Source organism: Pseudomonas sp. Kh14 (genome assembly GCF_900291005.1).
GTDB classification, from domain to species: domain Bacteria; phylum Pseudomonadota; class Gammaproteobacteria; order Pseudomonadales; family Pseudomonadaceae; genus Aquipseudomonas; species Aquipseudomonas alloputida.
Genome location: NZ_OLKJ01000010.1, coordinates 1 through 380,080, shown reverse-complemented (window position 1 = coordinate 380,080; position 380,080 = coordinate 1). Strand labels below are relative to the sequence as shown.

At 62.1% G+C, this 380,080-nt stretch carries 349 protein-coding genes, 1 tRNA gene and 1 pseudogene; 164 read left to right on the top strand and 187 right to left on the bottom strand.

Features of this window, described 5'->3' with window-relative positions:
• Positions 1–359: 359 nt before the first annotated feature.
• From FQ668_RS05315 to FQ668_RS05305, 3 genes are all read left to right on the top strand, one after another.
• Positions 360–1,256: a formate/nitrite transporter family protein gene (locus FQ668_RS05315; RefSeq protein ID WP_014589957.1), complete on the top strand. Its 897-nt coding sequence runs from the start codon at positions 360–362 to the stop codon at positions 1,254–1,256.
• Positions 1,257–1,537: 281 nt separating this feature from the next.
• On the top strand, positions 1,538–2,611 hold the full coding sequence (locus tag FQ668_RS05310; RefSeq protein WP_014589956.1) for a diguanylate cyclase: 1,074 nt from the start codon (positions 1,538–1,540) through the stop codon (positions 2,609–2,611).
• Between the two features lie 51 nt (positions 2,612–2,662).
• Positions 2,663–5,248, top strand: a complete 2,586-nt coding sequence (locus FQ668_RS05305) for an EAL domain-containing protein (protein WP_014589955.1) — start codon at positions 2,663–2,665, stop codon at positions 5,246–5,248.
• Between the two features lie 14 nt (positions 5,249–5,262).
• Here the strand turns inward: FQ668_RS05305 and FQ668_RS05300 are convergent, their stop codons facing one another.
• The 8 genes from FQ668_RS05300 to FQ668_RS05275 all read right to left on the bottom strand — a co-directional run bounded on the left by FQ668_RS05300 (position 5,263) and on the right by FQ668_RS05275 (position 10,664).
• Entirely contained in the window at positions 5,263–5,601 is a 339-nt protein-coding gene (locus tag FQ668_RS05300) for a DUF2025 family protein (RefSeq protein WP_014589954.1), read from the bottom strand.
• Positions 5,602–5,824: 223 nt separating this feature from the next.
• Positions 5,825–6,694 (bottom strand): HlyD family secretion protein, encoded by an 870-nt coding sequence (locus FQ668_RS05295; RefSeq protein ID WP_014589953.1) that lies wholly within the window; start codon positions 6,692–6,694, stop codon positions 5,825–5,827.
• Positions 6,695–6,706: 12 nt separating this feature from the next.
• Positions 6,707–6,913 (bottom strand): DUF1656 domain-containing protein, encoded by a 207-nt coding sequence (locus FQ668_RS05290; protein WP_010952308.1) that lies wholly within the window; start codon positions 6,911–6,913, stop codon positions 6,707–6,709.
• The gene (locus tag FQ668_RS05285; protein ID WP_014589952.1) at positions 6,900–8,888 is read right to left on the bottom strand and encodes an FUSC family protein; all 1,989 of its coding nucleotides are present in this window, start codon (positions 8,886–8,888) and stop codon (positions 6,900–6,902) included. The genes FQ668_RS05290 and FQ668_RS05285 overlap by 14 nt, the downstream gene beginning before the upstream one ends.
• Positions 8,889–9,093: 205 nt before the next feature.
• Positions 9,094–9,210 (bottom strand): cytochrome c oxidase subunit CcoM, encoded by a 117-nt coding sequence (gene ccoM, locus FQ668_RS29150; protein ID WP_003254862.1) that lies wholly within the window; start codon positions 9,208–9,210, stop codon positions 9,094–9,096.
• Between the two features lie 135 nt (positions 9,211–9,345).
• Positions 9,346–9,507, bottom strand: coding sequence for a hypothetical protein (locus FQ668_RS28495; RefSeq protein WP_014589951.1), 162 nt, complete (start codon positions 9,505–9,507; stop codon positions 9,346–9,348).
• Between the two features lie 68 nt (positions 9,508–9,575).
• Positions 9,576–9,905, bottom strand: a complete 330-nt coding sequence (locus tag FQ668_RS05280; protein ID WP_003254865.1) for a hypothetical protein — start codon at positions 9,903–9,905, stop codon at positions 9,576–9,578.
• Between the two features lie 63 nt (positions 9,906–9,968).
• Positions 9,969–10,664 carry a M949_RS01915 family surface polysaccharide biosynthesis protein gene (locus FQ668_RS05275; RefSeq protein ID WP_019439143.1) on the bottom strand — a complete coding sequence of 232 codons (696 nt, stop codon included), beginning with the start codon at positions 10,662–10,664 and terminating at the stop codon, positions 9,969–9,971.
• A gap of 150 nt (positions 10,665–10,814) precedes the next feature.
• On the opposite strand from FQ668_RS05275, the gene rapA reads away from it, so the two are divergent.
• Together rapA and FQ668_RS05265 are read left to right on the top strand one after the other, a co-directional pair.
• Positions 10,815–13,661 (top strand): RNA polymerase-associated protein RapA, encoded by a 2,847-nt coding sequence (rapA, locus tag FQ668_RS05270; RefSeq protein WP_019439144.1) that lies wholly within the window; start codon positions 10,815–10,817, stop codon positions 13,659–13,661.
• A 277-nt stretch (positions 13,662–13,938) separates the two neighbouring features.
• Positions 13,939–16,203: a bifunctional diguanylate cyclase/phosphodiesterase gene (locus FQ668_RS05265; RefSeq protein ID WP_019439145.1), complete on the top strand. Its 2,265-nt coding sequence runs from the start codon at positions 13,939–13,941 to the stop codon at positions 16,201–16,203.
• Here the strand turns inward: FQ668_RS05265 and FQ668_RS05260 are convergent.
• Positions 16,103–16,990, bottom strand: coding sequence for an NAD(P)-dependent oxidoreductase (locus tag FQ668_RS05260; RefSeq protein ID WP_019439146.1), 888 nt, complete (start codon positions 16,988–16,990; stop codon positions 16,103–16,105). The genes FQ668_RS05265 and FQ668_RS05260 overlap by 101 nt on opposite strands.
• A 192-nt stretch (positions 16,991–17,182) precedes the next feature.
• Complete coding sequence (locus tag FQ668_RS05255; protein WP_012051427.1) at positions 17,183–17,494, bottom strand: DUF2288 domain-containing protein; 312 nt, start codon at positions 17,492–17,494, stop codon at positions 17,183–17,185.
• A gap of 359 nt (positions 17,495–17,853) precedes the next feature.
• Between FQ668_RS05255 and FQ668_RS05250 the strand changes: the two genes are divergently transcribed.
• The 8 genes from FQ668_RS05250 (at position 17,854) to nhaA (ending at position 26,740) form a co-directional block, all read left to right on the top strand.
• The gene (locus FQ668_RS05250; protein ID WP_010952299.1) at positions 17,854–18,969 is read left to right on the top strand and encodes a branched-chain amino acid ABC transporter substrate-binding protein; all 1,116 of its coding nucleotides are present in this window, start codon (positions 17,854–17,856) and stop codon (positions 18,967–18,969) included.
• 185 nt (positions 18,970–19,154) lie between these two features.
• A complete protein-coding gene (gene livH / locus FQ668_RS05245; protein ID WP_008097482.1) occupies positions 19,155–20,078 on the top strand; it encodes a high-affinity branched-chain amino acid ABC transporter permease LivH in 924 nt (307 codons plus the stop codon).
• Positions 20,075–21,331, top strand: coding sequence for a high-affinity branched-chain amino acid ABC transporter permease LivM (locus FQ668_RS05240; RefSeq protein ID WP_003254877.1), 1,257 nt, complete (start codon positions 20,075–20,077; stop codon positions 21,329–21,331). The genes livH and FQ668_RS05240 overlap by 4 nt, the downstream gene beginning before the upstream one ends.
• Positions 21,328–22,095, top strand: a complete 768-nt coding sequence (gene livG, locus FQ668_RS05235) for a high-affinity branched-chain amino acid ABC transporter ATP-binding protein LivG (protein WP_014589947.1) — start codon at positions 21,328–21,330, stop codon at positions 22,093–22,095. Before FQ668_RS05240 ends, livG begins: the two co-directional genes overlap by 4 nt.
• Complete coding sequence (locus FQ668_RS05230) at positions 22,096–22,797, top strand: ABC transporter ATP-binding protein (protein WP_003254879.1); 702 nt, start codon at positions 22,096–22,098, stop codon at positions 22,795–22,797.
• An 87-nt stretch (positions 22,798–22,884) separates the two neighbouring features.
• Positions 22,885–23,559 (top strand): COG3650 family protein, encoded by a 675-nt coding sequence (locus FQ668_RS05225; RefSeq protein WP_019439147.1) that lies wholly within the window; start codon positions 22,885–22,887, stop codon positions 23,557–23,559.
• A gap of 103 nt (positions 23,560–23,662) precedes the next feature.
• A complete protein-coding gene (locus FQ668_RS05220; protein ID WP_003254881.1) occupies positions 23,663–25,270 on the top strand; it encodes an NAD(P)/FAD-dependent oxidoreductase in 1,608 nt (535 codons plus the stop codon).
• Positions 25,271–25,546: 276 nt separating this feature from the next.
• The gene (gene nhaA / locus FQ668_RS05215; protein WP_026031914.1) at positions 25,547–26,740 is read left to right on the top strand and encodes a Na+/H+ antiporter NhaA; all 1,194 of its coding nucleotides are present in this window, start codon (positions 25,547–25,549) and stop codon (positions 26,738–26,740) included.
• 69 nt (positions 26,741–26,809) lie between these two features.
• Here the strand turns inward: nhaA and FQ668_RS05210 are convergent, their stop codons facing one another.
• The gene (locus FQ668_RS05210; protein ID WP_003254883.1) at positions 26,810–27,274 is read right to left on the bottom strand and encodes a glycine zipper 2TM domain-containing protein; all 465 of its coding nucleotides are present in this window, start codon (positions 27,272–27,274) and stop codon (positions 26,810–26,812) included.
• A gap of 147 nt (positions 27,275–27,421) precedes the next feature.
• Here FQ668_RS05210 and FQ668_RS05205 point away from each other — a divergent pair, with 147 nt between their 5' ends.
• Complete coding sequence (locus FQ668_RS05205) at positions 27,422–27,655, top strand: hypothetical protein (RefSeq protein ID WP_014589944.1); 234 nt, start codon at positions 27,422–27,424, stop codon at positions 27,653–27,655.
• A gap of 40 nt (positions 27,656–27,695) precedes the next feature.
• Here FQ668_RS05205 and pdxH read toward each other — a convergent pair whose 3' ends face one another.
• From pdxH to dinG, 5 genes are all read right to left on the bottom strand, one after another.
• Positions 27,696–28,343: a pyridoxamine 5'-phosphate oxidase gene (pdxH, locus tag FQ668_RS05200; protein WP_070383537.1), complete on the bottom strand. Its 648-nt coding sequence runs from the start codon at positions 28,341–28,343 to the stop codon at positions 27,696–27,698.
• 19 nt (positions 28,344–28,362) lie between these two features.
• On the bottom strand, positions 28,363–29,340 hold the full coding sequence (locus FQ668_RS05195) for an OmpA family protein (protein ID WP_019438157.1): 978 nt from the start codon (positions 29,338–29,340) through the stop codon (positions 28,363–28,365).
• A gap of 99 nt (positions 29,341–29,439) precedes the next feature.
• Positions 29,440–30,585 (bottom strand): EstA family serine hydrolase, encoded by a 1,146-nt coding sequence (locus tag FQ668_RS05190; protein WP_014589941.1) that lies wholly within the window; start codon positions 30,583–30,585, stop codon positions 29,440–29,442.
• A 133-nt stretch (positions 30,586–30,718) separates the two neighbouring features.
• Complete coding sequence (locus tag FQ668_RS05185) at positions 30,719–32,953, bottom strand: beta-galactosidase (protein WP_119714093.1); 2,235 nt, start codon at positions 32,951–32,953, stop codon at positions 30,719–30,721.
• Between the two features lie 79 nt (positions 32,954–33,032).
• Positions 33,033–35,177 (bottom strand): ATP-dependent DNA helicase DinG, encoded by a 2,145-nt coding sequence (dinG, locus tag FQ668_RS05180; RefSeq protein WP_003254889.1) that lies wholly within the window; start codon positions 35,175–35,177, stop codon positions 33,033–33,035.
• Between the two features lie 98 nt (positions 35,178–35,275).
• Here dinG and FQ668_RS05175 point away from each other — a divergent pair, with 98 nt between their 5' ends.
• Positions 35,276–35,740: a CopD family protein gene (locus FQ668_RS05175; RefSeq protein WP_014589939.1), complete on the top strand. Its 465-nt coding sequence runs from the start codon at positions 35,276–35,278 to the stop codon at positions 35,738–35,740.
• A gap of 116 nt (positions 35,741–35,856) precedes the next feature.
• Here FQ668_RS05175 and FQ668_RS05170 read toward each other — a convergent pair whose 3' ends face one another.
• The 3 genes from FQ668_RS05170 to FQ668_RS05160 form a co-directional block, all read right to left on the bottom strand.
• The gene (locus tag FQ668_RS05170) at positions 35,857–36,132 is read right to left on the bottom strand and encodes a DUF1145 domain-containing protein (RefSeq protein WP_014589938.1); all 276 of its coding nucleotides are present in this window, start codon (positions 36,130–36,132) and stop codon (positions 35,857–35,859) included.
• Between the two features lie 98 nt (positions 36,133–36,230).
• The gene (locus FQ668_RS05165; RefSeq protein WP_014589937.1) at positions 36,231–36,950 is read right to left on the bottom strand and encodes an OmpA family protein; all 720 of its coding nucleotides are present in this window, start codon (positions 36,948–36,950) and stop codon (positions 36,231–36,233) included.
• An 88-nt stretch (positions 36,951–37,038) separates the two neighbouring features.
• Positions 37,039–37,731, bottom strand: coding sequence for an OmpA family protein (locus FQ668_RS05160; protein WP_010952284.1), 693 nt, complete (start codon positions 37,729–37,731; stop codon positions 37,039–37,041).
• 159 nt (positions 37,732–37,890) lie between these two features.
• On the opposite strand from FQ668_RS05160, the gene FQ668_RS05155 reads away from it, so the two are divergent.
• The 4 genes from FQ668_RS05155 to FQ668_RS05140 are packed head-to-tail and all read left to right on the top strand — an operon-like array spanning position 37,891 to position 39,545.
• Positions 37,891–38,385, top strand: a complete 495-nt coding sequence (locus tag FQ668_RS05155) for a DUF6231 family protein (RefSeq protein WP_019438154.1) — start codon at positions 37,891–37,893, stop codon at positions 38,383–38,385.
• 2 nt (positions 38,386–38,387) lie between these two features.
• Positions 38,388–38,864, top strand: a complete 477-nt coding sequence (locus FQ668_RS05150; RefSeq protein ID WP_026031913.1) for a YchJ family protein — start codon at positions 38,388–38,390, stop codon at positions 38,862–38,864.
• Between the two features lie 2 nt (positions 38,865–38,866).
• Complete coding sequence (locus tag FQ668_RS05145) at positions 38,867–39,340, top strand: LEA type 2 family protein (RefSeq protein WP_014589934.1); 474 nt, start codon at positions 38,867–38,869, stop codon at positions 39,338–39,340.
• 7 nt (positions 39,341–39,347) lie between these two features.
• Complete coding sequence (locus tag FQ668_RS05140) at positions 39,348–39,545, top strand: SEC-C metal-binding domain-containing protein (RefSeq protein ID WP_003254900.1); 198 nt, start codon at positions 39,348–39,350, stop codon at positions 39,543–39,545.
• Between the two features lie 162 nt (positions 39,546–39,707).
• Here the strand turns inward: FQ668_RS05140 and FQ668_RS05130 are convergent, their stop codons facing one another.
• The 4 genes from FQ668_RS05130 to FQ668_RS05115 are packed head-to-tail and all read right to left on the bottom strand — an operon-like array spanning position 39,708 to position 43,313.
• Positions 39,708–40,610: a pyridoxal-phosphate dependent enzyme gene (locus FQ668_RS05130; protein WP_014589933.1), complete on the bottom strand. Its 903-nt coding sequence runs from the start codon at positions 40,608–40,610 to the stop codon at positions 39,708–39,710.
• Positions 40,607–41,818 carry an MFS transporter gene (locus FQ668_RS05125; protein ID WP_014589932.1) on the bottom strand — a complete coding sequence of 404 codons (1,212 nt, stop codon included), beginning with the start codon at positions 41,816–41,818 and terminating at the stop codon, positions 40,607–40,609. The genes FQ668_RS05130 and FQ668_RS05125 overlap by 4 nt, the downstream gene beginning before the upstream one ends.
• Positions 41,815–42,603: an alanyl-tRNA editing protein gene (locus tag FQ668_RS05120; RefSeq protein ID WP_014589931.1), complete on the bottom strand. Its 789-nt coding sequence runs from the start codon at positions 42,601–42,603 to the stop codon at positions 41,815–41,817. The genes FQ668_RS05125 and FQ668_RS05120 overlap by 4 nt, the downstream gene beginning before the upstream one ends.
• On the bottom strand, positions 42,600–43,313 hold the full coding sequence (locus FQ668_RS05115; RefSeq protein WP_026031912.1) for a serine O-acetyltransferase: 714 nt from the start codon (positions 43,311–43,313) through the stop codon (positions 42,600–42,602). Before FQ668_RS05115 ends, FQ668_RS05120 begins: the two co-directional genes overlap by 4 nt.
• Before the next feature lie 171 nt (positions 43,314–43,484).
• On the opposite strand from FQ668_RS05115, the gene FQ668_RS05110 reads away from it, so the two are divergent.
• The 7 genes from FQ668_RS05110 (at position 43,485) to pdeM (ending at position 54,562) form a co-directional block, all read left to right on the top strand.
• Positions 43,485–44,825 carry a PLP-dependent aminotransferase family protein gene (locus FQ668_RS05110; RefSeq protein ID WP_012051411.1) on the top strand — a complete coding sequence of 447 codons (1,341 nt, stop codon included), beginning with the start codon at positions 43,485–43,487 and terminating at the stop codon, positions 44,823–44,825.
• Positions 44,826–44,928: 103 nt separating this feature from the next.
• Positions 44,929–47,370: a penicillin acylase family protein gene (locus FQ668_RS05105; RefSeq protein ID WP_144179920.1), complete on the top strand. Its 2,442-nt coding sequence runs from the start codon at positions 44,929–44,931 to the stop codon at positions 47,368–47,370.
• 126 nt (positions 47,371–47,496) lie between these two features.
• Positions 47,497–48,513, top strand: coding sequence for a ligase-associated DNA damage response exonuclease (locus FQ668_RS05100; RefSeq protein ID WP_135199059.1), 1,017 nt, complete (start codon positions 47,497–47,499; stop codon positions 48,511–48,513).
• A complete protein-coding gene (locus tag FQ668_RS05095) occupies positions 48,510–50,168 on the top strand; it encodes an ATP-dependent DNA ligase (RefSeq protein WP_134697456.1) in 1,659 nt (552 codons plus the stop codon). Before FQ668_RS05100 ends, FQ668_RS05095 begins: the two co-directional genes overlap by 4 nt.
• A gap of 113 nt (positions 50,169–50,281) precedes the next feature.
• The gene (locus FQ668_RS05090) at positions 50,282–51,397 is read left to right on the top strand and encodes a succinylglutamate desuccinylase/aspartoacylase family protein (RefSeq protein WP_070383530.1); all 1,116 of its coding nucleotides are present in this window, start codon (positions 50,282–50,284) and stop codon (positions 51,395–51,397) included.
• A 67-nt stretch (positions 51,398–51,464) separates the two neighbouring features.
• Positions 51,465–53,915: a ligase-associated DNA damage response DEXH box helicase gene (locus FQ668_RS05085; RefSeq protein ID WP_144179918.1), complete on the top strand. Its 2,451-nt coding sequence runs from the start codon at positions 51,465–51,467 to the stop codon at positions 53,913–53,915.
• A complete protein-coding gene (pdeM, locus tag FQ668_RS05080) occupies positions 53,912–54,562 on the top strand; it encodes a ligase-associated DNA damage response endonuclease PdeM (protein WP_019438146.1) in 651 nt (216 codons plus the stop codon). The genes FQ668_RS05085 and pdeM overlap by 4 nt, the downstream gene beginning before the upstream one ends.
• A gap of 6 nt (positions 54,563–54,568) precedes the next feature.
• On the opposite strand, the gene FQ668_RS05075 is transcribed toward pdeM, so the two are convergent.
• Both FQ668_RS05075 and dcd read right to left on the bottom strand, forming a co-directional pair.
• Positions 54,569–54,796, bottom strand: coding sequence for a hypothetical protein (locus tag FQ668_RS05075; RefSeq protein WP_003254918.1), 228 nt, complete (start codon positions 54,794–54,796; stop codon positions 54,569–54,571).
• 94 nt (positions 54,797–54,890) lie between these two features.
• Positions 54,891–55,457 (bottom strand): dCTP deaminase, encoded by a 567-nt coding sequence (dcd, locus tag FQ668_RS05070; protein ID WP_003254920.1) that lies wholly within the window; start codon positions 55,455–55,457, stop codon positions 54,891–54,893.
• 327 nt (positions 55,458–55,784) lie between these two features.
• Between dcd and FQ668_RS05065 the strand changes: the two genes are divergently transcribed.
• Positions 55,785–55,994, top strand: coding sequence for a cold-shock protein (locus FQ668_RS05065; protein ID WP_003254922.1), 210 nt, complete (start codon positions 55,785–55,787; stop codon positions 55,992–55,994).
• Positions 55,995–56,254: 260 nt separating this feature from the next.
• On the opposite strand, the gene apbC is transcribed toward FQ668_RS05065, so the two are convergent.
• The gene (apbC, locus tag FQ668_RS05060; RefSeq protein ID WP_003254924.1) at positions 56,255–57,349 is read right to left on the bottom strand and encodes an iron-sulfur cluster carrier protein ApbC; all 1,095 of its coding nucleotides are present in this window, start codon (positions 57,347–57,349) and stop codon (positions 56,255–56,257) included.
• Positions 57,350–57,507: 158 nt separating this feature from the next.
• Between apbC and metG the strand changes: the two genes are divergently transcribed.
• The 7 genes from metG to FQ668_RS28490 all read left to right on the top strand — a co-directional run bounded on the left by metG (position 57,508) and on the right by FQ668_RS28490 (position 63,210).
• Entirely contained in the window at positions 57,508–59,547 is a 2,040-nt protein-coding gene (gene metG / locus FQ668_RS05055; RefSeq protein WP_014589921.1) for a methionine--tRNA ligase, read from the top strand.
• 106 nt (positions 59,548–59,653) lie between these two features.
• Positions 59,654–60,202 (top strand): Rnf-Nqr domain containing protein, encoded by a 549-nt coding sequence (locus tag FQ668_RS05050; RefSeq protein ID WP_144179916.1) that lies wholly within the window; start codon positions 59,654–59,656, stop codon positions 60,200–60,202.
• Positions 60,199–61,170 (top strand): RnfABCDGE type electron transport complex subunit D, encoded by a 972-nt coding sequence (locus FQ668_RS05045; protein ID WP_119714095.1) that lies wholly within the window; start codon positions 60,199–60,201, stop codon positions 61,168–61,170. The genes FQ668_RS05050 and FQ668_RS05045 overlap by 4 nt, the downstream gene beginning before the upstream one ends.
• Complete coding sequence (locus FQ668_RS05040; RefSeq protein WP_119714096.1) at positions 61,167–61,769, top strand: RnfABCDGE type electron transport complex subunit G; 603 nt, start codon at positions 61,167–61,169, stop codon at positions 61,767–61,769. Before FQ668_RS05045 ends, FQ668_RS05040 begins: the two co-directional genes overlap by 4 nt.
• The gene (locus FQ668_RS05035; RefSeq protein ID WP_070383525.1) at positions 61,762–62,286 is read left to right on the top strand and encodes an NADH:quinone oxidoreductase; all 525 of its coding nucleotides are present in this window, start codon (positions 61,762–61,764) and stop codon (positions 62,284–62,286) included. The genes FQ668_RS05040 and FQ668_RS05035 overlap by 8 nt, the downstream gene beginning before the upstream one ends.
• 4 nt (positions 62,287–62,290) lie before the next feature.
• Entirely contained in the window at positions 62,291–62,929 is a 639-nt protein-coding gene (nth, locus tag FQ668_RS05030; protein ID WP_014589916.1) for an endonuclease III, read from the top strand.
• Between the two features lie 104 nt (positions 62,930–63,033).
• Positions 63,034–63,210 (top strand): PA3496 family putative envelope integrity protein, encoded by a 177-nt coding sequence (locus FQ668_RS28490; RefSeq protein WP_010952256.1) that lies wholly within the window; start codon positions 63,034–63,036, stop codon positions 63,208–63,210.
• Between the two features lie 69 nt (positions 63,211–63,279).
• On the opposite strand, the gene FQ668_RS05025 is transcribed toward FQ668_RS28490, so the two are convergent.
• Complete coding sequence (locus FQ668_RS05025) at positions 63,280–63,903, bottom strand: response regulator transcription factor (protein WP_003254939.1); 624 nt, start codon at positions 63,901–63,903, stop codon at positions 63,280–63,282.
• Positions 63,904–64,270: 367 nt separating this feature from the next.
• Here FQ668_RS05025 and FQ668_RS05020 point away from each other — a divergent pair, with 367 nt between their 5' ends.
• Positions 64,271–64,753, top strand: coding sequence for a hypothetical protein (locus FQ668_RS05020; RefSeq protein ID WP_014589915.1), 483 nt, complete (start codon positions 64,271–64,273; stop codon positions 64,751–64,753).
• A 67-nt stretch (positions 64,754–64,820) separates the two neighbouring features.
• Here the strand turns inward: FQ668_RS05020 and FQ668_RS05015 are convergent, their stop codons facing one another.
• On the bottom strand, positions 64,821–66,038 hold the full coding sequence (locus tag FQ668_RS05015) for an argininosuccinate synthase (protein WP_003254941.1): 1,218 nt from the start codon (positions 66,036–66,038) through the stop codon (positions 64,821–64,823).
• A gap of 309 nt (positions 66,039–66,347) precedes the next feature.
• Positions 66,348–67,328, bottom strand: coding sequence for an OmpA family protein (locus tag FQ668_RS05010; RefSeq protein ID WP_014589914.1), 981 nt, complete (start codon positions 67,326–67,328; stop codon positions 66,348–66,350).
• A 130-nt stretch (positions 67,329–67,458) separates the two neighbouring features.
• Here FQ668_RS05010 and pyrC point away from each other — a divergent pair, with 130 nt between their 5' ends.
• Both pyrC and rnt read left to right on the top strand, forming a co-directional pair.
• Positions 67,459–68,505: a dihydroorotase gene (pyrC, locus tag FQ668_RS05005; RefSeq protein ID WP_014589913.1), complete on the top strand. Its 1,047-nt coding sequence runs from the start codon at positions 67,459–67,461 to the stop codon at positions 68,503–68,505.
• Positions 68,502–69,176 (top strand): ribonuclease T, encoded by a 675-nt coding sequence (rnt, locus tag FQ668_RS05000; protein WP_003254944.1) that lies wholly within the window; start codon positions 68,502–68,504, stop codon positions 69,174–69,176. Before pyrC ends, rnt begins: the two co-directional genes overlap by 4 nt.
• Positions 69,177–69,334: 158 nt before the next feature.
• Here the strand turns inward: rnt and FQ668_RS04995 are convergent, their stop codons facing one another.
• Positions 69,335–69,937 (bottom strand): peroxiredoxin, encoded by a 603-nt coding sequence (locus tag FQ668_RS04995; protein ID WP_003254945.1) that lies wholly within the window; start codon positions 69,935–69,937, stop codon positions 69,335–69,337.
• A gap of 224 nt (positions 69,938–70,161) precedes the next feature.
• Here FQ668_RS04995 and FQ668_RS04985 point away from each other — a divergent pair, with 224 nt between their 5' ends.
• Together FQ668_RS04985 and bfr are read left to right on the top strand one after the other, a co-directional pair.
• Positions 70,162–70,380 carry a bacterioferritin-associated ferredoxin gene (locus tag FQ668_RS04985; protein ID WP_003254947.1) on the top strand — a complete coding sequence of 73 codons (219 nt, stop codon included), beginning with the start codon at positions 70,162–70,164 and terminating at the stop codon, positions 70,378–70,380.
• Between the two features lie 199 nt (positions 70,381–70,579).
• Positions 70,580–71,053 carry a bacterioferritin gene (gene bfr / locus FQ668_RS04980; RefSeq protein WP_003254948.1) on the top strand — a complete coding sequence of 158 codons (474 nt, stop codon included), beginning with the start codon at positions 70,580–70,582 and terminating at the stop codon, positions 71,051–71,053.
• A 57-nt stretch (positions 71,054–71,110) separates the two neighbouring features.
• Here the strand turns inward: bfr and grxD are convergent, their stop codons facing one another.
• Complete coding sequence (gene grxD, locus FQ668_RS04975) at positions 71,111–71,446, bottom strand: Grx4 family monothiol glutaredoxin (RefSeq protein WP_003254949.1); 336 nt, start codon at positions 71,444–71,446, stop codon at positions 71,111–71,113.
• A gap of 91 nt (positions 71,447–71,537) precedes the next feature.
• Positions 71,538–73,646 carry a molybdopterin-dependent oxidoreductase gene (locus tag FQ668_RS04970; protein ID WP_070383524.1) on the bottom strand — a complete coding sequence of 703 codons (2,109 nt, stop codon included), beginning with the start codon at positions 73,644–73,646 and terminating at the stop codon, positions 71,538–71,540.
• A 373-nt stretch (positions 73,647–74,019) separates the two neighbouring features.
• Here FQ668_RS04970 and argF point away from each other — a divergent pair, with 373 nt between their 5' ends.
• Positions 74,020–74,940: an ornithine carbamoyltransferase gene (argF, locus tag FQ668_RS04965; protein ID WP_014589911.1), complete on the top strand. Its 921-nt coding sequence runs from the start codon at positions 74,020–74,022 to the stop codon at positions 74,938–74,940.
• Positions 74,937–76,046, top strand: coding sequence for an ABC transporter ATP-binding protein (locus tag FQ668_RS04960; RefSeq protein ID WP_014589910.1), 1,110 nt, complete (start codon positions 74,937–74,939; stop codon positions 76,044–76,046). Before argF ends, FQ668_RS04960 begins: the two co-directional genes overlap by 4 nt.
• A gap of 37 nt (positions 76,047–76,083) precedes the next feature.
• On the opposite strand, the gene ybaK is transcribed toward FQ668_RS04960, so the two are convergent.
• Positions 76,084–76,554: a Cys-tRNA(Pro) deacylase gene (gene ybaK / locus FQ668_RS04955; protein ID WP_003254957.1), complete on the bottom strand. Its 471-nt coding sequence runs from the start codon at positions 76,552–76,554 to the stop codon at positions 76,084–76,086.
• Between the two features lie 302 nt (positions 76,555–76,856).
• Between ybaK and FQ668_RS04950 the strand changes: the two genes are divergently transcribed.
• The 4 genes from FQ668_RS04950 to glpD all read left to right on the top strand — a co-directional run bounded on the left by FQ668_RS04950 (position 76,857) and on the right by glpD (position 81,875).
• Positions 76,857–77,708, top strand: a complete 852-nt coding sequence (locus tag FQ668_RS04950) for an MIP/aquaporin family protein (protein ID WP_014589909.1) — start codon at positions 76,857–76,859, stop codon at positions 77,706–77,708.
• A gap of 51 nt (positions 77,709–77,759) precedes the next feature.
• On the top strand, positions 77,760–79,259 hold the full coding sequence (glpK, locus tag FQ668_RS04945; protein WP_014589908.1) for a glycerol kinase GlpK: 1,500 nt from the start codon (positions 77,760–77,762) through the stop codon (positions 79,257–79,259).
• Between the two features lie 101 nt (positions 79,260–79,360).
• Positions 79,361–80,116 (top strand): DNA-binding transcriptional repressor GlpR, encoded by a 756-nt coding sequence (glpR, locus tag FQ668_RS04940; RefSeq protein ID WP_003254962.1) that lies wholly within the window; start codon positions 79,361–79,363, stop codon positions 80,114–80,116.
• 220 nt (positions 80,117–80,336) lie between these two features.
• Entirely contained in the window at positions 80,337–81,875 is a 1,539-nt protein-coding gene (glpD, locus tag FQ668_RS04935; RefSeq protein WP_144179914.1) for a glycerol-3-phosphate dehydrogenase, read from the top strand.
• Between the two features lie 27 nt (positions 81,876–81,902).
• Here the strand turns inward: glpD and FQ668_RS04930 are convergent, their stop codons facing one another.
• The gene (locus FQ668_RS04930; RefSeq protein WP_144179924.1) at positions 81,903–86,225 is read right to left on the bottom strand and encodes an NEL-type E3 ubiquitin ligase domain-containing protein; all 4,323 of its coding nucleotides are present in this window, start codon (positions 86,223–86,225) and stop codon (positions 81,903–81,905) included.
• Between the two features lie 332 nt (positions 86,226–86,557).
• Between FQ668_RS04930 and FQ668_RS04925 the strand changes: the two genes are divergently transcribed.
• The 7 genes from FQ668_RS04925 to FQ668_RS04895 all read left to right on the top strand — a co-directional run bounded on the left by FQ668_RS04925 (position 86,558) and on the right by FQ668_RS04895 (position 93,428).
• On the top strand, positions 86,558–87,475 hold the full coding sequence (locus FQ668_RS04925) for a glutamate/aspartate ABC transporter substrate-binding protein (protein WP_144179912.1): 918 nt from the start codon (positions 86,558–86,560) through the stop codon (positions 87,473–87,475).
• A gap of 145 nt (positions 87,476–87,620) precedes the next feature.
• Positions 87,621–88,367, top strand: coding sequence for an amino acid ABC transporter permease (locus FQ668_RS04920; RefSeq protein ID WP_010952242.1), 747 nt, complete (start codon positions 87,621–87,623; stop codon positions 88,365–88,367).
• A complete protein-coding gene (locus FQ668_RS04915) occupies positions 88,368–89,039 on the top strand; it encodes an amino acid ABC transporter permease (protein ID WP_003254970.1) in 672 nt (223 codons plus the stop codon). It abuts the gene before it with no gap.
• The gene (locus FQ668_RS04910) at positions 89,036–89,770 is read left to right on the top strand and encodes an amino acid ABC transporter ATP-binding protein (protein WP_014589904.1); all 735 of its coding nucleotides are present in this window, start codon (positions 89,036–89,038) and stop codon (positions 89,768–89,770) included. Before FQ668_RS04915 ends, FQ668_RS04910 begins: the two co-directional genes overlap by 4 nt.
• 68 nt (positions 89,771–89,838) lie before the next feature.
• Positions 89,839–91,743 carry an ATP-binding protein gene (locus FQ668_RS04905; RefSeq protein ID WP_019438135.1) on the top strand — a complete coding sequence of 635 codons (1,905 nt, stop codon included), beginning with the start codon at positions 89,839–89,841 and terminating at the stop codon, positions 91,741–91,743.
• Positions 91,740–93,068, top strand: a complete 1,329-nt coding sequence (locus FQ668_RS04900; RefSeq protein ID WP_010952238.1) for a sigma-54 dependent transcriptional regulator — start codon at positions 91,740–91,742, stop codon at positions 93,066–93,068. The genes FQ668_RS04905 and FQ668_RS04900 overlap by 4 nt, the downstream gene beginning before the upstream one ends.
• A 24-nt stretch (positions 93,069–93,092) precedes the next feature.
• On the top strand, positions 93,093–93,428 hold the full coding sequence (locus FQ668_RS04895; protein WP_014589902.1) for a GlpM family protein: 336 nt from the start codon (positions 93,093–93,095) through the stop codon (positions 93,426–93,428).
• A gap of 117 nt (positions 93,429–93,545) precedes the next feature.
• On the opposite strand, the gene FQ668_RS04890 is transcribed toward FQ668_RS04895, so the two are convergent.
• Positions 93,546–94,541: an alpha/beta fold hydrolase gene (locus tag FQ668_RS04890; RefSeq protein ID WP_144179910.1), complete on the bottom strand. Its 996-nt coding sequence runs from the start codon at positions 94,539–94,541 to the stop codon at positions 93,546–93,548.
• Positions 94,542–94,736: 195 nt separating this feature from the next.
• On the opposite strand from FQ668_RS04890, the gene metR reads away from it, so the two are divergent.
• Positions 94,737–95,654 carry a transcriptional regulator MetR gene (gene metR, locus FQ668_RS04885; protein WP_003254981.1) on the top strand — a complete coding sequence of 306 codons (918 nt, stop codon included), beginning with the start codon at positions 94,737–94,739 and terminating at the stop codon, positions 95,652–95,654.
• Here metR and FQ668_RS04880 read toward each other — a convergent pair.
• A complete protein-coding gene (locus tag FQ668_RS04880) occupies positions 95,638–96,051 on the bottom strand; it encodes an NUDIX domain-containing protein (RefSeq protein WP_014589900.1) in 414 nt (137 codons plus the stop codon). The two genes, metR and FQ668_RS04880, sit on opposite strands and share 17 nt — an antisense overlap.
• Positions 96,052–96,187: 136 nt before the next feature.
• Between FQ668_RS04880 and FQ668_RS04875 the strand changes: the two genes are divergently transcribed.
• Both FQ668_RS04875 and FQ668_RS04870 read left to right on the top strand, forming a co-directional pair.
• The gene (locus FQ668_RS04875; protein ID WP_144179908.1) at positions 96,188–100,468 is read left to right on the top strand and encodes a DEAD/DEAH box helicase; all 4,281 of its coding nucleotides are present in this window, start codon (positions 96,188–96,190) and stop codon (positions 100,466–100,468) included.
• A gap of 247 nt (positions 100,469–100,715) precedes the next feature.
• Positions 100,716–102,335, top strand: a complete 1,620-nt coding sequence (locus tag FQ668_RS04870; protein ID WP_004575669.1) for an FMN-binding glutamate synthase family protein — start codon at positions 100,716–100,718, stop codon at positions 102,333–102,335.
• Positions 102,336–102,371: 36 nt separating this feature from the next.
• Here FQ668_RS04870 and FQ668_RS04865 read toward each other — a convergent pair whose 3' ends face one another.
• Positions 102,372–103,790, bottom strand: coding sequence for an amino acid permease (locus FQ668_RS04865; RefSeq protein WP_003254987.1), 1,419 nt, complete (start codon positions 103,788–103,790; stop codon positions 102,372–102,374).
• A gap of 391 nt (positions 103,791–104,181) precedes the next feature.
• On the opposite strand from FQ668_RS04865, the gene FQ668_RS04860 reads away from it, so the two are divergent.
• The 3 genes from FQ668_RS04860 (at position 104,182) to FQ668_RS04850 (ending at position 108,720) form a co-directional block, all read left to right on the top strand.
• On the top strand, positions 104,182–107,331 hold the full coding sequence (locus FQ668_RS04860; protein WP_014589897.1) for a biosynthetic peptidoglycan transglycosylase: 3,150 nt from the start codon (positions 104,182–104,184) through the stop codon (positions 107,329–107,331).
• A gap of 89 nt (positions 107,332–107,420) precedes the next feature.
• On the top strand, positions 107,421–107,966 hold the full coding sequence (locus FQ668_RS04855) for a PadR family transcriptional regulator (protein WP_144179906.1): 546 nt from the start codon (positions 107,421–107,423) through the stop codon (positions 107,964–107,966).
• Positions 107,959–108,720 carry a siderophore-interacting protein gene (locus FQ668_RS04850; protein WP_144179904.1) on the top strand — a complete coding sequence of 254 codons (762 nt, stop codon included), beginning with the start codon at positions 107,959–107,961 and terminating at the stop codon, positions 108,718–108,720. The genes FQ668_RS04855 and FQ668_RS04850 overlap by 8 nt, the downstream gene beginning before the upstream one ends.
• Before the next feature lie 311 nt (positions 108,721–109,031).
• Here FQ668_RS04850 and FQ668_RS04845 read toward each other — a convergent pair whose 3' ends face one another.
• The 12 genes from FQ668_RS04845 to FQ668_RS04790 are packed head-to-tail and all read right to left on the bottom strand — an operon-like array spanning position 109,032 to position 119,459.
• The gene (locus FQ668_RS04845; RefSeq protein WP_014589894.1) at positions 109,032–109,694 is read right to left on the bottom strand and encodes a hypothetical protein; all 663 of its coding nucleotides are present in this window, start codon (positions 109,692–109,694) and stop codon (positions 109,032–109,034) included.
• The gene (gspM, locus tag FQ668_RS04840) at positions 109,691–110,077 is read right to left on the bottom strand and encodes a type II secretion system protein GspM (protein ID WP_076402623.1); all 387 of its coding nucleotides are present in this window, start codon (positions 110,075–110,077) and stop codon (positions 109,691–109,693) included. The genes FQ668_RS04845 and gspM overlap by 4 nt, the downstream gene beginning before the upstream one ends.
• Positions 110,074–111,150, bottom strand: a complete 1,077-nt coding sequence (locus FQ668_RS04835; RefSeq protein ID WP_223279180.1) for a type II secretion system protein GspL — start codon at positions 111,148–111,150, stop codon at positions 110,074–110,076. The genes gspM and FQ668_RS04835 overlap by 4 nt, the downstream gene beginning before the upstream one ends.
• Positions 111,147–111,737 carry a type II secretion system protein gene (locus FQ668_RS04830; protein ID WP_134697469.1) on the bottom strand — a complete coding sequence of 197 codons (591 nt, stop codon included), beginning with the start codon at positions 111,735–111,737 and terminating at the stop codon, positions 111,147–111,149. Before FQ668_RS04830 ends, FQ668_RS04835 begins: the two co-directional genes overlap by 4 nt.
• On the bottom strand, positions 111,734–112,102 hold the full coding sequence (locus tag FQ668_RS04825; protein ID WP_014589890.1) for a type II secretion system protein GspI: 369 nt from the start codon (positions 112,100–112,102) through the stop codon (positions 111,734–111,736). The genes FQ668_RS04830 and FQ668_RS04825 overlap by 4 nt, the downstream gene beginning before the upstream one ends.
• Positions 112,099–112,530, bottom strand: a complete 432-nt coding sequence (gene gspH, locus FQ668_RS04820) for a type II secretion system minor pseudopilin GspH (RefSeq protein ID WP_003254996.1) — start codon at positions 112,528–112,530, stop codon at positions 112,099–112,101. Before gspH ends, FQ668_RS04825 begins: the two co-directional genes overlap by 4 nt.
• Before the next feature lie 2 nt (positions 112,531–112,532).
• Positions 112,533–112,967 (bottom strand): type II secretion system major pseudopilin GspG, encoded by a 435-nt coding sequence (gspG, locus tag FQ668_RS04815; protein WP_003254997.1) that lies wholly within the window; start codon positions 112,965–112,967, stop codon positions 112,533–112,535.
• Positions 112,968–112,984: 17 nt separating this feature from the next.
• Positions 112,985–114,187 carry a type II secretion system inner membrane protein GspF gene (gene gspF, locus FQ668_RS04810; RefSeq protein ID WP_076402620.1) on the bottom strand — a complete coding sequence of 401 codons (1,203 nt, stop codon included), beginning with the start codon at positions 114,185–114,187 and terminating at the stop codon, positions 112,985–112,987.
• 3 nt (positions 114,188–114,190) lie between these two features.
• Positions 114,191–115,639 carry a GspE/PulE family protein gene (locus tag FQ668_RS04805; RefSeq protein ID WP_144179902.1) on the bottom strand — a complete coding sequence of 483 codons (1,449 nt, stop codon included), beginning with the start codon at positions 115,637–115,639 and terminating at the stop codon, positions 114,191–114,193.
• Positions 115,639–117,375 carry a type II secretion system secretin GspD gene (gene gspD / locus FQ668_RS04800; RefSeq protein ID WP_144179922.1) on the bottom strand — a complete coding sequence of 579 codons (1,737 nt, stop codon included), beginning with the start codon at positions 117,373–117,375 and terminating at the stop codon, positions 115,639–115,641. The genes FQ668_RS04805 and gspD overlap by 1 nt, the downstream gene beginning before the upstream one ends.
• 21 nt (positions 117,376–117,396) lie before the next feature.
• Positions 117,397–117,822 (bottom strand): pilus assembly protein PilZ, encoded by a 426-nt coding sequence (locus tag FQ668_RS04795; protein WP_076402619.1) that lies wholly within the window; start codon positions 117,820–117,822, stop codon positions 117,397–117,399.
• On the bottom strand, positions 117,819–119,459 hold the full coding sequence (locus tag FQ668_RS04790; RefSeq protein ID WP_119714105.1) for a lipoprotein UxpA: 1,641 nt from the start codon (positions 119,457–119,459) through the stop codon (positions 117,819–117,821). The genes FQ668_RS04795 and FQ668_RS04790 overlap by 4 nt, the downstream gene beginning before the upstream one ends.
• A gap of 224 nt (positions 119,460–119,683) precedes the next feature.
• Here FQ668_RS04790 and FQ668_RS04785 point away from each other — a divergent pair, with 224 nt between their 5' ends.
• On the top strand, positions 119,684–121,759 hold the full coding sequence (locus tag FQ668_RS04785; protein ID WP_144179900.1) for a PhoX family phosphatase: 2,076 nt from the start codon (positions 119,684–119,686) through the stop codon (positions 121,757–121,759).
• A 118-nt stretch (positions 121,760–121,877) separates the two neighbouring features.
• Here FQ668_RS04785 and gspK read toward each other — a convergent pair whose 3' ends face one another.
• Positions 121,878–122,843: a type II secretion system minor pseudopilin GspK gene (gene gspK, locus FQ668_RS04780; protein ID WP_119714108.1), complete on the bottom strand. Its 966-nt coding sequence runs from the start codon at positions 122,841–122,843 to the stop codon at positions 121,878–121,880.
• A 145-nt stretch (positions 122,844–122,988) separates the two neighbouring features.
• Here gspK and tatA point away from each other — a divergent pair, with 145 nt between their 5' ends.
• The 3 genes from tatA to tatC are packed head-to-tail and all read left to right on the top strand — an operon-like array spanning position 122,989 to position 124,270.
• Complete coding sequence (tatA, locus tag FQ668_RS04775) at positions 122,989–123,222, top strand: twin-arginine translocase TatA/TatE family subunit (protein WP_003255011.1); 234 nt, start codon at positions 122,989–122,991, stop codon at positions 123,220–123,222.
• A complete protein-coding gene (gene tatB, locus FQ668_RS04770; RefSeq protein ID WP_076402615.1) occupies positions 123,222–123,512 on the top strand; it encodes a Sec-independent protein translocase protein TatB in 291 nt (96 codons plus the stop codon). Before tatA ends, tatB begins: the two co-directional genes overlap by 1 nt.
• Positions 123,509–124,270, top strand: a complete 762-nt coding sequence (gene tatC / locus FQ668_RS04765; protein ID WP_076402614.1) for a twin-arginine translocase subunit TatC — start codon at positions 123,509–123,511, stop codon at positions 124,268–124,270. The genes tatB and tatC overlap by 4 nt, the downstream gene beginning before the upstream one ends.
• A 103-nt stretch (positions 124,271–124,373) precedes the next feature.
• Here the strand turns inward: tatC and FQ668_RS04760 are convergent, their stop codons facing one another.
• Positions 124,374–124,685: an NGG1p interacting factor NIF3 gene (locus FQ668_RS04760; protein WP_070383512.1), complete on the bottom strand. Its 312-nt coding sequence runs from the start codon at positions 124,683–124,685 to the stop codon at positions 124,374–124,376.
• 3 nt (positions 124,686–124,688) lie between these two features.
• Positions 124,689–128,588, bottom strand: a complete 3,900-nt coding sequence (purL, locus tag FQ668_RS04755) for a phosphoribosylformylglycinamidine synthase (RefSeq protein ID WP_070383511.1) — start codon at positions 128,586–128,588, stop codon at positions 124,689–124,691.
• 783 nt (positions 128,589–129,371) lie between these two features.
• Between purL and mltF the strand changes: the two genes are divergently transcribed.
• Positions 129,372–130,829 carry a membrane-bound lytic murein transglycosylase MltF gene (gene mltF, locus FQ668_RS04740; protein WP_019438119.1) on the top strand — a complete coding sequence of 486 codons (1,458 nt, stop codon included), beginning with the start codon at positions 129,372–129,374 and terminating at the stop codon, positions 130,827–130,829.
• A 91-nt stretch (positions 130,830–130,920) separates the two neighbouring features.
• Here mltF and tadA read toward each other — a convergent pair whose 3' ends face one another.
• A complete protein-coding gene (gene tadA / locus FQ668_RS04735; RefSeq protein ID WP_012051365.1) occupies positions 130,921–131,400 on the bottom strand; it encodes a tRNA adenosine(34) deaminase TadA in 480 nt (159 codons plus the stop codon).
• Positions 131,400–132,779, bottom strand: coding sequence for a multicopper oxidase family protein (locus tag FQ668_RS04730; RefSeq protein ID WP_014589877.1), 1,380 nt, complete (start codon positions 132,777–132,779; stop codon positions 131,400–131,402). The genes tadA and FQ668_RS04730 overlap by 1 nt, the downstream gene beginning before the upstream one ends.
• A gap of 300 nt (positions 132,780–133,079) precedes the next feature.
• On the opposite strand from FQ668_RS04730, the gene FQ668_RS04725 reads away from it, so the two are divergent.
• A complete protein-coding gene (locus tag FQ668_RS04725; protein WP_119714111.1) occupies positions 133,080–134,954 on the top strand; it encodes an LTA synthase family protein in 1,875 nt (624 codons plus the stop codon).
• A gap of 94 nt (positions 134,955–135,048) precedes the next feature.
• Here FQ668_RS04725 and guaA read toward each other — a convergent pair whose 3' ends face one another.
• From guaA to FQ668_RS04705, 4 genes are all read right to left on the bottom strand, one after another.
• Complete coding sequence (guaA, locus tag FQ668_RS04720) at positions 135,049–136,626, bottom strand: glutamine-hydrolyzing GMP synthase (protein ID WP_010952209.1); 1,578 nt, start codon at positions 136,624–136,626, stop codon at positions 135,049–135,051.
• A 78-nt stretch (positions 136,627–136,704) separates the two neighbouring features.
• The gene (gene guaB / locus FQ668_RS04715; RefSeq protein WP_003255025.1) at positions 136,705–138,174 is read right to left on the bottom strand and encodes an IMP dehydrogenase; all 1,470 of its coding nucleotides are present in this window, start codon (positions 138,172–138,174) and stop codon (positions 136,705–136,707) included.
• An 86-nt stretch (positions 138,175–138,260) separates the two neighbouring features.
• Positions 138,261–138,818 (bottom strand): hypothetical protein, encoded by a 558-nt coding sequence (locus FQ668_RS04710; RefSeq protein WP_014589875.1) that lies wholly within the window; start codon positions 138,816–138,818, stop codon positions 138,261–138,263.
• 47 nt (positions 138,819–138,865) lie between these two features.
• Complete coding sequence (locus FQ668_RS04705) at positions 138,866–139,621, bottom strand: sulfite exporter TauE/SafE family protein (RefSeq protein ID WP_014589874.1); 756 nt, start codon at positions 139,619–139,621, stop codon at positions 138,866–138,868.
• A gap of 97 nt (positions 139,622–139,718) precedes the next feature.
• Between FQ668_RS04705 and FQ668_RS04700 the strand changes: the two genes are divergently transcribed.
• The 4 genes from FQ668_RS04700 to leuA all read left to right on the top strand — a co-directional run bounded on the left by FQ668_RS04700 (position 139,719) and on the right by leuA (position 144,994).
• Complete coding sequence (locus FQ668_RS04700; RefSeq protein WP_144179898.1) at positions 139,719–140,597, top strand: LysR family transcriptional regulator; 879 nt, start codon at positions 139,719–139,721, stop codon at positions 140,595–140,597.
• Between the two features lie 80 nt (positions 140,598–140,677).
• Positions 140,678–142,057, top strand: coding sequence for an exodeoxyribonuclease VII large subunit (gene xseA / locus FQ668_RS04695; protein WP_026031907.1), 1,380 nt, complete (start codon positions 140,678–140,680; stop codon positions 142,055–142,057).
• A gap of 3 nt (positions 142,058–142,060) precedes the next feature.
• A complete protein-coding gene (locus tag FQ668_RS04690) occupies positions 142,061–142,888 on the top strand; it encodes a M23 family metallopeptidase (protein ID WP_014589871.1) in 828 nt (275 codons plus the stop codon).
• A gap of 432 nt (positions 142,889–143,320) precedes the next feature.
• On the top strand, positions 143,321–144,994 hold the full coding sequence (gene leuA / locus FQ668_RS04685; protein WP_014589870.1) for a 2-isopropylmalate synthase: 1,674 nt from the start codon (positions 143,321–143,323) through the stop codon (positions 144,992–144,994).
• 401 nt (positions 144,995–145,395) lie between these two features.
• On the opposite strand, the gene FQ668_RS04680 is transcribed toward leuA, so the two are convergent.
• The 3 genes from FQ668_RS04680 to zwf are packed head-to-tail and all read right to left on the bottom strand — an operon-like array spanning position 145,396 to position 148,263.
• Positions 145,396–146,076, bottom strand: a complete 681-nt coding sequence (locus FQ668_RS04680; RefSeq protein WP_014589869.1) for a bifunctional 4-hydroxy-2-oxoglutarate aldolase/2-dehydro-3-deoxy-phosphogluconate aldolase — start codon at positions 146,074–146,076, stop codon at positions 145,396–145,398.
• 17 nt (positions 146,077–146,093) lie between these two features.
• The gene (gene pgl, locus FQ668_RS04675) at positions 146,094–146,807 is read right to left on the bottom strand and encodes a 6-phosphogluconolactonase (RefSeq protein WP_134697476.1); all 714 of its coding nucleotides are present in this window, start codon (positions 146,805–146,807) and stop codon (positions 146,094–146,096) included.
• A complete protein-coding gene (gene zwf / locus FQ668_RS04670; protein WP_010952201.1) occupies positions 146,794–148,263 on the bottom strand; it encodes a glucose-6-phosphate dehydrogenase in 1,470 nt (489 codons plus the stop codon). The genes pgl and zwf overlap by 14 nt, the downstream gene beginning before the upstream one ends.
• 211 nt (positions 148,264–148,474) lie before the next feature.
• On the opposite strand from zwf, the gene hexR reads away from it, so the two are divergent.
• Complete coding sequence (gene hexR / locus FQ668_RS04665) at positions 148,475–149,338, top strand: DNA-binding transcriptional regulator HexR (RefSeq protein ID WP_169774905.1); 864 nt, start codon at positions 148,475–148,477, stop codon at positions 149,336–149,338.
• Here the strand turns inward: hexR and FQ668_RS04660 are convergent.
• From FQ668_RS04660 to edd, 11 genes are all read right to left on the bottom strand, one after another.
• Entirely contained in the window at positions 149,331–150,185 is an 855-nt protein-coding gene (locus tag FQ668_RS04660; protein ID WP_003255044.1) for a D-hexose-6-phosphate mutarotase, read from the bottom strand. The two genes, hexR and FQ668_RS04660, sit on opposite strands and share 8 nt — an antisense overlap.
• Positions 150,186–150,302: 117 nt before the next feature.
• The gene (locus tag FQ668_RS04655; protein WP_004575641.1) at positions 150,303–151,646 is read right to left on the bottom strand and encodes a carbohydrate porin; all 1,344 of its coding nucleotides are present in this window, start codon (positions 151,644–151,646) and stop codon (positions 150,303–150,305) included.
• A gap of 40 nt (positions 151,647–151,686) precedes the next feature.
• Positions 151,687–152,841, bottom strand: coding sequence for an ABC transporter ATP-binding protein (locus tag FQ668_RS04650; RefSeq protein ID WP_014589866.1), 1,155 nt, complete (start codon positions 152,839–152,841; stop codon positions 151,687–151,689).
• Between the two features lie 3 nt (positions 152,842–152,844).
• Entirely contained in the window at positions 152,845–153,690 is an 846-nt protein-coding gene (locus FQ668_RS04645) for a carbohydrate ABC transporter permease (protein WP_019438113.1), read from the bottom strand.
• Positions 153,683–154,591, bottom strand: a complete 909-nt coding sequence (locus tag FQ668_RS04640; RefSeq protein ID WP_003255050.1) for a carbohydrate ABC transporter permease — start codon at positions 154,589–154,591, stop codon at positions 153,683–153,685. Before FQ668_RS04640 ends, FQ668_RS04645 begins: the two co-directional genes overlap by 8 nt.
• Positions 154,592–154,724: 133 nt before the next feature.
• Positions 154,725–156,011, bottom strand: a complete 1,287-nt coding sequence (locus tag FQ668_RS04635) for an ABC transporter substrate-binding protein (protein WP_019438112.1) — start codon at positions 156,009–156,011, stop codon at positions 154,725–154,727.
• A gap of 104 nt (positions 156,012–156,115) precedes the next feature.
• A complete protein-coding gene (locus tag FQ668_RS04630; RefSeq protein WP_019438111.1) occupies positions 156,116–157,366 on the bottom strand; it encodes an AGE family epimerase/isomerase in 1,251 nt (416 codons plus the stop codon).
• 128 nt (positions 157,367–157,494) lie between these two features.
• Positions 157,495–158,949 (bottom strand): ATP-binding protein, encoded by a 1,455-nt coding sequence (locus FQ668_RS04625; protein ID WP_019438110.1) that lies wholly within the window; start codon positions 158,947–158,949, stop codon positions 157,495–157,497.
• Positions 158,930–159,655: a two-component system response regulator GltR gene (gltR, locus tag FQ668_RS04620; protein WP_014589861.1), complete on the bottom strand. Its 726-nt coding sequence runs from the start codon at positions 159,653–159,655 to the stop codon at positions 158,930–158,932. The genes FQ668_RS04625 and gltR overlap by 20 nt, the downstream gene beginning before the upstream one ends.
• Positions 159,656–159,733: 78 nt before the next feature.
• Positions 159,734–160,693, bottom strand: coding sequence for a glucokinase (locus tag FQ668_RS04615; protein WP_019438109.1), 960 nt, complete (start codon positions 160,691–160,693; stop codon positions 159,734–159,736).
• Positions 160,690–162,516, bottom strand: coding sequence for a phosphogluconate dehydratase (gene edd / locus FQ668_RS04610; protein ID WP_014589859.1), 1,827 nt, complete (start codon positions 162,514–162,516; stop codon positions 160,690–160,692). The genes FQ668_RS04615 and edd overlap by 4 nt, the downstream gene beginning before the upstream one ends.
• Before the next feature lie 264 nt (positions 162,517–162,780).
• Here edd and gap point away from each other — a divergent pair, with 264 nt between their 5' ends.
• From gap to FQ668_RS04580, 6 genes are all read left to right on the top strand, one after another.
• Positions 162,781–163,782: a type I glyceraldehyde-3-phosphate dehydrogenase gene (gap, locus tag FQ668_RS04605; RefSeq protein WP_014589858.1), complete on the top strand. Its 1,002-nt coding sequence runs from the start codon at positions 162,781–162,783 to the stop codon at positions 163,780–163,782.
• Positions 163,783–164,024: 242 nt separating this feature from the next.
• Positions 164,025–164,537 carry an RNA polymerase sigma factor gene (locus tag FQ668_RS04600; protein WP_003255059.1) on the top strand — a complete coding sequence of 171 codons (513 nt, stop codon included), beginning with the start codon at positions 164,025–164,027 and terminating at the stop codon, positions 164,535–164,537.
• Positions 164,538–164,625: 88 nt separating this feature from the next.
• The gene (locus FQ668_RS04595) at positions 164,626–165,588 is read left to right on the top strand and encodes a FecR domain-containing protein (RefSeq protein WP_019438108.1); all 963 of its coding nucleotides are present in this window, start codon (positions 164,626–164,628) and stop codon (positions 165,586–165,588) included.
• A gap of 126 nt (positions 165,589–165,714) precedes the next feature.
• Positions 165,715–168,303 carry a TonB-dependent receptor gene (locus FQ668_RS04590; RefSeq protein ID WP_019438107.1) on the top strand — a complete coding sequence of 863 codons (2,589 nt, stop codon included), beginning with the start codon at positions 165,715–165,717 and terminating at the stop codon, positions 168,301–168,303.
• 201 nt (positions 168,304–168,504) lie between these two features.
• Positions 168,505–169,098, top strand: coding sequence for a biliverdin-producing heme oxygenase (locus FQ668_RS04585; protein ID WP_014589855.1), 594 nt, complete (start codon positions 168,505–168,507; stop codon positions 169,096–169,098).
• Between the two features lie 54 nt (positions 169,099–169,152).
• Positions 169,153–169,566 carry a YbaN family protein gene (locus FQ668_RS04580; RefSeq protein ID WP_014589854.1) on the top strand — a complete coding sequence of 138 codons (414 nt, stop codon included), beginning with the start codon at positions 169,153–169,155 and terminating at the stop codon, positions 169,564–169,566.
• Here FQ668_RS04580 and arcD (FQ668_RS04575) read toward each other — a convergent pair.
• Positions 169,546–170,973 (bottom strand): arginine-ornithine antiporter, encoded by a 1,428-nt coding sequence (arcD, locus tag FQ668_RS04575; RefSeq protein WP_019438106.1) that lies wholly within the window; start codon positions 170,971–170,973, stop codon positions 169,546–169,548. The two genes, FQ668_RS04580 and arcD (FQ668_RS04575), sit on opposite strands and share 21 nt — an antisense overlap.
• Positions 170,974–171,409: 436 nt before the next feature.
• Here arcD (FQ668_RS04575) and arcD (FQ668_RS04565) point away from each other — a divergent pair, with 436 nt between their 5' ends.
• The 7 genes from arcD (FQ668_RS04565) (at position 171,410) to gltS (ending at position 179,726) form a co-directional block, all read left to right on the top strand.
• Positions 171,410–172,837, top strand: coding sequence for an arginine-ornithine antiporter (gene arcD / locus FQ668_RS04565; RefSeq protein WP_014589853.1), 1,428 nt, complete (start codon positions 171,410–171,412; stop codon positions 172,835–172,837).
• A 33-nt stretch (positions 172,838–172,870) separates the two neighbouring features.
• On the top strand, positions 172,871–174,124 hold the full coding sequence (gene arcA / locus FQ668_RS04560) for an arginine deiminase (RefSeq protein ID WP_014589852.1): 1,254 nt from the start codon (positions 172,871–172,873) through the stop codon (positions 174,122–174,124).
• Positions 174,125–174,193: 69 nt separating this feature from the next.
• Positions 174,194–175,204, top strand: coding sequence for an ornithine carbamoyltransferase (locus tag FQ668_RS04555; RefSeq protein ID WP_010952185.1), 1,011 nt, complete (start codon positions 174,194–174,196; stop codon positions 175,202–175,204).
• 185 nt (positions 175,205–175,389) lie between these two features.
• Positions 175,390–176,319 (top strand): carbamate kinase, encoded by a 930-nt coding sequence (gene arcC / locus FQ668_RS04550; protein ID WP_014589851.1) that lies wholly within the window; start codon positions 175,390–175,392, stop codon positions 176,317–176,319.
• A 56-nt stretch (positions 176,320–176,375) separates the two neighbouring features.
• Positions 176,376–176,744, top strand: coding sequence for a DUF5064 family protein (locus FQ668_RS04545; RefSeq protein WP_014589850.1), 369 nt, complete (start codon positions 176,376–176,378; stop codon positions 176,742–176,744).
• Positions 176,745–176,884: 140 nt separating this feature from the next.
• Entirely contained in the window at positions 176,885–178,393 is a 1,509-nt protein-coding gene (locus FQ668_RS04540) for a sigma-54-dependent transcriptional regulator (RefSeq protein WP_019438105.1), read from the top strand.
• 127 nt (positions 178,394–178,520) lie between these two features.
• Positions 178,521–179,726 (top strand): sodium/glutamate symporter, encoded by a 1,206-nt coding sequence (gene gltS, locus FQ668_RS04535; RefSeq protein ID WP_014589849.1) that lies wholly within the window; start codon positions 178,521–178,523, stop codon positions 179,724–179,726.
• 77 nt (positions 179,727–179,803) lie between these two features.
• On the opposite strand, the gene FQ668_RS04530 is transcribed toward gltS, so the two are convergent.
• Together FQ668_RS04530 and FQ668_RS04525 are read right to left on the bottom strand one after the other, a co-directional pair.
• Positions 179,804–180,445 carry a DUF1109 domain-containing protein gene (locus tag FQ668_RS04530; protein ID WP_014589848.1) on the bottom strand — a complete coding sequence of 214 codons (642 nt, stop codon included), beginning with the start codon at positions 180,443–180,445 and terminating at the stop codon, positions 179,804–179,806.
• The gene (locus FQ668_RS04525; RefSeq protein ID WP_014589847.1) at positions 180,435–181,019 is read right to left on the bottom strand and encodes a sigma-70 family RNA polymerase sigma factor; all 585 of its coding nucleotides are present in this window, start codon (positions 181,017–181,019) and stop codon (positions 180,435–180,437) included. The genes FQ668_RS04530 and FQ668_RS04525 overlap by 11 nt, the downstream gene beginning before the upstream one ends.
• A 223-nt stretch (positions 181,020–181,242) precedes the next feature.
• On the opposite strand from FQ668_RS04525, the gene FQ668_RS04520 reads away from it, so the two are divergent.
• The 10 genes from FQ668_RS04520 to FQ668_RS04475 all read left to right on the top strand — a co-directional run bounded on the left by FQ668_RS04520 (position 181,243) and on the right by FQ668_RS04475 (position 190,984).
• Positions 181,243–181,509, top strand: a complete 267-nt coding sequence (locus tag FQ668_RS04520; RefSeq protein WP_144179896.1) for a DUF2282 domain-containing protein — start codon at positions 181,243–181,245, stop codon at positions 181,507–181,509.
• A 37-nt stretch (positions 181,510–181,546) separates the two neighbouring features.
• Positions 181,547–182,380 (top strand): DUF692 domain-containing protein, encoded by an 834-nt coding sequence (locus FQ668_RS04515; RefSeq protein WP_023389722.1) that lies wholly within the window; start codon positions 181,547–181,549, stop codon positions 182,378–182,380.
• Entirely contained in the window at positions 182,377–183,150 is a 774-nt protein-coding gene (locus FQ668_RS04510; protein ID WP_019438103.1) for a DNA-binding domain-containing protein, read from the top strand. Before FQ668_RS04515 ends, FQ668_RS04510 begins: the two co-directional genes overlap by 4 nt.
• Positions 183,143–183,610: a DoxX family protein gene (locus tag FQ668_RS04505; RefSeq protein ID WP_019438102.1), complete on the top strand. Its 468-nt coding sequence runs from the start codon at positions 183,143–183,145 to the stop codon at positions 183,608–183,610. The genes FQ668_RS04510 and FQ668_RS04505 overlap by 8 nt, the downstream gene beginning before the upstream one ends.
• 303 nt (positions 183,611–183,913) lie before the next feature.
• Positions 183,914–184,297 (top strand): glycine cleavage system protein GcvH, encoded by a 384-nt coding sequence (gene gcvH, locus FQ668_RS04500; protein ID WP_003255087.1) that lies wholly within the window; start codon positions 183,914–183,916, stop codon positions 184,295–184,297.
• An 11-nt stretch (positions 184,298–184,308) separates the two neighbouring features.
• Entirely contained in the window at positions 184,309–187,164 is a 2,856-nt protein-coding gene (gene gcvP, locus FQ668_RS04495) for an aminomethyl-transferring glycine dehydrogenase (protein WP_014589843.1), read from the top strand.
• 149 nt (positions 187,165–187,313) lie between these two features.
• The gene (locus tag FQ668_RS04490; protein WP_014589842.1) at positions 187,314–188,690 is read left to right on the top strand and encodes an L-serine ammonia-lyase; all 1,377 of its coding nucleotides are present in this window, start codon (positions 187,314–187,316) and stop codon (positions 188,688–188,690) included.
• Positions 188,691–188,717: 27 nt separating this feature from the next.
• Positions 188,718–189,839: a glycine cleavage system aminomethyltransferase GcvT gene (gene gcvT, locus FQ668_RS04485; protein ID WP_014589841.1), complete on the top strand. Its 1,122-nt coding sequence runs from the start codon at positions 188,718–188,720 to the stop codon at positions 189,837–189,839.
• Between the two features lie 357 nt (positions 189,840–190,196).
• A complete protein-coding gene (locus tag FQ668_RS04480; RefSeq protein WP_014589840.1) occupies positions 190,197–190,406 on the top strand; it encodes a cold-shock protein in 210 nt (69 codons plus the stop codon).
• Positions 190,407–190,495: 89 nt separating this feature from the next.
• Positions 190,496–190,984, top strand: a complete 489-nt coding sequence (locus tag FQ668_RS04475; protein ID WP_003255094.1) for an RDD family protein — start codon at positions 190,496–190,498, stop codon at positions 190,982–190,984.
• Between the two features lie 148 nt (positions 190,985–191,132).
• Here FQ668_RS04475 and lptG read toward each other — a convergent pair whose 3' ends face one another.
• Positions 191,133–192,194, bottom strand: a complete 1,062-nt coding sequence (lptG, locus tag FQ668_RS04470; RefSeq protein WP_010952171.1) for an LPS export ABC transporter permease LptG — start codon at positions 192,192–192,194, stop codon at positions 191,133–191,135.
• A complete protein-coding gene (gene lptF / locus FQ668_RS04465) occupies positions 192,187–193,302 on the bottom strand; it encodes an LPS export ABC transporter permease LptF (protein WP_004575655.1) in 1,116 nt (371 codons plus the stop codon). The genes lptG and lptF overlap by 8 nt, the downstream gene beginning before the upstream one ends.
• Before the next feature lie 301 nt (positions 193,303–193,603).
• On the opposite strand from lptF, the gene FQ668_RS04455 reads away from it, so the two are divergent.
• From FQ668_RS04455 to rlmF, 5 genes are all read left to right on the top strand, one after another.
• Complete coding sequence (locus FQ668_RS04455) at positions 193,604–195,097, top strand: leucyl aminopeptidase (RefSeq protein ID WP_019437022.1); 1,494 nt, start codon at positions 193,604–193,606, stop codon at positions 195,095–195,097.
• A gap of 50 nt (positions 195,098–195,147) precedes the next feature.
• Positions 195,148–195,576 (top strand): DNA polymerase III subunit chi, encoded by a 429-nt coding sequence (locus tag FQ668_RS04450; RefSeq protein WP_014589838.1) that lies wholly within the window; start codon positions 195,148–195,150, stop codon positions 195,574–195,576.
• A gap of 5 nt (positions 195,577–195,581) precedes the next feature.
• Positions 195,582–195,947 carry a hypothetical protein gene (locus tag FQ668_RS04445; RefSeq protein WP_019437023.1) on the top strand — a complete coding sequence of 122 codons (366 nt, stop codon included), beginning with the start codon at positions 195,582–195,584 and terminating at the stop codon, positions 195,945–195,947.
• Positions 195,948–196,126: 179 nt separating this feature from the next.
• Positions 196,127–198,973, top strand: coding sequence for a valine--tRNA ligase (locus FQ668_RS04440; RefSeq protein WP_003255103.1), 2,847 nt, complete (start codon positions 196,127–196,129; stop codon positions 198,971–198,973).
• Positions 198,974–199,151: 178 nt separating this feature from the next.
• Positions 199,152–200,105, top strand: coding sequence for a 23S rRNA (adenine(1618)-N(6))-methyltransferase RlmF (gene rlmF, locus FQ668_RS04435; protein ID WP_019437024.1), 954 nt, complete (start codon positions 199,152–199,154; stop codon positions 200,103–200,105).
• A 47-nt stretch (positions 200,106–200,152) separates the two neighbouring features.
• Here the strand turns inward: rlmF and FQ668_RS04430 are convergent, their stop codons facing one another.
• Positions 200,153–200,434 (bottom strand): HU family DNA-binding protein, encoded by a 282-nt coding sequence (locus FQ668_RS04430; RefSeq protein WP_003255106.1) that lies wholly within the window; start codon positions 200,432–200,434, stop codon positions 200,153–200,155.
• Between the two features lie 370 nt (positions 200,435–200,804).
• Here FQ668_RS04430 and yejK point away from each other — a divergent pair, with 370 nt between their 5' ends.
• Positions 200,805–201,812 (top strand): nucleoid-associated protein YejK, encoded by a 1,008-nt coding sequence (yejK, locus tag FQ668_RS04425; RefSeq protein WP_010952163.1) that lies wholly within the window; start codon positions 200,805–200,807, stop codon positions 201,810–201,812.
• Here yejK and FQ668_RS04420 read toward each other — a convergent pair.
• The 4 genes from FQ668_RS04420 to FQ668_RS04405 all read right to left on the bottom strand — a co-directional run bounded on the left by FQ668_RS04420 (position 201,760) and on the right by FQ668_RS04405 (position 204,624).
• Positions 201,760–202,101 (bottom strand): GIY-YIG nuclease family protein, encoded by a 342-nt coding sequence (locus tag FQ668_RS04420; protein ID WP_041166850.1) that lies wholly within the window; start codon positions 202,099–202,101, stop codon positions 201,760–201,762. The two genes, yejK and FQ668_RS04420, sit on opposite strands and share 53 nt — an antisense overlap.
• The gene (locus FQ668_RS04415; protein WP_014589835.1) at positions 202,094–202,570 is read right to left on the bottom strand and encodes a nuclear transport factor 2 family protein; all 477 of its coding nucleotides are present in this window, start codon (positions 202,568–202,570) and stop codon (positions 202,094–202,096) included. Before FQ668_RS04415 ends, FQ668_RS04420 begins: the two co-directional genes overlap by 8 nt.
• Before the next feature lie 109 nt (positions 202,571–202,679).
• A complete protein-coding gene (locus FQ668_RS04410; protein ID WP_019438074.1) occupies positions 202,680–203,960 on the bottom strand; it encodes an MFS transporter in 1,281 nt (426 codons plus the stop codon).
• 13 nt (positions 203,961–203,973) lie between these two features.
• The gene (locus tag FQ668_RS04405; protein WP_014589833.1) at positions 203,974–204,624 is read right to left on the bottom strand and encodes a FadR/GntR family transcriptional regulator; all 651 of its coding nucleotides are present in this window, start codon (positions 204,622–204,624) and stop codon (positions 203,974–203,976) included.
• A 139-nt stretch (positions 204,625–204,763) separates the two neighbouring features.
• Here FQ668_RS04405 and FQ668_RS04400 point away from each other — a divergent pair, with 139 nt between their 5' ends.
• Complete coding sequence (locus FQ668_RS04400) at positions 204,764–205,948, top strand: alkaline phosphatase family protein (protein ID WP_053867785.1); 1,185 nt, start codon at positions 204,764–204,766, stop codon at positions 205,946–205,948.
• Positions 205,949–206,356: 408 nt separating this feature from the next.
• On the opposite strand, the gene hisC is transcribed toward FQ668_RS04400, so the two are convergent.
• From hisC to FQ668_RS04345, 10 genes are all read right to left on the bottom strand, one after another.
• The gene (hisC, locus tag FQ668_RS04390; RefSeq protein ID WP_019438077.1) at positions 206,357–207,403 is read right to left on the bottom strand and encodes a histidinol-phosphate transaminase; all 1,047 of its coding nucleotides are present in this window, start codon (positions 207,401–207,403) and stop codon (positions 206,357–206,359) included.
• Positions 207,404–207,405: 2 nt separating this feature from the next.
• Positions 207,406–208,731, bottom strand: coding sequence for a histidinol dehydrogenase (hisD, locus tag FQ668_RS04385; RefSeq protein WP_003255117.1), 1,326 nt, complete (start codon positions 208,729–208,731; stop codon positions 207,406–207,408).
• Positions 208,732–208,857: 126 nt separating this feature from the next.
• Entirely contained in the window at positions 208,858–209,493 is a 636-nt protein-coding gene (gene hisG, locus FQ668_RS04380) for an ATP phosphoribosyltransferase (protein ID WP_003255118.1), read from the bottom strand.
• Between the two features lie 91 nt (positions 209,494–209,584).
• Entirely contained in the window at positions 209,585–210,850 is a 1,266-nt protein-coding gene (gene murA, locus FQ668_RS04375) for a UDP-N-acetylglucosamine 1-carboxyvinyltransferase (protein WP_003255119.1), read from the bottom strand.
• A gap of 23 nt (positions 210,851–210,873) precedes the next feature.
• Positions 210,874–211,113, bottom strand: a complete 240-nt coding sequence (locus FQ668_RS04370; RefSeq protein WP_003255121.1) for a BolA family protein — start codon at positions 211,111–211,113, stop codon at positions 210,874–210,876.
• A gap of 117 nt (positions 211,114–211,230) precedes the next feature.
• Positions 211,231–211,533, bottom strand: a complete 303-nt coding sequence (locus FQ668_RS04365) for a lipid asymmetry maintenance protein MlaB (protein WP_003255122.1) — start codon at positions 211,531–211,533, stop codon at positions 211,231–211,233.
• Positions 211,530–212,177 (bottom strand): phospholipid-binding protein MlaC, encoded by a 648-nt coding sequence (locus FQ668_RS04360; RefSeq protein WP_003255123.1) that lies wholly within the window; start codon positions 212,175–212,177, stop codon positions 211,530–211,532. Before FQ668_RS04360 ends, FQ668_RS04365 begins: the two co-directional genes overlap by 4 nt.
• Before the next feature lie 9 nt (positions 212,178–212,186).
• Positions 212,187–212,672 (bottom strand): outer membrane lipid asymmetry maintenance protein MlaD, encoded by a 486-nt coding sequence (gene mlaD / locus FQ668_RS04355; RefSeq protein WP_010952152.1) that lies wholly within the window; start codon positions 212,670–212,672, stop codon positions 212,187–212,189.
• Positions 212,672–213,469 carry a lipid asymmetry maintenance ABC transporter permease subunit MlaE gene (gene mlaE, locus FQ668_RS04350; RefSeq protein WP_014589830.1) on the bottom strand — a complete coding sequence of 266 codons (798 nt, stop codon included), beginning with the start codon at positions 213,467–213,469 and terminating at the stop codon, positions 212,672–212,674. Before mlaE ends, mlaD begins: the two co-directional genes overlap by 1 nt.
• Entirely contained in the window at positions 213,469–214,278 is an 810-nt protein-coding gene (locus FQ668_RS04345) for an ATP-binding cassette domain-containing protein (RefSeq protein ID WP_010952150.1), read from the bottom strand. Before FQ668_RS04345 ends, mlaE begins: the two co-directional genes overlap by 1 nt.
• A 248-nt stretch (positions 214,279–214,526) precedes the next feature.
• Between FQ668_RS04345 and FQ668_RS04340 the strand changes: the two genes are divergently transcribed.
• From FQ668_RS04340 to FQ668_RS04295, 10 genes are all read left to right on the top strand, one after another.
• The gene (locus FQ668_RS04340) at positions 214,527–215,501 is read left to right on the top strand and encodes an SIS domain-containing protein (RefSeq protein ID WP_014589829.1); all 975 of its coding nucleotides are present in this window, start codon (positions 214,527–214,529) and stop codon (positions 215,499–215,501) included.
• Between the two features lie 12 nt (positions 215,502–215,513).
• Positions 215,514–216,038, top strand: a complete 525-nt coding sequence (locus tag FQ668_RS04335) for an HAD family hydrolase (RefSeq protein WP_014589828.1) — start codon at positions 215,514–215,516, stop codon at positions 216,036–216,038.
• 8 nt (positions 216,039–216,046) lie between these two features.
• A complete protein-coding gene (gene lptC, locus FQ668_RS04330) occupies positions 216,047–216,619 on the top strand; it encodes an LPS export ABC transporter periplasmic protein LptC (protein ID WP_019438078.1) in 573 nt (190 codons plus the stop codon).
• On the top strand, positions 216,606–217,130 hold the full coding sequence (gene lptA / locus FQ668_RS04325) for a lipopolysaccharide transport periplasmic protein LptA (protein WP_003255131.1): 525 nt from the start codon (positions 216,606–216,608) through the stop codon (positions 217,128–217,130). The genes lptC and lptA overlap by 14 nt, the downstream gene beginning before the upstream one ends.
• Positions 217,131–217,856, top strand: a complete 726-nt coding sequence (lptB, locus tag FQ668_RS04320) for an LPS export ABC transporter ATP-binding protein (protein WP_003255132.1) — start codon at positions 217,131–217,133, stop codon at positions 217,854–217,856.
• A 175-nt stretch (positions 217,857–218,031) separates the two neighbouring features.
• On the top strand, positions 218,032–219,525 hold the full coding sequence (locus tag FQ668_RS04315; RefSeq protein ID WP_026031904.1) for an RNA polymerase factor sigma-54: 1,494 nt from the start codon (positions 218,032–218,034) through the stop codon (positions 219,523–219,525).
• A 79-nt stretch (positions 219,526–219,604) separates the two neighbouring features.
• Positions 219,605–219,913, top strand: a complete 309-nt coding sequence (gene raiA / locus FQ668_RS04310) for a ribosome-associated translation inhibitor RaiA (protein ID WP_003255135.1) — start codon at positions 219,605–219,607, stop codon at positions 219,911–219,913.
• 12 nt (positions 219,914–219,925) lie between these two features.
• Complete coding sequence (ptsN, locus tag FQ668_RS04305) at positions 219,926–220,390, top strand: PTS IIA-like nitrogen regulatory protein PtsN (protein ID WP_003255137.1); 465 nt, start codon at positions 219,926–219,928, stop codon at positions 220,388–220,390.
• A gap of 2 nt (positions 220,391–220,392) precedes the next feature.
• On the top strand, positions 220,393–221,247 hold the full coding sequence (gene rapZ / locus FQ668_RS04300; RefSeq protein WP_010952145.1) for an RNase adapter RapZ: 855 nt from the start codon (positions 220,393–220,395) through the stop codon (positions 221,245–221,247).
• Between the two features lie 18 nt (positions 221,248–221,265).
• Entirely contained in the window at positions 221,266–221,538 is a 273-nt protein-coding gene (locus FQ668_RS04295; RefSeq protein ID WP_010952144.1) for an HPr family phosphocarrier protein, read from the top strand.
• A gap of 27 nt (positions 221,539–221,565) precedes the next feature.
• On the opposite strand, the gene FQ668_RS04290 is transcribed toward FQ668_RS04295, so the two are convergent.
• From FQ668_RS04290 to pmbA, 6 genes are all read right to left on the bottom strand, one after another.
• Positions 221,566–222,459, bottom strand: a complete 894-nt coding sequence (locus FQ668_RS04290; RefSeq protein WP_003255142.1) for a ZIP family metal transporter — start codon at positions 222,457–222,459, stop codon at positions 221,566–221,568.
• Positions 222,460–222,470: 11 nt separating this feature from the next.
• A complete protein-coding gene (locus tag FQ668_RS04285) occupies positions 222,471–223,082 on the bottom strand; it encodes a superoxide dismutase (protein WP_014589823.1) in 612 nt (203 codons plus the stop codon).
• Position 223,083: 1 nt separating this feature from the next.
• On the bottom strand, positions 223,084–223,545 hold the full coding sequence (locus FQ668_RS04280) for a hypothetical protein (protein WP_014589822.1): 462 nt from the start codon (positions 223,543–223,545) through the stop codon (positions 223,084–223,086).
• A 27-nt stretch (positions 223,546–223,572) separates the two neighbouring features.
• Positions 223,573–224,949 carry a lyase family protein gene (locus FQ668_RS04275; protein WP_144179894.1) on the bottom strand — a complete coding sequence of 459 codons (1,377 nt, stop codon included), beginning with the start codon at positions 224,947–224,949 and terminating at the stop codon, positions 223,573–223,575.
• On the bottom strand, positions 224,942–225,343 hold the full coding sequence (locus FQ668_RS04270; RefSeq protein WP_012051310.1) for a hypothetical protein: 402 nt from the start codon (positions 225,341–225,343) through the stop codon (positions 224,942–224,944). Before FQ668_RS04270 ends, FQ668_RS04275 begins: the two co-directional genes overlap by 8 nt.
• Positions 225,344–225,587: 244 nt before the next feature.
• Positions 225,588–226,934 carry a metalloprotease PmbA gene (pmbA, locus tag FQ668_RS04265; RefSeq protein WP_014589820.1) on the bottom strand — a complete coding sequence of 449 codons (1,347 nt, stop codon included), beginning with the start codon at positions 226,932–226,934 and terminating at the stop codon, positions 225,588–225,590.
• Positions 226,935–227,043: 109 nt separating this feature from the next.
• Between pmbA and yjgA the strand changes: the two genes are divergently transcribed.
• Positions 227,044–227,565, top strand: coding sequence for a ribosome biogenesis factor YjgA (yjgA, locus tag FQ668_RS04260; RefSeq protein ID WP_003255152.1), 522 nt, complete (start codon positions 227,044–227,046; stop codon positions 227,563–227,565).
• A gap of 57 nt (positions 227,566–227,622) precedes the next feature.
• On the opposite strand, the gene tldD is transcribed toward yjgA, so the two are convergent.
• From tldD to mreB, 8 genes are all read right to left on the bottom strand, one after another.
• Positions 227,623–229,062 (bottom strand): metalloprotease TldD, encoded by a 1,440-nt coding sequence (gene tldD / locus FQ668_RS04255; RefSeq protein WP_003255154.1) that lies wholly within the window; start codon positions 229,060–229,062, stop codon positions 227,623–227,625.
• A gap of 2 nt (positions 229,063–229,064) precedes the next feature.
• Positions 229,065–229,916: a carbon-nitrogen hydrolase family protein gene (locus tag FQ668_RS04250; RefSeq protein WP_014589818.1), complete on the bottom strand. Its 852-nt coding sequence runs from the start codon at positions 229,914–229,916 to the stop codon at positions 229,065–229,067.
• Between the two features lie 8 nt (positions 229,917–229,924).
• A complete protein-coding gene (locus FQ668_RS04245; protein WP_019436960.1) occupies positions 229,925–233,746 on the bottom strand; it encodes a YhdP family protein in 3,822 nt (1,273 codons plus the stop codon).
• Positions 233,747–233,828: 82 nt separating this feature from the next.
• Positions 233,829–235,286, bottom strand: coding sequence for a ribonuclease G (gene rng / locus FQ668_RS04240; protein WP_014589816.1), 1,458 nt, complete (start codon positions 235,284–235,286; stop codon positions 233,829–233,831).
• 53 nt (positions 235,287–235,339) lie between these two features.
• Complete coding sequence (locus tag FQ668_RS04235) at positions 235,340–235,951, bottom strand: nucleoside triphosphate pyrophosphatase (RefSeq protein ID WP_014589815.1); 612 nt, start codon at positions 235,949–235,951, stop codon at positions 235,340–235,342.
• Positions 235,952–235,983: 32 nt separating this feature from the next.
• Entirely contained in the window at positions 235,984–236,472 is a 489-nt protein-coding gene (gene mreD / locus FQ668_RS04230) for a rod shape-determining protein MreD (RefSeq protein WP_003255161.1), read from the bottom strand.
• Complete coding sequence (gene mreC / locus FQ668_RS04225; protein WP_080590200.1) at positions 236,472–237,533, bottom strand: rod shape-determining protein MreC; 1,062 nt, start codon at positions 237,531–237,533, stop codon at positions 236,472–236,474. The genes mreD and mreC overlap by 1 nt, the downstream gene beginning before the upstream one ends.
• A gap of 166 nt (positions 237,534–237,699) precedes the next feature.
• Positions 237,700–238,737, bottom strand: a complete 1,038-nt coding sequence (mreB, locus tag FQ668_RS04220; protein WP_003255163.1) for a rod shape-determining protein MreB — start codon at positions 238,735–238,737, stop codon at positions 237,700–237,702.
• A gap of 205 nt (positions 238,738–238,942) precedes the next feature.
• Between mreB and gatC the strand changes: the two genes are divergently transcribed.
• The 5 genes from gatC to FQ668_RS04195 all read left to right on the top strand — a co-directional run bounded on the left by gatC (position 238,943) and on the right by FQ668_RS04195 (position 243,759).
• Positions 238,943–239,230: an Asp-tRNA(Asn)/Glu-tRNA(Gln) amidotransferase subunit GatC gene (gene gatC, locus FQ668_RS04215; protein ID WP_003255165.1), complete on the top strand. Its 288-nt coding sequence runs from the start codon at positions 238,943–238,945 to the stop codon at positions 239,228–239,230.
• A gap of 15 nt (positions 239,231–239,245) precedes the next feature.
• Positions 239,246–240,697: an Asp-tRNA(Asn)/Glu-tRNA(Gln) amidotransferase subunit GatA gene (gatA, locus tag FQ668_RS04210; protein ID WP_019436962.1), complete on the top strand. Its 1,452-nt coding sequence runs from the start codon at positions 239,246–239,248 to the stop codon at positions 240,695–240,697.
• Between the two features lie 11 nt (positions 240,698–240,708).
• Complete coding sequence (gatB, locus tag FQ668_RS04205) at positions 240,709–242,154, top strand: Asp-tRNA(Asn)/Glu-tRNA(Gln) amidotransferase subunit GatB (protein ID WP_010952130.1); 1,446 nt, start codon at positions 240,709–240,711, stop codon at positions 242,152–242,154.
• Between the two features lie 126 nt (positions 242,155–242,280).
• Positions 242,281–242,655, top strand: coding sequence for a septal ring lytic transglycosylase RlpA family protein (locus tag FQ668_RS04200; protein WP_003255170.1), 375 nt, complete (start codon positions 242,281–242,283; stop codon positions 242,653–242,655).
• Between the two features lie 60 nt (positions 242,656–242,715).
• Positions 242,716–243,759 carry a calcium/sodium antiporter gene (locus FQ668_RS04195; RefSeq protein ID WP_014589810.1) on the top strand — a complete coding sequence of 348 codons (1,044 nt, stop codon included), beginning with the start codon at positions 242,716–242,718 and terminating at the stop codon, positions 243,757–243,759.
• A 102-nt stretch (positions 243,760–243,861) separates the two neighbouring features.
• Here FQ668_RS04195 and FQ668_RS04190 read toward each other — a convergent pair whose 3' ends face one another.
• The 3 genes from FQ668_RS04190 to FQ668_RS04180 form a co-directional block, all read right to left on the bottom strand.
• Positions 243,862–245,223: an amino acid permease gene (locus FQ668_RS04190; protein ID WP_014589809.1), complete on the bottom strand. Its 1,362-nt coding sequence runs from the start codon at positions 245,221–245,223 to the stop codon at positions 243,862–243,864.
• 56 nt (positions 245,224–245,279) lie between these two features.
• Complete coding sequence (locus FQ668_RS04185; RefSeq protein WP_014589808.1) at positions 245,280–246,221, bottom strand: AEC family transporter; 942 nt, start codon at positions 246,219–246,221, stop codon at positions 245,280–245,282.
• A gap of 195 nt (positions 246,222–246,416) precedes the next feature.
• On the bottom strand, positions 246,417–247,304 hold the full coding sequence (locus FQ668_RS04180) for a hypothetical protein (protein WP_014589807.1): 888 nt from the start codon (positions 247,302–247,304) through the stop codon (positions 246,417–246,419).
• Between the two features lie 160 nt (positions 247,305–247,464).
• Here FQ668_RS04180 and olsB point away from each other — a divergent pair, with 160 nt between their 5' ends.
• Together olsB and FQ668_RS04170 are read left to right on the top strand one after the other, a co-directional pair.
• A complete protein-coding gene (gene olsB / locus FQ668_RS04175; protein ID WP_003255175.1) occupies positions 247,465–248,220 on the top strand; it encodes an L-ornithine N(alpha)-acyltransferase in 756 nt (251 codons plus the stop codon).
• Positions 248,220–249,008, top strand: coding sequence for a lysophospholipid acyltransferase family protein (locus FQ668_RS04170; RefSeq protein WP_019436963.1), 789 nt, complete (start codon positions 248,220–248,222; stop codon positions 249,006–249,008). The genes olsB and FQ668_RS04170 overlap by 1 nt, the downstream gene beginning before the upstream one ends.
• A gap of 112 nt (positions 249,009–249,120) precedes the next feature.
• Here FQ668_RS04170 and FQ668_RS04165 read toward each other — a convergent pair whose 3' ends face one another.
• Positions 249,121–249,705 (bottom strand): ACP phosphodiesterase, encoded by a 585-nt coding sequence (locus FQ668_RS04165; RefSeq protein WP_019439051.1) that lies wholly within the window; start codon positions 249,703–249,705, stop codon positions 249,121–249,123.
• Positions 249,706–249,855: 150 nt separating this feature from the next.
• Between FQ668_RS04165 and FQ668_RS04160 the strand changes: the two genes are divergently transcribed.
• Positions 249,856–250,158 (top strand): helix-turn-helix transcriptional regulator, encoded by a 303-nt coding sequence (locus FQ668_RS04160; protein ID WP_003255178.1) that lies wholly within the window; start codon positions 249,856–249,858, stop codon positions 250,156–250,158.
• 17 nt (positions 250,159–250,175) lie between these two features.
• Entirely contained in the window at positions 250,176–251,225 is a 1,050-nt protein-coding gene (locus FQ668_RS04155) for an alkene reductase (protein WP_019439052.1), read from the top strand.
• A gap of 95 nt (positions 251,226–251,320) precedes the next feature.
• On the opposite strand, the gene FQ668_RS04150 is transcribed toward FQ668_RS04155, so the two are convergent.
• The 3 genes from FQ668_RS04150 to FQ668_RS04140 all read right to left on the bottom strand — a co-directional run bounded on the left by FQ668_RS04150 (position 251,321) and on the right by FQ668_RS04140 (position 254,196).
• Positions 251,321–252,190 carry a hypothetical protein gene (locus FQ668_RS04150; RefSeq protein ID WP_014589803.1) on the bottom strand — a complete coding sequence of 290 codons (870 nt, stop codon included), beginning with the start codon at positions 252,188–252,190 and terminating at the stop codon, positions 251,321–251,323.
• Between the two features lie 73 nt (positions 252,191–252,263).
• Positions 252,264–253,256: an NAD(P)-dependent oxidoreductase gene (locus tag FQ668_RS04145; protein ID WP_014589802.1), complete on the bottom strand. Its 993-nt coding sequence runs from the start codon at positions 253,254–253,256 to the stop codon at positions 252,264–252,266.
• Positions 253,257–253,305: 49 nt separating this feature from the next.
• A complete protein-coding gene (locus tag FQ668_RS04140) occupies positions 253,306–254,196 on the bottom strand; it encodes a LysR family transcriptional regulator ArgP (protein WP_019439053.1) in 891 nt (296 codons plus the stop codon).
• A gap of 102 nt (positions 254,197–254,298) precedes the next feature.
• Between FQ668_RS04140 and FQ668_RS04135 the strand changes: the two genes are divergently transcribed.
• The 11 genes from FQ668_RS04135 to FQ668_RS04085 all read left to right on the top strand — a co-directional run bounded on the left by FQ668_RS04135 (position 254,299) and on the right by FQ668_RS04085 (position 268,725).
• Complete coding sequence (locus tag FQ668_RS04135) at positions 254,299–254,898, top strand: LysE/ArgO family amino acid transporter (RefSeq protein WP_003255185.1); 600 nt, start codon at positions 254,299–254,301, stop codon at positions 254,896–254,898.
• Positions 254,899–255,164: 266 nt separating this feature from the next.
• On the top strand, positions 255,165–255,761 hold the full coding sequence (locus tag FQ668_RS04130; protein ID WP_012312902.1) for a superoxide dismutase: 597 nt from the start codon (positions 255,165–255,167) through the stop codon (positions 255,759–255,761).
• 250 nt (positions 255,762–256,011) lie between these two features.
• A complete protein-coding gene (locus tag FQ668_RS04125) occupies positions 256,012–258,063 on the top strand; it encodes a bifunctional diguanylate cyclase/phosphodiesterase (RefSeq protein ID WP_014589800.1) in 2,052 nt (683 codons plus the stop codon).
• Between the two features lie 158 nt (positions 258,064–258,221).
• A complete protein-coding gene (locus FQ668_RS04120; RefSeq protein ID WP_014589799.1) occupies positions 258,222–259,556 on the top strand; it encodes an imelysin family protein in 1,335 nt (444 codons plus the stop codon).
• A 141-nt stretch (positions 259,557–259,697) separates the two neighbouring features.
• Positions 259,698–260,180, top strand: a complete 483-nt coding sequence (locus FQ668_RS04115) for a hypothetical protein (protein ID WP_014589798.1) — start codon at positions 259,698–259,700, stop codon at positions 260,178–260,180.
• A gap of 13 nt (positions 260,181–260,193) precedes the next feature.
• Positions 260,194–260,580: a hypothetical protein gene (locus FQ668_RS04110; protein ID WP_014589797.1), complete on the top strand. Its 387-nt coding sequence runs from the start codon at positions 260,194–260,196 to the stop codon at positions 260,578–260,580.
• 109 nt (positions 260,581–260,689) lie between these two features.
• Entirely contained in the window at positions 260,690–262,117 is a 1,428-nt protein-coding gene (locus tag FQ668_RS04105; protein ID WP_019439054.1) for a di-heme oxidoredictase family protein, read from the top strand.
• A 19-nt stretch (positions 262,118–262,136) separates the two neighbouring features.
• Entirely contained in the window at positions 262,137–263,201 is a 1,065-nt protein-coding gene (locus FQ668_RS04100) for an imelysin family protein (protein ID WP_019439055.1), read from the top strand.
• A gap of 2 nt (positions 263,202–263,203) precedes the next feature.
• Positions 263,204–264,301, top strand: coding sequence for a DUF1513 domain-containing protein (locus tag FQ668_RS04095; protein ID WP_010952112.1), 1,098 nt, complete (start codon positions 263,204–263,206; stop codon positions 264,299–264,301).
• 218 nt (positions 264,302–264,519) lie between these two features.
• Complete coding sequence (locus FQ668_RS04090) at positions 264,520–265,668, top strand: efflux RND transporter periplasmic adaptor subunit (RefSeq protein ID WP_014589794.1); 1,149 nt, start codon at positions 264,520–264,522, stop codon at positions 265,666–265,668.
• Positions 265,669–265,680: 12 nt separating this feature from the next.
• Positions 265,681–268,725 (top strand): multidrug efflux RND transporter permease subunit, encoded by a 3,045-nt coding sequence (locus tag FQ668_RS04085; protein ID WP_014589793.1) that lies wholly within the window; start codon positions 265,681–265,683, stop codon positions 268,723–268,725.
• A 106-nt stretch (positions 268,726–268,831) separates the two neighbouring features.
• On the opposite strand, the gene FQ668_RS04080 is transcribed toward FQ668_RS04085, so the two are convergent.
• The 5 genes from FQ668_RS04080 to colR all read right to left on the bottom strand — a co-directional run bounded on the left by FQ668_RS04080 (position 268,832) and on the right by colR (position 272,541).
• Positions 268,832–269,065: a hypothetical protein gene (locus FQ668_RS04080; RefSeq protein ID WP_014589792.1), complete on the bottom strand. Its 234-nt coding sequence runs from the start codon at positions 269,063–269,065 to the stop codon at positions 268,832–268,834.
• Entirely contained in the window at positions 269,065–269,763 is a 699-nt protein-coding gene (locus FQ668_RS04075; protein ID WP_014589791.1) for a lipopolysaccharide kinase InaA family protein, read from the bottom strand. The genes FQ668_RS04080 and FQ668_RS04075 overlap by 1 nt, the downstream gene beginning before the upstream one ends.
• Before the next feature lie 6 nt (positions 269,764–269,769).
• Positions 269,770–270,450: a class I SAM-dependent methyltransferase gene (locus FQ668_RS04070; RefSeq protein WP_010952107.1), complete on the bottom strand. Its 681-nt coding sequence runs from the start codon at positions 270,448–270,450 to the stop codon at positions 269,770–269,772.
• A 107-nt stretch (positions 270,451–270,557) separates the two neighbouring features.
• Positions 270,558–271,868 carry a HAMP domain-containing sensor histidine kinase gene (locus tag FQ668_RS04065; protein WP_014589790.1) on the bottom strand — a complete coding sequence of 437 codons (1,311 nt, stop codon included), beginning with the start codon at positions 271,866–271,868 and terminating at the stop codon, positions 270,558–270,560.
• The gene (gene colR, locus FQ668_RS04060; RefSeq protein WP_003255215.1) at positions 271,858–272,541 is read right to left on the bottom strand and encodes a two-component system response regulator ColR; all 684 of its coding nucleotides are present in this window, start codon (positions 272,539–272,541) and stop codon (positions 271,858–271,860) included. Before colR ends, FQ668_RS04065 begins: the two co-directional genes overlap by 11 nt.
• Before the next feature lie 183 nt (positions 272,542–272,724).
• Between colR and FQ668_RS04055 the strand changes: the two genes are divergently transcribed.
• Positions 272,725–273,453 carry a phosphatase PAP2 family protein gene (locus tag FQ668_RS04055; RefSeq protein WP_144179892.1) on the top strand — a complete coding sequence of 243 codons (729 nt, stop codon included), beginning with the start codon at positions 272,725–272,727 and terminating at the stop codon, positions 273,451–273,453.
• Between the two features lie 41 nt (positions 273,454–273,494).
• On the opposite strand, the gene FQ668_RS04050 is transcribed toward FQ668_RS04055, so the two are convergent.
• Positions 273,495–274,415 carry an iron-sulfur-binding ferredoxin reductase gene (locus tag FQ668_RS04050; protein WP_076402589.1) on the bottom strand — a complete coding sequence of 307 codons (921 nt, stop codon included), beginning with the start codon at positions 274,413–274,415 and terminating at the stop codon, positions 273,495–273,497.
• A 249-nt stretch (positions 274,416–274,664) separates the two neighbouring features.
• Between FQ668_RS04050 and FQ668_RS04045 the strand changes: the two genes are divergently transcribed.
• The gene (locus FQ668_RS04045; RefSeq protein ID WP_003255232.1) at positions 274,665–276,188 is read left to right on the top strand and encodes a fumarate hydratase; all 1,524 of its coding nucleotides are present in this window, start codon (positions 274,665–274,667) and stop codon (positions 276,186–276,188) included.
• 118 nt (positions 276,189–276,306) lie between these two features.
• On the opposite strand, the gene FQ668_RS04040 is transcribed toward FQ668_RS04045, so the two are convergent.
• Both FQ668_RS04040 and FQ668_RS04035 read right to left on the bottom strand, forming a co-directional pair.
• Positions 276,307–277,179 carry a carbon-nitrogen hydrolase family protein gene (locus FQ668_RS04040; RefSeq protein ID WP_014589786.1) on the bottom strand — a complete coding sequence of 291 codons (873 nt, stop codon included), beginning with the start codon at positions 277,177–277,179 and terminating at the stop codon, positions 276,307–276,309.
• Positions 277,176–277,766 (bottom strand): GNAT family N-acetyltransferase, encoded by a 591-nt coding sequence (locus FQ668_RS04035; RefSeq protein ID WP_003255235.1) that lies wholly within the window; start codon positions 277,764–277,766, stop codon positions 277,176–277,178. Before FQ668_RS04035 ends, FQ668_RS04040 begins: the two co-directional genes overlap by 4 nt.
• A gap of 115 nt (positions 277,767–277,881) precedes the next feature.
• On the opposite strand from FQ668_RS04035, the gene FQ668_RS04030 reads away from it, so the two are divergent.
• The gene (locus FQ668_RS04030; protein ID WP_010952100.1) at positions 277,882–278,280 is read left to right on the top strand and encodes a nuclear transport factor 2 family protein; all 399 of its coding nucleotides are present in this window, start codon (positions 277,882–277,884) and stop codon (positions 278,278–278,280) included.
• A 30-nt stretch (positions 278,281–278,310) separates the two neighbouring features.
• On the opposite strand, the gene FQ668_RS04025 is transcribed toward FQ668_RS04030, so the two are convergent.
• The 7 genes from FQ668_RS04025 to FQ668_RS03995 form a co-directional block, all read right to left on the bottom strand.
• Positions 278,311–278,889 (bottom strand): DJ-1/PfpI family protein, encoded by a 579-nt coding sequence (locus FQ668_RS04025; RefSeq protein ID WP_014589785.1) that lies wholly within the window; start codon positions 278,887–278,889, stop codon positions 278,311–278,313.
• A gap of 51 nt (positions 278,890–278,940) precedes the next feature.
• Entirely contained in the window at positions 278,941–280,098 is a 1,158-nt protein-coding gene (locus FQ668_RS04020) for a phosphatidylserine/phosphatidylglycerophosphate/cardiolipin synthase family protein (protein ID WP_014589784.1), read from the bottom strand.
• Position 280,099: 1 nt separating this feature from the next.
• Positions 280,100–280,681: a YceI family protein gene (locus tag FQ668_RS04015; RefSeq protein WP_003255241.1), complete on the bottom strand. Its 582-nt coding sequence runs from the start codon at positions 280,679–280,681 to the stop codon at positions 280,100–280,102.
• A gap of 44 nt (positions 280,682–280,725) precedes the next feature.
• Positions 280,726–281,022: a hypothetical protein gene (locus tag FQ668_RS04010; RefSeq protein WP_014589783.1), complete on the bottom strand. Its 297-nt coding sequence runs from the start codon at positions 281,020–281,022 to the stop codon at positions 280,726–280,728.
• On the bottom strand, positions 281,019–282,098 hold the full coding sequence (locus tag FQ668_RS04005) for a serine hydrolase (protein ID WP_014589782.1): 1,080 nt from the start codon (positions 282,096–282,098) through the stop codon (positions 281,019–281,021). Before FQ668_RS04005 ends, FQ668_RS04010 begins: the two co-directional genes overlap by 4 nt.
• A gap of 108 nt (positions 282,099–282,206) precedes the next feature.
• Entirely contained in the window at positions 282,207–282,767 is a 561-nt protein-coding gene (locus tag FQ668_RS04000) for a response regulator transcription factor (RefSeq protein ID WP_003255244.1), read from the bottom strand.
• Entirely contained in the window at positions 282,767–284,023 is a 1,257-nt protein-coding gene (locus FQ668_RS03995; RefSeq protein ID WP_014589781.1) for an ATP-binding protein, read from the bottom strand. Before FQ668_RS03995 ends, FQ668_RS04000 begins: the two co-directional genes overlap by 1 nt.
• A 202-nt stretch (positions 284,024–284,225) precedes the next feature.
• Between FQ668_RS03995 and FQ668_RS03990 the strand changes: the two genes are divergently transcribed.
• The 9 genes from FQ668_RS03990 to FQ668_RS03950 all read left to right on the top strand — a co-directional run bounded on the left by FQ668_RS03990 (position 284,226) and on the right by FQ668_RS03950 (position 295,971).
• A complete protein-coding gene (locus FQ668_RS03990) occupies positions 284,226–284,942 on the top strand; it encodes an SIMPL domain-containing protein (RefSeq protein WP_003255248.1) in 717 nt (238 codons plus the stop codon).
• A 380-nt stretch (positions 284,943–285,322) separates the two neighbouring features.
• Complete coding sequence (locus FQ668_RS03985) at positions 285,323–286,948, top strand: ABC transporter substrate-binding protein (protein ID WP_019439056.1); 1,626 nt, start codon at positions 285,323–285,325, stop codon at positions 286,946–286,948.
• A gap of 147 nt (positions 286,949–287,095) precedes the next feature.
• Positions 287,096–288,688, top strand: a complete 1,593-nt coding sequence (locus tag FQ668_RS03980) for an ABC transporter substrate-binding protein (RefSeq protein WP_014589780.1) — start codon at positions 287,096–287,098, stop codon at positions 288,686–288,688.
• Positions 288,689–288,916: 228 nt separating this feature from the next.
• A complete protein-coding gene (locus tag FQ668_RS03975) occupies positions 288,917–290,296 on the top strand; it encodes an OprD family porin (RefSeq protein WP_019439057.1) in 1,380 nt (459 codons plus the stop codon).
• Between the two features lie 78 nt (positions 290,297–290,374).
• A complete protein-coding gene (locus FQ668_RS03970) occupies positions 290,375–291,985 on the top strand; it encodes an ABC transporter substrate-binding protein (RefSeq protein WP_019439058.1) in 1,611 nt (536 codons plus the stop codon).
• Positions 291,986–292,076: 91 nt separating this feature from the next.
• Positions 292,077–293,087 (top strand): ABC transporter permease subunit, encoded by a 1,011-nt coding sequence (locus tag FQ668_RS03965; RefSeq protein WP_014589777.1) that lies wholly within the window; start codon positions 292,077–292,079, stop codon positions 293,085–293,087.
• A 10-nt stretch (positions 293,088–293,097) separates the two neighbouring features.
• On the top strand, positions 293,098–294,024 hold the full coding sequence (locus FQ668_RS03960) for an ABC transporter permease subunit (protein WP_009685150.1): 927 nt from the start codon (positions 293,098–293,100) through the stop codon (positions 294,022–294,024).
• Between the two features lie 10 nt (positions 294,025–294,034).
• Positions 294,035–295,003 carry an ABC transporter ATP-binding protein gene (locus FQ668_RS03955; RefSeq protein WP_003255260.1) on the top strand — a complete coding sequence of 323 codons (969 nt, stop codon included), beginning with the start codon at positions 294,035–294,037 and terminating at the stop codon, positions 295,001–295,003.
• Positions 295,003–295,971 (top strand): peptide ABC transporter ATP-binding protein, encoded by a 969-nt coding sequence (locus FQ668_RS03950; protein WP_003255261.1) that lies wholly within the window; start codon positions 295,003–295,005, stop codon positions 295,969–295,971. The genes FQ668_RS03955 and FQ668_RS03950 overlap by 1 nt, the downstream gene beginning before the upstream one ends.
• 272 nt (positions 295,972–296,243) lie before the next feature.
• Here the strand turns inward: FQ668_RS03950 and FQ668_RS03945 are convergent, their stop codons facing one another.
• Both FQ668_RS03945 and FQ668_RS03940 read right to left on the bottom strand, forming a co-directional pair.
• A complete protein-coding gene (locus FQ668_RS03945; protein WP_230855374.1) occupies positions 296,244–296,348 on the bottom strand; it encodes a LysR family transcriptional regulator in 105 nt (34 codons plus the stop codon).
• 142 nt (positions 296,349–296,490) lie between these two features.
• Positions 296,491–297,357, bottom strand: coding sequence for a DMT family transporter (locus FQ668_RS03940; RefSeq protein ID WP_026031975.1), 867 nt, complete (start codon positions 297,355–297,357; stop codon positions 296,491–296,493).
• 620 nt (positions 297,358–297,977) lie between these two features.
• Between FQ668_RS03940 and FQ668_RS03935 the strand changes: the two genes are divergently transcribed.
• The 4 genes from FQ668_RS03935 (at position 297,978) to FQ668_RS03920 (ending at position 301,780) form a co-directional block, all read left to right on the top strand.
• Positions 297,978–298,802, top strand: a complete 825-nt coding sequence (locus FQ668_RS03935) for a nuclear transport factor 2 family protein (protein WP_019439059.1) — start codon at positions 297,978–297,980, stop codon at positions 298,800–298,802.
• Between the two features lie 64 nt (positions 298,803–298,866).
• Positions 298,867–300,273 (top strand): FAD-binding oxidoreductase, encoded by a 1,407-nt coding sequence (locus FQ668_RS03930; protein WP_026031976.1) that lies wholly within the window; start codon positions 298,867–298,869, stop codon positions 300,271–300,273.
• A gap of 33 nt (positions 300,274–300,306) precedes the next feature.
• Positions 300,307–300,648 carry a cupin domain-containing protein gene (locus FQ668_RS03925; RefSeq protein WP_014589771.1) on the top strand — a complete coding sequence of 114 codons (342 nt, stop codon included), beginning with the start codon at positions 300,307–300,309 and terminating at the stop codon, positions 300,646–300,648.
• A 52-nt stretch (positions 300,649–300,700) separates the two neighbouring features.
• Complete coding sequence (locus FQ668_RS03920) at positions 300,701–301,780, top strand: polyamine ABC transporter substrate-binding protein (RefSeq protein WP_019439061.1); 1,080 nt, start codon at positions 300,701–300,703, stop codon at positions 301,778–301,780.
• Between the two features lie 131 nt (positions 301,781–301,911).
• Here FQ668_RS03920 and FQ668_RS03915 read toward each other — a convergent pair whose 3' ends face one another.
• A complete protein-coding gene (locus FQ668_RS03915) occupies positions 301,912–303,495 on the bottom strand; it encodes a peptide chain release factor 3 (protein WP_014589769.1) in 1,584 nt (527 codons plus the stop codon).
• Between the two features lie 557 nt (positions 303,496–304,052).
• Here FQ668_RS03915 and FQ668_RS03905 point away from each other — a divergent pair.
• Genes FQ668_RS03905 through FQ668_RS03890 form a run of 4 tightly spaced genes read left to right on the top strand, consistent with a single transcriptional unit; the run spans position 304,053 to position 307,495 of the window.
• The gene (locus FQ668_RS03905; protein WP_003248483.1) at positions 304,053–304,766 is read left to right on the top strand and encodes an ABC transporter permease; all 714 of its coding nucleotides are present in this window, start codon (positions 304,053–304,055) and stop codon (positions 304,764–304,766) included.
• Positions 304,767–304,779: 13 nt separating this feature from the next.
• Positions 304,780–305,691 (top strand): glycine betaine ABC transporter substrate-binding protein, encoded by a 912-nt coding sequence (locus tag FQ668_RS03900; RefSeq protein WP_004575997.1) that lies wholly within the window; start codon positions 304,780–304,782, stop codon positions 305,689–305,691.
• On the top strand, positions 305,688–306,341 hold the full coding sequence (locus FQ668_RS03895; protein ID WP_003248487.1) for an ABC transporter permease: 654 nt from the start codon (positions 305,688–305,690) through the stop codon (positions 306,339–306,341). Before FQ668_RS03900 ends, FQ668_RS03895 begins: the two co-directional genes overlap by 4 nt.
• Positions 306,338–307,495 carry a betaine/proline/choline family ABC transporter ATP-binding protein gene (locus tag FQ668_RS03890; RefSeq protein ID WP_014589768.1) on the top strand — a complete coding sequence of 386 codons (1,158 nt, stop codon included), beginning with the start codon at positions 306,338–306,340 and terminating at the stop codon, positions 307,493–307,495. Before FQ668_RS03895 ends, FQ668_RS03890 begins: the two co-directional genes overlap by 4 nt.
• 234 nt (positions 307,496–307,729) lie before the next feature.
• Here the strand turns inward: FQ668_RS03890 and FQ668_RS03885 are convergent, their stop codons facing one another.
• From FQ668_RS03885 to FQ668_RS03875, 3 genes are all read right to left on the bottom strand, one after another.
• Complete coding sequence (locus FQ668_RS03885; protein ID WP_014589767.1) at positions 307,730–310,159, bottom strand: TonB-dependent siderophore receptor; 2,430 nt, start codon at positions 310,157–310,159, stop codon at positions 307,730–307,732.
• Positions 310,160–310,267: 108 nt separating this feature from the next.
• On the bottom strand, positions 310,268–311,230 hold the full coding sequence (locus FQ668_RS03880) for a FecR family protein (RefSeq protein ID WP_026031847.1): 963 nt from the start codon (positions 311,228–311,230) through the stop codon (positions 310,268–310,270).
• Positions 311,231–311,250: 20 nt separating this feature from the next.
• Complete coding sequence (locus tag FQ668_RS03875) at positions 311,251–311,748, bottom strand: RNA polymerase sigma factor (RefSeq protein ID WP_012051258.1); 498 nt, start codon at positions 311,746–311,748, stop codon at positions 311,251–311,253.
• A gap of 494 nt (positions 311,749–312,242) precedes the next feature.
• Between FQ668_RS03875 and FQ668_RS03870 the strand changes: the two genes are divergently transcribed.
• Positions 312,243–313,406, top strand: a complete 1,164-nt coding sequence (locus FQ668_RS03870) for a type III PLP-dependent enzyme (protein WP_003248498.1) — start codon at positions 312,243–312,245, stop codon at positions 313,404–313,406.
• Positions 313,407–313,723: 317 nt separating this feature from the next.
• Here FQ668_RS03870 and FQ668_RS03860 read toward each other — a convergent pair whose 3' ends face one another.
• Both FQ668_RS03860 and FQ668_RS03855 read right to left on the bottom strand, forming a co-directional pair.
• Complete coding sequence (locus FQ668_RS03860; protein WP_019436713.1) at positions 313,724–314,473, bottom strand: tetratricopeptide repeat protein; 750 nt, start codon at positions 314,471–314,473, stop codon at positions 313,724–313,726.
• 3 nt (positions 314,474–314,476) lie between these two features.
• Positions 314,477–315,157, bottom strand: coding sequence for a Fe2+-dependent dioxygenase (locus tag FQ668_RS03855; RefSeq protein WP_019436712.1), 681 nt, complete (start codon positions 315,155–315,157; stop codon positions 314,477–314,479).
• Positions 315,158–315,378: 221 nt separating this feature from the next.
• On the opposite strand from FQ668_RS03855, the gene FQ668_RS03850 reads away from it, so the two are divergent.
• On the top strand, positions 315,379–317,670 hold the full coding sequence (locus FQ668_RS03850; protein ID WP_014589763.1) for a TonB-dependent siderophore receptor: 2,292 nt from the start codon (positions 315,379–315,381) through the stop codon (positions 317,668–317,670).
• A 228-nt stretch (positions 317,671–317,898) separates the two neighbouring features.
• A complete protein-coding gene (locus FQ668_RS03845; RefSeq protein ID WP_019436711.1) occupies positions 317,899–320,451 on the top strand; it encodes a sulfite reductase flavoprotein subunit alpha in 2,553 nt (850 codons plus the stop codon).
• Between the two features lie 340 nt (positions 320,452–320,791).
• On the opposite strand, the gene FQ668_RS03840 is transcribed toward FQ668_RS03845, so the two are convergent.
• The 21 genes from FQ668_RS03840 to trmJ all read right to left on the bottom strand — a co-directional run bounded on the left by FQ668_RS03840 (position 320,792) and on the right by trmJ (position 339,423).
• Positions 320,792–321,583 carry an amidohydrolase gene (locus FQ668_RS03840; protein ID WP_014589761.1) on the bottom strand — a complete coding sequence of 264 codons (792 nt, stop codon included), beginning with the start codon at positions 321,581–321,583 and terminating at the stop codon, positions 320,792–320,794.
• Positions 321,571–322,719, bottom strand: a complete 1,149-nt coding sequence (locus tag FQ668_RS03835; RefSeq protein WP_014589760.1) for a pyridoxal phosphate-dependent aminotransferase — start codon at positions 322,717–322,719, stop codon at positions 321,571–321,573. The genes FQ668_RS03840 and FQ668_RS03835 overlap by 13 nt, the downstream gene beginning before the upstream one ends.
• Positions 322,720–322,870: 151 nt before the next feature.
• Complete coding sequence (der, locus tag FQ668_RS03830) at positions 322,871–324,334, bottom strand: ribosome biogenesis GTPase Der (protein ID WP_014589759.1); 1,464 nt, start codon at positions 324,332–324,334, stop codon at positions 322,871–322,873.
• A gap of 113 nt (positions 324,335–324,447) precedes the next feature.
• A complete protein-coding gene (bamB, locus tag FQ668_RS03825; protein ID WP_003248513.1) occupies positions 324,448–325,590 on the bottom strand; it encodes an outer membrane protein assembly factor BamB in 1,143 nt (380 codons plus the stop codon).
• Positions 325,591–326,232, bottom strand: a complete 642-nt coding sequence (locus FQ668_RS03820) for a tetratricopeptide repeat protein (protein ID WP_014589758.1) — start codon at positions 326,230–326,232, stop codon at positions 325,591–325,593. It lies immediately after the preceding gene.
• 39 nt (positions 326,233–326,271) lie between these two features.
• Positions 326,272–327,561: a histidine--tRNA ligase gene (gene hisS, locus FQ668_RS03815; RefSeq protein WP_014589757.1), complete on the bottom strand. Its 1,290-nt coding sequence runs from the start codon at positions 327,559–327,561 to the stop codon at positions 326,272–326,274.
• Between the two features lie 25 nt (positions 327,562–327,586).
• Complete coding sequence (ispG, locus tag FQ668_RS03810) at positions 327,587–328,696, bottom strand: flavodoxin-dependent (E)-4-hydroxy-3-methylbut-2-enyl-diphosphate synthase (protein ID WP_010952070.1); 1,110 nt, start codon at positions 328,694–328,696, stop codon at positions 327,587–327,589.
• 3 nt (positions 328,697–328,699) lie between these two features.
• Positions 328,700–329,710, bottom strand: a complete 1,011-nt coding sequence (locus tag FQ668_RS03805; RefSeq protein ID WP_019436710.1) for a RodZ domain-containing protein — start codon at positions 329,708–329,710, stop codon at positions 328,700–328,702.
• Positions 329,707–330,468 (bottom strand): type IV pilus biogenesis/stability protein PilW, encoded by a 762-nt coding sequence (gene pilW, locus FQ668_RS03800; protein ID WP_014589755.1) that lies wholly within the window; start codon positions 330,466–330,468, stop codon positions 329,707–329,709. The genes FQ668_RS03805 and pilW overlap by 4 nt, the downstream gene beginning before the upstream one ends.
• A gap of 14 nt (positions 330,469–330,482) precedes the next feature.
• Positions 330,483–331,628, bottom strand: coding sequence for a 23S rRNA (adenine(2503)-C(2))-methyltransferase RlmN (gene rlmN / locus FQ668_RS03795; protein WP_010952067.1), 1,146 nt, complete (start codon positions 331,626–331,628; stop codon positions 330,483–330,485).
• Positions 331,629–331,656: 28 nt separating this feature from the next.
• Positions 331,657–332,082, bottom strand: a complete 426-nt coding sequence (gene ndk, locus FQ668_RS03790; protein ID WP_003248526.1) for a nucleoside-diphosphate kinase — start codon at positions 332,080–332,082, stop codon at positions 331,657–331,659.
• A gap of 88 nt (positions 332,083–332,170) precedes the next feature.
• On the bottom strand, positions 332,171–332,371 hold the full coding sequence (gene iscX, locus FQ668_RS03785) for a Fe-S cluster assembly protein IscX (RefSeq protein WP_003248529.1): 201 nt from the start codon (positions 332,369–332,371) through the stop codon (positions 332,171–332,173).
• A gap of 10 nt (positions 332,372–332,381) precedes the next feature.
• Positions 332,382–332,723 carry an ISC system 2Fe-2S type ferredoxin gene (fdx, locus tag FQ668_RS03780; protein ID WP_003248531.1) on the bottom strand — a complete coding sequence of 114 codons (342 nt, stop codon included), beginning with the start codon at positions 332,721–332,723 and terminating at the stop codon, positions 332,382–332,384.
• Between the two features lie 3 nt (positions 332,724–332,726).
• Complete coding sequence (gene hscA, locus FQ668_RS03775; protein WP_014589754.1) at positions 332,727–334,589, bottom strand: Fe-S protein assembly chaperone HscA; 1,863 nt, start codon at positions 334,587–334,589, stop codon at positions 332,727–332,729.
• 43 nt (positions 334,590–334,632) lie between these two features.
• Complete coding sequence (gene hscB, locus FQ668_RS03770; RefSeq protein WP_010952065.1) at positions 334,633–335,154, bottom strand: co-chaperone HscB; 522 nt, start codon at positions 335,152–335,154, stop codon at positions 334,633–334,635.
• An 8-nt stretch (positions 335,155–335,162) separates the two neighbouring features.
• The gene (gene iscA, locus FQ668_RS03765; RefSeq protein WP_003248536.1) at positions 335,163–335,486 is read right to left on the bottom strand and encodes an iron-sulfur cluster assembly protein IscA; all 324 of its coding nucleotides are present in this window, start codon (positions 335,484–335,486) and stop codon (positions 335,163–335,165) included.
• Positions 335,487–335,514: 28 nt separating this feature from the next.
• Positions 335,515–335,901: a Fe-S cluster assembly scaffold IscU gene (gene iscU, locus FQ668_RS03760; protein ID WP_003248539.1), complete on the bottom strand. Its 387-nt coding sequence runs from the start codon at positions 335,899–335,901 to the stop codon at positions 335,515–335,517.
• A 46-nt stretch (positions 335,902–335,947) separates the two neighbouring features.
• A complete protein-coding gene (locus FQ668_RS03755) occupies positions 335,948–337,162 on the bottom strand; it encodes an IscS subfamily cysteine desulfurase (protein WP_003248541.1) in 1,215 nt (404 codons plus the stop codon).
• A 45-nt stretch (positions 337,163–337,207) separates the two neighbouring features.
• On the bottom strand, positions 337,208–337,699 hold the full coding sequence (gene iscR, locus FQ668_RS03750; RefSeq protein WP_003248542.1) for a Fe-S cluster assembly transcriptional regulator IscR: 492 nt from the start codon (positions 337,697–337,699) through the stop codon (positions 337,208–337,210).
• Between the two features lie 179 nt (positions 337,700–337,878).
• Positions 337,879–338,664 (bottom strand): serine O-acetyltransferase, encoded by a 786-nt coding sequence (cysE, locus tag FQ668_RS03745; protein WP_010952064.1) that lies wholly within the window; start codon positions 338,662–338,664, stop codon positions 337,879–337,881.
• Positions 338,665–338,667: 3 nt separating this feature from the next.
• Positions 338,668–339,423, bottom strand: a complete 756-nt coding sequence (gene trmJ, locus FQ668_RS03740) for a tRNA (cytosine(32)/uridine(32)-2'-O)-methyltransferase TrmJ (RefSeq protein WP_004576300.1) — start codon at positions 339,421–339,423, stop codon at positions 338,668–338,670.
• A 151-nt stretch (positions 339,424–339,574) separates the two neighbouring features.
• Here trmJ and suhB point away from each other — a divergent pair, with 151 nt between their 5' ends.
• Positions 339,575–340,393 (top strand): inositol-phosphate phosphatase, encoded by an 819-nt coding sequence (gene suhB, locus FQ668_RS03735; protein ID WP_003248548.1) that lies wholly within the window; start codon positions 339,575–339,577, stop codon positions 340,391–340,393.
• A 167-nt stretch (positions 340,394–340,560) separates the two neighbouring features.
• On the opposite strand, the gene FQ668_RS03730 is transcribed toward suhB, so the two are convergent.
• From FQ668_RS03730 to queA, 6 genes are all read right to left on the bottom strand, one after another.
• Positions 340,561–341,103 carry a glycine zipper 2TM domain-containing protein gene (locus FQ668_RS03730; protein ID WP_010952063.1) on the bottom strand — a complete coding sequence of 181 codons (543 nt, stop codon included), beginning with the start codon at positions 341,101–341,103 and terminating at the stop codon, positions 340,561–340,563.
• Positions 341,104–341,223: 120 nt separating this feature from the next.
• On the bottom strand, positions 341,224–342,132 hold the full coding sequence (gene secF, locus FQ668_RS03725; protein ID WP_019438894.1) for a protein translocase subunit SecF: 909 nt from the start codon (positions 342,130–342,132) through the stop codon (positions 341,224–341,226).
• Between the two features lie 10 nt (positions 342,133–342,142).
• Entirely contained in the window at positions 342,143–344,005 is a 1,863-nt protein-coding gene (gene secD, locus FQ668_RS03720; protein WP_019438895.1) for a protein translocase subunit SecD, read from the bottom strand.
• Positions 344,006–344,068: 63 nt separating this feature from the next.
• Positions 344,069–344,404, bottom strand: coding sequence for a preprotein translocase subunit YajC (yajC, locus tag FQ668_RS03715; protein ID WP_003248556.1), 336 nt, complete (start codon positions 344,402–344,404; stop codon positions 344,069–344,071).
• A 43-nt stretch (positions 344,405–344,447) separates the two neighbouring features.
• Positions 344,448–345,563, bottom strand: coding sequence for a tRNA guanosine(34) transglycosylase Tgt (tgt, locus tag FQ668_RS03710; protein WP_014589748.1), 1,116 nt, complete (start codon positions 345,561–345,563; stop codon positions 344,448–344,450).
• A gap of 14 nt (positions 345,564–345,577) precedes the next feature.
• The gene (queA, locus tag FQ668_RS03705; RefSeq protein ID WP_004576301.1) at positions 345,578–346,627 is read right to left on the bottom strand and encodes a tRNA preQ1(34) S-adenosylmethionine ribosyltransferase-isomerase QueA; all 1,050 of its coding nucleotides are present in this window, start codon (positions 346,625–346,627) and stop codon (positions 345,578–345,580) included.
• Positions 346,628–346,732: 105 nt separating this feature from the next.
• On the opposite strand from queA, the gene FQ668_RS03700 reads away from it, so the two are divergent.
• Positions 346,733–346,817 (top strand) — tRNA-Leu (locus tag FQ668_RS03700).
• A gap of 73 nt (positions 346,818–346,890) precedes the next feature.
• Here FQ668_RS03700 and FQ668_RS03695 read toward each other — a convergent pair.
• Positions 346,891–347,388: a RidA family protein gene (locus FQ668_RS03695; protein WP_014589747.1), complete on the bottom strand. Its 498-nt coding sequence runs from the start codon at positions 347,386–347,388 to the stop codon at positions 346,891–346,893.
• A 79-nt stretch (positions 347,389–347,467) separates the two neighbouring features.
• On the bottom strand, positions 347,468–348,883 hold the full coding sequence (locus tag FQ668_RS03690) for an FAD-binding oxidoreductase (protein ID WP_026031967.1): 1,416 nt from the start codon (positions 348,881–348,883) through the stop codon (positions 347,468–347,470).
• A gap of 435 nt (positions 348,884–349,318) precedes the next feature.
• Here FQ668_RS03690 and FQ668_RS28950 point away from each other — a divergent pair.
• Positions 349,319–349,420, top strand: a pseudogene (locus FQ668_RS28950) (effector protein); the annotation flags it as partial.
• Positions 349,421–349,444: 24 nt separating this feature from the next.
• On the opposite strand, the gene FQ668_RS03680 reads toward FQ668_RS28950, so the two are convergent.
• Positions 349,445–349,867, bottom strand: coding sequence for a VOC family protein (locus FQ668_RS03680; RefSeq protein ID WP_023390099.1), 423 nt, complete (start codon positions 349,865–349,867; stop codon positions 349,445–349,447).
• A 341-nt stretch (positions 349,868–350,208) separates the two neighbouring features.
• On the opposite strand from FQ668_RS03680, the gene FQ668_RS03675 reads away from it, so the two are divergent.
• Positions 350,209–350,856 carry a trypsin-like peptidase domain-containing protein gene (locus tag FQ668_RS03675; protein WP_026031968.1) on the top strand — a complete coding sequence of 216 codons (648 nt, stop codon included), beginning with the start codon at positions 350,209–350,211 and terminating at the stop codon, positions 350,854–350,856.
• Positions 350,857–351,026: 170 nt separating this feature from the next.
• Positions 351,027–351,506, top strand: coding sequence for a GNAT family N-acetyltransferase (locus tag FQ668_RS03665; protein WP_014589743.1), 480 nt, complete (start codon positions 351,027–351,029; stop codon positions 351,504–351,506).
• A 10-nt stretch (positions 351,507–351,516) separates the two neighbouring features.
• On the opposite strand, the gene FQ668_RS03660 is transcribed toward FQ668_RS03665, so the two are convergent.
• Positions 351,517–351,813 carry an addiction module antidote protein gene (locus FQ668_RS03660; protein ID WP_003248566.1) on the bottom strand — a complete coding sequence of 99 codons (297 nt, stop codon included), beginning with the start codon at positions 351,811–351,813 and terminating at the stop codon, positions 351,517–351,519.
• Positions 351,814–352,133: 320 nt separating this feature from the next.
• Between FQ668_RS03660 and FQ668_RS03655 the strand changes: the two genes are divergently transcribed.
• Positions 352,134–353,027 (top strand): bestrophin family protein, encoded by an 894-nt coding sequence (locus FQ668_RS03655; protein ID WP_014861462.1) that lies wholly within the window; start codon positions 352,134–352,136, stop codon positions 353,025–353,027.
• Between the two features lie 36 nt (positions 353,028–353,063).
• Here the strand turns inward: FQ668_RS03655 and phnE are convergent, their stop codons facing one another.
• The 4 genes from phnE to FQ668_RS03635 are packed head-to-tail and all read right to left on the bottom strand — an operon-like array spanning position 353,064 to position 356,309.
• Positions 353,064–353,831 carry a phosphonate ABC transporter, permease protein PhnE gene (phnE, locus tag FQ668_RS03650; RefSeq protein WP_014589741.1) on the bottom strand — a complete coding sequence of 256 codons (768 nt, stop codon included), beginning with the start codon at positions 353,829–353,831 and terminating at the stop codon, positions 353,064–353,066.
• Positions 353,828–354,655 (bottom strand): ABC transporter permease, encoded by an 828-nt coding sequence (locus FQ668_RS03645; RefSeq protein ID WP_014589740.1) that lies wholly within the window; start codon positions 354,653–354,655, stop codon positions 353,828–353,830. Before FQ668_RS03645 ends, phnE begins: the two co-directional genes overlap by 4 nt.
• A complete protein-coding gene (locus FQ668_RS03640; protein ID WP_019438899.1) occupies positions 354,649–355,458 on the bottom strand; it encodes a phosphonate ABC transporter ATP-binding protein in 810 nt (269 codons plus the stop codon). The genes FQ668_RS03645 and FQ668_RS03640 overlap by 7 nt, the downstream gene beginning before the upstream one ends.
• Positions 355,455–356,309 (bottom strand): putative selenate ABC transporter substrate-binding protein, encoded by an 855-nt coding sequence (locus FQ668_RS03635; protein ID WP_010952054.1) that lies wholly within the window; start codon positions 356,307–356,309, stop codon positions 355,455–355,457. The genes FQ668_RS03640 and FQ668_RS03635 overlap by 4 nt, the downstream gene beginning before the upstream one ends.
• Positions 356,310–356,435: 126 nt before the next feature.
• On the opposite strand from FQ668_RS03635, the gene selD reads away from it, so the two are divergent.
• Together selD and mnmH are read left to right on the top strand one after the other, a co-directional pair.
• Entirely contained in the window at positions 356,436–357,470 is a 1,035-nt protein-coding gene (gene selD / locus FQ668_RS03630; RefSeq protein ID WP_014589738.1) for a selenide, water dikinase SelD, read from the top strand.
• On the top strand, positions 357,470–358,582 hold the full coding sequence (mnmH, locus tag FQ668_RS03625) for a tRNA 2-selenouridine(34) synthase MnmH (RefSeq protein ID WP_019438900.1): 1,113 nt from the start codon (positions 357,470–357,472) through the stop codon (positions 358,580–358,582). The genes selD and mnmH overlap by 1 nt, the downstream gene beginning before the upstream one ends.
• Before the next feature lie 135 nt (positions 358,583–358,717).
• On the opposite strand, the gene FQ668_RS03620 is transcribed toward mnmH, so the two are convergent.
• The 6 genes from FQ668_RS03620 to FQ668_RS03595 all read right to left on the bottom strand — a co-directional run bounded on the left by FQ668_RS03620 (position 358,718) and on the right by FQ668_RS03595 (position 364,449).
• Positions 358,718–359,104: a lysozyme inhibitor LprI family protein gene (locus FQ668_RS03620; RefSeq protein ID WP_019438901.1), complete on the bottom strand. Its 387-nt coding sequence runs from the start codon at positions 359,102–359,104 to the stop codon at positions 358,718–358,720.
• 20 nt (positions 359,105–359,124) lie between these two features.
• Positions 359,125–359,664 (bottom strand): hypothetical protein, encoded by a 540-nt coding sequence (locus FQ668_RS03615; protein WP_014589735.1) that lies wholly within the window; start codon positions 359,662–359,664, stop codon positions 359,125–359,127.
• 67 nt (positions 359,665–359,731) lie between these two features.
• The gene (locus tag FQ668_RS03610) at positions 359,732–362,257 is read right to left on the bottom strand and encodes a TonB-dependent receptor (protein ID WP_014589734.1); all 2,526 of its coding nucleotides are present in this window, start codon (positions 362,255–362,257) and stop codon (positions 359,732–359,734) included.
• A 76-nt stretch (positions 362,258–362,333) separates the two neighbouring features.
• A complete protein-coding gene (locus tag FQ668_RS03605) occupies positions 362,334–363,305 on the bottom strand; it encodes a FecR domain-containing protein (protein ID WP_014589733.1) in 972 nt (323 codons plus the stop codon).
• Entirely contained in the window at positions 363,302–363,829 is a 528-nt protein-coding gene (locus FQ668_RS03600) for a sigma-70 family RNA polymerase sigma factor (RefSeq protein WP_014589732.1), read from the bottom strand. The genes FQ668_RS03605 and FQ668_RS03600 overlap by 4 nt, the downstream gene beginning before the upstream one ends.
• Positions 363,830–363,885: 56 nt before the next feature.
• Positions 363,886–364,449: a GNAT family N-acetyltransferase gene (locus FQ668_RS03595; RefSeq protein WP_014589731.1), complete on the bottom strand. Its 564-nt coding sequence runs from the start codon at positions 364,447–364,449 to the stop codon at positions 363,886–363,888.
• 228 nt (positions 364,450–364,677) lie between these two features.
• Between FQ668_RS03595 and FQ668_RS03590 the strand changes: the two genes are divergently transcribed.
• On the top strand, positions 364,678–365,409 hold the full coding sequence (locus FQ668_RS03590; RefSeq protein ID WP_019438902.1) for an RHS repeat-associated core domain-containing protein: 732 nt from the start codon (positions 364,678–364,680) through the stop codon (positions 365,407–365,409).
• 186 nt (positions 365,410–365,595) lie between these two features.
• Here the strand turns inward: FQ668_RS03590 and FQ668_RS03585 are convergent, their stop codons facing one another.
• The 10 genes from FQ668_RS03585 to hmpA all read right to left on the bottom strand — a co-directional run bounded on the left by FQ668_RS03585 (position 365,596) and on the right by hmpA (position 376,422).
• Positions 365,596–365,979, bottom strand: coding sequence for a YkgJ family cysteine cluster protein (locus FQ668_RS03585; RefSeq protein ID WP_003248590.1), 384 nt, complete (start codon positions 365,977–365,979; stop codon positions 365,596–365,598).
• A 161-nt stretch (positions 365,980–366,140) separates the two neighbouring features.
• A complete protein-coding gene (locus FQ668_RS03580; RefSeq protein WP_019438903.1) occupies positions 366,141–367,268 on the bottom strand; it encodes a hypothetical protein in 1,128 nt (375 codons plus the stop codon).
• A gap of 113 nt (positions 367,269–367,381) precedes the next feature.
• Positions 367,382–368,590, bottom strand: a complete 1,209-nt coding sequence (gene alaC / locus FQ668_RS03575; protein ID WP_004576357.1) for an alanine transaminase — start codon at positions 368,588–368,590, stop codon at positions 367,382–367,384.
• Positions 368,591–368,899: 309 nt separating this feature from the next.
• Positions 368,900–369,787 carry a heme o synthase gene (gene cyoE / locus FQ668_RS03570; RefSeq protein WP_003248596.1) on the bottom strand — a complete coding sequence of 296 codons (888 nt, stop codon included), beginning with the start codon at positions 369,785–369,787 and terminating at the stop codon, positions 368,900–368,902.
• Positions 369,788–369,798: 11 nt separating this feature from the next.
• Entirely contained in the window at positions 369,799–370,131 is a 333-nt protein-coding gene (gene cyoD, locus FQ668_RS03565; protein WP_003248599.1) for a cytochrome o ubiquinol oxidase subunit IV, read from the bottom strand.
• A complete protein-coding gene (gene cyoC / locus FQ668_RS03560) occupies positions 370,131–370,754 on the bottom strand; it encodes a cytochrome o ubiquinol oxidase subunit III (protein WP_019436939.1) in 624 nt (207 codons plus the stop codon). Before cyoC ends, cyoD begins: the two co-directional genes overlap by 1 nt.
• 3 nt (positions 370,755–370,757) lie before the next feature.
• Positions 370,758–372,776, bottom strand: a complete 2,019-nt coding sequence (cyoB, locus tag FQ668_RS03555) for a cytochrome o ubiquinol oxidase subunit I (RefSeq protein ID WP_014589727.1) — start codon at positions 372,774–372,776, stop codon at positions 370,758–370,760.
• A gap of 3 nt (positions 372,777–372,779) precedes the next feature.
• On the bottom strand, positions 372,780–373,721 hold the full coding sequence (gene cyoA / locus FQ668_RS03550; protein ID WP_003248605.1) for a ubiquinol oxidase subunit II: 942 nt from the start codon (positions 373,719–373,721) through the stop codon (positions 372,780–372,782).
• Between the two features lie 559 nt (positions 373,722–374,280).
• Positions 374,281–374,787, bottom strand: coding sequence for a disulfide bond formation protein B (locus tag FQ668_RS03545; RefSeq protein ID WP_014589725.1), 507 nt, complete (start codon positions 374,785–374,787; stop codon positions 374,281–374,283).
• Between the two features lie 456 nt (positions 374,788–375,243).
• The gene (hmpA, locus tag FQ668_RS03535) at positions 375,244–376,422 is read right to left on the bottom strand and encodes an NO-inducible flavohemoprotein (RefSeq protein ID WP_012051223.1); all 1,179 of its coding nucleotides are present in this window, start codon (positions 376,420–376,422) and stop codon (positions 375,244–375,246) included.
• Positions 376,423–376,576: 154 nt separating this feature from the next.
• Between hmpA and norR the strand changes: the two genes are divergently transcribed.
• Positions 376,577–378,133, top strand: coding sequence for a nitric oxide reductase transcriptional regulator NorR (gene norR, locus FQ668_RS03530; protein WP_019436938.1), 1,557 nt, complete (start codon positions 376,577–376,579; stop codon positions 378,131–378,133).
• A gap of 190 nt (positions 378,134–378,323) precedes the next feature.
• Positions 378,324–380,080 (top strand): Ig-like domain-containing protein (locus FQ668_RS03525; protein ID WP_144179890.1); only part of this gene is annotated, 1,757 nt, incomplete at its 3' end.

Here is a 380,080-nt window from a genome sequence, read left to right as displayed (position 1 = left end):
TTGACTATCAGTCCGTACTCACAAGCACCCACACGAATTGCTTGATTCGATTTGTTAAAGAGCGTTTGGTTAAGAGCTTTTCGTCTCAACCGAGGCGCGCATTCTACGCTTTCCTCAGAACCTGTCAAGCGTTTATTTTGAAGTTTTTTACCACCACTTTCTTTCGAAAGCTAACAACTTCAACAACTTACCGCTTGCCCCGAAGCGTTCATCGCTGCGAGGAGGCGAATAATACGCGCTTTGAAATCAGAGTCAACACCTTGTTCTGAAAAACTTTTCCATCACCGTTTTGCCGCTAACCGGCAACTAATGAAAGCGCCGTGGATCTGTAAAGAAACACACCACGGAGCGTAGCGGCCATGAGCAATGGGCAAAGCGAGAAAACCCCCGGCCTCTCTGCAGATGAAGAGCAGGAAGTCAGCCACAGCCAACCGCCGCGGGCGGCTGTGCTGCACGAAATCATTCGCTACCAGGGCGACCAGGAGCTGGAACGTACACTTGCCGCGTTGTGGTGGTCGGCACTTGCCGCCGGCCTGTCCATGGGGCTGTCGTTGATGGCCATGGGGCTATTCTACGCCCGCCTGCCGGAAGGCGATGGTGCCCAGGTGGTCGCCAGCATTGGCTACAGTGCGGGCTTCCTTGCCGTGATTTTGGCACGCCAGCAACTGTTCACCGAAAATACGCTCACCGCCGTGCTGCCCGTCATGACCGCCCCTACGCTGGCCAACTTCGGACGACTGCTACGCCTCTGGAGCGTGGTGTTGCTTGGCAACCTGGCAGGCACCCTGCTGGTAGCCTGGGTGATGCTGGAACTGCCGATCTTCGACAGCAAGACCGATGTTGCATTTCTGGAGGTCGGTCGCAAGGTAATGAAGAACGACATCAGCCAGATGTTCGCCAAGGGCATAGTCTCAGGCTGGATGATTGCCACCATGGTCTGGATGATCCCTTCAATGGAGCACGCCAAGATCTGGATCATTCTGATGATCACCTACCTGATGGCCCTTGGCGATTTCACTCATATAGTGGTGGGGTCAGTCGAAGTGTCCTACCTGGTGTGGGCTGGCGACGAAACCTGGAACCGCTTCTGGCTGGAATTTGCACTACCGACGCTGGCGGGCAACATCATCGGTGGCAGTTTCATCTTCGCCTTGATCAGCCATGCACAAGTGCGCAGTGACAGTGGCAAACCACCCTCGCGGCTTCTTAACGACGACCAGCCCCAGTCCGCGCGCAGCAGACATGAGCCAAAATGATACTCAGCGTGCTGCTACAGTGAGCTCATGCCCCTGGCCCTGCTTACTCACGGGCCAGGGCTACACATCCGTTCTGCCCGCCATGCGGTGACTCCAGGTTGCCCCGCCCCCGTCCGCGGCGCGCTCAGTCGCACCTGAGCCTGGTAATCGGCTGCCCACCACAGTGATCGAATCAACCGTGAATTGGCTTGCAAGGTCATTTCTCGCCGATGACACACTGTTCAACAATATTCATGCGTGTTATGCGATGAACGGTACACCGACAGAAAACTGTGAGCACTATGGATAACCGCAACGGCAAAGGACTTTCATTCGTCAAGCGCATCTACCTGCCGCGGGTCATTGGCCTGGGAATCGGCCTGTTCACTGTCATGGCGGCCATTGCGCCGCTGTCGCCCCCCTCCTGGGCATGGCTGCTGGTACTGTTCAATGGTCTACTGTGGCCGCACGTGGCCTACCTGTGGGCTGCCCGCTCGACAACGCCTTACCAGGCGGAACAGCGCAACCTCCTGCTGGACTCCCTGATGGGCGGGTTCTGGACCGCCGCCATGCACTTCAACCCGCTGCCCAGCGTGACCGTGCTGGCGATGATGACGATGAACAACGTCGCCGCCGGTGGCAAGCGCATGGTCTTTCGCGGGGTGCTCGCGCAACTGGCTGGCATGCTCGCCGCCATCCTGCTGCTCGGCCCTGGCTTGCAATTGACCGCCACGCCCCTGCAGGTCTATGCGTGCCTGCCCATGCTGGCGCTGTACCCGCTGGCCTTGGGCTGGGTGTGCTACCAGCTTGCGATCAAGCTGGGCGACCACAAGCGCCGGCTGAGCGCCCTGAGCCTGACCGACAGCCTGACCGGGCTGTTCAACCACGGTGCCTGGAAGGACCTGCTGCAGCTCAAGTTCCAGGCGTGCAAGCAACAACAGGGGCACGCGGTGATTGCCCTGATCGACATCGATCACTTCAAGACCATCAACGACACCTTTGGCCATGTGGTCGGCGACTGTGTACTGCGCCAGCTCAGTGCTGAGCTGCGGCGCAGTTTGCGCGAGGGCGACCAGGCCGGACGTTACGGCGGCGACGAGTTCTGCGTAATCCTGCCCGAAACCAGCGAAGCCCAGGCCTGCCAAGCCATGGAGCGTCTGCGCGAGCGGGTTTCCAGCTACCGCAACCCACAGTTACCGCACCTGCGCATCAGCCTGAGTATCGGCCTGTCACCCTTCGAGGCCAACCTCGAGTCCCCCGAGCACTGGCTCGAACAGGCGGACAAGGCGCTGTACATCGCCAAGCACGCTGGCCGCGATCAGGTCAATTTTGCCCGTGGTGAAGCTGCCGCGCTCAGGCTGGCCTATCCTGATTGAACCTCCTTCCTGACTGCCTGGCGGGAGGTTGCCTGAAGGAGCCGCTCGCGCATGGCCAGGACCGCCAAGCTTCCACCCGCTAGCCCCACACCGCGCTTTCAGGTGCGCCACCTCATTGCCGGTTTCAGCGCAGTGTTCGGCCTGGCTTGCCTGATCATTCTCGGCGCTCTGTTCAATATCGCCCGCACGCTCGACCAACAGGAGCGCCAGCGTAGCGCCTTCCATGCGAACCAGGCGCTGGAACAACGGCTGCTCGCCTCGCGCCAGTTTCTGTCCAGCTATGCCGTATGGGATGCAGCCTTCGAGCACTTGTCGGGCGAAGCCGACTGGCAATGGGCCTACGAGGAAAAAAACATAGGCGAGTCGCTGTACAGCGCCAGCGGCTACGAAGGGGTGTTCGTAGTGGAAAACGACCGCACCACCTATGCCTTGTTCAAAGGACAGCTCAGCCAGGCAGGCGCCGACACCTATATAGACACACCACTGCAGCCGATCATCGAACAGGCCCGCGCGGCGGCGATTTCACGCGAGCAGGTCACCCGTTTCGTGCTGTTCAATGGCTGGCCGGCCGCACTCAGTGCAGCAGCCGTGCGCCCGGACCGGGAGGTTACCGACAGCGAGGTGAGCCAGGCGCCGGTAATGCTGTTCATTGACCAGCTCACCGAAAGCAAACTGGCGCAGTTGGGCAAAGGCGCCGGCCTGACCGGCATGCACGTGGAAAAGGAGGATAGGCAGGATCACAACCACCTGCGCATCGACCTGGGCGACACCGGCTACCATCTGACCTGGAACAGCCCGCTGCCGGGGCAACAGATGCTGCGGGCAGTGTTGCCAGCACTGTTGTGCGCACTACTGATACTTGGCCTGGTGATGCTGTACCTGTTCCGTCATGCCTTGCGCAGCTCCCGGGCAATCGGCCTCACGCTCGTGCATCTGCAACAAAGCAACCAGGCCCTGGAGGCCAGCGAGCAGCGTTTCCGCGCGGTGGCCGAGTCGGCATCCGACTGGATCTGGGAAACCGACCGGCACCAACGGGTGACCTACCTGTCGCAACGCTTCGCCAACGTCACCGGCTACCCGGTGGACGGCTGGCTGGGCCACCCGCTCAACCAGTTGCTGGCCTGCGACACCACGCCGTTGTCACCTTGGCTCGACGCCCTGGCTACCGCTGACCCGCAGCAATTGGCCAACCTGCGCTGCACTTACCGCGACCAGAATGGCCAGAACCGCTACTGCCGGATATCCGCCCGCGCTATCTGGCGCGATGGCAAGGTCATCGGTTTTCGGGGTACCGCCAGCGATATCACTGACGAAGTCGACGCCCACGCGCGCATCCAGCACCTTTCGCTGCACGACCCACTGACCGGGCTGGCCAACCGCAACAAGCTCGCCCGGCACCTGGAGCAGGCCTTGTTGCGCGGCAGTGATTCACCGCCGCTGACCTTGTTGTTGCTCGACCTGGACAACTTCAAGCCGATCAACGACTCGCTCGGTCATGCTGCCGGAGATGCCGTTCTGCAAGAAGTGGCAACGCGCCTGCGCGACACCACCCGCGATGGCGACCTGGTCGCGCGCCTGGGCGGCGACGAGTTCATCCTGGTACTCAGCGGCATGGACAACAGCAGCGAGATCGACCGCTTCTGTGCGCGCCTGATCGGCCTGCTGCAGCAACCCATCGTCTTCGAAAGCCAGCCGCTGCACATCGGTGCCAGCATTGGCGTTGCCCAGACGCGTAATCAGGGCTTCGATGCAGGTGAGCTGATCCGCTGCGCCGACATCGCCCTGTACCAGGCCAAGGCCGATGGAAAGAACACATGGCGCTACTTCGTTGCCGAAATGAACCAGCAGATCCAGTACCGCCGCCAGCTGGAGAATGACCTGCGCCGGGCCCTGCGCAATGAGGAGTTCGAGTTGCATTACCAGCCGCGCTACCGCCTCGACGACCTGCGTATCGTCGCGGTCGAGGCCTTGGTGCGCTGGCGGCACCCACAGGAAGGGTTACTGGGGCCGGACACCTTCATTCCATTGGCCGAGCAGAGCGACATCATTGTTGCGCTGGGCCGCTGGGTGCTTCGCGAAGCTTGCCGCACTGCCCATGACTGGCCAGCCGACGTGCTGGTTTCGGTCAACCTGTCGCCTGCGCAGTTCTTGCGCAGCGATGTGGTAGCCGACGTGCGCGAAATTTTGCTCGACACAGCCTTCCCCGCCCAGCGGTTGGAACTGGAGATTACCGAGAATGTGATGCTCAACGACATCGAGGGCGCGCTAGGCACCATGCTGTCGCTCAAGGAGTTAGGGGTGCGCCTGAACATGGATGATTTCGGCACCGGCTATTCGTCGTTGGGCTACCTGCGTACTTACCCGTTCGACAGCATCAAGATCGACAAGCGCTTCATCAGCGGCCTGAACAACAACGGCGGCAGCGACCGCGCTGTGGTCCAGGCCATTATCAACCTGGGCGAGGCGATGGGGCTGACAGTGACAGCCGAAGGCGTGGAAAGCGAACATCAACTCAAGGCGCTGGAAAAGGACCGCTGCCATGAAGTACAGGGCTATTACCTGAGCATGCCCCTGGACAGCGCAGGGTTGGCGGCGTTATTGCACCAAACCTCCCAAAGCACTGCACAGCCCTTGTAGACGTGGCCTTGCTCCTAAAAAGGCTGGGAGTGCTGCTGCAGGCTGCGCTGCGCCACGATTTCGGGCAGATCACAGCGGCGCAGGTAGGCGCGCAGCGGTTCACCAATGTTCAAGCGGTCATCCACGTGCTGATCCAACAACAGCGACAGCCGTTCGCGGCACAACACCATGCGCTGCCCTTGCTCGGGCCGCCAGACAAACTCGCTGCAGGGGGTGATACTGGCGTCGGCCACGTCCATGCCGAACGCGTCCTCGGAGAAACGCACGATATGAACACCGCGCTTGCCGTGAAAACCGACAAAGCCTTTTAGCTGATCGGCGGCGTTGCAGATATCCTGGGAAGTGATGGCCATGACGTAACCTCGCAATGAAATCGGAAGATACGCACGCCAGGCGGGAAAAGGGTTACCTCTGTCGGGCAACTCACAACGGCAGCCTAACGCAACTGGCCGGCCGCTCGCCAAGTTTTTTCGTGTTTGACCGACGTCGTCGGCGAACTCGAGCTGTACGGCCTTCACCACACGACCCGGCTTTACCGCTTCGAACATTTCATTTCTGTCTAATGAGGCAGCACCATCACTGCGGGTCGCGGTCCTCGTGCACTTGCACACTCGCCGTCATCCCCGCACTCAAGGTCAGCCCTTCCGGCACCTGATCCAGGCGAATCCTCACGGGTATGCGTTGGGCCAGTCGCACCCAGTTGAAAGTCGGCTCTACCTCCGGCAGCAACTGGCTGTCCGGGTTGCTGTTGCGGTCGGTGATGCCGCGGCTGATGCTCTCCACGTGTCCCTGCATCGGTTCACCCGTGCCCATCAGCCACACCTTCACAGTGTCCCCAACGCGAATGCGCGGCAGCTTGGTTTCCTCGAAATAGGCCTGGATGTAGAACGTCGAATCATCCACCAGTGCCATCACCGATTCCCCGGTGTTCACATAATTGCCTTCGGCCAGACGCAGATTGGTGATATGCCCGCTGCGCGGTGCCCGCACCTCACTGCGCGCCAGGTTGATCCTGGCCACCTGCAACTGCGCCTCGGCTTCATGCAGCTCGCCACGCGCGATGGCGGCATTGATCTGGGCGTTTTCACGCAACTCGGCACTGATCGCCTCTGGCCCCAAGGCAGTACGCCGCGCTGCTTCACGCTCGCGCAAGCGCAGTTGCTGGGCGCGAGTCTCGGTCACCGCGCTGGCCTGATCGAACGCGGCCTGGAAGCGCTCGCGGTCAATACTCATCAACAAGTCGCCAGCCTTGACCTGCTGGTTGTCATGGACTTTGAGTTCGCGAACCCAGCCAGACACGTCAGGCGCAATCACCACCACATCGGCGCGTACACGGGCATCGCGCGTCCATGGGGTGAGCATGTAGTAATGCCACAGCTGGTAGCCGGCCAACACGGCCAGGGCCACCACACACAGGGTCACCAGAATACGTACGGCCGCACGCATCGAAACACTCCTTTATAAAGTCCCAGACAGGCGTACCACCAGGAACAGCACACAGACGAACAGCGCTGCGTCGAACAGCGCTTCATGCCAGATCCAGCGCCCCAGCGGTGTGGCATGCACCACCAGGCGCAGCAGGCCGGTGAGCAGCAGCGCCAACAACACATAAAGCAGAAACGGGCTGAGCAGCACACCGCCCACTTCCCACTCACGCAAACCCATGGGTGTCCTCCTGCCAGCGGCACCATTTGCCCCAGCTTTTCTGCAATTGCAGCACCGCCCCCTCGGCCAGCCGAAGCGGGTCGCTGGCTGGCTGCCGACGCAAGGCAGCGATGAACTGCTCACTGGCAGCATCCAGCCGCTGCCCACGCCCGGCAGCAGGCCCATTGGCCAGCACTGCTTCCACTTGTTGCAGGTACTCGCGCTCGGCCCGCCCCAAAGGGGCCTGGGCGACCGCCAGGCACATGCGCAGGTGTACCAGTTCGTCGCCGATATCCAGCCCGTGCAGGCCGTCATCCCAGCGTTTGCGTTCGCCTTCCGGCAATTCACTGGCATGCCGCGCCAGTTGCATCAGCCGGTCGGCCATGCGCCCGCCAAACCAGCTGTCAGCCCCTCGCAGGTCGCGCCGAGTCAGGCGCACCAGGTCGTTCTGCGTGGCCGCACGCAAGCGCCGGCCCAGCCAGGCCGGGTGGCGGAACACCAGCAAGCGGAAGGCCATGACCGCTGCCGACACCCCCACCAGCATGGCCAGGGCACTGTTCAGCATGGTCGCCACGCCGAACTGCATGGCGTTGAGCGGCGACACCAGCACAATGAAGTGCAGGCAATAGGAAGTGGCCGTAGCCCCGGTACGAGGATGGGCCATGCCCAGTGCACCAAGAAACAGTGGCACGCCCATGCCCAGGCAGAGCATGGCGAAGCTGCTCCATTGCGGCAGCATGATCTGCCCGACCACAAACGCCGCCGGTATCGCCAGGAATATCCCGCGCAGGAAACTCAGGCCAATCTGTGCGCCGTTCTCGCGACTGGCGAACAGGCTGCAGACCACGCAGGTCAGCACCAGGCCACCCGGGGCCGAAGGCCAGGCCGTGGCCAGCCAGAAACCACTCATTACCAGGAAGGCCAGCGCGCTGCGCGAGCCGAACAGCAAGGCCAGCGACCAGTCTCGGTGCGCGGCCAGCCCCTGGGACACGTCCTTGGGCGCCCTGCCCGCCTCCACATCCTCAAGTGCCTGGCTGGCGGCCATGGCATAGTCCAATAGCAGGGCCATGCGCGCCAGGCAGAAGTGCTCCGCCGAACTGATCTGCTCATCGTGGGCGGCATCCCAGATACGCTGACGCAACACCAAAAGGCTGGGCTGATCGGGTTGGGCCAGCAGCGTGCGCACTTCCTGCAACCAAGGCGTCAGGTGCTCGATCTCGCCCTCATCCAGTTGCCGCCACTGGCGGCGCACCGAACGGGAAATACGCAACAGCACCATCAGTTTCTGGCTAAGGCCACGAATGGCACGGGCACGTTGGCGCCCGCGATTGCCCTCGAACCAGGCATGTTCACGCTGGCTGTCGATGGCAACGATGCGCCCCAGGCTTTCCAGCAGGCCTTTGCGCGCCTCGTCCTCTCCGCCCAGCATGGCACCGGCGGCCTGCAGGCCGTTCTGCCAGGCCTGCCGCGCCTGCCCGCCCAGTTGCTGCTCGACCCGCATGGGCCAGAGCAAGGCACTGCTGGCTGTTGCACAGAAAATCCCCAGGCAGATCTCGGTACAGCGAGCCACGGCCTGGTCGAATACCTGCAGGGGGTGGTCAATGGCCGGCAAGGCAATGATTGCCGCGGTGTAGCCGGCCAGCACGAAGGCATAGGCCCAGGCGCTGCGCAACTGGGTGGACGCGGCGGTACACAACGCAAGCCAAAGCGCCAAGGTAAGCAGAAACAGGCCGGGGGTCTGAGCGAACAGGCCGATGAACAGCACCGACATGACTGTGCCGACCAACGTGCCGGCCAACCGCGCCAAGCCTTTCTGCACCACCATGCCCGATAGCGGCTGGGCGACGATGAAAGCGGTCATCAATGCCCAGGAGGGTTGCTCCAGCCCCCAGCGCATCGCCAGCCACAACGCCAGGCCGCCCCCGAGCAGGGTCTTGATGGCAAACTTGAGGGCGAGGCTGCTGGGCGTGAACAGGGCCTGAAAGGTGATGGGCACGAGGCGGACCTTGCGGGGAAAAGTCTTGCTGAAAAGATAGACAATGATGAGCAGGATAAAGCGGAAACGATTAATTAGCTAGCTAATCATGTATATTCGATTAGCCTGCACTGAAAGGGACAGCTCAGACAATAAAAAATGCAGGCAAAAAAAATGGGCGACCGAAGTCGCCCTAAATGCCTTGCGTGCTCGTGTACCCGGAAGGTCAGCGCGGCTTGCGCTTGTTCGAGTCCTTCCAGATGAAAATGCCCAGACCGGCAAAGAAGGCGACCATCAGCCCGACCGTTACCACACCGGCGATAACCACGTTGTCGAAGAACATGCTGGCCTCCCCATTCGTTTGCCGTTGTCCGATGGGTACACGTTAACCAATGTGGCGGCGGGGAAAATTGATCAGTGTCAATGGTGCCCGAGGCCGGGCACGCGAGGGGGGCGCAGGGTTGACCTGCGTCAAGTTTCAACGCTTCTTAGGTTTGCCCTTGGGCTTCTTTTTCTTGCTGGTACTCAATGGCAGGGCCTGCTCGAAAGCATTGCGCATTTCGTTCAGCCGCTTTTCCTTGAGGTCGTGGGCGCGCTTGGCACGTTCGGCATCGAAATCGATGAGGTTGTCTTGGCTCATGGGGTGGGCTCGACGATCAACAGAGAATTGCATGATGAAGCCAGGCGCAGGCGCTGACCAGCCCCGTATCAGACTTCGATGTCCACCAGCAGTCCTTGGCGTACATGCTCGCCCATCAATGGCGCTACCGGCACGGTATTGTCGGCATTGACCTCGTCACCCGGGACGGCATCGTAGCGTTCCTGCTCGCCCTTGTTCCGGCGTTGCTGCTGGCGGCGCTGTTCATCGCGCAGCAACAATACCTGCTCCTGCGGGTCGCGCTGGCGCTTGAGGTCAATGGCACTTTCGCCGGACGCAGGCTGCGTCGGCACCACCGGCTTGATGTCAGGGGTCGGCTTGACCGGGTCCTGTTGCGAGGTGACCGGGGCGGCACTGAGCGGAATGATCGGCGGCAGCATGGGCGTTCTCCTATGCCCACTGTATCGGCAGGCGCAGCTTTACCTTGATGTCATGGACAACATTTACTCGGCTTCGTCACCCGGCTCGTCGTCGACTGGCGGGCTGGCCTCGCTCCAGGGCCGCTTGTACACCTGCTGCCAAACCGCATCCATATGATCGCGCAATACCTGCGGCGCGGATTTCAGCGAAGCGCTGTCCTCGCGCTCACCACCGATCGGTTCCTCGCCCGCCGGGGTGATCAGCGACTGGCCGGTAATGGTGTAACTGGCCTGCCCTTCACGCATTTCGATGGCGATGTCATGCGGGTCGATACCGCCGCCGCAGAATGCATGGCTGGCCACCGTTATCTCGGCCACCCCATTCTTGTTCAGGTCGCTGACATCACTGACGTCATTATAGAAGTCCACGTCCAGGTCCAGCCCCGGGCAGGTCGTTTCCTGCTCGACCTGCCAACGCGCCTTGAAGGCGTCGCTCTCGGCCGTGCGCCCGTACAAGGTGGCCTTGAGCACCACCTTGTCCACTTCCTGTTCGCTTTCCAGGTCGCTGGCCTGGCCATCGCTGCGGCTCAGAACCAGCAGCCCTTCGCCGTCACTGTCACGAAAGTGCACGCTCTTTATCGGCGTCTGCACGCCCAGTACCTCAAGCTGCTCCATCGGAATGGGGGGCAATGTCTCAAAGTTTTTCTGCTCGCAGGCGCTCAGCAGCACCAGGCTGCCCACGACCATCGAAGCGCTGATCCAGCGGTGCTTGGCAGACATGTTGATCCGGGGCCCTCGTCGGCGGCGCTGTGCAGGGCGATGAAACGACTAGACTGTGCCTTTCGATACCTTTCGGTGCTCTCGGCACTTTGGTCTGACCGGCCGATCCGTTAACATAATCGGCTTTTTCATCGCGGGAGTTCAGGCAGTATGGCGCAGCAGTATCAACCGGGGCAACGCTGGATCAGCGACAGCGAAGCAGAGCTCGGCCTGGGTACCATCCTGGCGCAGGATGGCCGCCTGTTGACCGTGCTCTACCCGGCCACTGGCGACACCCGCCAGTATTCCCTGCGCAACGCGCCGCTGACCCGCGTGCGCTTCTCGCCAGGTGACCAGATCACCCACTTCGAGGGCTGGAAGCTGACCGTTCGCGAGGTCGAGGACATCGACGGGCTGATGGTCTACCACGGCCTGGACGGGCAGAACCAGCCTCGCACCCTGCCTGAAACCCAGTTGTCGAACTTCATTCAGTTCCGCCTGGCCAGCGACCGCCTGTTCGCCGGGCAGATAGACCCACTGTCGTGGTTCAGCCTGCGCTACAACACCCTGCAGCACACCAGCAAGCAAATGCAGTCGGCACTGTGGGGGTTGGGCGGTTGCCGCGCACAGCCCATCGCCCACCAATTGCACATTGCCCGCGAAGTCGCCGACCGCAGCGCCCCACGCGTTCTGCTGGCCGACGAAGTGGGCCTGGGCAAAACCATCGAAGCCGGCCTGGTCATTCACCGCCAGCTGCTGTCGGGTCGCGCCAGCCGCGTACTGATCCTGGTGCCGGAAAACCTCCAGCACCAGTGGCTGGTGGAAATGCGCCGGCGTTTCAATCTGCAAGTGGCGCTGTTCGACGCCGAGCGCTTCATCGAAAGCGACGCCAGCAACCCGTTCGAGGATGCCCAGCTGGCGTTGGTTGCCCTGGAGTGGCTGGTCGACGACGAAAAGGCCCAGGACGCGCTCTTTGCCGCTGGCTGGGACCTTATGGTAGTCGACGAAGCCCACCACCTGGTCTGGCACGAAGACCAGGTCAGCGCCGAATACGGCCTGGTCGAGCAACTGGCCCAAGTGATTCCGGGCGTACTGCTGCTGACCGCCACCCCCGAGCAGCTTGGCCAGGACAGCCACTTCGCCCGCCTGCGCCTGCTCGACCCCAACCGTTTTCACGACCTGGCCGCTTTCCGCGCCGAGAGCGAGCACTACCGCCCGGTAGCCGAGGCGGTGCAGGAACTGCTCGACGAAGGCCGCCTGTCGCCCAAGGCCCACGCCACCATCCTGGGCTTCCTGGGTGCCGAAGGCGAAGCCCTGCTGGCGGCAGTCAGCGACGGCGACACCCAGGCCAGCGCGCGGCTGATTCGCGAGCTGCTGGATCGCCACGGCACCGGCCGCGTGCTGTTCCGTAACACCCGTGCGGCGATCCAGGGCTTCCCCGAGCGTCAGTTGCACCCCTACCCGCTGCCCACGCCCGAGCAATACCGCAACCTGCCAGCCGGTGAGCACGCCGAGCTGTACCCGGAAGTTGCCTTCCAGGCCCAGGGTGAAGTGGCCGATGACGAGCGCTGGTGGCGTTTCGACCCACGCGTCGACTGGCTGATCGACACCCTGAAGATGCTCAAGCGCACCAAAGTACTGGTGATCTGCGCCCACGCCGAAACCGCCATGGACCTGGAGGACGCCCTGCGCGTGCGCTCCGGCATTCCGGCCTCGGTGTTCCATGAAGGCATGAGCATCCTCGAGCGCGACCGTGCCGCTGCCTACTTTGCCGATGAAGAGTTTGGCGCCCAGGTGCTGATCTGCTCGGAAATCGGCAGCGAAGGCCGCAACTTCCAGTTCGCTCATCACCTGGTGATGTTCGACCTGCCGGCGCACCCCGACCTGCTCGAACAGCGCATCGGCCGCCTTGACCGGATCGGCCAGAAGCACACTATCGAGCTGCACATCCCGTACCTGCAGGACAGCCCGCAAGAGCGTCTGTTCCAGTGGTATCACGAAGGCCTCAACGCCTTCCTCAATACCTGCCCCACCGGCAATGCCCTGCAGCACCAGTTCGGCCCACGCCTGCTGCCGCTGCTCGAAGGCGGCGAAAACAAGGCCTGGAATACCCTGGTGGCCGACGCCCGCAGCGAACGCGAGCGCCTGGAAGCCGAACTGCACACTGGCCGTGACCGCCTGCTGGAACTCAATTCCGGCGGCGCCGGCGAAGGTCAGGCGCTGGTCGAGGCCATTCTCGAACAAGACGACCAGTTCGCCCTGCCTATCTACATGGAAACCCTGTTCGACGCCTTCGGTATCGACAGCGAAGACCATTCAGAGAACGCACTGATCCTCAAGCCGAGCGAGAAGATGCTCGATGCCAGCTTCCCGCTGGGCGACGATGAAGGCGTGACCATCACCTACGACCGTGGCCAAGCGCTGTCACGCGAGGACATGCAGTTCCTCACCTGGGAGCACCCGATGGTGCAGGGTGGCATGGATCTGGTGCTGTCAGGCTCGATGGGCAATACCGCCGTGGCGTTGATCAAGAACAAAGCGCTCAAACCAGGCACCGTACTGCTTGAACTGCTGTTCGTCAGCGAGGTGGTGGCACCCCGCAGCCTGCAACTGGGCCGCTACCTGCCGCCGGCGGCACTGCGCTGCCTGCTCGATGCCAATGGCAACGACCTGGCGTCACGCGTGGCCTTCGAAACCCTCAACGACCAGCTCGAGAGCGTACCGCGCGCCAGCGCCAACAAGTTCGTCCAGGCCCAGCGCGATGTGCTGGCCAAGCGTATCAGTGGCGGCGAGGAGAAGATCCTGCCGGCCCACAACGAGCGCGTGGCCGAAGCCCAGCGCCGCCTGGCAGCCGAGGCCGACGAAGAGCTGGCGCGCCTGGTGGCATTGCAAGCGGTCAACCCAAGTGTGCGCGACAGCGAAATCGACGCCCTGCGCAAGCGGCGCGAAGATGGCCTGGCAATGCTGGAAAAGGCCGCCCTGCGCCTGGAAGCCATTCGCGTGCTGGTGGCTGGCTAACGCAGGCCCCGCGCCCCTTGTGGGAGCGGGCACGCCCGCGAACACCGGCGAAGCCGGTGGCATCCACCGCAGTGGATGCTTCGCGGGCTCGCCCGCTCCCACAGGAAGGCATTAGGGCCCCAAATTTATTCCTCACTGCGATTGGAGTTATAACCAAATCGTAGAAATCATTGTGCCATTAGTCAGGAAGGCTTAAGTACTCCTTCCTATACTGCCTCTGGACAGTCTGCACAGGGTTGTAGCGCAGACGAGTGAAGACTCGATCAAGAGGCATTCCATGGAATGGCTGGGGCTGCAACTGTTCGCCGATCTTCCCGCAACCGGGCGCATCGTCATCGACTGCCGTCATGAACCGCTCTTGGTTCTGCTCGCCTATTTCGTTGCTTGCGCGGCCTGTTTCGCCACGCTCGACATGGCCGAACGTCAGTCCCACAGCGACGACCCCACCGCCCACCGGCAATGGAACATGCTCGGAGCCTGCTGCCTGGCAGGCGGCATATGGGCCATGCACTTCATCAGCATGCTGGCCTTTCGGGCCCCGGTGGATGTGCACTACGACGTATCCCTGACCATTCTTTCGCTGCTCATCGCACTGGGCGTGGCCTGGTTGGCCATGCACAGCCTCGAACGCAGCAACATGCGCGCGCACCATTTCGTGCCGAGCGCTGGGCTGATCGGCCTGGGCATCATCCTCATGCATTTTGTCGGCATGGCCGCGATGGAAACGGGTGCCCGCCAGTACTACCAAACCGGCTTGCTACTTGCCTCTGCCGCCATTGCCCTGCTCACCGCCCTGACCTCGCTGTACCTGGCCCGCTACTTGCGCAATGGCAGCGGCACCCTGTACCAAGCCATGAAGTACGGCGCCAGCCTGCTGATGGCGGGCGGCATCGTCGCCACTCATTTCACCGCGATGTCGGCCATGACCTTGGTCATCCCTGCCGATACCGCACTGCGCCTGCCGTCTGGCGACAACAGCCTGCAGCTGGGACTGGGCATCGGCTTCATCACCCTGCTGATCAGTGGCGCCAGCATCAGCGCCGCACTGGCCGACAAGAAGCTGCAAAGCAAGGAGCACGACCTGCGCCGGGTCAGCGTACTGCTCAGCCAACTGGACCAGGCCCGCGCTTCGCTGCAGCAAGCGGCGCACTATGATGCCCTGACCAACCTGCTCAACCGCCGCGGATTCAACCAGGTATTCGCCGAGCGCCTGGTCGAACATCAGGCCAGCGAAAACCGCCTGGCCGTCATGTTCCTCGACATCGACCATTTCAAGCGTATCAATGACAGCCTTGGCCACGATGCCGGTGACGAGCTGCTCAAGGTGATCGCCAACCACATCAAGGCCGCTACCCGCAACCACGACCTGGTTGCGCGCTTTGGTGGCGACGAGTTCTGTGTGGTCACCAGTCTGAACAGCCGCGACGAAGCCCGCCACCTGGCACAGCGCATCATGCATCGGATGAAAGAGCCCATCGACCTGGGCGGGCGGCGCATGGTCATGACCACCAGCATTGGTATAAGTATCTTCCCGGACGATGGCAGCACAGCCGAAGAGCTGCTAAAGCATGCCGACCTGGCCCTCTACCAATCCAAGGACAACGGGCGCAACAGCCTGAATTTCTTCAATGACAGCCTGAAGGCTCGCGCGTCGATCGCCTTGCAACTGGAAGAAGAGCTGCGCCTGGCCCTGCTCGAGGAGCGCGGGCTGTGTGTGCACTACCAGCCGATCTTCGACCTGCGCAGCGGGCAAGTGGCCAAACTGGAAGCGCTGGTACGCTGGCAGCATCCTCAACACGGCCTGCTCGGGCCCGACCGTTTTGTCGGCATTGCCGAAGCCAACGGCCTGATCATCGACCTTGATCTGTGGATGCTGCGCCATGCCTGTGCCGACCTGGCCCACTTGCAGCGCCACGGCTACGGCGAGGTCAAGGTCACGGTCAATTGCTCGGCAGTCACCCTCAGCCACGACGAACTGCCTAACGAAGTAGAAAAGGCGCTGTTCCACGCAGGCCTTGCGCCGCGCCACCTGGAGCTGGAAGTGACCGAGAACGCCCTGGTGGGCGATATCCAGCGCACGGTCAGCCTGCTCAAACGCGTCAGGGCTTTGGGGGTGGCACTTTCGATCGATGATTTTGGTACCGGCTATTCGTCACTGGCCTACCTCAAGCGCCTGCCGCTGGATGTGCTGAAGATCGACCGCACCTTTCTGCAGGATGTACCGGGCAGCCAGAAAGACAGGGAAATTGTCCAGGCGATCATCGCCATGGCGCATACCCTGCACCTACGGGTAGTCAGCGAGGGCGTGGAAACCGCCGAACAGCAGGCATTCCTCGAAAGCCATGGCTGCGACTACCTGCAGGGCTACCTGTTGGGGCGCCCCGTACCGCTGCCCGAGTTGCGCCCACTGCTGGAGCGGTTGCAGCGCCAGAACGGCCGGATCACACCTTGTTGCGGTACAGCTCTACCAGGGTCGCCGGATCTTTTTGCAGGTAACCCTGGCTACCGTGCAAGCGCATCAGTTGCGCGGCAAGGCCACTGAGCGGCGTCGCCGAGCCTTGCTCGCGGGAAAACTTGACCGCACCATCTAGGTCCTTGAGCAGCGTGCGTACGTGCCACTTGATTGGCTCGAAGCGGCTCTCGGCCATTTGCGGCGCAAGAATCTGCAATGGCTTGGAATCGGCAAAGCCACCCGCCAGCGCTTCAGCGATCAGCGTCGCGTCCACGCCCGACTGTTCAGCCAATGCCACCACCTCTGCAATTACCAGGGCATTGCACGCTACGATCATCTGGTTGCAAGCCTTGGTCACCTGCCCCGTGCCTACCGCGCCCATATGCGTCACGCGCTGACCAAGCACCTGCAGCACCGGGCGTGCACGCTGCAGATCGGCCGCTTCACCGCCCACCATGATCGCCAGCGTGCCCGCTTCGGCACCGGGGGTACCGCCAGAGACAGGTGCATCCAGCCAGGCCATGCCGCACACTGCTGCCAGTTCGGCAGCCATTTCACGGGTGGCGGTGGGTTCCAGGCTAGAGAAATCGATCAACAACTGGCCGCTGCGCCCGCCTTGGGCAATGCCTTGCTCGCCGAACACCACTTCACGCACCACCGCCGTGTCGGCGAGGCACAGTAGCACCATGTCGCTGTCACGGCACAATTCAGCCGGGCTGCTGGCCAGGCGCGCGCCAGCAGCGACCAGTGCGGCGCACTTGTCCGGGCTGCGGTTCCATACCGTCAGCGGATAACCCGCTGCCAGCAGGCGGCGGCACATGGGCAGGCCCATCAGGCCGATGCCGGCGAATCCAAGCGAAGGTAGTGCAGTGCTCATCGATAAACTCCTGACTGATTCGAACATTTCCCAGGCTGGCGACGGTCCCGGTGGCGCCTGGCAGAACGATGGCCACATTACGCATCCCGTAAACTGTTACCGCCACGCCGAATTGTTACTTCCCTCTACCCGTCTTGATTGCTTTCAAGCACCAAAACGGCGCTGATGCGTATTTTTGCGCACTAAAAAAGATCACGCCTCCTCCTGGCCCTTCACCTGAATCACGATGAACGGTGAAACCACCACCGCCCAGATCTCTGGGTCGCGGCTTTGCAGGTCCAATGCCTGCTCGGCCGACACCGGCCCAACAGTGCCATCACTACGCCACTTGGCGAAGATCTCGCTGCGATTCTCGGCCATCGCCTCGGCAACGGCGATCAGGTCAAGGCTGGGGTCGACCCAAATCAGGTCACCCTTGGCCCAAAAACGCTCCAACGCTTTCCACTCGATGATTGCCGTCTCGCCAAGCAATTTGGCATAGAGGGTGCTTGTTTGATCAGTCATGGGTGGTATCCGCAAAAAATCGGTCAATAAAAAGGCCGGCATTTTTGCAGAAAAACCCGGTTTCAAATATGTAATTTGGTCGATTGGCCCCGAAGTTGTGGGACGGGGTCGCAGATGCAGGCAGTTTGATGGCGCCTTTCTGTATCTTTCTGTCGATCAAGCGACAACGCAGGAAAGACGCACTTTTCGACCGCTTTTCAAGCGCTCGAACAGCGCTCTACACTGTACCGGTACAGTTCCGGGACATGTTCCGGGGGAAGGTGGGCTAGCGCGTTGGCATGGCCACGCCGCAAATCCCGCCCGGTCTGTAGCCCTGGCCGCCAGGACTATAAGAATTACAACAGAATGAGTGGAGCACTATGATCAAGATTTCCAAGCTGTTCGCCGCAATGGTACTGGCCGGGGTAGCCAGCCATTCGTTTGCCGCCGATACCATCAAGATCGGCATCGCCGGTCCCAAGACGGGTCCCGTGACCCAGTACGGCGACATGCAGTTCATCGGCGCCAAGCAAGCCATCAAGGATATCAACGCCGCGGGCGGCGTGGATGGCAAGATGCTCGAAGCCAAGGAATACGACGACGCCTGCGACCCTAAACAGGCCGTGGCAGTCGCCAACAAAGTGGTCAACGACGGCGTCAAGTTCGTAGTCGGCCACCTGTGCTCCAGCTCCACCCAGCCAGCGTCCGACATCTACGAAGACGAAGGCGTGATCATGATCACCCCGGCCGCCACCTCGCCGGAAATCACCGCCCGTGGTTACAAGCTGATCTTCCGCACCATCGGCCTGGACAGCGCCCAGGGCCCGGCCGCCGGCAACTACATCGCCGACCACGTCAAGCCGAAGGTCGTTGCCGTCCTGCACGACAAGCAGCAGTACGGTGAAGGCATCGCCACCGCCGTCAAGCAGACCCTGGAAAGCAAAGGCACCAAGGTTGCCGTGTTCGAAGGCCTGAACGCGGGTGACAAGGACTTCTCCTCGATCATCCAGAAGCTCAAGCAGAACAATGTCGACTTCGTCTACTACGGCGGCTACCACCCAGAGCTGGGTCTGATCCTGCGCCAGGCTCAGGAAAAAGGTCTGAAAGCCAAGTTCATGGGTCCGGAAGGCGTGGGTAACGACTCCATTTCGCAGATCGCTCAGAACGCTTCCGAAGGCCTGCTGGTCACCCTGCCGAAATCGTTCGACGCAGACCCGGCAAACAAGAAGATCGTCGACGCCATCAAGGCTGACGGCAAGGACCCAAGTGGCCCGTTCGTATTCCCTGCCTACTCGGCTGTCGAGCTGATCGCTCAAGGCATCAAGAAAGCCGGTTCCGATGATACCGACAAGGTGGCCGAGGCCATCCACAAAGGCACCTTCAAGACCCCGACCGGCGACCTGTCGTTCGACGACAAAGGCGACCTGAAAGACTTCAAGTTCGTGGTCTACGAATGGCACTTCGGCAAGCCGAAGACCGAAGTCTCCCCTCAGTAACTGCGTGACTAATAGCTGACCTACGAGCCCACTGTGCGAGCAGTGGGCTTCGTTTTATGAGGTTCATGGGCCCGATCCCCGCGATCCGGGGGCAGGTTCACCTGAAAATCTTAAAACCGTCACCCGCGGTTTCCTGGCCGTACCCCTGCCAGTGAAATGCAAATCAGGTTTTTAGGAGCGCTGTAATGCCTGAGATCTACCATTTCTTCCAACAACTGGTTAATGGATTGACCATCGGCAGCACCTATGCCTTGATCGCCATCGGCTACACGATGGTGTACGGCATCATTGGCATGATCAACTTCGCCCACGGCGAGGTGTACATGATCGGTTCCTACGTGGCCTTCATCGCCCTTGCGGGCCTGGCCATGATGGGTATCCATTCGCTGCCGATCCTGATGACCGTCGCCTTCGTCGCGACGATCTTCGTCACCAGTGCCTATGGCTACAGCATCGAACGGGTTGCCTACCGCCCCCTGCGCAACAGCAACCGTCTGATCCCGCTGATTTCTGCCATCGGCATGTCGATCTTCCTGCAGAACACGGTCTTGCTTTCGCAGGACTCCAAGGACAAGTCCATCCCCAACCTGATCCCCGGGAGTTTCTCCTTCGGGCCAGGCGGTGCTGAAGAAGTACTGATCAGCTACATGCAAATCCTGGTGTTCGTCGTCACCCTGGTGGCCATGACCCTGCTCACCCTGTTCATCTCTCGTTCCCGCCTGGGCCGCGCCTGCCGCGCCTGTGCCGAGGACATCAAGATGGCCAACCTGCTGGGCATCAACACCAACAACATCATCGCCCTCACCTTCGTCATCGGTGCCGCCCTGGCTGCCGTGGCGGCCGTGCTGCTGAGCATGCAGTACGGGGTGATCAACCCCAACGCCGGTTTCCTGGTGGGCCTGAAGGCTTTCACCGCGGCGGTGCTGGGCGGCATCGGCAGCATCCCGGGCGCCATGCTCGGCGGGCTGGTGCTGGGTGTGGCCGAAGCGTTCGGTGCCGATATCTTCGGCGACCAGTACAAGGACGTGGTGGCATTCGGCTTGTTGGTTCTTGTCCTGCTATTCCGGCCGACCGGCATCCTGGGCCGCCCGGAGGTTGAAAAAGTATGAACAGAAATCTCAAACAGGCGTTCTTCAGCGCCTTGCTGGTCTGGGCCGTGGCCTTCCCGGTACTGGGCCTGAAACTGAGCATCGACGGCATCAGCCTCGTCGTGCACAGTCAGGGCTCGTTCACCATCAGCATCATCGCCGTGTGTTCCGTGCTGATGTTCCTGCGCGTGCTGTTCGACAAGCAGTGGAGCTCGGTGATGGGCCGCCGATCGGATCGCAAGCTGATCCCCCCGGCAGTCAGCAACTACCTCACCCTGCCCAAGACCCAGCGCTATGTCATCATCGGGTTGATCGTGATGGCACTGGTATGGCCGTTCTTTGGCTCTCGCGGTGCGGTCGACATCGCCACGCTGATCCTGATCTACGTGTTGCTGGGCCTGGGCCTGAACATCGTGGTCGGCCTGGCGGGCCTGCTCGACCTCGGCTACGTGGGCTTCTATGCCGTCGGTGCCTACAGCTACGCCATGCTCTCGCATTACCTGGGCTGGAGCTTCTGGGTGTGCCTGCCGATTGCCGGCCTGATGGCTGCCACGTTCGGCTTCCTGCTCGGCTTCCCGGTGCTGCGCCTGCGTGGAGACTACCTGGCGATCGTGACCCTCGGTTTCGGTGAGATCATCCGCCTGTTCCTGCGTAACCTCACCGATTGGACCGGCGGCCCCAACGGCATCAGCAACATCCCCAAGCCGGAGTTCTTCGGCCTGACCTTCGAACGCCGTGCGGCCGAGGGCATGCAGACCTTCCACGAGTTCTTCGGGCTGCAATACAACTCGATCAACAAGGTCATCTTCCTGTACCTGGTGGCCCTGCTGCTGGCCCTGCTGGCGTTGTTCGTGATCAACCGCCTGCTGCGCATGCCGATCGGCCGTGCCTGGGAAGCCCTGCGTGAAGACGAGATCGCCTGCCGTGCTCTGGGCCTGAACCCGACCGTGATCAAGCTATCGGCATTCACCCTGGGTGCCTGCTTCGCCGGTTTCGCCGGCAGCTTCTTCGCCGCGCGCCAAGGCCTGGTGACGCCGGAGTCGTTCACCTTCATCGAGTCGGCGATCATCCTCGCCATCGTCGTGCTGGGTGGCATGGGCTCACAACTGGGCGTGATTCTCGCGGCCATCGTGATGATCCTGCTGCCTGAGCTGATGCGTGAGTTCAGCGAATACCGCATGCTGATGTTCGGTGCGCTGATGGTGTTGATGATGATCTGGCGTCCGCAAGGCCTGCTGCCTATGCAACGTCCACATATGGAGCTGCGTCGATGAGCCGCGAAATTCTGCAAGTCAGCGGCCTGAGCATGCGCTTCGGCGGCTTGTTGGCGGTCAACGGCGTGGCCCTGACCGTCAAGGAAAAACAGGTGGTGGCATTGATCGGCCCGAACGGCGCCGGCAAGACCACCGTGTTCAACTGCCTGACCGGCTTCTACAAGCCCAGCGACGGCACCATCCTGCTCGATGGCCAGCCGATCCAGGGCCTGGCCGGCCACCAGATCGCCCGCAAGGGCGTGGTGCGGACCTTCCAGAACGTGCGCCTGTTCAAGGAAATGACAGCGCTGGAAAACCTGCTGATTGCCCAGCACCGCCACCTCAACACCAACTTCTTCGCCGGCCTGTTCAAGACCCCGAGTTTCCGCCGCAGCGAGAAGGAAGCCTTGGAGCGTGCGCAGTACTGGCTGGAGAAGGTCAACCTGACCGAGTTCGCCAACCGTACCGCGGGCACCCTCGCCTACGGGCAGCAACGCCGCCTGGAAATCGCCCGCTGCATGATGACCCAGCCACGCATCATCATGCTCGATGAACCGGCAGCCGGCCTGAACCCGAAGGAAACCGAAGACCTCAAGGCTCTGATCGCCTACCTGCGTGAGTCGCACAACGTCACCGTGCTGTTGATCGAGCACGACATGAAGCTGGTGATGAGCATTTCCGACCATATCGTGGTGATCAACCAGGGTACCCCCCTGGCCCATGGCACGCCGGAGGAAATCCGCGACAACCCTGACGTGATCAAAGCCTACCTGGGGGAAGCGTAAATGCTGAAGTTCGAAAACGTTTCCACTTTCTACGGCAAGATCCAGGCGCTGCACAGCGTCAACGTGGAGATCAATCAGGGCGAGATCGTCACCCTGATCGGCGCCAACGGTGCCGGCAAGTCGACCTTGCTGATGACCCTGTGCGGTTCGCCGCAGGCGCACAGCGGTAGCATCAAGTACCTGGGTGAAGAGCTGGTCGGCCAGCCGTCCTCGCACATCATGCGCAAAAGTATCGCGGTAGTGCCGGAAGGCCGCCGCGTGTTCGCTCGCCTGACCGTCGAGGAAAACCTGGCCATGGGCGGTTTCTTCACCGACAAGGGCGACTATCAGGAGCAACTGGACAAGGTCCTGCAACTGTTCCCGCGCCTGAAAGAGCGTTACATCCAGCGCGGCGGCACCATGTCCGGTGGCGAGCAGCAGATGCTGGCCATCGGCCGGGCGCTGATGAGCAAGCCCAAGCTGCTGCTGCTCGACGAGCCTTCGCTGGGCCTGGCGCCGATCATCATCCAGCAGATCTTCGACATCATCGAACAGCTGCGCCGCGATGGCGTGACGGTGTTTCTGGTGGAGCAGAACGCCAACCAGGCGCTGAAGATCGCTGACCGGGCGTATGTGCTGGAGAACGGTCGGGTGGTGATGCAGGGCACCGGTGAGGCACTGCTGACCGACCCGAAGGTGCGCGATGCCTACCTCGGGGGTTGAATGAAAAAGGGCCTTCGGGCCCTTTTTTCTGCCCGCAGGACGTGTATCGTGGCCAGCTCTTTGGCAAAGATTCCCCGGAGCCCGCCCATGCGCCTCACCCCTACCCTGCTGCTCAGTGCCCTGCTGCCCCTGTTCGCTGGCTGCCAGTTACTGGCCGAGCAGCCCCGTGACCCGAACATCGGCACCACGCGCATGCAGGGCGAACTGAGCGCCAACGGCGGCCGCCTGTTGTTCAAGCCCTGCAGCGAAGCACGCCGCTTCGTGATCAACGACGTCGCCGGCACCGGCATCCTGCAAGAGTCCGCCAACCTGGCCAAGGACGCCAACGCCAAGTTGTTCGCCGACGTGCGCGGTCGCCTCACTGGCGCCAAGCAGGCCGACAACGACGGCCAGCTGGAAGTCAGCCGCCTGTACCGCCTGGAACCCTCCACCCGCGCTTGCGACGACCCCAACTTCAAGCAGCTGGCCCTGCGCGCCAATGGCCATGAACCGGACTGGGACATCAAGGCCAGCGGCAAGGGCATGGTGCTCAACCGCATCGGCAAAGACCCGCTGCCTCTGCCATTCCTCGAAGAAGAAGTGCCCGGCGGCGGCCTGACCCTGACCAGCGAAGCCAACGGCCAGCACGTGGAACTGTGGGTCGCCCCGCAACGCTGCGTCGACAGCGCCACCGGCGCCGTGCGCCACTTGCGCGCCGAACTGCGCATCGACGGCCAGACCCTTCGCGGTTGCGGTTACTACGGTGGTGCGCGCGACAACTGATCGCCGGGCGCTTTAATCCTGCCAGTCGGGGCGGCTAACAGCTTATACTTGGCGGTTTGTGTAAAGCCGCCGGCCGCCCATGGCCGGGATACTGGACCCTGCCATGCTACGAATCACCGAACTGAAGCTGCCCCTGGACCATCCCGACGAAGCGCTGCGCGAAGCCATCGTCCAGCGCCTGGGCATTCGCGACGAGCAACTGCTCAGCTTCAACCTGTTCAAGCGCAGCTACGATGCGCGCAAGAAGAACAGCGAACTGCTGTTCATCTACACCATCGACCTGGAAGCCAGCAACGAAGCCGAGCTGCTCAGCAAGTTCGCCGATGATCGCAACATCGGCCCAGCCCCAGACGTCACCTACAAGTTTGTCGGCCAGGCCCCGGCAGGCCTGCAGGAGCGCCCGATCGTGGTCGGTTTCGGCCCGTGCGGCATCTTTGCCGGTCTGTTGCTGGCACAAATGGGCTTCAAGCCGATCATCCTCGAACGTGGCAAGGAAGTGCGCCAGCGCACCAAGGACACCTGGGGCCTGTGGCGTAAAAGCGTGCTCAACCCCGAGTCCAACGTGCAGTTCGGTGAAGGCGGCGCCGGTACCTTCTCGGACGGCAAGCTGTATAGCCAGATCAAGGACCCGCAACACCACGGCCGCAAAGTGCTGGAAGAATTCGTCAAGGCCGGTGCGCCGGACGAAATCCTGTACATCAACAAGCCGCACATTGGCACCTTCCGCCTCACCGGCATGGTCGAACAGATGCGCCAGGACATGATCGCCCTGGGGGCCGACGTGCGCTTCCAGGAGAAGGTCACCGACCTGTTGATCGAAGATGGCCAACTGACCGGTGTAGTGCTTGAAAGCGGCGAGCAGTTGCACTCTCGCCATGTGGTATTGGCCCTGGGCCACAGCGCCCGCGACACCTTCCGCATGCTGCACGCCAAAGGTGTCTACATGGAAGCCAAGCCGTTCTCGGTGGGCTTCCGTATCGAGCACCCGCAAACGCTGATCGACAAGGCACGCCTGGGCAAGTACGCCGGCCACCCGAAACTGGGTGCCGCCGACTACAAGCTGGTTTACCACGCCAAGAATGGCCGCTCGGTATACAGCTTCTGCATGTGTCCGGGTGGCACCGTGGTCGCGGCCACCAGCGAGCCAGGGCGAGTCGTCACCAACGGCATGAGCCAGTATTCGCGTAACGAGCGCAACGCCAACTCCGGCATCGTCGTCGGCATCGACCCCGAGCGCGACTACCCGGGTGGCCCGTTGGCCGGTATCGAACTGCAGGAACGCCTGGAGGCACACGCCTATGTGATGGGCGGCAGCAACTACCAGGCTCCGGCACAGCTGGTGGGTGATTTTGTCGCCGGCCGGCCCTCGACCGCACTGGGCAGTGTCGAGCCGTCCTACAAGCCGGGCGTGACCTTGGGTGACCTGGCGCCGAGCCTGCCGGACTTCGCCATCGAGGCGATCCGTGAGGCACTGCCGGCTTTCGACCGGCAGATCAAGGGCTATAACCTGCATGATGCGGTGTTGACCGGTATCGAGACGCGTACCTCGTCGCCACTGCGGATTACCCGGGGTGAGGATTACCAGAGCCTGAACCTCAAAGGGCTGTTCCCGGCGGGTGAAGGGGCCGGGTACGCGGGCGGGATCCTGTCAGCCGGTGTGGATGGCATTCGCATCGCCGAGGCAGTGGCGCGGGATATGCTCGGCCTTTGATGCTTTATCGACTGACAGGGCCTCTTCGCGGGTAAACCCGCTCCTACACGGAACAATGGTCCCCTGTAGGAGCGGGTTTACCCGCGAAAGGGCCCGGTCCGGCATCAGAATATTCCAGCACCTACTCCAGACTACCCTCCCCCATCCTTCCCCAAATCCATCTAGGCTTGCCCCAGGCCTGTCAGTAACAACATATAACAAAAACGAATATGTTTTCTTTTTTAAGGAACATCGTCACAGGCTAGGGTGTACGCCCGTACCCTTCGTAAACTGCTCATGGAGGGCCTACAGCCCGTGCGTAGCCTGTTTGCCCGTTTCTTCCAGCTCGAAGCCGCCAGTGGCCTGCTGCTGATCGCCGCCGCCGTTCTGGCCCTGATCATCAACAACTCGCCACTGTCCTACCTGTACGGCGGCTTGCTCGAGGTACCCGTCGCCATCCAGGTCGGCGCGCTGAACATCGCCAAGCCATTGCTACTGTGGATCAACGACGGCCTGATGGCGCTGTTCTTCCTGCTCATCGGCCTGGAGGTCAAACGCGAGGTGGTCGACGGTCACCTGTCCAAGCCCTCACAAGTGATCCTGCCTGCCACCGCAGCCGTGGGCGGCATGGTGGTGCCAGCGCTGATCTACTGGTTCATCAACCGGGACAACCCTGCGGCCGTGGCCGGCTGGGCGATCCCTACCGCCACCGACATCGCCTTCGCCCTCGGTGTCCTGGCCTTGCTCGGCAAACGCGTACCGGTGTCACTGAAGTTGTTCCTGATGACCCTGGCGATCATCGACGACCTGGGTGCGATCATTGTCATCGCCCTGTTCTACTCCGGCACCCTGTCGAGTGTATCGCTGCTGCTGGCTGCGGCCTGTCTGCTGGTACTGGTGGCGATGAACCGGCTTGGCGTGATCAAGCTTGGCCCCTACATGATCGTTGGCCTGATCCTGTGGGTCTGCGTGCTCAAGAGTGGCGTGCATGCCACCTTGGCCGGTGTCGCCCTGGCCTTTTGCATCCCGCTGCGTACACGCAATGCTGAATCGTCGCCGCTGCTGGCGCTGGAACACGCCCTGCACCCCTGGGTGGCCTATGCCATCCTGCCAATTTTCGCCTTCGCCAATGCCGGCGTTTCGCTGGCAGGCATGACCTTAGACAGCTTCACCCACCCCGTGCCGATGGGCATCACGGTCGGCCTGTTGCTGGGCAAGACCGTGGGGGTTTTCGGCCTGACCTGGGTGGCGGTCAAGCTGCGCCTGGCCGCGCTGCCTGCGGGTGCTGGTTGGGGGCAAATTCTGGGGGTGGCGATACTCTGCGGCATTGGCTTCACCATGAGCCTGTTCGTAGGCTCGCTCGCCTTCGCCCCGGGTAGCAGCGAGTACGCCGGCATGGACCGCATGGGCATTCTTACTGGTTCGTTCTTTGCCGCGGTGATCGGCTACGCCGTCACCGCAATGGCCAGCCGCAAAACCAGCGTTGTCTGACTTGGCTGAGGCATGAAAAAACCCCGACCGGCAGCAGCCATGTCGGGGTTTTGTTTGACTGCGCTACGGTCAGTGCGAAACGCGGCTGGTACCGTCAACTGTCATGATGCGCACGCGTTCGCCAACGCGGAAGACTTCGTTCTCCTGCACGGCCTGTACATAGGCGCGCATGCTGCCATCATCTTCACGAACGGTAATTTCGACACCTTGGGTACGGGTCAGGCCTTCTTCTGCTGCGGAACCCGCCAAGCCACCGGCCACGGCACCGATCACGGCAGCCACGATGCTGCCACGGCCACCGCCCACGGCGCTGCCGGCTACGCCACCCACGATGGCACCGGCACCGCCGCCAATCGGGGTCTTGGTGCCCTCGATCTTGACCGGACGCAGGGATTCGATGGTACCCATACGCACGGTTTGCACGCGGCGGGCTTCGTCACGAGAGTAGCTGTCACCGGTCAGGCTCGAGGCACAGCCCCCCAGCAGCAGCGACATGGTGGTAAAGGTCGCCACCAGCAAAGCGGATTTACGCATGGGTAAAGTCTCCATAAGTCAGGTGCTCATTAGACGCTGCACATTGACGGCTGTCACGGTACAAACGTAATAAAATTGTTTTCATTCAGCCGGGGTACAGCCTGCCGGGCTGTGTCGAAGGCCTTTCAAGTGAGACCAAGAATAGCCATGGATTACTTCATCGTCGTGGTCACCACCGTTACGGGACTGTATTTCCACTGGTGGCTGTATGTGCGCATGCGTCGCTGGATGGACCGCGACCTGGCGTTGTCGCTGGCAGGAGCCGATCCTGAAAAACGCGCGTTCATGCTGGAAAGGTTGGCGCAGGCGCGGCAGGAGAAGGTGGGGCGTAAGCAACTGGCAGGGTGGTTGGCGCGCGAGGCGGCGGGTTATCCGGGGTAGCTTTGATCGATGGCTGGGGCCGCTTGGCGGCCCCGGTTGCTCAGGGCGCCAGCCGCTCTCGCAGCCACTGCCCATCCACCAGTCGGTAGTTCAACCGGTCATGCAGGCGGCTTGCCCGCCCCTGCCAGAACTCGATGCGCTCGGGCAACAAACGGTATCCCCCCCAATGCTCAGGGCAGTGCGGCTGGGTGTCGGAGAAACGCGTTTCGGTGGCCTTTACCAGGCTCTCCAGCTCTTCACGCCCGGCAATCACGCGGCTCTGTGGCGAAGCCCAGGCCCCCAGGCGACTGCCCAGCGGGCGTACCTGATAGTAGGCATCCGACTCCTGCGCCGTGACCTTCTGCACCCGGCCCTCAATGCGCACCTGACGCTCCAGCGCAGGCCAGAAGAAGGTCATTGCCGCAAAGGGGTTGACTTGCAGTTGCTGGCCCTTGGCGCTGTCGTAGTTGGTGAAGAAGGTGAAACCCTGCTCGTCGAGCCCCTTCAACAGCAATACACGGCAATGCGGGCGACCTTCACCGTCCACGGTGGCCAAGGTCATGGCGTTGGCTTCCACCGGCACCTGCTCGGTTTTCACCGCATCGGCGAACCACTGGTGGAACAGGGCGAACGGCTCCCCTGGTGCCTGGGCTTCGGCCAGGCCATCACGGGTGTAATCGCGGCGCATATCGGCCAGGGATTGGGTCATTACTGCGGTTCCTTGACGATCAGTTGGTCTTCGCAGGGCTGTTGGCAGCTACTTTCTTGTCAACGGCAGCTTTCTTGACTGCAGGCTTGGCCGGCGCAGCTTTTTTCTTGGCTGCAGTCTTCGCAGGTGTTTTGGCCTTGGCTACCGGTTTCTTCGCCGCAGCCTTGACGGCCGGCTTGCTGCCAGCGGCCTTGGCGGCTGGCGCCTTGGCATCCTGCACCGCCACCATCGAGGCCGGGGCCGGTGCCGGGGCGGCCTGCTGGTATTTGGCCAGCAGCGCGACCATGGTGTTTTGCGGAGTCAGCAACATCTCCACGCGGCGGTTCAGAGCGCGTCCCTCGGCGCTGTCGTTGGCAGCGCGCGGCATCACCGACCCCATGCCCTTGAGGGTCAGGCGGTCACGCTGCAGGCCGCTGAGGCGGAAGATGGCCGATACCGAAGCGGCGCGCTCCAGGCTGAGCTTCTGGTTGGCAACGGCGGCACCGCTGCTGTCGGCATGGCCCAGTACCAGCACGGCAGTCTTGGGGTCGCCTTCGACCGTCTTGGCAACACGGGTAATCGGGCCCAGGGACATGGGCAGCAACATGTTCGGGCGATCAGGATTGTACGAGCTGTCCACCGGCAGGGTTACCGCCAGCACGTTGTCACGACGCTCCAGCTCCAGCTTGCTGTCCTTGATCGCTTCGCGCAGCTTGGGCTCGTATTCGTCTAGCCAGGCCTGTGTGGCCTTCTGATCGATCTTCGGCACCACCGGCCCCTTGGCTTGCTTGTCGTCACCGCCAAACGGCCACCACCAGCGGCTGGAGCTTTCGGATTTGGCATCGGCTTTGGCCACGTTTTCAGTGACGGCTGACTTCACTTCCTGCTCGGCAACCTTGTCCGAACCGAAAGGCCACCAGCTGGAGCCACCTTCCTTGGAGCCGTCCGGGGAGTGGCTGGCGCAGCCGGTAACGGCGGTCAGGCACAGGGCGAGTGCTAAGGTTTTATGTGAAGACATCAGCGATACACCATGAAATAGAAAGATATTTTGCCTACGAACTTCAGGCGTTGGCATTGAGGATAGTCAAAGGGGTGTGGCAATACCCGCATTACCCGATCAAAGGCAACCGGCAAGGACGCGTACCAGTTTCTGGGCGCGTGGGTCCATCAGCACATAAGGGCCGAGGGTATTGACCACAAAACCGAAGGCCACATCGTACTCCGGGTCGGCAAAACCGACCGAACCACCGGCACCGGGGTGGCCAAAGGCGCGGGCGCCGAGACCAAAGGTGGCATTGGCCACATCGGGCTGGTCGAGCATGCAGCCCAGGCCGAAACGGGTCTGGGTGAGCAAGGTACGATCCTGGCCAAGGCTATGCTCGCGGGTCAGCTCATCGAGCAGCTCGGATTCAAGCAGGCTGCCGTCCAGCAGGCCGGCATAGAACCCCGCCAGGCTGCGTGCGTTGCCATGGCCATTGGCCGCTGGCTGCTGCATGCGCCGCCATTCCGGTTTGTTGGTGCTGGTCAGTATCGCGGGCGGGTTGGTAAAAGCACGGGTCGACAGCGCCTCAGGCTCGCGCATGGTCACCTGCAGCAAGCGTTGCGCTGCACTGTCTCCAACATTGCCCTTGCCACGGGCGATATGCGCTACACGGTGGAACTCTTCGTCGACCAGGCCAACATGGAAATCCAGCCCCAATGGGCGGGCGGTGCGGGCCACGATCGAGTCGCCAGGGCCACGGCCGTCGGCACGGCGAATCAGCTCGCCGATCAGCCAGCCATAGGTGATGGCGGCATAGCCGTGTTCTGTGCCTGGCGTCCACCACGGTGTCTCGGCTGCCAGGGCATCGACCATGAACTGCCAGTCATACAAGGCTTCAGCCGGCAACAGCTTGCGTATGGCCGGCAAGCCGGCACGGTGGCTGAGTAGCTGACGCAAGGTGATCGACTGCTTACCCGCCTGGGCGAACTCGGGCCAGTAGTTGGCCACCGGGGCATCGAGGGCCAGCTTGCCCTCGCCGACCAGCTGCAGGGCGGTAACGGCCGCGAAGGTTTTGGTGCAGGAGAACAAGTTGGCGATGGTATCGCTGTGCCAGGCCTGCTGGCCGTCCTTGTCGGCACTGCCGGCCCACAGGTCAACAACGGTTTCGCCACCCACCTGGATGCACAGCGCGGCGCCACGCTCCTGGGGATCATCGAACAGCGCGGCAAAAGCTTCGCGCACAGCTTCGAACTTCAGCTCATAGTGACCCTGGATCTGCACCCGCTGCTCTCCGTACGACCATATCCAAAAAGGTGTGCATTGTTTCAGTAGTTGGGTGTTTTGCAAACTGGCTTGGGCCAAGTGGTCGCGACACCAGGCCGCTCTCACTTGAGTTGACTGCATCCACCTGATCTCAGGGGGCCGGTTTTTCCAGCTCGGCACGCAGTTGGTTCATGGTTTGCAGATTGCTTTTGCGCACGGCATCGACAAACCCTGGATAGGGCATATCGGTAATCGCCACCAGCCCGAGGTGGCCGTTCTCACCATCGAGCAGACGACCGCTGGCCGGTTGGTCGAGGTATTGGAACCAGTGCGCGCCAACGATCATCGGCTGCGCCATGGCTGCCTTGAGGAAGTTTGCATAGGCCGGGCCGCGATCCTCTTCCCGCGCCAGCTCCAATGGCCCCGGCCAGAACGGCCCGCGATCACGCGAGCCGAACTGGAACTCGGACACCAGCACCGGCTTGTCCAGCTCTGCCAGGCGGGCAAAGTCGTAGCCGTCCTGTGGCTTGAGGGTATAAAAGTTGAAGCTCAGTACATCGCAGAACTCGGCACAGGCCTTGACCGCCTCCGGTGTACTGACCGCATAGCGGCCCCCCAGGAGCATGTGATTGGGCGCATGCCACTTCAACGAATCGGAAATGGTCTTGAAGTAGGTCTCGGCAAATACCCGCTGGAAATGCTGGTAGTCACGTTCGATTTCCGGGTGCTCCGGGTCAGGCAACGGCGCCTCGAAGCCAGGATCTTCCATGAGTTCCCAGGCGGTCAGTTCGATGCCCCAGGCCTTGGACAACCCTTCCTGGTTGCGATACTTGTCGCGTAACTGCTTGAGGAACGCGCGTTTGGCTGGCACGTCGGTGGTCAGGCGCAAGGTGCCGTAGGCCAGGCCATAACGGCTCTTGGGGTCGCTTCCAGGGGCTGCCCAGGCCAGTTCGTTATCGGCGAAGTAGCCGATGAGCCAAGGGTCGTCACGGTGATCACGCGCGGCGATGGCCACGGCACGCTCGGTGGCCATGGCAAAGCGCGGGTCGAACGGGTCGGGCATGCGGCCCCACCAGTCCATGCCAGTACTGATGCTGGCGTAGTCGCCTACGATCGACAGCGGCAAGGTATACGGCATGCGTCTGGCTTGGCCAAGCGCCGGCTCGCTCCAGTTGCCAACGGTGTTGAACCCCCAGGCCTGAAGGCGATCAAGCGCATGCGCCTGCCAGCGGTCGGCATCCAGCACCGACGGCGCGCAGTTGGCTGGCTCGCCCTCCACTGCGGGCGGACAGGGTTTGCCATAGGTTCGCTGCAGGTTGGCGGCGTAGAAGTCGAACCAGCGCCCCTGCTTGAAATTGCGCCCTTGCGACGAGGCATTGCCATCGTCGTTGTTGCTTTCGCCATAGAACGCGGCCAGTGCATCGCCCTCAGCGGGCAAGGCCTTGAACATGCCTTCGCGCCCGGCGACATACGTACGCCCGCCGTCTGCCGCCACGGCGTTTACCCCCAGGGAATAGAACGGGTGCCCATCCGGCGTTATCAGGTACCAGCGGCCATCACGCTTTTCAGTGCGGAAGAAACCCTTGGCTGCAAAGGCCGGCCCGCCCACCAGGCCACCGTAGGCGTCCAGCTGCTGCTTGCCGCGCTCTGCCAACCAGCCCTTGAGCTGTTGCTGTTCACGGGAATCGGCCGCCTTGAGTTGCTCGTCACTGGATACCTTCTCGGGCCAGTTACCGCGAGTCGACTGGCCATAAACATCAATCAGCTCGTGGTAGGCCGCCCTGTACGCCTGGTCGTCATCCTGGATACCGACACGCTCGATCAGCAGGCTCTGCGCCACCTTGGGGCTGGGGATGCTCAGGCTGACCGAGGTCACCTGCTTGAGGTCGACTCCACCGGCACTGCTGGTCAAAAGAAGGCGCTGGCCACCATGGCTCCAGGGCATCGGCGGGCCGGCGCGCATGCCCTGGTCCAGCGGCGAACTGGCCGTCAGGGGCACCATCACGGTTTGCGCGGGGCCAGCGGGCAGGTCGATACGGCTGGTCAAGGCGCGGCCATCGCTGCTTTGCACTGTGATATCCACGGTCAATGCCCAATCCATGGCACTTTGCAGGCGCAAGGTCAGGAACTGCCCGGCGGACCAGTCCCACAGCCCGCTCTGCGGGCTCAGGCGCAGGGTCGGCTGCTGGGCCGGGTTGAACACCACACGCCGCAACACCTCGCCCTCGGCCGTTTGTTCCGCGTTGTACTGCGGCATGCCGGCATCCACCGTCGCCACATTGACCACCGAAGCCGGGCGCACGAAGCTGAACAGCGTTTGCTGCCCGGCCAGCAAGGGCGAACTGCACAACAAGGCGAATACGGCGGGCAGGGTACGGCGGATCATAAGGCTGAGGCTCTCCTTCAGGACCCTGATGGGCCCAAGACGAGTAATGGACAATGCGCCGGCGCAAGTGCTCCGGCGGTCAGGAAATTTCCCGCCGGAACGGCGGCAGCGCATTGAGAATAGCCTTGCCGTAGCGCTGCGTGACCAAGCGCCGGTCAAGCAAGGTGATAACGCCGCGATCCTGCTCGGTACGCAGAAGGCGGCCGCAGGCCTGGATCAGCTTCAACGAGGCGTCAGGTACGGCAATTTCCATGAACGGGTTGCCGCCACGGGCCTCGATCCACTCGGCCAGCGCAGCTTCGACCGGGTCGTCGGGCACAGCAAAGGGAATCTTGGCAATGACGACGTGCTCGCAATACGCACCCGGCAGGTCGACACCTTCGGCAAAGCTGGCCAGGCCGAACAGCACGCTGTGCTGGCCATCGTCGACCCGCGCCTTGTGCTTGTTCAGTGTTTCCTGCTTTGAAAGGTTGCCCTGGATGAGCACCAGCTTGCGCCAGTCACGGTCCAGACCGTCAAACACATCCTGCATCTGCTTGCGTGACGAGAACAACACCAGCGCGCCACGGGCATCTTCGACGATGTTCGGCAGCTCGCGGATGATCGCCGCGGTGTGCGCTGCTGCATCGCGTGGGTCGGCCTGCAGGTCGGGGACCCGCAACAGGCCGGCATCGCCATGCACGAACGGGCTGGGCACCACGCAGGTGACTGCGTCGCGCGGCAACCCCGAACGCATGCGGAAACGGTCGAACTTGCCCAGCGCGGTCAATGTCGCCGAGGTCACCAGCGCGCCGTGGGCGACGCTCCACAGGCTGCGCCGCAGCATGTCGGCGGCGAGGATGGGGCTGGCGTTGACTTCGATGTCGAACAGCGCGCCACTTTCGGCCAAGGTCAGCCAGCGCGCCATGGGCGGGCTGTCTTCCGGGTCTTCGGCGGTAAAGGCCGTCCACAGCTCCCAGTTACCTTGGGCACGGGTGACCAGGCTGCCGAACAGCGGATACCACTCTTCAGCCTGATGGCTGGCGATGCCGATATTAACCTCGCCGTCCATGCCTTCCTTGAGCAGGTCAGCCAGGCGGGTGAACAAATCGTTGAGGCGTGCAAAGCCCTTTTTCAGTTCGATGCCCACTTCACGAATCTGCTCCGGCACCACCCCACCCTCGAAACGGTAACGCGGGCGCTCACGGCCTTCGGTGTCCTCGCTGGGACGGAAGTCAGCCACCTGTTCACAAAGGGTGAACATGAACTGCTGCTGGGTGCGTACTTCTCGCGCCAGCTCCGGCACCTGCTCGATGTACTTGCCCAGGTCGCCGGGCAGCGGATGCTGGGCCAGCAATTTGGTCAGGTTCTTGGCGGTCTGCTCCAGCCAGTCGGCGGTGGAACGCAGCCGCGAATAGTGGGCGAAATGGCCGATGGCCTTGTCTGGCAGATGATGGCCTTCGTCGAACACGTACATGGTATCGCGCGGGTCGGGTAACACCGCACCGCCACCCAGGGCCAGGTCGGCCAGGACCATGTCGTGGTTGGTGACGATCACATCGACCTTGCCCATGCCTTCGCGGGCCTTGTAGAACACGCACTGCTGGAAGTTGGGGCAGTGGCGGCCGGTGCACTGGCTGTGGTCGGTGGTCAGCCGTGCCCAGTCCTGATCTTCCAGGGCCTCTGGCCAGCTGTCACGGTCACCGTCCCAGCGGTTGCCGGCAAGCTTCTCGATCATGCTGTTGAACAGCTTCTGACTGCGCTCGTCGACTTCGATGCGGAAGCCTTCTTCCTCGAACAACTGAGCCGTGGCTGACTGGGCGTGGCCTTCCTGCAACAGGATGTCGAGCTTGGACAGGCACAGATAGCGGCCACGGCCCTTGGCCAGGGCGAAGCTGAAGTTGAGGCCGCTGCTGCGCATCAGGTCGGGCAGGTCCTTGAAGACGATCTGTTCCTGCAGGGCCACGGTGGCCGTGGCGATCACCAGGCGTTTACCGGCAGCCTTGGCCGCCGGGATGGCAGCCAGGCTGTAGGCTACCGTCTTGCCGGTGCCGGTGCCCGCTTCCACGGCCACCACGGCAGGCTCGCCAGCGCGGCGGCCTTCATCGTCGCAGGCAATGTCGCCAAGCACCTTGGCCACTTCGGCAATCATCAGGCGCTGGCCATAGCGCGGCTTGAGGCTCTTGGCTTCGAGAAAACGCGAATAGGCGCCCTGGATAGTGGCTTTGAGTTCGTTGCTGATCATGGTCTGCAGGCGCCCGGAGGGCTGGATATATTTTCAGTGTTTCGCATGGGGCGGCTATCATACCCCGCTATTGACCTTTCTGCCGCATGGAGATCCGAATGCTTGCCTTTGCCCTGCCCTACACACTGCATGTTCTGGCCGCGCTCGTATGGGTCGGCGGTATGTTCTTCGCCTGGCTGGTGCTGCGCCCGGCAACGGTTGCAGCCCTTGAAGGGCCTGCCCGCCTGCGCTTGTGGGTGGAAGTTTTCCGACGCTTCTTCGGCTGGGTCTGGCTGGCGGTGGCGATTTTGGCGATAAGTGGTATCGGCATGTTGCACATGCGCTTCAGCGGTTTCGAGACGGCGCCCCGGTACGTGCACGTGATGATCGGTGGCGGGATCGCCATGTTTGCCTTGTTCATGCGCATTCAGGCGTTGCTGCTGCCGGAATTGAAGGTAGCGGTGCAGGCCGAGGACTGGCCGACGGGGGCGGCGGTTCTCGGGCGCATTCGGCGGATGGTGGGGGTCAATCTGCTGCTGGGACTGGCCGTCGTTGCGGTGGCCAGTTCGCGACTGGTGATCTGACAGGCGCTGCGTGCAAACAGCAGTGAAGCAGGTGCCACGATGGATGGCACCGGCGTTACCAGTGTTCGTCGGCATGCCCGCTCCTGCAAGGGATCGCAGCGAGAGACGCTGCAAGATCAGCTCACCCGCGGCGCCTCCCGCGGACGGGGAATGGACATGACATGGAAAATACCCGTCAACAGGATTTGCAAACGGTCGAACCAGCGGTGACTGCGCCCGCGCAGGCTGCGATTGAAAAACAGCACTTCAAGCAGGTGCAGGCCAAACAAGACGATGCCTGCGGCATTGATCAGCAGATTGAAGGGCAAGGGTTGTGGCATCAGCTGATTGAACAGCACCACCCCCCAGAAAGCGACCGTCAGGACCTTGCCCAGGCCCAGGATGAACTTCATACCACGCCCCTATAGATAGTTGTCATGTCGAGGTGGCCTGATCGAGCAAACCGTGCGAGCAACATTAACGGCAAGGCCAAGACAGGCGCCAGCACCACTCAGTTGAGGTGCAGTTCCACCCGTCGGTTGCGCGCGCGGCCCTCCTCGGTTTCGTTGTCGGTAACCGGCTCGCTTTCCCCACGGCCCTGGCTGGTGACCTTGCCCATCTCCAGGCCCTGGCCGATCAGGTACTCGGCAACGCTGCTGGCGCGGCGTTCGGAAAGTGCCTGGTTGTAGCTGTCGGAGCCCACACTGTCGGTGTGCCCGATCACACGGACCTTGGCCACTGTCGGTGAATTGAGCTTCGCCACCAGGCCTTGCAGGCGTTGCTGGGCCGCCGGCGTCAGCTCGGCGGAGTCGAAGGCGAACATCACCGCGCCGTTGTCATCGAGGGTGATCACCTCTGGCGAGGGTTCGGGTGCACTGGCAGGTGGCGCGGCCGGGTACTGCTTCAGTGGGCAACCCATGTGGTCGACCGCCGTGTTGGCAGGGGTCTCGGGGCAGTGATCGCGCCGGTCGAAAATGCCGTCACCATCTTCGTCACCGTCCTGGGCGTAACAAATCAGCCCGCCGGCGATGGCACCCAGGGCGCCGCCACCGGCAGCCCAGGAAGAACTCTCGATGGCACCAAGGCCACCACCGACCAAGCCGCCCAGCAGGCTACAGATGGGCCAGGTCCTTTGATTGAGGGGCGCGCTGCCATCGCTGTGCGTAGCGCAGCCCGCGAGCAGGCTGGCAGCCACCAACAGCGGCAATGCCGCCTTCGACGTCACACTCATGCTGAATGCTCCTGTGTCATTGGCCACAAACGGCTGGCCGGCATGAGACGCGCCCGTGCCACTGCTCGAGGCACGGGCGCCCGCCGTCTTACCGCTGGATCTTGATCTCGGTACGACGGTTCATGGCACGCCCTTCGGCCGTGGCGTTGTCTGCCACCGGCTGGGTTTCACCCGCGCCGACCACCGAAACGAAGCTGCTGCGCGGTACGCCGCTCTCGACCAGGTAATCGGTCACCGAATGGGCACGTCGCTCGGACAGTTTCTGGTTGTAGCTGTCGGAACCGACGCTGTCGGTATGGCCGCTGACGCTAAGGCGGGCAGAGGGCGCTTCCTGCTTCAGGCGCGTGGCAATGGTATTGAGGCGCTCTTTGTCACTGGCAGTCAGGCGCGCAGAATCGAACTCGAAGTGCACATCGCGGATGACAATGACTTCTTCCTTCTGCACCACCACTTCTTCGACCACCGCAACCGGCTCAGGCGGGCATCCGTTGGCATCGACCTGCACACCACGCGGGGTGCCAGGGCACTTGTCACGGCTGTCTGGCACGCCGTCGCCATCCTCGTCGCCATCGCCATGGGCCCAGCAATAGCCCGCCGCCAGGCCACCGCCCAGCAACGCACCCCAGCCAGCCCAGCTGGAGCTTTCGATGGCGCCCAGGGCGGCGCCGCCTACACCCCCGACGGCGGCACATTTCGGCCAGTCGGTTTTTTGCAAACCTGCACAACCAGTCAACACACTGGTGAGCAGTACCAGGGGTAACGCTGTGCGTACTATGCTCATTTCATTGCTTCTCCTAGGGGGAATCGGCATAAGGCCGATCTCTGGGAGTAAAGACCGCGCATTCCAACCCTGCCAGCAATAAGCTACGACACGGTCACATGCCTCTTTGCCCGCACGCCGCAGCCCGCTAGTCTTGGATGACTTGAACGAGGAATGGCAATGACCGAAGGTTTCTCCACACGCACCCCGCAACAGGCCCTGGCAGCCCTGCTCGAACGCTTCACTCCACATCGGCTACTGCTGGTAGGTACGCGCTTTCCGGCGCTGGACGCCTTCGCCCAGGCACACCCCCAGGTCACCATCGACACCGCCGCCCCTGGCCCGCTGCCGGCCGAACTGGCCGCCAAGCGCTTTGACCTGGCGGTACTGGTGGACTGCCTGGAACACCTGCCCAAGCGCACGGGCCTGGAGCTGCTCGGCGGCATTCGCAACCTCAATGCCAGCCGGGTTGCAGTGCTGGCCGACTTGGCTGCCTGCGGCTGGCAGGACACCGACTTTTTCGCCCTGGCCATGTCGGCCAGCGAGAAATTCTGCCGTGACCAACAGGTTTTGAGCCTGTTCACCTATGATCTACATGACTATAAGCAGGTCCCGGACTGGCTCAATGCCAGGTTCTGGGCCAACCCTGAAAACTTCGGCAAGTACTGGTGGTGATGATGAGTGTCTCGGTCTGCCCTTGTGGCAGTGGCAACCTGCTTGAAGCCTGCTGCGGGCATTACCATGCCGGTACCCCGGCACCGGATGCCCAGGCCCTGATGCGCTCACGCTACAGTGCCTACGTGCTGGGCCTTATTGACTACCTGGTAGCCACCACCCTACCGGCCCAGCAAGCCGGCCTGGACCGTGCTGCCATGGCCGACTGGAGTGCACAGAGCACCTGGCTGGGCCTGGAGGTGGAAAGCGCAGAAGTGCTGGGCGGCCAACCCGAGCACAGTTTCGTCACCTTCACCGCACGCTGGCACGACCAAGACGGCGATCATCAGCACCGCGAACGCTCGGCGTTCGTCCAGCATGCCGGCCGCTGGTATTTCATCGACCCAATGGTCGGGCTGAAGGCCGGGCGCAACGACCCCTGCCCCTGCGCCAGCGGGCACAAATTCAAGAAATGCTGCGCCAGCTACGTAGGGAGCTGAACATGATCAAGCGCACCCGTCTGCTACTGCTCGGTGCGCTGCTGGCATGGCTGACGGGCTGTGCGAGTTGGGGCGAGGACTGGCGCGAACCCGAAGTGCATCTGGTCGAGGTCGAAACGGTCAAGGCCAGGTTGCTGGAACAGGAGTTCGTGTTGCACCTGCGGGTCGACAACCCCAATGACAGCCGCCTGTTCATTCGCAACGTGTCGTATGCAATACGCCTCAATGACCTGCTACTGGTGCAGGATGAAGCCAGCGTATGGCGCAGCGTGGGCGGGCATGCAGGGCGCACTTTCAAGATCACCGCACGAACCAACCTGTGGCAGCACCTGAAGCCACTGGCCAAGCTGCTCAGAAGCAAGCAGCCCCTGCATTACACCCTGCAGGGCGAACTGGCGACCGGGTTGCTCATCCATCGGGACCTGCACATCTCGCGCAGTGGTGAGATAATCCCCGACGATTACCTACCGGAGTAACCCTGCAATGTCCCAACAACCCCACGTTCATGGCCCTGACTGCAACCATGACCATGATCACCACCACGACCACGGCCATGTACACGGCCCGCACTGCAACCACGGCCACCAGGAGCCGGTACGCAACGCCCTGAAGGACGTTGGCCGTAACGACCCGTGCCCGTGCGGTAGCGAGAAGAAGTACAAGAAGTGCCACGGTGCCTGATCGACTGACGCGATAAAAATCTGAGAGATGGCACTGTGGGAGCGGGCTTCGCCCGGGAACACGGGCGAAGCCCGTGCCATCCACCGCGTCGCCTGCTTCGCGGGCTTGCCCGCTCCCACAGGTACCGTGCCAGCCTCTGGACCATGGGCCTGACACAGGTGGCTACGCGGCCTTTCGCCGGTTAGCCCCCAGCAAATCCTGATACCAGAGGCCGGCATCATAGGCGATGGTCACCAGGGTGGTCTCGACATACCGCGGGTGCTGGGCCATGCGCTGGGCAACCGCCAGGCAGGCAGCGGCTGTATTACCGACGAAAATGCCACTCTGCATGTAGAACCAGCGCTGAGCAGCCAGCATCTCTGCGTGCTGCACCTGGGCCCGCTCGTCCACCAGCGACCAGTCCATGAACGGCGGGCAAACGCCCACGGCCATGCCTTCAAAACGATGATCGGCGAACACGCCAGCCCTCGAATCACAGCCATTGGGGTCGACCAACACCGTCGACACCTCGAAGCCATGGTCTTTCAGCCCCAGGGTGATACCCGTGAAACTGGCGCCAGTACCCGCACAGCCCACGAACAGGATCTGCCGCCCAGCACCGGCGTTGGTCAGTTGCACGGCCAGTTCACTGGCGGTCTGATAACGATGGGCTTCGATGCCCACCGGGTTGTTGAACTGGTCGGTATAGAAGTATGACTTGCCCAGCGCGGCCTGGTTATCCAGGTGATGCATCACCACGTCCTTGGGTGTGGCACCGGCCATCAGCATTTCCTTGCCGATCAGTCGGGCACCGAAACACTCCAGCAGATCCCGCTTGGTCTGACTGAAGCTCAGCCCGACCGCCAGCTCTACGGCGACCTGGTACTTGTGGCAGGCCGCCAGCAAGCCAAAGCCGAAGCTGCCACCGGTTTTTTCGATGACGGTCGTCACCCCGGGAATGATCTCACCCTTGCGCACGGCATGTTCGACGATCCGCCGCGCCGCCCGGTATTTGTGGCTTCCGCCCGGGTTGTTCATTTCCAGCTTGGTGTAGATACGATCGCTGACACTGATGAGCTCGCTCATTTGCGGCTACCTTCCATTGAAGTTTGCAGGCCGACCTTGTTCTGCAGCAGGCCGGCAGTGGCAACCAGCAGCCCCAGGCAGAGGACCATGCAGATGGCGTTGGTACCGTCCCAGCCGACCGAGCTGAGCAACAGCGAAGGGCTGAATGCGCCGAGGGTGGCAAAAATGGCGATGGCCAAGTCGTTCTTGCCCTGCATCTGCATCGCTGCCGGGCTGTTCTGCAGTGACTGGGCCAGCAAGGCACCTCCGCCTACATAAGTGAGGTTCCAGCCCAGCCCGAGGGCAATCAGTGCCAGGGTCATCATGGCGTAGCTGTGCGACCAGATATTCATCGCCGAGCAACCGATCAACAGGGCCAGGCCCGCGCAAATGGTGGTCTTGATACCCAGCCGCTGGATGATGGCGCCGGTGAAGAACGACGGGGCAAACATGGCAATCACATGCCACTGGATCGCCAGGCGGACGTCAGTGAAATCCTCGTGCATGTGTTTCATGTGCATCGAGGCCTGGATCATCAGCAGGTTCATGATCCCGTAGCCCAGCGCAGCGACAGCCATTGCCACAACCACGCTCGGGCCTGCCGGCTCGGCACGGACACTGGCCGGCTTTGCTGCGCTGTTGACCGCGCTGGCCATACCGGCATCGTTGGGCAGGCAAAGCGCAATCAACAATGAAAGCAACGCCAGGCCGACAAACGCGGCATAACACAGCGAAAACAGTGGGTAGCCACCCACGTCACGCAGCCATTCGGTAAGCGTCGGCCCGACGACAGCCGCGATGACCCCGCCCGCCACGACCAGCGAAAGCGCCTTGGGCTTCAAGGCCTGGGAAAGATTGTCGGTTGCGGCGAACCGGTTGAAGTTGGCGAACGCGATGTACACACCCAATGCAGAGTGGCTGAGGACCAGCGTTGGAAAATGCTGGTGCTCCACCGCCAGAAAGCCGCTGACGCCAGACAGCGCCAGGGGAATCGCGCCCAGCATGAACGCCTTTTTACGGCCGATACGGCTCATCAGCCTGGAGACCGGATAAGTTGCCAGCATCAGGCACAGAAACTGGAACCCGTACGGCACCGTGGACCATGCGGCATCAGGCGCCAGCGCAGCCCCGACAATGGCGGCCATCGTCACCGACATCACGGCAGTCGTCAGGTTGATCGACTGTGCAGTGAAGTACAGGTACGTGCGCCGCGGTAACGTGCTGTTCATAGTGCGTGCTCGTGATAAGTGGACAGGTCGATTTCGGCCTCGGGGAACACGCAGATCAGCCGTTCCTTGCCTTTACCCAGGCGTTTGCGCTTGACGCCAAGGCGCCCGATGCGCCGAGGCGAATCGAGGTGCGTGCCACCGCACGGGATTTCGATGCCGTTGTAGGTCCACAAACGCGCGTCTTCCAGGCCTTGAACCGCGTAGTGCTCGATGGGCGCATCGCAGCCAATCAGTTCATTCGCCCGTCGTTCTATTTCAAGTACGTCTTCAGCCGTGAACGCGTCCTCGACCAGGAAGTCGAAACGTGCCGTGTCCTCCTTGATATGGCAGCCGATAGTCCATTGCTTCAGTTCTTCACGCAGCCCGATGGCGGCGGCGTACAGGAAGTGGCTGGCACTGTGAGACAACGTCAGCCGTTCGCGCCGTTCAATATCGATGGTGACGCGGGCCGGCATGCCTACGGTGACTTCATCCAACAGGTGTAAATCATCCGGGTGCAGGCTGTGAATAATAATGCCGCCCAGTTTTCCGCCTTTGAAACCGTCCAGGCGAATAGGGCTACCGTAGAGTTTTTTAACCCAGACAAATCGCACGGTACCCACCGGTAATTCAATGGTGCCGAAGTCCGCTTCCTGGCCGCCTCCTTCCGGATAGGCCACCGTACTCAGCAACTCGATGCCGTCACTGTGCACCCGCGCTACTTGCGTATTCGCGCCCGCCAGGTACTGGTCTTTGTAATACAGTTTTTCGGTATTTCTTAAAACTTCATAGTTCAGAGCGTTCATGATTCCAATACCACCTGCAATGATGTTTTAACCTGTACCCGGGCAGCGGCCGGGACGTCTTTGGTCACAATGCAGCCCGGCCCGATAAACGCACCGTCACCGACATGAATTGCGCCCAGCACACTGGCGAAAGCGCCGATCTGCACCCGGTTACCCAACGTCGGATGCCTGGGGCTGGAGGGGTTGTCACTGATACCGCGGGCGCCCAGGGTTACGCCGCCAAGCACGTAACAATCGTCACCAATGGTCGACGTTTCACCAATGACGGTGCCCATGCCGTGATCGATGATGAAGCGCGCACCAATGCGGCTGCGGAAATGGATCTCCGCCCCCGAAAGCATTTTTCCGCGCCTGGAGATCATGGCGGCCAGGCATTGACCGCCGGCGCCGTAGGTCGCGGCGCTATTGTTGTAGATCCAATGGGCAAGCCGATAATGCAAAACCGCAGAATAAGAGGTGTAGGTTTTTGCAACGAATACCAGGTCGCGGCCGGCAGCCGGATCTTTCATGGCAAATGCCTGTAAATCGGCATGTGCCTGTTCAGTCACATGTTCTATGACTGTTGTTTCCTTCAGTGCTTCGAACTCGACGATTGAACAACACTCCAATAACGCCGAGGTCACAAGATTCTTTACAACTTTGAATGACTCCAGTTCGTCAGGGACAGGAAGCCTGGCAATGACGGCTGATTGCATGTCCATAGGGTGCATGGGCTTGATATCCAGTTGTCTGGTCTGCACAGACGCTAAAAGTGCCGCCTTTGTTGGCAGCCGAAAGTTCCGACACGGGGATATTGGCATGTGCTGGCCATTTGCAAACGAACAGTCGACAAGCATTTCCGTTAACTGTTAGGCTTTTTTTTCTAACGGTTCGGACCTGCCATGATCCCCTGCAGCCTTCATCACCTTTTGAAACAACGCCTGGATGCAGGCGAGTGGTTGCCTGGGCAACGCATGCCCTCCATCCGCAAGCTGACCGCTGCAGTGGACTTCAGTTACCACGACGTCGTGTCGGCCTATGCCCAGCTGGTCAGCGAAGGGGTGTTGACGGCATCACCCGGGCGAGGCTACTTCGTGGCAAACCGCGCCCGGCAAACCAGCGTGATCCACGAACCCGAATGCATGGCCGGCGACCCGCTGTTCCGGCTGCTGCAGGGCGGCCAGCACTTCACCAAGCTGGGCAGCGGCTGGCTGCCCCCAGCGTGGCGCGACACCGAACTGCTGGCCAAGGCAATTCGTCGCACAGCGCGGCTTGAGCAGAGCTCGCTGGCAGAGTACGGCGACATCCAGGGGTACCTGCCCATGCGCAAACAGCTGTGCGTGCACATGAAACGGCTGACCCGTGTCGAAGCCCGGCCCAACCAGTTGCTGACCACACTGGGTGCCACACAAGGCCTGGACCTGGTTGCACGGTTGCTGATCAAACCAGGCGACCACGTTTTCGTCGACGAGCCGGGCAACGGCAACCTGATCAAGCTGATCCAACTGGCTGGCGGGCACGTCGTGGGCATTCGGCGGACCCAGGACGGGCCGGACGTGGAAGAAATGAGAAGCCACCTGGCCAGGCACAAGGTCAAGGCGTTTTTCTGCAACAGCACCTTTCACAACCCGACCGGCAGCAACATCAGCCCGCACAACGCCTTCAGCGTCCTGCGCCTGGCGGTGGAGCACGAGTTCTTCGTGGTCGAGGACGATGTCTATGGGGACTTCAGCCCTGCTGTGCGCCAGACCTTCGCCGAGCTGGACAACCTTGACCGGGTTATCTACATCGGCAGCTTCTCCAAATGCCTGTCGGCCTCGCTGCGCGTGGGGTTCATTGCCTGCTCGCAAGACCTGATCGAACCGCTCACACGCCTTAAACTGCTGACCTGCGTCGCCGTCCCCGCGTTTTGCGAACGCTTCGTCAACACCATATTGTCGGATGGCACGTATGCCCGGCACATGAAAGACGTGCAGCAGCGCCTGATCCGCCAGCAAGTGCAAACCCAACGCTTGCTGCTCGAGCGCGGCTGGCAGTTCGATATTGCGCCGCAAGGGGGTATGTTCCTTTGGGTCTACCACCCGGACCTGCCCGACCTGCAACCTTTCATGCGGAAACTGGAGCAACACAAGATCCTGCTGATGCCGGGCTCTGCATTCGCGGTGAGCCGTGACTACCAACGCTACACGCGCATCAATTGCACGCATTTTTCCGACGCCTTGGCCGAGCACTTCGAGGTTTGACCCGGCGCGATCAAATAAACCGACCTGGGACCTTGCATGGCGCCTGCGCGCTTACTACCTTAGCGCCTTTCCAAACCAGCCTCGCCTTGCAGGAGCCCTTGCCATGGCCGCCCCCGCCTTTCCTCCCTTCCGCCTGCGGTTCGCAACCGCTGCCACCCTGCTCGGCGTGCTCGGGCTGGCCGGCTGCCAGACGGGCGGCTACCAGGACAGCGTGCCACCGACCAGCGGCGTGCAGCCGCTCAAAGGCCTGGCACAGAATGTTTCGGTACGGCGCAATGCCATGGGCGCGCCGCTGATCGAAAGCAGCAGCTTCCATGATGCGCTGTTCAGCCTGGGCTATGTGCACGCCGGCGACCGCATCGAACAGATGGTCGCCATGCGCCTGCTCGCCCAAGGCCGCCTGGCCGAACTGGCCGGCAGCGAGGCGCTGGATATCGACCGCCTCATGCGCGCCGCCAACCTCAAGCAGAGTGCCGCCCAGCAATACGCCGACGCATCGCCACGCCTCAAGCGCTTCTTCGAAGTGTACGCGCGCGGGGTCAACGCCTACCTGTTCCGCTACCGCGACAAGCTGCCAGCAGGCCTGGCCAGTAGTGGCTATCGCCCCGAATACTGGAAGCCTGAAGATTCGGCGCTGATCTTCTGCCTGTACGCGTTCAGCCAGTCGGTCAACCTGCAAGAGGAACTCAGCGCCCTGACCCTGGCGCAGAAAGCCGGTAGCGACAAGCTGGCCTGGTTGCTGCCCGGGGCCCCGGACGAGCCGTTGGCCGAAATGGAGGTGGACAAGCTCAAAGGCCTGAACCTGGCCAGCCAGTTGCCGGGGCTGCCAGCCCTGGCAGCTGCCAGCCAGAAGCTCGCCGACCTCGACCTGCTCGGTAGCCCGGGGTCGGCCAACCTGGCCCTGGGTCCGCAGCGCAGCCGCAGTGGCAAGAGCCTGCTGGCCAGCGACAGCCGCGCCGCCTGGGCCTTGAGCCCGGTACAAATCAATACCAGCAAGTACCAGGTTGCCGGCCTGTCCTTGCCGGGCCTGCCAATTGTGCTGGCCGGCTACAATGGCAAGCTGGCTTGGAGCAGCAGCGCGGTCATGGCCGACAATCAGGACCTGTTCCTCGAGCAGCTGCGCCGCCAAGGCAATCAGCTGAGCTACCTGGCCGATGGTAAATGGCTGCCGGCCCGCGCCCGTAGCGAAACCTACTTTGTACGTGGCCAGCGCCCCGTGCGCGAAGTGATGTACGACACCCGCCACGGCACCCTGCTGGCCCAGCCAGAAAACGCCAGCCTGGGCCTGGCGCTGAACCTGCCACAGTTCAAAGGTGATCGCAGCCTGGATGCCCTGTTCGACCTGACGCGGGCCAAGAACGTAGAGCGGGCCTTCGACAGCACACGTGAAGTGACGGCTGCTGCCGTCAACTTCGTTTTCGCCGAGCCTGAGCATATCGGCTGGCAAGTCAGTGGCCGCTACCCCAATCGCCGCGAAGGCCAGGGCCTGCTGCCCTCGCCGGGCTGGGACGGGCGTTACGACTGGGACGGCTATGCCGACCCGATGCTGCACCCGTACGACCAGGACCCACCCGCGGGCTGGATCGGCCACGCCAACCAGCGCAGCCTGCCGCGCGGCTATGGCATGCAGCTGTCCAGCACCTGGTACTACCCCGAGCGTGCCGAACGCCTGGCACAGCTGGCCGGCAACGGTCGCCACGACAGTCGCAGCCTGATGGCCCTGCAGAACGACCAGGTGACCTTGCTGGCCAACAAGCTCAAGCAGATGTTCGACGCCCCCGGCATGGCCCAGCCACTGAAGCAGGCGATCGACGCCCTCCCGGCCGGGCAGCGCGAAAAGGCCCGCGACACGCTGGCCCGGCTCAAGGCCTTCGATGGCCGCCTGAGCCCGGTGTCGGCAGATGCCGCGCTGTACGAGTTGTTCTTGCAGGAGGTCGCTCGCCAGACCTTCCTCGATGACCTGGGCCCGGCGTCCGGCCCGGCCTGGCAGGCATTCGTCAGCAATGCACGTTTGTCGTTCTCGGCGCAGGCCGATCATCTGCTGGGCCGCGATGACAGCCCCTTCTGGGATGACCGCAACACGCCGCAAAAAGAAGACAAGCCCGCCATCCTCGCCCGCAGCCTGGCGGGCGCAATGGAGGCCGGTATCGCACAACTGGGTGCCGACCGACGCAGCTGGCAGTGGGGCAAGCTGCACCAGTACCGCTGGCCGGCACCGGCCTACCATGGCCTGGGTGATGCGATCAGCCGTTCGCCGCTTGCCGCAGGCGGCGACTTCACTACCCTGGCCCTCACACCATTCGCCTGGGGCAGCGACTTCGACACGCGTCTGCCAGCCTCGGCACGGATGATCGTCGACTTCGGCCAGGCCGAGCCGTTGCAGATACTGACCAGCAGCGGCCAGTCCGGCAACCCGGCCAGCGCGCATTACCGCGATGGGCTGGATGCCTGGTTCAAAGGGCGCTTCATGAGCCTGCCACTGCAACAGCAGAACTTCAGCAGGGCATATGGCAACCAGCGGCTTACGTTGGTGCCGGGGCGGTAAGGGCGTTCTTCAGGGGCGCATGAGGGGGCTTGATTAACTTTTTCAGCAGCTCCCTCCCAAATCCATCCGAACTAACGTCCAGCACCATGCCTCTTAACGGGTAACCCCAGAACCAGTGCCCGTGCCATGGACCTCGTCATCGCCCGCCCCGAAGGCCTGTACTGCCCACCCGGAGATTTCTACATCGACCCCTGGCGGCCCGTGGACCGGGCTGTCATTACCCATGGCCACGGCGACCACGCACGCACCGGCAATGGCCATTATCTGACCGCCAGCCCTGGTGCTGGCATTCTTCGCAGCCGCCTGGGCCAGGACATCAATCTGCAGACCCTGCCCTACGGTGAGCGCCTGCTGCACAACGGCGTGACGTTGAGCCTGCACCCGGCCGGGCACGTGCTGGGTTCGGCACAGGTGCGCCTGGAGTACCGAGGTGAAGTCTGGGTTGCATCCGGTGACTACAAGGTAGAACCCGATGGCACCTGTACGCCCTTCGAACCGGTGGCGTGCCACACCTTCATCACCGAATCGACCTTCGGCCTGCCGATCTACCGCTGGCCAAGCCAAAGCGAGATCTTCGCCAGCATCAATGCCTGGTGGCGGGCCAACCGTGAACAGGGCAAGGCCAGCGTGCTGTTCTGCTATGCCTTCGGAAAGGCCCAGCGGATTCTGCATGGGCTGGATGCGAGCATCGGCCCGATCCTCGTGCATGGCGCCATGGAGCCGCTCAACCGGGTGTACCGGGATGCCGGCATCCACCTGCCGGAAACCCGCTACGCAGGCGATATTCCGCGCAACGATCCACTGCTGCGCCAGGCACTGGTCCTGGCACCCCCGTCAGCCGGCGGGAGTAGCTGGATGCGCCGTTTTGGCGATTACAGTGATGCCTTCGCCAGCGGCTGGATGCTGCTACGCGGCGCCCGCCGGCGGCGCGGCGTGGACCGGGGCTTTGTGCTGTCCGACCACGCCGACTGGCCTGGCCTGCTCTGGGCCATTGGCCAGACCGGTGCCCAACGGGTGATGGTCACCCACGGCTCGGTCGAGGTACTGGTGCGCTACCTCACCGAACAAGGCCTGGATGCCCGCGCCTTTGTCACCGAGTATGGCGACGAAGACGATGTGCCCAACACCGCCCCCTCGCCATGAAAGCCTTCGCTACGCTGTTCCTGCGCCTGGACGCGACCACCTCCAGCAATGCCAAGCTCGAGGCACTGCGGGACTATTTCGACATGGCGCCTGCCGACGATGCTGCCTGGGCGGTGTATTTCCTGGCCGGCGGGCGCCCACGCCAGCTGGTGCCCACCCGCCTCCTACGTGAACTGGCAACGACGCTGGCTGGCCTGCCGGACTGGCTTTTCGAAGAAAGCTATCAGGCCGTGGGCGACCTGGCCGAGACCATTTCGCTGCTGCTGCCGCTGCACGCCGATGGCAACGAGGAAGGCCTGGCCACCTGGGTGGAACAGCATTTGCTGCCCCTGCGCGGGTTGGCGCCTGAGCAAGTCCGCCAGCGCCTGCCGCTGCTCTGGGCCCGGTTGGACCGCGCCAGCCTGATGCTATGCCTGAAGCTGATCACTGGCAGCTTTCGCGTGGGCGTGTCAAAGCTGTTGGTCACCCGCGCCCTGGCGCAACTGGCCGGGCTGGACGCCAAACGCGTGGCCCAGCGCCTGGTCGGCTACACCGATATAGGCCATCGCCCGACTGCAGCCAGTTACCAGAGGCTGATCGCCCCAGAGTCCGCCGATGAACACAACCAGCGTGGCGGCCAGCCCTACCCCTTCTTTCTGGCCCATCCGCTGCAAGTCTCCAGCGATCAATTCCATACCCTGCTCGGTCCACCAAGCGATTGGCAAATCGAATGGAAGTGGGACGGTATTCGGGCGCAAGTGGTGAAGCGCGATGGCCAGCTGTGGGTGTGGTCACGCGGCGAAGAACTGGTTACCGAGCGTTTCCCCGAACTGCATGGTCTGGCACAGACGTTGCCCGATGGCGTGGTGCTCGACGGCGAGATCCTGGTCTGGAAACCCGGTGAAACCGAGGGTGAACTGGCCGTGCAGCCTTTTGCCTTGCTGCAACAGCGTATCGGTCGCAAAACGCTGGGCAAAAAACTGTTGAACGATGCGCCGGTGGTGCTGCAGGCCTACGACCTGCTGGAGTGGCAGGGCGAGGACTGGCGCAGCCGACCGCAGCACGAACGCCGAAGCCAGCTGGAGCGCCTGGTGGATGAACACCCACTTGCCCCCGTGCTGTTGTCGCCTATGCTGCAAGGCCCGGACTGGGCCGACCTTGCCCGCCAGCGCGAACAGTCACGCAGCCTGGGCGTGGAAGGGCTGATGCTGAAGCAGCGCGAGGCCCTGTACGGCGTGGGGCGCACCAAGGACATGGGCATCTGGTGGAAGTGGAAGATCGACCCTTTCAGCGTCGATGCGGTGCTGATCTATGCCCAACGCGGCCACGGCCGCAGGGCCAGTCTGTACAGCGACTACACCTTTGCCGTATGGGATGCACCGGCAGGTACCCCTGGTCGGGCGTTGGTGCCCTTTGCCAAGGCCTATTCAGGGCTCAGTGACGAAGAAATGCGCAAAGTCGACGCCATCATCCGCAAGACCACGGTGGAAACGTTCGGCCCGGTGCGCAGTGTCACTCCAACGTTGGTGTTCGAGCTGGGCTTCGAAGGCATCGCCCTGTCCCGGCGCCACAAAAGCGGTATTGCCGTGCGCTTTCCGCGCATGCTGCGCTGGCGACTGGACAAGCCGGTGGAAGAAGCAGATGACTTGGCCACCCTGCAGGCGCTACTGGCCTGAAAAAGTTTGCGATGCCCGACTGCTGCAGGATGAGGCGCATTCGCTGAAACTATGCTTCTATTTTTGAGCCGACCCGTGTCGCAGACCGTTTTCGCCACGCAGCCAGGACCAACATGCACCATTCAACCCACGACCTGCTCTCCCCCGTACCGGGCATCACCCGCCAACTGCACAGCTTCCACTTCGGCCCCCGCAGTGGTGGCAAAGTCTATATACAAGCCTCACTGCACGCCGACGAGCTGCCGGGCATGCTGGTAGCCTGGCATCTCAAGCGCCGCCTGGCCGAACTGGAACAGCAAGGCCGACTGCAGCGCGAGATCATACTGGTGCCGGTGGCCAACCCGGTGGGTCTGGAGCAAGTGCTGCTGGATGCACCATTGGGGCGTTTTGAACTGCAAAGCGGCGAGAACTTCAATCGCAACTTCGTCGACCTGTCGGACAGCATCGGCGACCTGATCGAAGAACACCTCACCCAGGACCCGACGCACAACCTTGCACTGATCCGCGAATACCTGCGCCGCGGCCTGGATGCACACCCGGCCCGCACCCCCTTGCAGGCCCAGCGCCTGATACTGCAGCGCCTGGCCTGCGATGCCGATATGGTGCTGGACCTGCACTGCGACTTCGAAGCAGTCGAGCACCTGTACACCACCCCCGATGCCTGGCCCCAGATCGAACCCTTGGCCCGTTACCTGGGCGCCCAGGCCAGCCTGCTGGCAACTGACTCGGGCGGGCAGTCGTTCGATGAATGTTTCAGCCTGGTCTGGTGGCAATTGCAGCAGCGTTTCGGCAAACGCTTCCCGATTCCGCTGGGCTGCTGCTCGGTCACCGTCGAGCTGCGTGGCCAGGCGGATGTCAGCCATGATCTGGCCAGCAAGGACTGCCAGGCGATCCTCGACTTCCTGACCTACGCAGGTGTCATCGAAGGCACCAGTGCCGCCCTGCCCGCGCTGTTACGCCACGCCACGCCGTTGGCCGCGGTGGAACCCGTGGCAACGCCACTGGGTGGGTTGCTGGTTTACCACGCCAAACCGGGCCAGCACCTGGAGGCCGGCCAACTGATTGCCGAAGTCATCGACCCACTCAGTGACCGAGTCACCGCCCTGCGCAACAGCCAGCCGGGCCTGCTGTATGCGCGTAGCGTACGGCGCATGGCCACGGCTGGCATGGTCATCGCCCATGTGGCCGGCGAACAGGTATGCCGCAGCGGCTACCTGTTGGCCAATTGATCCGGTAAAACCATTGCAGCCGGCAAGTGGTCTGTAGAAGCACAGCCTTCGAAGGACCGCCTGCCTCATGCCTGCTGCTACCGACCTCGCCAATGCCTGGTTTGCCAAGCGCGGCTGGAAGCCCTTCGCTTTCCAACGGCGCGTATGGGCCGCCGTCGAACGGGGCGAGTCCGGCCTGCTGCATGCCAGTACCGGTGCCGGCAAGACCTATGCGGTCTGGCTCGCTGCGCTGCGTGCGTTCAAGCCCAGGCCCCAGGGCCGCCACTTGGCCCCCATACAGGTGGTGTGGGTGACGCCCATGCGTGCCCTGGCCGCCGACACCGCACGTGCGTTGCAAGCGCCGCTTGATGAGCTCCAACTGCCTTGGAGCGTAGGGGTGCGCAGCGGCGACACCAACAGTGCCGAGCGCGCCCGACAGGCACGGCGGCTACCCAGTGTGCTGATCACCACCCCCGAAAGCCTGACCCTGCTGCTGACCCGGGCACAGGCACATGAGGATTTCGCCACGCTGCAACTGGTGGTAGTGGATGAATGGCATGAGCTGCTTGGCAACAAGCGCGGGGTACAACTGCAGCTGGCCCTGGCGCGCCTGCGGCATTGGCACCCAGGCCTACCGACCTGGGGCTTGTCGGCAACGCTCGGCAATCTGCAACACGCACGGGATGTCTTGCTGCCCCAGGGCGGCCTGCTGGTGCAAGGCCGGCAAGACAAGGCGCTGCAAGTCGACACCCTGCTGCCAGCAGCAATCGAGCGCTTCCCCTGGGCTGGACACATGGGCCTGAAGATGCTCGACCAGGTCTGTCACGAGATCGATACCAGTGCCAGTAGCCTGGTGTTCACCAACACCCGCGCCCAGGCAGAAATCTGGTATCAGGCCCTGCTTGAGGCAAGGCCAGACTGGGCCGGGCTGATCGCCCTGCACCACGCCTCGCTGGCCCGTGATACGCGCGACTGGGTCGAGCGCAGCCTCAAGCAAGGCAGCCTCAAGGCGGTGATCTGCACGTCCAGCCTGGACCTGGGCGTGGACTTTCTGCCCGTGGAACGGGTGCTGCAAATTGGCTCGGCCAAGGGCATCGCCCGCCTGATGCAGCGGGCGGGTCGCTCAGGACACGCGCCTGGGCGGCGCTCCAGGATCACCCTGGTGCCCACCCATAGCCTGGAACTGGTGGAAGCGGCGGCGGCCCGGCAGGCGCTGATAGCCGGCCACATCGAAGCCCGCTTTTCACCGCGCCTGTGCATGGACGTGCTGGTACAGCATCTGGTCAGCATGGCCTTGGGCAGTGGCTTTCACCCGGAGCAACTGCTCGCCGAAGTGCGCAGCACCTGGGCCTTTCGCCAGTTGCGCGACAGCCAATGGCAATGGGCGCTGGACTTCGTCTGCCACGGCGGCAGCTCACTGACCGCCTATCCGGACTACCAGCGCGTCGAGCGCCAGGCCGACGGTGTTTATCGGGTTACCAGCGAACGCCTGGCGCGGCGCCACCGCATGGGCATCGGCACTATCGTCAGCGATGCCAACCTGCAACTGAAATACTGGAGCAAGGGCGGCGGCGGGAAAACGCTGGGCAGTGTTGAAGAAGCGTTCATCGCCCGCCTGCGCCCCGGCGATACGCTGGTATTTGCCGGGCGGGTACTGGAGCTGGTACGCGTGGAAAACATGACGGCCTATGTGCGTCGCAGCACGGCGCGAAAGGCTGCGGTAGCGCGCTGGAATGGCGGGCGCATGCCGCTCTCGAGCGAACTGGCCGAGGCGCTGGTCGAGCAGCTCGACGCTGCAGCCCATGAACGCTTTGACGGGCCGGAAATGCGGGCAGTACGCCCGCTGCTTGCGCTTCAGGCGCAGTGGTCAGCCTTACCCACCACAGGCACGCTGCTGGCCGAAACCTTCAAGTCACGCCAAGGCTGGCACCTGTTCCTGTATCCCTTTGCCGGGCGCATGGCCAACCTGGGCTTGGCCAATCTGATTGCCTGGCGGGTCAGCCGCGCACAACCGCTGTCGGTGTCGATTGCTGTCAATGACTACGGATTCGAACTCCTCAGCCCTGCCCAGGTGGACTGGGCCAGGCACTTGCCACAAGCGCTCGGCACCGCGGACCTGCTGGAAGATGTGCTGGCCAGCCTGAATGCCGGGGAAATGGCACTGCGGCGCTTTCGCGAAATTGCCCAGATTGCCGGGCTGGTGTTTGGTGGCTATCCCGCCGCGCAGAAGAGCACGCGGCAAATCCAGGCCTCCAGCGGGCTGTTCTATGAGGTGTTTCGCAAGCACGACGCGGGGAATTTGCTGCTTGGCCAGGCGCGGGATGAAGTTTTGAGCGAAGAGCTGGAAATCGAACGGTTGCATCGGCAACTGCTGAAAATGAGTGATTTGCAACTTGACCTGCGGGCTTTGAAGCGGCCAGGGCCCCTGGCGTTTGCCTTGTTGGTGGAAGGCATGCGCGAGACATTGAGCACCGAGAAGCTGGCAGACCGCATTGCGCGGATGGTAGCGGAACTGGAACAAGCGGCGGACGCGGGATGAATTACCAACCCATCGAACACTGGGGGCAGGCGCTCTGGCTGCTTGCCGACAAAGCCATCTACTGGCCCGCCCGTCGCGCCTTGCTGGTGGCCGACGTGCACATCGGAAAGGCCGCCAGCTACCGCGCCCTGCATCAACCGGTGCCACGTGGAACGACTGAGGCGACACTCGCCAGGCTCGATCGCCTGCTGGCCGCACATGACTGTGAGCAACTGATCATCCTGGGCGACTTTCTGCATGCCCGCACGGCCCGTGCACCGGCAACGCTGGCCAAGGTGGATGATTGGCGCAAGCGGCACAAAGAACTGAAAATAGTGCTTATACGCGGCAATCATGACCGCAACGCCGGCGATCCACCTGCCTCGCTCGATATCCAGGTCGTGGACGAGCCTTGGGTTCTGGAGCCCTTTGCCCTGCAGCACGAGCCGCAGCCCCACCACACACACCCGGTACTGGCGGGCCACGTACACCCAGTCTTCGTCCTGCGCGGCAAGGCCCGTCAGCGCTTGCGCCTGCCTTGCTTCGTGATCGATGAGCAAGTCAGCCTGCTACCTGCATTCGGTGAGTTCACCGGAGGGTGGGAAGTCACCCCCGCCAGCGCCAGCCGGCTGTACCTGGCTGGCGCTGAACGCGTCTGGCCGCTTTAGCGACGCTCAGGCCACAGGGGCGGGAGGCGGCTCGTCCGGCAAGGTCGGCTCACCCGGCTCCATGGGAGGCGTCTCACCGGGTTCCGGCGGTTGCGGGGTATCGGGGTCAGGCTGATGGGGCACGCCCCCCGCCTGCATGGGCAGCGGGTGCGCCAGCAGTGACCAGGGCAACAACCCTACGTGATTGGGCTGCAGGCCTGCCAGCTTGGCACTGATTGCGGGATGGAGTTTCATTGGCTGCTCCTGACGAAAGCCGATGTACATCATGCACACCGGCGTTACTTCGTTGGAGTGCCAAAGGCGCGGGTAATTCCCCGCGCTTGTCGGCTCAGGTACGCGGCAGCGTGACGCCGCGCTGGCCCTGGTATTTGCCGCCACGGTCCTTGTACGACACTTCGCACTCTTCGTCGGACTGCAAGAACAGCATCTGCGCCACGCCTTCGTTGGCGTAGATCTTTGCCGGCAGCGTGGTGGTGTTGGAGAACTCCAACGTCACGTGGCCCTCCCACTCGGGCTCGAGCGGCGTGACGTTTACGATGATGCCGCAACGGGCGTAGGTGCTCTTGCCCAGGCAAATGGTCAGCACGTCACGGGGAATGCGGAAATATTCGACAGTGCGCGCCAGGGCGAAAGAGTTTGGCGGGATGATGCACACGTCGCTCTTGATATCGACGAAGCTGCCAGCATCGAAATTTTTCGGGTCGACGGTGGCCGAGTTGATGTTGGTGAACACCTTGAATTCGTCGGCGCAGCGTACGTCGTACCCATAGCTGGAGACGCCGAAGGAGATCACGCGGTTGTCCTGCTCGCCGCGCACCTGGCGCTCGACGAACGGCTCGATCATGCCGTGTTCCTGCGCCATGCGGCGAATCCACTTGTCCGATTTGATGCTCATGGCGGGGTGTCCTGAAGAGTTGCGAGGTGAAAATCGTGACGCGCATATTACCGGTCCCGGCGCCCAGGTTAAAGTTCCATCCCTCATCCCGCGCCGGGTGGGGGCTGCAGCCGCCGCCGATCCGAATTTGCCTAAAGCGTCTTCTGACCATTGGCAGGTTGCGGAAAGTGGGGTAAGGTGTTGCCACTGTGCTGCACGTGACACCGAGAATCTCTAGTTTGATGCACGATCCTGATCGGCCCATCGCTGAATTTTCTGCTCTCTTTGCGCTCAGTCCCGGGCAGGGTTTTTCCTGACCGTTATCAAATTGTCCAAGGAGACAGAAAAATGTCCAACCGTCAATCCGGTGTTGTTAAGTGGTTCAACGATGAGAAAGGCTACGGCTTCATCACCCCTCAGTCGGGCGACGACCTGTTCGTGCACTTCAAAGCCATCCAAGCTGACGGCTTCAAAACCCTGAAAGAAGGCCAGGCTGTTACTTTCGTCGCTACCCGCGGCCAGAAAGGCATGCAGGCTGAAGAAGTTCAGATCGCCTAAGTCGATCTAGCTTCCTAGCTTTCAAAAAAACCCGCCTTCTGGCGGGTTTTTTTATGCCTGTCTGAAGGCCATGCATTGCAAGTGTGTGGATGTGTGGAGCCTTGTGTCGCGAAAGGGCCGCAAAGCGGCCCCAGTAATCTATGCATTATGCCGAGATCCTGGGGCCGCTGCGCGGCCCTTTCGCGACGCCAGGCCGCTCCCACAGGGATCGCGCCAGCTTTTAGAAATTGAGCAAGACAGTTGCCCCCACAGGGAATGCGTCAGTCTTCGCTGATGGTAATGCTGGGCATTGCCGGCGCCGCAGCTTCCTGCAGCACGATCCGCGCGCCTACCTGGCGGGCCAGCTCCTGGTAAACCATGGCAATCTGGCTTTCCGGCTCGGCGATCGCCGTCGGCTTGCCGCTGTCGGCCTGCTCACGTATCAGCATCGACAACGGCAGCGACGCCAGCAGGTCGACGCCATACTGGCTGGCCAGCTTCTCGCCGCCACCTTCACCGAACAGGTGTTCGGCATGGCCGCAATTCGAGCAGATATGCACGGCCATGTTCTCGACCACGCCCAGCACCGGAATGTTGACCTTGCGGAACATTTCCACGCCCTTCTTGGCATCCAGCAGCGCCAGGTCCTGCGGCGTGGTGACGATCACCGAACCGACCACCGGTACTTTTTGTGCCAGGGTCAGCTGGATGTCACCGGTACCCGGTGGCATATCGATCACCAGGTAATCCAGGTCATCCCAAGCGGTCTGGGTGACTAGCTGCAGCAGCGCGCCAGACACCATCGGGCCACGCCATACCATCGGCGTGTTGTCGTCGGTGAGGAAGGCCATGGACATGACTTCCACGCCGTGGGCCTTGATCGGCACGAACCACTTCTGCTCGCGAATCTGTGGACGGGTACCCTCGGCGATGCCGAACATCACCCCCTGACTGGGACCGTAGATGTCGGCATCGAGAATACCTACCCGTGCGCCTTCGCGTGCGAGGGCCAAGGCCAGGTTGGCAGCGGTGGTCGACTTGCCCACACCGCCCTTGCCCGAGGCCACGGCGATGATGTTCTTGACGTTGGCCATGGCTGGTACCTGGGCCTGGGCCTTGTGCGCGGCCACCACGCAATCGATCGAAACCTGGGCGCCAGTGACCCCCTCGAGGCTGCCAATGGCGGTCTGCAGCACCTGGGCCCAGCCGTTCTTGAACAGCCCTGCGGCATAACCCAACTGCAACTGCACGCTGACCTGCCCGCCCTGGATATCGATGGCGCGCACGCAGCCGGCGCTGACCGGGTCCTGGTTCAGGTAGGGGTCGGTGTACTGGCGAAGCACGCCTTCAACGGCGGCACGGGTGACGGCACTCATGGAGACTCCCATTGGCAAACTGAATGTAAAACAGCCGCCTATCCTAACCCGTCAATCGTCAGCAGATGCGCTTGCGGGGTGAAATATCTTCGCCAGCCCTTTATAGTGGCCGATCACCCTCATTTTCACCCCGTAGCCAGATAAGTAGCCGAGCCACCATGTCCGAGCCACGCCAGATTCTCGTCACCAGCGCCCTGCCCTATGCCAATGGATCGATCCATCTCGGCCATATGCTGGAGTACATCCAGACGGACATGTGGGTGCGCTTCCAGAAGCTGCGCGGCAACCAATGCATCTATGTCTGCGCCGACGACGCCCACGGTTCGGCCATCATGCTGCGCGCCGAAAAGGAAGGTATCACCCCGGAACAGCTGATCGCCAACGTCCAGGCCGAGCACAGCAGCGATTTCGCCGACTTCCTGGTGGACTTCGACAATTTCCACTCCACCCACAGCGAAGAGAACCGCGAGCTGTCGAGCCTGATCTACTCGCGCCTGCGCGAAGCCGGGCACATCGCCACCCGGTCGGTGACCCAGTACTTCGACCCGGAAAAAGGCATGTTCCTCGCCGACCGCTTCATCAAGGGCACCTGCCCGAAGTGCGCGGCCGAAGACCAGTACGGCGACAACTGCGAAAAATGCGGTGCCACCTACGCACCCACCGAGCTGAAGAACCCCAAGTCAGCGATCTCCGGTGCCACCCCGGTATTGCGTGATTCCCAGCATTTCTTCTTCAAGCTGCCAGACTTCCAGGCCATGCTGCAGCAGTGGACCCGAAGCGGCACCCTGCAGGACGCGGTAGCCAACAAGCTGGCGGAATGGCTGGACTCCGGCCTGCAGGAGTGGGATATCTCCCGCGACGCGCCATACTTCGGCTTCGAGATCCCGGGTGAGCCTGGCAAATACTTCTACGTATGGCTGGATGCACCAATCGGCTACATGGCCAGCTTCAAGAACCTCTGCGCGCGCCGCCCGGAGCTGGACTTCGACGCCTTCTGGAACGAAGGCTCCAAGGCCGAGCTGTACCACTTCATCGGCAAGGACATCGTCAACTTCCACGCCCTGTTCTGGCCAGCCATGCTCGAAGGCGCCGGCTTCCGCAAGCCGACCGCGGTCAATGTGCACGGCTACCTGACGGTCAACGGCGCCAAGATGTCCAAGTCACGCGGCACCTTCATCAAGGCCCGCACCTACCTGGACCACCTGCAGCCGGAATACCTGCGTTACTACTATGCGGCCAAGCTGGGCCGTGGCGTCGACGACCTGGACCTGAACCTGGAAGACTTCGTACAGAAGGTCAACTCCGACCTGGTCGGCAAGGTCGTCAACATTGCCAGCCGCTGCGCCGGTTTCATCCACAAGGGCAACGAAGGTGTGATGGTAAGCGGTGATGCCGCGCCTGAGCTGACCGAAGCCTTCCTGGCTGCCGCACCTTCCATCGCCGAAGCCTATGAGGCCCGTGATTTTGGCCGCGCCATGCGCGAAATCATGGCACTGGCCGACCGCGCCAACGCCTGGATCGCCGACAAGGCACCGTGGTCACTGGCCAAGCAGGAAGGCAAGCAGGATGAAGTCCAGGCCATCTGCGCCCAAGGCATCAACCTGTTCCGCCAGCTGGTGATCTTCCTCAAACCGGTACTGCCGGTGCTGGCCGCTGACGCCGAGGCTTTCCTCAACGTGGCCCCGCTGACCTGGAACGACCACCTGACACGCCTGGAAAACCACCCGCTTAACCCGTTCAAGGCCCTGATGAGCCGTATCGAACCGGCCAAGGTCGAAGCCATGGTCGCTGCCAGCAAGGAAGACCTGCTGGCTGCCGAAGCCAAGGCCCCGGCGGGCAATGGCGAACTGGCCAAGGACCCGCTATCGGCAGAGATCGAGTTCGATACCTTCGCTGCCGTCGACCTGCGTGTGGCGCTGATCGTCAAGGCTGAAGCCGTGGCGGGTGCCGACAAGTTGCTGCAACTGACCCTGGACATTGGTGACGAGCGACGCAACGTGTTCTCCGGCATCAAGTCGGCCTACCCAGACCCGTCCAAGCTGGAAGGCCGCCTGACCATGATGGTAGCCAACCTCAAACCCCGGAAGATGCGCTTTGGCGTGTCCGAAGGCATGGTCATGGCTGCCGGCCCTGGCGGTGAAGAAATCTACCTGCTGAGCCCGGACAGCGGCGCCAAGCCAGGCCAGCGCATCAAGTAACCGCCCTGCGGGCCATTGTGGGAGCGGCCTGCCCGCTCCCACAATTACGCAGGCCCCTTCATGTCAAACCCGGACAATCGCCCCGATTCCCGGCTATCGTCATCTCATGAATGACTACATCCTGGTCCTGATCAGCGCCGCACTGATCAATCACCTGTGCCTGCTTCGACAGCCACTCCCCGGGCTGCAACTGCAGGTGCACGGCCTGGCCTGCGCCCTGTGCATCGCCCTGGGCGTAATCGGCGCGCAGCTGCTGGTGCACGCGGTACTTGCCCCGTTGCACATCCACGATCTTGCCCTGTTTCTGCTATTGCCCTGGCTGGCTTTGCTCGCCTGGGGCCTGCCCTGGCTTTTGGCCAAGTGGCGCCCGGCCTGGCCTGTAGTGGGGCTGCCAGCGCTGCTGTTAAGCAATGCAGCAGCGCTTGGGCTGGCGCTGCAGCAGACAAGCGACAACAGCACCTGGCCAACCATGCTGCTCCAAGGCTTGCTGACGGGTGGCGGCTTCTGGCTGGCGCTGATGGTGTTCGCCGACCTGCGCCAGCGCAGCGCCCACGCCGATATCCCCAACGTACTGCGCGGCCTGCCCATCGAATTGATCGGTGCCGGGGTGATGGCCATGGCATTTTCCGGTTTCAACGGAATGTTTGGCCAATGAGCAGTCCCGATCCGCGCCTACGCACCAGCATGGGCCTGGTCTTGCTAGCCTGCACGCCTGGACTGCTGGCGCTGTTGTGGCTGCATGGCTGGGGCATGATGCTGAACCTGTTGCTGTGCGCCAGTGCCGCGCTGCTGTGCGAGGCATTGCTGCTGGCACTGCGCAGCCAATCACTGAGCCAGGCGCTAAACGACGGCAGCGCACTGGTGACCGCCGTGCTGCTGGCGGCCGCCCTGCCCACCTTGGCGCCATGGTGGCTGCCGGTCATCGCGGCAAGTGTCGCGATCGGTATCGGCAAGCAGGCCTACGGTGGGGTGGGGCGAAATCTGTTCAATCCAGCCATGGTGGGCTATGCCTTCGTGCTGCTCAGCTTCCCGTTGCAGATGAACCATTGGCCTGGGCAGGCCCCAGGCCTGCTCGACAGCGTGCAGCAGGTGTTCGCTGGGGGCGAACAGATCGATGCCTGGGCCCGGCCGACATTGCTCGACGGCTTGCGCCACAACCGCAGCCTGACCATCGACGAGCTGTTTGCCAGCCATCCGGGCTTTGGCAACATTGGCGGGGCAGGCAGCGAATGGGTCAACCTGGCATTCCTGCTTGGCGGCCTGTTCTTGCTGCAGCGCAAGGTGATCAGTTGGCATGCACCGGCAGGTTTGCTGGCAGGGCTGTTGGTATTCAGCCTGTTGGGCTGGAACGGTTCGGGGTCGGACTCCAATGGCTCGCCTTTGCTGCACCTGTTTTCCGGCTCGACCATGCTGGCAGCATTCTTCATTGCGACCGAGCCAGTGTCCGGCCCCAGAGACGACTGGGCCAAACTGTACTTCGGCGTAGGAACAGGGGTGCTCATCTACCTGATTCGTACGTGGGGCAGCTATCCGGATGGCACCGCGTTCGCCGTCCTGCTGATGAACCTTTTCGCACCGGCACTCGAGCGCATGGCTGCGCAGCGTCAGCAGGCAGCCCGATGAAGCGCGGGGTTCGGGATGTGGGCCTGTTGCTGCTGACGGGAGTATTGGCAGTGTCTGCCACCCTGGCCTGGCGGCAGTGGACCGGCCCGGCCATCGCCGGCGCTGAAAAGCAGCTGCAAAGCCGCCTGCGACTGGCCGTGCTGCCCGACGGTAGCTATGACAACCAGCCCCTGGAAAGCCCACTGCCAAGGCCCGCCGCACAGAGGCCCAACAGCCGTATCCTGGCAGCTTACCGTGCCACTGTGGCAGGTAAGCCAAGCGCCATTATCCTGATAACACAGGCCCAGGGGTATGCCGGGCCGATCGTGCTGAGCGTCGCCATCACCACGGACGGCCGGCTGATCGGCAGCCAGGTTGTCGAACAACAGGAAAGCCCCGGGCTGGGCGATCGCCTGGGGGATCCGCGATTGCACTGGCTGAGTCAGTTCAACAACCGCGATCAGGGCGATCACTGGGCGCTGAAGCGGGACCAGGGTGACTTTGACCAATTGGCCGGCGCAACCGTGACCTCGCGCGCGGTGATCGCCGCATTGCAGGATGCGCTGAGCTATTTCGACGAGCAGCGTAGTGTATTGCTGGAGGGCGCCACCCATGAATAGGTTCTGCCTGCTGGCCATGAGCCTGGCGCCACTGCTGGGTGCCACCCGAACGCTGGCTGAAGGCGCGGCCATCGGCCTGTGCGCAGTACTGATGGGGTGCCTGCACCAACTGTTGCTGGCGCCACTGCGTAAACACATGGCCAGCTGGGCCTATGTAATGGCTAGCCTGCTGCTGCTGGCTGCGTTGGCCAGTTGCCTGCAGTTGGCCATGCGGGCCTGGCTGCTACCACTGGCCATTGCTTTGGGCCACTATCCCGCATTGTTGTGCCTGCAATGCCTGGCCAGTGACCACCTGTTGCCTGACCAACACCGCTGGCGCCTGCTCGCAAGGCACCTCGGCGCTGTCTTTGCCATTTGCCTGCTGCTGGGCGCCAGTCGCCAATGGCTGGCTGACCATGCCGAGCTGCACCTGGCCAGCCTCGCCCCCGGTGCGCTACTGCTGCTGGGTCTGCTGTTGGCCTTGTACAATCGCCTGCTTCCGGGCCCAGCCCACCCACATTGTCAAGGAAAGCCCTGATTTCATGAATGCCGCCAAACGCCTGGAGATTTTTCGCAGGCTGCACGAAGACAACCCCGACCCCAAGACCGAACTGGCCTACACGACCCCGTTTGAACTGCTGGTCGCCGTGACACTGTCCGCGCAATCCACCGACGTCGGCGTCAACAAGGCCACTGCCCGCCTGTTCCCCGTCGCCAACACCCCCGAGGCCATCCATGCCCTGGGCGTTGAAGGCCTCAGCGAATACATCAAGACCATCGGGCTTTACAACAGCAAGGCCAAGAATGTCATAGAAACGTGCCGGCTGCTGATCGAGCGCCACGACAGCCAGGTACCGCAAACCCGCGAAGCGTTGGAGGCGCTACCCGGTGTCGGCCGAAAAACCGCCAATGTGGTGCTTAACACGGCGTTTCGCCAACCGGCCATGGCCGTGGATACCCATATCTTCCGGGTGAGTAACCGAACGGGCATCGCGCCAGGCAAAACGGTGCTGGAAGTGGAAAAGAAACTGGTCAAGTTTGTACCCAAGGACTATCTGCTCGACGCCCACCACTGGCTGATCCTGCACGGGCGCTACGTATGCCAGGCGCGCAAGCCAAGGTGCGGAAGCTGCAGGATCGAAGATTTGTGCGAGTACAAGCACAAAACCTCCGACGATTGAGCCGATAGCCAAAAACCACTCACATCGATTGAAAAAATCTTTTTTACCAGCGTCTGCTTTCTGGTTATAAGGACGGCCAATGGCCCCTTGGCTTGGAGCGACTCATGAGTACCGATAAAGACGACCTGTCGATCGATGATGATTTTGTTGCCGCAGACGACGACGCGGAGCCACAGGTTGAAATCGCAAAGACCAACCTGAGCAAACGCCGCACCATCGACAACATGCTGGAAGAACGGCGCCTGCAAAAGCAGTTGGCCGATTTTGATTACGACCTGTAGTGCGGGTCCCGTAGTCATGGCCCCATAGCCTTGGCAAAGCCTCCGTCTGGAGGCTTCAAGGCTTGGCGATCAGTTCAGACCTTGCCGTTGCGCCAGCTCGATCAGGTCAACCAGCGACCGTGCATTGAGCTTGAGCAAGAGCCGCGACTTGTAGGTACTGACCGTCTTGTTGCTGAGGTACATGCTGTCGGCAATCTCCTTGTTCGAACGCCCTCGCGCCAGTTGTTGCAGCACCGTCATTTCTCGCGCAGAAAGGCGATTCACCATATCCGTCTCGCTGCCCGCCCCCCTGCCACGTGACGCATGCAAGGCCTGGTTGGGGAAGTAGCTGTAACCCGACAACACAGCCTTGATAGCGCTGAGCAGTTCGGTAAGCTCCTGTTGCTTGCACACGTAACCCGCCGCCCCTGCCTGCATGCAGCGCATCGAAAAGTTGCCGGGGGCCTGTGACGTCAGCACCAGTACTTTGCTACCCGGGCTGAACGTCGCCATGCGGGCGATCACCTCCAGGCCATCCAGTTTCGGGATACCGATATCCAGCACCACGATATCCGGCAGGTGTTGCCGTGTCAGCTGCAACGCAGCCACCCCATTGTCAGTCTCCGCCACAACGTCATACCCATGCCGCTCCATCAGCATGCGTACGGCCAGGCGTATGACCGGATGATCATCCACGATAAGCACTTTATTCATGCGATATCCATACATTGTTGTTGCTTTGGCACGCCAAGATAACCGACAGGACGCTTGCTGGCGCGGCGATTTACCAGCGAAAGCCATGGACAGACAAAGCCTACAGAACTTACAGAAACTTCCTACACACAATGACTATGGTTGTAACAAACAAATTACTTATTACCGAAAGAAACGGTACCACCCACTGACATAAACGTACCAGTTGAAGACTGATCTTCAGCAAAGGAAAACTTCCGACTCAAGCACGTCGAAAAAGCAACACAACGAGGTTCTCTGACGACATTCCTCCCCCGGGAAACAATCCAGCCTTTAGTTGAGTACAGCAGTAAGGTAAAGATGGACAAAACCGCTGGAGACGGCCTATATGACCCAAGCACAACCTGTCGCCCCGCTGACGATCATTGCCATCTTCGCGGGGATCATCGAAGCCTCCGCCCTTGCCACACTGCCATTTCTCGGCGAGTCCAGCCAAAAGCTCTACACCTGGTTCCTGGTAGGCTTTCCATTCTTTCTGACGGCACTGTTCTTTCTGACGCTCAACTTCAATTACAAGTCGTTCTACAACCCGCTACCCGACAGCACAGCACAGCCCAACACGCCAGCACTGAACAGTGTGGTCACACCCGCTATTTCCAATGATGCCCAAGAGGCGGTACAGGGCGAGCCTGTCACATTCATGTTCTCTGGCCCCGACGCCTATCGCATGATGGAGCAACAACTCTTGCACGCACTTGCCCAACCGCCCGAGCCAACACGAGTCTGGCGCTTTTGTAATCTGGACAGACGTCAATGTGCGCAGCTTTCGATCAGCACACTTGAGGGCGATGATGTGAGCCATCGAAGTTGAACGACCCGCCTTTGCGCGGGCATAAAAAAACCCCGGACTGAGCCGGGGTTTTCGCACACGCCAGCAATCAGAGCAGCGAACGGCCCTTGTTGGCGGCAATGCGCATACGCAGTGCGTTGAGCTTGATGAAGCCCGCAGCATCTGCCTGGTTGTACGCACCACCATCTTCTTCAAAGGTGGCGATGTTGGCATCGAACAGCGAATCGTCCGACTTGCGGCCAACCACGGTCACATTGCCCTTGTACAGTTTCAGGCGCACCACACCATTCACGTTGACCTGCGAAGCATCGATCATCTGTTGCAGCATCAGACGTTCCGGGCTCCACCAGTAGCCGGTGTAGATCAGGCTGGCATACTTTGGCATCAGCTCATCTTTCAGGTGAGCGACTTCGCGGTCCAGGGTGATCGACTCGATGGCACGGTGTGCCTTGAGCATGATGGTACCGCCAGGCGTTTCGTAGCAACCGCGCGACTTCATGCCGACGTAACGGTTTTCGACGATGTCCAGACGGCCGATGCCGTTGGCACCACCGATACGGTTCAGGTCTGCCAGGACGGTGGCCGGGGATTTCTCGACGCCGTCGATGGCAACGATGTCACCATTGCGGTAGGTCAGTTCGATGTAGGTAGCCTGATCCGGGGCGTTCTCAGGCGAGACACTCCAGCGCCACATGTCTTCTTCGTGCTCGGTCCAGGTATCTTCCAGGACACCGCCCTCGTAGGAGATGTGCAGCAGGTTGGCGTCCATCGAGTACGGCGACTTCTTCTTGCCGTGGCGCTCGATCGGGATGCCGTGCTTCTCGGCGTAGTCCATCAGCTTTTCGCGGGACAGCAGGTCCCACTCGCGCCATGGGGCGATGACCTTGACGCCTGGCTTCAGGGCATAAGCACCGAGCTCGAAGCGCACCTGGTCGTTACCCTTGCCGGTGGCGCCATGGGAAATGGCGTCAGCGCCGGTTTCGTTGGCGATTTCGATCAGACGCTTGGCGATCAGCGGACGGGCGATGGAAGTACCCAGCAGGTACTCGCCTTCGTAGACGGTGTTGGCGCGGAACATCGGGAACACGAAATCACGCACGAATTCTTCGCGCAGGTCGTCGATGTAGATCTCTTTAACGCCCATTGCCTGGGCCTTGGCACGGGCCGGTTCGACCTCTTCGCCCTGCCCCAGGTCAGCGGTGAAGGTCACCACTTCGCAGTTGTAGGTATCCTGCAGCCACTTGAGAATCACCGAAGTATCAAGGCCGCCGGAATACGCCAGTACGACCTTTTTTACGTCCGCCATGCCATCACTCCACGGGGTTGTACGGAAAGGGACCGATTCTACCGGCGTTGCGGATAAATTTACAGTGGGGCGACAGCTTCTGACGACAAAGCGACAGGAACTTTCGTAGGGGCGACGGGCGGTCGGTTGCAGGATGTGGCATGAGGACCATGGAGGGGCGTCGAGCCGCAGCGTGCATGCCTTGAGGAGTTCAGCGCCTGTGAGATCGAGCGCCGCCAGGTGTCCGCCTCGACACATTCTGCGCCTGTGAGACCGAGCGCCGCCAGGTGTCCGCCTTGATGCGAGCCCATGACATGCACCGACCAGATCTCAGGGCGCCTTCGCCCCCGGGACGCCCGAGGCAGGTGCAGCAGCCGGACCCGCTGGAACAGGCCCTGATACCGGTGCAACACCCGGCGCCGCTTGCTCAACCGGCTTTTCCACCGGTTTCTCAACCACCGCCAGCCTATCAAGCTCGATATTCACCCGCCGATTACGCGCTCGATTCGACGCACTGTTGTTCTTCGCGAGCGGATAACGCTCGCCATGGAAGCGCACAGTGATCTGCTCGTCCGGCACACCATTAGCCTTGAAATAATCGGCCACGGCCAATGCGCGGCGGCGTGACAGGTCGCGGTTGGCCAGGCGGTTGCCACTGTTGTCGGAATGCCCATTGAGCTCGACATGGTTCACCGTCGGGTCGGCTTTCATGTAATCGAGGATCACGTCCAGCCGCGCCTTGGCTGCTGCATCCAGCTCGATACCTCCCCCGGGGAAACCCACCTGTGTCTGGCGCACCTGGTCGTAGTTCATCGGCAACAGCTTGCCAGCACAGACCTGATAGTCACTGTAGGCTTTGGCGAAGCTGACCGGCAGCACACGCACTTCCATCGGCCTGCCCGCCTCACCGGTGTAGTTGCGCACGACGGTGCTACGCCCGTCGAGCAAGCCGTTGATCAGCCGGCTGGCCTGCCCCTGAGAAGAGCTGAACAGCACGCCACTGCGGGCCATACGCACATTGCCCAGGTTGATATCGCCACGCCCTGGTTGCCACGGCGCTGCCGCGGCCAACAGGCTGGCGGTGCCTGCACCCAGTACGTTGCTGTCCGACCGCAGCTGGAACACCGGCTGCTCGCCTGCCCGACGCACGAACGTACCGCTGCCGAAACCTTCGATCGGCTGGCTCAGACGGCACTCGAACTGGTCACCCTCGACCTTCCAGGCAATGTTCTCCATGCGCGTCTGGAAAGTCAGTGCGCCGGCCGGCAGGCTGGCGAACAGGGTCAACAGGGCTAGGTAACGCTGGCGCACGGGCGGCTCCACAAATTCTGACGGCTTACCTGCAGGCTATCGGACGCTGTCCTGAAAACTTGATAGCCGTGCTCGCCCCGGGGTTTTCCGGTAGGATTGGGGCTTGAGTTCGACCCGCCTGGAATCCCCAATGTCCGATCGCCTGACCCTCCTGCGCCCCGACGACTGGCACATCCATCTGCGCGATGGTGCCGTCCTGCCCCACACCGTTGGCGACGTGGCGCGTACCTTCGCCCGTGCCATCATCATGCCCAACCTGAATCCTCCGGTGCGTAATGCCGAGCAGGCTGGTGCCTACCGTGAGCGCATTCTGGCTGCCCGCCCGGCCGGCAGTCGCTTCGAGCCGCTGATGGTGCTGTACCTCACCGACCGCACCAGCCCCGAGGACATCCGCGCGGCCAAGGCCAGCGGTTTCGTGTACGCCGCCAAAATGTACCCGGCCGGCGCCACCACCAACTCCGATTCGGGCGTGACCAGCATCGACAACATCTTCCCGGCCATAGAGGCGCTGGCGGAAGTTGGCATGCCGCTGTTGGTGCATGGCGAAGTGACCCGCAGCGAGATCGACGTGTTCGACCGCGAGAAGCGCTTCATCGACGAGCACATGCGCCGTGTGGTCGAGCGCTTCCCGACGCTGAAAGTGGTGTTCGAACACATCACCACCAGCGACGCCGCGCAGTTCGTCACCGAGGCCCCGGCCAACGTGGGTGCGACCATCACCGCCCAGCACCTGCTGTACAACCGCAACCACATGCTGGTTGGCGGCATTCGCCCGCACTTCTACTGCCTGCCGATCCTCAAGCGCAACACCCACCAGGTGGCCTTGCTGGATGCAGCCACCAGCGGCAATCCGAAGTTCTTCCTCGGCACCGACTCGGCACCTCATGCCCGTCACGCCAAGGAAGCAGCCTGCGGTTGCGCGGGTTGCTACACCGCTTATGCGGCCATCGAGATGTACGCCGAAGCGTTCGAGCAGCGTAACGCGCTGGACAAGCTGGAAGGCTTCGCCAGCCTGCACGGCCCGGCCTTCTATGGCCTGCCGGCGAACACCGAAACCATTACCCTGGTCCGCGAAGAATGGACCGCTCCGGAAAGCCTGCCATTTGGCGAGCAAACCGTAGTCCCGCTGCGCGCTGGCGAAAAACTGCGCTGGCGCCTGCTGGAGAAAAACGCGTGAGCGAAGACCTTTACGAAGACGACCTGGACACCCAAGGCAGCAGCGGTCCTCGCCACCCGATGGCCGAGCGCTTCCGCGGCTATCTGCCGGTCGTGGTGGATGTTGAAACCGGTGGTTTCAACAGCGCTACCGATGCATTGCTGGAAATTGCCGCCGTCACCATCGGCATGGACGAGAAAGGCTTCCTGTTCCCCGAACACACCTACTTCCACCGAGTGGAGCCGTTCGAGGGCGCCAACATCGAGCCGGCCGCGCTTGAGTTCACCGGGATCAAGCTGGACCACCCGCTGCGCATGGCGGTCAGCGAGGAAAGCGCGATGACCGACATCTTCCGTGGCGTGCGCAAGGCACTCAAGGCCAACGGCTGCAAGCGGGCGATTCTGGTCGGCCACAACAGCAGTTTCGACCTGGGTTTCCTCAATGCAGCAGTGGCGCGCAATGACCTGAAGCGCAATCCGTTCCACCCGTTCTCCAGCTTCGACACCGCCACCCTGGCGGGCCTGGCGTATGGCCAGACCGTGCTGGCGCGGGCCTGCCAGAGCGCTGACATCGACTTCGACGGGCGTGAGGCGCACTCGGCACGTTATGACACCGAGAAAACCGCTGAGCTGTTCTGCGGCATCGTCAACCGCTGGAAAGAAATGGGCGGCTGGCGCGATTTCAACGATTGATCTGCCAAAGGCATTCGCGGGCACGCCCGCTTCCACAGGTTCACCTTTGCCTTCAGGCATGCAGAGAATCGGTGGGAGCGGGCGCGCCCGCGAAGAGCCCGGCACAGAAAGGCATAAAAAACCGGCCACGAAGGCCGGTTTTTTCATGCACGCAGCAATTACAGCTTGCCAGCGTTCTCGCTCAGGTAGGCAGCAACGCCTTCAGGCGAAGCGTTCATGCCCTTGTCGCCTTTTTTCCAGTTGGCAGGGCAGACTTCGCCGTGCTCTTCGTGGAACTGCAGAGCGTCAACCAGACGCAGCAGCTCGTCCATGTTACGGCCCAGTGGCAGGTCGTTGACGATCTGCGAACGGACAACACCGTTGGTATCGATCAGGAAGGCACCACGGAAGGCCACGCCGCCTTCGGACTCAACGTCGTAGGCTTTGCAGATTTCGTGGGTCATGTCGGCAGCCAGGGTGTACTTCACCTGACCGATGCCGCCGTTGTTGACCGGGGTGTTACGCCAGGCGTTGTGGGTGAAGTGCGAGTCGATCGATACACCGATCACTTCCACGTTGCGCGCCTGGAAGTCAGGGATGCGGTTGTCCAGGGCGATCAGCTCGGACGGGCAGACGAAGGTGAAGTCCAGCGGGTAGAAGAACACCAGGCCGTACTTGCCCTTGATGGCCGAGGCCAGGTTGAAGCTATCGACGATCTCGCCATTGCCCAGCACGGCCGGAACGGTGAAATCGGGGGCTTTCTTACCAACGAGTACGCTCATTGTAATCTCCTGATGAGGGTGAAAAACCGTTTGCCGGGCCAGACGGGCTTGCCCGACATCCAACAAAGGCCGACCATCATACACGGCTTCTCATGACAGGCCGACTCCGTCGACAAAGCGACCACCGGTCACTCAAGCACAGCCCTCTCAGAAAGATCTTTGACAAGCATTCTCATTACCATTAAGCTCCAACCCATCGACCCAACAAGCGATGGTCAGCCCTTATGTATGTGTGTCTTTGTGTCGGCGTTACCGACGGACAGATCCGCGATGCGATCTATGAAGGATGCTGCAGTTACAAGGAAGTGCGAGCCGCCACCAATGTCGCCAGCCAGTGTGGGAAATGCGCCTGCGTGGCCAAGCAAGTGGTCCGCGAGACCCTGACCGAGCTTCAGGTCAGTCAGGCAGCCCTGCCCTACCCCGTCGAATTTACCGCTGCCTGAACGCAGAATTTCAAGAACCGGACCTGGTGTCCGGTTTTTTTATGCCCGAAATTCAACAAGTTAGCGTTGCAACGCGGTTCACAAACATTCTTATTCCTATTAATTTTCACTTATTATTCAAGAACTTAGGTTTGACACACCTAAGTATCGGGCTCAAACTTCAGTGGATTGACACACTTCTACAGGGCAGGAACCCGACATGAAAGGCGACGTAAGCGTCATCCAGCATCTCAACAAGATCCTCGGAAACGAGCTGGTCGCGATCAACCAGTACTTCCTGCACGCACGCATGTACGAAGATTGGGGGCTGAACAAACTCGGCAAGCATGAGTACAAAGAATCCATCGATGAAATGAAGCACGCTGACAAGCTGATCAAGCGTATTTTGTTCCTCGAGGGTATTCCTAACGTTCAGGACCTGGGCAAACTGCTGATCGGCGAGCACACCAAGGAAATGCTCGAGTGCGACCTGAAGATTGAACAGCAAGGCCTGGTCGACCTGAAGGCCGCCATCGCCCACTGTGAAACCGCTGGCGACTTCGGCTCGCGTGACGTGCTCGAAGATATCCTCGAGTCCGAGGAAGAACACATCGACTGGCTGGAAACCCAACTGGGGCTGATCGACAAGATCGGTATCGAGAACTACCTGCAGTCGCAGATGGGCGAAGAGTAAATATTCGCCCCATGAAAAAACCCGCGATCAGCGGGTTTTTTCATGCTTGCCGGAAGATCAGGCTTCAGAAGCCTTGGCCTTGGCAGCCGCTTCCTTGATCAGGGTTTGCAGCTCACCCTTCTCGAACATTTCCAGCATGATGTCGCTGCCGCCAACCAGCTCACCGGCTACCCACAGTTGCGGGAAGGTCGGCCAGTTGGCGTATTTTGGCAGGTTGGCGCGAATTTCCGGGTTCTGCAGGATGTCGACGTAGGCGAACTTTTCGCCACAACCCATCACGGCCTGCGATGCACGCGCAGAGAAGCCGCACTGCGGAGCATTCGGCGAGCCTTTCATGTAAAGCAGAATGGTGTTGTTGGCAATCTGCTCTTTGATCGTTTCGATGATATCCATGTAGCACCTCGGCTGAACTATCCGACACAGTCGTCGGCACGGTGTCGCATTGTATCGGAAAGCCGAGCGCAGTGCTCGGCCTTGCCGTTCCTCAAGCGGCCTCGACCTGCACGGGTACGCCATTGAGTGCAGCGTTTCCGGAAACCTGGTCCCGAAAGCGCTCATCGGTCAGGTCATTGGCACTCACGCCGGGTTGCGCCTGGGCGATCTGCATGTGCACGCCCTGACGACCATGACCATAACCATGGGGCAAGCTGACCACACCGGGCATCATGTCCTCGCAGGCCTGCACCTCGACCTCCAGTGAGCCGGTACGCGAACGTATGCGCACGCGCTGGCCATCCTGCAGTTGCCGCTGCTGCAAGTCTTGCGGGTGCATCAACAACTGATGCCGTGGCTTGCCTTTCACCAGGCGATGGAAGTTGTGCATCCACGAGTTGTTGCTGCGCACATGGCGGCGCCCGATCAGCAGCAGTTCGCCCGGCACCGGGGGCGTCATTTGCGCCAGGCGGTGCAGGTCGTCCAGTAAAACCTGGGGGGCGGCTTCGACAGCCTTGCTGGCAGTCGCCAGGCGCCCAGCGAGGTTGCTGCGTAACGGCCCCAGGTCAAGCCCGTGCGGGTGATCGTCCAGGGTTGCCAGGGAGAGCCGCCAAGGCGTAGCTTCACCATAGCGCCCTTTGCGCAGGGCTTGATCAATCATCTGCGCAGGCGACCAGGTCTGCTTCAACTCCAACTCGGCACGCTTGGCAAAAGCCTGGGCCAGGCCGACGAAGATTTCCCAGTCATGCAATGCCCCCTCCGGCTTGGGCAGGATTGCCCGGTTGAAGCGCGTGACATTGCGCACTGCCAGCAGGTTGAAGGTGCTGTCGTAATGGTCGTTCTCCAGCGCTGAGGTGGAGGGCAGGATCAGGTCGGCATGGCGGGTGGTTTCGTTGATGTAGAGGTCGATACTGAGCATGAACTCCAACCCCTCCAGCGCCGTATCCAGCTGGCGGCCGTTAGGCGTGGACAACACAGGGTTGCCGGCAACTGTCACCAGGGCGCGCACCTGCCCTTCGCCCAGTGTTTGCATTTCCTCGGCCAGGGCAGCCACCGGCAGCTCGCCGCCGTACTCGGGCAAGCCCGACACACGGCTCTGCCAGGCGTTGAAGTGGCCGCCCGAGGTGGTTGCCACCAGGTCGACGGCAGGCTCCGTGCACAACGCGCCGCCTGTACGGTCGAGGTTGCCGGTCACCAGGTTCACAAGCTGCACCAGCCAGTGGCAAAGGGTACCGAATGCCTGGGTCGAGACACCCATGCGGCCGTAGCACACGGCCTGCCCGGCAGCGGCGAAGTCGCGTGCCAGCTGGCGAATATCCGCTGCAGCAATACCACATTGGGCGCTAACGGCCTCGGCACTGAACGGCGCAATGGCCTCGCGCACCTGCTGCAGGCCGCTAACCGGCAAGTGCGAGCCCCGTGCCAGGCCTTCTTCGAACAATGTGTTGAGCAAGCCGCACAACAGGGCTGCATCACCACCAGGGCGTATGAACAAATGGCTGTCAGCCATTGCAGCCGTTTCGCTACGCCGCGGGTCAACCACCACCAGGCGCCCACCACGCGCCCGCAGGGCCTTCAGGCGCTTCTCCACGTCTGGAACGGTCATGATGCTGCCGTTGGAGGCCAGCGGGTTGCCGCCAAGAATCAGCATGAACTCCGTGTGATCGATATCCGGAATCGGCAGCAGCAGCCCATGCCCATACATCAAGTGGCTGACCAGGTGTTGGGGCAACTGGTCCACGGACGTGGCAGAGAAACGGTTACGGGTCTTGAGCAGGCCCAGGAAATAGTTGCTGTGGGTCATCAAGCCGTAATTGTGCACACTCGGGTTGCCTTGGTAGACCGCCACGGCATTGCGCCCATGGGCTTGCTGGACCGCCCACAATTTTTCGGCAGCCAGTGCGAAAGCCTCATCCCAGCCAATGGCCTGCCATTGCTCACCGACTCGCTTGTGGGGCTGGCGCAGGCGATCCGGGTCGTTCTGGATGTCCTGCAACGCCACGGCCTTGGGGCAGACATGGCCACGGCTGAACGGGTCCTGGGGGTCGCCCTTGATCGAGCTGATCAGGGCCCGCCCGTCCTCCTCATGACTGACTTCGATGTTGAGCCCGCAGATCGCTTCGCACAGGTGACAGGCACGGTGATGCAGGGTCTTGGTCATGGCCGCCTCTGCCTTGTTGTTGTCGAACAGTGACTATGCGCCCGACCCCGCCCCGCGGCCAGTGCGCTTCGCCGCGTGAATCCACCGACATCAGGCGCACGATTCACGACAGCCATTTGCCAAATTGCCAGCAAGCCGTGTACAACCGTCTGTAGCAAATAAAGAACAGCACGGGCCAACGGGTAAAGACACCCTTTGCAATACCCTTTGCAATCACGCCGCTTTTCCCCCCTTGGCTTCAGGCGACATTTACTTATAGTATTGCGCCTTTCCCTATTTCGTCCGCCCCGTGCGGCTTACGCCGCAGGTCACCCCCGTTGTCAAAAAAACCATACGGTCGACCTGCATACCGTTGCAGATAAGGTAGTCACTCATGAGCGCTAGGCACTTTCTCTCCCTGCTGGACTTCACCACCGACGAATTGCTCGGGGTGATCCGCCGCGGCATCGAGCTGAAGGACCTGCGTAAGCGAGGCGTGCTGTTCGAACCGCTGAAGAACCGTGTACTGGGCATGATCTTCGAAAAGTCCTCGACCCGTACCCGTGTGTCGTTCGAGGCCGGCATGATCCAGCTCGGTGGCCAGGCCATCTTCCTGTCGCCCCGCGACACCCAGCTGGGCCGCGGCGAGCCGATTGGTGACAGCGCCATTGTGCTGTCGAGCATGGTTGATGCGGTGATGATCCGTACCCACGCCCACAGCACCCTGACCGAGTTCGCCGCCAAGTCGCGCGTACCCGTGATCAACGGCCTGTCCGACGAATCGCACCCGTGCCAACTGCTGGCCGACATGCAGACCTTCGTTGAACACCGCGGCTCGATTCAGGGCAAGACCGTGACCTGGATCGGCGATGGCTTCAACATGTGCAACTCCTATATCGAAGCCGCCAGGCAGTTCGATTTCCAGCTGCGCATCGCCTGCCCCGAAGGCTATGAGCCGGATCAACGCTTCATGGCACTGGGCGGTGACCGCGTGCAGATCATCCGGGATGCCAGGGAAGCTGTGCGTGATGCACACCTGGTGGTCACCGATGTCTGGACTTCCATGGGTCAGGAGGAGGAAACTGCACGGCGCCTGGCGCATTTCGCGCCTTACCAGGTCACCCGCGAACTGCTCGACCTGGCTGCACCCGATGTCCTCTTCATGCACTGCCTGCCCGCCCATCGTGGCGAGGAAATCAGCCAGGACCTGCTCGACGACCCACGTTCGGTCGCCTGGGACGAGGCTGAAAACCGCCTGCATGCACAGAAGGCGCTTCTCGAATTCCTTGTAGAACCGGCTTACCACCACGCATGAGTCAACCCCTACTGCTCAACCTGCGCAACCTCGCCTGCGGTTATGGCGACCAGCGCATCGTCCAGAACCTCAACCTGCACCTGAACGCAGGCGACATCGGTTGCCTGCTGGGCTCATCCGGTTGTGGCAAGACCACCACCCTGCGCGCCATCGCCGGTTTCGAGCCGGTGCACGAAGGTGAAATCCACCTGGCCGGTGAGGTCATTTCCCGGGCTGGCTTCACCCTGGCTCCGGAAAAGCGCCGCATCGGCATGGTATTTCAGGACTACGCGCTGTTCCCGCACCTGACCGTGGCGCAGAACATTGCCTTTGGTATCGCCAAACACCCACGCCAGGCCGCCGTCATCGAAGAGATGCTGGAGCTGGTCAAACTCGGCGGGCTGGGCGGACGTTACCCGCATGAGCTGTCTGGCGGCCAGCAGCAACGTGTCGCCCTGGCCCGGGCGCTGGCGCCCGAGCCGCAGCTGCTGCTGCTTGACGAGCCGTTCTCCAACCTCGACGTGGAGCTGCGCCGGCGCCTGAGCCATGAGGTTCGCGACATTCTCAAAAGCCGCGGTACCAGCGCCATTCTGGTCACCCACGACCAGGAAGAAGCCTTTGCCGTCAGCGACCAGGTTGGCGTCTTCAAGGAAGGCCGCCTGGAACAATGGGATACGCCCTATAACCTTTACCACGAACCGCAGACGCCATTCGTGGCGAGTTTCATCGGCCAGGGATACTTCATCCGTGGGCAAATGAGCAGCCACGAGGCAGTCAATACCGAAGTGGGTGAGCTGCGCGGTAACCGCGCCTACATCATGGCGCCGGGCAGTTCGGTGGATGTACTGCTGCGCCCGGATGATATCGTGCATGCACCTGGCAGCGCGCTCCTGGCGAACATCGTGGGCAAGAGTTTCCTTGGGGCATCCACGCTCTACCGCCTGCAGTTGCCCACCGGCAGCCAGCTCGAAGCGATCTTCCCTAGCCATAACGACCACGAGATCGGTGAGAATGTGGAGATTGCAGTGAAGGCCGATCACCTCGTGCTATTCCCGGTACCGGGTAGCGTTGCAGCACAGTTGCCACGCCAGGAGAATGGCGTGCGTCGATACAGTTCGGCGACTTGACTTCAGCGCCAGGGGGCCGCTTGGCGGCCCCCTGTTCTCAGCCTCGACCAATCCCGGCAAACGTGCCCTGCGTATACTCCGCCAGCACCGCCGCGGCCAGCTCCACTTCCAGGCCACGCCTGCCGGCGCTGACATGGATAGTTGCAAAATTCTGCGCCGAGTCATCAATAAAGGTCCGCAGGCGCTTCTTCTGCCCCAGCGGGCTGATGCCGCCCACCAGGTAACCGGTCGCCCGCTGCGCCGCCGCCGGGTCGGCCATCTCGCACTTCTTCACCCCAGCAGCATGGGCCAGGGCCTTAAGGTCCAAGGTCCCCACCACGGGCACCACCGCTACCAGCAATTCCCCTTTCTCGCTGCTTGCCAGCAACGTCTTGAACACCTGTTGCGGGTCGAGCCCGAGCTTTTCTGCCGCCTCCAGGCCATACGACGCCGACTTCGGGTCATGTTCATAACTGTGCACACGATGCTCGGCACGGTGCTTCTTCAACAGGTCTAGGGCGGGGGTCATGCAAGGGCTCCAGTCAGGGACGACTCGGCGGCTACTTTAGGACAATTCCCACATCCCAGCCACCGCACCGCAATCGAGCGCGTCTAGTACAGGGATCAGCAGCTGATTCTAGCGACCTTATCGTGACTGACCGTTCACTTTCGACCTTTGACATCAGCGTTTCTTGTCTATATTTTTTCGTTTCTGAATAAACGATGCCCTTTTAAGGTGCATTTCCTACATCACCCGGGGTCAATGGGGATAGACACCGGGTTTTGCTGTCGAGCGCCACGCGCCTCACAACAAAAAAAACGAGGTCATACATGACGACTGCTCTGCGCCAACCCACACTGTCCAGCCAATGCCTGGCCGAGTTTCTCGGCACCGCCCTGCTCATCTTCTTCGGTACCGGCTGCGTCGCCGCGCTCAAGGTTGCCGGGGCCAGCTTCGGGCTTTGGGAAATCAGTATCATCTGGGGCGTGGGCGTCAGCATGGCCATCTACCTCACCGCCGGTATTTCCGGTGCGCACCTGAACCCAGCCGTGAGTATCGCTCTCACACTGTTCGCAGGGTTCGACAAGCGCAAACTGCCCTTCTACATGCTGGCCCAGGTATGCGGCGCATTCTGTGGCGCAGCACTGGTCTACACGTTGTACAGCAACCTGTTCTTCGATTTCGAACAAACCCACGCCATGCTGCGCGGTAGCGAAGGCAGCCTTGAGCTGGCCTCGGTGTTCTCCACCTATCCACACCCGTCGCTGTCTACCAGCCAGGCGTTTCTGGTCGAAGTGGTGATCACTGCCATTCTGATGGCCGTGATCATGGCCCTGACCGACGACAACAACGGCCTGCCGCGCGGCGCCATGGCCCCGCTGTTGATCGGCCTGCTGATTGCAGTGATTGGCAGCGCCATGGGCCCATTGACTGGCTTTGCGATGAACCCGGCCCGCGATTTTGGGCCAAAACTCATGACCTTCCTGGCCGGTTGGGGCGAAATCGCCTTCACTGGCGGGCGGGATATTCCCTATTTCCTGGTTCCGGTATTTGCACCGATCCTTGGCGCCTGCTTGGGAGCAGCGAGCTACCGCGGCCTGATTGCACGCAACCTGCCAATGGCGCCCGCCGCGACCCCTGAGACAAATGACATTCGCCAGGGCGATACTCAAGCCAATTGATGCCACCATCACGCACAGCCCTGACCCCCTATTCTTGCAAGGCCTACGACCATGACAGACACCCAGGATAAGAACTACATCATCGCCCTGGACCAGGGTACCACCAGTTCGCGAGCGATCATTTTCGACCGTGACGCCAATGTTGTGGGTACCTCCCAGCGCGAGTTCGCACAGCATTACCCGCAGGCGGGCTGGGTCGAGCATGACCCGATGGAGATTTTCGCCACACAAAGCGCGACCATGGTCGAGGCCCTGGCCCAGGCGGGTATCAGCCACGCCCAGGTTGCCGCGCTGGGCATTACCAACCAGCGCGAAACCACTGTGGTGTGGGACAAGGAAACCGGGCGCCCGGTATACAACGCCATTGTCTGGCAGTGCCGCCGCAGCACCGAGATCTGTGCTCAGCTCAAGCGTGACGGCCATGAAAACTACATTCGTGAAACCACCGGCCTGGTCACCGACCCGTATTTCTCCGGCACCAAGCTGAAGTGGATCCTCGACAATGTCGACGGCGCCCGTGAGCGCGCCGAGCGTGGCGAACTGCTGTTCGGCACCATCGACACCTGGCTGATCTGGAAATTTACCGGCGGCAAGGTGCACGTCACCGACTACACCAACGCCTCGCGCACACTGATGTTCAACATCCACAGCCTGCAGTGGGACGACAAGCTGCTGGAAATCCTGGGCATCCCGCGGCAGATGCTGCCTGAGGTGCGCCCATCCTCGGAAGTGTACGGCCACACCAAGAGCGGCATAGCCATCGCCGGTATCGCCGGCGACCAGCAATCGGCACTGTTCGGCCAGATGTGCGTGGAGCCGGGCCAGGCCAAGAATACCTACGGCACCGGCTGCTTCCTGTTGATGAACACGGGCGACCAGGCGGTGAAGTCGTCCCACGGCCTGCTCACGACCATTGCCTGCGGCCCGCGTGGAGAGGTGGCCTATGCACTGGAAGGCGCGGTATTCAATGGTGGCTCTACCGTGCAATGGCTGCGTGACGAACTGAAGATCGTCAACGACGCCCTGGATACCGAGTATTTCGCCAGCAAGGTCAAGGACAGCAATGGCGTTTACCTGGTGCCCGCCTTTACCGGCCTGGGTGCCCCGTACTGGGACCCGTATGCCCGTGGTGCGTTGTTCGGCCTGACACGTGGCGTGAAGGTGGACCACATCATCCGCGCCGCACTGGAGTCCATCGCCTACCAGACCCGCGATGTCCTCGACGCCATGCAGCAGGACTGTGGCCAGCGCTTGTCCGAACTGCGCGTGGACGGTGGTGCCGTGGCCAACAATTTCCTCATGCAGTTCCAGGCCGACATCCTCGGCACCTGCGTGGAGCGGCCGCAGATGCGCGAAACCACGGCGCTGGGCGCCGCCTATCTGGCAGGCCTGGCCTGTGGCTTCTGGAGTGGCCTGGACGAGCTGCGCGACAAGGCGATCATCGAGCGTGAGTTCAGCCCGCAACTGGACGAAACGCAGAAAGAAAAGCTGTATGCCGGCTGGAAGAAGGCGGTCGAGCGTACCCGTGACTGGGAAGATCACGAGGCATGATAGCTGTTGGGGCCGCCATGCGGCCCCAATCGTCTATTGGCCGTCATCCCCTTCCTACGGCATCATTGCAGAATTTGTCCGGCAGCCCCAAAGGACCGCCCATGAATCTGCCCCCCCGCCAACAACAAATCCTCGAACTGGTACGCGAACGCGGCTATGTCAGTATCGAGGAAATGGCGCAGCTGTTCGTTGTCACTCCCCAGACCATCCGACGCGACATCAACCAGCTTGCCGAGCTCAACCTGCTGCGCCGTTACCACGGCGGCGCGGCTTACGACTCGAGCATCGAGAACACCGCCTACGCCATGCGTGCAGACCAGATGCGTGACGAAAAGCAGCGCATTGCCGACGCCGTAGCCCGGCAGATTCCTGACCATGCGTCGCTGTTCATCAACATCGGCACCACCACCGAATCGATCGCACGGGCGCTGCTCAACCACAACCACCTGAAAGTCATCACCAACAACTTGCACGTGGCGGCGATCCTGGCCGCCAAGGACGATTTCGAAGTGCTGGTGGCGGGTGGCACGGTACGCCGTGATGGTGGTGTAGTCGGCCAGGCCAGTGTCGATTTCATCAACCAGTTCAAGGTCGACTTCGCCCTGGTGGGCATCAGCGGTATCGACGAGGATGGCAGCCTGCTCGATTTCGACTATCAGGAAGTGCGGGTGTCGCAAGCCATCATCGCCAATGCCCGGCAAGTGATCCTCGCGGCCGATTCCAGCAAGTTCGGGCGCAATGCCATGGTGCGCCTGGGCTCGATCGACCTGGTCGACTGCCTGGTGACCGACCAGACACCGACCCCAACCCTTACCCAATTGTTGAACCAGAACAAGATCAGGCTTGAGGTGGTTTGAGGGCTGGTGGGTGCATGCCGCCAGATTTTTGGTGTCTGCGGAGCAAGCGCCCCTCACCCAAGCGGTACCCGCTAAATTTTCGTAAATGTTCACTTCATTGTCATTTGATCAGTTTTTTCTATAGAGACTGACTGGCGACCGGCTTTCCGTTGCGCTAATATTTTCGCAAACGAACATCAATGTTCATATTCGATGTGAACAGCCCCAGGAGGCCTTGCCCGTGTCCCAGCCAGTTTCGTCCCAGCTCCCAACAGCCGACTGCTATGACCTTGCCGTGATCGGCGGTGGCATCAATGGCGTGGGCATCGCTGCCGACGCCGCTGGTCGCGGCTTGAAGGTCTTCCTTTGCGAAAAAGACGACTTGGCCCAACACACGTCGTCAGCCAGCAGCAAACTGATTCACGGTGGCCTGCGCTACCTGGAGCACTACGAATTTCGTCTTGTACGCGAGGCCCTGGCTGAACGCGAAGTGCTGCTGGCCAAGGCGCCGCACATCGTAAAGCCGATGCGCTTCGTGCTGCCGCACCGCCCGCACCTGCGCCCTGCATGGATGATCCGCGCCGGCCTGTTCCTCTACGACCACCTGGGCAAGCGCAAGCGCCTGGGCGCCTCGCGTAGCCTGCGCTTCGGTCCGGGCTACCCGCTGAAGCCGGCAATCACCCGCGGCTTCGAATACGCCGACTGCGCTGTCGATGACGCCCGCCTGGTAGTACTCAACGCCATGGCGGCCCGTGAGCTTGGCGCACATATCCACACCCGCACCCGCTGCTTGCGCGCCGAGCGTGTAGAGAGCTTGTGGCAGGTAGAACTGCAGCACGCCGACGGCAGCCTCCAGACGATCCATGCCCGCGCGCTGGTCAACGCCGCGGGCCCGTGGGTGGCCAGCTTCATCAAGGACGACCTCAAGCTCGATGCGCCTTACGGCATCCGCCTGATCCAGGGCAGCCACATTATCGTGCCGCGCCTGTATGAAGGTGAACATGCCTACATTCTGCAGAATGAAGACCAGCGCATTGTCTTCTGCATCCCGTACCTGGACCGCTTTACCCTGATCGGCACCACTGATAGGGAATACAGCGGCGACCCGGCCGCGGTCGCCATTACCGAGCAGGAAACACATTACCTGTTGAAGGTCGTCAACGAGCACTTCAATCATCAACTGAGCCAAGCCGACATCCTGCATACCTACTCCGGCGTTCGGCCGCTGTGCAACGACGAGTCGGACAACCCTTCGGCGGTGACCCGGGACTACACACTCGCCCTTTCGGCAGAGGCCGGCCAGGCACCGCTGCTGTCGGTATTCGGCGGCAAGCTCACCACCTACCGCAAACTGGCCGAATCGGCCATGGCTGAACTCAAGCCCTTCTTCACCCAGATGCGCGCCCCCTGGACCGCCAGTGCGCCACTGCCGGGCGCAGAGGGCATGACAACGGTACAGGCGCTGATCGATGCCGTACTGGCACGTTGCGGCTGGTTGCCTGTCGACCTGGCCAAACGCTGGGTGCTCACCTATGGTAGCCGTGTGTGGCGACTGCTCGATGGCGTTCACGGCCCCGAAGACCTCGGGCAGGCTATCGGTGCCGGGCTGTTCACCCGCGAGGTGGACTACCTGCTGGAAGAGGAATGGGCAGAGCAAACCGCTGACATTATCTGGCGTCGCACCAAGCTGGGCCTGTCGCTGACCGCGCAGGAGCAGATGGCCCTGGAGGCGTATCTGCAGCAAGCCCGCAAGGTGCGCGCGAATAGCCGCGCAGCCTGATACCGACGGTGAAGCCTTTTTGATTCGTCAAGGGGGCGTATTAGCCCAGCGCTCATAGGCTTCACGCGCCAAACGCGCCAGCAATGCCCGCTCGCTGCGATCGTAATCAGTCTTCAGTGCTTCACAGCGTTGCAGAAACTCGCTTTCGTTGATCACTTGCTCATCTACCTGAGCCTGTAGGGCCTCCATGCGCTGGTGCAGTGGTTGCACCAGCTCTTCAAATCGCTGGGCATGAAAGTCCCGCGCGTATCGCTCCCAGAAAGGCCGCTGTGCCAACGAGGCAATCAGAGCATCCGCCGACTCGTGCTGCAAGACCGTGTCCTGGGCCCGCAGCAGATCACTGGTGGTTACGTTCGCAAAACTCGGGAAATGCATTTCGTCGATCTCGACAGGCAAGCCCAACGGACGCGCAAGCCGCTGCCTGTAGAAGAGCCTGGTCTCAATTTCATCGATAATAGGGGCGTGCTCGGCATGCAAGCGTTGCACGTGCAGGGTAGCGAGGCGGTCGACCTCGTCCAGCCTGAACAAGCCACGCCCCAAGTTCAGCAACCGGGCTTCCATCTGGTTGCCATGGGCATCTTCGACGGCACGCAGTACCAAAACCCCAAGTTCCATCTGCTCCAGCAGCATCAGCAACCGGTCTACACAGCGGCGTTGGCCAGATGCCTCGATAAACAACTGTTGACGCAACTGCTCGTGCTGTTCGCATGCTTCCAGAATCCGCCAGACACGACTGCGGTAATGCCCAGGGTGCTCATTGAAGTCCGGGGTAATGACGAAGTCCGCGAGAAAGCTGAACAATCCGTCCGATTGCGGCTCCTCCCGTAGCGCTGTCCATATCGCCTGCTGGCGATCACGCTCAGCTCCGGATGTACTGCTGGCCCAACGATTTAACAGATCGCTGTCAATTGCACGATGGCGTGCGGATGCTGATCCCCACTGCCCTGGCGTCACTCCTCGCGCCTCGTCGAGCAATAATGCGTCAGCTTCGCTCAGTGGATTGTCATGCAAGGACAACTGGCGCACCTGCAAGCGCAACCGGTGCAAATCTCGGCGCAGCGTGCGGATGTTGTTGTCACGCAAGTCAACGTGGGCACGAAACGAAATGCGCTCAGGCAACGCCTCCAGAGCCGCAGAGCGCAGGTTGACTTCACGCAGATTGCCCAGGCGTGTCAATACCGGCGCCCTTCCCAGCGGGTTGTCGTTGAGGTCCAGGCGCTGCAGCGCCCTCGCCCCGGCAAGACGCAACTCACCGGCCTCATCCATCACTATCCTGTTGTTGCCCAGATGAAGCTGCCGCAGGCGGGGCAACCGTTCAATGCCCTGAGGAATCGCAGTCAGGCGATTATCGGACAGGTCGAGTTCCACCAGATTGGGAAAACGCCGCAGGAAGTCCCAACTGATTTCACCAAGGCGCAGGTCTCTGAGGATCAGCCGTTGCACGTGATCAAAGCTTACCCCCTCAGGTAAATCGGGCAGGCTACCGACACGCTCGCCGTTGATAATCAACGCGTAATCCCCGGCCTGGTCGGTGATCTTACGCCGCCAACTGCGCCGTATAGCTCTAGCGACCTGACGGCGGCGTAGCGCATCGAGCGGATTACTGGCGTCCCGGCGCCACTGGCGCAGGCTCAGACGCATACGCGCCAGCTGATCCGTGAGCTGGCTGTAATGCTCCCACAACCCTACTCGCCGCTCCATGAGGTCGAGCAGATAGGCTTGGACTTCCCCGTCAGTCATTGTCGGAAACACTTGGTGAATACCACGACCTATGGCACGTCGGCTGCTCTCACCTCGCCCACTCAAGACATAACCAATACGCCCATCCCCCAAACGGGTCGGGGGTCGCAGGCCAACGCCCAGACGGGGCATGCCACAGAGCTCCGCCGCTTGGGTACGATCACCGGCAGCGGCCTCGATCAACAACGAGCCCAGGGCGCCTGGACTGACAGCAGCATCGCCGAGATCGGCAGTCTGCGTCTCGTCCAACGCAGACAGCAGTGCCGCCAGGTAGGGGCCGGATGTGCCTTGACCGGCGTAGCGGTAGCCGTCGCCGCGGCGCACGATACACCGTACATCCTCTGCAGACTCGGCGCCGATACCGGCCAGATATCGGCCACCCGGGCTACCTTCGCGCAGTTCGATGCGTAGGGTGTCCGGCCATTTCAGCTGACGCTTGAGCAAGCCCAAAGCCAGGCGTTCGGTGTCGGGATTGACGCAACGCGGCAGACGTAAACCGGCGCACGCCCTGTCCAGACGGCTTTCTCTCAGTGACCATCGTGCGCGCTCGGCCACTGCCAAAGGGATCCTCTGTGCGGTGCTGAGTGTATCGAGTTGCGCAGCGGTGCATTGCTGAAGCACTTCACGCGTGCAGCGGGCCGACAGGCCTGGGTAAGCGCGCTGCACTATCCGCTCGAGGCCATTGGGCAGCACTTGCCGAGCAGCAACGTGCTGCGCCAATTGCGGCGCGCTGAAATCCGGATGTAATTCATGGGCCTGGTAAAGCTCCAGGGCATCCAGCAACCGTGCAGGTGCGCCCATGTGCTCCACGTGCAAACGGCGAACCTGTGCTTCACTCAGCCCTGTCACCTGCAGCAGGTAATCACAAGCCTGCGCCGGTAGCTCTGCCAGCGGTGTACTCAAGCGGCGGACCAGATTGGCCCGCCCTTCCCAGCTCTGGGGAGCTTCGAGTTCATGACGCCAGCCGCCGGCTCCGTTCGGTTCGATCACCGGCCGGTAGGCACTGGGACGGCGAGGGTGCAGGATCCTGGAGCGGCCATCGTGCGGATCCTCCATCACCCTGTAACCCCTCTCATCAAGGTGCCAGAGCCATTCCTGCGCGCCGACGCCACGCAATGGTTGGGCATCGTAACCTGACAGATCCGTGGCCATGAGCTTGACCTTGCCAGCAGCGTGGCACACCGGAGCCAAGTCATCCACGAAGGCCACACGCTCCAGGGCGCGCTGGGCGATGTGGCTGCCGGCGGCGATCATCCCGCCTACCACAACGTTTTCGGCAACGTTGAACAGGTGGTTCAACGCCCCTTCGCGATCCCCGATGCGCCAATCTTGGTACCCTTCATACACTTCATCAGCCAGCTGTACCGCATTGGCCACCAGCAACACTTCACCCAGCACTGGCACGAAGAACCCCGCCACGTTCAGCAAGTCCATACCCAGTTCTTTGTAGCCCCGCATGCGCGCTTCGCGGTCTTCATCATCCTCGACATCGGTGGGCACGGCGAGCACTTTGGCGTCGTCCCTGACCTTGGCGATGAATTGCCGGCGCAGGTGTGCGAACGGCGCATCAGTGATCTTTGCAGAACGAGCGTCAAGTTCAACCCCCGCCGCCTGCGCCTGTGCGACCCGTTCGTTCAATACGCGATAGAAATTGACCCGCTCTCGCTCGGTAATGAAGCGTGCGAAAAAGCGCCGATATGCCGGCTTCCGAAAACGTTTTCCGAGGTAGGTGTCGAGTGCGTCCCAGCTGACGTGTTGGGAGACAGGCTCAAATGGGTCACCGGGTATCCAAAGCACCACCGACTCTACTGCGCCATCCGCCGAAGGGCGTACTTCCAGCGTCAGTACACCTTGAATGGGGCGGCCCAGCAGGTACAGCTGTCGGGGTACAACAGTGCCAACCAGCACAGGCACCACCGGTTTTTCGGCGATAAGCGGCAACAGCAACCAATACGTGCGCTCGTCAATTTCGCCTTTGAACGCAGCGATCCGCATCGCCACCTCGAAATTGGCCCTGAAACTCCCCTCGAACTGCCCGTGCAAGCGAGCGATGGCCTGGCCCGGCTCATCCTGGGGGCCATCCTCAGGCTGCAGGTGGTGGGTGAGCAACGCCTGATACTTACCACCGGCATCTATTTCACGACACGCCGAGGCAAACGCATGGAAGCTCATTGGCAGGCGTTTGCCGTCGCCATCGACGAGTTCACCCTTGAGCATGTGCCCGGGGCGCGTCTCCTTGCGATGATAATTATGCAGCGCCGCCGCCAGCAGAGATCGCCCGGAGCGGCGAACATAGGTTGGCCGCAGCAGAACAGGCGAAGCGCTGGGCAGCAACAACCGCTGCGAGACCCGTACACTCCAACCCGTCACGTCCGGGTTGCTGATGCCGCTCTTGCGCAGTTTCGTTTTGAGCAACGTTGCTGCGTAGGCCTGCAAAGAAGGGATGGCCTGGAGGATCGGGCCAAGCCGCGCATTGCAGTGCGCCTGGCGACTCAGGGCATTACGTAACGCATCGAGCCTTTCCGGTTGGGCGTGGTCGACTAGCCATCCAGGCAAATTCTGGGCGATCAGGCTATCGATGGAATCGTTCGGGAGCAGGTGCGGTGACATCTGTGGAACTCTCCAGGCAAAGAGCAAAGCTCACTACGTCTGAGCCCTTGCCGCGCACTGCATAGTTACCGCAAGCGATACCGGGATAGGTGGCTGCCCATGCGTTCGGATAACCGAACGAGCAATCGCTGTTTATTCGGCCTGGCGAACCCTGGAGAGAGGTCGAGACTGTCAAGCACGAGCAATACCAGTGGTTTAAGGTCGACAGCAGGGCTTGGCACGAGTCATGCTCTACACTTGGTAGCCGAATGCACCCGCTTCTTGCTGTATTCGTTGAACGAAGAGTCCGCCAACGGCTCCATAAAAAAAACAAACACGTCGAGGAAAATTTGATGCGTATCGTTCGTCAATTGCTGGGCGCAGCCATCGCGGCTGCAGTCATCGCTTCGCCGGCCATGGCCGAGGAGATCACCGGCACCCTGAAGAAGATCAAGGAATCGGGCACCATCACCCTGGGGCACCGCGACTCCTCCATTCCATTTTCCTACCTGGCCGGCAAATCCGAGCCCGTCGGTTACTCGCATGACATCCAGCTGGCCGTCGTCGACGCGCTGAAAAAGCAACTGGGCACGGACATCAAGGTCCGTTACAACCTGGTCACCTCGCAAACCCGTATTCCGCTGGTGCAGAACGGCACCGTCGACCTGGAGTGCGGCTCCACCACCAACAACGTCGAGCGCCAGCAACAGGTTGGCTTCTCGGTCGGCATCTTCGAAGTCGGTACCCGCCTGTTGACCAAGGTCAAGGACGGTCAGCCGGCATACAAAGACTTCCCGGACCTGGCCGGCAAGAACGTGGTGACCACCGCCGGCACCACCTCCGAGCGCATCCTCAAGGCGATGAACGCTGACAAGCAGATGAAGATGAACGTGATTTCCGCCAAGGACCACGGTGAAGCCTTCAACATGCTCGAAAGCGGCCGCGCTGTGGCCTTCATGATGGACGACGCCCTGCTCGCCGGTGAAATGGCCAAGGCGCGCAAGCCAGCGGACTGGGTCATCACCGGTACCCCTCAGTCGTACGAAATCTACGGCTGCATGGTGCGCAAGGATGACGCTGCGTTCAAGAAAGCGGTCGACGACGCCATCGTTGCCTACTTCAAGTCGGGCGAAGTCAACAAAAGTTACGACAAGTGGTTCCAGCAGCCGATTCCACCAAAAGGCCTGAACCTCCAGTTCCCGATGAGCGACGAGTTGAAGAAACTGATCGCCGAGCCGACCGACAAGGCTGCGGACGAGAAGAAGTCCTGATCCTCAGCAAATAGTGGCCTGGTGCTCACAAGCACGAATCAATTCTGCAGGCCACTCATTAGTGTCTAACCTTTCATCCGAGGGCGCCAAGCGCCCCCGGATGCTCGAAGGTGCCCGTGAAACAACCGTCTGAGGGGAAATCCCGATGAATTACAACTGGGACTGGGGCGTGTTCTTCAAGTCCACCGGCGTGGGCAGCGAAACCTATCTGGACTGGTACATCACCGGCCTGGGCTGGACCATCGCCATCGCCATCACCGCCTGGATCATCGCGCTGCTGCTGGGGTCGCTCCTCGGTGTCATGCGTACCGTACCGAACCGCCTGGTATCGGGTATCGCCACCGCCTACGTGGAACTGTTCCGCAACGTGCCACTGCTGGTGCAACTGTTCATCTGGTACTTCCTGGTGCCGGACCTGCTGCCAGAAGGCTTGCAGGAATGGTTCAAGCAGGACCTCAACCCGACCACTTCGGCGCTGATCAGCGTGGTCATCTGCCTGGGCCTGTTCACCGCCGCGCGCGTCTGTGAGCAAGTGCGTACCGGTATCCAGGCGCTGCCCAAAGGCCAGGAAGCTGCCGCTCGCGCCATGGGCTTCAGCCTCCCGCAGATCTACAACAATGTGCTGCTGCCGCAGGCCTACCGGATCATCATTCCGCCGCTCACCTCCGAGTTCCTCAACGTATTCAAGAACTCCTCGGTGGCGTCGCTGATTGGCCTGATGGAGCTGCTCGCGCAGACCAAACAGACCGCAGAGTTTTCCGCCAACCTGTTCGAGGCGTTCACCCTGGCCACGCTGATCTACTTCACCCTGAACATGGGCCTGATGCTGCTCATGCGCATGGTCGAGAAGAAAGTCGCCGTGCCTGGCCTGATTTCCGTGGGGGGCAAGTAAATGGAAATGGATTTCAGCGAAATCATCCCCGCCCTGCCTGCCCTCTGGGAGGGCATGGTCATGACCCTCAAACTGATGGTCATGGGCGTCATCGGCGGTATCGTGCTGGGCACCATCCTGGCCCTGATGCGCCTGTCGTCGAGCAAACTGCTGTCGAACGTGGCCGGCGCCTACGTCAACTACTTCCGCTCGATCCCGCTGCTGCTGGTGATCACCTGGTTCTACCTGGCGGTACCGTTCGTGCTGCGCTGGATCACCGGCGAAGATACCCCGGTGGGTGCCTTCACCTCCTGCGTGGTCGCCTTCATGATGTTCGAGGCCGCGTATTTCTGCGAAATCGTACGCGCCGGTGTGCAGTCGATCTCCAAGGGCCAGATGGGCGCCGCACAAGCGCTGGGCATGAACTACGCGCAGACCATGCGCCTGATCATCCTGCCCCAGGCCTTCCGCAAGATGACCCCGCTGCTGCTGCAGCAGAGCATCATCCTGTTCCAGGACACCTCGCTGGTGTACACCGTGGGCCTGGTCGACTTCCTCAACTCGGCACGCTCCAACGGCGACATCATCGGGCGCTCCCATGAGTTCCTGATCTTCGCCGGCGTCGTCTACTTCCTCATCAGCTTCTCCGCTTCGTGGCTGGTCAAGCGCCTGCAAAAAAGGATCACCGTATGATTTCCATCAAGAACGTCAACAAGTGGTACGGCGACTTCCAGGTACTGACCGACTGCAGCACCGAGGTCAAGAAAGGTGAGGTAGTGGTGGTCTGTGGCCCGTCGGGCTCGGGCAAGTCCACCCTGATCAAGTGCGTCAACGCGCTGGAGCCGTTCCAGAAGGGCGACATCGTGGTCGATGGCACTTCGATTGCCGACCCTAAGACCAACCTGCCCAAGCTGCGCTCGCGGGTGGGCATGGTGTTCCAGCACTTCGAGCTGTTCCCGCACCTGACCATCACCGAGAACCTGACCATTGCCCAGCGCAAGGTACTGGGCCGCAGCGAGGCGGAAGCCACCAAGAAGGGCCTGGCGCTGCTCGAGCGTGTAGGCCTCAGTGCCCATGCCAAGAAACACCCCGGCCAGCTCTCCGGTGGCCAGCAGCAGCGCGTGGCAATCGCCCGCGCCCTGGCGATGGACCCGATCGTCATGCTGTTCGACGAACCCACCTCCGCACTGGACCCGGAAATGGTCAGCGAGGTACTGGACGTGATGGTGCAACTGGCCCACGAAGGCATGACCATGATGTGCGTAACCCACGAGATGGGCTTTGCCCGCAAAGTCGCCAACCGGGTCATCTTCATGGACAAGGGCAGCATCATCGAAGACTGCACCAAGGAAGCGTTCTTCGGTGACCAGAGCGCCCGCGACCAGCGCACCCAGCACTTCCTCAGCAAGATCCTGCAGCACTGACCCGGCCACAGCTTCCGCTGCCAGGGACCCACCAGGCAGCGGAAGCTGGTCGTAACAAGGCCACTGTGATGAAATGCGATCCCTCGCTACTTCGCCCTGCCAAGCCTGCCGTGAATTCCCGCCTGATCCGTCAATTGCTGTTACCACCACTGATCATCCTGCTGATGGTCGGCCTGGGAATGGCTGGCTACCTGATCAGCGAGAGCAATGGTATCCGCACCCTCAGCGAAAACGGCGAACGCCAGCTGGAGCTGCATGCACGCACGGTCGAAAGCGAAATCAGCAAGTACACCTACCTGCCGAGCCTGCTGGAGCTGGAAGACAGCGTCTCGCACCTGCTCACCGACCCGGACGGCGCCTCACGCCAGACGGTCAACGAATACCTTGAAGGCCTGAACCGTCGCAGTCGCAGTCGGGCCATCTTCGTCCTGGACACCAATGGCCGGGTACAGGCCACCAGCAACTGGCGCGATGCCGACTCGTTCCTGGGTGAAGACCTGTCGTTCCGCGCCTACTTCCAGACTGCCGTGCGCGGCGAGCCCGGGCGTTTCTACGGCATCGGCAGTACCACTGGCGAGGCTGGCTATTACCTGGCCCATGGCCTTGAGGAGCACGGCAAGATCATAGGCGTTGCGGTGATCAAGGTGCGCCTGGACACCCTCGAGGAGCGCTGGCAGCGTGCCCGCCTGGAGGCGTTCGTCAGCGACGAGAATGGCATCATCATTCTCTCCAGCGACCCGGCCCGGCGCCTTAAGTCGGTGCGCCCGTTGACCCCGCAAATCAAGGAGCGCCTGGCGCGAAGCCTGCAGTACTACTGGTGGCCGCTGAACGAATTGCAGCCCCTGGCCCGGGAAACCCTGGCCGATGGTGTGGAAAAACTGACCTTCCCGGCCAACACCGAAACCGCTCATGGCAAACCGCACGAAGTGGCCTACCTGGCGCAAACCAGGCGCCTGGTCGACACACCCTGGCATTTCACCCTGCTGACCCCACTGCAGGACCTGCGTCGCGAATCCATGGTGCAGGGCATTCTGGTGGGCGTGGCCTTTGCCTTGCTGGCGATCCTCGGCATTGCCTGGAACGAGCGGCGCAAAGTGATCGCCACCCGCCTGGCGGCCCGCGAAGCCCTTGAAGAGGCCAACAGCCAGCTGGAGCGACGGATTGCCGAACGCACCGCCGACCTGCGCGCCAGCAACGAACGCCTCAAGGGCCAGATTCGCGAGCGCCGGCATGCCGAGCAGACCTTGCGCCACGCCCAGGATGAGCTGGTGCAAGCAGGTAAGCTGGCCGCCATCGGGCAAATGTCTACCAGCATTGCCCACGAGCTGAACCAACCCTTGGCTGCGCTGCGCACCTTGTCTGGCAATACGGTGCGCTTCCTTGAGCGCGGGGCGCTGGAAACTGCCAGCACCAACCTGCGCACCATGAATGACCTGATCGACCGCATGGGCCGCATCACCGCCAGCCTGCGCTCGTTCGCCCGGCGCGGCGATGACAGCGGCCAGGCTTCACTGGCCAAGGCAGTAGAGGCCACCCTGCAGGTGCTGGCCAACCGCATCAGTGCCTGTCATTTGCAATTGCACCACCAGTTCGAGGACCAGCAACTGGCCATCGACCAGACCCGCCTGGAGCAGATTCTGGTCAACCTGATCGGGAATGCCCTTGACGCCATGGCCGCGCAACCGCAGCCTGAGCTATGGCTGGAAGGCGAGTTGCAGGGTGACAAGTACCGTTTGCAGGTGCGCGACAATGGCCACGGTATCGACCCCGAAGCGCGCAAGCACCTGTTCGAACCCTTCTTTACCACCAAACCGGGCGAGCATGGCCTGGGCCTGGGCCTGACCCTGTCGGCGAGCCTTGCCGCCGCCGCCAAGGGAAGCCTAAACGTCGAGCATCCCGTCACCGGCGGCACGGCCTTTGTCCTGGCCCTGCCTCTGGTTTCACCCCCTAGCGAATCGGCAGAGCATCCATGAACCAAGCGCCTCTTACCGTCCTGATCGTCGAAGACGACCCGCATGTGCTGCTCGGCTGCCAGCAGGCGCTGGCCCTGGAGGATATCGCCTGCGAGGGCGTAGGCAGCGCCGAACAGGCGCTGGAACGCATCGGCGACGATTTCGCCGGCATTGTCGTCAGCGATATCCGCTTGCCGGGTATTGATGGCCTGGAGCTGCTCAATCGCCTCAAGGCCCGTGACCGCAGCCTGCCGGTGGTACTGATCACTGGCCATGGCGATATCGACATGGCCGTTGGCGCCATGCGTAACGGCGCCTACGACTTCATGGAAAAACCGTTCTCCCCCGAGCGCCTGGTCGATGTGGTACGCCGCGCGCTGGAACAGCGCGGGCTGTCACGCGAAGTGGTGGCCCTGCGCCGCCAGCTGGCCGAACAGAGCAGCCTGGAGGGACGCATCATTGGTCGCTCACCGGCCATGGAGCACTTGCGCGAACTGATCGCCAACGTCGCCGACACCTCAGCCAACGTGCTGATCGAAGGCGAGACCGGCACCGGCAAAGAGCTGGTCGCACGGTGCCTGCACGACTTCAGCCGACGCCAGAGCCATCCGTTCGTGGCGCTGAACTGTGGCGGCCTGCCGGAAAACCTGTTTGAAAGCGAGATATTCGGCCACGAAGCCAACGCCTTCACCGGTGCCGGCAAACGCCGCATCGGCAAGATCGAACACGCCAATGGCGGCACGCTGTTCCTCGATGAAGTGGAGAGCATGCCGATCAACCTGCAGATCAAGCTGCTGCGTGTGCTGCAGGAGCGCACCTTGGAGCGATTGGGCTCGAACCAGAGCATCCCGGTGGATTGCCGGGTGATCGCCGCGACAAAGGCCGACCTCGATGCCTTGGGCCAGAGCGGCCAGTTCCGCAGCGACCTGTATTACCGGCTGAACGTGGTCACCCTGGAGCTGCCGCCGCTGCGTGAGCGCCGTGAAGACATCCTGCAGTTGTTCGAACATTTTCTGCAGCAGTCGGCCCTGCGCTTCGACCGCGAAACACCGACACTGGACAGCCAGACCCTGTCGCGCCTGATGGCCCATGACTGGCCGGGTAACGTGCGCGAGTTGCGTAACGTGGCCGAGCGCTATGCCCTCGGCCTGCCAGCGTTCAAGAAAGGCCCCAGCGGTGGTGCCAACCAAGGCCTGCTTTTTGCCGAGGCGGTGGAAGCATTCGAACGCAACCTGCTCACTGATGCCCTGCAACGCACGGGTGGCAACCTGAGCCAGGCCAGCCAGGAGCTGGGCATGGCCAAGACCACGCTGTTCGACAAAGTGAAAAAATACGGCCTCGCCTGACTCGAACCCAAACTGGAAAACAACTTGGACCTGGTATTCAAAGCGGCCCTGGGCGCAGGCGTGGTGCTGTTGCTGGCGGTGCTGTCGAAAACGCGCAACTACTACATCGCAGGACTGGTGCCGCTGTTCCCCACCTTTGCCCTGATTGCGCACTACATCGTCGGCAAGGGGCGCAGCATTGCCGACCTGAAGACCACCATCCTGTTTGGCATGTGGTCGATCATTCCGTATTTCGTGTACCTGGCAACCCTGTATGTACTGGTCGACCGCTTGCGCCTCGAGCCTTCGATGGCGCTGGCCACGCTGGCCTGGCTGATCGCCGCGACTGTGCTGGTGACTGTGTGGGTGCGGATGCACTGATCGAAATCGGCACTGGCTGCTTCGCGGGCTCGCCCGCTCCCATAGGGTCTCCACAATGTCTGAGATCGGTGCAGCACCTGTGGGAGCGGGCAAGCCCGCGAAGCAGCCTGCGCGGATTCAGAGCCCTGCGATGTGCGTGACCGCTTGCCTATGCGCCTGCAAATAAGGCAACACCGCCCCCAGTAACGGCGCCTTGAACGGCTCCTGAAAACGGTGCGCCAACCCCGGGATCAAGCGTAACTGGCTGCCCTGGATATGCGCCGCCAGGTGCACGCCATGCATGACCGGCAATAACGGATCAGCCGTGCCGTGTACCACCAGGGTCGGCACTCGCAACTGGTTGAGCAACTCGACGCGGCTCGGCTCGGCCAGTATCGCCATGATCTGGCGCTTGGCCCCGTCAGGGTTGAACGCCCGGTCGTAGGCCTGCGCCGCCTGGTGCAGCAACACTTCGCGGTCGTCCCGTACCTCAGGGCTGCCCAAGGCCGCCAGCAGGTCGGCCTGCTGCTCGATTGCCACTTCTCGGTTCGGTGCGCTGCGCCGGGCCAGCAACTGCACCAGCGCCGGGTCCGGCGCCGGCAGCCCCGCCGCCCCTGAACTGGACATGACCAGCGTCAGGCTGCGCACTCGCTCGGGCGCCATCGCCGCCAGGTGCTGCGCAATCATGCCACCCATGCTTACCCCCAATACATGAAACTGGCGCACGCCCAACGCGTCCATCAGGCGCAAGCCGTCATCGGCCATATCAGTCAGCGTATAGGGCGCCGACACGGGCAGGCCCAACTTGTAACGCAACAGTTCGAGCGTCAGGTTGGCGTGCGGTGGCATCTGGTTCCAGCGTGACAGGCCGACATCGCGGTTGTCATAGCGGATCACCCGAAAACCTTGGCGGCACAATGCCTCGACCACATCATCTGGCCAATGAATCAGCTGCCCGCCCAAGCCCATGACCAGCAGCAAGGCCGGGTCGCGTGGCGCACCCACGCTTTGGTATACCAGGCTGACGGCACCAAGTTCGGCACGTTGCACCGGCACCCGGGCGTCACAGTGCTGTTCGGCGAAACTCGCCGGTGCGCTGAACAGAAAGAAAAGAAAAAACCAAAAAGCCCGCATGAAAGAAACACCAGAATGCAGATCCCCAGTAGAGCGCGAGTCTGATGAATTCTGTTCGGGCGCGCTGCCACAGTTCGGTGACAGTTTCATGACTCCCGCCAGGCGGTGCGACGATCGCCCAGTCGACAGATGCCGCATCATGAGAGAAACTCAATTCATTCCCTGTTTCTTCAATTCCACACCCCGGAGTCATCTGTGCTGGAGATCCGTCACCTGAAAACCCTTCATGCCTTGCGCGAAGCCGACAGCCTGGTGGAGGCCGCCGAACGCCTGCACTTGACCCAGTCGGCGTTGTCGCACCAGTTCAAGGAGCTGGAAGAGCGCCTGGGCCTCCCGATTTTCGTGCGCAAGACCAAGCCGATCCGCTTCACCAGTGCCGGGCTGCGTCTGCTGCAACTGGCTGATGCCACCCTGCCGTTGCTGCGCAGTGCCGAACGTGACATCGCACGTCTGGCCGGAGGCACTGCCGGACGCCTGCACATGGCTATCGAATGCCACAGTTGCTTCCAGTGGCTGATGCCGACCATCGACCAGTTCCGTGATGCCTGGCCGGAAGTGGAACTGGACCTGGCCTCGGGCTTTGCCTTCGCCCCGCTGCCAGCCCTGGCCCGCGGCGACCTTGACCTGGTGGTGACCTCCGACCCGGTAGACCTGGCAGGCATCACTTATGTGCCGCTGTTCACCTACGAGGCGATGCTGGCAGTGGCCAACCAGCACCCGCTGGCCAGCAAGCCTTACATCGTGCCGCAAGACTTGCTCGACCAGACGCTGATCACCTACCCGGTGGAGCGCGATCGCCTGGACATCTTCACGCGCTTCCTGGAGCCGGCCGACATCGAGCCAGCCGCCGTGCGTACCTCAGAGCTGACGGTGATGATGATGCAGCTGGTGGCCAGTGGCCGTGGCGTATGCGGCATGCCGCATTGGGCACTGCACGAGTACAGCTCGCGTGGCTATGTGAAGGGCAAACGCTTGGGCGAGAAAGGCCTGTTTGCCACGCTTTATGCCGCCGTACGCACCGACATGCTCGATGCCCCGTACATGCGCGATTTTTTGCTGACGGCCAAGGACACCTCGTTCGCCACTCTCGACGGTGTCAGCGCGGTGCGTTGAGCGCCTGGCGATACAGCGGCAGGATCAGGTCGCGGGTCAGGGGAGCCAGTCGCATGCCGGGCACCTGATCTGCAGCCAGCCAGACCACCTCCTCGATCTCTGCGGCCGGCACCACGGCAGCGGCGCTGTCGACACGGAACAATTCAGCTTGCACTTCGAAGCCTGGTTCGTTGGCGGCGGGGGCACTGAACTGGCCCAGGTGCATGGCCTGAGCCGGGTCGATGCGCAGGCCCAGTTCCTCCTGCAACTCGCGCACCAGCGCCTGCACCGGCGTTTCACCGGCATCGATCTTGCCGCCTGGCTGCATGAAAGCCTCGGTGCCACGCTTGCGCACCAGCAGCGTGCGGCCCTGAGGGTCGATCAGCAGGGCGGCGGCGATGCGGATGATGTTGGGCATGAAGTGGGCTCGCTGAATAAAATGACCCGCGAGGATCCCATGGGGTCATTGGCCTGACAAGGCCGGTCATTCCTGTATCGGCCTGGCAGACGAGCGGCCCCTTGCCAACCTGTTGCACACCCTCCATAAACAACACATGAACCTGCCCGCCAAACACCACCCAGTGCTCGAGCTGTTCCACCCTGCCGTCAGCATCTGGTTCCGCCGCCACTTCGCCACGGTCACCGATGCCCAGGCTCAGGCCTGGCCGTTGATCCACGCCGGGCAATCCATGCTGCTGGCCGCGCCAACCGGCTCAGGCAAGACCCTGAGCGCTTTTCTGGCCGTGCTTGATGAGCTGCTGCGTGAAGGCATGAAGCACCAGGGCGAACTGCCCGCACGGACCCTGGTGATCTACGTTTCACCTCTGAAGGCCCTGTCCAATGACATTCGTCTGAACCTGCAGGCCCCGCTCGAAGGCATCAGCCAAGCCATTGCAGAGCAAGGCCTGAACGCCCCACGCATCACCACGGCGGTACGCACCGGCGATACTCCGCAGAAGGAACGCGCCGCCATGCGCAAGCTGGCCCCGCACATTCTGGTGACAACCCCCGAATCGCTTTATGTGCTGATGGGCTCGGCTTCTGGCCGTGAAGGCCTGGCCCATGTGCACACGGTAATCGTCGACGAAATCCATGCCTTGGCCGGTAACAAGCGTGGCGCCCATCTGGCCCTGACCTTGGAGCGCCTGCAAGCCTTGTGCAAAAAGCCACTGCGGCGGATCGGCCTGTCCGCTACACAACGCCCGGTCGAACGGGTGGCACAGTTTCTGATGGGTAGCGGGCGCCCCTGCGCCATTGTCGATATCGGCCATGCCCGCAAGCGTGACTTGGCCATCGAAGTGCCGCCGGTACCGCTGGGGGCGGTGATGGCCACCGATGTCTGGGGCCTGTTGTATGATCGCTTGGCCACCCTTGCCCGTGAGCACCGCACAACGCTGGTATTCGTCAACACCCGGCGCCTGGCCGAACGTATCACCCGCCACCTCAGCGACCGGCTGGGCAAGGAGGCGGTTGCCGCACACCATGGCAGCCTGTCCAAAGCGCTGCGCCTGGATGCGGAGCAGCGGCTCAAGAGCGGCCAGCTCCAGGTGCTGGTCGCGACCGCATCGCTGGAGCTTGGCATTGATATCGGCGATATCGACCTGGTCTGCCAGATAGCTTCGCCAGGCTCGATTGCCGCCTTCCTGCAACGGGTTGGCCGCGCTGGGCACCAGGTCGATGGTGTGCCGAAGGGGCGCCTGTTCCCCACTTCACGCGATGACCTGATCGAATGCGTTGCCTTGCTTGACTGCGTTCGACAGGGCGAACTGGACGCACTGCACATCCCCCGGGCACCGCTGGATGTACTGGCCCAGCAGATCGTCGCAGAAGCCAGCAACCAGGTCTGGCACGAACAGGATCTGCTGGATTGCCTACGCCGGGCAACACCTTACGTCGAGCTTGACCAGCATCATTACCAGGCCCTGCTGCGCATGCTCGCCGAGGGCTACAACGGCCGCCAGGGTGTGCGCAGTGCCTACTTGCACCGTGACGCAGTGAGCGGCACGCTGCGTGGCCGACGTGGCAGCCAGCTGACCGCGCTGACCAGCGGCGGCACCATCCCCGACAACGCCGACTACGCCGTGTTGCTGGAACCGCAGGCGCTGAACATCGGCAGCGTCAATGAAGACTTTGCCGTGGAAAGCATTGCCGGCGATATTTTCCAGCTGGGCAACGCCTCCTATCGCATTCTGCGCGTCGAGCCGGGCAGGGTGCGCGTAGAGGATGCTCATGGCCTGCCACCGACCATTCCGTTCTGGCTGGGTGAAGCGCCGGGGCGCAGTGACGAGCTGTCTGCCGCCGTGGCCCGGCTGCAGGCGCGAATCGACCAGCAACTGGCGCAGGCAGGCGGCGACACGGTGGAGGTACTGGCCTGGTTGCAGGCGACCTTCGAACTGGACGAAGCTTGTGCGAGCCAGTTGCTCGACTACCTGGCCCGCACCCGTGAAGTGCTTGGCGCCCTGCCCTCGCAGGATACGCTGGTGATGGAACGTTTTTTCGATGAGTCCGGCGGGACCCAACTGATCATTCATTCACCCTACGGTAGCCGCATCAACCGCGCCTGGGGCCTGGCCCTGCGCAAGCGGTTCTGCCGCACCTTCAACTTCGAATTGCAGGCTGCCGCCAGCGAGGACGCCATCGTGTTGTCACTATCGACCAGCCACAGTTTCGAGCTGGACGAAGTGTGGCGTTACCTGAACAGCCACAGCGCCGAGCCGATTCTCATCCAGGCCCTGCTCGATGCACCGCTGTTTGGCGTGCGCTGGCGCTGGAATGCAGGCGTGGCCATGGCACTGCCGCGCTTTGTGGGCGGACGCAAGGTGGCGCCACAAATCCAGCGCATGAAGAGTGAGGACCTGGTTGCTGCCGTGTTCCCCGACCAGATCGCCTGCCTGGAGAACATCGTCGGCGAGCGGCAGATTCCCGACCACCCGCTGGTCGAGCAAACCCTCGACGACTGCCTGCACGAGGCGATGGACAGCGAAGGCTGGCTGGCCCTGCTGCGGCGCATGGAAAGCGGTGCAGTGCGCTTGCTGTGCCGAGACTTGCCCGCCCCCTCGCCGCTGGCTTCAGCGATTCTCAACGCCCGGCCTTATGCCTTTCTGGACGATGCGCCACTGGAAGAACGACGTACCCAGGCGGTACTCAACCGGCGCTGGAACGACGTGCACAGTAGCGACGACCTGGGCGCGCTGGACGCTGATGCCATTGCTGCCGTCGCGGCCGAGGTCTGGCCACAGCCGGCCAATCCCGACGAAATGCACGAAGCATTGATGAGCCTGGGTGCCATCGCTCAGGTCGAGATAGATGCCAACCCCTGCTGGGATGTGCTGCTAAGGCAGCTGGCCAAGGCCGGGCGTGCCTTGCGCCTGCCTGATGACAAGCTCTGGTTGGCCCGCGAACGCCTGAACCTGCTGCTGGCACTGTACCCCACAGCGCACAGGGAGCCACCGCTCGAACGGCTCGCTGGCTTTGACCAGCCCATTGAGCCCGACCACGCACTGAGCGAACTGCTGCGCGCCCGCCTGAGCGGCCATGGCCCACAGACCCTGGCGCAAATCGCTGCACCATTGGGCAAACCGGTAACCGATATCGAGCAGGCTCTGGCCCGCCTGGAAGCCGAAGGCTATGTGCTGCGCGGGCATTTCAGCCCAGGTGCAACTGACCTGCAATGGTGCGAACGCCACTTGCTGGCACGCATCCACCGCTACACGGTCAAACGCCTGCGCCGCGAGATCGAACCGGTCAGCCTGCAAGACTTCATGCGCTTTCTGTTCGATTGGCAGCACCTGGCGCCAGACGAGCGCCTGCGTGGTCCGCAGGCGGTGGCCGAAGTGCTGGGCCAGTTACAAGGGTTCCCCAGCGCCGCAGCGGCCTGGGAGGCGGAACTGCTGCCGGCGCGTATCAAAGACTACAGTCCGCACTGGCTCGACGAAGCCTGCCGAAGCGGCCAGTTTGCCTGGAGCCGGCTGGCGGCAACAGTGGCGAGCAGCACGTTGACCAGTACCCCACTGGTGTTGCTGCCGCGGGACCAGTTGAACACGTGGCGCAGCCTGGCGCCCGCACCTGCTGTCGACGCCCTTGGCCTACGTGCGCAACGTGTGCACGAAGCGCTGAAAACCCAGGGTGCGCTGTTCTTCGATGAACTGGCACATGAGGCACACCTGCTGCCCAGTGAACTGGAGACTGCACTGCAGGAGCTGGTGGGCTCGGGCCTGGCCGGGGCGGACAGTTTCACTGGCTTGCGCAGCCTGATCACGCCTGCAACCAAGCGCAGCTCACGTAACAGCCGCCGAGGCCACCCGCCGCTTTCCAGCAGCATGGCGCATGCCGGACGTTGGGCCCTGCTGCGCCGCAGCGATGCGCCACCGGATCACGACCAGCGCCTGGAGCACATTGCCCGCACGCTGCTGCGCCGCTATGGCGTGATCTGCTGGCGGCTGTTGGCGCGCGAGAGTGATGTACTGCCGCCCTGGCGTGAGCTGCTGCGCTGCTATCACCGATTGGAAGCGCGTGGCGAGATCCGGGGCGGGCGCTTCATTGCCGGGCTGGCCGGTGAACAGTTCGCCTTGCCTGAGGCGGTAGTATTGCTGCGGCAAGTGAGACGACGTGAACCGGACGGAACGCTACAGGTGGTGAGCGCCGGTGACCCGCTGAACCTGATCGGCTCGTTGCTGCCCGGGGCGAAAGTGCCGGCAGTGATTGGCAACCGGCTTCTGTATCGCGACGGGATACCGGTGGCGGTGCGGATGGCCGGGCGTTACGCGTATCTGGTCGAGGCGTCCGCACAGGAGCAGGAAAGCTGGCGGCAAAAACTGCTGCGCGACACCCTGTAGGAGCGGGTTTACCCGCGAATACGGTGGCGGCGGCAACGGTGAACGGCGGGTGAAATTGGCCAGCAGGGCCGGCCCTTTCGCGGGTAAACCCGCTCCTACAGCGGTATGCGTTGCGACCAGGCAATTTGGCTCGGGTCGAGAATGATTTTCGCTACCCCGATTTTATTTTGCAGGGCCCGGCAACTTGGCTATGGTCGGGGTTTGCCCCCAGGCCCTGAGCCTGACCGCGCCATCGCAAGGACCCTGTATGAGCCTGTCACTTCTCAGTCGTTATGCCTTCTTCGCCGCCTGTGTGCTGTTCACCCTGGCGAGCCTCCCCTTCAGCCACCACGAATGGTTGTGGCCGTTCACCCTGACCACAGGCATTCTCAGCCTGATCGGCCTGTTCGACCTGCTGCAGCAGCGCCACGCCGTCCGCCGCAACTACCCGGTTCTTGGCAACATCCGCTATCTGGTCGAGGCCATTCGCCCGGAAATCCGCCAATACCTGCTGGAGTCCGACAGCGATGCCCTGCCCTTCTCCCGCGCCCAGCGCTCGCTGGTGTATGCCCGGGCGAAGAACGAAGCCTCGGACAAACCTTTCGGCACCCTGATCGACGTATATGAATCCGGTTTCGAGTTCATCGGCCACTCCATGCGCCCGGCACCGCTGGCCGACCCGGCCAGCTTCCGCGTCATCGTCGGTGGGCCGCAGTGCAGCCAGCCGTATTCCGCGTCGATCTTCAACATTTCGGCCATGAGTTTCGGCTCACTCAGTGCCAATGCCATCCGTGCGCTCAACCAGGGCGCCAAACTGGGCAATTTCCACCATGACACCGGCGAGGGCAGCATCAGCCCCTACCATCGCGAGCACGGTGGTGACCTGGTGTGGGAACTGGGCAGCGGCTACTTCGGGTGCCGCACGCCAGATGGGCGCTTCGATCCCGAACGTTTTGCCGCCCAGGCGCGCAGCCCTCAGGTGCGCATGATCGAGATCAAGATGAGCCAGGGCGCCAAGCCCGGCCATGGCGGCATATTGCCCAAACACAAGGTCACCCAGGAAATTGCCGAAACCCGTGGCGTGCTGATGGGCGAGGATTGCATCTCACCGTCGCGCCACAGCGCCTTCTCGACACCGATCGAAATGATGCAGTTCATCGCCCAGTTGCGTGAGCTGTCCGGTGGCAAGCCAGTGGGGTTCAAGTTCTGCCTGGGCCACCCGTGGGAATTCATGGGCATCGCCAAGGCCATGCTGGAAACCGGCATCCTGCCCGACTTCATCGTCGTCGATGGCAAGGAAGGCGGCACCGGCGCAGCGCCCGTGGAGTTCACCGACCATATCGGCGTGCCACTGCGTGAAGGCCTGCTGTTCGTGCACAACACCCTGGTCGGCTTGAACCTGCGCGACAAGATCAAGCTGGGCGCCAGCGGCAAGATTGTCAGCGCCTTCGACATCGCCAGCGTGCTGGCCATTGGCGCCGACTGGGCCAACTCGGCACGCGGCTTCATGTTCGCCATCGGCTGCATCCAGTCGCAAAGCTGCCACACCAACAAGTGCCCGACCGGCGTGGCCACGCAAGATCCGCTGCGCCAGCGCGCGCTGGTGGTGCCCGACAAAGCCCAGCGGGTGCTGAACTTCCATCACAACACGTTGCGTGCCTTGGCAGAAATGCTGGCGGCGGCAGGCCTGGAGCATCCGGCACAACTGGAGGCCAAGCACCTGGTGCGGCGCATTTCGGCCACCGAAATCAAGCTGTTCTCGCAGATGCATGTGTTCTTGAAGCCAGGTGAGCTGCTGACCGGCGAGGTGAACGGGCAGTTCTATTCGCGGATGTGGCAACTGGCCCGGGCGGACAGTTTCGAGCCGCACAGCGAAGTGGCGGCCTGAGAGAACGCTGGGGCCGCAAAGCGGCCCCACGTCAGGTCAGGAGGCTGTACTGGTCACACCTTGTGCGTCTTTCGGCGCCAGGCGGAACGTGTAATACAGCACTGTCAGCAACACCAGGAACGCCGGGCCGATGTACAGGGCCACACGCGTATCCTCGAAGTACGCCATCAGCCCCACCACCAGCACCAGGAAGGCCAGTGCCAGATACGAGCTCAGCGGCCACAGCCACATGCGGTACTTCAGTGCCTTGCGCTCGGCAGTGGTAAGGCCGGCACGGAACTTCAACTGCGCCAGCAAGATCATCACCCAGGTCCAGATCGCACCGAAGGTGGCGATCGAGGTCACCCAGACGAAGACTTTTTCTGGCACCAGGTAGTTGGCCAGCACGCCCAGCAGCAACGCGCCGATCGACAGCAGCAGCGCATTGCGTGGCACGCCGTTCTTCGAGGTGCGGGCGAAGGCCGCCGGGGCCTGGCCGTTCTGTGCCAGGCTATAGAGCATGCGCCCGGTGCTGAAGATGCCGCCGTTGCACGACGAAAGCGCCGCTGTGATGACCACGAAGTTGATGATGCCGGCGGCGGTCTTGATGCCGAGGCGCTCGAAGGTCATGACGAACGGGCTGCCCTGGCTACCGATTTCGTTCCACGGGTAAATCGACAGGATCACGAACAACGCGCCGACGTAGAACAGCAGGATGCGCCAGAACACCGAGCCGATGGCCTGGGGAATGGTCTTTTGCGGGTTGCGTGCTTCACCGGCGGTGAGACCGATCATTTCCACACCCAGATAGGCGAACATCACCATCTGCAGCGACATCAGCACGCCGGTCACACCATTGGGCATGAAGCCGCCGTTGCTCCACAGGTTGGAGATCCCCACTGCCACACCGTCATTGCCAAAGCCGAAGGCAATGATGCCGATGCCGCCAAGCACCATGGCGATGATGGTGACGATCTTGATCAGCGCGAACCAGAACTCGAATTCACCAAAAGCCTTCACCGCCACCAGGTTGACCGCGCCCATGCTGCCCAGCGCCGCCAGGGCCCAGATCCAGCGCGGAACGTCGGGGAACCAGATGCCCATGTAGATGGCCACTGCCGTGATTTCGGCAACACAGGTCACCAGCCACAGGAACCAGTAGTTCCAGCCGGTCAGGAAGCCCGCCAATGGGCCGAGGTAATCCTGGGCATAACGGCTGAACGAGCCGGCGACAGGGTTGTGCACGGCCATTTCACCAAGGGCGCGCATGATCACCAGGATGGCCAGGCCGCCGATGATGTAGGACAACATGATGGCCGGACCGGCCATTTCGATCGCCTTGGCCGAACCGAGGAAAAGACCGACACCGATACAGGCGCCCAGCGCCATCAGGCGGATGTGCCGTTCGCCCAGTTCACGCTTGAGCGGGCCGCCTTCAGTGGCCTGGCCGTGGGCAGAGTGGTTGCCGACTGGCATAGCAATACAACCTCATTTTGTTATTGGATTTGACCTTCGTGCAGCCGCGACCATGCCGATAGGCGTGGCGTTGGCTTGCCAGGCTGGCCTTGTGGGCCGGCCCATGTGCCGGACTAGAGCGCCCGGCAGGGCGAAGGGGGCGAGCAGTATAGGAAGACCGTTGTAGGTGTTTTCACTGTATATGTGCTGAAATTTGGCTAGAACTCTGGGGCCTCAACGTGCCCCACGAATCGCCAAGGCACCATAGCAACATCGTCCGTTGAAGGAACCCACACCAAAGCCGCATAGCCCCACATGACTTTTTCCTTCTTCTTACAAATTTTTCACCCTATCCACTCAACGTCTAAGCTTCAGACAAGCAAGACGAAAATACTTGGCCGGATAGAAGATTATGGGCGCACTGTGGCAATCGGAACCAAGCAGAACGGAAGCACCCGAGATACCTCCGGCCGAGACGCCACAACCCAAGTCCCCCCGTCAGCGTCGGTTATGGTGGCGGCTGATCATCCTCATCCTGCTGGTGGCACTGGTAGCCATCGGTGTTGCCGCGTATGACGAATTCCGTACCTCCGAACTGCAATCGCGCGAGTTCAGCAAACTGGCCAGTACACTGACCTATTCGCTGCAACCCGGTCCCAGCGATGCCATCATCTACCCCGGTGACGGGCCGTTCGACAAACGCCTGGGCTATAGCGCACTGGGTGAATTCCTGCCACGCCTGCTCAAGCGCGACTACCTCATCAGCGAACAGGTGAAGTTCTCACCCGCATTGATGAACTACGTCGAACATGGGCTGTTCGCTCCCTATATAGAGAAGATCCAGGCCGGCCTGTCGATCACCGACTGCCGCGGCGACACGCTGTACCAGTACAACTACCCCCAGCACCTGTACCCGGACTTTGCAGCGATCCCTCCAGTGATGGTCAACAGCTTGCTGTTCATCGAAAACCGCGACCTGCTGGATACCAAGGACCCACGTAACAACCCGGCAGTGGACTGGCCACGCTTTGCCAAGGCCGCCTACAGCCAGGTCGCCAAGTACCTGGCCCTGCCCGGCCAGTCTGCCGGCGGCAGCACCCTGGCCACACAACTGGAGAAATATCGCCACTCACCCGACGGCCTGACGGTGTCGGGCGCGGAGAAGATCCGGCAGATGATTTCTGCCAGCGTGCGTGCCTACCAGGGCGGCCCCGACACCACCGAGGCACGCCAGCGCATCGTGCGCGACTACCTCAACAGCGTACCGCTGTCGGCCGTGCCTGGGCATGGTGAGGTACATGGCATGGCCGAGGGCCTGCGGGTGTGGTACGGCGCCGACTTCGACCAGGTCAACCAGGCCCTGAACGCCACCGCCACCGACCCCGAGAGCATGGCTGCGCGTGGCCTGGCTATGCGCCAGGTGCTGTCGCTGATGATTGCCCAGCGCCGCCCCTCGCATTACTTGTCCAAGGGCCGGGTCGAGCTGGCCGAACTCACCGACTCGCACATTCGCGTGCTTGCCGCCAACAGGGTCATCGAGCAGCCATTGGCCGATGCCGCGCTGGCCAGCAAGGCGGTGTACCGTGACTGGGTAGCGCAGCCGACCATCGTACCGATCATCACCAACAAGGGCATCAGCCTGGCGCGCAACCGCCTGTCGGCCATGCTCAACCGCCCGCTGTACGACCTCGACCGCCTCGACGTGTCAGCCACCAGTACCTTGCAGGCCGACCTGCAGTTACAGGTCAGCCAGTACCTGAAAAACCTTGCCGACCCGGAGTTTGCCGCACAGATCGGCCTGATCGGCGAGCGGCTGCTCACCGCCAAGACCACCGACCAGGTGAACTACAGCTTCACCTTGTTCGAGCGCACCGCCGATGGCTCGCGGGTACGGGTGCAGACCGACAGCACCAACCAGCCCTTCGACATCAATGAAGGCAGCAAGCTGGAGCTGGGCTCAACCGCCAAGCTGCGGGTACTGACCACCTACCTGGAAATTATCGCCGAGCTGCACGACAAGTACGCTGGCAAACCTGCCGCCGAGCTGAAGAAGGTCGAAGTGGCCGAACTCGACCGCATCACGCAATGGTCGCTGGAATGGCTGGCGCAGAACAGCAAGAACCAGAGCCTGGACGCCATGCTCGACGCCGCCCTGGAGCGCAAGTACTCGGCCAACACCGGCGAAGCGTTTTTCACCGGTGGCGGGATGCATGTGTTCAACAACTTCCGCAAGGAAGACAACAACCGCAACCCGACACTCAAGGATGCACTGCGCGAGTCGATCAACCTGCCGTTCATCCGCCTGATGCGCGACCTGGTGCGCTACGTGACTTACCAGCAGCCGTACAATCGCGTGCCGCTGCTCAAGGACGATGCCGACCCGCGCCGCCAGGAGTACCTTGCGCGCTTTGCCGACAAGGAAGGCACCAACTACCTGATGCGCTTCTGGAAGAAGTACCAGCGCAAAACCTCGCAACAACGCCTGGACACCTTCCTCGACAGCATGCGCGTGACCCCACAGCGGTTGGCGGCGGTACACCGCTACCTGTTCCCCGAGGCAAGCCAGGAAACCTTCAACGCGTTCGTGCGTGCCCACCTCAAGGGTGACAAGGTCGTGCTGGGCAAACTGACCGATGGCCGTCTGTCCGAGATGTACGTAGCTTACGGCCCCGGCAAGTACGACCTGCCTGACCAGGGTTACATCGCCAAGGTCCACCCGCTGGACCTGTGGCTGCTTGGCTATCTGCTGAAGAACCCAAGCTCGACACTGACCGAGATGATCAACGCCAGTCGTTTCGAACGCCAGGAGGTATACGGCTGGCTGTTCAAGAGCCGCCACCAGGGCGCTCGTGACAGCCGCATCCGCACCATGGTCGAAATCGAAGCCTTCCTCGATATCCACCAACGCTGGAAACGCGTGGGCTATCCATTCGACCACCTGGTGCCCTCATTGGCCACCGCCATCGGCAGCTCCGGCGACCGCCCCGCTGCCCTCTCCGAACTGGTCGGGATCATCCAGAACGACGGTGTTCGCCTGCCTACCCTGCGCATCGACACCCTGCACTTTGCAGCCAATACACCCTACGAGACCAAGTTGATCACAGACCCTGACCGGGGCGTGCGAATTCTGCCAGTCGAAGTGGCGCGTGCCCTCAAAGGCGCCATGTCGCAAGTGGTCGATGCAGGTACCGCGCGGCGTATTTCCGGCAGTTTCAAGCTGCAGGACGGCACGCCGCTGGTGATGGGCGGCAAGACCGGTACCGGCGACAACCGAATCGAGAGTTTCGGCGCCGGCGGCCGGCTGATCGGCTCGCGCTCGCTGAACCGCACCGCCACCTTCGTGTTCTTCCTTGGCGACAACCATTTCGGCACGCTGACCGCCTTCGTGCCGGGTCGCACGGCAGAAGCGTTCAAATTTACCTCGGCGCTGCCGGTGCAGGTGCTCAAGGGCATGGCACCGATCCTCATGCCTTACCTGCAGCCGGGCAATCCGAATGAGTGCAAGCCGCCACAGGTTGCCCTGCACACACCGCCACCGGCAGGGAACACATCGACGCAGTAGATGATAATCATCAGCATTGAAGGGCTTGTCTTTAGATATATCTTGAGTAATATCTTACGATATATCGCAAACGACGGAGCCCTATCCTTATGCGCGAACATCCCTCTCATGATCCCTTCGAGCGGCGCCCCGCCCGTGGCGAGCGCGGCCCGCGTGTTTTCGCCCCGGGTGACCTCAAGCTGCTGATGCTGGACTTGCTGGCCGAGCAACCCGGCCACGGTTACGACCTGATCCGCCAGATCGAAAATCTGTTCGACGGCGGCTACAGCCCAAGCCCAGGGGTGATCTACCCCACACTGAACTTCCTTGAAGAGGCCGAACTGATCAGCGGCCAGGTACAAGGCAGCAAACGCTTGTATGCCATCACCGATGCCGGCCGCAGCGCCTTGGCGGATCAGGCAGTGGCCCTGGATGGCGTGCGCATGCGCATCGAGGTCAGCAAACGCGCCCTGCGCGGCCACGACCGCCCACCAGAGATTCATGAAGCGGTCGGCAACCTGCGCCATGCACTGCACATGCACAGCGGCCGCTGGACAGTGGAAGAAATCGAACGGGTCCGTGACCTGCTCAACCATACCGCCAAGGCCATCGCCTCCGGGCCCACCGAACCTTTCAGGGAGACGCCCCATGAGTGACACCATTCACCGCGTAAACCACGAGATCCGCCAGCGCCGTCTGCAGGTGCTGCGGGTCACCGAGCTGACCCCGCGCATGCGCCGGATCACCCTGGGGGGTGCCGAGCTGCAAGGCTTTACCAGCATGGGCAGCGACGACCATATCAAGCTGCTGTTCGCCGAAACGCCGGAGCAACGACAGGCCATCGAGGCCCGTAATCTGGGCAAGGACGGTGGCGCGCGGCCCACCATGCGCGAGTACACACCACGGCGCATCGACCTGGTGACACATGAGCTGGACATCGACTTCGTGCTGCACGGCGACGGCCCTGCCTCTACCTGGGCCGCGCAAGCCGCGCCCGGGCAAACCCTGGACATCGCAGGGCCACGGGCCTCGCTGGTGGTGCCGGATATTTTCGACAACTACCTGCTGATCGGTGATGAGACTGCCATCCCGGCGATTGGCCGTCGGCTGGAGGAGTTGCCGGCGGGCCGCCAGGTGCTGGCAGTGATCCAGATCGAAGACGAGCAGGAGCGCCAGCCGCTGCCAAGCAAGGCCCAGGTGGAAGTGATCTGGGTACGTCGCCAAGAGGAAGACTTGTTGGCACTGGTGCGGAACCTGAGCTTGCCGCAAGGCCGGCTGTATGCCTGGGTGGCGCTGGAAAAAGCCCTGACTCGCCAGGCCAAGGCGTTGTTGCTGGAGAAAGGGGTAAAGGAAGACGCGCTAAAGGCTGCAGCCTACTGGCGGGCCAACGGGACTGCCGACGACGAGTGAACGTGATTGCCTGATCTGCCGTCTTCGCGGGCAAGCCCGCTCCTACACTGATCGGGGATGGACACAAATCGGCGGTTGGACACAAATCGGTGGTTGGGCACAAACCGGCGGTTGGACACAAATCGATTGTTGGGCACAGGCCGTTGTAGGAGCGGGTTCACCCGCGAACACCGGCCCAGCCGGTGCCAAGCAACGCGCCGCCTGCTTCGCGGGTATGCACCATTGATACGACCAAGCGCTTCAGCCCCGAGCACCTCAGAAAAGCTCTACCGCCCACAGAGCATCTACAGGAGGCGGCGCCACGTAGTTGCTCACCAACGAAGGTCTCGCTGCCCCGCCAGGGCCTGCGGCCCGAGCCATTGAGCCCCACGCAACAATGGCGTCAACTGCGCTTCAGGCTGCAGCTGGAACACCACCTGCGCCTGGCGTCCTGGCAGGTCGGCATCCACGGCCAGTTGATGTTGCCCTTGCTGCGCCAACTGCCCGCGCAGGTGCCAGCCACTACGGCAATCCATTTCCAGCCATCCGTGCCCAAGGCCTAGGGACCAAGGGTCGCTGAGGGCTAGGTCGGTTACGATCACGCGGCCTTCACTGGCCTGGCATTGGCGCCCTGCCCCCTGCATCCTCAACACACCCTGCCACTGGCCGGCCAGGCGGTAATCCGTCGAGACCGTCGCCAAAGCCCCCTTGGCTGATGCCTCAAGCCGCCAATGCCAGGGCCAGCCTTCTGCACGCAACTGCCAGGCCTGGCCCTGGAACCCCACTTGCGCATTCGCCTGCAAGCGCCAGGGCTGCACCGTCCAGCGCAAAGGCCCGACCGGCCCCCATTGTTGTGCCTGCCCTTGCCAAAGGCTTCCGCCGACATCACGTACCGGCAGGCCGAACGCACGCACCACCCAATTGGCCGGAAGCTCGATAAACAGCGTGAGCACGAATACCAATAGCACCCAGGCCATTGCTGCACTGCGGCTCATGGCTGCACCACCAGGTCGAATCGCAAAGCCTTGCCCTGCTGCTCCAGCCCCCATTGCAACGGCAATGCACCTTCTGCACGCAGACTCTGCACCCAGCCTTGCAGTATGCGCTCATCGGCCACCTGCCCACGCAGTTGCCAGGTCTTGCCTTGCGTATCGACTTCGATCAGTTCAACCCCACGGGCCTGGGCCGACTGACGTAGCCGCTCCAGGTTCAAACCGGGCCCGCCTTGCAAGCTGGCCGCCTGTTCGGCCAGCACACGCCACTGGCCAAGCACGCGCCATTGCGCAATGCCTTCGCGCAGGGCCAGGAAGGCCAGCAGCAGGGCGATCAGCCCCCAGGCGAACGTGAAGCGATGACGCTGTAGCCAGTCGCGGTTCATGAGGCTGCTCCCAGGTCGAAGATCACTTGGCCATCTTGAACCTGCACTGTGGCGCCAGCGGCAGCCGCCATATCACGCCATGGCGGCGCACCGCCCTCGCCCTCCAGGCGCAGGTGCCAACGCTGGCCATCGAAGCGCACCGCTCGCAGGCGCAAGCCGGGGTTGTCACGCAGCCAGGTCTGCAAGCGAGCCTGCAGGTCGTCTAGCTGACGTGTACGCAGTTGCTGCTGCAGTACGCTCTCGCGCAGGCGCTTGAGGGCCTGTGCCGCGTGCCGAGGGCTGGCCTGCTCGCCGGTCACGGCAACGACCTGGCTACGCCAGAGTTGCGCCTGACGCCATTGCTGGCTCAACCACAGGCCACCCCAAACGGTGGCCAGCACCAGGCAAGCTGCCAGCAACCACTGCTGCTGGCGGGAGGCCGCCGGCAACGAGCGCACCTTGCGGGCGCGGTCGAACAGGCCGGGCATTGTGTCGAGCGGCGCAAATACGGTTGGCCAATTGCCGCTCAGCGACGTTTTGTGCAGCCCTGCCCACGGTGGCTGCGGCACGCCACCCAAGGCATCAGGCCACGCCAGCCAGTGCTCCTGTCCATCTTCGGCCAAGCCTTTGTAGAGCGACATGCCGGGGGTGCGTTGCCATTGCCAGGCGCATCCTGGCTCGGGTGATGGCAGCAGCTGCAGCTCCGCCCAGCAACGTACCGTCTGCAAGCCCCATTCGGCACATTGGCCACGCCAGTCATCCAGCTGCTGACGCGCCACTACCAACAGACGAAGGTACCCGGGTTCACGGGCCAGGCAAGCACAGGCCACCTCATGCGGGGCCTGCAGCAAGCGATCCTCAAGCAGCAAAGGCCACTCTTCGCGCTTGAGCCCGGGCGGGGCCGGCACGCGAAAATGGCTGCACGCCTCGGCAGGCAGGACCAGCGCAACATGGGCCTGCGGGTTGGCCGGTGGCTCGCCCTGCCCCTCGCTTTGCAAAATACCGTCCTGAACCAGCGCCCAGTGCCAGACAGCCCCCGGGCGCAGCAACAGCCACACCTGCGTCGGCGTACGCCGCCGCCATTCAAATTTCATGAGCGCCCCCATGGGAGGGCGAAGGTGCAGACATAGGGGGCTCCATCACGCAGCAGTTCCAGACGCACACCACGGCCTGGGTGCACCGGTTGGTCAGAAGGCCAGGCCAGCCATCGGCCGCCCTGGTAATACAGAACGTTCATGGCACTGACCTGGTCGAGTCGTTCGCGCTGTACCCAGCGCGGGGCGACGGCGGCGTACAAATCGGCCGAGCTTTCCAGCAGCAGGCGTTGCTCACGCGCCTCGAACCGCAGGCGCTGGCGTTGCAGGCGCGAGCCACCTTCGGCTGCCGGCAGGCCGGTGCTGGCGACCCACAGCAACTGGTTGCTGGCGGGCTGCCAGTCCAGCCAACGACTGGCCAGCGGCAGACGCTGGTCGTAGACACGGCGCAGCACCGGGCTGTCGAAGCGCCGCTCCAGGGCCAGGCAAAAGTCCAGCACCGAGGTTTGCCGAGTGGTGTCCTGCAGGCGTTCGCGCACCTTCAGCCAGCCATTGACCAGCGCGGCGAGCATGATGCCGAGCACGGCTGTCAGGGCCAGGGCGACCATCAGTTCGATCAGGGTCAGACCTGCCTGGCGGTGTTTCATGGGCGCTCCAGAAACACGGTGTACTGGCCCAGTGGCAGGCGCTGGTCGCGGTCGGCGAACAATTGCAGTTCGCCACGGCGCAGGTCTCGCACGCCGGTGCGACGCAGTTGCAATTGCCAGTGACAGAGTTGGCCACCTTGGCCGAGCTCGCCGGCTACCTGGTTTTCGGCAGGCCAGTACTGCTCGACGGCAAAGCGGGCTTGCAGCTCACGCGCGCACAACAGGCCAAGACGGTGCTGTTGCAGGTTGTCCTGCACTGCAAGCCGCTGGCGCAGCACCTGGCTGGTGATCACTGCCAGCACGGCAGCGATTGCCAGGGCTACGGTCACCTCCAGCAGAGTGAAACCACGCTGTGCTTGCTTCATGGCACTACCCACATGCCATCGGTGCGGCTCCAGGCCCATTGCTGACTGCCATCGGCCCAGCGCCAGCGCACGCTACCCGCCTGCGCCCAGCCATGCGGCGTGAACAGCACGCGCGGTTGCGGGCTGGCCGGCCAGTCCGGGTGCAGGCCCTTGGGCCAGTCGCCGAGCGGGACCGCTTCGACCACCCAGGCATTGCCCTCGCGGCGGACGAACTCCGGTCGCTGGCCATTCCAGCGCAGCCCGCGCAGTTGCCCGGCATGCCGGGCCAGCGCGGCCTGGCCACGGACCTCGACCGCCAGCCGTTGCAGGGCCTGCTCGACACTGGCCTGGCCGTTGCCAAGGCCGGCCACCGCCAGCCCGGTCATCAGCCCGGCAATGGCCAGTACCACCAACAGTTCGATCAGGCTGAAGCCGCGCTGATGACGCACCGTTACAGCGCCCAGTTACCCAGGTCGGCATCCTGGCCTTCGCCGCCCGGCAGGCCATCGGCGCCCAGCGAGTACACATCGACCCGGCCATGTTCCCCGGGCATGCGGTACTGGTACGGGGTGCCCCACGGGTCTTCCGGCAGTCGACGCACATAGCCATCACTGCGCCAGGCCCGAGGCAGCGGCTCCTGAGCCGGCTTTTTCACCAGCGCGGCCAGGCCCTGTTCGTTGCTGGGGAAGCGCAAGTTGTCCAGGCGATACATGTCCAGCGCCTGCTCCAGGGTGGCCAGGTCGGCCATCACCTTCTGCTTCATGGCCTTGTCCTGGTTGCCCAGCACGCTGGGCGCTACCACGGCAATCAGCAGGCCGATGATGAAGATCACCACCATGATTTCCATGAGGGTGAAGCCGCGTTGGCGGTTACGTCGATGCTGCATGGCAATACTCCTCGTCGTCACAATTGCAGGCCCTGGTTGAGTTGCATGATCGGCAGCAGCACCGCCAGCACGATGAACAGCACCACGGCGCCCATCACCAGGATCATCAGGGGTTCGAACAGCGCCATGGCGGTATCGACCTGGCGGGCAAAGCCGCGCTCCTGGTCGTCGGCCACGCGCTCGAGCATGTCGGCCAGGGTGCCGCTGGCCTCGCCGCTGCCGACCATGTTCACCAGCAGCGGCGGGAATTGCTGGCTGGCATCCAGCGCACGGTGCAGGCTGGTGCCGCCCTGCACGTGTTGGCGCACCTGCTCCATGGCCAGGCGGATACGCCGGTTGCCGATGGTTTCGGTGGCCACTTGCAAGGCTTCGAGCAGGGCCACGCCACTGCCACAGAGAATCGCCAGGCTGCGCGCCAGGCGCGCGCTCTCCAGCACCTGCAGCAGGCTGCCAATACGCGGCAGGCGCAGCAGCAGCTGGTCGCGACGCAGGCACCAGTGCGGTTTGCGCAACAACCAGCCAGCCAGCCCCCCGAGCAACAGCGCCACCCCTAACAACCAGGGCCCGGCGTGCACCAGCCCCTGGCTCAGGCCGATCAGCAACGAGGTGATCAGCGGCAGGCTTTGCCCGGCATGGGCGAATTGCTCGGTGAGTTTGGGCACGACGAACGTCATCAGGCCAATCACCACGGCCAGCGATACACCCATCAGCACAGCGGGGTAGATCAGCGCTGTGCGGGCCTTGTGTTGCTGGCGTTGCACCTGCTCCAGGTGGTCGGCCAAGCGGGTCAGCACCTGGGCCAGGTGCCCGGAACGTTCGCCGGCCTCGACCAGAGCGCAGTACAAGCCAGTGAACGGTGCACCCTGCCGGGCCAGGCTGCGGGCCAGGCCCAGGCCTTCGGCCAGCGAGCCGCGCAAGGCCACCAGCACACTGTGCAAGGCGGGCTGACGCAGTTGCCGTTCAAGGGTGGCAAGGGCATCGACCAAGGGAATGCCGGCCCCGGTCAAGGTGGCCAGCTGACGGGTCAGCTCACACAATTGGGCGCGGCTCAGGCGCTGGCGACGGGCTTGTAGGCTGCCGGCGTCATGACGCTGCAACTGGCGGGCGAACAGGCCCTGCTCGCGCAACAGCTGGCGAGCGTGGCGTTCACTGTCAGCCTGCAGGCTGGCCTTGTGCGATTTGCCGGCGAGGTCAACGGCCTGGTAGCGATAGGTCGGCATGCCTTAGCCCTGCACCACGCGCAGCACTTCGGCCAGGCTGGTCTCACCGCGGGCCAGGCAATCGCTGGCCATCGCTACCAGGCTTTGGCGCCGGTCAGCCAGGTAATCCTGCATGGCCAGCTCACTGGCGCCGTCGTACAACAGACCGATGAGCCCAGCGTCCAGCTCGATGAATTCGTACAGCCCCAGTCGCCCCATATAACCGCTGCCCTGGCACTGCTCGCAACCCACGGCGTGATAAGTGCTGCCCAACGCCGCAAGCTCAGGCCACAGCTCGCGCTCGGCAGCCTGTAGCGGTTGCGCCACGGCACAGTTGCACAAACGCCGCACCAGGCGCTGGGCCAGGACGCCGCGCAGGCACGAGGCGATCAGGAAGGGCTCGATGCCCATGTCGCGCAGGCGGGTCACTGCGCCTACCGCGCTGTTGGTGTGCAAGGTCGACAGCACCAGGTGGCCGGTGAGGCTGGCCTGCACGGCGATCTGTGCAGTCTCCTGATCGCGGATTTCGCCGAGCATGATCACGTCAGGGTCCTGACGCAGGATGGCGCGCAGGCCACTGGCAAACGTCAGCCCGGCACGCGGGTTGATGGCGGTTTGGCCAATGCCGGCGATGGCGTACTCCACCGGATCCTCGACGGTGAGGATGTTGCGGCTGCCATCGTTGAGGCTGTTCAGGCTGGCGTACAGGGTCGTGGTCTTGCCCGAACCGGTCGGGCCGGTGGACAACACGATGCCGTTGGGCCGCGCCAGGCAACTGCGCAGGCCCTGCAAGACCGCTGCCGGCATGCCCAGGTTATCCAGCGCCAGCAGGCTGGCCTGCTTGTCGAGCACGCGCATCACCACCCGCTCGCCGTGGATGCCGGGCAAGGTCGAGACCCGTACGTCCACTTCGCGCCCCGCCGCACGCAAGGTGATGCGACCGTCCTGGGGCTGACGCTTTTCAGCGATGTCCAGGCGGGCCATGACCTTGATCCGTGACACCAGCATGGCCGACAACGCACGTGGAGGACGCAGCACCTCGCGCAGGTGGCCATCGACCCGCAAGCGCACCACCAGGCTCTGCTCGAAGGTCTCGATATGGATATCCGAGGCGCGCAGCCGCAGCGCCTGGCCGAACAGGCCGTTGATCAGGCGGATTACCGGGGCTTCGTCGTCGCTTTCCAGCAGGTCTTCGATGCGCGGCATCTCGCTCATCAGGCTATCCAGGTCGACCTGGTCGCCGATACCTTCGATCAGCGCTTCGGTGGCGGCATCGCCGGCCTGATACAGCTGGCCAAGGCGTTCGTTGAACAGCGCAGGCTCCAGGTATTCGAGCAGGCTTGGCTGGCCATGCACACGCAGCAGTTCCTGCAACTGGGCATTGTCGGCGTCGGGCCGCAGCCATAGCTGCCAGCCCTGCTCTGCCGGGGCCATGGCCACTCCGCTCTGCCGTGCCTGACGATAGGGCAGCATCACCAGTCACCGCCTTCCAGGCGTGCGCGGCTGGAGGGGAATACCTGCAACAGCGGCGTACCCTCTGCAAGGTCCGGCAATTGCAGCGGTGTGGTCTGCTGCAGGGTACGGTACTTGTCTTCACTGAGGCCCGCCAGGCTCGGCCCGTCGCGCAGGATGCGGGGGCGGATGAACACCATCAGGTTCTGCTTGGTGTTCCTGGTGGCATCGGAGCGGAACAACCGGCCAAGATAAGGAATGTCGCCGAGCAGCGGCACACGCTGGTTGCTGGTACTCAACTCGTCGCTGATCAGGCCGCCGAGTATCACCAGGCCGTTGTCCTCGACCATGACCTTGGTCTTGATCTCGCGCTTGTTGGTGATCACGTCGCTGGCCGAGCTGGTATCGGCAATCGACGACACCTCCTGAACGATGTCCAGGCGCACGCTGTTGTCGACATTGATCTGCGGCTTGATGCGCAGCTTCACCCCGACTTCCTTGCGCTCGATGGTCTGGTACGGGTTGGCGTTGTTCTGCGTCACGGAGCCGGTGACGAAGGGCACCTCCTGGCCGACCAGGATCGACGCTTCGGCGTTGTCCAGGGTCAGCAAGGTGGGCGTGGACAGCAGGTTGAAGCCGCTCTTGCCCTTCAGCGCGTTGACCAGCATGGCGAAGTTGAAGCCACCGCCGAAATGGCCGATGCCTGCCGTGGCACCGGTGGTGGTGGACAACAGATCGCCCAGGGCCTCGTTGTCGCCACTGGCGGCGGCCCCGGCAATGCTGGCGATATTCACCCCGTTACTGCCGAAGTTGACAATACCGGCGCCGAACTTCTCGTCGGCGAACAGCCACTGCACGCCCAGCTCCTGGGCGCTGCTGTCGGACACCTCGGCGATGATCGCTTCGACCACCACCTGGGCACGGCGAATGTCCAGTTGCTCGACAATGGCCCGGTACGCCGCCAGCTCGCTGTCGGGGCCGACCATGACCACGGCATTGGTGCCTTCTTCGTATTCCAGGCGGATGCCCGGGCCACCGGAGGCTGCCATCACGGGCCTGTCCTTGCCCTCTGCCTCACCCGAGCCTTCAGCCGGCACCGCACCGTCCTGGCTGAGCCCTCGCAGCACCTTGACCACTTCACCGGCATTGGCATGGCGCAGGTAGATCACCTGGGTGCTGCCGCTGCCCGGTGCCTCTTGAGGGCGGTCGAGCTGGCGCAGCAGGCTGGCGATGCGTTCGAGGTTGCTGCGCCAGTCAGTCACCACCAACTGGTGCGCCGCCGGGTAAGGTGTAATAACCCCAACCCGAGGGTCGATCAGCGGTTTGAGGATGCCCAGTACCTGTTCGCTGGCGGCGTTGCGCACGCTGAATACGCGGGTGGCCACGCTGTCGCTGCCCTCGCCCTGCTGCCCGCCCGCCTCCACTGGCACCGGCTCCAGGCGCGCGGCCTGGTCGGGCACGATTTTCACGCTGCCGTTGGGCAGGTCGACGGTGGCATAGCCCTGGGCGCGCAGTTGGGCCAGGAAGATGTCGTAGATGGCGTCGGCGTCGTGCAGGTCCACGGTGCGCACCGTGACCTTGCCCTTGACCCGGGGGTCGACGATGAAGGTGGTGCCGGTGATGCGCGACACGCTGTCGATGAACTCGCCGAGTTCGGTATCGACGAAATTCACTTCGTACACCGGCGTACCGTTGTCATCGAACACCGGCTCTTGGGCATAGGCGATGGACAAGGCCAGGCTCAGCGCAGCCGCCATGCAGTATCTAACAGGCATCGTTCATCCTTGCCGCTTGAAGCCGGTCACGGCGGGGCGTGGCGGCCAGGGCAGGCGCTCACGCCGCCCCTGGTTGTTGAAAATCAGGCCATCGCTGTCAATGTCCTGCAGCACGATCCCTGGCGCCAGGCGCTGACCGCGGGCCAAGGTGCGCACGTGCTCGCCGTAGCGCAGCACCACCACACTGGAGGCCAATGGCTGGGCCTTGAGGCCGCCGAGGTATTGCAGCGGCAGACGGGTGATGGCGATGGCGCCGTCGTCGGGCTGCGCTTGCCAGTGACCGACCATCAGCCCGGGCAGCGGGCTGTCGGCCGCCGCAGGCGCCGTGGCCGTTTGTGGCTGCCGGCTCAACTGCAGCACACACTGCGCAGACAGCCAGCCGGCCAGGGTCAGGCCAGCGCCGGTGAGCAGGCGCGAGGTGAGCATCACGAGGCCAACTGCCGTGGGTGCCAGCCTGGGTGCCCCTGCACGTAACGCACTTCGGGCAGTTGCAGCGGCGCCAGTTGCCAGTTGTCAGGCTGGCGGGCCAGCCAGGCTTCGACCCGCTGCCACAGTGGCTCGCCGGCCTGGCTTTCGAATTGCAGGCCAAAGGTGCGGCACAGGCCCTGCACCGGCTCCAGCCCCGTGATGCGCTTACCTTGCGGGCTGTAGCTGACGCTCCAGGCCTGGCCCTGCCAGCGCGGCAGGTCCTGGCTGTTGTCCAGCAGCAGCGGGTCACCGAACAATTGCTCAGCGGCGTTTTCCAGCACTTGCTCGACCTGCCTGGCCGGTGCTTCGACCACTGGCGCCGGGTAGCCACCGGTGAGGCTGATCAGGTGTTCGCGGGTAATAGACGCCCCCGCTGACAGCGGGTAGTCATAACGCAGGCCCGGCAACAACACGGGCATGCTGCTATCGTCGGCCAAGGCTTGATGCAGGAGGCGGTCCCAGCTGCCGCCACGGGTATCGCGGCGCCACAAAGCCTGGGGCGCGCGGGCCAGCGGCTGGTCGAGCCAGGCCGCGTGGCCGGCACGTTGCTGGCGCAGTTGCGCCTGCAGTTGCGCGACACGCAGCTGCGCAGCAGGCACCAGTTGTTGTTCAAAGGCCGGGAAAAAACGCCCGTCGAACTGCCACTGGCCGGCCACACGCTGGCAGCGCAGGCGGAAGGCACCGCTGCCCCGGCAGCCGGCAAACAGCACCGGTACACGGCGACCGCTGGCCTGGGTGACCTCGACCGGCGCGGGCCACAGGTCCTGACCACGGGCGCACAACAGCACGTCGACTTGCGGCACCCGTTCAGCCAGCCACAGGCCGGGGCCCGTGCCTGCATCGGCCATGGCCACCACCAGGTCAGCCTCGCGCCGGGCTTGCTCGAAGACCGGCTGCAGTGACTGGTACCACTGTTTGAGAGAGGCTTTCTGGTCCTGGGCGTAGGGGTCGGTCACGCCAACCACTGCGATACGGGCACCGCCGCGCTCAAAAACATGCAAGGCTTCCAGGCCAAGTGCCTGGCGTTGCGCGTCAGCCAGCCCGGCGCCGAGGGTAATGGCGCTGGCCTGGCGATACAGGCCCGTGCTGCGTTGTGGCCACAGCACACGCTCGTCGCTGCTGACCCGCGCTTCGATGCCCAGCAGTTGGCTGCCTTGCACACCACTTTCGCCCTGGGTCAGGTAGGCCAGGCCACTGCCATTCCAGCCCTGGCCGTTTTCCAGGGTCAGGCTGTTGCCCCCACCGGCCTCGCCACGCAGTTGTTCCAGCAACGCCGCGAGCACCGCATAACCGCCCAGCTGGGCTGTCGTTGCCTGGCCGGCATCGAGCAGCGGCGCCAGTTGCGGGTAGGCGATACTGGCGCTGCTGCCGGTCATCCATGGCGCGCGGCCCAAGTGGCTGACCGGCCCCAACCGGGTAGCCGGTACCACCGCCTGGCCAGGCTGGCGGGCATCGAGGGTATCGGCGACGTACAGCAAGTCGAGCTGGGCGTTGCCGCCCTGCTGCTCTGGGAAGGCTGTGCAGGCGCCGAGCAGCGGTGCCAAGGCACCGATACCCATCCAGCCGATCACTTCGCGCCTGTGCACACTGCTCGCCATCGCATCCGCCATCCTTAACCACGTCCATTCAGGGACCCGGATGTTGCGGCGTTGGCATTACAGTTTGATGGCAGAAATCCGACAGAAATTCCAAATTGATCTGTAGATCACCGATCTAAGAACAGACAGTTTTAAAAGCTCGTTAATATTTCTGCCAAGGAATCATCACACTTGCGCCTTAAAGTCGCGGTTTCCTCCAACTCAGCGAACACAAGGACACCCTGATGAGTCGAGATACCGGCGACAACCTGGACCGGAACCAAAGCGGCAACCTGCCGATGGCCAACGTCATGGACGCCTACCTGAGCCGCCGCAGCGTGATGCGCGGCAGCCTGGGCGCCGCCATCGCCATGATCGCCGGTACCGGCCTGACAGGCTGCTTCGACGGTGGTGGTTCCGATCACGATGATCCGGTCACCGAGCCCCCGGTGACCGAACCGCCAGTCACCGAGCCGGAAGTGCCCAAACTGGCACTGGGCTTCCAGTCCATCCCAGGCTCACGCACCGACGCCTGTGTGGTCGCCGCCGGCTATAGCGCCTACGTGCTGGCGCCCTGGGGTACGCCACTGAACAGCAACGGCAACCCGTGGAAGTCCGACGGCAGCAACACCTCGACCGACCAGGCCAACGCCATGGGCATGCACCACGACGGCATGCACTTCTTCCCCATCAACGGCAGCTCGGAAGACGGCCTGCTGGCGATCAATTTCGAGTACATCGACACCGCCGCCCTGCACCCGGCCGGCCCGACCACCGATGTCAACGGCAAGCGCCCGGTCGAAGAAGTACGCAAGGAAATCAACGCACATGGCGCTGGCGTAGTGCGCCTGCAGAAAATCAACGGCCGCTGGCAGGTTGTCGACAACGACCCGCTGAACCGCCGTTTCACTACCGCTTCGCGCATGGAAATCACCGGCCCGCTGCGTGGCAGCGACCACGTCAAGACCAAGTACTCCACCGCCGGCACCCACTGCCGCGGCACCAACAACAACTGCGGCAACGGCTACACCCCGTGGGGCACCTACCTGACCTGCGAAGAGAACTGGCCGGGCATCTTCGTCAACAAGGGCACCCGCCCCGAGGACCAGCGCCGCATTGGCGTGGGCACCTCCAGCGGCCAGTACAAGTGGGAAACCGCTGCCGGTGACAGCAGCGAAGTGGACGACGAATTCGCCCGTTTCGACGTAACGGTCAAAGGCGCCAGCGCCACCGACGACTACCGCAACGAAGCCAGCACCTACGGCTACATTGTCGAGATCGACCCGTACAACAGCAGCACCCTGGCCACCAAACGCACCGCACTGGGCCGTTTCCGCCACGAGGGCTGCGCCCCCGGCCTGCCAGTCGCCGGCAAGCCGCTGGTGTGGTACATGGGTGACGACTCGAACAACGAGTACCTGTACAAGTGGGTGTCTACCGCCGTGTGGGATCCCGCCGACGCCACCCCGGCCGACCGCCTGGCCACCGGCGCCAAGTACCTCGACCAGGGCAAGCTCTACGTAGCCCGCTTCAATGCCGACGGCACCGGCGTATGGCTGCTGCTGGACGTGGCCACCGCCACCACGGGCGGCAGCACCCTGGGTGCGCTGTATGGCGACCTGCCGGGCATCATCCTCAACACCCGTGGTGCTGGCGATGCCGTGGGCGCAACGCCGATGGACCGTCCGGAATGGACGACAGTCAACCCGCTGAACGGCGACGTGTACCTGACCCTGACCAACAACAGTGCACGTACCCCGGAAAAGGTCGATGCAGCGAACCCACGCGGCCCGAACCGACATGGTCACATCATTCGCTGGCACGAAAGCGACGACCAGCTGAGCTTTACCTGGGACATCTTCGTGTTCGGCGCCAACGCTGCCGGTACCGCCGACATCAACCGCTCCGGCCTGACCGAACTGAACCAGTTCGCCAGCCCCGACGGCATGAGCTTCGATAGCCGCGGCGTGCTGTGGTTCGAGACCGATAACGGCGAAAGCACCTTGACCGACTACACCAACGACCAGCTGCTGGCGGTGATCCCTACCGACCTGGTGGATGCCAGCGGCAAGCAGGTGCCGGTGAACGCACAGAACCAGGTGGACCTGCGGCGCTTCTTCGTCGGGCCAAATGGTTGCGAGGTGACCGGTATTACCTTTACCCCGGACAACAAGACGCTGTTCGTCAACATTCAGCACCCGGACAACTGGCCGTATACCGACAAGGCGACCGATGCGACGCCGGCTGAGGCTACCGTACGGCCGCGGGCTTCGACGGTGGTGATCCAGCGGATCGATGGCGGTGAGATCGGCACCGTTTGATCCAGTACCGGTCAGCCAGCCTTTTGCTGGCTGTACCGGCCTCTTCGCGGGCAAGCCCGCTCCTACAGGGATCTCACGGGTTTCAAAACCGGCGTAGGGGCGGGCTTGCCCGTGAACGTTACCAGGCTATTGGCTCCCGGCTACGCACCCGCACTTGCTGCGCGGGCACCCGGGCATGCCATTGCACCACCCCCAGCGCCTCCACCTGGAACTCGCTGCGCATCACCCGCCCCTCTTCCTCGAACGACAGCTGCAACAGAAAATGCCCACTGTTGAGCAGCAGCCCTTCGCTCAACCGTTCGAACGTTTCGTCATCCACCGCCCCCAGCGCCTGGCGCAATGCGGTCGCATCCACATAGCCCGACGCAGGCCGGCCGCTGACGATGCGGCTGAGCAAGGAACGTGGATATCGCCCTTCGTACAGCGCTTCCAGCAGCGGCAGATGCTCCAACCCCAAGGCATTGGCATTCAGCCGCCAGCCGGTGGTCTGCGGCAACGCACAGAGCATCGGGTACCGTGCCTGGCGGCTGGCGTCCGGCTCCAGCAGCAGGTTCAGCTCGCTGGTGTCGAGCATCGGCTGATTGGCCGCCAGCCGGGGTGGTTGCTGGCGCAGATACTGGGCGCTTTCGGCGCCCTGCAGGCGCGCATCGCTGTCGGCGTCGAGCCAGTCAGCCAAGGCGTCGACCAGGCGTTCTGCGGCCATGTCGTCGCCCATCAGGTAACGCAACTGGCGCTCGGCGCGCTCGCCATCGGCACCCAGCAACGCATTGACGTTGAAGCAGGTGTGCTGGTCGCGTACCCACAACTGCGCCTGGCCAGCGCCAAAGTCGTAGTTCAGCGGCTGCCCGCGCAAGGCTTGCCAGAACAGCGGACTAAGCCGCCAGGCGGGGTCACGCAGGGCCTGCGCGGCGTAGGCCAGGCCGGCCTGCTCCATGGCCCGCACCTGCACCCGCTGGTGCAGCAGGCGCACTTCGTCGACCTGGCGCCGGCCATCTTCCACCAGCCAGGCCATGCCCGCCGCCAGCATTGCCAGCACCACCATCACCATCAACAGGGCCGCACCCTGCTGTTGCCTTCCACCCATCCGTGCGTGCCTCGCTCGCAGAATAAAAACGCCAGTCAACACGCGGGGTGTTTCAGCTAGATGGCAATGCCCGTTCGTCATGTGCACGTCATCTGGGCAAGGCAGGATTGCCCTTCCTTTTCATGACCTTACAGGAGTGGTCGCTATGGGTGGCATTGGAATCTGGCAACTGGTGATCGTACTGCTGATCGTATTCTTGCTGTTTGGTACCAAGCGCCTGAAGGGCCTGGGTAGCGATGTGGGCGAGGCGATCCAGGGTTTTCGCAAGTCCATGGGTGGTGACAATGACGCCAGCGCCGCTGACCAGGCGCACGTGCAGCAACAGTGCCCGCTGAACGGCCAAGTTGCTCAGCAATCTCAAGCGGACCGCCAGGCCTGATGTTCGAGGTAGGCTTCAGCGAGTTGCTGCTGATCGGCGTCGTCGCGCTGTTGGTGCTGGGCCCCGAGCGCCTGCCGGTGGCAGCCCGTACCCTCGGGCGCGGCCTGGGCCAGGCGCGCCGGGCCATGCACGCCTTGCGCACGCAGGTGGAGCGCGAAATCGAGATGCCCAACCTCGACAACGCACCTTTGCAGCGCCTGGAACAGGAGATCCGCCAGGGCATCAGCCTGAACGCGGAACCGGCCAATGATGCGGCCACGGCCGTGCTGCCCAAGGAAAATGCTTCATGACCATTGCCATGGACCCTGCCGCGAGCATGCCGCTGACCGAACACCTGCGCGACCTGCGCAAACGCCTGGTGCGTTGCCTGGCGCTGGTGGCTTTGGTGTTCGCCGGCCTGTTCCCCTTCGCCCAGACGCTGTACACGCTCATCTCCGAGCCGCTACGGCGCTTCTTGCCGGAAGGCGCGAGCATGATCGCCACCAGCGTCACCTCGCCCTTTCTGACACCGTTCAAGCTGACCGCGATGTGCGCCCTGTTCCTGGCCATGCCGCTGCTGCTGCATCAGGCCTGGGGCTTTCTGGCGCCGGGGCTGTACCGCCGTGAACGGCGCATTGCCCTGCCGCTGCTGGTATCGAGCATCGTGCTGTTCTATACCGGCATGGCGTTCGCGTTCTTCCTCGTGTTCCCGATGATGTTCGGTTTCTTTGCCAGCGTGACCCCGGACGGCGTCGCGATGATGACCGATATCAGCCAGTACCTGGACTTTATCCTGGCGCTGTTCCTGGCGTTCGGGTTGGCCTTCGAGATCCCGGTGGCGACGTTCATCGTGGTCTGGGTGGGGTTGGCCGATGTGGCCACATTGCGGCGCAGCAGGCCCTACGTGGTCGTCGGCTGCTTTGTGGTGGGGATGATCCTGACACCGCCGGATGTGTTTTCGCAGACGATGCTGGCAGTGCCGATGTGGGTGCTGTTCGAGGTGGGGTTGCTGGCTTGTGGAATGTTGAAGCGGCCGGAGCCAGGCAAGGAGATTGTGGCTGGATTGTAGGGCCCTTTCGCGGGCACGCCCGCTCCCACAGGGATATCACAGGTTCTGAAGATTGTGATATCCCTGTGGGAGCGGGCGTGCCCGCGAATAGCCGTGATGCGTTCTAGACCTCGGCGAGCCGCCAGACTTCATAGGCTGGCGTCTCGTACGGGTGGCTCTGCTTGAGCGCAGCGACGACCTGCACAATCAGCTCGTCAGCCACCACCAGCTCCACCTTCCACTCTTCCACCACCTCGACCTGGCCGGTTTGCCCGAGGAACGGCTGGCTGCCGTCCAACGGGCGGAACTGGCCCTGGCCAAGGGTTTGCCAGGCGCAGTGGTCATAGTCACCGATGCGCCCGCCGCCAGCAGCGAACACAGCGGCCTTGACCACTTCGACATGGCTGACGGGGACGAAGAAGGCGAGCTTGTACACGCCTTAGTTCACCCACACCCGCGCGTTGCGGAACATACGCATCAGCGCGGCATCTTCCTGCCACTCGTCCGGGCGCCAGGAGTTCTGCACAGCGCGGAACACACGCTCCGGGTGCGGCATCATGATGGTCACGCGGCCGTCGCGGCTGGTCAGGCCGGTGATACCACGCGGCGAGCCGTTCGGGTTGGCCGGGTAGGCTTCGGTGACCTTGCCATGGTTGTCGACGTAGCGCAGGGCCACGCAACCGGACACATCGGCTTCCAGCAATGCTTCTTCGCTGGCGAACTCGGCATGGCCTTCGCCGTGGGCGATGGCGATCGGCATGCGCGAACCGGCCATGCCCTGCAGGAAGATCGAGTTGGACTTCTGCACTTCGACCATGGCCACGCGGGCCTCGAACTGCTCGGAACGGTTGCGCACGAAGTGCGGCCAGTACTCGGTGCCCGGGATCAGCTCGTGCAGGTTGGACATCATCTGGCAACCGTTGCACACGCCCAGGGCGAAGCTGTCGGTACGCTCGAAGAAGGCCTGGAAGGCGTCACGGGCACGGGCGTTGAACAGCGCCGACTTGGCCCAGCCTTCGCCAGCGCCCAGCACGTCACCGTACGAGAAGCCGCCACAGGCGACCAGGCCCTTGAAGGCTTCGAAGTCGACACGGCCAGCGAGGATGTCGCTCATGTGCACGTCGATGGCGGCGAAGCCGGCGCGATCGAAGGCAGCAGCCATCTCGACCTGGCCGTTGACGCCCTGCTCGCGCAGGATAGCCACTTGCGGGCGCACGCCCTTCTTGATGTACGGTGCGGCGATGTCGTCGTTGACGTCGAAGCCCAGCTTCACCGACAGGCCCGGGTTGTCTTCCTCGAGCAGCAGGTCGAACTCCTGGTCAGCGCAGTCGGCGTTGTCGCGCAGGCGCTGGATCTGGTAGCTGGTCTCGGCCCACTGGCGCTGCAGCATGCGACGGTCATCGTCGAACAGCACTTCGCCGTTCAGGCTGATGGTCACTTCAGCGTTGTTGACTGGCTTGCCGATCACCGCGACGCACTCTTCACCCAGGCCAGCAGCGCTGAACTGTGCCAGTACGTCCGGGGTGGCATCCTGGCGAACCTGGATCACTGCACCCAGCTCTTCGTTGAAGAGGATGGCCGGCACTTCACCCTTGCTGTCGGTCAGCGGGTCGAGTTGCAGGTCGAGGCCGCAGTGGCCGGCGAAAGCCATTTCCAGCACGGTGGTGACCAGGCCGCCGTCGGAACGATCGTGGTAGGCCAGCAGGTGGCCGTCGGCGTTCAGCCCCTGGATCACGGCGAAGAAGGCCTTGAGGTCTTCGGCGTCGTCAACGTCCGGTGCCTGGGCAGCGATCTTGCCGTAGGTCTGGGCCAGGATCGAGGCACCCATGCGGTTCTTGCCACGGCCCAGGTCGATCAGGATCAGGTCGGTCTCGCCCTTGTCCATGCGCAGTTGCGGGGTCAGGGTCTTGCGGATGTCGGTGACCGGGGCAAAGCCGGTAATGATCAGCGACATCGGCGAGGTGACGCTCTTCTCGACGCCCTCGTCGCTCCACTTGGTCTTCATCGACATCGAGTCTTTGCCGACCGGAATGGTGATGCCCAGCTCCGGGCACAGCTCCATGCCGACAGCCTTCACGGTGTCGTACAGGCGTGCGTCTTCACCTGGGTGACCAGCAGCGGACATCCAGTTGGCCGACAGTTTGATGTCGGACAGCTTTTCGATGCGCGAAGCCGCCAGGTTGGTCAGGGTTTCGCCGATGGCCATGCGGCCGGACGCCGGGGCATCCAGCAGCGCCAGCGGCGTACGCTCGCCCATGGCCATGGCTTCACCGGTGTAGACGTCGAAGCTGGTGGCGGTAACGGCGCAGTCAGCCACCGGAACCTGCCACGGGCCGACCATCTGGTCGCGGGCAACCAGGCCGGTGATGGTGCGGTCGCCAATGGTGATCAGGAAGCTCTTGCTGGCCACGGCCGGGTGGTTCAGCACGCGCTGGACGGCGCTGTCCAGGTCCAGTTCGCTCGGGTCGAAGTCATCGCCCAGCTCGGCCTCGCGGGTCACCGAACGGTGCATGCGCGGCGGCTTGCCCAGCAGCACGTCCAGTGGCATGTCCACCGGGGTGTTACCGAAGTGGCTGTCGCTGACGGTCAGGTGCGGTTCTTCAGTGGCTTCACCGACCACGGCAAACGGGCAACGCTCGCGCTCGCAGATGGCCTTGAAGCGCTCGAAGTCGACCGCGCTGACGGCCAGCACGTAACGCTCTTGCGATTCGTTGCTCCAGATTTCGTGCGGGGCCATGCCCGGCTCGTCGTTGGGCACGTTGCGCAGCTCGAAGCGACCACCGCGGCCACCGTCGTTGACCAGCTCAGGGAAGGCGTTGGAAATACCGCCAGCGCCCACGTCGTGGATGAAGGCGATCGGGTTTTCGTCGCCCAGCTGCCAGCAACGGTCGATGACCTCCTGGCAACGGCGCTCCATTTCAGGGTTTTCGCGCTGTACCGAAGCGAAGTCCAGGTCAGCCGAGCTGGCACCGGTAGCCACCGACGAAGCAGCGCCACCGCCCAGGCCGATCAGCATGGCCGGGCCACCGAGCACGATCAGCTTGGCGCCGACAGTGATTTCGCCCTTCTGCACGTGGTCTTCACGGATGTTGCCCATACCGCCGGCGAGCATGATCGGCTTGTGGTAGCCGCGCACTTCTTCACCGTGCGGGGTGTTGATGGCTTGCTCGAAGGTACGGAAGTAACCGGTCAGTGCCGGGCGGCCGAATTCGTTGTTGAACGCAGCGCCGCCAAGAGGGCCTTCGATCATGATGTCGAGGGCGTCGACGATACGCTCGGGCTTGCCATAGGCCTGCTCCCAAGGCTGTTCGAAGCCCGGGATGCGCAGGTTGGACACGGTGAAGCCGGTCAGGCCGGCCTTGGGCTTGGCGCCACGGCCGGTAGCACCTTCGTCGCGGATTTCGCCACCGGAGCCGGTGGAGGCGCCAGAGAACGGGGCGATGGCGGTCGGGTGGTTGTGCGTTTCCACCTTCATCAGGATGTGCACCGGCTCCTGCACCGCGCCGTACTGGCGGGTTTCAGGGTTCGGGAAGAAGCGGCCGGCAACGTTGCCGACGATCACCGAGGCGTTGTCCTTGTACGCCGACAGCACACCTTCGTTGTGCATCTGGTAGGTGTTCTTGATCATGCCGAACAGGCTTTTTTCCTGGGCCTGGCCGTCGATATCCCAACTGGCGTTGAAGATCTTGTGGCGGCAGTGCTCGGAGTTGGCCTGGGCGAACATCATCAGTTCGATGTCGTTCGGGTTGCGTTTGAGGCCCTGGAAGGCATTGACCAGGTAGTCGATCTCGTCTTCGGCCAGGGCCAGGCCCAGGTCGATGTTGGCCTTGGCCAGGGCGTCACGGCCGCCGGCCAGGATGTCGACCGAGGTCATTGGCTTGGGCTTGGCGTGGCTGAACAGGTCAGCGGCCTGCTCCAGCTGGCTGAGCACACGCTGGGTCATGCGGTCGTGCAGTTCGGCGGCGATCAGGGCGGCGTCAGCGTCGCTCAGGGTGCCGGCCACGTAGTAGGCGATGCCGCGCTCCAGGCGCTGGATCGACTGCAGGCCGCAGTTGTGGGCGATGTCGCTGGCCTTGCTGGCCCAGGGCGAAATGGTGCCCAGGCGCGGGACGACCAGGAACAGGCGGCCGGTCGGCTCCTGTACCGGCACGCTCGGGCCGTACTTGAGCAGACGGCCCAGCACCTGCTGCTGGTCGGCGGTCAGCTCGCCGTCGACATCGGCGAAGTGGGCAAATTCGGCATACAAACCAGTAACAGCGGGGACTTTCTGGCTCAGTTGCTCGAGTAATTTACCGTGGCGAAAGGCAGAAAGGGCAGGAGCGCCGCGCAGGATCAACATCGTCGGGACAGCCTCAGGAAGGGGTGTGCTTAGAGGCCGTGCATTCTAGCCTAATTCGATGGCTTTCGGCACCTGCTCTAAGCCACGCCTGCCGGGCGGCGGAACCGGACTTCGGGGTCAGTTTTCAGAGGTGTCCGGCTTGAGACGAGATCGAGCGGCGCCGGGTGTCCGGCTCGAGACGAGATCGAGCGCCGCCAGGTGTCCGGCTCGACACATTCAGCGCCTGTGAGATCGAGCGCCGCCGGGTGTCCGCATTAAGACATTCAGCGCCTGTGAGATCGAGCGCCGCAGGTGTCCGCCTTAAGACATTCTGCGCCTGTGAAATCGAGCGCCGCCAAGTGTCCGGCTCGACACATTCTGCGCCTATGAGATCGAGCGCCGCCCGCGCGGCGCTTCGCGGGTAAACCCGCTCCTACGTTTGTTTCGGGCCAATTATGCCTGTGGGATTCGCGCGCGAACGCCTTGGTGCCTATCTCGATGCCTGTGGGATTTGCGCGCGAACGCCTTGGTGCCTATCTCGATATCGCGTCGTACCAACAAGGCGGTCGCGCGCGCCAGGCACAGGATGGACTGGCCCGAAACAAACGTAGGAGCGGGTTTACCCGCGAAGCGCCGCGCGGGCGGCGCTCGATCTCATAGGCGCTGAATATCTCAAGCCGGGCACCTGGTAGCCTTGATGCAATCCCCTCCCCCTCCCCCTCCCCCAACCACACAACCCGCTACCAGACAAGCTAACAGTTGTCGAGATATGGTTGGGCCAGTCCTTTGCGTATACTGCAACCTATGTTCGCCCACACTGCTTTGCGCCAGCGTTGCGCCAAATGGCTTCTCGCAACCGGACTCTTTCTGCTGCTAGGTGCCTGCGTTGAAAAACCCAGCACCCTCGAGCGCGTGAAGGAGGACGGCGTGCTGCGCGTGATCACACGCAACAGCCCGGCAACCTACTTCCAGGACCGTAACGGCGAAACCGGCTTCGAATACGAACTGGTCCAGCATTTCGCCGACGATCTCGGCGTAAAGCTGCAGATCGAGACCGCCGACAACCTGGACGAGCTGTACGACGCCCTCGGCAAACCCTCCGGCCCTGTACTGGCTGCCGCCGGCCTGGTCAGCAGTGAGCGGCGCAAAACCCAGGTGAGATACTCCCATCCCTATCTGGAGGTGACCCCGCAGGTCATCTACCGCAACGGCCGCCCGCGCCCCACCGGCGCCAAGGGTTTGGTCGGCAAGAAAATCATGGTACTCAAGGGCAGCAGCCATGCTGACCAGCTGGCCGAGCTGAAAAAGCAGTACCCGGCCTTGCAATACGAGGAGTCCGACGCCGTCGAAGTGGTCGACCTGCTGCGCATGGTGGATGAAGGTCAGATCGACTTGACCCTGGTGGACTCCAACGAACTGGCGATGAACCAGGTGTATTTCCCCAACGTGCGGGTCGCCTTCGATTTGGGCGAAACCCGTGACCAACGCTGGGCAGTGGCCGCAGGCGAAGACAACAGCCTGCTCAACGAAATCAACGAATTTCTCGACAAGGCGCAGAAAAACGGCACCCTTCAACGCTTGAAGGACCGCTACTACGGTCATGTCGACGTACTTGGCTATGTCGGCGCCTACACCTTCGCCCAGCATCTGCAACAGCGCCTGCCCAAGTACGAGAAGCACTTCAAGAGCTACGCCAAGGTCGAGCAGGTCGACTGGCGCCTGTTGGCAGCCATCGGCTACCAGGAATCGATGTGGCAGCCGGAAGTCACCTCCAAGACCGGCGTGCGCGGCCTGATGATGCTGACCCAGCGCACCGCCCAGGCCATGGGTGTGTCGAACCGACTGGACCCGAGGCAGAGCATCCAGGGCGGCGCCAAGTACTTCATGAAGATCAAAGAAGAGCTTGACGACAGCATCAAGGAGCCGGACCGCACCTGGTTCGCCCTTGCCGCCTACAATGTCGGTGGCGGCCACCTGGAAGACGCCCGCACCTTGGCCAAGCGCGAAAAGCTCAACCCGAACAAGTGGCTGGACGTGAAGAAGATGCTGCCGCGGCTGGCTCAGAAGCAGTGGTATCGGCAGACCAAGTACGGCTATGCCCGTGGGGGCGAACCGGTGCATTTCGTGGCCAACATCCGCCGTTACTACGACATCCTCACCTGGGTGACCCAGCCGCAGCTCGAAGGCCAGGTGGCCGAGGGCAACCTGCATGTGCCCGGGGTCAACAAGGACAAGCCAGCGGATAAGTCGTCGCCGATGTAAGTCAGCAGGCCTCTTCGCGGGTAAACCCGCGCCTACAAGATTTGCGCAGAGCCTGCAGGAGCGGACTTGCCCGCGAAGAGCCCGGTGCAGCTCAAGCCTTGGCCCGGCGGGCCTTGAAGAAGTCGCTGAGGATCTGCCCGCACTCTTGCGCCAGCACCCCACCCTCCACCATCACCCGGTGGTTGAGAAAGCCTTGGCCAAAGAACTGCCCCTGGCTCTGCACGATCCCGGCCTTGGGCTCCAGCGCGCCAAACACCACGCGCATCACCCGCGAATGCACGATCAACCCTGCACACATGCTGCACGGCTCCAGGGTCACATACAGTGTGCTGCCGGGTAGCCGGTAGTTGCTGGCCGACCTGGCTGCCGCCCTGATCGCCACCATCTCGGCATGCGCGCTGGGGTCACTGTCGATGATCGGTCGGTTGAAACCCTGGCCGATCACCTGGCCATGCTGCACCAGCACCGCCCCCACCGGTACCTCGCCCAGCGCCGCGCCTTCGGCGGCCAAGGCCAGCGCCAGACGCATGAATTCCTGATCGCGACTGCGATCGATGATCTGCGGGCGCATCAGACCACCGCGATCGCGGCCATCAGGCCGGTTTCCATGTGGTCGATGACGTGGCAGTGAAACATCCAGGTCCCAGGGTTATCCGCCACCAGTGCTACCTGGGCGCGCTCGTTCTTGCCCAGCAAGTAGGTGTCGGTGAACCACGGTTCCTTGATGTCGTGACGGTTGGAGGCGATCACCTTGAAGCTCATGCCATGCAAGTGGATCGGGTGCTGATACTGGGTCATGTTCTTAAGCTCGAAGATGTAGCTCTTGCCTTTCTGCAACGTGGCGATGGGGCGGTCGGCGCAGGTCTTGTCGGTGATATCCCAGGCCTGGCCGTTGATCTGCCACATGCTCGACGGTTTGCCAGGGTCAGGGGTGACAGAGACGTTGGCCGCCCACTCGAAATTGAAGTTCAGCTTTTCGGCATTCTCCAGGTCCGGCTCGGCGATCGGATTGGGCGGCAGCGCTGGCGGCCAGTCACTCGGCACGTCGTTGCTGGCCACCGAACGCAGGGTGCCCAGGCGCACGAAACCGTCGCGCAGGGAAATTTCCTCACCCGCCTCGGGAATGCGGATGGCGAGGCAGATACGCATGCCCGGGCCTAGCCAGTACTCATCCAGCGCTCGCGGGGTCACCGGGTTGCCGTCAAGGGCATAGATTCTCGCCTCGCAGTTGCCCTTGAGGTTGAGGCGGTAGGTCCAGGTGTTGTCCAGGTTCAGCAGGCGCACCCGCACCACCTGGCCGGCCGGTAGCTCGGTGATCGAGTCGGCCTGGCCGTTGATGGTGATCAACCGCCCGGCAGTGCCGTTGCGCGCGGCCTCGCGCGGGATGCTGAAAGGCAGCCATGCGCCCTGCTCGTCCACATGCCAGTTCTTCAGGCTCAGCGTACGCTCATGCAGGAACCCGGTGGGTTCACGCTCCTCGACGATCAGCGGCCCGACCAGACCGCGGCCTAGCTCCTCGGAGCTGCTGACATGGGGGTGATACCAATAGCTGCCGGCGTCCGGCACGCGGAATTTGTAATCGAAGTACTCACCAGGCTTGACCGGCAGTTGCGAAACGTATGGCACACCATCCATCTCCAGCGGCAGGCGGATGCCGTGCCAGTGGATGGTGGTTTCGACCGGCAGGTGATTGATGAAACGCACCCGCAACCAGGTGCCTTGGCGTACCCGCAGTTCGGTGCCAGGTGCCGATGGGCCGAAGGCCCAGGCTTCGGTCTTGAAACCCGGCACCAGCTCCACTTCCAGTGGGGCGGCAATCAGCTCGTAGTCGTGCCCGGCATTCTCGTCCTCGACCTTGCCCAGCCAGTAGCGCGCCGCGCCCCCGGCGCCCAGGCCTACCACAACCAGACCAGTAAGGCCTTTGAGCATTTGTCGACGGGTAAAGGACATCGGTGCGGGTACCTCGTTTCTGCGCAATCAGTCTGCCAGCAGGGGCTGGTGATGAAGGGCGAATACGATACACCTGCATTTGCGAAATATTAAGTGAAGTCTTGTCGCACGACCGGTTAGCGGCCGCGATCGCCAGTGGCAACCCGCTCCCCCCTCGGTACCCAACCAACGCCCCGGGGCTGGCTTGTCGAATTCAGGATGGGCTGCTTAAGTCTAAAAACGGGGTGCGCAGGTGCTGGCCTTTTGCCCGCCTATCGCGTCAGACAAGACGCCAGCTCTGTGAATGCGAAGGTAGACACCATGTGGCTCAGGAATTCATTACTGCACATCTCGCTCCTGCTCGCCGCAGGCCTGCTGCTGGCACCGAAGATCATCCTGATCGAGTTTTTCTCCCATCGATGGGTGGAGACCGGTGTTTTCGATATTGCCCTGTACTTGCTTCAAGACGTGCTGTTAGTGGTCGCCCTCTATGTGATTGCCGCCAACACCATTACCAGAAACAAATTCAACTTCTATCTGTTGAGCATCGCCTCAGGCGCCTTGCTGCTGTTCCTGCTGGTGGACATGCGTGTTCGGGAGCTATGGCTGAAGCCTCTGGACTGGCAACTGATAAGCTACAGCCTGCAAAACGCAAGCAACCTGACCTCCGGGGCCGAGGTATTTCTCACGCAAGCTGCCGGTTTCGGGCACACATTCAGGTTCATTGTCTTTGTGCTTTTTCTGGCTTACCTGGCGACCTGGTCTTTCGCTGGGCTGGCAACCTGCATCGCTTATAAAGAACAGCGCACCCGCACAGTAAAGAAAAGACAGCACCTCTGGGCATCACTGCTGGTGATAGGCGCCCTGCTCTTCGGCTCCATCCATGCCAAAGACGCGCGCTATCACCTGAACGAAAACATTGTCATCAGCCCGCTGGTCACAACACTCAGAAACACCACTTCCTTGACCGCAGCGCCGCATAGACCATCGCTGCCATTCGAACAACCCGCCTACCCGCTGACCAGCGTCAACGAAATCCGAAAACTTCAATCTCACCCCACGCCAGACTTCAAGAACCTGGTCTTCATCGTTCTGGAGTCAGTGCGCTGGAACAGCGTGTTTGCTCCCGACATCAAAACCGCCGAGCGGTACCCCACCTTCGATAAGCTCGCTCGGGAGGGCATGCTCTTCAAATCGTACGTCTCAGTGCCTCACTCGTCCAAAGGCTACCACGCGATCCTGACGGGGCTGCATGCCTACCCTGATATTGAAGTCAAAGAGGCCATGCACCTGCTACAACCCAGTGTCATCCATGAGCTGAAGAACAGGAAAAACATGGAAGCCGTCGCCTTCAGCTCGCTGTACCTGCAGTTCGAAAACATGGAGGGCTTCCTGAAATCCATCGGTGTGTCGAATGCTTACGCAGTTTCGGAGCTCGCCGAGAATCGCTCAAAAAACGCCAGTAGCTTCGGTGAGAGTGATGAACAGCTGTTTTCGTCCAGCATCTCTTACCTGGAAAACATCAAAAAGAATGGCAAGGGTTTCATCGCGCTCTACTTCCCAAGCGCAGCCCACTACCCCTACCAATGCAGCCAAGGGCCCCCATTACGGAGCGAGCTGGAAAAGTATGAAGACTGCATAGCCAAAACAGACAGCGTACTGAGTGAAATGCTGACATCCTTCGACAAGCAAGGCCTTCTGGACTCGACATTATTCGTGCTCGTGGGTGACCACGGTGAGTCGTTTGGTGAGCACGGTCTGTTCATCCACAACGCTTCCATGTACGAAGAAGAAGTGAGCGTACCCCTGATTTTCTGGGGCAAGGGAAAGTCACTGCCCAAACCCGCCTCAACGATCAGTCACCAGATCGATATTGCGCCCACGGTTGCCGATTTTTTTGGTGTGACCGATTCCCCCCTCTCTGTACAAGGCATCAGCTTGTTGAGGGAACATGGGAAACGCACATTCTTCATGTCCACGTTCTTTGACCAACTGGCGTCAGCCTTGGTGGAGCACCCTTACAAATACATATACGAATTCAGTTCGGACACCCTGACTAAATACAATATCGAGGATGACCCGCAGGAAAAGCACCCGCAACGCGTGGAGGGTGATGAGTTCATCGCAGTGAGAAGCAGGCTGCTTTCCTATAATGCCTACCAGAAAGCGCTATTTGCCAGAAAGCCAGAAGGATAAGCAATCTGAACGAACAAGAACCAGAAAGCCCGCAATTATGCGGGCTTTCTGGTGTATCCGTGCCTGCGGGTACCAGCCTGAGCTGGCTACCCGATCATTCCCACTCGATAGTGGCTGGCGGCTTGCTCGACACATCGTAAGTAACGCGCGAAATACCGTCGATTTCGTTGATGATACGACCGCTGACTGTTTCCAGCAGCTCGTACGGCAGGTGTGCCCAACGCGCAGTCATGAAGTCCACGGTCTCGACGGCACGCAGGGCCACGACCCAGGCGTAGCGACGGCCGTCGCCGACGACGCCGACCGACTTGACCGGCTGGAACACCACGAACGCCTGGCTGGTCTTGTGGTACCAGTCGGCCTTGCGCAGCTCTTCGATGAAGATGTGGTCGGCGCGACGCAGGATGTCGGCGTATTCCTTCTTCACTTCACCGAGGATACGCACGCCCAGGCCCGGGCCCGGGAACGGGTGGCGGTAGACCATGTCGTATGGCAGGCCCAGCTCCAGGCCGATCTTGCGCACTTCGTCCTTGAACAGTTCACGCAGCGGCTCGACCAGCTTGAGGTTCATTTCCTCCGGCAGGCCGCCTACGTTGTGGTGCGACTTGATCACGTGGGCCTTGCCGCTCTTGGCGCCAGCCGACTCGATCACGTCCGGGTAGATGGTGCCCTGGGCGAGGAACTGGATGTTCTCCAGCTTGCTGGCTTCGGCATCGAACACATCGATGAAGGTGCGGCCGATGATCTTGCGCTTCTTCTCAGGGTCGGCTTCGCCTTCCAGGTTGTCGAGGAACTGCTTTTCAGCGTCGGCGCGGATCACCTTGACGCCCATGTTCTCTTTGAACATGGCCATCACCTGGTCGCCTTCGTGCAGGCGCAGCAGGCCGTTGTCGACGAATACGCAGGTCAGCTGGTCGCCGATGGCGCGGTGCAGCAGCGCGGCAACCACCGAGCTGTCAACGCCGCCGGACAGGCCCAGCAGAACGTTGGCCGAACCGACTTGCGCACGCACCTGGGCGATGGCGTCTTCGACGATGTTGGACGCCGTCCACAGGGCTTCACAGCCGCAGATGTCCTGCACGAAGCGGGACAGGATGCGACCACCTTGCTTGGTGTGGGTCACTTCGGGGTGGAACTGCACGCCGTAGTAGCCGCGGACGTCGTCGTACATGCCGGCGATCGGGCAGCTTGGGGTGCTGGCCAGAATGTTGAAGTTGCCAGGCATCTGGGTGACCTTGTCACCGTGGCTCATCCACACGTCCAGGCCCAGCACGCCGTCGTCGTCAACGTGGTCTTCGATGCCGTCGAGCAGGCGGCTCTTGCCGACAACGTCCACGCGGGCATAACCGAACTCACGCAGGTCGGAACCTTCTACCTTGCCGCCCATCTGCTCGGCCATGGTCTGCATGCCGTAGCAGATACCCAGCACAGGCACATTCAGGTCGAACACGGCCTGCGGAGCGCGCGGGCTGTTGGCTTCGTGGACCGACTCGGGGCCGCCGGCGAGGATGATGCCGCGCGGGTTGAATTCGCGGATCGCTTCATCGTCCATGTCGAACGGGTGCAGTTCGCAGTACACGCCGATTTCGCGCACGCGGCGGGCGATCAGCTGGGTGTACTGGGAACCGAAATCGAGGATCAGGATGCGGTGAGCGTGAATGTCGAGGGCCATGACTCAATCTCGTCAGTGGAAATCGGAAACGACGCGGGGCTGTCATGACAGCCCCGCTTTATGTTGTAGCTGGAAGCCTCAGCCTACGCGGTAGTTAGGGGCTTCTTTGGTGATTTGCACGTCGTGCACGTGGGACTCGGCCATGCCGGCACCGGTGATGCGCACGAACTCCGGCTTGGTGCGCATTTCTTCGATGGTTGCGCTGCCGGTGTAGCCCATGGACGAACGCAGGCCGCCCATCAGCTGGTGGATGATCGCGGCCAGGGCGCCTTTGTAAGGAACGCGGCCTTCGATGCCTTCCGGTACCAGCTTCTCGGCGCCGGCCGAGGAGTCCTGGAAGTAACGGTCGGACGAGCCTTGCGCCTGTGCCATGGCACCCAGCGAGCCCATGCCGCGGTAGGCCTTGTAGGAACGGCCCTGGAACAGCTCGACTTCACCCGGGGCCTCTTCGGTACCGGCGAACATCGAACCCATCATCACGCAGGAAGCACCGGCAACGATGGCCTTGGACAGGTCACCGGAGAAGCGGATACCGCCGTCAGCGATCAGTGGCACGCCAGTGCCTTCCAGTGCTGCGGCGACGTTGGCGATGGCGCTGATTTGCGGCACGCCGACACCGGCAACGATACGAGTGGTGCAGATAGAGCCAGGGCCGATACCGACCTTGACCGCATCGGCACCCGCTTCGGCCAGGGCCTTGGCGGCAGCGCCGGTGGCGATGTTGCCGCCGATCACCTGCACTTGCGGGTAGGTTTCCTTCACCCAGCGTACGCGGTCGATCACACCTTTGGAGTGGCCGTGGGCAGTGTCGACGACGACGACATCAACGCCAGCCGCCACCAGGGCAGCAACGCGCTCGCCGGTGTCCTTGCCGGTGCCGACGGCGGCGCCGACGCGCAGGCGACCTTGGTCGTCCTTGCTGGCCAGCGGGTAAGCCTTGGCCTTTTCGATGTCCTTGACGGTCATCATGCCCTTGAGGTTGAACTTGTCGTCAACGATCAGGACTTTTTCCAGACGATGCTTGTGCAGCAGCTCGCGAACTTCGTTCTTGTCGGCGCCTTCGCGGACGGTGACCAGGCGCTCTTTCGGCGTCATCACGTCGCGAACCTTGGCGTCCAGGCGATTTTCGAAGCGCACGTCACGGGAGGTGACGATGCCGACCAGGTCGCCGTTAGCCAGTACCGGCACGCCGGAGATGTTGTTCAGGCGGGTCAGCTCGAACAGGTCGCGCACAGTGGCATCGGCGTCGATGGTGATCGGGTCCTTGACCACGCCAGCCTCGAACTTCTTGACCTTGCGCACTTCGCCGGCCTGTTGTTCGATGGTCATGTTCTTGTGGATGATGCCGATACCGCCTTCCTGAGCCATGGCAATGGCCAGACGCGCTTCGGTCACGGTATCCATGGCAGCGGAAACCAGCGGAATGTTCAGCTCGATGCCACGGGTCAAACGGGTCTTGAGACTGACTTCATTGGGCAGTACCTCGGAATAGCCAGGTACAAGGAGGATATCGTCGAAGGTCAGGGCTTCTTGGCTGATACGCAGCATCGCGGGGGCTCCCGGGCGGGAAAAATGGAAGCGCGCCATTATACTCATGCATGGCGCGCCGCTCAATGCAAAATAAGGGCCTTCGGTCAGGCTTGTGGCAGTTTTACCTGCACCACGGCCACCGGCTGGTCGAGCCAGTCGGCGAAGCTGTCGAGAAAGGCCTGGGTGAACCCTGCCTCGCCCCAGTTGTTGAAGATGAACCCCAGGTTGGAAAAGGCACATGGCTGCAGGTAAATGAAGCCATTGATGTCATCTTCGAAGCCGCACAGTGGGCAGGTGAAGTTGTCGCTCACTGCCGGCATCCACTCTTCCAGGCTTTCGAACAACGGCTCGCCTACCTCGCGCCGGCACTCCGGGCAACCGGCTTCTTCGAGGAAGCCTTCGGTGGGGGTATAGATGCAGCGCTTGAGCATCACTTCCAGGCCGTTGACCGGCTCGTCGAAGGGCAGTTTTTCCGGGTGCAGGGCCACTTTGCGCGCCCCTGCCGCCAGGGCATGGCCCATTCGGTTGCCGGTGCGGCCACAGGTGGTCAGCTGCTCCTCGACGACCTTCTCGCGCACCAGCCAGCGCAGGATGGCGCGGGCACGGGCTTCATGCGCCGGGACGGTAGACAGCTTTGGAACGATGATGCTCTGGGTGTTCATGAACGGGACAAGCCTGAGAAACGCCGGTAATGACGCAATTCTACCGCTCAGGCGCTCAGGTAGCGACCAATCAACGCCAGCCCACTGGCCAGCACCAGCCAGGTCACCAGCCGTACGAACGCTTCGCGGGACAACCGGTTGGTCAACCGACGCCCTACCCAAAGGCCAATGAACATGACAGGCAGCAGGCAGGCGGCGAGCAGCAGCAGGCTTTGGTCGGCATAGACACCGGCGATCAGGAACAGCGACAGACGCACTATCGTACTGCAGCTGATCAGCGCGCTCTGGGTGGCGCGTACCTGTTCCTTCACCTCCAGCCGTGCGCTCAGGTAAAGGGCATATAGAAACCCGCCGCTGCCGAACAAAGCCCCGAACAACCCGCCTGCCGTGCCCATCGGCATCGCCCAGAAGCCGGACAGGCTGGCTGGCCTCACTTTCACTGCCAGCCCGTAAACTGCATAGGCAGTCACGAATACCCCCATCAACAGCAGCAACAGGTCGGACTTCAGTTGCAGCAGGAACACCACGCCCAACGTACAACCCAAGGCCATGAAGGGCAGCAGCCGCAGCAATTCACTGCGGACCACATCCCGGCGCGACGGCAGCAGGTTGCCGAACGCGGCCACGAAATCCAGCAGCACCAGCAACGGGATGATGCGTGACAACGGCATGAAGTGAATCAGCACCGGCCCCGCCACGAGTGCAGTACCGAAGCCGGCGATGCCGAAGACGATGTAGGCCGCGGCAATGGCGAACAGGATCGGCAGCCAGTCAAGGCCGGAAAACGACAGTTGGGCAAGCATGGCAGCAGTTCCTGGGAAGACAGGCAAAGGTTAGCCAGCCATGAGCCATGCCGACTAATATGCCTTTAGCCCAAAAGCCATCTCGAAAAGGCATGACATGACGTCGATCCGACAATTGCGTTACTTCGTGGAAATCGCCGAGTGTGGCAGTTTCAGCAGTGCAGCCGAGGGACTGTACGTCGCCCAGTCGGCCCTCAGCCGGCAGATCAAGGAACTGGAGCAGCAACTGGGCACGCCGCTGTTCGAACGCACGGCGCGCCTGCCTCGCCTGACGCTGGCCGGTCAGGCCTTTCTTGAACGGGCGCGACGCTTGCTGGCTGACCTGGCACAGGCTGAGCGGGTTACCCGTGACATTGGCCAAGGGTTGCAAGGCAGCTTGCGCCTGAACCATTCCAGCACCGTGCCGCTGACCGGCGGGCTTCTGGCTCGCCTGGGGAACTACCTGAAGCACAACCCGGGGGTTTCGCTGGAGATTGCGCAGCAGTCATCGGAGGCACAGCTGGAAGACATTGCTGCCGGACGGCTGGATATCGGCCTGTTGCGCTTGCCGGTGCTGCGCCAGCATGAAGGCGTGGTGCTGCATGAATTGTTCGACGAACCCTTGTTGCTGGCGGTCGCCGCTGGGCACCCCTTGGCGGGTACTCAGTACGTGCAACTGGAGCAATTGAAGGAAGAACGCTTCATTTCCATCCCGCACCGGGATCGCGGTGGCTTGAGCTACCTGTCTGCCTCGTTGTGCATGGGGGCAGGGTTCTTCCCGCAGGCGGCGCAGGTGCTGTCACGCAAGACTACGCAGTTGCAGCTGATACAGGCGGGGTTTGGGGTTGCGTTGTTGCCAGAGTGCATGAGGCAGATCGCACCCGCTTCGGTCAGCTTCGTGGCACTGGAAGGAGATTGCCAGAGCACAGTGGCGCTGGCCTGTCGCCGCGATGCGGGGCAGATAGCCCGGCAGTTCGTAACGGCCCTGCAGGCCTGAACCTTGTTCTTTGCCGGCACACCTGCTCCAACGGGGCCTGGGACAGACAACCGGGGCCGATGTCATTTATGATGCCTGCCATGATCAAAGACCCTTTCGAACGACTCGGGCTGGACCGCGAGGTCCTTACCGTCAGCCAACTCAACGGCCGCGCCCGCGTGCTGCTGGAAGACGTTTTCCGCAGCGTGTGGGTGGAAGGCGAAATCTCCAACCTCGCCCGCCCGGCGTCCGGCCACATGTACTTCACCCTCAAGGACAGCGGCGCCCAGGTGCGTTGTGCGTTGTTCCGGCAGAACGCCACGCGGGTACGCCAGGCGCTGCGCGACGGCCTGGCGGTGCGGGTGCGTGGCAAGGTTTCGCTGTTCGAGGGACGTGGCGACTACCAACTGATTCTCGACACCGTCGAGCCAGCCGGTGATGGCGCGCTGCGCCTGGCTTTCGAGGCCCTGAAGGAAAAGCTCGGTGCCGAGGGGCTGTTCAGCGCCGAACGAAAGAAGCCACTGCCGGCTCACCCGCAGCGCATCGGCATCATCACCTCGCCCACTGGCGCGGTGATCCGCGACATCATCAGCGTGTTCGGCCGCCGTGCCCCGCAGGTGGAGCTGAACCTGATACCTACGGCGGTACAGGGCCGCGAAGCCATCGCGCAGATCGTACGCGCCATCCGCCTGGCCGACAGCCTCGGCTTCGATGCGCTGATTCTGGCGCGGGGTGGGGGTTCGCTGGAAGACCTGTGGTGTTTCAACGAGGAAGCCGTGGCGCGTGCCGTGGCCGCCTGCGTCACGCCGATTGTCAGCGCCGTGGGCCATGAAACCGACGTGTCGATCAGCGACTTCGTGGCTGACGTGCGCGCGCCCACACCGTCTGCTGCCGCCGAGCTGCTGGCCCCTGACAACAGCGGCCTTCGGCAACGCCTGGATGGCCTGCAACGGCGCCTTCTGCTGCGCATCCAGAACCGCCTGACCCACGACCGCCTGCGCCTGGAGTCACTCACCCGGCGCCTGCGCCACCCAGGCGAGCGTTTGCGCCAGCAGGCTCAACGCCTGGACGACCTGGACATGCGCCTGCGTCGTGCGTTCATGCTCAACCTCAATCAGCGCCGCGAACGACTGGCACGCCTGGACGCCCGCCTGGCCGCACAGCATCCAGGGCGTAACCTGAAACTGCTGAACCAGCGCCTGGACAGCCTGGCCGAGCGCCTGCCACGGGCCATGCGCGAGGTGCTAAAGGACCGTCGCCAGCGGTTCCAGGCCCAGTTGCAGACACTGCAGGTGGTCAGTCCGCTGGCCACCCTGGCCCGCGGATACAGCATTTTGCTGGATGAACAAGGCCAGGCCATTCGCAGCGCCGAACAGACCCGCAACGGCCAACGCCTGACCGCCCGCCTGAACGAAGGCGAGCTGCTGGTGCGGGTCGAAGACAACCACCTGACCCCGGTCACCCTCTCACTACTGGACTGACACATGCCCCGCGTGCTCGCGCCCCTGCTTGCCCTTTCCCTGCTGCTGTTGGCCGGCGGCGCCCAGGCCAGCTACATCACCCGCACACTGAACAAACCGGTACCCGGCGGTGTGGCAGTCGTCGACCTGGGCCCCGCCACCAGCGCACCCAGCGCCCGTTTCGACGGCAAACCGGTGCTGGTGGTGAAGGAGCAGGACAACTGGCTGGCCATCGTCGGCATCCCGCTGACCCAGAAGCCCGGCACCGCAGTGCTGAACCAGGGCGGGCGCACCCTGCCTTTCAGCGTAGGCAGCAAGAAGTACCCTGAGCAGCGCATCACCCTGAAGAACACGCGCCAGGTCAACCCGAACCCCGCCGACCTCAAACGCATCGACCGCGAACTGGCCGAGCAGATCAAGGCCTACCGCAGCTTCAGCCCGAACCTGCCGAGCAACCTGATTCTCGATAAGCCAGTCAACGGCCCGCTTTCGAGCAAGTTCGGCGTGCGCCGCTTCTTCAACGGCGAAGAACGCAACCCGCATGCAGGGCTGGATTTTGCGGTGCCGGCAGGCACGCCGATCAAGACACCCGCCAATGGCAAAGTGATTCTGGTGGGGGATTATTTCTTCAACGGCCGCACGGTGTTCGTCGACCATGGGCAGGGCTTTATCAGCATGTTCTGCCACATGTCGAAAATCGATGTGCAGGTCGGCCAGCAACTGCGTCGTGGCGAGGTGGTCGGACGCGTGGGCTCGACCGGGCGGGCTACCGGGCCGCACATGCACTGGAACGTCAGCCTGAACGATGCGCGGGTGGACCCGGCGATTTTCATTGGCGCGTTCCAGCCCTGAAACTGCGGCGCCTGCTTCGCGGGCACGCCCGCTCCCACAGGTACAGCGAAGCCTTCAGACACAGCACAATACTTGTGGGAGCGGGCATGCCCGCGAAGAGGCCAGCACAGTCGACAGCAGTTCAACTGTGTTGCGCCATCGAAAAATACTGCGCAAACATCAATAAGCGCCCAGCAGATCCAAGCCATAAAATCTCGCCTAATCACTTTTTTTAAGCATTCCTCTCAATTTTTCCCGAACGCTTGCCATCCCCCACCCCACTGGTTAAGTTTGAAGGCATGAAAACCTTCAGCACCCTCATCCTGCTCCGACAACATCGCAGCCTCTGCCTGGTCAGCGCCCGACTACCAGACTGAATCGCGTCGCCTCGCCTCTTCATATCGTTATCGCTCGGCAGGCCCGATCTCGGCCGCACACAAAAGGATTGCTTCCATGACCATGCTCAAAGACCCTTCGAAGAAATACCGCGCTTTCCCGACCATCGACCTGCCTGACCGTACCTGGCCGTCGAAGACCATCACCCAGGCACCTATCTGGTGCAGTTCCGACCTGCGTGACGGCAACCAGTCGCTGATAGAGCCGATGGACTCGGAGAAGAAACTGCGCTTCTGGAAGACCTTGGTGCAGGTTGGCGTGAAGGAGATCGAAGCCTCGTTCCCGTCTGCCTCACAAACCGATTTCGACTTCGTGCGCACCCTGATCGAGGACGGCCACATCCCGGATGACACCACCATCCAGGTGCTCACCCAGGCACGTGAAGACCTGATTGCCCGTACTTTCGAATCGCTGCGCGGTGCAAAGAAGGCCATCGTCCACCTTTACAACGCCACCAGCCCGTCGTTCCGCCGCATCGTCTTCAATCAGGACAAGCAAGGCGTGAAGGAAATCGCGGTGAACGCGGCCAAGCTGTTCGTCAAGTACGCCGCCCAGCAGCCAGAAACCCAGTGGACCTTCCAGTACTCGCCAGAAACCTTCAGCGCCACTGAAATGGAGTTCGCCAAGGAGGTCTGCGACGCGGTCATTGAGGTGTGGAACCCTACCCCTGAACACAAGATCATCCTCAACCTGCCGGCCACCGTGGAAGTGTCCACGCCAAATATCTACGCCGACCAGATCGAGTGGTTCTGCCGCAATGTCAGCCGCCGCGACAGCGTGATCATCAGCCTGCACTGCCACAACGACCGTGGCACCGGCATCGCTGCCACCGAACTGGGCCTCATGGCCGGCGCCGACCGTGCCGAAGGCTGCCTGTTCGGCAACGGCGAGCGTACCGGTAACGTCGACCTGGTGACCTTGGCACTGAACCTCTACACCCAAGGCATCGACCCGTTGCTGGACTTCTCCGACATCGACGGCGTGCGCAAGGTAGTCGAAGAGTGCAACCAGTTGCCGGTGCACCCGCGCCACCCGTATGTGGGTGACCTGGTACACACCGCATTCTCCGGCTCGCACCAGGACGCCATCCGCAAGGGCTTCGCCAAGCAGCAGGAAGGCGAATTGTGGGAAGTGCCATACCTGCCGATCGACCCGGCCGACATCGGCCGTAGCTACGAGGCGGTGATCCGCGTCAACAGCCAGTCGGGCAAAGGCGGCATTACCTACCTGCTCGAGCAGGAATACGGCATCAGCCTGCCGCGCCGCATGCAGATCGAATTCAGCCAGGTGGTGCAGGGTGAAACCGACCGTCTGGGCCTGGAAATGACCGCCCAGCAAATCTACAGCCTGTTGCACAAGGAATACCTCCAGGCCAACGCGCCATACGCACTGGTCAGCCATCGCCTGCAGGAAGAAAACGGCCACAGCGCCGTGGAAGTGGAAGTTGCCGGTGAAGGCGAAACCACCCTGCACTGGCGCGGCAAGGGCAACGGCGCCCTGGAAGCGCTGGTGGCCGGTTTGCCGATTTCGGTGGAAATCATGGACTACAACGAGCACGCCATTGGCGCTGGCACCAATGCCAAGGCCGCGGCCTATATTGAACTGCGCGTAGCCGGTGGCCGCCCGGTACATGGCGTGGGTATCGATGAGAACATCACCACGGCCAGCTTCAAGGCCCTGTTCAGTGCGCTGAACCGCTCGCTGAGCCAGCAGGAAGCCAAGGCGGCCTGAAGCCTGGAATGAGGGATGAGAAAGCCCGCATCGTTTGATGCGGGCTTTTTTGTGGGCCTGGACTGGCCTTTTCGCGGGTAAACCCGCTCCTACAACGGCCTTCGCCCAATCACCAATGTGTGTGTCCACCACCGATCAGGTGTAGGAGCGGGTTTACCCGCAAATACGGAGGCCACGGCAACGGTGAACGGCCAGGGATATTGGCCAGCAGGCCCGGCCCTTTCGCGGGTAAACCCGCTCCTACGACGGCCTGTGTCCAACCTCCGGTGTATGTCCACCGCAGATCGGTGCGTAGGAGCGGGTTTACCCGCGAAAAGGCCAGCACAACCACTGCAAATACCCCAGGCAAAAAAAAGGGGCGCCGACCAAGCGCCCCACAAGCCGTAAAGCACACAACTGTTTCAGATGGCGTCCAGCAGCGCCATCGCCTCGGCACTGCACGCTTCGATACGCGCCCAGTCACCGTTCTTGATCCAGCTGCTATCGAGCATCCAGGTTCCCCCCACGCACATCACGTTTGGCAGAGCCATGTAGTTGCGCACGTTGGCCGGGTTCACACCGCCGGTGGGACAAAAACGAATATCGCCGAACGGGCCACCAAAGGCCTTGATCGCCGCTACGCCGCCGCTGATTTCCGCCGGGAACAACTTGAACCGGCGGTAGCCCAGGGCATAGCCCATCATGATTTCGGACGGCGTGCTGATACCCGGCAACAGCGGAATTTCACTGTCCACGCCAGCCTCGAGAATGTCCTGGGTAATGCCAGGGGTAACGACGAACTGCGCGCCCGCAGCTTCAACCGCCGCGAACATGCTGCGGTCGAGCACGGTACCGGCACCGACACACAGCTCCGGGCGCTGCTCACGCAGCACTTGAATGGCCTTGAGGCCATGCTGTGAGCGCAGGGTCACTTCCAGGGTACGGATACCGCCAGCGGCCAGGGCGTCAGCCAGCGGCAGAATGTCTTCCTCACGAGCAATGGTGATTACCGGCAGGATGCGCGCCTTTTTGCAAATGGCGTCGATCCGCGCGGCTTTATCAGCCATCGAGAGCTTGGGCTGTGGGCGTTCAAGGGTGGTCATGACTGTGGATCCTTGGCTCATGGGCACCAGTAGATGTCCAGGGGGTCGTGAAGAAAAGCGCGAATCGGCATTTCAGTAAGGTCGTTGCCCGCCAGCGCGGCGCGCAGGGTAGCGAGTTTGCCCTGGCCTTGCACAGACAGCGCGATGAAGGCCGCGCTGGCCAGCAGCGAACGGGTCATCGACAGGCGCTGGTGCGGCACGCTCGGTGCCAGTAGTGGCAGACAGCGGCGTGGGCCGGCCGGGTCCAGGCCTGCTTCCAGGTTGGGACTGGCGGGGAACAGCGAGGCGGTATGGCCATCATCGCCCATGCCCAGCACCAGCACGTCGATCAGCGGTAGCTCGGCCAAGGCCTGGTCAGCTTTGAGCGCAGCTGCATCAAGGTTCTCCGCCTGCTGGTACAGGCCAACGAAACGGGCCTTGGCCGCTTCGCCCTTCAACAGGTGGCGGGCCAGCAGGCCGGCATTGCTGTCGGCGTGCTCCACCGGCACCCAGCGCTCATCAGCCAGGCTGACGATGACCTTGGCCCAGTCCAGCTGCTCGCTGGCCAGCTTCTCCAGGAACGGCACCGGGCTGCGGCCGCCAGACAACACCACACAGGCCTGCCCCTTGGCAGCAATCGCGGCGCGCAGGCGCTCAGCCACATCATGAGCCAAGGACACGGACAGTGCCTTGGCATCCGCCAGTTCATGAGCCTTCACGGCCGCTGGCAGTTTCAATTCAGATATCCCCATACCACGCCCTCCCATCGCGTGTGATCAGTGCAATCGAGCTCATCGGCCCCCAGGAGCCCGCCGCGTATGGCTTGGGCGCATCGCCCGCGTTACGCCAGCCGGCGATCAACTGGTCGCACCACTTCCAGGCGTACTCGATTTCGTCCTTGCGCACGAACAGGTTCTGGTTGCCGCGCATCACTTCGAGCAACAGCCGCTCGTAGGCATCCGGAATTCGTGCACTGCGCCAGGCATCAGAAAAATTCAGCTGCAATGGGCCACTGCGCAGTTGCATGCCCTTGTCCAGGCCCTGCTCCTTGGTCATCACCCGTAAAGAAATGCCTTCGTCCGGTTGCAGGCGGATGATCAGCTTGTTACCGATCTGCAAACGCTGTTCCGGGGCGAAGATGTAGTGCGGCGTTTCCTTGAAGTGAATGACGATCTGCGACAGCTTTTGCGGCATGCGCTTGCCGGTTCGCAGGTAGAACGGCACGCCCGACCAGCGCCAGTTACGGATGTCGGCGCGCAGGGCGACGAAGGTTTCGGTGTCACTCTGGGCGTTGGCGTTGTCTTCTTCCAGGTAACCCGGCACCGGTTTGCCTTCGCTGTAGCCGGCAATGTACTGGCCGCGCACCACACTGGTGCTCAAACCGTCACCAGTGATCGGTGCCAGGGCCTTGAGCACTTTCACCTTCTCGTCGCGGATGGCATCGGCGGACAGTTCGCTGGGCGGGTCCATGGCGATCAGGCACAGCAACTGCAGCAGGTGATTCTGGATCATGTCGCGCAGTTGGCCGGCCTTGTCGAAATAACCCCAACGGCCCTCGATACCGACCTTTTCCGCGACGGTAATCTCCACATGGGAGATGGAGTTCTGGTTCCACTGGGTTTCGAACAGGCTATTGGCAAAGCGCAGGGCAATCAGGTTCTGCACCGTCTCTTTGCCCAGGTAGTGGTCAATGCGGTAGACCCGGCTTTCAGGGAAGAACCGCGCCACGGCATCGTTGACCCGGCGCGAGGATTCCAGGTCGTGGCCAATAGGTTTCTCGAGCACTACCCGGGTGCGCGCAGCCAGCCCGACCTTGTCGAGGTTTTCGCAGATGGCCCCATACACCGCCGCCGCCGTGGCGAAGTAGGCGATCAGCGGCAGCTCGCCCGGCAGTTGCTCGGCCAGGGCCTGATAGCCCTCGGGCTGAAGGAAGTCCAGGTGCTGGTAATTCAGGCGGGCAAGGAAGCGCCCCAGCGCAGCAGGCTCGATATCTGCCTCGGGCACGTGCCGGCGCAGGTGGGCTTCGATGCTGTCCAGGTGCTCCTGCGCACTGCCGACCTCACGGGCGAGGGCCAGCAGGCGGGTGTCCGGGTGCAGCAGGTTGGCCCGGTCGAGCTGGTAGAGCGCAGGAAACAGCTTGCGCAATGCCAGGTCGCCGAGGGCGCCAAACAGGGCAAAGGTGCAAGGTTCGACACTGATTGCGGCCATGATGTTGGTTCTTTCCTAAAGTTGGTCTAGGAATACCGCTTTCACACACGGTTTTCAAGGGATAATGTAGTAAAAACCACAACATTACACACAAGTGTTACAGACAAGTGGTACGCCAACCGCACCGACAGTACGATAGACGACCGTGCAAAAAGCCTGCTGCTCACACAGCCGGCTGTCTTCCCGACCCAAGGACACACCCATGGACCGCGTGCGAAACCTCCTGGAACAGATCCAGGGCCGCCTCGACGAGCTGAACAAGGCCGAACGCAAAGTCGCCGAAGTCATCCTGCTCAACCCGCAACAAGCCACCCGTTTCAGCATCGCTGCGCTGGCCCAGGCGGCCAAGGTCAGCGAACCGACCGTCAACCGCTTCTGCCGCTCGTTCGGCGTCAGCGGCTACCCCGAGCTCAAGCTGCAACTGGCGCAGAGCCTGGCCAGTGGTGCCGCCTATGTCAGCCGCGCAGTAGAGGCCGATGATGACCCGGCCGCCTATACCCAGAAGATCTTCGCCAGCGCCATCGCCTCGCTTGACAGCGCCTGCCAGCAACTGGACCCGCAGCAGGTCAGCCGCGCCGTGGACATGATGATCCAGGCCCGGCAGATCCACTTCTTCGGCCTCGGCGCCTCAGCCCCGGTGGCCCTGGATGCGCAGCACAAGTTCTTCCGCTTCAACCTGGCCGTGTCGGCCCACGCCGATGTGCTGATGCAGCGCATGCTGGCCTCGGTCGCCCACACCGGCGATCTGTTCGTGATCATTTCCTACACCGGGCGCACCCGCGAACTGGTCGAAGTGGCGCGCCTGGCACGTGAAAACGGCGCTTCGGTGCTGGGCCTCACCGCCGCAGGCTCGCCACTGGCCAATGCCTGCAGCCTGAGCCTGCACATTCCGCTGCCGGAAGATACCGACATCTACATGCCAATGACCTCGCGGATCATCCAGCTGACCGTGCTCGATGTACTGGCCACCGGCATGACCTTGCGCCGCGGCGTGGACTTCCAGCCTCACCTGCGCAAGATCAAGGAAAGCCTCAACGCCAGCCGTTACCCGATCGAGGACGACGAACTCAACTGAGCCGGTGCGCCTGCAAACGCAGGTGCGCACGCTGCCCAGGTGCCAGGCTCAGGCCTTCGCCACTGCCGCTGGTCGCCTCGACGCAGACAAAACGCTGCGACTCGCGGCCAGTCACCCCCATCAGCGGGCGATTGCCAGGGTGCCAGACCACGGTGTCGTCGCTGTCACCGGTGTCGATGCACAGCTCGCGCTGCCAGGCCGGGTCCTGCAATTGCACCCGTGGCGTACCGGGGTAGACCTTCTGGCAGCCGCCCTTGAGCTTCAGCGCGCCATCTTCACGGCAAGCCTGGCGGTTGAGGCGGTCGTAGCCCTCAATATCTTCCAACCCAGACAGCGCTATCTCGGACACGTCACTGATGCGCCAGTACGCCAGCAGCGCATGGCTCAACTGGCAGGGTTCGCTGTCCTGATGTTCGGTGCTCAGGCTCAGCTCCATGCGGCTACCCAGCCGGGCATGCAGGTCGACCTGCCAGTCGCACAGGTCCAGCCGCCATTTCAGGGTCACGCCCTCCTCGTCCTCACGGCTGTCCACCAGCTTCCAGTCCAGCAACCGCGCCCAACCGTGGGCCGGCCACAGGTCTTCGCTGGGATGACGGCCATACCATGGCCAGCACACCGGCACACCACCGCGGATCGCCCCCACCTGCGGCCACTGTTCGGCGCACCACAGCCACGGCCGTTCACCCGCTGGTTGAAAGTGCAGCAACTGCGCGCCCTGGCGGCTGAACACCGCCTGGCAACGGGGGTGATCGATGATCAGGACATCGCGCTGCTGATAACGCTCCCACTCGAATGTCGGCCGGGGCCGCTGCGAGGAAAAGAAGCGATGGAGCGGATGTTCGGGCATGGTTCAGAGCTCTTGTTGTTTGAGATAGCGCTGTCTCGGCCTATCCCCAACACCCACTGCAGACCAGTGGGTGCCGGGGACCGAAAATGGATTGGCGTAAATTTACAACAAGTTGCCTCAGAATGACGACTGAATCTTCAAGCCAGCGACCAGCGCGTTATCCACCTCGTCCACCCCGCCAGGGCTCTTGATGTACTGCAGGTTGGGCCTCACGGTCAGCCAGTTGGTAACGTGGAAGCCATAGTAGAGCTCTGCGTTGTATTCGGTGCGCTGCAGCGGCACGAAACCTGGGTTGTCGTAATCGTTGATGCCGCTCTGTGCGTTAAGCAGTTCGGCACGCTTCTTCACGTCGTCATTCACATGAATACGCGCCACGCCGAAGCCGATGTCATCCTTGGGCCGGGCGTCGAAAGCGCCTTTGTAGACCAACCCCACCTGCTGGTAGTTGTCGACCACGTTGGTGGCCTTGTCGTGCACGGTGAAGTTGGCGAACAGGCTGAGGCCCCGGTTGACGTCGCCACCGTGGGCAGTGACCTGCTGCTGCGCCACCACCCACCATCCGTGCTTGCTGGAGTGCGACTTGAAGGCTTCACCTGTCAGCGCCTGCGGGTTGCCGTTGACGTCGTCGTACACATCGTCAGCCTTGGCCGTGCTGTAGTAGTAACCCAGGCGGTACTCGCCCGGCAGGCCATTGACCTTGGGCGACCACACCGCTTCCACCGGCAAGATCGCACCCTTGGTACCACTGCCGCTGAGCTTGAAGCCGTTGCCGGTTTCCAGGTTGGAAGGGTTCTGCTCGAAGGCCCCGACCTGCACGAAGAACGCCGGGGTGATGTTGTACTTCACCCGCAGCGCCCACTGGCTGACCGGCCAGTTGTACCAGATGCCGCCCACCCAGTTGCCCACCTGCGAGCCGCAGAAGGCCAGGTTCTGGAAGTCGCAAGGGAAGCTGTTGAAGTCCTCGCCCTCGCCAAAACGGCCAAATTTCACGTCCAGCGCGCCGTCGAAGTACTTCTGCTTGATCCACATCTGGGTCAGGCGCCAGGTCTGGCCACGGCCCCACACCTCCTGCACCGAGCTGAACTGCCCCGCGCGCGGGTCGCTGATGCGGTCGTTGGACAGGTTGCGGCCGCTTCGCTCGGTGATCGCCAATTTGAACTCGGCATCATGCCAGCCCAGTATCTTCTGCAAGTCCAGATGCGCGCCGAGGGCGAACTGGTCGCTGTAGCGTGCAGTCTTGTCGTCGTTGTAGCCGCCGTGCAGGTTGCCAGCCACCTCACCCACATAATCGAGCGTGAAGTCATAGCCCTTGTCCAGCAGCTCGGTCCGGGTGCCGCCCCAGTCGCCGGTCATCCATTTGGATTCACTGGAAAAAGCCTCGGCAGCCTGTGTACCGCTGCTGCCTACAAGTGCAAGCAAGGCCAGCGATCCCAGTGTCTTGATGCGTTTGCGCTGTTCCATCCCTTTGCGTCCTCTTTTTCTTATTGATGGTGTAGACGAGTCAACGGCCTTTGAAGTGAGCCACGTTGTCCTTTGTAGTTGCGCCAGTGCTGGCCAGGTGCAGGCGCTCGCCATTGGCAGCGTCGAACAGCAGCACCCGGGCCGGGTCGAATTGCAGGTTGAGGGTGTCACCCACCCGGCACGCCACATCTGGCGCCAGGCGGCAGCACACTTTGGTCTGGTTGAGCGTGACGAACACCAGCAGGTCCGGCCCGGTGGGCTCTGTCACCTGCACCTCGGCGCGGATAGCCGGCAAACCATTGCCGTCAGCAGCGCCCAGGGCGATCTGCTCAGGGCGGATGCCGAGGATGATCTCGCGCCCCTCAAGCGCGTCAGCAGCTTCCCCCAAGGGCAGTTCGCAGCGCGCCTGGCCGCTGTCGAGCAGCGCCAGCAAGCGGCCATCCTGCCTGGCCAGACGCACCGGAATGAAGTTCATTGGCGGCGAACCGATAAAGCTGGCCACGAACTGGTTGGCCGGGTCGTTGTAGATCTGCTGCGGGGTGCCGAACTGCTGGATGATGCCGTCCTTCATCACCGCCACCTTGTCGCCCAGGGTCATGGCCTCGATCTGGTCATGGGTGACGTACACCGTGGTGGTCTTCAGGCGCTGGTGCATCAACTTCATTTCAGTGCGCATTTCGACCCGCAGCTTGGCATCGAGGTTGGACAGGGGTTCATCGAACAGGTAGATCTTGGGTCGCCGCGCCAGCGCCCGGCCCATGGCCACACGCTGCTGCTGGCCGCCGGACAGCTGCGCCGGCTTGCGCGCCAGCAAGTGTTCGATCTGCAGCAACTTGGCTACCCGCGCCACTTCCTCGTCGATGGCGGCCTGGGGCAGCTTGCGGATCTTCAGGCCGAACTCGATGTTCTCGCGCACGCTCATGGTGGGGTACAGCGCATAGGACTGGAACACCATGGCGATATCGCGGTCCTTGGGGCTCATGCCACTGACGTCCTGCTCGTCGATGAGGATGGCGCCGCCGGTGATCTGCTCCAGGCCGGCGATACAGTTCATCAAGGTCGACTTGCCGCAGCCCGACGGGCCCACCAAGATCAGGAACTCGCCGTCCTTGATCGACAGCTGGATGTCCTTGAGGGTGTCCGGCAGGCCGCTGCCGTAGGTCTTGTTCACATTGCGAAGTTCGAGCGTTGCCATGGCTTACCCCTTGACCGCGCCGGCCGTCAGCCCGCGCACGAAATATTTGCCTGCCACCACGTAGACCAGCAGGGTTGGCAGGCCAGCGATCATTGCTGCCGCCATGTCGACGTTGTATTCCTTGGCCCCGGTGCTGGTATTGACCAGATTGTTCAGGGCTACGGTAATCGGTTGCGAGTCGCCGCTGGAGAACACCACGCCGAACAGGAAATCGTTCCAGATCTGGGTGAACTGCCAGATCAGGCAGACCATGATGATCGGCGTGGACATCGGCAGGATGATGCGGCGGAAGATGGTGAAGAACCCGGCACCGTCCAACCGCGCGGCCTTGACCAATGCGTCGGGGATGCTCACGTAGAAGTTGCGGAAGAACAGCGTGGTGAAGGCCAGGCCGTAGACCACATGCACCAGCACCAGGCCGCTAGTGGTACTGGCCAGGCCAAGCTTGCCGAGGGTGAACGAGGCCGGCAGCAGCACGGTCTGGAACGGCAGGAAACAGCCGAACAGCAGCAGGCCGAAGAACAGTTGCGAACCTCGGAAGCGCCACATCGACAGCACATAGCCGTTCAGTGCACCAATAGCGGTGGAGATCAGTACCGCGGGCACGGTGATCATGATCGAGTTCCAGAAGTAACCGCTGACCGCTCCCCAGGCCTTGACCCAGCCTATGCCGGTAATCACTGCAGGCCAGCTCAGCAGGTTGCCGGTGGTGATGTCTTCGGGGGTCTTGAAGCTGGTCAGCAGCATCACCACCAGCGGTACCAGATACAGCAGCACGGCGATCAGCAATACGCCATGGATGACCATACGGCTGAGGCTGAGCACCGGCTTGTCGACAGGACTATGCATGGCGTTTGCTCCGCAGCTCCGAGTACAGGTAAGGCACGAGGATCGCCAGGATTGCCCCGAGCATCAGGATGGCGCTGGCCGAGCCCATGCCCATCTGGCCGCGGCTGAAGGTGAACGAGTACATGAACATTGCCGGCAAGTCGGAGGAGTAACCCGGGCCGCCGGCCGTCATTGCCGCCACCAGGTCGAAGCTCTTGATGGCGATGTGCGAAAGGATCATCAGCGCGCTGAAGAACACTGGGCGCAGGCTGGGCAGCACCACGGTCCAGTAGATGCGCGGCAGGCTGGCGCCATCCATCTGCGCAGCGCGGATGATCGACGGGTCGACGCCACGCAAGCCGGCAAGGAACATGGCCATGATGAAGCCCGAAGCCTGCCACACGGCCGCGATCACCAGGCAATACACCACCCGGTCGGGATCGATCAGCCAGTCCAGGCGAAAGCCCTCCCAGCCCCAGTCGCGCAGCAGCTTGTCCAGGCCCATGCCCGGGTTGAGCAGCCACTTCCAGGCCGTGCCGGTGACGATCATCGACAGTGCCATAGGGTATAGGTAAATGGTGCGAATGAAGCCCTCGCGACGGATGCGCTGGTCCAGCAGCACCGCCAGCAACACACCGATGGCCAGGCTGATGGCGATGAACAGGCCGCCGAACAGAAGCAGGTTCTTGCTCGCCACCCACCAGCGGTCGTTGTCGAACAGACGGGCGTATTGCGCAAGGCCCGCCCACTTATAGGTGGGCAGAAAGGTCGAGGTGGTGAAGGACAGCACGAAGGTCCAGAGGATGTAGCCGTAGAAGCCCACCAGGACGATGAACATGCTGGGCGCCAGCACCAGCTTGGGCAGCCAGCGCTGAAGCGCGTCCAGGGGTGAGGCCCGCAATTGGGCGGTGGTCGTAGTCATGTATTGGATCCCGAGGTAGTGGCGGTGCTACGCACCGCTTCGCGGGCAAGCCCGCTCCCACAGGTCCGGCGTCATGACCAGGAACAGTGGGGAGCAGGGCCCATCTGGGAGCGGGCGTGCCCGCGAACAGCCGTTACTGGGCAGCCTTGATAGCCGCCGCCAGCTTCTTCGCCGCATCGGCCGGGTCGGCCTTGGGGTCGTTGATGTAGTTGGTCACCACATCGAAGAACGCGCCCTGCACGGCCAGCGTGGTGGCCATGTTGTGCGCCATGCTCGGTTGCAGGCCGCCCGTTTTTGCGTCGGCCAGGAAGTCCTTGGCGGAGGTTTGAGCACAGGCATCGAAACCATACTTGCCCATGTCGGCGAGCATGTCGTTACGCACAGGGATCGACCCTTTGTTGATGCTGAAGAGTTTCTGGAAGTCCTCCCCCAGTACTTTGCGCGCAATGTCCTGCTGCCCGGCAGAGGTGCCGGCGTTGTTCTGCTTGAACACCACCAACGAGTCGATGTTGTACAGGAAGGCCTTGTCAGTACCGGGGAACGGCACGCACTGGTAATCCTTGCCGGCGGTTTTCTTCGCCAGGGTCCATTCGCTCTTGGCCCAGTCGCCCATGATCTGCATGCCGGCCTTGCCGTTGATGACCTTGGCGGCTTCCAGGTTCCAGTCCTGGCCCTTGCCGTCCGGGTCCATGTAGGTGGCGACCTTCTTCAGCTCGGTCAGCGCCTTGACCATCTGCGGCCCGGTCAGCGTTGCACTGTCGAGGTCGACCAAGGCCTTCTTGTAGCCATCGACGCCCATCACCGACAGCACCACGCTTTCGAACACTGTGCTGTCCTGCCAGGGTTGGCCACCATGGGCGAGCGGGATGAAACCGGCGGCCTTGAGCTTGTCGGCGGCGGCATAGAACTCATCGAGGGTGGCGGGCGCCTTGTCGATGCCGGCCTTCCTGAACACTTCGGGGTTGATCCACAGCCAGTTGATACGGTGGATATTCACCGGCACGGCGACATAATTACCCTTGTACTTCACGGTGTCGGCGACTTTCTTGTCCAGCAGGGTGCCCCACTTTTCTTCCTTGGCCACGCCCTTGAGCACATCCTCATCCAGCAGGCCGGTGGCCGCCCATTCCTGAATGTCCGGGCCCTTGATCTGCGCAACACCCGGCGGGTTGCCAGCTACTGCGCGGCTCTTGAGCACGGTCATGGCCGTGGCACCACCGCCGCCGGCAACGGCGCCGTCCTTCCAGGTGAAGCCGTCTTTTTCGACCTGGGCCTTGAGCACATCGACCGCTGCTTTTTCACCACCGGAGGTCCACCAGTGCACCACTTCGACGCTGCCTTTGGCGTCAGCAGCCTGGGTACCCAAAGGGATCAACGAGAAAAAGGAAATTGCGGCAGCGAAACGGAGCGTGGAATTCATCGAAGCACCTTTCTTGTTGTTATGCCGTGCAAGTCGATCGCTTGCGTTGCATGAAGTCTAAACAGCACGCCCGCCTCGTCAGGTAACGAAGCGATGCGTGAATGTCATCGTTTGGTTACATTGCCGGCCAGGTTGCTGGCCAGGCTGGGGGCCAGGGGCAAACCTGGCAGCAGCAGCGCCTGGTAGGCGTGATAGAGGTCGGGCTTGCCCGGCCAGAGGGTGCCGGCCGGCTGGTTGTGCGCATCGAGTTCGTGGTGCCAACTGCCGCCGACGGGGTCGATGAAATGATTGCCGATAAAGTCCCAGCAGCAGCGGTACCACTGTTCGTAGTGCGCCTCGCCGGTGCGTTGCAACAGGGCTGCCGCAGCGGCGCAGGCCTCGGCGTGCACCCAGTGCAGTCGTGCATGCACCACCGGGCGATCAGCCCAGTCCAGGGTGTAGACGAAACCCGGTTCGCCATCGACGCCCCAGGCCTGTTGGCAGGCTGTGTCGAACAATGCGCGGGCACACGCTTCCAGCCATTGCGGAGCATGCAGACCGGCCTGCTCGAGACCGGCCTCCAGATGCAACAGCAACCGTGCCCACTCCAGGGCATGCCCGGGTGTAGTGCCATAAGGCCGGAAGTGGTCGGCGGGGTGTTCGAGGTTGTAATCCGGCAGCGGCTGCCAATGGGCATCGAAATGTTCGATCACCCGATAACCATTGGCGGCGGCATGGGTACGGATGATGCGTTCGGCGATGCGCAGGGCGCGTTGCAGCCACAGGCTGTTGCCGGTGGCATCTGCCAAGGCCAGGAAGGCCTCGGTCGCGTGCATGTTGCTGTTGGCGCCCCGGTACTGCTCGGGGAGCTGCCAGGCGCGGGAGAAGGTTTCCCGCAGAGCACCTTCGTCTTCGCTCCAGAAATGCGCTTCGATCACCTGGATTGCGTCTGCCAATAGCGTATTGGCGTCGACAGCGCCGGCCACCACCGCCGAGCTGGCGGCCAGCGCGACGAAGGCATGCAGGTACGCCGCCTTGCCGCTATCGTCGTGGCCGCCAGGATGGGCGAACCAACCGCCGTGGGTGGCATCCTGCATGGCACCGCGCAGCGCTGCCACACCGTGCTCGGCATAGGCCAGGCTACCAGGGATGCCCTGCAGGTGGGCCAAGGCAAAGCAATGGGTCATGCGGGCGGTGTTGATGGTTTCAGCACGGGCACCGGGGGCGAGTTGCCCATTGGCATCCAGGTTACCGAAACCGTCGGGTAGTTTCGCGGCCTCGGCAAAGGCCAGCAGGCGCTGTGCTTCAGCCAGGCGCCAGGCGGTGTGGGCCGGGGCATTGAGCCAGCTGTTAACGGACAGGTTGAGGGGGGTCATGGGCCAGCTTGATCCTTGCCAGTCGTTTGCAAATTCTAGCCAGCGGGGTCAGGGCGGATGTCACGAAGGACGACGGGATTGTCACCGGGCAGTGACATTTTGGGTGCCTGTGCGGGCCCCCCAAAAATTCAATCCATACCCCGCGGCAGATACAGGGTCACCCGCAGCCCGCCCTCCCGCAGGTTAAGCAAGCTCACCTCGCCCCCATGGCTATGGGCGATGTTGCGCGCAATGCCCAACCCCAGCCCATACCCCTGCTGCTGCCCGGCCAGACGGAAATGCGGCTCGAACACCTGTTCCAGCTGCTGTTGCGGCACCCCGGGCCCCTGGTCATCCACCTGCAGCACAAAACCCTCTGCCCCGTCGATGATGCGCAGCCGCGCCCGTTCGCCGTACTTGATGGCGTTGTCGATCAGGTTGCCGATGCAACGACGCAATGCCAGCGGCTTGCCCGGGTATGGCGCCAGCGCCTGGCCCTCGACGGTGATGCGACCATCGCCCAGGTAAGGCTCGGCCAGAATCTCCAGCACCTGGTTAAGGTCGACCGGCTCGATGTTTTCGTGGATGTCGGTGTCCTTTACGCACTGCAACGCGCCTTTGACCAGCAACTCCAGTTCGTCCAGGTCCTGGCTGAACTTGGCCTGCAATCGCTCGTCTTCCAGCAGTTCGACACGCAGGCGCAGGCGGGTGATCGGCGTGCGCAGGTCGTGGGAAATGGCGCTGAACAGCTGGCTGCGTTCGGTCAGGTAACGGCTGATACGCTCGCGCATGCTGTTGAATGCCCGGCTCACCTCGACCACTTCACTGCCGCCCGCTTCAGGCACTGGCGCCACATCGGCACCCAGCGACATCTCTCGGGCGGCCCGCGCCAGGCGCTTCAGTGGCCAGCTTTGCCAATGCACCAGCAAGCCGATGAACAGCAACAGCAAGGCCGTGGTCAGCACGATGAAGCCGATCTGCTGGCGCGGCAGGCGTTCGGCTTCCAGCCCCGTGTACGGTTCGGGCAACAGCGAGGCGATGTACAACCACTCGCCCTCGCCCAAGCGGATCTGCGTGACCAGTACCGGGGGTTTCAGCGGTTCCAGGGTCAGCGAATAATGGGCCCACGAGCGCGGTAGTTCGTCGAGTTTGAGGCCGCTGTTGAAGATGCGCAGATCGTCAGGCCCGACAAACTCCACGGAAATTTCCATCTGTGAACCCAGCCGCTCGTGCAGCACCTGCTGGAACACATCGATCACCGCCTGCTTGCGAGGGGTGACGGGCAGTGCCTGCATGTCTAGCGGCGTGGCGTTGAGCGAAACAAAGAAACGCGTGCCGCCCATGCTGCGCAATTGGTCGAGCACCAGCGGCCGATAGGCCACCGGCAGCGAGCGGAAGTAACTGACGCTGGCACTCATGGAATGGGCCAGGCTGCTGGCGCTGGCACGCAGCCCCTGAAGCTGGCTGGCGCGCAGCTGGGAAACCCAGATAATGCTGGACAAGCCCTGGGCCAGCAGGACAACCAGCAAGGTCAGCAGCAGCATGCGCCCCAGCAAGGAGCGCGGCAGCAGGCGCCAGGGCCGCTCAGGGCGCACAGCAGACATGCGCCGCCAACAAGTAGCCACTGCCACGCACGGTGCGGATCAGCCGGGGAGGTTTGTCGGTATCGCGCAGGCGCTGGCGCAGACGGCTGACCGCCATGTCGACGATACGGTCCAGCGGCATCGGTTCGCGGCCACGGGTAGCGTTGCCGATGGTGTCGCGGTCGAGGATTTGCTGCGGGTGATCGAGGAACAGTTTGAGCAGGGCAAAGTCGGCGCCAGAGAGGATCACCTCCTCTCCATCACGGTGGAACAGGCGGTGGCTGACCGTGTCCAGGCGCCAGTCGTCGAAGGCCAGCACGGCGCTGCCCGGCGCCGTCTGGCCGAACTCGGTGCGGCGCAACAAAGCCTTGATTCGCGCTTGCAGTTCGCGGGGGCTGAACGGCTTGCCCAGATAGTCGTCAGCACCCAGCTCCAGGCCGATGACACGGTCGGCCTCGTCCGAACTGGCGGTGAGCATGATGATAGGTACGCGCGCCTGGCGTGGGTGCTGGCGTACCCAGCGGCACAAGCTGAAGCCGTCCTCGTCGGGCAACATGACGTCAAGAATGACCAGGTCGCAGGGCGTGGTTTCCAGCGCGTGGCGAAAGCCCTTGCCGTCAGCCTCGGCATGCACCTGGAAGCCGGAGCGGCTCAGGTAGGTTTGCAGCAGTTCACGAATTTCCTGGTCGTCGTCGACCATCAGGATCGATTTGCCGGCAGTGCTCAAGGTGGTCCTTCCTCTTGTTGATTACAGGTCTTTTTGCCTGCTGTCGGGTATTGCCATCGGGGCCGCAAAGCGGCCCCCTCAGTGATCCAACGCCTGCTGCAACGCTACCCCTGCCCCCTCCAACCCGGAATATTCCGCCGTCACCAGCCACACCGGAACCCCGGTGAAATAGCCACTCATACACCCCTTGTCGGCAAAACTCGCAGCAAACCCGCTACGCAGGAACAGCTCGGCAAAGCGCGGAATCACACCGCCCACAATATAGACCCCGCCTCGCGCGCCCAGCGTCAGCACATTGTTACCCGCCACTCGCCCAAGGAAACGACAGAATTGCTCGACCACCGCCAGCGCACGAGGCTCACCGCCCAGTGCGGCATCGGTGATATGCGCCGGGGTCTTGTGCCTGGGCGTGTCGCCGTCCAGCGCACAGATCGCCTGGTACAGCCGCACCAGGCCACCCCCACTGAGCACGGCCTCGGCGCTGACATGGCCGATCTGACTGTGGATCTGCTGGTGGATTGCCGCTTCGCGAGCATTGCCTACCGGCAGGTCAACATGCCCGCCTTCACCCGGCAGGGCCTTCCAGAGCTGTTCGCCCAGGCGCAGCAGCGAGCCCACACCCAGGCCAGTACCTGGCCCGATCACCAGTGCCGGCCTCGAGGGGTCGGCCTGGCCGGGGCAAACCTCGCGGAACTCGCCTTCGCGCAGACGCGTCATGCCCAGCGCCATTGCGGTGAAATCATTGATCAGCAACAGTCGCTCGACCTGCAAGGTCTTGCAAAATGCCGTGCGGCTCAGGCGCCAGTGGTTGTTGGTGAAGCGAAATTCATCGCCATCGACCGGGCCGGCCACCGCCAGGCACACCGCCGCCAGGCCACCACGGGCGATACCTTGGCTTTCCAGGTAGGCCTCGATGGCCTGCTCGGGGTTGGTGTAGTCCGCGGTGGCGAAAACATTTACTTCATGCAGCTGGTTGTCACGCCACAACGCAAAACGGGCATTGGTGCCGCCAATATCACCAACCAGCAGGTGCTTCATTTGAGGTGCTCCAGGGCCGAGGTAAAGGCACTGGCGCCCTGCTCTGCCGGGCTGAACGCCATGCGCATGAAGCCGAACAGCTCGCGCCCACAACCCAGGTCGTTGCCCTGGGGTGCCGGCGGCAGCTCACGGCTGGCCAGTTCTTCGGCCGACACCATGATCCGCAACGTGCCTTCGACTCCATCGACCCGCACGATATCACCATCGCGCACCCGCGCCAGCGGGCCGCCGTCGTAAGCCTCCGGGCAAACGTGAATGGCCGCGGGGATCTTGCCCGAGGCACCGGACATGCGCCCGTCGGTGACCAACGCAACCTTGTAGCCACGGTCCTGCAATACACCGAGGAACGGGGTCAGCTTGTGCAGTTCCGGCATGCCATTGCAGCGCGGGCCCTGGAAGCGCACCACCGCGACAAAGTCACGCTCCAGCTCACCGGCCTTGAACGCGTCGGCCAGCGACTGCTGGTCCTGGAACACCCGCGCCGGGGCCTCGACCACTTGGTGCTCGGGGGCGACGGCAGAGACTTTCATCACGCCACGGCCCAGGTTGCCTTCCATCACCCGCAGGCCGCCTTCGGCCGAGAATGGTCGAGACACCGGGCGCAGGATGCTTTCGTCCAGGCTTTGTTGCGGCCCTTCGCGCCACACCAGCTTGCCATTGTCGAGGAAGGGTTCCTGGGTGTAGCGGCGCAGGCCATGGCCGGCCACGGTGTTGACATCTTCGTGCAGCAGGCCGGCGTCGAGCAGTTCACGAATCAGGAAAGCCATGCCGCCGGCAGCCTGGAAGTGATTGATGTCGGCCTTGCCGTTGGGGTAGACGTGCGACAGGGTCGGCACCACTTCGGAGAGGTCGGCCATGTCCTGCCAGGTCAGCTGGATACCCGCAGCCTGGGCGATCGCCGGGATGTGCAGGGTGTGGTTGGTCGAGCCGCCGGTAGCGTGCAGCGCGACGATGGAGTTGACCAGCGCCTTCTCGTCGACGATTTCGCCCAGCGGCATGAAACTGCCGCTGGCCTTGGTCATGCGCGTCACCTGCTGCGCAGCCTCGGCGGTGAGTGCATCACGCAGCGGCGTGTACGGGTTGACGAACGAGGCGCCCGGCAGGTGCAGCCCCATCACCTCCATCACCAACTGGTTGGTGTTGGCGGTGCCGTAGAAGGTGCAGGTTCCGGGGCTGTGGTAGGAATTCATCTCAGACTCCAACAGCTCTTCGCGGCTGGCCTTGCCTTCGGCATAGCGCTGGCGCACGTCGGCCTTCTGCTTGTTGGAGATGCCGGAAACCATTGGCCCACCCGGGACGAAGATGGTCGGCAGGTGGCCGAAGCGCAACGCGCCCATCATCAGGCCGGGGACGATCTTGTCGCAGATGCCCAGCATGAGTGCCGCGTCGAACATGTTGTGCGACAGCGCTACCGCCGTGGACATCGCGATCACTTCACGGCTGGCGATCGCCAGCTCCATGCCCGGCTCGCCCTGGGTCACCCCGTCGCACATGGCCGGCACGCCACCGGCGAACTGGCCGACCGAGCCGACCTCGCGCAGGGCCTGCTTGATCTGCTCGGGGAAGTGCAAGTAAGGCTGGTGGGCAGACAACATGTCGTTGTAGGCCGAGACGATGGCCACGTTGGCCGCGTTCATCAGGCGCAGAGTCTGCTTGTCTTCGCTGCCGCAACCGGCCACGCCGTGGGCGAAGTTGGCGCACTGCAGGCTGGCACGCATGGGGCCTTCACTGGCCGCGCCGCGAATCAGTTGCAGGTAGCGTTCGCGGGTGGCGCGGCTGCGTTCGACCAGCCGCTGGGTGACCTCAAGGATGCGCGGATGCATGTACTGGACTCCAGGCTAATTGTAAGGGCGGTTTACCGGGCATTTCCCCTCCAAACGATTGCGGCCTAGGCTCATGGTTAGGAGCCCGCTGCATCGGTGGAGGCACGACGCCCAACCACTCGTTGTATATTTAAACAAAATACTGCCACTAAAAAGGCTTGTTTTCTATCAGCCAGTGAATAATCTTGTAATTCCAACAACAAAACCGTTTCAGTGAAGCTCCTTTGTGCCACAGGTTTCACTCGAACTGCCAGAGGTACTGCCATGACCCTTCGCATCGCCATCAATGGATTCGGCCGAATCGGGCGCAATGTCCTGCGCGCACTGTATACCCAAGGCTACCGCCAGGACCTGCAGGTCGTCGCCATCAACGACCTGGGCGACAGCACCATGAATGCCCACCTGCTCAAGTACGACAGTGTCCACGGCACCTTCGACGCGACCGTCGAGGCCGACCACGAAAGCCTGACGGTCAACGGTGACCGTATCGCGGTCAGTGCCATTCGCAATCCGGCCGAACTGCCCTGGAAGGCCGAGGCGATCGACGTGGTGTTCGAGTGCACCGGGCTGTTCACCGACCGCGCCAAAGCCGCTGCGCACCTGGCCGCCGGGGCGGGCAAGGTGATTGTCTCGGCGCCGGCCAAGGGTGCCGATGCCACCGTGGTATACGGGGTCAACCACGACATCCTGCGCGCATCGCACCAGGTCATTTCCAATGCCTCCTGCACCACCAACTGCCTGGCGCCGATCGCCCAGGTGCTGCACCGGGAGTTCGGCATCGAGCAAGGCTTGATGACCACCATCCACGCCTACACCAACGACCAGGTGCTGACTGACGTTTACCACAGCGACCCGTACCGCGCGCGTTCAGCCACCCAGTCGATGATCCCGAGCAAGACCGGCGCCGCCGAGGCCGTGGGCCTGGTGCTGCCGGAGCTGGCCGGCAAGCTGACCGGTATGGCGGTGCGGGTGCCCGTCATCAACGTGTCGTTGGTGGACCTCACCGTCAACCTCAAGCGCGAGGCCACGGCCGAGCAAGTCAACCAGCTGTTCCTCGAGGCCAGCAAGCATTCCAAGGTATTGGGCTACAACGCCCTGCCATTGGTTTCCTGCGATTTCAACCACAACCCGCTGTCGTCGATCTTCGATGCCAACCATACCCGGGCCAACGGGCGGATGCTCAAGGTGCTGGCCTGGTATGACAACGAGTGGGGGTTCAGCAACCGGATGCTGGATAACTGCCTGGCGCTGCACCGGGCTGGCTGACGCGCCCCGTGTGGGAGCGGCCTTGCGTCGCGAAAGGGCTGCAAAGCAGCCCCGGAATCTGAGCTTTGCTGCACATATCGCTGGGACCGCTTTGCGGTCCTTTCGCGACGCAAGGCCGCTCCCACAAAAAAGCAAACGACATCCAGCGACTACAATCTTTACCTTTTCCTGATAATTCCACACTTGACCTGCCGCACGGATGATAAGCATTATCATTAACCTTTCGTCGGCCAGGTCCCCCCGTGAGTCAGTCCCGGTTCAATTCCGTCTTCCTCGTTCAGCGCCTCACCCTGCTGCGTACCCTGCAGCGCATGGTCGGTAACCCCAGCACGGCCGAAGACCTGCTGCAGGAAACCTACCTGCGGGTGTCTCGCGCGCTGGGCGAGCGGCCCATCGAGCACATCGAGCCGTTCGTGTTTCAGACCGCGCGCAACCTGGCGCTGGACCACCTGCGTGCACGCCGGGTGCAGGCACGCATGCTGGTCGACGACGTGCCCGACGAAGTGCTGCACAGTGTCGCCGCGCCCGCCACCAGCAGCGAGGATGCCGCCCACGCCGAGCAGTTGCTCAAGCACCTCAGCGTCAGCCTCAATCAACTGAGCGAACGCCAACAACGCATTTTCATCCTCAGCCGCCTGCATGGCGCCACCTATCTGGAAATCGCCGAACAACTGAGTGTTTCGCCCAGCACGGTACAAAAGGAACTGAAACTGATCATGGCAATCTGCATGGGTGTTGCCGAACGACTCAAGTAACTGACCCCAGGCGAACGGCAACGCAAAGCCCTTGCCACACCCCGCCTTAGCCTTGATCATTCGCAAAAAAACCATTCAAGGATTCACCGTGACCGACAGCCCTACCCCTCGCCCGTCACCTGCCAGGCCTGATGCCCGTGCTCGTGCCATGGACGAGGCGCTGGACTGGCTGGTGCGCCTGCAATGCGCAGATGCCGCAGACACCCAGGCCTTTGAAGCCTGGCTGAGCGCCGCGCCAGAAAACGCCGAGGCCTATGTCGAAGCCGAGGCGCTGTGGAACGGTACGCCGTTGCACAAGGTGGCCACGCACATGCACCAGCAGCAACGCCGCTCATGGCGCGGGCGCCTGCGCAGTCACTGGAAACCCCTGGCCACCGCAGCGCTGCTGCTGGTCGGGCTGTTCACCGTCGGTAACCTGCCCATGCGCCTGCAGGCCGACCACCTTACGGTGGTCGGCGAGCGCCAGCGCCTGCAACTGGAAGACGGCGCAAAAGTGCTGCTCAACACCAATTCGGCATTCGCCAGCGAACGCCAGGACGGCCGCCAGGTCGCCCGCCTGCTACAGGGCGAAGCTTACTTCCAGGTCCCCGAGGGCGCGCAGCTGCCGCTGGAGGTGGAAGCCGGGCCGTTGCGCGCACAGGTGCGCGACACCGACTTCGCCGTGCGCTACCTTGACGGCGAGGCCCAGGTACGGGTGCAACGCGGCGATGTCGACCTGCAGGGCGAGCGCGACCAGCGCATCCGCCTGAGTGCCGGCGACAGCATCAGCGTCGGCCCCCAAGGCTTTGGCCAGCGCCAGCGCCCCGACATGCACAAGGACCTGGCCTGGATCGACGGCCGCCTGGTGTTCGAGAACTGCCCGTTGAGCCAGGTGCTGGCCGAAGTTCAGCGGTACTACCCGGGCTGGATCATCAACCGCAATGCGCAGTTGGAGCACGTTGCCGTCACCGGTAACTACCGCCTCGACCAGCCGCTGGAAACCCTGCGCGCACTGGCTCACATCACCTCGGCACAACTGCATGAGTACCCGGCGCTGGTCATCCTGAACTGACCCCTGAATTATTTTTACGCGATCGCACTCGCCCGCCCGTCTCGTTATAGCCAATGCAACTGATTCTTGTTTGAGAACGAGAACAGCCATCACCTATAACAGCCCGCGCGTCTGGGAGCGCTTCCGATGTCCACTGGTCCTACCCGCTCGTCCAACCTTCCCCGCCGTACAGGACAACTGTCCCTGTTGACCCTTGCCCTGCTCGCCAGCGGCGCCTGCAGCCTGCCGGCTCTGGCCGCCGAGCCGGCCCAGGCCAGCAGCCCGCGCATGGGCGACTACCGCTTCAGCATCGGCCAGCAGCCACTGGTGTCGGCGATCAACGCCTTCAGCCAGGTCACCGGCTGGCAGGTCGGCTTCAGCGCCGAGCTGGCCGACGGCGTGGCTTCGCCAGGCGTACAGGGTTCGCTGCCGCCAGATGCTGCCCTCAAGCGCCTGTTGCGGGGTACCGGGCTGAGTTTTCGCAAGATCAGCAACGGCAATGTGGTACTGGAGCGCCAAACCGCAAGCAACGTGATCGCCCTGCAGCAGGTGACCGTCAGCGCCACCCGCAGCGCACAGGACGTCAGCCAGGTGCCGAGCACTGTCAGCGTGCAGACCCGTGAGCAACTGGACCGGCAGAACGTGAACAATATCCAGGATCTGGTGCGCTACGAGCCGGGGGTTTCGGTATCCGGAACCGGCCAGCGCAGCGGGCTGAACGGCTACAACATCCGTGGTATCGACGGCGAGCGGATCCTCACCCAAGTCGACGGCGTGTCGATCCCCGACAGCTTCTTCTACGGCCCCTACGCCCAGACCCAGCGCAACTATGTCGACCCGGAAATCGTCAAGCGTGTGGAAATCCTCCGCGGCCCGGCCTCGGTGTTGTATGGCAGCAACGCCATCGGCGGTGCGGTGAGCTACTTCACCCTCGACCCGGACGACATCATCAAGCCCGGCAAAGACGTGGGTGCACGCCTGAAAACCGGCTACAGCTCGGCCGACGAAAGCTGGCTGACCTCCGCCACCGTCGCCGGCCGCCAAGGTGACTTCGACGGCCTGCTGCACCTGAGCCAGCGCAACGGCCACGAGACCGAAACCCACGGCAGCCACAGTGGCGACGGCCTGTCGCGCACCGAAGCCAACCCGATGGATGCGCGCACCACCAACGTGCTGGCCAAGCTGGGCTGGAACTACGCCGACGACGCACGCCTGGGGTTCACCTATGAGCGCTACAAGGATGACCGTGACCAGAACATCCTCAGCGCGGTGGGTGGGCCGTTCATTCCGGGCTTCGGTGGCATGAACTCGTACCGCATGCGCCAAGGCAACGACACGATCACCCGTGAGCGCTTCGGCCTCAATCATGAATTCGACCTCGATAGCGTGGTCGCGGATCACGTCAAATGGAGCCTCAACTACCAGATTGCGAAGACCGACCAACGTACCGATGAGCTGTATGTCGCCTCGGGACGCCAAGTGTTTCGGGACCGGCAGACTACCTACAAGGATCGCCAGTGGGTATTCGACGCCCAATTGGACAAGGCCTTCAGCATTGGCCAAACCGACCACCTGTTTACCTACGGCACCACACTCAAACAGGAGAAAGTCACGGGTTCACGTAGCGGCACCGGCACTTGCCTGAACATCGGTGGTACCTGTACAGCCATCGGACAGGACAGCGCGCGTGACGGGCAGGCCTTGGTCAGCGACTTCCCGGACCCGACCGTGAATACCTACAGCCTGTTCGCGCAGGATGAAATCCGCTGGAACAACTGGACCTTCATGCCCGGCGCGCGCTACGACTACACCCGCATGGAGCCCAAATTCACCGAGGAATTCCTGCGTGGTCTGGAGTCCAGCGGTACGGCGCCTACCGCCCAGGACGATTCGGACAAGAAGTGGCACCGCGTCTCGCCCAAGTTCGGCCTGACCTACGCCTTCAACGACAATTACACCTGGTACGGCCAATATGCAGAGGGCTTCCGCACGCCGACCGCCAAAGCCATGTATGGCCGCTTCCAGAACCTGGACCAAGGCTACCGCGTGGAGGGCAACCCGAACCTTGAGCCTGAAAAGAGCAAAAGCTACGAAACCGGCCTGCGTGGCAACTTCGACGCCGGCAACTTCGACGTGGCAGTGTTCTACAACAAGTACCGTGATTTCATCGACGAAGATGCCGTGCAAAGCGCCAACCTGGAACAGACCTTCCAGGCCAACAACATCAAGCACGCCACGATCAAGGGTGCCGAATTCAAGGGCCGCCTGAACCTCGACCACTTCGGCGCACCGCAGGGCCTCTATACCCAAACCTCGATTGCCTACACCTATGGTCGTAACGATGACACCGGTCAACCGCTGAACAGTGTCAACCCGCTCAAGGGCGTATTCGGCCTGGGCTACGAGCAACAGAACTACGGTGGCTTGCTGAGCTGGACGCTGGTCAAGCGCAAGACCCGTGTCGACGACAGCACCTTCTATTCGCCTGACGGTTCTACCTCGAAGTTCCGCACCCCGGGCTATGGTGTGCTGGACCTGACCGGCTACTACAAGGTCACCGACGACGTCACCATCAATGCCGGGCTGTACAACCTTACCGACAAGAAATACTGGCAGTGGGATTCGGTGCGCAGCTACGACGGCCAGGGTGAGGCGGCTGTGACCCAGCCAGCCAACATCGACCGCCTGACCATGCCGGGGCGCAACTTCGGTATCAATGTGGTTTGGGATATCTGAGGCGTTACGTCTGTACCGGCCTCTTTGCGGGCACGCCCGCGCCCACAGGTTCAACGCAGGCCTTGAACCTGTGATGTTCCTGCAGGGGCGGGTTTACCCGCGAAGAGGCCGGTACTGGCAACACAAATACCGGCTTTTTTTACTGTCCCGCTCCCGCTGTTTCGTCTTGTATCTAGACGCCCTCTTTCCAAGGACTCCCCCATGACCGAACGCCCAGCCCTGCGCTCCCAGCGCTTGAACCAGATCACCCACGCCCCGCACGCCGAGCTGGATGCCCTGGTCAAATCCCACGCGCCTTTCGACAGCCGCGAAAGTTTCGCCCGCTTCGTCGTCGCACAGTACCTGTTCCAGTCCGAGCTGCAGGCCCTGTACAACGACCCTCAGCTGATCGCCATCGTCCCTGATCTGGCTGAGCGCTGCCGTGCCGAGCAGGCCCGCCTGGACCTCGCCGACCTCGACACCGAAGTACCGGCCGCCGTACCGGGTGCCGTGGGCAAGCCGAGCCTGGGCGAGGCAATGGGCTGGATCTTCGTCTCCGAAGGCTCCAAACTGGGCGCTGCGTTTCTGATCAAGCGTGCCGTGGCCCTGGAACTGTCCGACAGCTTCGGCGCCCGTCACCTGGGGGAGCCCGCCGGTGGCCGTGCCGAAGGCTGGAAGCAGTTCACCCGCATCCTCGATGGCCTGGCGCTCTCGCCTGAAGAGGAAGCGGCTGCCGAACGCGGTGCAGTGGCTGCCTTTGAGCGCTTCACCCAGTTGCTCAAGCACGCCTACGCTGCGGATGCCGCGCTGGTCTGATACGCCGTAGCCGGCCCCCCCTCCGGTGGCCGAACCGTTTTATGCAGTGAGAACATGACCCTACCAGCCCGCTCGAAACTCGCCCGCCTGTTGTATGCAATCCTGGCTTACGTGAGCCTCGGGGTGGGCCTGGTCGCCATTGTGATTCCTGGCTTGCCGACCACCGAGTTCATCCTGCTGGCCGCCTGGGCCGCCACGCGCAGCTCACCGCGCCTGTCGGCATGGCTGGAGAACCACCGGCTGTTCGGGCCAATTCTGCATAACTGGCGCAACGGCAAGGTGATCCAGCGCCGCGCCAAGGTCAGCGCAACCATCAGCATGCTGCTGTGCGCGGGCTTGATGCTGACCTTTCTGGAACACCACTGGCCGGTATTCCTGGCAATCGCCGGCATGACCCTGGGCAACCTGTGGATCTGGTCACGCCCGGAACACGCCTGCCCTGCCCCGTCACAAGCTCAGCAGCCCTGAATACAAGGCGTAGGCCGCCAGCGCGGCACCCACCAGCACGGCGGCGAAAATCAGCTTTTCCCAGGCCGTGAACAACGCCTGCCCCTGCTCATGCTTGGCCCTCGCGAACAAGATGACGCCGGGGGCGTACAGCAGCGCCGAAAGCAGCAGGTACTTGAGCCCGCCGGCATACAGCAGCCACACGGCATACAGCAGGGCAACCAGCGCCACCAGCAAGTCCTTGCGCCGCAACCTCGGCTGCCCGGCATAGGTTTCTGCGCGCATCGCCAGCAACACGGCATACGCCGCAGACCACAGGTAGGGCACCAGGATCATCGACGAGGCCAGGTAGATCAGACTGGTGTACGTACCGGCGGAGAACAGCGTAATCAGCAGGAAACCCTGAATCATGCAGTTGGTCAGCCACAGGGCGTTAGCCGGCACATGGTTGGCGTTTTCCTTGGCCAGAAAGCGCGGCATGGTCTTGTCCCGCGCCGTGGCGTAAAGGATTTCGGCACACAGCAGCGCCCATGAAAGCAAAGCGCCAAGCAGCGAGACCGCCAGGCCGAGGCTGATCAGCAAGGCGCCCCAGGGACCGACGATATGCTCCAGCACCGAGGCCAGCGAGGGGTTCTGCAGCCCGGCCAGTTCCGGTTGGGTCATGATGCCCAGCGACAACACGTTGACCAGCACCAGCAGCGCCAGCACACCCAGAAAACCGATGACCGTGGCCTTGCCCACGTCTGACCGACGCTGGGCGCGCCCGGAATACACGCTGGCACCCTCTATGCCGATGAACACGAACACGGTCACCAGCATCATGTTGCGCACCTGCTCCAGCACGCTGCCGAATTGTGGGTTGCTCAAGCCCCAGATATCCCGGGTGAAGATATCGGCGCGAAAGGCAAATGCAGCGATCACCACGAAAATGAGCAAAGGCACCACTTTGGCGACGGTGGTGACCTGGTTGATGAAGGCCGCCTCCTTGATGCCGCGCAGTACCAGGAAGTGCACCGACCACAGCAGCAGCGAGGCACAACCGATGGCGATGGGTGTATTGCCTTCGCCAAACACCGGGAAGTAGAAACCCAGCGTGCTGAACAGCAGTACGAAGTAGCCGACGTTGCCCAACCAGGCGCTGATCCAGTAGCCCCAGGCCGAGGAAAAGCCCATGTACTCGCCAAAGCCGGCCTTGGCGTAGGCATATACCCCTGAGTCCAGTTCCGGCTTGCGGTTGGCCAGGGTCTGGAACACGAAGGCCAGGGCCAACATGCCGACCGCGGTGATCCCCCAGCCGATCAGCACTGCACCCACATCGGCACGCGCGGCCATGTTCTGCGGCAGCGAGAAGATACCGCCGCCAATCATCGACCCGACCACCAGTGCGATCAGCGCGCCCAGGCGCAGCTTCTGTCCCGGTTCGCTCATGAGCCTCCCTTTCTTCGAGCCCTGTCATGCGTTTGAAACAGCCTTGCGGGCTATATGAATAGCGTTACTTATACTGAAGCCGTGCGTTCAACCTATATCACTCATAACTGCTTTGTCTATGTGCCTGCTCTCTCAAAACTAGCAGCAGTCCGGCAACTAGAAAAGAAACGGATAAAACTCGAAATTCTTGTGGAAAATTTGCGAAAGCGGCAAAAGCAGCTAGTTTCAAGCATCGCAGGCTGAACAGAGCGTTTGCTCTAGAAGGACATGGAGGTGCCAGTACGCAAGGCCTGCAGCTCAAGCTTTCGGCATTCTCCAGGAGCACCCGTGAAGGAGATTTCCTACCTTCACGTCGCCTTAAACTGACGCAAGTCAGGTCAAGGCAAAGGCGTCGGATCTATTCTGTCGTCAACTTTCTCCTGGCAGGAGTTGTTAAATGTCTGATTCATCCGGAAAACTAAAGCTCGGCGCGTTAGTTGCACTTGTCGTCGGCTCGATGATTGGCGGCGGTATCTTCTCGCTGCCACAAAACATGGCCGCCAGCGCAGGGGTTGGGGCCGTGCTGATCGGCTGGGGGATCACTGCCGTCGGCATGCTGACCCTGGCCTTCGTGTTCCAGACTCTGGCCAACCGCAAGCCCGACCTGGATGGCGGGGTGTATGCCTATGCCAAGGCTGGCTTCGGCGACTACATGGGCTTTTCCTCGGCCTGGGGCTACTGGATCAGTGCCTGGCTGGGCAACGTCGGCTACTTCGTGCTGCTGTTCAGCACCCTGGGTTACTTCTTCCCGATCTTCGGTGAAGGCAACACCCCAGCCGCCATCATTGGCGCATCGATCCTGTTGTGGGCGGTGCACTTCCTGGTACTGCGCGGCATCAAGGAAGCGGCGTTCATCAACCTGGTCACCACTGTGGCCAAAGTGGTGCCGCTGGTGCTGTTCGCCCTGATCTGCCTGTTCGCCTTCAGGCTCGACATCTTCACCGCCGATATCTGGGCCGTAGGCACGCCAGAGCTTGGCAGTGTCATGAACCAGGTGCGCAACATGATGCTGGTCACCGTGTGGGTGTTCATTGGCATCGAGGGCGCAAGCATCTTCTCGTCCCGTGCGGAAAAGCGCTCTGACGTGGGCAAGGCCACGGTCATCGGCTTCATTACCGTGCTGCTGTTCCTGGTGCTGGTCAACGTGCTGTCGCTGGGCATCATGACCCAACCGGAGCTGGCCAAACTGCAGAACCCGTCGATGGCTGCCGTGCTGGAACATGTGGTCGGCCACTGGGGCGCGGTGCTGATCAGCGTCGGCTTGATCATCTCGCTGCTGGGAGCCCTGTTGTCATGGGTGCTGCTGTGCGCCGAGATCATGTTCGCCGCCGCCAAGGACCACACCATGCCGGAGTTCCTGCGCCGCGAGAATGCCAACCAGGTACCGGCCAACGCCCTGTGGCTGACCAACGCCATGGTGCAGATCTTTCTGGTAATCACGCTGTTCTCAAGCAGCACCTACCTGTCCCTGATCTACCTGGCCACCTCGATGATCCTGGTGCCCTACCTGTGGTCGGCAGCCTATGCGTTCCTGCTGGCACTGCGCAGCGAAACCTACGAGCAGGCCCTGGCCGAACGCAAGAAGGACCTGATCATTGGTGGTATCGCCCTGCTGTACGCCATCTGGCTGCTGTACGCCGGCGGCGTGAAATACCTGCTGCTCTCTGCCCTGCTCTACGCACCTGGCGCCATCCTGTTCGCCAAGGCCAAGCGTGAGGTGGGCAAACCGGTCTTCACCAACGTGGAAAAACTGATCTTCGCAGCCGTGGTCATTGGCGCCCTGGTGGCAGCCTTTGGCCTGTATGACGGCTTCCTGACCCTTTGACCCACGTCTTCGCTCAATTGGAGGAATGAAACCATGTCCGCTGAAAAACAGAAGTACGGTGTCCACTCCGAAGCCGGCAAACTGCGCAAAGTGATGGTTTGCGCCCCAGGCCTGGCGCACAAGCGCCTGACGCCGAGCAACTGTGACGAACTGCTGTTCGACGACGTGATCTGGGTCGACCAGGCCAAGCGTGACCATTTCGACTTCGTCACCAAGATGCGCGAGCGTGGTGTGGATGTGCTGGAGATGCACAACCTGCTGACCGATATCGTGCAGAACAAAGAGGCCCTCAAGTGGATCCTCGACCGCAAGATCACCCCTGACACCGTCGGCGTAGGCCTGACCAACGAAGTGCGCAGCTGGCTCGAAGGCCTGGAGCCACGCCACCTGGCCGAATTCCTGATCGGCGGCGTGGCGGGCCAGGACCTGCCACAGAGCGAAGGCGCCGATGTCGTGAAGATGTACAACGACTACCTGGGCCACTCCAGCTTCATCCTGCCACCACTGCCCAACACCCAGTTCACACGCGACACCACTTGCTGGATCTACGGCGGCGTGACGTTGAACCCGATGTACTGGCCGGCGCGTCGCCAGGAAACGCTTTTGACCACCGCCATCTACAAGTTCCACAAGGAGTTCACCGAGGCCGACTTCCAGGTGTGGTATGGCGACCCGGACAAGGACCATGGCAATGCCACGCTCGAAGGCGGTGATGTGATGCCGATCGGCAATGGCATCGTGCTGATCGGCATGGGCGAGCGCACCTCACGCCAGGCCATCGGCCAGCTGGCGCAAAACCTGTTCGCCAAGGGCGCCGTCAAGGAAGTGATCGTCGCAGGCCTGCCAAAGTCCCGCGCCGCCATGCACCTGGACACTGTATTCAGCTTCTGCGACCGCGACCTGGTCACGGTCTTCCCGGAAGTGGTGAAAGAGATTGTGCCATTCATCATCCGCCCGGACGAAAGCAAGCCTTACGGCATGGATGTACGCCGCATCAACAAGTCGTTCATCGAAGTGGTGGGCGAGCAACTGGGCGTCCAGCTGCGCGTGGTCGAGACCGGCGGCAACAGCTTCGCCGCCGAGCGCGAACAGTGGGATGACGGTAACAACGTGGTGGCCATCGAGCCGGGCGTGGTCATTGGCTACGACCGCAACACCTACACCAACACCCTGCTGCGCAAGGCCGGCATCGAAGTCATCACCATCAGCGCCGGCGAACTGGGCCGGGGCCGTGGCGGCGGCCACTGCATGACCTGCCCTATCGTGCGCGACCCGATCGACTACTAACGACCATTACGCCCGGCCGCACCCATGAAGTGGCGGCCGGGACATCACCGAACTCAAGGAGAAACTGTCATGGCGTTCAACATTCACAACCGCAACTTGCTCAGCCTGGAACACCACACCACCCGTGAGTTGCGCTACCTGCTGGACCTGTCCCGCGACCTCAAGCGCGCCAAGTACACGGGCACCGAGCAGCAGCACCTGAAGGGCAACAACATCGCCCTGATCTTCGAAAAAACCTCCACCCGTACCCGTTGTGCCTTCGAAGTAGCAGCCTATGACCAAGGCGCCAACGTCACCTACATCGACCCCAACTCCTCGCAGATTGGCCACAAGGAAAGCATGAAGGACACCGCCCGTGTGCTCGGGCGCATGTATGACGCCATCGAGTACCGTGGCTTCAAGCAGGAAATCGTCGAAGAGTTGGCCAAGTTCGCCGGCGTACCGGTGTTCAACGGCCTGACCGACGAATACCACCCGACCCAGATGATCGCCGACGTGCTGACCATGCGTGAGCACAGCGACAAGCCACTGCACGACATCAGCTACGCCTACCTGGGCGATGCGCGCAACAACATGGGCAACTCGCTGCTGCTGATCGGCGCCAAGCTGGGCATGGATGTGCGCATCGCCGCGCCCAAGGCACTGTGGCCACATGACGACCTGGTCGAGCGCTGCAAGCAGTACGCTGAAGAAAGCGGCGCACGCATTACCCTCACCGAAGACCCGAAAGCCGCGGTCAAGGGTGTCGACTTTGTCCATACCGACGTGTGGGTATCGATGGGCGAGCCGATCGAAGCCTGGGGTGAGCGCATCAAGCAGCTCAAGCCTTATCAGGTGAATGCCGAACTGATGAAGTCCACCGGTAACCCGCGGACCAAGTTCATGCACTGCCTGCCGGCATTCCACAACTCCGAAACCAAGGTAGGCAAGCAGATCGCTGAACAATACCCGGACCTGGCCAACGGCATCGAAGTGACCGATGACGTGTTCGAGTCGCCAGCGTGCATCGCCTTCGAGCAGGCGGAAAACCGCATGCACACGATCAAGGCGATCCTGGTATCGACCCTGGCTGATCTGTAAGGGCTGTCTCGACAGCGCGGCCACCCCGCCCTTGTGTGTGTGTGTAGGAGCGGGTTCACCCGCGAATGCGTCAGCCCAGGTAACGCTGTTGGTGCTACCGACGCATTCGCGGGTAAACCCGCTCCTACACCGGGGAGCGGTACGGTCCGAGAGCAGCGTCCCCTCTTTCATCAAAGGACATTACCATGCGTATCGTTGTTGCATTGGGCGGCAACGCCCTGCTTCGTCGCGGCGAGCCCATGACCGCTGACAACCAGCGCGCCAATATCCGCACCGCCACCGAACAGATCGCCAAGATTCACCCTGGCAACGAGCTGGTCATCGCCCACGGCAACGGCCCGCAAGTGGGTCTGCTGTCGCTTCAGGCCCTGTCGTACAAGCCAGACGAGGCCTACCCGCTGGACGTGCTGGGTGCCGAGACCGAGGGCATGATCGGTTACATGATCGAACAGGAACTGGGCAACTTGCTGGCCTTCGAGGTGCCATTCGCCACCTTGCTCACCCAAGTGGAAGTGGATGCCAACGACCCGGCCTTCAAGGATCCGACCAAATTCATCGGCCCGGTCTACAGCAAGGAAGAGGCCGAGCGCCTGGCCAAGGAGAAGGGCTGGGTGGTCAAGGCCGACGGCGACAAGTACCGCCGCGTGGTAGCCAGCCCGAAACCCAAGCGCATCTTCGAAATTCGCCCGATCAAGTGGCTGCTGGAAAAAAGCAGCATCGTGATTTGCGCAGGCGGTGGCGGCATCCCCACCATGTACGATGAAAACCGCAAGCTCAAAGGCATCGAGGCGGTGATCGACAAAGACCTGTGCTCGGCGCTGCTGGCCGAGCAATTGGAAGCCGACCTTCTGATTATCGCCACTGACGTCGATGCAGCCTACATTGACTGGGGCAAACCGACGCAGAAGGCTATCGCCCAGGCCCACCCGGACGCGCTGGAAACGCTGGGGTTTGCCGCCGGCTCCATGGGGCCGAAGGTGCAGGCCGCCTGCGACTTTGCCCGCAACACCGGCAAGGTGGCGGTGATCAGTTCGCTGGAGAACATCGAAGACATCGTCAAAGGCACTGCCGGCACTCGGGTTTCCACCGCGAAGCCGGGGATCAGCTACCGTTGAATGCAGTCGGCGGGCTTACGCGGCCCGCCATTTTCGACCTTCCAAAGGAGATAGCCATGGCCCAGTATCACTCCGGTCATGTACACATCGAGCGCACTGCGCTGAACAACGCCGACCACAGCTATGACCTGAATATCGAGTACGAGGCCGTGTCGGACCCCAAGGAAGGCAGAGGTATTCAGTTCCACATGCATGGAAGCATTGAAGGCAAGCCCGTGGAAGAAAAGTTCTTCCTGGCCAAGGACCAGGTCCTGCCCAGCTTCCTCATGCTACTGACCCGCAAGGCGCAGTCGTATCTGGCGCCGCCGAAGAAATTCGAGACCCTGAGTTCGCCGCACAAGCTCTATGACCATATGTTCGCGGACATTCGCGAAAAGCTCGATGTGAAATCGGGCGACCCGATCAAACCTGAACATCTGGAGTGACCCTTTTCGCGAGCAAGCCTGCCCCTACAGCAGCAACCCTGTGGGAGCGGGCACGCCCGCGAATGCGCCACCGCCAACCTTGGGCCTGACACCCGTCTCAGGGCATACTGGCGGCCTCCATTGCCAACTGTTCGAACCCCATGCGCATCCACGTCAGCTTCATCGACCGCGTCGGCATCACCCAGGAAGTTCTCGCCCTGCTCGGTGCCCGCAACCTCAACCTGGACGCCGTGGAGATGGTCCCGCCGAACGTCTACATCGACGCCCCCACCCTCAGCCCCGCCGTACTTGAAGAACTGCACGACGCGCTGTTCGAAGTACACGGCGTGCAATCGGTGGACGTGGTCGACATCCTCCCCGGCCAGCGCCGCCACCTACAGCTCGATGCCCTGCTGGCCGCCATGAGCGACCCAGTGCTGGCGGTAGACAGCGCAGGCCTGGTGCTGTTGGCCAACCCGGCGCTGATCGAACTGTGCGGCCGCGAATCTGCCGGGCGCTCGGTAGGTGAGCTGTTTGGCGACCCCGCGCTGCTGCAAGCGCTGCTGGACAACAACTTCCACCTGCCCATGCGCGAAATGCAGCTGAACGGCCATAGCCTGCTGCTGGACGCCATGCCGATTACCAACGCCGGTGGCCTGCTGACGCTGTCCCCCCCCTCGCGTATGGGCGAACGCCTGTCGGCCCTGCACCACGACCACGCTGAAGGCTTCGATGCCTTGCTGGGCGAGTCGCCGGCCATCCGCACCCTCAAAGCCCGTGCCTTACGCGTGGCTGCGCTCGATGCACCGCTGCTGGTGCACGGCGAGACCGGCACCGGCAAAGAACTGGTAGCCCGCGCCTGCCATGCCGTCAGCAGCCGCCACGCGGCCCCGTTCCTGGCCCTGAACTGCGCAGCGCTGCCCGAGAGCCTGGCCGAAAGCGAGCTGTTCGGCTACGCGCCGGGGGCCTTTACCGGTGCGCAACGAGGTGGCAAGCCTGGGCTGATGGAACTGGCCAACCAGGGCACCGTGTTTCTCGATGAAATTGGTGAAATGTCGCCATACCTGCAGGCCAAGCTGCTGCGTTTTCTCAGCGATGGCAGCTTCCGCCGGGTGGGTGGCGACCGCGAAGTGAAGGTGGATGTGCGCATCATCAGCGCCACCCACCGCGATCTGGAGCGCATGGTCGCCGAAGGCAGCTTCCGCGAAGACCTGTTCTACCGTCTGAACGTGCTTAACCTGGAGGTACCGCCGCTTCGCGACCGTGGCCAGGACATCCTGATGCTGGCGCACTTCTTCATGCAGCAGGCGTGCACGCAGATCCAGCGCCCAGCCTGTCGGCTGACCCCCTCCACTCATTCGGCACTGCTGGCCAACCCTTGGCCGGGCAATGTGCGCCAGTTGCAGAACGTGATCTTCCGCGCCGCGGCGATCTGCGAGGGCAACCTGGTGGATATCGGCGACCTGGACATCGCCGGCACCTCGGTGGCACGCGGGCAAGATGGCGAAGTGGCCAGCCTGGAACAGGCTGTAGGTGATTTCGAGCGCGAACTGTTACAGCGCTTATACGCCAGCTACCCGTCAACACGGCAACTGGCCGGGCGCTTGCAAACTTCGCACACGGCTATCGCGCAGAGGCTGCGTAAATATGGAATACCCGGGAAACCATAACGACTGTGGTCAAAACCCATAATTGAATCGGACTTTTCCTAGCCGCTCAGCCACATTTGACTGGAGTGCTCCCCGTAGAATGGCGACATTGTAATTTTGCTTGTCACCTTGAACGAAGAGTACCCTGATGTTCGAACTCGATTTTTACGGGACACTTGTAGCCGCCTCTTTGGTACTGCTACTGGGACGCGGCCTGGTCGCACGCATTGGTTTCCTGCGCGCATACAATATCCCGGAGCCTGTTGCAGGCGGCCTGGTCGTTGCCTTGTCACTCCTGGCATTGCGCAGTTTCGATGTACACGTCCAATTTGATACCTCGTTGCAAACACCGTTGATGCTGGCATTCTTCGCTACCATCGGCTTGAGTGCAGACTTCGCAAGCCTGAAGAAGGGTGGACGGGTGGTCGCCGTATTCCTTCTGGTGGTGACGGGTTTGCTAATGGTTCAGAACGCCATGGGCATCGGCCTGGCAACAGCATTGGGGCTCGACCCGCTGATGGGCCTGCTGGCCGGTTCGATCAGCTTGTCGGGTGGCCACGGCACAGGCGCTGCCTGGGGCGCGACTTTCACCGAGCGGTTCGGCCTGGCTTCGGCTTCGGAACTGGCAATGGCCTCTGCCACTTTCGGCCTGGTGTTGGGCGGTTTGATTGGTGGTCCAGTCGCCCGGTTGCTGATCAAACGGGTCGAAACGCCTGGGGTGCAAGAAGAAGCACCGCAGTTACCCAAGGGCTTTGAACAACCGGACAGAGAGCGCCTGATCACCTCGTTTTCATTTATAGAAACTCTGGCACTTATTGCTGTCAGCTTACTGACCGGTACATTACTTAATGGCTTGTTGAAAGGCACAGCATTCGAACTGCCGACATTTGTTTGCGTACTCTTCGTCGGCGTGCTGTTACGCAATGGGCTTCGGGCTTTAGGCGTTTACAAAGTATTCGAACGGGAAGTGTCGGTACTGGGCAATGTGAGTTTGTCCCTGTTTCTGGCCATTGCCTTGATGTCGCTCAAGTTGTGGGACCTGGCAGCCCTGGCATTACCCTTCTTTACTTTGTTGGCCGCACAGACACTGGTCATGGCGCTGTTCGCAATCTTCGTGACGTTCAAGGTAATGGGGCGCAACTACGATGCAGCAGTCCTGGCTGCCGGCCACTGTGGCTTCGGCCTGGGTGCTACACCGACAGCCATCGCCAACATGCAAGCGGTGACACAACGCTATGGGGCCTCGCACCTCGCCTTCCTGGTGGTGCCGATGGTGGGGGCGTTCTTCATCGACATCATCAATGTCATCGTGATCAAGCTGTACCTGGCATTGCCCTGGTTTGTTGCGGGTTAAACGAGGTCACTAGCCTTTGAAGACAGGGCAGGCAATCAGAACGTCGTTCTGAGTTGCGTGGGGCCTGCCGGCACAGCCTACCAACGCAGCATACGGGGGCCCCACCAGGCACCAAACACCGTCGGCACGAGCATGCCGAGGACATACCACACACCCCAGAACGGCACGCCCATTTCCGGGCAATGCAGGCAGTAGGCCACCGTTGCGCTCGAGCCCGCCAGCAGGCCACCGGCAGCACCTGCCAGCCGCAAGCGGGTGGGCGCCAGGCCTTTCAGCGCCCAGAACACGGTGACAAAGGCCGGCACCGACAACAACGCGATATTCAGTGCGCAGGTACGCCATGTGCGCCCGAACAACAGTTCGGCGCGCGCATCCACAGGCGCCCCGGCGATACTGACCGCCGCCCCGCACCAAACCAGCAGCAGTGGCAAGCCAAGCATTTTCCAGCCTGCAGCGCCCTTCCCTCCTGGCCTGGCCAAGCGGCTCGTCAACCACAGCCCGATCAACGCCAAGCTGGTTGGAAAGGCGACTTTGCCCCAGAACAGCGGGGTTTGTGCGACCTCTGTGATATCACTGCGTACACCGTAAAGGGTAATAGTCAGCAGCAGTGCTGCGGTCAGCCCGCCCAGCACAGCCACTGCCATCCGCCTGCTAACGGCGTGGCGCGGCACTGGCCCTTCGCCTGCGGCCAGCAAGGCAATCAAATCGTCAGTCTTCATGGTTGTTGGCTCCTCCAATCAGCCTGGATAGCGCTTTCAGACCTCGATGTATCCCAACCTTTACCGCTGAACTGGAAAGCCCGGTAAGTTGTGCCGTCTCTTCGACAGACAACCCCTCCAGCTTGACATGAACAATCGGCAGTCGTTGCCGCTCTGGCAGTTGCTTGAGCAACTTGGTCAGGTCTCGGCTGGCCTCGGTTGATTCAACCTCCGAGACGGCAAACAGTTGCGCATCATCATCCAGCACATCATGCCGGGCGTCGCGACGTGAAACACTTCGCAGATGATCCGCCAGCTTGTAACGGGCGATGGCCTGCACCCAAGCAGTCAAAGGCTGCTGCGGCAGGTAAGTGTGGCGCGCGTTATGTACCGCCAGCAGCACATCCTGCACCATGTCCTCTATCTCGGCCGGGCGCCTGCTCAGACGGCTGCGCAGAAACGCACGTACATGCAGCGCAAGCGTGCCAAGAAAATCCTGATAGGCCAGCTGGTCGCCTGTCAGCCCCCGAAGCAACAGTGCTTTCAATCGGGCCTCGCGAGCCTCGAGCTCATCCTGTGAGTTAGTTCGCTGCATGGGTCGCCTGGGTTACACCCTGAATACAATTGACTTGATTCATCCGCTCCCGGCGTGTGGCACGCAGGTGCTGCAAATATGCCATGCCCTTGGCCTCGACATCAGCTTGTGAAGACAGGCCCTGAAAAAAATTCTCCCAAGGCTGTAACCCTTTTTACGCGAGGCACGAATTACTCCATGAGCCGCCGGTATAGACCACGGCCACACTCTCAGGAGATTGACCATGAAAACCCTCGCCCTCACCACCGCAGCGCTCGCGCTTGCCACGCTTGCAGGCGCCGCCATGGCGGCCGACAGCACGCAACCCGCAGGCAATGGCGCTGCCATGGAAAAATGCTACGGCGTCGCCATGGCAGGAAAGAACGATTGCAAGGCCGGCGCCGGCACCAGCTGCGCTGGCAGTGCGAAGAAGGACTACGACGGCATGCACTGGAAAAACGTCCCCGCCGGCACCTGCACATCGATCAAGACACCCGCCGGCATGGGCTAGCTGACACCTATCAAGTCTTGATCAGGGGAAACCGACCATGAACGCAGACGCACGAATGGGCGCCGGAGTCAGCCTGAAGGCCGAGCACTACGACCAGGCGCTGGCGTGCAATCTCGAAGGGCTCTGGTTTGAAGTTCACCCGGAGAACTACATGGTCGGAGGCCCTCGCCTTGCCTGGCTGAACCGAATCGCAGAACGGCACCCGGTTTCATTGCACGGTGTGGCACTTTCGCTTGCGGCTGACGCGGCCCCCGATCAGGACCATCTGCAGCGTCTGCGCGCACTGTGCGATCAGACCAAACCGGTACTTGTATCAGAGCACCTGGCCTGGTCAACCTGGCAGGGACACTACCATCCAGACCTGCTGCCATTTCCGCGCAGCAACGAAGCCCTGCGGCGCATCGCTGAAAACATCCAGCGATGCCAGGAGGTATTGGGCCGGCGGATATCCATCGAAAACCCCAGTCATTACTTGCAACTGCAGGGCCATGACTGGGACGAGATCGACTTTCTTGACGAACTGACACGTCGCACCGGTTGTGGTCTGCTGCTGGACATCAACAACGTCTATGTGAGTGCTCACAATCTGGGGTTCTCGGCAACTGCCTACCTGGACCGCTTTCCAGCGCAAGCCATCACAGAAATTCATCTGGCCGGGCACAGCGACGATGACCAAGGCAGCCTGTTGATCGACTCTCATGATGCGCAGGTGGTCGAGCCTGTATGGGCGCTGTACCGCAAACTGGTTTCCCGTGTCGGCCCGCGCCCGACCCTCATTGAACGTGACGACAAGCTTCCCCCGTTCACCGAACTGCTTGCTGAACGGTCCATCGCACAGTCGATCATGACTCGCCCAGGTGTATTGCCATGAACCTTTCCCTTGGTCAGTTCCAGCAAGCGTTCATCGAGGCTCTCTATTCCCGTCCCGCTCCTCAGCTTTCGGGAGTGACCGAACAAGCGGCGTTCGCGGTTTATCGCAACACGGTGTTGGCCGGCTGCGTGGATGCGCTGCGCGCAAACTTTCCGAGCGTGTGCACACTCGTCGGGCGCGCCTGGATGGATGAGACCGCGGCAGTCTATGCGCGGCAATTCCCCCCCAGCGATCCCCGGCTGATCTGCTACGGCGCGACCTTCCCGGATTTCCTCGAAGACATTCAGTCACAGCACGCTGTGCCGTATTTGGCGGAAGTCGCCCGCCTGGACCTGCGTTGGACAGAAGCCTTCAGTGCGCCGTACGAAACGTGCCTGAACCTTGTCGAGCTGGCAGGCATGACCCCCAGCGATCTTGATCACGGTTGCTTGCACCCCCGTGCCAGTGCTCGCTGGTACTGGTGCGAGGCGCACCCTGTTTACAGCCTGTGGCGCTGCGCCCGCGAGCAGGTTGCCTGGCCCGATGACCAGCCATGGGTGGGCGAAGGGGTGCTGTTTGTCGGCTCCGCTGATGGCGTATGCCACCAACCACTGGGAAAAGGTGGCCATGCGTTTCTCAAGGCCTGTGCTGCCGGACAGTCGCTGATGCAGGCCTCGGACCTGGCGCGACACGCTGAAACCGACCTAAATTTCACCGAGATGCTCGGGCGCCTGATGACGGCCCAGGCTTTTCGCCCACTCGCTTTCACAGGAGAACACCATCATGGCTAGTGCCGATTTCACGCCCCCGGCCAGCAGCCTGCGGCGCGCCTGGAACCACGTTGCACAGAGCCTCGAGCGCCGTTTGAGCGATGACCTGTTGTGCCTGGTCGCCCGGTTCGGGATCGCCTCGATATTCTTTCTTTCCGGACGCACCAAAGTGGAGGGTTTCCTCACCCTTACACCCGGCACCTATGAGCTGTTCCGCACCGAGTACGCGCTGCCGCTACTCTCGCCCTGGCTTGCAGCGCACCTGGCCGCCTACGCTGAGCACTTGTTCCCGCTATTGCTGGTGCTCGGGCTGATGACCCGGCTATCGGCGCTGGCACTGCTGGGCATGACGTTGGTGATCGAAGTGTTCGTCTACCCCGATGCGTGGCCCACCCACCTGACCTGGGCAGGGCTCTTGCTGCTCCTGGTCGCCCGTGGCGCCGGCGTGTTTTCGCTGGATCATCTGCTGAAAGTGAGATGACCGAAGGCCATTGGCACCTCGCCAGTCCAGGCACCACATGTATCGTTTTCGCTACGTCGTAGCGAAAACGATACACACCCTCCTCGCCGTGGGTGCACAAGGGTTTGATGCTCAAACCCTTTTCCTCCCATGAGTATCTGTAACGATATCATTCCACACGAAAAATACGGCCTTCAACTCTATTTACGTAATACATTGATAAATAAGAAGTTTTATTGGTTGGCCGCATTATTGCTAAGGGAATCCTACCCTAAGAGCGCGGCGCCACCGCGCCCCCAACGCCCTGCTTCCCGAGGATTCCCCATGAGCGAGTTGCGTTTCACTGAAGATCACGAATGGCTGCGCGTCGAAGCCGATGGCAGCGTCACCGTGGGCATCACCGCCTACGCCCAGAATGCCCTTGGCGACGTGGTTTTCGTGCAACTGCCAGAGTTGCAGCAGTATGAGAAAGGCAGCGAAGCGTCCACCGTCGAATCGGTCAAGGCCGCCAGCGGCGTGTACATGCCACTGACGGGTGAAGTGGTCGAGGTCAACGGCCAGCTCGAAGACAGCCCGGAACTGGTCAACGAAGACCCGATGGGCGAAGGCTGGTTCTTCCGCTTCATCCCTGCCGATGCAGAAGCGGTAACCGCTCTGCTCGACCAGGACGCCTACGATCGCCTGCTCAAAGCCAACGACGACGCCTGAGGAATCCCGCCATGACCATCAACCTCGGCACCGCCAACGAATTCATCGCCCGTCACATAGGCCCGCGCGCCGCTGACGAACAGGCCATGCTCACTGCACTGGGCTTCGACTCGCTGGACGCCATGACCGCTGCGGTCATCCCCGACAGCATCAAAGGCACCAGCGTGCTTGGCTCGCACGACGGCCAGAGCGAGGCCGACGCACTCGCCGCACTCAAGGCCATCGCCGGCAAGAACCAGCTGTTCAAAAGCTACATCGGCCAGGGCTACTACAACACCCACACTCCGGCGCCGATTCTGCGCAACCTGCTGGAAAACCCGGCCTGGTACACCGCCTACACCCCGTATCAGCCAGAAATTTCCCAGGGCCGCCTGGAAGCGCTGCTGAACTTCCAGACCCTGATCAGCGACCTCACCGGCCTGCCGATCGCCAACGCCTCCTTGCTCGACGAAGCCACTGCTGCGGCCGAGGCCATGACCTTCTGCAAGCGCCTGTCGAAGAACAAGTCCAGCCATGCCTTCTTCGCCTCCGTGCACTGTCACCCACAAACCCTCGACGTGCTGCGCACCCGTGCCGAGCCGCTGGGTATCGAGGTTGTGGTTGGCGACGAACGCGAGCTGGGCGATGTCAGCGCCTTCTTCGGCGCTCTGCTGCAATACCCGGCCAGCAACGGTGAAGTGTTCGACTACCGCGAGGTCGTACAGCGCTTCCATGCTGCCAACGCCCTGGTCGCCGTAGCGGCAGACCTGCTGGCCCTGACCCTGCTGACCCCACCGGGCGAATTCGACGCCGACGTGGCCATCGGCAGCGCCCAGCGCTTCGGCGTGCCACTGGGCTTCGGTGGCCCGCACGCGGCTTACTTCGCCACCCGCGACGCGTTCAAACGCGACATGCCTGGCCGCCTGGTCGGCGTGTCGATCGACCGCTTCGGCAAAACCGCCCTGCGTCTGGCCATGCAGACCCGCGAGCAGCACATTCGCCGCGAAAAGGCCACCAGCAACATCTGCACCGCCCAGGTGCTGCTGGCCAACATTGCCAGCATGTTCGCCGTGTACCACGGCCCTGCCGGCCTCAAGCGCATTGCCGAGCGCACCCACGCCCTGACCGCGATCCTCGCCGCCGGCCTGAAGGCGCTGGGCGTACAAGTGGTGGGCGCCAGCGCCTTCGATACCCTGACCCTGGCCACCGGCACTGCCACCGCCAGCCTGCATGACAAGGCACGCGCCCAGGGCATCAACCTGCGCCAGATCGATGCCGCCCATGTGGGCCTGTCTCTGGACGAAACCAGCACTCAGGCTGACGTCGAGTCGCTGTGGCAGCTGTTGGGTGGCGAGCAGGCACAGCCTGACTTCACCGCACTGGCCGCCAGCACCGGTTCCCTGCTGCCTGCTGCCCTGCTGCGCCAGTCGGCCATTCTCGAACACCCGGTGTTCAACCGCTACCACAGCGAAACCGAGCTGATGCGCTACCTGCGCCGCCTGGCCGACAAGGACCTGGCGCTGGACCGCAGCATGATCCCGCTGGGCTCGTGCACCATGAAGCTGAACGCCGCGAGCGAAATGATCCCGGTCACCTGGGCCGAGTTCGGCAACCTGCACCCATTCGCCCCGGCCGAGCAGAGCCAGGGCTACCTGCAGATGACCACCGAACTGGAGGCCATGCTGTGCGCGGCCACTGGCTATGATGCCGTGTCGCTGCAGCCCAACGCCGGCTCGCAGGGCGAATACGCCGGGCTGTTGGCGATCCGCGCCTACCACCGCAGCCGTGGTGAAGGCCACCGCGATATCTGCCTGATCCCATCGTCGGCCCATGGCACCAACCCGGCCACCGCACACATGGCTGGCATGCGTGTCGTGGTTACCGCCTGTGACGCCCGTGGCAACGTCGATGTCGAGGACCTGCGCGCCAAAGCCATTGAGCACCGCGAGCGCCTGGCTGCAATCATGATCACCTACCCGTCGACCCACGGCGTGTTCGAGGAAGCGATCGGCGAAATCTGCGCGATCATCCACGACAACGGTGGCCAGGTGTATATCGATGGCGCCAACATGAACGCCATGGTCGGACTGTGCGCACCCGGCAAGTTCGGCGGCGACGTTTCCCACCTGAACCTGCACAAGACCTTCTGCATCCCGCACGGTGGTGGTGGCCCGGGCGTTGGCCCGATTGGCGTCAAGTCGCACCTGGCGCCGTTCCTGCCAGGCCATGCCCAGCTGGAAAACACCCAAGGCGCGGTATGCGCTGCGCCCTTCGGTAGCGCCAGCATCCTGCCAATCACATGGATGTATATCCGCATGATGGGCGGTGCCGGCCTCAAACGTGCCTCGCAGATGGCAATCCTCAACGCCAACTACATCGCCCGCCGCCTGGAAGAGCACTATCCTGTTCTGTATACCGGCGGTAACGGCCTGGTGGCTCACGAGTGCATTCTCGACCTGCGCCCACTGAAGGACACCAGCGGCATCAGTGTCGACGACGTGGCCAAGCGGTTGATCGACTTCGGCTTCCACGCTCCGACCATGTCCTTCCCGGTGGCTGGCACGCTGATGATCGAACCGACCGAGAGTGAGTCCAAAGAAGAACTGGACCGCTTCTGCAACGCCATGATCCAGATCCGCGAAGAAATCCGCGCGGTGGAGAACGGTAGCCTGGACAAGGACGACAACCCGCTGAAAAACGCACCGCATACTGCGGCTGAGTTGGTTGGCGAATGGACCCATGGCTACAGCCGCGAGCAGGCGGTATACCCCCTGGCGAGCCTGGTGGAAGGCAAGTACTGGCCGCCGGTCGGCCGGGTCGACAACGTGTTCGGCGACCGCAACCTGGTGTGCGCCTGCCCGTCGATCGAGAGCTATCAGGACGTCTGATAGCCCCACCCCGCCACCTGGCTTGGGTGGCGGGCTCTGTGTAGGAGCGGGTTCACCCGCGAATGCGATGGTGGCTATACCGCCGCATTCGCGGGTAAACCGCTCCTACAGGGCTCAACGTCCGCCCAACAAACTGGCAGGAGGTCAACATGTCACTGAGCGTCTTCGACCTGTTCAAGATCGGCATCGGTCCCTCCAGCTCCCACACGGTCGGCCCGATGCGCGCCGCTGCGCGGTTTGCCGAAGGGCTGCGCCGTGACGGCCTGCTGGCCCGCACCGCCAGCGTCAAAGCCGAGCTGTATGGCTCACTGGGCGCCACAGGCAAAGGCCACGGCAGTGACAAAGCCGTGCTGCTGGGCCTTGAAGGCGAACACCCGGACATTATCGACACCGACAGCATTCCCGCCCGCCTTCAGGTCATCCGCGACAGCGGACGCATCAACCTGCTGGGCGAGCAAAGCATTGCGTTCATCGAAAAGCAGCACCTGGCGATGATCCGCAAGCCGTTGGACTACCACCCCAATGGCATGATCTTCCGCGCGTTCGACGACGCAGGCCTGCAAATCCGAAGCCGCGAGTACTACTCGGTTGGCGGTGGTTTCGTGGTCGACGAGGACGCTGCCGGCCACGACCGCATCGTCGAGGACACAACGGTGCTGGCCTATCCGTTCAAGACCGCCAAGGCGCTCCTCGGCCACTGCACCGCGCATGACCTGTCGGTGAGCCAGGTGATGCTGGCCAACGAGTCCGCCTGGCGCCCTGAAGCAGAAACCCGAGCCGGGCTGCTGCGCATCTGGCAGGTGATGCAAGATTGCGTCGCGGCAGGTTGCCAGCATGAGGGCATATTACCAGGAGGGCTCAAGGTCAAACGCCGCGCGCCGGCCCTGTACCGCCAACTGAGCGGCCACCCGGAAGCCAGCCTGCGTGACGCCCTGTCTGTGCTCGACTGGGTCAACCTCTACGCCTTGGCGGTGAACGAGGAAAACGCCAATGGCGGTCGTGTGGTCACCGCCCCTACCAACGGCGCAGCGGGCATCGTCCCGGCAGTCCTTCACTACTACATGCGCTTCGTCCCCGGTGCCAGCGAGGACGGGGTGGTGCGCTTTCTGCTCACTGCCGCAGCCATCGGCATCCTGTACAAGGAAAACGCCTCCATCTCCGGGGCCGAAGTGGGCTGCCAGGGCGAGGTCGGCGTCGCCTGCTCGATGGCCGCCGGGGCGCTGTGCGAAGTGATGGGCGGCAGCGTGCAGCAGGTGGAGAACGCCGCCGAAATAGGGATGGAACACAACCTGGGCCTGACCTGCGACCCGATCGGCGGCCTCGTGCAGGTGCCCTGTATCGAGCGCAATGCGATGGGCTCGGTGAAGGCCATCAACGCGGTCCGCATGGCCCTGCGCGGCGACGGGCAGCACTACGTGTCGCTGGACAAGGTCATCCGCACCATGCGCCAGACCGGCGCCGACATGAAAAGCAAATACAAAGAGACCGCCCGTGGCGGCCTGGCCGTCAACATCATCGAATGTTGACCCGACAACAACACCAAGGAGTCACCGATGTCCGAAACACTGCTCAAGACCCCACTGCACGCCCTGCACCTGGAACTGGGTGCGCGCATGGTGCCGTTCGCCGGCTACGACATGCCGGTGCAGTACCCGCTGGGCGTGCTCAAGGAGCACCTGCACACCCGCGAGCAGGCCGGCCTGTTCGACGTCTCGCACATGGGCCAGATCATTCTGCGAGGCGCTGACGCCGCCAAGGCGCTGGAAAGCCTGGTACCGGTGGACATCATCGACCTGCCGGTGGGCATGCAGCGCTATGCCATGTTCACCAATGAGCAAGGCGGCATTCTCGATGACCTGATGGTGGCCAACCTGGGCGACGACACCCTGTTCCTGGTGGTCAACGCTGCCTGCAAGGACCAGGACCTGGCTCACCTGCAATCCCACATTGGCAACCGTTGCGAGGTGCAGCCGCTGTTCGAGGAGCGTGCCCTGCTCGCCCTGCAAGGCCCGGCTGCAGTCAAGGTGCTGGAACGCCTGGCCCCAGAAGTGGCCGGCATGACCTTCATGCAGTTCCGCCGAGTAACACTGCTGGAGGTGGACTGCTTCGTCAGCCGCTCGGGCTACACCGGCGAAGACGGCTACGAGATCTCGGTACCGGTCAACGCTGCCGACGCCCTGGCTCGCCGCCTGCTGGCCGAGCCGGAAGTACAGCCGATCGGCTTGGGCGCACGCGACTCGCTGCGCCTGGAAGCTGGCCTGTGCCTGTATGGCCATGACATGAACAGCGAGACTACGCCGATCGAAGCCAGCCTGCTGTGGGCGATTTCCAAAGTGCGCCGTGCCGATGGTGCACGCGCAGCGGGTTTCCCGGGCGCCGAGGCGATCTTCACCCAACAGCGCGATGGCGTGGCGCGCAAACGTGTCGGCCTGTTGCCGCAAGAGCGCACGCCAGTACGTGAGGGTGCGGATATAGTAGATGCCAACGACAAACCGGTAGGCAAAGTGTGCAGCGGCGGATTTGGCCCGACACTCGGCGCACCGGTTGCAATGGGTTATATCGATAGTGAACATAGCGCCCTCGACACGCCACTTTTTGCTGTCGTGCGCGGCAAGAAGGTGGCCTTGAAAGTCAGTAAAATGCCTTTCGTGACACCACGTTACTACCGTGGCTGAAACGGCTTTGTGAAGGTTTTGGGCAGCGTAGACATATTCGTTTTCGAACCTGCACAATAACTTTTGAACATGGCGCCAGGCCAGGCGCCATGCCGTTTCCGACAAATCGGTCGGTTATCGGCAAGCCGCCAGTTTTCCATACGACCAAGGGCTTGTTTTTCGCTCGGGAGTTGGCGTAGAGTCACTGCACTGTGTTTGCATGGGTCGCAACAGTTCGTGACCTGGGCCAGTAGCCGAGATTTGCTACAACCCGTTCGACGTCTCTTACTTCCTGCAACCCAGCCCAGTAATCTTTCGCTTACAAAAAAGTGCGAAAGTAACTGTCATCAAAATTTAAGTTTCATAGGAAATAAGACAATGGCTGAGCGTCAGAAGGGTACCGTCAAGTGGTTCAATGACGAAAAAGGTTACGGCTTCATCACCCCAGAAAGCGGTCCGGATCTCTTCGTTCACTTCCGCGCTATTGAAGGCAACGGCTTCAAGAGCCTGAAAGAAGGCCAGCAAGTCACCTTCGAAGCAGTCCAGGGCCAGAAAGGCATGCAGGCTGACAAGGTTCAACCTGTCTGATCCAGCGCCAGACTTTGAAAAGCCCCTGCCAAGTGCAGGGGCTTTTTTTTGCCCGTAGAATAGTGGGCTCGTCTTTTGGAGCGTCCTGCATGTCCAAGCCTCTACTCACTCCCCAGGGAGATTTTCCGCCGGTCGGCCTGGGCCGGCGCCTGGCAGCGATGTTCTATGACTTTTTACTGTGCACCGCACTGCTGATCGTGACCGCCGGCGCCTACAAGATGATTCAGATGTCGATCATCGGCGAAGCACGCATGCGCGAGCTGACCGAGGCCGGCGCACTGGATGGCGACCCATTGCTGTCTACGGTATTGCTGTTTGCCCTGTTCGGCTTCTTTGCCAAGTTCTGGACCCACGGCGGGCAGACGCTGGGTATGCAGGTATGGGGCGTTCGGGTGCAGAATGCCGATGGCTCGGCCATCAGCCTGTGGCAGGCGCTGTTGCGGTTCGTCGTGTCGATCGCCTCATGGCTGTGCCTGGGGCTGGGTTTTTTCTGGGTGCTGATCGACAAGCGCAAGCGTGGTTGGCATGACATCTATTCGGAAAGCCAGCTGGTGCGAGTGCCTAAACAGAAGAAATGAGCCAGAGGATTGGAGTTGCCGGTTCGGGCCGTTTCCTGATGCCTGCGCGATACCTGTAGGAGCGGGTTTACCCGCGAAGAGGCCGGGCCAGATTAACACCCATGAAAAAGCCGACCCTGAGGTCGGCTTTCTTGTGCAGCTCAGGCTATTAACCTGCCCGGCGCAACAACCACACACCGGCCAAGGCACAGATGCCCGCTGGTATCACCACCGCCAGCAGTGGCGGGAAGCCGAATACCTGGCTCGACGGCCCAAGCAGGTCCTGGCCAATGCGAAACACGAAGCCCACCAGTACACCCGTGAACACGCGCTGACCAAGGGTTACCGAACGCAGCGGGCCAAAGATGAACGAGATCGCCATCAGCACCAGGGCCGCCGTTACCATCGGCTGCAGCACCTTGGTCCAGAACGCCAGCCAGTAGCGGGAGTTGTTCAGCCCCTGATCAGACAAGTAGTGGATGTAATCCCACAACCCGGTAATCGAAAGCGACTCCGGCGCGAGGATCACGGTATTGAGCAGTTCTGGCGTGAGCGAAACATCCCAGCGCTCCTCCGGCGCGTTGACCACCTCGGTGTGGTCGCCGCGGAAGTAGGTGGTACGCACATCGGCGAGCAGCCAGTGGTCGTTCTGGTACTGCGCACGGCGGGCAAAGCTCGAGGTGACAATCTTGCGCTCGCTGTCGAAGCGGTAGCGGGTCACGCCCAGCAGCAGGCCATCGGGCTGTACGGCGTTGATGTGCACGTACTCCTCGCCCTGGCGGTGCCACATGCCACGTTTTGAGCTTTGTGCTTCACCACCACCCTGGGCCAGGGAACGGTCGGCCTGGGCCTTGTTCTCGGTCACCGGTGCCACATATTCGCCAATCAGCAGCCCCACCAGCATCAGCACCAGCATCGGCTTCATCACCGCCCAGACGATACGGCCGATGGACACGCCGGCCGCACGCATGATGGTCAGCTCGCTGCTGCTGGCCAGACTGCCCAGGCCGATCAGGCAACCGATCAGGGCGGCCATTGGCAGCATTTCATACAGCCGCCGAGGTGCGGTAAGCAGGACGAAGTTGCCCGCTTCCATCACCGTGTAGGTGTCACTCAGGTCGCCCATTTCATCGATGAAGGCGAAAAGCGAAGCCAGGCCGAGGATGATCCCCAGCACCGCCAGGATGGCCAGCAGCACGCTCTGGCCGATGTAGCGATCGAGCTTAGCCATGGGCCACCTCCGCACGGCGGGCGGCACGTTTCAGGCGCAGCGGCTCCCAGTACATCAGGCCAAGGCCGATCAGCAGGAACAGGCCGTGGACCCACCACATGCCCAGGGCGATCGGCAGTTTGCCCTTCTCGAGGGCGCCGCGTACGGAAATCAGCATTGTCAGGTAGGCCATGTACAGAAGAATTGCCGGCAGCAGCTTGAGGAAGCGGCCCTGGCGCGGGTTGACCCGCGACAGTGGCACCGCCAGCAGGGTGACGACGAACACCAGGATCGGCAGCGACAGCCGCCATTGCAGCTCGGCGCGCTCACGCAGGCCCTCCTTGCCGATCAGTTCGGAGGTGGGAAGCGCTTCGCGCTCGGTCACTTCCTCGGCGACTTCCGGCTTGGGCAGCAGCACACCGTAGGTGTCGTACTTGATGGCGCGATAGTCGGCCTGGCCTGGGTTGCCGTCGTAGCGGTAACCGTTTTCCAGCACCAGGTAGCGGTTGCCGTCGGCCTGGATTTCCTGGTGGCCTTTCTCGGCGACCAACACCGACGGGGCGCGATCCTTGGTCTTGTCCTGGTTGAAGCGCTTCTCGGAGATGAACACCCCGCCCAGGTTGATGCGGTCATCCGACAGTTGCTCGGTATAGGTTACCCGCGAGCCATCACGCAAGGTCTGGAAGCGGCCCGGGACCAAGGTGTCGAACTCGGTCAGGGCATCCTGCTGGCTGATGATCTGCTGCACCTGGGCAACGCCCAGGGGGGCCAGGCTCAGGCTCAGCCAGGCCACCAGCAGGGCAACCAGGGCAGCCGGCGCCATGGTCATGCCCAGCAGGCGCTGCTGGCTCATGCCAGTGGCCGACAGCACGGTCATCTCGCTTTCCAGGTACAGGCGCCCGTAAGCCAGGAGGATGCCGAGGAACAGCCCCAGAGGCAGGATCAGTTGCAGGAAGCCTGGCAAGCGGAAGCCCATGATCAGGAACAACACGCCAGGGTCGAGCACGCCCTGGGCAGCCTGGGCCAGGTACTTGATGAAGCGCCCGCTCATGATGATCACCAACAGCACAGCGCTGACGGCGCTCAAGGTGACCAGGACCTCGCGGGACAGATAACGAAAGACGATCAAACCAGACACTCCTGGGTTGTCAGGGCGGACTGCCATGCAATGGCGCCAAACAATGACTTAGTACATCCAAGACCAATGCCGGTTCGCCAAAGGCGAACCTCCATGTAAAGTGCGCGCATTATCCTGTGATTGACCGCCCCTGTCACTTGGCCGCGTACGAAGGCGCACATCGGGGTTGTCAGCACGCTTGCCACAGGCTCAAACTGGCAGCTTTTCCGCTGGTGCGCGACGACGCGGCCAGGCCCGTCCAGAGCGCTGGAACACACAGCGCCATTCGTATCGATCATTCGGGGATCCTGACATGGAACTGGTTGTAAAAAGCGTAGCTGCTGCATCTGTAAAAACCGCCACCCTGGTCCTTCCAATCGGTGAAAAACGCAAGCTCGGCGCTGTTGCCCAGGCTGTCGACCAGGCCTGCGAAGGCGCCATCAGCGCCGTGCTCAAACGCGGCGACCTGGCCGGCAAGCCGGGCCAGACCCTGCTGCTACAGAACCTTCCGGGCCTGAAGGCCGAGCGCGTGCTGCTGGTGGGCAGCGGCAAGGAAGAAGCCCTTGGCGACCGCGCCTGGCGCAAACTGGTGGCCAGTGTCGCTGGCGTGCTCAAGGGCCTGAACGGCGCTGACGCAGTACTGGCCCTGGACGATATCGCGGTCAGCAACCGCGACGCCCATTACGGCAAGTACCGCCTGCTGGCCGAAACCCTGCTGGACGGCGAATATGTGTTCGACCGTTTCAAAAGCCAGAAAGCCGAGCCGCGTGCGCTGAAAAAGGTCACCCTGCTGGCCGACAAAGCCGGCCAGGCCGAAGTCGAGCGTGCGGTCAAGCATGCCAGCGCCATCGCCAGCGGTATGGCCTTCACCCGCGACCTCGGCAACCTGCCGCCCAACCTTTGCCACCCAAGCTTCCTGGCCGAACAGGCGAAAGAGCTGGGCAAGGCGCACAAGGCCCTCAAGGTTGAAGTACTGGACGAGAAAAAGATCAAGGACCTGGGCATGGGCGCGTTCTACGCCGTGGGCCAGGGCAGCGACCAGCCGCCACGCCTGATCGTGCTCAATTACCAGGGCGGCAAAAAGGCCGACAAGCCATTCGTGCTGGTGGGTAAAGGCATTACCTTCGACACCGGCGGCATCAGCCTCAAGCCAGGCGCCGGCATGGATGAAATGAAGTACGACATGTGCGGCGCCGCCAGCGTGTTCGGCACCCTGCGTGCAGTGCTCGAGCTGCAACTGCCGATCAACCTGGTGTGCCTGCTGGCCTGCGCCGAGAACATGCCAAGCGGCGGTGCCACCCGCCCAGGTGACATCGTCACCACCATGAGCGGCCAGACCGTGGAAATCCTCAACACCGACGCTGAAGGCCGTCTGGTGCTGTGCGACACCCTGACCTACGCCGAGCGCTTCAAGCCGCAGGCGGTCATCGACATCGCCACCCTGACCGGCGCATGCATCGTCGCCCTGGGCAGCCACACCTCCGGCCTGATGGGCAATAACGACGACCTGGTCGGGCAGTTGCTCGATGCCGGCAAGCGCGCCGACGACCGTGCCTGGCAATTGCCGCTGTTCGAGGAATACCAGGAGCAACTGGACAGCCCGTTCGCCGACATGGGCAACATCGGTGGGCCGAAGGCCGGTACGATCACCGCGGGTTGCTTCCTGTCGCGCTTCGCCAAAGCGTACAACTGGGCGCACATGGACATTGCCGGTACCGCCTGGGTCAGTGGCGGCAAGGACAAAGGCGCCACTGGCCGCCCGGTACCTCTGCTGACCCAGTACCTGCTGGACCGCGCTGGCGCCTGAAGCCGTGAAGCCGGTGGTGCCTTGCGCGCCACCGGCCGGCGATTCCCACCATGAGCAAAGTCGACTTCTACATTCTGCCCACCGACTCGCTGTCGGCGCGGCTCGATTTCGCCTGCAAGCTGTGCGAGAAGGCCTGGCGCCTCGGCCACCGGGTCTATCTGCACTGCCAGGATGCAGAACAGCGCATTGAACTGGACCAACGCTTGTGGCGCTTCAAGGGCGAGGCCTTCGTGCCCCACGACCTCGCCGAGGTGCATGCCGATGCTGACGTGGTTCTGGGCCTGACTGACAACGCCGGCGAGCACCACGGTCTGCTGATCAACCTCGGCGCCAGCGTGCCGGGCTTTGTCGGGCAGTTCGAGCGGGTGGCCGAAATCGTTGTTGAAGAGCCGGCTATCCGCCAATCAGCCCGTGAACGATTCCGTTTCTACCGTGAACAGGGCTATGCTCTGCAAGACCACCGCTTACAGCGACTTTGACGACGATGGACAAGCCCTCCCCTTTGCCCGATTCCGCCCATCTGCTCGATGACCTCGAGTCGATCCGTCAGCTGCTTGGCGACGCCGACCTGCAACCGCCACTGCTCACCGAGACGGTAGAGCAGATTCCGTTGCTGCTGGACGAAGCCGCCAGCGACCCCGCGGCACCCACCGAACCGGTAGCTGCCGAACCTGAGGACGACCCGCAGACCCGCCGCCAGGACACCCTGCTGCACCTGGAAAGCGAGCTGCGCGCCGCAGCACAGATGATCATGCAGGACGTGATCAACGACTTTACCCCGCATATCGAGAACGAAATCAAGCGCCGGCTGGATGCGCGGATCGAGCGGCTGATCAAGCGTTCCGAGTAGAACCGGCAACGGTGTCGCCTGCTTCGCGGGCGCGCCCGCTCCCACAGGTTCGAAGCCTGCGCTTTGCCGGCGAAGCAGGCGACTCTGTTCCGACAGTTGTCAGCAGCTTGTCGCCTGCGGCCCCCAGCTTGGTTATACTTCCCGGCTTTCCCGAATAAATGCACAGGGTCCCGCCGCGCATGGATAAGACCTACCAGCCGCACGCAATCGAAACTTCCTGGTACAACACCTGGGAGTCCGAGAACTATTTCGCTCCACAAGGTGCAGGCGAGTCCTACACCATCATGATCCCGCCGCCGAACGTAACCGGCAGCCTGCACATGGGCCACGGGTTCAACAACGCGATCATGGACGCCCTGATCCGTTTCCGCCGCATGCAAGGCCGCGACACCCTGTGGCAGCCGGGTACCGATCACGCGGGTATCGCCACGCAGATGTTGGTCGAGCGCCAACTTGAAGCCAAAGGCCAGAACCGTCATGACCTGGGCCGCGAAAAGTTCCTGGAAAAAGTCTGGGAATGGAAGGATCAGTCCGGTGGCAACATCAGCCGCCAGATTCGCCGCCTGGGCTCGTCAGTAGACTGGAGCCGCGAGCGCTTCACCATGGACGACGGCCTCTCCGAAGCGGTAAAAGAAGCGTTCGTGCGCCTGCATGAAGACGGCCTTATCTACCGGGGCAAGCGCCTGGTCAACTGGGATACCAAGCTGCACACAGCCATCTCCGACCTCGAAGTGGAAAACCACGATGAGAAAGGCCACCTGTGGAACCTGCGCTACCCGCTGGCCGACGGCGCCAAGACCGCCGAAGGCCAGGACTACCTGGTAGTTGCCACCACGCGCCCGGAAACCCTGCTGGGTGACGCTGCCGTGGCCGTCAACCCGAACGACGAACGCTATCAGGCACTGATCGGCAAATTCGTCGAACTGCCATTGGTCGGCCGCCGCATCCCGATCATCGCCGATGACTACTGCGACCCCGAGTTCGGTACCGGTTGCGTGAAGATCACCCCGGCCCACGACTTCAACGACTACGAAGTCGGCAAGCGTCACAACCTGCCGCTGCTGAACATCTTCGACAAGAACGCCTTCGTGCTGGCCAGCGCCCAGGCCTTCAACCTCGACGGCAGCGTTAACGAGCAGGTCGACACCCAACTGCCGGCCCAGTACGCCAACCTTGACCGCTTTGTCGCGCGCAAGCAGATCGTCGCCGACCTGGACGCCCAGGGCCTGCTGGTCAGCATCGACGACCACGCCCTGAAAGTGCCGAAAGGCGACCGCTCCGGCACGGTCATCGAGCCGTGGCTGACCGACCAGTGGTACGTTTCCACCAAGCCGCTGGCAGAGCCTGCCATCGCCGCCGTAGAAGATGGCCGCATCCAGTTCGTGCCCAAGCAATACGAGAACATGTACTTCTCCTGGATGCGCGATATCCAGGACTGGTGCATCAGCCGCCAACTGTGGTGGGGCCACCGCATTCCAGCGTGGTACGACGAGGCCGGCCAGGTCTACGTTGGCCGCAACGAGGAAGAAGTGCGCGCCAAACACAAGCTGGGCGCCGACGTGGTCCTGCGTCAGGATGACGACGTACTCGACACCTGGTTCAGCTCGGGCCTGTGGACATTCTCCACCCTGGGCTGGCCGGAACAGACCGAATTCCTCAAGAAGTTCCACTCCACCGACGTGCTGGTGACTGGCTTCGACATCATCTTCTTCTGGGTTGCGCGCATGATCATGCTGACCATGCACCTGATCAAGAACGAAGACGGCACCCCGCAGGTACCGTTCAAGACCGTGTACGTACACGGCCTGGTACGGGACGGCCAGGGCCAGAAGATGTCCAAGTCCAAAGGCAACGTGCTGGACCCGCTGGACATCGTCGACGGTATTACCCTCGACGCCCTGCTGGAAAAACGCACCAGCGGCATGATGCAGCCCAAGCTTGCCGAGAAGATCGCCAAGCAGACCAAGGCCGAGTTCCCCGAAGGTATTGCCAGCTACGGCACCGACGCCCTGCGCTTCACCTTCTGCTCGCTGGCTTCGACAGGCCGCGACATCAAGTTCGACATGGGCCGCGTCGAAGGCTACCGCAACTTCTGCAACAAGATCTGGAACGCTGCCCGCTACGTCCTGGACAAGGGCGAAGACTGCGGCCAGAACGGCGAAGCTTACGAGCTGTCGCTGGCCGACCGCTGGATCATCTCGCAGCTTCAGCGTACCGAAGCTGAAGTAACCCGCCAGCTGGAGCAGTTCCGCTTCGACCTGGCCAGCCAGGCGCTGTACGAGTTCATCTGGAACCAGTACTGCGACTGGTACCTGGAGCTGTCCAAACCAGTACTGTGGGACGAAAATGCCCCGGTAGAGCGCGCCCGCGGCACTCGCCGCACTTTGGTGCGCGTACTGGAAGTGGCACTGCGTCTTGCACATCCGTTCATGCCGTTCATCACCGAAGAAATCTGGCAGCGCATCGCGCCGCTGGCCGGCATCGACGGCAAGACCATCATGCTGCAGCCATGGCCAGTGGCCAACGAAGCACGCATTGACGCCGCTGCCGAAGGCGACATCGAGTGGCTGAAAGAGTTGATGGTCGGCCTGCGCAATATCCGCGCCGAAATGAACATCGGCCCGGGCAAGCCGCTGCCGCTGTTCCTGAAGAACGCCAACGCCGACGACCAGCGCCGCCTGCAGGAAAACGAAGCGCTGCTGAAGAAGCTGGCCAAGGTCGAGTCGTTCACCGTACTGGGTGATGCCGACGAAGCGCCGCTGTCCGCTACCGCCCTGGTCGGTGACCTGCAGGTGCTGGTGCCAATGGCCGGGCTGATCGACAAGGATGCCGAGCTGGCGCGCCTGAACAAGGAAATCCAGCGTCTGCAAGGTGAAGTGCAACGTGTTGGCGGCAAGCTGTCCAACGCAGCCTTCGTCGACAAGGCCCCGCCTGCGGTGATCGAGAAGGAACGCGCCAAGCTGGCCGAGTCCGAACAGGCCCTGGCCAACTTCACCGAGCAGCATGCGCGGATTGCAGCGCTGTAATCACTAGAGAGACCGTTGGGGTCGCTGCACGGCCCTTTCGCGACACAAGGCCGCTCCCACAGGACGGCGCCAACCTTCAAGGCGCCACCACCCTGTGGGAGCGGCCTTGTGTTGCGAAAGGGCTGCGTAGCAGCCCCAGGTTCTTCAAGCCACCGCTCGTATAGGGCTGGACACTGCCATGACCCCGAACAAACCCACCCTGCACCCTCGCAACCGCCACCAGGGTCGCTACGACTTCCCCAGCCTGATCAAGGCCCACCCTGATCTGGCCCGTTTCACCATCACCAACCCCCACGGCAAGCCCAGCATCGACTTTGCCAACCCCGAAGCCGTCCGCGTGTTCAACCGTGCACTGCTCAAGGCCCAGTACGGCATCCAGCACTGGGACATCCCGGCCGATTACCTGTGCCCGCCCATTCCTGGCCGTGCCGACTACATCCACGTAGCCGCCGATCTGTTGGCCGATGACAATGCCGGCGACGTCCCAAGGGGTGCCCAAGTGCGCGCGCTGGACATCGGCGTGGGGGCCAACTGCATCTATCCACTGCTGGGCTACAGCGACTACCGCTGGCGCTTCCTCGGCTCGGATATCGACCCGGTGGCGCTGGCCTCGGCCAAGGCTATCGTCCAGGCCAATGGCCTGGGCAAAGCCATTACCCTGCGCCAGCAGGCCAACCGAGCGCACATCCTCAGCGGCCTGCTGCAGGAGGGCGAACGCTTCGACCTGACCCTGTGCAACCCGCCCTTCCATGCCTCACGCGACGAAGCCACCCGCGGCAGCCAGCGCAAATGGAAGAACCTCGGCAAACAGGACCCCAAACGCAAGCTGCCCGTGCTGAACTTCGGTGGCCAGAACAATGAACTGTGGTGCGAGGGTGGCGAAATCCGCTTTGTCACCCAGCTGATTGGCGAAAGCGTGCAGTACGCCGAACGGGTACTTTGGTTCACCAGCCTGGTATCCAAGGCCAGCAACCTGCCGGGCATCGAGGCCGCGTTGAAGAAGTCCGGCGCCAAGGCCGTACGCATCATTGAGATGGGCCAGGGGCAGAAACAGAGCCGCATGGTCGCCTGGAGCTTCCATGACGACGCCGCACGCCAGGCCTGGCACGCCCAGCGTAAATCACAGGCATGAAAAAACCGCGCCCGGGCAAGCCGGGCGCGGTTTCGTCAAAGCAACAATTACTTGTTGATGGCGTCGGTCAGCACTTTGGCTGGAACGAACTTTACGACTTTCTTGGCAGCGATTTCGATGGCAGCGCCAGTCGAAGGGTTGCGGCCGGTACGGGCAGGACGCTCGGAGACTTTCAGCTTGCCGATGCCTGGCAGAGTGATTTCAGCGCCGTTTTCCAGTTGGTCAGCAACGATCTGGCCCAGTTGCTCCAGAGCGTTCTTGGCGGTGGCTTTTGGCGCGGCGATCGATTCGGCGATGTCGGCAATCAGTTGGTCTTTGGTCAATGCCATGGTGGTGTTCCTTCCCTATCAAATTCGATGGTTAAGCAGCGGACTACGACGTTATCGGGCCAGCCCCTTGAAATGGAGGGCCGCGCCAATTGCGTATGTAGATACGAAAATCGGCGTTTGGTTCGACACGACGAAAGCATGCTGCCAGCAATGCGCCACACGAGGGGCGCAAGACCGCGCAAAACTACCACATGAATGGATAAATATCCGCTTCGCACTTTGATTAAATGCAGGTTTTTCGGGGGTTTCAGCTGAAAACACACAAAATTGAACAAAAAACGAACAACCGACATATCTGCCAACATACGGCCACTGCATCACCTCAGGTCTAGGTTAAACTTGGCAACTTTTGCAGCTCGCCGAGAATTCCATGCCAATCCGTCATTGCATCGTTCACCTGATCGACAAAAAGCCCGATGGCAGCCCCGCCGTGCTGCATGCTCGCGACTCCGAACTGGCTGCCTCCGATGCCATCGAAAACCTCCTGGCCGACCTCAATGACAGCTACAACGCCAAGCAAGGCAAGGCCTGGGGCTTTTTCCACGGCGAATCGGGCGCCTACCCGCTGAGCGGCTGGCTGAAGCAGTACCTGGATGAAGAAAAAGACTTCACCGCCTTCAGCCGCGTGGCTGTCGAGCATCTGCAGAAGCTGATGGAAGAGTCCAACCTGTCCACCGGCGGCCACATCCTGTTTGCCCACTATCAGCAAGGCATGACCGAGTACCTGGCAATCGCCCTGCTGCACCATAGCGAAGGCGTGGCGGTGAATGCCCAGCTCGACGTGACCCCTTCCCGTCACCTCGACCTTGGCCAGCTGCACCTGGCAGCACGCATCAACCTGTCGGAGTGGAAGAACAACCAGAACTCCAGGCAGTATATTTCGTTCATCAAGGGCAAGAACGGCAAGAAGGTGTCGGATTACTTCCGCGACTTCATCGGCTGCCAGGAAGGCGTCGACGGCCCGGGCGAAACCCGCACCCTGCTCAAGGCCTTCAGCGATTTCGTCGAAAGCGAAGACCTGCCGGAAGAATCCGCCCGCGAAAAGACCCAGACCCTGGTCGAGTACGCCACCACCCAGACCAAGCTGGGCGAGCCGGTGACGCTCGAAGAGCTGTCCAGCCTGATCGACGAGGACCGCCCCAAAGCGTTCTACGACCACATCCGCAACAAGGACTACGGCCTGTCGCCGGAAATTCCTGCTGACAAACGCACCCTCAATCAGTTCCGCCGTTTCACCGGGCGTGCCGAGGGGCTGTCGATCAGCTTCGAGGCACATCTGCTGGGGGACAAGGTAGAGTATGACGAAGCAGCGGGGACCTTGATCATCAAGGGGCTGCCGACAACCTTGGTGGATCAGCTGAAGCGCCGCAAGGACTGATTTCCCCCAAGCCGCCAAAGGAGGCCACCAGTGCCTCCTTCGCCGACTTGCGCAGCCGCTTCACCAACCGCTCCTGGCGCAGCGCCGCGCCCTTGTCCGGCCACTGCTCCACATACACCAGCGCCTGGGCCGGGCTGGTCTTGAAATAGCGGGCGCCCTGCCCTTTCTGATGCGCGGCGAACCGACGCTGCGGGTCATCGCTGATGCCGCAATACAACGAGCCATTGGCTGCCCTTACCAGATAGACAAACCAGGGCTTACCAACGGCAGGTTCGACGACGTCACTCACCCTGGGCCTGCTGGAATGCGCGCAACCCCTTGAATGCCTGCAGGCGGACCTTGTTCTGCATCAGCGGCGACCACCCCAGCAGCATTCCAGGAACACCCAACGCTTGCCGCGACCAGCGCCACAGGTCAAAGGTGTCGTCATGCTGGCAAATCAGCCCATCACGAATGACAAAGCGTGCCTGGATATCGTTGACCACAACACGGCCGGTCTGGCTGAACAGGTAGGTAGCCACCCAGTGCGCGCTGCCACTGTGCTCATCTGCGCGTATGCTGTCGAATGTCAGGGTGAAGTTCTTGGCGCGGGTGGTGAGCATCCGCCACATATCGCCTGCGTCCTTGCCGCGCAGGGTGCCGAACACCGGGTCGCTGAAAACGATATCGTTGCTGTAGCAGGCCAGCATGGCGTCGGCATCCAGGCGCTGGAAAGCCTGGTAGAAACGGGTAATCAGGGCGCGGTTGGCATCGCTCATTGGGGGCTGGTCCGTCCTAGGTTCGAAAACTGCACGATAATCTGCCCCGGTGCCTTATGCCAGTCCCGCCCTCTTGGCAGGCACGAGGACAGGACTGCTAAAACAGGCCTCAGACTTTTTCGCAGGTCGCCTGCACATGCAGCGCCCGCCCGGCACCCAGCCCAAATACGACGGCACCAACGCCCAGCACCGCAAAAATCCAACCCAGTGCCGCCCAGCCGCCGGTCAGGTCATGCACCAGCCCCACCGCAAAAGGCCCCATCGAGGCCAGGGTATAACCCACCCCTTGGGCCATGCTCGACAAGTTCGCCGCCACGTGGGCGTCCTTCGAGCGCAGCACGATCAAGGTCAGCGCCAGGGCAAAGGTACCGCCCTGCCCCAGGCCCAGCACAATGGCCCACCCCCACAGTCCGGAAAGTGGCGCATACAGGCAACCGAACAGCCCCGCCAGCGTACCCGACATGACCACCACGATTGCCAGCCGCTGGTCCTTGCCGCGGGTGGCCAGCCAGGGGGCGCTGAGCGAGCTGATCAACTGCACGATTACCGACCCTGACAGCACCAAACCTGCCTCGGTCGGGGTGAGGCCGCGGCCGATCAGGATCGATGGCAACCAACCGAACACGATGTAAGCCAGTGATGACTGCAGGCCCATATACAGGGTCACCTGCCAGGCCAGTGGGTCACGCCACAAGCCTCGCACGCGATAGGCCACCTTGTGCAGGCCATGCCCCTGACGGGCCTGTGGCAGCCACACCAGCATGGCCAGCAAAGCCGGCAGCACCCAGAAGCCCAACCCCAGTGCCCAGCTGCCGTCGAAATGCTGGGCCAAAGGTACGGTGGCACCTGCGGCCATGGCCGCGCCCAGGCATAATGCCATGGTGTATACACCGGTGAGCGTGCCAGCATGCTGTGGAAAGTCGCGCTTGACGATACCTGGCAACAATACGCCGATAATGCCGATGCTGGCCCCCGCCATCAGGCTGCCGAGGAACACCCCGATAGCCCCAAAAGTACTTCGTACCACGAGGCCAAGTGCCAGGGTGAGGAGGATGCCAAGAATCACCCGCTCGCTGCCAAAGCGCCGAGCCAGCAACGGCGCCAAGGGCGCAAACAGGCCCAGGCAGAGCACCGGCAAGGTGGTCAGCAAGCCAGCCTGTGAAGCATTCAGCCCCAAGCCTTCAGATACTTGGCCCAGCACCGGCGCCATGCTCGATAATGCCGGGCGCAGGTTCAAGGCCACCAGCACCAGGCCCATCAGCAACAGCCAGGGCCGCCGCAACACCACAGCCTGCTGCTGGACCTGTTCGTCGTCAGCTTCAGCGTCGATCAGCAGCTCATCGAGATCCCGCTCGTTCGATGGGGTATTACGGGTGATGGATTCAGCCATGGCCTTCTCGGTGTCAGGATTCAATGAGGGTACGGGTCAGGCGCTTGGCCCGTTCAGCGTCACGTTGCTCGATGGCGTCGAGGATTTGCCCGTGCAAGTCGAACGTGGCCTGGCAGCGCGGAACGGTGGCCATATTGTGTTGCAGAGCGGCAGCCACGACCCCGGAAAAGTAACGGTACAGTTCGCTTAATGCCGGATTATGGGCGGCATCGACCAACCGCTGATGAAACACCAGGTCGCAGGCCACATAGGCATCGACATCGCCGTGAAAATGCCCGGCACTGCCTTCCAGGGCATCCCGTAGCGCTTGCAGGTCGGCATCGGTACGGCGCAAGGCCGCCAGCCCGACGGCCTCCGCCTCGAGGATATGGCGGGTTTCACGGGCCTGCTCGGGCGTACACCGGGACATCGCGTGCACCGCCTGCAGCGGGTCCTGGGCAGTGCGCAGGTAGCTGCCGTCGCCCTGGCGAATTTCCACCAGGCCACTGAACGCCAGCACGCGCATGGCCTCACGCACGGTGTTGCGGCTGATGCCCAGCTGCAAGGCAAGCTCTGGCTCGGTAGGCAGGCGCTGACCGACCTGCCAATCGCCCAGCACGATGCACTCGCGCATGCGCTCTACCGCCAACTCCACCAGGGAGCGCTTGGTCAGCTCAGTATTCATGCCACTCAACCAATCATCCGACGAATTGCTGCAGCTTACTGGATTGCAGGCAAAGAGGTAAACCACCTGGTATTTCTGCCAGTTGTGGGCATGCCACTTTGTCGCAACGCTCGTTGCGTGCTTTCAAGGATGCGCCCCCATGCGACTGGCAAGTTTGCTGTTATTGCTGTTCCTGGCCCTTCAGCCGGGCTGTGACCCGGCCCGACACCCGAGCCGCCCTAAGACCTTGCTCATCGGCATTGATGGCGTGCAATTGCAGCAGTACCTGCAACTGGGCGATGCGACCAACCTGAAACAGCGGCTGCACTATGGAAGGGCTTACGCCGGGGGGATCAATGGTAAAGCCAGCGAGCAACCCACCTTGAAAGGCCCTGGCTGGATCACTTTGCTGACTGGCGTGTGGAGCGACAAGCATGGCGTTGAATCGGACGACGACTCCCAACGGGTCAACCGGGCGTTTCCTAGCCTGTTCAAGCGGCTACGCCTGGCCTACCCCAATGCCTACCTCTCCAGCATCGTAAGCTGGTCGCCCATCAACACGGCGTTTCTGCTGGAGGACGCTCATGACGCCGATGTACGCGAAAGTGGTTTGCCAGATGAACAGGTGATTGAGCGTACGTTGCAGACCCTTGGTGACACACCCGCTGACTTCACGTTCATTCAACTGGACGAACCTGACCAGATCGGACATCAAAGGGGTTATGGTGAGCACTATGCGCAGTCGTTACGCAAGGCCGACAATGAGATCGGGTGGCTATTGGACAAGGTAGACCAGCGGCGTCGCATGTTCCCACAGGAAGACTGGCTGGTACTCGTCAGTACCAACCATGGCCGGGACTATTGGGGAAAAGGCCATGGTGGCGCTTCGGAGCAGGAAAAGAGCATCTTCATCGCCAGCAACAAACCGTTGAATCAGGAACTGACCGAGCTGAGCATTCCTGTGGAAATGCCTGGGCCCGGAGGTCTGTACGGGCTTCCCGCGCAGACCTCCGTAGCGCCCACGGTGTTGCGCCACATGGGCCTCAAGCTGCAGCCGGAATGGCTATTGGACGGCACGCCTTTACTGGGTGATACCGGCGTGCGCAAGGCGCGGGCCGACGAAAACAAAGGACGGCTACGCTGGAACAGTAACGCCAAGGGTTATCTGACCATCATCAAGAACGGCCATGTGGTTGCCCAGGTTGCGGCCAGAGACGAGCAATGGACCGATCCGGAGGGGATGGACAAGCAGAACGATTATGCGCTGGTGCTGGATGGTACACCGGCGGCAGTGCGCAACAGGCCGACAGCCAAACCGTTTGTAATCGAAGATCGCCGCTATTAATCCCTTGAGAAGCAACAGCTCTGCCGTTCCTCAAGGGCTGGCGCGCCCCCCCGTAGGAGCGGGTTCACCCGCGAAAGGGCCGGCCCTGCTGGCCAATTTCACCAGCCGTTCAGCGTTGCCGCCGCTACCGTATTCGCGGGTAAACCCGCTCCTACATTGGACGCGCACAGGCTGTTGTAGGAGCGGGTTCACCCGCGAATGGGCCGGGCCTGCTGGCCAATTTCCACCGACCGTTCGCCGCTGCCGCCGCTACCGTATTCGCGGGTAAACCCGCTCCTACGATGGACGCGCACAGGCTGTTGTAGGAGCGGGTTCACCCGCGAATGGGCCGGGCCTGCTGGCCAATTTCCACCGGCCGTTCGCCGCTGCCGCCGCTACCGTATTCGCGGGTAAACCCGCTCCTACACGTCAGTTCAACGCATCCAGCAGTGCCTGGTTCATTTCCGGCGTACCGATGGTAATCCGCAGGAACTGGGCAATACGCGGTTGCTTGAAGTGACGCACGATCACGCCCTGCTCACGCAAGCGTGCCGCCAGCTCGCCGGCATCCTGCTGCGGGTGGCGGGCGAAGATGAAGTTGGCAGCCGACGGCAGCACCTCAAAGCCCTTGGCCTGCAGCTGACCGACCAACATCTCGCGGCTGTCTATCACCTTGCGACAGGTTTCCTCGAAGTACTCACGGTCTTCGAACGCCACCGCCGCGCCGACGATAGCTGCACGGTCCAGTGGATAGGAGTTGAAGCTGTTCTTGATCCGCTCCAACGCCTCGATCAGGTCCGGGTGCCCCACCGCCAGGCCAACTCGCAGCCCCGCCAGCGAGCGCGACTTCGACAGCGTCTGGGTAACCAGCAGGTTATCGTAGCGATCCACCAGGCTGATCGCCGTTTCACCACCGAAATCGATGTAGGCCTCATCCACAACCACCACCGAATCACGGTTGGCCTGCAGAAGTTGCTCCACCACCTGCAACGGCATCAGGCAACCGGTCGGCGCGTTGGGGTTGGGGAAGATGATGCCAGCGTTGGGCTTTTTGTAGTCCTCAATGCGGATCTGGAACTGCTCATCCAGGGCCACCTGTTCGAAGGCAATGCCGTACAGGCCGCAGTAGACCGGGTAGAAGCTGTAGCTGATGTCCGGGAACAGCAGCGGCGCATCGTGCTGGAACAGGCCGTGGAAGATGTGCGCCAGCACCTCGTCCGAGCCGTTGCCGACAAACACCTGCGTCGGGGTCACGCCGTAGTACTCGGCCACCGCTTGCTTGAGACGGTCACCGTTCGGGTCCGGGTACAGGCGCAGGTTATCGTTCAGCTCGCCGCGCATGGCCTCCAGCGCCCTGGGCGACGGGCCATAGGGGTTTTCGTTGGTGTTCAGCTTGACCAGGCGGGCCAGCTTGGGTTGCTCGCCCGGCACGTAAGGCACCAGGTCCTTGACGAAGGGGCTCCAGAATCGACTCATGCTCAGTTCCCCTTCTCTTGGGTCAAAATACGGTATTCAGCGCTGCGGGCGTGGGCGGTCAGCGACTCGCCACGGGCCAGGACCGAGGCAGTGTGGCCCAGTTCGGACGCGCCCTGTTCGGAGCAGAAGATGATCGACGAACGCTTCTGGAAGTCATACACCCCCAGCGGCGACGAAAAACGCGCGGTACCTGAAGTGGGCAGCACGTGGTTAGGGCCAGCGCAGTAATCGCCCAGCGCTTCGCTGGTGTGGCGGCCCATGAAGATCGCGCCAGCGTGGCGAATGTGTGGCAGCCAGGCTTGCGGGTCGGCCACCGACAGCTCCAGGTGCTCCGGTGCGATGCGGTTGGCCACGTCCATGGCCTGCTGCATGTCACGTACCTGGATCAGCGCACCACGGCCATTGATCGACTTCTCGATGATATCGGCACGTTCCATGGTCGGCATCAGCTTGTCGATGCTGGCAGCCACGCGATCGAGGAAAGCGGCATCCGGGCTGACCAGGATGGCCTGGGCGTCTTCGTCGTGCTCGGCCTGGGAGAACAGGTCCATGGCGATCCAGTCCGGGTCGGTCTGGCCGTCGCACACCACGAGAATTTCCGAGGGGCCGGCGATCATGTCAATGCCTACCTGGCCGAACACGTGGCGTTTGGCGGTGGCAACGTAGATGTTGCCCGGGCCGACGATCTTGTCCACCTGCGGCACGCTTTCAGTCCCGTAGGCCAGCGCAGCCACGGCCTGGGCGCCACCGACGGTGAACACCCGGTCGACACCGGCGATGCAGGCAGCCGCCAGCACCAGCTCGTTGACCTCACCACGCGGGGTCGGTACCACCATCACCACTTCAGCCACGCCGGCAACCTTGGCCGGGATGGCGTTCATCAGCACCGACGACGGGTACGACGCCTTGCCGCCCGGCACATACAGGCCAGCACGGTCCAGCGGGGTGACCTTCTGGCCGAGCACGGTGCCGTCGGCCTCGGTGTACTGCCAGGAATCCTGCTTCTGCCGCTCGTGATAAATGCGCACACGGTTGGCGGCCTTTTCCAGGGCCTCGCGCTGGACCGGGGTAATACGGGTCAGCGCCAGTTCCAGGCGCGCGCGATTGAGGATCAGGTCGTCAATCGACTTGGCGTCAACACCATCGAAGCGCTGGGTGAATTCCACCAGCGCCGCATCACCGCGTTCACGCACGGCCTTGATGATGTCGAGCACCCGCTGATTGACCGCGTCATCGGACACACTTTCCCAGCTCAGCAGATGATCCAGATGTCGGGCGAAATCCGGATCAGCAGCGTTGAGACGGGCAATTGCAGTGGACACGGTCATGGCGAGGGCCTCGATTATTAGCGAATGCTCAGGCGCCCTAGGCTACCAGTCCATCCGCGCGGGCACCCGAGAAAAATGGCTATGACGCGGATAGACGGGCGCGACAGCGAAGGTCGCGCGCAGGAGTCAACCGCGGTGTCGCGATTCGACCGCTTGACGCAGCGTGTCGATCAGGCTCTGGATACGGGCGTGCTGCATTTTCATGGAGGCTTTGTTGACCACCAGGCGCGAGCTGATCGTGGCGATCAGTTCCTGGGGTTCCAGGCCGTTGGCACGCAGGGTGTTGCCGGTGTCGACCACGTCGATGATCTTGTCGGCAAGGTTGATCAGCGGCGCCAGCTCCATCGAGCCATACAGCTTGATGATGTCGACCTGGCGACCTTGTTCGGCATAGTAACGCTTGGCTACGTTGACGAACTTGGTGGCCACACGCAGGCGGCCCTTGGGCTCGGCTGCGCCGACTACGCCCGCGGTCATCAGCTTGCATTGAGCAATCTGCAGGTCCAGGGGCTCATACAGGCCCTGGCCGCCGTACTCCATCAGCACGTCCTTGCCGGCCACACCCAGGTCGGCAGCACCATGCTCGACATAGGTCGGCACGTCGGTGGCACGCACGATCAGCAGGCGCACATCGTCCTGCGTGGTAGGAATGATCAGTTTGCGGCTCTTGTCCGGGTTTTCGGTCGGCACGATGCCGGCCTCGGCGAGCAACGGCAAGGTATCGTCGAGAATACGGCCTTTGGAAAGCGCGATGGTCAACATTGGAACGTCGGTCCTTAAGCGGCTGCTGCCGGCCAGGTCATCGACCTGGCCGCATTCAATTCAATAGGTGCGTCCTTGCACCCGCGGGGTACTAGCCCGGTACGCGGCGGATTTTCGCGCCGAGCATCTGCAGTTTTTCCTCGATGCACTCGTAACCACGGTCGATGTGGTAGATGCGATCGATCAGGGTATCGCCTTCGGCAACCAGCGCCGACAGCACCAGGCTGGCGGAAGCACGCAGGTCGGTGGCCATGACCGGGGCACCCTTCAGCGCCTTGACGCCAGTGACGATGGCGGTGTTGCCTTCGACCTGGATCTGCGCGCCCATGCGGTGCATTTCGTAAACATGCATGAAGCGGTTTTCGAAGATGGTCTCGATTACCGCGCCAGTGCCTTCGGCAATGGCATTCAGCGAGATGAACTGCGCCTGCATGTCGGTCGGGAACGCCGGATACGGGGCAGTACGCAGATTCACGGCTTTCGGCCGCTTGCCATGCATGTCCAGTTCGATCCAGTCCTCGCCGGTGTTGATGTCGGCACCCGCTTCCTTCAGTTTTTCAAGCACGGCTTCGAGGATGGTAGGGTCGGTGTCCTTGACCTTGACGCGGCCACCGGTCACGGCAGCGGCAACCAGGTAGGTACCGGTCTCGATGCGGTCCGGCATCACGCGGTAGTTGGCCGAATCCAGTCGTTCGACACCATCGATGGTGATGGTGTCGGTACCGGCGCCCTGAATGTTCCCGCCCATGGCGTTGATGAAGTTGGCCAGATCGACCACTTCAGGCTCACGCGCGGCGTTCTGCAACACGCTGCGGCCCTTGGCCAAGGCAGCGGCCATCATGATGTTCTCGGTACCGGTCACGCTGACGGTGTCGAAGAAGAAGTGCGCGCCACGCAGGCCACCTTCAGGCGCCTTGGCCTTGATGTAGCCGCCTTCCACTTCAATCTTCGCCCCCATGGCCTCAAGGCCACGGATGTGCAGATCGACCGGGCGCGAGCCAATGGCGCAACCGCCAGGCAGGGCCACTTCGGCTTCGCCGAAACGGGCAACCATCGGGCCCAGCACCAGGATCGAGGCGCGCATGGTCTTGACCAGCTCGTACGGCGCGACCAGGGTCTTGATGGTGCGTGGATCGATCTCCACCGACAGCTTTTCGTCGATCACAGGCTCGATGCCCATGCGCCCGAACAGCTCGATCATGGTGGTGATGTCGTGCAGGTGCGGCAGGTTGCCCACGGTGACCGGGCCATCGGCCAGCAGGGTCGCTGCCAGAATCGGCAGGGCTGCGTTCTTCGCGCCCGAAATGCGGATCTCGCCGTCAAGGCGAGCGCCGCCAGTAATAATCAGTTTGTCCATTGGAGTCTCGCCGCCAAGTTGGCTCAGGTGCGCTCAGCCCAGGCTGCGCTGCTGAAAAATTTCATGGTTACCGCATGGATGCTGCCATTGGCGATCCACGGATTCAGGTGAGCATAGATCGCCTGCTGGCGTTTGACCGGACTCAGGCCAGCCAACTCGTCGCTGATCACGTTCAACTGGAAGTTGCAGCCTTCGCCTTCAACTTCGACCCGGGAACCCGGCAATTTCTCTTCAAGGAAGCTTTTAACTTCTACGGCCTGCATGCTCAACCTCAATCGGCGCCCGATGCGCACGGGTCGGCCATCATACAAAAAAGCCCCTCGCCTGCGAAGCCCAACGAAGGCTTCGCTGACCGAGGGGCCATCATCCGTGCCGGGCCACTAGCTTGCCAGCACTTCATCGAGATCATAGACCTCGGCAATTTCCCGCATATCGTCAGGCATGCCACGCACTTCGCACGCCTTGCCAGTGGCCTGAGCATCACGCATGTACGCAAGCAGTAACGACAAGCCGACACTCGACGACTTCTCGACAGCCGAGCAATCAAGCACCAGTCGCGGCTCGCGCGAGCCATCGATCAGCACCTTGCCTTGCTTGCGCAAGGCCGGGCCGCTGCGGTAATCCAGCACGCCAGCCAGACGCAGCACGCCCGGCTCTGCCATGCTTACAGCGGCCTCGCTCATTTGACGGTCTTCTCTGGCGAGTTGTCGGCAGCCTGCTTGGCCTTGGCCACTTCGCCGGCCCAGCCGTCGATGGTCTTGTCCAGGTCATTGCCATTGCGCTGCATGGCATCGGCGAACTGGTCACGGAACAGCTTGCCGATGTTGATGCCGTTGACGATCACGTTACGCACCTTCCACTCGCCGCCAATGTTCTCCAGGGTGTACTGCACGGGGTACACGGCACCGTTGTTGCCGGTAACCTTCATGCCGACACTGGCGCGCTTGCCGTCGTCGGCTTTAGCCGGGTCGACAGTGATGCCCTGGTTGTTGTACTCGAGCAAGGCATTGCCATAGAACTGCATCAGGCTGCGCTTGAAGTTTTCCTGGAAGCGCTGCATCTGCTCCGGGGTCGCCTTGCGCGAGTACTTCACGGTCATGATGCTGCGCGAGATACCGTCAGCATCCACCACCGGGCCGAGAATGCGGTTGAGCGAGTCATAGAAGGCGTTGGGGTTGGACTTGTACTGTTCCTTGTTGGCCTTGAGGTCGCCGAGCAGTTCATTGGTGGTGCTTTGAACCACTTCGTGCGGTGTCTGCACAGCCAGGGCCAGCAGGGGGAAGGCCGCCAGCAGCACCAGCAAGCCACGTCGCAGGATCGAAATCATGGGTACTCCTTAATTAGCCGGTTGCGCTTCTTTCGGTTCCTTGCCAACAGAGTTGAGCAGGAACTTGCCAATCAGATCCTCCAGCACCAGTGCCGACTGTGTGTCATGGATGGTTGCACCATCCTTGAGCACTTCGTCTTCACCGCCAACGCTGATGCCGATGTACTTCTCACCAAGCAAACCGGCGGTCAGGATAGAGGCAGTGGAATCGGTCGGCAGGTTATCGACCGACTTGTCCAGCTGCAACGTCACCCGACCGGTGTAGGAATCACGGTCCAGATCGATGGCGGTGACCTTGCCGATGGTCACACCGGCCATGGTCACTTTAGCTCTGACCGTCAAACCGGCGATATTGTCGAAGTAAGCATAAACTTTATAGGTATCGCTGCTCGGGCTGGCCGACAGCCCGCTGACACGCAGGGCCAGCAGCAGCAGCGCCAGGATCCCGGCCAGGAGGAACAGGCCGACACCGATTTCCAGGGTGCGGTTTTGCATCAGAAATCTCCAAACATCAAGGCGGTCAGAATAAAGTCCAGACCCAGCACTGCCAACGAGGCATAGACCACGGTCTTGGTGGTTGCACGACTGATCCCTTCTGAGGTGGGCTCACAGTCGTACCCCTGGAATACGGCGATCCAGGTCGAGACGAAAGCAAACACCAGGCTCTTGACCAGCCCGTTGAGCACGTCGTCAGTGAAAGAAACACTGTTCTGCATGTTGGCCCAGAACGAGCCCTCGTAGACACCCAGCCAATCCACCGCCACCCACGAGCCACCCCAGATACCGACCACGCTGAAGATCAGCGCCAACAGCGGCAGCGAGATGAAACCGGCCCACAGGCGTGGCGCAACGATGTACTTGAGCGGGTCGACACCGATCATTTCCAGGCTCGACAACTGCTCGGTGGACTTCATGTTGCCGATTTCGGCGGTCAGCGCGGAACCGGCACGCCCGGCAAACAGCAACGCCGTTACCACCGGGCCAAGTTCACGCAGCAGGGTAAGGGCGACCATCTGCCCTACCGCCTGCTCCGAGCCGTACTTGGCCAGGATGCTGTAGCCCTGCAGCGCCAGCACCATGCCGATGAACACGCCGGACACGACGACGATCGCCAGCGATAGCACACCCACCGAGTACAACTGCTTGGTCAGCAGCTGGAAGCCGCCGCCAATACCACCGCGACCGACCAGCGCATGGAACAGGAACAGGCACGAACGCCCGAGCACGGCCAGCACGTCGATTGCCGAGCGGCCCAGCAGGCGGACACGTTCGAGTAAGGATTTTCTGCGCATCAACGCGCCCCCAGCAGGTCGGCGCGGTAGTCAGGCGCGGGAAAGTGGAAGGGAACCGGGCCATCCGGGTCGCCTTTCATGAATTGGCGGATTCGTGGATTGTCCGAACCCATCAGCTCATCAGGCGTCCCCTGGCCCAGCACTTGGCCGTCACCTACCACGTAAATGTAGTCGGCGATGCTGGCGGTTTCTGCCAGGTCATGGGAAACCACGATGCTGGTGATGCCCAGGGCATCGTTGAGCAGGCGAATCAGGCGCACCAGTACCCCCATGGCGATCGGGTCCTGGCCGACGAACGGTTCGTCGTACATGAGGATCTGCGGGTCCAGGGCAATCGCCCGGGCCAGCGCCACACGGCGCTTCATGCCACCGGACAGCTCGTCGGGCATCAGGTCGATGGCACCGCGCAGGCCCACGGCCTGCAGCTTCATCAGCACGATGTCACGGATCATTTCGTCCGACAGCTGAGTATGCACGCGCAACGGGAACGCGACGTTCTCGAACACATCGAGGTCGGTGAACAACGCGCCGCTCTGGAACAGCACGCCCATCTGCTTGCGGGCGTCGAACAGGTCGCTGCGCGACAGCGTCGGCAGGTTCTGCCCGGCAACCCATACCTCACCGCTCGAGGGGCGCAACTGTGCGCCCATCAGGCGGAGCAACGTGGTCTTGCCGCACCCCGATGGCCCCATGATGCCGGTGACCTTGCCGCGCGGGATGCTGATGTCCACGTTGCTGAAAATGCTGCGCGAACCACGTTTGAAGGTTACTCCCTTCAACTCGACCGCGTAGGCGCTATCCACACTCATCTAGACTCCTTGCTAATGCAGCCTCGTCCTAATGGACGCCGGCCTCCATCTGGAAGGCACACGCACCCCTGACAGGCCGAATAGCGGCGAACTATAGCACCGCTGACAGCCCCGCCCCAAGGCCGGACAAGCAGTCGTTCAGCCCCGGGACAGGCTTTGGTGGTATTCACTACAGCAATCGAGGAGGTGAGGGTTTTCATCATTGCGCGTATAATCGACGCCCTTTCATCAGGCATTGCTTTTTCGACATGAGCCAATCCAGCGAGCTGATCCAATCTGCCCAACGCACTCTGCGCCTGGAACTCGAGGCCGTAGAGGCCCTTTTGGCGCGCATCGACGACAATTTCGTCAAAGCCTGCAAAGTGATTCTGACCAGCAAGGGTCGGGTCGTCGTGGTCGGCATGGGCAAGTCCGGGCACATCGGCAACAAGATCGCCGCGACCCTGGCCAGCACCGGCACACCGGCGTTTTTCGTGCATCCGGCCGAAGCCAGCCATGGCGACATGGGCATGATCACCCGTGATGATGTCATCCTTGCGCTATCGAACTCTGGCAGCACCGCCGAAATCGTCACCCTGCTGCCGTTCATCAAGCGCCTTGGCATCAAGCTGATCAGCCTGACCGGCAACCCGGACTCGCCGCTGGCCCAGGCCGCCGAGGTCAACCTTGACGCACGTGTCGAACAAGAGGCCTGTCCGCTGAACCTGGCACCCACCTCCTCCACCACGGCAGCGCTGGTACTGGGCGACGCCTTGGCCATCGCCTTGCTCGAAGCCCGCGGCTTCACCGCCGAGGACTTCGCCTTCTCGCACCCGGGAGGCGCGCTGGGCCGCCGCCTGCTGCTGAAGGTCGAGAACGTGATGCACGCCGGCGACGATCTGCCTCAAGTTCCACGCGGCACCCTGCTCAAGGACGCGCTGCTGGAAATGTCCCACAAAGGTTTGGGCATGACCGTGATCGTCGAAGCCGATGGCAAACTGGCCGGGATCTTCACCGACGGTGACCTGCGCCGCAGCCTGGACCGCAATATCGATGTGCACACCACCCCGATCGACCAGGTCATGACCGTTCATGGCAAGACTGCGCGTGCCGACATGCTCGCCGCCGAAGCCCTGAAGATAATGGAAGACCACAAGATCAACGCCCTGGTGGTGGTGGACCGTGAAGACCGCCCGACCGGCGCCCTGAACATGCATGACCTGCTGCGCGCCGGCGTAATGTAAAGGAGCGATGGAATGAACCAGGACCTCATGCAACGCGGCAAAGGCATCAAGCTGGCAGTGTTCGACGTGGACGGCGTGCTCACCGACGGCCGCCTGTACTTCCTCGAGGATGGCAGCGAATTCAAGACGTTCAATACCCTCGACGGCCAGGGCATCAAGATGCTCATGGCCTCGGGCGTGACCACCGCGATCATCAGCGGGCGCAAGACCCCAGTGGTCGAACGCCGGGCCAGAAACCTCGGTATCCCGCACCTCTACCAAGGCCGGGAGGACAAATTGGTGGTGCTTGACGGCCTGCTCGCCGAACTGGGCCTAAGCTATGATCAAGTGGCTTACCTGGGCGACGACCTGCCCGACCTGCCGGTGATTCGCCGGGTGGCTCTGGGCATGGCCGTAGCCAACGCCGCACCGTTCGTACGCCAACACGCCCACGGCGTGACCCAGGCACGTGGCGGCGAAGGTGCGGCCCGTGAATTCTGCGAAATGATCATGCAGGCCCAGGGCACCCTGGACGCTGCCAACGCCAACTATCTGTAAGGCTGCCCATGCTCAGCAAGAAAGCCCGAAACATTGCGCTGCTCGGGGCGATAGCCGCCCTGTTGGTAGCCATTGGCTACTGGAATGTCAGCCCGGAAAGCTTCCTCGACAAGCCCGTGGCCCAGGTCGACGAAAGCGCCATCGATTACTACGCGATCAACGCCCATAGCGTGCAGTTCCTGCCCGACGGCAAGCTGCAATACGAAATGACCGCCGACAGGATCGAACACCTCAAGACCAGCGAAATCACCCAGGTGACCACACCGGACCTGCACCTGTACCGCGGCACCGAGTACCCGTGGCATGTGCAGAGCACGCGCGCCGAGGTCAATCCTGACGGTACCGAGGTCGAACTGATCGACAAGGTGCGGATTGCCCGCACCGATGAAAAGCAGCGTGAAACCATCATCACCAGCTCACGCATGACCGTGTTCCCGCAGAAGCAATATGCGCAGACCGAGCAAGCCGTTAGAATCGACGGCGCCGGAGGCACAACTACGGGCAAAGGCATGAAAGCGTATTTGAAAGAAGGCAAGATGGACTTGCTCTCTAACGTAAGAGGACAGTATGAGGCTCGTTAAAACCCTCCCCCTTTTGCTCAGCCTGAGCGCAGCACTGGGAAGCGCGAGCGCCCTCGCCCTGCCGAACGACCGTGACCAGCCTATCCGCATCCAGGCCGACAACGCTCACCTGGATGACAAGCAAGGCGTGGCCACTTACACCGGCGACGTGATCATCACTCAGGGTTCGATGATGATCAAAGGCAACACCGTGACCATTACCCGCTCCGCCTCTGGCGATATCGACGTAGTGACCTCGGTGGGCAACCTGGCCTACTTCGAGCAGCAGCAGAGCGCAGCCAAGCCGGACAAGATGAAAGGCTGGGGCGTAACCATCCAGTACCAGTCGCAGAAGGACTTGGTCATTCTCACCGACCGCGCCAAGGTCGAGAGCGAAGGCAATACCACCGAAGGCGAAAAGATCGTTTACAACACCCAGACCCAGGTGGCGACCGCCGGTCGCGGTGGCAATGTGACAACACCCCGCCAGCGCATCGACATGGTGATCCAGCCCAAGAAGAAGGCCGAGTAAATGGCAACCCTCAAAGCCCAGCATCTGGCAAAGAGCTACAAGGGGCGGCAGGTAGTACGTGATGTCAGCCTGTCTATCGACAGCGGCCAGATCGTCGGCCTGCTCGGCCCCAACGGCGCCGGCAAGACCACCTGCTTCTACATGATTGTCGGGCTGGTCCAGGCCGAACAGGGCCGCGTACTGATCGACAACCTCGATGTCAGCCACCAGCCCATGCACGGCCGCGCCCGCGCCGGAATCGGCTACCTGCCGCAGGAAGCCTCGATCTTCCGCAAGCTGTCGGTCGCCGACAACATCATGGCCATCCTCGAGACCCGCAAGGACCTCGACCGGGACGGCCGCCGCAAAGAGCTGGAAAGCCTGCTGCAGGAGTTCCACATCAGCCACATCCGGGACAACCTCGGCATGAGCCTGTCCGGTGGTGAACGCCGCCGCGTCGAAATTGCGCGCGCCCTGGCAACCGCACCCAAGTTCATCCTGCTGGACGAACCGTTCGCCGGTGTCGACCCGATTTCGGTCGGCGACATCAAGCAGATCATCCACCACCTCAAGGCCAAAGGTATCGGCGTACTGATTACCGACCACAACGTGCGTGAAACCCTGGATATCTGCGAAACCGCTTATATCGTCAACGATGGCCGACTGATCGCCGAAGGCGACGCTGAAACCATCCTGGCAAACGACTTGGTCAAAGAAGTTTACCTGGGTCACGAGTTCCGCCTCTGACCCGGCACGCGCCTGAAGTACTGGCAAACAGCCCTGAAACTGCGGGTAAAGTTGTTACGGTACTCTAGGCAAACGCTACAATTTAAGGCATAAAACTTGCTTGATCTGGCGCTCCGGCGCCCTCGTGTAGTGGATGGCGCATGCGCGCCGGCGAACAAGGTATTAAGCCCCTGCCATGAAACCATCGCTCGTCCTAAAAATGGGCCAGCAACTGACGATGACACCTCAGTTGCAACAGGCCATCCGCCTGCTCCAGCTCTCTACCCTGGATCTCCAACAGGAAATCCAGGAAGCGCTGGAGTCGAACCCGATGCTCGAACGTCAGGAAGACGGCGAAGACTTCGACAACAGCGACCCGATGGCCGACAACGCCGAGAACAAGCCGGCCGCCGAAGTTCAGGACAACAGTTTCCAGGAAAGCACCGTCAGCGCCGACAACCTGGAAGACGGTGAGTGGAGCGAGCGCATCCCCAACGAGCTCCCGGTCGATACCGCCTGGGAAGACATCTACCAGACCAGCGCCAGCAGCCTGCCGAGCAACGATGATGACGAATGGGACTTCACCACGCGCACATCGGCCGGCGAAAGCCTGCAAACCCACCTGCTGTGGCAGTTGAACCTGGCGCCGATGTCCGACACCGACCGCTTGATTGCCGTGACCCTGATCGACAGCATCAACGGCCAGGGCTACCTGGAAGACACACTCGAAGAAATCTGCGCCGGTTTCGACCCCGAGCTGGATATCGAGCTGGACGAGGTCGAAGCGGTACTGCACCGCATCCAGCAGTTCGAGCCGGCTGGCGTCGGCGCCCGCAATCTGGGCGAATGCCTGTTGCTGCAACTGCGCCAGCTGCCCGCTACAACCCCGTGGATGACCGAAGCCAAGCGCCTGGTCACCGATTTCATCGACCTGCTCGGCAGCCGTGACTACAGCCAGCTGATGCGTCGGATGAAAATCAAGGAAGACGAGCTGCGCCAGGTCATCGAACTGGTGCAAAGCCTTAACCCCCGCCCTGGTTCGCAGATCGAGTCCAGCGAGCCCGAGTACGTGGTGCCCGACGTCATCGTGCGCAAGGACAGCGACCGTTGGCTGGTAGAACTGAACCAGGAAGCCATCCCACGCCTGCGCGTCAACCCACAATATGCCGGCTTCGTGCGCCGTGCCGACACCAGCGCCGACAACACCTTCATGCGCAACCAGCTGCAGGAAGCGCGCTGGTTCATCAAGAGCCTGCAGAGCCGTAACGAAACCCTGATGAAGGTTGCCACGCAGATCGTCGAGCACCAACGCGGCTTCCTCGACCACGGCGACGAAGCGATGAAGCCGTTGGTACTGCATGACATTGCCGAAGCCGTAGGCATGCACGAATCGACCATTTCGCGGGTTACCACGCAGAAATACATGCACACCCCGCGTGGCATCTACGAACTGAAATACTTTTTCTCCAGCCATGTCAGCACCTCCGAGGGCGGAGAATGCTCGTCCACGGCGATCCGCGCGATCATCAAGAAACTGGTTGCGGCGGAAAATCAGAAAAAGCCATTGAGTGACAGCAAGATCGCTGGTTTACTGGAGGCACAAGGCATCCAGGTAGCCCGTCGCACCGTCGCCAAGTACCGCGAGTCTCTCGGCATCGCACCGTCGAGCGAACGCAAGCGACTGATGTAGCCCCTGAGATGTGCCACAGCGTTTTCGTGGCAGGTGCAAGACCTGCCTCTTTATGCACGGGCAACAAAGGAGAAGCTGTATGCAAGTCAATATCAGTGGACAGCATGTAGAAGTCACCCAGCCACTGCGCGATTACGTGCTTGAAAAGCTCGCCCGCGTGGAGAGTCACTTCGACAAGATCACCAACGTGCAGGTAATCATGAAGGTCGAGAAGCTTCAGCAGAAGGTCGAGGCGACCCTGCAGATTCCCGGCGGCGAAGTGGTAGCCAACGCCGAACACGAAGACATGTATGCAGCGATCGACGCCTTGGCCGACAAGCTCGACCGCCAACTGAAAAAACACAAGGAAAAACAGCAAAGCCTGCTGCAAGGTGCAGCTGCCCGCTGATCCCCCTCATCCATGATCCGACTTGAAACCATCCTGACCCCCGGCCGTTCCCTCGTGAACGTGCCGGGCGGCAGCAAGAAGCGCGCCCTGGAAAAGGTCGCCACTGTCATCGCCGACCAAGTGCCAGAACTGGAGATGCAGGACGTCTTCGAAAAACTGGTAGCCCGGGAAAAGCTCGGTTCTACCGGTTTCGGCAATGGCATCGCCATCCCGCACTGCCGGCTTGAAGGATGCTCCGCGCCAGTCAGCGCCCTGCTGCACCTGGAAGCGCCTATCGATTACGACGCCATCGATGGCGCGCCAGTGGACCTGCTGTTTGTGCTGCTGGTGCCCGAAGCGGCCACCGATGCTCACCTTGAACTTCTGCGTCAGATCGCCAGCATGCTCGATCGCAAGGAGGTCCGTGATCGACTGCGTGCGGCCACCAGCAACGAGGCCCTGTTCCAGGTTGTCCTGGACGTACAGAACGAGCACTGAACATGCGCCTGATCATCGTCAGCGGCCGGTCCGGCTCCGGCAAGAGCACGGCCCTCGATGTCCTGGAAGACAGCGGTTTCTACTGCATCGACAATCTGCCAGCCGGGCTACTGCCGCAGTTGGCGGAAAATGCACTGATCAACACCGAATTGCTGCAGCCCAAGGTGGCGGTTTCGATCGACGCGCGCAACCTGCCCAGCCACCTGATGCGTTTCCCCGAGCTGCTTGAAGAAGCCCGCGCACGGCACATCCAGTGCGACGTGTTGTACCTGGATGCCGATGAAGAGGTCCTTCTCAAGCGTTTCTCGGAAACCCGCAGGCGGCACCCCCTGACCAACGCCAACCGCTCGCTCGCGGAAGCGATACGCGTGGAAAGCGATTTGTTGGGCCCCATTGCCGACCTGGCCGACCTGAAGATCGACACCACCAACCTGAACCTGTACCAGTTGCGTGACTCGATCAAGCTGCGCCTGCTCAACCAACCCGAGCCTGGTACAGCGTTTCTGGTCGAGTCGTTCGGGTTCAAGCGGGGCATGCCGGTCGACGCCGACCTGGTTTTTGACGTGCGCTGCCTGCCCAACCCGTACTGGAAACCGGAACTGCGTGAGCACTCGGGCCTCGATCAACCCGTGATCGACTACCTGGCCGCACAACCGGATGTCGAAGACATGTACAACGACATCTCCAGCTATCTGCTCAAATGGTTGCCCCGCTTCGCTGCCAGCAACCGCGCCTACGTAACCATTGCCATCGGCTGCACTGGCGGACATCACCGTTCGGTGTACATCACCGAGCGCCTTGGTCGACAGCTGCAGCAAACCCTGAAAAACGTCCAGGTCCGCCATCGCGACCTATAGCCCAAGGATCCGCCCCAGATGCCCGCCCGCGAAATCACCATCATCAACAAGCTGGGTCTGCATGCCCGGGCGGCAGCCAAGTTCGTCGGTGTGGCCGGCCGCTTCCCCTGCCAGGTACGGGTGGGTCGCGCCCCGGACAAGCTGGTGGATGGCAAGAGCATCATGGCGGTGATGATGCTGGCCGCAGGCAAAGGCACCCAGGTGCACCTGCATACCGAGGGCGAGCAGGACAGCGACGCCATGGACGCACTGGTCGAGCTGATCAACAATTTCTTTGACGAAGGCGAATAGGCCTCGCAAACCTGCGCTTGCACAAGTTCAGGACATCGCGGTATCCATCACCATCATCAAACAGAATCCTGTACACAGCCCAAGGCTGGCCAGTCGATGATGGCCGTTGCTGCGCGATTCGGGGATGATTTCCTGGGTGACCACCAGCAACATCGCCCCCGCTGCACAGGCCAGCCCCAGCGGCAGCAGCAGTTCGGCCACATTCACCAGCCAGGCACAGATCAACGCCGCCACCGGCTCGACCAAGCCCGAGGCTGCGCCGATCAGGAACGCCTTGAAGCGCGGCATGCCCGCCCCTGCCAGCACCAGCGCGATCACCAGCCCCTCAGGCACATCCTGCAAGGCAATGCCCATGGCCAGGCTGTCGGCGTCGGCCATGCCACCCCCGGCCGACACACCAATGGCCATACCTTCGGGGATGTTGTGGGCAATGATGGCAATCACGAACAGCCAGATGCGCGCTGCAATCACCGGCTGGTTTGCCGTGCCCACCAACGCCTCCGGCGAAGCCCAGGATACCTTGAGGTCGACCAGGAACAGGCACAACGCCCCGAACATCAGGCCAAAACTGACCAGGCCACCGGCCCCCCAAGGGCTGAAGCCAATAGACTGAGCCGCCGCCAGGCCCGGCATGATCAGGGAAAACGCGGTGGCCGCCAGCATCACGCCAGCACCGAAGCCCAACAGCGTATCCGCCAGCGCCACGGGCATATTGCGAATGACCAGTACCGGTACTGCGCCCAGTGCTGTACCCAGCGCGCATAAAGCACCGCCCTCCAGGGCGCGCAGCATGCGCGGGTCGAGGTCTAGCCAGGCGAGGCCCCGCGCCACCAGTAACGCGGCGCCAGCCAGCAAAAGCAAAGTCCCAAGCGCCAGGCGGAACAGGCGCACACTGCTGACAGACATCACCTCAGAGCGCATACCGGTCCGACTCACTTCAGGGCTTCAAGGTAACGACGTTCAACTTCCACCCAGTCAATGACGTTGTAGAAGGCACCGATGTATTCCGGACGACGGTTCTGGTACTTGAGGTAGTAAGCGTGCTCCCACACGTCCAGGCCCAGGATCGGCGCATTGCCGTGCATCAGTGGGCTGTCCTGGTTGCCGCTACTTTCCACCATCAAGGTTTTTTGCGGCGTCACGCTGAGCCAGGCCCAACCGCTGCCGAAGCGGGTCAACGCGGCTTTGGTGAAAGCCTCCTTGAAAGCCTCGAAGCCGCCAAGTTGTGCAGTGACGGCTTGCGCCAGCTGGCCCACAGGCTCGCCACCGCCCTGAGGTGACATGACAGTCCAGAACAGGCTGTGGTTGGCGTGACCACCGCCGTGGTTGGTCACGGCGCCACGCAGGTTTTCCGGCAGTTGCTTGACGGCAGCGACCAGTTTTTCCACTGGCCATTCGGCCCACTCGGTACCTTCGAGGGCGGCGTTGAGGCCGTTCACGTAGGTCTGGTGATGCTTGGTGTGGTGGATTTCCATTGTCTGGGCATCAATGTGTGGTTCCAGCGCATCGTAGGCGTATGGCAATGCAGGCAAGGTATGGGGCATGTCAGTGAATTCCGTAGGCATGGGTTCTGGGTGCCACATCCGGCTGGGCAGCGAGCTCGCTGGCCCCGGCGCTGTGGCGGGTGAGCAAGCGCTCGGTACGCGGGTACTGGCCATACTCGGCAATGAAACTCAGCAGCTCGGTGTAAGTGCGCGCACTGTGGCGCAAGGCGGCATCACGCAGTGCCAGAGGCAGGCGCGCTTCCTGGCAGGCCTGCAGCAGTCGCTGGTGAGCAGCGCACAGGTAGTCGGCGCTTTCATGCGGCTGGTCAAGGCGCAGGTGCAGGTCAGCCAGGTTGTGGTGGGCGATGACGAATGCAGCCACCGCTTCGTCCACGTCATGCCAGCGCTCGAACAGCACCTGCGCCAACGCCAAGGCTTGCAGGTAGTGTTCCCGGGCGTCCACCAGCTCGCCTTGTTCGAATAGGCGGTTGGCGGTTTCCGTGGTGCGTTTCCAGTGCTGCATGGTTGTCTCCTGGGCGGTGACGCAGTGTCAGATACCGCCGGCGGTGAGTTTTTCCGGGTCCAGCAGCGCTTCGAGCTGGTCGCGGGACAGGTCGGTGTGCTCCAGCGCCACATCGATGATTGGACGACCCTGCTTGTAGGCGGTCTTGGCGATTTCGGCGGCCTTGAGGTAGCCGATGATCGGATTCAACGCCGTGACCAGAATCGGGTTGCGCGCGAGGGCTTCCTTGAGTTTGTCTTCATTGACCTTGAAGCTGGCGATGGCTTTGTCGGCCAGCAAGCGGCTGACATTGGCCATCAGCTCGACGCTTTCCAGCAGGTTGCGGGCGATCACCGGCAGCATCACGTTCAGCTCGAAGTTACCGGCTTGGCCTGCGACGGCGATGGTCGCGTCGTTGCCAATCACTTGGGCGGCGACCATGGCAGTGGCCTCCGGTATCACCGGGTTGACCTTGCCTGGCATGATCGAAGAGCCCGGCTGCAGAGCTTGCAGCTCGATTTCGCCCAGACCGGCCAGCGGACCGGAGTTCATCCAGCGCAGATCGTTGGCGATTTTCATCAACGCCACCGCGGTGGTCTTGAGCTGGCCAGACAAAGCCACGGCAGTGTCCTGCGAGCCGATCAGTGCGAACAGGTTCTGGCCGGGCGTGAACTCGACCTTGGTCAGGCCACTGAGCTGGCGAGCGAAACCGACAGCGAACTGCGGATGGGCATTGATGCCGGTACCCACGGCGGTTCCGCCCTGGGCCAGCGCCTGCAAGTGCGGCAGCACCCCTTCGATGTGCGCCTTGGCAGCATTGATCTGCGCTGCCCAGCCATCCAGCACCTGGCTCATGCGCACAGGCATCGCGTCCATCAGGTGAGTACGACCGGTCTTCACGAACTGATGTACTTGTGCCGACTTGACCTCGATCACCTGTACCAGGTGCGCCAGGGCTGGCAGCAACTGCTCGTGCAGGGCCAGCGCGGCGCTGACGTGGATGGTGGTCGGAATGATGTCATTGCTGCTCTGGCCACAGTTGACATGGTCATTGGCATTGACCGCCTCACCCAGTACATGGGTAGCCAAGGTGGCGATCACCTCGTTGGCGTTCATGTTCGAACTGGTGCCAGAGCCTGTCTGGAACACATCCACCGGGAAGTGCTGGATGAAATCCTCGGCCAGCAGTTGCTCGACAGCCTTGACGATAGCCTGGCCCTGCCCGGCAGACAGTTGCTCCAGTTCGACGTTGGCCTTGGCCGCAGCGGCCTTGGCCAGCAACAAGGCACGAATGAACTGGGCCGGCATACGCTGGCCGCTGATCGGGAAGTTGTCGACCGCGCGCTGGGTCTGGGCACCGTAGAGGGCCTGGGCCGGCACCTGCAGCTCACCCATGCTGTCACGCTCGATACGGGTATCACTCATCATCAAATCCTTGCATCAGTTCATCGGGAGAAATCGAAGGCAGCAGACGGCAATTGGCCAACTGCAGGGCATAGGGTTGCCAGCGTTGGTTCTGCTCCTGGCGGTCGAGGTTGCGCAGGTCCAGCAGAGGGCGCCACGCCTGATCCAGGCACAGGCAACGCCAATGCCAGGGGAGCATGCGATCGCAGGCGGTATCCAGCAGCAGGCGAAACGCTGTCAGCGCCACCGTCCATGGCGAGGTTTCGGTGCAGCACACCAGATAGCGGCCTTCGGCCAGGTAATGCTCGATCAGGCGCGGCTCGTCGGGATCGAGCGCACAGCGAATGCGCCGGCTGAGCCAGCGCCAGTTTTCCAGGTAGGGCAGTTCGCGGAGGACGGATTTCATGAACATCATCGCCGGGTTACTGGATAATGATATTCATTATTAAGTGATAAACAGAATCACTTCAAGAAGAACGTGATGAAATAAAAACCCGGCGCGAGGGCCGGGTCTTCGGATTTGCAGAGAAAGGTGTAGTGCTGTGCCGGCCTCTTCGCGGGTAAACCCGCTCCTACAACGGCCTGTGTCCAACCCCGATGTACGTCCAACACCGTGTAGGAGCGGGTTTACCCGCGAAAGGGCCGGCGCAGGCTAAAGATCAGCTACCAGCAACGGTCATCCGCTCGATCAACACCGAGCCCGTATGAATATTGCTACGGGTTTCAAGATCGCTGCCAATCGCGACAATCTGCTGGAACATGTCCTTCATGTTTCCGGCGATGGTGACTTCCTGCACGGCATGCTGGATCTCGCCATTCTCGACCCAGAACCCCGCCGCACCACGGGAATAGTCCCCCGTTACCATGTTCAAGCCATGCCCCATCAGTTCGGTCACCAGCAGCCCGCGCCCCATACGGCGAATCAGCGCGGCCTGATCTTCGACACCGTGGCTGACGAACAGGTTGTGCACGCCACCGGAATTGGCCGTACTCGGCAAACCCAGCTTGCGCCCCGAATAGGTACCCAGCAAGTACGACACCAGCTCGCCTTTATCGACAAACGGTTTGGCATAGGTGGCCAGGCCATCACCGTCGAACGCAGCACTGCCCAACGCGCGCGGAATATGCGGGCGTTCGTCGAGAGTCAGCCAGGAAGGGAACAGGCGCTGGCCAATGGTACCCTCCAGGAACGACGACTTGCGGTACAGGTTGCCGCCGGAAATGGCCGACAGGAAGCTGCCGAACAGGCCACCGGCCAATTCGGCCGAGAACAGCACCGGTACCTCGCAAGTTGGCACCGGCCGGGCGCCAAGGCGGCTGGCGGCACGCTGGGCAGCGCGCAGGCCGATGCTGCTCGGGTCGGCCAGCAGGTTGCCTTGGCGGTTCACGTCGTACCAGTAGTCACGCTGCATCTGCCCGTCGCCTTCGGCAATCATCACGCAGCTCAGGCTGTGCCGGGTCGAGGCGTAACCACCGATGAATCCATGGCTGTTGCCATACACACGGCAGCCCTGGTGGGTATTGAGGGTGGTGCCATCGGCGTTGAGGATGCGCGGGTCGGCGTCGAACGCCGCCGCCTCGCAGGCCAGGGCCATTTCGATGGCCTTCTCGGGCTCGATATCCCAGTCGTGGTACAGGTCCAGATCCGGGATTTCACGCGCCATCAGCGCTGCGTCGGCCAAGCCCGAGCATTCATCCTCGGAGGTATGCCTGGCAATTGCCAACGCTGCGGCGACGGTCTCGCGAATCGCCTCCGGACCACTGGCCGAGGTGCTGGCCGAACCTTTGCGCTGGCCAACATAAAGGGTGATACCAAAGCCTTGGTCGCGGTTGAACTCGACCGTTTCGACCTCACGCTGGCGTACGGTGGTGGACAGCCCTTGCTCCAGCGACACCGCCACTTCGCAGGCACTGGCCCCCTGACGACGCGCCTCGGCGATGATCGCCTCGACCTGTTCCTGCAATGCTGGCAGGTCTTTCGGACCTACGCTCTGGACTGCACTCATGGTTCTCTCCACTCAAATTCTGCGTTCGGCTTGGGGTCATTCTACGACCGGGCCGGACAAGCGGCCCCCGACTGGTTATCATGGCGGCGATTTCTAGCGGACTGCCACCATGGTTGATTCAAACGACGACGCCTTCGACGGCGAAAAAAGCAAAACCCAGATCAAGCGCGAACTGCATGCGCTGGTCGAACTCGGCGAGCGGCTTACCACGCTCAAGGCCGATACCTTGGCGCGCCTGCCTTTGACCGACGAGCTGCGCAAGGCACTGGCTGAGGCCAGCAAGCACACCGCTCATGGCGCCCGTAAACGCCACATGTCGTTCGTCGGCAAGCTCATGCGCGTGCAAGACCTCGATGCCATCCACGCCTTGCTCGAACAGATGGACAGCTCGACTCGCCAGTACAACGAACGTTTCCACAGCCTGGAGCGCTGGCGTGACCGGTTGATCGACGGTAACGACGAAGACCTCGAGCGCTTCGTCAACGAGTATCCCGACACCGACCGCCAGCAGCTGCGCTCGCTGGTGCGCCATGCCCAGCACGAGAAGGCGCGGAACAAGCCGCCCGCCGCCGCGCGCAAGGTGTTCAAGTACATCCGCGACCTCGACGAGTTGCAGCGCGGGTTGCGCTGACGGACTGGGGCCCTGTAGGAGCGGGCGTGCCCGCTCCTACAATGGCTCCCGAAGCCATCAAGCCCCGGTACCGCCCACGGTGATCGCATCCAGTTTCAAGGTAGGCTGCCCCACCCCGACCGGTACCGACTGCCCGTCCTTTCCGCACGTTCCTACCCCGCTGTCCAGTGCCAGGTCGTTACCGACCATCGAAACCCGGCTCATCGCCTCGGGACCATTGCCGATCAGGGTTGCACCCTTCACTGGCGCGGTAATCTTGCCGTCTTCGATCAGGTAGGCCTCGCTGGTGGAGAACACGAACTTGCCGCTGGTGATATCCACCTGCCCACCACCGAGGTTGGCGCAGTAGATACCCTTCTTCACCGACGCGATAATCTCCTGTGGGTCGCTTTCGCCGGCTCGCATGTAGGTGTTGGTCATGCGTGGCATCGGCAGGTGCGCGTAGGATTCACGGCGGCCGTTGCCGGTCACGGCCATGCCCATCAGGCGCGCGTTCAGCTTGTCCTGCATGTAACCCTTGAGCACGCCATTCTCGATCAGCGTGGTGCACTCGGTCGGGGTACCTTCGTCGTCCACGCTCAACGAGCCGCGGCGGCCTTCAAGGGTGCCATCGTCAACGATGGTGCACAGGCTCGACGCCACTTTCTCGCCAATGCGGCCACTGAACGCCGAACTGCCCTTGCGGTTGAAGTCGCCTTCCAGGCCATGGCCGACCGCTTCGTGCAACAGCACGCCCGACCAGCCCGAGCCCAGCACTACCGGCAAGGTACCGGCCGGTGCCGGGATCGCTTCCAGATTCACCAGGGCCTGGCGCAGGGCCTCGCGGGCATAGCCCATCACCCGCTCTTCGGTGAAGTAGCGGTAATCGGTACGCCCGCCACCGCCCTGCCCGCCACGCTCGCGACGGCCATTCTGCTCGACGATGACGCTGACATTGAAGCGCACCAGCGGGCGTACGTCGGCGGCCAGGCTGCCATCGGCCGCGGCAATCAGTATGCGTTCCCAGACCCCGGCCATGCTCACGCTGACTTGCTGAATGCGCGGGTCCAGGGCACGGGTGGCGGCATCGACACGCTTAAGCAGCTCGACCTTTTCGGCGCGGCTGAGCACGTCCAGCGGGTTGTCCGCGGTATACAGGGCGGCCACTTCCTGGCTGCGGAAGGCTTGCACCGTGCCGTTTTGCCCGGCACGGGAAATCGAACGGGCGGCACGGGCTGCCGAGGTCAGCGCTTCAAGGTTGATCGCGTTGCTGTAGGCGAAGCCGGTTTTTTCGCCGGACTGGGCACGCACGCCCACGCCCTGGTCGAGGTTGAAGCTGCCCTCTTTGACGATGCCGTCTTCCAGGGCCCAGGTTTCCGAGATCTGGCCCTGGAAATACAGGTCGGCGGCATCGATGCCGGGGCCAGCCAACTCACCCAGCACGCTCTGCAGGCTGTCCAGGGTCAAGCCGCCTGGGGCCAGGAGCTGCTCACTGACGGTGGATAACATCTGGCTCATAGTCACTCCGAGGTATGCGCAGGCCGCAACGCGCCCTGCGAAAAAAAGCGCCGGTGCGATACCACCGGCATGCGCGTCCGAATGGACGCTTGTTCTTCAATGTCGCGCTCGGCAAGCAGTACCGCTTCACCTTGCGCCTGTTCTGCGAGAATGCGCCCCCAAGGGTCGACGATCGCCGCATGGCCATGGGTTTCCCGTGGTCCAGGGTGGGCGCCGCCCTGTGCCGCAGCCAGCAGATAACACTGGGTTTCGATGGCCCTGGCACGCACCAGCACCTCCCAATGTGCTGCGCCGGTCACTGCAGTAAAAGCTGCCGGTGCGGTGATCAGCTCCGCGCCGGCCGCGCGCAGCGCGCTGTACAGTTCGGGAAAGCGCAGGTCATAACACACACTCAGCCCCAGCCGACCGACCGGCGTATCAGCCACCACCACCTGAGCACCCTGTGCGTAGTCATCCGACTCGCGGTAACGGCCCCGGTTGTCGGCCACGTCCACATCAAACAAGTGCAGCTTGTCATACCTTGCCGCCACCTCGCCGTGTTCATCGACCAGCAGCGAGCACGCATGGGCCTTGGCATCGGGCTGGCCGAACGGTGGCAATGGCAAAGTACCGGCAACAATCCATAACTTGAGGTCGCGGGCGGTGCGTTTCAACCACGGCAGAATGGGACCTTCCCCCAAGGCTTCGGCACGACCGATGGCAGCAGCATCCTTGCGCCCCATGGCGGCAAAGTTTTCCGGCAGCACCGCCAGCCGTGCGCCGCCCAGCGCGGCCTGCTCCAACAGGGCGCCGGCACGCTGCAGGTTGGTCTGCACGTCGTCCTGGCTGACCATCTGGATTACCGCTGCCTTCATGGGTACTCCTAGCGGGATTTCTCGAAAGGTTTCACAAATGTGATTCTAGGCTCTTTCCACGGCCCTTCGACACGGTAGTGCACGCTGGCAAAGCGTGACACGCGGTCACCGATCAGCCGATCGACCAGGAACAGCGCACCGCCCACCGCCGGCGCGCCGACGATCAACGCCGCCAGCGGCAGGTTGTTGGTCACCGGCAGGCTCACCTGCAAGTCAGCATCGACCCGGTCCCTGACCATGTCCAGCGTGCCGTCGAGTTCGAAGTTGCTCGACGGGCCGGTCACGGTAATCGGTTCGCGGGTTACGTACACGCCACTGCTGGCCACCAGCAAGCCCTTGACCCGGTCATAGGCCAGGCCCTTGTCAAACAGGTCGGAAAAGTCCAGACGCAGGCGCCGGCCAATCGAGTTGAAGTTGAGCAGGCCGAACACCCGCAGTGCCTGTGCGCTGCCTTCGACCTCGACGAACTGGCCGGTGCGCAGCGCCGCATCCATGCTGCCCGAGAAGCGCTTCAGGCCCACTGCGGCCGGCGAACCCGGCCAGCGGCCATCCACGTCCAGGCGGAAGTCGCGGCTGGTCACCGTCGGGGCAAAGCCCCAGGCGCTGAGCACATCCGCCAGGTTCTTGCCGTCAAGGCGCCCTTTGTACCAACTGCTGGTTTTGCCCGTTTCCCCCTCCCAGCCACCACCGCCATCGATGCGCAACCCCTTGAGGTCGAGGTCGATATCACTGGCTGTAACGCCACGTGGGGTCGGCCGCAGCTTGATCGCGGCACTACCGTAAAGATCGTCACCGCGATAGAGCTTGTCGATGCTCAGGTCCAGTGCCGGTACTTTGCGCGGATCGAACGAGGCCAGCGGGTCGGGACCGTCTTCAGCCTGCTGTTCAGCAGCGCTGGCGGCAGGCAGCCGCAAGGTCTGCATGCGCACGACCATCGGCGCGCCCTTGGCATCCGGAACGCGTGCGTTACCGATGACTTCCTTGCTGTCGAGGCGCAAATCCCAAGCCGGGCCGCCCCGGTCCAAGCGCACCACGGCCTGGTTCAGGTCCATGCCGAAGGCTTTCAACTGGCCGATGCTCAGGTCGACGCTTTGCAGGTTCTGCCGCGCGCTGCCACCGGGGTCGTCCCCAGCCAGCCGGCCCGCCTGCTCTTGCCAGGGGGCCAGGTCCAGGGTCTCCAGGCGCCCGCGTACCCTCAGCCCCTGGCTGGCAGGTACCCGGGCGTCGCCTGTGCCCAGCACTAGCTCGCCACGGCCCTGGGTCAAGTTTTCAGCCGGTGCAGCATAGGCAAAGCGGGCAAGGTCGGCGTAGGCAGCATCGAATTGCCGCTCCGGGCCCTGAAGGCTCATGTTGAAACGGCTGTCACGGGTATCTGCTGCCGCTTTGCCGAACGGAGCCGGCAGGTCGATGGCCAGCCCCTTGAGGCTGGAAGTGACACTCAGGCGGTTGTCCCGACTCCCCAGACTGAGCTGCAACTGATAGGGCAGGTCACCGGAGGCCGGCAAGGCTTGCTTGAACTGCAACCAGTCAGTCAGCGTCTTGAGCGAAACCTGGCCGTTGGCATTGATGCGGGTCTGCATCTGCCCAGCCTGACCTTCAGCGGTTATTTGCGCCGTTACCGGCTTGCCGAAGGCCTGCAGGCTGATGCCCTTGCCACTCAGGCCCTTGTCGAAGTCGAAGCTGAAGTCGCCCTTGAGGCGGTTCAACTCCAGGCTTGGCGGGGCAACTTTCAGGCGCGCATCGTGGGTGGCGAAGTCCACCTGCACCTTTGGGCGCTGCCCATGGGCCAGCGGGATATCGAGCTTGACCTTGCCCTTCAGCGGCCCCTCACCTTCCCAGCCGGCGAAAATTTCACCGGTGCCGATTGGCGCCTCCTTGAGAATCTTCAGGCCATCACCCAGGCTACCGTCGAAGTCGCCATCCAGGTAGAGATGGCTGTGCTGGTCACCGTCGACATGCGGGATATCGACATTCACATCGCTGACCTTGGTGTCGAGCAGCACGCCTCGCTGGGCCTTGATGCGCACGCCACTGTCCTCGATGAACACATCGCCATCGACATGCTGCACCTGTGGCCAACCGGGCTGGAAGTCCAGCGCGGCGTCATGCACCTTGAAGAACAGGCTGATGCTGCGCGCTTGCGGAGATGCGCCATGGTTCAGCGAGCCCTGATACTGGAAGTAGCCTTCATCCACAGCGCCTTTGACTATAGCGCTGCGCAGCCACTCGTCGAGGGCCGGGCTGAGCACCTCGGGCAGATACTTGGCAGTAAAGCGGCCATCGCCTTCGGTCAGGCCGACGCGCAGGTCCATGTAGTCTTCGCGGCCTTCCTCGAACAACAGGCGAATCAGGAAGTCACCGGCGATCTTGCCCTCCTCGCCCAGCACCTTGAGGTAAGGCGCAATCAGGGTGAAACCGTCTTTGTCCAAGGTCCAGGTCAAGCGCGCATTCGCCTTCTGGTAATGCCAGGGCTTGGCGAAGATCGGGTACAGATGCAGCATGAACGCATCGGTATCCAGGCGCAGCTCGCCGTGGCCCAGGTCACCACTGATGCTGCCACTGACGTTACCGGCCGCCGGGGCGTTGTGATAAGCATCGAAGCCTACCTTCTCCAGGTTGGCTGCGAACTGCAGGCGCTGGTCACCCTCGGCCTTGGGCCTGGCCTCGAGGCGCACATTGCGCAGCGCACCGGTCACCTTCAAGCCATCGACCACATCCTTGACCTTGTCCGGCAGGGGGGCCAGGGCATCGATCAGCGGAGTCAGCGGGGTGAGGTCGAGGCGGTCGGCCTGTAACTGCCAGCTTTCATCGGCTGCGCTCTGGCCAGGGCGCTGCTGCAACTGCAGGTGAGACTCCCAGCGGGCCTTGCCGAGGTCCATGGCCAACGAGTCGACGACCACATCGAAGCCTTGCTCCCGGCGCTGGAACCAGGCGCCCAAAGCGAGGTTATTCAGGTTGGCAGCCTTGCGCCCGGCATAGGCCCCCTCCAGCCTGGGTGCATTGAGCCTTACGACGGCCCGTTGCAACTGCCCCTTGCCCCAGCCGATCCAGAACTCACCGCCCGCCCGCAGGGTGTCAGCATGCCACTGCCCCAACACCCTGGGCGGCAACCAATGTGCCCAGTCACTTTGCGGCAGGCTCACATAGGCTTCTACCTCGCCATCACGCCAGGCCTCGGCCGACATTCGGCTGTTCAGGCTCAACGCCAGGGGCTGGCCGTCAGGCAGGGTCGCACGCAAATCCAGGGCCTGGCGTTTAGCACCGGCCTGCAGGCCGGCACTCACATATGTCAGGGTCAGCGGATCGCGCTGCCAAGGGTGCAGGGTGACCAGACTGTCGAACACATCGATGCGCCCCAGCTGGCGCAGGCGCTGCAGCAAGTCGGCAGGGTCCAGCGGCGCGTAGTCCTTCTTCGGCAGGCCTTCCAGGCTCCAGGCGCCCTGCTCGTTCTCGCGAAGGATCAGTTGCAGCCCGCCCAGCTGAATGCGCGCCAGGCGCACTTCGCGGGCGGTGAGGCTGGCCCAGATGTCGGGCACCACCATGACGTCGTCCAGCCGGAGCGCCTTGGTGCCTTCGCCCAATTGCAGGTCGCGCACCCGCAGCACAGGGGCCAGTCCGCTCCAGTGCCCTTCCAGGGCACCGACATGCACGGGCAGGCCAAGCGCCTGCTCGGCCTTGCTTTCTACGTCGGCACGGTACTCGGCTACCAGCGGCACCAGTTCACGACCAAGGCTGACATACAGCGCCACCAATACGGCCAGCAGGGCACATATGCCCAACCCCCAGCGGGTCAGAGCAACAAGAACGCGGTTCAGACGTCCCATGGCCATGGCCCTCCAAGTCGTTTATCCATGATGGCCCGTCGTGCCGGTTTTGCCAGCGCGACGATGCAGTGGCGTGTTTCAGAAGGCCTCAGAGCAGCACCACGTCGTATTGTTCCTGCGAATACATCGACTCGACCTGGAAGCGAATGGTTCGACCGATGAAGGCTTCCAGTTCCGCCACGTTGCCTGACTCTTCATCGAGCAGGCGGTCGACCACCTTCTGGTTGGCCAGCACACGGTAGCCTTCAGCCTGATAGGCACGGGCCTCACGCAGGATCTCGCGGAATATTTCGTAACAGATGGTCTCGGGCGTTTTCAGCTTGCCGCGGCCCTGACAGGCCAGACACGGCTCGCAAAGCACCTGTTCCAGGCTTTCCCGCGTGCGCTTGCGGGTCATCTGCACCAGGCCGAGCTCGGTGATGCCGATGATGTTGGTCTTGGCGTGATCGCGCTCCAGTTGTTTTTCCAGGGTACGCAGAACCTGGCGCTGGTGATCTTCGTCTTCCATGTCGATGAAGTCGATGATGATGATGCCGCCAATGTTGCGCAGACGCAGTTGTCGGGCGATGGCGGTAGCGGCCTCGAGGTTGGTCTTGAAGATGGTTTCTTCGAGGTTGCGATGGCCGACGAAAGCCCCGGTGTTGACGTCGATGGTGGTCATCGCTTCGGCCGGGTCGACCACCAGGTAACCGCCGGACTTCAACGGCACCTTGCGCTCCAGAGCCCGCTGAATCTCGTCTTCGACACCGTACAGGTCAAAGATTGGGCGCTCACCTGGGTAATGTTCGAGGCGGTCGGCAATTTCCGGCATCAACTCGCCGACAAACTGCGTGGTCTTCTGGAAGGTTTCCCGCGAGTCGATGCGGATCTTCTCGATCTTCGGATTGACCAGGTCGCGCAGGGTACGCAGGGCCAGGCCAAGGTCCTCGTAAATGACCGTGGGCGCGCCGCAGGTCTTGATCTGGGTGCCGATCTGCTCCCACAGGCGGCGCAGGTAACGGATGTCCTGCACGATCTCCTCGGCACGCGCGCCTTCGGCGGCGGTGCGCAAGATGAAGCCACCGGCATCCTTGATGTTTTCGCCATCCATGCAGTCGCTGACCACTTGCTTGAGGCGATCACGCTCGGCTTCGTCCTCGATTTTCAGCGAAATACCGACATGGCTGCTGCGTGGCATGTACACCAGGTAACGCGACGGAATCGATAGCTGGGTGGTCAGGCGCGCACCCTTGGTGCCGATAGGGTCCTTGGTCACCTGCACCACCAGGGCCTGGCCTTCATGTACCAGTGCGGTGATGTTCTCTACCGCCGAGCCTTCGCGCTGGGAGATTTCCGAGGCATGGATAAACGCTGCGCGTTCGAGGCCGATGTCGACGAAGGCCGCCTGCATGCCCGGCAGCACACGCACCACTTTGCCCTTGTAGATATTGCCGACGATGCCACGGCGCTGGGTGCGCTCGACATGCACTTCCTGCAGCACCCCGTTTTCCACCACCGCCACACGTGACTCCATCGGGGTGATGTTGATCAGGATCTCTTCACTCATGGCAGGCTCTCGTCAAAGTTTCTTCTAATGATGAATGGCGTATGCACTGCTGGCTACTGCGGGTTTGTTACCTCTGGCGTATGCGCGAGCGACTGCCAGCAGGCGATGCCGAACTGACCAAGCAAATCGGCCGTTTCACAGAGTGGCAAGCCGACCACCGCCGAATAGCTGCCGGAAAGGCCGCTGACGAAGACCGCGCCCAGCCCCTGGATGGCATAGCCGCCAGCCTTGTCAGATGGCTCGCCGCTGGCCCAATAGCGTTGCGCTTCATCGGTGCTGATGGCGCGAAAGCGCACTGTGCTGGTCACGCAAAAACTGTGCACTCGCTGGCCATCGTCCAGGGCGACAGCGGTCAGCACCTGATGCTCGCGGCCTGACAGGTCAGCCAGCATGGCCAAGGCATCTTCACGGTTTTCCGGTTTGCCGAGAATACGACCATCGAGCACCACGGCAGTGTCTGCGCCGAGCACTACCGCCGGGCCGTCGACACGGGCCAGGCCGGCGGCGGCCTTTGCCCGGGCCAGGCGTTCGACGTAGGCAGGGGCGCTTTCGCTGGGTAGCGGAGATTCATCGATGGGGGCACTGATGACAATGAACGGCACGCCGATCTGCGTCAGCAGTTCACGACGCCGGGGCGAGCCTGAAGCCAGGTATAGCGGGGTCATGCAGACATCTCCCTGTCAGTGGCGCGTTGCCGTCAGTTGATGTGCAAGCGTCGACGCAGGTCGCGCAAGGCAAAGCTGATCCACGGCCAGAGCAAGGCGCTGATCACCGCCGACCAGACCAGCGCCAGGGTGGGCAGGCGGTTGCCGGTCAGTGCACTGAGCCACAGCTGGATCAACTGGGCGATACCAAAGATCACCAGAATGACCAGGCTTTGCTGCCACATGGGGAACATGCGCAGACGCTGCTGCAGGGACAGCACCAAGAAGGTGATGAGGGTTAGGACCAGCGCATTCTGCCCCAGCAGCGTGCCATACAGCACGTCCTCGGCAAGGCCCAGCACGAATGCCGTGGTCATGCCGACCTTGTTCGGCACGGCAAGGGTCCAGAACGACACCAGCAAGGCCAGCCACATGGGCCGGAACACTTCCATGAACTGCGGCATGGGGGAAACGCTGAGCAGCAGGCCGATGGCGAACGTAAGCCAGATGACCCAGCCGTTATTGCGGCGTGATGCAGCCATCATTGCCTCCGGGGTTGAGCGGGTGCGGCCGGCGTGGCAGGTGCAGCAGACGGGGCTGCTGGCTGCGCGACCGGAGTGGCCGGTGCTGCCGGTGCTGCCGGCGTGACCGACGCGGCAGGCGTGCCAGCGGCGGGTGCGACCTGATCATGGGTAGCGGCCGGCTGGCCGGCAGGTGCAGCGCCCTTGCGGTCAGCCTCTTCCTGGGCAATGGCGGCATCGGTGGCGCGCTGCTCCGGGCTACGCCGGTCACTGAACACCAGCAACATATAGCGGCTGCGGTTGAGCGCGGCGGTGGGGATGGCACGGACGATGGCAAAGGGCTGGCCGGAATCGTGGATCACTTCGTTGACCGTGGCCACCGGATAGCCGGCAGGAAAGCGCTGCCCCATGCCGGAACTGACCAGCAGGTCGCCTTCCTTGATGTCGGCAGTGTCGGCCACATGGCGCAACTCCAGGCGCTCCGGGTTGCCAGTGCCGCTGGCGATGGCACGCAGACCGTTGCGGTTGACCTGCACCGGAATGCTGTGGGTGGTATCGGTCAGCAACAGCACCCGCGCGGTGTAGGGCATCAACTCTACGACCTGGCCCATCAGGCCGCGGGCATCGAGCACCGGCTGGCCCAGGAACACACCATCACGCTCACCCTTGTTGATCAGAATGCGGTGGGTAAACGGGTTGGGGTCGACACCGATCAGCTCGGCCACTTCAACCTTTTCGTTGACCAGCGCCGAAGAGTTGAGCAACTCGCGCAGCCGCACGTTCTGCTCGGTCAGGGCCGCCAGCTTCTGCAGGCGCCCCTGCAGCAGCAGGGCTTCGGTCTTGAGCTTCTCGTTTTCGGCAATCAGCTCGGTGCGGCTACCGAACTGGCCGGCCACACCTTGCCAGGCACGCTGTGGCAAATCGGTGATCCAGTACGACTCCATCAGCACCAGGCCCATCTGGCTGCGCACGGGTTTGAGCACATCGAAGCGCGCGTCGACAACCATCAACGCGACCGACATCACCACCAGAACGAGCAGGCGAACGCCCAGCGAAGGGCCCTTGGAGAAAAGCGGTTTAATGGGCCGTTCCTCGTGGACGACTCAGGAGGTCATTGGACATGGAACAACGCACCAGCCTGGTTGCAAGTTGACGGATACGGCGCCCCAAACGGGCGCCAGCCCAGCGCATACAGGTAGCACTGTACGTACTACCTGTAAACCGGGCGCTCGTGAACAGCGAGCGGGATCACTCGCTGGAGAGCAGGTCCATCGCGTGCTTGTCCATCATCTCCAGGGCGCGACCGCCGCCACGGGCGACGCAGGTCAGCGGGTCCTCGGCGACGATCACCGGCAGGCCGGTTTCCTGGGCCAGCAGTTTGTCGAGGTCACGCAGCAGCGCACCACCACCGGTCAGCACCAGGCCGCGCTCGGCGATGTCCGAGGCGAGTTCCGGCGGCGATTGCTCGAGGGCGCTCTTGACCGCCTGGACGATGGTCGCCAGCGATTCCTGCAGCGCTTCGAGCACTTCGTTGGAGTTCAGGGTGAAGGCACGCGGTACGCCTTCGGCCAGGTTACGACCACGCACGTCGACTTCACGTACTTCGCCACCTGGGTAGGCAGTACCGATTTCCTGCTTGATACGTTCGGCGGTGGATTCGCCGATCAAGCTGCCGTAGTTGCGGCGTACGTAGGTTACGATGGCTTCGTCGAAGCGGTCACCGCCAACGCGGACGGACTCGGCATAGACCACACCGTTCAGCGAGATCAGGGCGATTTCAGTGGTACCGCCACCGATATCGACGACCATCGAACCGCGGGCCTCTTCAACCGGCAGGCCGGCACCGATGGCAGCGGCCATTGGCTCTTCGATCAGGAACACTTCACGGGCACCCGCACCGAGGGCCGACTCGCGGATGGCGCGGCGCTCGACCTGGGTCGACTTGCACGGCACGCAGATCAGCACGCGCGGGCTCGGCTGCAGGAAGCTGTTCTCGTGAACCTTGTTGATAAAATATTGCAACATTTTTTCGCAGACGCTGAAGTCGGCAATGACGCCGTCCTTCATCGGACGAATGGCTGCAATGTTGCCAGGCGTACGGCCCAGCATGCGTTTGGCTTCGGTACCGACGGCGACGACGCTTTTCTGGTTGCCATGGGTACGGATGGCAACAACCGAGGGCTCATTCAGGACGATACCGCGCTCACGCACGTAAATAAGGGTGTTGGCAGTACCCAGGTCGATAGAAAGATCGCTGGAAAACATGCCACGCAGTTTCTTGAACATGGGAAAGTGACCCTGGGGAAAGCGTGGGTAAAAAAGTGCGGCAAACTCTAACAATGGCAGGGATTTTGGGCAAGGAGCCAATATGTTAAATTGGCTGTTTTTCCGAGCACGCCAGCAGAATTTCGCGGCCGTTAGACCGCCAGAAAGCTGACATGTTCCTCACCGCGGACCCAAATTCCGTTCTTTGTTTCCCTTGGAGATCCTCATGGCGCTTGAACGCTGCGACGTGGAAAAGATCGCCCATCTGGCCCGCCTGGGCCTGAATGATGGCGAACTGCCACGCATTACCGACGCCCTGAACAGCATTCTGGGCCTGGTCGACCAGATGCAAGCGGTCGATACCACTGGCATCGAGCCCCTGGCCCACCCGCTGGAGGCCAGCCAGCGCCTGCGTCCTGACCAAGTCACCGAAAGCAACCAGCGCGATGCCTACCAGGCCATCGCACCGTCGACCGAAAGCGGTCTGTACCTGGTTCCCAAAGTCATCGAGTAAGGGATAGAGCCTGCCATGCATCAATTGACCCTGGCCGAGATCGCCCGCGGACTCGCCGACAAATCGTTTTCTTCCGAAGAGCTGACCGGCACGCTGCTGGCGCGCATCAAGCAGCTCGACCCACAGATCAACAGCTTCATCAGCGTCACCGAAGACCTGGCCCTGGGCCAGGCGCGTGCCGCCGATGCCCGTCGCGCCGCTGGCGAAACCGGCGCGCTGCTGGGTGCACCGATAGCCCACAAAGACCTGTTCTGCACCAACGGCGTACGCACCAGTTGCGGCTCGAAGATGCTCGACAACTTCAAGGCGCCCTATGACGCCACCGTGGTCGCCAAGCTGGCCGAAGCCGGCATGGTTACCCTGGGCAAGACCAACATGGACGAATTCGCCATGGGTTCGGCCAACGAATCCAGCCATTACGGCGCGGTGAAGAACCCGTGGAACCTCGAGCACGTTCCGGGCGGATCGTCCGGTGGTTCGGCCGCTGCCGTGGCCGCGCGTCTGCTGCCCGCCACCACGGGCACCGACACCGGCGGCTCGATCCGCCAGCCAGCGGCACTGACCAACCTCACCGGCCTCAAGCCGACGTACGGTCGTGTGTCGCGCTGGGGCATGATCGCCTACGCCTCCAGCCTCGACCAGGGCGGCCCGCTGGCCCGCACCGCCGAGGACTGCGCGCTGCTGCTGCAAGGTATGGCCGGTTTCGACGCCAAGGACTCCACCAGTATCGAAGAACCGGTGCCGGACTACAGCGCCAGCCTGAACGCTTCGCTGCAGGGCCTGCGCATCGGCCTGCCGAAAGAGTATTTCGGTGCAGGCCTCGACCCACGCATCGCCGACCTGGTCCAGGCCAGCGTCAAAGAGCTGGAAAAGCTCGGTGCAGTGGTCAAGGAAATCAGCCTGCCGAACATGCAGCATGCCATTCCGGCCTACTACGTGATCGCTCCGGCTGAAGCCTCTTCCAACCTGTCGCGTTTCGACGGCGTACGCTTCGGCTACCGCTGTGAAGAGCCGAAAGACCTCACCGACCTGTACAAGCGCTCACGCGGCGAAGGGTTCGGCGTTGAAGTACAGCGCCGCATCATGGTCGGTACCTACGCCCTGTCGGCCGGCTACTACGACGCCTATTACGTGAAGGCGCAGCAAATCCGCCGCCTGATCAAGAACGACTTCATGGCCGCCTTCAACGATGTCGACCTGATTCTCGGCCCGACCACGCCAAACCCGGCCTGGAAGCTTGGCGCCAAGAGCAGCGACCCGGTTGCCGCCTATCTCGAAGACGTCTACACCATCACCGCCAACCTGGCGGGCCTGCCTGGCCTGTCGATGCCTGCGGGCTTCGTCGACGGCCTGCCGGTCGGCGTGCAACTGCTGGCGCCGTACTTCCAGGAAGGCCGCCTGCTCAACGTCGCGCACCGCTACCAACAGGTGACCGACTGGCATACCCGCGCCCCCAACGGCTTCTGAGGAATTCACACATGCAATGGGAAGTTGTGATCGGGCTGGAAATCCACACTCAGCTCGCCACCCAGTCGAAGATCTTCTCCGGCAGCGCTACCACCTTTGGCTCCGAGCCGAATACTCAGGCCAGCCTGGTTGACCTGGGCATGCCCGGTGTACTGCCGGTGCTGAACGAGCAAGCCGTGCGCATGGCGTGCATGTTCGGCCTGGCCATCGATGCCGAAATCGGCAAGCGCAACGTGTTCGCACGCAAGAACTACTTCTACCCCGACCTGCCCAAGGGCTACCAGATCAGCCAGATGGACCTGCCGATCGTCGGCAAGGGCCACCTGGACATCGCGCTGGAAGACGGCACCATCAAGCGCATCGGCGTAACCCGCGCGCACCTGGAAGAAGACGCCGGCAAGAGCCTGCACGAAGACTTCAGCGGTTCCACCGGCATCGACCTGAACCGTGCCGGCACTCCGCTGCTGGAAATCGTCTCCGAGCCTGACATGCGCAGTGCCAAGGAAGCCGTAGCTTACGTCAAGGCGATCCACGCGCTGGTGCGCTACCTGGGCATCTGCGACGGCAACATGGCCGAAGGTTCGCTGCGCTGCGACTGCAACGTATCGATCCGCCCGAAAGGCCAGACCGAGTTCGGCACTCGCTGCGAAATCAAGAACGTCAACTCGTTCCGTTTCATCGAGCGTGCGATCAACAGCGAAATCCAGCGCCAGATCGACCTGATCGAAGACGGTGGCAAAGTGGTGCAGGAAACCCGCCTGTACGACCCGAACAAGGACGAAACCCGCTCCATGCGCAGCAAAGAGGAAGCTAACGACTACCGTTACTTCCCCGACCCCGACCTGCTGCCGGTAGTCATCGAGGACAGCTTCCTCGAAACCATTCGCGCCGGCCTGCCGGAGCTGCCACCACAGAAGGTCGAGCGCTTCCAGACTCAGTACGGTCTGTCGGCCTACGACGCCAACGTGTTGGCTTCCAGCCGCGAACAGGCTGACTACTTCGAAGAAGTGGTGAAGATCGGTGGTGATGCCAAGCTGGCGGCCAACTGGGTCATGGTCGAACTGGGTAGCCTGCTGAACAAGCTGGGTGTCGAAATCGATCAGGCGCCGGTCAGCGCCGCGCAACTGGGCGGCATGCTGCTGCGCATTCGTGACAACACCATCAGCGGCAAGATTGCCAAAACCGTGTTCGAGGCCATGGCCGCCGGTGAAGGCGATGCCGACAGCATCATCGAGAGCAAGGGCCTGAAACAGGTTACCGACACGGGTGCGATCGACAAGATGCTCGACGAAATGCTGGCAGCCAATGCCGAGCAGGTCGAACAGTATCGCGCAGCCGATGAGGCCAAGCGCGGCAAGATGTTCGGCTTCTTCGTCGGCCAGGCCATGAAAGCCTCCAAAGGCAAGGCCAACCCGGGGCAGGTGAACCAATTGCTCAAAGCCAAGCTCGAAGGGTGATGGTTTTACCCCTGTAATGCTGCGAGGGCGTCGCCCTCGTTCGCGGCTGAAGCCGCTCCTACACAAGCCAGCGGTCCCTGTAGGAGCGGATTTACCCGCGAATGGTCGCACCGGAGAGCACCTGACTTGCTAAAACGTTCCCTCGGCACCCTCGCCCTGTTTTCTTTCCTGGCCGGCTGCGCCAGCCATGACATCGACCCGCGCGGCTACGACCAGACGGGCACCGCTTCCTACTACGGCTCGCGCCACCATGGCAAACGCACCGCCAGTGGCGAACCGTTCAACCAGCACGGCCTTACCGCCGCCCACCGCAGCCTGCCCTTCGGCACACGTGTACGGGTGACCAACATGGCCAACCAGCGCAGTGTGGTGGTACGCATCAACGACCGTGGCCCGCACACCCGCGGCCGCCTGATCGACCTGTCTCGCGCAGCAGCGGAAAAAATCGGCATGCTCCGTAGCGGAACAGCGCGCGTGCGAGTACAAGGGCTTAGCGACTGACGCGACAGGAGTCCGACCATTTTCGACCTGGCCACCCTTCCCACTTTTAGCCTGCTGCAAATGGGCGTTGCCCTGCTGTTGCTGGTCGGCGGCGCCGAGTTACTGGTGCGCTCCGCCTTGCGCCTGGCGCAGCGCCTGCACGTGCGCCCGCTGATCATAGGCCTGAGCCTGGTGGCCTTCGGCAGTACCGCGCCACAATTGACCGTAAGCCTGCAGGCCGCCTACCAGGGTGCGCCGGATGTGGCAGTAGGCAGCGTCATCGGCAGCAACATTTTCAACGTACTGGTCATTCTCGGCCTGGCCGCGCTGATCATCCCGCTGCGGGTGTCACGCCAGCTGGTGCGCCTGGACATTCCCTTGATGATCCTTGCCAGCGGGCTGGTGTATGCACTGTCCGCCAATGCCCATCTGGGCAGGGTTGAAGGGGCACTGCTATTGCTGGGGCTGGCCGGTTACCTGGCAATGCTCTGGCATCAGTCGCGCCATTACGCACGCACCTACCCTGCCCCGGACGCCGCCAGGTCCGGGGCCGGGCGCTTCTGGTCAGGTACGCTGCTGCAGATACTGGTCGGCCTTGGCCTGCTGAGCCTGGCGGGCCACTTGCTACTGGAAGCTGCCATCGAGGTGGCCACCGACCTGGGCCTGTCCGAGCGTATTATCGGCCTGACGGTCGTCGCCATCTGCACCTCCCTGCCGGAACTGGCCGCTGCGCTGATCGCCGCCTTGCGTGGCGAACGGGAGATCGCGGTGGGCACGGTGATCGGCAGCAACCTGTTCAACCTGCTGGCCGTACTGGGCCTGACCGCACTGATCACCCCGGAACCCCTGTCGATCTCGCCTAACGCGCTTTCTTTCGATCTGCCTGTAATGCTCGGCGTTGCCGTACTGAGCCTGCCAGTGTTCTATTCCGGTTACCGCATCACTCGCGCCGAAGGCCTGGTGTTTCTTTGCCTGTACCTGGCCTACGGCCTTCATGTGGCGGCTTTTACCATGGGTATGCCGCTGGCTGGCCGCCTGGAGCGATTGATGCTGTTCTATGTACTGCCGGTGCTCGCCACAGTGTTGATGTACACCACCGTGCGTGCCTGGCGGAGGCAGCATTGAGGGGCATGCGTCAGGGCCGCCAGACGCATGCCTTTAGGCTTTCGTCGCCTGTGAGATCGAGCGCCGAAAACCTAACGGCATACCCCTTACGAACAAACCCGATCAGCCCTTGGCCTGGCGAGCCTTCTTCAACTTGAAGGCCACCCACAGCACAGCGATCCATACCGGGATCAGCATTACCGAGATGCGAATCGGCGGCGTCAGGTACATCACCACCAGGATCAGCACGATGAACGCCAGGCACAGGTAGTTGGTCAGTGGGTGACCCAGGCTTTTGTAGAAGGGGGTGATCCCGGCGGCCAGCTTGGCCTTGCGGAATTTCAGGTGGGTAATGCTGATGCTCGCCCAGTTGATCACCAACGCGGACACTGCCAACGCCATCAGCAAGCCAAAGGCCCCACCCGGCATCAGGTAGTTGATCAGCACGCACAGGCCGGTCGCAAAGGCCGACACGCCCAGCGCGGTCAGCGGCACGCCGCTACGGCTTACCTTCAGCAACTGACGCGGCGCATCGCCCTGGCTGGCGAGGCCGAACAGCATACGGCTATTGGCGTACACACAGCTGTTGTACACCGAGAGCGCAGCCGTCAGCACCACGATATTGAGGATGGTCGCCACCAGGTCGCTGTCCAGTTCGTGGAAGATCATCACGAATGGGCTGCCGCCTTGCACCACCTTCTGCCAAGGGTACAGCGACAACAGCACTGCCAAGGCACCGATGTAGAAAATCAGAATACGGTACACCACCTGGTTGGTGGCCTTGGGGATGCTCTGGCGCGGGTTGTCAGCCTCGGCAGCCGTGATGCCGACCAACTCCAGGCCACCGAACGAGAACATGATCACCGCCAGGGCCATTACCAGACCCGTGACGCCGTTAGGGAAGAAGCCGCCGTACTGCCACAGGTTGGCCACGCTGGCATCCGGGCCACCATGACCGCTGCCCAGCAACCAGGCACCAAAGCCGATCATGCTGACGATGGCTACTACCTTGACCAGGGCGAACCAGAACTCCATCTCGCCATAGACCTTTACCTGGGTCAGGTTGATCAGGTTGATCACCACGAAGAAGATCGCTGCCGTGGCCCAGGTGGGGAAGTCCGGCCACCAGTACTGCACGTAGATACCGACCGCCGTCAGCTCGGCCATGCCGACCAGCACGTACACCACCCAGTAATTCCAGCCTGAAACAAAACCGGCGAACTCGCTCCAGTATTGGTGGGCGAAGTGGCTGAAGCTGCCGGCGACCGGCTCTTCCACCACCATTTCGCCCAGCTGGCGCATGATCAGGAAGGCCATCAGGCCGGCGATGGCGTAGCCCAGCAACACGGAGGGGCCGGCCAACTGGATGGTCTGGGCAATGCCCAGGAACAACCCGGTACCGATGGCCCCGCCCAGCGCGATCAGCTGGATATGGCGATTCTTCAGCCCGCGCTGTAACCGCTCGGGCGTGCTCTGGTCTTGCATGAAGTGTCCTTTAGCTCAGTGAGGCAGTGTTGTTGCTGTTATTTGCAGTCAAGGATCTAGATCCATCCGCCCCACTGCAAGATGAAAATACCAATGTTGGTGGTGATCGCCGCCATTAGCGTGGTAATCACGATGATCGACGCGGCCAGTTCATGATTGCCGTTGGCCGCCCGCGCCATCACGTAGCTGGCCGCAGCGGTCGGGCTGCCTATGTACAGGAACAGGATGCCCAGCTCCGCCCCGCGAAACCCACACAACCAGGCCCCAAGGGTGCCGAGCAGCGGCAGCCAGAGCATTTTCACGAGGCTGGCATCGATGGCCAGCCGGCCACAGTTACGCAGCGCTGCCAGCGACAGCGTGCCACCGATACAGATCAGCGCCAGCGGCAGGGTCATCTGTGCCAGGTAGTCGCCCGAGGTCAGTAGCCAGTTGGGCAACGGCACTTGGCCGTAAGCCATCGGCGCGGCCACCAGCACGCTGATGATCAGCGGGTTGCTGAAAATGCTCTTGCAGATGCTCCACGGGTCGGACTTGAGGTCCGGGCTGTACACCGCCAGTACCACCGCTGACAGCGAGTTGTACATGAGGATGACCAGGCCTGCGAGTACCGCCCCCAGGGAAATGCCGTAGTCACCGTACAGGCTGGCGGCCAGGGCCAGGCCGATCACACCGTTGTTGCCGCGGAAGGCGCCCTGGGTATAGATGCCCCGGTCGGCCATCGGGCTACGCCAGATGGCCATGCCCCAGGCAATGGCGAAACCGGCCAGGGTGGCGACGATGAAATACAGGATGACACCGGGCTTGACCGCTGCGGCCAGGTCGGCGTGATAGATACCGAGGAAGAGCAGCGCCGGCATGCAGACGTTGAACACCAGCTGCGAGGCGACGCGGTTGAAGTTATCGTCGATCAAGTGAATGCGTTTGAGCAGGACGCCCATGAACAGCATGGCGAAAACCGGTGCCGTGATGTTCAGGGTCTGGATAAGAAGGGCGAGCATGCGCAAGCGATCCTGGAGGGGTTGCCGTCAGGCGGCCAATGATACGTCAACGGCTGGGATTTGCGGGGATCAAGCGCGATAAAAGGAAATGTCTTTCAGGTTTTCTGCTGCCAGTACCGGCCGCTTTGCACGTAACCCCGCCCTCCCACAGGTACCACGCCGCGACTCATCGGTTCACACAAACCTGTCAGCCATTCATGAAAAGCCCGCAGCAACCCACGCCTTGTTCAGCCGCTTCTCCCGCGCCGACGCCGCCAGCGCCATCACCCCTTGGTCACGCTGCCAGATTTGCGCCCACTGCACCGGCCCTGTCGCCAACGCCGCATCGATCTCCGCCCGCAACGACTGGAACTGCGCAAACAACCCGCCCAGCAACAAGTGACAACCCATGCTATCGGCACACTGCCGGCTACCCTCGGCACAGCCGGCCAACAGCCCAAGCAACTGCAGGCGCAGCCCCTGCGGCCAGGCGCACTCCTGCCCCACGCCATACAACCAGGCGGTCAGCGCCGCGAGCACATACAAATCCTCCAGCGAACGGAACGGCTTCACGTAGGCATCCCAGCCGTCACCGGCCAGCAACTCGCACGATGCCTGCTCCAGCAGCAGTCGGCCGTGCCCGACGTCCGGCATCAGCGGCAGGGTCGGCAATGGCTCCAGTGTCACCCCCGGCTCCCCGGGGTAGACCACCGCCAGGCTCAGTTGCGGCGCCGCGCCAGCCGCTTCGCTACGCGCCGCCACCAGCAACCACTCCGCCTCCAGGCCTGCGGTAACGAAGTCTTTGCAGCCCGACAGCCGCAGAGCGTCCAGCCGTGTGTGCATGTCTGCAGGCCGCACGCTGCGCCGCTCGGTGGCACACAAGGCGCCAAGGCTGTGCGGCGCACTGGGCCACAGCACGCGAAGGGCGGCCTGGTAACCCATCAGGAAGGCCAGGCCCGGGGTGGCCATTGCACGCCCACCCAGTACCGCCAGTTCGAAGGGGGTAACCGGGCCGAGGCGCTCGAGCAGCGCGGCGTAGGTTTCGCCCAGGGAGCCTGTCGGCGCGAGGCGAAGCGGATCGTTGAGTCGTTGCAACCAGGCCATGGAACAGCTCCTTGCTGGAGGGCTTTCAGTTAAGGCTCAGGGTGTGTCACGCAAGCATCACCAAACATTCACAGGGGTGACACCGGGTCTACCTAGGCTGACTTTGCACAACAAAGCCGACCGGCCGCAACCTTTCTTGGCTGGCTTATGGAGACTCGTAATGACTCGGATCGCTACCGCTGGCGACTACAGCACCGAACGCCGTCTGCAAGCCGAACGCCTGGTTGGCGCCGCGGCGCTGCAAGAAGCCCAGGCTCTGCGCTACACCGTATTCAGCGCAGAATTCAAGGCCAAGCTCAAAGGTGCCGAGCAGGGCCTGGACATGGACGACTACGACGTGCACTGCCGCCATATTGGTGTACGCGACCTGAGCACCGGCGAACTGGTTGCCACCACCCGCCTGCTCGATCACCAGGCTGCCAGCAGCCTGGGCCGTTTCTACAGCGAAGAAGAATTCAGCCTGCACGGCCTGTTGCAGTTGCAAGGCCCGATCCTCGAACTGGGCCGTACCTGCGTCGCCCCCGACTACCGCAACGGCGGTACCATCGCCGTGCTCTGGGGCGAACTGGCCGAGGTGCTCAACGAGGGCCGCTACAGCTATCTGATGGGCTGCGCCAGTATCCCCATGCAGGACGGCGGCGTGCAGGCCCATGCAGTGATGCAGCGCCTGCGTGAACGTTACCTGTGCACCGAACACCTGCGTGCCGAGCCGAAGAACCCACTGCCGAAACTGGCCCTGCCCAACAACGTCATTGCCGAAATGCCACCGCTGCTCAAGGCCTATATGCGCCTGGGCGCGAAGATTTGCGGCGAGCCATGCTGGGACGAAGACTTCCAGGTGGCAGACGTGTTCATCCTGCTCAAACGCGACGAGCTGTGCCCACGCTACGCCCGCCACTTCAAGGCGGCGGTCTGATGCCGAATTTGCGGGTACTGGCCCGCCTCATCCGACTGCTGCTGGTGCTGGCGCAGGGCATGCTGATGGCCAGCATTATCGCCTTGGGCGAGCGCTTGGGCTTCAAGGCGCCGATCGAACGGCGCCAGCGCTGGACCTGCCTGTTCATGAAGCGCCTGGTCGCCGCCCTGCCCTTCGACGTAAAGGTAGTTGGCGAACTTCCACAGCGGCCGATGCTGTGGGTCAGCAACCATGTTTCCTGGACCGACATCCCCCTGCTTGGCATGCTCACGCCGCTGTCTTTCCTGTCCAAGGCCGAAGTGCGCCACTGGCCGGTGGCTGGCTGGCTGGCGGAAAAGGCCGGCACGCTGTTCATTCGCCGCGGTGGTGGCGACAGCCAGCGCCTGCGCGAACAGATCGCCGGGCAACTGGGGCTGGCCCGCCCGCTGCTGATCTTCCCCGAAGGCACCACTACCAGCGGCCGTACGTTGCGCACCTTTCATGGGCGCCTGCTGGCAGGTGCCATCGACCGTGGCGTGGCAGTGCAGCCAGTCGCTATCCAGTACCTGCGTGATGGCCAGATCGACCCGGTAGCACCGTTCATTGGTGAAGACGACCTGGTGTCGCACCTGATGCGCCTGTTTGCCCAGCCGCGGGGCGAGGTGTGCATCCACCTGCTGCAGCCAATAGGTAGCGTGGGCAAGGAACGTGCGGTGCTGGCGTTGCAGGCGCAACAGGCGATTCACCTGGCGCTGTTCGGGGTTGAAGACGTGGAGATGGCGCCACGTCGGCAGGCGCGGGCTGCCTGAATGCTTGCACTGCCTGTTCTGGCCCTTTCGCGGGTGAACCCGCTCCTACACCGAGCGCATTACCCGTAGGAGCGGGTTCACCCGCGAGGAGGCCAGTATCACTCACACACCTCTAACTGTCAGACATCCGCCCTACCGCTGCAAACGCCTGCAGTTGCGGGTAGAACTCGCGAAAATCCGCCAGCAGCGGCTCATACAGCCGCTCCAGTTCCACCATCACCCCGGCCATCCCCTCAGGCCGCGACAAGCGCCGGGCAATGCCGTTGAACACCTGTTCCAGCGTGTCGAAGTCGCCATACGCCCCTAGCCAGTCATCCGCTGCCATGAACGGCGCAATCCGCGCCAGCCGCCCAGGCAGCTCGGGCTCTGCCAGCAATACCCGATAGAACGCGCCAGTGAACTGCTCCAGCGGCTGATCGGCGTAGTTGCCCCAGTGCCGTGCCAGGCAATGGTCAAAAAACACATCCAGGACGATGCCGGCAAAACGCCGCCGCTCGCGCGGAAAACGTGCCAGAGCCGCCAGCACCACTGGGTGCCGGTCAGTGTAACTGTCGATTTGCCGGTGCAGCCGGATGGCCGCCTCCAGCGCAGGCGGAAAGCGCCCTTCCAAAGAGCCTTTGACAAAGTCGCCATACAGGCTGCCAAGCAGTTGTTGCGGCGCCGGGCCGCCCAGGTGCAAGTGTGCGAGGTAGTTCATGAGCGCAGTCTAGCATCGCCACCGAGCATATCGTTATAACGCGATATATCGATTCGTGCTCAGCTCAGAACGCCTTCGTATTTGTATATCGGAATTCAGCGAATTATATTTCGCCCTATCGCGATATACCGCTACAACGAGCCTCAAACCATGCCACTCGATCTCGACGAAATCATAAAAGCACTGGCCCACCCGGTCAGGCGAGAAATTCTCAGCTGGCTGAAAGACCCGGCAACCCAGTTTCCGGACCAGTACCACAGCACCGAAAACGGTGTGTGTGCGGGGCAAATCGACCAACGCTGCGGCCTGTCGCAGTCGACCGTCTCTGCCCACCTGGCCACGTTGCAGCGCGCCGGGCTTATCAGCAGCCAGAAGATCGGCCAATGGCACTTCTTCAAACGCGACGAAGCCACCATCCAGGCGTTCCTCGAACAACTGCGCCAAGCACTTTGACAAGACAGGTAACGACTATGACCACGCTTTTCGATCCGATCAAACTGGGCGACCTGCAATTGCCCAACCGTATCATCATGGCCCCGCTCACCCGCTGCCGCGCCGATGAAGGTCGCGTGCCCAATGCGCTGATGGCCGAATACTACGTACAACGTGCCAGCGCCGGGCTGATCCTCAGCGAGGCGACTTCGGTCAGTCCCATGGGCGTCGGCTACCCAGATACCCCCGGCATCTGGAACGATGAACAGGTACGTGGCTGGAACAACGTGACAAAGGCCGTGCATGCCGCAGGCGGTCGCATTTTCCTGCAGCTGTGGCACGTGGGTCGTATCTCCCACCCCAGCTATCTGAATGGCGAACTGCCTGTGGCCCCCAGCGCGATCCAGCCCAAGGGCCATGTGAGCTTGGTGCGCCCACTGAGTGACTACCCTACCCCGCGGGCGCTGGAAACCGAAGAAATCAACGACATCGTCGAGTCCTACCGCAGTGGCGCCGAAAATGCCAAGGCTGCAGGTTTCGATGGTGTTGAGATCCATGGCGCCAACGGTTACCTGCTCGACCAGTTCCTGCAAAGCAGCACCAACCAGCGCACCGACCGTTACGGTGGCTCGCTGGAAAACCGCGCGCGCCTGTTGCTGGAGGTGACCGATGCGGCCATTGAAGTGTGGGGCGCGCAGCGCGTAGGTGTGCACCTGGCACCGCGTGCCGACGCCCACGATATGGGCGACGCCGACCGCGCCGAGACCTTCACCTATGTGGCCCGAGAGCTGGGCAAGCGCGGCATCGCCTTCATCTGCTCACGGGAGCGGGAAGCCGACGACAGCATCGGGCCGCTGATCAAAGAGGCATTCGGTGGCCCGTACATCGTCAACGAGCGGTTCGACAAGGCCAGTGCCAATGCGGCCCTGGCCAGTGGCAAAGCGGATGCCGTGGCGTTTGGTGTGCCGTTCATCGCCAACCCCGACCTGCCGGCACGGCTGGCAGCGGATGCGCCGTTGAATGAGGCGCGGCCAGAGACTTTCTATGGCAAGGGGCCGGTGGGGTACATCGATTACCCGCGGTTGTAATCAAGATTGCCGGGGCGCAGCTCAATCGGCGTACACCGTACATTGTGGGAGCGGCCTTGTGTCGCGATAGGAGGGCAACGCCCTCCCCTGCGGCGTCACGGCCGAGCGTTGATCTGTTGCTGCAGGTTCTGAATCTGGCTCTGCAGCGTATTCAGGTTACGCGTCATCTGTGCACGGAAGGCATCGAACTCCTGCACCGAAGCACCACTGGATGACACCGCAGCCGGGCGGTTGTCGACCTGGCTCTTCAACACCAGCATGTCCTGCTGCAGGCTCTGAATGTCAGCGCTCGGGTTGCCCTGTTTCTTCAAAGCTGCCACCTCGCTACCCAAACTCTTGAGCTGGCCGTCCAACTGGCCGCCATCCACCTGTGAGGCTTTCAGCGCGGCAACCTGCTCGCTCAGGCTCTTCAACTGGGCATCCAGCTTGCCACCATCGACCTGGCCCGAACGCAGCGCCGCCAACTCGCCATTCACCAGCTTCAGTTGCGCCTGCAACTGGCTTTGCAGCTCGGTCACAGCCTTCTGCTGTTCTCGGGTATCGGCCAGCACCTGCTCCAGACGTTTGCCCAGGTCGCCGGTCTGCCCGGCAACACCCTGCTGCAACTGGCGCAGCTGTAGCTTCAATGCCTCACTGCTGGTAGTGGCGCCAGACTCACTGGCCGCCACCTTGCCACTGATCGCCTGAAGGCGGCCAGCCGCCTCTTCACTGATGCGGGCAAAGCTTTCCTGGGTCGCCACCAGTTGCTGCTCCATCAGCGAGATCTGCTGAAAGCTCCACCAACCCAGGCCCGCCAACGCGATGAACGCGGCACCGATCAACGCCCACAACGGCGCCGTGCTAGCCCCGCGGGCGGCTTTCTGGCGGCTGCGCATCACATGCGCCGGCATCAGTTCGTCATCATCAACGGTGCCCGCCCGCAAGGCAGGCACATCATCAAAGTCATCGTGAGCATGGTTACGCATGGATACATTCAACCGCGGTAGTCACAAAGAGGCACGAGTATAAACCGCCAGCGCGGCGCATTGATGACCATTGTCAGCCGGGCGGCAAATGCTTCCACCAGCCGCAGAATTCATCCACCGCCGCCCACAGGCTGACCTTGGGCTGGTAGTCCAGGTACTGCCGGGCACGGCTGATATCCAGGGTGAAATCCCGGCTCATCACCTGCATTCCCAGGCGCGACAATGTCGGTTGCGGGCGCCCTGGCCATAACATGCAGGCCGCCTCGTTCAGCGCGGCCAGGCTGTAGGCAAGGCCATAGGAACGGTAGCGGGTCACCTGGGGAAGCTGCATCTGGCGCATCACGTAGTTGACCACGTCCCACAGCGGCAGTGGCTGGCCGTTGCTTATGTTGTAAGCCTGGCCCAGCGCCCGGTCATCAGCGAACAATGCACTCAGCAGCGCCTCGTTGAGGTTGTGCACACTGGTGAAATCGACCTTGTTCAGGCCGTTGCCGATGATCGCCACACGCCCTTTGCGCTGCATCTGCATCAGCCGCGGGAAGATACTGGCATCGCCCGCGCCGGTGACGAAGCGCGGGCGCAGCGCCAGCACTTCCAGGCCGAACTCCTGGGCGCCGAACACTTTCTGCTCGGCCAGGTACTTGGTTTGCCCATAGTGATCGTGGAAGCGACGCGGTACCTGGTCTTCACGGACGTCCAGACGCGAACGGCCATTGAAGTAGATCGACGGAGAAGACAGGTGCACCAGGCGCCGTACGTGCTCTTTCAGGCAGCCCTCGACCACGTTCTCGGTCACCACCACGTTGCCTTGGTAGAAATCCTGATAGCGCCCCCAGTTACCCACTGCGCCAGCGCAGTGCACCACGGCTTCGACACCCTGGCACAAACGCCGGGCCAGCTCGGCGTCACCCAGGTCGCCCGGGATGAACTGTGCGCCACGCTTGACCAGATGCTCGACCCCTTCGGCACGGCGGCCGCTGACGCGCACGTCCAGGCCTTGCTCCAGGGCGAAACGCGCAAAGCGCCCGCCAATGAAGCCACTCGCGCCGGTGACCAGAATTCGCATGTAACACTCCGTCTTGCCAGATTTCAGATGCAACTGACGTCAGCCATGGCTACAAGGGCACCAGCCAATGCTGTGCGGTGTGCCGCAGGTGGTCGGTCAGTTGCGCGAGCAATTGCCCGCCATTGCGCCAATGATGCCAGTACAGCGGCACATCGATAGGGGTATCGCGGCAGATTTCCACCAATTGCCCACTGCCCAGTTGCTCCCGGGCCTGCAGTTCGGGCACCAGGCCCCACCCCAACCCGGCCTCGGTCATGCGCAGGAAGCCTTCGGATGAAGGGCACAGGTGGTGCAGGAAACCACCCTCAATGCCCAGCGATGCCAGGTAGCGATGCTGCAGGAAATCGTCCGGGCCGTACACGATCGCTGGAGTACGGGCCAAACGGCTGGCGACAAAACCTTGGGGGAAGTGCCGCGCCATGAACACGGGACTGGCCAATGCCCGGTAGCGCATGGCCCCCAGTGGCAAACTGCGTGCGCCGGCGACCGGCCGCTCACTCCCACACAGGCAGGCCGCCACTTCGCCGGCACGCATGCGTTTCAGGCCCACTTCCTGGTCCTCAACCACCAGGTCGGTCAGCACGTTCTGTTGTGCGCAGAAGTTGCCCACCGCGCCGGCCCACCAGGTGGCCAGGCTATCGGCGTTGAGAGCGATGCGCAGGCGCTCCGGCATGCCCTCTTCGTCCAGCGCCGGTACCTGGCGCTGCAGGTCGCGTTCAAGCAGGCGCACCTGCTGCACATGGTTGAGTAGCTGGCGGCCGACTTCGGTCGTGCCGGGCGGCGAGGCACGTACCAGCACCGGCTGGCCGACCCGCGCCTCAAGCAACTTGATACGCTGGGAAATCGCCGATTGCGACAAGCCCAGCACCTGCGCCGCACGCTCGAAACCGCCTTGTTCGATCACTGCCGCGAGGGCAGCCAGCAGTTTGTAGTCGAACATCTATTTTCCTAATGGGTGATCAGCTTTATTTGTTTTTCTTATACAGCGCCGACCATCACAATGGCCAGCATCTTTCGTGACCCTTTTTTGGAGAGCCCTGCCATGTGGCAAAGCTATCTCAATGGCATGCTGGTGGCCTTCGGCCTGATCATGGCCATCGGCGCCCAGAACGCCTTTGTCCTCGCCCAGAGCCTGCGCCGTGAGCATCACCTGCCGGTGGCAGCGCTGTGCATCGTCTGTGACGCCATCCTCGTGGCCGCCGGGGTATTCGGCCTGGCCACCGTGCTGGCACACAACCCGACCTTGCTGGCGATTGCCCGCTGGGGCGGCGCAGTGTTCCTGATCTGGTACGGCGCCAAGGCGCTGCGCAGCGCCTGCTCCAAGCAGAGCCTGCAGCACCAGCAAGGCCAAGGCGTTCGCTCACGTCGCGCCGTACTGCTCAGCGCCTTGGCGGTGACCCTGCTGAACCCGCACGTGTACCTCGACACGGTGTTGCTGATCGGCTCGCTGGGCGCCCAACAGTCCGCCCCTGGCGCCTACGTGGCCGGTGCGGCCAGCGCTTCGCTGCTGTGGTTCTCGACCCTGGCCATTGGCGCGGCGTGGCTGGCACCGTGGCTGGCGCGGCCGGCGACCTGGCGCATGCTCGACCTGATGGTGGCGGTGATGATGTTCGCGGTGGCGGCGCAATTGATCTTCAACTGACCCCGGGGCGCGGCATATTCATCAACGGCAAGATCGAGCGGCACGCGGTCTTGCAGGCAACACCCGCGCAACGCCGAGCCGCCGGTCGGCACAGCCCAACCCCTGCGGAACCTCTATTCCCTATGTTTGTTGCGTGGTTATGCGCCGGGCCCGGTGCTATGATCCAGCCCTTGCGTCGCAAAGAGTACAGACTCGCCGACGCTTATCGGGCCGCCCGTGATCGGCCTTGCGCAAACCGCAAACAGACCTGAATCAGGAGATCCACCATGGCTTTTGAATTGCCGCCGCTGCCGTACGCCCATGATGCTCTGCAGCCGCACATCTCCAAGGAAACCCTGGAGTATCACCACGACAAGCACCACAACACCTATGTCGTGAACCTGAACAACCTGGTCCCAGGCACCGAATTCGAAGGCAAGACCCTGGAAGAGATCGTCAAGAGCTCTTCGGGCGGCATCTTCAACAACGCCGCTCAAGTCTGGAACCACACCTTCTACTGGAACTGCCTGTCGCCAAACGGCGGCGGCCAGCCTACCGGTGCACTGGCTGAAGCCATCAACGCCGCTTTCGGTTCCTTCGACAAGTTCAAGGAAGAGTTCACCAAGACTTCGGTTGGCACCTTCGGTTCCGGCTGGGGCTGGCTGGTGAAGAAAGCTGACGGTTCCCTGGCCCTGGCCAGCACCATCGGCGCCGGCTGCCCACTGACCAGCGGCGACACCCCGCTGCTGACCTGCGACGTCTGGGAACACGCCTACTACATCGACTACCGCAACCTGCGTCCGAAGTATGTCGAAGCGTTCTGGAACCTGGTCAACTGGGCCTTCGTTGCCGAGCAGTTCGAAGGCAAGACCTTCAAGGCCTGAGTCATTCGGCCTTGAACGAGAAACCCGGCCATGTGCCGGGTTTTTTTGTGCCTGTGTTGCCCGCAAAAAGGCTGGCACGGTTTTGCTTGCTCAGCCCGCATAGCGCGCTAACATCAAACCTCTGGAAGATTGATACAGCGCATTCAAGTTGCGGGGTCAGGCAACCGATACACTGCTCATGATCGGCCGGTAGTGTATCGTCATCGTTGATGGCAAAATGATGCCATGCGCATGGATTAAGGAAACCCCATTGAAGCTGGAATTGCGGAACAGCTTGTCGGTCAAGTTGCTCAGGGTTGTGCTGCTGTCGGCGTTGGCGGTTGGCGTCGTGCTCAGCTGTGCGCAAATCATCTATGACACCTACAAGACCCGCCAGGCCGTGGACAACGATGCCCAGCGCATCCTCGACATGTTCCGCGATCCCTCGACCCAGGCGGTTTACAGCCTCGACCGTGAAATGGGCATGCAGGTCATGGAAGGCCTGTTCCAGGACGAATCAGTGCGCATGGCCTCCATTGGCCACCCCAACGAAACCATGCTGGCAGAAAAGTCCCGCCCGCTGCAGGACATGTCCATGCGCTGGCTCACCGACCTCATCCTCGGCCAGGAGCGCACCTACACCACGCAACTGGTCGGCCGTGGCCCTTACAGCGAATACTACGGCGACCTCAGCATTACCCTCGATACCTCCTCCTACGGCAAAGATTTCCTGATCAACGCGGTGATCATCTTCATATCCGGCGTGCTGCGGGCCATGGCCATGGGCCTGGTGCTCTACCTGGTCTACCACTGGCTGCTGACAAAACCGCTGTCGAAGATCATCGAGCACCTCACCCAGATCAACCCTGACCGCCCCAGCCAGCACCAGATACCGCTGCTCAAGGGCCACGAGAAAAACGAACTGGGCCTGTGGGTGAACACCGCCAACCAGTTGCTGGCCTCGATCGAGCGCAACACCCATCTGCGTCACGAGGCGGAAAACAGCCTGCAGCGCATGGCCCAGTACGACTTCCTCACCGGCCTGCCCAACCGCCAGCAACTGCAGCAGCAACTGGACAAGATCCTCGTCGACGGCGGCCGCCTGCAGCACCGTGTGGCAGTGCTGTGCGTTGGCCTGGACGACTTCAAGGGTATCAACGAACAATTCAGCTACCAGGTCGGTGACCAGTTGCTGCTGGCCCTGGCCGATCGACTACGCGCCCACAGCGGCCGCCTGGGCGCTCTGGCGCGGCTGGGCGGCGACCAGTTCGCCCTGGTACAGGCCAATATCGAACAGCCCTACGAGGCTGCCGAACTGGCGCAAAGCATCCTTGATGACCTGGAAGTACCGTTCGACCTCGACCACGAGCAAATCCGCCTGCGTGCGACCATCGGCATCACCCTGTTCCCCGAAGACGGTGACAGCACCGAAAAACTGCTGCAGAAAGCCGAACAGACCATGACCCTGGCCAAGGCCCGCTCGCGAAACCGCTACCAGTTCTATATCGCCAGCGTCGACAGCGAGATGCGTCGCCGTCGCGAACTGGAAAAGGACCTGCGTGAAGCCCTGCCTCGCAACCAGCTGTACCTGGTGTATCAGCCACAGATCAGCTACCGCGACCACCGAGTGGTTGGCGTAGAGGCCCTGCTGCGCTGGCAGCACCCGGAACTGGGCATGGTGCCACCCGACCAGTTCATCCCCTTGGCCGAGCAGAATGGCAGCATCATCAGCATCGGCGAATGGGTGCTTGACCAGGCCTGCCGGCAACTGCGCGAATGGCACGACCAAGGCTTCAGCGACCTGCGCATGGCGGTCAACCTGTCTACCGTGCAACTGCACCACAGCGAGTTGCCACGGGTGGTCAACAACCTGCTGCAAGCCTATCGCCTACCACCGCGCAGCCTGGAACTGGAAGTCACCGAAACCGGCCTGATGGAAGACATCAGCACCGCCGCCCAGCACCTGTTGAGCCTGCGCCGCTCCGGGGCGCTGATTGCCATCGACGACTTCGGCACCGGCTACTCGTCACTCAGCTATCTGAAGTCGCTGCCACTGGACAAGATCAAGATCGACAAGAGTTTCGTGCAGGACCTGCTCGACGACGATGACGACGCCACCATCGTTCGCGCCATCATCCAGCTGGGCAAGAGCCTGGGGATGCAGGTGATCGCCGAGGGCGTGGAAACGGCCGAGCAGGAAACCTACATCGTGGCCCAGGGTTGCCACGAGGGCCAGGGCTACCACTACAGCAAGCCCCTTTCGGCCCGTGAACTGACCCATTTCCTCAAACAAGCGCAACGCAACCGGGTTTCGGTGTCCTGAGGCACCTGCCCGGTTACAGGCCGAGCCCCTGATTTTCATGAATTGCGCGCCCGCCCCTTTACAGCAAATGCAAATCTTTCGCATGATGTTGTAGTTTTGCGTGCCACGGCGCACGGTCCACCCCTTTGGTCCAACCACACGATGCAGGAAAACCAATAATGATTCGAATGCCTCTGGCCTCCGCCAGTCTGCTGGCCATTGCCATCGCCCTCGCCGGTTGCGGTGAAGGCAAGGACGAAAAAGCCGCCGCGCCGCAAGCACAGGCACCTGCTGCCGCCACCACCGCTGTTGCGTCAGGGGCTGTCGACGAAGCAGCCGGCAAAGCCGTGGTCAAGCATTACACCGACATGGTCTACGCCGTGTACAGCGACTCGCTGAGCACTGCCAAGACGCTGCAGACCGCAGTCGACGCGTTCCTGGCCAAGCCCAACGACGAAACCCTGAAAGCCGCCAAGGAAGCCTGGTTCGCCGCGCGCGTACCGTACCTGCAGAGCGAAACCTTCCGCTTTGGCAACACCATCATCGACGACTGGGAAGGCCAGGTGAACGCCTGGCCCTTGGACGAAGGCCTGATCGACTACGTCGACAAGAGCTACGAGCACGCCTTGGGCAACCCGGGGGCCAGCGCCAACATCATCGCCAACACCGAGATCCAGGTGGGCGAAGAGAAGGTCGACGTCAAGGACATTACCCCCGAAAAACTGGCTAGCCTGAACGAGCTGGCTGGCTCCGAGGCCAACGTCGCCACGGGCTATCACGCCATCGAATTCCTGCTCTGGGGCCAGGACCTGAACGGCACCGGCCCTGGCGCTGGCAACCGCCCGGCATCCGACTACCTGGAAGGCCAGGGCGCTACCGGCGGCCACAATGACCGCCGCCGCGCCTACCTGAAAGCGGTTACCGACCTGCTGGTCACCGACCTCGAAGAGATGGTCGGCAACTGGGCACCGAACGTCGCCGACAACTACCGCGCCAAGCTGGAAGCCGAGCCTGTCAACGACGGCCTGCGCAAGATGCTGTTCGGCATGGGCAGCCTGTCGCTGGGCGAACTGGCTGGCGAGCGCATGAAAGTTTCGCTGGAAGCCAACTCGCCGGAAGACGAGCAAGACTGCTTCAGCGACAACACCCACTACTCGCACTTCTACGACGCCAAGGGCATCCGCAACGTCTACCTGGGCGAGTACACCCGCCCGGACGGCACCAAGTTGACCGGCCCTAGCCTGTCGTCGCTGGTCGCCAAGGTTGACCCGGCCGCCGATGCAACCCTCAAGGCCGATCTGGAAGCCACCGAGGCCAAGCTTCAGGTGATCGTCGACCATGCCCTCAAAGGCGAGCACTACGACCAACTGATCGCCGCCGACAACGCTGCCGGCAACCAGGTTGTACGGGACGCCATCGCCGCCCTGGTCAAGCAGACCGGGTCGATCGAGCAGGCCGCGGGCAAGCTGGGCATTGCCAACCTGAACCCGGACACTGCGGATCACGAGTTCTGATCCTGCTGTAGCGCTTCATCGCGAACGCCCGGCCTTGTGCCGGGCGTTTTCGTTTGCTGCCGGGTAAAACGCTTCCCGCTGCCTGGCGTGCGCGCAGATGCTCATCCTGTAGGCCTTCGATCAAACCTAACAGGAGGCACAGTGCTGCAGATTCTTGATGTCTGGGGCGAAGGCCGAATCGTCCAGCGCATGAATGGGGAAGACCTCATCACCGGATTCAACGATGCGTACAACCTGAACAAGGCTGGCCAGCTCATCTCCAACGGGCCGTTCGCTGGCGGGCACATTCCCAACCTCATCGTCGTATGGGAATACGATGCTCCGGATTTTCCCCTCGACGACCATGCAGTCCCTCACGTGACGCTGATGGGCGCTCCGATCACCCGGCATGTGGCCGAGGAAATGTGCCGGGTAGTTGCCCGCCACGGCAAGATCTACCTGTACGACCCCAACGAAACTGACCGCCGTATGTTCGAGGCAGTCGCCATCGACCAAGGGATGCAGCTGCTCGGACGCTTTCATCCAGCCGAGCTCGACCCTCCGTTCAACGAAATCACCTTGCTCGCGGCCTATGTCTATCGCGCCCCGACCAGCCCGTTACCACGCCCGAAAACTGAACATTGAAAGGAAACACTACATGGCCAACGTCACCTACTTGCGCTCCATCGCCAATAACACGCCTTATACCCTGACCCTGATCGACGGTGAAAACCGCAGCAACAGCCTGGCAGTCGGCGCCCAGCACGTCTGGAATGGCTCGCTGGCCATCCCGTGGATCGGCAGATCCACTGAGAACCACAAGGCCTTGCGCCTGATCCTCGGCCCGTCTGCCGACACCAGCATCTGGATATTCCAGGATTACTGGCAACCTGCGCACATGGACGCAATCAAGTGCATTACCGCCTCCTCCATGGAATACACCAGCGAAGAAGTGATCGAAGTCACCGGCGATAATCGCGGTGGCGGCAACAAGAACCTGATCGTCAACCTGGTCAACCGACACTTCATGCTCTATTTGGCCTGACCAACCGCGCTCGCAGCGATTTCATCAAGCAAACGCAAATTGCTCTTATTCAATGATCCTGGGCCTGCTAAGCTGCACGCCGGTTTTTCGCTCACGCCCAGGATTCTAGATGTCCTTGTCGCTGTCCCGACTCCCTCCCCTGCTGCTGACCCTGGCCTTGGCCGCCTGTGACGACGCCCCGCGTTTTACCCACGCCGAGCCCGGCGAAGCGTTGTCGGGTGGCCAGGCGACCGTGCAGCGCAGCGACCGCAATGCCTATTCCCTGCCCTCGGCCAACCTCTCGCCAGAGCAGCGCCTGGACTTCGCCGTGGGTAACAGCTTCTTTCGCAACCCCTGGGTGATCGCACCGTCAACCACCACCGCGCGTGATGGTCTGGGCCCGTTGTTCAATACCAACGCCTGTCAGAACTGCCACGTGCGCGACGGCCGTGGCCACCCGCCAGAGCCGGGCGACAGCAACGCCGTGGGTATGCTGGTGCGCCTGTCGCTCCCCGACCAACCCTACCTGGCCAAAGTGATCGAGCGCCTTGGCGTGGTGCCAGAGCCCGTCTACGGCACCCAGTTGCAGGACATGGCCGTCCCCGGCGTGGCGCCCGAAGGCAAGGTGCGGGTGAGCTACGCCCGCGAAACCGTGTCATTCAAGGACGGCCACCAGGTCGAGCTGCGCAAGCCGGCCCTGCAAATCACCCAGCTCGGCTATGGAGTGATGCACCCCGACACGCGCTTTTCTGCGCGGGTGGCACCACCGATGATCGGCCTGGGCCTGCTTGAAGCGATCCCCGAAGCCGACCTGCTGGCCAACGAAGACCCGGACGACCGTAACCGCGATGGTATCCGCGGGCGGGCCAACCGTGTGTGGGACGACGCCCAGGGCAAAACAGTGATCGGCCGCTTCGGCTGGAAAGCCGGGCAGCCCAACGTCAACCAGCAGAACGTGCACGCCTTTGCCGGCGACATGGGCCTGACCAGCACCCTGCTGCCCAACGACGATTGCACCCCGGCACAAACCGGCTGCCTGGCTGCGCCCAACGGCGACGGTGCCGATGGCGAGAAAGAAGTCAGCGACAATATCCTGCGCCTGGTCACGTTCTACACCCGCAACCTGGCTGTGCCGGCCCGCCGCGACGTCGGCTCGCCACAGGTACTGGCGGGCAAGAACCTGTTCTACCAGGCGGGTTGCCAAGGTTGCCACACACCGCAGTTCACCACCGCCGCCGACGCCACCGAACCCGCGTTGGCCAACCAGGTCATCCGCCCCTACAGCGACCTGCTGCTGCATGACATGGGCCCGGGGCTGGCCGACGAGCGCACCGAATTCGCCGCCAACGGCCAGGACTGGCGTACGCCGCCACTGTGGGGCATCGGCCTGAGCGAAACGGTCAGTGGCCATAGCCAGTTCCTGCATGACGGCCGCGCCCGCAACCTGCTTGAGGCCGTGCTGTGGCACGGTGGCGAAGCCGAGGCGGCACGCAATTTCGTACTCACTTTCGATGCCGAGCAGCGCGCTGCGTTGCTCGCGTTCCTGAACTCACTTTAAACGCGCAAAGGAGCCGGGCATGTTCCGACCCAAACTGTTGTTCACCAGCCTCGCCGCACTCGCCCTCGGTGCCTGCTCGCCACAAGACCCGCAAGCAGTGACCTCCGCCGCCATCGCCAACCAGGTGATCCTCCCTACCTACAGCCGCTGGGTCGAAGCCGACCGTACGCTGGCTGCCAGCGCCCTGGCCTACTGCGAAGGCAAGGAAAGCCTGGAAAAAGCCCGCGCCGACTTCCTCAACGCACAAAAAGCCTGGGCCGAGCTGCAACCGCTGCTGGTCGGTCCGTTGGCCGAAGGCAACCGCGCCTGGCAGGTACAATTCTGGCCCGACAAGAAAAACCTGGTCGGCCGTCAGGTCGAGCAACTGGTCAACGGCGACAAGCCAGTTGATGCTGAGGTTTTGGGCAAGTCCAGCGTAGTGGTGCGTGGCTTGTCGGCCTATGAGTACATCCTGTTCGACAGCAAGCCGGACATCACCACTGCCGAACAGAAAGCCCGCTACTGCCCGCTGCTGGTGGCCATCGGCGCACACCAGAAAGCCCTGGCAGAGGAGATTCTCAAAGGCTGGAACAGCACCGATGGCATGCTTTCGCAGATGACCAAGTTCCCCAACCAGCGCTATGCCGACTCCCACGAGGCTATCGCCGATCTGCTGCGCGCCCAGGTTACCGCCCTGGACACCCTGAAGAAGAAGCTCGGCGCACCGATGGGCCGTCAGAGCAAGGGCATCCCGCAGCCGCTGCAGGCCGAGGCCTGGCGCAGCCACAACTCGATGAACAGCCTGCAGGCCAGCCTCAAGGCCGCCGAAGCCGTCTGGGTCGGGGTAGACAACCAGGGCCTGCGCGGCTTGTTGCCCAGCGATCAGAAAGCGCTGGCGGACAAGATCGACGCCGCCTACGCTACCTCGCTCAAGTTACTGGCCGACAACCAGAAAACGCTCGGTGAGCTGCTGGCCGACGACGCCGGCCAGCAAACCCTCAACCAGATCTACGACAGCTTGAACGTCGTCCACCGCCTGCACGAAGGCGATCTGGCCAAGGCGCTGAACATCCAGCTGGGCTTCAATGCCAACGACGGTGACTGATCATGCTGCGACGCCAGGCACTCAAACTCGGTAGCGTATTGCTCAGTGCCCTCACCTTGGGCGGCTGGAGCCTGTTCCGCAGCAAAGGCAGCGAACCCCTGCTGCTCTCGGCGCGTGACAACGGCGACGGCCAGCACTATGCCGTAGGTTTTCGCCTGGACGGTACACAGGTGTTCAGCACACAGGTCGCTCAGCGTTGCCATGCCATCATCCACCACCCCGAGCAACCAATCGCCCTGTTCGTCGCCCGCCGCCCAGGTACCGAAAGCTACCTGATCGACCTGCGTGACGGGCGCCTGCTGCAAACGGTAGCCTCGCAACCGAACCGGCACTTCTATGGCCACGCCGTCGTGCACAAAGGCGGCGAATGGCTGTATGCCACCGAGAACGACACCACCGACCCAGGCCGCGGCGTGCTTGGCGTGTACCGTTTCGAAGGCGAACGCCTGGTGCACACCGGTGAGATCCCGACCCACGGTATCGGCCCGCACGAGGTTGCCTGGCTGCCTGACGGCGAAACGCTGGTCGTGGCCAACGGCGGTATCCGTACCGAAGCCGAAAGCCGTGTCGAGATGAACCTCGACGCCATGCAACCGAGCCTGGTGCTGATGCAGCGCGACGGCACCCTGTTGAGCAAGGAAACCCTGGCCCAGCAGATGAACAGCGTGCGACACCTGGCAGTGGCCAGCGATGGCACCATCGCCGCCTGCCAGCAGTTCATGGGCGATGCCGATGAAACTGCCGAGCTGCTGGCGATCAAGCGCCCGGGCGAGCCCTTCAAGGCCTTCCCGGTGCCGGAGCGGCAACTGCAAGCCATGGCCCAATACACCGCGAGCGTTGCCATCCACAGCGAGCTGCGGCTGGTGGCGCTGACTGCACCGCGGGCCAACCGCCTGTTCGTCTGGGACCTGGACAGCGGCGCGGTGCGGCTGGATGCCCCGATGCCCGACTGCGCAGGCGTTGGCGCGGTGAAGGACGGCTTTGTCGTCACCTCCGGGCAGGGCCGCTGCCGGTTCTACGATTGCCGCAAGGCCGAACTGGTCGGGCAACCGATGAACCTGCCGTCCGGCTTCTGGGACAACCACCTGCATCTCGTCTGATTTTTCTGTTGCACTCACTGGCCTTCTCGCAGCTAAAGCCGATCCCACAGGGTTCTACACGGTCCCTGTAGGAGCGGCTTTAGCCGCGAAAAGGCCGGCACAGGCATTTCACACCCCTCCTCCCGAAAAACAGTCAATACTTCCCCCATTCACACGTGGGCAGGATCGCCCGTTGTCGTGTAGAAGCGAATAACAACTGCATCCAAGGAACCGGACCTATGCTGCGCCGCCGCATGCTCATCATGTTGGCCGTGGTTCTGCTGATCGTGCTGGCCCTGGGGGGTTACAAAGCCTTCTCGATCTACCAGCAGATCCAGATGTTCACTGCCCCCAAGCCACCCATCACCGTGGCAGCTGCCATGGCCGAACAGCGCCCGTGGCAAGAGCGCCTGCCCGCTGTCGGCAGCCTCAAGGCGCTGCAGGGCGTGGATCTGAGCCTGGAGGTGGAAGGCATCGTCAAATCCCTGCACTTCGACTCAGGCCAGCAGGTCAAGGCCGGGCAACTGCTCTTGCAGCTCAACGACGATCAGGAAACAGCCCTGCTCGGTACCGCCCTGGCCGACCTGGGCCTGGCCAAGGTCGACTTCGGCCGTGGCAGCCAGCTGGTGGGCGATTCGGCCATCTCCCGCGGCGAGTTCGACCGCCTTTCCTCCCAGTACCGGCGCAACCAGGCAGTGGTCGAGCAGCTTAAGGCGCAGAAGATCAAGAAACGCATCAATGCACCTTTCAGCGGCACCATCGGCATCCGCCAGGTGGACATCGGCCAGTACCTGGCCGCCGGCACTGTGATCGCAACCCTGCAAGACACGTCCAGCCTGTACGTAGACTTCAACGTGCCGGAACAGGCGCTGCCACAACTAAGCCTGGGCCAGCAGGTGCTGGTGCAAGTGGCCGCCTACCCGGGTCAGCGCTTCCCCGGCAGCCTCAGCGCCATCAACCCCAAGGTCGAGGAAACCACGCGCAACCTGCTGATACGCGCCACCATGGCCAACCCCGACGGCAAACTGCTGCCAGGCATGTTCGCCAGCCTGTTGATCCTGCTGCCCAACCCGCAACCGCAAGTGGTGGTGCCGGAAAGCGCCATTACCTACACCCTGTATGGCAACTCGGTGTATGTCGCCTCACCGAAAAAGGACAAGGACGGCAAACCGGAATACGACGACAAGGGCCAACCCCAACTGATCGCCGAACAGCGCACGGTAAAAACTGGCGAGCGCCGAGACGGCGTGGTTGTGATCCGCGAAGGGCTGCAGGCCGGGGAACAGGTGGTCACCGCCGGGCAGCTGAAACTCACACCCGGTGCCGCGATACGCATTGGCCAGGACAACGCCCTCATGCCCGAACCGGGCGCAGCGGCCAAGGACTGACAGGAGGCTGACATGGCGTTCACCGACCCGTTCATCCGCCGCCCGGTGCTGGCCAGCGTGGTCAGCCTGCTGATTCTGCTGCTCGGCTTCCAGGCCTGGAACAAGCTGCAGATCCGCCAGTACCCGCAAATGGAAAACGCCCTGATTACGGTCACCACCGCCTACCCCGGGGCCAACGCCGAAACCATTCAGGGCTATATCACCCAGCCATTGCAGCAAAGCCTGGCCAGCGCCGAAGGCATTGACTACATGACCTCGGTGAGCCGGCAGAACTTCTCGATCATTTCCATTTACGCGCGCATTGGCGCCGACAGCGACCGGCTGTTCACCGAGCTGCTGGCCAAGGCCAATGAGGTGCGTAACAAGCTTCCCCAGGACTCCGAAGACCCGGTACTGAGCAAGGAAGCTGCCGACGCCTCGGCGCTGATGTACGTCAGCTTCTACAGCAAGGAAATGAGCAACCCGCAGATCACCGACTACCTGTCACGGGTTATCCAGCCCAAGCTGGCCACTTTGCCGGGCATGGCCGAGGCGGAGATCCTCGGCAACCAGGTGTTCGCGATGCGCCTTTGGCTGGACCCGGTGAAGCTGGCCGGTTTCGGCCTTTCGGCTACCGACGTGACCAATGCCGTACGCCGCTATAACTTCCTTTCCGCTGCTGGCGAGGTGAAAGGCGAATACGTGGTCACCAGCGTCAACGCCAGCACCGAGCTGAAGTCGGCCGAGGCGTTCGCCGCCCTGCCGCTCAAGACCAGCGGTGACAGCCGCGTGCTGCTGGGCGATGTGGCGCGGGTCGAGATGGGCGCAGAAAACTACGACACGGTCAGCTCGTTCGACGGCACCCCGTCGGTCTATATCGGCATCAAAGCCACCCCGGCCGCCAACCCACTGGATGTCATCAAGGAAGTGCGGCGCATCATGCCTGAGCTGGAAAGCCAGCTGCCCTCGGCACTGAAAGTGTCGATTGCCTACGACGCCACGCGGTTCATCCAGGCCTCGATCGACGAAGTGATCAAGACCCTGGGCGAAGCGGTGCTGATCGTCATCGTGGTGGTGTTCCTGTTCCTCGGTGCCCTGCGCTCGGTACTGATTCCGGTGGTGACCATACCGCTGTCGATGATCGGTGTACTGTTCTTCATGCAGATGATGGGCTACTCGCTCAACCTGCTGACCCTGCTCGCCATGGTGCTGGCCATCGGCCTGGTGGTGGACGATGCCATTGTGGTGGTGGAGAACATTCACCGGCACATGGAAGAAGGCAAGTCGCCGTTCGACGCAGCCCTGGAAGGCGCGCGCGAAATTGCCATGCCAGTGGTGTCCATGACCATCACCCTTGCCGCCGTGTATGCACCGATCGGCTTCCTCACCGGGCTCACCGGCGCGCTGTTCAAGGAGTTTGCCCTGACGCTGGCCGGGGCGGTGATCATTTCCGGTATCGTTGCCCTGACCCTGTCACCGATGATGTGCGCCCTGCTGCTGCGCCGGGAGCAGAACCCGAGCGGCCTGGCCCACCGCCTCGACCAGCTGTTCGAACGCCTGAAAGGGCGCTACCAGCGTGTGCTGCACGCCACCCTCGACAGCCGGCCGGTGGTGCTGGTGTTTGCCGTGATCATCCTGTGCCTGATCCCGGTGCTGCTCAAATTCACCCAGAACGAACTGGCGCCCAACGAGGACCAGGGGGTGATTTTCATGATGAGCAGCTCGCCTCAACCGGCCAACCTCGACTACCTCAACGCCTACACCGACCAGTTCACACCGCTGTTCAAGGCCTTCCCCGAGTATTACTCGTCGTTTCAGATCAACGGCTTCAACGGCGTGCAGACCGGTATCGGTGGTTTTTTGCTCAAGCCTTGGAACGAGCGCGAACGCACACAGATGGAGCTACTGCCGCTGGTGCAGGCCAAACTCGAGGAAATCAGCGGGCTGCAGATCTTCGGCTTCAACCTGCCGTCGTTGCCCGGCACTGGCGAGGGCTTGCCATTCCAGTTTGTAATCAATACCGCTGGCGACTACCCGGCACTGCTGGACGTGGCCCAGCGCATCAAGACGCGCGCTCAGGAATCGGGCAAGTTCGCCTTCCTCGATATCGATCTTGCCTTCGACAAGCCCGAAGTGGTGGTGGACATCGACCGGGCAAAGGCGGCGCAGATGGGGGTATCGATGGACACCCTCGGCGGCACCCTGGCGACCCTGCTGGGCGAGGCGGAAATCAACCGTTTCACCCTTGAAGGCCGCAGTTACAAGGTGATCGCCCAGGTTGAACGGTCTTACCGCGACAACCCCGGCTGGCTGAACAACTACTACGTGAAGAACGACCAGGGCCAGTTGCTGCCGCTGTCCACCCTGATCACCCTCACCGACCGCGCTCGCCCACGCCAGCTCAACCAGTTCCAGCAACTGAACGCTGCGATCATCCAGGGCGTGCCCATGGTCAGCCTGGGCGAGGCGCTGAAGACCGTGCAGGACATCGCTCGCGAAGAGGCCCCGGAAGGCTTTGCCTTCGACTACGCCGGCGCGGCCCGCCAGTATGTACAGGAAGGCAGCGCATTGTGGGTCACCTTCGGCCTGGCGCTGGCGATCATTTTCCTCGTGCTGGCTGCACAGTTCGAAAGCTTCCGCGACCCGTTGGTGATTCTGGTGACAGTGCCGTTGTCCATCTGTGGCGCGCTTTTGCCGCTGTTCCTGGGTGTGTCGAGCATGAACATCTACACCCAGGTCGGGCTGGTGACATTGATCGGGCTTATCAGCAAGCACGGTATCCTGATCGTCGAGTTCGCCAATCAGCTACGCGATGAGCGTGGCCTGAGTGTGCGCGAAGCGATCGAGGAAGCTGCGGCCATTCGCCTGCGGCCGGTGCTGATGACCACTGCGGCTATGGTGTTCGGCATGGTGCCGCTGATTCTGGCAAGCGGGGCAGGAGCGGTCAGCCGGTTCGACATCGGTATGGTGATTGCCACCGGGATGTCGATTGGCACGCTGTTTACCTTGTTTGTGTTGCCGTGCATCTACACCCTGCTGGCGCACAAGGCGAGCGCCAAGGCACCTGCAATCGCTTGAACCGACCTTGGGGCGGGCTTGCCCGCGAAGAGGCCGGCAAGGCAGACGCAAAAAACCAAAGGCCCCGCAATCGCGAGGCCTCTGGCTTTTCCAGCTAACGCAGGGTTCATCCCTGTGACCGCAACCCTTGACGCAGGCCAAACAGGAACAGCAAAAGGTCCTGGTCCGGCTCGCTCCGGGCCTGCTGCTGCGGTTTTGCATCCCGCGGCAACGCGCACTGCTCTGCCATCTCAGCCTTGCTGAACACGGTTGGCCTCGGCTCTTCCCAGGCAGCCACCGCCACGGTGGTCACCGCCAGGCCAGCTACCAGGAACAAAGCTCGAGCAATTTCTAGTTTCATTACTCTAACCCTTTGACAGCGCTGCCAAACGCCATCTTGTAAAAGTAGAGCAGCGTCCGCCATTCCGCGTCATTGAGCGACGAATGGCGGCGCAGCTGACGCAAGTCATTGCCGGCCGCCCGCTGGCAGCTGATACGCCGCCTGCACTTTTCCAGGTCCAGCAGCGCCACTTCGACCCGGGCCTGCTCGCCCTCGCCGATTACCTTGATGAATACGTGCTTGCCATACAGGCAGCCGTGCTGCCAGTGCCCCAGGTGCATCCGCGCCAGGTTGTCCGCCAGGTCCTTGAGCATGCGCTCATGCACCACCTGCGGGTAACGCTCGCGGGCACCTTCGGCATGCCAGGTGTCGAGTTCGACAAAACCGTCCAGCGCTTCGCTGACCAGCAGCGCGCGCCACTGGTGCTCGGCATCGCGCTGCGCACCACAGAAGACGATGCGCGGTACACGCACGCCCAACTGCTCGAAACTGTTCAGCGCATCGAGTTCACGCAACACGGTCGGCCGACCAAAAGGGTGCAACAGGCTGCGGTAGATATGCCCAACCTGGCGTTTGGCATACAACAGCTTGCCATCGACATCGTTGAGGCGTTGCACGCCACTCTCGCCGCCGCGGCGCTGGTTAGGCTCCTCGACCCACTCGCCTTGCTGGCGCCAGTAAAAATCGAACTGCGCTTCCCCTTTATGGGCTACAGCCATCAAACACTACCCCTTACGCAATACATAGACCCGCCACATGGCATAGAACGGCAGGAAGTCGAGGCGTTCCTGGATTCTGAAGCCGGCGGCCCTGAATTCTTCTTCGACCGTTTCGGCAGGTAACACGAAACGGTTCTGGTAATTGTCCTGTTCGGCCTTGGCGCTACGGCGTTGCTCAAGCTTTTTCCGCCGCCAGGCCTTGAAGTTGCCATCCACCCACAGGGAAAGGATCACACTATCACGGCTAACCCGTTGAAATTCCGAAAGAATGGTCTTTCTGTGCGCCGACTCGCCAATGTGATGGAACAGGCGCATGCAGAAAATGCTGTCCACGGCGTTGTCTGGCAGGTCGATGGCAAATGCAGAAGTCTGCAAAGGCCGTACCCGTGCCACCACTTCTGGCGGTTGCGCCGCACAGGCTGTCTCGATCATGGCCTCGGAGTTGTCGGCACCGATGATTACCCGATTGGGCTTTTCCGCCAACAGCGGCCAGAAACGGCCCGCTCCGCATGGCAGGTCGAGTACCAGGCCAGGCTCGCCCGCCAATGCCAAGGCGCGGCGCGCCAACTGCTCATCTCGCTTGTGGGAAAGGCGTCGCGCCAGGCCGTCCTGGTGCTTGAGAAAGTACTCGCGCGCATGGTCTTTGTCGTACTTCTCGGAAAATTCAAGCTTGATGGGGCTACGCATTGGGCATCTCCTGACTCCATTGCGCCCACACTAGTCATGCAAGCGTTGGAATCAGGTCATGCCAATGTGAAAAAAACGTTGAGCACTATTTGACCTGATACAAGAAATTACTCGACCAAGGTGTCCGGGTCGCCTTTGGCCACGGTGTTGCTCAGGTCCACCTGGAAGCGGCAGCCATGCGGCAAGGTGGATGTCAGGGTGACACGCCAACCTTGGTCGTCGCAGATCCGCTGCACCAGCGAAAGCCCCAGCCCAAGCCCCTCGCCACGCCGTTCATCGCCACGCACGAACGGCCTGAACATGGCCTCGCGCTGCTCTTCGGGGATACCCACGCCGCTGTCCTCTACGCTGAAACCGTTGGCTTCCAGGCTCAGGCGGATATACCCACTGTCGGTGTAGTGCGCCGCATTGCGCAGCAGGTTGCCCATCACCGACTGCAGGAAGGTGGCGTTGTACAGCACAGGGCTAGCGCTCACGCGGCCATCGAAATACAGGGTGAGGCCTTTCTGTTCGATGGTGTCGCGCCACACCCCGATGAGCTCGTCGGCCACTTCGCGCAGGGTCGCCCGTGACGCCACTGCCCCCTCATCACGCTGCGCGCGGGCCAACATGAGGAAGGTCTTGACCAGCTCGCGCATTTCTTCGGTGGCCCGCGCCACGCGCTCCACCTGGCTACGCGCACGGGCATCGAGGCCGGGGTTTTCCATCAGAAGCTCACACGAGGTAGCCAACACCATCAACGGCGTGCGCAGCTCGTGGCTGACGTCGCTGGTGAACAGCCGCTCGCGGGTCAGCGCATCACGCAGGCGGCCCAGGGTGTCGTCGAAAGCCACTGCAAGCTGGCCGACTTCGTCTGCCGCATAATCCGGAGCCAGCGGCGGGGCCAGGCCCAATAGTTGATCGCGGTGGCGCACCTGACGCGCCAGGCGGATGACCGGTGCCATTACCCGACGTGCAACCAGCCAGCCAAGGATGACGGCCAACACCAGGCTGAGCACGAAGCCCACCACAACCACGGCAAACAGTACGCGCTCGCGCTCCTCGAAGTCGCTCTGGTCCTGCAGCAGTACATAACGGCGACCATCGACGATCTCGACCATGGCATGGTAGGACAGCTGGTCTCGGAACACCTCGTGGAAACCGCGGTCGAGGTGCCGCAGGTCCTTGGGCAGCTCGAAGTCGTCACGCCCGCCGCTGAAATAGAACAGCTGGTCTGGGCGAGGCCGATGACTCCAGTCACTGACGCTGTCCATACGCAACAGGCGCTGCAGATCACCGCCCAGTACCGAGGAAATCAGTCGCTCTTCGACCAGGTGCACTGTGCCGACGATACCGAATGCGAAGGCTCCGGCCACCAGCGCGCTCATCAGGGCAAAGGCGATGATGATGCGCTGGGCAAGGCTTTGCTTAAACTCCATCGCGGCCCTCGGCGAGGCGATAGCCGACGCCATGGACGGTATGCAGCAACGGTTTTTCAAACGGTTTGTCGATCACCTGGCGCAGCTGATGCACATGGCTGCGCAGGCTGTCGCTATCGGGGCAGTCGTCGCCCCACAAGGCTTCTTCCAGCACCTCGCGGCGCAGTACGTGCGGGCTTTTCTGCATCAGTACCGCCAGCAGCTTGAGGCCGACCGGGTTGAGCTTCAGCAGGCGCCCCTGGCGGGTCACCTCGAGGGTGTCGAGGTCGTAGCTCAGGTCAGCCACCTGCAGGGTGCGCCGCCCACCGCCCTGGGCACGGCGCAGCACCGCTTCGATGCGCGCAGCCAGCTCCGACAGGGCAAATGGCTTGAGCAGGTAATCGTCAGCACCCGAGCGGAAACCTTGCAGGCGGTCGTCCAGCTGGTCGCGGGCAGTGAGCATGATCACCGGCGTGTCACGGCGGGCATCTTCGCGCAGGCGCTTGCACAGGGTGTAGCCATCGATGCCTGGCAGCATGATGTCGAGTACGATCAGGTCGTAATGTTCGGTGGCAGCCAGATGCAGCCCGGACAGGCCATCCTGGGCACAGTCGACGGTGTAGCCTTTCATGCCCAGGTAATCGGCCAGGTTGGCCAGGATATCGCGGTTGTCTTCAACCAAAAGAATGCGCATCGGTTTCTCCTGTGCGGCGCTTCTCGCTGTGGTGCGCGGCAGGCGCAGCTTAAGGCCTATGCCTGCACGGTGCCAGCCCTGGGGAAAATTCACCGCACTTGACGGTTTTTTCACTGATCCTTCACGGACACAGGATAGCGGGCGGCCGACAATACCCGTTCTTTTTCGCGCCCTGGAGCTGTCATGCAGCAACGCACCCGCCCTCGCCCGATCAACTACTGGCTGTACCTGGGGATTCCCCTGGCGACTGCGGTGGCCTTGATCCTGCTGGAGCTGACTTCAGTCGACATGGATGTCGCCAACCTGTTCTTCGACCCCGCTGCCGGGCAGTTCATTGGCCGCCACAGTTACCTGTTGGAAAACATCCTGCATGACCGGGTCAAGCAAGTGGTGATCCTGTTGGGGGTGATATCGCTGCTGACCTTTGCCGCGAGCTTTTTCTGGAAGCGCCTGTTTGGCTGGCGCCGTGAACTGGGCTGCCTGGCGCTGGCACTGGGCTTGTCCACGGCGTTTGTCACGCCGTTGAAAAAAGTCACCCAGGTGCAGTGCCCTTGGAGCCTGACCCAGTTTGGCGGCACCGAAACCTACAGCAAGCTGCTGGAACCACGGCCACCTACCGACAAGCCTGGGCTGTGCTGGCCGGGCGGGCATGCAGCGACCGGGTTCTGCCTGTTCGCCTTGTTCTTCATGCTGCGTGATCGCAAGCCGCGCGTGGCGCGGGTGGCGTTTATAGTGGCCTTGACAGCAGGGTCGATACTGTCGGTGGGCAGGATGATGCAGGGGGCGCACTTCCTGTCGCACAATGTGTGGACGGCAGTGTTCTGCTGGTTGATCGGATTGGGGTCGTATTACCTGGTTCTCTATCGACGGGGGCAGGCCGAGGTGCCCGTCGCCGAGCGCAGCGCCGCATGAAAGAGGGGCCGCTTTGCGGCCCTTCGCACTTCAAATGCTACTCAGGCATGCTCGACGAACACATCAGCAAACACCTGCCCCCGCGGTACCCCTGCCATGAACATGCGCCGGGCAAACCGCTCGACACTCCCCGGTGCCCCACACAGCAGCGCCACCGTCTGGCGCGACAACAGCCGCATCTCGGCCAGCGCTTCATCCACATGCTCCACCAGCACCAGCTCGACACTCACCCCTGGCAGCTTCAGCAGCTTCTCCGCCAGATAGTGCCCAGCCGGATCCCGCGCCACATGCACCACCCGGATTTCGCCCCGATGCCCCCGGCGCAACGCTTCGCGCAAGATACCCCAGAGTGGCGCCAGCCCGGTTCCCGCAGCCAGTAACCACAGCGGCCGCTCCTGCCAATCAGGGTCGTAATGAAGGGCTCCGCCTCTGAACTCCCCCAAACGCATCTCATCCCCGACCTGCAGACCACGCACCTTGTCGCAAAAGGCACCAGGCCGCTGGCAATCGATATGAAACTCGAGAAAATCATCCTCGCCCGGCAGGCTGGCCAAGGAATAAGGCCGAGCAACCGCGCCTAGCCACAGCACCACATGCTGCCCCGCCTGGTAACGCACCACCCGATCGGGGCGCAACCGCAGGCGCAATACATCGCCAAACCAGTCCAACGCACAGACCTGCGCCGGTACACCACCCAGCAAGGGGTCGTATAACGCCACGCGCAGGTCCTCGACCACCCGGCACTGGCAAGCCAGGCGCCAGCCCTGGGCGTGCTTCTCCAACGCCAATGCCTCGGGCAAAGCGTCTGCCGGTTGCCCGTCCAGGCAGTGCACCAGGCAGGCGTGGCAACTGCCGGCGCGGCAACTGTAAGGCACATTCAGCCCTGCCTCGTTGAGGGCATCGAGCAGGTTGCTGCCAATGGGCACCACCCAGCGGCGCTCGCCCACGCAAATTTCGGGCATGTTCGGTACATCTCCTGCTATCCAAGACTCACTGTAAGCCAAGCAGCGCACACCAGCAAAATAGATGCCTGCACGCTGCCGACCATGGTCCAGACCGGCCGCAGGTGTGCCGGGCACCGATGCGCGCTATACTGCCGCGCCTTTTTCCGTCGGCCTGACCTGCCGGCGCCTTGCAAGGCGCTTCGACGTGCTGGTCGGCTATGTCGAGCGTCTTTTTGAATGTTCCCGTCTTTAAGAGGAGCGCGCTGCATGACCGTGATCAAGCAAGACGACCTGATTCAGAGCGTCGCCGACGCCCTGCAATTCATCTCGTACTACCACCCCGTCGATTTCATCCAGGCCATGCATGAGGCCTATCTGCGTGAGGAATCGCCTGCTGCACGCGATTCCATCGCCCAGATCCTGATCAACTCGCGCATGTGCGCCACCGGCCATCGTCCAATCTGCCAGGACACCGGTATCGTCACCGTGTTCATCCGCGTGGGCATGGACGTGCGCTGGGATGGCGCCACCATGAGCGTCGACGACATGATCAACGAAGGTGTGCGTCGCGCCTACAACCTGCCTGAAAACGTCCTGCGCGCTTCGATCCTGGCCGACCCGGCCGGTGCCCGCAAGAACACCAAGGACAACACCCCGGCAGTGATCCACTACTCCATCGTCCCCGGCGACAAGGTGGAAGTCGATGTCGCAGCCAAAGGCGGCGGCTCGGAAAACAAGTCGAAGATGGCCATGCTCAACCCATCCGACTCGATCGTCGACTGGGTACTGAAAACCGTGCCGACCATGGGTGCTGGCTGGTGCCCACCTGGCATGCTCGGCATCGGCATCGGCGGTACCGCCGAGAAGGCCGCGGTCATGGCCAAGGAAGTGTTGATGGAGTCCATCGACATCCACGAACTGAAGGCCCGTGGCCCACAGAACCGCCTGGAAGAAATCCGCCTGGAGCTGTTCGACAAGGTCAACCAGCTGGGCATCGGCGCCCAGGGCCTGGGTGGCCTGACCACCGTGCTCGACGTCAAGATCATGGACTACCCGACCCACGCCGCGTCCTTGCCGGTGTGCATGATCCCCAACTGCGCCGCCACCCGCCACGCCCACTTCGTGCTCGATGGCACCGGCCCGGCAGAACTGGAAGCGCCGTCGCTGGACGCCTACCCGGAAATCGTCTGGGAAGCCGGCCCGAGCGCCCGTCGCGTCAACCTCGACGACATCACCCCGGAAGAAGTGGCCAGCTGGAAGCCGGGTGAAACCATCCTGCTCAATGGCAAGATGCTGACCGGCCGCGATGCCGCGCACAAGCGCATGGTTGAAATGCTCAACCGTGGCGAAGAGTTGCCGGTAGACCTGAAAGGCCGCTTCATCTACTACGTCGGCCCGGTCGACCCGGTGGGTGACGAAGTGGTAGGCCCAGCCGGCCCGACCACTGCTACCCGTATGGACAAGTTCACTCGCCAGATCCTTGAGCAGACTGGTCTGCTGGGCATGATCGGCAAGTCCGAGCGTGGCCCGACCGCCATCGAGGCGATCAAGGACAACAAGGCCGTGTACCTGATGGCCGTTGGCGGCGCTGCCTACCTGGTCGCCCAGGCCATCCGCAAGTCGAAGGTACTGGCCTTCGCCGAACTGGGCATGGAAGCGATCTACGAGTTCGAAGTCAAGGACATGCCGGTGACCGTCGCCGTGGACAGCAACGGTGAGTCGGTACACATCACTGGCCCTGCCCTGTGGCAGAGCAAGATTGCCGAAAGCCTGGCCGTCGAAGTGAAGTAACCTGATGTAACTGCGGCGGCTGCTTCGCGGGCAAGCCCGCTCCCACACGTCAGCGCAAGCCAGAAGGCTACGCGTTACCTGTGGGGGCAGCCTTGCCCGCGAAGAGGCCGCACTGTCATCACAGGACTCTCTCGAACTGCTCCGGCCAGTCCCGCCAGGTAAATACCTGCCCTTCCCGCCTCACCCGCCGCACTTCCTGCAGATCTACCTCGCACACCAGCCACTGGCTGCAGTCCGGGTTCAACTGCTTACTCAACGCCACCACCCCATCCCCCGGCATCCCGTGATCCGGCGGTACGAACAAGCCTGCCCGGCCGATATTCTCGTCCAATGCCGGCGACCAGGGCGCCACCCCCACCGTAGGGCTCTGCAACACGGCAATCTGGTTCTCCAGGGCGCGCGCCTGGGCGCCAATACGCACCCGGTGGTAACCGGCTTCGGTATCGGTACAACTTGGCGCCAGGATCAGGTCGGCACCACACTCGGCCAGGCGGCGGGCCAGCATCGGGAACTCGTTGTCGTAGCAGATCAGGATGCCCAAGCGCCCCAGTTCGGTTTCGAACACCTGCAGCCCCTGGCCTGCCGCGATGTCCCACTGCTCGCGCTCAAAGCGGGTCATCATCAGTTTGTCCTGATAACCCAGCACACCTTGGGGGCCGAACAGCCAGGCACGGTTGCGGTAGCGCCCATCGTTGTCCAGCACCGGCACACTGCCCGGTTGCAGGTAGATCCCCCAGCGGCGGGCAAGGCTCTCGCACAACGCTTTCCAAGGTTCGATCAGCGGCTGGATGCCGGCAATTGAAGCCTTCAGGTCTTCCCGCTGCCCGGCATTCAGCTGGCCGCTCAACACCAGCCCGGCGTACTCCGGCAGTAGCAGCAAGCGTGCACCCGCCTCCACCGCTTCGGCGCACAGGCCTTGCAGGTGGTCGGCGTAGGCGTCCCAGGTTTCGTGCAGCTCGATGGCGTACTGGCAGGCTGCCAGGCGGATCATATCGGCAGTGCCTTGAGCCAGAACGACATCAGCTTGTCGGAGCTTTCCTGCTCGTCCAGGTCGCGCCAGGCGTAGGTGGTACGCAGCGATGGGTCGTGCAGGAAGCCGCGGTTGCGCCAGAAGCCATGCAGGGGTTTGTACTCGGCTGGCCGTCGCGGGTGCGCACCAGGTCGCTCGACCGCGCAGAACGCGCAGTAATCGAACTCGGCCAGTTTGTGTGCGTAGGACTCGCGCTCGATGAAGAAGCGAACCCCCAGGCCCTGGCCGCGGTATGCCGGCAACACCAGCGACTCACCGAAGTAGTACACACTGGCCGGGTCGCGCCCCTGGGCCAGGAATGGCTGCTGGAATTCGGGCGCGACATCCACCAGCGGCAGGCCGGTAGAGGCGCCGACCACCTTGCCGTCGTCCAGCGCCAGCACAACCAGGCTGCGCCCGGAGCGGGCATAGTTGGCCAGGTAGTCGGCCTCGTACTCTGGGGTGCCGTCGTAAAGGTAGGGGAACTCGCGGAACACAGTAAGGCGCAGGCGAGCGAGGTCATCGATGTAAGGCGCGATAGCGGCACCGTGCAACAGGCGTATTTCCATGTTTGGCGGTCGTTTTGTCGATGTGGATGACGCGCTCGGCTAAGCCGGGCTTGAGGGGAAACCCTATCATCCGAGTTAACGACCCGCCTTTTCCCTACACGACAGGAAATGTTCCATGACCGCAACCGAACTGGTAAATGCTTACTACGCCGCCTTCAACGCGGGTGACATGCCGGCGTTTCTGGCGCTGCTCAGCGAAGACGTGATCCACGACATCAACCAGGGCGAGCGTCAGATGGGCAAGGCCAGGTTCGCCGCGTTCATGGAAAAGATGAACCGCTGCTACCGCGAGCGCCTGGCCGACATCGTGGTGATGCAGAACGCCGATGGCAGCCGCGCGGCGGCGGAGTTCACCGTGCATGGCCAATACCTGGCCGATGACGAAGGGTTGCCGACAGCAAACGGCCAGACCTATGTGCTGCCGGCGGGGGCGTTCTTCTATATTCACTGTGGCAAGATTGCCCGGGTGACCAACTACTACAACCTCAATGACTGGGTGGAGCAGGTTGCCTGAAGCAACCCGCTGCCAACTCAACCAAGCCTGTCAGGCAATACGCGTGCCCAGCACTTTAAGGAACGCCGCCAGCCAGGCCGGGTGCGCGGGCCATGCCGGTGCGGTCACCAGGTTGCCATCCACATGCGCCTGGTCCACCGCGATGTCGATGAACGTGCCACCCGCCAGGCGCACTTCTGGCGCACATGCCGGGTACGCGCTGCACTCACGCCCCTCCAGCACCCCTGCCGCTGCCAGCAGCTGGGCCCCATGGCAGACCGCCGCAATCGGCTTGCCGGCCTGGTCGAACGCCCGCACCAGGTCCAACACCTTTTCATTCAGGCGCAGGTACTCCGGCGCCCGGCCACCCGGGATCAGCAGCGCGTCATAACTCTCGGGCCGCACCCGCACGAAATCATAATTCAGGGCAAAATTGTGCCCAGGCTTTTCGCTGTAGGTCTGTTCACCCTCAAAGTCATGAATCGCGGTACGCACGGTCTGCCCCGCCAGCTTTTCCGGGCACACCGCATGCACCGTGTGGCCCACCATGCTCAAAGCCTGGAACGGCACCATCGCTTCGTAATCTTCGACGTAGTCGCCCACCAGCATGAGAATTTTCTTCGCCGTCATCTCGCCCACTCCTTCGGTTAGCTTTGAATAATCACTGCACGATAGCCGCTGTCAGTCACGGCGGTCGAGGAAGTTGACCACCAACCGATCGAGCCAGCCCCAGATCCGTTGCTTCACCCTGCGCCACAATGGGCGAGCATGCCAGTGGGCGAGGTCGACTTCTTCGCTCTGGGCGAAGTCGCGCTCGAAGCTGGCCACCACCGCCGCTGTCAACGGCGGGTCCAGCGCTTCGATGTTGGCTTCAAGGTTGAAGCGCAGGTTCCAGTGGTCGAAGTTGCACGAACCGACGCTGACCCAGTCGTCTACCACAGCCATCTTCAGGTGCAGGAAGCACGGCTGGTACTCGAAAATCCGCACGCCCGCACGCAACAGGCGCGGGTAGTAACGATGCCCGGCGTAGCGTACCGAGGGGTGATCGGTGCGCGGACCGGTCAACAACAGACGCACGTCCAGGCCCTTGCTGGCAGCCCGGCGCAACGAACGGCGCACGCTCCAGGTCGGCAAGAAGTACGGCGTGGCCAGCCACACCCGTTTCTTGCCGCTGTTCAGCGCCCGTACCAGCGCGTGAAGGATGTCCTGGTGCTGGCGGGCGTCGGCATAAGCAACACGGCCCATGCCCTGCCCCTGCGCAGGCACCTTGGGCAGACGCGGCAGGCCAAAGCCTTCAGCAGGGCGCCAGGCGGTGCGGCGGTTGTTGGCTTGCCACTGACGGTCGAACAGCAACTGCCAGTCGCTCACCACCGGCCCCTGCATCTGCACCATCACTTCGTGCCATTCGCTGGTCGCCTCACCCGGCGTCCAGAACTCGTCGGTAACGCCCGTCCCCCCCACCACGGCCCAACGTTCGTCAACCAGCAGCAATTTGCGATGATCACGGTAGAGGTTACGCAGGCCACGCTTCCAGCGCAGGCGGTTATACCAGCGCAAGTACACGCCAGCGTCCAGCAGGCGCTGACGCAACGCGCTGTTGAAAGCCAATGAACCGTAGTCATCGAACAGGCACCGCACCCGCACGCCACGCCGGGCAGCCTGCTCCAGCGCGTCGACCACCGCCTCGGCACAGGCACCGGCCTCGACCAGGTACAGCTCCAGGTCAACCTGGAACTCGGCACGCATGATCGCCAGGAGCATGCGCGGAAAGAACGCAGGGCCGTCGATAAGCAGTTCGAACTGATTGCCATCCCGCCAGGGGAAGACCGGCCCCGCCATGTCAGCGCGCAGTGAAGATCAGCACCGCGCTAACCGGTACCGACGGGTTGATGGACTTCAACCTGGCGAACTTGCGCAGGCTTTCCAGCCCCGGCAGCAAGCCAAAATCTTCGGCGCGCAGCACCAGAGGCTCAAGGGTCACCACCTGGAAACGCCGCGCATCCAGGCGGGTGGCCAGCAACAGGACATTGTAGCTGTGCGACTGGCCATGCAAGGTGACCGTCAGCGGCAGGCGCAATTCGATCTGAGCACCGTCGGCCAGGTCATTGATCGGCTGCAGGTCGATCTGCGCCTTCACTGTGGCCTCGGCGAAGCGCTCGACCTCGAACAGGTTGTCGCGCATTTGCTCGTCACGCAGCGGAATACCGCTGCTCACCGAGTCCATCTCGATCCTCAACCCGGCCATACCCTTGCGATCGACCGTGCCATGCAACACCAGAAAGCGATGCACTTCGGCGGTGTCGCCGTTCTTGCCGGTGATGAACGACAGCCGTGAAGATTCGCCATCCAGGTGCCAATTGGCATGAGCGGGCAGGCACAGAGCCAGCAATAAGGCAGGCAGCAGACGGGGCAACTTGAACATGACAGATCTCGTGAAACCAGGCCGCCAACCTTACCCGCCTGCATTCATGGCAGCAAGCGGCAGCCCTCACGCATGCTTTGCCAAGCCGCCTGGCTGCGCCGCCCCAGGCCTTCAGCGGTGACTCGCTGCTGCTGGCTGTTTTCCTCCAGCAGGCTCAGTGGCAGCCACTGCTTCACGTACCCTTGGCAGTACACCTTGTCGAAGCCCATGACAAAGCGGCAGGAACAGTATTCCTTGGCCGAGTAGGCCGAGAGTATGCCGGGGAAATCCGCCAGCGCCTGGCGTTCCTGCCAGGCCCAGTACAGGAGCCCTGCCAGCGCCAGCAGCAATAACCGCTTCATGCCCCCTCCCCGGCCAGTACCGCCAGCACCCGCTTGAGCAATTCGTCATGTCGATAGCTGCTGTCGCGGTCATCGGCGTAGCGCACGATCACCAGCTTTTGCTCAGGCAGCACATATAACGCCTGCCCCCAGTGGCCAAGGGCGGCGAAGGTGTCTGCGGGTGCACTGGGCCAAGGCCGTTCGGCGCCAGCCAGCGGCTGGTTGAGCCACCAGTGGCCACCCGGGATGGCCTCGCCGGGCAGCGCTTGGGCCTGGGCAAACGGGGTGCGGTTGAAGGCCACCCAGGCTTTGGGCAGCAATTGTCGGCCCTGCCAGCGCCCGTCGCGCAACATCAGCAGGCCAATACGGGCCAAATCACGGGCACTAAGGTAGAGATAGGAAGAGCCTACATAAGTGCCTGCCCGGTCACGCTCCCACACCGCACTGCCGATACCCAACGGGGTGAACAGTGCGTGCCAGGGGTAGTCGGGGTACTGCCCGGCATCGAGCATGCCACGCAGCGCGGCGGCCAGCAGGTTGCTGTCGCCGCTGGAGTAGAGGAATCGCTGACCGGGGCTGGCGGCGGCACCCCGGGCCGCTGCGTAGGCGGCCATGTCTGCGCGGCCACGGGTATACAGCATGGCCACCACCGAGGACTTCAGCGGCGCGTATTCGTAGTCTTCCTGCCACTCAAGGCCACTGGCCCAGTGCAGCAGGTCGGCCACGCGCACGCCTGGGTGGGCGCGCATGGGGGGATAGAAGCGGCTGACCGGGTCTTGCAGCTGGAAGCGGCCTTCGCCCTGGGCTACGCCCATTACCGTGGCCAGTACGCTCTTGCTTACCGACCAGGTCAGGTGCGCGGTGGCGGCGCGGGTGGGCGCGGTGTAGCGCTCGTGGAGGATACGCCCATCGCGGATGATCAGCAGAGCGTCCGTGCGGATGCCGTTGCGCTCCGAGGAGGATCGTGCAGGAAAGGCGTAGGCATCGACGGCCTGCCAGTCGAGGGTGGCAGGGTCGTTCTGCCACTGCGGGTCAGGCCAGTCTTCAGCTTTGGCGCTACCTGCAACCAGCGCAAGGATGACCAACAGTACCTTCATCGAGCTCGCCTTGATGGGGGCTGCTTTGCAGCCCTTCGCGGGCAAGCCCGCGCTCACTGTTGCAGGAGCGGACTCCCCCGCGAACAGGCCAACATCATCGATAAGGAATCAGCGCCGAACCGGTCGCTTCTGCAGCTTGCGCTGCAACGTCCGTCGGTGCATGCCCAGCGCCCGCGCGGTGGCCGAGATATTGCCTTCATGCTCGTTCAGCACGCGCTGGATGTGTTCCCACTGCAGGCGATCGACCGACATCGGGTTTTCCGGCACCAGGGTATCCAGGTCGGTGTGCTCCGACAGCAGTGCTGCCAACACGTCATCGGCGTCAGCCGGCTTGCACAGGTAGTTGCAGGCACCGCGCTTGACCGCCTCCACTGCGGTGGCAATGCTCGAGTACCCAGTCAGGATCACCACGCGCATTTCCGGGTCCAGTTCCAGCAGCTTGGGCAGCAGCACCAGGCCGGAGTCGCCATCCATCTTCAGGTCCAGCGTGGCGTAGTCCGGCAGGTCCTGCTGGGCCAGAATCAAGCCTTCTTCGGCAGAACTGGCAGTGCTCACACGGAAACCGCGACGGCTCATGGCCCGGGCCATGACCCGGGTGAAGGTGGCATCGTCATCCACCAGCAGCAGGTGCGGCAGCTCTTCGCTTTCGACCTGGTTTTCTTCGCTCATCATTCATCTCCTCGCTTGCCATAGGGCAGGCGCAGTTCGGTCAGGGTGCCACCCTGTTCATGACTATAGAGTTTCACCGAGCCGCCCGCACGGGTCACGCTGGCCTTGCTCAAGAACAGGCCCAGGCCGAAGCCTTTGCCCTTGGTGGTAATAAAAGGTTTGCCAATGGCTTCGGCAATGGCTGGCGGTACACCAGGACCATGGTCGTGGATACTGATGACGATGTCCTGGGCGTCCCAGTCCAGGCGAACCTCCAGATCATCAGGGCAGGCATCGGCGGCGTTGTTCAACAGATTCAGTAACGCCTGGGTCAGGTCTGGCGGCGGCGCCAGACGCGGCACCTTGCCGTCGCGCAGGCGCTGGAAGCGGTAGCTGGCTTCCGGGCGCATCAGGTGCCAGCGGTTGAGCGCCTCGTCCAGCCAGGCGGTCACATCCTGCTCCACGATGGCCAGGCGCCGGTTGGCTTCGGCTGCGCGCACCAGCTGTTGCAAGGTCTCTTTGCACAGCTTTACCTGGTCCTGGAGGATCTGCAGGTCTTCCTGCAACAGCGGGTCGGTATGGTCCTGGCGCATTTCGTTGATCAGCACGCTCATGGTCGCCAGCGGCGTGCCCAGCTCATGGGCGGCACCGGCGGCCTGGGTAGCCACAGCCAGCAATTGCTCGTCGCGCAGGCTTTCTTCACGCCGCTCTGAACGCAGTTGCTCCTGTCGGCGCAGTTCTTCGGCCATGCGCGCGGCAAAAAAGGTGATCACAGCCGCCGCAAGGGCAATGCTCAGCCACATGCCGTAGACCTGCATCTTGTCCCGCGCCATCGGCAGCCCTTCGAGCGGGTAGAACTGCACCAGCAGCAAGCTGTAGGCCGTCAGCGCAATGCCCGACAGGATCAGCGAATACAGCCACGGCAAGGTCACCGCAGCGATCGCCAGCGGCACCAGGTAATACGACACGAACGGGTTGGTCGAGCCGCCGGAGTAATACAGCAAGGCACTGTGGATCAGCAGGTCACAGGCCAGTTGCAGGGCGTACTCCATTTCGGTGACGGGCAGCGACAGCCGTAGGCGCAGTGCCGTGAAGGCACACAGCAACGAAGACAAGGCCAAGGTGCCGGCCAGTGACAGCCAGGGCAATGGCAGCAGTTCGGTCCAGTAGGCAACGCCCACCGAGCCGGCCTGGGCTGCCAGGACCAGGACCCGAATGACGGTCAGGCGCCAGAGGTTCTGGCGGGTAGCGGACAACGGTTGTACGGCGGCGAGCATGAGCTCTCCTGATGAGTGCTCCAGAAAAATCGGCTGGAGTATACCGAAGCCAGGCGCCTCGCTGCAGCGATGCGGCAAAGCGCCACACTTTGTCACAGGTTCATGATGGCACTTTTGAACCCACTACACTGTTGCCGGTCCTATGGGCCATGCGTGGAATGGATGACCAGCCCCCACGCCTTCAAATGCCAAGGAGTACCACATGCAAATCCCACGTCGCGGCGCCGCCCTGATCATGTCTTGCGGCCTGCTCGCCAGCCTGCCGGCACTGGCTGCCGATGAACCGCGTTTCAACCAGGTATCGCTGCGTGCCGAAGTCAGCAAGGAAGTGGCGCGCGACCTGATGGTCGTGACCCTGTACAGCGAAGCGCAGAACAGCGACCCGGGCAAGCTCGCCAAGCAGATTACCGAAACCATGAACAAGGCCGTGCAGCAGTCGCGCCAGGTCAAGGACGTGAAGATCAGCCAAGGCAGCCGCAACAGCTACCCGGTGTATGACAGCAAGGGCCAGAAAATTACCGGCTGGCGCGAGCGCGCCGAACTGCGCCTTGAAAGCGCCAACTTCCCGGCCTTGTCCCAGCTTACCGCCGATTTGTTGCAAGAGCTGAAAATGGCTGGCATGGATTTCTCCATCGCCCCGGCCACGCGCAAGGCCAGCGAGGATGCTCTGCTCAAGGATGCGGTCGATGCCTTCAAGGCACGCGCGCAACTGGCGACCGAAGCGCTGGGTGGCAAAGGCTACAAAGTGGTGAGCCTGAACCTCAACAGCAGCGGCTACCCGCGCCCGTACTTGCGTAGCGCGCCGATGGCGATGAAGGCCATGGGGGCTGATGAAGCAGCACCGGCGCCAGATATCGAGGCGGGCACCAGTGAAGTGAGCATGAATGCCGATGGCCTGATCGAAGTGCAGATGCCATAAGGCGTCCACGCATCATCTGTGGGAGCCCGCGAGCAAGACACGGCGGTGGATGGCACGGGCTTCGCCCGTGTTCGCGGGTAAACCCGCTCCTACGGGTGACTGCGTCATTTTCACGATTTTCAGACATTTCTTACGCACCAACAGGGTGCGTCCTACGCTTTCCCCTGCCTAGAAACATCGCGCAAAACGCCATCATTTTGCCTACGCAAACGTTTAACTTCGCCAAAAGTTATACCAATGCGACATCCATGTACGTTCGTGCCACTTTCCCGGCGCCAACTATCCTTGTACCTGTTGCATTGGGAACGCCCCCTGCATAAGTATCCGCAGGTCGGCTCACGAGGCCACCTCATCCAAAAAATGACAACAATGAGGCCACCATGCTCAAACACGCAGTCATTCCGTTCCTGCTGGGTGCAGGCTTGCTCAGCGGCGCACCGTCGGCCGTTGCCGCATCCAACCTGGTGTTCTGCTCCGAAGGCAGCCCAGCCGGCTTCGATCCGGGGCAGTACACCACCGGGACCGACTTCGATGCCTCGGCAGAGACCGTGTTCAACCGCCTGACCCAGTTCGAGCGCGGCGGCACTGCGGTCATCCCGGGCCTGGCGACCAAATGGGAAGTGTCCGACGACGGCAAGACCTACACCTTCCACCTGCGTGAAGGGGTCAAGTTCCACACCACCGACTACTTCAAGCCCAGTCGCCCGTTCAACGCCGACGACGTGCTGTTCACCTTCAACCGCATGCTCGACAAGGACAACCCGTTCCGCAAGGCGTACCCCACCGAGTTTCCATACTTCACCGACATGGGCATGGACAAGAACATTGCCAAGGTGGAGAAGCTTGACGAGCACACGGTGAAGTTCACCCTCAACGAGGTTGACGCCGCGTTCATCCAGAACCTGGCCATGAGCTTTGCCTCGATCCAGTCCGCCGAATACGCCGACCAGTTGCTCAAGAGTGGCAAGGCCGCCGACATCAACCAGAAGCCGATCGGCACCGGCCCGTTCGTGTTCAGCAAGTACCAGAAGGACGCGCAGATCCGCTTCAAGGGCAACAAGGACTACTGGAAGCCCGAGGACGTGAAGATCGACAACCTGATCTTTGCCATCACCACCGACGCCTCGGTGCGCATGCAGAAGCTCAAGAAGAACGAGTGCCAGGTCACCCTGTTCCCACGCCCGGCCGACATCGAGCCGCTAAAAGCCGACAAGAACCTGCAAATGCCGCAGCAGGCCGGCTTCAACCTCGGCTATATCGCCTACAACGTGATGGACAAGATCAAGGGCAGCAACGAGGCCAACCCCATGGCCCAGCTGAAAGTCCGACAGGCGCTGGACATGGCCGTGGACAAGAAAAAAATCATCGAGTCGGTGTACCAGGGCGCCGGCCAGCTGGCGGTCAACGCCATGCCGCCCACGCAGTGGTCCTATGACGACAGCATCAAGGACGCCGCTTTCGACCCCGAGAAAGCCAAGCAACTGCTCAAGGAAGCCGGCATCAAGGAAGGCACCGAAATCACCCTATGGGCCATGCCCGTGCAACGCCCGTACAACCCCAATGCCAAACTGATGGCCGAAATGCTCCAGTCCGACTGGGCCAAGATCGGCATCAAGGCAAAGATCGTCAGCTATGAATGGGGCGAATACATCAAGCGCTCCAAAGGCGGCGAACAGGGCGCCATGCTGATCGGCTGGAGCGGCGACAACGGTGATCCGGACAACTGGCTGGGTACCCTGTACGGCTGCGATGCCATCGACGGCAACAACTTCTCCAAGTGGTGCTACAAGCCCTACGACGACCTGATCAAGCAGGCCAAGGCCACTTCCGACCAGGCCAAACGTACCGAGCTGTACCAGAAGGCGCAGCATATCCTCAAGGAGCAGGTACCGATCACCCCGATCGCCCACTCCACCGTCTACCAGCCCATGAGCGCCAAGGTGAAGGACTTCAAGATCAGCCCATTCGCGCTGAACGCCTTCTACGGCGTCAGCGTGGACAAATAGGCTGACCGAGGCACCCGCTGAGCGGCGGGTGCCCCTCCCTCCTTGCCACCCTTTCATGTCGTCCTGCGGCTATCCGCTGCGGGGTCGGCTAACTGTTGCCGCCATTCGCACCCCAAGGCGGCGCAAACAGATGAAAAAGGAATTGCCATGCGCCACGCCAAACGCCTTTCGACCCTGCTGGCCCTGGGCCTGATCAGCCAATCCCCGGTCCTGCTCGCCAACAACCTGGTGTTCTGCTCTGAAGGTAGCCCCGCCGGTTTCGACACCGCCCAGTACACCAGCGCCACCGACAACGACGCCGCCGAACCCATCTACAACCGCCTGGTCGAGTTCGAACGTGGCGGCACCGCCGTGCACCCGGCCCTGGCGACGCGCTGGGAGGTGTCCGACGACGGCCTGCGCTACACCTTCCACCTGCGTGAAGGGGTCAAGTTCCACAGCAACAAGGCCTTCAGCCCGAGCCGCACGTTCAATGCCGACGATGTGCTGTTCACCTTCAACCGCATGCTCGACAAGGGTCATCGGTTCCGTCAGGCCTACCCTACCGAGTTTCCCTATTTCAACGGCATGGGCCTGGACAAGAACATCGCCCGCGTCGAGAAGACCGACCCATTGACCGTGGTGTTCACCCTGAACACCGTCGATGCCGCGTTCATCCAGAACCTGGCCATGAGCTTCGCCTCCATCCTCTCCGCTGAATACGCCGAGCAGCTACTGGCCAGTGGACGCCCCAGCGACATCAATCAGCAGCCTATCGGTACCGGGCCATTCGTGTTCCAGCGCTACCAGAAGGATTCGCAGATCCGCTACAAGGGCAACAAGGACTATTGGGCAGCGAACGAAGTGAAGATCGACAACCTGGTGTTCTCGATCAATACCGACCCCTCGGTGCGTATCCAGAAGCTGCGCCGCAACGAATGCCAGGTCACCCTGCACCCACGCCCGGCCGACCTGCCGGCGCTCAAGGCCGACAGCACGCTGCAGGTGCTCCAGCAACCAGGCTTCAACCTCGGCTACATCGCCTACAACACCCAGCACCCGCCATTCGACCGCTTGGAAGTGCGCCAGGCAATGGACATGGCGGTCAACAAGGAAGCCATCCTCCAGGCGGTGTACCAGGACGCCGGCCAACGGGCGGTCAACGCCATGCCACCGACCCAGTGGTCCTATGACGACAGCATCAAGGACGCCCCGTACGCGCCGGAAAAGGCCAGACAGCTGCTTCAGCAGGCGGGTGTCAAACCTGGCACCGAGATCACCCTGTGGGCCATGCCGGTGCAACGCCCGTACAACCCCAATGCCAAGCTGATGGCCGAAATGCTCCAGGCCGACTGGAGCAAGCTCGGTTTCAAGGTGCGCATCGTCAGCTACGAATGGGGCGAATACCTCAAGCGCATGAAAAACGGTGAGCACGACATCGCCCTGATCGGCTGGACCGGTGACAACGGCGACCCGGACAACTGGCTCGGCACCCTCTACAGCTGCGATGCCATCGGCAGCAACAACTACTCGCAGTGGTGCGATCCGCAGTACGACAGCCTGGTCAAGCAGGCCAAGCAAGTGACCGACCGTACGCAACGCACCGCCCTGTACCAGCAGGCCCAGCAGCGGCTAAAGCAGCAGGTACCGATTACGCCGGTGGCGCATTCCACCGTGAGCCAGCCGCTTAGCGTCAAGGTTTCCCAGTTCAAGGTCAGCCCGTTTGGGCGCAATGATTTTTCCGGTGTGAGTGTTGATTAAGCGTTAGCCAGTACCGGCCTCTTCGCGGGCAAGCCCGCCCCCACAGGATCTCAACAGGTTCGGACACTGCGCCCTACCTGTGGGAGAGGGCTTGCCCGCGAAGAGGCCAGAACGGCCAACACAACGCCCCGATTCTGCCCGGCGATCCCGCGGCACCCCTGGCAACACCGCAGCAATCACCCGGCCCACAAGGCCGGCCATAACTAGAAAAGAAAGGGAGCTTTAACCTTGAAAGTATTCACCTTGACCGCACTGGCGTTATCCATCAGTGCCTTTTCCACGGTGGCCCAGGCAGATCCGCAGAGCCAGGACTACCTCCCGCTCACCCTCAAAAGCAGCAGCGAGCAAGCGCAAGCCAGCGGCTTCATCGACGGCCAAAGCCTGTCCGGCAGCACCCGCAACTGGTATGCCCGCGAACGCGCCGCACGCGCGCCGCTGTGGAAGTACTATAAGAACGACGGCACCCGCCACGACACCCACAGCCGTGAAAACTGGGTCCAGGGCACCATCCTCAATTACAGCTCCGGCTTCACCCAGGGCACCGTGGGCTTCGCCGTCGAGGCTGCCGGCTACAACGCCATCGCCCTGCAGCAGAGCCGCGAAGCCATTGCCGGCCCCAACAACCGCACCCTCACCCACAGCGATGGCGACCCCATCGGCCAGTGGAGCAAACTAGGCCTGGGCAATATCAAGGCGCGCGTGTCCAACACCACCCTTACCCTTGGCCGCCAGTCGGTGGATACGCCGATGATCGCCTACATCGGCAACCGCGCCCTGCCCTCGAGCTTCCAGGGCGCGTTCCTGCACAGCGCTGAATTCGACAACCTCAGCCTCGACCTGGGCACCTTCGACCGCGTCTCGCCACGTACCGAACAGAGCCTCAGCAAGTTCCGCAGCGAGTACAGCGCCACCGGCGTGGAAACCGACCGTGCCAGCACCGCCGGCATCAACTACCAGCCGTTCAAGAGCCTGAGTACCAGCCTGTACGCCACCAAGGTCGAGGACTTCTGGAACCAGTACTACTTGGGCGCCAACCATGTGCTCGGCGACAGCGCAGTGCTCAGCCTGAGCACCGGCCTGAACTACTACAAGACCGTCGACGCCGGCAGCCAGAAAATGGGCAAGATCGACAATGACACCTACAGCCTGTCACTGGGCCTGACCCATCAGGCCCACACCCTCAGCGCCTCCTGGCAGCAGGTCAACGGCAATGAGTACTTCGACTACCTGCACGAAACCAACGGCATCTTCCTGGCCAACTCGCTGCTGTCGGACTTCAACGGCCCCAACGAGAAATCGCTGCAGCTTTCCTATGTGCTGAACATGGCGCCCTATGGCGTACCTGGCCTGAAGTTCAACCTGTACAACGCCCGCGGCTGGGGTATCGACGGCACTCACTACCGCGGCACTGCCTACGACGTGAATGGCCTGGATGGCGAAACCCACTATGAGTGGGGTATCGGCACCAGCTACGCGCTGCAGAGCGGGCCGCTGAAAGACACCAGCATCCGCGCCACCTACACCACCCATCGCGCCAGCAAGGCCCAGGGCGATGGCAGCCTGGATGAGTTCCGCGTGGTCACCACCATTCCGTTCAACATTCTCTGAGCGCGGGCGCCACGGCCTGCTTCGCTGCAGGCCGTGGCAGCTACGCTGGAATCAATGCACGCAGGGAGACTTCAACCTATGCAGATAGCTTTCAGGAAAACGCCAATGCTGCGCCTTACCCTGGCAGCGCTGATACTGGGCAGCGCCACGCATCTGGCCGCCAAGCCGCTGGTGGTGTGTACCGAAGCCAGCCCGGAAGGGTTCGACGTTGTTCAGTACACCACTGGGGTCACTTTCGATGCCTCGTCCGAAACCCTGTTCAACCGCCTGGTCGACTTCAAGCCCGGCACCACCGATATCCAGCCGGCCCTGGCCGAGCGTTGGGACATTTCAGCCGACGGCCTGACCTACACGTTTCACCTGCGCCAGGGGGTGAAGTTCCACAGCACCGAGTACTTCACCCCTACCCGTGAATTCAACGCCGACGATGTGCTGTGGAGCCTGCGCCGCCAGCTCGACCCCGCCCATCCATGGCACGACAAGACCAGCGTCGGCTACCCGTACTTCGAAAGCATGGCCTTCAAGCAGTTGCTCAAGTCGGTGGACAAAACCGACGACCACACGGTGGTGATCACTCTCACCCGCCCGGAAGCGCCGTTCCTGCGGGACATGGCGATGGGGTTCACCTCGATCTACTCCGCCGAATACGGCGACCAGTTGCTCAAGGCCGGCAAGACCGCAGCGCTGAACAGCAAGCCGATCGGCACCGGCCCGTTCATCTTCCAGCGCTACAACAAGGATGCGCAGGTCCGCTTCAAACCTAACCCGGATTACTTTCGCGGCAAGCCGCCAGCCGACGCCCTGATATTCGCCATCGCTACCGATAGCAACGTACGCCTGCAGAAACTGCGCGCCAACGAGTGCCAGGTGGCGTTGTACCCCAAACCCGAGGATGTGCCGTCGATAAAGGCCGACGCCAGGCTCAAGGTCGCAGAGACCGAAGCGTTGGTCACCGGCTACATCGCCATGAATACCCAGCACAAATACCTCAACGACGTGCGCGTGCGTAAAGCCATCAACATGGCCTTCGACCGCCAGACCCATGTCGACCAACTGTTTGGCAAAGGCAACGCACTGGTGGGTGTAAACCCTTACCCACCCACCATGATCGGCTACAACACCCACAACCAGAACCCACCGCGCGACCTCGATAAAGCCCGCGCCCTGCTCAGGCAGGCCGGTGTACCCGAGGGCACGGTAATCACCCTGTTCACCCGCAACGGCGGCGGCATGACGAACCCTAACCCGCGCCTGTCCGCCGAAATGCTGCAAGCCGACCTCAAGCAGATCGGCCTGAAGCTGGATATTCGCGTGATGGAATGGGCCGAGATGCTGCGCCGCGCCAAGCAGGGCGAAGCCGACCTGGTGTCCACCGGCTGGGCAGGCGACAACGGCGACCCGGACAATTTCCTTGGCCCGCTGCTCAGTTGCGAGGCCGCCAAAAACGGTGAGAACTACGCGCGCTGGTGCAACTCGAAATTCCAGGAGCTGATCACCCGTGCCCGCGAGGTGATCGACAACGACGAGCGCGCAAGGCTCTATAGCGAGGCATTGAAGGTGTACGATGACGACCAACCCTGGATCAGCATGGCCCACCCCAAGGTGTTCACGGCCATGCGTGACAACGTGGAGGGCTACGTGATCAGCCCTCTGACCAACAATAACTTCGCCACGACCAAGGTGAAGTAGAACAACAACGACCGCCGGCGACCCACACGGGGACCGGCGGCTCTGCCGTACCGGGCTGATCGCCCCACGGCCTGATGAGGTAACCCCGACAATGTTGAGTTTTATTGCCCGGCGCCTTGGCCTGCTGATACCGACCTTTTTCGGCATCACCTTGCTGACCTTCGCGCTCATACGCCTGATCCCCGGCGACCCGGTGGAAGTGATGATGGGCGAGCGCAGGGTCGACCCCGAAATGCATGCCCAGGCCATGGAACGCCTGGGCCTGAACAAGCCACTGCCGGTCCAGTACCTGGACTACGTCGGCAAACTTGCCCAGGGTGACCTCGGCGAATCGCTGCGCACCCGCGAAAGCGTGTGGCGCGAGTTCCTCACACTGTTCCCGGCCACCCTGGAACTGGCCTTCGCCGCCCTGCTGTTCGCCGGCATCGTCGGCCTGCTGGCCGGGGTGATCGCCGCACTCAAGCGCGGTTCGTTGTTCGACCACGGGGTCATGGGCATATCACTGGCCGGCTACTCGATGCCGATTTTCTGGTGGGGCCTGATCCTGATCATGTTCTTCTCGGTGAGCCTGGGCTGGACCCCGGTATCCGGGCGCATCGATCTGCTGTACGACATCGAGCCGAAGACCGGCTTCATGCTTATCGACACCCTGCTCAGCGATGAAGAAGGCGCGTTCAAGGACGCTGTGATGCACCTGATCCTGCCGGCCATCGTGCTCGGCACCATCCCGCTGGCGGTGATCGCCCGCATGACCCGCTCGTCGATGCTTGAAGTACTGCGCGAAGACTACATCCGCACCGCCCGCGCCAAAGGCCTGTCGCCGGCCCGTGTGGTGTTCGTCCATGGCCTGCGCAATGCGCTGATCCCGGTGCTGACCGTGTTCGGCCTGCAGGTCGGCACGCTGCTGGCCGGTGCGGTGCTGACCGAAACCATCTTTTCCTGGCCGGGCATCGGCAAATGGCTGATCGAAGCCATCGGTGCCCGTGACTACCCCGTGGTCCAGAACGGCATCCTGTTGATCGCCTGCCTGGTGATTCTGGTCAACTTCGTCGTGGACATCCTCTACGGCCTGGCCAACCCACGCATCCGTCATCAGCGCTGAGGCCCTTGCCATGACTAGCCCGATTCCAAAATCCGTGTCGCCGGCCAGCCCGGTGGACCAGAGCCTGCTCTACCCCTCCCCGTACAAAGAATTCTGGCAAGCCTTCGCGCGCAACAAGGGCGCGGTAATGGGCCTGGCCTTCATGTGCCTGGTGGTGTTCTGCGCGCTGTTCGCGCCTTGGGTCGCCCCGCATGACCCGAGCGAGCAGTACCGCGACTTCCTGCTGACCCCGCCGGTGTGGCTGGAAGGCGGCACCTGGCAGTTCATCCTGGGCACCGACGAACTGGGCCGTGATCTGCTTTCGCGGCTGATTCAAGGTGCACGGCTGTCGCTGCTGATCGGCCTGTCGTCAGTGGTGATGTCACTGATCCCAGGCATTCTCCTTGGCCTGCTGGCCGGCTTTTTCCCGCAGTTGCTCGGCCCGTCGATCATGCGCCTGATGGACGTGATGCTGGCGCTGCCGTCACTGCTGCTGGCTGTGGCCATCGTCGCCATCCTCGGCCCAGGCCTGATCAACACCGTGATCGCCATCGCCATCGTTTCCCTGCCGTCCTACGTGCGCCTGACCCGCGCCGCGGTGATGGGCGAACTGAACCGCGACTACGTCACCGCTGCCCGCCTGGCCGGCGCCGGCTTGCCCCGGCTGATGTTCGTCACCGTGCTGCCCAACTGCATGGCACCGCTGATCGTGCAGGCGACCCTGAGTTTTTCCTCGGCGATCCTCGACGCCGCTGCGCTGGGTTTCCTCGGCCTCGGCGTGCAGCCGCCTACCCCCGAGTGGGGCACCATGCTGGCTTCGGCCCGGGATTACATCGAGCGCGCCTGGTGGGTGGTAAGCCTGCCCGGCCTGACCATTCTGCTCAGTGTGCTGGCAATCAACCTGATGGGCGACGGCCTGCGCGATGCGCTGGACCCGAAACTCAAGAACGCCGCCTGAGGAGAACGCCATGTCACTGTTGCAGATCAACAACCTGAATGTGCGCTTCGGCGACGCCAACGCGGTACCGGTGGTCGATGGCCTGGACCTGGCGGTGGACGCCGGCGAAATCCTGGCCATCGTCGGCGAGTCCGGCTCGGGCAAGTCGGTCACCATGATGGCCCTGATGGGCCTGATCGATGCCCCCGGGCGCATCACCGCCGACGCCCTGACATTCGACGGCACCGACATGCTCAAGCTCAGCGGCCGTCAGCGGCGCAAGGTGGTGGGCAAGGATATCGCCATGGTCTTCCAGGACCCGATGACCGCGCTCAACCCCAGCTACACCGTGGGCTTCCAGATAGAGGAAGTGCTGCGCCAGCACTTGGGCCTCAAGGGCAAGGCTGCCCGCCAGCGTGCTCTGGAGCTCTTGAAGAAGGTCGAGATTCCGGCCGCCGAAAGCCGCCTGGACGCTTACCCGCACCAGCTGTCAGGCGGCATGAGCCAACGTGTGGCGATCGCCATGGCCATTGCCGGCGAGCCCAAGCTGCTGATCGCCGACGAACCGACCACGGCCCTCGACGTGACCATCCAGGCACAGATCATGGAACTGCTGGTCAACCTGCAGAAGGAGCGCAACATGGCGCTCATCCTGATCACCCACGACCTCGCCGTGGTCGCCGAAACCGCCAGGCGGGTGTGCGTGATGTACGCCGGCCAAGCCGTGGAAGTGGGCCAGGTGCCAGAACTGTTCGATGTGCCCGCCCACCCTTACAGCGAAGCCCTGCTCGCCGCGATCCCCGAGCACAGCATTGGCGCCGAGCGCCTGGCCACATTGCCTGGCATCGTCCCCGGCCGCTACGACCGCCCGGTCGGCTGCCTGCTGTCACCACGCTGCCCCTATGTACAGGACAATTGCCGGCGCCAGCGCCCGCCCCTCGACCCTCAGGCCCACAGCCTGGTGCGTTGCTTCTACCCGCTGAACCAGGAGGTGGCGTGATGGCCGTCGTTCTATCTGCCCGGGAGCTGACCCGGCACTACGAAGTCTCCCGCGGGCTGTTCAAGGGCCATGCGCTGGTGCGCGCGCTCAATGGCGTGTCGTTCGAACTGGAGGCCGGCAAGACCCTGGCCGTGGTCGGCGAGTCGGGCTGCGGCAAGTCGACCCTGGCCCGCGCCCTGACCCTGATCGAAGAGCCGTCGTCCGGCTCGCTGCAAATTGCCGGCACCGAGGTGAAGGGCGCCAGCAAGGCAGAGCGCAAACAACTGCGCCGCGATGTGCAGATGGTGTTCCAGAGCCCCTACGCCTCGCTCAACCCACGGCAGAAGATCGGTGACCAACTGGCCGAACCGCTGCTGATCAACACCTCGCTGAGCAAGGCCGAGCGCCGCGACAAAGTGCAGAAGATGATGGAACAGGTCGGCCTGCGCCCCGAGCACTACCAGCGCTATCCTCACATGTTCTCTGGCGGCCAGCGCCAGCGTATCGCCCTGGCCCGGGCGATGATGCTGCAACCCAAGGTGCTGGTGGCCGACGAACCGACCTCCGCGCTGGACGTGTCGATTCAGGCGCAGGTGCTGAACCTGTTCATGGATCTGCAGAAGGAGTTCAACACCGCCTACGTGTTCATCTCGCACAACCTGGCGGTGGTGCGGCATGTGGCGGATCAGGTACTGGTGATGTACCTGGGGCGGCCGGCGGAGATGGGGCCGAAGGAGGACATCTACAACAAGCCGCTGCATCCCTATACCCAGGCGCTGCTGTCGGCGACACCGGCGATTCATCCAGACCCGTTGAAGCCGAAGATTCGCATCGTCGGGGAGCTGCCCAACCCGCTGAATCCGCCGGATGGGTGTGCGTTTCACAAACGCTGCCCGTATGCGACCGAGCGGTGTGCCAAGGAGGTGCCGGCGCTGAGGCAGGTGAGTACGCGGCAGGTTGCCTGCCACTATGCGGAGCAGTTTCTTTAACTGTTAGAAAACTGGGCAGCCCTCAATGCGAAAAACAGCAGTTTGCTGCGCTGTCCAGTCACGTTTTTTGACAGGAGGCAAAGGCACCGCTCACTTAGCAGGGCTAATAGTGGAGGACTGAGCATACGTTCCAGGGCCGAGCATCTGAGGATGCGGGGGGAGGAGCGCAGTTGAAGTGCCCCGGCTCCGTCAGGAAGATGTGTTGGCCGGACGGATACCGGGATTCGACTATCAGGGGAGTGTCAGTTTTTTGTGTACGGGACAAGGCATTTTCAATGCCTTGATACCTGCTTGCTGACTGCAGACGCCGTCAAGCCTGATTGGGCAGATGCGTCTACAAAACTTCCAGTTTCAACCACTACCGCAAATACTGCCATGCAAGGCAAACATATCAACATGACTTTCGCAAGATAGATTTGATAGTCCATAACTATGATCAATCATATCTACAGGCCCGCAGCGAAAAATACGCCATTGGCACACCCCCAAAAATCTACAATTTATATACCGAAGAAAATGTCACCCATACAGGTGCAGAAGCAAAGCGCCTGACAACACTAGGCTAACACCACCGATCTGGATGACTGACAGCCGCTCGCGAAAAAAGAAGTACCCCAGGATCGCGGCAATACCACCCGACAACGTGCTGATGACGGTGACAACGGACACCGAGCCATTTAGAGCCCCCCAAGAAAACGCAGAAAACCCTCCCAAGTTGAAAAGACTTGCCCCGCACAGTGAGCCATAGGTCTTCAGCATTATTGTCGTATGGTCCCGCAGAAACCTGACGGCTTCATGGATCAAAAACATGACCCCCACCGCATACCCTAGCGCCAGCATGTTCACCGGTCCCAGCGCCGGCAAGGTGAATTTCCCCTGAATCCAGAAGCTGATGCCGTAAAGCATGGCCGCCAACAAAGCAAACCACACAGACATCACGCTGGTGACCTTACGATCGAAACCACCATTATCGCTGCGGCAGGCCAACAGCACGCCGAAAAAGCAGACAAGGATACCGACCACCTGCCAAGCGGAAAGGGCATCACCACCCAGCCATGCCAACAGCGTTGTAAAAACACCATACGAAGTGACCAGGGGCGCCACGATGGCTGTCTTGCCAATAGCGAAAGCTTTTGAAAGCGCCAGCGCTCCTACTACGGTGCATAGCGAGGCGACAATTCCTAACCCTATCGTGAGCCAGGGCGCAGAAGTAAATTTCTGCCACTGATCGGCTGAAATGGTAATAATGATTGCCATCAAGAAAAGCCCTAGCAACTGACCGAAAAATACCGCCCGTTTTACTCCAACCGCTCTTGCGTTCACGCCGACCAAGAAGTCGGTGCACCCCCAGAACACCGCAGCCAGCAACCCCATGAATACGTCCATAGTAACGGCCCTTAATTATATTTTATCCCTGAACCTCCCCAGACAGTAATCGGGAAAACAGCAGAAATCAAACACCTATTTTTGACCAACCTCTACGGACCCACGTATTTCTGCACGCCCACCAGCCTAGCGACGTCATTAACAGGTTAGTTAGTACTATAGAGACAACAGCAAGTGCCAAGAGAATACTGTAGAAACTTTCAGACAATACCCCACCTAGACTTCCCACACTAAATATCACTAATTCAACGAGTCCTTTGGCGTTCATCAGAACACCAACTTCTATTGAATTTATTGATCTCATGCCCGACATCCGGGCCCTGCCTTGCACATGCCTTTTGTAGCGAAGAGTCGTAGCAAAAGGGCCGCAAAGCGGCCCCCAAAATCTCAATGCATAAAGAACCAGATCAGAATGATCACCGGAATCGGCACCCCAATCATCCAAAGCAGTATCGAGCGCATGGCCTTTCTCCTTGTTCGATGGTGACAAGAAAGGTGCAGCCGCCATGCCAGTTGTATCAATAAACTACATTCATAAGAATCAAAGGCTTACCCTCCAAGCCGCCTGAGCAAACCGTGCAATATGCAGGATCCACGCCCTTGCACCTGGGTGTTCTGCAATGCACTATCCCCCCATGATCGCCACCACCCTCCCCGACGGCCCCGAGCAAACGCCGCTTACCGCCGACATCGTGCTGCGCTACCACCTCTGCTGGAAGCATCGCGACCTCGATGGCGTCATGGCGCTCTACCACCCCGATATCCAGTACCACGACTTCTTCCAGAACCGCGTGCTCGGCCACCAGGAACTGCGCGACTACGTACGCGCTTGCCTGCCCCATGAAGCTGGCGAGGACATCGTCCACAGCGACCGCATCCGCGTCGATGGCTGCACCGCGTTCATCCAGTACCAGGTCACGGTCCAGGGCGGTGACGGCCTGGTGGCGTTCCAGTCCAGCGAGGCGATCACCGTCAGGGACGGGCTGATCTGGCGGGTCAACGAATACGCCACGCTGGTCCGCCGGAACGGCACAGGCCACGCCAATAGCGGTCCGCGCCCCGCCACCAGCCGCCTGGGCCTGTCGCCGCGGCAGCTGTCGACCATGGCCCAGGACCTGGAGCACTACTTCCAGGGCCAGCGCCCCTACCTGGACCCGGAGCTGGACCTTCAGCAGGTCGCCGACGCCAGCGGCTACAGCCGCAACCAGATTTCCTACCTGCTCAACCAGGTGCTGGGGCAAAGCTTCTACCGCTACGTCAACCAGGCACGCCTGCAGCACCTGATGGCCAGCCTCGGCGATGACAGCGTCGAGGCGACGATCGACGAGCTGGCCTTCAGTGCCGGCTTCAACTCGCTGTCGGCGTTCTACAAGTGCTTCCGTGAGCACACCGGGCTCACGCCCAAGGCCTACCTGAAGCAAATTTCCCTGCGTGCACGCACGTAAGACAGCTGCCCGCTGACACCACTACGATCGCCCACAGACCTTGACGGATGTGGAGCCGAACCCGATGCAACCCCTGCGCACGCTCAGCCTGTGGATGGACCAGCTCGACGAGCCGCTGTGCGCGCGCCCGGCACTGCGCAATGACCTCGACGTTGACGTGTGCATCATCGGTGCCGGCTATACCGGCCTTTGGACCGCGTACTACCTCAAGCGCCAGGCACCCCAGCTGAACATCGCGGTGATCGAAGCCCAAGTCGCCGGCTTCGGCGCCTCCGGCCGTAATGGGGGCTGGCTGATGGGCAACCTGCTCGGCGAAGACCGCCTGCTCGGCACCCTCTCGCCGCAACAGCGCCGCGCCAGCATCGACCTGCTGCACGGCATCCCGGATGAAGTGCATCGCGTGCTGCAAAGCGAAGGCATCGACTGCGACTACCGCAAAGGCGGCGTCCTTTATTGCGCGGCGCGCTACCCGGAGCAGGAACGCAGCCTGCGCGCCTACCTCGACGACTTGTATCGTCAAGGCATGACCGAGGACGACTACCGCTGGCTGAGCCCCGAGCAGTTGGGGAGCCAGCTGCGGGTCAGCAATGCGTTTGGAGCCATTTACAGCCCGCACACGGCGACCATCCAGCCCGCCAAGCTGGTGCGCGGCCTTGCCCGGGCAGTGGAGGCGCTGGGCGTATCGATCTACGAAAACACCCCGGCCATCGACTGGCAGCCGAGCGAGGTGCGTACCCCGCTGGCACAGATTCGCTGCCAGTGGATGGTGCCTGCCGTGGAGGGTTACGCCGCCAGCCTGCCGCCACTGGGCAAACACCAATTGCCAGTACAGAGCCTGCTGGTGGCCACCGAGCCGCTGCCGGAAAGCGCCTGGGAACAGATCGGCCTGAGCCAGGGCCAGGCCTTCAGCGAAAGCAGCCGCCAGGTCACCTATGGCCAGCGCACTGCCGACAACCGCCTGGTCTTCGGTGCCCGCGGTGGCTACCGCTTCGGTGGGCGCCTGCGCGAAAACTTCAACCTCGACGAACACGAAGTCGAACTGCGCCGCTACCTGTTCGGCGAACTGTTCCCGCAGCTCAAACAGGTACGCATCACTCATACCTGGGGCGGCAACCTCGGCATGGCGCGGCGCTTCCGCCCACACATGCTCTGCGACCGCCAGCGCGGCATCGCCCTTGCCGGCGGCTACGGCGGCGAAGGCGTCGGCGCTACCAACCTGGGTGGACGCACCCTGGCGGCGCTGATCCTCAACCAGCGCAACGAGCTGACGGCACAACCCTGGGTGCTCGACAACCGCCCGCTATCGAGCCTGGCCAGCTGGCCTCCCGAGCCCTGCCGCTGGCTGGGCTACAACGCGATCATCCAGAGCTTCGTCCACGAGGACCGGACCCTCGCCAACCCCGCCAGTGCGCCGTGGAGGCGGCGCCTGGCCATCTCGGTTGCGGACTTCATGGAAGGCTTCATGCACTGACTTCCCTTATCACTCGTACAGGATCCACCGGTCATGAGCATCACCCAGTTCAAGAACACCGAATTTGCCGTGCTCGACAGCTCCAACCCGGTCGCAGTACCGCTCGGCGAACCCGTGGCAGTCACGTCAGTCACCTGCGTGGAGCGCAGCGATGGCGTTGAAACCGGCATCTGGGAATGCACCCCTGGGCGCTGGCGGCGGCAGATCGTGCAACAGGAGTTCTGCCATTTCATCAAGGGCCGCTGCACGTTCACCCCCGACGGTGGCGAGCCCCTGGTCATAGAAGCCGGAGACGCATTGATGCTACCGGCCAACAGCACCGGCACCTGGGACATCCAGGAGACCGTGCGCAAGACCTACGTGCTTGTTTTCTGATCCGCTGATCGCCTGCCTTCGATAACAACAGACAAAGCAAGGTAAACCCGACATGCGCACCTTCCTCCTCGCCCCCCTGATGCTGGCCGCCAGCGTGGCCAGCGCCGCTGAAACGGTGAAGATCTACAACTGGTCCAGCTACGTGGCCCCCGATACGCTGAAGAACTTCCAGCAAGCCAGCGGCATCGTGCCGACCTATGACGTGTACGACAGCAATGAAACTCTCGATGGCAAGCTGATGACCGGCAATTCCGGTTACGACGTGGTGTTCCCCTCCAACCATTTCATGGCCCGGCAGATCCAGGGCAAGGCCTTGAAGCGCCTGGACAAATCCCAGCTGCCTAACTGGCACAACCTCAACCCGGTGCTGCTCAAGGCGCTGGAGGTGAACGACCCGGGCAACCAGTACGGCTTCCCGTACCTGTGGGGCAGTACCGGTATTGGCTACAACATCGACAAGGTCAAGGCGGTGCTCGGCGACAACGCGCCCGTGGACTCCTGGGACCTGATCTTCAAGCCCGAGTACATGAGCAAGCTGAAAAGCTGTGGGGTCGCGGTGCTGGACAACGGCCCCGAACTGCTGCCGATCGCCCTGCACTACCTGGGCTTGCCCCATCACAGCCAAGCCCCCAAGGACTACGAGAAGGCCAAGGACCTGCTGATGAAGGTGCGGCCTTACATCAGCTATTTCCACTCGTCCAAGTACACGGGCGACCTGGCCAACGGCGATATCTGCGTGGTAGTGGGGTTCTCGGGGGATGTGCTGCAGGCGAAGAACCGCGCCGACGAGGCGAACAATGGCGTGAAGGTGGGCTATTCGATACCCAAGGAAGGCGCGCCGATGTGGTTCGACATGGTCGCCATGCCCGTCGATGCGCCGGATGAAAAGGCCGGATATGCCTACATGAACTACCTGCTGCAGCCGGAAGTGATGGCCAACATCAGCAACCATGTGCAATACGCAAACGGCAACCTCAAGGCAGACGGGCTGGTGGACCCGGCGATGAAGGGTAATACGATGATTTACCCGAGCGACGAGGTGATGGGCAAGCTGTATGCGCTGGAGGCGATGCCGGCGAAGATCGACCGTATTCGTACGCGAATCTGGACCAGTATCAAAGCCGGAAATTGAAATGGGGCCGCCTAGCGGCCCTTCGCGGGCACGCCCGCTCCCACAGGTATCACATGACCTCCAGGTTTGGTGATTCCCTGTGGGAGCGGGCGTGCCCGCGAAGGGCTGCAAAGCAGCCCCGATTTCAGGCCTTAATGGTGCTCGCGGGTAGCGCGGAACTTGATGTCCGGCCAGCGCTCTTCCATCAACGCCAGGTTGACCCGGGTCGGCGCCAGGTAGGTCAGGTGACCGCCGCCGTCGATGGCCAGGTTTTCCATGGCCTTGGTCTGGAATTCCTCGAGCTTCTTCTTGTCATCGCAGCTGATCCAGCGCGCCGACCAGACAGTGATGGGCTCGTAGGCGCACTCGACCTTGTACTCTTCCTTCAGGCGGCTGGCGACCACGTCGAACTGCAGCACACCGACCGCACCCAGGATGATGTCGTTGCTGCGCTCAGGGAAGAACACCTGAGTAGCACCTTCTTCGGCCAGCTGCTGCAGGCCTTGACGCAGTTGCTTGGATTTGAGCGGGTCTTTCAGGCGTACGCGGCGGAACAGCTCCGGCGCGAAGTGTGGGATACCGGTGAAGCCCAGCGCTTCGCCTTCGGTGAAGGTATCGCCGATCTGGATGGTGCCGTGGTTGTGCAGGCCGATGATGTCACCGGCAAAGGCCTCTTCCAGCTGCTCACGCTCGGAGGAGAAGAACGTCAGCGCATCGCCGATACGCAGGTCTTTGTTCAGGCGAACGTGGCGCATTTTCATGCCTTTCTCGTACTTGCCCGAGCAGATGCGCATGAAGGCGATACGGTCGCGGTGTTTCGGGTCCATGTTCGCCTGGATCTTGAACACGAAGCCGGTGAACTTCTCTTCCACAGGCTCCACGGTGCGCTCGTGGGCCACACGGCCAAGCGGGCGCGGCGCCCAGTCGACCACGGCGTCGAGCACGTGGTCGACACCGAAGTTGCCCAGTGCAGTACCGAAGAACACCGGGGTCAACTGACCGTTGATGAACTCTTCCTGATTGAACTCGTGGCAAGCACCCTGCACCAGCTCCAGTTGCTCGACGAACGCGTCGTACTGGTCGCCCAGGTGCGCGCGGGCTTCGTCCGAGTCCAGTTTCTGGATGATCTTGGCTTCGGTACGCTCGTGGCCGTGGCCCGGGGTGTACACCACGATGTAGTCACCGGTCAGGTGGTACACGCCCTTGAAGTCGCGGTAGCAACCGATCGGCCAGGTGATTGGCGCGGCCTTGATCTTCAAAACGGCTTCGATCTCGTCGAGCAGTTCGATCGGGTCGCGGATGTCACGGTCGAGTTTGTTGATGAAGCTGACGATGGGCGTGTCGCGCAGGCGACACACGTCCATCAGGGCGATGGTTCGCGGCTCTACACCTTTACCGCCGTCGAGCACCATCAGCGCCGAGTCCACCGCGGTCAGGGTGCGGTAGGTGTCTTCCGAGAAGTCTTCGTGGCCGGGGGTGTCGAGCAGGTTGATCATGTGCTCGCGGTACGGGAACTGCATCACCGAGGTGGTGATGGAGATGCCGCGCTGCTTCTCCATTTCCATCCAGTCGGAGGTGGCATGGCGGTCGGACTTGCGCGACTTCACGGTACCGGCGACGGCAATGGCCTTGCCCATCAGCAGCAGCTTCTCGGTGATGGTGGTTTTACCGGCGTCGGGGTGGGAAATGATTGCGAAAGTGCGGCGCTTCGCGACTTCGGCGGCCTGGTTGGTCATGGGAAATCGCCTGACTGGGGGATTTGAAAGGGGCAGTATCATACCTGAAGTTGGGCCTGGACCAAAATCTGCCGAATGAATGGCGCCTGTGCCGGCCTCTTCGCGGGTAAACCCGCTCCTACAGGTACGACACAGTGTTCGGATGCGGTGCAGTCACTGTAGGAGCGGGTTTACCCGCGAAGAGGCCGGCACAGACAAAAGAAATCCAACAGGCAATCGATTTATCACGACAAATGCCCAAAGCGCAGTTATTTCAACGCCTGCAGCGCATTAAGCCACTGTTTTTTCTCGCCAAAAAACCCTCAACCCAGCGATTAACGCTGGCCAAATGCCGTCTCAGATGGGAACCTTTACGCCCACGGAGACGTCCACTCCCCTGCAACCCGCTTCGGTTGGGGACTGGTTTCATCAGCATTTTCGGGCCCGACGGGGTTCGGCTCATGGCCTGATCGCAGCCTTCGGCTTGCATCTCGCTGCTACTCGCGAACACACCACCCGCCGCCAGGATTGGCCGGCTTCCAAGAAGTGTGCTCGCCGACAACACAAGGAGTCCGCCTGTGGCTAAACGCTACGGAAAGGGGCTGTTGGGATGGGCCGCCGTGCTCGTCATCCTGGCCCTGCTGGTCCACTGGATCGGCATCGACACGATCGCGCGTTATCGCGACGATCTTGGGTTCTACCTGCAAGCGCACCTGGTATTGGTGCTGGCTTCGATGGCGGCGGCGCTGGCCGTGGGCATCCCCGCCGGCATTGCGTTAAGTCGACCGCACCGGGTCGACAAAGCCGAGCGCTTCATGCAGTTCTTCAACGTTGGCAACACCATTCCCCCCCTTGCCGTTCTGGCCATCGCCCTGAGTATCCTGGGCATCGGTGCCGGGCCTGCGATCTTCGCACTGTTCCTCGCCTCCCTCCTGCCCATCGTGCGCAACACCTACGAAGGCCTGAAAAACGTCCCCGCCTCGCTCAAGGAAGCCGCTACCGGCATTGGCATGACCCCGCGCCAGCAACTCTGGCAGGTGGAGCTGCCCAACGCGGTGCCGATCATCGTCGGCGGCGTACGCGTGGCCCTGGCGTTGAACGTGGGCACCGCACCGCTGGCATTCCTGATCGGCGCCAACAGCCTGGGCAGCCTGATCTTCCCCGGCATCGCCCTGAACAACCAGCCGCAGCTGCTGTTGGGTGCCGCCTGCACCGCTCTGTTGGCACTGGTGCTGGACGCGGCGGTGAGTTTCTCCAGCAGGCGCTGGCTGGAACGTGGCCTGGCCCAATAAGGATAGGAAACGTATGAAGAAGAGAATCGCCTTGCTGCTGGGCGCGGCCCTGCTGTTCGCAGGAGTTGCCCAGGCAGCGGAAAAACCCCTGGTGCGCATCGGCGCGCGGGTGTTCACCGAACAGACCGTGCTCGCCGAAATCACCGCGCAGTACCTGCGCGCCAACGGCTTTGACGTACGCGTCACCACCGGCCTTGGCAGCAGCATCGCTCGCCAGGCCCAGGAAACCGGCCAGCTCGACCTGATGTGGGAATACACCGGGGTGTCGCTGGTGTCCTACAACCACATCGATGAGCGTATGCCCAGCGCCGAGGCCACCTACGCCAAGGTCAAGGAGCTGGATGCCAAAAAAGACCTGATCTGGCTGACCCCGTCGAAATTCAGCAACACCTATGCCCTCGGCTTGCCGAAGCAGGTCGCCGAGGCCTACCCGCAGATCAACTCGATCAGCGACCTCAACCAGGTGCTGCGCGACGAGCGCAAGCGTAATCACCTGGTGGCCCTGGACACCGAATTCGCCAACCGCCCCGACGGCCTGGTCGGGCTCAAGGAAATGTACGACCTGCAGGTCGGCCGCGCCAACATCCGCCAGATGGACGCGGGCCTGGTCTACACGGCCATGCACAACAACCAGGTGTTCGCAGGCTTGGTCTACACCACCGACGGTCGCCTGAGCGCGTTCAACCTCAAGCTGCTCGAAGACGACAAGCACTACTTCCCCGACTACACCGCCGCCCCGGTGGTGCGCAAGGCCGTGCTCGACGCCAACCCGCAACTGGTCGCCCTGCTCAAGCCACTGGCCGAGCAGCTCGATGACGAGACCATGCGCCAGCTCAATGCCAAGGTCGACGTAGACCACCAGAACCCGACCGCAGTGGCCGCCGCATTCCTGCGAGAGCATCCCCTCAAGGAGGTACAGCCATGAGCCTGCTCGACACGTTCGCCCACCTCGACTGGGCCCAGGTGCTGCAACTGACCTGGCAGCACATCATGCTGGTCGGCATCGCCGTCGGCCTGGCGATCCTCGTTGGCGTGCCGCTGGGCATCCTGATGACCCGCTTCCCGGCAGTGGCCGGCCCGCTGCAGGCCAGCGCCACAGTGCTGCTGACCATCCCATCGATTGCGTTGTTCGGCCTTCTGCTGCCGTTCTACTCCAAGTTCGGCCAGGGGCTGGGCCCCTTGCCTGCGATCACTGCCGTGTTTCTTTATTCGCTGCTGCCAATCATGCGCAACACCTACCTGGCCCTGACCAATGTCGAGCCCGGAATCCGTGAAGCCGCGCGTGGCATCGGCATGACCTTCGGCCAGCGCCTGCGCATGGTCGAGCTGCCCATCGCCGTACCGGTGATCCTCGCCGGCGTGCGCACCGCCGTGGTGATGAACATCGGCGTCATGACCATTGCCGCCACCATCGGCGCCGGCGGCCTCGGCGTGCTGATTCTTACTTCCATCAGCCGCAGCGACATGTCGATGCTGCTGGTCGGCGCCGTACTGGTCAGCCTGCTGGCGATCATCGCCGACCTGCTGCTGCAAACCCTGCAACGTGCCCTGACTCCAGAAGGACTGCGCTCATGATCGAACTGAAGAACCTCAGCAAAACCTTCAACGTCAACGGCAAGGACGTCAAAGCCGTCGACTCGGTAAGCCTCACCGTCAACGAAGGGGAAATCTGCGTGTTCCTCGGCCCGTCGGGCTGCGGCAAGAGCACCACGCTGAAAATGATCAACCGCCTGATCACGCCCACCTCGGGCCAGGTGTTCATCAATGGCGAAGACACCACCGGGCTGGACGAAGTCACCCTGCGCCGGCACATCGGCTATGTGATCCAGCAGATCGGTTTGTTCCCCAACATGACCATCGAAGAGAACATCACCGTGGTGCCACGCCTGCTTGGCTGGGACAAGCAGAAATGCCACGAGCGTGCGCGCGAGCTGATGCACATGATCAAGCTCGAACCCAAGCAGTACCTGCAACGCTACCCGCGCGAGCTGTCTGGCGGCCAGCAACAGCGTATCGGCGTGATTCGCGCCCTGGCAGCAGATGCACCCGTGCTGTTGATGGACGAGCCGTTCGGCGCGGTCGACCCGATCAACCGCGAGATGATCCAGAACGAGTTCTTCGAAATGCAGCGGGCGCTGAACAAGACGGTGATCATGGTCAGCCACGACATCGACGAAGCGATCAAACTGGGCGACAAGATTGCCATCTTCCGCGCTGGCAAGCTGTTGCAGCTGGACCATCCGGACACCTTGCTGGCGCACCCGGCGGATGACTTCGTAAGCAACTTCGTCGGCCAGGACAGCACCTTGAAACGCTTGCTCCTGGTGCGTGCCGAAGATGCCGCGGACAACGCGCCGTCGGTGAGCCCGGAGACGCCGGTGAGCGATGCGCTGGAGTTGCTGGACGAGCACGACCGCCGTTATGTGGTGGTGACCGATGCGCAGAACAAGGCACTGGGCTATGTACGCCGGCGCGACATGCACCGCCAGCAAGGGACGTGTGGCGATTTCCTGCGGCCGTTCAATGCCACCGCGTCGCACGATGAGCATTTGCGCATCCTGTTGTCGCGCATGTACGAGTTCAACCGCGCGTGGTTGCCAGTGCTGGATGCCGAGAAGGTGTTCTTGGGCGAGGTGACGCAGGAGTCGATTGCCGCGTACCTGAGCTCGGGGAGATCGCGGGGGGCGAAGAGCAGTATCGTTTCGCCGGCCGAGGCGGTGGTGTCGTAATCGTCGGGGGCGCTTTGCGCCCCTTCGCGGGTAAACCCGCTCCTACAACGGCCTGTGTTCAATCCCCGATGTATGTCTACCACCGATCAATAGGAGCGGGTTTACCCGCGAATACGGCAGCGGCGGCAACGGTGAGCGGCTGGTGAAATTGGCCAGCAGGCCCGGCCCTTTCGCGGGTGAACCCGCTCCTACACCCGACCGCGAAGGGCCGCAAAGCGGCCCCGGCAATCTCGATCAAAACCCAACACTGGCCTGCACGTAGAAGGTCCGCGGCTCACCCACGTAAAGGCCGGCATTGTTGTCACTGGAGCGGGTGAAGTACTGCTTGTCGAACAGGTTCTTCACCCCCGCCGCCAGCTTCAGGTTGGACATGTCCGGCCCGAACTCATAACCGCCACGGGCATGCCAGGTCACGTAGCCTGGAATATCGCCATACTGCCCGTCAGCACTCGGCTCGGTGATGTAGTCGCCATTGAAACTGCCATCGGCATTGATCCCGGTTCCCGGCGCACGCTGCTTCGATTGGGCATAGGCGTCCAGGTTCCAGGTCCAGCGGTTAACTGCGTAACGCACCCCGGCAGTGGCCACCTGGCGTGAATAGAACGGCAGGTCCCGGCCCTTGAACCCCGGGATATCCCCTTCATAGGTCGCGCGGGTATAGGTGTAGCCACCGCTCACCGACAGCCCGTCCAGGCGCGGGTCCAGCCCGGCCAGGTCATAACGCACCGAAGCCTCGATGCCCTGGTGCTTGGTCGCACCGAGGTTGGTCCAGCCCACGTCGTTGCTGATGTACTGCAGCTCATCATCGAAGTCGATGTAGAACGCCGTCAGCTCACCGGCAAAGCCGCCATTGTCATAACGGGTACCGATTTCGTAGGTCTTGGCTTTTTCCGGCTCCAGGCCATTGGCCGTACTGTTGCCAGAACCGCCCTGGCCCAGCTGGAAGTACTGCAGGCTACCGAACGAAGTCTCGTAGTTGGCGAACACCTTCCAGGCATCGGAAACGTGGTACATCACGCTCAGTGCCGGCAAAGGCTCGTTGCTGGTGATGCTGCGCTTCTTCTCGGCTACCGGGCGGTTGTTGGCGTCCAGTACCGGGCGGTCGCGCCAGTCGGTATTGATGTGCTCGAAGCGCACGCCAGGGGTGATGGTCCAGTTGCCCACGTCGATCTTGTCGTCGATGTAGTAGGCGCTGGCCTCGGTGCCGCCGCTGCGGTCCTGGAACACGTGGCCGTCGGAAGTCGGGGTCACCGTCGGCACGTTGTCGATCAGCGCCAGGCGAGTCGACTGTTCGCGCATCGCTTCCTTCAGGTAACGGTAACCGACACTGACTTCCTGGGTGGTTGGGCCGGCAAAGAAGATGCGCGACACACGGGGTTCGATGGCGAAGGTGTGGTAGTTGCGCGGGTACGACGACAACGTCTTCATGTCCCGCGAGGCGATGGTGCTGCCGCGGAAGCTGTCGGTGTAGTAGGTCAGCACTTCGAACTGGGTGGCATCATCGAGCTGCCGCTGCCATTTGAACGACACATCCTTGCGCCGGCCCGCGAAGTAATCGTAATCGCGCAGCGACTGGTACGGGTTGCTGTCGTATTGGGCCTGGGTCAAGCCACCCGGCATGTCGGCACGGCCATCGTAATAATGGAAGTTGAGCCAGAACTCATCGACATCGGTTGGCGCCCAATGCGTCTTGAGGATAACGTCGTCGATGTCGTTGCCGTTGTTGCTTTCACGGTAACCGTTGCCATTCACCCCGGTGTACAACAGCGCCACGCCCATGCCATTGTCGGCCGTGCCACCGACGAAGGCTGACTCGGTGTGTTTCCAGCCACCGTGCTGGGAGGTCTCCAGGGTGGTGGACAGCTCTGCCGAGGCCTTTTCCGGAATCGCCCGGGTTACAAAGTTGATCACGCCGCCCACGTTCTGCGGGCCGTAGCGCACCGAGCCGGCACCGCGCACGACGTCGATGCTGTCGAGGTTGCCAGAAGAAATCGGTGCCATCGACAGCTGTGGCTGGCCATACGGCGCGAAGGCGGCCGGGATGCCATCGATCAGTACCGTGGAGCGCGGCGACAGGCGCGAAGTAAGGCCGCGCACGCCCACGTTCAGCGACAGGTCGCTGCCACCGGTTCCGTTGGAGTCCTGCACTTGCACGCCTGGGATGCCGCGCAGCACGTCGCGCACGTTCATTGCGCCCTTCTCCACCATTGCCTCGCGGCGTACCACGGTGCGTGCCCCGGGGTGGTTCTGTACCACGCTCTGCTGGGCATCACCCAGCCAGTCACCGACCACTTTGATGTCGGTGGGTGCCAGCTCCAGGCTGCCGCTGCCCAGGTCAAGGGTAGTCGGCAGTGGCTTCACCACAACGGTGTCCCCGGTCACCTCGAAGGTGAGCCCGCTGCCTTGCAACAGCTGTTGCAGCGCCTGCACCGGCGCCAGCTTGCCCGATACCGCCGGGGCCTGTTTGCCGGCGACCAGCTCGGGGCTGAAAAACAGCTGCAGGCTGGTCTGCTGGCCGAGCTGGTTCAGCGCCGAACCCAACGGCTGGGCCTGGATCTGGAGGGTATTGCCGGCCTCTGCGGCCTGGCTGTCAACGGCCACGGTGCTGACCGCCAGGGCCAGCGCCAGGGCGCGAAAGCGTGGGAAGGGTTTGTTGTTGTTCACGTCGTCGAAACATCCTGGAATGCGGAATAAACGCCAACCGCGTGCAAATGGAAATGCTTGGCAGTTGCAGCTGGCGAAGAAGACGAACGAGTGAAAAAAAACCTGAATCTATTTGGCGATTATTTCGCTGGAGCCGTCTTCATGGGCCTTGATGGCCACCGGCAGGATGCTCGGCAAAGCCCGCAGCAAAGCGTCTGTATCGTTGGTACTGAAGGTGCCGGACAGGCGCAGCCGCGCGACTTTCCCAGGGGCGACCCGCAATGGCTGGCTACGGTAGCGCGAGGTTTCGGCCACTACTTCGGCGAGGGTTGCGTTGTCGAACAGCAGCTTGCCCTGTCGCCATGCGGTCATGGCGCCGGTGTTGACCGCATAGGGTGCGGCGACCAGGCCCTGTGCATCGATATGCGACCCCTGCCCGGCCGTCAGTTGCGCCAGAGAGGCACCCTTGCCCTGCACCCGCACCGACCCCTGTTCCACCGCCACACGGGTGCTGGCTGGGTCCAGGCGGACGTCAAAGCGGGTACCTGTGACGATCACACTGCCCTGGGCCGTGTCGACCACAAACGGCCGGTTACTGTCATGGGCGACGCTGAACATCACTTCCCCGGCGTTCAGGCGCACGTGCCGCTGGCCGGCGCTGAACTCGACCTGCAACTGCGTGTTGCCATTGAGCTCCAGATGCGAGCCATCCGGCAGTTCGATCTGACGGCGCTCATTGAAGGCCGTCTGCAGGCTGCCTTGATGGTTCAGTTGCAGGTGGTGCCAACCGCCCCAGCCCAGGCCCAGCGCCACTACCGCGACACTGGCGGCCAACGCCTGGCGCATGAAACGCCGTCGTGGCAGCTTCTGCACCGGGTCTGGCTGGCACAGCGCCTCCAGGTGCTGACGTGGAATGAAGTCGGCGGCCTGCCACACGCGGCAGAGATGCTCATATTCTTCCCGGTGGTGCTCGTCGCTCGCCAACCAGGCATGCAACTGCTTGTGCAGCCCGGCATCCCGAGGTGCATCCTGCACGCGGGCGAACCATGCGGCCGCCTGCTCGCGGACGGCATCGGTACCGTGCTGTTTCATCGAAAAGGCCTCCTGACTCTTCATGCCGACACATCCAGGTGCTCACGCAGGTGCCGAAGCGTGCGGATCATATACTTTTCGACCATGTTCTTGCTCAACCCCATGCGCTCGGCAATCTCGGCCTGGGTCAGGCCTTCGAGCTTCTGCCAGATGAACACCTGCCGGCAGTTGAGTGGCAGCTCGGCAAGCGCCCGCTCAACGCTGTCGGCCAACTCCAGGGCGTGCACGTAGGCTTCCGGGTCGCCACTGCCGGTTGCGCCTTCTTCGAAGGCTTCCCGCTCCAGGGCCTGGCGGCGGTCTTCGCGACGGAAGCCATCCACAGCGATGTTGCGCGCAGCCTGATGCAAGTAGGCGCGTGGCTGCTCAACCTGCTCGCGCGGGGTTTCCAGTACCCGAACAAAGGCATCGTGGGTGAGGTCCTCGGCCTGCTGACGACTGCGCAGCTTGCGCGTCCAGGTGCCGATCAGCTCATGGTAGTGGTCGAGGAAGCCTTTGTGTCCGGACACGGTCGGGGTCATCAGGGAGGCAGACAAGGGTGCGAATAGTAATGTTTCGCATCAAAAGCAGCAAATCCGCCAGTCGGTAACAAAAAATTTATGGGCGATTTCCTGTACGGGGGTACCAGGAAAATGTGGCCATAAATATGAACACCTCCGCCCTTTTCGCGGGCAAGCCAGCTCCCACATGGAACGCGTATCCCCTGTAGGAGCGGGCTTGCCCGCGAAGGGCCCAACACGCTCCATTCCACAATTTTTTACGCTTGAAAGACCGCAGGGAACATCAGCCGGTCACACGAGTCGGTTATTCAAATGGCTGGTCGTCGATCCACGTCGATCACGCCCGGATTGCCTGTTGATTCTGCATTCTTCACGCCCTAAAGTGCGCGCCGAACGTCCATGCTGGAAACGATCCATCCGGCTCAAGTACTGAGTAGGCGAACCAAAGTGGGGATACGGAGGACGTTCAGTTTGCAGCCACTTAATCTTTCAGTTTGCCCATGGAGTCCCTGAGCATGTCGATCCAGGTCGAAGACTATTTCGCGCGTGAAACCTTCCAGAAAATGAAGGCGTTCGCTGACAAGCAGGAAACCCCGTTCGTACTCATCGACACCCAGATGATCAGCCAGGCGTACGACGACCTGCGCGCCGGTTTCGAATTCGCCAAGGTCTACTACGCGGTCAAGGCCAACCCGGCCGTTGAAATCATCGACCTGCTCAAAGAGAAAGGTTCGAGCTTCGACATCGCCTCGATCTACGAGCTGGACAAAGTGATGGGCCGCGGTGTCAGCGCCGACCGTATCAGCTACGGCAACACCATCAAGAAGTCCAAGGACATCCGCTACTTCTACGAGAAGGGCGTGCGCCTGTACGCCACCGACTCGGAAGCCGACCTGCGCAACATCGCCAAGGCCGCACCGGGCTCGAAAGTGTATGTGCGTATTCTGACTGAAGGCTCCACCACTGCCGACTGGCCACTGTCCCGCAAGTTCGGCTGCCAGACCGACATGGCCATGGACCTGCTGATCCTCGCCCGCGACCTGGGCCTGGTGCCATACGGCATCTCCTTCCACGTGGGCTCGCAGCAACGCGACATCAGCGTGTGGGACGCCGCCATCGCCAAGGTCAAGGTAATCTTCGAACGCCTGAAAGAAGAAGACGGCATCGAACTGAAGCTGATCAACATGGGTGGTGGCTTCCCGGCCAACTACATCACCCGTACCAACAGCCTGGAAACCTACGCCGAGGAAATCATCCGCTTCCTCAAGGAAGACTTCGGTGACGAACTGCCGGAAATCATCCTCGAGCCTGGCCGTTCGCTGATCGCCAACGCCGGCATCCTGGTCAGCGAAGTGGTGCTGGTCGCACGCAAGTCGCGTACCGCCGTCGAGCGCTGGATCTACACCGACGTGGGCAAGTTCTCCGGCCTGATCGAAACCATGGACGAAGCCATCAAGTTCCCGATCTGGACCGAGAAGAAAGGCGAAGCCGAGGAAGTGGTCATCGCCGGCCCGACCTGCGACAGCGCCGACATCATGTACGAGAACTACAAGTACGGGCTGCCGCTGAACCTGGCCATCGGTGACCGCCTGTACTGGCTGTCGACCGGCGCCTACACCACCAGCTACAGCGCAGTGGAATTCAACGGCTTCCCGCCGCTGAAGGCTTACTACCTGTAATGCACAACGGGGCCGCAAGGCCCCGTTTTCATGTGCGTGCAGTCGGTGCTGGCCTCTTTGCGGGTAAACCGTACAACGGCCTGCGCCCAACCACCGATGCGTGTGTAGGAGCGGGGTTACCCGCGAATACGGTAGCGGCAGCAACGGTGAACGGCGGGTGGAGATTGACCAGCAGGCCCGGCCCTTTCGCGGGTAAACCCGCTCCTACGACGGCCTGTACCCAACCGCCGATGCGTGTGTAGGAGCGGGTTTACCCGCGAATACGGTGGCGGCGGCAACGTTGAACGGCCAGTGGAAATTGGCCAGCACAGTCAACCTCACTCACCACGCCGTTCGATCTCCTCGGCATAGCGCCCGGCAAAGGTCATGAGCACCGGCCCCGCCTCCTGCAAGGTCACCAGTGCAGCGCGCAGGAAGTTCATGTTGCCCTCGATCCGCGCCCGCTCCAGCCAAGGCGCGGCCTCAGCCACCTGGCCGCGTTCGACCAGCACCAGCGCCAGGCTGAACATCCCACGAAAATCCCCCGCCTCGGCCGACCGCCGATACCAACGCACCGCCCGCGCCGGGCTGGGCGCCGTGGCAATGCCCTGCTCCAGGTAACGCCCATACAGGTTCATCGATTTGGCATGCCCCAGCTGCGCAGCCTTCTCGTAGCACATCAGTGCCTGCACCTGATTGGCCGGCACCCCACGCCCGGTCGCCAGAAGGTTGCCCAGGTTATACAGGCCCCAGTCCAACCCGGAGTCGGCCGCACGGGCGTAATGAACGGCAGCCTGCGCCAAGCTCACCTCGCCGCCCCAGCCATGCTCCAGGCAACGCCCGAGCATGTTGTGCGCCATGGCACTGCCACTCTGTGCAGCGATACCGAACCAACGCCGGGCAACGGTGGCATCCTGCTGGATGCCACGCCCATCCAGCAGGATCTGCCCCAGCAGCAACTGCGCCTCGACCACGCCCTGCCCCGCTGCCGCCAGAATCGCCTGGGCGGCCTTGCCGGGGGTTTCCTCGAGCATGGCCTGCAAGCCGGCCACATCCACCACTTCCTCACGTCGCAGCAGGTAGGACACGGCTCAGACCTCAGCCCAGCGGCGCAGCAAATTATGGTAGGTGCCCGTCAGCTGCAACAGCGAAGGATGGTCCGGCACATCGGCAGTCAGTTGCTGGATGGCATTATCCATCTCGAACAGCAGCGCCCGCTGGCTGTCATCGCGCACCAGGCTCTGGGTCCAGAAGAATGCGGCATAGCGTTGGCCACGGGTCACCGGGTTGACCTTGTGCAGGCTTGTGCCGGGGTACAGCACCATGTCACCGGCGGCCAGCTTGATCTGCTGCACGCCATAGGTGTCCTGGATCACCAGCTCACCGCCGTCGTAGCTTTCCGGGTCGCTGAGGAACAGCGTGGAAGAGAGGTCGGTACGCACCCGCTCCGGGCTGCCCTTGGGCTGGCGCAGGGCATTGTCGATGTGGAAACCAAAGTTGCCGCCATCGCGGTAGCAGTTGATCAGCGGCGGGAACACCTTGTGCGGCAAGGCTGCCGACATGAAGCGCGGGGTCTTCCACAGGCGGTCGATCAGCGCAGTGCCGATTTCCTTGGCCAGTGCATGGCCTTCCGGCAGCTGCAGGTTGTGCTTGGCCTTGGCCGACTGATAACCCGCCGTAACCTTGCCATCGGCCCAGTCGGCCCCCTCCAGCGCCTCGCGGATACGGGCCAGTTCATCAGCGTCGAACAGGCCTGGAATGTGAAGCAGCATGGCAACAGCACCGTTAGGAAATGTAAAGGCTCAATGATATTGATTCCCTTTTACGCTACACAAGCCCCATTCGCCGCTTAAGACGTTTCAGCGGCATGAAACCGTAAAGACAAATTGTAAAGATTGTAAATTCTTCACGAATGGTAACGACTCTCAATTGTTAGTCAAAATTGCTTACATTAAGATCCACCGCCTCAATACCTTGGGGAAGGTTCTTTGCAATGCGCCAGTACGTACCATCTGCTGTGAGTTCGCCACGCCTGATCGTGTCTGCCATCGGTGTCGCCCTGAGTGCCTCGTCGGTATATGCCGCCGATCCGGCCGCCAACAGCGCCATCACCCTCGATGCCACCAGCGTCAACGGCAAGGCTGAACAAGCCAGCACCGATTACAAGGTGGAGAAGGCCGCCTCGCAGAAGTACACCGCGCCGCTGGTAGACACCCCGCGCTCGGTAACCGTTATCCCGCAGCAAGTGATCAAGGACACCAACGCCCTGACCCTGCAGGATGCCCTGCGCACCGTGCCCGGCATTACTTTCGGCGCTGGCGAAGGCGGCAACCCGCAAGGTGACCGCCCGTTCATCCGCGGCTTCGACGCCCAGGGCGATACCTACCTGGACGGCGTACGTGACACTGGCGCCCAAACCCGCGAAATCTTCGCCATCGAATCTGTTGAAGTGGCCAAGGGGCCGAACTCGGCCATCGGTGGCCGTGGCGCGGCCGGCGGTACCATCAACCTGGTAAGCAAGCGCGCGCATCTGGGCAACTCGCTGGACGGCGCCTGGACCTGGGGCAGCGACCAGACCCAGCGCTACACCTTCGATGGCAACTACCAGTTCAGCGATACCGTCGCCGGTCGCCTGAACCTGATGACCCACGAAAGCAACGTCGCCGGCCGCGACAAGGTCAACTACGACCGCTGGGGCATCGCCCCGTCGCTGGCCTTTGGCCTGGGCACGCCGACCCGCGTCAACCTTGACTACTACCACCTGGAAAGCGACGACCTGCCGGATTCGGGCATCCCTTACACCATCCCGACCAACGGCAGCGCCGGGCGCACCTCGGCACACCCGAGCAAGCCGAATGATGGCGGCGACAGTGACAACTTCTATGGCCTGACCGGCCGCGACTTCCGCAAGACCCGAGTGGATATCGCAACCTTCGCCGTCGAGCACGACCTGACCGACTCGCTGACCATCAAGAACACCCTGCGTCACGGCAACAGCATGCAGGACTACATCCTGACCCAGCCCGACGACAGCAAGGGCAACGTCAACAACGGCAGTGTCTGGCGCCGCGCCAACACCCGTGTCGGCAACACCGCCACTACCACCAACCAGACCGATCTGTTCGGCGAGTTCTACGTTGGCGGGATGAAAAACAGCTTCTCGACCGGTATCGAACTGAGCCGTGAAGAGAGCGAGCGCTCAAGCTACACCGTCGATACCGACACCGTGCCAGGCGGGTCTGCCAACAGCAACTGCACCCCAGGCATGATCGGCGCCACCAGTGGCTATAACTGCACTTCGCTGAGCAACCCGAACCCGGATGATCCGTGGAACGGTGCCATCTCGCGCAACTATGCCGGCACCACCACCAACAGCAAGACCCGTGCAATCTACGTGTTCGACACCCTGGAGCTTACCCCGGAGTGGCTGGTCAACATGGGCCTGCGCTACGACCACTTTGACACCGACTACAAGACCTACAACGCCGCCGGCACCACCACCGCCAAAGGCAAAGATGTCAGCGAGTTCGTCACCGGCCAGCTGGGCCTGGTGTGGAAGCCGGCCGAAAACGGCAGCATCTACGTCTCCTATGCCACCTCCGCAACGCCACCAGGCGCCATGCTCGGCGAAGGTACCGAAGGCAACCCGCTGGGTGGCACCCCGGACCGTAACGGCAACCTGCTGGCCAGCGACATGGAGCCGGAAGAAACCACCAACTACGAAATCGGCACCAAATGGGACCTGCTCGACCAGCGCCTGTCGCTGACCGCTGCGCTGTTCCGCACCGAGAAGGAAAACGCCCGCGTCCAGGTGGACACCACTACCTACGAGAACGTCGGCGAAACCCGCGTGCAGGGTATCGAGCTGTCCGCCAGTGGCAAGCTCACCGACAAGTGGCAGGTGTTTGCCGGCTACACCTACATGCAGGCTCGCCAGATCGACGGCGGCCCGCTGGGCAAGGCCAACGACGGCAATCAGCTGCCGAACACGCCGAACAACAGCGCCAGCCTGTGGACCACCTACTCGATCACGCCAAAGCTGACCGTGGGCGGTGGTGCGTTCTACGTGGATGACGTGTACGGCAGCGTGGCCAACACCACCATGGTCGACAGCTACGTACGCTACGACGCCATGGCCGCCTACAAGCTGACCAAGAACGTCGACCTGCAACTGAACGTGCAGAACCTGACCAACGAGGTGTACTACGACAAGGCCTTCTCTACCCACTTCGCCAACCAGGCGGCCGGGCGGACGGCGCTGTTGACCACCAGCGTGCACTTCTGATGTCTGGGTTGGGTTGATCTTTTGGAGGGCTGCGCCTGTGTCGGCCCTTTCGCGGCCAAAGCCGCTCCTGCGTTGCCGGTACAGGAGCGGCTTTAGCCGCGAAGAGGCCTGCACAGACAACACGAAAAGCAGCCCATCCGGCCCCGTTCATTCCAGTGAGCGGGGCTTTTGCGTATCAAGGCATAATGCACGCCGCGCTGGCCGCGGCAGCAACTCAAGGTGAGAAACGTGGTGAAGAAGACGCTGTTCCAATTGCACTGGTTCTTTGGCATCACCGCTGGCCTGGTGCTGGCCTTGATGGGCATTACCGGGGCGCTGTACTCGTTCCAGGAAGAACTGCTGCGCGCATTCAATGCCGATGTACTCAAGGTAGAAGTACGCGCCGAAGGCGTGCTACCGCCGGCCGAGCTGGTTAAGCGGGTCGAAGCCCAGCAACAGGACAAGGTGTCGATGCTGTGGGTCGACGTGCGCGAAGGCAACGCTGCACGGATCTTCTTCATGCCCGCGCCGGGCGAACGCCGTGGCGAGCTGCGCTATGCCGACCCGTACACCGGCGAACTCAAGGGCGAAGCGGCCGGGCAAGGCTTCTTCAACCTCATGCTCAAGCTGCACCGTTTCCTCGCCATGGGCGATACTGGCCGGCAAATCACCGGGGCCTGCACCCTGATGCTGGTGTTCTTCTGCCTGTCCGGCCTTTACCTGCGCTGGCCGCGTAAAGCGCTGGACTGGCGCACCTGGCTGACCTTCGACTGGGCCAAGAAAGGCCGCGCCTTCAACTGGGACCTGCACGCCGTTGCCGGCACCTGGTGCCTGCTTTTCTATCTTCTGTTCGCCCTGACCGGGCTGTTCTGGTCCTATGAGTGGTACCGTGAAGGCCTGAACAGGCTGCTGGCCGACGCGCCGGCTGCGGGCCAGCAGCAAAAACGTGGTGAAGGCCGTGGCCGGCACGGGCCGCAAAAAGTCGACAAGAATGCGCCGCCGCTGGTGGTGGACTACGACGCCATCTGGGCCAACCTCAAGGACGCCGCAGGCCCGGGCCTGTCCACCTACAACCTGCGCCTGCCGCCAGCTGGCGGTCAGCCGGCCAACCTGTTCTACCTGCTCGACAACGCCGCGCACCCACGTGCCTTCAATACCCTGATCCTTGACCCGGCCACCGGCCAGGTTAAAAAGCACGAGCGCTACACCGACAAGTCATTCAAGGCGCAGCTGCTGCAGAGCGTATACGCCTTGCACGTCGGCGAATACTTCGGCTTGCCGGGGCGCATCATCGTCACCATCGCCAGCCTCACCATGCCGTTGTTCTTCGTCACCGGCTGGCTGCTGTACCTCGACCGCCGCCGCAAGAAACGTCAGGTGCGCGCAGCACGTGGCAACGTCGCCAACAGCGGCAATGGCGACGGCTGGCTGATCGGCTTTGCCAGCCAGAGTGGCTTTGCCGAACAGTTGGCCTGGCAGAGCGCCGAGCAGTTGCAGGCAGCTGGCCAGCCCGTTCAGGTTCGCGCCCTTGCCGAGCTGGGTGAAAACGACCTGCGCCAAGCACATCGCGCGCTCTTCGTGGTGAGTACCTTCGGCGACGGCGAAGCGCCCGACAGCGCTCGCGCCTTCGAGCGCAAGGTACTCGGCCAGCCTTGGGCACTCAACAACCTCAACTATGCCCTGCTCGCCCTCGGTGATCGTCAGTACCCGCACTTCTGCGGTTTCGCTCGTCGCCTACAGGCGTGGCTGGGAGAGCGCGGTGCCAGCAGTGCATTCAGCCCGGTGGAAGTGGACAACGCCGACCAGGCCGCCCTGCAGCAATGGCAGCAGGAGCTGGCGCAACTGACCGGTGTCCAGCCGGTGGCCGCCTGGCAGCCGCCAACCTTTGCCAACTGGTCGCTGGTGCGCCGCGAACTGCTCAATCCCGGCAGCCAAGGCCAACCGGTTTACCTGCTTGGCCTGCAGGCTGCAGAACCTGCGAGCTGGGAAGCCGGCGATCTGGTAGAGGTACTGCCGCTGAATGGGCAGCCACGGATCGACGCGTTCCTCAAGGGCATGGCACTGGACGCCAGCAGCCAGGTGCAGGTCAATGGCTTGAGCGAAACCCTTGCCCAGGCACTCGCTGGCCGCCAACTGCCGACGCGACGCGACCACCTGATCGGCTTGCAGCCACAAGCGCTGGTCGATGCACTGGTGCCAATCGGTAGCCGCGAGTACTCCATCGCCTCGATCGCCAGCGATGGTGTGCTGGAGCTGATCGTGCGCCAGGAACGCCACCCCGACGGCAGCCTTGGCTTGGGCTCTGGCTGGCTGACGGAATACCTGCCAATGAATGGCACCTTGAGCCTGCGCCTGCGGCGTAACAGTGGCTTCCATCTGCCTGAGGCTGCTGCGCCGATGATCCTGATCGGCAACGGCACTGGCCTGGCGGGTCTTCGCAGCCTGTTGCGCGCGCGGGTCAATGCCGGTGAGCAGCGCAACTGGCTGCTGTTCGGCGAGCGTAACCGGGCGCATGACTTGCTGTGTGGCGATGAGCTGCAAGCTTGGCTGGACAACGGCGACCTGGCACGGCTGGACCTGGCGTTCTCACGCGATCAGGCCGAGAAGGTGTATGTGCAGGACGTGATGCTGGAGCAGGCCGAGGACTTCAAACGCTGGGTGGCCGACGGGGCTTGCGTGTATGTCTGCGGCAGCCTGCAAGGCATGGCAGCGGGGGTGGATGCGGCGCTCAACGGCATGCTGGGTGAAGCTGCTGTACAGCAGTTGATCGAGGATGGGCGGTATCGGCGGGATGTGTATTGACCGGTGTGTAGGAGCGGGTTTACTCGCGAATACGGTGGCGGCGGCAACGGTGAACGGCGGGTGGAAATTGGCCAGCAGGGCTGGCCTCTTCGCGGGTAAACCCGCTCCTACGGTGGCCTGTGTCCAACCCCAGATGTGTGTCCACCACCGGGGTAGGCGTGGGTTTACCCGCGAATACGGTGGCGGTGGCAACGGTGAACAGCGGGTGGAAATTAGCCAGCAGGGCCGGCCTCTTCGCGGGTAAACCCGCTCCTACGGGGGCCCGTGCCCAACCACCGATGTGTGTCCACCACCAATCTGTGTAGGAGCGGGTTTACCCGCGAAAGGGCCGGGCCTGCTGTCAGTGCAGCTCGAAGGTATCGGCATCCAGGTTGGCCGGGAACTTGGCCCGGTACGCCGCCAGTTCCGCCGCGCTCAGTACTGCAGTGAACACCCCGTCCGCCTCCCCGGCACTGAGCAGGCTCTCACCCTGGAAGTCCAGCACCTGGCTGTCACCAGAATAAGCAAAGCCTTTACCGTCCGTGCCCACCCGGTTCACCGCCGCCACATAGCACAGGTTCTCGATCCCCCGCGCCGGCAGCAGGCGGTTCCAGTGCTGGCGACGCGCCGCCGGCCAGTTAGCGGTGTACAGCAGCAGGTCAGTGTCCTGGGCGTCACGGCTCCACACCGGGAAGCGCAGGTCGTAGCAGATCAGCGGGCGAATCCGCCAGCCCATGAGCTCGAACTGCACCTGCCGCTCGCCTGGGGTGTAATGTTTGTGCTCACCGGCCATGCGGAACAGGTGGCGCTTGTCGTAGTGCAGAATCTCGCCGTCCGGCCGCGCCCACAACAGGCGGTTGCGGTGGCTGCCATCGGCGGCCTGGATGATCACACTGCCGGTAATCACCGCGTTATGCTTCTTCGCCTGCGCCTTCAGCCATTTGTAGGTCGGACCGTTCTCCAGTTCGCACAGGCTTTCCGATTGCATCGAAAAACCGGTGGTAAACATTTCCGGCAGGATCACCAGGTCGACCTCGCCCACCTGCTCCAGCAGCACCTCGAAGTGCGCGTAGTTGGCCTCGCGGTCGTGCCAGGCCAAGGTGGTTTGCACCAGTGCGACTTTCAGGTTCGGCAGTTTACTCAGATCGCGCATAGTCGTTCCGCTGCCTGACGCAGCGTCTCCTCTCGTTTGGCAAAGCACAGGCGTACCAGGCGTTGCTCGGGGATGGGTTGCTGGTAGAACACCGATACCGGGATGGTCGCCACGCCGTGCTCACGCGTCAGCCACAGCGACATATCGACATCGTTCAGGTCAGGACGGATTTGCGAATAGTCCACCAGCTGGAAATAAGTGCCCGTCGTGCGGGTAAAGTTGAAACGCGAGCCGTCCAGCAAACCGCAGAACAGGTCGCGCTTAGCCTGGTAAAAGGCCGGCAACTCATCAATATGCTCGGGATGCCCGGCCATGAAATCGGCCAAGGCACACTGCAGCGGCGTCACGCCACAGAAGTTGACGTACTGGTGCACTTTGCGCAGCTCGGCGCTCAGGGCAGGCGGCGCGATCACGTAACCGGTCTTCCAACCGGTAACGTGGTACGTCTTGCCGAAGGAACTGACCACGAAGGCACGGGAGTACAACTGCTCATGGGCCAGCACACTGGCGTGGCGTACGCCGTCATAGACCAAGTGCTCGTACACTTCATCGCTGACCAGGTAGATATCGCGGTCGGCAATAAGTGCGGACAACTGGTCGAGGTCTTCGCGGGTGATCAACGCGCCGCTGGGGTTGTGTGGCGAGTTGAGGATGACCATGCGCGTGCGCGGGCTCAAAGCATCGCTGAATTTCTGCCAGTCGATACGGAAATCGCCGTCGCTCAACTGCACATGTACACAGCGGCCCCCGGCCAGCTCCACGGACGGCTCGTAACTGTCGTAGCAGGGGTCGAAGACGATCACTTCGTCACCGGCATGCACCACCGCCTGGATGGCACAGAAAATAGCCTCGGTGGCGCCGGGGGTGATAGTCACTTCCTGATCGGCATCCACCCTGGCCCCATACAGCCGCTCGACCTTGGCCGCTACCTGCTGGCGCAAGGCCGGAAGGCCGGTCATCGGCGAATACTGGTTATGCCCGGCAGCCACGTGCCGGCCCACTGCATCGAGCAGGGCCTGCGGGCCATTGAAGTCAGGAAAGCCCTGGGACAGGTTGAGCGCGCCGGTCTGCACGGCGAGCTGGGACATGGTAGTGAAGATGGTCGTGCCGACATTCGGCAGTTTGCTGCGGATCATGGAGCCCTCTTTCCTGGGGTATATCCGGCACGGGGTGGAGTCCGAGCATAGCGGATCGAGCGGTCAGGAAAAAGGTTGAAACAATAGGGGGATTGCTCTGGATCAAAGGGCGTCTGTGGGGGCGGCCTTGCCCGCCCCCACATGGCGCTACTTAGCGTTTGTCGCGACGCTTCTTCTCGGCCTTCTTGTGGTGCGACATCAGGCGGCGTTTCTTGTTGACCTGGCGATCGGTAAGGGTGTTTTTCTTGCCCTCATACGGGTTCTCGCCGCCCTTGTACTCAATACGAATCGGCGTACCGACCAGCTTGAGCACGCGGCGATAGGTGTTTTCCAGGTAACGCGAGTACGACTTGGGAATGCTGTCAGTCTGGTTGCCGTGGATCACGATCAGTGGCGGGTTGGCACCGCCGAGGTGGGCATAGCGCAGCTTGATGCGGCGACCATTGACCATCGGCGGCTGGTGCTCGCTCACGGCATCTTCGAGGATCTGCGTCAGGCGGCTGGTCGGCCAGCGAGTGACCGCGGACTGGAATGCAGCCTGTACCGACTTGTACAAGTTGCCCACGCCCGTGCCATGCAGCGCGGAAATAAAGTGGATGTCGGCAAAGTCGACGAAGAACAGCCGGCGCTCCAGCTCGGTCTTCACGTAGGCGCGCTCACCCGGCTCCATGCCATCCCACTTGTTCAGGGCAATGACGATGGCGCGACCGGCTTCAAGGGCGAAGCCCAGCAGGTTAAGGTCATGGTCGACCACACCTTCGCGGGCATCCATGACGAAGATCACGACGTTGGCGTCCTTGATCGCCTGCAGCGTCTTCACCACCGAGAACTTTTCGACTTCCTCGTGGATCTTGCCTCGCTTGCGCACACCGGCGGTGTCGATGAAGGTGTACTTCTCGCCATCGCGCTCGAACGGGATGTAGATACTGTCACGGGTGGTGCCCGGCTCGTCGTAGACCACCACTCGCTCTTCACCGAGCATGCGGTTGACCAGCGTCGACTTGCCAACGTTCGGGCGGCCGATGATGGCGATCTTGATGCCATCCTTCTCGCTTGGGCCAGGAATGCGCACGGCTTCCTCACCTTCAGCGACGTCCTGTTCGAGGGCCTCGTCTTCGGCATCACGCGGCAGGTGACCGAGCACGGCCTCCATCAAGGCGTTGATACCACGGCCCTGGGAGCCCGCCACCGGAATGGCGTTACCCATGCCCATTGGCGAGAATTCGGCGCGTGCAACGTCGGGGTCGATGTTGTCGATCTTGTTGGCAACCAGGATCGCCGCCTTGTTCCGCTTGCGCAGGTGCTCGGCGATCATCTGGTCTGCTGCGGTCATGCCCGCTCGGGCATCAACCAGGAACAGCACATAGTCGGCTTCTTCGATGGCCATGAGCGACTGCTCGGCCATTTTTTCGTCCATGCCCACTTCGTCACCGGTGATACCACCGGTGTCGATCAGGATGAAGGAACGACCCTGCCAGCTGGCATCACCATACTGGCGGTCACGGGTCAGGCCAGACAGGTCACCGACGATGGCATCGCGGGTCTTGGTCAGGCGGTTGAACATGGTGGATTTGCCGACGTTCGGGCGGCCCACCAGGGCAATTACGGGAACCATCGGCTCTCCACTCTCGAATTCTTGAAAATGCAAAGGCCGCTGCAAGGCAGCGGCCGGAGTACGGGCGGCGTGTACGCCGCGACTTGAAGCCCGCCAAGGCTTCAAGCATAGCTTCAGCGGATGGTCAGTGCCTCGAGCTTGCCGCTGTTGCCGAAGACATAGATGGTGTCGCCGACCACAAGTGGGCGGGCGCGCAGGCCATCGCTGTCGATGCGCTCACGGCCGACGAAGCGGCCATCCACCTGGCTCAGCAGGTGCAGGTAACCTTCAAAGTCACCCACAGCCACGTAGCTGCTGAACACTTCAGGGGCGGTCAACTGGCGGCGAGCCATGCTGTCGTTGCTCCACAGGGCACTGGAAGAGCGCTCATCCACACCTTCCACGGTACCCGAGGCTTCGCTGACGTAGACGTTACCGAAGCCCTGAGCAACACCCACATAGCTGGAAGCATCGCGCTGCCACAGCTCGCGGCCGCTTTCCAGGTCCAGGCCCGCTACACGGCCCTGGTAGGTGCTGACGTACAGGGTACCACCAGATAGCAGCAAGCCGCCGTCGATATCAACCACACGGTCCAGCTCGGAACGGCCCTTCGGGATGGCCACGCGGCTTTCCCACACCGGCACACCGTTGTTGATATCCACCGCCACTACCTTGCCGGTAGACAGGCCGGCAACCGCCAGGCGGTTGGTGGCGATCGGCGCACCGGTACCACGCAGCGTCAGCACGGCCGGGGAGTTCTCGTAGATCCAACGGCGGTCGCCAGTGGCGGCATCCAGGCCGATCAGGCGGTCGTCCTGGGTCTGCACCACCACCACGTCACCGTTGTTGGCAGGTGGGGCGAGCACTTCGCTGGTCACGCGCGAGCGCCAACGCTCCTCACCGGTGCTCGAGTCCAGGGCAATGACTTCACCCTTGAGGGTACCGAGCATGACCAGGCCATAGCCTACGCCAACTGCACCGGAAACCTGCAGCTCCAGGTCCTTCTTCCACACCACGTCACCGGTAATGCGGTCGAGGGCGAAGACTTCGCCGTTGACGTCGGAAGCGTAGATACGGTCGTTCTCGATGGCCGGTACCAGGGTGTTGTAGGTTTCACCCTGGCCATCACCGATCGAACGGCTCCACTGCTTCTTCAGCACCACTTCCTCGGTGAACTTGGTCAGCTCGGCCGGGGGCAGTTCCTTCTTGCTGTTGCTGCTGCAACCTGCGGCCAGTACGGCCAGGGTCAGCACTGCTGCATGTTTCCAACCGATCACTTACGCGTCCCCTTTAGCCAGGTCATCCAGCTTCAATTGCAGGCCACCGACCGCCGCGTCATCGGACAGCGCGGCCTTGGCTTTTTCGTAAGCGCTGTGGGCGTCGTTGGTGCGACCCAGCTGCACCAGCAGGTCACCCTTCAACTCTTCACGGCTTGCCAGGAAGGCTTTATCGGCGTCACCGTCGAGCAGCTTGAGGGCATCCTCGGCCTTATCCTGGGCTGCCAGTACGCGCGCCAGACGCTGACGCGAAATCTCGCCCAGGGTGACGTCGGCCGGATTGTCCAACACGCTTTTCAGCTCGGCTGCGGCGTCATCGAGCTTGCCGCTGTCAACCGCGACCTTGGCCACGAACAGGCTGCCGTACTGGGCGTAAGCGGTGCCGCCAAACTCGCTCTTGAGCTTGCCGGCCAGTTCCGCGACCTTGGTGGCGTCCGGCTGGCCGGTCGGTGTCAGGCTGGTTTCAATCAACGCCTGATACAACTGCGAGGCACCTTGCGACTGGTTGTTCTGGTATTTGTGCCAGGTATTCCAGCCCAACACCACCACGCCAGCCAGCAATGCACCGGTCAGCAGCGGCTTGCCGTTGCGGCTCCACCAGTCCTTGACGCCTGCCAGGTCATCATCATCGGTACTCGACACCCCAATACTCCTTTTCGCCTATTCGCTTGTTGAACCGCGTTACGCTTGCGCGATCGCGGTTTCCAGGTGCTCCGCAAGAGCATCCCAGGCAATGTTCTGTTGTTCGCCCTGGCCACGCAGGGGCTTCAAGCCGATTTCTTGCTTGGCCAGCTCGTCGTCGCCGAGGATCAGGGCGAACAGTGCACCGCTCTTGTCGGCTTTCTTGAACTGGCTCTTGAAGCTGCCACCACCGGCGTTGACTGCCAGGCGCAGGCCCGGCAAGCGGTCGCGCAAGCCTTCGGACAGGCGCAGGCCTGCCAACTCCGCCTGCTCGCCAAAGGCGCACAGGTAAACGTCGATCTGGCGGCTGATGGACTCCGGCACCTTGCCCAGGGTTTCCAACAGCAGGATCAGGCGCTCGATGCCCATGGCGAAACCAACGCCAGTGGTCGGCTTGCCACCCATCTGTTCGACCAGGCCGTCGTAACGGCCACCCGCGCACACCGTGCCCTGGGCACCGAGCTTGTCGGTTACCCACTCGAACACGGTCTTGCTGTAGTAGTCCAGGCCGCGTACCAGCTTGGTATTGATCACGAACGGAATACCGGCAGCGTCCAGGCGGGCCTTCAGGCCCTCGAAGTGCACGCGCGATTCTTCGTCCAGATAGTCTTCCAGCTTCGGCGCCCCAACCAGCACCGCCTGGGTGTTCTGGTCCTTGCTGTCGAGGATACGCAGCGGGTTGCTCTTCAGGCGGCGCTGGCTGTCTTCGTCCAGTTGCTCCAGGCGCGCCGAGAGGAACTCGACCAGCGCGTCACGGTAGCGTGCGCGGGCTTCACTGGTGCCCAGGCTGTTGAGCTCCAGCTTGACCGCGTCCTGAATGCCCAGCAGGCCCCACAGGCGCCAGGTCAGCATGATCAGCTCGGCATCGATGTCCGGGCCGTCCAGGTTGAACACTTCCACGCCAATCTGGTGGAACTGGCGGTAGCGGCCCTTCTGTGGGCGCTCGTGGCGGAACATCTGGCCGATGTACCACAGCTTCTGCACCTGACCGTTGCCGGTGATGCCGTGCTCGAGCACTGCTCGCACACAGGCCGCGGTGCCTTCAGGGCGCAGGGTCAGTGAATCGCCGTTGCGGTCCTCGAAGGTGTACATCTCTTTTTCGACGATGTCGGTCACTTCACCGATCGAGCGTTTGAACAGCTCGGTGAACTCGACGATCGGCGTGCGGATCTGGCTGTACCCGTAGGAGTCCAGCAGCCCGGCCACGGTGCCTTCGAAGTAGCGCCACAGCGGCGACTGTTCTGGCAGGATGTCGTTCATGCCACGGATGGCTTGCAGCGATTTGCTCACGAAAAGTCCTTACGAATTCTGTGTGTCAGCCACGAGCGATCAACGCCGCGTCGGCCTCGGCCTTTTCGGCCGCTTTCTGGCGGATGAGTTTTTCAAGCTCATCGACCAGGTTGTCATTGGTCAGCTTCTGCGCCGGCTTGCCGTCGATGTAGATCAGGTTCGGCGTACCGCCGGTCAGGCCTACATGGGCTTCCTTGGCTTCACCCGGGCCGTTGACCACGCAACCGATCACCGCCACATCCAGCGGCACCAGCAGGTCTTCCAGGCGCCCTTCCAGCTCGTTCATGGTCTTGACCACATCGAAGTTCTGCCGCGAGCAGCTCGGGCAGGCGATGAAGTTGATGCCACGCGAGCGCAGATGCAGCGACTTGAGGATGTCGTAGCCGACTTTCACTTCTTCGACCGGATCGGCCGCCAGCGAGATGCGGATGGTATCGCCAATACCTTCGGCCAGCAGCATACCGAGGCCGACGGCGGACTTCACGGTGCCCGAACGCAGGCCACCGGCTTCAGTGATGCCCAGGTGCAGCGGTTGCACGATCTGCTTGGCCAGCAGACGGTAGGCTTCGACAGCCATGAACACGTCCGAGGCCTTGACGCTGACCTTGAAGTCCTGGAAATCCAGGCGATCGAGATGCTCGACGTGGCGCAGGGCCGACTCGACCAGTGCGGCCGGGGTCGGTTCGCCATACTTCTTCTGCAGGTCTTTTTCCAGCGAACCGGCGTTGACCCCGATACGAATCGGAATGCCGCGGTCGCGGGCGGCATCGACCACGGCGCGCACACGGTCTTCACGGCCGATGTTGCCCGGGTTGATCCGCAGGCAATCAACGCCCAGCTCGGCAACGCGCAGGGCGATCTTGTAGTCGAAATGGATGTCGGCGACCAGCGGCACGCTGACCCGTTGCTTGATCTTGCCAAACGCTTCGGCCGCGTCCATGTCCGGCACCGAGACCCGCACGATGTCCACGCCGGCGTCGACCAGACGCTGGATTTGCGCCACGGTGGCAGCGACATCGTTGGTGTCGGTGTTGGTCATGCTCTGCACCGCGATGGGCGCATCACCACCCACCGGCACATTGCCAACCCAGATTTTGCGGGATTCGCGACGTTTGATCGGAGATTCGCCGTGCATGACTTACTGTCCCAACTTCAGGCGAGCAGTCTCGCCACTGGTGAACGGGGCAACATCGACGGCCTGGCCGTTGTAGCTTACCTGGGCGCCCCGGGCAAAGCCCAGGCGTACCGCGAATGGCGGCTTGCCGGTCAGCTCGAGGTTGTCCCCCTTGCGCTTGATGGCGCTGAACAGCACCTTGCCGTTGCCGTCGCTGACCTGGGTCCAGCAATCGGCAGTGAACTGGATGGCGACCTTGGCGCTGCCAGCTGGCACCGCGGAAGGCTCGGCGGCCGCCACTGCCGGTGCAGGTGCAGCAGTGGCCTGCACTGGAGGAGTAACCGGTGCAGGCGAAGCAGCAGGTGCGGGTTGCACAGGCGCTTGTTGTGCTGGAGCAGGCGCTGTGGCAATGGCTGCCTCAGAGGTTACCGGCGCCTGTTCAGCGGCAGCAGGCTGCTCGGCAGCGCCCTGATCCAGCGCCAGCGGCGCACTTTCAGCTTGCTGGCCAGCGGAAACGGCCTGGTCTTCAGGCTCATCGAGCGGGTGAATCTGTGTGGTGCCGTCGGCGCTTTCGACCTCGACATGTTCCAAGGCGATCTTGGCCAACTCCTTGCCCCGCAGGCTGCCCTGGTCCTGCCACCAGAAAAAGCCACCACCGACCACAGCCACCAGCAACAGCAGGCTGACGCCGCGCAGGATGTTGTGCGACAACCGCACAGGCTCTTCGATACGGCCCAGCGAATGCACGTCGCTGCCTTTGGCGTGGGTACCGGTGTAGCGGTCGAAGGCATCTACCAGGGCGGCCTGGTCGAGGTCCATCAGCTTGGCGTAGGCGCGAATGTAGCCACGAGCGAAAGTATGCCCGGGCAGCTTGTCGAAGGCGCCGGTTTCCACGTGGTTCAACGAACTGACAGTGAGGTTGAGCTTGCGGGCCACCTCGGCTTGAGACCAGTCCCGTTTCTCACGGGCCAGGCGCAAAAGCTCACCGGGGTTCTGGCCAGGCGCTACTGCTACTTCGGGATGCGCGGCGTTCATCGTTGCTCCGACAGGTATTGCTGATATTCCGGCGTACCGGGATAAAGTCGTTGTAATTGCTGGCCCAATTCGGCCAGTGCGCCCTGCTCGTCGAACACCCTGGCAAGGCGGCTGCCCAGCAGCAGGCTACGGGCGTCGTGGTCGCTCAACTGGCTGAAACGATCGTAGTAGTCCCGGGCCGGCACATAATGCCTGTTTTCGTAGGACAACTCAGCCATTTCCAGCAACGCTTTTGGTTGCCGCTGGTTGAGTTGTAACGCTTTCAACAGATACGCGTGCGCCTGATCGCGGCGTTCGAGCTTCAGGGCGGTCAGGCCCAGATTCTCGTATACGCGTGAGCGCTCAGGATACAGGGTATCGGCACTGGCCAGGCGAAACATCTGCTTGGCCTCGGCAAATCGCCCCTGAGCATAAAGGAAACTGCCGTAATTGTTGCGAATTCGCGTGTCACCGCGGCTTATCAGCAAGGCCTTGCGAAAATGTGCTTCGGCCAACGCCGGCTCGCCTTCGGCTTGAAACACTACCGCCAGCGCGGCGTGCGCATCGACATCCTGGTCATCCAGCGCCAGGGCCTTTCCCAGCGGCGCCTTGGCCTGTTCGGTCAAACCTTGTTGCAAATAACCCAAGCCAAGCTGCACATAAGCCCGCCCTGCCTCCACCCTGCCCTGGCGGCTGGCCAAGGGGTCGCTCGCGCCACCCGACACGCAGCCGGCCAGCAGCGAAAGCGCAAGGATCGACAGCGCGGCACGCAGGCTCATGGGCAAGGTACCTGTCAGTGGCTGGCGGCGCTGTCTGGCAGTTCGACGTCCGCAGAAAGCTGGCGAACAGCGATGTAGCGCTCACTGCGGCGAGTACGGTCATTGACCTGGCCGACCAGCTGACCACAGGCAGCGTCGATGTCGTCGCCGCGCGTGGTACGGGTGGTGACGTTGAAGCCTCCGTGGTGCAGCAGGTCCTGGAAGCGACGAATGGCGTTGTTGCTCGGTCGCTCGTAGCCCGAATGCGGGAACGGGTTGAACGGGATCAGGTTGATCTTGCAGGGTACATCGCGCAACAGTTCGATCATCTGCGCGGCATGCTCGGGCTGGTCGTTGACGTCCTTGAGCAGGGTGTACTCGACGGTGAGCACGCGCTTGCCACCCAGGGTGGACATGTAGCCCATGCACGATTCCAGCAGCACCTTCAGCGGGTACTTCTTGTTGATCGGTACCAGCTTGTTGCGCAGTTCGTCGTTCGGCGCATGCAGCGACAGGGCCAGCGACACGTCGATGTGCTTGGCGAGTTCGTCGATCATGGGCACCACGCCCGAGGTGGACAAGGTGACACGGCGCTTGGAAATGCCATAGCCAAGGTCATCCATCATGATTTTCATGGCGGCAATGACGTTGTCGAAGTTCAGCAAGGGCTCGCCCATGCCCATCATGACCACGTTGGTAATCGCGCGGTCGACTTTGGCAGGAACGGTCCCGAAGGATTTGTTGGCAAGCCACACCTGGCCGATCACTTCGGCGGCAGTGAGGTTGCTGTTGAAGCCTTGCTTGCCGGTGGAGCAGAAGCTGCAGTCCAGGGCACAGCCGGCTTGCGACGATACGCACAGGGTGCCGCGGTCGTCGGTTGGAATATAGACGGTCTCAACGCAGCTGCCGGAGGCAACGCGGATCACCCATTTACGAGTGCCGTCGGCGGAAATGTCTTCACTGACCACTTCCGGTGGGCGAATTTCGGCAACGGCCTCGAGCTTTTCGCGCAAGACCTTGCCTACGTTGGTCATGGCCGCAAAGTCGGACACGCCAAAATGGTGAATCCATTTCATCACCTGGCCGGCACGGAAGCGCTTCTCCCCAATAGAGTCGAAGAATTGTTCCATTTCCGGCTGGGTCAGACCCAACAGGTTGATTTTGCCAGTAGATGTCGTCATGGATTCACCCTCACCCGTAAGCTTTCGCTTAGCGAGTGGTTACCTCGGTAGCAGCGAAGAAGTAAGCGATTTCGCGAGCAGCAGCAGCTTCGGAGTCCGAACCGTGAACGGCGTTGGCGTCGATCGACTCGGCGAAGTCAGCGCGGATGGTGCCGGCAGCAGCTTCTTTAGGGTTGGTAGCACCCATCAGCTCACGGTTCTTGGCAATGGCGTTCTCGCCTTCCAGAACCTGGACAACGACCGGACCGGAAGTCATGAAGGCAACCAGGTCACCGAAGAAGCCGCGCTCGCTGTGCTCAGCGTAGAAGCCTTCGGCTTCGGCCTTGGACAGTTGCTTCATTTTCGAGGCAACGATTTTCAGGCCGGCTTCTTCGAAGCGAGTGGTGATCTTGCCGATGACGTTTTTGGCAACAGCGTCAGGCTTGATGATGGAGAAAGTACGTTGAACAGCCATGGAAAACTCCAGAATATGAGTGTTACGAAAAATTAAACCCGCGAATTATACGCGGGTTCCGGGGGATTGCCTAACCTGCAAGTGACGCTTAGTCGGCTTCGTCGATCCAGGCGGCCTGGATTGCCTCGAGCACTTTCTCACCGCCGCGTGACGGATCGTCGCTGAACTCTGGCAATGCCAGCACCCAGCGGTGCAGGTCCACGAAATTCACATAACGAGGATCGACCTCAGGCTTGCTTTCTGCAAGCTGGATTGCGATCTCAAGTACATCAACCCATTTCAGACTCATGTACAGGCCCTCAGTGCGGTGCTTCGGCAGCATGGTTGAGCGAATACTTGGGGATCTCGATGGTCAGGTCTTCGTCAGCGACGAAAACCTGGCAACCCAGGCGCGATTGCGCTTCCAGGCCCCAGGCTTTGTCCAGCATGTCCTCTTCCAGCTCGTCAGCCTCTTCGAGCGAATCGAAGCCCTTGCGCACGATGCAGTGGCAAGTGGTACAGGCCTTGACGCCGCCGCAGGCACTTTCCATCTCGATGTGATGGTCGTGGGCCAGCTCCAGGATGTTGGTCCCGGGCTTGACCTCCACGGTCAGCCCCTCGGGGCAGAACTTCTCATGCGGCAGGAATGTCACCAGCGGCATCGATTACTCCTCGATCTCATTCAGGTTGCGCCCGGCCAGTGCGGCTTTGACCGTCGAATCAAGGCGACGGGCGGCAAATGCATCGGTCACCTGCGACAGACGCTTGGTCTGTTGCTCGATGGCTGCGCCATCGGTGCCGGCCAGCAAATCACGTAGTTCTTGCATCTGGAATTCGATGGCGTCGCGCTCGTCACTGCTGAGCAGGCGCTCGCCGTCGGCGTCCAGGGCGCCCTGTACCGCCTCGAGCAGCCGCTCGCCATCTACCTGATGCTCTCGCAGCTGGCGGGCGTGCTTGTCGGAACCGGCGTGTTCGAAGGAGTCCTTGAGCATGCGGGCGATTTCGCCGTCGGTCAGGCCGTAGGACGGCTTGACCTGAATGCTGGCTTCCACGCCCGAACCCAGCTCGCGGGCAGCGACGCTGAGCAGGCCATCGGCATCCACCTGGAAGGTGACGCGGATTTTCGCAGCACCGGCAACCATGGCCGGGATGCCGCGCAGCTCGAAGCGGGCCAGCGAACGGCAGTCGCTGATCAGCTCGCGCTCGCCCTGCAGTACGTGGATCATCATGGCCGACTGGCCATCTTTGTATGTGGTGAACTCCTGAGCGCGGGCCACCGGAATGGTGGTGTTACGCGGGATCACCTTCTCCATCAGCCCGCCCATGGTCTCAAGACCAAGCGACAGCGGGATGACATCGAGCAGCAGCAGCTCGCCACCTTCGCGGCGGTTGCCGGCCAGGGTGTCAGCCTGGATGGCGGCACCAATGGCCACCACCTGGTCTGGGTCGATCGAGGTCAGCGGGGTGCGCCCGAACAGTGCGCCCACGGCCTCACGTACACGTGGCACACGGGTCGAACCACCGACCATGACCACAGCGCCGACCTCTTCCAGTTCAACCCCACTGTCGCGCACAGCGCGGCGGCAAGCCTTGAGGCTGCGGGCGACCAGGGGTTCGATCATGGCTTCGAAAGCGCTGCGACTCAGTTCGCCCTGCCAGGCGCCGTGGCTGACGCTGACCACGTCGGCATCGGTCAGGGCTTCCTTGGCGGCGCAGGCGGTTTGCAGCAGCGCGCGCTGGGTAGCCGGGTCGAGGTCAGACGACAAGCCAGCCTGCTCGATGATCCAGCCGGCAATAGCGTGATCGAGGTCGTCCCCCCCCAGGGCGGTATCACCACCGGTGGCGAGCACTTCGAATACGCCAGCGGTCAGGCGCAGGATGGAAATATCGAAAGTGCCGCCGCCCAGATCATAGATGGCCACCACGCCTTCGGCGTTCTGGTCAAGGCCGTAGGCTACGGCAGCCGCAGTCGGTTCGTTGAGCAGGCGCAGCACGTTCAGGCCGGCCAGACGCGCAGCGTCTTTGGTAGCCTGACGCTGGGCGTCATCGAAATAGGCCGGCACGGTGATCACCGCGCCTACCAGCTCGCCACCCAAGGTAGCTTCGGCACGTTCGCGCAACACCTTCAGGATGTCGGCAGACACTTCCACAGGGCTTTTCGGCCCCTGCACGGTGTCGATGAACGGCATGTGCGATTCACCACCCACAAAGCGGTATGGCAGTTGCTCGCCCAGCTGCTTGACGTCGGCCAGGCCGCGCCCCATCAGGCGCTTGACCGACAGCACGGTGTTCAACGGGTCGCTGGAGGCAGCATCACGCGCGGCCTGCCCCACTTCGTTACGCCCTTCGAGGTAGCGTACCGCGGACGGCAGAATGACGTTACCCTGCGCGTCGGGCAGGGGCTCGCTACGGCCGCTGCGCAGTGCAGCGACCATTGAGTTGGTGGTGCCCAGGTCGATCCCAACCGCCAGGCGGCGCTGGTGCGGCTGAGGGCTTTGACCGGGTTCGGCAATCTGCAGTAGGGCCATGCTTATCTGAATACCTTAGGTGCCATCACGGGCAGCACCGGGGTTAATCGTCGAGGCGCTCTTCCAGTTGGCGCACTTCTTGGGCGAGCTTGTCGAGGAACTGCATGCGGCGCATCAGGCGTTCAGCCTTGTCGCGCTCGCCCGGGGCATCCCAGCAGCCGGCAAAGTCCTCATTCAGCGTGTCCTGGGCGGCCTTCAGGCGCTTCTTGAACACGCCGACACCGTCAAGGTCGGCTTCATCCTGCAGTTCTTCGAGCTCTTCACGCCACTGCATCTGCTGCAGCAGGAAGTCAGGGTCGTGGACCGTGACTTCCTGGGGCACTTCATGGCCGCTGATGGCCAGCAGGTAGCGCGCGCGACGCGGCGCACTGCGCAGCGTCTGGTAAGCGTCGTTGAGGGCCGCGGATTTTTCCAGCGCTATACGCTGCTCACGCTCGGAGGCGTCGGCAAAGCGGTCAGGATGGACTTCGCGGGCCAGCTCGCGATAGCGAGTGGCCAGCTTGTCGAGATCCAGACGGAAGCTTGGCTGGAGGTCAAACAATGCGTAATGACAAGGAGTACCCACAGCCAGCCTCAAACGTTGAAGCTTTCGCCGCAGCCACACTCACCGCGCACGTTGGGGTTGTTGAACTTGAAGCCTTCGTTCAACCCTTCCTTGACGAAATCCAGTTCGGTGCCGTCGAGGTAGACCAGGCTCTTGGGATCGATGATCACCTTGACGCCATGGTTTTCGAACACCTGGTCTTCGTCCGCCAGTTCGTCGACGAATTCCAGCACGTAGGCCAGACCCGAGCAACCGGTGGTGCGCACGCCCAGGCGAATGCCCTCACCTTTGCCGCGCCCGTCGAGGGAGCGGCGAATGTGGTTGGCGGCGGCTTCTGTCATGCTGATAGCCATCAGAACTCCTTACCTTGCAACAGGCGACTTAGATCAAGCCTTTCTTCTGCTTGTAGTCGCGTACGGCTGCCTTGATGGCATCTTCGGCGAGTACCGAGCAGTGGATCTTGACCGGCGGCAACGCCAGCTCTTCGGCCAGTTGGGTATTCTTGATGGTTTCGGCCTCGTCCAGAGTCTTGCCCTTCATCCACTCGGTGGCGAGAGAACTGGACGCGATGGCCGAACCGCAGCCGTAGGTCTTGAACTTGGCGTCTTCGATAACGCCCTGCTCGTTGACCTTGATCTGCAGACGCATCACGTCACCGCAGGCCGGGGCGCCGACCATGCCGGTGCCGACATCCGGGTCTTCGGCATTCATCTTGCCGACGTTGCGCGGGTTTTCGTAGTGGTCGATGACCTTTTCACTGTATGCCATGGTGCAATTCCTTCCTCATCAGGGAGCCGCTCTTGCCGGCGACTGCTTAGTGGGCGGCCCACTCGATCTTGGAGATGTCAACGCCGTCTTTGTACATATCCCACAGCGGCGACAGCTCACGCAGTTTATTGACGGCCTCGCAGACTTTCTGCGCGGCGTAGTCGACTTCTTCTTCAGTGGTGAAACGGCCGAAGGAGAAGCGGATCGAGCTGTGCGCCAGCTCGTCGTTGCGGCCCAGAGCACGCAGTACGTAGGACGGCTCGAGCGACGCGGAGGTACAGGCCGAACCGGACGATACGGCGATGTCTTTCAGCGACATCAGCAGCGATTCGCCTTCGACGTAGTTGAAGCTCAGGTTCAGGTTGTGCGGTACACGCGCAGTCTGGCTGCCATTGACGTACAGCTCTTCAAGGTTTGAGACCTGCTTGAAGAAGCGGTCGCTCAGGGCCTTGATGCGTGCGTTTTCTGCAACCATTTCCTGCTTGGCAATGGCGAAGGCTTCGCCCATGCCGACGATCTGATGGGTCGGCAGGGTGCCCGAACGCATGCCGCGCTCATGACCGCCGCCGTGAATGATGGCTTCAAGACGAACACGCGGCTTGCGGCTGACGTACAGTGCGCCGATGCCTTTCGGGCCATAGACCTTGTGCGCCGAGAACGACATCAGGTCGACTTTCAGCTTTTGCAGGTCGATTTCGACCTTGCCAGCCGACTGGGCGGCGTCGACATGGAACAGTACGCCGCGCGAACGGGTCAGTTCACCGATGGCGGCAATGTCGTTGATCGAGCCGACTTCGTTGTTCACATGCATCAGCGAGACCAGGATGGTGTCGTCGCGCAGCACCGCTTCTACCATGGCCGGGGTGACGATGCCGTCTTCGCCTGGTTCCAGGTAAGTGACTTCAAAACCTTCGCGCTCCAGCTGGCGAGCGGTATCCAGGACCGCCTTGTGCTCGATCTTGGAGGTAATGATGTGCTTGCCCTTGGTCTGATAGAAGTGCGCGACACCTTTAAGCGCGAGGTTGTCGGACTCGGTGGCACCACTGGTCCAGACGATTTCGCGCGGATCGGCGTTGATCAGCTCGGCAACCTGACGACGACCGTTCTCCACCGCTTCCTCGGCCTTCCAGCCAAAGACGTGGGAGCGCGAGGCCGGGTTACCGAAGTTCCCGTCGACCAGCAGGCAGTCGGCCATCTTCTGGGCCACGCGTGGGTCGACCGGAGTGGTCGCAGAGTAATCAAGGTAGATCGGCAACTTCATTTGTCTCTCCTATCAGGCGGTGGCGTCGCTCGTCGTCCCAGGGGGTCAATCGACGGCAGACGTCTCAATCTTGTCCAGCTGGGCGGTTCGTCCTGCGACACGGCGCAGGTCCTGGCGCTGGGCGACTTCCTGCACATCACGGCGCTTGACGAGGTCGGCCAGGCTGATGCCGCTGAGGAATTCATGGATCTGCTGGCTGAGGTCGCACCACAGGTGGTGGGTCAGGCAGGTATCACCGGCATGGCAGTCACCGAGCCCCTGGCAACGGGTGGCGTCGACCGATTCGTTGACCGCGTCGATAACCTGGGCCACCTGGATGGTTTCCATGCCCCGCGACAGCTGGTAGCCACCGCCTGGACCGCGCACACTGGAAACCAGGCTGCTGCGGCGCAGCTTGGCGAACAGCTGCTCCAGATAAGAGAGGGAAATGCCCTGGCGCTCGGAAATATCGGCCAAAGACACCGGCCCATGCTTCGCGTGCAACGCCAGGTCGAGCATGGCGGTCACGGCGTATCGGCCTTTGGTAGTCAGTCGCATGGCTATTGGGTACCACGGGAGTTTCAGGATGTGTGCGAGTATGCGATTCCCGAGCATTTAAGTCAACTATTAGACCTACTGCTTTAGTCGGGATTGCATCTGGGAGGCGGCCGCGATTGTAGCAGACGAGGGGCGTGAGCACACGCCCCGCATGCCACCATGACTTCAGTGCGGCGCGATCAATGCGGCTGAGTGTCGCGCTGGGCCACCTGGGCAGCCTCGCTGAAGTCGTCCTCCGGCAAGGCCGGCAGTTCCTTGGCACAATAGTCACTGCCCATCTTGGTCAGCGCGCCACACATACCCTCCAACCGTTCGTCGACGGCCTGCAGGTGATCGAGCATCTGGCCGATGGCCCGCGCCACCGGGTCGGGCATGTCGCCACTGACACCATAGGCGTCAAAGCCGATCTTCTCGGCCATTGCCTTACGCTTGGCTTCGACTTCGGTGTCCTCGCTCTTGACGATGATCCGCCCCGGAATGCCTACCGCCGTAGCCCCGGCCGGCACCGCCTTGGTGACCACCGCATTGGAACCGATCTTGGCCCCGGCGCCGACCGTGAAAGGCCCCAACACCTTGGCACCGGCCCCTACCACCACGCCGTTTTCCAAGGTGGGATGGCGCTTGCCCTTGTTCCAGCTGGTGCCACCGAGCGTCACCCCCTGGTACAGGGTGACGTCATCACCGATCTCGGCGGTTTCGCCAATGACGATGCCCATACCGTGGTCGATGAAAAAGCGCCGCCCAATGGTGGCGCCAGGGTGGATTTCGATACCGGTCAGCCAGCGACCGAAGTTCGACACCAGCCGGGCCAGCCATTTGAAATCACGCCTCCACAGGGCATTGCCCAGGCGGTGCAGCCAGATGGCATGCATGCCGGGGTAGCAGGTGAGCACCTCGAAGGCATTGCGTGCAGCCGGGTCTCGGTGGAATACGCTTTGAATATCTTCACGCAGGCGTTCGAACATCTGTCAGTCCTTCCGTTTATGCGGCTCGCCCCGGACCACTTTCTGGGTCTCGGTGAGGATGCCGCGCAAAATGCTCATTTCCGAACGCTCGACCGCCACCCGCCCATACAGCCGGCGCAAGCGCGGCATCAGGTGCTTGGGCTTTTCGGGGTCGAGGAAGCCGATGCCCACCAGGGTTTTCTCCAGGTGGTCGTAGAACAGCTCCATTTCATCCATGGTCGCCAGCTCAGCGGCGTCAACCTTCTCGACTTTGCCCGGCGCTTCACCGGCAGCCAGCCAGGCCATGCGCACCTCGTAGGAGAGCACCTGCACGGCAGCCGCCAGGTTCAGCGAGCTGAAGTCGGGGTTGGAGGGAATGTGCACATGGAAGTGACATCGCTGCAGTTCTTCGTTGGTCAGGCCGGCGTGTTCGCGCCCGAACACCAGGGCGATTTCCTCGCCGCCATTGGCATGCTCCACCGCCTTGGCACCGCATTCACGCGGGCCGATCAACGGCCAGGGAATGCTGCGCTCGCGGGCGCTGGTGCCCATCACCAGGTTGCAGCCGACCAGCGCCTGCTCAAGGCTGTCGACCACCTGGGCGTTATCCAGCACATCGTCGGCGCCCGAAGCACGGGCACTGGCATCCACGGCGGGGAATTCTTTCGGCTGCACCAGCACCAGACGCGACAAGCCCATGTTTTTCATGGCACGCGCAGCGCCGCCGATGTTGCCGGGGTGGCTGGTATTGACCAGAACAACACGAATATTTTGCAGCAAGGTGTTGTGCTCACAGATGCAGTAATCAGGGCCTTCGATCTTACAGAACCGACAGACGTAACGCCATGAAAGCAAATGTGACACTTCTGCCGCCAAAGTTTTCTGCTAGAATGATCGGCTTTCTTCTTTAACATCTCCAGGTGACCCGCCCATGCAGCCTATGCTGAATATCGCCCTGCGCGCCGCTCGCAGCGCCAGTGAACTGATTTTCCGCTCCATCGAACGCCTGGATAGCATCAAGGTCGATGAGAAAGAGGCCAAGGACTACGTTTCCGAAGTCGATCGCGCCGCCGAGCAGAGCATCGTCAACGCCCTGCGCAAGGCCTACCCGAACCACTCCATCCAGGGCGAAGAAACCGGCCTGCACGCGGGTAGCGGCGAAGAAGGCAAGGATTACCTGTGGATCATCGATCCGCTGGACGGCACCACCAACTTCCTTCGCGGCATCCCGCACTTCGCCGTCAGCATCGCCTGCAAATACCGCGGCCGCCTTGAGCACGCCGTGATCGTCGACCCGGTTCGCCAGGAAGAATTCACCGCCAGCCGTGGCCGTGGCGCCCAGCTCAATGGCCGCCGCCTGCGCGTCAGCTCGCGCACAAGCCTGGAAGGCGCCCTGCTGGGCACCGGCTTCCCGTTCCGTGATGGCCAGATGGCGGACATGGACAACTACCTGGGCATGTTCCGCGCCTTGACCGGCCAGACCGCCGGCATCCGCCGCGCCGGCTCCGCCAGCCTGGACCTGGCCTATGTGGCTGCCGGCCGCTTCGACGCCTTCTGGGAGTCGGGCCTGTCCGAATGGGACATGGCAGCGGGCGTACTGCTGATCCAGGAAGCCGGTGGCTTGGTGAGTGACTTCAACGGTGGCCACGACTTCCTCGACAAAGGCCACATCGTTGCAGGCAACATCAAGTGCTTCAAGGCAGTACTGACTGCCATCCAGCCCCACCTGCCAGAAAGCATGAAGCGCTAAGCGCAGATTGCGGCAAACAAAAAGCACCTCTCGAGGTGCTTTTTTTGTGCCTGGTGGTTTTGCATTGCCCGTACGGCCTCTTCGCGGGTAAACCCGCTCCTACATGGATCGCATTGCCCCTGTAGGAGCGGGTTTACCCGCGAAGAGGCCGGCACAGACAACGCAAATTACTGACCCGCTTCGCTCAGAATCAACTTGCCATTCTTGTCCAGCGGAATGGTCGATCCCGGCTCGCGGTCCATCTTCACCTTGCCTACCTGATCACCGATGGAATAGGTCACGTTGTAGCCCACCACCTTCTCGCTGATGTCGTTGACCGTGTTGCAGCGGGTTTGCGTGGTCGTGTAGGTATCACGCTCCTGCATGCCTTCCTGCACCTTGTTACCTGCATAACCACCACCGACCGCACCGGCCACGGTGGCAATCTTCTTGCCGGTACCACCACCAATCTGATTACCCAACAGACCACCCGCCAGCGCACCGACCACGGTACCGGCAATCTGGTGTTGATCCTTGACTGGCGCCTGGCGCGTCACAGTCACGTCCTTGCATACTTCACGCGGGGTTTTCACCTGCTGCTTGATCGGCTGCACGTCAGTCACCTGAGCGACTTCGGGGCCTTTGTTCACCAAGCTGTAGGTCGCCACAGCACCTCCGGCAGTTACACCGACAGCACCCAGCACCGCACCCACCAGCATTGATTTATTCACGTGAACCTCCTGATCGTACCAGCGGGCATGAACCCGCGCTTCTCCCAGCCTTGGAGCCAAAAAAAAGGCGCGAGTTCAACACTCGCGCCCTTTCACCGCCAGGCGGCGCAGGAAAGAACCCTACGGACGTTCGTCCACACCCTCGGCCTTGACCGGCGGAATGAGATCTTCGCTGCTCAGGTTCAGCCAGATCAGTACCACGTTGGCGATATAGATCGACGAATAAGTACCGGCCATGACACCAATGAACAGTGCCAGTGAGAAACCGAACAGGTTGTCACCCCCGAAGAACAGCAGCGCAGCAATGGCCAGCAAGGTCGAAACCGAAGTGGCGACGGTACGCAGCAGGGTCTGGGTGGTGGAAATGTTGATGTTCTCGATCAGCGAGGCCTTGCGCATGACACGGAAGTTCTCGCGCACCCGGTCGAACACAACAATGGTGTCGTTCAGCGAGTAACCAATGATCGCCAGGACCGCCGCCAGCACTGTCAGGTCGAAGGTGATCTGGAAGAACGACAGGATGCCCAGCGTTACCACCACGTCGTGGATCAGCGAGACGATCGCCCCCACGGCGAACTTCCACTGGAAGCGGAAGGCCAGGTAGATGAGGATACCGCCCAGAGCCAGGAGCATGCCCATGCCGCCCTGGTCGCGCAGCTCTTCACCGACCTGCGGACCGACGAACTCGACACGCTTGACCGTGGCCGGGTTGTCGCCGCCTGCCTTCTGCAGCGCGGCAGCTACCTTGTTGCCCAACTGCGGGTCATCGCCCGGCATGCGCACCAGCAGGTCGGTAGTGGCGCCGAAGCTCTGCACCACCGCCTCGTCGAAGCCGGAGTTGACCAGCTCGGCACGCACCGCCTTGAGGTCGGCAGGACGCTCGTAGGTCAGCTCGATCAGCGTACCCCCGGTGAAGTCCAGCCCGAAGTTCAGGCCCTTTTGCCACCAGCTGAACAGCGCCAACACGGTGAGGAGCACGGTGACGGCGAACGCGACATTGCGCACGCCCATGAAATTGATGGTTTTCATCGCAGCTCCCTCAAACCCACAGCTTCTTGATGTCACGCCCGCCGCAGGTCAGGTTGACCAATGCACGGGTCACCATGACGGCGGTGAACATCGAGGTGAAAATCCCGAGGGACATGGTGACCGCAAAGCCTTTGACCGGGCCGGTACCCATGGCAAACAGGATGCCGCCGACCAACAGGGTGGTCAGGTTGGCGTCGACGATTGCCGAGTAGGCGCGATTGAAGCCTTCGTGGATAGCGCGCTGCACCGACATGCCAGCAGCGATCTCTTCGCGAATACGCGAGAAGATCAGCACGTTGGCGTCCACCGCCATACCCATGGTCAACACGATGCCGGCAATACCCGGCAGGGTCAGGGTCGCCCCCAGCAGCGACATCAACGCCAGCAGCAGCACCATGTTGCCCGCCAGGGCGATGGTGGCCAGCACGCCGAAGGCGCGGTAGATGGCAATGATGAACAGAGAGACAAACAACATGCCCCACAGCGAGGCGTCGATACCCTTGGTGATGTTGTCGGCACCCAGGCTTGGGCCAATGGTACGTTCTTCAGCGAAGTACATTGGCGCGGCCAGACCACCGGCACGCAGCAGCAGAGCCAGTTCCGACGACTCGCCCTGGCCGTTCAGGCCGGTGATGCGGAATTGGCTGCCCAGCGGCGACTGGATGGTCGCCAGGCTGATGATTTTCTTCTCTTCGACGAAGCTTTGTACGGCAACGTCCTTCTCGACGCCACCGACAGTCTGCTTGACGTAACGGGTGACTGGCTTCTGCTCGATGAAGATCACCGCCATGCTACGGCCAACGTTGCTGCGCGTTGCGCGGCTCATCAGCTCGCCACCGTGACCATCCAGACGAATGTTCACCTGCGGGCTACCATGCTCGTCAAAACTGGCCTGGGCGTCGGTGACCTGGTCACCCGTGATGATCAGGCCACGCTCGACGGCAGCGGAGCGGCCGCCCTCACGGAACTCGAACACCTCGGTAGTGGCTTTGGATGCACCTGGTTCAGCACCGAAGCGGAACTCCAGGTTGGCCGTTTTACCGAGGATACGCTTGGCTTCGGCAGTGTCCTGCACGCCAGGCAGCTCGACCACGATACGGTTGGCGCCCTGGCGCTGTACCAGGGGCTCGGCCACACCCAGTTCGTTCACGCGGTTGCGCACGGTGGTGAGGTTCTGCTTGATCGAGTATTCGCGGATCTCGGCGACTTTCGCCTGAGTCAGCGCCAGACGCAGCACCGCAAGCTCGTTGCGCTCGGTGGTGGTCAGTTCGAAATCATTGAAATTCTTGCGGATCAGGGCACGTGCCTGTTCGCGGGTGGCATCGTCAGCGAAGCCCAGCATGATGCCGCCATCCTGCTGAGGCAGGCTGCGGTAGCGGACGCGCTCTTTGCGCAGCAAGGTCTTGACCTCGCCTTCGTAGACTTTCATGCGGGCAGTCATGGCCTTGTCCATGTCCACTTCCAGCAGGAAGTGCACACCACCAGACAGGTCCAGGCCCAGTTTCATCGGGCTTGCGCCCAGGTTGCGCAGCCATTGCGGGGTAGTCTGGGCCAGGTTCAGGGCCACGACGTAATCATCGCCCAGTGCCTTGCGCACGACATCCTTGGCTGGCAGTTGGTCTTCCTGATTGGTCAGGCGGATCAGCCCGCTGCCCTTTTCACCCAGGCTTGCGCCCTTGACGGCGATCTTGGCATCGACCAGCGCCTTGCTGACGCGATCGAGGTCGGCCTGATTCACCTGCAGCGCCGAGCTGGCACCGCTGATCTGTACCGCCGGGTCATCCGGGTAGAGGTTGGGAGCGGAATAAATGAAACCGACCACCAGTACCAGCACGATCAGTGCATATTTCCACAGAGGATATTTGTTCAGCATCACGCCGCCCGTTCAAGACGCGGGGCGCGTTGCGCGCCCCGACTGGAAAATAAAACCGGTAACTCAGATAGCCTTGAGCGTACCTTTTGGCAGGGTCGCAGCAATGGCACCCTTCTGGAACTTCAGCTCGACAGTGTCGGACACTTCCAGCACCACGAAGTCATCGGAAACCTTGACGATCTTGCCGGCGATGCCGCCGTTGGTGACAACTTCGTCACCTTTCTGCAAGTTGCTCAGCAGGTTCTTCTGCTCTTTTGCGCGCTTGGCCTGCGGGCGCCAGATCATCAGGTAGAAGATGACCAGGAAACCGACCAGGAAAATCCACTCGAAGCCGGTACCGGCTGGGCCAGCGGCAGGTGCTGCAGCGTCCGCGTATGCGGCGGGGATGAAGAAGCTCATTGGGCACTCCTAATGTTAATTTTCTAATAATGGATGCGGACAGTCAGTCCAAGGGCGGTACAGGAAGCCCGCGCTTGGCGTAGAAGGCGTCGACAAAGGCGGCCAATTTACCCTGTTGAATAGCCTCGCGTAAACCGGCCATCAAGCGCTGATAATGGCGCAAGTTGTGGATGGTATTCAGCATGCTGCTCAGCATTTCGCCGCATTTGTCCAGATGATGGAGATAGGCGCGCGAGAAGTTGGTGCAGGTATAGCAGTCACAGGTCGGATCCAGCGGGGATTCATCGTGACGATGGAACGCATTGCGGATCTTGATCACCCCTGTATCGACGAACAGATGACCGTTGCGCGCGTTACGCGTCGGCATCACGCAGTCGAACATGTCGACGCCGCGGCGCACACCCTCAACGAGATCTTCCGGTTTGCCTACCCCCATAAGGTAACGAGGTTTGTCAGCAGGCATCTGGCCCGGCAGGTAATCCAGCACCTTGATCATTTCGTGCTTGGGCTCGCCCACCGACAGACCGCCAATGGCCAGACCGTCGAAACCGATGTTTTCCAGGCCTTCCAGCGAGCGCATGCGCAGGTCCTGGTACATGCCGCCCTGGACAATGCCGAACAGCGCTGCGGTGTTGTCGGCATGGGCGTTCTTCGAGCGCTGGGCCCAGCGCAGCGACAGCTCCATGGAAGTGCGTGCCACATCGTGCTCGGCCGGGTACGGGGTGCACTCGTCGAAGATCATTACCACGTCGGAGCCCAGATCACGCTGAACCTGCATCGACTCTTCCGGGCCCATGAACACTTTGGAACCATCGACCGGCGAAGCGAAGGTCACGCCCTCTTCCTTGATCTTGCGCATGGCGCCCAGGCTGAATACCTGGAAACCACCGGAGTCGGTGAGGATCGGGCCTTTCCACTGCATGAAATCGTGCAGGCCGTTGTGCTTCTTGATCACCTCGGTGCCCGGACGCAGCCACAGGTGGAAGGTGTTGCCGAGGATCATCTCGGCGCCGATGGCCTCGATATCGCGTGGCAGCATGCCCTTGACCGTGCCATAGGTACCCACCGGCATGAATGCCGGGGTTTCCACGGTGCCACGTGGGAAGGTGATGCGACCCCGACGGGCCTTGCCGTCGGTGGCCAGCAGTTCGAAGGACATTCGACAGGTGCGACTCATGCTTGATCCTCGGGCCCGCGTGGCGCCGGATTGCGGGTGATGAACATGGCATCACCGTAACTGAAGAAGCGGTACCCGTGCTCGACCGCCGCTGCGTAGGCAGCCATGGTCTCGGGGTAGCCGGCGAAAGCCGAGACCAGCATCAGCAGCGTGGACTCCGGCAGATGGAAGTTGGTGACCAGGGCATCGACCACATGGAACGGCCGGCCCGGGTAGATGAAGATGTCGGTGTCGCCACTGAACGCCTTGAGCACGCCATCACGCGCGGCGCTTTCCAGCGAACGCACACTGGTGGTGCCAACCGCGATCACCCGACCACCACGGGCCCGGCAGGCCTCGATGGCATCGACCACATCCTGGCCCACTTCGAGCCATTCTTTATGCATGTGGTGGTCTTCGATCTTGTCGACCCGCACCGGCTGGAAGGTGCCGGCGCCCACATGCAGGGTGACGAAGGCGCGCTCGACGCCCTTGTCGGCGATCTTTTCCAGCAGCGCCTCGTCAAAGTGCAGGCCTGCGGTAGGCGCGGCAACCGCGCCAGCGCGCTGGGCGTACACGGTCTGGTAGCGCTCACGGTCGGCGCCCTCGTCCGGGCGGTCGATATAGGGCGGCAACGGCATATGGCCGACACGGTCAAGCAACGGCAGCACCTCTTCGGTGAAGCGAAGTTCGAAAAGCGTGTCATGGCGCGCGACCATTTCGGCCTCGCCACCGCCATCGATGAGGATGACCGCGCCTACCTTGGGCGCCTTGCTGGCGCGCACATGGGCCAGCACCCGGTGGCTGTCGAGCACGCGTTCGACCAGTACCTCCAGCTTGCCGCCGGAGGCTTTCTGGCCAAACAACCGCGCCGGGATCACCCGGGTGTTGTTGAACACCATCAGGTCGCCGGGGCGCAGATAGTCGAGCAAGTCGGGGAATTGCCGGTGCGCCAGCGCGCCGGTAGGCCCATCGAGCACCAGCAGACGGCTGCCATGGCGCTCGGCCAACGGGTGGCGGGCGATCAGGGAATCAGGGAGTTCGAAGGAAAAATCGGCGACGCGCATGATGATGTTCGGTTCGGCAGGGCCGGGAAGTTTAGCCCAATGTGTGAAAATTGACCATGAAAGCCGATTGACCGACCAGCGGCACCTCTTTATACTGCGCGCCACGCCCTGATGGCGGAATTGGTAGACGCGGCGGATTCAAAATCCGTTTTCGAAAGGAGTGGGAGTTCGAGTCTCCCTCGGGGCACCAAATCCGGAAAAAACCGACCTTACGGTCGGTTTTTTTTTGCCCGCCGATTTTGTCGGGCTGGGCAAAGGTCCTCTCAGGGACGAACCGCTGTCACTTCGATCTCAACCCGCCAGGCAGGATGCGCCAGGCCTGCAATCTGGAACGCCGAGCGCGCAGGTAGCACCGGCTGCTTGGCGGCTGGCCCGAAGAACTGGGTGTAGCCAGCCATGAAACCTTCGAAATCCATCTTGCCGCCGTTCTCCGGTCCCCCCACCAGGAATACCTGCATCTTCACCACGTCAGTCAGGCCAAGACCCAGCGTTTTCAGCTGCTGCTGGATGCTTTCAAGCACATTGATGGTTTGTGCCTTGGTATCACCGTAGGCTTCCAGCGAATCCTTGGGCGCATCGGGATGGATCACCGACGGGACGGAACCGCTCAGATAGACGACCGACTTCCCGGCAGGAATCTCTACAGCCGACGAGATAGGGAAACTACCTGCGCCATGGCGCACGATATCTTGTGCATGAACGCTGCCAACACCGGCTATTCCCAACGCCAATGCAGCAACGGTCTTGAAAGCGAATTTCATATTTCTCTCCTGATGGTTACACAAGAATGTACACGCACCGTTTATGCGTGTACGGGTCATTCCATTGCGGTATGCGTACTTAGAATCGATACAAACTGAAGGGTTTCGGGTCCAGCACCGGCGCCTTTCCAAGCAGCAGGTCTGCCGTCAGTTCGGACGACACCGGGCTTTCCGTCATACCCCAACCGGTCGCGGTGTTGATGACCAGGCCTGGGTACTCGTTGACCTGCGAAATGATCGGGTTCTCATCCGGGGCGATGGCCATGGCACCGCTCCACTGATCGATCAACTTCGCATCTTTGAAGGCAGGGAACTCGACTTTGAGCTTTTCCAGAGATGCATCCAGCTCTGGAATATCCGGGGCCGCCGTCATCAGCCTGTTTTTCTCGAAGGGCGATACCTCGTCCAGCCTCCACTGGGTGGGCTGAGTGAACGAATCGATCAGTTGCTTGTTGAGTGAGATGTGCACCGGGAAGTCGGGGATGGCCAGCAATGGCAGGTATTTATAACCATACATGAACGATTCTTTGACCACCGGGGCAACGACGACGCGCGGCGAGGTGGCGTATGTACCGTCGGCCTGTTCACGGAAGTAGATATTCCCTGGCAATGCAACGTTGCCCCCCGGTGCACGGGGTGCCGCGCTGATGATTTGCTGGGACTGGTAGGCTGGCAAGGTAGGCACATCGACGCCCAGGTTCTGCATGAACAGCCTGGACCAGGCGCCGCCTGCCACAACCACGCGAGAAGTGCTGATGGCGCCCTTCTCGGTCACCACATCGGAAATGACCCCCGCTTGGGTTTCCAGGCCCCTTGCGGCGCAGTGGGTGTAGATGCGCACACCCATTTTCTTGGCGTACTCCGCCATGACAAACGATGCGCGCTCGGCGTCCAGGCTACCGGAGTCTTCCTCGAAACCTGCAATTTTCCAGCTTGATGATGCACCGCGCAGCCGCTGTTCGAGTTCATTCCCCTGAATGATCCGAGTCTTGAAGGGGTTGTCCGCTGCTACTTCCCGGCTTTTGACATCGATCCACTTTCTGACGTTTTCCAGGTCTTCTTCATCGAAAGGAACTTCGACCCGGCCCTGTGTGCGATAGCTGGTATCTGCACCCACTTTGGCATTCATCTCGCGCCACCGTTGTTTGGCAAGATGGTGCAACTGGAACGTCGCATCAGGCATCTTGTAGGTCATGACCTGACCATAGAACCTGCATGACTGCTCGCCGGCAATATCACCTTTTTCAACGACGACTACCGAGAGGCCACGCTCGACAAGATTGATTGCGGTCATGAGCCCCAGAATACCAGCGCCAACAACGACGACGTCTGCCTGTTTGGGAAGCGCACCTTCGCTACCTTCTACAAAACCAAACCGCGGTTTGCCGGGGATCAACCTGCCTTCGCGGGTCAGCAAGGGGGTCAGAATGCCTGCGCCACCTGCAATAGCCACGACGCCGCCGCCGATCAAAAATTTACGCCTCGTCATTCCCATGACACTTTCCTTTCCTGGTAATCGGTGTGGGTTCATCAGCTCAGGCGGCGAGCCACCTCCCCGGCCGCCAGCCGCCGCGGTCAACTTTCGGCCACCGCGTCAGGCTGATGTTTAAATTTGAAGGGCGGCTATTTTGTTGATGACCCGCTTCGGGAAAAAGCGCTGTGGGCAAATACTTAGTTCAGTCATTTTGAAACTATCGTACAAGGGACATAAATAGTTGATATGGCGACACTCAACACTTGAAAGAGGGAAGTTAGTTCGGGCGAAGATGCTGGCTTAGTTCCGAAAGTGCGCGGGGGCAATAAGCGCTGCGGATTCAGTAACTGTGTGGGTGCACAGCGTTATGTGGCAACACTTCATTGCCACATATTCAGTATGGACAAAGGCATCAGGAATCCGACGGTGGTAGATCTGTCCAATGCACAGGGTGGCATGGAGCGGATCGGCACGGATTAGCAGAGCCTGTTCAGGTTCAGTGAGCACCCGATCCAGATGGATACCCGTTGCGAGCCCCTCGAGCGCAACCTGGGGTGAATTTTTCGTGCATCCGCCCCTGGCTCAGGCGCTCTTCACGCCGAGATCTTCAGCAAACCGAAGCAGGTAGCCGTCCGGGTCCTGCACCAGGAAATTGCGCTGGCCGACCAGCATGCCACCCTGGCGGTACCAACACTCTTCAATCGGCTTTCTGATGCTATGCCCCGCAACCCCCAGCGACTCGACCAAGGCCAGTGCATCAGCGCATTCGATCGACAGGTTGATGCCTCGACCATAAGGCGGCTCCAGCGGGCCGACCCGCCAGGGTGACTCACTCTGCCAGTCCTGCTCCAGCATCAGCTGGCTGCCACCAAAAGACAGGAAGGCAAAATGCTCTTCTGGCCGGTCGTATTCAATCTTGAAGCCCAGTACGCCGCAGTAGAATGCCACGCTACGAGGTAGATCAGAAACAATCAGCTCCGGCACCAGGGGATTTAGCTTAAACAATGTTCTGATTCCTTTCAGGGTAAGTCGACTGGCAACTATGAACAGGTCGCCCTGAAAAAGGTAGCTTGTCAGTGTGATCGCCCATGCAGCTCAATGCAGTTCACACCCATCAGATCCGCCCGAAAAAAATGCCTTCACTTTGACGCCGCCCCAATGGCTCTGGGACCTGCAGCCATACCTGCATTCTATTGGCCGCCGTCATGACTAACACTTAAGCTGTCATTCGTCGGATATATGTCGAAAGTATTGTTAGAGTAATGGCACTTCGCCATAGTAGCGCTCCCCTTTCTCCACGCAATGTGTGTCCCATGAAAACAATCGCGCCCTGCATGGCGGCAATGATGCTGCTCAGTGGGTGCAATGGAGTGCCAACGTCGTACGTTTCAGATCCCGTCTATAGCCAGGCGTTCGTGGTTACCTCAGGTGCCCCGCTGCCCATGTTGCTGATGGCCAGCGCCATCCAGTGGAACGAGGATTACGCTGTAACCGCCAAACACACCCCCTTCCTGCGCAACGTGGTCCATGAGGGCCTCGGTGACGTAGTGTTCTTCAAGCACAAAGCCAGCAGCGTGCCGCACTGGCGCCAGTACGTGCCTGGGGAAGCCGTGACGGCGGTGGGCTTCAACAGTTTCATGATGCCGATGCGGGGCAAGGGCCATGCCCTGTCGTCGCTGGTACGGCTTGAAGGTACGCCTGGCAGCGTCTTCTACTCGGTGCACGACGGCCCGATTACCAAGGGTATGTCGGGTGGGCCTGTGTTTGCCGATGACGGCAAGGTGGTAGGCATCAACGTGGCCATCATTCCTACCGACGAGATCGATGCGGGCAAGCGCCCGGACCTGGTCGGCAAGGACCGTATCAGCGTGTTCATGTCGTTCAGCGAAATCGACAAGGAATGGCGACGCTATCAGTACCTGCTGGCGCACAAGGCCAAGCCCAAGGCACCGGCTGCGGTCAAAGGCTACGTGGCGGTGGCCGCCAAGCCGTGAATCGGGGCGCGGTGTTGGATGGAAAGCGGCCTATGATGTGAGGCTGATGGCCTCTTCGCGGGTAAACCCGCTCCTACAGGGCCTGCACAGGATTTGAGCCTTGTGCAGTACCTGTGGGGGCGGGTTCACCCGCGAAGAGGCCCTGCCAGCCAACGCGAGAAGGACCTGCCATGCACCTGACCCACCGCCCCATCCGGCCAGAAGACATCCCCGTTATCTGCAGCTTCCCGCAGAGCCCGGACGAACTGTTCTACATGTTCCCCAAAGCCACCTACCCCCTCACCCCCAACCAGCTGAGCGACGCCATAGCCCAACGCAGCGGCTCCACGGTAGTGGAAGGTAACGGCGCTGTCCTGGCCTTCGCCAATTTCTACAAAGCCGAACATGGCGGCCTATGTGCCCTGGGCAACGTAGTAGTGGCCCCCAGCGCCCGCGGCCTTGGTGTAGCGCGTTATCTGGTAACGGCAATGATCGACCTCGCCCGCCAGCAGTACAGCGCCCGGGAGGTCTGGGTGTCATGCTTCAATCACAACACCGCCGGCCTGCTGCTTTATCCACAGCTGGGCTTCACACCGTTCGGCATCGAGGAGCGGCGGGCGTGGGACGGCACGCGGGTAGCGTTGGTGCAGATGAAGCAAATACTGACTTAACCGAGCTGGATCAGCGGGTCATTGCATGTGGCTGAACGAGAAGGTCCACCCCCAGAGCACGAATGACCCTCAATACAGTGTCAAAACGAGGCTTCGCACCAGGGCTCAGCGCCTTGTACAGGCTTTCTCTACCCAGCCCACTCTCCGTAGCAATATGTGTCATGCCCCGTGCACGAGCGATATGGCCAAGTGCTCGAATGATTTCCTCGGTATCGCCATCTGATAGCACCTGGCTAAGGTATTCACTGATTGCCTCATCGCTGCTCAACAAGGCTGCCATATCAAACGGGATCAATTTTTCGCTCATTTCATCTCCTTCAGCAGCTTTCTGGCTTTGAGGATATCGGCGGCCTGGGTGGCAGTAGCCAAGCGGCAAAGCTTTTCGTCTGTTCAACGAGAAACATCAAGTGGTCACCCAATCGTATCCTTATGGATACACCCCTTCAAGGATGGAAGCGACCCACTCTTTCGTTTTTGAGCTGAACCAGGAATTCAGGCACATCTGATAGGCTGGTCGGATTTTTCCCTTCGTTTCAGCTACAAAATCCCTTGCAACATTCAACCCTCGAACCTTCGACGAGCCTCGGCGTCCCATCCTGCATCCCCCGCGTTTCGAGGTGCCCCCGCGTGAAAGACGTCATCGCCCGCAAGTACCGCCTGGTGGTGAAGACCATCGGCTATATCGGCTGGTCGCTGTTCTGGCTGCTGATCTGGGATGTGCTGGTCACCATCGATTTCATGCTGTTCTTGAACAGCAAGTTCACCCTGCCACTGATCCCGCTGACCCTGCTGGGCTCAGCCTTGGTAGTGCTGGTGAGTTTTCGCAACAGCAGTGCCTACAACCGCTGGTGGGAGGCTCGCACCCTATGGGGGGCGCTGGTGAACAGTTCGCGCAGCTTCGCCCGGCAGACGCTGACGCTGATCGATGACCCGGATGACGGCCTGAACCCGGTCAAGGCCACCCTGCTGCGCCGGCATATCGCCTATGTGAACTGCCTGGCGGCGCACTTGAAAGGCGAAAGCTGCCCGGAGGAGCTGATGGCCTTCATCCCCCCGGCGGAGTTCGAACGGCGCAACCGCTCGAACAATTTCGCCAATGACATTCTCGGCGGCTCGGCAGCCTTGCTGGCGCGGGAATACCAGGCCGGGCGACTGGACAGCATTCGTCTGGCGCGACTGGAGTCGACGCTGGTAGACCTTTCTAACGCCCAGGGCGGCATGGAACGGATTGCCAATACGCCATTGCCCTACCCCTATGTGTATTTCCCACGGCTGTTCATCACCCTGTTCTGCCTGATCGTGCCGGTGGGGCTTGTGGAGTCGCTGGGCTGGTTCACGCCGCTGGCGTCGACGGTGGTAGGGTTCATGTTGCTGGCCATCGAGCGGATCGGCACGGACTTGCAGAGCCCGTTCAGGTTCAGCGAGCATCAGATCCAGATGGATACCATATGCGAGACGATCGAGCGTAACCTGGAGTCGATGCAGCGGGAGGCGCAGTGTGCCGAGGCTGTAGACGCCTGAGAGATGTCGGGGCTGCTTTGCAGCCCGGGCTTTCCGTCAGGCCCGCACATAGCGCTGACGCAACACATCACTCGACACATCCACCAGCAACACCAACACCAGCATACCGATGATCACCGTGCTGGCCTGGGCCTCCTGGAACAGGCTCAAGGTGGTGTACAGCATCTGCCCCAACCCGCCCGCCCCGACGAACCCGAGCACGCTGGCCATGCGGATGTTGTTCTCCCAGCGGTACAAGCTGTAGGCCAGCAACTGCGGCCACAGGTTGGGCAGGGTACCAAAGCAGAACGCCGCCACTTGGCTGCCCCCCTGCAAACGGATCGCCGCCGCCGGCTCGGGCGGGGCATTCTCAAGCGCCTCGGCAAACAACCGCCCCAGCACGCCAGCGGTGTGCAACGCCAAAGCCAGGGTACCGGCATTCGGCCCCAGCCCAGCCGCCAGCACAGTCAGCGCAGCCCACACCAGTTCAGGAATGGCACGCAAGGCATTGAGCAGCAAACGCGCGGCCCCTTGCAACGGCCAACCGAAGCGGCCCGCCGCAGGCAGTGCCAGCAACATCCCCACTACCATTGCCAACAAGGTGCCCATGCCAGACATGGCCAGGGTTTCCAGCGCCCCGCGCCACACCGCCTTGAGATGCCCCGCAGACAGATCCGGCTGCAGGAAGCGCCCGGCGTACTCGCCCATCTGCCCCAGCCCGCCATTGCCGACCAGTGCGTGCAGGTCCAACTCCAGGTATGCGAACGAGGCCACCACCGCTGACACGATGGCACCCAACAGCACCAAGTTGATCACCCGGTTCATGCCAGCCTCCAACGCAGCAGGCGGCTGAGCAGGTCGGCCAGGATCACCAGCAGCAAGAACGTCAACAGCATGCTCGCCACTTGCGCGCCCGCAAACATGCGCATCGACAGGTCGATCTGCTGGCCCAGCCCGCCGGCACCGACAAAGCCCATCACCACCGAAGCCCGCACCGCGCACTCCCAGCGGTACACGGTGTACGACACCACTTCGGAGGCAGCATTGGGCAGGATGCCGTAGAAAAACGCCGCCAGCCGGCCACTGCCCGCCTGCAACAAAGCATGCGCCGGGCGCTGGTCGACCGACTCGAATATTTCGGCGTAAACCTTGCCGAGCATGCCACTGTAGGTGATGGCGATAGCCAGTACGCCCGCCGTCGGCCCCAGCCCCACGGCGCGCACGAACAGCAACGCCCAGACGATCTCCGGCACGCTACGCAGGAAAATCAGCAGCCCGCGCACCGGCAGACGCAACAGTCGCGACCAGAACCCGGCCCGCCCGCCGCGTGAAGCAGCACGCAAGGACAAGGCACGGCTGGCCAACAAGCCAGCCGGGATCGCCAACAACAACGCCAGCGCCATGCCGGCAGTCGCCACGGCCAGGGTCTGCAAGGTGGCTTCATAGAGCAGTGCAAGAAAATCGGCATCATGTGCCGGCGGCCAGAAGGCGCTGGTAAAGCTGGCAATCTGCTGACGGTTGTCCGCCTGCAACAGCACCCCGGGGTTCAGTTCGCTTGTCAGGATAGCCGGCCACAGTACCGCTACCGCCAACAGGGCCAGCAGCAACCGCGGCAGCAGCGCGGGGTCGCGGGCGTCGGCCTTCAGCATCGCGGAATCTGCACGGTCAGGGTCGGCCCCTGGGTTGGCGGCGGAGCCAGTTGTTCGTTGGCGTATAGCGCGTCCAGCAGTTGCTCGGTGACCGCTTCGGCCGGGCAGTCGAACACAACCTGCCCTTCCCGAATGCCAATCACCCGCGGAAAATGCGCCAGCGCCAACTCTACGGCGTGCAGGCTCGCCACCAACGTCACGCCAGTGGCCTGGGCATGGCGATTGAGCAAGGCCAGGCTGTGGTCGGCCAACACCGGGTCCATGGCCGAGACCGGTTCGTCGGTCAGCAGCACCTGCGGACGCTGGTACAACGCCCGAGCAATGCCCACCCGCTGCAATTGGCCACCGGACAACTGCCCACACTGCACGAACAGCTTGTCGGCCAGGCCCAGTTCAGCCAACACCTGGCGCGCCCCCGGCACATCGCTGGGATACAGCAGGTTGAGCAAGCCGCGCAGCGTACCCCACTGCCCCAGGCGACCCGCCAGCACGGCGGTCACCACCCGCTGACGCGGTGGCAAAGGCGGCGACTGATGCACCAGGCCAACCCGCGCACGCAGTCGCTGGCGTGCCCTTGCCGACAGTGCCCAAGGTTGCTCGCCAAGCAACTCCAGGCGCCCACTGCTGGGCTGGATGGCCGTGGCCATCAGGTGCAGCAAGCTGGACTTGCCCGCCCCCGACGGCCCGATGATGGCGACACGCTCGCCCTGCGCGATACGCAGGCTCACCGCGTCAAGCGCGCGTACCTGGCCGTGGCGCAGGCTGGCACCGTGCAGATGAATTGCCGCATTCGAAGCTGTCACTTGAGCAGGCCGGCCTCGCGTGCAGCCTGTTCGGTGCCCTTGTAGTTCTCAGGCTTGGTCTCGATGAAGCGGCTGGCGGCCTGCAGGTCAAGGATCGCCTTGTGCTCCGGGTTGCTCGGGTCGAGGTCCAGGAAGGCTTTCTTGATTTTCTGCTTCAACGCCGGGTCCATGTTGCCGCGCACGGTCCAGTTGTAGTCAAAGTAGGTTGGGGTGGTGGCGAACACCTTCACCTTGGTGGTGTCGACCTTGCCGGCATCCACCAGTTTTTGCCATACGCTGGCGTTCAGCACGCCGCCATCGACCTTGCCAGCCTGCACCCAGGCCACGGTGGCATCATGGGCGCCAGAATAGGCAACGCGGCTGAAGTACTCTTCAGGCTTGATATTGTCCTGCTTGAGCATGAAGTAACGCGGCATCAGGCTGCCCGAAGTAGAGGAAATGGAACCGAAGGCAAACGACTTGCCCTTCAGGTCGCTCAGGCTCTTCACGTCGGGGTTGGCGGTGATGAACTTGGACGTGAATTGTGCGTCCTGCTCACGCTGTACCAGTGGCGTGGCGGTCGGGTCCTTCAGGTGCACCTGAACGAACGTGAAGCCCCCCAGCCAGGCCAGGTCGAGACGGTCTGCGGCCAGCGACTCCACCACCGCCGGGTAGTCCGCCACGGGTACGAACTTCACCTCCATGCCCAGTTGCTTGGCCAGGTACTCACCCAAAGGCTTGAACTTGCGCTGCAGTTCGGTCGGCGCTTCGTCGGGGATGGCGCTGACACGCAGCGTTTCTGCGGCCTGAACGACAGCGGCACAGCAAGACAGCACGAGGCCGGCGGCAAGCGCCAGGGGGCGGTTGAGCATGGGTGTTCTCCGGTTCAATAGCGGGGAAGTGCCGACACATTTGCCGACACCGGGAATTATAAGAGGCAAGGGCCTAAAGGCCAGCTTTGCTACAATCGCGCAACAATTTGACCTGCAGAGGTGCATATGAGCGAGCCGATTCGCCTGACCCAGTACAGCCATGGCGCCGGCTGTGGCTGCAAGATCTCCCCCAAGGTGCTGGACGTGATCCTCGCCGAAAGCGGCACCCAGGCCCTGGACCCGAAACTGTGGGTCGGCAATGCCTCGCGCGACGATGCAGCAGTGTACGCGCTGGACGACGAGCGCGGCGTGGTTTCGACCACCGACTTCTTCATGCCGATCGTCGATGACCCTTACGACTTCGGCCGCATTGCCGCCACCAACGCCATCAGCGACATCTATGCCATGGGCGGCGACCCGCTGATGGCCATTGCCATCCTCGGCTGGCCAGTCAACGTGCTGCCGCCGGAAGTCGCCCGTGAAGTCATCCGCGGCGGCCGCGCAGTGTGTGCCGAAGCGGGTATCCCGCTGGCCGGCGGCCACTCGATCGACGCGCCTGAGCCGATCTTTGGCCTGGCCGTCACCGGCGTGGTCAATAAACGCCACCTCAAACGCAACGACACTGCCAGCGCGGGCTGCCAGCTGTACCTGACCAAGCCCCTGGGCATCGGCATCCTCACCACTGCCGAAAAGAAGGCCAAGCTGCGAGTGCAAGACCAAGGCCTGGCCCGCGACTGGATGTGCACCCTCAACACGCCCGGCAGCCGCTTCGGCAAGCTGGACGGGGTCAAGGCCATGACCGACGTCACCGGCTTCGGCCTGCTCGGCCACCTGGTCGAGCTGGCCGAAGGCAGCGGCCTCACCGCACACCTGAACTACGCCGCCGTGCCACGCCTGCCTAGCGTCGACCACTACCTGGCCGAAGGCTGCATCCCCGGTGGAACCCTGCGCAACTACGACAGCTACGGGCACAAGATCGGCGCCCTCAGCGACGACCAGAAGCACCTGCTGTGCGATCCGCAGACCAGCGGTGGCTTGCTGGTTGCTGTTGCCCCGGAGGGTGAAGCCGAGTTCCTCGCTGTGGCTGCCGAACTGGGCCTGAAACTGTCCCCGATCGGCAAGCTGGTCGAGCGACAGAGCCATGCGGTCGAGGTGATCTGATGCGCCCCGACTGCACCGACTTCCGTCAGCTGTTCCTAGACGACGTGCCGATGATGGACATGCGCGCCCCCGTCGAATTCGCCAAAGGCGCCTTCCCTGGCGTGGTAAACCTGCCGCTGATGAACGACCAGGAGCGGCAGAAGGTCGGCACCTGCTACAAGCAGCAGGGCCAGGCCGCCGCTATCGCCCTGGGCCACCAGCTGGTCAGTGGCGCCACCAAGCAGGCTCGCCTGGAGGCCTGGGCAGCGTTTGCCAAGGCCCACCCAGACGGTTACCTGTACTGTTTCCGTGGCGGCCTGCGATCGCAGATCGTGCAGGGCTGGCTGCGCGATGAGGCGGGCATTCAGTACCCGCGTGTCAAAGGCGGCTACAAGGCCATGCGTACCTTTCTGCTGGAGACTACCCAGCAAGCGGTGGAGCAATGTGATTTCGTGCTGGTCGGTGGACTGACCGGTACCGGCAAGACCGATGTCCTGCACCAGCTGGACAACGTGCTCGACCTTGAAGGCCACGCCAACCATCGCGGCTCCAGTTTCGGCAAGCGCGCCACGGCACAACCGGCGCAGATCGACTTTGAAAACCAGCTGGCAATCGACGTGCTGAAAAAGCGCGCCCGCGGTATCGGGCAGTTCGTACTGGAAGATGAAGGCCGCATTGTCGGCAGCTGCACGGTGCCGCTGGAGTTGTACCAAGGCATGCAGCATTACCCGCTGGTATGGCTTGAAGACAGCTTCACCAACCGCGTGGAGCGCATCCTGCGCGACTACGTGGTCAACCTGAGCGCCGAGTTCAAGGCCGTGCATGGCGAGGAAGACGGTCCCCGGCTGTTTGCCGAGCGCATGCTGCAGAGCATGGCCAACATCTACAAGCGTTTAGGTGGAGAGCGCCATCAGCGCTTGTCCGAGATGCTGCGCGAAGCCCTGCAAGAGCAGCAGCGCAGCGGCGCAGTAGACCTGCACCGGGGCTGGATCGAAGGCTTGCTGAACGAGTACTACGACCCGATGTATGCCTACCAGCGCGCAGCCAAGGCCGAGCGCATCGAGTTTGCCGGGGATGCCGTGGAAGTGCGCGAGTACCTCAAGGCCCGGGCGCTGCGCGAACCGCGTAAATAGAACCAGCACCATGCAGTGCCCTGTAGGAGCGGGTTCACCCGCGAAGAAGGCAACGCGGTGCATGACACCGGCAAAGCCGGTGTTCGCGGATGAACCTGCGCCTGCAAATGTGGGCCAATCATGCCTGAACAGGCGCTACTGCCCAGGGCTAAGCACCCGCTCCAACTCCGCAGCGCGGTCGCGGGTCATGTCCATGATGCAGGTGCCACCTTCCAGCTGCGCCAGGGTCCCGCCACTGGCCTGTACATGGAACTGGCAATTGCCATCACGGTAGGCCAGCCACTTTCGCTGCACATCCCGCAGGCTCTTCTGCTGCCCGGCATCCAGCTTGCCCATCAACTGCTTGTACACCCGGTTCAACCGCTGGTCCTGCACTTGCGTTTCGGCCCCGATGCACGCGTTCATGGCCACGGTGCTGGAGGCCTTGTCCATGCACTGCCCGTAGGCCGCCGTGTAATCGTCCGCCATCGCTACCGGTAGCACGCAAGCCAGTGCCAGGCCTGCCAGGTAATGCTTGATCATGCTAACCCTCCTTGTGGGTATCAAAGCGTCTGCGGCTGCTCCGGGGGCATCAGCACCTTGCCTGGCTCGAAGCGCAGCGAGGGCATCTGCGTCGCTGCATACAACGTTACCCCCAGGGCGGCAATCAAGGCGACATCAAGCCAGTTCCAGCCTGGCACGTCGTCAGCCCTTCGCGCCTTCCAGCAAAACCAGGCTTGCCCCAGGCAAAACACCACCATCGCGACCAGCCACAGGTAGAAGCCAGCACCAAAGCCGGTAAGGTCATGAAATTCATAGCTGCTGTTATCCGGCAAGCGGTCGATACCAAAACTGCTGGCAGCCAGATACGCCGCCCCAAGCCCGGCCAGCAAGGCCAGCCGGCGAAACCGCCGATGTGCCAGGATGGCCAGGGCCAGCAGCGGGTTGGCAAACCATTGGTACAAGCCGAACGGCATGCCCCATGGCCCGTACAGCAGCATCTGCAGGGCCGGCATATGACGCTCGCCGCTCATCAGCGCGCCATCGAAGAACAGGGCGAGCAAATACAGCAGCAGGCTGATACTCAGGTAGAAAGCGGGCAAAGGGGATTCCTGAGAGAAACGGGACAGCCTACGACCTTAACCCAGGCCCTGCCCCGCTTCCAAACCCTCAATAGGTGCCGCGCAGGGTCACCATGAAGTTGCGTGGTTCACCATAGTAGTTGCCATAGGTCGAAGTACCCACGGTTTCGTAGTACTTCTTGTCGAACAGGTTGTTGCCGTTGAGCGTGACGTTCCAGTGATCATCGACACGGTATTCGACCAACGCGTTCCAGATCGCATAGCCGCTCTGGTCGAAGTCGAACGGTACGTTTCGCTCAACCAGCGCGCCGCTGCTGTCGTAGCGATTCACTGTACCGCTCATGTACGTGGCGCTTTGCACCTGCACGCCGCCGCCAACCTTGAAGTCGCTGAGGATACCCGGCAGCCGGTAGGTGCTGTACAGCTTGAACAGGTGCTTTGGCATCACCGTGCTCAGCGGTGCATCGGCGCTGCGATTGCGGTTCAGGTTGAAGGTGTAGCCCCCCACCAGCATCCAGTCCGGCAGCAGCTCGCCAGACAGCTCCATGTCGATGCCCTTGCTCACCACCTTACCGTTGGACACATAGCAGCAGCTGCCCGAGAAACCGGCGTTGGTGGCCAGGAAGTTCGGGTCTTGCACCGCTTCGTTTTCGCGGGTGCTGTAGTACAGCGCCACGCTGGCGTTGAGTGCGCCGTTGAACAACTCACCCTTGAGGCCGGTTTCGTAGGTTTTGCCGGTCATGGGCTCAAGCGGCGAACCGCTTTGCGCAGGGCCGCTGATTCGGCTGGACTGCGGTTTGTAGATTTCCGAATAGCTGACGTATGTCGACCATTGATCGTCAAGGTCGTAGACCAGGCCACCGAACGGGGTGACCTTCGTGCCTATACGCTGCTCCGGGCTGGAGATACTTGCTGGCGAGGTCAGGTTGTTGGTGTAGGTCTGCCAAAAGTGGAAACGCTGTGCACGCGCCCCGACAATCAGGTGCAGGGGTTCAGCCAGCTGCAAACGCAGGCTGCCGTACAGGCCGTACTGGCGTTGCGAGTTGGGGCTGTAGTCGCGCTTGTAGTCACGCCCGTTGCCGGGGTCGTCGAACGCTGAGCTGTCGGGGTCGAATACGTTGGCCGGCGCGCCCGAGGCGGCATAAGGCGCAGTGCCCAGCCACCGGCTGTCGATCTTCTGGTAGTCGGCACCGAAGACCACTTCATGGTCCAGACCAAAGGCCTGGAAGTGGCCAGAGACGTTACCGTCATACAGATGCTGCTCGTTCTCCTGGCGGGTCGAGGTGCCGTACCAGGTCGCCCCGGTATTGGTTACCGGGTCTACTGCATTCAAGGTGGTCGCCGTCTTGAACAGCCCAAGGTCCCAAGTGTTGGTGTAGCTGAGGTTGAGCTTCCAGTCGTCGTTGAATCGGTGGTCCACCTTGGCGAAGTACTCGCGCGCGGTGGCGTCGAGGTAGGCCCAATTCTTGGTCAGGCCGGTATGCCGTGGCAGGTTCAGGTCAGCACCATTGCTGTAGCGCGGCACCGCGCTGTTGCTGCCGGTTTCGTGGGACTTGTTGTAGCGAGCACCGAAGGTGAGCATGGTGTCGTCCGTAACGTCCGCCTCCAGCACGCCATACACCAACGGCCGCTCGGTGGCGCGGTTGTCGGTGAAATACTGGCGATCGGTGTTGGACATCACCAGGCGGCCGCGCAGGCGGCCATCCCAGCCCAGCGGGCCGGACAGGTCGAACTCCTGGCGATAGTTGTCCCAGCTACCGGCCGACAGGGTCAGCTTCAGCTGGTTAAAGGAAGTCGGCCGCTTGCGCACCATGTTGATGATGCCACCCGGGTCACCCGAGCCACCATACAACGCAGCAGTACCGCGCAGTACCTCGATATGGTCGAACTCGGCCAGTTCGAAGATGTTCGACGAATAGAACGAACCCATGGCGGTGCCCAGCGCCTGCGGTGCAGCGCCGTCGATCTGCAGGTTCTGGATACTGAAACCACGCGAGATGAAGTCCTGGGTGCGGAAGGTGGTGCTCTGGGTGACGATGCCCGGCGTCACTTTCATCGCCTGGTTGATGTCGGTCAGTTGCTGGTCTTCAATCAGCTGGCGGGTCACGGTCGACACCGATTGCGGCGTCTGGCGCAGGCTGGTCGGGGTCTTGGAGCCAACGCTGATCAGGCCCGGTGCGTAGGAGCCGGTGTTCTCGGTACTCTGGCCCATGCCCTGCCCGGCTACTGTGGTCACGCCAAGTTCCATCGCCTCACTGCTCACCGCCGCTTGCGGCTCGGCCACCAGCCGGTAGCCGTTATCGCTACGCTCTACCCGGTAGCCACTGCCGGCCAGCAACACGGCAAAACCGCTGTCCACCGAATACAGGCCATGCAGGCCGTTGCTTTGCAGGCCGGCCAGTGCTTCAGGGGTAAAGGCCAGCGACACGGCGGCTTGCTGGGCATAGCTGCCAAGCGCCTGGGCGAGGTTGCCAGCGGGCACTTCGAAGCTACGGCGGGCAGCCTCCTCGGCGACGGCTGGCAGGGCCGCAACGGATAGGGCCAGCCCGGCACAGGAAAGGCGCAAGGCCAGGGCTAGCGGGCTGAGGACGGGGTGGCCAGGGAATCGGCGCATGGTGGATCGGCTCCTTGTTCTTGATCGGTTGGCCTCTTGTCTGACGGGCCACTTCGCAGAAGCGGAACCACCTGGATCAATTTTCTCGTGAGACGGGTTCGACCGTGGTCCACCAGCGGCCAACGCCGCCGATACGAATCGGCAGCGCCTCGGCCAGCAGGCGCAGGGCCCTTTCGCTGTCATCCAGAGGCAATACCGCCGACACCCTGATCGCCTGCATTGCCTGGCGGTCGAAGCGCAGCACGCCACGGCGTTGCTCAGCCAAGGCATCGAGTACCTGGTCGAGCGGTACGCCGTCGGCCACCAACTGGTGATGCTGCCAGGCTCGATCGACCCGCGCCGGTTCGATGGCCGGCAACGGGCCAAGCCCGTCACGCGCCACCCATGCCCGCTCGCCCGGGCCGACGACCAACTGATCGCCGGACACGGCAGTGCGCGCCTCGACCCGGGACTCAAGCATGGTCAGCTCGCTGCGAGCGTGGCCTTGGCTGACCACGAAGCGCGTCCCCAGAGCCTTGAAGCTGCCTTCGTCGGTCTGTATCACGAAGGGTCGCGTCGGGTCATGGCTGACATCTACCAGCACCTGGCCATGCAGCAGGCGGATGCGCCGCTCGCCAGTGCTGAACTCGACATCCACGGCAGAGTTGCCCGCCAAGGTCAGCTGCGAGCCATCTTCCAAGGTTTGGCTGCGCCACTCCGCCGGCGCGGTATGCAAGTCGGCCAGCCAGTCGCGCGGCGCTCCACCGGAAAGGCTCAGTGTGCCCAGCAAGGAGATTGCCAGGGCCAAACCGAGCAAAGTGCGCCGTGCACCCGAGCCTGAAGCCGAAACCTGTGCGCCGGCGCGCAGCCCGGCGCCCACCGGTCCGCGTTGCTCGCGCAGTGCCTGCACCTGGCTGATCACCCCTTGCATGCGGCGCAAGGTGGCGCCGTGGCGTGGGTCGGCCTGCAGCCAGGCGTCGAACTCGCGCGCCTCGTCGGCATCCAGTTCACCCTCGCCCAGGCACAGGGCCCATTCGGCAGCTTCCTGTTCGATACGCGAGGGATTCACGGTTCGGCAATGTCCAGCGTGCGGTGGCAATGGATCAGGGCCTGGGCCAGGTACTTGCGCACCATGCGTGGGGAAATCTGCAGGCGTTTGGCAATCTGAGGCTGGGTCAGGTCGTCCAGGTAGTAACCGACGAAGGCCTCGCGAGCATTCACGTGCAGGCCTTCCAGCAGGAAAGCGATCTGCTCCAGCGCTTCGAGGGTGATGAGGACGCTTTCGGGAGATTGGTGCCCCTCCAGGGCCTCGGCAGCCAAGGCAAGTTCGCTGAGGTAGGCCTCTTCGATTTGCTGTCGGCGCACCCGGTCGATCAACAGGCGGCGTGCAGTGGTACTGAGGTAGGCGCGTGGCTCGCGCATACCCAGCAAGGCATCACGCGAGGCCAGGATGCGCACGAAGGTGTCCTGGGCCAGGTCGGCTGCGCTGTGCGAACAACGCAGCTTGCGACGTAGCCAGCTGAAAAGCCAGCCATGGTGCTCGCTGTACAGCTGTTCAAGCGGGTACGGGCTCGGTGAGTCGGCTACGGGCATGGGGCACCGGGACACAAGTGAGAATTGTTCCCGAATAGTAGCTATTCGCCGTAAGACTATGCAACAGGTGGTTCGAGCAACAAGCCGTAAATGCCAGAGTCGGACAGCTCACCCGCCACGCACCATCGCGCCCGCAAGGTGCCCTCCAGCACGAAGCCCTGCCGCTCAAGGGTGCGTGCCGAGCCTTGGTTGCGCGGATCGATTTCGCCTTCCAGGCGGCGCATGTGCAGGGTGTGGGCGAGGTAGTCGATGAAGCAGGTCAGAGCCTCGTCCATGTAGCCCCTGCCCTGCACGGCGCTGGCCAGGCAGTAGCCTATTTCGCCACGGCGGGAAATGTCGTCGATGTTGAACATCTGGACCATGCCGATCAGTTCGCCGTTGTCGCGGCGGTACATGCCGAGCTTGAGTTGGTCGCCATTGGCATAGGCTTCGCGGTCGGCGGCCAGGGCGCTCTCGGCTTCAGCCAGGTCTTGCCAGGGTGCATGGTGCCAATAGCGCATGACCTCGGGGTCGGCCATGATCGCCAGCCACTGCGCGGCATCGGCATGGCGCATGGGGCGCAGTTGCAGGCGTGGGCTGTCGAGGCAGAGGTCACTGGGGAAACTGCGGGGTGGGGTCACGCCGGATCTCCTGTCCATTGCTGGGGAGATGACAGTTTAACGTCAAGTAACGCACTGAAGCATCCGCTCGTTTCACCATTGCTCGTCCAGAAGTCAACCGGAGCAGGGTCTGGTCACACCGAAACCTGATAGAAATGCCAGTTGCATTCTTTTTTTAAGAGGACCAGTTTTGGGAACTCATACCGTATCAAGCAATTAATCGATTTAAACCTGCAGCGGGAGCATCCAATGAATTACAGTCCCTACGGATTTACCTCGTACGCGCTGCAAGTTTCAACCATGCTCTTTTTCAACGGAGAATACCTCGATAAGCTAACCGGGCTATATTCGCTTGGTAACGGCCATCGCGCCTTCAGCCCGACAATAATGAGATTTTACTCACCTGATTTACAAAGCCCCTTCTTGCAAGGGGGAGTGAATTGTTACTGTTACTGCTCTGGCGACCCCATAAATTTCACCGACCCCACCGGTCAGCATCGGAAACCGTTGAAGCGAATCAACGCGAACGCGAATCGCCCCCCCACCCATTCAGGCAACCCGACTCGCGTTACGCTTGAAATCTTTGAGCGAAACGCTGAGAACACTTCCCAGTTAGCGCAACGATTCAATAGGCTTAAATACGATGCGTGTAGAAAATACCTACGATTCCGTCGGGCCATGCAGGAATCCATCACGGCAGCCCACGCTTCAACAACTGATGCATCAGTAACGCAGCATCTGCAAGCTGCTAAGCAAAACTCACAGCAAGCCACACACTACAAGACGTTGATGGAGCAGCACTCTGCTTCTGAGCAAAGCGTGATCAATGCCCTGCGCCGTATTGTTGCCGAAAGCCAAGAGTTTCGGAGGGACGCCAAAGAGAATATCGCTCCGTTGCCCGCTAGCGCCCAAACCGCACAAGCAGATATCCGATTACCCGAACCGACCCGGGCCACCATCCGGCCGTTCCATTACCGGTAACAGGAACTTGCGAGCCTTTACACACATATAGATACTGACCATTCAATTTCATGTGTCTGTCTGCAACCTGATGGCCCTATCACCGGCCAACCAGCTCCACACAGCGTCCCCACAATACCTGTGCTCTGTGCAGTACCTGTCGGCTGGCTAGCCGACATAGGGCGGGCACAGGCTAACGGAATACGCTCAGGCCACCTCAGCCCCATCATCCGGCCAATGCGGCTCGTTGGCCTCTGGCGGGGTCAGCGGCGGCAAACCATACGCCGCCCGCGCATCATCACAGCTCGGGTTATGCACCCCACCCTCCCACGACGCATCAAACTCGCGGCACGGGCTGGAACGGTTGGCGTAAATGGTACAGGCCACTTCCTTTCCGATCTCGCCCTGAAGGCTGACACAGCGGCAAGGCTTGGCATCGGTGCCGATCATGGCAACGCGGGTGGGGTTGATCTGCACCACCAGGTCGTCCGGCACAACGCCCCCGGCAGACTGGCATTCGCCCCAGAAGAAGGACACACGGAAGTACCCGCAGCAGGCGCCGCAGTCAAGGCAAGGGTTATATTCAGACATGATGTCACGGAGGGAAGGTTGTTGTTATCGGGGCTGGCCCGCGGCGCCATTTTTAATCCAAGCAGGGGCCGCTGGATAGAGGGGGACTGCAAAAAAAAATGCCGCTGATCCGGCTGCTGAACAAGGACGACCAGAGCCTTTGCCGGCCGCCCCCCTTTCAGTTAGCAGATGGGCTGGTAAGTTTCAGCATCCCAGCGTTGCAAACCCAGGCCTGCGCTCGGCTCGTAGCCACCTCCCTGCACCTTGCTGAATTGAGTATGCGCCTCACCACAATGCACCAGACGATCGTTCTCATCGCCCTCGGTGAGTACCGTGTAAGACTTACTGCGCATGGCCTGATACTGCCTGTCGGCGGCCGCCATGACCTGGTGATACTTCATCAACTGGCTGCTGCTCAAGGCCAGACGTTTGTCCAGGTGCACGCCCCAGCGGGTCAGGCAAACCTCGGCAAAGTGGCGAACGATCAGCCCAGGTTCAGCCAGCACCTTGCCATCGCCTGCGCCATCAGCCGAGGCATTGCCCACCAGCGTGGCATGGCGACCCGGCATCGGATAAACGCATATCCTTGTCCCTTTGGCGACCGAAGGGATCACGCAGGCAAATCCTTTGGAACGCTCATCCCTTGAGTAGAAGCCTACGTACTCTTTGACGTTATCCGCCAAGGTTACGCGCTCGCCCTGTACGTTACCGACGCCAGGCACCGGGTCGATGGCAAATATGTTCACCGGTATGCCCCGCAATACAGGGTCTTGCGCCATGGCATTGGCCAGCATGTGGCAGCTGATCCCTCCCCTGCTCCAGCCCATCAGGTTGACCTGGGTTGGCAGGCGCGGCTTGCGGAACATGCTGATGATGCGCTCCTGCAGTTCCTGCGGGGTTGGGTGGCGATCGCCGTAGTCGTAGGTTCGCCAGAACCATGAGGCGGAGGAAGACACATCCGGAATCGGCACGCCGGCAGCTTTCAGCCGCTCGTATTCTTGCTCACTGAGTTTGGTGCGCCGCCAGCTGCTTTCACCTTTGATGACCTGCAGCACATGGTTGACGTTCTCCTCCCAGCCGCGGCCAAACAGCTGGCCGGTCCAGTTGAAATAGCCGCCGGGTTCGACGAACAGGTTGTCATCCTGAAGGTTGCCGCTGCCTGGGCCGTCGACGGCGATCCAGTGGGCAAATTCCCGGCTCTGGTCGTTGCTGGCCAGGGTCGAGACCAGCTCGCCATTCCAGAAGTTGGGATTGGCGTCGTCGAAACGGTGCGAGCCAGTGCCGCAGAAGTAGGCGGTGAAGACACTCATGGGGTATCTCTTTGGTGAGAAATGAGTGCTGAAGGTAGGCGTAGGGGTAACCCGCAGGCAGGCGGAAAGCTCACCCAAGAGGCAGTTGGGGCTGCTTCGCAGCCCCAATGGGCTTACTTGCGAGCCAAACCATCAGCCCGGAACATTTGCCGGATCCCGCGGATGGCCTGGCGAATACGGTCTTGGTTCTCGATCAACGCAAAGCGCACATGGTCGTCCCCATAGTCACCGAAACCGATCCCCGGCGACACGCAGACCTTGGCCTCGGCCAGCAGCTTCTTGGAGAACTCCAGCGAACCCAGGTGCGCATACTCCGGCGGGATCTTCGCCCACACGTACATCGACGCCTTGGGGTTCTCGACCATCCAGCCCAGTTCGTGCAGCCCTTTGACCAGCAGGTTACGGCGCTGGCGATACTGCTCGGCAATGTCGCGCACGCACTGTTGATCGCCTTCCAACGCGGCAATGGCTGCGACCTGTAGCGGGGTGAAGGTGCCATAGTCGTGGTAGCTCTTGATCCGCGCCAGGGCGCTGACCAACTCGGGGTTGCCGACCATGAAGCCGATGCGCCAGCCGGCCATGTTGTAGCTCTTGGAGAGGGTGAAGAACTCCACCGCAATGTCCTTGGCACCCGGCACCTGCATGATCGACGGGGCTTTCCAGCCGTCGTAGACGATATCGGCATAGGCCAGGTCATGCACCACCAGTACGTTGTACTGCTTGGCCAGGGCCACCACGCGCTCGAAGAAGTCCAGCTCCACGCACTGGGCGGTCGGGTTGGACGGGAAGCCCAGGATCATCATCTTCGGCTTGGGGATGGACTCGCGAATGGCCCGCTCAAGCTCGTTGAAGAAGTCCACTCCCGGCACCAGCGGCACCGAACGCACTTGGGCACCGGCAATCACTGCGCCGTAGATGTGGATCGGGTAGCTGGGGTTGGGCACCAGCACCGTGTCGCCCTGGTCGAGGGTGGCCAGCATCAGGTGGGCCAAGCCCTCTTTCGAGCCGATGGTGACGATGGCTTCGCTTTCCGGGTCGATGTCGACCTCGTAGCGGTCCTTGTACCAGTTGGAGATTGCTCGGCGCAGGCGCGGGATGCCGCGAGAGGTGGAGTAGCCGTGGGTGTCTTCACGCTGGGCGACCTGTACCAGCTTCTCGACGATGTGCGGCGGGGTGGCGCCATCGGGGTTGCCCATGCTCAGGTCGATGATGTCCTCGCCACGACGGCGGGCAGCCATCTTGAGCTCGGCGGTGATGTTGAAGACGTAGGGGGGGAGACGATCGATGCGCGCAAAGCGGCGCGGCGAACCTGGGTTGGCCATGGCTTCCTCTGAGTACGTAAGCGCCCGGAACCGTCCGAGCGACGTTGGCCGATGTGGCGGCCCGAATCAGAAGATAGTGCCGAAACAGGATCTTTGTAAAGGATAATTTCCTGTTTTGTTAGATCTTTTCAGATCTATTGTTTGAAAATCAGAGATTTATATTTTCCTGTGCTGGCCTCTTCGCGGGTAAACCCGCTCCTACAGGAACCTTGTAGGAGCGGGTTTACCCGCGAAGAGGCCAGCACAGGAAAAACACCAAAAAAAAACCCCGGCACAGTGGCCGGAGTTTTCGTGAAACAGGCAGCAGTTTCAGCGTGCGTAGGTCATCAGCACGTCCGCAGCGGTCTGGCTGTCCACTCCCATCATCACACTCAATGCAGTGACGGTAAGGATGGAGAAGCCGAACACCTTGCGGGCCCACTTGCTGTCGTCTTCAGCCTTGTAACCACCCCAGGCCATGTACAGCCAGTACAGGCCCATGGCAGCGGCCACAGCCAGGTAGCCGAGGCCGGCGTAACCGCCGAGGGTAAGCATAAGGGTGGCGAGCACGAAGGCCAGCACGTACAGCACGATCTGCTTTTTCGCCGCGAGGATGCCACGTGCCACCGGCAGAACCGGAATGTTGGCAGCGCTGTAATCCTTGAAGCGGAAGATCGCGATGGCAAAGCTGTGCGGCATTTGCCAAAGGCTGAACATCACCAGCAGGGTTACCGCAGCCAGGTCGAAGCTGTTGCTCACGGCGCAGTAACCGATCACCGGAGGCATGGCACCCGACAGGCTGCCAACCAAGGTGCCGTGCACCGATTTACGCTTCAGCCACAGGCTGTAGAAACCGACGTAGACGACAAAGCCAATCAGTGCGCAGAACGCAGACAGCGGGTTGGCCTGGACATACAGCAGGCTGAAACCCGCCACCCCGAGCAGGGTGGCGTAGATCAGCGCGAGGGGCAGCGACATGCCGCCCTGAACCATGACACGGTTCTTGGTGCGCTCCATCTTGTGGTCGATGTCACGGTCGATGCAGTTGTTGAACACGCATCCGGACGCAACCACCAGCGAAGTACCGATCACCACCGCCAGGAACAGGGCGAAATCCACATGGCCCTTCGAGGCAAGGAAGAAACCGCCTGCCACGGAAAGCACGTTACCGAAAATGATCCCCGGTTTGGTGATTTGGATAAAGTGCTTAACGGACATGCAGTCTTACCTCACTTGGCCAACATTTCGAAGTGGATGCTGAACATGATCCACAGCGACAGGCCGACAAGCAGAGCGATCACCAGGGTGGTGAACAGGAACGTCGAAACGTTGTTGCGTTGCTCTTTCGAGCGGTCCATGTGCAGGAAGTAAACCAGGTGAACAACTACCTGGATCACGGCCATGGCAACAATGATCAGAACGGTCAGGTTCTTCGGCAGGCTGGCGGTCATGGCCAGGCCGAATGGAATCGCAGTCAGGATGATCGACAGTACAAAACCGATCATGTACGACTTGACGCTGCCGTGATTACCTTCGTGATGAGTGTCGTGTGCGTTAGCCATTACAGAACCCCCAGCAGGTAAACGACGGTGAATACGCAGATCCAGACCACGTCCAGGAAGTGCCAGAACAGGCTCAGGCAGCTCATGCGGGTCTTGGCGGTCGGCGTGATGCCGTGCTTGTTGATCTGGTACATCATGATTGCCATCCAGATCAGACCAGCAGTCACGTGCAGACCGTGGGTACCTACCAGGGCGAAGAAGCCCGACAGGAAGCCACTGCGCTGCGGGCCGAAGCCCTCGCTGATCAGGTGATGGAACTCATAGATTTCCATCGCGATGAAGCCTGCACCGAACAGGAAGGTCACAGCCAACCAGCCCAGTACGCCAGCTTTCTTGCCATCGAACATCTTCAGCATGGCGAAGCCGAAGGTGATCGAGGACAGCAGCAGAAGCAGCGTTTCAACAGCTACGAAATCGAGCTGGAAGATGTCATGACCCGACGGGCCGCCGGCAAAACTGCCGGACAGCACCGCGTAGGTGGCGAAGAGCGACGCAAACAGGATGCAGTCGGTCATCAGGTACAGCCAGAAGCCCAGTACGGTCATCTGGCCCGAGTCGTGGTGGTGGTCGTCGTGCCCATGGTCGTGACCATGAGCAGCGCCGTGCATTACTTGACTGGACATTGATTACACCCGCTCAAACGATTCGACACGTGCGCCGGCAGGCAGAGCACCTGCTTTGGCCAGCGCTTTCATACGCTCGCCTTCGATGCGCGCCACTTCTTCGGCCGGAACCATGTAGCCCTGGTCGTCACGTGCAGCGTGGCGAACGAAGACAGCGATGGTTGCAACCAGGCTCGCGCCAACCAGCCACCAGATGTGCCAGATGAAGGCGAAGCCGAAGACGGTCAGGAACAGGCCCATGAACAGACCGGTAGCGGTGTTGCTCGGCATGTGAATGGCTTCGTACTTGGCCGGGGCCTTGTACGCAACGCCTGCTTCCTTGGCTTCGTGCCAGCAGTCCAGGCCAACTTTCTCAGGCATGTGAGCGAAGTTGTAGAACGGAGGTGGCGAAGAAGTCGACCATTCCAGGGTACGGCCGCCCCATGGGTCGCCGGTCACGTCCAGGTTCTGCTTGCGGTCGCGGACCGAAACGACGATCTGGATCAGCTGGCAAGCGATACCGAACAGGATCAGCACGGCGCCGACAACGGCTACGTACAGGTAGGGTTCCCACAGTGGGTTGTCGGAGTGGTTCAGACGACGGGTCATGCCCATGAAGCCCAGGGCGTACAGCGGCATGAACGCAACGTAGAAGCCCGACAGCCAGAACCAGAAGGCAGCTTTGCCCCACTTCTCGTTCAGGGTGAAGCCGAAGGCTTTCGGGAACCAGAAGGCGAAACCGGCGATGTAGCCGAATACCGCGCCACCGATGATCACGTTGTGGAAGTGCGCAATTACGAACAGGCTGTTGTGCAGGACGAAGTCAGCACCCGGAACGGCCAGCAGTACGCCGGTCATGCCACCGATGGAGAAGGTGACCATGAAGCCCAGGGTCCAGAGCATCGGTGCGGTGAAGCGCACACGGCCTTGGTACATGGTGAACAGCCAGTTGAACAGCTTCACACCGGTCGGAATGGAGATCAGCATCGTCGCCAGGCCGAAGAAGGTGTTGACGCTGGCGCCGGCACCCATGGTGAAGAAGTGGTGCAGCCATACAGCAAAGCCGAGGATGGCGATCGCGCCCGATGCGTAAATCATCGAGTGGTGGCCGAACAGGCGTTTGCCAGAGAACGTCGAAGTGACTTCCGAGAACACGCCGAAGGCCGGCAGGATCAGGATGTAAACCTCAGGGTGACCCCACGCCCAGAACAGGTTGACGTACATCATCGGATTCCCACCAAGCTCGTTGGTGAAGATGTGGAAGTCCAGATAACGGTCAACAGTCAGAAGAGCGAGTGCAGCAGTCAGGATCGGGAACGAAGCGACGATCAGCACGTTGGCCCAGGTGCAGGTCCAGGTGAAGATCGGCATGTCCATCAGTTTCATGCCAGGTGCGCGCATCTTCATCACGGTGACGAGGAAGTTCACGCCGGTAAGCGTCGTACCCAATCCGGATAGCTGTAGCGCCCAGATGTAGTAGTCGACACCCACCCCAGGGCTGTACTGAATGCCCGCGAGCGGCGGATAGGCTACCCAGCCGGTCTTGGCGAATTCACCAACGCCCAGCGAGATGTTGACCAGCAGCACGCCTGCCAGCAGCAGGTAGAAGCTCAGGGAGTTCAGGAACGGGAAGGCAACGTCACGAGCACCGATCTGCAGAGGAACCGCCAGGTTCATCAGGCCGGTGAAGAACGGCATCGCCATGAAGATGATCATGATCACACCGTGAGCGGTGAAGATCTGGTCATAGTGTTCAGGCGGCAGATAGCCTTCGGAGCCGCCGGTTGCGGCAGCCAGCTGGGTACGCATCATGATGGCGTCGGCAAAGCCGCGCAGCAGCATGACCATCGCGACGATGATGTACATCACGCCGATCTTTTTGTGGTCGACAGTAGTCAGCCACTCGCTCCACAAGTAGGTCCACTTGCGGAAATAGGTGATAAGACCGACGACAGCGATACCGCCGAGCGCGATCATGGCAAGCGTCACCATGACTATCGGCTCGTGATAGGGTATCGCCTCCAGGCTTAATTTACCGAACATCTCTTACTCCTCTGCACCGGCAGCTGGTTGCATACTCGATTCCACACCCTTGGTTGTGGCCAGATCTTTGCTGCCTGCTTCTTCGTGGCTACGACCGCGGTTCATGCCTTCGTACTTGTCGACGATCAGCTGGAACTGCTCAGGCGAAGCCTCGCTATACAGCGCGACCGGGTTGTTTTCGCTTGGTTTGGCCAAGGCGTCGTATTCGGCCTTGTCCAGCTTCTTCGGCGACTGCTTGACTTCAGCGACCCACTTGTCGAAGTCTTCCTGAGAGGTGGCAGTAGCCTTGAATTTCATGCCGGTGAAGCCAGCACCGCTGTAGTTGGCGCTGATACCGTCGAATTCGCCGTTTTCGTTGGCGATCAGGTGCAGCTTGGTGGTCATGCCGGCCATGGCGTAGATCTGGCCGCCCAGGCCTGGGATGAAGAACGAGTTCATCACGGCGTCGGAAGTGACGCGGAAGTTGACCGGAGTGTTAGCCGGGAAGACGATCTTGTTGACCGTGGCAATGCCCTGCTCCGGGTAGATGAACAGCCACTTCCAGTCCAGCGCGACCACGTCGATCTGAATCGGCTTAACGTCCGAATCCAGCGGACGATAAGGGTCCAGCTTGTGGGTGGAGTGGTAGGTGACGTAACCCAGGGCGATGATGATCAGGATCGGGATGATCCATACCGCGGCCTCGATCTTGGTCGAGTGCGACCAGTCAGGGGTGTAGGTGGCTGCCTTGTTGGAAGCACGGTACTTCCAGGCGAACGCCAGGGTCATGATGATCACAGGGATTACCACCAGCAGCATCAGGCCGGTAGCGATCAGGATCAGGTTCTTTTGCTCAATGCCGACCTGGCCCTTCGGGTCGAGCAGGGTCCAGTTGCACCCACTGAGTAAAAGCATGCCTAAAAAGGGCAATATGCCAAACAGTCTGGGGTAACGCTTTTTACTCATCTCACGACCTCTAGATCAGCTTGCTTCAATGCAATTTGTGTTTTGGTAGCCAACACTTCGTCCTGCCAAGTGAGGCATTTCGCGCCCGTACTCGCTCCTGCCTGGGGTCCGACTGCAGGACCTTGGCTTCAAGCGGGTTAGCGGTGCTTATGGTTTCGTAGGCAACAGGCCTGTACTTCAGACCAAGTCCATTTGGTGCGGGAAAACGCGGAGGGGTGTCCGCCCGGTATCGCCGTTGGGCGAAACTTGACGAAGTCAGCAAAAAGGAGCGCTGGGGCTTCCTTCAATCCTGCGACTCGCAAGCAGTGCCGAACGGAAATTGGGGGCGATTGTAGATAGGTCGCCAACCCTTGACTATGACTTATTGAGCAACAGTCTTTTACAGAATCCGCAACAATGCTGCTCAATAATTCAACTTCGCGACAGTTTGTCGCACCCCGCTTGCTAGGCCTCAAAGCCGCATTCTGCAAGGCCTACGGGTTGATCTGGATCAAGCGGTTCGCAACTTTTCCCTCTTCTCATGCGGTGCAAAAGACCCCATGCAATTCGGGACTTTTGTCTAAGCCTGGCGTCGATTGCGGTAGATACCGAGCGGAACCAGGACGGCGGTCAGCACGAAGGCAACAAGTGCCCATTGCGCCAGCGACAGGCCGAGGATAGGCGGGTAAGGCGTACTGCAGAAGCCGTCGACTTGAAACGCCAGTGGCCACAGTTTTGCCAGTGGCAGGTCATCGACGATCGGCTGCAGGGTATCGATACCGCAACTGACCATGGGGTTGGCGAGTATATACACATGGTTGCCAGCCGCAACGATTCCGCCAATGGCACTGAGCACCACCAATGCCTCGAAGAAGGTCAGGCTGCGGCGCCCAGGCATCGCCGCAGCGATGAAGGCAAACAGGGCAATGAACAGCAACGCATAACGCTGCAGGATGCACAGCGGGCAGGGTGCCTCGCCTAGCACCACCTGCATGTAGAGGGCGCCGCCGATCAGTGAAAGGCAGATCAGCCCCAACAGCACCAGAAAGCGCCGTTCCCGATTCAGGCGCGATGTTTGTTCGTTCATTGCCGGTTCCTTCGATGGATAGTGGCAGCGTGGTCCGCCTGCCTGGGCGCAAGTCTACACGCTGGGCATGGCCTGTGAGCATGCCGAGGGAGCGTCGCGGAAGCACTGCGCAGGGCTATCCAGTGTGGCTGAGACCGGCCGCAACGACGTCGGTTCAACGCCAGGCGGCAAAAAAACGGCTGCCCAGGTGCCGCGCAGGGGCAAGCCCCTCGACACCCGGGAGTGAAGGATACCGTGATTAAAGGATGATTAAGGATGAAAGCGCAGCGCCCGGTTTCATCTTTCCTTTATATATAGGCAGAAAGGTGTGCTGCAGCGGGGGGACGAGTACTTTATAAGCCTGTACCGGCCCCTTCGCGGGTAAACCCGCTCCTACAGAGACGGCACCACATTCAAGACCGGTGCAATACCTGTGGGAGCGGGCTTGCCAGCGAAGAGGCCGGCACAGGCGCTACATCACTCCAGCGCTGCCGCCGGCCCGAAGAACTCGTAGCGGCTCTGCTGCTCCGGCACACCCAGGCCCTTCAGTTGGCGCTTTACCGCCGCCATGAAGCCCTTCGGCCCGAGGAAGTAGGCGTCCACGTCACGCTCCTGCGGCAGCCACTCGGCAAGCAGGTCTTCACTGAGCAAACCCACGGCGTCGGCCGCAGCGCCACCTTCTGGCTCGGCATAGCAGTAGAAGCGCTTGAGCTGTGGATGGCGCGCCGCCAGGCCATCGATCCAGTCCCGGAAGGCATGCACCGCGCCATTACGCGCACAGTGGATGAAATGCACCTCGCGCCGGGTTTGCAGTGCTGCCTGCAGCATCGCCAGGGTCGGGGTAATGCCCACCCCTCCGCTGATCAGCACCAGCGGCTTGTCGCTGGCTGCCAGGGTGAAGTCACCCGCAGGCGGGAACAGTTTCAGGGTATCGCCCACCACCAGCTCATCGTGCAGGTAGTTGGAGACCTTGCCGCCCGCCTCGCGCTTGACGCTAATGCGGTATTCCTTGCCGTCGCATAGCGCCGACAGGGAATAATTGCGGCGCTGCTCGGCACCGTCAATGTCAAGTTTCAGACCGATGTACTGGCCAGGTTCTGCCTTGAGCACCGGCATGCCATCCACCGGGGCGAAGTAGAACGAAACGATCTCGCTGCTTTCCTGCTCGCGGCGTACCAGGCGGAATTCACGAGTACCGCGCCAGCCACCCTCGGCCTCTTCCTTCTCTTTATAGAGGTTTTCTTCAGCGCCAATCAGAATGTCGGCCAGCTGGCCATAGGCCGCGCCCCACGCGTCGATCACCGCAGGGGTGGCAATGTCCTTGCCCAGCACTTCCTCGATGGCGCGCAGCAGGCAGCTTCCGACAATCGGGTAGTGCTCCGGCAGAATCTGCAGGGCAACATGCTTGTTGATGATCTGCCCGACCAGGCCTCCCAGTTGCTCCAGCTGGTCGATATGGCGGGCATACATCAACACGCCGTTAGCCAGCGCACGCGGCTGATCGCCACTGGCCTGGTGGGCCTGGTTGAACAGCGGCCGTACCTCGGGGTATTCGCTGAGCATCATCTTGTAGAAGTGGGTGGTCAGCGCTTCGCCGCCGCTTTCCAGCAGAGGTACAGTGGCCTTGATGATTGCACGTTGTTCGGCATTGAGCATTGCAACAACTCCTGAGCCTGTGGCTTCAAATGACTGCCCCTGCCATTACAGCAATCGTGCCAACTTTTATCGCCAGCAAAATCAGGGGTTTGATGCAGGTCATGTCAAAACGACCCACCCTTGCGTATAGTCATACCGACCCATAGGAGTCCATATGACTGCACAGCCACTGCTCACCACCCTCCTGCCCCTGGTCAGCGACCTGTCCCGCGATTTGCCCGACCAGGAACGCTACCGCCGCCTGTTGCAAGCCATGCGCGGCCTGCTGCCGTGCGATGCTGCAGCACTGCTGCGACTGGATGGTGAATGGCTGGTGCCGCTGGCAGTGGATGGCCTTAGCCCCGACACCCTCGGCCGGCGCTTTCGGGTCAGCGAGCACCCGCGTTTCCAGGTACTGCTCAGCCGCCCGGAACCTACCCGTTTCGCCAGCGACTCCGAACTGCCCGACCCCTACGATGGGTTGGTCAATGCCCCCGATGCCGACCTTGAAGTGCACGACTGCATGGGCTGCCCGTTGATGGTCGATGAGCGCCCATGGGGCCTGGTCACCCTCGACGCCCTCACCCCCGGGCAGTTCCAGAGCCTGGAGCTGGATGCCCTGCAGGCCTTTGCCAGCCTGGCTGCCGCCACCGTTACCGTGGCCGAGCGTATCGAACACCTGGCCCTGCGTGCCGAAGACGAACACCATCGCGCTGAGCTCTACCGCCAGGCCAGCGGCCAGGATAGAGAGCTGATTGGCCAGAGCGCGGCGCACAAACGTCTGGTGGAGGAAATTCGTCTGGTCGGCAGCAGCGACCTGACCGTGCTGATCACCGGCGAAACCGGGGTCGGCAAGGAGCTGGTGGCCCAGGCCCTGCACCGGGCCAGTAGCCGCGCCGACAAGCCGCTGATCAGCCTCAACTGCGCCGCCCTGCCCGACACCTTGGTGGAAAGCGAACTGTTCGGTCATGTGCGCGGCGCCTTCACCGGCGCGCATGGCGAGCGCCGCGGCAAGTTCGAACTGGCCAACGGCGGCACACTGTTCCTCGACGAAGTGGGCGAACTGCCGCTGACGGTCCAGGCCAAGCTGTTACGCGTGCTGCAAAGCGGCCAACTGCAGCGCCTGGGTTCGGACCGCGAGCACAGGGTGGACGTGCGCCTGATCGCCGCGACCAACCGCGACCTGGCTGCCGAGGTGCGTACGGGCAACTTCCGCGCCGACTTCTATCACCGCCTCAGCGTATACCCGCTGCACGTGCCACCGTTGCGCGAACGTGGGCGAGACGTGCTGCTATTAGCGGGCTACTTCCTCGAACAGAACCGTTCACGGCTTGGCCTGAACAGCCTGCGCCTGAGCCATGAGGCCCAAGCCGCGCTGATCGCCTACGACTGGCCAGGCAATGTGCGCGAACTGGAACACCTGATCGGCCGCTCGGCACTCAAGGCGCTAGGCCAGCACCCTGATCGGCCACGTATCCTCACCCTCGAAGCCATCGACCTGGACCTGCGTGTGTCGGCAGCCACGTCAGGCACGCTGCCCTCCCCCACTGAAGCGCTGCAAGTGGTCACCCCGCCTGAAGGCGGATTGCGTGAAGCCGTCGATATTTACCAGCGACAGCTGATCGAAGCCTGCCTGCAGCGGCATCAGGACAACTGGGCAGCAGCAGCTCGCGAACTCGGTCTGGACCGCGCAAACCTGAGCCGTTTGGCCCGCAGGCTAGGGCTTCGCTGAGGCTGTTCTACCAAAGGATTAACCCAGAAAGCCATCTGGTTGCTTCCCCACCGGCTGCTATATCTCCCTAACCACCCGTTTGTCGACTACCTGGTCGAGGCTGTGCGTAAAACCCCTGACAGGGCTCTGTTACGCCGGTTATGGCCCGAACACTCGGGCCGGGGGATCCGGATATCAGCAGGGAGCATCCATGGACAACATCGTCGTCGCCGATAAGCAATCCGAAGTCGCCACTCAGAGCGCCTGGGGCAATATCAATCTCAAAGCACCAAGCGTCGTGCAGATACCGGTATCTCCAGACAAAGTGGCAACGGTCACCCAGCGCGGGCAGGACCTGATCGTCACCCTGAAGTCGGGGGAAAAGGTCACCATCGGTAACTTCTTCGCCGTGGACCAGGCCGGGGTCGGCAGCGATATGGTCTTCGTCGGCGAAGACGGCACCCTGTGGCATGCCCAGTACGATGCGGCAGCGTTCACCGGTTTCACCTTCGAAGAAGTGGCCTCGCTGGACGAACTGGTCGCAGGCATCGGTACTGCTGGCAGCGCCATGCCAACTTGGGCGATTGCCGGGCTCAGCCTGCTCGGCGTGGGCGGTGCAGCAGCAGCGGCGGACAATGGAGGCGGGGGCAGCAGCGGCGGTTCCGACCCCGACACCAGCGCACCGGCCACACCGATCGACCTGCTGGTTTCGCCGGATGGCTTGCGTCTGACGGGCCGTGGCGAAGCAGGCACCACGGTGAACATCCGCGACGCCGCCGGCAACCTGATCGGCAGCGGCACAGTGGGTGCCGACGGCAACTTCAACGTGACGTTGAATGCGCCGCAGATCAACAGCGAAAACCTTGATGTCACCCTGACCGACGCCGCCGGCAATGTCTCGGCGCCTGGCACTGTCACTGCGCCGGACGCAACTGCACCACTGGCGCCGACCGACCTGGCTATCAATGAACAGGGCACCACCCTCACCGGCCGTGCCGAGCCCGGCTCGACGGTTTCCGTGCAAGGCGCTGGTGGCGTATTGCTGGGCACTGCGGTGGCCGGTGCGGACGGCCAGTTCAGCATTACCCTGCAACCGCCACAAAGCGACGGCCAGGCCCTGGAGGTCAGCGCCGCAGATGCGGCAGGCAATAGCTCGCCAGTTGCCAACATCACGGCACCGGACGTCGACACCCCTGATACTACAGCCCCTGAACAACCGACCGACCTGGCCCTGGCCGATGGCGTCACCTTCACCGGTCGCGGAGAGCCCGGCGCTACCGTGCAGGTGCGCGATGCTGGCGGCAACCTGATTGGCACCGGTGTCGTCGGTGCCGACGGCCTGTTCAGCCTCTCCCTGTCGCCTGCCCAGGCCAATGGTGAAGCACTCGATGTGCGTCTGGTGGATGCCGCCGGTAACAGCTCTGCCCCATTGCAATTCGATGCGCCGGACATTACCCCGCCCGATGCGGTGAGCAACATTGCCGTCGGCGCTGAGGGCCTGGCCCTGAGCGGTCGCGGCGAGCCCGGCGCCACCGTCGAAGTTCGCGATGCCAATGGCACCGTGATCGGCACGGGTGTTGTGGGAGCCAATGGCACCTTCCTGATCGATCTGGATCCGGCCGCTCAGCCAGGCGAGCAGTTGAGCCTGGTGCAGACCGACCCAAGCGGCAACGCTTCGGTGGCTACCGAGTACGACGTACCATTGACCACCGCGCCCGACAGCCCGAGCAATCTGGCCATCGATGCTGATGGCACCACCCTCACCGGTACCGCGCCTGCTGGCAGCCGTGTGGAAGTGCATGATGCCAACGGCACGTTGATTGGCAGTGCCATTGCCAACGCCGATGGCAGCTTCAGCATCGAACTGAATCCCGCACAAGCCAACGGCGAACTGCTGGACGTGGTCGCCATCGATGACGGCGGCGTTTCCTCGCTGCCCGCACAGATCACCGCGCCCGACATCACTGC

Bases quoted from the DNA above. Each gene is read 5' to 3' on its own strand.
- FQ668_RS04000 (WP_003255244.1), bottom strand. From the start codon at position 282,767: ATGAGCGAAGAAAACCAGGTCGAAAGCGAAGAGCTGCCGCACCTGCTG.
- FQ668_RS04050 (WP_076402589.1), bottom strand. From the start codon at position 274,415: ATGCCCGAAATTTGCGTGGGCGAGCGCCGCTGGGTGGTGCCCATTGGC.
- FQ668_RS04585 (WP_014589855.1), top strand. From the start codon at position 168,505: ATGACCGAACGCCCAGCCCTGCGCTCCCAGCGCTTGAACCAGATCACC.
- FQ668_RS04290 (WP_003255142.1), bottom strand. From the start codon at position 222,459: ATGCGCTCTGAGGTGATGTCTGTCAGCAGTGTGCGCCTGTTCCGCCTG.
- FQ668_RS04010 (WP_014589783.1), bottom strand. From the start codon at position 281,022: ATGAAGCGGTTATTGCTGCTGGCGCTGGCAGGGCTCCTGTACTGGGCC.
- tldD (WP_003255154.1), bottom strand. From the start codon at position 229,062: ATGAGCCAGATGTTATCCACCGTCAGTGAGCAGCTCCTGGCCCCAGGC.
- FQ668_RS04045 (WP_003255232.1), top strand. From the start codon at position 274,665: ATGACCGTGATCAAGCAAGACGACCTGATTCAGAGCGTCGCCGACGCC.
- FQ668_RS03875 (WP_012051258.1), bottom strand. From the start codon at position 311,748: ATGACCCCGACCGTGTCCGGACACAAAGGCTTCCTCGACCACTACCAT.
- FQ668_RS05110 (WP_012051411.1), top strand. From the start codon at position 43,485: ATGATCCCCTGCAGCCTTCATCACCTTTTGAAACAACGCCTGGATGCA.
- suhB (WP_003248548.1), top strand. From the start codon at position 339,575: ATGCAGCCTATGCTGAATATCGCCCTGCGCGCCGCTCGCAGCGCCAGT.
- FQ668_RS04120 (WP_014589799.1), top strand. From the start codon at position 258,222: ATGATTCGAATGCCTCTGGCCTCCGCCAGTCTGCTGGCCATTGCCATC.
- FQ668_RS03880 (WP_026031847.1), bottom strand. From the start codon at position 311,230: ATGAAACAGCACGGTACCGATGCCGTCCGCGAGCAGGCGGCCGCATGG.
- FQ668_RS03610 (WP_014589734.1), bottom strand. From the start codon at position 362,257: ATGCGCCGATTCCCTGGCCACCCCGTCCTCAGCCCGCTAGCCCTGGCC.
- nth (WP_014589916.1), top strand. From the start codon at position 62,291: ATGAATGCCGCCAAACGCCTGGAGATTTTTCGCAGGCTGCACGAAGAC.
- FQ668_RS03855 (WP_019436712.1), bottom strand. From the start codon at position 315,157: ATGCTGCTTCACATTCCAGGCCTGTTCGACGCTGATGAACTGGCCCGT.
- gspM (WP_076402623.1), bottom strand. From the start codon at position 110,077: ATGAACCGCGACTGGCTACAGCGTCATCGCTTCACGTTCGCCTGGGGG.
- FQ668_RS03590 (WP_019438902.1), top strand. From the start codon at position 364,678: ATGAATTACAGTCCCTACGGATTTACCTCGTACGCGCTGCAAGTTTCA.
- FQ668_RS03940 (WP_026031975.1), bottom strand. From the start codon at position 297,357: ATGGACGTATTCATGGGGTTGCTGGCTGCGGTGTTCTGGGGGTGCACC.
- alaC (WP_004576357.1), bottom strand. From the start codon at position 368,590: ATGGCCAACCCAGGTTCGCCGCGCCGCTTTGCGCGCATCGATCGTCTC.
- rlmN (WP_010952067.1), bottom strand. From the start codon at position 331,628: ATGACGACATCTACTGGCAAAATCAACCTGTTGGGTCTGACCCAGCCG.
- FQ668_RS04830 (WP_134697469.1), bottom strand. From the start codon at position 111,737: ATGAAACACCGCCAGGCAGGTCTGACCCTGATCGAACTGATGGTCGCC.
- FQ668_RS04645 (WP_019438113.1), bottom strand. From the start codon at position 153,690: ATGCATAGTCCTGTCGACAAGCCGGTGCTCAGCCTCAGCCGTATGGTC.
- FQ668_RS04515 (WP_023389722.1), top strand. From the start codon at position 181,547: ATGAACGCAGACGCACGAATGGGCGCCGGAGTCAGCCTGAAGGCCGAG.
- FQ668_RS04845 (WP_014589894.1), bottom strand. From the start codon at position 109,694: ATGAGCCGCAGTGCAGCAATGGCCTGGGTGCTATTGGTATTCGTGCTC.
- FQ668_RS05145 (WP_014589934.1), top strand. From the start codon at position 38,867: ATGATCAAGCGCACCCGTCTGCTACTGCTCGGTGCGCTGCTGGCATGG.
- FQ668_RS04995 (WP_003254945.1), bottom strand. From the start codon at position 69,937: ATGAGCGTACTCGTTGGTAAGAAAGCCCCCGATTTCACCGTTCCGGCC.
- FQ668_RS05295 (WP_014589953.1), bottom strand. From the start codon at position 6,694: ATGCGTGCGGCCGTACGTATTCTGGTGACCCTGTGTGTGGTGGCCCTG.
- cyoE (WP_003248596.1), bottom strand. From the start codon at position 369,787: ATGTCCGTTAAGCACTTTATCCAAATCACCAAACCGGGGATCATTTTC.
- FQ668_RS04370 (WP_003255121.1), bottom strand. From the start codon at position 211,113: ATGCAGGCCGTAGAAGTTAAAAGCTTCCTTGAAGAGAAATTGCCGGGT.
- FQ668_RS04430 (WP_003255106.1), bottom strand. From the start codon at position 200,434: ATGGCATTGACCAAAGACCAACTGATTGCCGACATCGCCGAATCGATC.
- FQ668_RS04285 (WP_014589823.1), bottom strand. From the start codon at position 223,082: ATGCCCCATACCTTGCCTGCATTGCCATACGCCTACGATGCGCTGGAA.
- gap (WP_014589858.1), top strand. From the start codon at position 162,781: ATGACCCTTCGCATCGCCATCAATGGATTCGGCCGAATCGGGCGCAAT.
- FQ668_RS04035 (WP_003255235.1), bottom strand. From the start codon at position 277,766: ATGGAAATACGCCTGTTGCACGGTGCCGCTATCGCGCCTTACATCGAT.
- dinG (WP_003254889.1), bottom strand. From the start codon at position 35,177: ATGATCAGCAACGAACTCAAAGCCACTATCCAGGGCGCCTATTCGCGT.
- FQ668_RS04270 (WP_012051310.1), bottom strand. From the start codon at position 225,343: ATGATGTTCATGAAATCCGTCCTCCGCGAACTGCCCTACCTGGAAAAC.
- gcvP (WP_014589843.1), top strand. From the start codon at position 184,309: ATGACCATCAACCTCGGCACCGCCAACGAATTCATCGCCCGTCACATA.
- FQ668_RS04625 (WP_019438110.1), bottom strand. From the start codon at position 158,949: ATGTCTGCTGTGCGCCCTGAGCGGCCCTGGCGCCTGCTGCCGCGCTCC.
- FQ668_RS04100 (WP_019439055.1), top strand. From the start codon at position 262,137: ATGTTCCGACCCAAACTGTTGTTCACCAGCCTCGCCGCACTCGCCCTC.
- FQ668_RS04195 (WP_014589810.1), top strand. From the start codon at position 242,716: ATGGGCGTTGCCCTGCTGTTGCTGGTCGGCGGCGCCGAGTTACTGGTG.
- FQ668_RS03920 (WP_019439061.1), top strand. From the start codon at position 300,701: ATGCGCACCTTCCTCCTCGCCCCCCTGATGCTGGCCGCCAGCGTGGCC.
- FQ668_RS05175 (WP_014589939.1), top strand. From the start codon at position 35,276: ATGCTTGCCTTTGCCCTGCCCTACACACTGCATGTTCTGGCCGCGCTC.
- FQ668_RS05240 (WP_003254877.1), top strand. From the start codon at position 20,075: ATGAACAGAAATCTCAAACAGGCGTTCTTCAGCGCCTTGCTGGTCTGG.
- FQ668_RS04530 (WP_014589848.1), bottom strand. From the start codon at position 180,445: ATGAAGACTGACGATTTGATTGCCTTGCTGGCCGCAGGCGAAGGGCCA.
- FQ668_RS04520 (WP_144179896.1), top strand. From the start codon at position 181,243: ATGAAAACCCTCGCCCTCACCACCGCAGCGCTCGCGCTTGCCACGCTT.
- FQ668_RS04005 (WP_014589782.1), bottom strand. From the start codon at position 282,098: ATGAAGGTACTGTTGGTCATCCTTGCGCTGGTTGCAGGTAGCGCCAAA.
- FQ668_RS04970 (WP_070383524.1), bottom strand. From the start codon at position 73,646: ATGACCAAGACCCTGCATCACCGTGCCTGTCACCTGTGCGAAGCGATC.
- FQ668_RS05120 (WP_014589931.1), bottom strand. From the start codon at position 42,603: ATGAACGCTCTGAACTATGAAGTTTTAAGAAATACCGAAAAACTGTAT.
- metG (WP_014589921.1), top strand. From the start codon at position 57,508: ATGTCCGAGCCACGCCAGATTCTCGTCACCAGCGCCCTGCCCTATGCC.
- ybaK (WP_003254957.1), bottom strand. From the start codon at position 76,554: ATGACCCCCGCCCTAGACCTGTTGAAGAAGCACCGTGCCGAGCATCGT.
- FQ668_RS05100 (WP_135199059.1), top strand. From the start codon at position 47,497: ATGGACCTCGTCATCGCCCGCCCCGAAGGCCTGTACTGCCCACCCGGA.
- FQ668_RS04245 (WP_019436960.1), bottom strand. From the start codon at position 233,746: ATGGCCATGGGACGTCTGAACCGCGTTCTTGTTGCTCTGACCCGCTGG.
- FQ668_RS04960 (WP_014589910.1), top strand. From the start codon at position 74,937: ATGAGTCAACCCCTACTGCTCAACCTGCGCAACCTCGCCTGCGGTTAT.
- FQ668_RS04690 (WP_014589871.1), top strand. From the start codon at position 142,061: ATGCCCCGCGTGCTCGCGCCCCTGCTTGCCCTTTCCCTGCTGCTGTTG.
- FQ668_RS03900 (WP_004575997.1), top strand. From the start codon at position 304,780: ATGAAGAAGAGAATCGCCTTGCTGCTGGGCGCGGCCCTGCTGTTCGCA.
- apbC (WP_003254924.1), bottom strand. From the start codon at position 57,349: ATGAGTGCCGTCACCCGTGCCGCCGTTGAAGGCGTGCTTCGCCAGTAC.
- iscR (WP_003248542.1), bottom strand. From the start codon at position 337,699: ATGCGACTGACTACCAAAGGCCGATACGCCGTGACCGCCATGCTCGAC.
- FQ668_RS05210 (WP_003254883.1), bottom strand. From the start codon at position 27,274: ATGCGTAAATCCGCTTTGCTGGTGGCGACCTTTACCACCATGTCGCTG.
- FQ668_RS05230 (WP_003254879.1), top strand. From the start codon at position 22,096: ATGCTGAAGTTCGAAAACGTTTCCACTTTCTACGGCAAGATCCAGGCG.
- FQ668_RS04950 (WP_014589909.1), top strand. From the start codon at position 76,857: ATGACGACTGCTCTGCGCCAACCCACACTGTCCAGCCAATGCCTGGCC.
- livH (WP_008097482.1), top strand. From the start codon at position 19,155: ATGCCTGAGATCTACCATTTCTTCCAACAACTGGTTAATGGATTGACC.
- FQ668_RS04085 (WP_014589793.1), top strand. From the start codon at position 265,681: ATGGCGTTCACCGACCCGTTCATCCGCCGCCCGGTGCTGGCCAGCGTG.
- FQ668_RS04860 (WP_014589897.1), top strand. From the start codon at position 104,182: ATGGGCGCACTGTGGCAATCGGAACCAAGCAGAACGGAAGCACCCGAG.
- secF (WP_019438894.1), bottom strand. From the start codon at position 342,132: ATGAAAACCATCAATTTCATGGGCGTGCGCAATGTCGCGTTCGCCGTC.
- FQ668_RS04680 (WP_014589869.1), bottom strand. From the start codon at position 146,076: ATGACCACCCTTGAACGCCCACAGCCCAAGCTCTCGATGGCTGATAAA.
- iscX (WP_003248529.1), bottom strand. From the start codon at position 332,371: ATGAGTCTGAAATGGGTTGATGTACTTGAGATCGCAATCCAGCTTGCA.
- FQ668_RS04095 (WP_010952112.1), top strand. From the start codon at position 263,204: ATGCTGCGACGCCAGGCACTCAAACTCGGTAGCGTATTGCTCAGTGCC.
- arcD (WP_019438106.1), bottom strand. From the start codon at position 170,973: ATGAGCGAACCGGGACAGAAGCTGCGCCTGGGCGCGCTGATCGCACTG.
- purL (WP_070383511.1), bottom strand. From the start codon at position 128,588: ATGTTGATCCTGCGCGGCGCTCCTGCCCTTTCTGCCTTTCGCCACGGT.
- mreB (WP_003255163.1), bottom strand. From the start codon at position 238,737: ATGTTCAAGAAACTGCGTGGCATGTTTTCCAGCGATCTTTCTATCGAC.
- FQ668_RS03930 (WP_026031976.1), top strand. From the start codon at position 298,867: ATGCAACCCCTGCGCACGCTCAGCCTGTGGATGGACCAGCTCGACGAG.
- FQ668_RS04170 (WP_019436963.1), top strand. From the start codon at position 248,220: ATGCCGAATTTGCGGGTACTGGCCCGCCTCATCCGACTGCTGCTGGTG.
- FQ668_RS05075 (WP_003254918.1), bottom strand. From the start codon at position 54,796: ATGAAACTCCATCCCGCAATCAGTGCCAAGCTGGCAGGCCTGCAGCCC.
- FQ668_RS05310 (WP_014589956.1), top strand. From the start codon at position 1,538: ATGGATAACCGCAACGGCAAAGGACTTTCATTCGTCAAGCGCATCTAC.
- der (WP_014589759.1), bottom strand. From the start codon at position 324,334: ATGGTTCCCGTAATTGCCCTGGTGGGCCGCCCGAACGTCGGCAAATCC.
- leuA (WP_014589870.1), top strand. From the start codon at position 143,321: ATGACCATGCTCAAAGACCCTTCGAAGAAATACCGCGCTTTCCCGACC.
- FQ668_RS05085 (WP_144179918.1), top strand. From the start codon at position 51,465: ATGCCTGCTGCTACCGACCTCGCCAATGCCTGGTTTGCCAAGCGCGGC.
- FQ668_RS03915 (WP_014589769.1), bottom strand. From the start codon at position 303,495: ATGACCAACCAGGCCGCCGAAGTCGCGAAGCGCCGCACTTTCGCAATC.
- FQ668_RS05225 (WP_019439147.1), top strand. From the start codon at position 22,885: ATGCGCCTCACCCCTACCCTGCTGCTCAGTGCCCTGCTGCCCCTGTTC.
- nhaA (WP_026031914.1), top strand. From the start codon at position 25,547: ATGGAGGGCCTACAGCCCGTGCGTAGCCTGTTTGCCCGTTTCTTCCAG.
- FQ668_RS03970 (WP_019439058.1), top strand. From the start codon at position 290,375: ATGCAGATAGCTTTCAGGAAAACGCCAATGCTGCGCCTTACCCTGGCA.
- FQ668_RS04440 (WP_003255103.1), top strand. From the start codon at position 196,127: ATGGATAAGACCTACCAGCCGCACGCAATCGAAACTTCCTGGTACAAC.
- FQ668_RS05220 (WP_003254881.1), top strand. From the start codon at position 23,663: ATGCTACGAATCACCGAACTGAAGCTGCCCCTGGACCATCCCGACGAA.
- cysE (WP_010952064.1), bottom strand. From the start codon at position 338,664: ATGTTCGAACGCCTGCGTGAAGATATTCAAAGCGTATTCCACCGAGAC.
- FQ668_RS05130 (WP_014589933.1), bottom strand. From the start codon at position 40,610: ATGAGCGAGCTCATCAGTGTCAGCGATCGTATCTACACCAAGCTGGAA.
- FQ668_RS04855 (WP_144179906.1), top strand. From the start codon at position 107,421: ATGCGCGAACATCCCTCTCATGATCCCTTCGAGCGGCGCCCCGCCCGT.
- FQ668_RS03660 (WP_003248566.1), bottom strand. From the start codon at position 351,813: ATGAGCGAAAAATTGATCCCGTTTGATATGGCAGCCTTGTTGAGCAGC.
- gspD (WP_144179922.1), bottom strand. From the start codon at position 117,375: ATGGCGGCTGCGCTGAGCCTGGCCTTGTCCATCGCCTATGCCCAAGAG.
- FQ668_RS03840 (WP_014589761.1), bottom strand. From the start codon at position 321,583: ATGCGCGATCTGAGTAAACTGCCGAACCTGAAAGTCGCACTGGTGCAA.
- FQ668_RS04510 (WP_019438103.1), top strand. From the start codon at position 182,377: ATGAACCTTTCCCTTGGTCAGTTCCAGCAAGCGTTCATCGAGGCTCTC.
- FQ668_RS03990 (WP_003255248.1), top strand. From the start codon at position 284,226: ATGCAAATCCCACGTCGCGGCGCCGCCCTGATCATGTCTTGCGGCCTG.
- gatA (WP_019436962.1), top strand. From the start codon at position 239,246: ATGCATCAATTGACCCTGGCCGAGATCGCCCGCGGACTCGCCGACAAA.
- pyrC (WP_014589913.1), top strand. From the start codon at position 67,459: ATGTCCGATCGCCTGACCCTCCTGCGCCCCGACGACTGGCACATCCAT.
- FQ668_RS04835 (WP_223279180.1), bottom strand. From the start codon at position 111,150: ATGAAATTTGAATGGCGGCGGCGTACGCCGACGCAGGTGTGGCTGTTG.
- mlaD (WP_010952152.1), bottom strand. From the start codon at position 212,672: ATGCAAAACCGCACCCTGGAAATCGGTGTCGGCCTGTTCCTCCTGGCC.
- FQ668_RS05260 (WP_019439146.1), bottom strand. From the start codon at position 16,990: ATGAGCACTGCACTACCTTCGCTTGGATTCGCCGGCATCGGCCTGATG.
- edd (WP_014589859.1), bottom strand. From the start codon at position 162,516: ATGCATCCGCGCATCCTTGAGGTCACCCAGCGGCTGGTCGAACGCAGC.
- FQ668_RS04315 (WP_026031904.1), top strand. From the start codon at position 218,032: ATGAAACCATCGCTCGTCCTAAAAATGGGCCAGCAACTGACGATGACA.
- FQ668_RS04705 (WP_014589874.1), bottom strand. From the start codon at position 139,621: ATGCTTGCCCAACTGTCGTTTTCCGGCCTTGACTGGCTGCCGATCCTG.
- FQ668_RS05185 (WP_119714093.1), bottom strand. From the start codon at position 32,953: ATGATCCGCCGTACCCTGCCCGCCGTATTCGCCTTGTTGTGCAGTTCG.
- FQ668_RS04190 (WP_014589809.1), bottom strand. From the start codon at position 245,223: ATGCAAGACCAGAGCACGCCCGAGCGGTTACAGCGCGGGCTGAAGAAT.
- tatA (WP_003255011.1), top strand. From the start codon at position 122,989: ATGGGTGGCATTGGAATCTGGCAACTGGTGATCGTACTGCTGATCGTA.
- FQ668_RS04450 (WP_014589838.1), top strand. From the start codon at position 195,148: ATGAGCAAAGTCGACTTCTACATTCTGCCCACCGACTCGCTGTCGGCG.
- FQ668_RS05280 (WP_003254865.1), bottom strand. From the start codon at position 9,905: ATGCTGCCGCCGATCATTCCGCTCAGTGCCGCCCCGGTCACCTCGCAA.
- FQ668_RS04905 (WP_019438135.1), top strand. From the start codon at position 89,839: ATGAAATGCGATCCCTCGCTACTTCGCCCTGCCAAGCCTGCCGTGAAT.
- cyoA (WP_003248605.1), bottom strand. From the start codon at position 373,721: ATGAGTAAAAAGCGTTACCCCAGACTGTTTGGCATATTGCCCTTTTTA.
- FQ668_RS04160 (WP_003255178.1), top strand. From the start codon at position 249,856: ATGCCACTCGATCTCGACGAAATCATAAAAGCACTGGCCCACCCGGTC.
- FQ668_RS04235 (WP_014589815.1), bottom strand. From the start codon at position 235,951: ATGACCCCGCTATACCTGGCTTCAGGCTCGCCCCGGCGTCGTGAACTG.
- zwf (WP_010952201.1), bottom strand. From the start codon at position 148,263: ATGGCCGCAATCAGTGTCGAACCTTGCACCTTTGCCCTGTTTGGCGCC.
- FQ668_RS03585 (WP_003248590.1), bottom strand. From the start codon at position 365,979: ATGTCTGAATATAACCCTTGCCTTGACTGCGGCGCCTGCTGCGGGTAC.
- FQ668_RS05040 (WP_119714096.1), top strand. From the start codon at position 61,167: ATGAAGCGCGGGGTTCGGGATGTGGGCCTGTTGCTGCTGACGGGAGTA.
- FQ668_RS05020 (WP_014589915.1), top strand. From the start codon at position 64,271: ATGACCCAAGCACAACCTGTCGCCCCGCTGACGATCATTGCCATCTTC.
- FQ668_RS05315 (WP_014589957.1), top strand. From the start codon at position 360: ATGAGCAATGGGCAAAGCGAGAAAACCCCCGGCCTCTCTGCAGATGAA.
- cyoD (WP_003248599.1), bottom strand. From the start codon at position 370,131: ATGGCTAACGCACACGACACTCATCACGAAGGTAATCACGGCAGCGTC.
- FQ668_RS05050 (WP_144179916.1), top strand. From the start codon at position 59,654: ATGAATGACTACATCCTGGTCCTGATCAGCGCCGCACTGATCAATCAC.
- gltS (WP_014589849.1), top strand. From the start codon at position 178,521: ATGTTCGAACTCGATTTTTACGGGACACTTGTAGCCGCCTCTTTGGTA.
- FQ668_RS04870 (WP_004575669.1), top strand. From the start codon at position 100,716: ATGAGCCTGTCACTTCTCAGTCGTTATGCCTTCTTCGCCGCCTGTGTG.
- FQ668_RS04445 (WP_019437023.1), top strand. From the start codon at position 195,582: ATGGACAAGCCCTCCCCTTTGCCCGATTCCGCCCATCTGCTCGATGAC.
- gcvT (WP_014589841.1), top strand. From the start codon at position 188,718: ATGTCCGAAACACTGCTCAAGACCCCACTGCACGCCCTGCACCTGGAA.
- ispG (WP_010952070.1), bottom strand. From the start codon at position 328,696: ATGCACGGCGAATCTCCGATCAAACGTCGCGAATCCCGCAAAATCTGG.
- FQ668_RS03985 (WP_019439056.1), top strand. From the start codon at position 285,323: ATGCTCAAACACGCAGTCATTCCGTTCCTGCTGGGTGCAGGCTTGCTC.
- xseA (WP_026031907.1), top strand. From the start codon at position 140,678: ATGATCAAAGACCCTTTCGAACGACTCGGGCTGGACCGCGAGGTCCTT.
- arcD (WP_014589853.1), top strand. From the start codon at position 171,410: ATGTCTGATTCATCCGGAAAACTAAAGCTCGGCGCGTTAGTTGCACTT.
- FQ668_RS03690 (WP_026031967.1), bottom strand. From the start codon at position 348,883: ATGGGAATGACGAGGCGTAAATTTTTGATCGGCGGCGGCGTCGTGGCT.
- FQ668_RS04360 (WP_003255123.1), bottom strand. From the start codon at position 212,177: ATGATTTCGATCCTGCGACGTGGCTTGCTGGTGCTGCTGGCGGCCTTC.
- dcd (WP_003254920.1), bottom strand. From the start codon at position 55,457: ATGAGCATCAAATCGGACAAGTGGATTCGCCGCATGGCGCAGGAACAC.
- FQ668_RS04065 (WP_014589790.1), bottom strand. From the start codon at position 271,868: ATGGAGTTTAAGCAAAGCCTTGCCCAGCGCATCATCATCGCCTTTGCC.
- rng (WP_014589816.1), bottom strand. From the start codon at position 235,286: ATGAGTGAAGAGATCCTGATCAACATCACCCCGATGGAGTCACGTGTG.
- FQ668_RS04250 (WP_014589818.1), bottom strand. From the start codon at position 229,916: ATGAAGGCAGCGGTAATCCAGATGGTCAGCCAGGACGACGTGCAGACC.
- FQ668_RS03675 (WP_026031968.1), top strand. From the start codon at position 350,209: ATGCTGCTCAGTGGGTGCAATGGAGTGCCAACGTCGTACGTTTCAGAT.
- FQ668_RS04165 (WP_019439051.1), bottom strand. From the start codon at position 249,705: ATGAACTACCTCGCACACTTGCACCTGGGCGGCCCGGCGCCGCAACAA.
- FQ668_RS04135 (WP_003255185.1), top strand. From the start codon at position 254,299: ATGTGGCAAAGCTATCTCAATGGCATGCTGGTGGCCTTCGGCCTGATC.
- hscA (WP_014589754.1), bottom strand. From the start codon at position 334,589: ATGGCCCTACTGCAGATTGCCGAACCCGGTCAAAGCCCTCAGCCGCAC.
- yajC (WP_003248556.1), bottom strand. From the start codon at position 344,404: ATGAGCTTCTTCATCCCCGCCGCATACGCGGACGCTGCAGCACCTGCC.
- FQ668_RS04985 (WP_003254947.1), top strand. From the start codon at position 70,162: ATGTATGTGTGTCTTTGTGTCGGCGTTACCGACGGACAGATCCGCGAT.
- FQ668_RS05140 (WP_003254900.1), top strand. From the start codon at position 39,348: ATGTCCCAACAACCCCACGTTCATGGCCCTGACTGCAACCATGACCAT.
- FQ668_RS03755 (WP_003248541.1), bottom strand. From the start codon at position 337,162: ATGAAGTTGCCGATCTACCTTGATTACTCTGCGACCACTCCGGTCGAC.
- arcC (WP_014589851.1), top strand. From the start codon at position 175,390: ATGCGTATCGTTGTTGCATTGGGCGGCAACGCCCTGCTTCGTCGCGGC.
- FQ668_RS05205 (WP_014589944.1), top strand. From the start codon at position 27,422: ATGGATTACTTCATCGTCGTGGTCACCACCGTTACGGGACTGTATTTC.
- mlaE (WP_014589830.1), bottom strand. From the start codon at position 213,469: ATGCGCAGAAAATCCTTACTCGAACGTGTCCGCCTGCTGGGCCGCTCG.
- FQ668_RS05265 (WP_019439145.1), top strand. From the start codon at position 13,939: ATGGAATGGCTGGGGCTGCAACTGTTCGCCGATCTTCCCGCAACCGGG.
- pmbA (WP_014589820.1), bottom strand. From the start codon at position 226,934: ATGAGTGCAGTCCAGAGCGTAGGTCCGAAAGACCTGCCAGCATTGCAG.
- FQ668_RS04475 (WP_003255094.1), top strand. From the start codon at position 190,496: ATGTCCAAGCCTCTACTCACTCCCCAGGGAGATTTTCCGCCGGTCGGC.
- FQ668_RS04455 (WP_019437022.1), top strand. From the start codon at position 193,604: ATGGAACTGGTTGTAAAAAGCGTAGCTGCTGCATCTGTAAAAACCGCC.
- FQ668_RS03955 (WP_003255260.1), top strand. From the start codon at position 294,035: ATGTCACTGTTGCAGATCAACAACCTGAATGTGCGCTTCGGCGACGCC.
- raiA (WP_003255135.1), top strand. From the start codon at position 219,605: ATGCAAGTCAATATCAGTGGACAGCATGTAGAAGTCACCCAGCCACTG.
- rlmF (WP_019437024.1), top strand. From the start codon at position 199,152: ATGACCCCGAACAAACCCACCCTGCACCCTCGCAACCGCCACCAGGGT.
- bfr (WP_003254948.1), top strand. From the start codon at position 70,580: ATGAAAGGCGACGTAAGCGTCATCCAGCATCTCAACAAGATCCTCGGA.
- FQ668_RS04180 (WP_014589807.1), bottom strand. From the start codon at position 247,304: ATGGCCTGGTTGCAACGACTCAACGATCCGCTTCGCCTCGCGCCGACA.
- FQ668_RS04275 (WP_144179894.1), bottom strand. From the start codon at position 224,949: ATGAGTGATACCCGTATCGAGCGTGACAGCATGGGTGAGCTGCAGGTG.
- FQ668_RS04110 (WP_014589797.1), top strand. From the start codon at position 260,194: ATGGCCAACGTCACCTACTTGCGCTCCATCGCCAATAACACGCCTTAT.
- FQ668_RS03620 (WP_019438901.1), bottom strand. From the start codon at position 359,104: ATGATCAAGCATTACCTGGCAGGCCTGGCACTGGCTTGCGTGCTACCG.
- FQ668_RS05305 (WP_014589955.1), top strand. From the start codon at position 2,663: ATGGCCAGGACCGCCAAGCTTCCACCCGCTAGCCCCACACCGCGCTTT.
- FQ668_RS03835 (WP_014589760.1), bottom strand. From the start codon at position 322,719: ATGATCCGCAGCAAACTGCCGAATGTCGGCACGACCATCTTCACTACC.
- iscU (WP_003248539.1), bottom strand. From the start codon at position 335,901: ATGGCATACAGTGAAAAGGTCATCGACCACTACGAAAACCCGCGCAAC.
- FQ668_RS03580 (WP_019438903.1), bottom strand. From the start codon at position 367,268: ATGAGTGTCTTCACCGCCTACTTCTGCGGCACTGGCTCGCACCGTTTC.
- FQ668_RS05150 (WP_026031913.1), top strand. From the start codon at position 38,388: ATGAGTGTCTCGGTCTGCCCTTGTGGCAGTGGCAACCTGCTTGAAGCC.
- FQ668_RS04145 (WP_014589802.1), bottom strand. From the start codon at position 253,256: ATGCGAATTCTGGTCACCGGCGCGAGTGGCTTCATTGGCGGGCGCTTT.
- FQ668_RS04875 (WP_144179908.1), top strand. From the start codon at position 96,188: ATGAACCTGCCCGCCAAACACCACCCAGTGCTCGAGCTGTTCCACCCT.
- gspG (WP_003254997.1), bottom strand. From the start codon at position 112,967: ATGCAGCATCGACGTAACCGCCAACGCGGCTTCACCCTCATGGAAATC.
- tadA (WP_012051365.1), bottom strand. From the start codon at position 131,400: ATGCGCCCGCAGATCATCGATCGCAGTCGCGATCAGGAATTCATGCGT.
- FQ668_RS04040 (WP_014589786.1), bottom strand. From the start codon at position 277,179: ATGATCCGCCTGGCAGCCTGCCAGTACGCCATCGAGCTGCACGAAACC.
- FQ668_RS04640 (WP_003255050.1), bottom strand. From the start codon at position 154,591: ATGACTACGACCACCGCCCAATTGCGGGCCTCACCCCTGGACGCGCTT.
- norR (WP_019436938.1), top strand. From the start codon at position 376,577: ATGACTGCACAGCCACTGCTCACCACCCTCCTGCCCCTGGTCAGCGAC.
- FQ668_RS03870 (WP_003248498.1), top strand. From the start codon at position 312,243: ATGTCGATCCAGGTCGAAGACTATTTCGCGCGTGAAACCTTCCAGAAA.
- FQ668_RS03890 (WP_014589768.1), top strand. From the start codon at position 306,338: ATGATCGAACTGAAGAACCTCAGCAAAACCTTCAACGTCAACGGCAAG.
- FQ668_RS05045 (WP_119714095.1), top strand. From the start codon at position 60,199: ATGAGCAGTCCCGATCCGCGCCTACGCACCAGCATGGGCCTGGTCTTG.
- FQ668_RS05195 (WP_019438157.1), bottom strand. From the start codon at position 29,340: ATGTCTTCACATAAAACCTTAGCACTCGCCCTGTGCCTGACCGCCGTT.
- FQ668_RS03980 (WP_014589780.1), top strand. From the start codon at position 287,096: ATGCGCCACGCCAAACGCCTTTCGACCCTGCTGGCCCTGGGCCTGATC.
- FQ668_RS04525 (WP_014589847.1), bottom strand. From the start codon at position 181,019: ATGCAGCGAACTAACTCACAGGATGAGCTCGAGGCTCGCGAGGCCCGA.
- hisG (WP_003255118.1), bottom strand. From the start codon at position 209,493: ATGTTGACCATCGCGCTTTCCAAAGGCCGTATTCTCGACGATACCTTG.
- FQ668_RS04850 (WP_144179904.1), top strand. From the start codon at position 107,959: ATGAGTGACACCATTCACCGCGTAAACCACGAGATCCGCCAGCGCCGT.
- lptA (WP_003255131.1), top strand. From the start codon at position 216,606: ATGAGGCTCGTTAAAACCCTCCCCCTTTTGCTCAGCCTGAGCGCAGCA.
- FQ668_RS04790 (WP_119714105.1), bottom strand. From the start codon at position 119,459: ATGGCGAGCAGTGTGCACAGGCGCGAAGTGATCGGCTGGATGGGTATC.
- argF (WP_014589911.1), top strand. From the start codon at position 74,020: ATGAGCGCTAGGCACTTTCTCTCCCTGCTGGACTTCACCACCGACGAA.
- gspF (WP_076402620.1), bottom strand. From the start codon at position 114,187: ATGCCGACCTATCGCTACCAGGCCGTTGACCTCGCCGGCAAATCGCAC.
- hisD (WP_003255117.1), bottom strand. From the start codon at position 208,731: ATGACCGTGTCCACTGCAATTGCCCGTCTCAACGCTGCTGATCCGGAT.
- hmpA (WP_012051223.1), bottom strand. From the start codon at position 376,422: ATGCTCAATGCCGAACAACGTGCAATCATCAAGGCCACTGTACCTCTG.
- cyoB (WP_014589727.1), bottom strand. From the start codon at position 372,776: ATGTTCGGTAAATTAAGCCTGGAGGCGATACCCTATCACGAGCCGATA.
- FQ668_RS04910 (WP_014589904.1), top strand. From the start codon at position 89,036: ATGATTTCCATCAAGAACGTCAACAAGTGGTACGGCGACTTCCAGGTA.
- FQ668_RS04825 (WP_014589890.1), bottom strand. From the start codon at position 112,102: ATGAAGCAAGCACAGCGTGGTTTCACTCTGCTGGAGGTGACCGTAGCC.
- FQ668_RS03665 (WP_014589743.1), top strand. From the start codon at position 351,027: ATGCACCTGACCCACCGCCCCATCCGGCCAGAAGACATCCCCGTTATC.
- FQ668_RS05250 (WP_010952299.1), top strand. From the start codon at position 17,854: ATGATCAAGATTTCCAAGCTGTTCGCCGCAATGGTACTGGCCGGGGTA.
- FQ668_RS04710 (WP_014589875.1), bottom strand. From the start codon at position 138,818: ATGAACACCCAGAGCATCATCGTTCCAAAGCTGTCTACCGTCCCGGCG.
- FQ668_RS05255 (WP_012051427.1), bottom strand. From the start codon at position 17,494: ATGACTGATCAAACAAGCACCCTCTATGCCAAATTGCTTGGCGAGACG.
- rapA (WP_019439144.1), top strand. From the start codon at position 10,815: ATGGCGCAGCAGTATCAACCGGGGCAACGCTGGATCAGCGACAGCGAA.
- FQ668_RS04295 (WP_010952144.1), top strand. From the start codon at position 221,266: ATGCCCGCCCGCGAAATCACCATCATCAACAAGCTGGGTCTGCATGCC.
- arcA (WP_014589852.1), top strand. From the start codon at position 172,871: ATGTCCGCTGAAAAACAGAAGTACGGTGTCCACTCCGAAGCCGGCAAA.
- guaB (WP_003255025.1), bottom strand. From the start codon at position 138,174: ATGCTGCGTATCAGCCAAGAAGCCCTGACCTTCGACGATATCCTCCTT.
- olsB (WP_003255175.1), top strand. From the start codon at position 247,465: ATGACTCGGATCGCTACCGCTGGCGACTACAGCACCGAACGCCGTCTG.
- FQ668_RS04410 (WP_019438074.1), bottom strand. From the start codon at position 203,960: ATGGCTGAATCCATCACCCGTAATACCCCATCGAACGAGCGGGATCTC.
- FQ668_RS04785 (WP_144179900.1), top strand. From the start codon at position 119,684: ATGAGTCGAGATACCGGCGACAACCTGGACCGGAACCAAAGCGGCAAC.
- ndk (WP_003248526.1), bottom strand. From the start codon at position 332,082: ATGGCTGTTCAACGTACTTTCTCCATCATCAAGCCTGACGCTGTTGCC.
- FQ668_RS04630 (WP_019438111.1), bottom strand. From the start codon at position 157,366: ATGACCCCCCTCAACCTGTCCGTTAACAGCTGGCTCAATGCCCCGGCC.
- FQ668_RS04545 (WP_014589850.1), top strand. From the start codon at position 176,376: ATGGCCCAGTATCACTCCGGTCATGTACACATCGAGCGCACTGCGCTG.
- FQ668_RS04920 (WP_010952242.1), top strand. From the start codon at position 87,621: ATGAATTACAACTGGGACTGGGGCGTGTTCTTCAAGTCCACCGGCGTG.
- FQ668_RS04030 (WP_010952100.1), top strand. From the start codon at position 277,882: ATGACCGCAACCGAACTGGTAAATGCTTACTACGCCGCCTTCAACGCG.
- FQ668_RS05090 (WP_070383530.1), top strand. From the start codon at position 50,282: ATGCACCATTCAACCCACGACCTGCTCTCCCCCGTACCGGGCATCACC.
- FQ668_RS04700 (WP_144179898.1), top strand. From the start codon at position 139,719: ATGACGTCGATCCGACAATTGCGTTACTTCGTGGAAATCGCCGAGTGT.
- FQ668_RS03935 (WP_019439059.1), top strand. From the start codon at position 297,978: ATGCACTATCCCCCCATGATCGCCACCACCCTCCCCGACGGCCCCGAG.
- FQ668_RS04655 (WP_004575641.1), bottom strand. From the start codon at position 151,646: ATGGAACAGCGCAAACGCATCAAGACACTGGGATCGCTGGCCTTGCTT.
- FQ668_RS03925 (WP_014589771.1), top strand. From the start codon at position 300,307: ATGAGCATCACCCAGTTCAAGAACACCGAATTTGCCGTGCTCGACAGC.
- FQ668_RS05275 (WP_019439143.1), bottom strand. From the start codon at position 10,664: ATGTCTGCCAAGCACCGCTGGATCAGCGCTTCGATGGTCGTGGGCAGC.
- FQ668_RS03895 (WP_003248487.1), top strand. From the start codon at position 305,688: ATGAGCCTGCTCGACACGTTCGCCCACCTCGACTGGGCCCAGGTGCTG.
- fdx (WP_003248531.1), bottom strand. From the start codon at position 332,723: ATGCCGCTGGTGACATTCCTGCCGCATGAGAAGTTCTGCCCCGAGGGG.
- FQ668_RS04900 (WP_010952238.1), top strand. From the start codon at position 91,740: ATGAACCAAGCGCCTCTTACCGTCCTGATCGTCGAAGACGACCCGCAT.
- FQ668_RS03600 (WP_014589732.1), bottom strand. From the start codon at position 363,829: ATGCCCGTAGCCGACTCACCGAGCCCGTACCCGCTTGAACAGCTGTAC.
- FQ668_RS04075 (WP_014589791.1), bottom strand. From the start codon at position 269,763: ATGGCTGTAGCCCATAAAGGGGAAGCGCAGTTCGATTTTTACTGGCGC.
- iscA (WP_003248536.1), bottom strand. From the start codon at position 335,486: ATGGCTATCAGCATGACAGAAGCCGCCGCCAACCACATTCGCCGCTCC.
- FQ668_RS04130 (WP_012312902.1), top strand. From the start codon at position 255,165: ATGGCTTTTGAATTGCCGCCGCTGCCGTACGCCCATGATGCTCTGCAG.
- FQ668_RS04080 (WP_014589792.1), bottom strand. From the start codon at position 269,065: ATGAAACTAGAAATTGCTCGAGCTTTGTTCCTGGTAGCTGGCCTGGCG.
- FQ668_RS04490 (WP_014589842.1), top strand. From the start codon at position 187,314: ATGTCACTGAGCGTCTTCGACCTGTTCAAGATCGGCATCGGTCCCTCC.
- FQ668_RS04345 (WP_010952150.1), bottom strand. From the start codon at position 214,278: ATGAGTGTGGATAGCGCCTACGCGGTCGAGTTGAAGGGAGTAACCTTC.
- mltF (WP_019438119.1), top strand. From the start codon at position 129,372: ATGTTCGCCCACACTGCTTTGCGCCAGCGTTGCGCCAAATGGCTTCTC.
- FQ668_RS04865 (WP_003254987.1), bottom strand. From the start codon at position 103,790: ATGCCAGTCGGCAACCACTCTGCCCACGGCCAGGCCACTGAAGGCGGC.
- rapZ (WP_010952145.1), top strand. From the start codon at position 220,393: ATGCGCCTGATCATCGTCAGCGGCCGGTCCGGCTCCGGCAAGAGCACG.
- FQ668_RS04105 (WP_019439054.1), top strand. From the start codon at position 260,690: ATGTCCTTGTCGCTGTCCCGACTCCCTCCCCTGCTGCTGACCCTGGCC.
- gcvH (WP_003255087.1), top strand. From the start codon at position 183,914: ATGAGCGAGTTGCGTTTCACTGAAGATCACGAATGGCTGCGCGTCGAA.
- tatC (WP_076402614.1), top strand. From the start codon at position 123,509: ATGACCATTGCCATGGACCCTGCCGCGAGCATGCCGCTGACCGAACAC.
- pgl (WP_134697476.1), bottom strand. From the start codon at position 146,807: ATGGGGATATCTGAATTGAAACTGCCAGCGGCCGTGAAGGCTCATGAA.
- yjgA (WP_003255152.1), top strand. From the start codon at position 227,044: ATGGTTGATTCAAACGACGACGCCTTCGACGGCGAAAAAAGCAAAACC.
- FQ668_RS03695 (WP_014589747.1), bottom strand. From the start codon at position 347,388: ATGAAATTCGCTTTCAAGACCGTTGCTGCATTGGCGTTGGGAATAGCC.
- FQ668_RS03805 (WP_019436710.1), bottom strand. From the start codon at position 329,710: ATGAACGCCGCGCATCCCGAAGTAGCAGTAGCGCCTGGCCAGAACCCC.
- FQ668_RS28490 (WP_010952256.1), top strand. From the start codon at position 63,034: ATGAGTACCGATAAAGACGACCTGTCGATCGATGATGATTTTGTTGCC.
- colR (WP_003255215.1), bottom strand. From the start codon at position 272,541: ATGCGCATTCTTTTGGTTGAAGACAACCGCGATATCCTGGCCAACCTG.
- pdeM (WP_019438146.1), top strand. From the start codon at position 53,912: ATGAATTACCAACCCATCGAACACTGGGGGCAGGCGCTCTGGCTGCTT.
- tatB (WP_076402615.1), top strand. From the start codon at position 123,222: ATGTTCGAGGTAGGCTTCAGCGAGTTGCTGCTGATCGGCGTCGTCGCG.
- FQ668_RS05290 (WP_010952308.1), bottom strand. From the start codon at position 6,913: ATGGGTTTGCGTGAGTGGGAAGTGGGCGGTGTGCTGCTCAGCCCGTTT.
- FQ668_RS04580 (WP_014589854.1), top strand. From the start codon at position 169,153: ATGACCCTACCAGCCCGCTCGAAACTCGCCCGCCTGTTGTATGCAATC.
- FQ668_RS04480 (WP_014589840.1), top strand. From the start codon at position 190,197: ATGGCTGAGCGTCAGAAGGGTACCGTCAAGTGGTTCAATGACGAAAAA.
- FQ668_RS04185 (WP_014589808.1), bottom strand. From the start codon at position 246,221: ATGCTCGCCCTTCTTATCCAGACCCTGAACATCACGGCACCGGTTTTC.
- FQ668_RS05025 (WP_003254939.1), bottom strand. From the start codon at position 63,903: ATGAATAAAGTGCTTATCGTGGATGATCATCCGGTCATACGCCTGGCC.
- livG (WP_014589947.1), top strand. From the start codon at position 21,328: ATGAGCCGCGAAATTCTGCAAGTCAGCGGCCTGAGCATGCGCTTCGGC.
- FQ668_RS04020 (WP_014589784.1), bottom strand. From the start codon at position 280,098: ATGGCGGGGCCGGTCTTCCCCTGGCGGGATGGCAATCAGTTCGAACTG.
- yejK (WP_010952163.1), top strand. From the start codon at position 200,805: ATGCCAATCCGTCATTGCATCGTTCACCTGATCGACAAAAAGCCCGAT.
- FQ668_RS04405 (WP_014589833.1), bottom strand. From the start codon at position 204,624: ATGAATACTGAGCTGACCAAGCGCTCCCTGGTGGAGTTGGCGGTAGAG.
- FQ668_RS05170 (WP_014589938.1), bottom strand. From the start codon at position 36,132: ATGAAGTTCATCCTGGGCCTGGGCAAGGTCCTGACGGTCGCTTTCTGG.
- lptB (WP_003255132.1), top strand. From the start codon at position 217,131: ATGGCAACCCTCAAAGCCCAGCATCTGGCAAAGAGCTACAAGGGGCGG.
- FQ668_RS04070 (WP_010952107.1), bottom strand. From the start codon at position 270,450: ATGCGTAGCCCCATCAAGCTTGAATTTTCCGAGAAGTACGACAAAGAC.
- selD (WP_014589738.1), top strand. From the start codon at position 356,436: ATGAGCGAGCCGATTCGCCTGACCCAGTACAGCCATGGCGCCGGCTGT.
- FQ668_RS04140 (WP_019439053.1), bottom strand. From the start codon at position 254,196: ATGTTCGACTACAAACTGCTGGCTGCCCTCGCGGCAGTGATCGAACAA.
- FQ668_RS04540 (WP_019438105.1), top strand. From the start codon at position 176,885: ATGCGCATCCACGTCAGCTTCATCGACCGCGTCGGCATCACCCAGGAA.
- cyoC (WP_019436939.1), bottom strand. From the start codon at position 370,754: ATGTCCAGTCAAGTAATGCACGGCGCTGCTCATGGTCACGACCATGGG.
- gatB (WP_010952130.1), top strand. From the start codon at position 240,709: ATGCAATGGGAAGTTGTGATCGGGCTGGAAATCCACACTCAGCTCGCC.
- FQ668_RS04650 (WP_014589866.1), bottom strand. From the start codon at position 152,841: ATGGCAACGCTCGAACTTCGCAATGTGAACAAGACCTACGGCAGCGGC.
- secD (WP_019438895.1), bottom strand. From the start codon at position 344,005: ATGCTGAACAAATATCCTCTGTGGAAATATGCACTGATCGTGCTGGTA.
- FQ668_RS04015 (WP_003255241.1), bottom strand. From the start codon at position 280,681: ATGTTCAAGTTGCCCCGTCTGCTGCCTGCCTTATTGCTGGCTCTGTGC.
- FQ668_RS04415 (WP_014589835.1), bottom strand. From the start codon at position 202,570: ATGAGCGATGCCAACCGCGCCCTGATTACCCGTTTCTACCAGGCTTTC.
- FQ668_RS28495 (WP_014589951.1), bottom strand. From the start codon at position 9,507: ATGAGCCAAGACAACCTCATCGATTTCGATGCCGAACGTGCCAAGCGC.
- mreD (WP_003255161.1), bottom strand. From the start codon at position 236,472: ATGGCTGCATCACGCCGCAATAACGGCTGGGTCATCTGGCTTACGTTC.
- FQ668_RS03960 (WP_009685150.1), top strand. From the start codon at position 293,098: ATGACTAGCCCGATTCCAAAATCCGTGTCGCCGGCCAGCCCGGTGGAC.
- ptsN (WP_003255137.1), top strand. From the start codon at position 219,926: ATGATCCGACTTGAAACCATCCTGACCCCCGGCCGTTCCCTCGTGAAC.
- FQ668_RS05165 (WP_014589937.1), bottom strand. From the start codon at position 36,950: ATGAGTGTGACGTCGAAGGCGGCATTGCCGCTGTTGGTGGCTGCCAGC.
- lptG (WP_010952171.1), bottom strand. From the start codon at position 192,194: ATGGCTAAGCTCGATCGCTACATCGGCCAGAGCGTGCTGCTGGCCATC.
- grxD (WP_003254949.1), bottom strand. From the start codon at position 71,446: ATGGATATCATCGAAACGATCAAAGAGCAGATTGCCAACAACACCATT.
- FQ668_RS05015 (WP_003254941.1), bottom strand. From the start codon at position 66,038: ATGGCGGACGTAAAAAAGGTCGTACTGGCGTATTCCGGCGGCCTTGAT.
- FQ668_RS05155 (WP_019438154.1), top strand. From the start codon at position 37,891: ATGACCGAAGGTTTCTCCACACGCACCCCGCAACAGGCCCTGGCAGCC.
- hisC (WP_019438077.1), bottom strand. From the start codon at position 207,403: ATGAGTCGATTCTGGAGCCCCTTCGTCAAGGACCTGGTGCCTTACGTG.
- FQ668_RS04730 (WP_014589877.1), bottom strand. From the start codon at position 132,779: ATGTCCTTTACCCGTCGACAAATGCTCAAAGGCCTTACTGGTCTGGTT.
- FQ668_RS04025 (WP_014589785.1), bottom strand. From the start codon at position 278,889: ATGACGGCGAAGAAAATTCTCATGCTGGTGGGCGACTACGTCGAAGAT.
- FQ668_RS05160 (WP_010952284.1), bottom strand. From the start codon at position 37,731: ATGAGCATAGTACGCACAGCGTTACCCCTGGTACTGCTCACCAGTGTG.
- FQ668_RS03635 (WP_010952054.1), bottom strand. From the start codon at position 356,309: ATGCTCAACCGCCCCCTGGCGCTTGCCGCCGGCCTCGTGCTGTCTTGC.
- murA (WP_003255119.1), bottom strand. From the start codon at position 210,850: ATGGACAAACTGATTATTACTGGCGGCGCTCGCCTTGACGGCGAGATC.
- mnmH (WP_019438900.1), top strand. From the start codon at position 357,470: ATGCGCCCCGACTGCACCGACTTCCGTCAGCTGTTCCTAGACGACGTG.
- pilW (WP_014589755.1), bottom strand. From the start codon at position 330,468: ATGAGCCTGCGTGCCGCGCTGTCGATCCTTGCGCTTTCGCTGCTGGCC.
- FQ668_RS05105 (WP_144179920.1), top strand. From the start codon at position 44,929: ATGGCCGCCCCCGCCTTTCCTCCCTTCCGCCTGCGGTTCGCAACCGCT.
- FQ668_RS04365 (WP_003255122.1), bottom strand. From the start codon at position 211,533: ATGAGCGAGGCCGCTGTAAGCATGGCAGAGCCGGGCGTGCTGCGTCTG.
- FQ668_RS04090 (WP_014589794.1), top strand. From the start codon at position 264,520: ATGCTGCGCCGCCGCATGCTCATCATGTTGGCCGTGGTTCTGCTGATC.
- ccoM (WP_003254862.1), bottom strand. From the start codon at position 9,210: ATGTTCTTCGACAACGTGGTTATCGCCGGTGTGGTAACGGTCGGGCTG.
- FQ668_RS04335 (WP_014589828.1), top strand. From the start codon at position 215,514: ATGAACCAGGACCTCATGCAACGCGGCAAAGGCATCAAGCTGGCAGTG.
- FQ668_RS04890 (WP_144179910.1), bottom strand. From the start codon at position 94,541: ATGCGGGCTTTTTGGTTTTTTCTTTTCTTTCTGTTCAGCGCACCGGCG.
- gatC (WP_003255165.1), top strand. From the start codon at position 238,943: ATGGCGCTTGAACGCTGCGACGTGGAAAAGATCGCCCATCTGGCCCGC.
- FQ668_RS03545 (WP_014589725.1), bottom strand. From the start codon at position 374,787: ATGAACGAACAAACATCGCGCCTGAATCGGGAACGGCGCTTTCTGGTG.
- tgt (WP_014589748.1), bottom strand. From the start codon at position 345,563: ATGTCCTTCGAACTGCTGGCCACCGACGGCAAGGCCCGTCGGGGTCGC.
- FQ668_RS04615 (WP_019438109.1), bottom strand. From the start codon at position 160,693: ATGAAGCACCTGCTGGTTGGTGATATTGGCGGCACCAATGCCCGTTTT.
- pdxH (WP_070383537.1), bottom strand. From the start codon at position 28,343: ATGACCCAATCCCTGGCCGATATGCGCCGCGATTACACCCGTGATGGC.
- FQ668_RS04505 (WP_019438102.1), top strand. From the start codon at position 183,143: ATGGCTAGTGCCGATTTCACGCCCCCGGCCAGCAGCCTGCGGCGCGCC.
- FQ668_RS04930 (WP_144179924.1), bottom strand. From the start codon at position 86,225: ATGTCACCGCACCTGCTCCCGAACGATTCCATCGATAGCCTGATCGCC.
- FQ668_RS04155 (WP_019439052.1), top strand. From the start codon at position 250,176: ATGACCACGCTTTTCGATCCGATCAAACTGGGCGACCTGCAATTGCCC.
- glpR (WP_003254962.1), top strand. From the start codon at position 79,361: ATGAATCTGCCCCCCCGCCAACAACAAATCCTCGAACTGGTACGCGAA.
- FQ668_RS04150 (WP_014589803.1), bottom strand. From the start codon at position 252,190: ATGCGTAACCATGCTCACGATGACTTTGATGATGTGCCTGCCTTGCGG.
- queA (WP_004576301.1), bottom strand. From the start codon at position 346,627: ATGCGCGTCGCCGATTTTTCCTTCGAACTCCCTGATTCCCTGATCGCC.
- FQ668_RS03850 (WP_014589763.1), top strand. From the start codon at position 315,379: ATGCGCCAGTACGTACCATCTGCTGTGAGTTCGCCACGCCTGATCGTG.
- FQ668_RS04925 (WP_144179912.1), top strand. From the start codon at position 86,558: ATGCGTATCGTTCGTCAATTGCTGGGCGCAGCCATCGCGGCTGCAGTC.
- FQ668_RS05095 (WP_134697456.1), top strand. From the start codon at position 48,510: ATGAAAGCCTTCGCTACGCTGTTCCTGCGCCTGGACGCGACCACCTCC.
- FQ668_RS05300 (WP_014589954.1), bottom strand. From the start codon at position 5,601: ATGGCCATCACTTCCCAGGATATCTGCAACGCCGCCGATCAGCTAAAA.
- phnE (WP_014589741.1), bottom strand. From the start codon at position 353,831: ATGAACCGGGTGATCAACTTGGTGCTGTTGGGTGCCATCGTGTCAGCG.
- FQ668_RS04555 (WP_010952185.1), top strand. From the start codon at position 174,194: ATGGCGTTCAACATTCACAACCGCAACTTGCTCAGCCTGGAACACCAC.
- FQ668_RS04660 (WP_003255044.1), bottom strand. From the start codon at position 150,185: ATGCCCGAACATCCGCTCCATCGCTTCTTTTCCTCGCAGCGGCCCCGG.
- FQ668_RS04635 (WP_019438112.1), bottom strand. From the start codon at position 156,011: ATGAATTCCACGCTCCGTTTCGCTGCCGCAATTTCCTTTTTCTCGTTG.
- FQ668_RS03645 (WP_014589740.1), bottom strand. From the start codon at position 354,655: ATGCTGAAGGCCGACGCCCGCGACCCCGCGCTGCTGCCGCGGTTGCTG.
- FQ668_RS04880 (WP_014589900.1), bottom strand. From the start codon at position 96,051: ATGCCCAACATCATCCGCATCGCCGCCGCCCTGCTGATCGACCCTCAG.
- FQ668_RS03965 (WP_014589777.1), top strand. From the start codon at position 292,077: ATGTTGAGTTTTATTGCCCGGCGCCTTGGCCTGCTGATACCGACCTTT.
- FQ668_RS03950 (WP_003255261.1), top strand. From the start codon at position 295,003: ATGGCCGTCGTTCTATCTGCCCGGGAGCTGACCCGGCACTACGAAGTC.
- FQ668_RS04725 (WP_119714111.1), top strand. From the start codon at position 133,080: ATGTGGCTCAGGAATTCATTACTGCACATCTCGCTCCTGCTCGCCGCA.
- FQ668_RS05065 (WP_003254922.1), top strand. From the start codon at position 55,785: ATGTCCAACCGTCAATCCGGTGTTGTTAAGTGGTTCAACGATGAGAAA.
- FQ668_RS04590 (WP_019438107.1), top strand. From the start codon at position 165,715: ATGTCCACTGGTCCTACCCGCTCGTCCAACCTTCCCCGCCGTACAGGA.
- lptC (WP_019438078.1), top strand. From the start codon at position 216,047: ATGCTCAGCAAGAAAGCCCGAAACATTGCGCTGCTCGGGGCGATAGCC.
- FQ668_RS04400 (WP_053867785.1), top strand. From the start codon at position 204,764: ATGCGACTGGCAAGTTTGCTGTTATTGCTGTTCCTGGCCCTTCAGCCG.
- FQ668_RS04340 (WP_014589829.1), top strand. From the start codon at position 214,527: ATGAGCCAATCCAGCGAGCTGATCCAATCTGCCCAACGCACTCTGCGC.
- guaA (WP_010952209.1), bottom strand. From the start codon at position 136,626: ATGGCCCTCGACATTCACGCTCACCGCATCCTGATCCTCGATTTCGGT.
- FQ668_RS04280 (WP_014589822.1), bottom strand. From the start codon at position 223,545: ATGCAGCACTGGAAACGCACCACGGAAACCGCCAACCGCCTATTCGAA.
- FQ668_RS03995 (WP_014589781.1), bottom strand. From the start codon at position 284,023: ATGCTCGCCGCCGTACAACCGTTGTCCGCTACCCGCCAGAACCTCTGG.
- FQ668_RS04915 (WP_003254970.1), top strand. From the start codon at position 88,368: ATGGAAATGGATTTCAGCGAAATCATCCCCGCCCTGCCTGCCCTCTGG.
- FQ668_RS04055 (WP_144179892.1), top strand. From the start codon at position 272,725: ATGCAGCAACGCACCCGCCCTCGCCCGATCAACTACTGGCTGTACCTG.
- FQ668_RS04805 (WP_144179902.1), bottom strand. From the start codon at position 115,639: ATGCTGCCCTATCGTCAGGCACGGCAGAGCGGAGTGGCCATGGCCCCG.
- FQ668_RS05125 (WP_014589932.1), bottom strand. From the start codon at position 41,818: ATGAACAGCACGTTACCGCGGCGCACGTACCTGTACTTCACTGCACAG.
- FQ668_RS05115 (WP_026031912.1), bottom strand. From the start codon at position 43,313: ATGCACCCTATGGACATGCAATCAGCCGTCATTGCCAGGCTTCCTGTC.
- FQ668_RS05035 (WP_070383525.1), top strand. From the start codon at position 61,762: ATGAATAGGTTCTGCCTGCTGGCCATGAGCCTGGCGCCACTGCTGGGT.
- FQ668_RS03945 (WP_230855374.1), bottom strand. From the start codon at position 296,348: ATGGCAGTATTTGCGGTAGTGGTTGAAACTGGAAGTTTTGTAGACGCA.
- gspK (WP_119714108.1), bottom strand. From the start codon at position 122,843: ATGGGTGGAAGGCAACAGCAGGGTGCGGCCCTGTTGATGGTGATGGTG.
- glpK (WP_014589908.1), top strand. From the start codon at position 77,760: ATGACAGACACCCAGGATAAGAACTACATCATCGCCCTGGACCAGGGT.